Source organism: Betaproteobacteria bacterium, assembly GCA_016709965.1.
In the GTDB taxonomy this organism is placed as follows: Bacteria; Pseudomonadota; Gammaproteobacteria; order Burkholderiales; family Rhodocyclaceae; genus Azonexus; species Azonexus amarohabitans.
The window spans coordinates 862,739-1,225,582 of record JADJLT010000006.1 but is presented as its reverse complement, the minus strand read 5'-3'; the positions used below and the strand labels follow the sequence as shown (position 1 = coordinate 1,225,582).

Genomic DNA, 362,844 nt, shown 5'->3' with positions numbered 1-362,844 from the left:
GCAGTTGGCCTACCTGCGCATTCAGTTGTGGCGGGTTGCACCTGGTGGATTGCAATCGGAACCACCATGGGAAGTAGCGGTGAATGGAACGGTTGGTGGTTTCTTCTTTACCGGAATATTACGCTATCGTGGAAGTTCCCTTCCACGCAGCAGCCATCGACGCTAATCGCCACCCGCAGATACGGTAGTTCCATGCTTCCGGCAACGCGCGCTGGCGTCGGCCTCCGTTTGATCGACCGCCGCGTCGCGTTCCGGACCGGGTTCGTCTGCGCATCCGGTGTGCTCCACGGCTTCCGCCTTCTTGCCGCTTTGTCCTGCTGCGGCTCTTCGACGTCGTGCGCGTCCAGGGCATTCATCCGCCGCCGCAACCCCATCGCAAAGTTCCGCGCGCCATTAGCGACATCGCGCACCTTCCGTTTGAGACCGCGCGCCGTATGTCGACGGTCTGGGTGGTAATCACCTCGTGAATTTCCAGGGCCGCAATAACGGCATCAACTGGTCGAGTTTTACCCAGCACCTCCAGGAAGCGTCGACCGATGGACGACAGACATGGACGGTCCATATCCAGCGGCACGGTGTCGTAGGTCGCCAAGCGGTAATGCCATCGATCTTGAATAGCGCCTTCGCACCGTCGATGGTTTGTTGAGGTTTCGGTCACGGCGTCCATCTGGGCTCGAATGGCCTCTCGACCTGGCGACGTCCTCGTGGTCGAGCCGCGTGCGAGCGATCACCGAGATGAAGCGGGCAGAGTTGCAGCGTGTTGAACAGGCGCGCGTAGAAGCGCTTGCCCCTCGGCGCTGGTGAATCGCGTCGGCATCTTTCAGGCTGGCCGCCTCGACGCGTCGGCAGTCGGCCTGGACCTCCCGGCAAGAATGCGGAATGTTGACGGCCCCCGTGGTCTACCTGACGATCTGGATCTCGACATGCCGTGCTCCTCGAAATACCGCGTTTCGGGCCGATCATCCTGTGCCGGCACATGATCTGCTACCGGAAATGGCCGTCACCCGAGGGGGCTTTTTACGCATCGGGGCCCGATCGGGCCGGCTTGGGATTGACCTGGCCATCCGGCACCACTACCTGACGTCCATGCAGCAGCTGGCCCTGCATTCTAACAAGGCAAGCCTTGGAGTCTCGTCTGTCGCGTATGCCATCGGCTCCACCGGTGCCGCGTGGCGCTGATCTTGCCGGCACCGATATGGGTGCCTGCTAGTCGCGCCTCCCATGCCATCGAGGCAAGTTGAGGCAGGGCGAAGCGCTTCCAACGGTTTCGTAAGCGCCCTCCCCGAAAGCCTTCCTCGGATCGGTAGCTGGCACACCGATCACGGCGGTTCCCACCGCCCGTTCAAGCCAGCCCTGAGCTTCTTCCCATAGCGCCGTTCCGCCCGTAGCGGGTCGGCCATTTCTTTCACCCCCACGGGGCATATGCCCCAGTCAGGTGCGCGTTGCCTCCATTTTTCCTGAGCCAACGATGCTGAATCCGAGCGTATCCCCCTGAGTTTTCCGTCCCACTCCTGTGGGCCCAGTTTTGCCGCCGATTCTTCCTCTTTCGCGGCCACCGGCGCCACCGTCCGGCGGCGATCCCCGATTGCGCCGCCCTGGCGCTTTGCTCGACGGCGAGATGCGCCCGTCGAATGGAGCGAGGAAGACATCGTCTTCCTGCATTATGACTGCTGCAGGAAGTCAGCCAACTGGCCGACCCGGCGACGCCCCTGGCAGAAAAGTTCGACACCCTGCGCTGGGTGTTCAGCGAGCGCGAGAAGGACGGCCTGCCGTTCTTCGTGAGTTGCTTGCGTGTCGTCGGCTGCAGTCCGCTGTCGCCGATCGCTTACTGCGGTCTGGTCGACGCGGAGGAAGTGCGCGACCGCATCCGCCACAGCCTGAAGGCCTGGCTCGACGCCACGCTCGAGCGGCTACCCTGACTGGGTGTTCGACGCCGTCGTCCATAACCCCGCATGGGTCGAGGCCCGACTCGCCAAGAACCCCCAGTGGATCAACGAGCAAATCAAGCGGATGGCATTGCAGGGCGACCTGTTCACCTGATGCCGTCTCCCCATTTTTCGGGCTGGTCGCCAACGCGAAGGCCCTCCCCTTTCAAGGAGTCATCACGATCACTTTCAAGGATGTCCTGTGCCTGCTGGCGATCTTCGCCGCTTCACGGCATCGTCGGACGCCTGACTGAGAAGATGCGGTAGGGCTGAACAGATCATCGGCGAACGGCATCACGCCAACCGTCTGATGACGACGCCAGCCGACCGCGAAGCCCTGGCGCAGATCAACGATCTGCCCTTCGATCCATCTACCCGCCGCACGGATGCAGGCGCACCCGAAGACGGGCAGCGCTGCACATCGCGCGTGCTGTGAGGAGGCCGCCATGCACACGCAAACGCGCATCACGCACGACGCCCTAGTCCTGCTGACCGTCCAGGCGCCGGAAGACATCGAGTTCCTCGTCAAGAAAGCGAAGTCCTCACCGGCCGGGCCGGCCGTACCTTCGTCATCGCCGGCGCCGACTGGCTGGCCTACCGAGTGCATTGGCATCCGATCGGCCCGAAGGTCGAGCGGCTCGATGCCGGGGGCCGGGTCCTGAGCGCCCAGCACCTGCTGCCCCGGGAGTTCCTCAGGCACAGCCTGATGGAGGCCCTGGCCGCCGGCCAGTTGTTTACCCCGCCGATCCGCCGTCTCGGCTGACCGGTCGTCCTTCCCCCTTGGCGGGCCTGTCCCGCCGGGGCTGGGTGCCGCCCGCACTCATGGAGCATGATCATGCAGATACAGGTTCAAATCAACGAGGAAGGAGCGCTGCGCAACCAGCGCTATGCCTTCACCGACCGCTTTACGCTCGTCTCCGAGTTGTTGCAGAACGCCCGCCGTGCCGGAGCGATGCGCATCGAGATCCATTACGACGCCACCTCGCGGATACTGCGGGTGGAAGACGATGGCCGAGGCCTCGACGACTTTCAGAAGCTCTTGAGCTTCCACGAGTCGGGCTGGGATGCGGCCACCAGTGCCGAGGAGCGCCCTTCGGGGTGGGCTTCTCGAAGTGCCTGTATGCCGCCACGCGCTGTATCGTCGCCTCAAAGCATCAGCAGGTCGATATCGACACCGCGGCGGCACTGGCCAAGGCGTCCATCAATGTGGAATCCATGACCGAAGCCGTTGCCGGCACCCGGATCGAGCTTCACGGCGTTGACCTGCCCGACCTGGGCAATCGCATCGAGACCTTGTGTCTGGGTTTTCCGGTGGAGGTGCTGTTCAACGGCAAGCCGCTCTCGCGGCGCTTTGCCGCCGCGAACCTGGCGACTATGGCCAGCCCGATGGGCGCGGTCCACCTCGCCGGTACGCGGGACGGTCAGCACAGCCACGACACGATGGTCTTCCTGCAGGGCTTCTGCGTCATGAAGCCCAACTACTGCCCGTTCGACGAGGTCAATGTCGTGCACCTGGATTCACGCCAGTTCATGGCGCGCCTGCCGGATCGCGATGTTGATCGTCGAGGACGTACAAAGAAAGCGGATCGATACCGAGTTGAAGGCCTGCTGGCGCCAAACGCTGGAGGTCGCCAAGGCCCAGCTTTCGCCCGAGCGTTTCGTCGCAATCTATTACGCGACGATGCGCGCCTGGGGTCATGTGGATCTACTGAACGACCTCGACGTGCTGCCCGCCGAATTGTTCGACGAGATCGTCGACTATCCGATCCAGGACGATGACCGCAGCTATGTCCGGCAAGTTGCCGGCGCCCACCCGGCAAGCCGTCGAGAGCGGCGTGGTGACACTGGTGTCGCTCGACTGGTTGGGCGACGACAACGCGACGCGCTGGATGTTGGCCCGGGCCAAGGGCTATCTGGTCTTCGACTGGATCGGCCTGAGTTCGAGCACTGGGCATGGCGCTACGTACGTTTCCTGGATCAGGAAACGGTGCGGGTCGAAGCGGTGTCGGAACAGATCCGCGTCCAGTTGGAAGGACGCTGGGTGTGGCCGACGGTGATCCTGTGCGAGAGCGTCATCCTGCGCACCGCCATGGACGTGGCCGTGATCACCGACGCGGGCGTCTGCCACGGGGATGTGTTGGTACATCCCGGCCGGCGAGACTCCGGCGAAGCGGTGCGGCAGGCATCGTCCTTCATCGACGAAAACGACCAGTTCCTCGCTTCCGGACCTGGACGCGGACCGCGACGCGCTGGCGGACCTCATCCGTCGCCTGCGTTCGGTCGATCCGGTGCATACTCTGGACTCGCTGTTGCAGGAATTGCGGCTGGGCAGGTATCCCCTGCTGCACGGCAAGGCCTTTCAGGTCACCGTGGGGTGGGTGCCGCGCCCGGCCATTCGGTGGCCCTGGTCGCCGAAGCGGGTTCAGCCAACACGGGAGCTTGCCATGCAGGATCGTGAGTACGCGGCCCGCATCGAAGCGGTCACAGCGTGCCCATGGCCGGTGGACGGAGATCCTGGCCTGCCTGGGCGTGGATGAACGCATCCTCAAGCGACGCAACCTGCCTTGCCCGTTGTGCGGTGGCACGGATCGGTTCCAGATACCGACAAGTTCGGCGAGGAAACTACCACTGCCGCCAATGCGGCCCGGGTGGCGGCTTCCAGTTGCTGCAAGCCGTCATGGGCGTGGACTTCAACACCGCGCTGCGTGACGTCGAGCGCTGCCTGGGGATGATGCCGGTGACGGCACCGTCCCGAAGCTGCGAGCCTTCGGCCGAGCGCATGAAGAAGCTGGCCCAGCGCATCTGGAACGAGGCAAAGCGGTAACGGTGGGCGACGAAGTCGATCGCTACTTGAGCGGACGGGGTCTCGCCCTGCCGGTCTACCCGAAGGTGCTGCGCTTCCACCCTGCCCTCGGCTATTACCAGAAGGAAGCCGCCGGCAAGTCACGCAAGGTGGCCGAGTACCCGGCGATGCTCGCCTGCATTCAGGGTGCCGACGGCCACGCCGTGACGCTGCACCGGACCTATCTGCGGACGGCGGCAAGCTCGCGGCGCTCGATGCGAAGAAGGTGCTCTCGGCCGGGATCAACGGCGCCGCGGTCCGCTTGTTCGATGCGACCGAGGAACTGGCGATCAGCGAAGGTATCGAGACCGGCCTCGCCTTGCATCTGGCGACTGGCAAACCGGTCTGGGCTGGGCTCAACGCCGGCAACCTGGAGAAGCTGTGGCTGCCGGATTCGGTGCGTAAGGTTCGCATCTATGCCGACAACGACGCCGATGGCGACTTTGCCGGCCAGGCCTTTGCGTTTGCCCTGGCGCGCCGACTGAAGCGGGAAGAGAAAAATAGCGGTCGGCGGCAGGTGCGGGTGTTCCTGCCCAAGCATGCCGGCACCGATTGGGCCGATGTTTGGCGCCAACGCCTGGAAGCCCAGGCGCCGCTTGCGGCATGAATGTTTGATGAGGGGTGCGGCCGGTTGGCTGCACCCACCTTTTCAGCGGCACTGCATCAGGCGGTGACGGTGAAAAGGCCCTTTGTTTGCCCCACTGGTAGTTGTCACACCAGGCGGCGCCCCACGGCACCGCAAAGACAGCCCTGGAGTTCCGGCGCGATTTCTCGCGCCATTTCTGGACCTGCAACCGCCGGTCCGTCATCGACCCTGGCGGGGATGCGCTTCCCCGGAGGGGTGATGCCGTCCCCCTTTCTTTTCCGAAATTTACCAAGAAGGAGATTGCTATGAAAAACGGACGTTCGCTCGTTAGCCTGGCCCAGGAACTGGAGCGCCAGCTGCATTCGAAGAAGGACTTGGTCCTGCCGTCTACGCTGGTGCGTCATGCTACCGACGATCTGGGGGGCACGCGACTCGTCATCGAGGAAGGCGGCAGCCCGGTACACTACGGTGTCACCCCGCTGGCGCGCCGCCAGTTGGCGGACAAGCTGAAAATCCCGTATGCCCTATTTCGAGCGCATGCGCGAAGACCAGCCGGCCCTGCTCGACCGCAATGTGAACACCTGGCTTGCAGAGGGAGGACGAGCGGCGCATGCTGCGCACCCTGGACGGTCAGGTGCGCGCCGTGTTGTCGGATCGCTACCGCCGCCTGGACAACTTCGACCTGGCCGAGAGTGTGCTGCCCATCCTGCAGCAACTGCCCGAGGTACGCTTCGAGTCGGTCGAACTGACCGAGACGAAGATGTACCTGAAATGCATCACGCCACGCCTGAAGTACGAGATGGCGCCCGGCGATGTGGTGCAGGCCGGGGTGGTGATCTCGAACTCGGAGGTCGGCCTGGGCACGCTGTCGGTACAGCCGCTGCTGTTCCGGCTGGTGTGCAGCAATGGCTTGATCGCTGCCGACCGGTCGCTGCGCAAGACTCACGTGGGGCGCGCGCTGGGCACCGAGGATGATCGCATCCAGGTGATACCAGGACGACACCTTGCGCGCCGACGACAAAGCCTTCTTCCTCAAGGTGCGCGACGTAGTGCAGGCGGCGGTGTCGGAAGCGACCTTCCGCCAGACGGCGCAGAAGATGCAGAAGACGCTCAATATCCCGCTGGTGGGCGACCCAGTGAAGACGGTCGAGGTGCTGGCTCAGCGCTACGCCCTGAACGACAGCGAGCGCGCCGGTGTGCTGCGCCAGCTGATCACCGAAGGTCAGTTGTCGGGCTATGGGCTGGTCAATGCGGTGACGCATTACAGCCAGGAAGTCGAGGACTACGACCGCGCGACGGAGTTCGAAGCACTGGGCGGCCGGCTGATCGACTTGCCGGCCCATGAGTGGAAAGGCTTGGTGGAAGCGGCCTGATCCAGTAAATCGCTGAAAGCCGGCCGGGGTATCCGCCCCGGCCCGGCCTTCAGCCATTCAATACCATAATACCGACGGCGCGCTGCCCCAGCATTAGATCGAGTGGCAGCGCACCATCCACCGGCGCAGTAGGCCGGCCTTCGCGCTGAGTAGCCGCTTTGGCTTCATCGTCGCTCTTGGCCCGCTTGTCGAAGTCAATTTCTCCTCCGTCCACAGTGCAATGCCAAACGCATCTAACCGTCCACACGGCGGCGGCACTATTCGTCAAGCGATGGCTTCAAACGGAGCTTGCGTGTGGCAAGAAGAGCCGCGCCCACGTTTTTCATAAAATGCTATTGCTATTTAATGTCAACAAAAAATATGCTGACTCCTCGCTCTGACCGGGCCATCGCACCGGATCGCTCATGAGGCTTTCCACCATCGATGCCGAGGCACCAGCCGCTCCAGAGCCAACCGGAGTACAGGACCATGAGTCGCGTGACACTTACCGATGTCGAATGGATCAACCTGAACGTGCTGGTCGTCATTCGCTCCGGTCTGCAGCATGACCCCGCCTCGACCTGTTGCAGGTACGGACTCAATACGGCGCAAGCCAACCGTCTTCGCGAACTGAGCCTCGACGAGTTGTGGTCCTTGGTCATCCACGTCGGCGACACGACCCTGTTCCCACCGCGCGCCGACCTGGTGACGTTGCTGAGCACGCCGCGAGCATTGGCGGGTCCGATGGCACTCGTTCATTCCCCCATGCCGATGGAAAGTCGGCGGTAGGAACCACGACCCATGCCGACCCGCGGCGACCGGCATCTGCGCGCCATGCAACTGGCGAAGCAGTTGGTGGCGCTTGGCGCACGGCTGAAGACGATCCACCTCATCACCGGCATCCCGCCGCGCCAAGTGCAGAGTCTCTTCTTCCCCGATGCCCATACCATCCCGCGCGGACGCCCCCGACTCGCCCGAGTGGTACCACGGCGCCAACCTCATCCTGCGGACCGACGCCTGCCTCATTGGCGCCAGGTACCGCCAGTTGCGCAACCAGGGACTCGCGGCCGGCGAAGCCCTGGTCTTCGCCTACCGCGCCTACCAGGCCGCCACGGTCCCGCCTTACCGCATCAGCCTGGACCGGGCCTTCAACCTCGTCTCCTATATCGATGGCATCTGGCTGGCCAGCGCACCGACGCTGTCCGTGCTGACCTGCCCCGGGTGTGGCTGCGAGTTCATTGCCGCGGTCGGCACCGTAACGCACCGCGGTGAACCTTGCCCCTTCTGCAAGCTGCTGGAACGCTTTCACCTGGACCATCGCATCCAAGCGTCTTACCCGGCTCGCCACGCCCTCGACAAGACCGAGCGCCAACTGGGCATGCTCGCGCTCTTTCACAAACTCAGCCCCGAGGCCGAAGGCGATAGCCCCTCTGAATAGATCCCGTTTCAGCGCGACAAGCAAGATAGCCGGCCGAAGAATGCCTACTTCGCATTCTTTCCGGCATCGCCGTACCGCCATGCCCGCCACGCCAACACCTGACTCTTCCTACCCCGCCTCCGACCCAGGGTTCGCCGCCGTGCCGGTCGAGGATCTGCTGGCGGGCGAAGCTGACCTGATCGCACGCATCAAGCTGTGTTACGGCATCGACCGGGACAGCTTCGAGCGCGATGTCCTAATGCTGGTGCGCCGCTACGCCGCCTGCGTGCATCTGCTGCCGGCGACCGCCGACAACTACTTCAGCAAGCCGGGCGGCCTCTTGCGGCTCGGCCTGGAGACCGCTTTCTTCAGCCTGCAAGGCACCGATGCACACATTTTTTCGGGGCGGATGAGCATCTCGGCACGCCGCCAACTGGAACCGCGCTGGCGCCATGCAACCTTCATCGCTGGGCTGTGTTGCGAATTGCACCGGCTGATGAGCCATATCATCGTCACCGATGCGGCCGGCGAGGCGTGGCCGGCCTTCCTGCGGCCGCTGGCCGACTGGCTGGCGACCCGGGGCAGCGAGCGCTATTTCCTGCGCTGGCGGCCCCAAGCCGTCGAGGCGCGCGGCCTGGGCCTGTTCGCCCTGCCCCATGTGGTGCCGCCCGCGGTGATGGCCGACCTGTCCGAGGGCAACGCAGTCATCGTGCCGCATTTGCTGGCCAGCATCGGCGGCATTCCGGTCTATCGCGACCACAACATCCTCGACGAACTGGTCCGCCGCTCGCTGGCGCTGGTCATCGACCGCAACCTGGTCGCCAGCGCCGACCGCTACGGCTCACCGCAATACGGCTCGCACCTGGAGCGCTACCTGGTCGACGCCCTGCGGCGGCTCACCAGCGGCAACTCGGCCTGGATAGCCAACCGCGAGAAGTCGCGCCTGTGGTTCGGACAGGATGGTCTGTTCCTGGTCTGGCCCGGCGCCGCCGAGGATGTGCACCAACTACTCGAAGCCGACCAACTGGCCGGCATCCCCAAGGCGCCCGAGACCATGCTGGAACTGCTGCTGGCCGCTGGCGTGTTCGAAGCGGCAGCGGCGGGCCGCGCGACCTGGTCCATCCAGCCGCCTGGCGCCAAATCCCCCCTGGAAGCCGTCAAACTCTCGGCCCCGGCCATTCTCATCACGGGAATCGAACCGCCACCCGTCGCCTTGCACCAGGCACTGGAATTCAAGCCGACACCGGCGTCTGCGCCAGTTGCTCCGCAGACCCCTGCTCCCGTGCCACCGCTGGCGCCCCTGAAGAGCGGCACCCAGTTGTCGCTCATTCCGCCGTCCGAGCCGCCCGCCGAGAGTGACGTCCGCGTGACGCCGGTCGAGGAAACACCCGGATCACTCTCGCTGGAACCGGCGACAACACCGCCTGCGGCGACATTCGTCTTGCAAGCCCCGATGCGTCTGAACCCGGTCGTGCGCGACGCCCTGGCCGAGGCCGTTCGCACGCTCAACGATGGCCTGGGTCCGCCCACTGTCTGCACCGTCGCCCAGGGAGTATTCGTACCGCTGGAGGAATTCGGCCGGCGCGGCGTCCAGCCATCCCTGGCCATGCGTGCCCTCACCGAGGCGAACCTGTTGGTGAAAACCAACCGCAATGGCCCGCCGACGCTGTCGCGTGAATTCAACGGCAACCCCACCGTCGGCATCGTGCTCGATCCGCGCTGCGTGAGCGGACTCGATCTGGCGGGCTTTGCCGCACCACCGGCGGAGGGAAGCTGAGATGCTGGTACGCCGCTACGAGATGCCATGGCGCCGCGCCTACGAGGTCTATGCCGGCATCGCCTGGTGGCTGGCGCTGCTCTATTTCCTGGGGTAGGCGTAGTCGGCACTCTGCCCCGGCAATTGGTGCTACCGCTGGCGCTCGTCTGCTTCGCAATGGGCGTGTTGCGGGTGACCCAGGCCCTGCGCATGCTGGTCTTGCGGGCGTCGCTGGGCGGGCGCGGCATCGAGGTCGTCGGTACCGACGACCTGGCTCGGTGGTGCCAGGATCCGGACTTAGTGTTCCTGGGCTTCGGCTTCGAATGGCAGCCCGTGCATTCGCAACGGCTCTACGAACTGTCCAAGGTCGACTACCGGGAGTTCGCCGTATCGCCGCGCCTGCTGCAACTTTTGGGCTACGACAGCAAACCCCAGCCGGACGCCGAGATCGGTCTGCCCTATATTCATGGCGTCGAGCCGAAGGAAGGCCCGTTGCACCGGCCGCTGCAGAACTTCGAGGGCGGTACGTTGCTGGTGGGCACCACCCAGTCCGGCAAGGGAGTGGCACTCGCCAACCTGATCACCCAGGCGATCCGGCGCGGCGACGTGGTGATCGTCATCGACCCGAAGAACAGCCGGCGCCTGAAGCGGGTCGTGGAGCGCGCCTGCGCCGACTACCGCGAGCCGGACACCTTCATGGAATTCCACCCGGCCTTTCCGGAGCGGGGGGTACGGCTGGATTTCACCTTCAACTGGCAGAAGCCTACCGAGATCGCCTCGCGTATCCAGTCCATCATGCCGCCGGACACGGCTGGCGCCTTCTCGGCCTTCGGCTGGGATGCCGTCAACGTCGTGGTGCAGGGCCTGGTCGAAATCGAGGAGCGGCCGAACCTGATGAAACTGACCAAGTACATTGAGGGCGGCATCGAGCCGGTGCTGGAGAACTCGCTGCGCCGCTACTACGATCAGACCCTGGGCGTCGGCTGGCGCGAACTGCCAGACATGAAGAAGCTGCTGCACGATGCCCATCGCGGCAACCTGAAGCGACCGTCGGAGGCGGCCAGCGCCGACCTGATGGCCTTCGTCGCCTACTACGAGCACCACATCGCCCAGAACCAGCGCAACAAGGTGATCGATGCCCAGGTGCGCACCTTCCGCCACAATCGCGAGCACTACCAGAAGATCACCGCCAACCTGCTGCCCATCCTGTCGATGCTGACTTCTGGCGACCTGGGCCGCAGCCTCTCGCCCGATCCCTTCGATGCGGACGACAGACGGCCCATCATGAACTTCGAGAAGATCGAACGCGCCGGCCACGTGCTCTACATGTGCCTGGATTCCCTGCCCGATCCGTCCGTCGCCTCGGCCATCGGCGCCCTGGCGCTGGCCGATCAGGCAGCGCGCGCCGGCATGCGCTACAACCTGGGCGGCTACCGGCGCATCGCGCTGTTCGTCGACGAGGTCTCGAACGTCATCAACCAGCCGCTGATCGAGATCCTCAACAAGGGCGCCGAGGGCGGCATCTTCACCACCTGCGCCATGCAGACCCTGGCCGACCTGTCCAGGCGGCTGGGTAGCGAGGACGCGGCGCGCATGGCGCTGGGCAACCTCAACAACCTGATCGCGCTGCGCACCAAGGACCGGCCGACCCAGGACTTCGTGGTCGAGACCTTCGGCAAGACGGCGATCCATACGGTGCGTGTGGGCCTGAGCCACGGATCGGATGCCCACCTGGGCGACTTCTCATCGAGCTATTCCACCCAACTCACCGAGAGCTTCGAGGAGATGGTGCCGGCCGATGTGCTGGGCAAGTTGCCCAACCTCCAGTACTTCGCCTCGGTGTCGGGCGGCCAAATCATCAAGGGTCGGTTTCCGATCCTCGATCCCGATGCGGTTGCGCGCCGCGCCCCCGGAAAGGCGACCGCATGATCCGCGCCGTCGCCGTGTTGTCGTTGCTTGTCCTGCTGGTCCTGGTGCTGTACGTGCCGTCGGCCCATCCCCCGGAGCGCTTCCTCGCGCAGCTACGCGCCGAGCATGAGGCGGCCACCGCCTACTGGGGCGCCGAGCCCGCCACCCGCATGCTGGATCGGGCGATGCGCATGCAAGGTTCGACGGCCCAGGTCACGCCAATTCCTGCCGCGAAGGATGCGCCTTCGCCAGCGGGCGTGAACGGCGCGGTGTCCCGGGAGATGTCCTCGGTCAACCAGCGCCTTTTCAATAACACCTACTTCCGTGCCGTCGACGCGCTGCTCCTGCTCGCCAGTTATCGGCTGTCCACGTTGCTCGAATGGCTGCCCTGGTTGGCGGTATTCGTCTTAGCCGCCGTCGTCGACGGCGGCTTCGCGCGGCTCATCAAGGCCAAGGAATTCCTTCAGCACGATCCGGAAATGTTCGCGCTGTATGCCAGCCTGGGGATCGTGATCCTCTGCGCGGCGGTCATCGGCTTCGTGCTGCCGGCGATGCTGCATCCGCTGCTGATGCCGTTCGTCCCATTAGTGGTCGGCGTGCTGGCCGGGCGGGCGCTGGGGTGTTTTCATCGTCGGGGATAGCGGCCAAGTCGATCTATGAGCGGATTCGATTACATTACAATGGGCTGTCCTCCAAGCGTGGAGCGCCCTCGGCAGAACCGGTCGTGGAGACGGCACAACTCCGGTTAAATGGATACCCCAGACATTACATATAGAAACCGTAGCGAATCTGCGGGCTATCGGATTCTTCCAGGTACTTCATGATCTCGCCAACCTTGCGGGCGCACCCCAGGGTCACAGGATATTTGCCGTCAAACTGGGTGTTGTTCCAGTTCATCTTGGTCAACCCCAGTATCTCGCGTGCGAGAAACGCGGGAGACTCTTCGGATCGCACAATTCGCAACTCAATCGGCTGAGGAATGTAGAGACCTGTGTAGGTCCGGTAGTACCACACAGAACCCCGGGTATAGAGCAAGTGGCGATGGTCATCGATCCCGACGAGCGTTCCCCTGAATGGCGGGTAATTTCCTTCGCGGAACAAGCGCAGCGTAGAGTCAAGAATGGTGACGAAATCCACCGTATCGATCCGCAAATCACGCGCGGCACTGGTGAGTCCATCAATTTCCCCGGGCGAGAAGTTGGACGATTTATGAATCACCACCCGCGCCGGATACGTCCGCAATGCTACTCGGTACTCGTTCAGCGCTGCCGTGAGAAGATCATAGGCCTGATCGACAGAAAGATGTGGCACACGGTCATCCCTCTTCATATCCACGGGCGTCCCCCTAAGGATCAACCCGTTGCCCAACTCATCGAATATTTGAGCCAAGCTTGTATTCAGGACTTGGCGGTCTCTACTCCTGTAAAACGCGATTCCGACAGCGCATGAAGAAGGTCGTGCATCATCAGCCTTGAGTTTCCATGGCACCCGCGGGCCCGCCTTGTAATACAGAGCGGTACTGAAATTCCATGCTTTCGTTGCATCATCCTGCTGACCCTTCTTATTGCTTTCCAGCGATACTGCGCGGATCAATTGAAGCGGCTTACCGAGATGCATGGCTTTCGCCTTTAGCGCACGCCGGAAATTCAGTTCCGAGGGAACCTCGACGCTCGCCTCCAGACTCTCCTCCAACGGCGCGCGTTCCTCAATTGCGATTTTCTTGAAGAGAATTTCCGGAATAACACATACGATCACATCTACGGGCCGATTCTGCGCCAAGAATTTAATGTGCTCGTAGTAAATCTCGATAGCCTTCAATACGCGCTGACGCCAGTCCGTAATTGTGAGCACATCGTCGATATCGCCTTTCCTGATTGATCGGACAAGATCTTGTCCGAACACGAATCTGGCACCGTACCCACTCTCAGGATTGAATCCGCAGAATGGCACACGCAAGTTGGGCTGTCGCGCATCCTCTGGAGCAGCAATCGGACTGGCGCAGCGTTCGATCCACTTCCCCAAGGCCTCGCTGCAGTTAGTCGTTCCAACCCCACCAACGATCACGTCCGTACGCCGTGTTCCCATTGATAAGTCAAAAACGCCGTAGGCGTCCATACCACGTCGCGGGCAGACATGCTCACCGTTGGCGAACTGCAGTCGCGGTTCGCTGATATGTTCAAGCTTCATGGGGTATCAAAAAGGCCCTTGATGGGGGACGTGTCCTCGTCCTCAACCAGATCGCGCAAAGGAAGCCAAGCATCGTCATCCAGTGCAGGATGATTGCCAAAGCTCACAGCGTTACCGAATGTCATGGTCGATGCAGGACCTGCCGTGACCGAAAAGAGATCATCCTGGTCCAGTGCACCTAGCCACGACGTCAAAAATCTAAAGTGGTCCGATACCGTTCGGTTGACTTCCTTACGCTTTAGCCAACTGATACTTTCATCGGCGTAAGCGGAGCGACGGAAGTCATCGCCGTAACTAAAAAACCAGTCAGGGGTAAGTGCTATATACCAACCGTCGTCGGCACGCACAAAGTCAGCGCCAAATGCAAAATGCTTGCAGACGAAGAGTTTGTTCGGATCATTCTTGTTCAGCTTCCTCTCGAATACGCGTCGAGTTGAAGTCTTCTGCCCTACCCAGGTTTCCTCACGGAGCAGGTCGTTGTCTTTGAGCGGCATAAAGACAAAGAGGCCGTCCTCATGCTTCCAATGCACCCCGTGCTTGAAGAGCTTCTGCTGCAGAGAGAACCTTAGCAACGATTTGAATATGCGCTCGTGATCGTCATCAATACTGTAGAACTCCCTCGAACCGAGCGGCGTGACCGTGCCGCTTTCGATGAGTTTCGCGAATGGCCCATGCTCGTCATCGAGTGCATGAAATGTAATGAGCCGATTGGCATTGACTTCGTAATCGGACGGGGCACGAAGATTGAGGCTGGTCAAAATCTCACGGACCACCTTACGTTCGTTTCTATGGCGTTTTCCTTGCCGCTTCCCGTCATCGGCACGAAGATCGGCTACATAAATCGTCGAAGGGAAATAAACTTCCAGGAGGTTGAGATTCACCTTTTCGAACACAGAGGTCGGCGGATCGAAATCAGCCTCGGCAAGCCCACTCGAGACGCCGCCGCGTTGGTAGCTGCGAAGAACTTCCAACACGGCGAGGAGTTGTCTTGGATTTGCGTTCACAGCCCGAGATGCAAGGTCTCGATAATCCATCACATCGCGGTCAGCGATGAAATCGATGGCTCCCTCGGTCGCGCGGTTCAGGGCCGCTTGTGAATAGCTCCCCTGTTTGCGCGTAAGCACATAAACAATCAAGCGGTCGTACCGCTCATTGAGTCGATATGATCGAAATGTCTCGATCGAATTCTTGATCTTATCCAACCCAGAAGTGGACGTAACCTGGATCGCGACTCTTGCGTTGTCATCCGCAAGGTCAATCCCTGGGAAATTGGTCTTCTCGTCAGTATTCAGATTGCGCAACTGGTTCCAACCAAAGAGTTCGCGGATCAACCCAAGAACGAGGTTCTCGGAAACCTTGTTAATGTCATATAGCTGCATCGCAGACGACGTTTCGATCTCAACTGCGAGCTGAGCCAGCGAGGTATTGAACTCGTTGAGAAGGTCAAGATGCTTCATACCGAGACCTCATGGAATCGCCCGTGGTCAGCACTTCTGGCGTGGACGCGTTGGAAGCTTCGAAGTGCGGCAAAATGGCTGTCATACAACGCGGTGGTAGCCTGGCGCGAGAATGGCACTCTCGACCGCATACAACGTTGGCGTGTTGTGCAGCCAAAGATGATGAGAGTTCGCTGGCAAGGAATGATCCGCCGAGCAGTCAACCTGCCATCGATGAAGCGCATATCCCGCAACAGCAGCGCGAACCTTGGCACGAAGTACGCCGTCAACCATGCCATAGTCGGCGACAACGGCCTCTGGGTGCGCAATCCCAGGGTGGGGGAGCAATTCCAGCTCGACTATTCGATTCCATTGGATATCCGAGATAAGCGTTTCATGTTCCTCAACACGATCGGACAAAGGCTGAACCTTGCCAATCCGATTGACCACGAAGTCCCCGAAGCGAGCATTCTTTCGGTCATAAGCACGCACATGCCAGCGCGTACCGTTATCGACCAACGCAAGCGGCACAATCACGCGCTGAGAAGATCCCGACGACAGGGAAAGATAGGAAACACGGGTCGCTTGCCCTTGATGAACAGCGCGCGCTAACGAGGCGAGTTTGTCGAGGGGTGGCGGAGCCAACAAACCAGCACCATCTGTGGGCAAAAATCCCTTTCCTGGTTGATAGACGCCATCCCCAATTCCTAGGCGGAGCCAGGCAAGCGCGCGCTCGGCTGACAGTTCGAATAGCGGGCTAAAGCGGTCACCGAGCGCATACAACTTGGCGCTCATGTCGTAACTCAAATTGCGCGGCGCAAAAGTCCGATACGTCGTCAGGTCACGAGTTGCAGCTGCCGGCGCAATTCCAAACCGATTTTCGATATCGGCACGCCGAACCTCGCCACAGAAATAGACCTTCACTTCAATAAAGGCCAGTCGCTCGCGCTGCGCTTGGCTCAGCGTCGCAAGATGAATCGTAGGCGATGAAGAAGGCATGGATGAGGGTTCAATGGCAGTCCGCACCATCATAATCAATTCTCCGACTGACGTATATTGTTTTGATGACCATCATCAGTCTAGTCGTTTCAGGAAGTGATTTTCCGTGGGCACGGAGCACGACGAGGGCACCCGGGTTAGCGCAGCTCTCGACATTGAATTCCGGGTAATCTGATTCCGAAATCCCCCGCCTAATAACGCCATTCTCGGGAGACACTAGGACCACGACTGCCTACTCTTCAGTCATGCGCTCGCAAGCGCACTACGCCGCCAATGAACTGAGGTAAGCGCCATGACCATCACTACGCAGACGCTGCGACAGGACAACGCTAGGGTCCGCACAAGAGATGCGGAACTGCAGGACGTCATCGAGACTCGCTTGTGGCTCGAAGAACACGACTGGCTCTACCGCCTGCTGCGTAGTGACGACAATGTGGCGCCAACTTTCCGCTTCCCCGATCTCATCAGCGCCAGCGTCTCCCTGGTCTTCGCCCACCACGATGCGCCGGTTCGTATCTTCCAGTTCCTGGGTACCGAATTGGTACTGCGCCCGCCCCAGACACCGCGCCGCCGCGAATCGATGTGGCGAAGCCAATACCAGCTGCTGCTCGACCTGCAACGCTCACCGGCCAATCGGCACCCCAATCCAAAGTTTCAACTCGACCAACTAACGACCGCCTGCGTTGCCCTGTGCCGGGCGCAAGACAACTCGGGCAGCAGCGTCCTGCGGCAGGCCCGCCGCAACATGGCGGAACGCTCCCATTTCGGACGTGAAGCCGCACCGGGTTGAACTCTGCATGACTAAAGCGCTGTCCCAGCGTCACATAGACGTGCATGCCACCCGCTTCTGACCCGCTCGCTCACCGTCACCTTGCCCGGCTAAACGCCGGACCTACCCGAACCCGACCCTGACCGTCCGCGCACCGCCGACGGCCCCAACCCTCGCTGCCCGCCCCCAGGCGGGTCGTTCCGGTTTCGTTGGAGAGGTGACTCATGCGTCTGCCGCTGTACTTTGCCGGTCTGGCTGCCTTGGCTGTCCTGGCGACCGCGCCCGCCTGGGCACGGGCCTGCTGGGAGGAGGCGGCCCAGCGCTACGGCATTTCGGCCGACCTGCTCTATGCCGTTGCCCGGGTCGAGTCGAGCCTGAACCCCCAGGCGGTCAACCGCTCGCACCTCCGGCGCACCGGGTCCTACGACATCGGCCTCATGCAGATCAACAGCGGCCACCTGCGGACCCTGTCCCGTCACGGTATCAAGGAAGCCGATCTCTTTGATCCCTGCACCAACATCCGGGTCGGCGCATGGCTGCTGGCCGACAGCTTTTCTCGGCGGGGTGCGACGTGGGATGCCGTCGGCGCCTACAACGCGGCCTGCTCGCAACTCAAGGGCAAGGACTGCATCGAGGCCCGCGCTCAATACGCCTGGCGGGTGTACCGCCAGTTACCCGCACAACGCAGCGCGCAGTTTGGCAAACACTTGGTATCGACGGCGACAACGATTCCCGCCCTGATATCGGTGAGGGTCTCGCCATGACAGCTCACTTCCTGCGCCGCGTCGCTGCGCTCGGTCTGGTCGCCAGTTGTACCGCCCTCGCATCGTCGTGCAGCCTGTTTCGCACGTCGGTGCCGGCCGAGCCCACATTGGGGATGCACGCGGGGACGCCTGCGCAGTTGGCACAGCTCGACTTCGGCCGCCGGACCAAGTTCGCGAAGTGCGTGCCCCCGGCATGCCCGACCCGCACACCCAAGACGCTCGCGCTGGAGAAGCCCAGCCAGCCGATCGGGCGCGAAGCCGCAGTCACCCCGGCCGAATCCGTCGCCCCCGCACCCTTGGCGCAAGACCCTGCGACGGAGGCGGAAAGCTCGCGCACGGTCATCGTGCAGTTCGGCCTGGGCAGCGCCCAGCTGAGCCACGCCGCGCGCGCCAAACTGAACGGGGCCATGGGCGACCCTCTCCACGTGCGCCGCATCAAGATCGTCGGCCGCACCGACAGTACAGGGCCGTTGGCCTTCAATGAATCGCTGGCCCTCGCCCGCGCCATCACGGTTCGCGACCACCTCCGCAAGACCCATCCGACGCTGGCCGCGACGCTGACGCTGCAGGCTCGCGGGGCCTGCTGCTTCATCGCCTCGAACGACACCGTGGCCGGCCGCACGCAGAACCGGCGGGTCGAGGTGGTCTTTCAGATGAGCGACGAGATCCTGCCGTGACGCTGCGCCGGTCGCCCGCTCACATCGAAGTCTTTCACCCGTCGAGCGCTCGCGCTCCCACCCGCAGGCGCGTCCGTACGCACACCCGCCTTTCCACCCCTATCCGACTTTCAACGCTCCACCCATGCCCGGAGGTTTTCATGAACACTGCAGTCCTTGTTTCTTCCCCCCGCGTCGCCACCCGCAAACCGATGACCGTCGCGATGCTGCTGGCGATGATCGTCGTCGGCCTCGGCACCGCTCTTCCCGGCTACGCCCTGGACCTGGTCGCCTTCACCGGCATCACCGGACCGCTCACCTCGGCCCTGACCCAGATCGCCGCGCTCGGACCGGGAATCAAGGCCCTGGTCGGATTCGTCGGTTTCGTGGTCGCGCTCATCTCGCTCTCCGCGTTACGCAACTTCGGCCCGGTCCTGTTTTACGTCGGCCTCGCCATCTTCGCCGCCGTGGGTCTCGTGATCGCCGGCGCGATCATGGGCGCGGTGATCTGAACCAGCGGCATCGACACCCAGGAGACCGATATGCAAGCGGACACCTATATCCCGCGGCGTCTCGATGACCAATGGAAGATCGGCTTCTGGGATGTCGATGTCGCCGCGCCGATCCTGTTCATGTTCTTCGTCGGCTACCTGTCCGGCAGCAGGCTGTCCTTCGCCGTCTGCATGGCGATGGGCATCTTCGTCTCGCGCTGGATTTCGCGCCTCAAGGCGGACAAGCACCCGGCCTTCGCCATCCACTGGCTGTACTGGCATCTACCCGCCAGTCCGATGACCGCCATGCGCGCGACGCCGCCGTCGCACATCCGCCGCATGGTCGGCTAGCAGGGAGAAAGCCCATGGACTTCGAACGACTCAACGGCGACATCAAGGAGATGCGGCGGCGCAATCGCGGGCTGGGCCTGGCGGTCGGCGCGCTCGCTGCCGGCCAGATCCTCGCCCTGGTGGTGATCCTCAACCTGCTCGGGACGGTGCGCACCGTGGTCGTACCCCCTTCGCTCAACAAAACCTTCTGGGTCACCCGCGACCAGGCCAGCAACGAATACCTCGAGCAGATGGGCAGTTTCATCGCCTGGCTGGTGCTCGACGTGACGCCGGCCTCAATCGACTGGAAGAAGGACATCCTGCTCGGTTATGTCGAAACCGACCAGTACGGCCCGCTCAAGACGCGGCAGGAAGTGGAGGCCGAACGCTTGAAGCGCATCAACGCCGCCACCGTGTTCGCGCCCCAGCAGCTCGTACCCAGCGAAGAAGGCCAGAGCATCGTCATTCGCGGCCGCCTGCGCACCCTGGTCAACGGCTTCGAGACCGCCAACGACCTCAAGGCCTATCGGGTCGAGTTCAGCTACGCCGGTGCGCGCATGCATTTGAAGAGTTTCAAGGAGATACCCAATGCCGGCAACTGAACCAACCCAAGCCCGATCCCCGCATCGGTTCGTCCTTGTGCCTCGGCACGGATGGGCGATGAGTGCCGCCATCACTGCAACGGCCGCCATCGCCACCTTGACGGCCGTGCCCGCCCAAGCGCTGCAGATCGTCGAGGCCAGCGACGGCGTGTCGGTCGAAGCCATCGTGTCGATCAAGGAGCCGACCCGCATCCGCATCGACGGGGCGCCGATCACCGACGTGTTCGGCAACATCCATTCGAGTCATTGCGGTGCAGCGACGGCCCTTCCCGCCACGCCGGGCATGAGCAGCACGGCGCCCGGCGGCGGCATCAGTTCGGCGATCAATCCGGCCGGTGAGATCGTGCTGGAGTGCGACCGCGACAAGGGCGAAATCTACGTTCGCCCGGTCGGCGATTCCGTGAAACCGATCAACCTGTTCGTCTCGTCGGCGAGCACCACTTACACGCTGCTGTTGCGCCGCGCGGATACCCCAGCCGACACCATCGTCATCCGCGACAGGACGCTCAGGGCGTTGAAGCCAGCCACAGCGGCCCAAGGGGCCGGTCCGTCACCCAACCCGGTCCGCGCGATGAAGGCGCTGCTGGTGGCGATGGCTTCGGATCGGGTGCCGCCCGACGTCCGGGTCGAAGAGACCCCGCGCTCGGTCCCACTGTGGACCCAGGCGCGCTTCTCGCTGGTGCGTCAGTACGAAGGACGTGGCCTGATCGGCGAGAAGTACCTGCTGCAGAACGTCAGCAATGCCCCCATGGTGCTGGCCGAACCGGAGTTCGATCGCCCCAATAGTCAACCGGTGGCGTCGTCACCGGCGTCAGTATCGAGCAGCACAACCTGCGCCCCGGCGAGAGCACCAGCGTCCTGGTGATCCGCCGAGGAGAGGCGCCATGATCACGCCACAACAGCCCTTCCTGTCCCTGCGCGGCCTGCCGCAACGCCTTTCGCAGCCAGTGATGCAGCACCTTTCCCCCGGGCAACGCCAATACGCCATGTTCGGCACGCTCCTGGCCGGCGGAGTCGGGCTGCTCTGGCTGATCTTCGCCTTCACCGGCAACCCTCCGAAGACCGGCGCCGCCCAAGCGTCCGCCGGGCAACCGAGTGCGGTCACCAACATCGGCGTGATGCCACCCGGCGGCCAGGTCAATCCGGTGGATCAGTGGGTCGGCACGGCCGGACGCAAGCTCGCCCAGTACGAGAACGAACGTGAAGAGCAAGGACGGCTCAACAAGAACGCCCAAGCCTTCGAAGCGAAGACCATGCAGCGCTTCGCGGACCTGGAACAGCGGCTCACCTCGGCTCAGCAAGCGGCCGCCACCCCGGGGGCGCCCACCCCCGTTGCGACCACGCCGACCGCCCCACCGCCGCCGGCGAGCCTGCCCACGGCCCCGCCGCCTTCCAAAGGATCGCCCACCGGCGCGATGCCCAGCGGCGCCCCGGGCGACGCCTTGCTCTCGACACCGCTGGCGGCGCCGCAACCCGCGATCACGCGCATCACCGTCGCGGACCGATCCCGCGCCGGCACCGGCGCGCCGGTCGCGAACACCGGTGTCAATCCGGACCCGGCCTCGGGCAGCACGTCGCAAGCGCTTGCCCGGACCGTCGCCACCTTCCTGCCGGTGAGTTTTACCCGCGGCACGCTGCTGGGCGGGCTGGATGCGCCGACCGGCGGCCAGTCCCAGTCCAATCCCCACCCGGTCCTGATCCGCCTTTCAGACAACTCGGTCCTGCCCAACCGCTTTCGCGCCGAATACCGCGAGTGCTTCGTGATCGCGGCCGGCTACGGCGACATCAGTTCCGAGCGCGCCTACCTGCGCACCGAGAGCCTGTCCTGCGTGCGTACCGACGGCGCCACGCTGGAAGTGAAGATCCAGGGCAGCGTCTATGGCGAGGACGGTAAGGTCGGCATGCGCGGGCGGCTGGTCACCAAGCAGGGCCAGATGCTCGCCAATGCGCTGCTGGCCGGCGTCGTCAGCGGCATCGGCCAGGGCCTGGCTACTTCGTCGACGGAATACAGCACCTCGGCGCTGGGCACGGTCGCCAGCGCCTCTGGTGCCGAGGCCTACCGCGCCGGTCTCGGCAGCGGCGTCGGCAAGGCGCTGGACCGGCTGGCCCAGTACTACATCAAACTCGCCGAGAACACCTTCCCGGTCATCGAGGTGGATGCCGGCCGCGATGTCGACGTGGTGATCACCAAGGGCGTGCGCATCGACGTCCCCATGACGGCGGGCGACCCGTCTTCCGCGCGCCTCGCCCACTCCCCGAATTTCCCCAACACCCCCGAAACCCGCTATCTGGAGACCTCCGACGATGGCAACTACTGAACCCCTGCGCCGGCCCCGGCGCGTGCTCGTCGCGGCCTTGAGCGCGACACTCCTGGGAACGTTCGCCGGCGCCGACGCCGCCACGCCCGACGAAAAGCGCCTGCGGGCGGCCTTGCAGAAAGCGCATCCGGGCACGCACTTCTCCGAAGTCACCCGCTCGCCCATCGGCGGCCTATATGAAGTCTGGATGAACGGCAACGTGGCCTACGTCTCGGCCAACAACCCGCGCTACTTCCTCTTCGGCCGCCTGTTCGATACCGCGACCCTGCGCGATACCACCGGCCCAAAACTGGCGCAGGCCAACCGCGTGAATGGCTCCCAAGGATCGGCCTCAGAAACCGCTCGCACGGCGGCGGCCGGCGTCCGCTTCGATCGACTGCCGCTCAGTGATGCGATCAAGACGGTCCGCGGCAATGGCCAGCGCAAAGTGGCCGTCTTCAGCGATCCCAACTGCCCCTACTGCAAGCAACTCGAGTCCGAACTGGCCAGCCTCGACAACGTCACCCTCTACACCTTCCTCGTCCCCTTCCAGGGCGAGGCCAAGCCGATCGCCATCTGGTGCGCGGGGGATCGCGCAAACGCCTGGCAGCGCCTGATGCTGCACGGCGACAATAGTGCGCTCAAGACCGATGCCGCCTGCGACCACCCGATCGCCCGCAACCTGGCACTGACCCACCAACTCGGCGTCCAGGGTACACCCACCCTGATCTGGGCGGACGGCAGCCGCACCGAGGGCTTCGTGGGACGCGCGGTGCTGGAAGCACGGCTCGCGCAGATCTCTTCACCAGCGACGCCGCAAACCACCGCGGAGCAGCAGCCATGAAGACGCTCTTGCTGCGCATCAGCGCCCTCTGCCTGCTGCTCCCCTTGGGCGCGTGCATGAACATGTCCGGATTGGGCGGCGACTCGAAGTACGCCTGCAAGGCCCCCGCGGGTGTCGCCTGCGACTCGGTGTCGGGTACCTACGCTAACGCCGTCCACAACAACCTGCCCAGCCAACGGGCCAAACGGTCGGCCGCCCCGCGAAAAGAGGCATCCGAAGCGAATCCGCCCGAATCGGCCCTGCCAGCCCCATCGTCCGTCGACGCCAGCGTTTCCGACACGGCCGGCACGCCCCGCCCGTTGCGCTCCCAGGCCCGCCTGCTGCGCTTGTGGATCAAGCCCTGGGAAGACGCCGACGGCGATCTCTACGACCAAGGCTACGTCTATGTTCAGGTGGACAACGGCCAGTGGCTGATCGACCACGTGCAGCGCCAGATCCGCGACGCCTATGCGCCACTCAAGGCGCCACCGAAGTCAGCAACGGAAAGCACCGGCGAGCCGAACGCCGGCACCAACGCGCCGGCCACGCCGATGTTGCCGCAACGGCCCCCGTTCGCTTGGCCCAATGCCAACAGTTTGCAGTGAGGTCGCCATGAACGCCCCCCACCGCACTCCCCCGAGCGGCCCCCATCGCGACCGCCGGCAGGCGCAGCGCTTCGCCTTCGCCCAGCCCGTGGATACGCCGGCCGAGCAGTTCGCCAACTGGCTGCCCTATTACGCCTATCTCGCCCCCGAAAAAATCTTCGTCAACCGCGACAGCATGGGCGTCATGCTCGAGCTCATGCCGCAGTCGGGCGCCGACGAGCGCATGGCGGAAGTCCTGGTCTCGCTCTATGCCAACTGTCCGCCCGGCACCGGTATCCAGTTCCACCTGTTCGGCTCGCCCCAGGTGCGCACCCAGTTGCGCCACTACGCGAACCTGCGAGTCGAGGACGAGGATCAGGCGGAGCAGGCCAAAGAATGGGGCCGGCCGGCCCGCAACGCCAACCTGTTCAGGAAGCTCGCCCGCCAGCGCGTCGGCCACCTGCTGCAGGGCGCACAGAAGTCGCTCACCGCCGGTTTCCACTACACGATCCGGGATTTCCGCTTGATGCTGAGCATCGCTTTTCGCGGCGACCCCGAGGATCTCAACAAGCGCGACGAGTTGATGGCGCTGCGCGATTCCCTGTCGTCCACCCTGCGCTCGGCCTCGCTCCCCAACCGCGTTTGCGATGCCGCCGATCTGATCAACTGGTGTGCCCTCTTCACCAACCCCGACCGCATCTCCCAGACCGATGCGCCGGACCTGCACTACGACGACGGCCGCGAACTGCGCGACCAGATCGTCGACTTCGACACCATCCAGGACCCGCATCCGAGCGGCCTCACCCTGTGGAAGGAAGCCAGCCCCGACGTACTGGAGGCACGCTTCTTCTCGATCAAGAGTTTTCCGGAACGCTTCGCGCTGTGGCAGATGGGGTCCCTCATCGGCGACCTGATGCAGCCGGCCTTGCAGTACAGCGCGCCCTTTCTGCTGACCCTGGGCGTGCAGGTGCTGGACCCCAACGTCACCAAGTCGGTGGTCACCGCCAACCATGTGCGGGCCACGCAGAACGCCAAGTCGAAGATGGCCGACGTGATGCCGGACGTGAATAAGAAGCTCCAGGACTGGACGGCGGCAGCGGATGCCATCGACACCGGCGGCAGCCTGGTGAGCCTGTATCACCAGTTGGCGCTGTTCACCGCCCCGAACAAGGCGGTCGCCGCCCACGAAGCGGCCAATGCCATCTGGCGCGGCCGTGGCTTCCAGTTGAACGCCGACGCCTACATGCACCGCCAGGCGCTGCTGGCGAGCCTGCCGATGACGCTGACCGAGAAATTCCACCGGGACCTGGTCAAGATGCGCCGCGTCACGCGTAAGACCATGGCCAATGCCATCCACATGGCGCCGCTGATCGCCGAGTGGCGCGGCACGCGCACCCCGGCCCTGGTCTTCGGCGGCCGGCGCGGCCAGCTGATGACCCTGGACATCTTCGACAACGATCTCGGCAACTACAACTTCGCCATCATCGGCGCGCCGGGCTCGGGCAAGTCGGTGCTGATGAACGAGATGGCCTGGTCCTACCGCGCCATCGGCGCCAAGGTCTGGATGCTCGACCTCGGCCGCAGTTTCGAGAAGTTGTGCCGCAAGGCCCAGGGCACCTACATCGAATTCCGCCCCGACGTGGACATCTGCCTCAATCCCTTCACCCACATCGTCGACATCAACGAAGACATCGACATGCTGGTGCCCGGCATCGCCAAGATGTGCTCGATGCAGCACACCCTGGAGGAAGTCCAGTACAAGGCCATCTCGGCCATGGTGTTGAAGCTCTGGCGGGAATACGGCAACGAGCTACGCATCACGGGGCTGCGCGACGCCTTCAAGGGCGGAACCATCGAAGAACTGGGCGTGGTGGGCGACCAGCGCATCAAGGACCTCGCCATCATGCTCAACCCCTACGCCAAGGGCGGGCAGTACGAGCGCTTTTTCGAGGGCAAGAACAACGTCGATTTTTCCAACGACTTCATCGTCATCGAGAACGAGGAGTTGAAGCGCCGCCCCGACCTGCACGCGGTGGTCAACATCCTGCTGCTGCACCGGATCACCGGCGAGATGTACCTGACCCGCAACCGGCGCAAGGTGCTGTTCGTCGACGAGCTGAAGCAGCAACTCGGCGACATCGGCGCCGACGATCCGGTCAAGGCCGCCGTGATCGAGGAAGCCGCCCGGCGTGCCCGCAAGTACGGCGGCGCACTCGGCACCGCGACCCAGAGCGCCGACGACTACTACGGCTCGGCGCAGATGGAAGCGGCCTTCAACTGCTCGGACTGGGTCTTCCTGCTGCGGCAGAAACCGGAGTCCATCGAGATGCTCGACCGCAAGGGCCGGCTCACCATGGACGAACCGAAGAAGCGGCTGTTGAACTCGCTGCGCACCGAGGCCGGCGTGTTCTCCGAGGTGTACATCTCCTCCCCCGTGGGCGAAGGCGTCGCCCGCAACATCCTCGATCCGGCGACCCACCTGCTCTTCTCCAACAAGTTGGAAGACAACGCGCCGATCGACGAATTGCGTGCCCAGGGCCTGTCCATCGACGAGGCGATCGGCGAACTGCTGCGCCGCCGGGGGCATAAAGTATGAAGACGACCGTTCTCCAATGGCTGGTCCAGGGCCTGATCACCCTGTTGGTGGTGGGCGCCTCGCTCGCGGCTTACGACCGCGTGGTGCTGCGGCCGGCGCTGGTCATCGGCGTGGTCGATGTGGCCGAGGTGTACCGCGCCAAGGAAGCCGAGTTCACCCAGATCCTCACCAAGGCAAGTTCGGAGGAAGACCGCCAGAAGGCGCTCAACATGGCCCGGGCCTTCGCCCAGCGCCTGCCGCTCGCCCTCGATGAGTTGCCGCGGGAATGCAACTGCCTGGTGATCCTCAGGACCGCCGTGGCCGGACCGACGCCGAATACCGTCGACCTGACGGCACAGTTGCGCAGAAAGGTGGCAGCGCCATGAACCCCGAACCGATCCAACAGGCGCAACCGCGTGCCGCGTCGAACCCCGGCAGAGGGCGGCGGGCCGTCAAACATTTTGCCGATTTCCTGTGCCATGTGCGCCGGCGCTGGTATGTCTACCTGCCGATCTTGGCGATCTGGGGCTTGGCCTATGCCCGGCTCTTCATCGATGCGACGCCGCGGCTGCCCGTGCTCTTCAACTGGACGCCGAGCCTGCCGTATCGCATCGCCTGGCTGGTGCATGGACCCCACCCCCTGCGGCGCGGCGACTTCATCGTCTTCTCGTTCGACGGTGAGGCGCAGGCGCGTTACCCGGGGCTGCGCGGCCAGCCCTTCTTCAAGATCGTGCGGGGCTTGCCGGGCGATGCCGTGACCGTCGCCGGTCGGCACGTGGCGATCAACGGCGAGGAGGTCGGCGTGGCCAAGCTGCAGGCCTACGACCATAGTCCGCTGGACCCGATTACGCCCACCGTCATCCCGCCCGGGCACTACTACGTGCAGGGCACCAGCCCCGACTCCTTCGACTCGCGCTACCAGGACAGCGGCCTGGTACGGGCCGAGCAGGTGGTCGGTGTCGTGGTTCCGCTGTATTGAAAGGCGCGCCATGACCAAGGCCCTTCTGCTCCTCGCGCTGCTCGGCCTCTTGACCCAGCCGGCCGCCCGGGGCCAGTCCAGTCCGGCCCGCGGGCCGATCCACGGGACGCCGACGACGCCAGGGATCAATGACATGCCGCTGGCCGACTATCTCGGCCTCCTGCGGCAAATCGCCCCCGCCGCCGAGGCGGGGACCAAGGACTATCTCGCGGCTTTCGAGCGGCGCTGTGGCCGGGCACTCACCGCGACCGAGTTGCGCCAAGCGATATCGGACGGTGACGGCGATCCGGTGCTGATGGGACTGATCCGTGCCAGCCACCTGCGCGATACCGCCGCCCGCGAACCACTCGCCGGACAGATCCGTTGCCCGACCAGGGGGCGCGATGAAACGCTGCATCGTGTCCGCTCCCCTGGTGCTCGGTCTGATGCTGGGCGCGGCAGGCGTGCGGGCCATGGATCTGGGCGTCATCGGGCCGACCTACGAGATCAGCGAACCCCATCTGCTCCAGATGATCGATCAGCGCCTGCGCGAGAAGGAACGCAGCGGCGAACTCGGACGCCTGGAAGCAGAAGCCCGGAAGCGGAGCATCGCGACCGTGAAGAATCCGCCGCCGGTCACCGGCCTGCGGCCGACCGACACGGTGCGGACCTTCTACTTCGACCCGAGCTTCACCCTGGATCGCAACCTCCTCGGCCCCCAGGGCGAATTGCTGTTTGCCGCCGGCACGCGCAAGAACCCGCTGGAGGTGGTGTCGCTGTCCCGGCACCTGCTGTTCTTCGATGCCCGCGACCCGCGTCAGGTCGGCCGCGCCCGGCAGTTGATCGCCCTCTACCAGGGCCGGGTGAAGCCGATCCTGGTCGGCGGCTCCTACCTGGACCTGATGCAGGCCTGGCACCTCCCGGTTTACTACGACCAGCAGGGCCTGCTCACCCGCCGTCTGGGCATCACCCAGGTGCCGGCGCTGGTATCGCAGGAAGGGCTGCGGCTGCGTATCGACGAATTGGCGGTGTCCCCATGAATGCCCATCGCGGCCTCGTTCCTTTCCTGCTCGCCGCCGTGCTCGCCTGCGCGGCCGGCCCCAGCCTCGCCGCCGGTGCGGCCACCTGCACCGGCAAGTTTCCCAATCCGATCACCGATATCTGCTGGTCCTGCATCCTGCCGATCAGCATCGGCGCCGCGCGCATCGCCAACTTCGGCGACCAGGAGGACACCGACAACCCATCGAGCCCCGTCTGCAGTTGTGGCGTCAATCCGGTCATCGGGCTCTCCATCGGCTTCTGGGAGCCCGCACGGCATGTCGAGGCGGTGCGCAAACCCTTCTGCCTGGTATCGCTCGGCGGCATCGATCTCGACCCGGGCATTCCGGCGCCGGAAGCGGCGCGCTTCACGCGCCCCGAAGGCGATGGCGACGGCGGCAGCTTCTACCAGGCGCACTTCTACGTGAACCCGGTGATGTACTGGCTGGACGTGGTGACCGACTTCCCCTGCCTGGAAAAGGGCTCCTTCGATCTCGCCTACCTCACCGAGGTCGATCCCCTGTGGGCCGACGACGAACTCACCCTGATCCTCAATCCGGACGCCGTGCTCTTCGCCAATCCGGTCGCCATCGCCGCCTGCGCGGCCGACTGCGTCGCCGCCTCGGTCGGCTTCGGCCTCAAGGAGCTCTTCTGGTGCGCCGGCTGCCAGGGGTGGCATTTACCCCCTCGACGGCCACGTGCCCTACCACCTGGGCGGCGTGCGCACCGCCGCGCTGATGGCCCAGCGCCTGACCGCCAAGATGCACCGCGAACTGATCGCCTGGGGCTGGCACGGCACGCCCGGCCTGTGCGGACCGTACTTCGAGCCGGTCATGGACAAGACTGCCTACAAGACCCAACTCACCTATCCGATCCCCAACACCGACAAGGAGGCCGGCCGCTGCTGCCAGCCCTTCGGCCGCACCACGGTGCTCTGGGGCGCCGGCAAGGAATATCCGGTGCGCGGCGAGGACTTCGCCTTCATGTTATTTCGCAAGAGGAACTGCTGTGTGGGCTTCTGATTTCCGTCTATCTGCCCGTGCCCTCGGCCTCACCGCCGCGCTCGTGGCGAGCGCGCAGGCCCTGGCGCAAAACCCGCCGGTCATCACCGACGCGGACATCGAACGGGTCCGCCGCGAGACGCCCACCGTCACCGACCAGGACATCGACGCGGCGCGGCGGAAGTACGGCATGCCCAGCGATGCCGAACTCCGATATGCACCGGTGCCGACCCCCAACGTCGAGGCGCTGCCCCAGCCCCTCAGCCGCACCCCGATCGACCTCGAAGCGCTGGCACGGGGCTACGCATCGCAAGCCGATGCAATGACTCAGGCGCAGGGGCTGGCGACTGGGCCCGGGCTGTTGGTGTTCGTCAGCCTGTCCATGCCCCGGCCCACGCTGCAACGCCTGGTCGACCAGGCCGCGCGTGCCAAGGCTTCGATCGTCCTCCGGGGCTTCGCCAACGGCTCGCTGCGCGACACCGTCGCCCAGGTGCAGGGCCTGATCGGTTCCCGCCAGGTGGCGGTGCAGATCGATCCCCTGGCCTTCGACCGCTACGCCGTCACCCGGGTACCGACCTTCGTGCTGGTGCGCGACGGCACCCGCCCGGTTGCCTGCGCCAGCGGCAGTTGCGCGCCGGCCGACAGTTTCCTGCGGACCTCCGGCGACGTGAGCCTGGACTACGCGCTGGAACACATGCGGCGCTCGGCACCCGGGTTCGGCCCGCCCGCCGACACCTTCCTGAAACGGATTCGGGGATAGGAGCGAGCGATGCGCCGCTGGGTCACCTGGATCACGCTCTTCTGCTTCATCACGACGCAGACCGCCGCCGTCGCCGGTCCGTTCGAGGAAGGCACCGCCGCCGGGCAGGCGGCCAATCCCGTCATCCGGGGGACGGTGAATACGCCGAGTGCATCGAGTGCCGTGCCGGGCTACACCACGACGCCACCGGAAACCACCTACTACGGCCAGCCCAGCCTGTCGGGGGCGGCCAATGCCCGCCTGGCCGCCTGCGCCACCAGCACCGACGATCCCGTCTGCCAGGCGCAGCGCGGTGCCGTGACTTCGGCCAACACGCCGCGCCCCCCGGTCTCGGCCTACGATCCCGCCGTCGCCGCCGCCCGCGATATCGCAGGCAATCCGTCGAGCGTGCTGGGCAGTCTCGCCGACTATTACTCGGGTTGCACCACCGCCGAGGTCACCACGCCCGCCGGCGCTACCACCAAGGTCTGCAACCGTTACAGCGGTGTCGGCAACTACACCACCCAGCGCGACCTCACGGTCCAGGTCGAACTGCTGCCCAGTTGTGCCGAAGGCACCTGGTTCGCCCACGGCCAGGTCAACCGCAACGGTGCCGACTACATGGTGGCCGAGGCGCAATGCCGCATCCGCGCCGACGGGTTGCAGCGTTTCCGCTTCTACGCTGCCGGCGGCATGGGCGCCTGTATCGGCTGGCAGGCGCTCGACCTGCCGATCGCACCCGCCACCCAGGCCGCCTATGTCACCGACCTGTCGCCGCATTGGCAGGGCTACTGCTGGCGCCCCTTCAAGGTCGTCATGATGCCGGGCTCGGGCTGCACCGCCGGGAGTTGCAACTACACCTTCCAGTTCGGCACGCCGGTCTATGCCTGCCCCGCCGGAACGGTGCGCGGCGATACGCTGAGCACCTACTGGGCCGGCATATTCCTCACTGCTGGTGCGGCCGACCAGTGCTTCACCCTCTCCGTCCCCGACGCCGAGGCCGGCTGTCCGGGCGGCAGCACGACAATCTACGACGAAGCCGGGGGGCAGTGCGCCCTGCCGGCGGGGCCCGCGACCCTGGTCGGTGCCTCCGGTTGGAGCCTGCCCTTGTCATTCGTCCAGCCGACCATGGAGCAGCACGAGACCGACGTCTGGGTCGACAGGAGCGCCACGCTGACCGAGGGCGGCCGCTGCACCGTGACCACCGCCGACCGCTGCGTCGACGGCCCCGCCACCAAGACCATCGACGGCCGCGCCGTCACGCGCGCCTGCTGGTCCTATGAGCGTACCCTGACCTGCACCGCGGGCGCCCCGGTGGACGAGTGCGCCCCACTGGCGAGCAGCGGTTGCACCCCGGCGACCAGCACCTGCAAGCAGATGAATGCGGCGACCGGGTTGTGCGAGATCACCCAGGACACCTACACCTGCCCGGTCGCCGCGCAAACCGCCACCACCGCCTCGAACTGCCCCGCCAACGTCTATTGCCTGGGCTCGAACTGCTTCAACACCAGTTACACCAACGACGCCGACTTCGCCCGTTCGATGTCGCTGATGGAAGCCGCACGCGAAGCCGGCGTGTACCTCGACACCGACAACATGCAGGTGTTCAAGGGCGAGTCAAACAAATGCCGGGACCGGCTGTTCAAGAACTGCTGCTATTCCGACTCGGCCGGCGCCGGCATGACCAACCAGAGCCTGTTCGGTACGGGTTCGCGCCTCGTCTATGACGTGCTGATGAACGCCGACAACCGCGAGTTCCTCTACCAGGGCATGCAGGCGCTGCTGATGAGCGGCGGCTTTTCCGGCAGCTTCACGACCTATGGCGTCACCGTCGCCATCAACGGCACCGCGCTGCCGGCCAGTTCGGTCGTGCTCTACTCCGGCGACGGCCTGGTGGTCGCCTTCGATCCCTGGTCCCTGGCGATCGCGGTGGTGATCTACATCATCATGTCGATGTCGTCCTGCAACGAGGAGGAAGGCAAGGTCGCGATGAAGGAAGGGGCCGGCCTGTGCCATAGCGTCGGGACCTATTGTTCGTCGTGCATCCGCATCCTCGGCGCCTGTGTCGCCTGCATCGAGCACACCACCGGCAAGTGCTGCTTCAACAGCAAGCTCGCGCGCATCGTCAACGAGCAGGGCCGCGTCCAGGTGGGCAAGGGCTGGGGCTCCGGCGAGAACCCTGACTGCTCGGGTTTCAGCATCGCGCAACTGCAGAGCCTGGACTTTGCGGCGATGGACCTTTCTGAATTCTATGCCTCCATCGTCCCGACGCTGCCCAGTGTCGGAACGATCCAGGGCAGCAACGCCTCGCGCCTCACCACCTGCTACTACGGACAGGGGAAATGCCAATGAAGCCTTTCTATGCCGTTGCGCTGCTCGCCGCATTCGCGTTGCCCGTCTTCGCCGACGACGTGCTCCGCACGCCGGTGCCCGACGCGCGCCCGGTGATGCTGGCCGCCCTCCAGGCGACCGACGGGCAGGCCCACGGCGTCCTCACCGGCGAGATGGCCGATGCGATCACGCGGCGCTTCGGTGCCACCTCGCCGATCTTCATCGACGTAACGACCGAGAAGCGCTACGCCCAACCGGGTTGCAGCCGGCTGAAGGTCACGTTCTGGCAAGACGGCGTTCTCCTGCCCGGCGCATTGAGCCCGCGCCGGCAGACGATGGACTTCGGCATCAACTACTGCCTCGACGGCCGGCCGCCGCAATCCCTGAAGTAGAGCCGATATGAAGCGCTTTTCGTTCCCCATCCCCGTCCGCTTGGCGCTGGTGCTGGCGCTGGCCTCGATGCTGGGCGCCAGCGCCGCGTCGGCCCAGGATGCCCAGGATACCGTTTCGAGCTACTGGTCCGACCGTTGGCGCGGTTGGCATTTCTATGAAGACCCCGTGCCCGAGGAACGGGAACGTCCGCCGCTGCCGGGCAAGGTGGTGCCCGCGGCGCCATCGGCTCCGCCCTCGAAAGCTCCGGAACTGGTCGAGTTCGAACGCCTGCAGAAGACGCTGGAGGATACCCGCAACATCGCCATCATGCGGCCGACCGAGGCGAACGTGCGCCGCTACATGGAACTCGAGTCCCGGGTCGTCGCGCGCGCATCCTATTTCGCCGACGTGGCGCAGCGGGTCGCCTGGGCCACGCCGGCACTCGATCCGACGCTGCAAGGCCGGCCGGTCAACGCCAAGGCACTGGAAGTGTTCGAGCAGACCGAGTGGGTGGATCGATCCCGTTCGATTGCCGAACTGGGCAAGGACCACGTGCTGTTCTTCTTCTACCGCTCGGACTGCCCGTACTGCCACGCCTTCGCCCCGACCCTGGCGACCTTCCAGGCGCGCCATGGCATCCAGGTGGTGGCCATCAGCGTCGATGGCGGCCCGATGCCTGGTTTCCCCAACGCGCGCCCGGACAACGGCATCGCCACCACCCTCAAGGTCACGCAGGTGCCCGCCGTCTTCCTGGCGCAGCCCTTCACCGGAAAAATCACGCCCATCGGCTTTGGCGTGCTCTCGGAATCCCAGTTATTGGAACGCATCGCCGTCGTATCCGGCCCGCAGGCCGAGGCGATGCTGCCCGGAACGATGCAACGTCTTGCCCTGCCGCAGGAGGCCCCATGAACCACCCCGACCATCCCCGTTGCGGCGCACCACCGCCTCGCTGCTGGCGTTGCTGCTGGTGATCTCGCCGCTGCCGCTGCGCGCCGGCGACCTGAACACCGAGGTGAATGACATGTTCAACAACCTGGGCGCCATCGGCAACTACACGGCCCCCGGGGCCTTCCGCGGCCAGACCTTCAATACCTACACCGGCGGCAACCTGATGATGCGCTCGCCCAACAAGGTCTATCAACTCGCCGCCATCCAGTTCCCCAGCGCCAAGGCCGGCTGCGGTGGCATCGACGTCTTCGGCGGCAGCTTCAGCCACATCTCGGCGACCGAGTTCAAGAACATGCTGAAGAACATCACGGCCGCCCTACCCGGCATCGCTTTCCAGTTGGCGCTCGAAGCGGTCTCGCCGCTCTTGGGCGGGCTGACCAAGTGGGCCAAGGGGCTGGAGACCTGGATCAACAATGCCCGCATCAACTCGTGCGAGACCGCCAAAGCCATCGTCAGCACGGCCGCCGAATCCGTCGGCTACAGCTCGCAGGAAACCTGCGCCGACCTCGCCGTCGAGATGGGCCTGGAGAGCGACCGGGATGCGGCGCGCCGGCGTTGTGGCTCCGACCGGCCCAGCATCCTGGCATCGGCGCGTTCCTCCACCGATCCGAACGTGAAGAACAAGGCCCCCTTCGTCGGCAACCTGACCTGGAAAGCGCTGCAGTACACGGGTTCCTACCTTGACGATCAGGAGCGCGAGGTGATCATGAGCCTGGTCGGCACGATCATCTATTACCCGGAGGAATCGGCGCGCGACCCTGAGCCGATCGCGCCTACGCTCACGTCGATCAGCCAGTTGTTGTATGGCCAGAGTGCGGCGAGCGGCACGGATGTCATCCAGCACGTGCTGAAGTGCAACGACTACACCAACTGCGATGTGGTCACCCTGAACACCGGGTACACCCACACCCCCTTCACGGCCAAGGTCGAGGCCATGATGCGCTCCATCGCCGAGAAGATCACGACGCGCACCGCCATTCCCAACAACTCATCCGAGGTCGGCTTCGTGAACCAGACCACCGAGCCCGTCTACAAGATGCTGTCCATCGGCACCAGCATCCCGGGCTCCGGCCTTGCCGACAGCCTGATCGCCCAGTATCGCGACGTCATCGCCGCCGACTACGCCTACGTTTTTCTGGAGCGCAACCTGCGTCTGGGCATGGCCGCTCTCGACAAGAACTACACGCTGCAGCAGACGCAACGTGACCAGGCCAACCAGATCCGCCAGCGCGCGCAGGCCATGCTCCTGCAACTCTCGCAGGAAAAGAACCTGCTCTACCAGAAGGTGGGTTCCTTCCGGGCCGTGGCTAGCCACCTGGAACAGCTCGAGCGCCAACTGCGCTCCAGCATGCCGCAGCACGTGATGGACATGCTCGGCCAGCAGGCCGCCTATCTGGCGCAGTAGCGCCGACGGGATTGCGCGAGGAGACGGAGCGCCATGTGGGAAATCTACGCTTACCAGAATGCCGACAGCCTGTTCGGTGTCTTCAATGCCGCCGCTGCCATCCATGCATCGGGCGACTATGCGGCGGCGGTCGCCGCCGTAGCCTTCTGCGGCTTCGTTGCGGCGCTCATCGCCTACGCATTCGCCCCAGAGAAGCTGCAGGGCTGGAAGTGGCTGGGCACGGTGGTGCTGGTGTTCTCGGTGCTGATCGTACCGAAGGTCACCATCGGGATCGTGGACAAGACCGGCGGCGCCGCGGTCAAGGTGGTCGACAATGTGCCCTTCGGGGTCGCCGTGCTGGGCAGCCTCACAAGTACCATCGGCAACACACTGACCGGCCTCTTCGAGACGGCTTTCCTGGTCATCCCGGGCGCGGGGGCACTCCCGGCTGAGCTGAGCTACCAGCAGAACGGCCTGATGTTCGGCAACCGCCTGATCCGAGAGACCGGCAACGTGGTGTTCCAGGACCCGGCGTTTCGTACGGACCTCATCAACTTCATCCACAACTGCACGACCTACGACCTGATCGACGGCACCCTCGATCCGGCAGTCTTTTCCGCCTCGGATGATGTCTGGCCGCTGATGGCCTCGCCCAATCCGGCGCGCTTTTCCACGCTGACCGCCGCGGGTGGCAGCGTCGGGGTCGACACCTGCCCCAACGTTTACCAGAGCCTCAACGGGCGACTGCCGGCGCAGATCACTCGTATCCAGGGGCGGCTCGCCTTCCAGCTCAACCCGACCTTGCCGGGCGCCGCCGCTGCGGCGGCCATCGCCGGCCAAATCCAGCAGGCCTATCTCAAGAACAGTATCGCCACTGCCTCGTCCACGGCGGCCGACCTCATCCGGCAGAACGCCATGCTCAACGCGATCGAGGACACCAGCAAGATCGTCGGCCAGAAGGTCAACGATCCAGCAGCCATGGTGCTCGCCGTCGGGCGGGCCCAGGCCGTGGCCCAGCAGAACGCGACCTGGCTCAACTACGGCAAGGTGGCCGAGCAGGCCCTGCCGGTTTTCCGCAATGTGGTCGAGGCGGTGACCTACGCGATGTTCCCGCTGTTCGTGCTGCTGCTCCTGCTCACCAGCGGTCGCGAGACGATGCTGGCCTTCAAGGGCTACGCCGCCGTGCTCATCTGGATCCAGCTCTGGCCGCCGCTCTACGCCATCCTCAACTACATGGCCTCGATCTACGCGGCCTACGATCTGGCGGCCGCGGCGGATCTCGGAACGGGCACCAAGGCGTTGGCCCTGCAGACAGCCTCGACGATCTACTCGCGCGCGATTTCGGGCGAGGCCGTCGTCGGCTACCTCGCGATCAGCATTCCCTTCATCGCCTGGGCCGCATTGAAGCGCATGGAAAACTTCGGGACGGCCCTGGTCGGTGGCCTGTCGGGCCTGCAGGCGATGATCTCGGGGGGAACGTCGGCCGCTACCGTCGGCAACGTTTCCATGGGGAACGTGGGGATGGACCAGATGCAGTTGGCGCCCAACCGCACGTCGGCTTTCATGGGCAGTTGGCAAAACGATCTGAGCGGGAACACGTTCTCGTCGAATGCGCTGACCGGGCGAACCGCCGTCAGCCTGCTGCGCAACCAGGGATTTGCATCCCGAATGGTCTCGATGCGCGTGTCCGAGCAGGACGTGACGCAGGCCAGTCGGCAAGCCGACGCCGCGCGTGGCGAGGCAATTGCTGCGAATACCGAGCGATCAGCTGCGCTCTCGGAGACATTTACGCGAGGCTTGGCAAAGCTACGGTCATCTCGACACAGCAGCGGTACGGCCTCCAGCAGTTTTGAGCAGATGGGCGAGACGCTGAACCGGCTGGATCAGATTTCGAAGAACGTGGCGAACAGCACGGGTTTGACCCAGAGCCAGGTGGCACAGATCGCTTTCGGCGTAGCGGGACGTCTTGGTTTCAATTCACCTGTGGCCGGTCTTGAACTCCAGGCCCGCGGCGGGAAGAGCTACTCGACTGGGCTATCTGCGAATGAACAGAAGGTATTGAGCAACCTCACCCAGGATCAGATAGCCGAGTTTAAGCAGTTTGGCGACCGCGTCTCGCGCGACACCAGCGTCATGACGAGCATCTCCAATGACGAGAGGGAGGCGCAGGAGTTGTCGGCGCGACTCTCCAGTGCTGTCACCCGATCAGAGCGCGCCGATGCGAGTCTTGCGACCAGAACGGCTTTCGCGGAGCGACTCTCGGTAGCCAAGGACAAGGGTGAGGCGATCTCGATCGACATTGCCCAGGATCCCCATAACATGGACATGTTCCTGCGCTACGCGGAACGGTACGGAGGCGACAGCGCGGCTGCGTTGACCATGTTCGATGCGGAACTGGCCCGGCAAGGCCTCAAGCCGAACCGGGTGTTCTCCGATGGAGCAGCGATGCCAAGCTCGTTCGACGATGTTCGAGATCTGCACCAGCGCCAGTCCAACGATCCTGCACTATCACCGGATCTGGCCGCCAACAACGCCGCGAACCGTGCAAAGGCAGCTCAAGCCCATCGCACGGCCGCACATCAGCCCTCCCCTGCCCCGTCATCGCCCATCCGCGACGAAGTACGAGAGCAAGGCGATAGCATCAAGCAACAGGCCGAGGCGGCTTCGCCGCAATTCGATGCCAAGGCGAGAATCGTGAAGACCGAGGACGGCACCTTGTCCACGGAAAAGTCCCTACTCGGGAGCGCCGCGAATCAAGTGAAGAATGACGCAGCCACGACTGCCACCGCCGTAAAGGATGCGGTCAAAGACCTCCTTCGCAAGGACCGCTAGTCATTCGAGCATGCCGCCTGTCCCCCCATGCGTCTTTATGTCGGGGGACGCTGGCTTCATGAAGGGTGGATGATCTTCATCACGCCAGTAGTTGTCCATTCGATCTTCATCCGCCGTACCATGTCCGCGCAAGGCGTCGATCTCCGGCGAAGGCTTGCGCTTCGCTTGCCGCCCAATTCCCGATAGGGCGCCACCCACCGCACCTCCTGCAACCGCCCCAAAGAACATGAGCACCAAACGCGTGCCCCAGTCCTCCTTGATGCCAAACATCAACGCTAGGGCCATCCCGGCGGCAACGAAGCCTATGAAAATCAGTTTTCTCATTTCGATCTCCTAGATTGAATCTACCTCTGATGACAAGAGTTTCAAATCCCAGACGCGACCGATCGTGCATCACCATTACCAAGGCCCAGAAATTCGGGGAGCTTTAGTTATTCGCTCAAACACCAATATTCACTGCGCAGCGAACATTACGTTTCATCTGGCAATACACGTACCACCTGCGGCACCCCCAAATTTCAGCTCTCGTTCCTTCCCCGACATTCCCTCCCAAGGTTCTGAGCACTATCGGCAGCGGCAAGCATGTGGAAACAGCGAGAAGCATGGAGGGCACCAGCGTATGAGGTCATAGCCCCAGGCCTCAGGAGACAGAGCTCCCGGAAGGGCTCAGCAAGTCAATTTCACCAACCTACGCGATTTCAACGTTCGTTGAAAGTCGCTAATTGAGTGAAATACCACTTGACAATTTCACTACCGATGGTACTTTCAGCGAATGCTGAAAGCGCCTGACTCAATGAAACCGTTGGAAGACCGTGCTGCGGAAGCACTTCGTTTGCTGCTGCAGCAAGTGCCCGTGATCAAGCTCGTGGACATCGAACAGGAGTCCCTTGGGCCTGATCGTGGCGTCGACATCGTGGCGCATATCGAGGTATCCGGTCGGCGCCATGCGTTGGTCTGTGAGGTGAAGGCCAACGGCCAGCCGCGCCATGTTCGGATGGCCCTGCTCCAGTTGCGCAACTACGTGGCTCATCACGCGCAGGATGCCACGGCCGTTTTCATTGCTCCCTATCTGTCGCCCGAAGCCCAAGCACTGTGTGGTGAGCAAGCGGTCGGCTTTCTTGACCTGGAAGGCAATGCCCGTTTGCTGTTCGACACGGTCTTCATCGAACGTCAAGTGGCGAGCAGACCGGTTGTCGAGCGGCGCGAACTCAGGTCGCTGTTCAAACCGAAATCCGCCCAGGTGCTGCGGGTGATGCTTCGAAAGCCCAGCCGGGCCTGGCGGGTTACCGAACTGGCGGAGATGGCTGATGTCAGCCTCGGCCACGTTAGCAACGTACGCGCCGGTCTGCTTGACCGGGAATGGGCGCAAGTGTCCGACGATGGCCTATTTCTGTCTGAGCCTGAGGCATTGCTGGATGCCTGGCGAGATGACTACGAGCCACCACCCGGCAAGCGCATGACCTTCTATACGACGTTGCATGGCAGCGCTTTTGAAGAAGTTGCGCGCCAAGTGCTCAACTCAGATCGCAAGACAGGTCAGGCTGCTTTCGCGTCCTTCTCGGCGGCCCACTGGCTGGCGCCGTATGGCCGAACCGGTACGCAATACTTCTATGCGGACGACGCCGGCCTCGAACGGCTCCAAACCGCATTGAAATTGTCCTCGGTCTCCAAAGGCGAAAATGTGGTGGTGACCCTGCTCAAAGATCCCGGTCTGCTCCGCGACACTGTCGAGCCGGCGCCAAGCGCAATCTGCACCAGCCCGGTCCAGACCTATCTCGATCTGGCCGCCGCTGGCGAGCGGGGCCGAGAGGCGGCCGACCATTTGCGCCGCGAGAAGCTGACATGGCCGAAATGACGCCACATGAGCCGCAATCCGCGGCGGACTACGACGATCGCACGACAGCAGCTGTGAAGACGGTGCTGGTCGAGATCGGCCAGATCCTGGGAAGCTTCAAAGGAAAATTCGCCATCATCGGTGGCGCGGTCCCATGGTTGCTGCTCGGAAACGAGGACATGCCGCATGTCGGCACGCTCGATGTGGATCTTGGGTTGGACGCGGAAGCGTTGGGCGATGGCGAATACGCTACGCTCATCGACGCTCTACGGGGCCATGGCTATCAGCAACGTCGGGAGCTTCGGCGCTTTCAGCTCGTTCGCCAAGTCCCCACTGAAGATGGCGGCGCTCCGATCGACATCATTGTCGATTTCCTGATGCCCCGGGATGCCGAGATCGTCAAGAATGTCCCGCCGCTGATCAGCGACTTCGCGGTACAAAAAGCAGACGGCGCGGACTTGGCCGTTCGCTTCTATCAGTTGGTTGCGATCACCGGCCCGATGCCTGCCGGCGGCATGAACCGCGTCGAGATCGCGGTGTGTTCGATCCCTGCCCTTCTTGCCATGAAGGGGCATGCCATTGAAGGGCGCTACAAGCAGAAAGATGCCTACGACATCTACTACTGCATCCGGAACTATCCTGGAGGTCCGGAGACGCTCGCCGAGGAATGTCGGCCGCTCCTCGATCATGCCAGCGGTGCAGCCGGCTACGACTTCATCGCTGGTAAGTTCGATACCGTCGATGGCTTTGGGCCGACATGCGTGCGTCGATTCGTGGAAGACACGAACATCCTGGGCGATCGCTCCCCCGATCAATGGCAGCAAGACGCCTTCGGCCAGGTAGATGCCTGGTTGCGCGCACTAGGATTGAGGGGATGAGTGCCATATCTGCCGCGGCGGCTATTCGCAAACTGACAATCCAGCGTTTTCGAGGCATCGAAAAATTTAGGCTCTTCCGGCTTTTCTACGGAAGAAAGGGATGACCGATATCCCGGAGATCGTGTATCTACGCGGGTTTTCCAGGGCTCGTGCAGGGATGCAGCGACAAGCTATGGGAGCGGCCATCCCGACAGGGATTGATGCCCGTGCCACCTTTCATTGCGAAGATCTCATTGGCGAACACATCGGGTGCCACCTGTAGCAGCAGGCGCACGGTATCGGCATAGGCCTTATCCATGAGGCTTGAGAGTCAATAGCGTGCCGTCCTTGAGACGCGACATCCAGCGTTTATCGCTACCCACCCGCAAGGCATGCTGCTGCAGCAAGGCATCGGCATCTGCAACCTGGGTTTCACGAGCCCATGTGAGGAACAGGCGCACAGCCTTGACACTGGTACAACACGCCAGCAGTTTGCCCAGCATCTCCTTGCGCAGATTCCGCAAGCCATCGAAGACGTTACGTGCCTCTTCGAGCCCCTGGTGAGTCCCCACGTCATACAGCATCTCGAGAACCGCCCGTTCAGGGGCCGAAACTTTCAGGCCATCGGTCACACCCGGCGGCGTGGTCAGGCTCTGAACATCCAGTGACTCATCCGGCCAATCAAAGAGTCGCGCCCAGACGTAGCGTGCGGGAAATCGCATGGAGAACCAATCCGGCAACGAGAAGCGTACATTTCCCCACAGCACCAGGCGCTCACGGGGGCCAATATTGTGGCGGACGCCCTGCAGCGCAAGTGCGCTCTTTCCGGCGAGGTGTAGTCCGTCCACTCGACTCTGTAGTAGCTTGATCGCTCCAAGGGCATTCAGTTCGTCATTGGGGAACGCGTATACACCATACCCCAAGCGCTCTATCCAGCCCGCAGATGCATAGTAGGCGGCCAACTTGGCAGACACACCGAGGCGTTCGAGGTCGACGAGATCGAACGGTGCACCACGTGGCAGTTCAGTCTGAACGCGCTTGATTAACGAATGTTCTACAGTTCTCATAACACATGAACAATAGCACAAACTTCAAGCAAAACAGTTGAGGGTGATTAGATTTTGAACGCAACCAACCTGTTGAATATGACTCATGCTAAAAAATCTAATCATGGTGTCGTTTACGCGCCGGCAAGGTCATGGGTAAGGCGCCCAGCGGATCGCAACCGGGTAGATCACGGACCAGACTTTGCATCCACGTCGGCAGCACGTTGAAGCCATCGCGCAGGTCCTGGCAGATCGCGACCCTTTGGGTGGAATCGACGAGCAATTGGCTTAGTCGGTTCACGATGCAGTCACGGTCGGAGATCAGCGTGTCCTTCAGCCAATGTAGGGCCTGCACAACTCGCATGGCGGGACGATCAGCCCAATAAAGGCGACTGGGGGCGGTTTGCTTGAATTCGATGACGAGTTTGTCGAGTTTGATCGCCCGGCGACGTGCGTCGGTATGAATGGTGACACGAGCCGGGACGGCATCCGTCAGGCCAAGATCGTTGGCGGCGGTCATCCCATCCACCAGCAGACGCAGTTGGTCGCGCCGCGCGATGGCATCGACAATCGCGCGATAGTCGGGAGTGCTGGGACGCTGGGTCAAACGATTGATGCTGGGCTTGTCGTACAAACCTCGATCGATACGCCGCAGGTAACCCGCCAGCACCATGCGCTGGAGCGTCTTGTCGATTGCATCACGGTTGCCGAGATGTGCAAAGTCGGTCGGCACCCAGACATGGCCTGGACCGGCGGCATTGATTTTCGATGAGATGGCGGATTTGAGATCAGACATGGGACTCCTTGTCCGATATTTGTATAATTTTTTCAGACAGTTGGCAAAAAGACATGTCCGAAACTTGTAGATCTATTTCGGACATCTAGAGACAGCATGGGAGGAACTCATCCTGAAGCCATGGAAGACTGCCCTCATTCGTATCTCAAAACAGACAATCATGAACGCTTCGCTAAACGCTCTACGACTGACGGATCGAGTTCCCGGCGGGTCAGCAGTTCATTGATTGTCGACTGCCGGGACTTGAGCGCTTCGGCGACGAATACCCTTCGCTCCTCGATAACGGGCAGCACCTTCTCTCGCAGAAAATCTCGTTCGACCGGCAGTAGCCGTTCATCTCCAATTACTTGGGCAATGGCTTCCGGCAAGCCGGCGCTCATCCGTGACAAGACGCCGCGGACGAGCCTTGGCGCCACATCGGCCTCGTAGGCCATCGCATCCCAGTGCAGCCCTTCCACCCAGCCTGGCTTGTTCTCCCCGGCGATGGCCATGGACAGGGTTTGCCGAGGCAGATAGGCCTCGACGCAGAGCATGTCGTAAAACGGCGCCACCACAGCCTTCTGCCCTCGCATCAGGAAGGCAATGTTTTTGGCATGGGCGTCCAGGTTGCCGATCAGGTAGTTGAAGACGACCCACTGGATCACTGCATTGGCGGCTACGATGGGGCGTTCGATGAAGGCGCCCCGAAGCACCGCAAACAGCTGATGCAGCCCTAGCCCCCCCTCGCTCTCGTACTTCTTCGACGGCGCCACGCCCAAGGCCTGGCAGAGATCGATCTGGTGGATTCGCCGAAAGGCTTGGCCAGCCGCCGTCTCCCCACCGCCTGCCCATGCCTCCCGGTCGAACCGCTCAATGGCATAAAGCGGCTCCGGTAGATGCAGCAGGCCCACGGTAGGTACCGGAACCTTCAACGCCTGGGCAAGGCGCATGCAGAAAAATTCGTTGGCTGGACAGTGGGGAAAGTCCGCGCTGGCATTCTCCGGTTTGACGATGTGGGTCGATGGTGCCGAACCTTCGGGAAGGAACATCGCTCCGCTGGCGTCGATACGTAGCCCTAGTTTTTCCTGGGCACCGGCCAGGGACATGCGGATTTCTTCCCAGGAGGCCATCAGAGGAAGATTGCGCGTCCGGGATGCCTTGATTTTTTCCTGAAGCGCCACTGATGGTAGCGGAACCAGGATTTCCTCTGTCGCGGCTTCGACTCCTTCTGGGATCAGTGAAAGAGCACCCGCCGTGTCCTGTCCATGCCGAATCAGAAGGGCCCAGGTATCCCGCGGGTCGATCCGATCCCGGGCAGCCATCAAATCCCGCAACCGGCCTTCGGGCAAGAGGTTCTCGAAGAACCATTCGACCGGCCTAGCCTCTGCGGAGTCCTTGAATACCCGGATCGTCAACGGAAAATTGGGGGAGAGGGCATAAGCGTTCCACTCGGTCGCGTAGCCGAATTTCCAGCACCCCTCCTCGACTTCAAGGGTTCCGACCGGGATGCCGTTGGCCGAGACGGTCAAGGCGGTCATACGGCTTCACCCGGCAGTCGCAGCCTGATCTCGATGCCGAAGCGATTGCAGACCGCCAGCACTTTTCCAATCTGAGCGGTGGGCTTTCCTTGCTCCAGGCCGTTTAGAAATGGCAGACTGACGTTGCACAGCGCTGCAGCATCGCGTTGCGTCAGGCCCGATTCCTTGCGAACGACCCGAACGATCTCGCCCAGTTCGGCGACAGAGGAGATACCCAGGTCTCTGTCCAACATGCCCTCTCCATCAATGATCAACGATCATTGAATTTTGCTCGGCATTCGTGCTGATTGCAAGAAAACTCAACGATCGTTGATTATTTTTGCTGAGCCCTGCCTCACAATGGCCGCGCCTTGGCCACTATGATCAGTCAGGAATTTTCCGGGCAGTTGCTGCCAGCGCATCCAACAGGGCGCCTATATAGGCTGAACGCCAGTGGTGCGTTGCACATGGCGGACATGAGAGCCACCTACGCCGCGGAACGATGGCTGCACGCCCCTACCCTCTGCGACGGGGTAGCGCCTGCCAAGTGTTCCCCAATCGTTCCCCTGTACTCCAAAAAGCAAAGAGCCCAGTCCGAAGACTGGGCTAACTGCTTGTTTCTATTGGTCGGGGCGGCGGGATTCGAACTCGCGACCCCTTGCACCCCATGCAAGTGCGCTACCAGGCTGCGCTACGCCCCGACAAGCCGGCCATTATAGACAAAAAAATGTCAGATTCAAAGCTGTAACATCTCAATGATCGATTGCAATTCTCCACGTAAGCCACCCGGCATAGAGGTAGCTTCCGAAGCATTGACCACAGCCACATCTACTGCACCACCCTCATCGAGACGATTTCTGGCACCGCTGATGGTAAAGCCCTGATTATAAAGAAGCTCACGAATACGTCGTACCAGCAGAACTTCATGGTGCTGGTAATAGCGTCGATTCCCGCGTCGCTTTACTGGCTTGAGCTGATTGAATTCCTGCTCCCAATAGCGCAGCACATGTGGTTTGACACCACATAACTCACTGACCTCACCAATGGTGAAGTAACGTTTGGCAGGAATGGGCGGCAGTTCGTCACCGCCGGGGGTTTTATGCCGCGGTTCCATCGAAGGCAAGCTCTACGTCTGACTTCAGCTTTTGGCTGGCGTGAAATGTTACGACGCGGCGCGCCGTGATCGGGATTTCCTGACCCGTTTTCGGATTGCGGCCCGGACGCTGCGGCTTGTCGCGCAACTGGAAGTTGCCGAAGCCTGAAAGCTTGACGCCGTCACCGGTTTCCAGCGAGTTGCGGATTTCTTCAAAAAAAGCTTCGACCATGTCTTTGGCTTCGCGCTTATTGAGACCGACTTTTTCGAAAAGCAGATCAGCGAGCTCAGCTTTGGTTAGCGTCATCTTTATTATTTCCGTCAGGCACGCAGTTGAGCACCGAATGCCTGTTCGAAACAGGCCACCAGTTGCTGCATTGCAGCATCAACTTCCGAATCTTGCAAAGTGCGTTGAGTATCTTGCATAACTATACGGAATGCAAGGCTTTTTTTGTTTTCGGGGACGCCTTTTCCAACGTAAACATCGAACAACTGAATGTCCTGAATCAAGCCAGAAATCTGGCTTTTCAGCCTATCAAGCAAGGTCTGCAAAACGATGCTTTGGTCAACCACGATCGCCAAGTCACGGATCACCGGCGGAAACTTGGATACCTCTGCATAGGCTGGCACCTGAGCAAGCTTAACCGCATCGAAATCAACCTCGAAAAGCACAGGGGCCTGTGGCAAGTCATACTTTTGAACCCACTCGGGATGAAGTTCGCCTATACAGCCAATTTCGTTACCATCGATCAACACCCGGGCGGCACGCCCGGGATGAAGCGCAGGGTGATGCAACTTCTCGAAACGCAATTTGGCTGGCGCCAGCAAGGCTTCAAGGTCGCCCTTGATATCGTAAAAATCGACCTTGCGCGCATCACTCCCCCAACTCTCCGGCAAAGCACCGCCGTAGGCCAGTGCTGCCAGTTTCCAGGGCTGATGGAAGCCTTCGACGGCGCCACCTTTGTCATCACGACGGAAGATGCGCCCGGCCTCGAACAAGCGGACACGGTTTTGCTTGCGTTTCAGGTTGGTGACAAGATTTGAAATCAGGCCGCCGAACAGGCTTGAGCGCATCACCGCCATCTGGCTGGCGATTGGGTTGGCCAGACGAATCAGGTCGTCATTCGCAGAGAAATCTGCTTCCCAGGCCTCCTCGACGAAAGCGAAGTTAACCACTTCCTGATAGCCGCGATCAGCCAACATCTGGCGAACACGATAGGCCGGACGCCGCGCTTCCGGCTGAACCAGCATTTTTAGCGGGCCACGCGGAGCGACAGAAGGAATATTGTCGTAACCATACAGCCGAGCGACTTCCTCGATCAGGTCTTCTTCGATTTCCATGTCAAAGCGCCACGACGGCGGTGTCACCAGGAAATCATCACCTTGGCGTTCGAAAGAAAGCGCGAGACCCGTGAACAGCCCGGCAATGCGCTCTGCACCCAAGGTCAGACCGAGAACTTGCTCGGCACGAGCCGTGCGCAGGCGAACGGGGTTGCGAGCTGGCATCGCCGCCTTTGCCTCGACAACAGGGCCAACCTGACCGCCGCAGATGTCGAGAATTAGCTGCGTTGCTCGTTCGATGGCACGACGCACGCCACCAAAATCGACGCCACGCTCGAAGCGATGCGAGGCATCCGAACCAAAACCGTAGCGACGAGCACGTCCAGCGATGGCCTTCGGCGCGAAAAAGGCTGACTCGAGGAATAGTTCGGTCGTTTCAAGCGTAATGCCACTTTCTTCGCCACCCATGATGCCCGCCATAGCCAGCGGCTTGGTTTCATCGGCAATCACCAGCACATCAGCATCAACTGCAATGTTTTGCTCATTGAGCAGCAACAGTTTTTCGTCAGGTCTAGCCATGCGTGCATGCACGGCACCTTGCAGCTTCGTGTTGTCAAAAGCATGCAACGGCTGACCAAGTTCAAGCATCACATAATTGGTGACATCGACCAACGCCGATATGGCGCGAATGCCGCTACGCTCCAGGCGACGCTTCATCCACTCCGGCGTCGGCGCCTTGGCATTGACGCCCTTGAAGACCCGACCACAGTACAACGGGCAGGCTTCAGCTGCGTCAAGCACGATGGCGCGGGCGTCAGCGATGCTGGCGGGAATCTCTGGAACGACGGGAAGGCTGGTCACGGCGCCGGTAATTGCGCCCACTTCACGGGCGATCCCGAGAAGCGAAAGGCAATCCGCACGATTTGGCGTCAGCTTCAGTTCAAAAACGTTGTCATCAAGCTCAAGATATTGACGAATGGACTGTCCAACTGGCGCGTCTTCCGGCAGGATCAGCAAGCCTGACGCTTCTTCGGCAACACCCAGCTCCTTGGCTGAACACAGCATGCCTGAGGATTCGACGCCGCGCACTTTGGCGATCTTGATGGTGAAATCGCCAGGCAGCTTGGCGCCGGGCAAAGCACAGGGGACCTTAAGACCAACGGCGACATTCGGTGCGCCGCAGACGATGGTGGTTGGCGTGCCGCTACCGGTATCGACCTTGCAGACATTCAGGCGGTCGGCATCGGGGTGCTTGACGACTTCAAGCACGTGAGCAACGACAACGCTATCAAAGGCAGGGGCAACCGGGTCCAGTTCCTCGACTTCGAGGCCAGCCATGGTCAGCAGGTGAGAGAGTTCCGCGCTCGTCAGTTTCGGATCGACGAGGGTACGCAGCCAGGATTCAGAGAATTTCATGAGCGTGACTCAATATGTAGGTCAGGCAAACTGACGCAGGAAACGCAGGTCGCCTTCGAAGAACAGGCGAAGATCATTGACGCCGTAGCGCAGCATGGTCAGGCGATCCTGACCGAAGCCGAAGGCGAAGCCGGTGTACTTTTCCGGATCGATGCCGGCAATGCGCAGCACGTTCGGATGCACCATGCCGCAACCGGCGATTTCCAGCCAGCGGCCTTTCAGCGCGCCACTCATGAAGGCGACGTCAATTTCGGCGGAAGGCTCGGTAAACGGGAAGAATGAAGGACGGAAACGCACCGTCAGGTCATCGGTCTCGAAGAAGCTCTTAAGGAAATCGGCGATAACACCCTTCAGATCGGCGAAGGAAACACCCTCGCCCACCCACAGGCCTTCGACCTGATGGAACATCGGCGAGTGCGTCGCATCAGAATCAACACGATAGACTCGACCTGGCGCAATAATTCGAATTTCGGGCATTTTTTCCAGTTGACCGTAGCGGGCCACATGCGCCTGCATGTAGCGAGCCTGTATCGGGCTGGTATGGGTGCGCAGCAAAACCTTTTCGGCAAAAGTACCGTCCCGGTTCTGCAGGTAAAAAGTGTCGTGCATCGAACGAGCCGGGTGATCCTCGGGCGTGTTCATGGCCGTGAAATTGTGGAAATCATCTTCGATCTCCGGGCCGTCGGCGACTTCGAAACCAATGGAAGCGAACAAGGATTCGATCCGTTCCAGGGTGCGCGTCACCGGATGCAGGCCACCGCGCGCTTCGGCGCGACCGGGCAGCGTGACATCCAGCGCTTCTTCAGCCAAGCGGGATTCCAGCGCCGCCTTGCGGATCGCTTCGCGTTGCGCGTTCAACGCCGTTTCGATAGCAGTCTTGGCGATATTGATCGCGGCACCGGCAGTTTTCTTCTCTTCTGCGGGCAACTTGCCCAAGCCCTTGAGAAGTTCTGTGATCTGTCCGGTCTTGCCGAGAAAACGGGCTTTCACCTGTTCCAGCGCATCCGGGTCAGAAATAGCAACGAACGCCGCCTTGGCATCGCTAACGATTTGATCAAGATTATCCATAGACTTCCACCTACAAAACCACCAACAAAAAAGGAGGCTTGCGCCTCCTTTTTTTCGTCAAGCTTTCGCTCAGGCGCCGAGCTGTGCCTTGGCCTGTGCGGCCAGAGCGGCAAAAGCCGGCTGATCAAAGACGGCCAGATCGGCCAGGACCTTGCGGTCAACTTCGATATTGGCCTTCTTCAGACCATTCATGAAGGTGCTGTACTTCATGCCCAGCTCACGAGAAGCGGCATTGATACGAGCAATCCACAGCGCACGGAACTGACGCTTGCGTTGACGACGGTCACGGTACTGATATTGACCAGCCTTCATCACCGCCTGTTTGGCAATGCGGTATACGTTCTTGCGACGACCGCGGTAACCCTTGGCCTGAACGAGAATCTTCTTGTGACGAGCGCGAGCTGTTACACCACGTTTAACTCTAGGCATCTTCTATCTCCTTATGCGTAGGGCATCATGGCGCGGACGGATGCTGAATCGCGCGCGTTAACTTCGACTGAACCGCGCAGATGGCGTTTCACTTTGGTCGTCTTCTTGGTCAGGATGTGACGCTTGAAGGCTTGACCGCGCTTGATGGAACCACCAGCGCGAATCGAGAAGCGCTTTTTCGCGCTGCTCTTGGTCTTCATTTTGGGCATTTATATGCTCCTTAATGACATGCCGTCAGGTGGTTCCCGGCGGGAACACTTCCATTACCCGAAAGCACTTATAACTACTGAATACTACGGTTGCTTCTTCTTGGCCGGCCCGATGACCATAATCATCTGACGACCTTCCATCTTCGGCATCTGCTCGACTGCACCAACCACATCAAGGTCAGCCTTGATTCGTTCCAACTGGCGCATACCGAATTCCTGATGCGCCATTTCGCGGCCCCGGAAGCGCAGGGTCACTTTGACCTTGTCGCCCTCTTCCAGGAAACGCGTCATATTCCTGAGCTTGATCTGGTAATCGTTTTCGTCGGTACCTGGGCGCAGCTTGATTTCCTTGACCTGCACCTGCTTCTGCTTCAGCTTGGCCTCATGCGCACGCTTCTGTTCCTGGTACTTGAACTTGCCGTAGTCCATGATGCGGCAGACCGGCGGCTTGGCAGTCGGAGCGATCTCAACCAGATCCGCCCCAGCTTCTTCAGCCATGTGCAAAGCCTCACGAATACTGACTATGCCTAGCTGTTCACCTTCTGCACCCTGGAGACGAATCTCCGGAACCGTAATTTCTTCGTTGAGGCGATGCGCCTTGTTCTGAGCTATGGTAAAACCCCCGAAAACAATAAATTAAGCCGTGCTACTACGCGCCACGACTTCTTCCTGAAGTCGTTTGATCAGGGCCTCAATGGACATCTGTCCGAGATCCTGACCACCGCGAGTCCGCACGGCAACCAGTCCGTCCGCTTTTTCTTTATCGCCCACAACGAGCTGATAAGGCAGCCGGTTCAAGCTATGTTCGCGAATTTTATAGGTAATTTTCTCGTTACGCAAATCCGACTCGGCCCGGAAGCCCGCGTTATGCAGCTTTTTCGCCAAATCCGCAGCATAATCCGCCTGCTTTTCCGAGATATTCAACACCATCACCTGCACCGGCGCCAGCCACAGCGGAAGTGCGCCGGCAAAATTCTCGATCAGGATGCCAATGAAGCGCTCCAACGACCCCAGAATGGCTCTGTGCAGCATCACCGGCACCTTGCGCGTATCGTCCGCACCGACATATTCCGCCCCCAGACGGCCCGGCATCGAGAAGTCTACCTGCATCGTGCCGCACTGCCAAGAGCGACCGATGGCATCCTTGATGTGGAATTCGATCTTCGGACCATAGAAAGCCCCCTCCCCCGGCAGTTCGGTCCATTCCAGCCCGGATGCACGCAAACCCTGGCGTAGCGCATCCTCCGCCTTGTCCCAAACATCGTCGGAACCAACGCGGCTATCCGGACGCAGCGCCAATTTGACCGCGACATCGTTAAAACCGAAATCGGCATAAACTTTTTTAACCAGCGCATTAAAAGCAGTCACTTCGGATTCGATCTGATCTTCCGTACAGAAGATGTGACCGTCATCCTGCACAAAACCGCGCACACGCATCAGGCCATGCAAGGCCCCGGTTGGCTCGTTGCGATGGCAGGAACCGAACTCACCATAGCGCAATGGCAATTCGCGATAGGAACGCAGATCCGAATTGAAAACCTGGACATGGCCCGGACAATTCATCGGCTTGACCGCATAGTCGCGATTTTCCGACGAGGTCGTGAACATGTTGTCTTTGTAATGCTCCCAGTGACCGGACTTTTCCCACAAGGTCTTGTCGAGAATCTGCGGACAGCGAACTTCCTGATAGCCATTGTTGCGATATACGGCGCGCATGTATTGTTCGATTTCCTGCCAAATCGCCCAACCCTTGGGGGTGCCAGAAAACCAGACCCGGCGCTTCGTCCTGCATATGGAACAGGTCATATTGCTTGCCGAGACGGCGATGATCGCGTTTTTCAGCCTCTTCCAGCATGTGCAAGTAGGCGTCGAGGTCTTCCTTCTTGGCCCAAGCGGTGCCATAGATACGCTGTAATTGCTCGTTGCGATGATCACCACGCCAATAGGCGCCAGCCACCTTCATCAACTTGAAAATCCTCAGCTTGGCCGTGGTCGGCACGTGCGGGCCGCGGCATAGGTCAATGAAATCGCCTTCGCGATACAGCGATACCTGCTGGTCAGCTGGAATAGCACCAATCAGTTCAGCCTTGTACTTTTCGCCGAGATCGAGGAAAAATTTAACCGCATCGTCGCGCGCCCAGACTTCGCGGGTAACGGGGATGTCCTTCTTGGCCAGCTCGGCCATACGCTTTTCGATGACGACCAGATCTTCCGGGGTAAACGGACGCTTGTAGGCAAAATCGTAGTAAAACCCGTTTTCGATAACCGGGCCGATGGTTACCTGAGCATCAGGGAACAGCTCCTTAACCGCGTAAGCCAGCAAGTGAGCCGTCGAATGACGAATAACCTCCAGCCCCTCGGCATCCTTGTCCGTGATGATGGCCAAGTCGGCGTTTCGTTCAATCAAATGAGAGGTATCAACCACAACGCCATCGACTTTGCCAGCCAACGCTGCGCGAGCCAAGCCAGCGCCGATGCTTGACGCCACTTCGGCGATTGTTACCGGCTGTTCAAAAGAGCGGATGGAACCATCAGGCAGTTTGATATCAGGCATGGTAAATCTCTAGGCGAAAAAAAAGTGCGGGGCGAGCCGCACTTTTTGGTCAAACGAAGGCTGACTCGATTAGTGTTTCTGAACGGTACTGCAAGTTCGGAAAATCATCAATTCAACTCCGTCAGGAATTTTGGTAGGCGGTATTGGAATCGAACCAACGACCTCCACGATGTCAACGTGGCGCTCTAACCAGCTGAGCTAACCGCCTAAAGAAGCGCGCATTTTACAGACGTAGAAGCCGATGTCAACAGCCCTTCGCGATTTTTTGAGTTGCCCATTAAACTTGCCGCTTAATGAATGGAGAGGCGAATGAACGAAGGCTGGATAATTTTTGGAATTTGCCTGATTGTGGTATTGGGAGGCGCCTTGCCGCTGATCCGGCCACCCCGCAACGATACCCCGCCGCCACCGCCCAAGGAAACTTTGCGCGACTGGCGTAGCGAAAAGTAAGGACGCCCAGTGGAATCACGCATTACCGATCTCGAAATCAAGATCAGCTACACCGAAGACTTGTTGGACGAGCTGAATCGCATCGTCTTTCGCCAGCAGCAACAAATCGATCTGCTCGCCAAGGAAATTCGCAGTCTGCGCGAACAGTCGCAAAATGCCCAAGCGCACCAACCGGGCAACCTGCGCGACGAACTTCCGCCGCACTACTGAACATGCAGCAAACACCCGTTACGGTTATCTACCACGCAGACTGTCTGGATGGCTTTGGCGCTGCCTACGCGGCGTGGGCTCACTTTGGTGACGCTGCGGTTTATCGAGCAATGCATCACGGTGAACCATGGGCACTCGCCGACATTGCCGGCCATCAGGTATTCATTCTGGACTTCTCGTTTCCGCCAGAATTTCTCGAAACCATGGCCAGAAGTGCCAATTCGGTCACCCAGATTGATCATCACGCATCCGCCCTCAATGCCTGGGGCGACAAGCTACGCCCCAGCGATAACGGCCTGCGCCAATATCAGCACCCAACGCTGCCACTTTACGTCGTTTTCAATCTTGATAAATCAGGAGCACGACTGGCTTGGGAGAACTTCCATCCAGAAACACCGACGCCCCTGGCAATTCGGCACATCGAAGACCAAGACATCTGGCGCTTTGCTTTACCCGGCACGCGTGCCTTCTGTCGCGCCCTGCGCCTGCTGCCATTTGACTTTGCCACTTGGTACCAACTGGTTTTAGAGACACCCAACGCGTCGGCAGCTCGCTACCTAGAAGCCATCATTCAAGGCTCGGCCATTGATCAGTTTCACCAAAGAGAGATTGAACGCATGTCCCAAAGCGTACTGCGTATGCCGGCTTTGGTTCGTGGCGAACCCGTCGACGCCCTGCAGGCGCAGCGCCATGGACAAACCATCATTACCGACGGCGATCTGAGCTGGCTGGCCACACCAGGGATCGCCATCAACGCAAACGCGCTGTTTGCCTCGGATTTAGGAAACTCCCTGGCTGAGCAAAGTGGTAGTTACGGTTTGATCTGGCAATTGTCAGGTGTCGGCGAAATCAAGGCCTCGCTGCGCTCAAAAGGCAAAACGCTCGACGTTGCCACCATTGCCTCACGTTATGGTGGCGGCGGTCACACGAATGCGTCCGGATTCCGAATGCCGGCACAGCAATTCTTCAGTGAAGTTCTGAATTTATCCCCCAAGGCCTGATTACCAGCCATTTGGCTAGGGTCTGGCCGGCACTGCCTGCCAGCCTTCGGGACATGCCTGCGTATATGGGTAGTACATGGCGCTCGAACCGCAGTAGTACCAACTCCCGGAAGCATTGGCAGACGGGGCTACCGGTGCAGGCTGCTGTTCGATATAGACTGGCTGTGGTGAATAAACCGGCCCGACGTAATAGGGATCGACATATACCGGCCTGCTCCGCTCCGACATGATAGCCAAACCAGTGAGCGCGCCAAATACAGCCAGCCCGGCCCAGCCGGAACCACCACCGCCGTGATGGCCATAGCCTCTATGGCCGTAACCTCGTTGAGCTTGAGCGGGAAGCGCAACAACGGATAGCGCGAGAATAAGTGGAACGAAAAGTCTGCGCATCATCGCCTCCTAAATTTCCAGAAATCAACTGAATCCTTAAACCAGTATAGGCACATACAGGCAAACACAATCCCTTTGATTTACCGATCAGCTCACTCCAGGCATTTATGGCAAGCAAGGTGGCTAGAACTGATACTTCAAGCGGCGTAATCTGCCGCCTCCGGCAAATCTAGCCTCTGATGTTGATAATTGTCCCGAGAATTTCGTCACCGGCTTTTATGACATTGGCTGCAAGCTTGGCATCGATTGCCCCTTGATGCAGCCCAACGATGTTGGTGGCCATCTCGCTGTCATCAGCGGCAATTCGGCTGCTTGCAATGCCTGTTCGGTTGATGGCAGCCTGCATGCTTTGCAAGCCAGTGGAAAGAACAGAACTGATGGACATGGATACCTCCTCTGGATAATACAAGGCATTTACGCATGTACCATGCCCAAACTCCCCCAGGCAAGCTCCAAAAAATGACGGTCATTTGGAATTTCATCGACCAGAAAATCAAAAAGCCCTGAATAATCAGAGCTTTGTGCTATATTTGGTGCCAAGAAGGGACTCGAACCCCCACACCTTTCGGCGCCAGAACCTAAATCTAAAATCTCGCCGATTATTTGAATTTTTAATCATTCATAATCAAAACCTTAGAAAATTGCGCGAGGATTTTCCCGCACTTCTCCCCACACTTTTTTAACAACCCTGTCATATCTTCCGGCAAAAATCAGGAGAGTTACATGGAAAAAAACGAACCAACGATTCGGCGATCAACAATGTCGATGATACCGAGATGACAACAGTAAATGTGGTTACTCATTGAAATCAGGCGTCAGTTGTTGCTTGTGGTTGACGGCTGACAACGGGCAGTCCCCACATACGTTACGTCGGCCCCCTTCTTGATTTATGCTGCTGATCGATTACCGTACGACTACGGTTCATGGAGTGACATACGTGGAACAGGTCGACAACAAATACCAGCCAAGCGACTGGCGCAGCCTTGAAATGCATCGTCTGATCGCCAAAAAGCTGGAAGCGAATCCATCTCTGGTAGAACGTGCCCGCTCAAACATTTCCCGCTGGAAAAGCCTGCGCGGGGAAACACCCGCCTACTCTGAGTGGGAAGACATCCTCTCTTCAGGGAACGAAAGTATTCTGCGCGCCCTGACTGGCGAAGACCAGGAAAGCGCCAGATTACGGTCTTCTACGCCTTTTACCGGCATTCTTTCTGAAACGGAACGCAAGGAGATCTACGCTCGCTGGAACCGAAGGTAACCATAGCAAGCTTGTTAAGGCTTGCCAACCGAGCGCCTGTTCAGTTGGACCATCGCTGTGACATGCAGATAATGCCAACCCACAGAAAAACCGGAGCGCATTGCCCGGCAATCTTCACCTGAACCGATGATGACCACTACAAAAAAGATCAGCAGATTTATATCAGATTGATATACTCATGGGCATGCACATCATTTCGCTGAAAATGCTGCGGGAGTTCTGGGAGAAGCACCCAGAGGCCGAGCAAGTGTTGAAGGACTGGCATTCAGTTCTGGAGAAGTCCACTGCAAAGGACTTCAACGAACTGAAGAACACATTCAACTCGGCCGACTATGTCCCTCCCTACACGGTGTTTGATGTGGGTGGTAACAACTATCGAGTTATTGTTGTCGTGCAGTACAAGTTCAAGAAGATCTATGTCCGCGAAGTGATGACACATCGGGAATACGACGACTGGAACAAGCTATATAGAAAAGGAAAGGTGTAATCATGCATGCTGCACAAAGCCGTTTTGACATCCGCGCAATCCAGACCTCCTGGGCCAAGCTCGATGCAATGGCTCACATTCGTCCGATCCATGACGAAGCAGGCTATGACCGCATGGTTGCACTCATGAATGACTTGCTCGATGTGGTTGGCGACAATGAAGAACACAAGCTGGCTGGTCTTCTGGAGCTTGTCGGCGATCTGGTTTCCAACTACGAGCGCGAACACTTCACCATCGAAGCTTCCGTGCCGAAAGACGCCCTGCGCTTCCTGATCGAAGCCAAAGGCCTGAAACAGGAAGACCTTTCAAATATCGTCGCACAAGGCAACCTGTCGAATATCCTTGCCGGTCATCGCAAGATATCTGCAACACTGGCCGGAAAGCTTGGCGAGTTCTTTGGTGTCAGCCCCGCGCTGTTCATTCCCAAGGCTTAACCGTTCGCGCCGCCCCCACCAAACCCGCTTCGGCGGGTTTTGTTTTTTCAGAGCAGAAAGTCTATCTGTCGAGCAACATCACAACACGGACGGTTCCATTACTAGGCAAGGGCAAAGGACGACACCCCGAAAAATCGAACCGTCCCACCAGCCCGAGTCCCAGAAGGTTAAAATCAAAGCTTTCACTCCCCAACCAAGGGACATTCCGGTAGCATCGGTGGACCATAAGGCACGCCAGCGAACGTGCCGAACAACCAAAAAGAACACATGGCAGACCGCAAACCAATATCCGTTATCGACCTGTTTGCTGGCCCAGGAGGTCTAGGGGAGGGATTTTCCTCTCTGACAAATGCCGACGGCGCTCCTGTATTTAACCTTCGCGTGTCAATCGAAAAGGATTTTCACGCCCATCAAACCCTTTCCTTGCGGGCCTTGTTTCGGCATTTTGCCAAAGGCAAAGCACCGGACTGTTATTACGACTACGTCAAAAAAGGAATATCACGCGACACCTTGTTTGCTCATCCTAAAGCAAAAGATGAGCTGCTCGCGCTGGAGGCGGTGTAAGGCAGCACTCAATGGCCTTCGAAGGACGTGTTCCTGGATCAACAGAACCTCTGGCTCATCGACGAGCGACTGTGTTTCCACACACTGCTGACTTCCGACAAGAAACTCAACAAGGTGCCGGGACTTGAGGGGACGTCAGGCAAGGAGCCTGACATCATGACTTTTTTCTACGGCACGCCTATCGGGGTCGCAGAACCAGATAACCTTCCCGGCGGTGGCGTAGTCATCATCGAGTTCAAACGGCCGGGCCGGGATGACTATGACAGGGATCCTGCAGACCAGATCATCCACAGATTCAGGGAGATCGACCAAGGGAACATCAAGGACATTGACGGCCGGCCGGTGAATCCCGACCGACTAAGGTATATGGGATATCTGATCGCTGACTTAACCCCGAGCCTGCGCGACCAAGTCGAGATGCGGTACCACAAGACCTCCGATAACGAGGGTTACTTCTGTACCCTGCCGAAGGGCAATGGCTACGTCGAGATCGTCTCCTACGACAAGCTGGTCAGGGATGCAAAAAGGCGAAACCGAATCCTGTTCGACAAGCTCGGCATCCACAAGAACTGACACCGTCCGTCGACTGACTTGATAGCTCGCCCTATTTCTGGCCATTTTTGGGACGACCTCGTTTGGCTTTGGTTGATACCTCAGGATTAAAATCCAGTTCGGCACCTGTACAGGTTGGCGATTCAGAACCAAAGGCTAGGACTTTCCCATCCAGCCACTCGGCAAGCAAAAGCTTGGGGATTTTGATCAGTTGCCCAATCCGCAAAACGGGTATCGGGAAGGTGCCTGCTGCTATCTGGCCGTAAATGCTTTTACGACTGAATCCTAATGATGTAGCTACATCTTCAGGAGAGAGAACCATCACTCCGGGGAACTGACGCTCCAAGAGCGTCATAGGCCGTAATGACCTTTTCTTTTTCTATTGATGATTCTTGCAGCTTTCTCATTCGATGTAATCTTGTTTGCAATCTTTTCGGAGAGAAGACCGGCACAAGTTACCACCAAAAGAGACATACCAGACAGATATTCCGTGGTGCCCAGGAAGGGACTCGAACCCCCACACCTTGCGGCGGCAGGACCTAAACCTGCTGCGTCTACCAATTTCGCCACCTGGGCATGCATGAAATCGTACTTCAGAAAGAAACCGAATTCACGACACACATTATCTTGATGAGGATTGCACCAACTTGGCACATTCTCATCTATTTCCACCTATTCTCATCTATTTCCGATGATTACAGTCCGACGATACTATGGAATCGTCAGCCCGAAAAGCAAAGGCTTGCCAGACCAATGCAATACATTTTAAAATCAATAACTTAAAAACCAGCATTGGTGCCGGTGAAGATAAAATCCGCGAACGCGCAAGATTTACTAGGACCTAAATCTGGTGCGTCTACCAATTTCGCCACTTGGGCAAGCGGGGCGCATTTTAGCACTGACTAGGCGCCAATCTCCAGAGCAGACTATTAATGTCGGTCGATCATTACGAAAATTTCCCTGTCGCTTCGTTGCTCGTGCCACCAAAATTGCGCCGGCCGATCAAGGTGATCTACCGTTTTGCGCGCAGCGCCGACGATATTGCCGACGAGGGCGAGGCAACTCCGGACGAGCGCCTCAATGGATTGAACGCCTATCGCGCCGAACTGGATCGCATCGACGCCGGCGACATTCCACAAACGGCGCTATTCGTCGAACTCGCCGAGGTGATCGCTGCCCATACCTTGCCCATCCAGCTCTTCCGCGACTTGCTCGACGCTTTCTCGCAAGATGTTGTGAAAACGCGATACGCCGATTACCCGGAATTGCTCGACTATTGTCGCCGCTCGGCCAATCCGGTCGGGCGTCTGGTACTGCACCTGTTTGGCCGAACCGAACCGGAGCATCTGGAACAATCCGACTGCATCTGCACTGCCCTGCAGCTGATCAATTTTTGGCAGGATGTTGCGGTCGACTGGAAAAAAGAGCGGATTTACGTACCTTTGTGCGACCTCCCGCGCTTTCACGTCAGCGAGGTAGATATCGCGCAAAGCCACTGGTCGGCCAACTGGGCGGCACTGATGGATTTCGAGATTGACCGCACCAGCGCCCTGATAAAGCGTGGCGCACCGCTCGTCCATGCCCTGCCCGGCCGGCTTGGCTGGGAAATTCGATTGACCATGCAGGGCGGCCTGCGCATTCTCGACCGTATCCGGCAAGTGCGTGGTGACGTTTTCACGCGACGTCCGAAGCTGGGCAAATGGGATTGGCTCGTACTTGCTGGCCGTTCCATTAGAATGTAGCCCCATGAATCCTGACAATTACTGCCAGGAGAAGTGCGCTGCCAGCGGCTCCTCCTTCTACTACAGCTTTCTGTTCCTTCCTGCTGAGCGCCGCCGCGCCATCATGGCGCTCTATGCCTTCTGCCGCGAAGTCGATGATGTCGTCGATGAATGCAACGATGCGGCCATCGCCTCCACCAAACTCACCTGGTGGCGACAGGAAATCGAGCGCGTGGCTACCGGCCAGCCGCAGCACCCGGTCGGACTGGCATTGGCCGGACTGGACAAGCGCATCAACCTGCCGAAGGAACAGTTGCTGGAAATCGTTGACGGCATGGAGATGGACCTCATGCAATCGCGCTACCTCGACTTCAAGGGCCTTTCGCTCTACTGCTACCGTGTCGCCAGCGTCGTCGGCCTGCTCGCCGCCGAAATCTTCGGTTACACCGACCGCCAGACGCAGAAATACGCCCACGACCTGGGCATGGCCTTCCAACTCACCAACATCATCCGCGACATCGGCGAAGATGCCCGGCGCGGCCGCATCTACATTCCGATGGATGAACTCAAGCAGTTCAATGTCCCGGCCGCCGACATCCTGAACGCCAAGTATTCAGACAACTTCACGGCCCTGATGCAGTTCCAGTACGAGCGCGCCGAAAAATATTATGACCAGGCGTTTGCCCAGTTGCCTGCCGTCGACCGTAAGAGCCAGCGCCCCGGCCTGATCATGGCGGCGATCTATCGCACCCTGCTTGACGAGATCAAACGCGACAACTTTCAAGTGCTTCACCAGCGCATTTCTTTGCCGCCGACGCGCAAGCTATGGCTGGCTGCCAAGACCTGGATGAAGGGCTGAAGCCTTGAAAATTGCCGTCATCGGTGGCGGCTGGGCCGGCATCGCTGCGGCCGTGGAATTGACTGCCGCCGGTATTGAAACCACCCTCTTCGAAGCCGGCCGCGTGCTCGGTGGCCGAGCCCGCGCTGTCCGCATTGATAGCCAGACGCTCGACAACGGCCAGCACATCCTGCTTGGCGCCTATCGCGAGACGCTGGCGCTGATGCGCCGGGTCGGTGGCGATCCTGACCAGCTATTCAACCGCCGCCCACTGCAGGTCATCGACAACACCGGCTTCCGCCTGGCACTTCCGAAACTGCCGGCCCCGCTCAATGTAGCCTGGGGTTTACTAACTGCTTCTGCAGTCGACTGGAAAGAAAAGGCAAAAACAGCCTGGTGGATGGAAGGCATCAAGCGCCAGGGTTTCCAGCTGGTGCAAGACATGACCGTCACCCAATGGCTGGACTCTGCGGGGCAGACTGGCGCCCTGCGCCGCCACCTGTGGGAACCGCTCTGCCTCGCTGCACTGAACACGCCAGCCGAGCGCGCCTCGGCGCAACTTTTTGCCAGCGTCCTGCGCGACAGCCTCGGCAGTTCACGCCGCGAAGATACCGACCTGCTACTGCCCCGCGTTGATCTCGGCCAATTACTGCCGGATCCCGCCAGGAAATGGCTGTCCGCCCATGGCGCAAAAATCTGTCTGAGCACACGCGTCAATCATATCTCAAGCACTGAAAATGCCATCAAAATCGACGGCGAAGCCTACGTAGCCGCGATCATCGCCACCGCACCCCAGCATATCGGCGCCCTTTGGCCTGCTGCAGCCACCAATTACGCCTACGAACCGATTGCTACGGTCTACCTGAAATTTGGGCCAAAAACGAAAACTTCTTTCCCCCTGACCAGCCGGCTTGGACGGTATGGCCAATGGATAGTTGATCGCGGCGATGGCCTGCTCGCCTGCGTCCTGAGCGGCCATGGCGATTGGGAAGCACTGGATGACGCGGCCTTGGCAATCGCCCTTGAAACCGAACTGGCAATGCCGGAAACGTCGAGCTGGCACAAAGTCATCCGTGAAAAACGCGCCACCTTCTCGGCCACCCCTGGACTGCAGCGCCCTGATTTCAAGACCGAAGACCCGCGCATCTTCCTGGCCGGCGACTACACCTGGGCCGACTACCCGGCCACGCTGGAAGGCGCCGTGCGGAGTGGTCAGCGGGCAGCACGATCAGCTGCCAAATCACTCGCCAAATGACAGAGCAATCCGGAATCGCGATTAGCCGATCCGGAGCAGGCCACTTAAAATAGGTGCCATACATAGAACCAGTCAGAAAACCATCATGCATCGTGGCGCCAATGGGTTACTCCGGATGCTCGTTGTTTTCGCCGGCACACTGGCCGGCACAGACTATTGAATATTGAACATGAATAAACACATTGTCGCCCTGAACCGCCTCTTTCATCTCGGTCACGATCAGGACAAGCCCGAGATGATCGACGAAACCATCCGCAGTGGCGTATCCGTTGGCGGCACCAATCTGTGGGTGCTGTTTTTTGCCATCCTGATCGCGTCGATCGGACTCAACGTCAACTCAACGGCCGTCATCATCGGCGCCATGTTGATCTCCCCGCTGATGGGCCCGATTGTCGGCGTCGGCTACGGGGCTGGCGTCAAGGACTTGCGCCTGATCCGACAGTCATTGCGCAATCTCGGCGTTTTTGTCGCGATCAGCTTGTTGACGGCAACACTTTACTTTCTGCTGACCCCGCTCACCCATGCCCAATCGGAACTATTGTCGCGCACCAGTCCAACCCTGTGGGATGTCCTGATTGCATTCTTCGGCGGGGCAGTCGGCATGATCGGGGCAACCCGGCGCTACAACTCCAATGTCGTTCCCGGCGTCGCCATCGCCACGGCGCTGATGCCACCACTGTGCACCGCCGGCTACGGTATTGCCAGCGGCAACCTGCAATATTTTGGCGGTGCGTTTTACCTGTTCACCATCAACAGCGTCTTCATCGCCTTTGCCAGCCTGCTCGTGGTCAAGCTCTTACGCCTCCCTGAGCATGGCGAAATCGACGCGACGACACGCCAGCGTACCCGCCTTGCCATTGGCGTTATCGTCATTGCCACCGCGGTACCCAGCGGCTTCCTCGCCTACGACCTGGTCGTACAAAAAGTCTTCGAAGAAAAGGCCATGCGCATCGTTCAGGGCATCGACAAGGATAAACGCTATGTGCTGCTTGGCCGGGAAATCTCCGTCGACAAACGCCGCGTCATGCTGACGCTAGGCGGCGACGGACAACTGGATGAGGTACGGCAACTGGTTGAAAGGCAGTTTGCCACCGAGGGCTACGATGGCGTAGAAGTCACGGTGCGCCATGTTGGTGCGGAGAAATTCGACGTCACCCAACTGAAGCAGGAACTGCAGCAACAAGTGCTCAGCAATACGCTCCAGCAGCTGCAGGAAAGCGTGGCCACCAACGGACGCCTCGAAGCAGAAATCAAGTCGCTGAAGTCGGGGCAGGAAGAGTTTGAGCGGCTGATCAAGGAAATTCGCGCACAGTACCCGGAAGCCCTGAGGATTTCAGCGGGTAGTGGCAGCAAGGCGCAGCGCAATGACACCCAGGCCCAGACCACCATCATCATCACGATGGTCATCGATCAACCGATCATGGCGTCTGAACGAGCCCGCTTGCAGTCCTGGCTGAAGGCACGCTATCCGGGGCAGGCCATTTCACTGGTGATCAGTGAAGAAATTGCTTCATCCAAACGCACGACCAAACGCTCGCGTCGCTGAAGAGTCGTGGGTGCAACGAACAAATCTGACGCCTAACCAACATCACGAAAAACGCCGGATGGCCGTGACATCGAGGATGCGGGTCTCCGAAGCCGGCGACTCGACGGCCGCCACCAATGCGGCGATCATCTGATCGATGGTCACCAGCCCGAGCCGCCTCGCTCCCTCGCGGGTTGCCGAAAACTGTTCGGCCAGCCAATAAACTGGCAACAGCACCATTGGCCACCTATGACCTGGCCCCAGCACGTACCAGGGGCGCAGAATAGTCGCCGGGATGCCGCTGGCGACAAGGCTCGCCTCACCCTCGGCCCGAGCCGCCAGATAAGCCTGCATGACCGGCGCCGGTTGCGCGACGCTCAGATAAACAAAATGACTCAGCCCAGCATGGCGAGAGGCGAGCACCGCAGCTTGCAGCGAGGCTAGATCAACATGCCGGAAGGCAGCAGCTTTGGCCGGACCAGGATGCGCAACGCCCACCAGATGAACCAGGGTGTCGGCGCCATCCATCTGATCCTGAAAACTTTGAGGATCGAGCGCATCTCCTATCACTACGCGACATGCCGGTGGCAGGACGGATGCTCGACCGTTACGAACCAGCGCGCTAACCTGATGGCCGCGCGCCAGCAGCGCCCTCACCAGGCGACGGCCAAGATAGCCGCTGGCGCCCGTAACAAAGACGTTCTTCCTCGTCACCGTGATGATGCAGGCCAGTCAATCAAGCCAGCCGCCCGGACTGAATGCGCAGAATGCGCCCGCAACGGGCAGCAATCGCTTCGTCGTGGGTGACCAGCAGCAGCGTCGTTCCCTGTTTGGCGTTCAGATCGAACATCAGGTCGATGACCTGCTGGCCGGTCGCAGCGTCGAGATTGCCGGTCGGCTCATCGGCCAGGACCAGTTGCGGATTAGGTGCAAAGGCGCGGGCCAGTGCCACGCGCTGCTGCTCACCGCCGGACAAATGCTTCGGATAATGCTTCAGGCGATGACTGAGGCCGACACGTTCCAGCCATTCGCCGGCTGCTGCGGTCGACCGGGAAAAGCCGGCCAATTCCAAAGGCAGCATGACATTCTCCAGCGCTGTCAGCGAGGGCAGTAGCTGAAAAGACTGGAACACAAAACCGAGCAGACGGCCTCGCAATTTGGCGCGCTGGTCTTCATCGAGCGAATTCAGCGAAATATCATCGAGCCGGACGTCGCCGGCGGTCGGCGAATCCAGCCCGGCCAGCAGGCCAAGCAGCGTCGACTTGCCGGAACCCGAGGCGCCGACAATGGCAACCGTTTCACCCGGCATGACCGAAAAAGAAATATCCTGCAGAATCGTCAGCGGCTCGCCGCCGTTATCGACTGTCTTGCCCAGCTCCAACACCTCAATTACCGGTTTCCCTGCCATGCGCTTTGCTCTCTTCCTGTTCGCCCTGCTCTTCACCGCCATGCCAGCCTTGGCCGCCAAAACCATCCTGGTCATGGGCGACTCGCTTTCCGCCGGCTACGGCATCCGCCCGGAACAGGCCTGGCCATCGCTGCTGGGCACCCGACTGACTGAAAAGCATCTTGATTATAGCGTCGCCAACCTGTCGATCTCCGGCGAAACCTCAGCCGGCGGGCGCTCGCGCCTTAAGGCTGCCCTCAAGGCCTACCAACCGGCCATCATCGTCATCGCACTCGGCGCCAACGACGGCCTGCGCGGACTGCCGCTGGGCCAGATGCGCGACAACCTGAACGCCATGATCGACGCCTCACGCGCCGCTGGCGCCAGAGTCGTGCTAGCCGGCATGCACCTGCCGCCCAATTACGGACCATATGCGACGGATTTTGCACAAAGTTTCAAGGCCATCGCCCAAACCAGGAAGGCCCCACTGATCGAATTCCTGCTCGAACCTGTCGCCGCCCGCACTGACCTTTTCCAGACGGACAACCTTCACCCCTTGGCTGAAGCTCAGCCACTGATCCTGGATCACGTCTGGCCGACACTGCTCCCGCTGTTAAAATAGTCGAATGAAGCATAACCGCCCCACCGTGGCCGATCTCTCGGCCTACGACGAAATCATCGATGTCCGCACACCGGCCGAATTTGCCGAAGACCACATCCCCGGTGCCATCAACTGCCCGGTACTCGATAACGAGCAGCGCATTCAGGTTGGCACCTTGTACAAGCAGGTCTCACCCTTTGAGGCCAAAAAAATCGGGGCGGCGCTGGTATCCGAAAACATTGCCAAACACCTGAAAGAACGCTTTCTCGACCGTCCCAAAAGCTGGAAACCACTGATCTATTGTTGGCGAGGCGGTGATCGCAGCGGTTCGATGACTACGGTTTTCAAAGCCATCGGCTGGCATGCCGGGCAACTGGATGGCGGCTACAAGGCCTGGCGGAGCCACGTTATCGCCAGCCTGGAGGCGCTGCCAATACAATATCGCTTCGTCGTCATCGGTGGCGCCACGGGCAGCGCCAAGACGCGCATTCTGCAAGCGATTGGCGAACTCGGTGAACAGGTGCTCGATCTTGAAAATCTGGCCAATCACAAAGGTTCGGTGCTTGGCGTACTGCCCGATTCGCCGCAGCCTTCGCAAAAAGGCTTTGAAACCGCTTTGCTGAAGGCAATAGCCGCTCTTGATCCAGCCCGTCCGGTATTCGTCGAAGCAGAGAGCCGCAAAATTGGCAACCTGCACGTGCCCGAAGCAATGATCGAACGCATCCGCGGCGGTGAGTACCTGGCGATCAATGCGACGCTCGATGCTCGCGTCAGCTTCCTGCTCAAGGATTACGATTATTTCCTGACCCTGCCCGATTTTCTGGGCAATCGCCTCGAGGCCCTGCGCACGCTGCAAAGCCGGGAGACCCTGGATCGCTGGCAGCAGCTGATCCACGATAGCGACTGGCCAACACTGGTACGCGAACTGCTCGAACAACACTACGACCCGCTTTATCAACGTTCGCAGGACCGCAACTACACGGGTACGCAGGATCCGGGCAATTTTTCGACCGACGATCTGTCAGACAGCGGCATCAAACAACTGGCTGCCACCATTGTTCAGTCGCGAATGGCACAAATGGCCTGACGCATGGCCGGTTTCGGGCTGGCCGTGTAGCCTTCCTCGAAGGCCAATTCACGTAATCCGGCCTCCTGCACAACTTGGCGCAACTCACCCGGCCGCAGCAAAAATTCCGGGTTCGTCGGCTTGCCATACGCCTCATTACCGAGCATGAAGGTCTCGTAAATCAGGACGCCGCCGGGTGCCAGCATGGCCAGCACATCGAGCAGGCGCGGTCGCCACAGGTAGTTGGTAACCACGATGCCGACAAAGCGTTCACCGACCAGCGGCCACGCCTCGTCTTCCAGATCGAGTTGCCGCGCTGTGATGCCCGGCACAGCCAATAATTTCAAAATTGCCTCAAAATTCCGGTCGACCGCAGCAACCTCAAAACCCAGGCCGGCTAGCAGTCGGGCATGGCGTCCGCTACCGCAAGCGAGATCAAGCACACGCCCGCCACGCGTGATACGCCCGCAATGACGTTCAACCCATGGCGATGGCGGTATGATCTGCGGCAATTCATTCAATGAGGTAGTCATGACTGATGTCGTCGTCGTTGCAGAAAATGGAAAAGGAAGATACCAGCAGGCAGTCACCGTCGGCCAGCATCAATTGCTCGCCGACGAACCGGTCGACGTTGGTGGTGCGGATGCCGGCCCCGCCCCGTTCGATTTTGTGATGGCCGGACTGGGTGCCTGTACATCAATGACGCTGCGCATGTACGCCGAACGTCGGGAATTCCCGCTGACCCATCTCAGTGTCTCGCTCAGTTACGACAAGGTCACCGTCGACGGGGTTGCGCGCGACCACATCCAGCGCACCATCACGCTTGAAGGCGAACTGTCCGACGAACAGCGTCAGCGACTGCTGGAAATCGCCAATAAATGTCCGGTACATCGCGCCCTGTCACAATCACTGCTGATCGACAGTGCCATCGCAACATAGCCAAAAAGCCCTACAACATCAATGGCAATAGCCGATGGTTGTGCCAGAATTCCGCATTGCACAATAACATCCTGACAAGGAGTTCGCCATGTTGGAACAGCACTATCTGACCACCCTTTTTGAACCGAAATCGGTCGCTGTCATCGGCGCTTCGGATCGCGAAAACTCCGTCGGCCAAGTCATCTTCAAGAACATCCTCAGCTCGGGCTACAAGGGGCGTCTCTACGCGATCAACCCCAAGCACGAGACCGTTCAGGAACAGCTGTCCTACAAGTCAATTGAAGAAATTGGTGCCCGCGTCGAGATGGCGGTCATCGCCACCCGTCCGCAAACCGTGCCACAACTGATCGAACAGTGTGGTCGCAGCGGCGTTCGCAATGTTATCGTCATCGCATCAGGCTTCTCAGAAGCCGGCCATATCGGCGCCGCGCTGGAGCGCAAGGTCATGGAGATCGCCCGTTCCTACAACGTGCGCGTCCTCGGCCCGAACTGCCTGGGCATCATCCGCCCCGAACTCGGCCTCAACGCCACCTTCACCAAGATCACCGCTGCCCCCGGCAACCTGGCGCTCGTCTCGCAATCCGGTGCCATGTGCTCTTCGGTTCTCGACTGGGCCAAAGCCAACCAGGTCGGTTTCTCGTCGGTGATCTCCCTCGGCATGACGGCCGACGTCGATTTCGGCGAAATTCTCGATTACCTGATCTACGACAGCCGGACGCATTACATCCTGATGTACGTCGAAGGCATCCGCAACGCTCGCCGCTTCATGAGCGCCCTGCGCTCCGCCGCCCGCATCAAGCCGATCATCCTGCTCAAGGCCGGTCGTCACGAGGCTGGCGCTGCGGCAACGGCCATGCACTCCGGCATGGCCGCGGTTTCCGACACGGTTTTTGATGCCGCCGTGCGCCGTGCCGGCGTCGTTCGCGTCCAGAACGTCGGCCAGCTTTTCTACGCAGCCAAGGCACTGGCCTCCAAATTCCGACCACTTGGCAACCGCCTCGCGATCATTACCAACGGCGGCGGGCCGGGCGCCATGGCCGCCGACCGGGCCGGAGACATGGGGATTCCTCTCGCCGAGTTGTCCAACGAAACAATGGCTGTGCTCAACAAGTCGATGCCGACCAACTGGTCACACAGCAATCCCATCGACATCGGCGGGGATGCAACACCGGAGCGCTACCGTGATGCCATCATGGCGGTCACCCACGACCCCAACGTCGACAGCACGCTGGTCATGCTCTCCCCTCAGGCCATGACCGACCCACTGGCCGTCGCCCAGGCCATCATTGAAGTGGCCGACAAGCTCAATCGCTCGCTAATCTGCTGCTGGATGGGCGAAGAACAGGTTCGTGAGGCGCGGAAGCTGCTCGAAAATTCAGGCATCCCGGCTTTCCGCATGCCGGAAACCGCGATTGAACTGTTCCACCATATTTCCAAGTATTACCGCAACCAGAAGCTCTTGCTGCAGACGCCGGAACCAACGCGCCAGTACGGCCGCCCGGAAGCGGAAGGCGCCAAGATGTTGATCGAGGCCCTGCTTGCCGAGCGCCGCAAGGTCTTGTCTGAAATGGAATCGAAGGCGATCCTGCGTGCCTTCCGCGTGCCTGTGGCGCAAACGATGGTTGCCCGCTCGGCGACAGAAGCACTGCTGCTGGCCGAGCAGATCGGCTTCCCGATTGCCATGAAGGTCGACTCGCCCGATCTGCACCATAAATCCGATGCCGGTGGCGTCCGCCTCAACATCGGCAACGCCCCCGCAGTGCGCAACGCCTATCACGACATCATCGACACGGTGCAAAAGCGCCGGCCCGATGCCAAGATCAACGGCGTTTCGATCGAACCCTTCCTGTCGCGCCCGAATGGCCGCGAGCTGATGATTGGTGTCTTCCGCGACCCGATCTTCGGTCCGGTCATCACCTTCGGCGCCGGTGGCTTCGATGTCGAAATCTTCAGCGACCGTTCTGTCGCCTTGCCGCCTCTCAACAAGTTCCTGGCCAAGGATTTGATCGACTCGACCCGTGCCTCGAAGATTCTCGGCCAGTTCCACAACATGCCGCCCGTCGACATCGATGCGCTGAAGGAAGTACTGCTGTGCATCTCCGAAATGGTCTGCGAACTACCATGGATTCAGGAGTTGGACCTCAATCCGCTGATTGTCGATGAAAATGGCGCCATCGCCGCCGATGCACGTATCGTTATCGACCACGCCTCCAGCTCGTCCGGCGACCGTTATGCGCACATGTCGATCTACCCGTACCCGGTTCATCTCGTCCAGGAATGGCAGACGAACGATGGCAAGGTCGTGACCATTCGCCCGATTCGTCCCGAAGATGCGGACATGGAGCAGGAATTCGTCAAGAACATGTCCGACGAATCCCGCTACTACCGTTTCATGGACACCCTGCGCGAACTGACGCAAACCATGCTGGTCCGCTTCACACAGATCGACTACGACCGCGAAATGGCGCTGGTGGCCACGGTGGTCGACGAAGGTGATGATGCCAAGGAGGGTCGCGACAAGCAGATCGGTGTTGCCCGCTACGTGGTCAATCCGGATGGCGAATCGGTCGAATTCGCACTGGCCGTCGGCGACGACTGGCAGAAGTGTGGTGTCGGCCGCAAGCTGATGACGGCGTTGATCGAGTGTGCCCGCCAGAAGGGCTACCGCGCTGTGGTCGGTGACGTATTGTCGACCAACGCCAAGATGTTCCGCCTGATGACCAGCCTCGGCTTTACGATCCACCCACATCCGGACGACACCGCGGTCAAGCGCGTCGTCCGCCCGCTGACGGGTTAGGTTCGATTTGGCAACGCGCCGGCGGGTCCGGCGCGCAGGCAAACAAAAAGCCGGTCAGTGACCGGCTTTTTTAACGACACAATTTCCAGGCGAATTACTCGTCGAAAAAGTTTACGTCGTAAGGATAGGACTTCATGGGAATCTTGGAGGCAGCGTTGCGCGTCGACGTATCGACGTCCTGCTTCTTGTCCCACCACAGGGCGCGACCGACCTTCTGGTCCTCGACCCACTCGGGATTCTTTGCCAGTTGCTCGTTCATCCAAGTCTGGTGGTCGGACACGTAGCTGGTATTGACTTCACCCATTTCGCTGCTTTCCTCAAAAAATTCAAGACAATTCGGAGATTCTAGCATGGCAAGTGCCTGCCTGCGCTGCCAACCACCATGCAGAATTGCCGAAGTCTAAATTTTCAATTTCGGGCAATTTTTCCGGTTGACCGTAAAAGCCACCAAAAATCACCCGGACCGGCAAATTTGCAACTCAGTCGGCATCCGCCGTGGTGCCATGAACGCCTGACAAGCCTTCCAGCGCAAAGCGCTCGCGCAGCCCTGCCACCGCATCGCGTTCACCACGAACCAGAAAGAAAGCACCTTCGCCATCGGCTCGCTCTTCCAGCACCTCGCAGTTGGCAAAGATATCTTTCCGCAACTGCTGGGCCGACCAAGGCAGAAACAACTCGGCCTCGACATGCTCCCGCTGGAAAAAGGTGACGATGGTCTGGCGCAGCCGGGCAACCTCGTCCGGACGGCGGGCGCTCATCACCACACAGTCCGGATACTTCGCCCGCAAGGCAGCTTCGCACTCGGCCTGCGCCACGTCATCTCCGACATGGTCGATCTTGTTAAAGATACGAATGCGCGGCACGACATCGGCGCCGATCTCTTCAAGCACTTTGTCGGTCACCTCAAGCTGGCGCTCGAAGCCGGGATCGCTGGCGTCAATGACATGCAGCAGCAGCGAGGCATCCAGCGCTTCGTCGAGCGTCGATTTGAACGACGCGACAAGGCCGTGCGGCAGGTTCTTGATGAATCCCACCGTATCGCTGACCAGTACACGCGGCACACTCTCCGGGTAAAGGGCACGCACGGTGGTGTCGAGCGTGGCGAACAGCTTGTTGGCGACCAGTACCTCGCTGCCGGTCAGGGCACGCATCAAGGTAGACTTGCCGGCATTGGTGTAGCCGACGAGGGCAACGGACGCAACGCTCTGGCGCTCCTGGCGACGGGCACGCTGCGTCTTGCGCTCGGCCTCCATGGCAAGGATTTCCAGTTGCAGTTCGGCGATTCGGTCGCGGATCTTGCGCTTGTCCAGCTCGGTATGCGATTCCCCTGCCCCACGGCCGCCGACGCCGCTCCGTTGCCGCCCTTGCGACCCAGCCAGTTTCGCCGCCTCGCGCAGGCGCGGCGCCATGTAACCAAGGCGGGCAATTTCCACCTGCGCCTTGGCCGCACGCGAGCGTGCATTGTTATGAAAAATCTCCAGGATGACCATGGTGCGATCCATGACCATGCACCCCGCTTCGATTTCAAGATTGCGCGCCTGCGACGGCGAAATCTCGTGATCGACGAGAATGGCATCGATTTCGGGCAAGGTCGCATCGGCCGTAAAAGGCAGTGGCTCACCAGCCTCATCAAACGCCGGCTCACCATGAACGAAACTGCGAATCTCCTGGCGCTTGCCAACGCCCAGATAGCCCGTCGTATCAAAGCTGTTGCGCTTCTGGATAAAGGTGTGAATCACCTTGAAACCCAGCGTCTTGGCCAACTCGCGCAACTCTGTCAGCGACGCCTCGAACTCCATGTCGCTGACGCTTGGCAACTGCACAGCCGCGACCACGGCGTACCTGAACTTCTGTTCTACTTCCATTTGCATGCTTGAATAGCTTTTCTTGATTAGGCGAAGGCAGATAGTACCCGGCAACAGGACGGTTTCCTGGATTGCAGGTATTGGATATTGAAGAGAATGTGGCGAGTGTGGCAGGCGTACCATGGCCGGTTAAACTATGTCAGCGTGCTGCAACTGAAAACGGCCCTGAAAAACTTGGCCTTGCAAACACAATGCGCCCGTTCAAATCATTCGGCTTTTTCAAAATCAATTGTAAGAAATTGCGGTCTTACCCGACTAATGGTTAAAACCTATCCGGAGAAGAATAATGCGCGACACTTTCCCCTTGCTGGTCAAGACCGATTTCCCGGCCATTCGGCGAGGCAAGCTCGAAACGCTCCAGGCCAACCTGGGCTATCGGTGCAACCAGTCCTGTTTCCACTGCCACGTTGCAGCCAGCCCGAAACGAACCGAAGAAATGAGCTGGGAAACGATGTCCGTACTGCTGGATTTCGCTCGCCGGCAAGGCGTTCAAACGCTCGACCTGACCGGTGGTGCGCCGGAGATGAACCCCAACTTTCGCCGTCTGGTCACCGCTGCTCGGGCAGTGGGCCTGCGCGTCATCGATCGCTGCAACCTGACTATCCTGTGCGAGCCGGGTTACGAAACCCTGGCAGATTTCCTCGCCGAGGAAAATATTGAAATCGTAGCCTCACTGCCTTGCTACCTTGAGGAAAACGTTGATGCCCAACGCGGCGACGGCGCCTTTCAGGGCAGCATCGAAGGTTTGCGAAAACTCAATGCACTGGGTTACGGGCTGCCCGGTAGCGGCCGCATCCTGAATCTGGTTTACAACCCGCTAGGGCCGAGCCTGCCACCCGACCAGATCAAGCTGGAACAGGCTTACAAGGAACAATTGGCCGCCCGCTACGGCATCATGTTCAACCAATTATTTGCGCTGGCCAACATGCCGATCCAGCGTTTCGGCAGCCAGCTCATGTCGCGCAACGAGTTTCATGATTACATGCGTCTGCTCAAGGGCGCCCATCAGGACGCCAATCTGGATGGGGTGATGTGCCGCTCCCTGCTCTCCGTCAGTTGGCAGGGATATGTCTTTGATTGCGACTTCAACCAGATGCTCAAGCTCGAATTATCCGGGCAGCAGGCGGGTTCCGTTCATTTGTCTGACTTGATTGACGCTGAACTGTCGGGACGTCCAATCCGGGTGGCTGATCATTGCTATGGCTGTACTGCCGGTCAAGGCAGCAGTTGCGGTGGCGCACTTGACCACGCCGAGTCTTCCGAACAACGCGTTTCAGTGGCCTCCTCTTAAACCCAAATAACATTCAGGAATTGCCATGAAATTCATTCCCCATATCCTTGCCCTGTTCGTCTCGGCAATTGTCGCCAGCACCTCTATGGCCGCCGAACCAGCACTCAAATTTGGCGTCGGGCTCTTTCAACCGGACAGGGACAAGAACGATGCGACCTATCGTCCGCTGGCTGACTATCTCTCCAAAAAACTCAATCGACCGGTCGAACTGCGCACCGTTGATAGCTGGGAGGGCCTTGCCAAGTCACTCGCCAATGGTGAAACCGACATCGCCTTGATGGGACCGTGGGGCTATGTGCTAGCCAACCATCAGGCCGGAGCTCAGGTGATTTCGACCATTCTTTACGATGGCAAGCCCGAGTATTTCGCCATTACAGTCACCAGCCCGAAATCCGGTATCAACACGCTGGCTGACCTCAAGGGCAAGACCTTCGCTTTTGGCGACAAGGGGTCGACTTCCGGCTACCTGATCCCGCTGCACTATCTGATGACACAGGGCATCACGCCGGAAAAGTATTTCAGCAAAGTCATCAATACCTCACACCAGGCCATTGAAACCCAGGTTACCCAAGGCGTGCTCGATGCCGGCGCAGACTACAACCGTAACCGCAATGCCATGATTGAGCAGGGAATGATCAAGGCAGAAGACTCGAAAATCATCTGGACCTCGGCCCCCTTGCCCAATGATGCTTTTGCCGTCAGTCATGAGCTGGCCAAGGACAAAGCGCTGGTTACAAATATCCAGACAGCCTTGGGCAGCATTGGCGAGGCACTGAAAGCACAGCCGAAACTGCTGCCGCCGCATTACACGGGCTTTGTCAGCACCGATAACGCCTTCTACAAGCCGATCCGCGATGCCGGTCTGGCCACCGGAAAGTTACAGGCAAAATAATGACAGCGCACGCCCTGACCACGCGACTCGTCGATCGCTTCAGCGGTCGGCTCGGCTTTTTGGGGCTGACGCTGCTCTATGGCCTGCTCATTGCCGCTTGCCTCGGAACCCTGGCCAAGGAAAACGAGCTGTCGCTGGGGCGTAATCCCGTCGCCAATCTGATCAAGACAGCCGGCGAATTTGCCCGACCGAGTTTTGTCGATGCCTGGCTGGGCAACCCGAATCTCGAATACCGCAGTGATGACGGCACGCTGCTGCGCGTCGAAAACCGGCAGGAGGTCGAGCAGGATTATCTGGCTGGCCTCGGGCGGGCCACGTGGACAACCATCCGCATCGCCACGCTCGGCTCGCTGCTGGGCGCACTGCTCGCCCTGCCGCTGGCGGTCCTGACCGCGCGTAATCTGGTGGCCCCGAAGTTACTGGCGTGGCTGGCCAAGGGCATCCTTGATGTTTCCCGCTCCATTCACACACTGGTCTTCGGACTGGTACTGGTCGGCATCGTCGGCCTCGGCCCGACCGCCGGCATCCTGGCCATCGGTCTGCATTCCATGGGCACCTACGGCAAGCTGTTCGCCGAATCCATCGAGTCACTTGATATGGCAGCCATTGATGCGGTAAAGAGCGTCGGTGCCGGACCGGTGCAGGTTTTTTTCAATGCGGTATGGCCATCCGTACTACCGCAATTTGTTTCAAGTCATCTCTACGTCTGGGAATTCAATATTCGCGACTCGACCATACTGGGTATCATCGGCGCCGGCGGACTTGGCCTGCTGATTACCGAGGCCACTTCACTTTTCCAGTGGGGCCGGCTATCAACCGTCCTGATGGTAATCATCGCTTTGGTGGCTTCCTTTGACGCCATCAGCCGCCGGATCAGGCTGTCCTTGTCATGAAATCACCTCCCTGCATTTCTCTCCAGTCAGTACTTTGTGCCGCAGATGGCCGGGCGCTACTGCAGATTGATCAACTGGAAATAGCTCAGGGCGAACGCATCGCCATCGTCGGTCACAACGGCGCCGGCAAGTCCACCTTGCTGCGTTTGCTCAGTGGTTTCATGCCGGCGACGCACGGACAAGTTGAAGTTCTGGGTCGCGACCTAGCTCGCCCCATATCGACCACCGAACTTCGGGCGCTGCGTATCGAGCTCGGGCAGGTGTTACAAGGTTTGCATCTGGTGGCAAGGCTTTCTGCACTGGACAATGTATTGATTGGCTGCCTTGGACGTATCAAAGGCTGGCGCAGCTGGACACGCTGCTTCCCGGCTTCTGAAGTTGCCCGGGCGCAAGCGGCGTTACATGCGGTCGGCCTGCTGCCGCGAGCCGGCACCCGCGCCGACAAGCTGTCCGGCGGTGAGCGCCAGAAGGTTGCGATTGCCCGGCTATTGATGCAGGGCCCGCGCCTGATCCTCGCTGACGAACCCACCGCAGCCCTCGACCCCTCCGCCGCCATCGAAATCTGCCATCTGCTGGCCAAGGCGGCCGCAAACGCAACGCTGATTTCCGTGGTCCATAACCCTTCCCTGCTCCCACTATTGTCTGATCGGGTGATCGGTCTGAAACAGGGAAGAATCGCTTTCGATCTACCGGTTGCTGCGGTAGACGACCAGCAACTGGTTAACCTGTATCGACCTGATAGCGGCCATGATCGACCACACTGGCAAATGCCCATCTCCCGCCAGGAAGTCGCTTTTGAGTGATAACGCTTCCGTTCGCCCCTATCGGCGCTTGCTCGCCGTCATCGCGTTTGTCGCCTTGTTGCTGGCAACGATTGAAGTAACAGGCTTGCGGGCTAATCTCAGCCTTGAATTCCTGCAGCCACAAATCCTGGCCAACAAAGCCACTGGCTTGCTGATATTCGTTTTGCTGTTCGCCCTGGGCAACCTGATTCAGGTGCCGGGCTGGATTTTTCTTGCCGCTGCCGTCCTGACGCTGGGCAAGACGTGGGGAGGCATTGCAACCTATATCGCGGCATGCCTTTCATGTGTCACCACCTTCCTGGCCATTCGCCTGATCGGCAGCGATGCACTGCGACAGCTGAAGAATCCGTTGGCGAAAAGAATCCTTGGTCACCTCGATACCCACCCGCTACGTAGCGTGACATTGTTGCGAATATTGTTTCAAACGATGCCGGCAGTGAACTACATGCTTGCCATGTCCGGCGTGCGTTTTCGCGATTACCTGGCTGGAACGTTGATAGGGCTACCGCTGCCAATCGCCCTGTATTGCCTGCTATTCGATTATCTCGCCACGCTGTTTAGCCATACCCCGGCAGGTTGAGCAAAATTTTCCGGACAAACGTCCTGACCCCAGGTCTTTCGAGCTTGCCATCGCTGACGAACCTACTGGCGCTCCGGCGATCAATACCCTCATTGACGAAAATTTATGTAAGAAATTTACCGCTTGCCGCGACTAAGTATCAGAGGCTAAACAAAGCCTGTGACACTTCTCGACGCAGCAGACTCATCAGGAGAAAAAAATGAATCGTCGCAACTGGCTCATCCAAATGTCCGGCCTGGTCGCCGCAAGTGCGTTACCGTTCGGTTCCGCGAGCGCCGCCAGCACCTTCCCCCTCAACAAAAGCAAGCAGGACTGGCGCAAATTGCTACCGGCGGAGGCCTATCAGGTTCTGTTCGAGGAAGCCACCGAGCGTGCCGGCAGCAGCCCGCTGAATGGCGAAAAGCGGGCCGGCACCTTTATCTGCGCTGCCTGCAATCAGCCCCTGTTCGACAGCGCCCACAAGTACGACAGCGGCACGGGCTGGCCGAGCTTCTGGGAACCGCTGGCTGGTGCGATCGATACGTCGACCGACTTCAAACTGATCTACCCACGCACCGAGTATCACTGCAGCCGCTGTGGTGGCCATCAAGGACACGTTTTCAATGACGGCCCGAAGCCGACTGGAAAGCGCTATTGCAACAACGGCATCGCCCTCACCTTCGTCGTTCAGGGTGATGCATTACCGGCGTTACGGACATGAAAATTACTCATTTTTTCCGGTTGACCGCGGCAGTCACGCTGCTGGCCTCCAGTTTCCTGACCCAGGCGGCCGATACCCCGGCCAACAAGGCAACCGCCATTTTCGCGGGCGGCTGCTTCTGGTGCGTCGAAGCGGATTTTGAAAAGCTGCCCGGCGTCATCGAGGCCGAATCGGGCTACACCGCTGGCCAGACGAAAACCCCGAGCTACGAAGCAGTCAGTGCCGGCCACACCGGCCATGCCGAAGCCGTCCGCGTCATCTACGACCCACAGAAAGTCAGCTACGCGCAACTGGTCGACTACTTCTGGCACCACATCGATCCAACGGTCAAAGACCGTCAGTTCTGCGATATTGGCAACCAGTACCGTAGTGGCATTTACTGGCAGAACGAGGCCGAGCGAAAAGTCGCCGAAGAGAGCCGGGATGGCTTGCTGAAAAGCGGCCGTTTCCCGGTGATCTATACGGAACTGCTACCGGCCACGCCCTTCTGGCCGGCTGAGGAATACCACCAGAACTATTACAAGAAAAACCCGATTCGCTACGCCTATTACCGTAACGGCTGCGGCCGTGACGCACGGGTTCAGCAAGTTTGGGGCGAGAAAAAATGAGTGACATGGCCGGGCGCAGTTGCCCGCTGCGATACCGCTACGGCGCCGAAGCCATCGCCCGCCTGCCTGCCGTCGAGGCCGAAACGCTGTACGTTCTCGGTGGCCTCTACGGCAACCTGCCGGCACTGGACGTCGTCGAACGCCTGGCGGCCGCTGAGTCCGGACCGGTCACTCTCATTTTCAACGGTGACTTCAACTGGTTTGATGTCGACGACACAAGTTTTGCCGAGATCAATCGTCGCGTACTCGCCCATCACGCCATCGTCGGCAATGTCGAGGCCGAACTCGGCGTCGATGGCGATGCGGCAGGCTGCGGTTGCGCCTATCCGGATCACGTTGATAGCGTCGTCGTCGAACGCTCCAACCGCATTCACGCCCGGCTCAAGGCAAGCGCTGCGCAGCACCCGGATATTCTCGCGGCACTCGCCGGATTGCCGATGATTGCCCGCTTTGCTGTCGGTGGCCAGCGGGTTGCCGTCGTGCACGGTGACGCCGACTCGCTCGCCGGATGGCGCTTCGATGCAGCGGCGTTGAGCGATCCGCAACACCAGCCGTGGCTCGTCGAGGCATTCCACCGCGCCGACGTCGACATCTTCGCCAGCACCCATACCTGTCTACCGGCCCTGCGCCGATTTTCGCCCGGCCTGATCGCCAATAACGGTGCCGCCGGCATGCCCAATTTCAGCGAGCAACGCTACGGCCTGCTGACCCGGATCAGCACCCGTCCGCCGGGCGAGGATGCGCTCTACGGCGAGGTGCAGAACGGCGTACATATCCATGCCCTGCCCATCCGTTACGACCACACCGACTGGGTCGAGCGCTTTCTGGCCAACTGGCCGGAGGGCTCGGATGCGTGGCTCTCGTATTTCAAGCGTATCGAGCACGGCCCCGATTATCTTCGCCCCAGAATCCGCCACAAAGCCGAATTGACCACAGCCTGAACGGAAAAGCGGCTTACCTCAGGTGACGAATCTTTTCGATTTTGGGCGAAAATTCCGGTCGACCGCAGCATTCATGTTTTTACCGAACACGGAGGCTCCCAAGAGAACCAGACGCGTAACTCAGTTTTCGCCCGTTCATGTGAGATCGTGAGAAATGCCTGATGGTGTGCTTTCTGTGAAAATAGTCGGCGTCTTTGAGCGCCCGCCGGGCATCTGTCGTTTGGCAAGATTGATGACGTATCCCGGCAGACAATCACATTTCCTATCCAAATAATTCAAACAAATCCGTAAGAAATAGCGGTCATCCTGCGACTAAGGAATACAGGTGACGTTTTCGCGTTTGCCGTCCTAATCACTTAGCAGGGATCGTTCATGAAATACAAAAAGCTGGCGCTACTGGCTTTCATCGGTGTGTTGATCGGGCTCTACGTTCACTACGACCTGGGTCAATACCTGAGTCTCCAGTCGCTCAAGAATCAACAGGCCGCCATCGAGGCTTTCCGTACAAGCAATCCGCTACTGAGCATTACTGGATATTTCGTTGTGTACGTCATTGTTACCGCCCTTTCGTTTCCAGGTGCGGCACTGCTCACGCTGGCTGGCGGTGCGGTATTCGGTTTGCTGTGGGGTACGGTAATCGTCTCCTTTGCCTCAACCATCGGTGCAACCCTCGCCTTCCTGATGTCCCGTTTTCTGCTGCGCGACTGGGTTGCCGGACGTTTTGGCCAGCGACTGGCAGCCATTGACGAAGGCGTGCGCCGTGAAGGTGGTTTCTATCTCTTTACGTTGCGGCTGGTACCGGCTTTCCCGTTTTTCCTGGTCAACCTGCTGCTCGGACTGACCGCCATGAAAACCCGGACCTACTTCTGGGTCAGCCAGATTGGCATGCTGGCCGGCACGGTGGTGTATGTGAACGCCGGCACCCAGTTGGCCAAGCTAGATTCACTGTCCGGCATCCTCTCGCCCAGCCTGCTTGGCTCGTTTGTGCTGCTCGGCATCTTCCCCCTGATTGCCCGCAAGCTTGTGGAGATCGTTCGCATGAACAAGGTATTCGCCCAGTGGAAGAAGCCGGCGCGCTTCGACCGCAACATCGTAGTCATCGGCGGCGGCAGTGCCGGCCTGGTCACGTCCTACATCGCCGCTGCCGTCAAGGCAAAGGTCACCTTGGTCGAAAAGCACAAGCTGGGCGGAGACTGCCTGAACACCGGTTGTGTCCCGTCGAAGGCGCTGATCCGTTCAGCCAAGTTCCTCTCTCACATCAGCCGCGCGGCGGAATTCGGCATTGCCTCGGCCAGCGCCAGGGTCGAGTTTTCCGACGTCATGAATCGGGTGCAGGCAGTGATCAAGACCGTCGAACCGCATGACTCGGCCGAGCGCTACACCGAGCTGGGTGTCGATGTTGTGCAAGGCAGCGCCAAAATCGTGTCGCCGTGGGAAGTCGACATCACCCGCGAAGATGGCAGCACCCAGCGCCTGACCACGCGCAGTATCGTCATTGCCACCGGGGCCCGACCATTCGTACCGCCCATACCGGGCATCGAGGAAGTTGGCTATCTGACCTCGGACAATGTCTGGAATTTGCGTGAATTGCCCAAGCGCCTTGTCGTACTGGGCGGCGGACCGATCGGTTCGGAAATGACCCAGGCTTTTGCCCGCCTGGGTGCGAAAGTGACTCAGGTGGAAATGGGCGACCGCATCATGGTGCGTGAAGACCCCGAAGTTTCAGCGCTGGTCACTCAGCGTTTCCGTTCGGAAGGGATTGAGGTGCTCCTCAAGCATCAAGCCAAGCAGTTCATCATAGAGAACGGTGAGAAGATACTGATTGCCGAACATCAAGGGCAGGATGTCCGGATTCCGTTCGATGCCGTCCTCGTCGCCGTCGGCCGCGCTGCCAACCTCAAGGGGTTCGGCCTGGAAGCGCTGGGTATTCCAACTGGTCGCACCGTCGATACCAACGAATTCCTGCAAACCAATTACCCGAATATCTACGCGGCAGGTGATGTCGCCGGCCCGTTCCAATTCACCCATACCGCCGCTCACCAGGCGTGGTATGCCGCGGTCAACGCGCTTTTTGACCCATTCAAGAAATTCAGGGCCGATTATTCCGTGATTCCCTGGGCGACCTTTGTCGAACCTGAAGTCGCGAGGGTTGGTCTGAACGAAATCGAAGCTAAGGAAAAAGGCATTCCCTACGAAGTCACCACCTACGGCATCGACGATCTCGACCGGGCGATTGCCGACAGCGAAGCCCACGGCTTCCTCAAAGTGCTAACTGTGCCGGGCAAGGACAAAATCCTCGGCGTCACCATCGTCGGCGAACACGCCGGCGACCTGATTGCCGAATATGTCCTGGCCATGAAGCAAGGCATCGGGCTGAACAAGATCCTCGGCACCATCCACATCTATCCGACACTGGCCGAAGCCAACAAGTACGTTGCCGGCAACTGGAAGAAGGCCCATGCACCGCAGAAACTGCTGGCCTGGGTTGAACGTTTTCATGCCTGGCGCCGGGGGTAAGTCACATGTCTATTCTTAAAAGAGTCGTCTTGCTCGCCATCTTCGCACTCACCAGCCTCTCGGCTTCAGCGTTTGACCAAGACTACCGCGAGTGGAACGCGTTGCTTGGCAAACACGTCAAACTCGCGCCCGACGGCAATTCGAGCCGGCTTGACTATCGTGGCATGGCAACTGATCAAGCCCGACTCACGATCTGGCTGAAAACCGTTTCAGCAGTGCCGGAAACCGAATACAAACAGTGGCCCAAGGCACAGCGGCTGGCCTTCCTGATCAACGCTTACAACGCTTGGACGATTGAACTGGTCTTGAGCAAGTATCCCGACCTCAAATCGATCAAGGATATCGGCAGCGTTTTCCAGTCACCCTGGAAGAAAAAATTCATTCCGCTCTTCGGTCAGGAAATGGCGCTTGATGACATTGAGCATGGCCTGATACGCGCTCCTGGCGCCTTCGATGATCCTCGTATCCACGCCGCCGTTGTTTGCGCATCCATCGGTTGCCCGATGCTGCGCGCCGAGGCTTTCACCGGCGACAAGCTGGACAGCCAACTGGAAGACGGCATGCGCCGCTTCCTGGCAGACAGCACTCGGAATCGTTTCGATGCCACCGGCGGAAAACTTCAGGTCTCGAAGATCTTTGATTGGTACGGCAAGGACTTTGAAAAAGGACACAAGGGTTTCGAATCGATCAAGACCACTTTTGGCCGCTATGCGGCGCAACTCGCCAAGTCGCCGGAAGCACAGGAACGAATCCGGCAGGGCGACTACAAACTGGAGTTCCTCGACTACGATTGGCGCTTGAACGATAGCGCTTCGTCCGGGCGGCGCTAGGGAGCATCGATGAATTCGCTGGGTAAACGAGTTGGTAGTTGGCTTTGGCAGCGGTTAATTCTGCCGCATTATCTGGATGCTGCTTCGCTCCCCACCTATCAAATTGGATCAAGCAAGTGAGCGCGCGTAACCTGAGCATTCTGGTCGCCACGACCATTCCCTGTGCTGTCTTGGCTGACCCTCTCTGGGTTGGGCGATTCAGCGAGGCAAATACTGTCATTCCTACCCCGTGGAAAATCGAACACCTCGACCAGCACGTACCGCCGACTCAATATGCACTGCGGAAATGGGATGGCGTTGTAGCCATCGAGGCCAAAGCAAAGAAGAGTATGGCGTTGCTGGCGCGCAGCGTTGCGGTCAACCTGAAAAAAACGCCCATTTTGTGCTGGCAATGGCGCATTGATGCGCCAGTTGCTTCGGCTGACATGACCCGGAAATCTGGTGACGATTACGCTGCCCGGGTTTATCTGACGTTTGCGGTGCCGCCGGATCAACTGGGTTTCGGCACCCGAACCAAGCTCCGCCTGGCGCGCTCTATCTACGGCAGCCAGGTGCCTGACGCCGCATTGAACTACATCTGGGACAACCGCCACCCGGTCGGCACACTGCAGGATAACGCCTATACGGATCGGGCTCGCATGCTGGTATTGCGCTCGGGCGCAGCCCACGCCGGTACGTGGATTCAAGAAAGGCGCAATGTACTGGCTGATTTTCGGCGCGCCTTTGGGGAAATCGATGGGGAGCTAAAAGGCCTCGCGATTGCCTCAGACACTGACAATACCGGCGAAGAAGCGCATGCAGGCTTTGCCGATTTTCGCTTTGTTGAAACGGAAGAAGACTGCCCGGTATCAAAGGATTGAATTACGCTGCCGCATCATCCGACACCCACTAATTGTCCTATGGTCAAATCAAAATACCTCAAACGCTGATTGTTTGAACCCTGCCACCTGATTTCACTTTGCCGGAATTACAGTAGCGACCGCTTGCGGTTCACAAATAATCAAAGCCATGAATACGCCGATTGTCTCAATCATCATCCCTGTACTGAATGAAGCCGGCGGCATTGTTCAGCTGCTCGAAGGTCTGCAAGGCTTTCGCGCACAAGGGGCAGAAATCATCGTGGTTGATGGTGGGAGCAGTGACGGTACCGCAGAGCGCGCCGATTTCCTGGCCGATGGCGTGGCGACATCCCCACGCGGCAGAGGTCGACAGATGAACACAGGGACGGCACTAGCTACCGGAGACATATTCCTGTTTCTCCACGCCGACACGCGTCTGCCGCCGACCGCATTAAGTTCTGTCAGAGAAGCCATCAGTCATGGCGCGCATTGGGGACGCTTCAACGTTCAAATTGAAGGTTCGGTTTCCGGACTCGGCATGGTGGCTTTCATGATGAATTGGCGCTCGCGCCTCACCGGCATCGCCACCGGCGATCAAGCCATTTTCGTCACGCGTGAGGCATTTCTGGCCCGTAGCGGATTCCCGGATATTCCCCTGATGGAAGACATCGTGTTTACAACGGGCATGCGCCAGAAATCACCGCCAGCCTGTCTCAAGGAAACGGTCACGACCTCTGGGCGGCGCTGGGAAAAGCATGGGCTGCTGCCGACCATCCTGATGATGTGGTGGCTGCGGCTTCGATTTTATTTTGGTGCCAGTCCGAACGATCTGGCAAAGGAGTACGGATATGTCCCGCACGAGAGCTGAGGTCCCCTTCGATGTGGGGGTGGCAATCCTGGCCAAGGCGCCTGTCGCCGGCCTGGCCAAGACACGGCTGATTCCCCATTTGGGCGCTGAAGGCGCTGCAGCGCTGCAACGCTGGTTACTGCAGCGCACGATCGCAACGGCCATCGCTGCCGACCTTGGGCCAGTTACCTTGTGGTGTACCCCGGATATTCATCACCCCGAGTTTGCCGCTTGCCGTACTTTCGGTACTGTTGACCTACGCTGCCAACCCGAGGGCAACCTCGGTGAGCGAATGCATGCCGCTATCGCGGAATCGTCAAGCCGTACCGGCACTCTGGCAATCGGCACCGACTGCCCGGCACTGACACCCGTATTGTTACGGCAGGCCGCGGACAGCCTTCAGCACCATGACGCGGCTATCGTTCCCGCCGAAGACGGTGGCTATGTCCTGATCGGCATGCGGCAAGCCAATCGACAGGCTTTCCAGGACGTAGACTGGAGCACTGACCAAGTCATGGCGCAGACCCGCAAGCGACTGACGGCTATGAATTGGCGGTGGCGCGAATTCCCCGCGCTGTGGGATATCGACCGCAAGGAGGACTTTGAGCGCATGACAGAATTTTTTCCGGATGCCCGTAACCTTGCCCCACAAAAGCTGACTAGCGCATGAAACACCTGGTTCTGGCTGGCGGCGGCCATGCTCACCTGCACGTCCTGAAATCATTGGCAGCGGGTCAATGGCCGGGTATTGAGGTCACGCTGATTTCTCCCTACCCCCGCCAAATCTATTCCGGCATGGTTCCAGGATGGATGGCTGGACACTACAGCCTGGCGCAGTGTGCAGCGGTACTCGACCCTTTGCTCAGAGCAGGCAGGGTTCGCTTCATTCAAGACAGCGTCACCTGCCTGAACGCCAATCGGCGAATCCTTCATACGATGCAGACCGGCGACGTCACCTATGACGCCTTGTCCCTGGATACCGGTGCCCAGGTCGACACCGCTGGCCTGGAAGCAACCGGTGCCACATTGCTGGCGATCCGGCCCCTGGAAAATTTCGTCGTCGACTGGACGCGACAGGTCGACATTTTTAAACAACAGGGAAAAGCCAGTCTTGCAGTCGTTGGCGGTGGCGCTGCAGGGGTTGAACTGGCACTGGCAGCCGCTTATCGCCTCGCACTTGAACTAGGCAACGCGAATATAAAAGTAACGTTGATCGCCGGTTCGGGCCTTCTGCCCGGACACGGCCCCAGTATTGTTGCCCAAGTAACCAACACCCTGACGCAGCGCCGGATTGAAGTGGTAAAGGATTATGCCGCCGGATACTCACAAGGGCTTCAATTGAGCGATGGCAAAGTGATCCCGGCGGATTGCATCATCGCCGCCACCGGCGTCAGCCCTGCGCCATGGCTCGCCGAATCGAATCTGGAATTGGCGCAGGACGGATTCGTTGCAGTCATGGATGGGCAGCAAAGCGTCTCTCATCCGGAAGTCTTCGCGGCAGGAGACGTGGCAACACGCATCGACGCCCCACATGCCAAATCAGGCGTCTATGCCGTTCGAGCCGGCCCTGTCCTGGCAACCAATCTGAATCGCGTACTGATGGGACACGCTCCCATGAGTTATCGCCCACAAAAACGCAGCCTGTATTTGCTCGCCACTGGCCCGAAGGAGGCCATCATGTCCTGGGGCGGATTTTCCGCAAAAGGCCATTGGGCCTGGACATGGAAGGACTGGATTGATCGGCGCTTCATGAGGCAATACGATCTGAACCTGTCCTGACGGCGGGCTTGAGAAACATAGGCCGCTAAAGAAAATGTGGCGCTTTCCCTCCATCTCCGAAGAGATAACAGACTTTCATTTGACGTGACGTTCTGACAGTCGAAATCCGGTGAAATGCAAAGTCGAGGCTCGTCTGCTGACTGTCGAGGCAATCCACCAACATAAAAGCGCCTTTCAAGCCCTTGAATCAACTGCCCCTTTAAACGATTAACAAATGAAACCCATCTAATCGCACAAATCCTCCCTTACTGTACTAGACTGAATAATGACAAAAGGGAAGCGCATGGCAGGCAGTACTACCCCGCCAAACACTGGTGTGATTGTTTCAATTCGTGGAAGTGTCGTTGATATTCGCTTCCAATCCCTGTTGCCCCCAATACATTCTCTGCTGCAAACGGGAATTGACAATGAGGTTTCTGTCGAGGTTCTTTCTCAGCTTGACGCACATAACGTTCGCTGTATCGCTCTGACACCCACCCAAGGCTTGGCCCGTGGCATGACGGTTCGAGATAGTGGGGGTCCATTGATGGCTCCCGTCGGCAAGGAAATTCTGTCCAGAATGTTCGATGTCTTCGGCAATGCCATTGACCGCCTGCCAGCACCCGACGTTCAATGGCGCAGCGTGCATCGGGCGCCGCCTTCACTGGCCCATCGTTCGACCAAATCGGAAGTCTTCGAAACCGGCATCAAGGTCATCGATGTCCTGATGCCGCTTGAGCGTGGCGGCAAGGCCGGATTGTTCGGCGGCGCTGGCGTCGGCAAAACCGTTCTGCTCACCGAAATGATCCACAACATGGTCGGCCAACACGAGGGCGTCAGCATTTTCTGCGGCATCGGCGAACGCTGCCGCGAAGGCGAGGAGCTTTATCGCGACATGAAGGCGGCCGGCGTCCTCAACAACATGGTGATGGTCTTCGGCCAGATGAATGAACCGCCCGGCGCCCGCTTCCGGGTCGGCCACGCGGCACTGACCATGGCCGAATATTTCCGCGATGACGAACATCGCGACGTGCTCCTGCTGGTCGACAACATTTTCCGTTTCATCCAGGCCGGCATGGAAGTATCCGGGCTGATGGGCCAGATGCCATCCCGCCTCGGCTATCAGCCGACCATGGGCACCGAGCTGGCGCAACTCGAAGAGCGCATCGCCAATACCGATACCGGGGCCATCACTTCGATCCAGGCCGTCTATGTGCCGGCCGACGATTTCACCGATCCGGCGGCGGTGCATACCTTCTCGCATCTATCGGCGTCCATTGTGCTGTCGCGCAAGCGGGCCAGCGAGGGGCTGTACCCGGCCATCGATCCGCTGCAATCGAATTCGAAAATGGCGACACCCGGTGTCATCGGCGAGCGGCATTACGCGCTGGCCCAGGAAATCCGTCGGACGCTGGCGCAATACGCCGACCTCAAGGACATCATCGCCATGCTCGGCCTCGAACAGTTGTCGAGCGAAGACCGCAAAGTCGTGGCGCGTGCGCGCCGGCTGGAACGTTTTCTGACTCAGCCGTTTTTCACCACCGAGCAGTTCACCGGCCTCAAAGGCAAACTAGTCAGCCTGAACGATGCGCTTGATGGCTGCGAGCGCATCCTGCGCGACGAGTTCAAGGATGTACCGGAAAGCGCGCTGTACATGATCGGCGCCATCGACGAGGCCTTGGACAAAGCCAAGCCCGATGCCGATGCCGATGCCAAGGTACCCAAGGAGGACAAAAATGCTGTCAGCGAGCATGCAGCTTAAGATCCTGCTGCCCTTCAAGGTCTTTGCCGAAAAGCAGGATGTTCTTCGTATCGTCGCCGAATCGCGCAGCGGTTCTTTCGGTCTGCTGCCGAACCGTCTGGATTGCGCCGCAGCATTGGCGCCGGGCATCCTGACGTACGAAACCAAAGACGAAGGCGAGGTCAGTCTGGCGGTCGACGAGGGCGTACTGGTCAAAACCGGCAGCGAAGTGCTGGTCTCCGTGCGCAATGCCATCGGCGGCATGGATCTGGGCGAACTGCACCAGGCCATCGAGCGGGAATTCCTGAATCTGGATGAGCAGGAGAAAAGCGTGCGCTCGGTCCTGGCCAAACTCGAAGGCGGCTTTATCCGCCGCTTTGCGGAATTCAGTCATGATTAAGCCGGACGACAAACTTGCCGCGGGCAAAACCGCATTCAGCCAGCAGGTGGGGGCCAAGGCGGCGCGCAAACTGAAGGCGCAGAGCCATGTGACGCAGACCGTCTGGTCCGGCCTCGGCATGATGGGGCTGGTTGGCTGGTCGGTGGCGATGCCTACCCTGCTCGGCGCGGCGCTCGGCCTGTGGCTGGATGAGCACTATCCGGGTGGTCACTCGTGGACGCTGGCCCTGCTCGCCGCCGGCCTGGTGCTTGGTTGTTTCAATGCCTGGCACTGGGTGGACAAGGAAGGACGCGAAATTCGCGAACAGGAGGCTGACGATGCTTGACCCAAGGGTTCTGGTGCCGCTGCTGATTGGTGTGATGCTCGGCGCCATGTTCTTTGGCGGCTTGTGGTGGACGGTTCACCGGGCGATGACGTCCCGGCGTGTTGCGCTGTGGTTTTTTGCCAGCCTGGTGCTGCGTACCGGCATCGCGCTGGGTGGCTTCTACCTGGCCTGCGGCGACGACTGGCAGCGCTGGCTGGCCGCCCTGCTCGGTTTTGTCGTGGCGCGCGTCGTCGTCACACGCTTAAGCCGCCCGCCAGCCGAAATTCTGGAGGGCAATCATGCATCTCAGCCCTGACAACATCGTTTTATGGCAATTCGGCTGGTTCAAGATCAACGCCACCATCGCCTATACCTGGGGCTTGATGTTGGTGCTGGCTCTTGGTTCGTATCTGGTCACACGTCGCTTGTCGAAAGGCCTGGAGCGCAGCCGCTGGCAGAACCTGCTGGAAATCATCGTGACTGGCATCGTTACCCAGATCGGCGAAGTCGGCCTGACCAAGCCGCGCCAATATCTCGACTTTCTCGGCACGCTCTTCCTGTTCGTCGGGACGGCCAGCCTGTTCACCATCGTTCCCGGCTATGAGCCACCGACCGGTTCCTTATCGACCACAACAGCGCTGGCAATCTGCGTTTTCATCGCCGTACCGATGTTCGGTATCAGCGAATGCGGGCTGGGCGGCTACCTCAAAGAGTATGTCAAGCCGACGGTCATCATGCTGCCCTTCAACATCGTCAGCGAACTGTCGCGCACTCTGGCGCTCGCCGCCCGCCTGTTCGGCAACATGATGAGCGGGACGATGATTCTCGCCATATTGCTGACTATCACGCCCTTCATCTTCCCCATTCTCCTGAGTGCGCTGGGACTGCTAACCGGCATGGTGCAGGCCTATATTTTCAGCATTCTGGCGGCCGTCTACATTGCCGCCGCAACGCGCTCCCGCAAGCCGCCCAGTGCTGCGGATACGCCCGAACAACATGAATCACGAAAGGAATGAGCATGGACAGCATGACAATCATCGCAGTAGTCTCGATCATCACTGCCGGCCTGACGATCGCCATCGGCAGCATTGGCCCGGCGCTCGGCGAAGGCAAGGCGGTAGCGACGGCACTGACTGCACTGGCACAGCAGCCGGATGCCTCAGCTACCATCACCCGCACGCTGTTTGTTGGCTTGGCCATGGTCGAATCGGTGGCGATCTACTGTTTCGTCGTATCGATGATCCTGCTCTTCGCCAACCCGTTCTGGAACCATGCCATCGCCCAAGTCGCCGGACAGTAGATCATGCTCATCGACTGGTTCACCGTCGGCGCGCAGGTGCTCAACTTCCTGATTCTGGTCTGGTTGCTGAAGCGCTTTCTCTACCATCCAATCCTCGATGCCATCGACGCGCGGGAGCAGCGCATCGCCAACGAACTCGCCGACGCCGATGCGAAAAAGGCGGAAGCCGCCAAGGATCGCGCCGATTTCGAGCAGAAGAATGCCGCTTTCCACAAAGAGAAAGCAAACATGTTGGCCCAGGCCATGGCTGCTGCCAATAGCGAACGCCAGCGCCTGCTTGAAGCGGCGCGCCAGGATGCCAACCAACTGGCCGCCAAACGTCAGGAAAACCTGCAACAAGACGTGCAGAATCTCAACCAGGAAATCAGCCGCCGGACACAGCAAGAGGTTTTCGCCATCGCCCGCAAGGCACTGGACGACCTGGCCGGCGCCAAACTGGAGGAACGCATGGTGGCGGTTTTCGTCGACCGCCTGCAGGCCTTGGGCGCCGACGAAAAAACAAAACTGACGGCAGCTCTACAAGCCCAAGCCGGACCGATTGTCGTACGCACTTGCTTCGATTTGGCGGCGACTGAGCAAACAACGGTAACCAAGGCGATCCGTGACATGCTTGGCGAGAAAGGCGAACTCCGCTTCGTGACGGCCCCCGATTTGGTCAGCGGCATCGAATTGAGCAGCGATGGTCATAAGCTGGCATGGAGTATTGGCGGTTACCTCACCGATCTGGAAAATGGTATCAACGAACTGATCAAAGCGAAGACTGCTGAACCTGATGCTCCGGAAAAGGCCAAGAACGATGCCAGTTGATCGGCTGAAGGACGTTTTAGACCAAACCTTCTCCGGCATCAGCGAAGCGCGGCAAGCCTTCGTAGCACAATTGCAACCGCATGAGGTCGGCCACATCATCAGTATTGCGGCCGGCATCGCCAAGGTTTCAGGTCTGCCCGGCGTCGGTTTCGAAGAAATGCTGAAATTCCCCGGCGGAATTGAAGGCATTGCTTTCAATGTCGATGAAGACGAAATCGGCGTCGTTCTGCTTGGTGACTATTGGCTACTGCAAGCGGGTGACCCGGTCGAGCGCGGTGGTCATGTCGTTGATGTCCCAGTCGGCGAGCGCCTGCTCGGCCGAATCATCGACCCGACCGGTCGACCGCTGGATGACCTCGGGCCACTGCCGGCCGGCGAACGCTTGCCGGTCGAACGGCCAGCCGCAGACATCATGGACCGGGCGCCAGTGACCGTCCCCTTGCAGACCGGCATCAAGGTCATCGATGCGCTGATTCCGGTCGGCCGCGGCCAGCGCGAATTGGTCCTCGGCGACCGGCAAACCGGCAAGACGGCGATAGCGCTCGATACCATCCTCAACCAGCGCGACAAGAACGTCATCTGCGTCTACTGTGCCATCGGCCAGCGCGCCTCCGGCGTGGCCAAGGTTATCGCGGCGCTGCGTGAGAAGGGTGCCCTGGCCTACACCGTGGTCGTCGTCACAGAAGGCAATGATCCACCGGGCCTCGCCTATATCGCACCCTATGCGGCAACCAGCATTGCCGAACATTTCATGGAACAAGGCCACGACGTGCTCGTGGTCTACGACGACCTGACCCACCACGCCCGCGCTTACCGCGAGCTTTCGTTATTACTGCGCCGGCCACCTGGTCGCGAAGCATTTCCCGGCGACATCTTCTACATCCACTCGCGCTTGCTCGAACGGGCGACGCATCTGCGCCCGGAACTCGGTGGCGGCTCGCTGACGGCTTTGCCGATCATCGAAACCGAAGCTCAGGACATTTCCGCCTACATACCGACCAACCTGATTTCGATTACTGATGGCCAGATTTATCTGTCGCCGAACCTGTTCGAACTCGGCGTGCTGCCCGCCGTTGATGTCGGTAAATCAGTCTCCCGCGTCGGCGGCAAGGCCCAGCTTGCGGCCTACCGTGCCGTAGCCGGTGACCTCAAGCTGGCCTATGCCCAGTTCGAGGAACTCGAAACTTTCTCGCGCTTCGGCGCCCGCCTCGACGAAGCCACCCGCCAGCTGATCGAGCACGGCCGGCGGATTCGTGCCTGCCTCAAACAGCACGAATTTTCCCCAATGCCGATGCCGGTACAAATTAGCGTTTTATTGGCGTTGACCGCAGGATTGTTCGACCGCGTGCCACTGGCGCGGATGGCCGAAGCCGAGCAGGCCGTCTGGGGCGCTGCAGCCGATATTCCAGACAAACTCATAGGGCGACTCTCGACCGCCGACAAACTGGGCGACGCCGACCGGGCACAGATCATCCAGCTTGCCACGCAGGCGTTGGCCGGCTTTTTTCCACCAGCCGAAGCCAGGGCCGAGTCATGAGCAACACAGCCGCCAATCTGAGCAGAAAGATCTCCACGGCTGGTGATCTCGAATCGGTCGTACGCACCATGAAGGCGATGGCGGCATCCAGTATCAGCCAATACGAGAATGCGGTGCGCTCGTTGGATGATTATGATCGTGCGGTTCAGCTTGGTCTGCTCGCCTGCTTCCGCCAAACCCGTCCAACGGCAGCAGCGATATTAAAGCGCAATGATGAGGAAACGGTCGGTGCGATTGTTTTCGGCTCGGATCAAGGGTTGGTGGGTCAATTCAACGATCTTCTCGTCAACTTCGTGACCGAAAAACTGGGCGAGTTGCCTGGCAAAAAAATGGTCTGGGCGGTTGGTGAGCGCATACAGTCGCGGCTTGTTGGAAGCCAATTTGAAACCAACAAAAGTTTTCCGCTTCCGAATGCGATCGGCGCAATTACGCTGCTGGTCAGTCAGATACTCACGGAAATTGATATTCGCCGGGAACATGGTGAAATCGGACCGGTTTACCTCTTTCACAATCGCCCGAAGTCGGGAGATATCTACGAACCGTTCTGCCAGCGTCTGTTGCCCCTCGACGAAGCGTGGCGAAAAGAGCTGGCGAGCCGGCAGTGGCCATCCAACAAGCTACCGGAGGTCATGCACGATGGAGAACAAACCCTGTTCACCTTTGTTCGTGAATATCTCTTTGTGTCCCTGTTCCGTGCCTGCGCTGAATCCCTGGCCAGCGAAAATGCCAGCCGCCTTGCAGCCATGCAGCGGGCCGAAAAAAATATCGGCGAGTTACTGGAGAATCTTGGCAGCGAATTCCATCGTTTACGCCAAAGCGCCATTGACGAAGAATTGTTTGATGTTGTTTCAGGCTTTGAAGCCTATGCCCGATGAAAGCCGGCCAAAAGCCGGCTTCCTGTCAGGTAACGGTAGTTCGCCAGACAATGGTCGCGAATACCAACAGGCTGCACCTCTCCAATGCCTGAAGTCTATTGCCGATCATTGCCGACGAAGGATGAGCCCGGGGCAGCGGATCGCTCAGTGAGCCGGGTATTTCGCCGGGTCAGCCATTCTTTCGGCAACCTTGGTCAGATCAGGAATGGAAAGCTTGTCGTCATAGACCCCGGCGGCTACCTGAATCCCTGTCGAAAAAGCGATTTCAGCAGTCATCGAATAGGTCAGCTTGCGCGACACACGGCCAGCACCGGGTCGGGTCCATACATATTCAACCCAGCCACCGTGAGGCTGGGAAGCAATCTTGCACAAGTCCTTGAAAATGTATTTGCCGTTATTGTCGGTGATTTGCAGTATCGGCCGACCGACAAGGTCCGGGCGCATCGGATGGGCGACCATTCGATCCAGACGGCAGTCAAAGGCAAATACGTAGCTATCCTTCCATACCCATGGGCCATCCTTGCTATTCAATGCTGCGACGCCCGATACCCCTTTGTCCTGAAGAAACCTGGCGGCAGACCACACCTTGGTAATTGCCTCCTCTGGTGTGGCAACCTCATCGACCGCTTGGGTCGCAGGAGCCGCATAAGTCACTCCAGCCAATAGTGAAACCAGCAAAGTCAGCGCACAACTCCGGATCAGCAGCATCTTCTTTCCTTCCACATAATTCCAACGATCTTCAACCCGCTCACCACGGTGAGCAATCGGCAGGCAGTGACACCCCGTTTAGATCCAGGGCTTTCCGACCGGCAGGACATCACGACCGAAGAGGTCGGCAAATATCAGGTGAGCCATGATGTACCAGGCCATCGCTGCGCAGGCCATCAATTCGTAGCCGGCAACAACGGTCAGTTCCGGGTATCCGAAGTGGGCAAAATCGAGCAGCACAAAGCCGATCATCAGCAACGTGAAAGTCAGCGCCAACGCACTGCTGACACGCATCGAGCCGATCCATAGAATCGTGCTGAATGCAGTCCAGGCGACCAGGAACCAACCAATATCGGTTTTACTCGACACGTAGATATTGAAGTGATTACCAATGAGGATCAGCGCCAGCGATATCCAGAAACACCCGTAGGAGGTGAAAGCGCAATAGCCGAAATTATTGCCCGATTTCATTTCCTGAAGGCCGGCAACCATCTGCGCGAAGCCACCGAAAATCAAACCAAGCCAAATGACAGGGCCTATCCCCATCCACCCCACATTATGGAACTGCAACATCATGGTCGTCAGACCAAAACCCGCCAGACCAACGACCGCCGGGTTTCCCAGTTTTTGCTCCGCCATCGTGCGACTCCTGGTAAGTTGTTTTTGTCGAGCCTGCTAGCGCTATGCAGGCATACTGTTTTTCTCTTGCGTCGCAAGAGTCTGGCATGAATAGCAGCATAACGAAAGCCCGAGTTATCAATAGATGAATTAATTACCTATTGATAAATCATTTCGGCTTGCAATTGGGTAAGCGAGTGATTCCGGAACGAACGGATATTGACGGGGCATTTTAAATTTCGCGATATATCAGCACCTCAACACGTAAAATGTCTCGCCGTTGCCTTGCAAACGCCAAAATTAATCCATTCACGCGGAAAAAACGAGATAGCCATGACTGAATCCTTGTACGAGATACCCCTTAAGAGCCTCAATGGGCAGGTGCTCAACTTGGGCGCATTCAAGGGACAAGTACTGCTCATCGTCAACGTAGCCTCCAAGTGTGGACTGACGCCGCAGTACGCCGGGCTGGAGAGTCTCTTCAAGCAGTATCGCGAGCGCGGCTTGCAAGTGCTTGGTTTTCCCTGCAATGACTTCGCTGAGCAAGAGCCGGGATCGGCCGACGAAATTCAGGATTTCTGCACGACCAACTACGGTGTCGAGTTCCCGATGTTCGAGAAGCTGAACATCAACAGCGAACCCCGGCACCCGCTGTATGCGGCACTGATTGCCGCGCAGCCCGACGCTGTCTTTCCAGCCGGCAGTGATTTCAGCGAGAAGCTGGCCGGGTATGGCTGCTCACCGAAGCAGCCGGACGATGTGCTGTGGAATTTCGAGAAATTCCTGGTCGGGCGTGATGGTCGCGTCGTGCAGCGCTTTTCTCCTGACATGACACCGGATGACCCGATTTTGCTGGCAGCAATTGAATCGGCACTCGCTTAAGCAGGCTCTCCGAATTGACGACAAACCACCCGATGCCCGCCCTCCCCAAACCCGATGTTTGCCAGCCAACCGGCTCGGCCGAATTGGCCATGCTGGATGTGTACATGCCGATGATGAAGTCGTCGGCGATTATTTCGGCCGGACGACTGGGGCTTTTCGAGGCACTGGCTGGAGGGCCGCTTTCAGCGGCGGAACTGGCCACCAAAATTGAGTCGAGCGTTCACGGCACCGCCACACTGGCCGACTTTCTGGTCACTGTCGGCTATCTGCAAAAGCAGGGCGATTCGTTTGCCAATATGGCCAGCACGCAACGCTGGTTTACCAGCGCGGGCCAAGTCGACTACACACCTGGCCTGTTGTGGACTCACGAAGCGTGGTCAATGATGGGCGGGCTCGCCGAAAGCGTGCGCCGGGGCGGCCCCAAGAAACTGTTGTGGGACGCAATGGAGGACCAACCGCAACTCGGGCAATTGTTCTCGTCCTACATGGGTGCCTTTGCGGCTGACCTTGGGCCGGATCTGCTCCGGCATGTACCGGTCTTGCCGAGCTATCGGCGCCTGCTCGATCTGGGCGGGTCACATGGCCTGCATTCGATTCGCTTTTGCCAGCGTTATCCGCAGCTCAATGCTGTCATTGTCGACATGCCCAGCGCCTTGACGGAGACAGGCGACGAAATCGAGCGCGTGCAATTATCGGACCGCATTCGCCTCAGCCCGGGCACCTTGCAGGAACACGACTGGGGTTGCGACAACGATCTGGTGTTTTACCTGTCGGTCGCCCACAACCATACGGCGGAAGAAAATCGTCTGGCGATTCGGCAGATTGGCGAGTCGCTCCAGCCGGGCGGTCTGCTCGTCATCCATGAATACGTGGCCGAAACACCGCTTGACGCCCTGAATGCCGCTTTTCGCCTGACCCTGCTGCTGGAAACCGGCACGCAGACTCACGCCTACGCCGATTATTGCGAATGGCTGAACGCGGCGGGATTTACATCGATTGAGCGCATTGACCTGAACCCGCGAGAAAAAGGTTCGCTGATTCTGGCACGGCGCTAACGGCCTGCTGAAGCCCGAAGGCTGATTGCCATCGGGCTTCTGAAAATTTCAGATTCAGCCGTTTTTTCCGGTTGACCGTAGCAGTCGTCGGTAGATGCCTCGGCAATTTGGGCGTCCTCCCATCGCGTCCTTTCCGGTCGTACTTTTGTCTGTACCGCGCCAGATGGCCGGTCTGACTAGCGCGTCGTCACCGCTTGCAGGTATGCTCTTGGAAATAACGATCAAAGGAGACAATCCGTGCCCGCATTACTGCCACAACCCGATCCCGATGGCCTGCTTGAATATTCAGTGGTTTACACCGACCGTGCCCTGAACCACATGTCGCAACGCTTCCAGGGTGTGATGAAAGACATCTCGCGCCTCTTGAAGAAGGTTTACAACGCCAAAGCGGCCATCGTCGTACCCGGTAGTGGCACCTTCGGCATGGAAGCTGTCGCTCGCCAATTCGCCACCCATCGCAAGGTGCTGGTCATCCGCAACGGCTGGTTCAGCTTCCGCTGGACGCAGATTTTCGACATGGGCAAGATCCCGTCCGAAAGCATCGTCCTCAAGGCTCGACAAGTGGGCAGCGGCTCGCAAGCGCCCTTCGCGCCGCCACCGATTGAAGAAGTCGTCGCCGCCATTCGCGAACATCGCCCCGAAGTCGTTTTCGCACCGCACGTTGAAACAGCGTCGGGCATGATCCTGCCGGACAGCTACATCAAGGCCGTCGGCGATGCCGTGCATGCCGTCGATGGCTTGTTCGTGCTCGACTGTATCGCCTCCGGCACCATCTGGGTCGACATGGCGGCCAACAACGTCGACGTGTTGATCAGCGCACCGCAAAAAGGCTGGAGTGCCACGCCGTGCTGCGCCCTGGTCGCCCTCGGCGAACGCGCCCGCGCCCGCATCGACGCCACCAGCAGCACCAGCTTTGCCTGCGACCTGAAAAAATGGTTGCAGATCATGGAAGCCTTCGAAAACGGCGGCCATGCCTACCACGCCACCATGCCAACCGACGGTCTGGCGACCTTGCGCGATGTCATGCTGGAAACCGAAGCCTATGGTTTCGAGAATGTCTGTCGGGAACAGTACGAACTCGGTCGCCGCATCCGTGAATTGATGGTTGCCAAAGGCTTCGCCAGCGTTGCCGCCGAAGGTTTCCAGGCGCCCGGTGTGGTGGTCAGCTACACAACGGACCCGGACATTCATACCGGCAAGAAATTCCTCGCCCAAGGCCTGCAAACCGCCGCCGGGGTGCCCCTGCAATGTGACGAGCCGGCCGACTACCGCAGCTTCCGCATCGGCCTCTTCGGGCTGGAAAAGTTGCACGATATCGAGCGCACAGCGGCCAATTTCGCCAAGGCGCTTGACGCTGTCCAGACTACTTGAGAACTGATCAGCCAGATTTCGCGGGATCGCGGTTTTCGCCAGCGATCCCGTTTTTCATTCTGAGTTCCGGACCTTGCTTTGACAATGGCATCACTCCTTGACCAACATCAATAAACGCTGTTTTGTGCAGAGCACAATGGGCGAAAAAAGGAGAATGTCTTGCCTATCCCCCAAAATGGCCAAGCGCTGAGCAGCGCCGTGCTTCCTGCCATACCCGGCTATCTGAACGAAACTTACACTTGGGCTTATGTCACACCCGAAGCGGTCAAGCGTTTCGAACGACAATGGCTGGTGAATCTGATTCTGTGGGGAAATTTTGCCCGCTTGCGCGACATCGCGTTGGACAGCTTTGGTCACAATCCAAGTGGCCAAAGCCTGCAGATTGCTTGTGTCTATGGCAACCTGACCGCACATTTTGCAGCACGTCATCAAGACGAAGGGCTACTCGACGTCATCGACGTCATCCCGAACCAAATCAGCAATCTTCGGCAAAAACTTGGCAACGACAGCCGGGTTGGCATTCACCTCGCCAACAGTACTGCCTTGCCCCAAGTCAGCGCCAGCTACGAGCGTGCCCTGCTCTTCTTTCTCCTGCACGAACAGCCATTCGATATTCGCCTGCAGACCATCCGTGAGGCGTTTCGAGTGGTCAAGCCGGGGGGCAAGATCACCTTCATCGACTATCACCGACCACGGCGCTGGCATCCCCTGTACGGGGTCATGAAAATCATCCTGAGCAAGTTGGAGCCATACGCGCTCGACCTGTGGAACAACGAAATCGAGGACTGGTTCCCGACCGAAATGGCACCCGCCAGCATCACGAAGCGGACGCTCTTTGGCGGTCTTTACCAGATCATTGAAGTCATTCGCTAAGCTGCGTCAAGTTGCCCGCAGCAGGTTGCGAAACCATTGCAGATCGTCGGCCAGCATGGCCGACGAGGTATCACGCACGCCCCGGAACGGCACTTCAATACCACGCTGGCTGAGCTCTGCCTGCAGTGCCAGCATGAAAAGTCCGGAATCGTCCGTTAATCTGCCTTGCACAGCATGAACGGCACAGCCGGGGCTGCGCGGATTCCCACCGAGGACGGCAACCAGTGTGAAACCTTCATCGACAAGGATCTGCATTTGTGTTGCAACCGATGCCGCCAGATTGGCGCAACATAGCCGGCCGGCGTCGGTATCCAGCGCCTGTCGGACCGTCATCCCGGCAGGCCGCTCGCGCTTTAAACCCAGGGCTGAAACTTCCGGACAAGGCATCTGCATGACACCGATGCCCTGTTCATGGCAAAGCTGCAGCAATTCGAAGTTCATTGCCGGAAAACTGGCCGCGCCGCGATCTCGCACATTCTGGTTGAGTACACAATCGATCACCGCAACAAAACGGCCGCTACGACAATCGCGCGCTACCGGCGGCCTTATCCACTGGATCAGAGACTTCAACGCTCCCAGACTCATTTGCCCAGCCACTTTTTCTCGCCGGCCAGCACCGGAAAAGATAGCCAGTTTTCCGGCGGCGGTAGCGGGCAGGTTGCAAACGGCGTGAAGGCACAAGGCGGGTTGCAGGAAAAATTGAAATTCAGCCGAATTTTCCGGTTGACCGTAGCAGGCACCTTCAGAAAGCGGCCCGCCCCGTAGGTGTCCTTCCCACTGGTTCGATCACGAAATACGAAGAAAACCTCCTTTTCGCCGACCGACATCGGCAGCAGCGTCACCGTCTGTCCATCCATCAGAAAGACCGCCTGATGGCTGACCTTGACCAGGTTCAGATCACCGCTGACGTTGGGCACCTCCATCGCCAGAGGCGGGTCAAGTTCCAGCCAGTCGGCCTCGATTTCCCAGGCCGGGTCGTAATCAAAATATGCCAGCCCGGCAAAATCCCGTTTGTCAGCCCAGCCCCCATCACGCAGTCGAACAGCGAGACGACCCTCGCGGTCAACGACAAAAAACGACCCATTTTGAAATTCGACGACCGACGGCTGCCCATCGATATCCGTTTGCAGGTCACGCGGCAAATCGCCCGCCGGCAACCAGGTCAGGCGCTCCTCCTGCCAATCCAGATCGCCCAGATATTGCGCTCCCTCGGGCAAGCGGACGGGACAATCCTCGGCGCTTCCCACACGATTCAAGCCCTGCTCCAGCCAATACAGCCCGATCAGTCCCAGCCAGCTATCCGGCCCGGACAACTCGGCGAGTCTGGCCTGTCGCCAGTCCTGCCAGCGCAATTCTTCGTTCATGTTCAAAACCTCGTTTGACGCATGGCAACATTATCCCGCCATCGCAGCCTGCCAGCCTCATCCTTGCCAAGCGTCCGGCTCATTCTGTTACGATGTTGCCATGATTTGCTGCGCACGCACATCCACTTCTGACGCCCATTCCGCTGGTTTTATACCACCGGAACGAACACTTCCTCCATCCAAGTACTGACTGAACGGACGCGCCGATGAAACTGGATATTCGCCTGGCATTCCACTACGGCCTCACCATTTTCCTCAGTGCCTTCCTGCTCTTTCAGGTTCAGCCGATGATCGGAAAGATGATACTGCCGTGGTTCGGCGGCTCTGCATCGGTATGGACAACCTGCATGCTGTTATTCCAGAGCGTGCTGCTGCTCGGCTATCTCTATTCGCACTGGGTCGTCGCCCGCCTGTCGCCGCGCCACCAGAGCCTGCTGCATATCACTTTGCTGATCGCTGCCCTGCTCCTCCTGCCCATTGCGCCGGGCGAAGCATGGAAACCGACCGGGGCCGAGAACCCGACCCTGCGCATCCTCGGCCTGCTCGTTGCCTCGATCGGCCTGCCCTATTTCGTGCTATCCACAACCGGCCCGCTGGTTCAGGCCTGGTTTGCCCGCGAACGGGCCGGCCTCGTGCCTTACCGCCTGTTCGCGCTATCCAACCTCGGATCGATGCTCGCCCTGATCGCCTACCCGCTGGCGGTCGAACCCTACCTGCCGACGCGTTTGCAATCCTGGACATGGTCCGGCCTGTTCGCCGTATTCGTCATTGCCTGCGGCCTGCTCGCCTGGCGCGGGCGAAACAGCCAGTCGCTGCACGCCCAACATACTGAAGCCCTGCCACCACTTCCCTCCCGCCAGCTTGCCCTATGGGCCGCCCTGGCCGCCTGCCCCTCTATCCTGATGGTGGCCGACACCAGCTTCCTGACCGAGAATATCGCGCCGATTCCCATGCTTTGGGTCGGCCCACTGGCGCTCTACCTCCTCTCTTTCATTCTCGCCTTCGATCATGCCGGCTGGTATCGCCGCAGCATTTACCTGCCACTGCTCGGCGTCAGCCTCTTCCTGCTCGCTTGGTTGCCAACATTAGGCGTCAGCCAATTGCCGATCAAGGCAGCCATTCCGATCAACCTGATCGCCTTTTTCGTTGCCTGCATGGTCTGCCACGGCGAACTCGCCCGCCAGCAGCCCCACCCACGCCAGCTGACCACCTATTTCCTGATGCTGGCGCTCGGCGGCATGGTCGGCGGCTTCTTTGTCGGGGTCATCGCGCCCTATGGTTTCAACAGCCACTACGAACTGTCGATCGGCATCCTGCTCACCGGGCTGATCGTCGCCATCGCCGTCCTGCCCGGCGTCGTCTACCGCTCACCGGCACGTCGCAAAGCCGCGCTGGCCAGCTGCGGGATTGTCATGCTCGGCATTGCCGGGATCCGGATTGCCGACCATCACGACGAGATCATTGGCGCGGATGCCTTGCTGCGCAATTTTTACGGCACGCTCACCGTCTATACCAATACCGAGGAACACTGGCGCAGCATGTATCACGGCCAGATCCTGCACGGTCGCCAGCATATTTCGCCGGACAAGCGTGCCCTGCCGACCACCTACTACAGCGAAGAAGGCGGCGTCGGCAAGACGCTGCTGGCCAAAGGGAAACCAGGTACGCCGCTCAAGGTTGGCGTGGTCGGTATCGGCGTCGGTACGTTAGCCACCTATGGCCGAGCGGGCGATACCTATCGCCTCTACGATATCGACCCAATGGTCATCGACGTGGCCGAAAAGTATTTCAGCTTCCTGTCCGACAGCCGCGCCAAAACCGACATCGTGCTGGGTGATGCCCGGCTGCAACTTGAGCGCGAGGCACCGCAACAGTTCGACGTTCTGGTCGTTGATGCCTTCTCCGGGGATTCGGTGCCGGTGCACCTGCTGACCCGGCAAGCCTTTCAGCTTTACTTCCGCCATCTCAAACCGGATGGCGTGCTGGCTGTGCACATCACCAACCGCTATCTTGACCTGCGTCCGGTCATCAAGACGGCGGCCGATTTTCTGAAGCGCCCGGCCCGCGTTGTTGATTTTGAAGGTGATGAAGACCGCGCCATTTACCGATCGCGCTGGGCGATCATCGCGCAGGACGACACCTTCTTCTGCAACGATGGTTTCACCGATGCCAAGTTGCTGGCCGACAAGCCGGGATTCCGGCCATGGCAGGACGATTACAGCAGTCTGCTGGCCGTTTTGATGTAGCCCCACCACAATACTGCCTGGCGAAAAATTTCAAATTTGGCCGTTTTTTCCGGTTGACCGCGGAAGGTTCGGCGTTGGACTCACTCAACCACGCATCAATGATCTGCTGCGTTTTCATCAAGGAAATCAAACATGAAAAAAGTCCTGCTGGCTCTGGCCATTGCAGCCGCGCCACTACTGGCCAATGCGGTCGACGTCAATGTCAATCTGGGCAACGTGCGCATTGATGCGCCTGGCGTCAGCATCACCTTTGGTAGCCGCAACGACCGCGGCTATTACTGGGATGGCTACGACTGGCGCGAACCTACCTACTGGCGAAAGCACAACGGCCATCGGGGCGAAAAATACTATACCGGCCGCGGTGATCGTGGCGGCCACCACCGGGATGGCGGCCACTGCCCGCCGGGACAAGCCAAGAAGGGCAATTGCTGAGTCGCCAGGCGACAAAAAGAAAAAGGGCGGGGCCAAATGGCCTCGCCCTTTTTGATTGGCGTAACGCCGTTCAGTCCTTGGTAAAGCGCATGATGCCGCCGGTCGCCGGATCGCAACTGACACGGATCGTATCCTTCGGGCCAAACTTCCCTTCCAGGATGGCCTTGGCCAGCGGATTCTCGATCTGCTGCTGGATCGCGCGCTTTAGCGGACGAGCGCCGAACACCGGGTCGAAACCGGCCTGCGCCAGTTCGGCCAGGGCGCTGTCTTCGACTACGAGGGTCATTTCAAGCAGAGCCACGCGTTTCTCAAGGTAACCGAGCTGGATCTTGGCGATGCCGGCGATGTGCTTTTCATCCAGCGCATGGAAGACCACCACTTCGTCGATCCGGTTGATGAACTCCGGCCGGAAGTAGTTCTTCACCTCGGCCATCACGGCCAGTTTGATCACTCCGTACTCCTCGCCGGCCATCTGCTGGATCATCTGGCTACCCAGGTTGGAGGTCATCACGATCACCGTATTCTTGAAATCCACGGTACGCCCCTGCCCGTCGGTCATGCGGCCGTCGTCCAGCACCTGCAGCAGCACGTTGAACACATCCGGGTGTGCCTTCTCGACTTCATCAAGCAGGATGACGCTGTACGGCTTGCGACGCACGGCTTCGGTCAGATAACCGCCTTCTTCATAGCCGACGTAGCCCGGCGGCGCACCGATCAGGCGAGCGACCGAATGCTTCTCCATGAACTCGCTCATGTCGATACGGATCAGATGATCCTCACTGTCGAACATGAACTCGGCCAGCGCCTTGCACAGCTCGGTCTTGCCGACACCCGTCGGGCCCAGGAAGAGGAAGGAACCATACGGCCGATTCGGATCAGACAGCCCGGCGCGTGAGCGGCGAATGGCATCGCCCACCAGGCGCACAGCCTCATCCTGCCCGACCACCCGCTTGTGCAGCTTGTCTTCCATATTCAGTAATTTTTCGCGCTCGCCGGTCATCATCTTGCTAACCGGGATACCAGTTGCCCGGCTGACCACTTCGGCGATCTCTTCTGCACCGACCTGCGTACGCAGCAAAATGTTCTTCCTGCCTTCACCTTCGCCTGCCTTCTCGGCAGTCTTTAATTGGGCTTCGAGTTGCGGCAGCGTGCCGTATTGCAATTCAGCCACCTTGTCGAGCTTGCCTTCACGCTGCAGCTTAGTGATTTCGGCCCTGACCTTGTCAATTTCTTCCTTGATGTGCGCCGAGCCTTGAACCTGGGCCTTTTCGGCCTTCCAGATTTCTTCGAGATCAGAATATTCCTTGGCCAGCTTGTCGATTTCAACTTCGATCAAGCCAAAACGCTTCTTCGAAGATTCGTCCTTCTCGCGCTTGACGGCCTCGCGCTCAATCTTCAGCTGGATGATCCGGCGGTCAAGCTTGTCCATCACCTCCGGCTTCGAGTCGATTTCCATCTTGATCCGCGCCGCAGCCTCGTCGATCAGATCGATTGCCTTGTCCGGCAAGAAGCGGTCGGTGATGTAGCGATTCGAAAGTTCGGCCGCGGCGACGATGGCTGGGTCGGTAATGTCGACACCGTGGTGTAGTTCGTATTTTTCCTGCAGACCGCGCAGGATAGCGATGGTCGATTCGACACTCGGCTCTTCGACCAATACCTTCTGGAATCGGCGTTCGAGCGCAGCATCCTTTTCAATGTACTTGCGATATTCGTTGAGCGTCGTCGCACCGATACAATGCAGTTCACCACGAGCCAGTGCCGGCTTCAACATGTTGCCGGCGTCAATGGCGCCTTCGGCCTTGCCGGCGCCGACCATGGTGTGCAATTCGTCAATGAACAGAATGATCTGGCCAGCCTCCTGAGAAACCTCTTTCAGGACAGCCTTCAGGCGCTCCTCAAACTCACCACGATATTTGGCACCAGCCAACAGGCCAGCCATGTCAAGGACCAGTACCTTCTTGCCCTTCAAGGTTTCCGGGACTTCGCCGTTGACGATGCGTTGAGCCAGACCTTCGACGATGGCCGTCTTGCCAACGCCCGGTTCGCCGATCAAGACCGGATTGTTTTTGGTTCGGCGCTGCAAAATCTGGATGGCGCGACGAATTTCATCATCGCGACCAATTACCGGGTCGAGCTTGCCCTGCGCAGCGCGCTCAGTCAGGTCGATACAATATTTCTTGAGCGATTCGCGCTGGCCTTCGGCCTCTTGTGAGTCGACCCCCTGCCCGCCACGCACGGCCATGATCGCCGCTTCCATCGATTTTCGGCTCAGGCCATGTTGTTTGGTTATGCGACCGGTTTCGTTCTTGTCCTCGCTTACGACGAGCAGAAACATCTCGCTGGCGATGAACTGGTCGCCCCGCTTCTGCGCTTCCTTGTCGGTCAGGTTGAGCAGGTTGGCCAGATCGCGCCCAATGGAAACATCGCCACCGTGGCCTTCGACCTTGGGCAGACGGGTCAGCGCCTGTTCGAGATCACGCTTGAGACCCGGCACATTGACCCCGGCACGGCCGAGCAGCGAGCTCGTGCCGCCATCATCCTGATTGATCAGCGCGAGCAGCAGATGCTGTGGTTCGATGAACTGCTGATCACCACCAATGGCCAGGCTCTGGGCATCGGACAAGGCTTGCTGGAATTTGGTCGTAAATTTATCAAGGCGCATGGTCAATCTCCTGAGGCGGAATTTCTGTTACCGGACAGATGAGGCCATTCGTGAAAATTTCAACGGCAAGCGCCAAGCATTTTCAGTTCACCACCACCCAAAACATACAATATTGTAAAAATACGTGGTAAATTTAAAAGTATCGAATTTGATAATTAAATCAAATATGCGGGAGGAATGGATAATGTCCATCAAGACAATGACACTGCGATCAAAGCTGCTCGCCATGACGATCGTGACCGTGGTCGCACTGGCTGTCTTGTTCTCGGTACTGCTGATCAACGGCAAGCAACAGATGCTGAATGACCGCGAAGCCAAGGTTCGCAACCTGGTTGAATCGACCCAGGGCATCCTGTCTTACTACGAAAAGGCCGCTCGTGACGGGCAAATGTCGGTCGAAGATGCCAAGAAAACTGCGGCGGCGACGATCGGCAGCATGCGCTATGACAAGACCGAATATTTCTGGATTCACGATCTCAAGGATGCCACGATGATCATGCATCCGATCAAGCCGGAGTTGAACGGCAAGACGCTGGACGAACTCAAGGACAAAGGCGGGAAGCAGTTCTTCCATGAGATGAATCTCGTGGTCAAAGCCAGCGGCGCAGGTTTTGTTGATTACCTGTGGCCGAAGCCAGGCGCCGACGAGGGCATTCCGAAAATATCCTTCGTGCAAGGTTTCGAACCCTGGGGCTGGGTCGTCGGTTCCGGCATCTATATTGACGATGTCGATGCCAAGTTCCGCAGCGAAGCCATCAAACTCCTTGTATGGGGTCTGGGCATCTCCAGCTTCATTGCCATTTCACTGCTACTTTTGTCCGGGAACATCATCAAGACCCTGGGGGGTGACCCCGCAGTCGCGTCGGCCATCACCCGCCGTATCGCCGCCGGCGATCTGGCGACACCCGTGGACTGCCGCCCCGATGACAATGACAGCCTGTTGGCCAATATCCGCACCATGCAGGAAACGCTGCGCCAGATGATCGCCAGTATTATCAGCAATGCCGAACAGGTCGCTACCGCCTCGCGGGAACTACTGGCAGCGTCCGAGCAAGTGGCCGAGCGGGCCAGTCAGCAAAGCGATGCCGCATCGTCGATGGCAGCCTCGGTCGAGGAAATGGCAGTCAGCATCGATCAGGTCAAGGAAAATGCGACCGAAGCCCTTGGCATCTCGCAGACGGCAGGCACCATCTCGGAAGAAGGTGCCATCGTGATTCATAACGCAGCCAGCGAAATGCGCAAGATCTCGGACGCCGTGCAGTCGTCCTCGCAAATTGTTGAAGACCTTGGCCGCCAGTCCGACCACATCACCTCCATCGTCAACACCATCAAGGAAATTGCCGATCAAACCAATCTGCTGGCCCTCAACGCAGCCATTGAGGCAGCACGTGCCGGCGAACAGGGGCGCGGCTTTGCCGTTGTCGCCGACGAAGTGCGCAAACTGGCCGAGCGCACCAGCCTGTCGACCAAGGAAATCAGCGAGATGGTGGCCAAGATACAGAATGGCACCCGCAGCGCTGTCAGCAGCATGCAGGCCGGTGTTCAGCAGGTCAGCAGCGGCGTCGAACTGGCCAATCAGGCAGGCAACTCGATCAACCAGATTCGTGATGGCTCACTGCGCGTATCTGCCGTGGTCAACGGCATTTCCGACTCGATTTCCGAACAGAGTGTCGCCAGCACCGATATTGCGCAACAGCTGGAAGCCATCGCCCAGATGTCCGAAGAGAGCGCCATCGCAGTCCGCCAGACAGCTGACTCAGCCCGCCACTTGCAGTTACTGTCGACGGACCTTCGCCAGATGGTGGCACAGTTCAAGACCTGATTTTTTTACTCGCCCCTTTCGGGGAAAGTCCATCATTTTCCCTGAAGAAAACGCTACTGCCTTGGGAAGGCTTAAGCTTCCAGTTCCGCACGGCAAGGATCTGTTCAGCTACTGGCTGAAGCCGGTCGAACAGCCGTTGAGTTCCCATTGCGGTCAGTAACGTCCAAGGTGATGCAAAGGCAGCCATCCAAGCAAATTCTGCCTTTCGGTTACTATACCTTCCGTCATGTTGAGAGAAAGGTGCAGGGCACCAGGTGTCCGCCATATGGGTAGTAGTTTTTTGTTGGTCGTAGTTGCTCTTGTCCTCGTTGTGCTGAACGGCTTTTTTGTGGCCGCAGAGTTCGGTCTTGTAAAACTCCGTCAAAGTCGGGTCAAGGCCATCGCAAAGACATACGGCTGGCGTGGTCGCATTTTGGCCAAGGTACATCAGGATCTTGAAGCCTACCTTTCCGCTTGCCAACTGGGCATTACCCTCGCATCTCTCGGCCTGGGGTGGGTTGGCGAGCCGGCCTTTGCAGATTTGCTTCGCCCTTTCCTCTCTACGATAGGTATTGGGGATGAAGAAGTGGTTCACGGCATTGCCTTTGCCATTGCCTTCTTCATCATTTCCTACCTGCACATCGTCGTCGGTGAGCTTGCTCCCAAATCCATGGCCATCCGTATCACCGAGAAGGTTGGCCTGTGGACGGCTCCCGGCCTCTATGCCTTCTATTGGGCAATGTATCCAGCTATCTGGGTGCTGAACCACAGCGCCAACTGGGTTCTGCGCAAGGTCAATCTGGATGTTCATACCGGTCACGACAGCCACTACTCGGCCGATGAACTCAAAGTCATCCTCCGCTCGTCACGCGCTAACGCGGACTTCACCGGGGATGAATGGCGGGTTTTGGCTCAGGCACTCGATTTCCGTGACCTGGAAGTGGCCGATTTGATGCGGCCATTCAATGAAGCCGTTCCGCTATCGGAAACAGATGATATTGAGACAAGCCTGGAGAGGATTGTTCAGCACCGCTTCAGCCGCTATCCCTACCTAGCGGAAGATGGACACGCCAAAGGCGTTGTCCACCTGAAGGACATCTTCATCGCACTTCGCAAAAACCCCGAACTCGATACGCTTGAAAAACTGGTGCGGCCAGTTGTGGTCGTCTCCCCAAGTCTTTCTGCCACAGAGCTTTTCCGACGCTTTCGTCAGGGCGCGCCTCATTTCGCTGTAGTTGCCTACAACGATGGCCACCCGATTGGCTTCATCACGCTGGATAACTTGCTCGGTGCCTTGGTTGGGGAGATTCGCGACGAGTTTCGCCAGACGCATAACGAGTGGTCCAAGCTTGATGACGGGTCGCTGATTGGCAAGGGTAGCCTGCCAATTTTTACCCTGGAACGCGCCTTGGGCATCGATATTGATGAGGCCGGGGTGGACTCCGTGGGAGGACTCATCTTGCAGCAGTTAGGCGACCTGCCAGAAGAGGGGCAACGCATTTCCTTCCCACAGTTCGACGCAGTGGTAAAGAAAATGACGGGACCAAGGATTGTGCTGATTCGGATCATTCCGAAGACCGAACTAGCTCAATAGCTTTGAGCCTGAAGTTGGATGTCCGCAGGTTGATTGTAGAAGTCAGCCGGCAATTCGATGCTTCCGGCATTCAGAAGACTGCGAAGTTACCCTTCACCCGCCCTCACCCAGTTTTTCCCGGAGCAGCGGCGCTGCCCGGTCGATGAAGGCCCGCACGCGGGACGATAACAGGCGGGCGTGAGGGTAGGCAAAGTTGACCGGCAGGGGCGGTGGCTCGTAATCCGGCAGCAGGCGAACCAGCTTGCCGGCCGCCAGTTGTTCATGCACCTGATAGGCGAGAAAGCGCCCACAGCCAACACCTCTCACACAGGCGTCGATGGCGAAGTCGATGTGGTTGGTGGTCAGAATGGTCGGCACCGCCACCCGTTGTGTCTGCCCCGCTTCGTGAAACACCCAGTCGGGTTCAAGGCTGAAGCCGGTCATGCGAATCGCCCGGTGTTTTTGCAATTCGGCCGGATTTTCCGGTTGACCGTAGCGAGCGAGATAGTCGGGACTGGCGCAGATGATTCGGCGGGTTGTGCCGAGCGGGATGGCGACCAGCGACGACTCTGGCAGCGTGCCGATGCGAACGGCCAGATCGATGCCTTCATCGATCAGATCAACGACACGATCGAGCAGCAATAGCTCAATGCGCACCTCGGGATACGCGGCCAGAAAATCAGTCACCGCCGGCCCGACATGCAGGCGCCCGAACATCACCGGCGCAGTAATGACCAGGCGCCCGGCCGGTTTGACCTGCCTCGCCAGCAGGGCCGCTTCGGCCTCTTCGACATCGATCAGCAGATGCCGGCAACGCTCGAAATAATCCCGCCCCTCGTCGGTCAGCGCCATGCGCCGCGTCGTCCGGTTCAACAATCGAACGCCCAGCGCCCGCTCCAGCGCCGACAGGCTGCGCACGACTGAGGTCGGCGAGGTGCCGAGACGATCGGCGGCAGCGGTCAGGCTACCGGTCTCGACGATACGTACGAAGGTGGTCATGGCGCGCAGTTTATCCATGGCGCCAGATTAAACCGTTTTTTGCATAAGTATTCTAACCATCAGTCTATTTATTGCGATTAACGCATCGGTGATGATGACTTCATTCCAGCCCACACAGGAAATACGCCATGTCCCGCCACTTTGCCGCCATTGCCTATACCCCGGGCGTCCGGGCCAGCCAGCGCCAATATGGCGGCCGCGACCTGGGCGAAGGACTGGACGAAGTCGCCGAAACGCCAACCGCAGAACTCGGCCCCCGTGAGCGCGAATTCATCGCCGCCCGCGACAGCTTTTATCTGTCCACCGTGAACGAAAACGGCTGGCCGCATGTTCAGCACCGCGGTGGGCCAAGCGGATTTCTCCAGGTTCTGGGCCCAAGCACGCTGGCCTTTGCCGATGTATCCGGCAATCGCCAGTACGTCAGCGTCGGCAACTTGAGCGGGAATGACCGTTCGGCGCTGATCCTGATGGATTACCCGAACCGCCGCCGGCTGAAAATCCTGGGGCGCGTGGAAATGCTCGACCTTGCTGCGGTCAACCCGAAATTATTGGAAAAAATGAAATTTTCCGAGCGCAACATCGAGCGCATCATGCTCATCCAGGTCGCCGCATTTGACTGGAATTGCTCCCGCCACATCACCCCGCGCTTTACCGAAAGCGAGTGGCAAAGTCGCTGATCGCCGCTCACCGCACCGTCCATCACCAAGGAGTAAATCATGAAACTGTACGATCTTGAACCCTCGGGAAACTGCTACAAGGTTCGCCTGTTTGCCGCGTTAACCCATATCCCGCTGGAGATCATTCCGGTCGATTTCATGGGCGGCGAGCACAAGCGCGCGCCACTCATCGACCTCAACCCGCTGGGCCAGCTGCCCATCCTCGATGACGCCCCGGTAGTCGTCCGCGACTCGCAGGCCATCCTCGTCTATCTCGCCACCAAATACGCCGACGAGAGCTGGCTACCGCGCGACCCTGCCGGCATGGCCGAAGTCATGCAATGGCTGTCGAACGCCGCCAATGAAATCCAGAATGGCCCGGGCGCGGCCCGACTCGTCGACAAATTCGGCTTCGCCATCGACAAGGCCGACACCCTGATGCGCGCCGGAAAAATCCTGCCGGTCATCGAAGCACATCTGGCCAAACACGAATGGCTGGCGCTGGACCGGCCCACCATTGCCGACTGCGCGGTCATGCCTTACGTTGCGCTGGCGCCCGAAGGCGGCATCTCGCTCCAGCCCTACCCGAACATCGTTGCGTGGATAACGCGTATCAAGGCGCTGCCCGGCTTTATCCCGATGTCGGGCATTTAGGATCACTCGAAATGATTGGCCCCGGCCGTAGCGAACCAGCGTCGCTGCGGCGCCGGCGCTATTTTTGCCAGCGCGCTGCGGCGCTGTCGTCGGCGTCGCGAGCATCAACCCAGCGGCCGCCTTCTGGTGTCGCTTCACGCTTCCAGAACGGGGCGCGGTTCTTCAAGTAATCCATGATGAATTCGCACGCAGCGAAGGCTTCGCCACGATGCGCGCTGGTCACGGCGACCAGCACGATCTGGTCGCAAGGCTTGAGCGGGCCGACGCGGTGGATCACCAGCGCATCGTAAATATCCCAGCGGCCCCTGGCCTCGGCGACAATTTCTTCCAGCGCCTTTTCGGTCATGCCCGGGTAGTGTTCCAGCGTCATTTCCGACACACTGGCCCCGTCGTTCATGTCACGCACCAGCCCCAAAAAGCTGGCCAGCGCGCCGACCCGGGCGTCCGCCGCCGTTAGCGCCAGCAACTCGGCGCCAAGGTCAAAATCGGCTTCCTGCACCCGGACGGTCATGCTCAAATCACCTCGCGTGCTTCCATGAAACGCAGGTTGGGATACTTCTCTTTGACCATGTTCAGATAAACATTGTTCGGCGCCAGATAGACCGGATCATCCGCGCCATCGAGCGCGACGTTGGCGCTGTAACGGTCGGAAATCTGGCGCAGCTCGGCAGCATCGCCCTGAATCCAGCGCGCCGTGGCGCAGTTGTAGGACTCGAAGATGACCTGCACGCCGTATTCGTTTTCCAGGCGGCTGGCCACCACGTCAAACTGCAGCGTACCCACCGCACCCAGAATCAAATCGGTGCCGGACAGTGGCCGGAACAACTGTGTCGCGCCCTCCTCCGCCAGCTGCTGCAAGCCCTTCTGCAACTGCTTGATCTTCAGCGGGTTGGCGATGCGGGCCAGACGGAAGTGCTCCGGCGCGAAGGACGGGATGCCGGTAAAGCGCAGGTCTTCGCCTTCGGTAAAGGTTTCGCCAAGGCGGATGGTGCCGTGGTTCGGGATGCCAATGATGTCGCCCGGATAGGCTTCATCGGTCGTGCTGCGGTCACGCGCCATGAAGGTGATGGCGTTGTTGACCGACAGGAACTTGCCGGCCCCGCCCTGCTTGACCTTCATGCCCCGCTCGAACTTGCCCGAACAAACGCGCAGGAAGGCAATGCGGTCGCGGTGCTTGGGGTCCATGTTGGCCTGGATCTTGAACACAAAACCAGAGAATTTCGGCTCGTTCGGCTGCACCACACGCGTCACAGCAGCGCGGGCAATCGGCGGTGGAGACAAGTCGACCACGGCGTCGAGCAAACTCTGCACGCCGAAATTATTGACCGCCGAACCGAAGAAGACCGGCGACTGCTTGCCGTTCAGATAAGCCTCGGCATCGAAGGCGTGCGAAGCGCCACGGACCAGTTCGATGTCGGTGCGCAACTCGTCGGCCTGCGTGCCGATCAGCTCGTCCAGGCGCGGGTTGTCGAGGCCCTGAATGATCTCGGCCGTGCCCTTCTCAGCCTGCGGATCGAAGAAGGCGATAGCGTCGTCGTACAGGTGATAAACACCGCGGAAACGCTTGCCCATACCAATCGGCCAGGTCATCGGCGCGCACTGGATGCCGAGCACCGACTCGATTTCGTCGAGAAGGTCAATCGGCTCCTTGCCTTCGCGGTCGAGCTTGTTGATGAAGGTCAGGATCGGCGTGTCGCGCATGCGGCAGACGTTCAACAGCTTGATGGTCTGCGCTTCGACGCCATTTACCGAGTCGATGACCATGACCGCCGAGTCGACGGCCGTCAGCGTGCGGTAGGTATCTTCCGAGAAATCCTCGTGGCCCGGCGTGTCGAGCAGGTTGACCATGCACTCACGGTACGGGAACTGCATGACCGACGACGTCACCGAAATGCCGCGCTGCTTCTCCAGCTCCATCCAGTCCGAGGTCGCGTGGCGCGAAGCCTTGCGGGCGCGCACTTCGCCAGCCACCTGAATGGCGCCGCCGAACCACAGCAGCTTTTCCGTCAGCGTGGTTTTACCCGCGTCAGGGTGAGAAATGATGGCGAAGGTACGCCGGCGGGCAATTTCGGTATCGAGGGGAGTCACGGCAGGGTTAGCAAATGCGGAAAGGCGGCAATTATACCTTTGCCGACAGGCAACTGCCGGCGCTTAGGTGGCAAGAGCCCGACGCAGACAGTTGCTACGGTCAACCGGAAAAAAGTGGAAAAATTGAAATATTTCCGCCCCCTTTTGTTCAGAACCACCGGCGGCTAGCGCCGACATGGACTTGTGCGCTCGCTTAACGTGGACTGGCGAATGGGTGTTCACTACTTCGTTGCGAAATAGCCGGTGCCACATCGCTGACAAATTCGTTTGTTGTCCCAAGCCAAATAGTCTGCCATTTCCTTGTCAAAACGCTTGACCGACTGCTCATAGCTTTCAAGGTCTGCCGCCCATTTTTTTTCGTAGTCGGCGTAGTTCTCTGGTTTGGTCAGAAATTCTTTGATTGGCTTATTGAATATAGCCATCAACAAGAGCGCACCAAATCCGAACCAAGCGCCGAACATCTTAAAAATTAGAGGGATAAGCAAAATAACTACCAAACGCTTTCCCCATACCGACCCTTTCTCGAATTGCTCTTCGGATAACTTTTCTCCAGCTATCGGTTTTGGAGGCTGCGGATACGGTGGTCGTGCTGCTCGTTTTGAAAATTCTGTTTGATGAGCGCCTTGTGTGTCGCTACTAGTTCGAGCATACCCAACGCCAACACCACCCGACCCAACGCCAACCCCGACAGTGCTGCCATTTGAGGATGTGGCTACATGAGAAAGACCTTCTTGGTATACAACACTGGCAAGCTTCCAGTCGTCAGCGTTACAGGTCGGACAGGTCATAGGACAAATGGCAATCGTTGAAGAAGGCGAGATAATATCCTGCAACCAAAGGGGGCTGCTTCACCAAATTGCAACCCGAAATCATTTCGAATCTGACCATCGACAATGAAAGGCCGCAATTACACCTTCGCCGCTGAAGGCAGCGCTTCCCGATACAGCGCACGGCTGGCATACGCCATCCACGGCAGGGTCAGCGGCAGCAACGGCAAGAACAGGATGCTGCCGATTGTTACGGTCGACAGGAAAAAAGCCCAAAAAATGGAAGGTATGAAGCTGGCGAAGACGACGCGAACACTGAGCACCACGGCCTCGACCAGCCCGGCCCGGCGCTCACAGAGCAGCGGCACGGAGAAGGCTGCCACGCAGTAGAGCAGGAAGGCGACAACTAGGCCGGAAACACCGGTCCAGCGCACGAAGGACATCACATTGGCGTTGGCCGGCAACAGGCTGTCCAGCCACACCGGCGTCGCGCCTAGCATGTAGGCGTAGAGGATGGCCGCATCGGTGACGAAGATCATGAAGAGCAAGGCGCAGATCAGGGCCAGCGCCCATAGTGCGCGGGATGCCTGGGTGTAGCCGGTGACGACGCAGCCCAGGCTCACCCGCTCGCCAGCCTCGCTGGCGCGAGCGATCCCGAAAAATCCGGCGAGGATGGCCGGGCCGATGAGCATGAAGGCGCCCGCCGCAGCGAGGACAAATGGCGACCAGCCCTGGGACAGCAAGCCGCCCATGATGGCCAGGCCGCCCAACGTGAAAATCAGGGCGTAGGCGGTGCTGACGCCGCGGGTGGCGCCGGACATGCGCCAGCCCTCGGCCAGGGCGCGTTGCAGGCTGGATATTGAAAGGGGCGTAAGGGTCATGGGCGTCCGGTCATCAGGCCGCATCGGCGGGATGGATGCGGTGTTGACCGAGACTACAGAAAGGGCGCCCTGCTTCGCCCTAATGCACATCAAATTTACGCGCGGCCGGTGTCCGGAATCATTCAAAAGTTGGTGGTCCGCGAAATTTCGGACTAGTGCGTACGGCCTTGGCGGTTGTTGACGATGGTCGGATATTCATGACATCGGGTTGCTATTTTTATCGAGCAGTCTGTAACCCCTCCCGGCCTCCCCTTGTCAGGGGAGGAGGACACCGGATTGCGGGAAGGGGATCGCCTGAACCCGCCAAGATCGTGTTCAGCGCCTTAGTTGTCGGCGCCGATGGCCAGCACCTGTTTTTCCTTCAGGGGCTGGTAGAAGAATGTCATCTGGCCGCCCGCGATGTCTTCGACGCGATAATTGCCGTCAATGACGTCGCCGGCTTTGGCGATGATGTGCCGGCCCTGATAGTTGAGGAAAACACGCGTTTCGCCATCTTCCTTGAGCTTGCCGAGATACTGGAAGGGCAAGGGCGGCGCCGTTGGTTTAACGGGTTTAGGGGGTGGCGGCGCGACGTACCAGCTCTTGTTGCGGAAGGGATCGATGATTTTCTGGCCGGCTTCGGCGTCATCAGCCGCTGCCGGCTCCGGGAAGCTCAGCGGGGCGGCGGCGATTTCCGGGGCCTGATCCCTGGCCTCGCGGTGGCGACTGGCCGACGATGCCGATGCGTTTGTCTTCGTGGCAACGCTGCCCTTGCGCCGGCTTTTTTCCGGCGCGGGTTCGTTGTCGACCAGGTACGCGGCAAACAGGGTGGCGAGCAGCAGGCTGCCGAGGATCAGCCAACGTTGTTGCGGCTTCATGTAGCGCTCTTTCGGCCGAAAAGGATGAAGCGGATTTGCGCGTCGACTTCGGCGCTGCCGATGCTTTCGCGGCGCAAGCTGATGTCGTCGACGGCCAGATCGGGATACGCCTTGCGCACCGCCTGAACGTAGCGGCGAATGCTGCGGTAGCTGCCCTTGACCGGCAGGTTGAGCACATAGCGGTCAAACAGGCCATCCTTGCCCGGCATCAGGCGATAGTCGCCACTCGGCACTTGCAAGCCTTCTGTGGTCGCCAGCTCAATCAGCCCGCCCAGTTCGGCGTTGAGTTGCTCCTGCATCGGGAAGCGGTCGAGCAGGCGCTGGCGGGTGTCCTCGGGCGTGGTCTGTACGCTCTGCCGCTCGATGGCGGCGCGCCGGGTACTGCGTTCCAGGCTGGCCAGTCGGCGCTCGCCGTCCTCAATGGCGGCTTCGCGCGCCGGTAGCAAAAACAGCTGCGTCGCCGCCGCAGCCAGCACCAACAACAGAGCGACCAGCGGCAGCACCGGCAGATTAGCGGCGGCAAAGCGCAGGCGGGCCGGCAGGGAACTCAGGAACCGGTCAGCCATGTCGCGGCAATCTCGAAAATGATGGGACGTTGCGGGTCGTTCTGTTTGATCTGGTGCGAGACCAGCGCGGCATTGGCCAACGGCTCACGGCGCAAGGCTTCAACAAAGGCCAGCGCCGCCTTGAGGTCGCGCGCCTCGCCGGAAATCTGCACCGATTTGCCCTGGGCGTTGGGGCGAATGGCGAGCAGGCTGATGTCTTCGGTCGTGGCCGCGTCGATGCTGCGATAGAGTTGCTCCCAGTCGACGCGGATGGCGCTGATGGCCTGACGCAGGGCCTTGCTTTCGTCGGCTGAAAAAACGTTTTCCGGGCGACTATCGCGGCGATTGAGATCGATGCGGTCAGCCCGCCGCTTGGCCTTGGCGAGCTGGGCCTCGACATCGTCGAGCTGGCTGCGCAAGGCGCCGGCATCCAGCCAGGCATCGGCGCAGAGCAGGACGCCGGCGAGCAGCAGAACGACCGTCAGCAGGCCGGGGCGGCGCGGTTGAAAATCGAGCGAAAAATCACGCATGACCGGCTCCGCCAATCGCCGCTACCACGGTGGTTTCCCAGCCACCGGCGAGGGTGGGCGCCGCACCGGAATATTTCGAAATCAGCACTTTTTTCCCGTTGACCGCAGCGGTCTCGGCGGCCAGCAAGCCAGATAGTTCGCCGGCCAGAATCGCCGGGTCGGCGGTACTGGCGCGGTGATTTCGCAGGCTGGCGACGTCGCCGTCACGTAAACCGGCCAGCGTCAGCCAGCCCTGGTCGAGACAGGCAAACCAGCCATCGTCCAGCTGCTGCCGGTGCGCTGCCAGCTCGGCGATAAGGCGCGGCTGCAGGCTGCTTAGGCGCAGGCGCCGGGCCTTGGCCATGGCGCGCAGGCCGGCCAGCAAGTTTTTGTCGATGCCCGCAGCGATGCCGTTCTTGCCGAAGGCCGGGCGGTCGAGGGCGATATCCAGCCGGTCTGCCCGCTCGCCCAGCGCATGCTTGAGCAGCGCCCTGGCCATCATCAGCCGCGCCTTTTTGCCGACGATGTCTATGCTCCACGGCAACAGCGCGTAGCTGGTGAAATGGTCGGCGACGACGACATGCAGCGCCGCCCCCGGCTTGCCCTCGGCCTTGAGCAAAGCCTCGGCAGCCACCAGCGCCGGCTGCCAGTCGGCTTCGCCCGCCGCCGGTGACACCACCTCGGCGCTGTGCCGTGAAGCCGCACCGCGCCACGGCTGCCGTTCGAGCACGACGCGCTGCGGGTGAATAAAGAGGGTCAGGCGGTCAAGCCACGAAAGTGACACGATTGGCTTCTTCCAGACTGGTGATCCCGTCGCGGACGAGGTCGAGGGCGCTTTCGCGCAATGAACGGGTGCCGCTACGACGGGCGGCTTCCTTGAGCTGACGGATCGGGGCGCGGCTGATGATCAGTTCGCGGATTTCATCGTTGAGCACGAGCAGTTCGGCGATGGCTTTGCGACCACGATAGCCGGTGCCACGACAGGCGCCGCAGCCTACCGAGCGCTGGAACTTCCAGTCGGCGCTGGCAGCGGGATCGATGTCGGCGTGATTCAAGTCTTCGACGGTCGGGACATTCGGCTGCATGCAGGCTGGGCACAGCGTGCGGATCAGGCGCTGGGCGACCACGCCGTTGAGCGCCGACACGAGGTTGTAGGGATCGACTTCCATGTGCAGGAAGCGGCCGATCACGTCGAACACATTGTTGGCGTGCACCGTGGTGAACACCAGGTGGCCGGTCAGCGCGGCCTGGACGGCGATCTGCGCGGTTTCGGCATCACGGATTTCGCCGACCATGATCTTGTCCGGATCATGCCGCAGGATCGAGCGTAGGCCGCGGGCGAAGGTCAGGCCTTTTTTCTCGTTGACCGGGATCTGCAGCACCCCGGAAAGCTGGTATTCGACCGGGTCTTCGATGGTGATGATCTTGTCTTCGCCGCGATTGATCTCACTCAGCGCGGCGTACAGCGTGGTCGTCTTGCCGCTGCCGGTCGGGCCGGTGACCAGCACCATGCCGTAAGGCTCGCTGGACAGCCGGCGAATGCGCGCCATGATGTCGGCGTCAAAACCCATGGCGTCGAGCCGCAGGCCCTGCAGATGATCGGTCAACGCCTGCTTGTCGAGGACGCGCAGCACGGCATCCTCGCCCCAGATGCTGGGCATGATGGAGACACGAATATCAATCTCGCGGCCCTGCCAGCTCACCTTGAAACGACCATCTTGCGGCACGCGGCGCTCCGAGATATCGAGCTCGGAGAGCACCTTGACCCGCGAAATCATCTGCTCGGCCGTCTCGCTGCCATCAATAGCACCGGCATAATTGAGCACCCCGTCGATGCGGTACTTGATGGCCAGGCCACGGTTGTTGGCTTCGATGTGGATGTCACTGGCGCCAGCCTTCAGGCCGTCGTGCAGCGTCGAGCGGAGCAGGCGAACCACCGCGCTGCCATCTTCGGAAATGCGTTGCAGCGACAGATCTTCGGCCACCGAGCCGATGACAATCTGCCCGCCCTCGCCGCTCAGGCTGCCGTCGAGCGCCCGCACCCGCGATTCTTCGCGCGCCAGAAAGGCGGTCAGCACCGAAGGCGGCGCCAGACGCCAGTGCAGCAGCTTGCCAAGCGGTACCAGGCCTTCCAGCCAGTCACGGACGGCGGTATCGAAAGGATTGGGCGTGGCGATCAGGTAAGCATCGCCGGTTTCCAGCACCAATGCCTGACGGCGAATGAATTCGGCAAACGGCGCCAGCGACAAGGCCAATGAATGCTCGGAAAGCTCGGCCAGCGTGATCGACTGCAGGCCGAAAACAGCTGCCGTCAGTTCGCCCGCAGCTTCTTCGTCCTGGCCGAAATCAGCCTGCAAGGCGGCCATCACCGCGGGCAATCCACCGCCAGCGCCAGCCAGCTGGCGAGCCTGAATCAGCAAGGCATCACGTTCCAGGTCGTTGGTCAGCAAGCGCTCGTCCATGGGTGAGTTCATCGCCATTCCTACTGGAAATTTCCAGCCAGTTCGAAGATTGGCATGTACAGGAGCAGCACGATGCCGCCGATGACGCCACCGATGACGGTCATCAGCAAGGGTTCGAACAAGCGGGTGAAGGTATCGACCAGGCGGTTGATTTCTTCGTCATAAAAGGTGGCGACCGCTTCCATCATGTCGCCGAGCTGACCACTGCGCTCGCCGACGGCGATCATGCGCATGGCCACCGGCGTGGTCAGACCTCCGCTTTCGGCGGCTCGGGAAAACGGCTGACCCTGCTCGATATCGGCAATGGCCCGCAGCAACCCGCTGCGCAACGCCGAAGGGAGAATGTCGGCGACCATGCCCAGGGTTGTTTTGAGCGGAATGCCGGCGCGCAACAGCATGCCGGTGGTGCGATAAAAACGGGCAAGAAAGACCAGCCGGATGCGTTCGCCCAGTGCCGGCACGCGCCAGGCAGCACGCGCCACGGCACCCCGCACGGCAGGCAGGGAAAACAGTCCGACCAGCCCGGCAACGACCAGCAAGCTACCCACCGCCAGCGCGCCGGCGTGATGATTGATGAAGTCCCCCCAGGCAAACAGAAGGCTGGAGAGTCCTTCCGGATCGCGGCCACTGTCGGCAAAGACCAGGGCAAAGCGCGGCACGACGTAACCGAGCAAAAAGAGGGTGACGATGGCACCGACCGACATCAGCAGGACCGGGTAGATGGCGGCGCTGACAATCTTCTTTTTCAGATCGGCGACCTTTTCGTGAAAGACGATGTAGCGCTGAAGCGCTTCCGGCATGTCGCCGGTGCGTTCACTGGCCCTGACCGTCGCCACATACAAATCGGGAAATGCCTCGGGATGGTGTTGCAGCGCGGTGGACAGCGACTGGCCTTCACGCAGGTGCGCCAGCAGGCTGCTCAGGATATCGGCAGTCGCCGAACCCTGATCCTGCTCGGCCAGGGTTTCCAGGCCTTCAACCACGGTCAGGCCGGCTTTCAGCAGGGCCAGCATCTGTCGGGTAAACAGGGGCAGCGGAAACTTGCCGCCCCGCCCGGATGATTTACGTTGGCCGAGCGGGCGCATGGAAACGACGACACCGCCCTGCAAGGCGGGTGCCGTTGCAACCAGTTCAGGAGACTCGGCCGCCACCGTCAGCCGGGAAACGCCCCGACCGGGAAAGACGGCCATCACGTCGTAATCCATGATTTACCTGCGGCTCACCAGTTGGTGATGTCGGCGTCTTCACCCTCGCCACCGGCCTTGCCATCCTTGCCGAAAGAGAAGAGATCGAAATCGCCGTGCTCACCAGGCTGGGCATACTGATAGGCAGTTCCCCATGGATCAAGCGGAACATCCTTTCTCAGGTACGGCCCCTGCCAGCGGTTTTCGCCGGCCGGACGCTTCATCAGGGAGGCCAGTCCCTGCTCGGTATTGGGGTAATGGCCGACATCGAGACGATACTGGTCCAGCGCCTTTTCCAGGGCATCAATCTGGGCCTTGGTTGCCTTGATTTCCGACTTGCCGATCTGCGCGAAATACTTCGGTCCGACATAACCGGCGAGCAAGCCGATAATGACCATGACGACGAGCAGTTCAAGCAGGGTGAAACCGCGTTGGCGCAGACGGGAAACGGCACCGGAACCAAAAAAGCGGTCGAAAATTCGGGAAATAATATTGCGCAGCACGGGATCGCCAAAAGAGATGAACGGTATTGATGATAATACTATGCAAGCCGCGTTACATCAGCATGACCGAGGCACCCTCGGCCATACTCACCCAAGGCAGCGAGCGGACGGTCAATCCCTTGTAACACGCGCTGTCTAAACTGGGTGGTTCGTAATAATATTCACTGACCATGCACCTCCGCCCCGCTCTCTTCTGTCTCGCCGTGACTGTCCTCGCGCCGCTACCCGCGCAGGCGGCGAGCGGTATTTTCGGCTTTGTCGATGAAGATGGCGTCGAGCATCTCAGCAACGTTCCCGATGACAAGCGCTACCGGCTGGTGCTGGCCGACCGCTTTGAACCCGCGCGCAAGGCATTGCGCGCACCGCGCGGGGTCTTTGCCCTGCCTTATGGCCAGCGGCCGTTTCACGATTCGGTCATGCGCGCCAGCAGTGACACCGGCGTTGACGCCAAGCTGCTGCATGCGGTGATCAGTGTCGAATCGGGCTATAACCAGGGCGCCGTTTCACCCAAGGGTGCCACCGGCCTGATGCAGTTGCTGCCGAGTACGGCCCGCCGCTACGGCACGGTCAATCTGCTCGACCCTGGCGAAAACATCCGGGCCGGAGCCCGCTATCTGCGCGACCTGCTGGCCATGTTCGACAACAATGTGGAACTGGCGCTGGCCGCCTACAACGCCGGTGAAAACGCGGTGATCCGCTACGGCCGTCACCTGCCACCCTATGCCGAAACCCGGCGTTATGTGCCATTGGTGGTCGCCCACTATCAACGCATGGGCGGGCGCTGAAGCCAAAATCCGGGGCAACAGCCGAGTGCTGCGGTCAACCGGAAAAAACAGCCAAAAATCAAAAATTCAGACGAGCCGTCACGCTGAAGATATTGGCGTTGAAATCGAAGTTGTCGCGGGTTGAGTGACGGGTATCACGCTGATAGGCGGTGGACAGCGTCGCCCAGCGCACCGGCGCCCAGTCGACACCAACACGGGCCGATTGCAGCTTGTCGCGCCACTCCGGCTGGCCGGTGATTAGTGCGCCTTCATATTTGCGACGTTGCCAATCGTAGCTCAAGCGCATGATCACCTTGGGGCTGATCTGCCAGGACGGCTGAACCTTGAAACCATCGGTCAGGTAATAGCTGCTGATAATGGTCTGGTAGGCGGCCACCTCGCGGCGCAGGCCACTCACCACCGACAGATTGCCGGTCGGCAGCCATGTGTAATCGACACGACCGATATTGACCGAATAATCACGCTGGCTGAAATGGTCATGCTGCCGCGACTGGTGCGCCAGCTTGCCATCAATGGTTGATTTTCCAGTGAGTGGCACGTAGAGACGAGCCTCCGTTTCTGTCTGCGAAAAACCGGTGTCAAACTGCGAGTTGAACGGTGCAGGTACGACATCCAGACCGACATAAACTCTATCCTTGTAGGTGCCGTTACCCTCCCGGCGCAGCAGTTGCAGATAGTTGCCGGCCGGCCAGATGTATTTCGCGCCAGCTTCCCAAGTATTCAGTTCATAACTGTTCTGCGCCGTAAAGGTGCTGCTGTTGGCTTGCTGATTGTTGGTCACACCACCGAGCAGCCGCCAGCCGCCCATGACCTGCCATTCGGCACCAAAATGATTGACGTTGGTTCGGCGCACAATCGGATGCGTCAGCGGCGTGCCCTGCGAGTAATCGACAAAGCTGGTCTGGGCCTCGGTCTGGCTGAGCGAAAGCACACCGGTCAGACGATGAGTCAGCGCCCAGTTCCAAGCACCGTTGTAATTCGTCGCCCGATAATCAAGGTAATCGTTTTTCGAATAGCGATAATCGATCAGCGTCGCATCCAGCGAAAAGCGCTGCTGGGCCAGTGGTTTGCTAAACGCCAATGTGGCCGAAGTACTCTGAATGGAGTCACTTTGTTCATTGGCAGACTGACGAAACAAATTGCTGTCCTGCTGAATGCCCTCAGCCAGGTAGATATTGAATGTATCGTCTGCGTCTGCTTGAACAGTGGGAGCCAGGCAGGCCAGCAGCAGGCAGCCAAATAATTGACGGTTGAAAGAAGACACCGATGAAAACCCGATATTCAAAATAGATTACTCAACAATATACGACAAAACCCGGTCAAACGGGGCTTCAGACCACATTCCATTTGAATAAAAATCACGTTCTTCACCATCTGCCCCCAGCATCGGCGCTTCTGACTAACAGATCAATTGGCCTTTGGGACTAATGCAGTTACGGGCTTGGCCGGCATGACACCTGGCACTGCGCCCCCCGGGGCGACACCACCGGGGCCGGCATGGTTGGCATTGCCATTGCTGACGAAACGCCACTCCGTGTAACTCACCGCACCTTCGAAATCATCCTGCTCGGGGCTGAAGCCGGCTATCTTGATCGGCAGATCCTGCGAACGACTGGCGACACCGATGATACGGCCTTGCTGGCGAATCAGTTCCCACTGGCCGTCCGACATCATCGGCTCGCGATACAGGCGGCGAAGATGGCGCACCGGATTCGGAAAACGGGTGTCAAGCAGCAGGTCTTCCAGCTTTTGCGGATACTGTCCGGTGCCGCCGGGTGATCGGGTGTAGTAGCTGCTGATGGCTCGGCGATATTCCTCGCCGACGAAGAGCAGCTCCTTTTCCTTCTCGCGCCGACTTTCCATCTGCCAGAGAACGCCGATACCGGCCAGGGCAATGCCGGCCATGGCGATGGCAAACAGCAGGCCGATGTAGGTAAATCCCGCCTCGCGAAAAATTTCATTTTTGGTCAAATTTTGTCGTTGACCGTGGCAGGCAGGCCCGCCCGCTGAATGGCAGAACTTCACCATGTCGAATAATCGGTGCCGTTCTGTCCCTGCCCTTCGGCCCCACTGTGAATATCCCAGACCTTGCGCTGGCCCGGTTCGTCCGGCGGCGGCACGACAACCCAGGTTTCGGTACTTTCGGTGATCGGGTCCGGTGGCACCTTGCGCAGATAGCGTTTGGTCACCAGCTCTTCCAGCGTTTCCGGATAGCGCCCGGTATCGGCCCGATACTTGTCGAGCGCATCGCGCATGACCGCCAGCGACTCACGCAGCGAGGCCTCGCGTGCCCGGTCCAGATGCTGAAAGTAACGCGGCACGGCAATGGTCAACAAAGTTGCAATCACCGACATGACAACCAGCAGTTCGATCAGCGTAAAGCCTTTTTTACGGGCGATCATCGTTCACCACTCCCGGTAGGGAATGCCATTCAGGCCATTTCCCTTTGCCAGCGAATAGACGTCAAAAACATCGACGCCCTCAAGCGGTTCATCCGGCGGGCTGGCATAGCTGCGCTTGCCCCAGGTCTGAGCTGCCGGCAGCGCGGGATCGCCGGCAAACGGATCGCGCGGCAGCCGGCGCAGGAAGTAAAGCTTGCTTTTGTTCGGATCCTGCATGTTGTCGACGCCGTTGGCCAAATCCTCCAGTCGATGCGGATAGCCGCTCTCATCGACTTTCTTCTCCAGCTTGCCGTCCTCGACAGCGCGTCGATAGGCATCGATAGCGGTACGAATCTCGCGCAACGCCGTTCGCAACTCGGTTTCCTTCTGCCGCCTGGCCGTCATCTCGATCATCGGCATCGCCGTCATGGCCAGAATGCCGACAATGGCGACGGTAATGACCAGTTCGATCAGGGTAAAACCCCGGCCGGGCCTGACTCTCATGGCGAATTGAGTTTGACTGTGTGCGAACCGATCGCACCCGGATAAGGTTCACCGCCTTCCAGCGAGGCACCAATGATGTCAATACGGGTATCGCCCCTGGCGCCCGACAACACCTGGAAGCGCAGGTTGCCACGCCCCTGGTCAACACGCATCATCAGGCGACCCGGCGAGCTGGCGACCGGCTGCTTCGCCTCAAGCATGCTCGGATCGTAGGCAATTTCGACCATCAGCGTGCCGCTCTGCCCCGGTGCAACGAGGCCGAGTTCGAGCTCGCTGCCACCGATGGCATCGGTCGGCCCGATGAACTGGAATGGCTCGGTTTCCGGCGCGACGTTACGAAGAGCGGACAGATCAGGCGGCACCGGCATCGGCTGCACCGTCGCCCCGAAGGCGACGTTGTTAGCCACCCCACCGCGCGGCGCCACACCCAGCGATTTCGGGCCTTGAGTCTTGATGACCATGGGCGCCGCGCCTATCGACGACTCGGTACCCGAAGGCAACGCCGGCTGGCCGAAATCCGGACGGAGAATATTGCGCAACACACGTGGCGTAATGAGCAGGATGATTTCGGTCTTCACCGATGAATCGCGATGGCTACCAAAAGCGCGGCCAACCACGGGTATCTCGCCGAGGCCGGGAATGTGGTTGGTCGTCTTGCGCTCTTCATCACTGATCAGTCCGGCAAGCACCTGGGTTTCACCATTTTTCAAACGCAGCACCGTGCTCGCGCTACGTGTGCCGATTTGATAGGCCAACGAATTGGACGGCCCTGGGATTTCCTTGACGATACTGCTGACTTCCAAGCCGACCTTCATCGACACTTCGTCATCCAGCGTGACATTCGACTCGACATCGAGCTTGAGTCCGACATCCAGGTAAGTGACCGAAGCGGACACACCAACATTGGCGGTGGAAGTCGTAGTAAAGACCGGTAACTTGTCGCCAATATGTATCTTTGCCTTCTCTCGGTTCTTGACGCGAATGCGAGGGTTGGCCAGCAAGTTCGTGTCGCCGTTCTGCCCCTTGAGATTCAAGGTCAGACCCGGGTTGGCGACGAAACTGGTCAGGTTGCCACCGCCCTTCAAGCTGATGTAACCCGGCGCCAGCGTACCGCCTGGCGTGATGCTCTGCACAATACCGGCAGCGGTAGCAGTCGTCGTCGACAACGACTGCTGCAACGCGCCATAACCAATGCTGTCCGGCCAATCCACACCCAGCTCATTCAACCGGCTACGCGTTACCTCCAGCACCTCGACCTCCAGCATCACCTCCGGCTCGGCCAGATCGATCGACTCGATCAGGCGTTCGATCAGGCGCATGGCGTCCGGCGTATCTTTCACGATGAGCAGGTTCAGCTTCTCGTCGGCAAAAACATCCCTGCTTTTGGCCACAGTCTTGATCAGGGTCTGCGCTTGCTTCACATCGGCATTGGCCAGATAAAAGCTGCGCACCACCAGTTCCTGATACTCCTTGGACTTGGCGGGTGTGTTCGGGTAGATCAGAAAACTGTTGTCGTTGAGCTGGCGTTTTTCCAGCTGATTGGTCGTCAGAATCAGCCGCAGAATATCTTCCAGCGGGCTGTTGCGAACAAAGAACGTGACCTTGGTATCACCCCTGACATCCTTGTCGAACACGAAATTCAGGCCGGACGAGCGCGACAACACCTCGAAAACCGACTTCAGTGACGCATCGCGGAACTCCAGCACCACCGGCTTGGCCAGCGCCGCCTTGACGGCCGGATTGGACGACGGATTCATTTCCTTTTCGCGCAGCACGTCGATCTGCTGCTGCAAGCGACGCGCCCACGAATTTTGCGAGTCCTGCACGCGCACGGTACGAACAACACGTTCGGCACCCAGCAGGTCACCTTTCTTCAATAACTGCTCGGCCTGAGCCAGTTGTTCGGCATTTTTGCGGTCGATGACCAATTGTTCCATGCCTTGAATCGCACGGGTATTTCGTCCATCGATGGCAAGGGCACGACGATAGGCGGCCTCGGCGGCTTCGGGCTGGCCCACCGCTCGCTGACGCTCTGCTTCGTCCAGGTAGGCATTCACTGAATCACCCTTGTGGCGAATCATCGCTGCCTTGATCTCGGCGTCACGCGGCCGATCTCGAGTGGCCTTTTCAAGCGAGGCAACACCCTGCTCCCGCTTGCCGGCTGCCATGAAATCAAGCCCGTCCCGATAGTCGACGTTGGCACATCCGCCCAGCAGCACTGCCATAAGCAGGAAAATCCGGCTTTGTTTCAAACAATTATCCAATCGGATCTGCATCGTGGAAAACCGTGACAAAAGCTTATTATGCTAGGAACAACGCGTTACAGGTGTGTTAAAAGCGGTCAATTATTCATTCAACGACATTCAACCTGACTGACAATCGCCCATTTCGGCGACCATAAAATTGAAATGGCCGGCAGATTTTATCTGCCGGCCATTTCAACCTGGTATTGATGATAACTACCATCAATACCGGAAAGCGCTACCTTGAATCAGGAACGTTTGTTGCGGCGACGGGAAACGACCCCCATCATCATGCCCAGACCAGCCAGCAGCATGGCATAGGACTCAGGCTCCGGAACGGCAGACAGGATAAAGCCAAGTTCGACATTCTTCTTTTCGATGAAAGCGTAGCCGGCGGTAGGAACGTAGGCACCGAGAATGTTTTCGATGCTGACGGTAGCGAAAGTCAGCGCAGTAGCCGGATTGATGCTGGCATGGGCTTCCCAGTCTGTCGTTGCGTAACCCATGAATGAAGTCTTGGCAGTCAGCGGCGCAGTCGTCATGATCGGTGAGGTCATGGCAGAAACCCCCACCGGCTTGACCCGCAATTGGCCACTGGCAACCACCGCGCTGGTATCGCCGATCACGGCATAGTCACCCGCTTCGTACAGATTGAAACCGGAGAGCGTGTAACCTTGATCGGCCGTAATCGTGAAGGCGAAGGTGGAATTGGTGAACTTCATACCGCTACCGGTTTGGGCAGAAAAGCCCGGCGAGCCACCAATGTTGCCAAAGACAAGATTGGAATTGACCAAAGACGGCATGCCGAACAATCCGACCACCGCATCGTCATAAGTGATTGTAAAATGATCCCCATCCAGCGTATTGGTTGCTGCATAGGCTTGGACGGACAGGGCTGCAAATAGAGCCGCTACCGCCAAAGGCTTGATTTTAACGGCCATGTGATAACTCCAAGATAACGTAAATGATTAAAAACCTAAAAATTACAGTTTGCATTTATGCCGACAACCACACCCTAACACCCATGTCATGTCAAAAATATGACAGTTGCCGCCACGCAAAATGCTAAAGCCATACTTCAATATGACGACATTCTGCACCATGCGTTCAAAAAATGTCCATTCAAAAAAGATAAAAATTCATTTGGCGTGAAAAATTCGAGGTAGTACGATTGAAAGACTCCCTAACATGACCCAGTTAATCTTTTTGACATCTTGGCTTCCTATAATCGCCTTCCGGCCGTCATAGACTTTATTTATCAAGGACTCCTCACGATGCACGCCTTCCGCTTTCAAAAATCGTTCTCGCTGCTTGCTGCCGCGCTTGTCGTCGCTTTGCCGCTCGTTGGCTGTAACAGCGATAAAGCTGATGGAAAGACCGCCACCCAGGTAGCCGCGAAGGTTAACGGCGCCGAGATTTCCGTTCACCAGATCAACTCTGTACTGGCCAAGGCCACTGGTGTCACTAACGAAAATGCTGATAGAGCGCGCAAGGAAGTCCTCGACCGTTTGGTCGATCAGCAAATTGCCGTTGAACAAGCACTTGCCAAGAAGCTCGACCGCAACCCCGAAGTGCTAATGACCATTGAATCCGCCCGCCGCGAGATTCTGGCCCGCGCCTATCTTGAGCAAATCGCTGCCGCCCAGCCCAAGGCGACCGATGACGAAGTCAAACGCTACTATGACGAGCATCCAGACCTCTTTTCCAACCGTCGCGTCTACAACATTCAGGAATTGGCCATTGCCAAAAACGGCACCTCGCTGGATGAGCTCAAGTCACTAGTCGCGACGGGCAAGTCCATGGAAGAAATTGCCGGTTGGCTGAAGAGCAAGAATATTCCGGCCCGAGGCAACGCCGGCGCCCGCGCCGCCGAACAACTTCCGCTCGAACTCCTGCCCAAGCTGGCACAGATGAAAGATGGCCAGACTGCATTGATCGATGGGCCGCAACAAGCCTTCGTCATGCGCGTTGTCGCCTCACAATCCGCCCCGGTGGACGAAGCGACCGCCAAGCCACGCATTCAGCAGTTCCTTCAGAACCAGCGCGGCAGCAAGGCAGTGGCTGACGAAATGAAGAAACTGAAGGAAGCCGCCAAGATTGAACTGATGGGCGATTTTGCAAAGACCGCTGAAGCCCCTGCCGCCCAGCCCGCAGCGCCAGTCGCCGCCGCACCGGCTAGCACCGAAAAACCCGTTTCCAACGCAATCGAAAAAGGCGTCGCCGGCCTGAAATGATCAGCCCCCTCATGGAAAAGAAAGCCTACTCAATGACCAAGGCAATCCATCGCCTCCTCGCTGCGCTTTGGCTGCTACTGAGCGCAATCGCGCTCAGCTCGGCATCGCTGGCCAACGCTGCAGAGCCGCGTGCCAACGTGGACTACAAACTCGGGCAAGGTGATGCAATCCGCATCCTCGTCTTTCAGAATCCGGACCTCACGCTTGACAGCCGAGTTTCTGAAAGCGGCACCATCACCTACCCGCTGATTGGCACTGTAAATATCGGCGGCCTGAGTATTGAAGCCGCCGAAAAGCGTATTGCCGCCGGCCTCAAGGATGGTGGTTTCGTGCAGAAGCCGCAGGTCAACATCATCCTCATTCAGGTGCGCGGCAATCAGGTCTCCGTACTCGGCCAGGTTAACCGGCCCGGCCGCTTCCCGCTCGAAACCGCCAACAATCGGGTTTCCGATGTGTTGGCCATGGCCGGTGGCATCATCCCCTCGGGTGCCGACTCCGTTATTGTGACCGGAATCCGCGAAGGCAAACCCTTCCGCCGCGAAATCGACTTCCCTGGCATTTTTATCGATGACAAGACTGAAAATGACATCCCGGTATCCGGCGGCGACGTTATCTACGTCCACCGCGCCCCGGTCTTCTACATCTACGGTGAAGCCCAGCGCTCCGGCTCTTATCGCATCGAACGCGGCATGACCATCCAGCAAGCTCTGGCCCAGGCTGGTGGCCCGACCATGCGCGGCACCGAAAGCAGAATTCGCGTCCATCGCCGCATGCCAGACGGCAAAGTCAGCCAGCTCTCCCTCGACCCCCAAGAGCCCGTCCAAGCGGACGACGTCATCTACGTACGCGAAAGCCTGTTTTAAGGCACCCCAATTATGACCCTGCAACAATTTCTGCTCATTCTCTGGGCGCGCCGCAAGCTGGTGCTTTACACCTTCCTCGGTACGGTACTGACCACCACGATCATCAGCCTGATATGGCCTGAAGAATACACAGCCACCACCGCAGTCGTGCTGGATGTCAAATCGCCGGATCCAATTGCAGGGATGGTGCTCCCCGGCCTGATGGCGCCTGGCTACATGGCCACCCAGATTGACATCATCAACAGTGACCGCGTCACCATGCGTGTCGTCAAGATGCTGCGTCTCGATGAAAACCCGACTATTCAGGCGCAATGGCAGGATGACACGGACGGCAAGGGTAAGATCGGCCCCTGGCTGGTAACCCTGTTGCAGAAAAAACTCGACGTTAGGCCATCGCGTGAAAGCAATGTCATCTCCATCAGTTATTCTGGGAGCAGCCCTGAGTTTGCTGCGGCCATGGCCAACGCCTTTGCAGAAGCCTACATTGACGTCAATCTGGAACTGCGTGTCGAACCAGCCCGGCAAAACGCAAAATGGTTCGACGAACAAAGCAAGCAGTACCGCGAACGGGTCGATGCCGCTCAAGCCGCCCTTTCTGACTTTCAACAGAAATCACGAATCGTTGCTACCGACGAGCGTCTGGACTACGAAACCCAAAAGCTGAACGAACTCTCTACCCAGCTCACGGTGGCGCAAGCCCAAGGCACTGACTCCATAAGCAAGCGCAAGAGCACCGGCAGCGCGGACACACTGCCTGAAGTCATGCAGAGCCCACTGGTTGGCCAGCTCAAGGGAGACATCGCACGCCTGGAATCCCGCCTCAAGGAAGTTTCCGGGAATCTGGGCGTCAATCACCCGCAATATTTACGCTCGCAAGCCGAACTAGCCGAGATGAAGAGCAAGATGAACGCAGAAATTGCTCGCATCGCCAGCTCCATCAACACAGCTGGCAACATCAGCAAGCAGAAGCAAAATGAGCTGATTGCCGCGGTCAACGCCCAAAAAACGCGAATTCTGGAATTACGCAAACAACGTGACGAAATCACCCTGCTCGCCCGCGAAGTCGAAACCGCCCAGCGCGCCTTCGAAGCGGTCGGCCAGCGCACCACCCAGAGCCGCCTTGAATCACAAAGCGTCCAAACAAATGTAGCGGTGCTCAACCCGGCCAGCGAACCGATAAAACCCTCAAAACCCAGAGTGCTGCTAAACATTCTGGTCTCGATTTTCCTGGGCATCCTGCTTGGCGTAGGTGCTGCACTGACGCTGGAGCTATTGAACCGCCGTATCCGTTCGCCGGAAGACCTTAGCCTGGCGCTTGGCCTTCCGGTACTCGCAGTCCTCGAATCCGAAGCCCGCCCCAGCACCTGGAAAAGCAGACTGGCTAGTCTGCTACCTAACCGCCAAGCGAAAACAGCATGAATCAGAACGCCATGAACCTAGCCGCCACGCCTGAATCCATTATTGCTCGCGTCATGCACAGTACCAATACCAGTCGCTCAATTGGCGCACTGCTCATGGATGCCGGGCGTATCACGCCCGAAGCTGCCGAGCGCATCCTCAAGCTGCAGAAGGACAAGAACCTGCGCTTTGGCGAAGCCGCCGTTGAACTTGGCCTGCTCACAGAAGACGACATTCAGCACGTACTATCTCAACAGTACGACTACCCATACCTAATGCCAGGTGACGAGTGTGTCAGTGAAGAAGTTGTTGCAGCGTTCAAACCCTTCAGTCCTGTCGTAGAGCAATTGCGCGCCTTGCGTAGCCAACTCATGCTGCGCTGGTTCGATGCGGAAGTCGGTCACAAGGTGCTTGCAGTCGTCAGCGCTGGCAGGGCTGAAGGCCGCAGTTTTACCGCCGCGAATCTTGCTGTCGTCTTCTCTCAGCTTGGTGAACGCACACTGCTGATTGACGCAGACCTGCGCAATCCGCGCCAACACAACCTTTTTCGCCTCGAAAACAAACTCGGCCTATCCAGCCTACTAGCCGGCCGTGCCGAGCTAGCTGAAGCTACCATCCGTATTCCTGGCCTGATAGACCTTTCAGTGCTCCCTGCTGGCGCTACCCCACCCAATCCGCAAGAATTGCTTGCACGACCTGTCTTCAATGCTCTGATGGCCACCGCCGCCGGGCAGTACGATATCGTGGTCGTCGACACACCTGCCGGCACTGACACTGCCGACAGTCAGACCATCGCAGCCCGTACTCGTGGCGCTGTCGTGATTGCTCGCAAGGATGTCTCATCCGCCCCTGCAATGAAAACTTTCGTTTCATCGCTCCAACATGGCGGAGTTGCAGTTATAGGCACAGTACTCAACAACGGGTAGGTGTCAGATGAATAACTACGATGCATCATTCCACCAGTCAACGTTCAAACCGCTAGCCACTACTCATAAGCACGGTCGAATCGAACCAACATATTCTTATTTTGATGGCTGAGCATAAGACGTGAGCGCTACTCTCAATCATTTTTTGGGTCATCGTGTAATCACTGGCCAAATTTTCCCTGCTGCGAGCAAACAAGGTTTGTTCTACGCTGATCGTTGGAGGCAAAGTGCACCGTCATCCGCGTGAACAACCGCTATCAGTTTTCTCCTGGTTGCTGCTCGCTCTGGGATTCGCATCAGTTTATTTTCCATCTTTCTGGGATCTGTTCCACGGTTTATGGCAAACGCAGCAAAATGCTCATGGGCCAATTGTTTTGGCAATCACAACTTGGTTTTTTATCTATAAATCGCGAGAAATTGCTTCCAGCAAGAATTTCGAACGCGAACCCAGTGAAGTTTCTGGCTGGATTGTCTTTCTTACTGGGTTGCTAATTTATGCCGCCGGGCGTTCACAGGCAGTCTATTTTCTCGAAATCGGATCGATGATCCCCGTTGTCGCAGGCTTGGTTCTAATCTTTTTCGGCAAAATCGCGTTAAAAAAACTCTGGTTTTCGTTGTTCTTCATGTTCTTCATGATTCCTCTGCCAGGTTCGCTAACCGATACCATTACTCAACCGATGAAACTGCTCGTCAGTTGGGGTACAGATCATCTGCTCTATTCGCTGGGTTACCCAATTTCACGCACGGGTGTCATTCTAAATATTGGTCAATATCGTCTGTTGGTCGCCGATGCCTGCGCAGGACTGAACTCGCTCTTTACACTCGAAGCACTTGGCCTTCTTTACCTGAATGTCGTTCAACACAGCTCAGTCGTTCGAAATATCGCTCTCGCCACACTAATCGTCCCAATCAGCCTTACTTCAAACCTTATCCGTGTCAGCCTGCTTGCACTGATAACGTATTACTTCGGAGATGAAGCTGGCCAAGGATTTATACATGGGTTTTCAGGCATGCTGCTATTTCTGACCGCACTTTTGCTGATTATCGGCGTGGACAGCCTATTGAGGACTGGCGTAAAAGTAGCCGCTCGTGTCGAAAGGGCTAGAACATGATTGCTAAACTGCTACCGGCATTGGCGGTCAAAACAGCTGCAAAGGTGTTCATTGCCTTTGTCATTGCAGCACTATGTGCATATTGGGCAACGCCTCGGCTCAATGAAATCAGCAATGAACCCGAACTTGAAAATACAGTACCTCACCAGTTTGGCGATTGGCGCGAGCAATCAAATCCGTATGCACAGGTAAGCCTCGCAACGGGCAATGCTGCGGATCTAAATCAGCCTTACGATCAAACTGTCATGCGCACCTATGTCAATAGCAAAGGCCAGCAGGTCATGCTTGCCTTGGCATGGGGAAAGCATCAGCGCCAAGAAGTCAAAGTTCACCGGCCAGACCTATGTTATGTCGCACAAGGATACAAGGTCTCCAGTCTGACAACTGCCACCTTCAATGGTGTTGCTCAATATGGCTCGACAGTTACGGGCAAACATATGGTTGTCAATTCCGGGCGTGACATGGAGGCTGTCGCATACTGGATTCGAATCGGTAAGCTATACAGCGAAAACGCTTTTGAGACCCGCGTCCACATTTTCAAGGAAGGTTTGGCAGGTCGCATACCAGACGGCATTCTAGTCCGCGCATCGCAAAAGATTCAGACGGATGCCGACGCTGAAAAAGCATTCCCGATACTTGAAGAATTCCTCGCAAATTTGGTCGCCGCAACCCCAGAAAATGCCAGGGTACTAATGGTGCGTGGTTGAGCAGGTGCGATATTCATCAGCGTCTTCACATTCCACCGTCTCACTACTGATTGCGATAGTTGCACCGTTGCACACACTCTCTAACACATCACATTTCCACAGTTGGATTTTGCTACATCTTCTTCGATCTTCGATCAGACTTGCTCTGATCGCACTACTTTGCAGCTTTTCTGCAACGACAAACGCATCCGAAGTTATGCTGCCGCCTGGGCGTTTGCTTGGCATCGGAATAAGCATCAACGACCCTCCCAATGCGACTAGCTTGGCGAAAGCGATTGGTGCAAATGCTATCCGATTAGATGCGCCATGGAAGCAAATCGAACTCTCGGCAGGAAAATACATTATCCCTGATTGGCTTGAGCGAACCGTCACATCAATGGTCAATGCAGGGGTTACACCGCTACTTATCCTTGCCTACGGCAACCCACTTTATGATGCTGGAGACAAACCCACCTCGAGAGAAGGCATTGAAGCATTTGCACGTTATGCGGCATTTGTAGTCCAGCATTTTAAAGGTCGAGTTTTTTACTATGACCTTTGGAACGAGTGGGATGCTCACACCGGTCGAACCACCCCGTTAGGCGCAGATGAATATTTAAATTTGGCAAAAATTGTCTTTCCGGCCATTAAAGCAGTTGACCGCAAGATTCAATTATTAAGTGGAGGCATATCTGACAAAGGGATTCGTGAAGGATTTTTCGAGCGATTTTTTCAGTTGGGTGGTCACAGATATGTAGATGGTTTGTCGCTACATCCCTATGTCTGGAATAGCCGCAAACGTAGAACTCCGGAAGGAGCAATGGATTTTGTCGATCAGGTTGCCACGCTGGCTAGCAAAGCCAATGCTGGAACCAGCCTGCCTATCTATTTGACTGAAATCGGCTGGCCAACCTATACCGGCAAGGATGGCGTTTCCGAAGAAGAAGCATCCTGGTACCTAACCCGCTATTTCCTGCTCGCTGCGAGCCGCGGCTATGTTCGAGGAATATTCTGGTATTGCCTGATGGACCAAGGTACCGACCCAAGCAACAAAGAACATCGATTTGGCGTTTTGGACAGAAAGCAGGAGACCAGGTTGGCTGCAAAGGAACTCAAGAAAATTACTGGGGTTCTGACTGGTGATGTTCGTGTAACCATTCAACAGACAACACAGCAAACGATTGCTGAAGTTGCTCGCGCCGGTGTCCCAGAAGGTCGATATATCTGGGAAGAAAAGCCCGTGGCCAAAGATTTTAGTGACACATTAAAGTCGTCACTCTGGGACGAAAAACCGGCAGCCGCCGACAGGCGTGCACCGCTATGGCAGCCGGCTGTAATGGGAACCAAAGGGCAACAATAATGGGAACATTGATATTCCTGACCGCAGCGATCGCCATGATCGCTTTGCTCATTGGGCTAATTCTCGGTACCCAATTTGTACCAGACCGAGTCTGGTTTGCAGGCATTGCACTTTTTGCCATCCCGCAAATTTACCTACTTCCCATCGCCGGCGTCTTCCCATCCATCGCATTGCTGGCCAGTCTCGGCGCACTATATTCATTCAAGCATCTGCCTGAATTGTTCAAAGTCAACTGGGTCAAGGCATTCATTGCCTTGTTTTTAATACAACTCATCAGCATCGCGTGGTCCCAAAACCCACTAGCTGGCATTCGACACCTGGTGTACCTGCTACCTTTCCTGATTACTGCATTTATAGGATATGGGTATACGCGCCAAAACGATTCGTCGGCACAGCACTATATTTATTACGCACTGTGGATATCGGTTATCCAGGCCATCATGGTGATAGTTTTTCGGGTGGCTCCATTTATCGAATCGGGATTTATCGGATCGCGCTTGGCTGGAATCGTGATATCACCCAATGTTCTGAGTGCCTTGTTCGATGGTTCACCCAATAACATATTCGATCCAGGCAAAGCCGGCGGACTCTATGTAAATGCCAATACAGCGTCTGCCATGCTGGGATTTTGTTGCATGCTGGCCTGGAACATGGCCAAAACAGCAGGAATGGGGTCGCTACGCCTGGTTGCGACACTCAACTGGCTGGCGGTATTTTTTACGGGGTCAAAGGCTGGTGCAATCATGGCACTTATTATCCCAGCCTTGCTGATGAGCCTGGAGCTCGTACGCACCCGCCGCATCGACATGCGGGTTGCGGCGGTACTGGCGTTTTTAGGCGCCATCGCGGTCGTTGCTGTGCCGTTTGCCTTCGAATATCTCCAACAAAGCACATTCCTCAACGCGACCTCCAGCACGCTCGACATCCGGAAAGTCATCTGGAGTTTTGCAAGTCAAGAGTTCTTCCGGTCCCCGCTAAAGGGCATGGGATTTGGTGGATGGGAGGCGCGCTTTCCATTTTATGCCTACATTCACCGCGTTAGCCCGACTTACCCGGCGCATAACGCTTTCGTGATTCTTTGGGGACAAAGTGGACTGCTTGCAGTGATCTGCATGGCTACATTCATCGCACTGTTTATCCGCTGGGCATTCAAGGCCAGCCGGCATACAGATTTAGGCATCCGTAACCTTGGCAACGGTTTGCTAATGGGTACGCTGTGGTTCTGGACTCAGGCTCAGGGTGAAAATTTTGGCATTCTTGGTGAGCAGCATTTCACACCGCTACTAGGACTTCTCGCCGGTGTTTTGCTGGCTCGTCTTCAATCCTCCTCCAACGCCAATGTCATTCAACAATCCGCGGAGTATAAATTTTGAAGCCCATCATCTTCAGAATGCAGCTATTCAAGCCCTCTGAAACATTCATTACCGAACAAACCGCAGCATTGCCCGATACTGCCGCACTCTTGATGGGGCGAAAATTGTTTGGCAAGCCTGATGCCCGTCTAAACCACTACAGTCCGCATTTATCAAAACTGCAAACGCTGCGCATGGTAGGGACAGGTGACGTGTCATCTTTTATTGCTCCGGCACGCAAGTTCGGCGCGACACTGATTCACGCCCACTTTGCGGTCGATGCGCTCTATGCCAATGCAATCGCCAGACAACTTGAAATTCCACTGCTCACCACCTTGCATGGTTTTGACATCACGACGAAGCGAACCGATTTTTTGAAATCAGGCAGTCCATCGCTCATGCGCTACGCTCTTTTTCAACAAAAATTGAAAAACGACTGCGAGGTTTTCATTTGTGTATCGGATTTCATGCGCAACCAGGCGCTAAAGGCCGGGTTTCCCGAATTGAAAATTCGAAAACATTTCATTAATGTCGACACCAATGCCTTTAAACCTGCCAATGGCCAGAACACCCAGCCCAATCTGCTCCACGTTGCCCGCCTTGTCGAAAAGAAAGGTACCAACTACCTCATTCGTGCCTTTGCCCAAGTAGTCAAACACATCCCTGAAGCACGGCTGAACATACTTGGTGGTGGCCCGCTACTTGAATCACTGCAAAAATTAGCTGCTGAACTCGGTGTTGATGATCGGGTTTCCTTTCTCGGCGTCCAGCCACATGCCGAAGTACGACGACAGTTGATGGAATCAAGCGCGCTAGTGCTGCCAAGCGTAACTGCCGCCAATGGCGATGCCGAAGGACTCGGCATGGTATTGCTCGAAGCTGCTGCGACGGGTGTGCCCACGGTAGCTACCCGGCATGGCGGAATTCCGGAAGCAGTTCGAGATGGTCAAACAGGAATACTAGTGCCAGAAAGAGATGTACCAGCGCTCGCCGATGCAATGTTCTCTCTGCTCAGAGATCAAGGACTGAGAGCGCGCATGGGTATTCAAGCTCGCCAGATGGTTGAGCAGGAATTCGACATCGTCAAACAATCTCGAACATTGATTGAAATCTACCGGACTGCGCTTCAATGACGCAACACATTCTAGGCGTTGCGCGCACCCTGCCCTTTCACAGCATCGGCGGCATGCAGGCAATTGCATGGGATTTGTTTCGTGAATTTGCCCGGCTCGGTCACAAGGTTACAGTCATCACCACCAGTATTCCGGGAAAAAAAAACCCTTTCGTTGCAGATGGCGTCCATGTAATACCGCTTGAAGGAACGCGCCCTGAGCGCTGTGATAGTCGCTGGTGGCAAGCATCTGCCCAATGGTTCAAGCTATTACCCACCGGGAAAATTGACGGTGTTTTAAGCATCAGCTCTGCCGGCGCAGCAATTGCAAGTGGCCGCAATCATAATCCAGATACCAATTTTGTATTTCAGGCTCACGGCACCTCCTGGGGCGAATTTGTCTCGAAATGGCGTACGGGCAGGCCAATACAATGGGCCAAATCCGTGCGCAATTTCTACTGGTTGTTCAAGGATGCCGGCATCTACCGAGATTTTGATCATATCGCCTTGGTTGGCGATGTTCTCCAGACCCAATTCAACAGCCCACCAGTCAAATGGATGAAAGGCAATGCGCCAACAGCCCTGATTCGAAATGGCGTTGATGAGCACGTATTCTCTCCCGACCCCGCCTGCCGACAGCGAGAACGCACTGCACTTGGCTGGTCAGAAAACGCTCGTGTAGCCGTATTTGCAGCCCGCCTACACCCGCAAAAAGGTGGCGAGGTTGCATTGAGAGCATTTCAACAGCTGTCACATAAAATCGATGAAGCACGGCTCCTGGTGATCGGCGGTGGTGAAGACTTGGCGCGACTCCAGTCGCTAAGTTCTGATCTGGGATGCGAACAAAACGTTCACTTTACTGGGCCAATATCCAGAGAGCGAGTTTCGCCGCTCCTGGCTGCCGGCGATGCATTCGTTTTCCCAACGTTACGTCAGGAAGGCCTACCAATGAACGTACTGGAAGCTCTTGCATCCGGTCTGTACCCCGTGTGCTCCGAACATACCCGGCCCGTTTTCGATCCGACGTTTCCCATTTCCTATGCAGACCCGCGAGACATACCCACGTTCAGCTCAGCGCTCCATGACGCCTTGCTCAAAGGAGCGGCACCTGTGTCTCTGCTGACGCCCGGCTACTCCCTTTCCGCGTGCGCCCGGCAATATCTCGATCTGCTCCTGCCACAAGGAGTTCGTTGATCAATGTTCAAAGTCGTGCGGGTGCTCCTTCTTGGCGGCATGGTCGGCAAGCTACTCGGTGTGTTGCGTGAGTTGATCTTTGCCTGGCTATTTGGCACCGGCGCTGTGGCCTCTGCATTTCGTCTGGCGCAGTCCGCCTTCCTGATTCCGCTGCATGGTTTTGTCTCTGAATCGATCAATGGTGCATTTACTCCAAAGTATTCCGCACAGCGCGAAACTGAACCCCATCGCGCAGCCGCCCTGTTTTCGGGGCTCTATACCGTTCTTTTACTGATATCAATCATTGTTGCCATCGGGCTTTTTGTCGGAGCAGATCTCTGGGTAGCCGCACTGGCCCCAGGGTTCGATGCTGAGCGCCGGCAAGTCGCGACAGCCATGCTGCAAGTACTGGCGCTGGCGCTGCCGGCTTATGTGGTGTCGGGGTTGTTCGCTTCAGTTGATTTAGCGATGGGGCGTGGTGGACTTAGCGCATCTCGTGCATCAATCCAAAGTCTTGGATTGATACTCGGGACACTTGCGGCCATGTGGTTAGGTAAACCAAACATGATTGCTGTTGGTTTCGTAACATCATTTGCAGTACTTTTTATTATTGGTAGGCGCGTCATCTTGGATGAAGGTTTGACATTGCGCTTAGTTTGGTTTTTATCACCTGAAATCAAGTCTGCGCTTATTGAAATATTTAAGGCATTCAGGATATTAATTTGGATTCCCATAGCATTCCAAATTAATGGAATAATAGAAAGACGCGTTGCTTCATTAGTAAGTGAAGATGCGATGGTAGCTGTCGACTACGCCCGATTTATCACTGAAACATTAATAATTTTAGTCGCAATGCCTTTCGGCTTAGCTGGGCTTTCGACTATGGCAAGCATGAATGTAGAAGCATTCAGAAAAGCTAAAATTTTGGCATTTAGGGCACTACTTTATGTGGGCATTCCGCTTTCGGCTCTACTGTATGTGAATGCAAATTTAATCGTTGCAATTATATTTGAACGTGGCGCCTTTGGTTCTCATTCTGTCGACGTTACGGCTCAAATTCTTTCCGGCATGGCTATTGGCATCTGGGGGCAATTACTTGGGTATGCTGGCGCTAAATTTATGTCCGCACGAGGACAAAATACTGGAGCATTGATCGCAAGTCTTTTGGGAGTTGCCTTTAGCGTAACCACCTTGCTTTTTGGTCAGTCATCTTTTGGAATTTCCGTTCTAGGGGCTGCTGCCGCACTCCAGGGTCTTGTTTTTGGCAGTTTCATTCTCTGGAGAATGGAGGTATTTCGAGAACTTGGCCTCGAAATATTCAGCCTAATTTTGATTGCCATTTCATATGTTTTTTCAGCCGAAATACTGATAAATTTCAATCAAAAAAACATATGGTCATCAGTATCATTTGCTATTTTATTTTGGGCAATATTTTTTATTGCATTACCATGGCACCGCCGTACGGCCATCGAGGCAATCTCGTTAATTAAAAATAAAAATAAAATTTAGCTGAATATAAAATTACCGAAAAGCCAATCATGAATTTATTCAAAATCCTTCGTCCAAAATTTGCACTTGGATTAATCAGAAATATATTACTTAAAATCCATTTCAGGGACTCGCTTGATATAAACATATTCCGTACATATTTCGCGCCGAGTGTAAAAATTCATGTATCAGGAGGCGGTAAAATAAAATTTGCCCATTCCGGAAAGCGTATTTATGTAGCTGACGGTTGCGAATTGACTGCTTCGGGGGGCATTTTGAATGTGGGAGAAGGTGTCTTCTTCAATAGAAACTGCACAGTTGTGACACATGAAAATATTTTTATAGGTGCGCACTGTATGTTTGGTTCTGGGGTGTGCATTTTCGACTCCGACCATGCATTTGACAGACTGGATATCCCGTTTTCCGAGCAAGGATATAAACGAACAGCTGTTTCATTAGGCGAGAACGTTTGGATTGGGGCAAATACCGTGATTACTCGCGGTACTCAAATTTGCCGAAATGTAGTTGTTGGCGCCAATTTTTTGACGAAAGGCACACTCGATGAGGCACATGTTTATGGTGGAAATCCATTAAAAATGCTGCGCTCAATTGCCCCATCGCAAAGCAATTAGCAACTTAGGTGCTTTAGCTAACTTGCAGCCCCACATTACGATATGAAAATTGCGATTCAGCATGAAAAATAAATTTGGTTCACGTGATGTAGTCCTCCTCTCAACAGCGGATTGGGACAATCCTTTCTGGACAAACAAGCAGCACGTTGCATGCGAACTGGCGCGCCGGGGCTATCGGGTACTTTACGTCGACTCCATCGGTTTGCGGCAACCGTCCGCAACCGCTCAGGACCTGGGGCGCATCTGGCGTCGATTGAAAAAGGGCTTGAGGCCGGCTAGCGCTGTTCGTGAAAACCTTTGGGTTTGGTCACCCTTGGTTATTCCCCTGCAACGTTATGGCTGGGTTCGTGGATTTAACAAGTTGCTATTGGCAGCTGGCTTGCGTTTCTGGATGTGGCGCCATGGTATTTCGTCGGATGTGATGTGGACGTACAACCCGATGACCTTGGAGTTTTTCTCGAACGAGCGCTTTGCTTGCACGGTCTATCACTGCGTCGACGAGATCAAGGCGCAGCCGGGAATGCCTGTTGCACAGATTGAGGCAGCGGATACTGCTCTGGTTAAGAAGGCTGACGTGGTTTTTGTGACGGCAGAATATTTACTGGAAAGCCGTCGGGTGTTTAATCCGAATACACATTATTTTTCGAACGTCGCTGATTTCGGACATTTTGCCAAAGCGCGTGATAGCGCAACAGTTGTGCCGGCCGATATTGCCGCCCTGCCCCAGCCTGTCGTAGGTTTTGTTGGCGCGATTAGTTCTTACAAGGTCGATTTTGATCTGCTCAAGAATATGGCACAGCAACACCCTGAGTGGTCAATTGCACTGATCGGGAAGGTTGGAGAAGGTGATCCGCATACCAACGTTTCGATACTTGAGTCGTTGCCAAATGTTCACTTCCTCGGCCCCAGAGATTATTCGGATCTGCCTGCATGTCTGAAGGGATTCGATGTGGCAATTTTGCCTTGCATGCTGAATGAGTACACCCGATCCATGTTCCCGATGAAGTTCTTCGAATATCTTGCTGCCGGACTTCCGGTTGTTTCGACAGCATTACATGCGCTGCAGGGACATGGCGACGTTGCCTACATTGCGTCAAGTCATGCTGATTTTGTGGCGGGGGTAGAGGCTGCCTTACGCCATGACGCTGCCCCACTTGAGAAGCGATTGGAGCTGGCATTGGAACAAACTTATGAACGCCGGACTGAGCGCATGCTGCGTTTGCTTCCCGCTACATGTTCTGCGGGGAGTCATTTGAAAGAAAGTGCCGCGAGATGAAGGTCGCTGTTATTCACGACTGGCTGACCGTCTATGCCGGTGCAGAAAAAGTGTTGGAGCAGATTTTCGAGATATGGCCTGAAGCCGATCTGTTTTCGGTGGTGGATTTCTTGCCGGATGACAAACGTCATTTCGTCAAGGGGAAGCATGCTACGACGACATTCTTGCAGCGTATGCCTAAGGCGCGGACACAATACCGAAATTATTTACCGTTGATGCCAATCGCAATCGAGCAGCTGGATTTGTCTGCTTATGACCTGGTCATTTCGTCCAGCCATGCTGTGGCCAAAGGCGTGCTGACAGGGCCGGACCAGCTCCATGTTAGTTATGTGCATTCGCCGATTCGCTATGCTTGGGATTTACAGCATCAATATCTTGCTGAATCAGGCCTGGTGCGGGGGATCAAGGGCTTTTTGGCACGAGCAATCTTGCACTACATGCGCTTGTGGGATCTGCGCACGGCGAACGGCGTTGATGTCTATGCGGCAAATTCACGCTTCATCGCCCGACGTATCCAGAAGGTTTACCGCCGTGATGCTGAGGTTATCTACCCACCCGTCGATGTGGCCCGCTTCATCATGCGGGAAGAAAAGGAAGATTTTTACTTTACGGCTTCGCGCATGGTGCCATACAAGAAAATTCCGCTGATTGTAGAGGCCTTCGCGCAAATGCCCGGGAAACGCCTGATTGTTATTGGCGAGGGGCCGGAATTTGAAAAGGCCAAGGCGGCGGCCACGTCGAATGTCACGCTATTAGGGTATCAATCCACTGAGGTGTTGATTGATCATATGCAACGCGCCAAAGCGTTTGTGTTTGCTGCTGAAGAGGATTTCGGGATTACCCCTGTAGAGGCACAGGCTTGCGGTACGCCAGTGATTGCTTATGGCAAGGGCGGCGCGCTGGAAACAATAAATTCTCAAGGTGAAGACCGAACAGGGCTCTTTTATTACGAGCAAACAACTGCAGCGATTTGCGAAGCGGTACGTCAATTCGAATCTTTGCCTATTGCGCTTGATGCACGAACCTGCCGACGCAATGCAGAACGTTTTTCTCCGGAAGTTTTCCGGGAACGCATGCGCAATCTGGTCAATGTTGCCTGGGATGCGCATCGTTCTGTCAAGAATCCAGATCATCGTTAAGGCAATACCCCATATGACTTTTGCGGCTGTGCCGCCGGGTGCTGTTGCGCATCAATTTTTTATTGGAGTGTTTTGATATGAAAATCACTGTAATCGGAACAGGCTATGTTGGCCTGGTCAGCGGCACTTGTCTGGCTGAAGTGGGTAACGATGTGTTGTGCCTTGATATTGACCCGGCCAAGATCAAGATTCTGGAAGATGGCGGCATCCCGATTTTTGAACCGGGTTTGCAGGAGATGGTTCGCCGCAATGTGGCAGCCGGGCGCTTGCACTTCACAACAGACGTGGAGAAAGCGGCACACTTTGGCACCATCCAGTTCATTGCCGTAGGTACGCCGCCGGATGAGGATGGTTCGGCCGATCTGCAATATGTGCTGGGTGCTGCCCGCAATATTGGTCGCCTGATGACGGATTACAAGGTCATTGTCGACAAGAGTACCGTACCGGTCGGCACCGCAGCCAAGGTCAAGGCGGCCATTGCCGAGGAGTTGGAAAAGCGCGGCGTCGATATTCCTTACAGCGTGGTTTCCAATCCGGAATTCCTCAAAGAAGGTGCCGCCGTCGATGACTTCATGCGTCCGGACCGTATTGTCGTGGGTGCAGAGGAAGAACGCGCCATTCACCTGATGCGCGCCCTTTATGCGCCATTCCAGCGCAACCATGAACGCTTGATCATCACTGACGTCAAGAGTGCCGAACTAACCAAATATGCGGCCAACGCAATGCTGGCTACGCGCATCAGTTTCATGAACGAACTGGCTAATCTGGCCGAGGTGCTTGGTGCGGATATTGAAATGGTTCGGCAAGGCATTGGCTCCGACCCGCGCATTGGTTATCACTTCTTGTATCCCGGCTGCGGCTATGGCGGCTCCTGCTTCCCGAAGGACGTCAAAGCGCTGATTCAGACAGCAAAAGACGATGCCGGCATCACTTTGAAGGTGCTAACCGCGGTTGAGGAAGCCAACGATCTGCAAAAACACATTCTTGGCAGCAAGCTCAAGGCTCGTTTCGGCGATTTGAATGGCAAGCATTTTGCGCTCTGGGGCCTGGCCTTCAAGCCGAATACCGACGATATGCGCGAAGCGCCAAGTCGCGAACTGATTGCAGACCTGTTTGCGGCTGGCGCTACAGTCAGCGCCTATGACCCGGTTGCCATACATGAAACCCAACGTATCTATGGCGATGAGCCCCGCCTTAAGTACGCAGAAACACCCATGCATGCGCTCAAGGATGCGGATGCGTTGATCATCGTCACTGAATGGAAGGAGTTCCGCAGCCCGGACTTTACGGCGATCAAGCAGGCACTCAATGCCCCGGTGATTTTTGACGGGCGCAATCTTTATGATCCCAAGCTTGTGCGTGAACAAGGGATCGAGTACTTCGCAATCGGGCGCTGAGGCAAACATGGCTAAAGGAATGATTCTGGCAGCCGGCCAGGGAACGCGGGTTCGCCCGCTCACCAAGGATTGGCCGAAGCCGATGGTGCCGATTTTGGGCAAGCCGGTGATGGAGTACCTGATCGAGCACCTTGCTCGCTATGGGATCACCGACATCATGGTCAACGTGGCCTTTCATCATCGGAAGATTGAAGAGTATTTTGGTGATGGTCGGCGTTGGGGCGTGAACATCGGATACTCGTTTGAGGGCGTCTATGATCATGGCGACATCCTGCCCAAGCCCAAGGGCTCAGCCGGTGGGATGAAAGCCATTCAGGATTTCAGCGGGTTCTTTGATGAGACGACACTGGTCATGTGTGGTGATGCGATTATCGATCTCGATATCGGCGCGGCCTTGTTCGAACATCGCTCAAAGGGCGCATTGGCCAGTGTCGTTGCTTTAGAGGTGCCTAATGACCAGGTTCAAAATTACGGCATTGTGGTGACCGACAAGGACGGCAAGGTTGAGTCTTTTCAGGAAAAGCCGCTGCCGGAAAATGCCAAATCCAATCTGGCCAGTACCGGTATCTATCTTTTTGAACCGCAGGTTCTGGACCTTGTGCCTTCCGGCGTTGAATTTGACATTGGTAGCCAGCTCTTTCCCTTGCTGGCTGAAAAAGGCTTGCCGTTCTATGCGCAAAGTCGCTTTTTCAACTGGATCGACATTGGTCGGCTAACGGATTACTGGTCTGTCTTGCAGCGGATCTTGAAGGGTGAAATTGCCCAGATGGACATGCCAGGCAAGGAAATCCAACCGGGTATCTGGGTTGGGCCCAATACTTCGATTAGCTGGGATAGCACCAAGATCGTCGGCCCGGTCTATATTGGCTCAAGCGTCAAGATCGAGCCAGGCTGCTCGGTGATTGGCCCGGCCTGGATTGGCCACGGAAGCCATTTGCGTCGAGGCTCCAAGGTTATCCGCAGCATATTGTTCGAATACACCCGTATCGGTGAAGGCATGGAGTTTTCAGAAATGATCGTTTCACCGCGATATTGCGTGGATCGCAATGGCGACACGACCTATGTCGGTGACGACCGTTGCAAGTTGCGCTGGGGTGACGCAAGGGGATAGAAAATGCAGAAGCCGCACCGCGCATTTGATGGCATGCCAGCGGCTTGCACCGAATGTGTGTTGCATGATTTTCCCTGCGGAGAATAGCCTGCTTATTCTCCGCACTTTATGCGGTTAATAACTGGATTCGGTGCTGGCCAAGACTCGCTTCTGGCAACGCTGGGCAACTACACCATTGAACGAGCGTCAGGTGATGTTGCTCAATCGGCTACAGGATGGCTTTGATGGCAAACTGAACAGCAAGCAAGTGGGCGACAATTGCCAAGTGTTCGCCAGATACTGCGCTTCGTGACATCCATGAATTGCTGGCCCTCGGGATTCTGCGCAAGGCGGCAGCAGGTGGTCGCAGTATCAGCTACGAGCTGAATGGTTAAGCTAGGCGCGGATGGGGCACGATACTTTTGTCGATTGTCTTCAGGCAGCATGAGAAAATTGCCTGATAAATATTCATTTTTGATGGAGCAGTCATGATTTTAGTCACCGGCGCAGCAGGCTTTATCGGCAGTAACTTCGTCCTTGACTGGCTGGCCCAGTCCGACGAGCCAGTCATCAACCTCGATGACCTGACCTACGCCGGCAATCTGGAGAATCTCTCTTCGCTCAATGGCGATGCACGGCATATCTTCGTTAAAGGCAGCATCGGCGACTATGACCTCGTCGCCAAACTACTGGCCGAGCACCAGCCCCGTGCCGTCGTCAATTTTGCTGCCGAGTCGCACGTCGACCGCAGCATTCACGGCCCGGAAGACTTTATCCAGACCAATATCGTTGGCACCTTCCGTCTGCTGGAGGCGGTACGTGCTTACTACGGTCAACTGGAAAAAACGGCCAAAAACGAATTCCGTTTTCTGCATGTCTCCACGGATGAAGTCTATGGCTCGCTCGACAAAGATGCCCCGGCCTTTACCGAAACCCACCAGTACGAACCGAACAGCCCCTACTCGGCCAGCAAGGCGGCCAGTGATCACTTGGTGCGCGCCTATCACCACACCTACGGCCTGCCGGTGCTGACCACCAACTGCTCGAACAACTACGGCCCCTACCACTTCCCGGAAAAGCTGATCCCGCTCGTCATTCACAACGCCCTGGCCGGCAAGCCATTGCCCATCTACGGCGATGGCCAGCAGATTCGCGACTGGCTCTACGTCAAGGACCACTGCTCGGCAATTCGCCGCGTGCTGGAAGCCGGCAAGCTGGGCGAGACCTATAACATCGGTGGCTGGAACGAGAAGCCGAATCTGGATGTCGTGCATACCCTGTGCACCATCCTCGACGAACTCAGCCCACGGGCTGACGGCAAGCCGTACAAGGAACAGATTACCTACGTCACCGATCGCCCCGGCCATGACCGCCGCTACGCCATCGACGCCACCAAGATCGAACGCGAACTCGGCTGGAAGCCGGCTGAAACCTTCGAGACCGGTATCAGGAAGACGGTGCAGTGGTATCTGGTTAACCAGGCCTGGGTGGCTAATGTGACCAGCGGGGCGTACCAGAACTGGGTTGGCAAACAGTACAGCGCCTGATCGAGCTTCGGTTGTCTGATTGCTATCCTGGCGATTAATTTCGTCGGCACCGCGAAAGCGGAAATGACCGTCATTTGGGGCTAATGGCTACCGGTTTTTGGAATCGGCAAAATTATCGGCAATATGTATGTGTTATATTTTCCTATCACATTGAATATTAGAACTATATATCGGCATTAATATCGGCAATATGGATCTTTACGACGACCCCGTTCAGATGGAGCCTTTGGTGGTGCATGACACTCGGCCTCGCCATGCCGAGCTGATTGGGCTTGCCTATGAACTGTCTGAGGCTTCTGCCTGCCTGGATGCCGCTTTGTGTGCCCCGACAGCGCAAAGTCTGGCGACTTTGGTGACCGGGATGAATTGCTATTACAGCAATCTGATCGAGGGGCAGCACACGCTGCCGCTTGAAATCGCCAAAGCCCTTCAGGATGCGAAGGGGGCTCCGTCTCAAAAGGACTTGCCGAGCCTGGCCAGTGCTCATGTGAGCGCCGATATCTGGGCGAGGTCGGCGCCATTGAATGAAAACTCCCTGCTGCCGGCGATTCAGGAAATCCATCGGATTTTCTGTTCACAATTGCCGCCGGAAATGTTGGTGCTGGAAGATGGCACGGTGATGGTGCCCGGCGCGATTCGCCAGCGCGAGGTCAGCGTCGGTCGCCATGTCGCGCCTCGTGCCGAGGCCTTAGGTCTATTTCTGGATCGCTTCAGCCAGTTCTATGGTCAGCGCCTGGCGTGGTCGGCCAGGGGTGGCAGTAGCAAGCTCGATGGCATTGTCAGCGCCTTCGCTGCTCACCATCGTCTTGCCTGGATTCACCCGTTTCCCGATGGCAATGGCCGTGTCGCCCGTATCGTGCTCGATGCCATGCTGCGCCAGTGTGGTGTCAACGGAGCCGCACTGTGGTCGATGTCTCGTGGCTTTGCCAAATCAAACGTGATGTACAAGCAACAAATGGCCTTGGCCGATTCGCCACGACTGGGCGATCTGGATGGACGCGGTAATCTCTCTGAAAAATGCTTGGCCGACTATTGTGCCTACGCCTTGCAAACCGGGCTTGATCAGGCTCGGTTCATGGCCAGCATGTTCGACCTGAATGCCTTCAAGGGCCGCGTTGAAGCCTATTTTCAGCGCGTCCGTTTCGATTTGAAGCCCGAATCTGCGTTCCTCTATCTTCAGGCCTTCGCCATGGGTGAAGTGGAGCGCATGTCAGCCGCTCGCCTTACGGGATTAAAGGAGCGCACGGCGCGGGATGTCGTGTCGCAACTAACGGCTGAAGGCTTTTTGGTCTCTGATACTCCCAAGGGAAAACTGCGCGTCGGGTTTCCTGTGCATGCGCTGGGGTCATTGTTGCCAAATCTGTACCCGGCCGGTGACGTTGATTTTTTACCACCGCTTGCGGCCGTGGGCTGAAGTTATGACGCCCAATATGCTCTATTCAAGGGGGAAGGTTTGTTGATACAAAAAATTGTATTTGGATGCCGTTTTTGCACTGGCCTGGCCCATGGGGGTGATCTATGAAAATTCTACTGACAGGCAAGAACGGCCAGGTTGGCTTTGAGTTGCAACGCGCACTGGCGCCCTTGGGCGAGGTTGTTGCGGTCGACCAGCACGAATGTGACCTTTCCAATCCGGATGCCATTCGCCAACTGGTGGCCAAGGTGGCGCCGCAGGTGATCATCAACCCGGCGGCCTATACGGCGGTGGATAAAGCGGAATCCGAACAGCAACTGGCCCAGGCCATCAACGGCACTGCGCCGGGTGTGTTTGGTGAGGAAGCGGCTCGCTTGGGGGCGCTGGTCATCCATTATTCGACGGACTATGTGTTCGATGGCTGCGCCTCTGGGGCCTACCTCGAATCGGATACCCCAAACCCGCAAAGCGTTTATGGCAAGACCAAGCTGGCGGGTGAAAAGGCTTTGCAGGCGAGCGGCGCGGATCACCTAATATTTCGTACCAGTTGGGTCTTTGGCGCGCACGGCGCGAATTTCGCCAAGACCATGCTGCGTCTGGCGGCCGAGCGTGAGGGTTTGAAAATTGTTGCGGACCAGTTCGGTGCGCCGACGTCAGCTGCGCTGCTGGCCGATGTGACGGCGCAGGTGCTGGGGCAATACAAGCGCCAGGGCAGGACAGGTTTTCCGTTTGGGCTCTATCACCTGGTTGCCGGTGGCTGCACCACCTGGCACGAATATGCGCAAACCGTGGTTCGGGCAGCTTTGGCGGCCGGCAAGCCACTGAAGTTAACGGCCGACGACATCGTGCCGATCACCACCGCTGACTACCCTCTTCCGGCGCCACGCCCGGCCAATTCGCGACTCGATACCCAACGCCTGCGCGAAACCTTCGGGCTAGAGCTCCCCGCCTGGCAAAGCGGTCTGGGTCATGTGCTTCAACAAATTCTGTAAAGGACTAAACCATGCGTAAAGGCATTATCCTCGCCGGCGGTTCCGGCACCCGTCTCTATCCGGTCACGCTGGCCGTGTCCAAGCAACTGCTGCCGATTCACGACAAGCCGATGATTTATTACCCGCTGACGACCTTGATGCTGGCGGGTATTCGCGAGATCCTGATTATCTCGACACCGCAGGACACGCCACGTTTCGAGCAGCTTTTGGGCGATGGCAGCCAGTGGGGCTTGAGCCTTTCCTACGCGATCCAGCCCAGCCCGGATGGACTGGCTCAGGCCTTCATTATTGGTCGCGACTTTGTTGGCAGTGGCGATAGCGCGCTGGTCCTGGGTGACAATATTTTTTATGGTCATGAATTTGCCAATGACCTTACGACCGCCGACCAGCAAAAGGACGGCGCCACGGTCTTTGCCTACCATGTGCATGATCCGGAGCGTTACGGCGTGGTGGAGTTCGATGCCGCCGGTCAGGCGGTCAGCCTGGAAGAAAAGCCGAAGGTACCGAAGTCCAATTACGCGGTTACCGGCCTCTACTTCTACGATAATCAGGTGCTCGACATCGCCCGCGATTTGAAGCCGTCACCCCGCGGTGAGCTGGAGATTACCGATGTCAATCGCATCTATCTCGAACGCCAACAGCTGAATGTTCAGGTGATGGGCCGCGGGCATGCCTGGCTGGATACCGGCACCCATGAGTCCTTGCTGGATGCCAGCCAGTTCATCGCCACCATTGAAAAGCGCCAAGGCCTCAAGGTTGCGTGCCCGGAAGAGATTGCCTTCCGCAAGCGCTGGGTGTCGGCCGAGCAGCTTGAAAAGCTGGCCCAACCGATGCTGAAAAATGCTTATGGCCAGTATCTGATGAGCCTGCTCAAGGAACGGGTGTTCTGATGAAGGCGACCCCCACTGCCATTCCGGATGTCCTGGTGCTTGAGCCGAAAGTGTTCGGTGATTATCGTGGTTTCTTCTTTGAAAGTTACAACCACAAGGCTTTCTGCGAAGCGACCGGATTGAACCCGACTTTTGTGCAGGACAACCATTCCAAAAGTGTCAGGAACGTGCTGCGTGGCTTGCACTACCAGATCGAGCAAGCGCAGGGCAAGCTGGTTCGCGTCGTTCAGGGTGAGGTTTTCGATGTGGCGGTTGACCTGAGAAAAGACTCACGGACGTTCGGAAAATGGGTCGGCGAACATCTTTCTGCTGAAAATAAAAAGCAATTGTGGATTCCTGCCGGATTTGCCCACGGTTTTGTCGTACTTTCGGAGACGGCAGAGTTTCTCTACAAGACTACCGACTACTATGCACCGCAATTCGAGCGCAGCGTCGCCTGGAATGATCCTGATCTCGCGATCAAGTGGCCAGTGACCGGCGACGTTGCACTTTCTGCAAAGGATTTGGCGGGGGTCCGGTTTGTGGATGCTGCCTATTTCTGAATAATTGGCTTTTGCGGTGCTTGGCCTTCAGGCGTGGCGCCGCATGAACTGGACATGAAACACTGGCTGTATCTGTGGCGAACGCTTTGCGCCGACCATAGACGGCTTTACTGCATGGATTTCAAATTTCGATGAAAACACTTTATCTCGTTGCCGGTGCCCGACCGAATTTCATGAAAATCGCGCCAATTGTGCGTGCACTGCAGGCGCATGGCGGACTGGCGTTCAAAATCATTCATACCGGCCAGCATTACGACCGCGAGATGAACGAGGTGTTTTTCGAAGAACTGGGCATTCCGCAGCCAGATGTCTTCATGGGCGCCGGCGGTGGCTCGCATGCACAGCAGACGGCCAAGATCATGGTGGGCTTTGAGGAGCTATGCCAGGCACAGCGTCCGGATGCGGTGCTGGTGGTGGGTGACGTCAACTCGACCCTGGCCTGCTCGATCGTGGCCAAGAAACTGAACATCCCGGTCGCTCACGTCGAGGCTGGCTTGCGCAGCGGCGACATGACGATGCCGGAAGAAATCAATCGTCTGGTCACCGACAGTATTTCAGACTGGTTCTTTGTGACAGAACCCAGCGGTGTCGAGCATCTGCGCCGTGAAGGCAAGGCCGATTCAGCGATTCATTACGTTGGTCATGTGATGGTCGATAACTTGCTGTATCAGGCGGAAAAGCTGAAGGATGCCGATACCTCAACATTTGAAATTTCGGCAAATATTCCGGTTGACCGTAGCTATGGCGTGGTCACACTGCATCGGCCAAGTAACGTCGATGATGCGGCGATGATGGCGCAGATTGGCGGTGCGTTACGTGAAATTTCGGCAGAACTGCCACTGATCTTCCCGGTCCATCCGCGCACCCGGGGCAATCTGGAAAAATTCGGCGTCGATCTCGGGCCGAATGTGACACTGGTCGGCCCGCAGGCGTACATGGCTTTCCTGAGTTTGTGGAAGGATGCCGCGGTGGTGCTGACTGACAGCGGCGGCCTGCAGGAAGAAACGACGGCGCTGGGCGTGCCCTGCATTACGATCCGCGAAAACACGGAGCGCCCGGTAACGGTGGATGAAGGTTCCAACGTGCTGGCCGGGACGGACCCGGTGCGTATTGTGGCTGAGGTGCGCAAGGTGCTGGCGGGCAATGGCAAACAGGGCCGCCGGCCGCAACTTTGGGACGGCAAGGCGGCGGAGCGGATCGTGGCAATTCTGGCTGCCGAGTTGGGCGTTTGAGCCTGCATAAACTGGACACGCAGAGCCAATTGTCATACAACGAATTAATTTTCTTCATTTACTTTTTCGATTGATCTCAATTTTATGACCACCGCCATCCTTCCCGTCATTCTCTCCGGAGGCTCCGGCTCCCGCCTTTGGCCACTTTCCCGCGAGCAGCATCCGAAACAATTGCTGCCGCTGGTAGGTGGCGAGTCCATGTTGCAACTGACGGTTGCCCGACTCGATGGCTTACCGGGTGTCCAGGCACCGTTGCTGGTCTGTAACGAGAACCATCGTTTTGCGGTGGCCGAGCAGCTTCGCCAGGAGGGCCGACACGGCACCATCGTACTTGAACCCGCCGGTCGAAATACGGCACCCGCTTTGACCCTGGCAGCCTTGCTGGCCGGGAACGATGGCGCCGACCCGGTCATGGTGGTGATGCCCGCCGACCATGTAATCCTGGATGAAGCGCTGTTCCGCAGTTCAGTAACCAGCGCAGTCGAACTGGCGGCGTCGGGCAAGGCGGTCACCTTTGGCATTACGCCGGATGCGGCGGAAACCGGCTACGGCTACATTCAGGTCGGTGAGCCGGTGGCAGCGCAAAGCGCAGCTTTCATGCTGGCGCGCTTTGTCGAGAAACCGAACCGGGCGACCGCGGAGTCCTATCTGGATTCAGGCCAGTATTTGTGGAACAGCGGCATTTTTGTACTGAAGGCCTCTACCTGGCTCGATGCACTGGCCCAGTGCCGGTCGGACATTCTGGATGCTTGCCGCGCTGCTGTCGCTGAGGTCAAGACCGATGGCGACTTCGTACGCGCCGCCAAGGCCGCTTTCGAAGCCTGCCCTTCAGACTCGATTGACTACGCAGTCATGGAACGATTGAACCAGGGCATCGCAGGCTTGCCGCAGGGCGTCGTGATTCCGCTGAATGCCGGCTGGTCGGATGTGGGTTCGTGGGATTCGCTTTGGGAGGTTCTGGACAAGGATGCATCCGGGAATACCACGCGCGGTGACGTGATTCTGGAAGCTTGCACCAATACCCTGGCGTTTTCGCAGAATCGACTGGTCGCCTGCGTAGGGGTTAATGATCTGATCGTCGTGGAAACCGACGATGCCATCCTGATCGCCCAGCACGATGCAGCACAGGATGTGAAGAAGATTGTCGATAAACTCAAGACCTGTCGGCCAAACCTGACGCAACTGCACCGCAAGGTACATCGGCCGTGGGGCTGGTTCGATGGCGTCGATGCCGGCGAGCGCTTTCAGGTAAAGCGCATTGTCGTGAACCCTGGCGCCCAGCTTTCACTGCAGATGCATCACCACCGCGCCGAGCACTGGATCGTGGTTTCAGGCACCGCAAAAGTGACGCGCGGCGAGGAATATTTCCTTATTTCGGAAAACGAATCGACATATATTCCGTTGGGTGTAACGCACCGTCTGGAGAACCCTGGCAAGTTGCCACTTGAGATGATCGAGGTGCAATCCGGCAGTTATCTGGGCGAAGACGACATCGTGCGTTTTGAAGACACCTACGGCAGGTAGTTTAGTTTCGGCAAGCGCTCTTTAGTGGGCAAAATCAGTCGCAATAGTTACTCGGTATAATTTCGTTGCAGTGCAGTCGTTCCATGCCGGCAACGACCATCAATTTTTGGAGAAATCATGTCAGTTGTCGCAGTTATCGGCCTCGGTTACGTTGGCCTGCCTCTGGTCGTTGAATTTGGCAAAACTGGCCGGACCATCGGCTTTGATATCAGCACGAGCAAGGTTGCCCAGTGTATTGCCGGCAAGGACCCGTCACGAGAACTTGAGGACGAAGTGCTGGCACAGGCGATTCACGCTGAATACACGGCTGACCCGAAAATGCTGGCCGAGGCCGATATCATTGTCGTTGCGGTACCGACCCCGGTCGACAACGCGCACATTCCGGATTTTCGACCACTGATTGGTGCCAGCACGTCGGTGGGTCGCCACATGAAGGCAGGCGCCATCGTTGTCTATGAGTCGACCGTTTATCCTGGCGCCACCGAAGAAATCTGTATCCCTGTCCTGGAGCGGGAATCCGGCCTGAAATGGAAGCAGGATTTCAATGTCGGTTACTCGCCCGAGCGTATCAATCCGGGCGACAAGGAACATACGCTGACCAGCATTCTCAAGGTGGTTTCGGGCGATACGCCGGAAACGCTGGAAAAGGTGGCCGAACTTTATGAGCGCATCGTCAAGCCGGGCGTGCATCGTTGCCGCAGCATCAAGGCTGCTGAGGCCGCCAAGGTCATCGAAAACACCCAGCGCGACCTGAATATTGCGCTGATGAATGAGCTGGCCATTATTTTTGACCGCCTTGACATCGACACAACAGAAGTACTGGAGGCCGCTGGAACAAAGTGGAATTTCCTGAAATTCAAACCCGGCCTGGTCGGTGGTCATTGCATCGGCGTTGATCCGTATTACCTGACCCACAAGGCAGAAATGATCGGATACAACCCGCAAGTAATCCTGGCCGGTCGCCGCATCAATGACGGCATGGCGAAATTTGTTGCCGAGCAGACAGTCAAACAGATGATCGCCGGTGGCAGCTATATCAAAGGTGCCCGCGTGAACGTGCTGGGACTGACGTTCAAGGAAGACTGCGCCGATCTGCGTAACTCCAAGGTTGCTGACATCATTGCCGAACTTAAAAGTTACGGTATCGAGGTTTTTGTGCACGACCCATCGGCTGATCCGGAAGAAGCCATGCACGAATACGGTGTGCGCCTGTTTGCCTGGGATGACCTGCCCCGTGCCGATGCCATCGTCGCTGCTGTTGCGCACAAGGAGTACTTGGCCCTGGGTGCCGAAGACCTGTCACGTAGACTGGTCAAAGATGGTTGTTTCATTGATGTCAAATCGACCTTTGACAAGGCTTCATTGAACGCAGCCGGGGTACGTGTCTGGAGATTGTGATTTTTTTCGAGTAACTTTTAACATTAGCTTAATGAAATTGGAATAAACTGTCTGCATCTTTTCACTGATAGCCAGTCATTCCAATCAATTGGCAGCAGACATTCGCGGTGGTTTTTCTTCAGAAAAAATACCGCGTTTGTCTTTGATGACAGGAGACAATTTGTCTGGAGGGTTAATCTTTTTCCTCCAGTACCTGCCCAGTTGTATTTGCAGAATCGAACAATGAATACCATCGCCTCAACAACCGATTGCCCCATGCCTCAGTCTGCAGTATCTGTTCCGCACCTTGGAAGCACCTCCCGTTTTGGCCGGGTTGCCAGTCTGCAAGTTGGGCGTGACCACCTGATCAATGTCATTGAGGTTGTTCTCGACCCATTGGTGCTGACGCTTTCGGTGTGGGTCATCGGCTTTATGGAAGAAGGCGAGCTTACCCTCCCCTACTTGATCCTCTCCCTGATGGCCTTTTCATTGACGTTTCCGGCGCGTCCCCGTCTTGAAGAGTCATTTGTCCGAAGTGCAATCAACATCATCTCCGGCTGGCTGGTATTGGCATCACTGATTTTCTTTTTTGGTTACGCTACCAAAGGTTTGAGCCTGTATTCGGCTAATGCCATCGTTACCTGGCTGTGGGCTGCACCAGTCAGCCTTATCGTAACCAATGGTTTGTTCCGGCTGGTTGCCCCCTTGCTGCTTCAGGCTCAGGGTGCCAAGCGCACCGTGATCATTGGCATGAACGAACAAGGTGCTCAACTGGCTACTCGCTTGGCCAAAAGTCCCTACAGTGATCTGAAAGTTCTGGGCTTTTTTGATGACCGAAGTCTTGCGCGCCTGCACGCCATCGGACACGATGGCCCGCTACTTGGCCGGATCATTCAAGTCACCGACTATGTGAAACGTGAGCAGGTCAACCTGATTTATATTTCATTGCCAATGGCCACGCAGCCACGAATTCTCCGTTTGCTGGACGAGTTGCGGGATACGACTGCGTCAATCTATTTCGTCCCTGACATGTTCGTCACTGACATCATTCAGAGCCGCATGGAAACGGTTTGTGACATGCCAGTAGTCTCGGTCTGCGAAACACCATTCACCGGAACCAACGGCTTGGTCAAGCGACTGTCGGATATTGTGCTGTCGCTGCTGATATTGGTGTTGATTTCGCCCGTGCTTCTGGTCATTGCCTGCGGTGTCAAATTCACGTCGCCGGGGCCAATCATTTTTAGGCAGCGGCGCTACGGGCTGGATGGCCAGGAAATCGTTGTCTATAAATTCCGCTCAATGACCGTCTGCGAAGATGGTTCGCAGATCACACAGGCAAGCAAGGGCGATATGCGAATTACGCGTCTTGGTCGCATTCTGCGCAAGACGTCTCTCGACGAATTGCCACAATTCATTAACGTGCTGCAAGGCCGCATGAGTATTGTCGGCCCTCGCCCACATGCAATTGCGCATAATGAGCAATACCGCAAGTTGATCAACGGCTATATGGTCCGCCACAAAGTCAAGCCAGGCATAACCGGCTGGGCTCAGGTAAACGGCCTGCGCGGGGAAACAGAAACGCTGGACAAGATGAAGGCCCGCGTCGATTGCGATCTGGACTATCTGCGCCACTGGTTGTCGGCGCGCGTTTAATTTTGACCACCTGTGCTCGTTGAATTTTGACCAGGTGTGATAGCCACCTGACATAGGTTGGCTTGTGGATAAGTGTAGCTCAGAACAATCGATTTCCGAGCCACGATGAATGCGTTGGGAAAGCCGTGGAGGACGAAGTCCGGAACGGATTTCCCAACGCGGCCCTGATCAGGAACGCGTCCTCCTCGGGTGGATTTCCCCGCTTGCTCTGCTCCCTTGCCTTGATCCTCGACTTGGCCGTTGCTGTGCTGTGCCGGAAGCGAAATGACTCATTCCCCGTTTCCACGATGTGGCAGTGATGCGTCAGGCGGTCGAGCAGCGCCGTCGTCATCTTGGCATCGCCGAAGACGCTCGGCCATTCGGCAAAGGTCAGGTTGGTCGTGATCATCACGCTGGTGTGCTCGTAGAGCTTCGACAGCAAGTGAAACAGCAAGGCACCACCAGCCTGGCTGAACGGCAGATAGCCCAGCTCATCGAGAATCACCAGATCCATGCGCAGCAGTCCCAAGGCAATCCGGCCAGCTTTGCCGGCCGCCTTCTCTTGTTCCAGGGCATTGGCCAGATCCACCGTCGAGAAGAACCGAACCCGCTTGTTATGGTGCCCAATCCCCGAAACACCCAGTGCCGTGGCCAGGTGCGTCTTGCCGGTTCCCGTGCCACCGATGAACACCACGTTCTGCGCTTCCTCGGTAAAGGACAGGTCGGCCAGTTGCCGAATCAGTTTCTGATCTACCTTCGATTGATCGAAGTCGAATCCCGCTAGATCCCGATGTACAGGGAAGCGGGCCGCATGCATCTGGTAGCCAATCGAGCGCATGACCCGGTCAGTATGTTCGGCCTGCAGCAGATGCTCGATCAACCAGCGAGAAGTGTCGATGCCGGCGCCACCGTTGGCCGATAGCTCTTCCCAGGCACCAGCCATGCCGTGCAGGCGCAGCTCCTGAACTCACTCATCAGCTCACGCATGGTCGCTCACCTCCACGCGCAGCTGGTCGTAGCGACCCGTATCGGCGATCGGTGCTTCGCTGATCGTCAGCGGGGTCTCCACCGGTGGTGGCATGGGTCCAGACTTCAGTCGATTGAGCATGTTCTCGACGTGCTCGGCACTGGGCAAGCCTGATTCCAGAACCAGATCGACCGCCACCAGCACAGACTCCAGACCGAACTGCGCAATCGCTGACAGGACCTTGGCCATGACCCGATCACCACCTTCTCGACGCAGCAACAAACTGCGCAGGCGCTGCAAAGCTTCCGGCATGTCGGCAAATGGCGCGCCATTTCTCAAGGCACCCGGCTTGCGTTCAATCAGCGGAATGTAGTGCTGCCAGTCGTAGAGCGTTTGTTGCCGGGTGAAACTACGCGGATGGCTGGCCATGCGCAGATCGTGCGCCACCATATCAATCCGCTCCGGATAGAGACGCAGGCTAACGACCTGGCCGACCAACTCGCACGGCACCGAATAGCGATTACGATCCAGCGTGACTAGGCAGGTGCTGGAGACTTTGCCCAGGGTTTCAACATACCCATCGAAGGGCGCCACCATTGGCATCAGGCTCGGTTGCTCGTGTTCCAGCATCTCGGCCACCGTCAGATCCGCGTACTCAGGATGGCGCAATTCCTGCCACAGGCTACGGCAGCGTTCGAGCAGCCAGACGTTCAGTTCGGTGAAAGAGCTGAAGCGTTCCTTGCCGGCATCCTGCCAGAGCCGCAGCCGGCTATCCTGGACATTCTTCTCGACAACGCCTTTCTCCCAGCCGCTGGCGACATTGCAGAAATCCGGGTCGAACAGGTAGTGGGAGGCCATGGCCGAGAAGCGGGCATTGACGATACGGGACTTGCCCTTCTGCACCTTATCCACGGCCGTCTTCATATTGTCGTAGATGCCGCGCCGAGGAATGCCGCCCAAGGCCGCAAACGAACGGGTATGGGCATCAAACAGCATTTCGTGGCCTTGCGTCGGGTAGGCCTGAACCACAAAGGCCCGACTGGCACAGAACTTCAGATGCGAGGCGAGAATCTTGCGCCAGACACCACCGATCACCAAATGCTCTTCGCTCCAGTCGAACTGGAAGGCTTCGCCTAATTCAAAGTGGAGCGGAACGAAGGCTTGCTGACCGCCGCGCCACCATCGGAACGCCAGCGCCGGATGAACTCAGTGACCCGGCAGTAGGTGCCCGTAAATCCGGCCGCCTGCAATTCACCAAAGAGTTTCAGCGCCGTACGCCGATCCCGTTTCGGGCGCCGAGCATCCGTTTCCAGCGCCTTGATGAGTCGCGCCGCATAGGGCGCAATCTTGACGTTCGGGTTCTCCCGTTCGTACTTCGGCTCCGTGCCTTCCGGCGTCCGTAACCAACGCTTGACGGTGTTCCGGCTATACCCCGTCTTCCTCGAAATCTCGGATAGCGACACGCCATCCCGGTAAAACAACCGCCGAATCCTTCCCAGATCCTTCATGGTGATCATCTCCAAAATCCTGCTCAAAAAATGAGCGGACTAGTTAATCACCCTGGTCAATTTTCAGCGCGCACAACCTCGCTTTTCTGGTCAGTTTTCAACGAGCGTCAACAGTCACACTGTGCCGTCGTGGAAATATGGGTTGATGGCTTCGTTTGGGCGTTCTGTGGCAGATAACCGCCGCTGTGACAACTGGAGCACTGCCTATCTAGGCCGACGTGACTCATAACAGCCGGAGACCATGAAACAAAACCTTGCGTATGGCAGGAATCGCACTGAATCGTAGTAGGAATATGGCGCCCCGACCTGCCAAGTGCATTGACTGCAACAAAGCTACCGTTGTGACACGAAGCACACTGAGCAGCAGTGCTGGCGTGATTCATCTGGGCAGGCTTGAATGAACTAAAGTTGGTGTGACATGTATCGCATATAGCACTCGTCGGTACGTGATTAGTCGGCTTCCCCAAGGCAAGACCGGAACCATGGCAGTTAGCTGCTGTACACCCACCACCTCCTATCGTTATCGAGGGGGCATGCACAAAGTTAACCGCCGTCGACCACGAGGTCGTCGACTTATGACAGGAATCGCACTGCTCGGCAGTAGTTACGTGGGTTACTGGCTTGCTCTGGGCTCCCTGTGAAGAAAAACGCCCCGAGTGGCATGTCGAACATTGGCCATCCAGTCCAGCGTGATTCATTTGAGCGGGAATGAAAGCAATGAAATTACTGTTACAGGTGTCGCAGGGCGTCATCGTCAGGATATGGTCTACCTTCTTACCCGGCGCATTGACGCCGTTATGGCAGTTAGCGCACGTTCCAGGCAACACACCGGTATGCGGGTTGGTAGCCGGCGTCCATGACGTTGTGCCATGGCAGGTGCTACAGACTGCCGATGTCTGAATATGCGTTGCCGGCATAGCCAAGGCATTGGCGCCCAGGAAGGCTCCGTTATGACAGGTTAGACAATTGCTCGCTGTGACCCCGAGTAGAGGATTGATCGGATGCCCCGTTCCGCCCTGCGTAAATCCTGCAGGCCGCTCACTCCAGTCAGTAGCACCTGCCCGGTGACATGAATCACACGCCGCCATCGTCGGAATATGCGTGGCTGATTTACCTGGAGCACGGGCGCCTCCACCTGCATGGCAAGTCGCGCAGGTTCTGGGCGTTCCTCTAAATATCCCTGACGTGTGACAACTCTCACACGCTACCAATTTGTGCGGAGAATCCAAAAAGTAGCCGGTTGTATTGTGATCAAAAGACAGGTTTTGAACCGCCCCCTGCCCGGACTGCCCAAACGCCATCCCCCACTGCCCCATCCACATAAAGGCTGCAGCAATAACAAGGAATAGCAGGCGGGCAATTTTTTCCACAGAATCACCTTCCCAATCAAATAGTTAATGATGAAAATTCAGCACAAAGGGGAGACAAGACAACAGAATCACTCACCCGACAAGTAAGAGCAACGACAATTTGTGGGAATTTATCACACATACAATGCAATTGACTACCTGCGAACTTTTTTCCAGTTTGCAGTGACATGGCAACGTTCACACTGACTTCCGAAGTCACCGTGATGTACGTCATCTTTTATATGGCAATTGATGCAGACTTTGCTCAACTTGGCTGCACCAGCCTTGGGTTCCACATGACACTCTTTGCACTCGGTCTTGAGGTGAGCTCCATCCAGAACAAAACGTGTCGTTGAGTGATCGAAATCCCACGACCGCCAAGTGCCGGTGTAATGGCATGTTTCACATTTCTTACCGAAGGCAGCTTTATGCTTGTCGTCTTTTTCATGGCAACCAATACAGGTGAGTGGCGCATCCTTAAATGCGGGCGTCACGTGACACTTCTTGCATTCAACCTTGGCATGACTTCCAGTCAGAGCAAAGCGGGACTTGTTGTGATCAAACGGCGCATCTTTCCACTTTCTCTCGTCGTGGCAACTCTCGCACTTGTTACCGAGCTGGCCCTTATGCTTGTCGTCCTTCTTGTGGCAAGCTATGCAAGCATTCTCCAGTTTGCTCTTGTATATATTGCCTTTCTCCGGCAGATGGCAGGCATCGCACTTGGCCTCCCTATGCTTGGCCTTGAGCGGATACTTGGTTTCCCTGTCGTGATTAAAGATGCTGGTTTTCCAGTCCTTGGCCGTGTGACAGGTGCCACATTTATCGCCATAACGGCCCTTGTGGCCTTTCTCGTCATCATTCTTGCGATGACAGGCAACACACTCCATGTCCACCTTCAATTTCCTGGCATCGGGACCACTGACACCGCCTTTATGGCAGGTCTCGCACTTGGCATCCTTGTGTTTGTCGCGTAGCGGGAACTTGGTGTCGTCGTGGTCGAAATTGGAATTTTTCCAGCCCCGCTCGTTGTGGCAGCTCTCGCACTTTTCGCCCAGCTCGCCACGGTGGCCTTTATCCTGATCATCTTTTTTGTGACAGGAAACACATTTGGTCGGTAACTTGACCTGATAGATCAACCCTTTTTCAGGAAGATGGCAGGTGTTGCACCTGGCCTGGCGGTGCTTCCCTTTAAGCGCATAGTGAGTGTCGTGATCGTGATCGAAGTCGATATCCTTCCACCCCTTATCGTTGTGGCAGGACTCGCACTTGGTACCGTAACGTCCCTTATGACCTTTTTCCTGGTCGATTTTCTTGTGGCAGCCATTACAGGTTAGTGGTGTTTTCTGATAAGTCTTGTCTTCGTGACAATCTTTGCACTTGACATCAGCGTGCTTGCCGCCAAGCAGTGAGAACTTGGTTTTTTCGTGATCGAACCGGGTTTCTGTCCACTTTTTCTCGTTGTGACAGCTTTCACATTTGGTGCCGAGATGCCCCTTATGTCCTTTTTCATCGTCAATCTTTTTATGGCAGTCATTACACAGCTTGGGTGCCTGACGGAACTTGAGCTTGGGCAAATGGCAGCTTTCACATTTGCCTTCCTTGTGCGCGCCAAGCAACTTGAACTCAGTGCGGCTGTGATCGAATTTTTTCTTGTCCAGTGGCGCAATATTGGCATTGCGACCCTTGTGCTCGACGTGGCAACTATTGCAACTAGTGTTATCCAGCTTGCCGTGCAATCGCTTTTTGCCGCGGACATCAGCGGCTATATCCTTGTGGCAATCAAGGCATAGTCTGGTCTGCGCCTTTTTGTCGAAACGTTGGTGGCATTGATCGCATTCATTTTCGTACTTTGCATGCCCCGCTATGACCTCGCCTGGCATCAACACTTTTTCTATCGACTGTGCTGATGCTCCATCTGAAAACATGACGGTAACGATCAGCGCAAGACTGACAAAAAGCCGGCTAATACATGTGGACAGCAACAACATGAACGACTCCACTAAAAACCAGCAAGTAAAGAAAGGGGAGGTGAATGATGTGCCAATAGGAAAACAGCCGCTCCCAGACGGCGAGTTGGGATGCCTTGACGACAGAGTTCAGATATCGATCGATATCTTCCCGAGCAATTCGATAATTGACGATTAGCTCGCGGCGCCGCCCGCCCTGCTTGCGAAACTGCCTACGCAGCGCATCTTTTGCATCCCGGCGGATTTCATTGGCCAGGCGCCGGCTTTTCCAATACAAGGTCACGAATCGCCAAACCCTAACGATCAGCGAACCTTGCCGACTGAAAGCAGCATCATGAAAGTCCATGAGCCTTGGCTCGATATCCGGCCGCAAAGCAAAGACCGACCCCATATTCTCGGCACAATCCTTTAGTTCTGCGGAAACTTCACCCAGAGTCAGCTGGTTTCCATAGAGTCCACGATGAATATGACGGTAGATAAAACGACCGATAACGCCGCTGAGGGCGACCAAAAGCATCGCGTACAGTGCCATCGCTCCATTCAACGAACCAGTCTTGAAGGTCGAATGAAAAAGGACCATCAGGGGTCCGCAAATCCCCGCGATCATGTGAAACTTGAACCAGGACTCCATTTTTCCGAGACGCTCAAGCGCTGCAATGCGCTTGCGGAGCGGATAAAGAAGGAGACTACTCATCAGCAATCCGCCGACCAGACCGAGGTAGTACGCGAAATCCGACTTTCCATCGTATAAAGCCCCTGACCAAACGAGCCATGCCAAAAAAACAATCAGACAAACGAGCGCTACGATAGATGCCCGCCAGGCACCGCGAAAAATTTTTTCTGACGGAGATTTTGCTTCCCCCTCCAGAGAAATGACGGTCATTGGGCCAAGCGCGCTTGTATTCATAGTGTCCAGTCAGATGTCGGCATTGGCCCGTTTCCACTGCGGCAACGATCTGGTTGGAAACCTATCGAGCCACCCAATCACGGGGTAAAATTTCACACGCCGCCAAGAATAGCAAAAAATTCACTTGGCAAGGTACACCCCGTCCCGGAGAAATTAGTCATGACTGACCAATCGATGCAACAACGGCGCGCCCGCATCATGAATCCTTCCGGTTCAATGGGCGCGTTGCTCGGCATCTTCGTCATTGCCTGCGCTGAATGTCAAAGACTTTGGCCGACAGGCACGAGCCTGATTTACCTGGCCATCTGCATTCCCTTATTACTCATCTGGATTACTCATCTGGCCGGCTGGAGACTGGCAGAAGACAATGCTGCGCTGGCTGTCGACATGTCGATCTACGTACTACTTGTAGCCAGCCTCGGCATACGATTCCAATCAAACTCGCCGGTGACCTCTGAACTGGCATCAACGCTGTTATTCTGGGCTCCACTTGTGTCGGCCTGGTGGGCTTGGCGATATCGACATCTACCGCTCAGATTGTGGATTCTGCTGGGTGGCTTTTTTGTGGTGCTGACCTGGCAACTTGCCAGCGACCACGAGCGCATCGACGAGCATCTGATTCTTTCTTTGCTGATCGCACTGCTCGTACGTCATGTCTACCGATCCAACGCCCCCTCGACCTCGGAATCATCTACGAATTTACGTGACCAACTAACCGGACTCCCCTCCCCTCAATGCTTCGAGGCCGAGCTGGCACACGTTTCAGCCATATCCGACCGTTATCGATTTCCACTGACCCTGATCGGCTGTCGCTTCGCCTTGGGCGAACACAGCGCCCAACAGAACAGGCAGTTGCGCCTGTTGGCTGAAGCCATTGGTGATCGACTGCGAACTGCTGACACAGCCTGCCGTTGGGATCCTGGCACATTCATGATTCTGTTGCCCAATACAACGGCCAACATGGCGGGCACCGTCGCCAAAGGCATTCGGGAGACATTTGAACATTCGGATTTCGGGCAAAATTTCCAGTTGACCGCGGAGATCAAGATTGTCCAGCATGAGCACGGTGAAGACCCAATGAGCACCTTGTGCACCCTCGAAAACAAGCTTGCGAACACCGCTGAATGATTTCCGACCTGATCTATTACCTGCTCCCTGTCCTGCTGATACTGATCCCTGCTGTCTTTCACCTGCGCTCCAAGAAAAAGACGTCGGAAATCCACCACGCCGTACTCAAGGAAGCTCAGGAGTCCGGCCTGACCGAGCCGCCCTCGCTTCACCCCGTCGTCGACTTGTCCATCTGCATGGGCTCAGGCGCATGTGTCAGAGCCTGCCCCGAAAAAGCGCTGGGCGTCATCAAAGGAAAAGGCATTCTGATCAACCCATCCCACTGTATCGGGCATGGCGCCTGCGCCCCTGCCTGCCCGGTCGGCGCAATCAAGTTAGTCTTCGGCACTGCAAAACGCGGCATGGATATCCCGCAAGTAAATCCGGATTTTGAAACCAATATCCCTGGCGTCTTTATCGCCGGCGAACTCGGTGGCATGGGTCTGATTCGCAACGCGATCCGCCAGGGCGCGCATGCCGTCAAGGCAATCACCGCTCGACCACGTGGCAATGCCGAATTGGATCTGGTCATAATCGGCGCCGGCCCAGCCGGGATTGCCGCCTCACTGGCAGCCAAGGAAGCTGGTCTAAAATACGTCACGGTCGAACAAGAGGACTCGCTGGGCGGCACGACTTATCACTACCCTCGTAACAAACTGGTCATGACCGCCCCCATGAAGCTCCCGCTAATTGGCGAAATAAAGGTTCGTGAAATAAGCAAGGAAGAACTGATGGAGATCTGGACTGGCGTACTCAAGCAGGCAACGCCCAACGTTCAGTTCAGCGAACGCATGGAAGAAATCACCCCTGTGGACAACACATTTTCAGTACGCACCAATAAGGCGACCTATTCGACCGCCAACGTTCTACTCGCTATCGGACGCCGCGGCACCCCGAGAAAATTGGGCACCAAGGGGGAAGAGCAACCAAAGGTTGTCTATAGATTGATCGAGGCCGAGCAATATCAAGGAAGGCACGTTCTGGTCGTCGGTGGTGGTGACAGCGCGCTGGAAGCGGCCCTCGACATCGCCAATGAACCCGGCACTCACGTCACACTGAGCTACCGAGGCAAAGCCTTCGACCGGGTCAAACCCAAAAATCGGACGCGCCTGGCAGAAGCGATCGCGGAAAATCGAATCGAACAACTGCTTGAAAGCACCGTTCAACAAATTACAGAGGAAAAAGTCGTATTAAAGCGTGGAGAGCTGCTTCTTGAACGTATGAATGATGCCGTCATCGTGTGTGCCGGCGGAGAACTACCGACACCCATGCTAAAAAAAATGGGGGTTCAAGTTGATACCCGATATGGTGAATAAGCCGCCCGGATTACCGGACTCGCCTGAAAAAACCTGTTCATTTGATCGCAAAAGGCGCTTTACCAGAAAACCATCCAGTGGGAAAATATCCCTCGATCAATCCTTGAAGTTAGCTTTCCGAGATTTATCGTGGTTCCTTGTAATTAAGGTGAGACGCACTGACAAAGCCAAAAAAATTATGCCGGCGATCGTAAGCCAGCTCTTTTCTTAAAGCAGCATCCGAGAAGTAGAATGTCACCCGATACCCCTCAGATGTCGCTGCCGATGGAATTATTCCGGATGATCAATGGTCGAAGAGCGACTCTTTAACATTTGTCCCATACTCAAACTAACCATCTATTTCCTGCACGCTCCAGATTCGGCCCCCCTTAATGTCAGATTCGCCGCTACGATCAGCTTTACTTTCCGCAATACACAAAGTTTTGTCACCTGTTGTCCGCGTGATGCTTGCACACGAGATAACCCTTCCCATGGCGATCGAACTATTAAAACGTGTATTCGTCGAGGTGGCAGAACGCGACTTTAATCTCGCCAACAAGCCATCTACGGATAGCAGGATCAGCCTGATTACAGGCGTACACCGAAAAGACGTCAAGCGACTGCGTGAACTGCCCGATATCGAGGCCAGTCTGCCACCAAAGATATCCCTGAGCGCGCAGGTTGTGGCCACTTGGCTCACAGGCGCCCAATGGCTTGATGACGATGGCCAACCTCGCCCGTTGTCCCGATTGGCCCGTAGCGACAAGGACGCATCGTTTGAAGCGCTTGTCACCAGCGTCAGCCAGGATATTCGACCTCGTTCAATACTTGATGAATGGCTGCGGCTAGGGGTTGTTCGCATCAATGACGTAGATGAAATCATATTAATAAGCAACGGCTTCATTCCCAAAGAAGGACTGGAAGAAAAACTGGCTTATTACGGACATAACCTCGGCGATCACGCAGCTGCCGCGGCGGATAACGTGCTGAACTCCACCAGCCCCTGGTTTGAGCGCAGCGTGCACCACGACCTCCTGACCGAAGCCCAAGTTGAACAATTGCGCGCCAGGGCTTCAAAGCTCGGCATGCAAACGCTTACCCAGTTACATACGCTGGCAGAACAACTGACAAAAGATAGTCAACAAAGCACAGAGCAAACTGAGTGCGAGTCAATGAAACGATTTACCTGCGGGGTCTATTTTTATAGCAGCGATACCAGCGAAGCCCCCCAAAAAAAATGAAACGCTATCTCCTGTCACTGCTCATCGCCATTCTCCCGGTTGCGGCGTGGTCCGGACCTGTTTGCGTTGATCCGGAACGCCCCGTAAGTAGCCAGCCTGCGCGCGGCGGCATTGGTGGAACGGGAAGCACGGCAATCGGCACGCCAACAAAGGATGGCGGCATCGGTGGAACAGGATCGCCAGCTGTTGACGGTGGAATTGGCGGTACCGGCTCGCCGCTTGCAGACGCTACGTCAGTAGGAATCGTTGGGGTGGTTACCGGCTTCGCATCGGTTTGTGTCAACGGCGTGGAGGTGCACTTCGAGCACGGTGTTCCGGTTAGTGAAAATGGAGATCCATCTTCTGCCGATAAACTTGCCATCGGGCATGTGGTCTCTATCGACGCCACCAATTCTCCCAAAGGATTCATGGCACGAAACATCGCTATTCTGAATGCGCTAGAAGGCCCGGTTACCAAGCTGATACACGGAGGAAAATCCGTCCAGATTCTTGGTCAAACGGTTTCGATCGTGCCGAACACGCGGGGATCGCCGCAAGGGCTCGCCGTCGGGCAACTTGTAAAAGTCAGTGCACTTTCCGGTGCCAATGGGGCGCTCATCGCCACGCGAATTCAACTGAGTCCGAATTTGAAACAGGCAAGCGCTCTTGGCCAAGTGGTAGTGACCGGCAAGCTATCGACAATCAATGGCATTGCCGTGTCTGGAACGATCAATGCGAACGCTGCCTTGATCCATGGGCACTGGACCGGTACAGAGCTTGTTCCAAAAAGTATCAAGCCTGACCCGACCTATCGCTTCAAGAACAGCGCCAACAGAATTCTGGTAGAAGGCTTGGTGCAAACCTCCGACGGCCGCGGAAACGTCACGGTAGCAGGCCTTCACTTGTCGCTACCAAACGCAACGGTCACTGAGATTAAATCCCTGCAACCCAATCAGCGTATCTTTTTTGATGCACGAGTGGGTAACTCTGGCCGCCTTGTTGTTGAACACTTTGAATTGAACGAAGCGATACCGGCTGAAAATCGACAACTGCCTGCACTGAGAAACGCAGAGTTCCACGACAGCACTGCCACCAAAACAGCGACAACGGAAATCGCCGAATCAATCGAGAAATCCGAAACGCCGGAGAGGGCCGAGAGGGCCGAGAGGGCCGAGAGGGTCGAGAAGGTCGAGAAGGTCGAGAAGGTCGAGAAGGTCGAGAAGGTCGAGAAGGTCGAGAAGGTCGAGAAGGTCGAGAAGGTCGAGAAGGTCGAGAAGGTCGAGAGGGTCGAGCGACATTGATATGGCATCATTTGTCGCTTCATCCCGATCAAGGCGAGATAAAATCTGCGCCGATCAAAAACACTTCTGGTAACACCGTGAAATCAAAAATTCTCCATACCCTGTGGGTTTTATTGGCATTGCCATGTCATGCGGAAGGCATTCTGTCCTTGAGTACTGGAATTGATTACTCAACAGGGAAATACGGCCAGGCAGAGCGTACTGACACCTTAACCGTGCCCATTGGCCTTAAATACGAAATTTCAGACTGGAGCTTCCGAGCCACCATCCCTTATGTGGAATCAAGCGGCCCCTCCAATGTATCTGGCGCAGGCGCAGACCGAATCAGCTTGACCACTGGACAAAGCTCTCGTAGCAGAGCATCGGGCTTGGGCGATCTCGTATTAGCTGCAAGCTGGACTACTTTCCAGCAAGGTCCGTGGCTTATCGATTTAGGAACAAAATTCAAAGTCGCCACAGCCGATGAAAGTAAAGGCCTAGGCACAGGGAAAAATGACTTCTCGGTTCAAACCGAGGTCTACAGAGTGCTAGGCAGCCATACACTATTCAGCACGATTGGCTTCAAGAAAATGGGCGATCCAGACGGCATAGACCTCAAAGATCCTTTTTATACGTCGTTGGGATGGTCATTCCGGGCAACCCAGGAGACTGCACTGGGCTTAAGTTACGATTTCCGACAGAAAATTCAGGATAGTGGCTCACCACTTCGTGAAGCCACCGGGTTCCTGACACATAAGCTGAACAATAACCTGAAACTTCAGGCCTACCTTGTATCCGGCTTTTCCAACGCGAGTCCGGATGTCGGTGGCGGCGTATTTGTTTTCTACACGCACTAAGTCCGGGGTTGGCGCAAAGTGCGATCGCTATCGAACCCGCAATCGGAATGCGTTGACAATCAAGTTGATGGACTCAGGACTGTCCCAGGCTCTGGAGCCCGCGATTCGTTTGATAACGTTACCGTCAGCATCAACCAAAACAGTGAGTGGTAGTCGATCAGCTCCGAGCATGTTTTCAAGAACCAAATTGCGGTCAATGAAATTCAAAAACGGAATTTTTGAGGTATTGATAAACCGCACCGCTGCAGCACGATCATCGTCAGTCGATATACCGATAATATTGAATTCTTTGCCTCCATAGCGTCGAGATAGTCGATCAAGCGAACCCATTTCGTCCCGACAAGGCCCACACCAACTCGCCCAAACGTTTATCAGCAAAGGCTTTCCTCTAAATGAGGAAAGCTTTGTCATCCCGCCAGCAAGATTACTGAGCGAAGCTTCAGGCAACTGGCCACCCACCGGAATCTCACCCGGTGTTCCAGCAAAAGCATTTGTCACACATTGCATGACGCAAAGCAAAACAATCCGCACACCAATCGACGAAATAAATCCGAACCCGTTTCGCATATATATCTCCGAAGGGTCTTTACCCAGATGTGAGCAGCGATTCCACAAAAAACCCGCAGAGCATTGCGCCGTGCGGGTCTTGAGTTTCTCTGATTTGGTGGGCGGTACTGGGATCGAACCAGTGACCACTCCGTGTGAAGGCATACCAATAACTATACACAAAGCGACACAATGAGGTATTAATGCACAATAGTCGTTTGTTTTCATATGCTTGAAAACAAAATATCAACAAATTAACAACCAAATAAAACCATAAAACAACAAATAATTAAGATTGTTTCCGGAATGATGATCGGATACCATAGGCACACAATACGACTACCGCCCTCCGTTGGCAATAGCGCAGGTGTGCCATGGATAAACTTGAGTTTTCATCATGTTGACGCTCGTTGAAAACTGACCAGAAAAGCGAGGTTGTGCGCGCTGAAAATTGACCAGGGTGATTAACTAGTCCGCTCATTTTTTGAGCAGGATTTTAGGAGATGATCACCATGAAGGATCTGGGAAGGATTCGGCGGTTGTTTTACCGGGATGGCGTGTCGCTATCCGAGATTTCGAGGAAGACGGGGTATAGCCGGAACACCGTCAAGCGTTGGTTACGGACGCCGGAAGGCACGGAGCCGAAGTACGAACGGGAGAACCCGAACGTCAAGATTGCGCCCTATGCGGCGCGACTCATCAAGGCGCTGGAAACGGATGCTCGGCGCCCGAAACGGGATCGGCGTACGGCGCTGAAACTCTTTGGTGAATTGCAGGCGGCCGGATTTACGGGCACCTACTGCCGGGTCACTGAGTTCATCCGGCGCTGGCGTTCCGATGGTGGCGCGGCGGTCAGCAAAGCCTTCGTTCCGCTCCACTTTGAATTAGGCGAAGCCTTCCAGTTCGACTGGAGCGAAGAGCATTTGGTGATCGGTGGTGTCTGGCGCAAGATTCTCGCCTCGCATCTGAAGTTCTGTGCCAGTCGGGCCTTTGTGGTTCAGGCCTACCCGACGCAAGGCCACGAAATGCTGTTTGATGCCCATACCCGTTCGTTTGCGGCCTTGGGCGGCATTCCTCGGCGCGGCATCTACGACAATATGAAGACGGCCGTGGATAAGGTGCAGAAGGGCAAGTCCCGTATCGTCAATGCCCGCTTCTCGGCCATGGCCTCCCACTACCTGTTCGACCCGGATTTCTGCAATGTCGCCAGCGGCTGGGAGAAAGGCGTTGTCGAGAAGAATGTCCAGGATAGCCGGCTGCGGCTCTGGCAGGATGCCGGCAAGGAACGCTTCAGCTCTTTCACCGAACTGAACGTCTGGCTGCTCGAACGCTGCCGTAGCCTGTGGCAGGAATTGCGCCATCCTGAGTACGCGGATCTGACGGTGGCCGAGATGCTGGAACACGAGCAACCGAGCCTGATGCCAATGGTGGCGCCCTTCGATGGGTATGTTGGAAACCCTGGGCAAAGTCTCCAGCACCTGCCTAGTCACGCTGGATCGTAATCGCTATTCGGTGCCGTGCGAGTTGGTCGGCCAGGTCGTTAGCCTGCGTCTCTATCCGGAGCGGATTGATATGGTGGCGCACGATCTGCGCATGGCCAGCCATCCGCGTAGTTTCACCCGGCAACAAACGCTCTACGACTGGCAGCACTACATTCCGTTGATTGAACGAAAGCCGGGCGCCTTGAGAAACGGCGCCCCATTTGCCGACATGCCGGAAGCTTTGCAGCGCCTGCGCAGCTTGTTGCTGCGTCGGGAAGGTGGTGATCGGGTGATGGCCAAGGTCCTGTCAGCGATTGCGCAGTTCGGTCTGGAGTCTGTGCTGGTGGCGGTCGATCTGGTTCTGGAATCAGGCTTGCCCAGTGCCGAGCACGTCGAGAACATGCTCAATCGACTGAAGTCTGGACCCATGCCACCACCGGTGGAGACCCCGCTGACGATCAGCGAAGCACCGATCGCCGATACGGGTCGCTACGACCAGCTGCGCGTGGAGGTGAGCGACCATGCGTGAGCTGATGAGTGAGTTCAAGGAGCTGCGCCTGCACGGCATGGCTGGTGCCTGGGAAGAGCTATCGGCCAACGGTGGCGCCGGCATCGACACTTCTCGCTGGTTGATCGAGCATCTGCTGCAGGCCGAACATACTGACCGGGTCATGCGCTCGATTGGCTACCAGATGCATGCGGCCCGCTTCCCTGTACATCGGGATCTAGCGGGATTCGACTTCGATCAATCGAAGGTAGATCAGAAACTGATTCGGCAACTGGCCGACCTGTCCTTTACCGAGGAAGCGCAGAACGTGGTGTTCATCGGTGGCACGGGAACCGGCAAGACGCACCTGGCCACGGCACTGGGTGTTTCGGGGATTGGGCACCATAACAAGCGGGTTCGGTTCTTCTCGACGGTGGATCTGGCCAATGCCCTGGAACAAGAGAAGGCGGCCGGCAAAGCTGGCCGGATTGCCTTGGGACTGCTGCGCATGGATCTGGTGATTCTCGATGAGCTGGGCTATCTGCCGTTCAGCCAGGCTGGTGGTGCCTTGCTGTTTCACTTGCTGTCGAAGCTCTACGAGCACACCAGCGTGATGATCACGACCAACCTGACCTTTGCCGAATGGCCGAGCGTCTTCGGCGATGCCAAGATGACGACGGCGCTGCTCGACCGCCTGACGCATCACTGCCACATCGTGGAAACGGGGAATGAGTCATTTCGCTTCCGGCACAGCACGGCAACGGCCAAGTCGAGGATCAAGGCAAGGGAGCAGAGCAAGCGGGGAAATCCACCCGAGGAGGACGCGTTCTGATCGGGGCCGCGTTGGGAAATCCGTTCCGGACTTCGTCCTCCACGGCTTTCCCAACGCATTCATCGTGGCTCGGAAATCGATTGTTCTGAGCTACACTTATCCACAAGCCAACCTATGTCAGGTGGCTATCACACCTGGTCAAAATTCAACGAGCACAGGTGGTCAAAATTAAACGCGCGCCGACAGTCAATATGGCTGGCGCACGCTGGGGGATGCACTGCGTACCCTGCAGGGCGTCAATGTCACCGATGACCACACCTACAGTTTTGCCGGTGTTCGCGGCATATCGCAACCCGGTGACTACCGCCCTCGTTTGCAGATACTGATCGATGGCATGTCGATCAACGAGAATATTTTCGCCAGCGCTCCAGCCGATTCTGCATTTCCGCTTGATATAGGCTTGGTCGAACGTATCGAAATCATCCGTGGCCCAAGTGCTGCGGTTTATGGTGGTGATGCAATGTTTGGCGTGATCAATGTCGTTACCCGAAGTGGTCAGAGTGTCGGCATTGAGGCCAGCCTGAGCATGGGCAGCGGGGCCAATCGCCGGCTACGCGCCAGCTGGGGTGGACAGGTTGGCAGTACTGATGTGCTGATTTCCGCGACTGGATTTAACATTCACGGAAATACGCTGGCCTTCAATGACGTGAATGGCGATGGCACTACCCGCGACTTGCACCGGGTTGGCGGTGAAGAGGGTGGACAACTGTTCCTCAAGGTACGAGGCGACGACTGGCATTTCTCATTCATCCATGCGAAACGCGACCGCGTGGTCCCGACTGCCAGCTACGATACCATCGCTGATGATCGTAGCCATGTTGAATCCGACGCCTACACGCTGTTCGATCTGAGCAAGAACTGGAAACTGAATGCCAGCAATGAATTGCAACAGCGCATTTATTTTGGCGACTACCAGTACGATGGTGCATTTCCCTACGACTATTCGGCAGATCTGGGCGATCCACATGTTATGAATACCGACAAGTCACATGGGAGTTGGTGGGGGATCGACAATCGCCTGATAAATACAAATTGGTCAGGCAACCGCTGGACGCTGGGTATCGAATACAAGTCCAATTGGCGCCAAAACCAGCAAAATTATGACCGCGGCTATGGCTGCATCAATCCGGATTTGAGCATCAGCACAGCTCCCTGCCTTGACGACCAAAAGACGAGCCAGCAACTGACCATAATGGCTCAGGACGAAATACAGCTGGGTACTGCCAACCTGCTGACGCTCGGCCTGAGTTACAACAATATGGGTAGCCTTGGCTCGTTCTGGAGTCCACGCCTTGGCGTCGTACATGATGCGGGAAAGGCAGGACTGTTCAAGGTTTTATACGGCACGGCATTCCGCGTCCCGACCGTCTATGAGCGTGCCTACACGACGCCTACCTTTGCCTATGGCAATCCCAACCTTAATCCGGAGAAGATGCGCTCGCTGGAACTCACCTGGGAGAAGCAATTCGGACCGCTTTCCAGCTTGTCAGCGACGTTTTACCACTTTCACATCGACAAGATGGTGACAACGGACGATTCAGGAATTGCCACGAACAGTGCTCATACCCATGCGAATGGCCTTGAGATCGAATACGAGCAGCGCTGGAGCAACGGTAGCCGCTTGCGCACCGGTTACTCGGTACAGCACGCGGCAGAAACGAGTCGCAGTTTCGATAACTCGCCCCACCAAATGGCCAAACTCAACCTGGCAGTACCTACTGGCATTTCTCATCTGACGGCCGGTCTGGAAGGGCAATGGATCGGCTCCCGTCAAGCTAATATGGGTACCCAGCGAATTCCGTCATACACGCTGGCCAACCTGAATTTGAGTTACGCGCCGCCTGGCAAGCATTGGGAAGTTGGGCTGGGGATCTACAACGTGCTTGATCACCGTTACAACGATCCGGTCGCTATCGACGAGGTGCTGGGCGTACGACGCTGGCAGATACCCCAGTTTGGCCGAACTGCGTTACTCAGGACAACGCTGCATTTCTAAGGAACAAGCCCGCAGCCTTTTCCCGGACTCATGCCCAACGCAGGTATCCATCAGTCAGACAGTTCAATCTGCCCGCTGACATTAGTGGTGACCAAGCTTTCTCCGGCCTCCAGCGGCGCAGGAGCATCTTCAGCAACCATCACCGCACGGGCGGCCATCATGGGACGAGGCATACCCCCACCTTGCTGGACATTCAACTGCTTGATTTTCCAGGTCTTGCCCAACTGCTCGGCGATCACCGCTGCGCGGCTCTGGAAAGCACGAATCGCTTCTCTGGTTGCTTCGTCTTCGACCTGACGGCGGGTTTCCGGCGATGGCAGCAAATTGACGTTGCCGACTGCCAGCCGCATTTGCTGCAGCTTGCCGAGTAATTCGGAAACGCTGCCCTGACTCCTTGATTCCAGCACAAGCTCGCTGCGCATGCGCCAACCGTCAATTTTTTGGGCCTGACTATAGACCGGGTAAGTCGCCTGCTGGCCACTCTTTACCGAGACACCCGCCTTGGCGCGAATGAGTTTGAGCGCCTCGGCGATATCGGCATTCACCCGCTGCGCCAGTTCGGCCGGATTCTTGCCGCTGGCTTCGCTATAGACGCTGGCACGCACCATGTCATTGGCCACCGGCCGGCTGGCTTCCGCCGAAAGATCAACCAGTGCACCGGCTTGAACGGTGGCACCGGCCATACAACCGACGAGCAAGCTTGTCAGGTGCTTTTTCATGACGCAGTCTTGTCGCGCAGGCGTCCGTAGACAACCAGCAACACAATGGCGACGACCACGGAGGCGACAAACCCGGCACCTTCACCTGCTTGATACCAGCCCATTGCCTGCCCAAGCATGCCGGCGAGAACGGAGCCGCCAATACCCAGCAGCACCGTGGCAATGAAGCCCATATTTTCCTTGCCCGGATGCAGGAGCTTGGCGATCACGCCAACAACGAGGCCAACCAGAATTGTCCAAACAATACCCATGATTCAAATTTCCTTTCATTGATTCAAGCAAAACAAGCCAACAAATACTTGCGCCAAAGATACTAACGCGCCGCTTTGTCGATGGTTGGCGTCAACTCGTAAAGATTTGTTTATGCGAGAGAGTATTCAGACATCATTTTTGTGCCAAACGTTCAGCCAGGGTATCCATCAAGACCCTGACCCGGTGAGGTACATGGCGATTACTCGGCAACATGGCGTAAATGCCCAGCACCGGCGTCGGGTACGCTAGCAGTATTTCCTTCACCCGACTTTCAGCCAGAAAGGACTCGGCAATGAAATCCGGCTGGCATGTGATACCCAGTCCCTGAGCTGCCGCTTCGGTCAGTACCTCGCCATTATTGGCATTGATGCGACTGTGCACATGAATGCTCTCCAATTGCCCGTCAACCATGAATTGCCAGACCTGGGCGCTGCCGGCATTGGTGTAACCGAGACAAATATGGTTTGCCAATTCGGCCGGTTTTTCCGGTTGACCGTGACGGGCCAGATAATCCGGCGCGGCGACGACCAGCATACGACTTGAGCCGATCTTGCGCGCCACGTCGCCGGATTCCAGCCGCCGGGTAACGCGAATCGACAGATCGATGCCCTCTTCGATCAAATTGACACGCCGGTCGCTGTAATCCATATCCAGCGCGACTTCCGGGTAACGCTGCGAAAAATCGAGCAATATCGGCGCCAGTCGTTTCAGGCCATAGCTCAACGGCAAGCTGATCCGGATATTGCCGCGCGGGGTCAGGCGCTCTTCCGCCACCCCGGTTTCAGCCGCCTCGACCAGATTCAGGATGACCCGACATTTTTCAAGATAGGCCGTACCTCCTGAAGTCAGCGTCAGGCGGCGCGTGCTGCGCGCCATCAGTTTTACGCCAAGGTGCGCCTCCAGCGCGGCAATTTGCCGGGTCACCACCGAACGCGCCACGCCAAGCTGCTTCGCCACAGCTGAAAAGCTGCCGAGTTCAGCCACCCGAACGAATAGATTCATTGCATCCAGCCTATCCATTGTTGCATTCCTAGCAATAGTAATTTGCACATTGTCGGCTATTTCGATCCAAATAACAGGCATAAAGTGCATCCATCGAAACCGGAGTTGCAGCAATGACACAAAACCCATCCGCTATTTTTGTCCCGCACGGCGCACCCACATTTGCGCTGCGCCCCGGTGCCGCCGGTGCCGCACTGACGGCAATCGCAAAATCGCTGCCCCTGCCGCGCGCCATCGCCATTGTTAGCGCCCATTGGGATACCGTCGTACCGACCGTCGGATTTGCCGAGAGACCGGAAACCATTCACGACTTCTGGGGCTTTCCGGATGAGCTTTACGACATCCGCTACCCGGCCACTGGTTGTCGCGAAGCCTCCGAGGAAGTGTTTGCAGCCTTGAAGGGAGCCGGCATGCCCGCCATCCAGGATGTCAGCCGTGGCCTTGACCATGGCGCCTGGGTCCCGCTGCGCCTGATGTTTCCGGATGCCGATGTGCCGGTCATTCCGCTATCCATCCAGAGCCGGGGTGGCCCGGAACAAGCCTACAAGCTCGGCCAGGCGCTGGCACCGCTGGCTGCCAAGGGTTTTCTCGTCATCGCTTCCGGCAATCTGACGCACAACCTGCGCGACTACCAGATAGCAGCCCGCAGCGGCGGCCAAACCCCGGCCTATGTGCGCCAATTTACCGACTGGCTGGCCGCCCGCATCGCGGCACGTGACATTCCCGCCCTGCTCGACTACCGCCAACAAGCCCCGGGTGGCGCACAGGCCCACCCGACCGATGAACATTTGTTGCCTTTGTATGTCGCACTCGGTGCCAGTGGCCCCAACACTCGGGCCAATCGGTTTCATGCCGGCATCGACGACTATGTCATCGCGATGGATGCCTATTCGTTCCTGCCCCAATAACAGAGGATAGCCATGACAACGCACTACACCGCCACCGCGAAGCTACTCCACTGGTTGATGGCTGCGCTGCTTTTCGGGATGCTCGCGCTGGGCTTCTACATGCACGACCTGCCGCTGTCGCCCACCAAGTTGCAGATTTACTCTTGGCACAAATGGGCTGGCGTCACGGCTTTCCTGCTGCTCGCATTTCGCCTGCTCTGGCGGGTGACGCATCGTCCGCCGGCACTGCCGGAGAGCATGCCCAAGCTGATGCAGTTCGCCGCCCATGCCGGTCACCTGATGCTCTATGTGCTGATGATTGCCATCCCGCTCTCCGGCTGGCTGATGAGCTCGGCCAAGGGTTTCCAGACCGTCTATTTCGGCATCCTGCCCATCCCGGACCTGCTCGACAAGAACAAGGAGCTCGGCGACCTGCTGGCTCTGGTTCACAAGAGTCTGAACCTGTTCTTCGTCGCCGTTCTCGCCGGCCACATCGGCGCCGCCCTGAAACATCACTTCATCGACAAGGATGACATCCTGATTCGCATGGCCCCCCGCCACTCCAAGGAGAATTGAACATGAAACGCATCGCCCTGGCCCTCGCCTTTGCTTCATTGATACCCGCCGCCCACGCCGTCGAATACACGCAAGTGCAAGTCGATAAAAGCGCCGTCAATTTCGTCTACAAGCAGATGGGTGTCGCGGTCGACGGGAAATTTCGCCGATTTTCGAGCACCTTGAACTTTGACCCGGCCAAGCCGGCCGCCGCCAAGGCAACCTTCGATGTGGATCTCGCCAGCGTCGATACCGGCGCCACCGAAGGCGACCAGGAAGTTGCCGGCAAGCAATGGTTCAACACCAAGGCTTTCCCGACGGCGCGCTTTGTTTCCGGCAGCGTCAAGGCGCTCGGCGGCAATCGATATGAAGTGGCCGGGCAATTGACCATCAAGGGCAAGACACAGGATGTTGTCGTACCCGCCACCTTTACGGCGCAAGGCAACGCCGGCGTCTTTGACGGCAGTTTCACCATCCGCCGCGCCGACTTCACCATCGGCGAAGGCGCCTGGGCCAAGTTCGACATCGTCGCCAACGATGTCCAGATCAAATTCCGCATCACCGCAGCAAGCAAATAAACCCCAACCCTGAACGGAGAATCACCATGAAAAAGCAACTCGCCACCCTCATCCTTGCCATCGCTGCTGCCGCCCCGGCACTGGCAGCGCCTGAGACTTTCAACCTGGACAACAATCACACTTTCCCGCGCTTCTCCTACAGCCATCTTGGCTACACCATCCAGATGAGCCGTTTCGACAAGGTGACCGGCGCCGTCGTTCTCGACAAGGCCGCGAAGACAGGCAAGGTCGACATCGTGATCGATACCAAGTCGGTCAATACCGGCTCGGAAACCTTCAACGAGCACATCCAGGGCGAAGACTTCCTCGATACCGCCAAGTACCCGACCGCGACCTTCAAATCCACCAAGGTCGTGTTTGATGGCGACAAGCCGAGCGCCATTGAAGGCAATCTGACCTTGAAGGGCATCACCAAGCCGGTCACCCTGAAGGTCACCTCTTTCCTGGCCATGCCGCACCCGATGATGAAGAAGGATGCCATTGGCGCCAACGCCACGACGACCGTCAAGCGCACCGATTTCAACATGGGCAAGTACGCACCCTACGTCGGTGACGATGTCACCATCGACGTGACCTTCGAAGGCATCAAGCAATAAGTTGCTCCATCATGAAAAGCCCGCCCGCTGATCGGGCGGCTTTTTCACAACTTGAAGGCTGGATTTCCTGAATCCTGATTCGAACGGTCAGCCGCCAGAAGTACATCGCGCCGCTTGTCGAGTAATTGCGTCGCGATCGCGACGATGTTGATCAAGTCAGCGCTCAGCACCTTGTTTTGATTGATGGCCTGGCGTACCACCTCTTCAATCTCCGCTTCCATCTGGTCGAGCCTCGACTGATCCGCATTTCTTGCATCGCGCACGATGAACAACAGCTTGATGTCGATTTCTCTTTCCGTTGCGGAGCTGCTCTTCCCGATACTGAAAATCCAGACGATGCTGGAGCCAAGAACACCCAGGGCGATCGATATCAGATAAAAGATATTGAAAGCGCTGTCCACAAGCGAATCCTGTTCGCCATCGAAATACGCTGCCGCGCCGGGATGGATGGGAAGATTCGAGCCATCCTCGCCATCGGGCGCCTCGATGTTGCGGGCAAACGGTGAAGTTGCGATCAGTCGTGCCCGGGAAAGCGTCAGGAGGCGGGCTATTTCACCGGTTGCAAAGTCAGGCAATGAATGCCGGCCGACCAGACGCACGGTGACTGCCAACGTATCCATGGCCTCCTCGGGCTTTGGCTTTGTCCCGCCAAAAGCACCCTCGTCCACTTCATTCGGCTCAGTCCCTGGAATGGTCTTGGCAATGGCCGCAGCCTGCTTATCGCCGATCAGCTTGGGAGAAGTTTTGGTGGCATTGGCAATGGCACCAATCGCCTTGCTGATCGAACCCAGGCCCGAGGGTCCCAGCGCAAGCACGGCATCCACTTGATCATTTGCGATTGCCGGACCAATTTTATCCAGCGACAGAAATACGCGATCAACCTTGCTCGGACTGATGCTGTAAAAAGCCAGAATGCCATCCAGCAACCGCGAGAGGGCTTCATTTCGCTCAACGGAATCGGTCTTGAGCAGCGCAATTTTCTTGCCCGACAAGCCCTGAAAGCTGTCCAGACTGGAGCGCCCGGAAACAATCAACACCAGGTCGTCGCGACGGAATATGGCGATGGTCAGACCATTGCTCGGCATCGCTATATCGCTGCGCACAATGGCAAGATCGGCTTCGCCATCTTCCAGTGCCTTGGCACTGGCAACGAAACTCTCCTTCTTGATCCGCTTGAGCTGAACCATGGGGCGTTCTTCAGCAAACACCTGAGTAAACGTGTTCAAGAAATCCGCCCCGACGGTCGTTGCCGGCCCGGTTGCCACTTTGAGCGGCCAGCGCACCAGACCCTGCTTGATGACCAGAATGCTCACAGCACCGATGGCGAGCATTATCGCCAATGCAATGAACAAATTTCTGAGCCAAATGGGCCGTGAAACAAACAGTTGTCGGGCTGATCTGATCATTAAGCATTCCTGAAGGACATCAAAAGCTGCCGCGGACACACGACTCGACAAAAGGATATATCTGCCAGGCCCGAGCTTCCGTCAGTCCATTGCAAATGCTATATCTACAAAATGTGATTCGGAAACCATCTTTAGGGGCAAGCAGGCTGTATGGTATCCGCTGAGCGGCAGGCTGCGGAACATCCCCACTGGGTTGTGACATGGCAGTTGTTCTCTCTGGGATGCATCGATTCGATTCCAGGTGCTTAAGCAAGACTTAAGCTAGGCCCATTAGACTGCACATAACCTGTCACGGATTGCCACTCATGCCCCGCAGAAATTTCATTTTTACCGCTTTTTTCCTGTTGACCGCAGCAACGCATCTTTCGGCCCAGGAAAGCCGTCTTGTGCTGCAAGCGACCCAGATCAAGTCGCTAGGTATTGAAACAACTGTCTCCGGGCAGAGTACCAGCGGTCGAGCCGGCAGTTATCCAGCCCAGGTGCTCGTGCCCAATGAACAAATGCGCGTCGTTGCTGCGCCGGTGGGCGGCCTGGTTGAAATGCTGGCGGTAGCGCCCGGCTCCACCGTCAAACGCGGCCAGGTCGTCGCCCACCTGGCCAGCCCGCAAGCCCTCGAACTGCAACGCGATGCCCTGCAAGCCAGCAGCCAGGCCGGACTGATGCAACAAAATCTGAAACGTGACGAACAACTTTATGCCGAGGGCCTGATCGCCGAATCCCGCCTGCAAGCCGCACGCGCCGCCGCAGCCCAGGCGGGGGCGCAGGCCTCCGAAAGACGTCAGGGCCTGGCACTGGCCGGTGCCGTACCCGGCAAACTGGGCGGCAAACTGGCCCTGACCGCAGCCATCGACGGCGTCGTACTGGAACAGGGCGTCCAGCTCGGACAGCGCGTCGAAACCTCGGCCATGATTTATCGCATCGCCAAACTATCGCCGCTCTGGCTGGAGATTCAGGTGCCCGTCGATGTGGCCGCCGTGCTGCTTGAAGGCGGCCCGGTCAAGATCAGCGATCGCGAAGTCGTCGGCAAACTCATTTCCATTGGCCGGGCCGTCGATATGGCCAGCCAGACGGTTCTGCTGCGCGCCGAAGTCGGCAAAGGCGCTGAAACACTGCGCCCCGGGCAGGTCATCGAAGTCGATATTGCCGCGCCGAGCGGCCAGCATCAACGCTTGCCGTCATCGGCACTGGCCCGTCATCAAGGCGCCACCATCGCCTTCGTCCAAACAAGCAGCGACGACAAGGGTGCCACCTTCGAAGCTCGCCCGGTCCGCATCATCAGCCAGGGTGGCGACATCGTCATGGTGGATGGCATCAAGGCCGGTGAGAAGGTCGCCATCAAGGGCGTTTCCGGGCTGAAAGCCATGCTGACCGGCGTTGGAAAAGAATAATGCTTGCCGCACTGATTCGTTTCTCGCTCACCCAGCGCCTATTGCTGCTGGTCCTTACCGTCATGCTGATTGGCGCGGGCGTGCAGGCCTACCTCGGCTTGCCGATCGATGCCTTCCCCGATGTGTCGACCACCCAGGTCAAGATCATACTGAAGGCCCCCGGCATGACGCCAGAAGAGGTGGAAACACGTCTTGCTGTGCCGGTCGAGCAGGAATTGCTCGGCATTCCACATCAGCGCCTGCTGCGCTCGACCTCCAAATACGCCCTGACCGACATCACCCTCGACTTCGAAGACGGCACCGACATCTACTGGGCACGCCAGCAGGTCGGTGAACGCCTGGCCGCAGCGATGGGCAACCTGCCACCCGGCGTCACCGGCGGCATGGCACCGATCACCACACCGCTCGGCGAAATGTTCATGTTCACCATCGAGGGTGAGATGTCGCTGGCCGACAAACGCGCCCTGCTCGACTGGGTGATACGCCCGCAATTGCGCACGATTCCCGGCGTAGCCGACGTCAACAGCCTGGGCGGTGAGGTACGTACCTTTGAAGTGGTACCCAATCCACAACTGTTGGCGGCACGCGGTCTGGCGCTAAAGGATCTGCAGGCTGTCCTCGAAGCCAACAACCGCAACGACGGTGCCGGACGGCTGAACGATGGCGAAGAGGCGCTACTCGTTCGCGCTGAAGGCGCCATCAAAACGGTCGATGATGTCAAAGCCATTGTCCTGCAAGCCAAGGACGGCAATATTGTTCGCATCGCCGACGTCGCGACTGTCGGCCTCGGTGCCCTCACCCGCTATGGCGCAGTCACCAAGAGCGGCAAAGGCGAGGCGGTCGAAGGCCTGGTCCTTGGCCTGCGCGGCGCCAACGCCCAAAGCGTGGTCGATGGCGTCAAGGCCCGGTTGGCTGAAATCGCACCCAGCCTGCCGCCAGGTATCACGATCGAGCCTTTCTACGATCGCAGCAATCTGGTCCAGCGCGCCGTTGGCACCGTGTCGAAAGCGCTGCTTGAAGCCATCGTGCTCGTCGTGCTCCTCCTTCTCGCCTTCCTCGGCAACCTGCGTGCCGCACTGGTCGTCGCCCTGATGCTGCCGCTGTCAGCGCTGGCTACCTTCATCCTGATGCGCACCGCTGGTTTGTCGGCCAACCTCATGAGCCTCGGCGGACTGGCCATCGCCATCGGCATGCTGGTCGATGCCGCGGTGGTGGTGGTCGAAAACGTCGAAAGCCAGCTGGCAGAAGCACAGGAAAACCTGCCGACGCTGCACCTGATTTTCCGCGCAGCCCGTGAAGTTGCCTCACCGGTCACCTCCGGCATTGTCATCATCATCATCGTCTTCCTGCCGCTGCTCACCTTGCAGGGCCTGGAAGGCAAGATGTTCGGACCAGTCGCGCTGACAATCGTATTTGCGCTCGCCTCCTCGCTGCTGCTATCGCTCACCGTGGTGCCGGTGCTCGCCTCCTACCTGATCCAGCGCGGCGTGCATCATGAACCATGGCTGGTTAAAAAACTGTCGGCGATCTACAACCGAATGCTGGGTTCAGCCCTCAGTCACAGCCGTACCTACGTGCTGGGTGCAACCATTGCACTGGCCGCCGCCGCTGGCGCCTTCATGCTGCTCGGCAAGAGCTTCATGCCGACAATGGATGAGGGCGACCTGATCATGCAGCTTGAAAAACTGCCCTCCATCGGCATCGACCAGACCATCGCCATCGACAGCGCCGTACAACGCGCCATCCTGGCGCAGGTACCTGAAGTCAAAGCCATCGTCGCCCGCGCCGGCTCCGACGAACTTGGCCTCGACCCGATGGGCCTCAACCAGACCGACACCTTCATGGTGCTCAATCCGCGCGAAACCTGGCGCAAACCAGACCCGGCCTGGCTGGCCGACCAATTGCGCGCCGTGATGGTTGATTTCCCTGGGATCGGTTTCTCCTTCACGCAGCCGATCGACATGCGCGTTTCGGAAATGCTGACCGGCGTCCGTGGCGACCTGGCCATCAAGATTTTTGGCCCCGACCTTGCCACGCTGAACAAGCTGGCGGTCGAGGTCGAAAATACAGTCAAAAAGGTAAAAGGCGCCGAAGACACCTTCACGCTGAAAAACGACGGCGTGCAATATCTGAAAATCGCCGTTGATCGCCTCGCCGCAGGCCGTTTCGGACTGAACGTTGACGACATCCAGAACGACTTGAAGGCGCTGCTTGAAGGCCGCAATGTCGGTACAGTGATCGAACAGGGTCGCCGCATACCGGTCGTCCTGCGCGGCCCGGACAACCTGCGTTCGTCGCCGGCCGATTTCGAAGCCCTGCGCCTGAGCCTGCCCGGTGGCGGCAGCGTGCCGCTGGCCTCGGTCGCCAAGATCCAGCGCATTGACGGCCCGGTGAAAGTCGACCGCGAAAACGCCCAGCGCTACGTCGTCATCCAGTCGAATGTCCGCGACCGCGACCTGGTCGGCTTTGTCGAAGATGCCAAGGCCAGCGTTGCCCGCGACGTCAAATTGCCGCAAGGCTATCGGCTGGCCTGGGGCGGCCAGTTCGAAAACCAGCAGCGCGCGGCGGCCCGCCTGATGGTTGTCGTCCCGGTGGCACTGGCGCTGATCTTCTTCCTGCTCTTCTCGACTTTCGGCTCGGTACGTCAGGCTTTGCTGGTTCTCTCCAACATCCCGTTCGCCATGATCGGCGGCGTCTTCGGCCTGCTCATTTCCGGCGAATACCTGTCGGTGCCCGCGTCGGTCGGCTTCATCGCCCTGCTCGGCATTGCCGTGTTGAATGGCGTGGTGATGGTCACCTATTTCAACCAGTTGCTGGCCCGCGGCCTGCCCGTCGCCGAAGTGGTCGTCGAAGGCGCCAAACGCCGCCTGCGGCCAGTACTGATGACCGCCAGCATCGCGGCCTTTGGCCTGGTGCCCATGCTCTTCGCCAGCGGCCCCGGATCGGAAGTCCAGCGACCGCTAGCCATCGTCGTGATTGGCGGGCTGGTCACCTCGACGGCACTGACCCTGCTCCTGCTGCCCATCCTCTTCCGTCGCTTTGGTGTCAAAACCACCGTTTCATTTACTGAGGTCCACCATGGCTGATGTCCTGCTTTCCCTGACCATGCCCAACGATGTTGCGCAGCTGGTCGAGGATCTGCTCCTATCGCACCCCGACTTGGTCCGCGGCTTTACCGCCAGCCTGGCCGAAGGGCACGGCGCCGTCATCCCGCTGGTCGAACCGGATGAACTGGTCAGCGGCCACTCGCCGCGCACCCAGATCCGCATGGTCGGGCCGGAAGAGCGGCTACGCACGGTCCTCGAACTGATCAAAACCGAACTGCCGCGGGCCAATGTGTTTTTCTGGCTGGTTCCCGTCATTGACATGGGGCGTTTATGAAATTCGATTTTGGCCTTTTTTTCCGGTTGACCGCAGCACTGAGTCTTGGCGGCATCGGCGGCTCCGGTTTCGCTGGCGAAGCGACGCCGAACCTGCCCCCCGCCGAAATCGTTGCTCGCGTTTTGCTGGCAAACCCCTCAGTCCAGGCCGCATCCGGACAAATACGCGTTGAGGAAGCCAATCGGGATCGCCTCGAAGCCGGCCATTACGAATGGAACATCCATCTCGGCGCCCAACAGCGCCGCAGTGCGCCAACAATCGGCCCCGATGAGCGTTTCAATGAATGGAACGCGGCTATTGAACGCCCGCTACGCCTGCCCGGCAAGGGCTCGCTGGACAGCGAACTCGGTGCCGCAGGAGTCGCCCTGGCTGAAACAGCCCACGGTGATGCACTCCATGAAAACAGCCGTAACCTGTTGAAATCGTGGTTCGTCTGGCTCAAGGAAAGTGCCGCTGAAGCGCAGTGGACCGAACAATTCGCGCTACTCGAAAAGCAGGGAAAAGCCGTTCAGCGCCGCCAGCAACTAGGCGATGCCGCGCGTCTCGAAACCATTCTGGCCGAAGCAGCGCAATCTCAGGCCGAAGCCCAATTGGCCCAGGCCCGTGTCCGCCAACAAAATGCCAGTGAAGATCTGCGCCGTCGCTACCCCGGCCTGCCACTGGTCACCGGCGCAATCGCCGAACCGGTGCCTATCGAGGGCAACGAAACTGACTGGATCAACGCCATCCTGGAACATAGTCACGAACTCGAACTGGCTCGCGGCGACACCCACCGAGCGCAAATCATCGCCGGCCGCGCCAGCCGTGACCGCATGCCCGACCCGACCATCGGCCTGCACGTATCACGCGAGCGAGCCGGTGAGGACAAGATTTACGGCGCCTACATCAGCATCCCGTTACCGGGCGGCGCCCGTCGCGCCACCTCCGATGCCGCGCTCGCCCAGGCCGACGTTGCCGGTCGCCGCGAAGCTGCAGCCACGCAAAAAATCAGCGCCGAATCCGCCATGCTCTATCAGTCGGCGAAGGCAGCTTTCGCTTCCTGGCAAGCCAGCCGCACCGCAGCCGAACGCCAAAGCCGCGCCGCCGAGATGACCGCCCGTGCCTACCAGCTTGGCGAGGGCAGCCTCAACGACTTGTTGGCCGCCCGCCGCCTGGCCAACGAAGCCCAGCTATCGGCACGCCTCATGCAACTTGACGCACTGGAACTGCGCTACCGGCTGCTACTCGACGCCCATCAGCTTTGGGCCATGGACTAACTTCGTTCGCGGCGCTGCCGCATTGCTATTCATCACGGCAGCGCCAGGCATTCAGCAGAAAATGGAGCGGGAAAGCCAATCTCGCCCCATCAAAACGCTAGGCGACGTATCATGACCGTACATTCGCCACAGGATGAGACAACGCCATGACCCGTAATCTGCGCCAACTTGCCAGCCTGTTTTTTGGAACGATAGCCATTCTCTTGGCGCTACCCGCTGCAGCTTGGGAACTGACCGGCAGCAAGACCATCAAGCTGCAAACACGGGACGGACAAACCATTGTTCTTGGCACAGTGGAATTCATCCCCAAAGGCGACCAGACCACCTTCTCGGTACACCTTGATCACACCCGAATGAAAGATTTCTTTCTCTCCATGAAGGAATTCAAGTGCCTGGAAGGGGATGAAATTCAATGCCACGTTCCCTACCCCTATCCCAATCCGGGTACCGTCAGTCGTAGCGACCTGCGCTGGCTGGAACACTCACTGCTCTTCCTCTACAAGCAACCCAAGGATTTTGGCGCAAAGCTGTGGAATGGCCTTTACTACCACATGGAATTGACTGACAAAGGCATCGTCGGTACACCGCAAGCCATTGATCTCGTCCAGATCGGCGCCCCGCCAGCCGACACCAGCATTCCGCCCTTTGGCCCCGTTGACCGCACGGACATTCCAGCAAAATCTCGCTGGATCAGCAGTCTCACCATCGAGTAATCGGCGAAGTCGGCCGATTTTGGCTTCAAGCCAGGCCTCAGCAGCTCAGTTCGCTACTTTCTGCCAGCCTTTTGCCGCCATGCAGGCGTGCATTCGGCGGACGCTCGCGTTGGTCACCATGCCATCAGTGCCGGAATAGACCTGCTGCTTGCAGAATTTCTCGTCCTGAACGTACTCGCCGTCTGCCGCACCGCGTTTTTCCCAGTGCCAGGATGAGCAGGCTGCCAGTCCAATGAAGGCCATCATCAATAGTTTCATCGTGTGAATTTTACGCCGATTGTCGATATCAACTCATCGTCTCTTACCGGGCCAGACAGGCAATTCAAAAAATACTTTAATAGTGAAATTTATTCTGTAGAATAATAAATAACCATTCAGGAAAGGCCAACATGCCCACCGCCCTGCAAGCAAATCCACTCTCCGACCGTTCTCGCGTTCTGTCGACAGCCGTGGTCGAAGCGGCCAGACGCCTCGGGCTGGGTTCCACCGATCTCAATGCCATTATCGGCACCAGCCAGCCGTCGGCCTCACGGCTGCTCAACGGTAAATATTTCATTCCTGAAGGCAGCAAGACGTGGGAGCTGTCGGCCCATTTCGTCCGCCTTTACCGGTCGATTTCCTCTCTGGTCGGCGGCAATGACGATCTGGCCCGCAACTGGCTGAAATCCGGCAATCAGGCCTTCGATAATCGCCATCCGCTGGAAGTCGTCAAACGCGTCGAAGGTCTGCTGCACGTCTGTGAATACCTGGACGCCCACCGCGCTCGCGTCTGAGGCCCGGCCTTGGCTGGGCAAGGGCTGGCGGGCAGTCGAAGCGCAACACCGGGTCGCAACGATGACGCTGGTCCACGGCAACCTTGGCGACCAATCACTGCTTGAAGACATCCTCGAAGAGTCAAAGCCAGTCCTGCCGCGCGACGCCACGGGCCTGCACTGGCTGCTGGCAACCCCCTTCCGCTACTGGCCAAAACCGCCATCCGGCTCCCGCTTTCGCGCCCGGACCGACCCCGGTGTTTTCTATGGTGCCGACGACGAAAAGACCGCCTGCGCCGAATGCGGCTACTGGCGCCTGCGCTTCTGGATGGACAGCGAAGGTCTCGCTGGCCGCGAGGCATCCATCCCCATCACGCTCTTCGAATTCCACGGCGCGACCCAAAACGCCCTTGATCTAACGCTACCACCGCTTGTCGCCGACCGGACAAGCTGGACCGATCCGGTTGATTACGCCGCCACCCAGAAAATAGCCGGCACTGCCCGTCAGGCAGGCATCGAGCTGATCCGCTACCAGTCCGTCCGTCACCCCGAAGGGAGCTGTTTGGCCATTCTGACGCCACATGTATTCAACGGTGTCACCGAAGCATTCCGGAATGTTCAGCATAGCTGGACCCTATGGCTGAAACCACCAGGCCTGACCATCTGGCAACGCGAACTGACCACGGACAGCCACGTTTTCGACTACATATAGGCCGCTTTAACATGCCGCTTGATTGCGAAACCAGGAAAAAGCAAGGCTACAACGTTTCAGGCACAGAATTGCCAATCGCGAGACAAAGCAGTGATTTTGTGTCGGATTTCTTTACATTTGTAGGCGCACAATCAAGGGTAATCAACCCAATAAAAATGATAATAGTATTGAATTCAAACAATTTTATTGCATCTGATTACGACTGGGCACAGACAATGCTAAGTGTAAAGAAACGTGAAGAGTCGGCCCAGTAATTCGACGTAATCCCGATTAGCCAAGTCGCCGTATTGCTTGGCTTGCCTGTTCCCCAACCAGGAGATTTATAAGATGCAGCCTTACAAATACGGAACAATGCGCCTTGCTGCAGTTCCACGCTTATTCGTTACCGTCGGACTATGCTTATCCAGCGCCTTGGCTTTCAATGCTCACGCAACACTTGTCGGCGATTCGGTGACTGCCACTTTAAATGCCCCAAACGGATTTGTGGGTGACCCTCTACTCACTACACTATTAGGTACCGACACAGTCACAGTCGGCGCAGGCCAAGAAATCAGCGCCGGAGATGGCCATGATATCGGTGACAATTTCATGCTTTCTGGGGAGTTCATCGATTTCCAGGAAGCTTCAATTTCCTTGCGGGCCAACTGCGGCATGGTCGTATCAGGCAATTGCGTCACCGGCTACGCCAGCGGTGCCAAATACACTTTTAGCGACTTGGATGATTCGCTTGGCACGATTACAGGCTTCAGTCTGTCGAGTTCACTCTTCAAAAATTTTGATGCGAACTGGGTGAGTCTCATTGACGCCCACACCATCTCAGTTGCCCTGGATACCATGCAGTTCATAGATCAAGGCAAAGGGGAAGCCGATAATTTTGGCCTGCTGACCATCAATTTGATAGTTACTCCGAATGTGAGACCGCCACTTAACGAAGCCCCCGAGCCCAACAGTCTGGCCTTGGCACTGGTTGCCGCATTGGCACTGGCCGGGGTTGCAGGAAGCCGGAAAGCATGATCAGCGGGCCGGACTACGCGGCTTTTGCCGAGTGTCGCGGCCAACTATTTACGGTGGCACGGGAACAGGAAATGCTGGCGATTGAATTAACTGCGGTAGAAGCCCTTCCCGCAGTTCCCGGTCGGTCTCAACCGTTCTCGCTGACGTTTTCCGGGCCTCTTGAACCGTTTATGCAACAGATGACCTACCGGCTGTCGCATCCACATTTGGGAGAACTCTCAGTCTTCCTCGTACCAGTGGAAAGCAAGGCAGGAACAACGCACTACGAAGCCATCTTCAACTAGGCCCCTGCGGCCACGAGCACAAAGGAGTGGGTATGGCAACAGAACCGTATATCGGCGAAATCAATCTGGTGAGTTTCGATTTCGCGCCAAAAGGCTGGGCTCTCTGCAATGGTCAATTGCTGCCAATCAATCAGAACCAAGCCTTGTTTTCGATTCTCGGCACAACCTATGGGGGAAACGGGCAAACCAATTTTGCCCTGCCAAACCTCCAGGGGCGAACTGGCGTCGGTTTTTCGAATGCCATGCCTTTGGGCCAGGCAGCTGGATCCAGCACTGAAAACCTGACTCCGGGGCAACTTCCGAACCATACGCATGCGGTCAACGCCTCGGCAGACTTTGCCAACTCAAATGATCCAACCGGTCATGTTCTGGGAGCGAAGGGACGAGGCGGCACCAATCCGTTTGCCACCGCCACCCAGATGATGCCGCTCAACCCAAATAGTATTGACCCCGCCGGCGGAAATCAGGCGCACAACAACATGCAACCGTATCTGGCAATGAACTACATCATTGCGCTGGTTGGCATTTTCCCTTCGAGAAACTGAAACACTCCTCTCGGCAGTCGCCGGGAAAAAACATGAAAGGAAGTATTCATGTCGATGCCATTTGTTGGTGAAATCCGCTTGTTTGCAGGCAGCTTTGCCCCTCAGGACTGGGCATTCTGTGATGGCCAATTGATGTCCATCGCACAAAACGATGTTTTATTTTCGCTTATTGGTACGACCTACGGCGGTGACGGCCAAACTACGTTTGCCCTACCCGACATGCGAGGGCGAATTCCGGTACACATGGGTACCGGTTACGTTATCGGCCAAGCCGCAGGTACTGAAACCGTCACATTAGTCTCCGCGCAGATGCCCGCCCATAGTCACGGCATGCAGGCGTCGGACAACTTCGTCAGCAATGCGGCAGGCCCGACCGCTGCGACAGGCGCCTCAACAACCGCTTACTTCTACGGTGATGGCAACGACGCCGTCACCATGAGCCAGACAGCCATCAGTACTGCCGGCGGAAATCTGCCACACGACAACATGGCCCCATTTCTAGGTATCAATTACATCATTTCGCTGTACGGCGTATATCCGTCACGCTCTTGAGCCGAGAAAGTTGAACTGATTGCTGCTGAATTTGCTTCATATGAATTGAACTGGAGACCGAAATATGTCACTTGACCCTTTTGTCGGCGAAATCACCATGTTTGCAGGAAACTTCGCTCCCACCGGTTGGGCATTTTGCGCCGGCCAATTGCTGCCTATTTCCCAGAATACCGCGCTCTTTTCACTGCTTGGCACCTACTACGGTGGCGATGGCAAGTCGACATTCGCTCTGCCTAACCTGAATGGGCGATCACCGCTTCATGCGGGGCAAAGTGCGGGGCCGGGATTGCAGCAACGATCCCTCGGCGAGATGGGCGGTGTTGAATCCGTTACCCTTAGTCCTGGTGAGATGCCCAGTCACAACCATGCGCTTCACGCCGCCAATGCCGCAAATTTGCCAGCACCGTCGCCCAGCGCGCGCCTTGCCCCATCGAATGTCGGAAGCATCTACCGTGAGCCCACCCATCCGGTCGCCATGGCGGCGAATGTCATGCAGCCCAGCGGTGGCGGGCAGCCCCACAACAACCGCCAGCCCTACTTGGCGCTCAATTACATCATTGCCCTGCAAGGCATTTATCCACCACGCCCTTAATTCGGCGCAACACTAGCCATATCTACTTCAGGCCCACCCAACGACCAATCAAGGAGCGCACCATGAACAGAAGAGATTTTCTTGCCACCGGTAGCGTGACGATCGCCTCCTTGGCGCTTGCCTCGACCGCCGCGCTGGAATTGACCAGCACCAGCGGCATGACTGGTAGCGGCGGGATGTCGGCGGCCAGCAAACTTTGCCGGGCAACGTTCGCCCAATGCCTTGATTCGGTCTTTGAATTGCACCACACCATTCTTGGCCCGGTTAATTTAACATTGTCGAACCTGCTCGACAGAACCGCAGCCGAACGCAATGAGCAATTCACGCTCATTTTCCATGCGCCGAAAAACACCGAACTGTCTGGCGGCACCTTCGTCATGGCGCATACCGCGACCGGCTACTTTCCGCTGTACCTGGAGTCTGCGGGGCACGATGACAAGGGAGCGATGTTTCGAGCTGACTTCAATCTCGGCACATCCTGATTACCAATTCAAATCGCCTTGACCAAGCCGAAATCTGATTCGGCTTGGCCAGAAAAATATCGCCATCCAGCAGGCCGCCATTTCATTTAGTTACACTGATCTATAAACTGCCTTCGTTTATCCCACAACAACAACCTGGAGAACGAAAGATGCAAGGTTTGTTTGCTTACAAGCTCGACGGTAGCGGTGACGCAATTACGCTGGACATCAAGTTGGACTCGGTCAGCGCCAAGGCCCTTGCTCGACTTGATCGTTATATCAACTGGTCGGATGTGCTGAAACTTACTGAAAACGATCCGGAAGCAGCCAACGCGACCGAGCGCCTGCATACTGTCCTGCAGCATCTGGGCCAGTAAGTCCGGCCAGTAACCAACATAGGCGCAGGGTCCTGGCCCTGCGCTTTGTTTGACCCCGACAGCACGCGCAATGCATGCGTCACATCGTCAGCCCAAAAGACAAAGCCGGATTTCATCCACTTAATCTGCGCTTAAGTTTCACCTAAGTCCCCTTTAAGACTCGCTCTCTACACTGCTTCTCCATGGACACCCCAAGGAGAACTTCAATGAGAACCATCACCGCCGCAGTCCTGCTGCTCGTCAGCTTGGCCTGCCACGCTGAAACTCCACAACAGATTCGTCAAACCTACGTTTCCGAGGCGAGCAGCCAGCAGGCTGACTTCACCCCGTCAGCCAAACGCGGCGAGGCCTTTTTCCACAAACGTTTTGCCATCAACGAAAAGATGCCGGGCTGTGCGAGCTGCCACACCGACAACCCGTTGAATGCCGGCCAGCATGCGGTAACCGGGAAAGCGATTAAGCCGATGGCCGTTACTGCCAACGCTGAACGCTTCAGTGACCCGGCCAAGGTAGAAAAATGGTTTGGCCGTAACTGCAAGGAAGTCGTCGGCCGTGCCTGCACATCGGCTGAAAAGGCTGACTTCATGACCTATCTGAGCGAGGTACGCTGACATGAAAACCATTACCCTGATCGCCCTGCTCGGCTGCAGCTTGCCGGTCCTGGCCGACCGCCTGCCAACGCCTGCCAACGCCCCGGCCAGTTTCAAGGCCGAGTGCAGCAGCTGTCACATTGCCTATCAACCCGCTTTGCTGGCCGCCAACGATTGGAAAAAGATCATGGCTGGCCTGAACAATCATTTCGGCAGCGATGCTGCGGTCGACCGGAAAAAAGGCCAGGAAATCGAAACTTTTCTGGTCAACAACGCCGGCGATGCCAAGCGCCTGGGCAATGCCGGCAACCCACCACGGATTACCCAGACGATGCGCTTCATTCGCAAGCACCATGAGGTGCCAACCAGATTCTGGCGCGACCCGCGTGTCAAGTCGGCGGCCAACTGTGAGGCCTGCCACGGCGGTGCAGCAAGCGGCAACTACAGCGAACACGACATCGCCATTCCGGAACTTCGGGAGTAATCATGCAAAAAATTCTAGTCTGGGACTGGCCGGTTCGCATCGGTCACTGGTTGATGGTAGGCGGCTTTATCGTTGCCTGGCTGACTTCTGAAAGCGAAACATGGCGACTGGTCCATGCCTGGTCCGGTTCTGTCGTCATCGCCGTCGCTCTCTTTCGTCTGCCCTGGGGTTTCATCGGTTCGCGTTACGCCCGCTTCGTCGAGTTCGTGCGCGGCCCGAGCTCGGTCATCGGCTACCTGAGTAGCCTGCTCAAACTGCAGCCCGCACCGCATACCGGCCACAACCCGGCCGGTGGTTGGGCCATTGTCATTCTGCTCGCGCTCGGCATTGCATGCGGCGTCACCGGTTGGGCAACTTACAATGAAATCGGCGGCGGCTGGCTGGATGATCTGCACGAAGGGCTGGCCGCAACCATGCTGGCGGTGGTCATTGTCCATGTCGCAGGCGTCATCTCCGGCAGCGTGCTGCATGGTGAAAATCTGGTGCGTGCCATGCTCACCGGACGAAAAAACGGCAGGACCGACGAAGCCATATCGTCGGCACGCCCCTTGGCCGCTGTCATTCTGCTTGTCTGGGTCGTTGCTGCCAGCTGGTGGTTGGCAAGCTAGCGTTCTACTTCGCAATTAGGCGATCCATGAAAGCTTGTTTTTGTGCGCTTGGCGTTGTTGCTCATCCTCGCAATAGCTTCGGCTATTGCTCCGGTTCGCGCCTAGCCAGGAACACAAATCCAGCGCTTTCATTGTGGCTCGCTAATTACGAAGCAGACCTCTAGAATCCCGCCATGCGCATCCTTTTAGTCGAAGACGATCCAGAATTGGGCGACGGCCTGACGGTGGGCCTGCGCCAGGCGGGCTTTGCGGTCGACTGGTTGCGAGACGGTCATTCTGCAGATCAGGCATTACAGAGCGAGAGCTTCGACCTGATCGTCCTTGACCTTGGCCTGCCGCGGCTGTCCGGGATGGAAGTCCTGAATCGCGCCCGTAGCCGTGGGCAGACCATGCCCATTCTTATCCTGACCGCCCGCGATGCGACCGGCGACAAGGTGTCGGGCCTTGATGCCGGGGCCGACGACTATCTCGTCAAACCGATCGACCTCGACGAACTCAGTGCCCGCATCCGCGCCCTGACCCGGCGCAGCGCCGGCCGCGCCGCGCCACTCCTGACCCATGGCGACCTGAGTATCGATCTGGCCGCGCACAGCGTCTCGCTCGCTGGCCAGGAAATCGAATTGTCCAGCCGCGAATTTTCGCTGTTGCAGATCCTGATCGAAAATGCCGGCCGCGTGCTGACCCGCACCCAGCTCGAACAATCCATCTACGGCTGGCGCGACGAGCCGGACAGCAACGCACTCGAAGTCCATATCCATCATTTGCGCAAAAAGCTGGGCAGCGATCTGATCCGTACCCTGCGCGGCGTTGGCTACACGATTTCAAAATGAGCGACGCCGCTGCAACCGTCTGGTTTTCACTGCGTCGTCGCCTGCTTGCCTTGCTGCTGGGAGGCGTAACCGTCGCCTGGCTGGTAACCATGATTTTCAGCTACATCGACGCTCATCACGAAGTCGACGAACTGTTCGATGCCCAGCTCGCCCAAGCGGCCCAAACACTGCTCGCGCTCGCCAGCCACGACACCGACCACGATATGGAAGACGATATCGGCAATGCCACGCACAAGTATCAGCGCAGCTTGCGTTTCCAGCTCTGGCGAGCCGATGGCACATTGCTGATGCGCTCGCACAATGCGCCGGAAACACCGCTGACCAGCGCCGATGATTTTTCCGAAACCCGCGACCAGCACGGCCATTGGCGACATTTCAGCCGGTGGAACCAGGATCGCAGCACCCAGGTCCAGGTCAGCGAGAATCACGATATCCGCGACGAGCTGATCGGGCACATTGCCTGGCGCCTGCTCCTCCCCGCTCTCTTCGGCCTGCCGCTGATCGGACTCTGGGTCTGGCTCGCCACCCGGCACGGATTTGCCTCGCTTGATGGCATTGCCCGCCAGATCGCCAGTCGCGAACCCCAACAACTGCAACCGCTCCATCCATCCGCAGCGCCCGAAGAAATCCGTACACTGCTTGAAGCGCTGAACGGCCTATTCCTGCGTGTCGAAAACACCCTTGAATCCGAGCGTCGCTTTACCGCCGATGCCGCCCATGAACTGCGCACCCCACTGGCGGCCCTGCAGGCCCAGCTGCAAGTCGCCCAGCGCGCCCGTGATAACGACGAACGTGATCGATCACTCAGCCAGTTGCAAAGCGGCCTGACCCGGGCTGTCCATCTGGTCGACCAGATGCTGCATCTGGCTCGTCTTGATCCTGAATCCGGCCTGCCTGACCCGCAGCCCGTAGACCTTTCGATACTGGCTGAATCCGTATGTGCCGACATCGGTCCGCAGATTCTCGCAAAAAATCTCGACTTCGACCTCGAAGCCACGCCCGGCTGCCTCGTCATCGGGCAAGCCGAGTGGCTGCGGGTATTGATCCGCAACTTGGTCGACAACGCCGTTCGCTACACCCCCGATGGCGGCCGAGTACGCGTCAACGTGACCAAGTCCAAGGGACTAGTCGGCTTTTCGGTCAGCGATAGCGGCCCCGGCATACCTCCGGAAGAAAGAAAATCCGTCCTCCGGCGCTTCCATCGCCTGCACCAAGGCAGCCAGCCGGGGAGTGGCCTGGGGCTGGCCATCGTCAGCCGCATTGCTGAACTGCATGGGGCTCATTTACAACTAGATGACTCATCTATGCCCAAAGGCTTAGTTGCCGGGGTAAAATTCCCGACTGACTGATCACCAAGCGCAAAAAGGCGCACAATACGGAGCTGATCTGTCGCCGAGCATTTCTGTAGATGAAGATGACCACTGCGCACCAACTCAATCAAGTTACCAACCAAACCGATAACCCGCCCGAAGGCACCCGCCGCATCGTGGATGGTCTGGAACGGGTGTTCTACGACGGATACTGGATCAAGACCTACCGGGTTCCTACCGATTCGCTGGAAGCCAAGAAAAAGCTGATTGAGGCACTGACGCGGCGACTCTTCAACCACACCGAGCACGGCCTGAACATTCCAGGCACTCGCCTGAACGAGGCGCGCAGCAGTTACGAAAGCGAAACCGATCCGGCCCGCAAACGCGTCAAGGGTGCCATGCTGGCCGGCGCGCTCTTTAACCGGGCAGCCGACATTTTTCGCAAGCTGGTCGAGCTGCAGGCTTGCGGCATTGAAATTCTCAGCGACAGCCCGCTCATGCGCGAATGCGGAAAGTGTCTGCTCGACGCCATGGAGCTCGGCCGTTGCGTCATGCATCGCAGCGGCGAAGAAGGCATCGACGAACTTTGGGGCGAACCTTTCCGCGCCTTCTCGATTCCGCTCGAAGACTTCTACGAAAGCCGTTACATCAAGATCGGTCAGGTTCTGCGCGACATCGACAAGATTTCCAGGACGATGATCGACACTTTTAGTGGCATTCCCGCTTTTTCCGGCATTATCGGGCCGGTACGCGACCTTGCCACTGCCGCCAAGATCAAGACCGAAACCCTGCGTACCGACGTCGATATTTTTGATGTCTGGGCACGCATGGTCACAGCCGGAGAGCGTCTTGCCGACATCTCGTGGCATTCAGAGCCGATTCACATCAATGAGCCGTTGACCTACAACGTTGCCGACGGGCTGCAATTGATCCGCAAGGGCCGTGACCTGATTTTCTATATTGCCCGTGCACGAACAGCCATGCCGAAGAGCACGCGGGAATATCTGCAACGTTGCCAGAATTACCAGGCGACCGGTCAGATTGAAAAACTGGAGATCGCCTCTCCCGCTTGAGGTGCTTCCTTCCTGCTTTGGCAGAAGCAGGGGCAGTCTCTAGCCCTTCCGATGATTGCGATCGACGTAATTCGTAGCGTCCGGATTTTCATCAAACGTCAATCACGACCGCCAGCCGATTCCACCGTTTCTTGATTTGCCTCACCATGCGTTCAATAGGTCACTCCGTATAATCGTTTGCCTATGAACCCTGCTGCCGCACTCGCCGACCACCTTCAGCTCGCCGTCAGCAAGCGGCCGACCAGCCTCGCACTACGGCATGCCGGCCAGACGTGGACTTTCAGCGAATGGCAGGCAGAGGTCCAAGCATTGGTGGCGACCCGCCCGACCACACCGGGGCCGGTGGTCCTGGCGGGGAACAGCCTGGAACTTGCCCGCCATGCCTATGCCTGCAGTTTTCAAAATCGGCCGTTTTTCCCGGTTGACCGTAGCACCAGCGCTCACCACCTGGCGCATCGCAAGACACCGCCGCTGTCCGACGTCACGCTGATTATTTCGACCAGCGGCAGCGAAGGGCAGGCGCGTGGCGTCCTGCTCGGCAACGCCCAGCTCGATGCCGCTGCAGCCGCCTCAAATCAGCGCCTGCCCTTGCGCCCCGGCGACCTCTGGCTGAACTGCCTGCCGCTCTATCACATTGGCGGCCAGTCCATTTTATGGCGTTGTGCCCGCGCCGGTGCGGCAGTGCTGCTGCATGATGGTTTCGCAGCAGAACACGTCGCAGCCGACCTCGCCAGCCACCCGGTCACCCATATTTCTCTGGTGCCCGCCATGCTGGCGCGGCTACTCGACATCGGCGCCATGCCACCACCCAGCCTGCGCATTGCCATGATCGGCGGCGCCGCCTTGTCGCAAACACTTTACCAGCGGGCCATCGCCGTTGGCTGGCCGCTTTACCCCAGTTACGGCATGAGCGAGACAGCCGCCCAAATCGCGACATTTGATCCCGCCGATGGCCAGTGGACGGAAGGCCGGGTCGGGCTGCCCATGCCCGGCCATGAAGTCCGCATCGACCCCGATGGCCGCATTTGCATTCGCGGGCCGCAAATCATGGCTGGCTATATTGAGGGCGGCGGACCGAGTGCCGAGGGCTGGCTGACCACCAGCGACTTCGGCCAACTCGATGACCGCGGCCACCTGAGCATCCTTGGGCGAGCCGACGACATGCTGGTCAGCGGCGGGCGCAATGTGCATCCGCAGGAAATCGAGTCCTGTCTGGCCGCCTGCCCCGGCGTTCAGGATGTTGCCGTCACCGGACGTCCTGATCCGGTCTGGGGTGACCTGATCGTTGCCTTTATCGTCGGCGATGCCCAGCCGGAGGCCCTGCTCGCCCATGCTCGACAGCATCTGCCTGCAGCTGCCCTGCCACGAAAAATACAGGCCGTCAGCCAACTCCCACGCAATGCCGGCGGCAAGCTGGAACGCGCCCTCTTGCGCCGCCTCGCTGCAGAAAGCGCGCCATGATTCAGGCCTTGCGCCGCTACCTGACAGCCCCGGAAACGCTGACCCGGCTCCAGGCGCTGGCCGCCGGGGCCCCCAGCGCCGCACCGATCAGCCTGCACCTGCCGCTCGGCAAAGATGCTACGGACTGGCTCGAACTACTGCCTCCCAATCAGCCCTGGTGGTACCGCGCCCGCCCCGCCCGGCAAGAATACCGGCTGGCCATTGGCCATGCATTGCATGTCAGCACCGCCGGCCCCAATCGTTTCCCGGCGCTGGACAGCGCCTTTACTGGGCTCTGCCAACACTGGCGCCGCAACGGACCGGCCCTCGCCTTCGCCGGGTTTGCTTTCGACCCGCTCAATCAAACCCCTCTGCCCAACGCGCTGCTCGCCATCCCGGCCATTCTGCTGGAATGCATTGGCGGCGAATGTTCAGTTACGCTGAGTGCACCGGCCGGTCGCCTGCATCAAGCGCTGACAGAATGGCCGCACTGGCTCACTGCAAGCCATCCCACGACAGCCCCCACGCTCCGCCCCTGTCGCCCGGAAACACTGCTTGATCAGGCCTGGATGGCTCGCGTCAATGCTGCTCTGCGCGACATCCATGCCGGTCATCTTGACAAGGTGGTGCTTGGACGCAACCGTCGAATCGAGGCCAACGGCACCTTATCGGCGGCGCCCATCCTCTGCCGCCTGAACATGCAACAGCCAGGCAGCCTGATCTACGGCCATGGCACCAACACCACAGCCTTTGTCGGCGCGACGCCGGAGAGACTGGTCAGTCTCGATACCGACCGCGTCGACGCCGATGCGCTGGCCGGCACTGCCTGGCCGGGGTCGCTTGCACTTCACGATGCAAAAAATCTCCATGAGCAATCACTGGTCGTGCGCGCGGTTTGTGAGGCACTGAGCCCTTTCTGCGTGGCCCCCCCGATCGCGGCCACCCCACGCAAACATGTCGCCGGCCAACTGATGCATCTGCGCAGCCGGGTCACCGCCGTCACCCGCCCCGAAACCACGCTTTTTGAACTGGTTCGTGCCCTGCACCCAACCCCGGCCATTGGTGGCTTCCCACCGCATGCCGCGCAAGCGTGGCTGGCCGCCCACGGAGAGCAGCGTGCCGGTTGGTATAGCGGCGGACTGGGTATCCTGACACCTGACGGTAATGGCGAATTTTCAGTCGCCCTGCGCTCAGCATTGATCAGTGGCCAGACGGCAGAACTTCAGGCGGGAGCCGGGATCGTTGACGGCTCGGACCCACAACTTGAACTGGCTGAAACTGAAGCCAAACTGGGCACCCTGCTGGCCGCTCTGTCTCCCCACAGCACCCCGGATTCAAGCACCGGCAAGCGGGCTTGAAAAAAGCCTGATTTTTCCGGTTGACCGTGGAAATTAGCGGCCAAGCGTCATCGCGTTGAAATATTTGCGTAACAAAATGATGGGCTTGAAGCATATACTTCAGGAATCACATGGAGCTCGCGCGATGACTCATCCCCAACCGAAACCCCGTTTTCCGACCGAGAACTATCTCAACCGGGAATTGGGCCTGCTGGCGTTCAACCGCCGCGTTCTGGCCCAGGCGGAAGACGAGCGTGTGCCCTTGCTCGAACGTCTGCGTTTCCTTTGTATCGTCTCCAGCAACCTCGACGAGTTCTTCGAAATCCGCATGGCCGGACTCAAGGAACAGGTCAAGGCCCATGCCACCGGCACCACGACCGATGGCAAAACGGCGCTGGAAGGCTATCGACTGGTATCTGCCGAGGCCCACGCCATCGTCACCGAGCAATATCAGCATCTCAATGACATCATCCTGCCGGCACTGGCTGCCGAAGGCATCCGTTTCCTGCGTCGCGCTACCTGGAACGAAGCGCAGCGTGAATGGATCCGCAATTATTTCATTCATGAAATGGTGCCGGTGCTGACACCGATCGGACTCGATCCGTCGCACCCGTTCCCGAAAGTGCTCAACAAGAGCCTTAACTTTGCCATCGAGCTCGAAGGCAAAGACGCCTTTGGTCGCAGTTCCAACGCCGCCATCGTGCAGGCACCACGGGTGCTGCCCCGCGTCATCCAATTGCCGGAAGAACTGGCAGGCTATGCCTACGGCTTCGTTTTCCTGTCGTCGATCCTGCACGAATTCGTCGATGAATTATTTACCGGCATGACCGTCCTCGGCTGCTATCAATTCCGCGCCACGCGCAATTCCGACCTCTTTGTTGACGAGGAAGAAGTCACCAATCTGCGCACCAAACTGCAGGGCGAGTTGCCGCAACGCCATTTCGGCAATGCCGTCCGCCTCGAAGTGGCAGAAAACTGCTCACCGACCATGACTGAGTTCCTGCTCGCCCAGTTTGGTCTGAAACCCGCCGACCTTTACCGGGTCAACGGGCCGGTCAATCTGGTTCGTCTGATGCAGGTGCCGGACTGGGTGGACAGACCAGATATGAAATTCTCGCCCTTCGTCCCCGGCCTGCCCAAGGCGGTTGGCAAGGGCGTCAATATTTTCGACAGCATTCGCAAAAACGACGTGCTGCTGCATCACCCCTACCAGTCTTTCGCGCCGGTCATCGAATTCCTTAACCAGGCAGCCACCGACCCTCAGGTCGTTGCCATCAAGATGACCGTGTACCGGACCGGCACTGACTCGGTCCTGATGGAGTCGCTGATCCGCGCCGCCCAGAACGGCAAGGAAGTCACCGTCGTCGTCGAGCTGATGGCGCGTTTTGACGAAGAGGCCAACATCAGCTGGGCAACCAAGCTGGAAGATGTCGGTGCCCACGTGGTTTATGGCGTCGTCGGCTACAAGACTCACGCCAAAGCGCTGCTCATCGTTCGGCGCGAGGATGGCGGTCTGAAGCGCTATGCGCACCTCGGCACCGGCAACTACCACCCGCGCACCGCCCGCCTCTATTCCGACTTCGGCCTGATGACCGCCAACGAGGAAATCACCCACGACGTCAGCGAAGTCTTCAAGCAGCTGACCGGACTGGGCAAGGCCCGAACGCTGAAGCATCTCTGGCAGGCGCCTTTTACGCTGCAACCGAATGTCGTTGCGGGCATTCAGGCAGAGACGGAAATCGCCCGTACCGGCGGCAAAGGACGCATCGTCGCCAAAATGAATTCGCTGGTCGAACCGGAAGTCATCAACGCCATGTATGAAGCTTCGCAGGCGGGCGTCGAAATCGACCTGATCGTACGTGGCGTCTGCATGCTCCGACCGGGTGTTCCGGGACTTTCCGAAAACATTCGCGTCCGCTCCATCATCGGCCGTTTCCTCGAACACCACCGAATTTTCTATTTCCTGGCAGGCGGCAGGGAAGACGTCTATCTGTCCAGTGCCGACTGGATGGAGCGTAATTTCTTCAAGCGCATCGAACTGGCTTTCCCCATTCTCGATCCCAAACTGAAAAAGCGCGTCATCACCGAAGGGCTGAAGTTCTATCTGGCCGACAACCAGCAAGGCTGGGAAATGAACAGCCAGGGAGCCTACCAACGCCGCCGCTCGTCGCGCAGCAAACCGCACAACGCGCAGGGCGAATTGATGGTGCTGCTCGGCAATGGCTGAAGCGAATCGCCCTCATCACAGAAATAAAGGCGGGTCCTGCGGTCAACCGAAAAAAACGGGAAAAATCAAAAACTGCCAGCCGTCCAAAACCTTCGGTGCGGTAAGATAACAGCCCTGAATCTCTGCCCAGCCGTCCCTTCAATGCTTCAAATGCAGTACAAACCTGTTCTTGCCGGCCTGTTTGCTCTCGGCCTCGTTGCGTGCTCTTCGACCCCGCCACCGGCCTACAACGCCGAATCATTCGACGTGCAGACGCCATTCGAGTATCGCAGCGACCTGCCACCGCTTGTACTGTGCGAGCATGGCAAACGCGCCCTGCTCAGCCAAGGTTACGAAGTCGACGCGTCGTCGCCGAGCAAAATCCGTGGCTCCAAATTTTTCCAGCCGCAACCAGAGCTGCAAATCCAGTTGCGCATCACGCTGGTCTGCCTGGATACCGGGAAAGACTCGACCATCTACGCCAATGCGCTGCAAACGCGCAACGAACTTAAATCCGGCGGCAGCAGTACCGGCCTGTCAGTGGCCGGGCTCGGCTCGATTTCGGTGCCTTGGCCAACCGACAAGAACTCACTGGTCAAGGTCGGCGAAGAAACCGTAACCGACCCGGATTTCTACTATCGCCTGTTCGGGCTGATCGAGATGCTGAAAGAGTAAATCGGCAAATACCCTGCGCCGCTAACCGGATTTTCGCGGGGTATCGCCCGGCGTAAAAAACAGGGCTGCGCCGATGGCAATCAGCGCTAGCGGCCACCATTTTCGCATCAGGTTGACGATATCAATTTCCACCAGATCGAGATTGACTGCCAAGGCCAGCGCGCCGATCACGAGCAGCGCAATGGCCGCAAAATTTCCCTTCATTCCTGCTCCTTGATCTTCAGGCGCGCCGGACGCCAACGACGCCATCGACGTCGTGGATCAGCGTCAGCGTCTTCTGCATTTGCTGCAGATTGGTGATTTCGACAGTAAAGCTCATGTGCGCCTTGCCCTGCTTGGACTGGGTATTGACGCCAATAACGTTGAGCTTTTCGCGGGTGAATATTTCTGAAATATCGCGCAGCAAGCCTTGGCGGTCATGGGCATCAACGATGATGTCGGCAGCAAAAACGCCGGTCGTGGTCAGCCCCCAGTCCGTTTCGATGACCCGTTCCGGATGCAATGCGGACAGATTGGCAAAATTGGAGCAATCCATGCGATGGATGGAAATACCCTTGCCACGCGTGATGAAACCCTGGATTTCGTCTGGTGGCGCCGGCTTGCAGCAACGGGCGAGCTGGGTCAGCAGCTTTTCGACGCCAACGATCAGGATGCCCTGATTGCCCTCAACCGGCTTGCTCGGCTTGGTCAGCACTTCATCCGGAAGCTGGGTTTCAGACAGCAAATCGCCGCCTTTGGCCACGGCCTGGAACTGCCGCTGGTTCATATCACCACGCGCCGCAGCGATATAAAGGTCGTCAGCGCGGGCGAAGCCAAGCTTGTGCGACAGTTCCTCGATATTCGCCCCGGTCTGCCCTGCCCGCTGCAATTCCTTGGAAATTATGCTGCGCCCTTCGGACAGCGTTTCTTCCAGCGCCAGGTTGGAGAACCAGCCACGCACCTTGACCCGGGCACTCTTGGTGTGGATGTAACCCTGGCTGGGGTTTAGCCAGTCACGCGACGGACCACCCACCTTGGCGGTAACGATTTCGACTTCCTGACCGGTTTCCAGCGAGGTATTGAGCGGGACCAGATGGCCGGCGATCTTGGCGCCGCGGCAACGGTGTCCGAGGTCGGTATGAACGCGGTAGGCAAAATCGACCGGGGTCGAGCCGGCAGGCAGATCGACCACCTTGCCCTGTGGCGTGATGACGTAGATCGTTTCGTCCAGCGCGGCTTGCTTGTAGTGCTTGACCCAGTCCGAGCTGTCGGCGACTTCGTTCTTCCAGGTCAGCAGCTGGCGCAACCAGGCAATCTTTTCATCGTAGTCGTCTTCGGCATTGCGCTTGCTGCCTTCCTTGTAGCGCCAGTGGGCTGCCACCCCGAGCTCGGCATGCTTGTGCATGTCCCAGGTGCGAATCTGGATTTCCAGGCTGCGCCCGTCCGGACAACGCACGGCCGTATGCAGCGAGCGGTAATAATTGCCCTTGGGATTCGAGATGTAATCATCGAACTCCTTCGGAATTGGAGCCCACAGATTGTGCACGATGCCCAGCGCGGTGTAGCACTCCTTCAAGTCATCGACAATGATGCGCAAGGCGCGCACGTCGTAGACCTCGGAGAACTCGACACTCTTCTTTCGCATCTTGTTCCAGATGCTGTAGATGTGCTTCGGCCGGCCATAGATTTCAGCATTGTTGACGCCAGCCGCCTCCAACTCCCCCCGCACCTTGGCGACGGCATCCACAATGAACTGTTCACGCTCGCTGCGCTTTTCGTCGAGCAATTTGGCCAGTTTCTTGTAGGTATCCGGATGGATAAAGCGGAAGGAGAGATCCTCCAGCTCCCACTTCAATTCCCAGACGCCAAGACGGTTGGCCAGCGGCGAGTAGAGCTCCAGCGTTTCCCGCGCTACCTCGATGCGTAGTTCATCCGGATTGGCAGCATAAAAGCGCAGGGTTTGCGTGCGACTGGCCAGACGCAACAGTACGACACGGATGTCCTCGACCATGGCGAGCAGCATCTTGCGCAGAACCTCGATCTGCGCTTTCATCTCGACCGGATTGACCTCGCCGGCTTCGATGTTGGTCGCGACGAAGCCCTTGGTAATCGGCCGCAAGCGGTTCAGCCGCGAAATGCCATGTACCAGGTGCGCCGCTGGTTTGCCGAAGTGGGTTTCAATATTGGCAATGCCCTGCTCGTCCTGTGCCGGAATGGCAAAGAGCAAGGCGGCAATGCGCGATTCGACATCAAGCTTGAGACCGGCAATGATGACCGCCATGCCCAGCGCATGGGACCAGATGCGTTCGCCGCTGCCCAGCTTCCGGTCACCATAAGTCTGCCACGCGTATTCGACCGCCGATTTGAGGCGATCAGCTTCAGCGGGCTGCAAACCATCGGCGAGCGTAGCCAGGAATTGATCAAAATCGCTCAGTGCAGCGACAGAATGAATAACAGAAACCATAGGCTGAATTATACGGCTGATCCCGTCCGATCGCGGCGGCAGAAATCGGCCTGCAGCCCCGGCTCAACACGCCCTGCCACGCGATAAGGCATAATTCCGCGACCATGAGAAAACTATTCGCCAACCCCTACCTGCTGCTGATCCTGACCGTCCTTTTCTGGTCGGGGAACATGGTGGTAGGCCGTGGTGCGCGTGGTGACATTCCACCGCTGACTTTCTCCTTCTGGCGCTGGTTCATCGCGTTCCTGTTCATCCTGCCATTGGCCTTGCCTCACCTCAAAACGCAATGGCCATTGTTGAAAAAAGGCTGGCGGCCGCTACTGGTCCTTGGGCTACTCGGCGTCGGCGGCTACAACACTTTTGCCTATATCGCGCTGCAGTACACGACGGCGACCAACGCGGCGCTGCTCAACTCGTTCGTCCCAATCGCGACCATCGCCATCTCCTGGGCCTTTCTCGGCAAGCACTTGCGCCGGGCTGAAGCCATCGGCGTATTGATCTCGCTATGCGGCGCGCTGACTATCGTCTCGCGCGGCGATCCGGCTGTGCTGGCCCATCTGAATCTCAATGTTGGCGACGTCTGGATGCTGGTCGCCGTCCTTGACTGGGCAATCTACACGGTGGCGCTGGCCTGGCGTCCGGCCGGCGTGCACCCGATGCTGATGCTCGGCGCCACAACCGTCATCGGGCTTGCCGCAATCGCGCCGGCCTACGCCTGGGAACTGGCGCAAGGCCGGCATATCAACCTCCACCTCGGCTCACTGACTGCGCTGGCCTATGTCGGCATCTTTCCCAGTTTCATCGGCTACATTTTCTACAACAAGGGCGTGGCCGAAATCGGCGCCAGCAAGGCCAGCCTGTTCATCCACTTGATGCCAGTCTTCGGTACCCTGCTCTCCTTCATCTTCCTCGGTGAAGTTCCATTCTGGTATCACTACTTCGGGATCGGCCTGATCTTTACCGGCATCTGGCTCACGATGAAAAGATGAAGGATTGGCTAACCCGCCTGCGCGGCAAGAAGCAAGCGCTCATTCCGGCAGCGCTTTGGTGCAAAACCATCACGTCGCTGCCCTTTCTCGAGGTTCTTACGGTCAACGAGAAAAATGAGCTAAAAACGAAAGTTGAGGCTTTCCTCGCCGAGAAGGAATTCAGCACGGTCGGCAACCTGGACCTGACCGACGAAATCTGCCTCTCCATCGCGGTTCAGGGTTGCTTGCCCATCCTCAAACTCGGTTTGTCCGCTTATCGCGACTGGGTCGGCATCGTTATCTATCCCGATCAATTTGTCGTGCCACGCCACATCCAGGACGAATCCGGCGTCATTCACGAATACGATGACGTGCTCTCCGGCGAGGCGTGGGAAGGTGGCCCGCTGATCATTTCATGGCACGATGTGCAGATGGCTGGCGATGGCTACAACGTGGTCATTCACGAATTTGCCCACAAGCTGGACATGCTGAGCGGCGAAGCGGATGGCATACCGGCGCTTCATTCAGGCATCACGGAAACCGAATGGCATGCCAAGTTTTCTGATGCCTACGATGATTTTTGCCGACGCGTGGACAAAGGCGAAGACACACCGATCGATCCTTACGCCAGTACCGACCCGGCAGAGTTTTTCGCCGTCATGTCGGCGAGTTTCTTTGAAATCCCCGATGTCGTCGCCGGCGAATATCCGGCAATCTACGGCCTGCTTTGCCGCTACTACCTTCAGGATCCACTGGCTCGCCTGACGAACGCGGCCAACGCGTCGAGGACGGCTGCCTCCTGATCGCGGTGTGGCGAGTGACCACATTGAGCTAGCTTCACCAACTCAGTGCCAGGCACTCTCTCGCCAATCACATCAATCTGACGCATCGTCGCATACTCGTCCTGCTCGCCCTGGATGGCGAGCACCGGGCAACGGATTTTCGGCAGATATTCCTCGATATTCCAATCGCGGTAGACCGGTGACAACCAGGTATCGTTCCAGTCGCTGAAGACACGTTCGGTCTGCGCATGGTGGTAGCGCGCCAGCTTTTTCGGCAAATCGGTGGTTTCCCAGGCCACCCTCGCTTCACGAATCCCGGCCAGTGTGACCTCCTCGACAAACTCATGCGGCGCCATCACGGCGACGGCAACCGGCACCGCCGGATAGGCGCCGGCGAAGATCAGCGCAATGCTGCCACCGTCGCTGTGGCCAATCAGCAGCGGACGCTCAATGCCCAGCGCGGCAATCAACGCTGGCAACATTTCCTCTGCCTCGCGATGCATGTAGCGCGGCGTACGCGGCTCGGCATAGGCATCCGATCCGCCATATCCCGCCCGTGACCAGACAATAAGCCGACATCCGGTTGTTGCCGCCAGTTTTTCCGGAAAATGCCGCCACATGGTGACGCAGCCCAAGCCTTCATGCAGCAGCAAGAGCGTCGGGCGCCCTTCAAGCGTGGCCGGATAATCGCGATATTCGAGCTTCAGCCCATTAACAATAATGTGCTTCATGCGCTCAATAGAAAATTGCGGACCACAGCGATTTGATCCTCGGACTGGAACATCGGCGCATGCCCAACCTTTTCAATTTCGGCCAGTTTTGCCTGTGGACCGCAGGAACCCATTTTTTGCCAGGTATCGCGCGTCAGCAAGTCTGATTCTGCGCCGCGAATGACCAGTGTCGAGCATTTGATCTGTTCGTAAAGTGGCCAGAGATCAACATCCTTGTCGGCAAATGCAGCCCTGAACGGCTCCGCAATCAGCGGGTCGTAACGGAAGGCCCAACGGCCATCTGCGCGCTGCATCACGCTGCTTTCGGTGAGGTGATGCCATTGCGCCTCCGTCAGATTCCCGAACGGCTCGCTGACAAATTTGACGAAAGCCAGCGCCTCGTCAAAGCTTGCCCAATCGGGATTGGCGCCGACATAAGTACCGATGCGATTGAGCGATTCAGCAGTGATCACCGGACCGACATCGTTAAGCACCATTTTCTGGATGGGTGTTCCTTCCTGAGCTGCCAGCGCCATGCCGATCAGGCCGCCCATCGAAGTGCCTACCCAATGCACGGTCGCGACATTTAGACGGGCGATCAGCGTCACCATATCGGCAACGTATAACGGGATGCCGTAAGCGGCCGGGTCGCGCAGATGACTGCTTTGCCCGCGCCCGACAACGTCGGGACAGATCACCCGGTAATGCGCCGACATCGCTTCGGCCAGCGCGTCAAAATCGCGGCCATTGCGCGTCAGGCCATGAACGCAGACCAGCACGCGAGGATTATCACGGGCACCCCACTCCGTATAAGCCATCCGGTGCAGGCCTGAAGGCCCGATACATTGAACAGATTGTTGTTTGAATTTCATATCGTTCTCTCCTCCCTGCAAATGTATCACTGCTCGAACCAATAACGACGACGTTCATGCCGCCATCCTGAAACGCCAACACCGTTTGCACCCAGCACAACGCTGGCAGCGCCATCGAGATCGGTACGCCAGATCTTTGCCCCCATCGCCTCGTAGCGTGCCAGCACCTCTGCCTTGGGATGCCCGAAGCGACTGCGATACCCCACCGGGATGACCGTCACCGGCGCATTGACCGCCTGCAGGAAAGGCAAGGTGGATGACGTCTTCGAACCATGATGCGGCATTAACAAGACATCCGCCTTCAAACCACCCGGATAGCGCTGAAGCAGAGCTGCCTCGTCGGGCGCCTCGATGTCCGAGGTCAACAACATGCGGCGCCCGCCAGCTTCGACCATCAAAACACAGGAAACGTGATTCGGCTTGGCATCAACTGCGTAGCCATCAGCCGAAGGATGCATGACTTCGAAAGCCACACCGTCCCACATCCAGCGCTGGCCGGCTATACAGCGTTGTCCGGCCAAACCGGCAACCGATGACCGTACTTCATCGACCGCCAGCGCCGCCTGAACAGAGGACGTACCGCCGGAATGGTCGGTATCACGGTGTGTCACCATCAACATGTCGACATGACTGATCCCCAAGGCTCGCAAATAAGGAACAACCACCCGCTGGCCGGCATCCGACTCAGCGCTATAAAGCGGACCGGGATCGTAGATCAGCGTATGTTCGCGCGTCCGCACGACACTGGCCAGCCCCTGGCCGACATCCAGGATGTCAATCCAAGCATCGCCCTCGGGCGGCTTTTGTATTGGCCAGAACAGCGCCGGAAAAAGCAGCACTGCGCCCAGCCCGCGACCCGGCACACCACGCGGCAACAAACAGACGGCTACGCCTATACCCGCCACCATCCCCGCCCAAAGAGGCGGTGCCGGCGCCAGCCAGACTGGCCAGGTCGCGCACCAGTCGAGGAATACCATCAACCAGGCCATGACCTGATGGGCCAAAGCCAAAATTGGCCACCACGGCAGCACCGCCCCCAGCAAGGCAAGCGGCGTCACAATGAAGCTGATGACCGGTATGGCCACCGCATTAGCCAACGGCGAGACCAATGAAAACTGCTGGAAGACCATCAGCAATATCGGCAACGAGGCCAGCGTCGCAGCCCACTGCACCACCCCCCAGGCGCGAATACGCCCTGCCCAGCCCTGCCGCTCGCCCACCGAGGCTGCGCCGATATACAACAAGGCGGCCACCGCGCCAAATGACAACCAAAAGCCGGCTGCCAGTACCGCCCATGGATCAATGAGCAAAACCGTCAGCAAAGCCAGTGCCAACACCCGGCTGGGCGCAATGATGCGCCCTGACAGCAGGGCCGCCGCCGCTACCAGCAACATGTAAAGCGTACGCTGGGCGGGCACGGCAAACCCGGCCAGCAGCGAATAAGCCAGCGCCCCGAAGCACGCAGCCAGCAAGCTAGCCTTTTGCGCTGGCAGGCGCAGCGCCAACGTCGGAACCCGCCGCCAGCCAAACGACACCAGCCAGCCGAACAGCGCCGCCACCATCGTCACGTGAAGCCCGGAAATCGACATGAGATGAGTCGTTCCGGTACGGTTGAAAGTGGTCCACAATTCACCCTGAATCGCCTTCTGATCACCAATCGTGAGCGCCACCAACACGCCCGCCCAGGGATAGATCTCTTCCGGCAGGATGCGGGCGAACGAGGCACGGATGGCAAAGCGCAGCCGCTCAATGGCGTAATCCGGCCGCCAGACCATCTCGGCGATACGCTGCGGCGGATTCTGCCGAATGTAGCCGGTGGCCCGAATATCCCGCTCCAGCAGCCAGGCTTCATAATCGAAGCCACCGGGATTGGCATTGCCATGCGGGCGCTTCAGGCGAACGGTGAAGCGCCACATTTCACCGGGGCGAACCGGCAGACGCTCGAATTGCTCACCATCGCGCCGCCCCTGATACCAGGACAGCATAATGTGCTCGGGAATAGCGGCTGCTACGGTCAACCGGGTTTTTACGTCAAATTCGAAACGTGTGCCGTTGCTGAAATCCTGCGGCAATCCCGCAATGACACCAATCACTTCAACATCGCGCCCTTCCCAGTCGGCACCGAGCTGGTCAGCCAGCCGAATCTCCGCCCGCCAGCTTGCCCAGGCAACCCCCAGGGCCAGACAACCGACCATCACCATCAGGCGCACCGGCCAGTTCGACCAGCACAGGCGCGGCACGCACAAAATCAGGCCACCAACGGCCAATGGCGCCCAAGCATGCAGTTCCGGCTGCATCTGCAAACCCAGCACACCAGCAGCGAAAGCGAGAATATTCAGGCGCATGCTGCAATAATACGAGGATGCGCCGGCACCTGAAAAAATACCTGCCTGATCACGAGACGATACGCAACAACCCCTGGTTGAAGCCATTCGAATCGTCGTTGCTGCACCCCAGACTATGGCATTTGAATCGCCACTCGGCAGCCGGTGCAGTTGCCGCCGGCTTGTTCTGCGGGCTGATTCCCGGACCGCTGCAGATGCTGGGGGCGGCCATCTGTGCGCTGGTTTTTCGGGTCAATTTACCGCTGGCTGTTTTTGTGACGCTATATACCAACCCGTTCACCATCGTGCCACTCTACATTGTTGCTTACCAGATTGGCCGCTTCGCCATCGGAGAAAGCAACGGCTTTGTCGCGCCCCCTGATTTTAACGCCAGCGATTTGATCGGCTGGACAACCGCCATGCAGGGCTGGATGCTGGCAGCAGCCAAGCCGCTGGGCATCGGACTTGTTCTGCTCGCCAGCGGCTTGGCTGTAGTGGGTTACATCGCCACGCGTGCAGCGTGGCGTGCTTATTTGATCGCGGCCTGGCGGCGGCGAAAATCAGTCAGGTCCTGAAGCGGGCGATAGCGCTATTGAGCGCATGGGCCAATGTGCGCAACGTATCGGAGGTGGCTGCATTTCCGGAGGCAGCAGCATTGTTCTCCTCTGCCATCTGGGCAATGCGCTCGACATTCTGGGCGATTTCGGTGCTTGCCGCCGCTTGCTCACGCAAGGACACGGTAATTTCCGAAACAGCATCCAGCACCTGACGCGATTGCGCCTGCACCTTGGCAATTGCTTCACCCGCCAATTGGGCTTGTTCGACACCAGCAGAAACCCGTTCGACCCCCTGCTTCATGCTGGAGACGGCAGTCGCCGTACCCGTCTGAACCGCCAGAATCATTTCAGAAATCTCGTGCGTCGACTTGGCAGTCCGCTCCGCCAGCTTTCTGACCTCATCGGCAACGACGGCAAAACCGCGGCCAGACTCGCCCGCGCGTGCCGCTTCAATCGCAGCATTCAGGGCCAGGAGGTTGGTCTGATCGGCAATGTCCTTGATAGTGCCAACGATGGCCGAAATCTGCTCGGACTGTTTGCCAAGTGCCTCGACAGCCACCGCTGACTGGTTGACGGTATCGGCAATCCCCTGAATCTCGTTAACCACTGCTTGAACGATACGTCCACCCTGCGCCGCAACCTGGTCGGATTCGCGTGAATAGTTCTGCGCGTCCTGCGCATTGCGCGAAATATGGTCCACACCGACCGTCATCTGCTCAACCGCTGCTGCCATGCTGGATGCCGAATCGCTTTGCGTTGCTGTGCTGACAGAAATCTGCTGACTCGACGTTGCCAATTGTTCCGCCGCCACATTCAGTTCTCGAACATCGCCCTTAATGCCACCGAGCAATTTTCGAAATGCCAGGGCCATGCCATTGAAGTCTTTGCCAGCTGAATGCAGTTCATCGGCACCATGCGTATCAAACTCGGCCGTCAGATCACCATCGGCCAGTCGACGAGCCCCGGAAGAGAAATCTTCAACGCTGTTCATGACCGAATAATAAGTACCCAAGCCAAGGTAGCCGACGACCAATGCGATCAGTATCGATATGCCAACTTCAAACATCAGCACCTTGCGTGCCTTGTCCACACGCCCCTGCAATTGCTGCTCAAATTGAGGAATCAGCGTATCGAACATGACCTTGTAGCCCAGATCGATTTCCTGGGTGGTCAGCGCAAAATAGTCCTGCGGGTTCGTTACAAATTTTTCACTGAGAATATCGTCGCGCACCAGCGCAAAAATCTTCTCGGCACCATCGGAAAACTCTTTGGTTGGTCCAGACAATGCTTCTTGAAGGTAGGGAGCAAAGCGAATCACCTTTTCCACATTGATATTCTGAGCTTTCAGCGTCCCATCCATCTGCGCGATGGTTGATGCCATTTCAATTCGTTGCGCCTGCGAAATCTCTTTCTTGGTCAATAGCGCCGTACCCCTGGCACGCGTGATGCCCATCTGCTCAAGCATGGCCGGCATCTTGGTGACCATCGTATCCATGAAGTAATACGTATCCATCACCGGATCAAGCGTCAACTCGGTATCGTCAGCGACGTCGACCATGAACTGCAGCACTTTGGTGAGCATGGCGGTGTGCCGTTTGACGTTGTCTGGTTGAGACCATGCCAGCCCCTGGCCTTGAATGTCGCTCCATTCCTGCCGAATACTCTTCCAGGTCGCTGCTTCACGCAATTTGGTCGAGAGGGCGGCATCGGCAGCGACCAATGCGTCGCTGACCTCCTTTTCCTTGGCCGCCCGCTTGTCCTTCATTGCTTCATTTCCGCTCAACACGCCGGCTGACAAGCCGCGATGCTGCTGCATTACGCGGGCAACCTGATTGATCGGCTTGAGCATCTGCAAACCTGCCTGTTCATTGCGAGCCGACTCAATATCCCGATTCAACGAAGAGTAGACCGAAGAGAGCAGGACGAGAATGACCAGCGTTACCGCACCCCCTATCAACAGGAATTTCGTGTTGTAGCGAATGCGGTTCATCAGGGCGACAGCGGGAGAAAAGAGTGCTTGCATTAGAAAATGTCCTCGGCAGGAACCACATATATCGTAGTTATTACTAACAGTATTTTTGTCTAATCTAACACTTATTTGCTTGTTTTCAAAAACCGCCGTCATTCAAATTGAGTACCCGATCGGCCTTGGCGGCCAGTCGCTGGTCATGTGTGACCACGATAAGACTGGCCTGCTGCAAGCGAACCCGTTCAATCAACAAGCCAAACACCACCGATGCCGTATGGCTATCGAGATTGCCAGTCGGTTCGTCCGCCAGCAGACAGGACGGATCACTGACTAGCGCCCGGGCAATGGCCGCCCGCTGACGCTCGCCCCCGGATAGCTCGCCAGGACGATGTTCCAGACGGTGCCCGAGCCCGACAGCCGTCAGGATCCCGCTCGCCGTGTCGAGTGCTTCCTGCCGATCCATGCGACGAATCAACAAAGGCATGGCCACATTTTCCAGCGCCGAAAACTCCGCGAGCAGGTGATGGAATTGATAGACAAAACCGAGGTGCCGGTTTCGCCAATCTCCGCGGCCAACTTCTCCCAGCGACGAGAAATCCTTGCCCATCAGGGTTACGTCGCCCGCCGTTGGCGTATCTAGTCCGCCAAGCAGATGCAGCAAGGTGCTCTTTCCGGAGCCAGAAGCACCGACAATCGCGACTGTCTCCCCCGGCTGCACAATCAGATCGATACCCGACAGCACTGGCACGTCCAACCCACCGCCACGGAATACCTTGGAAACCCCGCGCGCAATCAGAATTGGCTCACTCATAGCGCAACGCCTCCGCCGGATTGACCCTCGACGCCCGCCAGCTCGGATACAGCGTGGCCAAAAGCGCAAGCACGAATGCGATCAGCGTGACCCCCCAGACATCGCCCCATTGCAATTCGGAGGGCAGATCGGAGATGTAATAGATTTCCTTCGACAGGAAATGGACGCCAAGCATTTTTTCGATAAAAGGCACCACAACATCGATATTCAGCGCCAGCAGCACGCCACCAACAATGCCCAACCCAAGCCCGATAAAGCCAACCAGCGCCCCCTGCACGACGAAGATCCCCATGATCGACAAGGGCCGCGCTCCCAGTGTGCGCAGGATGGCAATATCGGCCTGCTTGTCGGTCACAGCCATAACCAGCGTAGACACGAGGTTGAAAGCCGCGACGGCAACGATGAGGGACAGGATGATGAACATCATGTTCTTCTCGATCTGCACGGCGCGAAAGAAATTGGCATGGCTCTTTGTCCAGTCGCTCAGATAGGCATCTGCATCAACGTAACGAACCAGCTCACGGGCAATACGTGGCGCCTGAAAGAGGTCATCCACTTTCAGCCGCACACCCGTCACACGATCATCCATCTGGTAAAGTTTTTGCGCATCCTCCAGATTGATCAGAGCCAGCCCCGAGTCGTATTCATACATGCCTACCTCGAAGATACCGACCACCTTGAAGGACTTCAATCGCGGTACGACACCCGCTGGCGTTACCGTGCCCTGTGGCGCGATCAAGGTCACCTTGTCGCCGGTAAAAACACGTAGCGAACGTGCCAGATCTGCTCCGAGCACGATCCCGAATTCACCTGGCCGCAGATCGTCCAGACTGCCGCTCTGAATGGTCTTGCGAAAATCGGCGACACGATCCTCCTGTTCCGGCAGGATGCCGCGAATAATCGCGCCCTTGACCACGCCATCGACGGTAAACATCCCCTGCGACTGAACGAAAGGCGCGCTGGCCTTGACTTCGGGGTGCTTCATCGCCTGCTCGGCAACCAGCGTCCAGTTGGGCAACTCACCGTTGATGCCGGTGATCTGGATGTGCGAGGCGACGCCAAGAATGCGCGTCCGCAATTCCTTCTGAAAGCCGTTCATCACCGACAATACGACAATCAGCGCGGCAACGCCGAGCCCGATGCCTAGCATCGAGATCAGCGAAATGAATGAAATGAAGTGGTTACGTTTTTTGGCGCGCGTGTAGCGCAAGCCAATCAACAGTTCGTAGGGCAATGCCATTCGGATAACACCGGGCGTCGAAAGACGCTATGGTACACTTTTCCATCACAACTCCCCTGCCTGCCGCCCGTGCGCCTTACCCTGCTTGTCCCCGAACTGATCTGGCCTGAGCCAAATGACCAACTAACGCTCGGGAAATTTTCCGAACCGGGCTTTGAATGGCTGGCCGCCCACAGCACCTTTGAGCGCCAGTCGCGGCGCCCCTTTGAAACCGCCCTTGCCCAGCAATTCGGCCTCGACGATGCCCCTTTCGGGCCCTTGCGTCTGCTCGGCGAAGCCGCAGCGCAACACCCCGGCGATGCTCATTGGCTATGTGCCGACCCGGTACACCTGCGCTTTCACCACGAAAGAATCATCCTCGCCGATGCCGGCGCCTTCGATCTGGAGATCGATGAGGCGCAGGCAATCACCACATCCCTCAACAAGGAATTCGCCGATATCGGCCAATTTCATGTCGCCACCTCCCGTCGCTGGTATTTGAAACTGAATACTGCGGTCAACCACAATGCCGAGCCAATTTCGAAAATTGCCGGGCGGCGCATTGATGGCGAACTCACCGATAAAAATGGCCCGCTGACTCGTTGGCTCAACGAAGTTCAAATGGTCCTGCATGGCCACTCGGTCAACGAGCAGCGCCAGGCTGCAGGCAAGCCAGCCGTCAACAGCGTCTGGCTATGGGGTGGCGGCGCAATGCCGGCCCTGGAGAAGCCGGCTTACGGCACAATCTGGACTAACAACCCGCTGGCAACCGGCTTCGCGCTGGCCAGCGACACCCCGACAAAGCCGTGCCCGTCCAGCCTCGCCGACCTGCTTAGGAAGACCACTGACAGTGGCCACGACCTGGTTGTTCTCGATAGCCTGCTCCCACCGGTGCTTTATGAAGACGGCCCAGGCTGGCGCGCCGCCGCGCAGCAGATGGACAACGACTGGTTCGCACGGTTGCGGGCCGCACTGGGCAGTCAGGTTGAAACATTGACGATTGTCGCCCCAACCATCTACGGCCAACTCACCTGGACGCTAAACAGCAAGGATCGCTGGAAATTCTGGCGCAAACCTCGTCTGCTTGTGACGTTGGCCAAAGCGCTGGCCGAAGGAACGCCCTCGTGACCAATATCACCACGCGCAGCGCTCCACCCCGCGTTGTCTGGCAACTCGAACAACAGGGCCTGCATCCGCTGCTCGCCCGGCTCTACGCGGCGCGCGGCATCAAGGACAAGTCCGAGCTCGACTACGAACTGAAGTCGCTGATCCCGCCGACCGCCCTGACCAATGCCTCGGAAGCGGCCCACCTGCTGGCCGACGCCATCGAGGCCGAGGCGAAGATGCTCATCATCGGCGACTACGACTGCGACGGCGCCACTGCCACGGCCGTCGGCATGCGCGCCCTGAAGTCGCTCGGCGCCGATGTCAATTTCCTGCTGCCCGACCGCTTCAAGCTCGGTTATGGGCTGTCGCCGGAAATCGTCGATGTCGCCGCGCAGCAGTCGCCCGACCTCATCATCACCGTCGATAACGGCATCGCCAGCCTCGAAGGCGTCGCCCGCGCCCAGCAGCACGGCATCGCCACGCTGATCACCGACCACCACCTGCCGGCCGAAACGCTGCCCGATGCCGATTGCATCGTCAATCCCAACCAGCCCGGCTGTGATTTCCCGTCCAAATGCATTGCCGGCGTCGGCGTCATGTTCTACGTCATGCTCGCCCTGCGCGCCGAACTGCGCGAACGCGGTTATTTTGCCGAGCGCCCGGAACCCAACTTCGCCAGCCTGCTCGACCTCGTCGCGCTGGGCACCGTTGCCGACGTCGTCAAGCTCGACCGAAACAACCGCATCCTCGTCAGCCAGGGGCTGAAGCGCATGCGCGCCGGCCAGATGCAGGTCGGCATCGCCGCCCTGTTCAAAGCCGCCGGCCGCGACCCGAAAAAGGCGACGGCGATGGATCTCGGCTTCATCGTAGGCCCCCGCCTCAATGCCGCCGGCCGTCTGGCCGATATGCGCCTCGGCGTCGAATGCCTGCTCACCGACGACCCCAGCCGCGCCCTGCAAATTGCCCAGGAACTCGACACCCTCAACCGCGAACGCCGCGAAATCGAATCCGGCATGCAGGAACAGGCGCTGATCCTGCTCGAATCGCTCGACGCCAACGACGCCACGGCTGGCATCGCGCTCTTCGACGAAAGCTGGCACGAAGGCGTCGTCGGCATCCTCGCCTCGCGCATCAAGGACAAGCTGCATCGCCCGGTCTTCGCCTTCGCGCCCGGCGAAGGTGGCATCGTCAAAGGCTCTGGCCGTTCGATCCCCGGCCTGCACCTGCGCGACGCGCTCGACCTCGTCGCCAAACGCGCCCCCGGCCTGCTCATCCGCTTCGGCGGCCACGCCATGGCGGCCGGTGCCACGGTCAACGCCGAAAACTTCGACAAATTCAAGGAATTGTTCGCGCAAGTTGCCGGCGAGCTGCTTGCCCCAGCCGATCTGACCCGCACGCTGGAAACCGACGGCAACCTCGAAGGCAGCTACATTTCCCTGGCCACCGCCCGCCTGCTCGAAAACGAAATCTGGGGACAGGGCTTCCCGGCACCGCTGTTCATGGACGAATTCGACGTCGAACAACAGCGCGTGCTCAAGGACAAACACCTCAAGCTCCGTCTGCGCAAAGGCGATACCCGCATCGACGCCATCCAGTTCAACTTCAGCGCCCAACCCGGCAACCGCACCCGCCTCGCCTATCGGCTGACCATCAACGAATACATGGGCGTCGAAAGCCCTCAGTTAATGGTGGAACATCTTGAGGGCATGCCGTAGCACCACTCACTTGGCAAAGACGATCTTGCGCTTTTCGTCCACTTTGCCCAGATAGTAGGCGCCACCCTCGCCCTTGAGAATGGTGGCACACCATGTTTCGTGGTTCGTTTTCCAGTCCACGTCGAAGCAGTACTTGCCTTCCTCGTTCACCTTCCAGGCTCCTGCCTTGCCAGCGGTCGCAGAGCCAGTTCCGTTGCCGAATACCTTGAAGTTGGTGGTCGCATATAACGTACCGTCCGGCTCGTTCGTCCAGTGGCGCTCGCTCCCACCTGAGTTGATGTGCGTCACCTTGCTACCCGGCAGGAAAGCCAGCAATTCCTCCCGGCTCATTTTGACCGCAGCATCCTGCGCTATTGCATTCATTGCGACAATGCTTCCAAGGACTGCAAATGCAAGTTTCGACATGGCATTTCCCTCCAAAAAAACTGCTTCAACATGACATTCGGGACCGCAAAATCACGGAATCGTTCTCGATATTATGCCTATCGAAAGCCAATGAGCAGGGAGATGCTCATGCGGCATCAATTCACGATTGCTACGGTCGACCGGAAAAACAGGTCAATATCGAAATATCGTTGAGCGGATGCCAGATCGGATCGAAAGCTATATTCGAGCGGCGCAGTTTTGCCGGAAGCTGAAATTCAGCTGTCAGACTTTGGAAAGTCCTTGAGACAATAATGTCCAGATGGATTGCTGGTATCGCTAGAGCACAGTGGGCAATTGTCAGACGCCTCCTTCAAGCCAAGGTGCGTTCGCAGCTGCGGCTTGCTTATTGCCGAACCGTTATCGCTGAAATAGACAATCTCTCAGTCAGGGTCGTCGCAGAAGAAATCGCGATGGACTCTCGATTGCCAAGCCCAAGCATCCGTGATGTGATGGGTGTTGGTTCGCGCCGCAACTTCGGAGCATTCCGTCCCATTGCCCGGACAGCACCGCTTTTTCGGCTGGTTACTATCGCAACTGGAGGAAGAACAGCAATCGCTCATAGCCCGTTCTGCGAGAATTGACCATGGGGCGTATTTCCCGCCATCTCGCTGGAACGACTAAGGCCCGCCTCTGGCCGGCCGAACATCGCCATTCAATCCATCAATACCGAACCCCGGCCGGCGGCGTAAAGGAATTGATTGCATGCAGGTAGGACGCACGCGCGAAGGCGCTGGGGTTAGGCGAATTCTGCTGGCTCATCGAGCCTTTCATTTGTGCGACCGAGGTGTATTCGCGCTCGGCGAGCCAATCGGTCATGCCTTGCAGAACATCGCTGAGCGCTTGCGGGCCGCGTTTGAGCAGGGCACTGGCCATGTGCACGACGTCGGCGCCGGCAAGCAACATTTTGAGGGCATCGGCTGCCGTGTGTACGCCGCCGGTGGCGGCCAGGGACAGCTTCGTGCTGCCGCGCAGGATGGCGATCCAGCGCATGGCGAGCAGGGTATCGGCCGAGGACGACAGTTGCACACGGTCGACCACGCTCAGCGTATCCAGATCGATATCGGGCTGGAAGAAGCGGTTGAACATCGAGATGCCCGCCGCGCCAGCCGCATCAAGCTGCTGGACGAAATGCGGCAGCGATGAAAAGAAGGGCGAGAGTTTCATGCTGACCGGGATCGTCACTGCCGTCTTCAATTCCTTGAGCAGGGCAACGTGGTGGTCTTCGATGGCTTCGCAGGAAACCTTCGGGTCGCTTGGCATGTACCAGGCGTTGAGTTCGAGCGCATCGGCGCCGGCAGCCTGCATTTCCTTGCCCAGCTCAACCCAGCCGCTCAGTGACGAGCCGTTCAGGCTGGCGACGACCGGAATGGCAAGGCGTGACTTGAGGCGCTGAATCTGTTCGAGATAGGTGTCGAGCCGGCTTTGGTAGTCGTGGCCGAAAGGCAGGTGACCGATGGCTTCGCCGAAGGTGTCCGGGTGAACCAGAAAGCGGTCGATCATCTGCTCGTCGTGCCGTACATCTTCCTCGAACAGCGAATGCATGACGATGGCGGCAGCACCGGCATCTTCAAGATGCAGGATGGCATCGAGGTCGTGGCTGAGCGGCGTCGACGACGGAACCAGCGGGTTCTTGAGGTGCAGGCCAAGGTAGGTTGTAGACAGATCAGACATTGGGCTCTTCCTTCTTTTCTGCAGCCGCCTGGGCCTTCTGGGTTATGGCGGTTTCCGGCAGCATCATTTCCGACAATTCAATATATTCCTGATGGCGCGTTCGGGCATCCTTGCCGGCTTGCGCCATGAAATGCACCGAGGCATCGGGTTTCAGGCGTTCAAGAATCGTGAAGCGCGCTTCGTTGCGAGCGAAATCGCTGAACGGAATGCTTGGCGCGGCGCTGTCGACCGTCAGCGGGTTTTCACCCTGCAGACGCCGGCGCGGGTCGTAGCGTAGCAACGGCCAATGACCGGATTTCACGGCCAGATCCTGCTGGCGATGGTTGTTCGACATATCGACGCCATGCGCGATACACGGGCTGTAGGCGATGATGATCGAGACGCCGGGGTAGCTTTCGGCATCGAGGAAGGCCTTCAGCGTATGAACATCCTTGGCGCCGTAGGCCACCTGCGCGACGTAGACGTTTTCGTAGTCCATGGCGATGCGCGCCAGATCCTTCTTGCGGTTCGGCTGGCCGCCGGCCGCGAACTTGGCGACGGCGCCGCGCGGCGTGGCCTTGGAATTCTGGCCGCCGGTATTGGAATAGACCTCGGTATCCAGCACGAGAATATTGACGTCCTCGCCCGACGACAGCACGTGGTCGAGGCCGCCGAACCCGATGTCGTAGGCCCAGCCGTCACCGCCGATGATCCACACGCTGCGCCGGATCAGGTATTCGGCGACGGCGGCCAGCTGATCGGCAGCCGGCGTGGCAATGGACGAAAGCTTGGCGAGAAGCTGTGAAACCCGTTCCCGTTGCTCCTGAATGCCAGCCTCAGTTGTCTGGTCAGCGTGGAGCAGCGCCTGAACCTGGGCGTCGCCGATCTCCAGCGCCATGGCGCGCAGTTGCACGCGTGCCGTCTCGGCCAGCTGATTGGTGGCGAGTCGCATGCCGAGGCCGAACTCGGCGTTGTCCTCGAACAGCGAATTGCTCCAGGCCGGGCCGCGGCCGTTGGCATCGGTGGTGTAAGGGGTGGTCGGCAGATTGCCGCCATAGATCGACGAGCAGCCCGTGGCGTTGGCCACCAGCATGCGGTCGCCGAAGAGCTGCGTCGCAAGCTTGATATACGGCGTTTCGCCGCAACCGACGCAGGCACCTGAGAATTCGAACATCGGCTGCAACAGCATCGAGCCGGGGATCGTGTTGCGCTTGGCGACGGTGCGGTCGTAATCGGGCAGCTTCAGGAAGAAGTCCCAGTTCTCGGCTTCCGGTGCGCGCAACGGCGGTTGTTCCGCCATATTCAGTGCCTTGCGCGAGACATTGGACTTGTCGCGGATCGGGCAAACCTCGACGCATAACGTACAACCCGTGCAATCCTCAGGCGCCACCTGGTAACTCATCTTCCAGCCGGCCGGGTAATCCTTGCTGCGGATCGCCATGGTCTTGAAGGTGGCCGGCGCCGATTCAGCCAGCTCTGGCGAGAAGGCCTTGGCGCGGATGGCGGAGTGCGGGCAGACGAAAACGCACTTGCCGCACTGCGTGCACAAGTCGGTTTCGAGGACCGGGATCTGCAACGCAAGATTGCGCTTTTCGTATTTGGCCGTGCCGGTCGGGAAGGTGCCGTCGACGGGGAATACGGACACCGGCAGGCTGTCGCCCTTGCCCGCGATCATCGGCAGCGTGAACTTGCGGATGAATTCGGAGGCCTGCTGGGCCGTGCGCTGGCTGACGCGGATGTCGCCTGCGGAGAGTTCCGCCGGCACCGGCACTTCATGCAGGCAGGCCAGCGTCTTGTCGATGGCCCGGTAGTTCAGTTCGGCGATGCGCCGACCCTTGCGGCCATAGGTTTTCTCGACAGCGTGCTTGATAGCGGCGATGGCTTCGTCCTGCGGCAGGATGCCGGAAATGGCGAAGAAGCAGGTCTGCATGACCGTGTTGATGCGCCGGCCCATGTCGGCCTCCAGCGCCACCTGGTAGGCGTCGATAACGTGGAAATGAATGCGCTTTGCCACCATCTGCTGCTGCATCACGCCGGGCAAACTGGCCCAAACCTTGTCAGCGGGGACCGGTGTATTCAACAGGAAGACCGCGCCGGGCGCCGCGTGGGCCAGCAAGTCGTGCGTTTCCAGGAACAGCGGCTGATGGCAGGCGATGAACTTGGCATCGCCCTCGCCGGTCAGGTAGGTCGAGCGGATCGGCTGCGGCCCGAAACGCAAGTGCGACACGGTCATTGCCCCGGATTTTTTTGAGTCGTAGACGAAATAGCCTTGGGCGTAGAGATCGGTTTCGTCGCCAATGATCTTGATCGAATTCTTGTTGGCCGACACGGTACCATCCGACCCCAAGCCATAGAACACGGCGCCGAAAGTCTCGCGCACGGCATCGGTGCGGAAGGCCGGATCGTACGGCAGCGACAAATGCGTCACGTCGTCGTTGATGCCCACGGTGAAGCGGCGTTTTGGCAGTGCTGCGGTCAACCCGGAAAAAACAGCAAAAACCATAGCCGGATTGAACTCCTTGGACGCCAGCCCATAACGTCCGCCAATGACCTTGGGCAACGTGGCGAAGCGCGGCGACTCGCTGGCGGCATTTTCAGCCAGGGACACCAGCACATCCTTGAACAGTGGTTCACCGTCGGCCCCCGGCTCCTTGCAGCGATCAAGCACGGCAATCGCTTTGGTCGTGACGGGCAGTGCGGCCAGTAGCGCGTCCGGCGCCCATGGCCGATAGAGGCGAACCTTGAGCAGGCCGACCTTCTCGCCCTGACGGTTCATGTGCTCCACGGTTTCCTGCACGGTTTCTGCACCGGATCCCATGAGAATGATGACGCGCTCGGCATCGGGGGCACCGACGTAATCAAACAGTTGGTAGCGGCGTCCGGTCGCTGCGCCGAAGTCATCCATGACCTGCTGGACGATGCCCGGGAAGGCATCGAACCACGGATTCTGCGCTTCGCGGGCTTGGAAGAAAACATCGGGATTTTGCGACGTTCCGCGCAGCACCGGGTGCTCCGGGGACAAAGAACGTTGCCGCTGCGTGGCGATCAGCGCCTGCGGCAACATTTTGCGCAACACATCGTCATCGACCGACGTAATCTTCGCCACCTCATGCGACGTCCGGAAGCCGTCAAAGAAATGCAGCACCGGCAGGCGTCCGGCCAATGTGGATGCCGAGGCAATCGCTGCCATGTCTTGCGCTTCCTGGACCGAATTGGAAGCCAGCAGCGCGAAGCCGGTACCGCGCGTCGCCATCACGTCGGAATGATCGCCGAAGATCGAGAGCGCATGGGTGGCCAACGCGCGCGCGGCCACGTGGAAAACTGTCGGCGTCAATTCGCCGGCAATCTTGTACATATTGGGAATCATCAGCAGCAGGCCTTGCGACGCCGTAAAGGTTGTCGCCAGCGAGCCGGCCTGCAAGGCGCCGTGTACAGTGCCGGCGGCACCACCTTCGGACTGCAGCTCGACGACGCGGGGAACGCATCCCCAGACATTCGTCTTGCCTTGCGCCGCCCATTCATCGGACAGCTCGCCCATGCCGGACGATGGTGTGATCGGGTAAATGGCGATCACTTCGGAAACGCGGTAAGCCACGTTGGCGACGGCTTCATTGCCGTCGATGGTCAGCATATTGTTCATGTTCAGTCCTGCCCTGAAAATGTGTGCCGCCCATGGAGATATATACTTCTCTCTATTTTTGCTGCGGCGCAACAACTCGATTCTACCCCCACAAAGAGGGCATTCAAGCGATCTTCAACGGAAATAAAGACAAAAAACCATGACAAATGTCGTGGATATCGGCCATTAATGATGAAACTTTGATATTGATCAATTGTTGCCCCTTATCGCCAAAACGATGCTGCGGCCAATCTGACGGCGATGACATTGAGCGTTAGTTTATTTTTGACCGTAAATACTCGTCGACCGCAGCACTCGGCAACGGACGTGAAAAAAGGTAACCCTGAAATTCGTTGCAACCACACAAGGCGAGAATCTCCTTTTCGGGCTCGGTTTCAACGCCTTCGGCAACAATGTGCAGGTTCAAGGCCTTGCCGATAAAGATAATGGCATGAGGAATCGCCATCTCGGTCCCGCCCTTGTCGCACCCAGAGACAAATGATCGATCGATTTTCAGGGTATCAATGGGTAATCGCTGCAAGTAACTCAATGAAGAATAGCCGGTCCCGAAATCGTCAACGGCGATTCGCACGCCAAGCTCCTTGATCGATTGCAGCATGCGTATGGTTTGTTCGACATCGCCCATGATCATGCTCTCGGTGATCTCCAACTCCAGACACTCCGGGTTCAGACCCGATACCGCCAGCGCATCGGCAACCAGGGCGAGCAAGCCCGGTTCGCGTAACTGGCGGGCGGAGAGATTCACGGCCACACTCAGCGCGTTGCCATTAACCATCGGCCATTGAGCCGCGGTTTTGCATGCCGCATAAAGGACCTGTTCGCCAATGGCGAGAATTTGTCCTGTTTCCTCCGCCAGCGGAATGAAGCGGTCAGGTGTCACCATGCCCCGTACACCACTGTGCCATCGAACCAGTGCCTCGAAACCCCTAACCACGCCATCGGTATCAACCTTCGGCTGATAGACCACGCCCAGTTCGCTGTTTTCAATCGCGTAACGCAGGTCCGTCTCAAGCGCAAAGCGTTCTTGCGCCTGCTTATTCAACTCATCGGTGTAAAAGCGGAACTGCCCCTTGCCACACTCCTTGGCAAAATACATGGCCATATCAGCCACGCGCAACAAACCATCCAGATCCTCTGCATCATCCGGAAACAGACTGACCCCGATGCTGCAATCGCTGCGTACGGCATGACCGGCCAGCGATATAGGCTCCCTGATCGCTCCCTGAACGCGTTCAAGCAGTTGGGTCGTATCGTCAATCGTTGTTTGATCGCCCATGATCAGCACAAACTCGTCACCACCGTAGCGGACCACGGTGTCTACATCCCGCACCGCCGAGGTCAGTCGTTGGGAAATTTCAATCAGCAACAAATCTCCGGCGGCATGACCGAGGCTATCGTTGATCACTTTGAAATTGTCCAGATCGACAAAAGCGAGCGCCACTTTGTTGCCCTGTCGCCGGGCCCGCCGTACAGCCTGCTCCAGGCGATCATTGAGCAGATTGCGATTGGGCAGCGCGGTCAGCGGATCATGCGTTGCCTGATGTTGCAGAATCTTCTGATAACGATGGCGCTCGGTAATGTCCTCGACCGTTCCCTCGTAGTAAAGCAGACTGCCATCGGACGAACGGACGGCATGTGCGTTTTCGGCAATCCAGATCCGGCTGCCATCATGGCAAATGATTTCTGATTCGAAGTCCGTCACCCGGCCATCACGGAGGACCAGACGCTTGAAATCCGCCCGGCGCCGCGGGTCGGAATACAGCCCGTTGGAAATATCCGCCAGGCTGCTGATCAGCGCCTCCGGCGTCGGATAACCGTACAAGGTTGCCAGTGCCTGGTTGGCCGCCAGATAACGACCATTTTCGGTACTCTGGAACATGCCGACCACTGAATTCTCAAAGATGCTGCGATAACGCAACTCTGTTTCCGCCAGATGAATCTGTCCCACGACACGATCGGTAATATCTTCCAGATAGGCCTCTAGCTCCGGTTGACCATCGGAATTTCGCAGGCCGACGCCGCGCTCCAGTACCCACTTTTCCTCACCGTCACGGCAAATGATGCGGTACTCGATGGTGTAACGGGAGCCGGTGTCCACGGCGGCCAATATCGTTCCTCGAACCGCAGCCCTGTCCTCTGGATGGGTCAACGACTCCAGGGAATGGTCCGGATTTCCGATCAGATCCTCAGCGCGGTAGCCGGTCAGGCCGTGGCAGCCGGCGCTGACCGCAAGAAGCGTCCAGTACTCGTCCACCTTGCAGCGGAAAAGCATGCCGTCCAGACTGGAGAAAAGCGCTTCCATCGTCGACAGCGCCAGGGTATCTGCCGATTTGCGAGCCGCATCCGGAGCCAATAACTTCATTTCAAGACTCCCGCCCTCAAGCGTGACGTACCTCTACAGCGGCATGATTGCCTTGTTGAGCGGCACTCTGCCTGAGCAGAACCCCACTGTCAGCTATCCATGCAAAAACTTGATCAATGGCGACCGAGGCCAATTCAAAATAGTCCTGGGCTGCAACCGTGACGCCGGAACTAAGCAACATGCGGGTGCGAATCACCCGGGCCATCTGCTGCACCGCAAGCATCGTTTTCTCGGCTTGCTGGCCATGCCCACCCGCCTCGAGTGCCTGATTCAGCAAGGCCTCGGCGCGAGCCACAAGGAACATCAGGCGCACCCGTGTCACCGCCGAGCAGCCGCGACGGGTGGCAACGCTCATGCCGAGTGCCCGTGCCTGACCAAGACACTCGGTCAAGGCCGGCAAACGTATGGTGTAGTTCCGAACCAGCGCTCGCCCGGAGCGCTCGCCAAGCAGCATTTCAACCCTTGATTCGCCAATGGCAGCCAGCCAATGCAGTAACTGGTCAATCAGAAAACTGTGTTGAGCAATACTCTGTTCGACCGATAGTGTGGGCAGCTTTTCCTTGAGGGTTGTCCAATTGAACTGAAAAAGCCCCAATTCGTTCAGCGTAAAGCAGGGATGGGGCTTGCTGCCCTCAGTCCGCGCGACATCTCGCAACTCGGGAATCGCAATTTCGATTTCCCCTGCCTTCCTGTCCAGGCGCAGTATGAAACCCTTGTCCCCAGCCAGCCAGGCCGTACTCATCCCGCGATGTTGCTGCAGATGATTGGTCAATTTAAGCAGGGACTGGCAAGCCCCCAGTGTTTGGTCCATGGAATTGGCATCCTCCAGACGACGATGGCGCACTGCGATGGTAACCGTCACGCCCGCTATCACCAAAGCGATCAGACACATCAGATAAATTATCCACGTCATTCGGCAGTCACTCGTATTGGTATTTCTGTAAATTCCCGATTAACTGAACGGACAACTCATTCAAATATCGGGAAAGTTCGCTGTTCTCGCGGACCAGATGTTCATTGTCATCAGCCAACTGCGCCACTTGCTCAATGTTGCAGGCAAGATTCTGACTCGCTTCGCTTTGCTCACGGCAAGCGGCTGCAATGTCCCGAATCATCTCGAGAGTCTTCCGGGCATTGTTTTCAACCAGGCGCAGCTCGTTGACCGCGATGCCTGCATTCTCAAGGTTACTGGCAGTGCCGGTGGTCGTTGCCGACATTGCGTCAAGCATGCAGTCGACATCCTGACGTATGCCCAAAATTCGCTGCCCGATATCACGCGTGGCATTGCTCGTTCTTTCGGCCAGTTTGCGTACTTCATCGGCAACAACAGCGAAGCCCCGGCCTTGTTCACCCGCACGCGCCGCCTCAATGGCGGCGTTGAGGGCAAGCAAATTGGTCTGGGCGGCAATCTCGGCAATCAAATCGACAATGACGTTTATTTCAAGTGAGCGTACGCCAAGGCGTTCAGCACTATCCGACGTCTGTCTGACCAGATCCACCAGACTTTCAAGCCCGCCAACCAGCACGGCTACCTGCTCGGCGCCGGCAAGCGCCATTCGCCCCGACGCATCAGCCACCTGCGCAGCACCCTGGGCGCTCTCGCTGGTCATTCCGAGGCTTACGGTCAATTGTTCGAGCGTCGCCGACGAAGAGTGCGTGATATCTCGCTGCCGACGTACGCCATCATTCCCGCCAATGGCATTGGTATTGCCCTCGCCGGCAACGCTGGAGATTTCCTGCGACATGCGCGCGAAATTCAGAAACGCACCCGACAACGAACGGGCCATGCCATTCAGCCGCTCCGCCAGCGGCGCAAGCCCACCACACCGTGAAGTATCCATTCTAGTAATCAATCGCCCAGCGGCCAGATCAAGCGCAAAACGATCAATCAGATTCAAGGCAACCTCGAGTCCATACTGGACTTTGAAAAGCAAGGCCGCTGACAATATGAGCATCACACACCCCATTGCGCTGGCGAGACAAACGCCGTCAATGGCCAACCCTGCACCAAGCATTGCCCCGCCAGAAGCGCTTAGTGAATATATGGCGCATTGCCGCCAACGAAGTGCGCTCATCTGGAGAGTCAGAACCGAATCCGGATCATCATTTGCCATTTATTCCAACCATAACAACAAAACTAACAAATAAATGCAAACTTCATGCCACTCCGGCCACCCCGAGAAATGACGACACACTATCAAACACTTAGACACAAAGTCGAAGATCCGACGCCTGGTTTCAGTCGGAGACAGAGGTCAAAAATCCAGACATCAACAGCATCTCCTACAAGCTCGACGATCTGGCGCAGCGCGTCGCCGAACTGCGGAGGTATCTTTGACTACGATCAGAAACGCGAGCGCCTGACCCTCCTGACGCAGGAGATGGAAGACCCGAAGATCTGGGACGACGCCAAGCGCGCCCAGGAACTCGGCCGCGAGAAAAAAACGCTGGAAAACATTGTGCTGGTGCTGGAAGAAGTCCAGGCCGGCCTCGACGATGGCCGCGAACTGTTTGACATGGGTAAGGACGACGGGGACGAAGAGACGCTGCTCTCCGTCGAGTCAGATAACGCCAAGCTGGAAGCCAAGGTCGCTGCCCTTGAATTCCGCCGCATGTTCAACAACCCGATGGACCCGAGCCCCTGCTTCCTGGAAATCCAGGCTGGCGCAGGCGGCACGGAAGCCCAGGACTGGGCCTCGATGCTGTTGCGCATGTATTTGAAATTTGGCGAGAAAAAAGGGTTCACCGTGGAAGTCATGGAAGAATCCGAAGGTGAAGTCGCCGGCATCAAGGGTGCCACCGTCAAGTTTACCGGCGACTACGCTTACGGCACGCTGCGCACCGAAACCGGCATCCACCGCCTGGTCCGCAAGTCGCCGTTCGACTCTGCTGCTCGTCGCCATACCAGCTTCACCTCGGTGTTTGTCTTCCCGGAAGTCGATGACTCGATCGAGATCAACATCAACCCGGCCGATGTCCGCACCGATACCTACCGCGCTTCCGGCGCTGGCGGCCAGCACATCAACAAGACCGACTCGGCCGTGCGTCTGACCCACGTCCCGACCGGTATCGTCGTCCAGTGCCAGAACGACCGTTCGCAGCACCGCAACCGCGATGAAGCCTGGCAGATGCTGCGCGCCCGCATCTACGAGCACGAGCTGCGCAAGCAGCAGGCCGAGCAGCAGAAGCTGGAAGACGCCAAGTCGGATATCGGTTGGGGCCACCAGATCCGTTCCTACGTGCTCGACCAGTCGCGCATCAAGGACCTGCGGACCAATCACGAAACCGGCAACACCCAGGGCGTTCTTGATGGTGATCTTGATCCCTTCATCGAAGCCAGCCTGAAGCAAGGCGTTTAAGTCAGTGATGGTCAGCCAATGAGATGTTTCAAATGGCTGGCCACTCTGATTCTGCTGCCCATTACAGTTGTTGCAGCACTGATATTTTTCGCCACTGACAACCGTGCACTGGTCGAGCGCAGCGAAGTTATATCGCCCTATTCGATCATTCACGCAAAGCAGATTTTTTTGCGAAATGATCCCCGTCGGCAGCGCAACGGCGAAATCCGCACGGCGACGATTCCGTCGGCGCTCATCGATGAAGGCATGAACTACGTGGCAGGAAGATATCTGCATGGGCGCGGTGCCTTTGTGCTTGGCGAAAACGCAGGGGAAATTCGCTTCACCATTGCCTTGCCGGCTCGTCGATTCGTGAATCTGCGCACCCAGGTCAACATCGTCGATGGCAAACCTGACATCGACAATGCCAGCCTGGGTTCGCTGCCTGTACCTGCCGCCCTTGTCAAATTCGCGATGGAAAAAGCGGTCACGGCCTATGGCTTTGGAAAGGAATGGGCGTTGGCCGCCCAAGCCATCCAGTCAGTCAGCGCTACGCCGAGCAGCGGTATTGTTGCCATAACCTACATCTGGCAGCCAACCATTCTCGAGCGGGCCCGCGCCGCAGCAATCCAGGAAGACGATGTCCAGCGACTGCGCAGCGCCCAGACATCACTGGCCGCCCTTGTTGCCCATCGTGCACCGGGCACTGCGCTTCCGCTGTCAGAAGTCATTCACGGGACGTTTTCCGATTCCGGCGATGATCCCGTCAAATCGGGGCGGGCCGTACTGCTCGTCCTCGCCAGTCATCTGGCCGGAAAGGACCTGGCAGCACTGGTTCCCGCCGCTCGAAGCTGGCCACGCATTCGATGGGTCAATATGACACTGGCGGGCCGCCATGACCTCGCCCAGCATTTCGTTGTTTCAGCTGCGCTCGCCGCCTGGGCAGGCGAACCTGTCGCTGATGCCATCGGACTCTACAAGGAGTTGGAAGATGCTCGCGACGGCAGTGGGTTCTCGTTCATCGATCTCTCTGCCGACCGCGCCGGGACCCGATTTGGTGAAACACTGATCGCTCATGCCGAGCCGCTACTCACGACCATACGAAATGGCCTCGTCGATGCACAATTGCTGCCACCGGTCGCCGATCTGCCGGAATCGTTGCACGGTGCAGAATTCACTAACCGCTTCGGAAACCACCAAAGCGCCGCCTTCAAGGCCATGCAGCAGGAAATCGAGCGTCGGCTCGATACCCTGCCGATTTACCGCTAGATCAACGCCATGCTCACCAATCTTTTTGCCGATCTCCCACCCCTCGGTAGTACTGAAGAACAATTTACCCAGCTTCTCTGCGAACCCGGCCTGGTTGTGGAACGGATTGTTTCGACGGGACAATGCAGCCCGCCCGCGTTCTGGTACGAGCAAGCTGCAGCGGAGTGGGTAGTGCTGATCAGTGGCGAGGCATTGCTCCGCTTCGAAGACGAAAACGAAGCGCGTCGATTGAGGCCAGGCGATTGCATCGATATTGCGGCAGGACGCCGACACCAAGTCGAGTGGACCGCGACGGATCAATCAACGATCTGGCTTGCTATCCACCGCCCTGTCCTGCCGACATCGCCGCGCTAGTCGGCGCCCCTTAACCTCGCAAGCTCAGGGTTTACTCACCGAGGTGTCGAGCAATGCCGTCTCGTGCTCACTTTTTTGCGAAAGCCAGCGCAGGACGACCGAATACAACAGCCGAGCGTTGATCGGTTTCGGTATGAAATCATTCATGCCCGCGTCGAAGCAGCGCTGCCTGTCGCCCTCGGAGGCATTCGCTGTCACCGCAATGATGGGCACAGCGGAATACTCGGGTAATGTGCGGATAACCCTTGTCGCCTGCAAGCCATCCATGTGTGGCATCTGGATATCCATCAGGATCAGCGTATAACTTTTCTCTCTTACTGACTTCAAGGCAGCCAACCCGTCTTCGGCCACATCGACCTGCAGTCCTGCCGTCGAAAGAAGGGAGCGCGCGACGTGACGATTGACCGGGTCATCCTCGACCAAAAGAACAGGAAAGTCAGCGAATAGCGTGGCAATCGTCAAAGCCGGGGATGCCGTGTCTTCCCCTACCCCGGGTTCGGCAGCCCGGGCCAGGCGAGCCGTAAACCAGAAGGTGCTGCCTTGGCCCGGATCACTGCTCACCCCCACTTCGCCGCCCATCAGACGAGCCAGTTCACGAGTAATGGTCAGTCCCAGACCTGTCCCACCGAAGCGACGGGTCATCGAGCCGTCTGCCTGATGAAAAGACTCAAACAGCAAACCGAGATGTTTTTCCTCTATACCGATGCCCGTATCAGTCACTTCAAAGCGCAGCATGAAGTGTGATTTGCCTTGCTCAGTAGCAGAAACCTTCAGGATGATTGAACCTTGCTCGGTAAACTTGACCGCATTCGATGCGTAGTTGAGCAAGGCTTGTGTCAGGCGAGTGGGATCGCCACAAAGCTGAGCAGGCAATGAATCGGCATCGACCCGCACCGCAATGCCTTTGGCGGCAGCCCGTCGCTTGATCATTTCCGCCACATTGGCAAGAACATCGTGGGCTGAAAGAGAGATCGCCTCGAGTTCCAGCTTGCCGGATTCAATTTGCGAGAAATCGAGAATGTCTTCAACCAGGCCGAGCAAATGACGACCTGATGAGTCTATGTGGTCGACGCACTCACGCTGCTCAGTTGCCAATACCCCTCGTTTAAGTAGATACGTCATGCCAATGATGGCATTGAGCGGCGTGCGAAGCTCGTGGCTCATGTTGGACAGGAATTCTGCCTTCATGCGGCCAAGGCGCTCGGCAGACTCACGGGCCCGCAATAACTCATCCGCCAGCGTTTGCTCCTCGCTGATATCCATTGTCAGCAAGGCGAACCGGCGACCACCATCGGCCGGATCTATCTCCAACGAGGAAAGCTGCAGTGGGAATATGTGACTATCACCACGCAGCCCGCCAAAGCGCAGTCGCTGCACACTCTGTTGGGCAATCAGCCAACGCAGGGTATCGATGCTACCCGCTCCGCCTGCTTCGCTGACCAGCAGGCTGCTGAAATTGATGACTTCGACGGCGCCTTCAATGCCAAACATTTTCCGGGCATTGCCATCCATGGACAGGATGAAGCCCTCGTCGTCAATGACTGTTACGCCAAGCTCGGTGGCGGCGAGCAGTTCGCCATTACGTTCTGTCGCCCGTTTGCGCGAAACCAGATTGTAGATACGCGCCCGAAGCTCTTCGGAAAAAACCGGCTTCGCAACGTAATCATCAATGCCCTAATGGAACAACTCAACACGCCGCGCCTGACTGTCAAAAGCTGTCACAGCGAGAATGGGAATGCTGCCCTTTGGCGGTTCGAGGCGGCGGATACGGTTAATCAGGCGAGCACCGCTCATGCTGCCACCGAGCACCACATCAGTCAGCACCAGATCATAGTCACCCGACAGAAAAGCCGGCCACGCATCATCTGCCGACTCAAAGGCATCCACCGTCGCCCCCCAGTCCCGCAGCTGTGCCTGAAGCGCCAAGCGCTGATCAAGCGCATCTTCAATATAGAGTATGCGGCAACGCAGGGGCTGATGCACCGCCAGAAAATGGCGCGTAAAGGCAACGAGCTCATCCAGATCCTGCTTGCGAAATACCTCGGTAATTCCAGCCTGAGTTGCCTGCAATGACAACTCGCTAGTCGGCGTGCCAGTCAGCAGGACAATGGGCGCCGCAGGAACCCGCCCTACCACTCGCAACTGCCTGGCCAGGGCCAAGCCGTCACCATCGGAAAGCTGCCCGGCGACAATGACGAAATCGAAAGCCCTGCTCTCGCTCGCCGCCAGCGCCTCGCTCCCGGAAGATGCCAACACAAAGACCACGCCGCGAAAACGACGAAAACTTTGTTGAAGAATCTCCCGAAAGAGCGGTGAGCTCTCGATCAGCAGAATGTCCACGAAATGGCCCTAGTGAGATAAATGTTATTATTGATAATAACATTATGTCGGCATTAAATCATCTTGAATTTACGCACTAAAACGGGGGAAATTCGTATTCAGAATTTGATCTCAATATTCTGAAAATAATGATTTTTTCCGGTTGACCGTAGCAATGTCGTTGCTGTTTTCTTGCCGTCAAACAGCGAACGCAAAAGATTAGAAAGCAACAAAAAAACCCATACCCTGAACATCCAGCGCACAAATCGACACACTGTGACATCCCGAATAAATTCTGATTCCCTCTACTTTTTTGCAGCGATACAATGACATTGGGAAAACAAGATCGATGATCCGATCATGCCAAACGATTATGTCACTGAGCGTCTGAACTTACGCCATGCAAGCATCAGGAATGATCTGCCTCCTTGGATATGGCTTTACGAATTACGTCCCCCCGGCCCGGTCGAAGCACTGAGTTGTGCAGCCGGCGGACTTGAGTATGCCCGGCTGATGTATGCCGCAGCCAATCCGGAAACTCCGTTCAACGACGCCCACCTTTTCGATACCTTGATCAGTCACGGCGACACAGAAGCAGCCTGCGCCGCCGCACTCATTGGCATGAATTCAGTACTGGAAGCTGGAAACGATTTCAGGGAATTCAACACATGGCTAATCCGCATCGATAGCCTCATCACCCGGCCTGAACTTTCCGCTCATGGTCGAGGCGCACTACTCATACAGACAGCCATCGCCCAACTGCTAGGCCCCGGCCAACTGGACGATACCCTGGTTACCCTTGAAGCCCTGGAAGACGCTGCCGAAGCTGCTGGCTCCGATGCCCAGCGGATCATTCACGCCAGCCTGCGAGGCTACTGCGAGTTGATGTCGGGCCGCCTGAAAGTTGCTGATGCCATTGTCCGCGACGCCGCCTACATCAGCCCGGAACCCGAGATCAATCTGATCCCGAAAATTCATCTACAGGCCAGCCTGGGTTTGATCAACACGATCCGCAACAATTTGTGCGATGCCAGGGAATGTCTGAACACACTAATCTCCAGCCCTGCTTTTGATCGACTACCATCGCCGCTCTGGCTACTCAGCATGGGACATCGCCTGCTCTCCCTTGCCGTTGCCAACGACCAACCGGCAGAACTTGAAGCCATCGCTGATCGGATTCGAGCGCACAGCATTCCATCGCACAAGCACTATCACCGCAGCTATACCCACTACGCTCTCGGCGCAGCTGAACTGCTCACAAGCCACCCCGAAGCCGCCCTCTTCCATGCCGAAACTGCCATCCAGATGGCAAAGCGATGCTACAGCGCAGTTGCCGAAAGGACATCGAGCCTCCTTGCCATACAGGCCCTTGCCGATCTCGGACAACACGAGCACGCCTTGAACTGGCTGGCGGCCAGCGTGGACGGCTGGAACAAAGCTGGCGCCCATCTGTTAACCGCTAGCGGCGCACTCGAAGAAGCGCAGCTGTACCTTGAACTTGGCCGCCCGGACCTGGCCCATAGCGCACTTGATCGCGCCCGCGCCGCCATTCCAACCGGCGAAACGCTCCCTTGCAACCTGCGCCGCCCAGAGTTCATCACCCAACTACTTGCCCGCCTCAACCCGCCATCAAAACCCGCCACGATGCCCCAGCTGGACCCACGCCCGGTCCAGATCACCACCTTTAGCGAGCTATGCGTCGAAATCAACGGAAAAAGACTCTATGACCGCGATTGGCATGGCACCCGCACCAAGACACTACTTAAGGCCCTGATCGTCCTCGGTGGCTACAAGGTTTCCGCGGAACGCCTCTGCGACCTGCTATGGCCCGATGCTGATGGCGATGTCGCCCGCAACAACCTCAAGGTGGCGCTATGGCGACTTCGTCATTTGGGCTGCAAGAAAAGCGAAACACCTCTACCCTGGGTGGTCATCCAGCATGGATATATTTCACTGGTTGCTGGTCTTTGCCGGATCGACTGCATCGAGTTTCAACACGCATTCCATGAAGCCGAAACCAGCCAAGACACGAGCCAACTCTCTACGCTGCTGCTGACAATCCCCGCCAATTTCCTATCCAACGACGACAGCGAACCATGGATCATCGAGCACCGCGAAACGCTCCTGCGAACCGGCTTGCGCGCTGCTTATGCCGTTGCTGAAGCGGCAATCCATAATTCAACAATCCCCGACCCGAGCCCCATTCTGGAAAATTTCCTGCGATTGGCACCAGCAGACAAGCGCTGCAAGGGATTATTGAAAACGCTCGAACTTAACCGCATGTAACCCGTTTGTAACCGGCGCATCCGTAAACTGAAACGGTCGCTGCCACTTCAGAAATCGCGCTCAGCAACGGGGGTTATACCGAAATGAAATTCCAAGTCACTATTACATCGTTTCTGTTGGTTGCAGCTCAGGCCGGAGCAGTTCCCAATTACAACGCAATTGACCTGGGGTCGCTCGGTGGCGGAACCACTTGGGCAACCGGCATCAATGAATCGGGTCAGGTGGTTGGGTTCTCGACGACATCTCTAGGTGGTCCTTACCATGCCTATTTCTGGCAAAACGATGGCTTCGGCATGCGCGATCTGGGCACGCTGACACCAGCGTTGAGTTTTGCCACCAGTCAGGCTTTCGCCATCAACGATGCCGGGCAAGTTGCAGGAGGATCCTACGCCGGCACTTACCAAGCTTTTACCACAGGCCCCCAAGGCATCGGACTGACGAATATCAGCCCACCCAACGTCTGGTCAACAGAAGCCACAGGCATCAATAACCGCGGACAGATGGCCGGTATTTTTAATGACCAAAACATATTTCCTTACAGCCACGCCTTCATTATGAATGCGGATGGTTCTGGCTTTAGGGATCTCGGTACCCTCGGTAGCGCCTTCAGCTCAGCAAACAGCATCAACGATGCAGGCCAAGTAACAGGAGATGCCTATGCCGCAGGACCGAACCAGTTCATGCATGCCTTCATCACCGATGAGAACGGCTACAACATGCGCGACCTCGGCACATTGGGTGGCAATGTCAGCTATGGGCATGCCATCAACAACCTTGGCCAGGTTGCCGGCACATCAACCACCGCAACTGGCTATAACCGCGCCTTTCTTACCGATGCAAATGGCAGCAACATGCGTGATCTGGGTAACCTCGCCCAACGCGACGACTTCGAGAGTTGGGCCAACGGCCTCAACGATCAGGGGCAGGTCGTCGGGTGGTCCGCTTCCATGAACGGTATGTCGGCCTTCGTCACTGGCCTCAACGGTAGCGGCATGTACGATCTCAATTCACTGGTCACCTTACCTGCTGGCGTCGGACTTTCTGAGGCAAACGGTATCAACGAATTGGGACAAATCATCGCCCGAGACAGAAACGGTCACGCCTACCTGCTCACGCCCGTACCAGAACCGACCGCCGCGACGATGCTGCTGGCCGGATTGGCGATGCTGGGCGCCGTTGGAGGGAAGCGGTCCCGAAAATTGATTGGCCTCAAATAGGGATCTGCCAATTTCACGATTTCAATGAACCAAAGCATATCGGGAAATTGGTAATAAAAAGGACATCCAGCGGCATTTCTCTCGCACCGCTGATACGTATTCTCTCTCATGAAGGTAATTGCATTTACCGGAAACATCCGAGCTACACCCGACAACAAATGAGCACCGCCCCATCTACCCACTTGAGATATTCATATCTACCAGCCGCGTGTTATGGCTGACACCGTGTCAGCCTACCGGCTTGAAAGGAGATTGCCATGCCCCGAAAATTGATGAATCTTTCTGTGACCGTTGCACTCTTGGCAGCACTGAGCCTCAGTACCTTCCAAGCAAGTGCCGCGGAACTCTTGGGCTTCAACATCAGCTCGACTTACAGCGTTCTTGGCTCCATGAACGAGCCAACCGCACCAATTCCACTGCAGGTTTTGCTGGATACTCCTGCGAGCCAAGTCACGTTTATTACCTTAAGCAGCTCAGATCGCAGCGTTTTCGATACTTTTTCAACAATGGCAATTCCAACCGGCGAAACATCCGGCATCGTAAGGGTCAGCGCACTCAGCTTGGGCACGGCACAGCTGATGGCAGGTCTCGGGGGGGCGCTTGCGAGCGCCAACATAACGGTTGTCAGCCAAATTCCCGCTGTACCTGAACCCTCCGCACTATTGATGCTCACAGTTGGTTTGGCTTTTATAGGCGGCGCTGCAAAATGCCGCTCTCACAGCAATTAGCGCATCGGAGGAAGCCAAGCTACGCTACCTTGTTTCGGTGAATCCGAACGCAGCGATGAATTTTATTCGCTCCTTCCGAGCGCAGGCGGCTGTGAAAAACAGGGATCTGACCTTGATTTCTGAATCACTGCTGCAAATTATCGCCTGACCAAGAATTCCGACTGAGTTCGCCCGGGGCTTATAGCGAGCGTTCATATTTTCAATTTTTTCCAGTTGACCGTGGAGATGCGGATTTTCCGCGAAACGTATTTATCCCCTTTAACGGTGTAAAGGAAATGCCGTCGCCATCACGGTAGAATCGACCGCAACCTCTGCCCGCTGTCGCATCGAAATACTTGCTGACACTTGGCGCCGCACCCAATTCCAGAGATGCCCATGACCGATTCGAGCACATCGTCCAGTTCCGGAAACTTCCAAGGCAGCACATTGGATCTGGAAGCCTTTCAGGTCTTGATCAAATCGCCGATCCGCCATGAACAGCGGGAAATTGCACTGTCTGCTTGGAGCGAATACAAGTTAGGGCAGCAAGCCGACTACGTTCAGCATGCCAAAGGGACGGGGAGCGGCAAACATGGCCTTTGGGGCAAAGGCGACTACATTCGCTCGCTGACTGCACCGGCCATCGATTTGCGTGGCGGGACGTTCACCGATGTGGTGCTAGGTTACGCGGACTTGCGTGGCGTTCGTTTCGATCATGCTGTGTTCAATACCGAGCACCTGCAGTGGATGGCGATGAAAGGTGCAAAACTGCAAGGCGCCAGCCTGCGCGATGCACGTTTCACTGCTGCCCGTCTGATGGAAGCCGACCTGCGCGGTGCCGACCTGACCCATGCACAGCTTGTGGACGCAGATTTAACGGGTGCCAATCTCGGCGCTGCCTGCCTGAATGGCGCCGATCTCTCCAACGCCGACCTGCGCGATGCCAATCTCACCCACGCCTCGCTGCAGGGAGCCAACCTGAGTGGCGCTGATCTATCGGGTGCCAACCTCGTTGGCGCCGACCTGCGGGGAACCAATCTGTGTGGCTGCCGGGTTTATGGCATCTCGGCCTGGGATGTCCAGTTCAACGAAGACGACGGTTTGCGCCAGGATCTGATTGTCACGCCAAGTGGGCAGCCCGACGTGGCGGTGGACAATATCGAGGTTGCCCAATTTGTTTATATGTTGCTCAACAACCCCAAAATTCGAGGTGTACTCGACACGGTATGCAAAAAAGGGGTGCTGATCCTTGGCCGCTTCACCGCCGAGCGAAAGGCGGTGCTTGATGCGCTGCGTTCCGGACTGCGCGAACGCGGTTACCTGCCAATGATCTTCGACTTTGACAAACCGCAGGAACGTGATCTGACGGAAACCATTCGGACACTCGCCGGACTCAGCCGATTTATCATTGCCGACATCACCAATCCGCGTTCCAGTCCGCTCGAATTGCAGGCCATCGTGCCCGACTACATGGTTCCGCTGGTGCCCATCATCGCCGAGGGCGAAGACGCCTTCCCGATGCTCAAGGACTTATGGGTCAAGTACAACTGGGTTCTTGATCCGCTGGAATACCCAAGTTGTGAGGCGTTACTGGAAGTGATCGAACCGGCCATCATCGAGCCGGCATTGCAAAAACATGCCGAGCTTCTCGCAGCAAAGGCCAAGGTGCTGCGTACGCGCAGCGTGTCTCAATACAATGGCGGGTAGATGGCTGCGCGCCTGGCTAGCTGAGAAAAATTTCGTTTTTCCCAATATTTTCCGGTTGACCGTGGAATCCCCGATTATCCGGGATAACGCTGCCTGACTTTTCGCTTGTCAGCATCACCGTTCAGTACCAATATTGAATGGCTTTCCATTAAGCTGCGAAGCCAGATTCCACAAGCCATTATTTCCGGATCGGCTGATTCCGCCCTGACAGCTCGTCACTCATGCGCATGGCCGCATCGCTGAACAATCCACCAGCGTTTCGTCTGCAGAACTGGTCCAGTTTTATTTCCACGGTACCGCTGGAAATGGTCGATACCTGCTGATTGGGCGCCGCGTAGTTGTGCCCGGTCAGGAATCCGCGCACCCAGACGATATAGCTTGTGCGCAGATCGGGATCGTCTTTGGATTTAGTCCACGCAGCGCAACTCATGTCATCGAAGCCCAGCACATTCAGGCCGGCTGCCGTCGATGGGCCGCTGAGCACGGTGGCGCAGAGCACGGCTATCGTTGGTAATGGATTTCTGAAACGCATCTATTGTTCTCTCTTCGTTGGCAGGTCGCTTCACACAGTCTCCCGCATGAAGATTATGCCCTTGTTGGTGCACTGAGAGAACGCGCCGATTCATTACCGGGTCTGGGTAATTACTCGGATAGCTGTTATTTGCCCAAAGGTAGCAATCACGGAAATTCGGATTTTGGTCGCTTTTTCCAGTTGACCGTAGCAGCCACCTTCCGGCTCATATCCGCCCCTCGTGGGCCATTCCCCCAGCCGAAGCCGGCCGCAAAAGCCAATTTGATCAAATTCTCGTAGGCTGCCGCTTGCCAATCGCTTACATCGGCGCATCGCGCAGCGCAGGCGCTCGTCCCGGAGACCAAGCCCGCGTATCAATGATCCTTGTCGGGCACCCCCTAAATCGGCGAAAATTCAGTGTTTTACGCGGTCGACCGCAGCAAACCCCATTTTTGAAGGATCTTCCCTCATGGCCACCACCGACAATACCGAACAGCAAGCGCCGGTTCAGCAGGACGAAAACCAGCTTATCGCCGAGCGCCGCGCCAAACTGGCCGAGTGGCGCAAGACCGGGAAAGCCTTCCCGAACGACTTCCAGCGTGAGAACACCGCTGCCAAAGTCCTCGAAGGCTATGGTGAGAAGACGACTGAAGAACTCGCAGAGCTGCCAGTTGAAGTCAAGCTCGCCGGCCGCATGATGCTCAAGCGCGTCATGGGCAAGGCATCCTTCGCCACCATTCAGGACCTGTCGGGTCGCATCCAGCTGTACATCACCCGCGACCGCGTCGGCGAAGAGGTCTATGCCGACTTCAAGACCTGGGATCTGGGCGACATCATTGGCGTCACCGGTAGCCTGATGAAGACCAAGACCGGCGAGCTGTCCATCCAGGCCGCCGAAATCCGCCTGCTGACCAAGTCGCTGCGCCCGCTGCCGGACAAGTTCCATGGCCTGGCTGACCAGGAAATGAAGTATCGCCAGCGTTACGTCGACCTGATCATGAACGAGGAAACTCGCTTCACCTTCCGCGCCCGTTCGGCCATCGTGTCGTCGATCCGCAATTTCATGACCGGCCACGGTTTCATGGAAGTCGAAACGCCGATGATGCATCCGATCCCCGGTGGCGCCTCGGCCAAGCCTTTCGTCACGCACCACAACGCGCTCGACATGCAGCAGTTCCTGCGCATCGCCCCGGAGCTCTACCTGAAGCGCCTGGTCGTTGGCGGTTTCGAGAAGGTCTTCGAAATCAACCGCAACTTCCGCAACGAAGGTTTGAGTCCGCGCCATAACCCGGAATTCACGATGATGGAATTCTACGAGGCGTACGCGAATTACCACACGCTGATGGATTTCACCGAAGGCCTGCTCCGCCACACCGCCCGCGAGGCGCTGGGCAAGGAAGTCTTCGTCTATCAGGGCCGCGAACTTGACCTCTCCAAGCCTTTCCATCGCCTGACCATCAACCAGGCTATCCAGCGCCAGCATCCGGAATTCTCCGATGCCGAGTTGGCCGACACCGATTTCCTCAAAACCAAGATCAAGCACTTCGGCGAGCCGGTCAAGGCAGGCGGACTGGGCAGCCTGCAATTGCAGCTTTTCGAAGCCTGTGCCGAAGCCCAGTGCTGGGAACCGACCTTCATCATCGATTACCCGGTCGAAGTCTCGCCGCTGGCCCGTGCTTCCGATACGAATCCGGAGATTACGGAACGCTTTGAGCTGTTCATTGTCGGGCGTGAAATCGCCAATGGTTTCTCCGAGTTGAATGATGCGGAAGACCAGGCAGCGCGCTTCCAGGAACAGATGAAGGCCAAGGATGCTGGCGACGAAGAGGCAATGTATTACGACGCCGATTTCATTCGCGCGCTGGAATACGGCCTGCCGCCAACCGGTGGCTGTGGGATCGGGATTGATCGACTGATCATGCTGCTGACCGATGCGGCGGCGATTCGGGATGTCATCCTTTTCCCCTCCATGCGCCCTGAGTGATACGTGGCTGCGCTTGCCAATACTGCGTTGCACGGCACCTTGCATAGCGCTGCTATGCGGCGGAACCGTACGCCTTGTCTTGGCTGCGCTCGCTCACGCATCAAGCTTTCCCGGTAATTTCTGATGCAAATCCGTCAGCTGCAAATCGCCAACGACCACCTCCAGGATCGCCTGATCCTGCGAATCGCCACGCAGGCTGACGAGGAATACCGCATCTGGTTTACGCGACGCTTCCTCCGCGAACTCTGGCCGCATCTGGCCGGGTTGATCGGCAAACAAGGGGCACCGCAGCCGGTTGTTGGGGAAACTCCGCCGGCTGAAGCCGCCAGTTTCGAGCAGCCCTTCGCTGACGAAAATGCCACCTACCCACTGGGCTCGACACCGCTGCTGACTAACGAAGTCAAGTTCGACACGCTGAGCGACGGCACGTACAACCTGACGTTCCGCGAAGGCCGCGAGCGCAGTTTCCAGCTCGGTCTGCCCCCCGATTTGCTGCAGGCGTTATGCGCCATGTTGCGTGCTGGTGCCGAGCATGCGCAATGGAATCTGGCGCTCGACTATACCTCGACGGCCGCCAGCCCAACTCCCTCCACAGGCCAGCACTCGCGCCTGCATTAGTGGAAAAACTGCAGCCCGCCAGGATCGAGTTCGTCGCCTACGGCACGCCCTACTCTGCTGCCTTTGACGACGTTTATCACTCCGCCCTCGGTGGCCCGACGCAGGCCCGGCATGTGTTTCTCGGTGGCAACGAACTGCCGCAGCGCTGGCAGGGCAAAGACCGCTTCGTCATTCTCGAAACCGGTTTCGGGACTGGCCTGAATTTTCTCGCCACCTGGCAAGCCTGGCGCGCCGACCCGCAGCGCTGTCGACGACTACATTTCATTTCTTTTGAAAAATTCCCGTTGACCGTGGAAGACCTCGCCACCTGCCAGCAAGCCTGGCCGGAATTCGGCGAACTGGCGGCGGAACTGCAAAAGCACTGGCCGCCACTGACGCCGGGCATGCACCGTCTGCATCTGGATGGCGGCCAAGTCATCCTGACGCTGATCTTCGGTGACGCTGCGACCCAACTCCGTACGGTCGACGCGTCAGTCGATGCTTTTTTCCTCGACGGCTTTTCCCCGCCCAAGAACCCCGAGCTGTGGTCGCCGCATTTCTGTAAAGGCCTGGCCAGGCTAACGGCACCGGGCGCAACCCTGGCGACGTGGACGGTTGCCGGCCATGTCCGGCAAGCGCTCAAGGATGCCGAATTCGACGTGGAAAAACGCCCCGGCCCGGTCGGCAAGCGGCAGATGCTGGTCGGCCGGTTTCGTTCACGCCGCCCAGATCGCCATGTCGCGCCGACGGATCGCCGGGCCATCGTCATCGGCGCTGGCATTGCCGGCAGCACAACAGCTCACGCGCTGGCCACTGCCGGCTGGCAAGTCACTGTACTGGAGCAGTCCGCAGAGCCCGGTACAGGCGCCTCCAGCAATCTGGCCGGTATGCTGCGCCCCTTGCCCAGCGCCGACGACAATCGCCTTTCCCGCCTCACCCGCGCCGGATTTCTCGCCACCCGCGCCCTGCTCGCCAGCTTGCCAGAGGCCCGCTGGTCACCCTGTGGCGTGCTGCATCTGGCCCGCGAACCGGAGCATGAAGCACAGCAGCGCCGCGCCGTCGAGCAACTGGGCTTCCCGCCCGAAGTGCTTCAGTTTGTAGAAAAAGAGGAGGCCAGCCGCCACCTTGGTCAGCCAGTTGATATCGGTGGCTGGTGGTTCCCGAGCGGTGGCTGGGTGCAGCCACCATCCGTCTGCCGCGCCGCGCTGGCCGCTTTTCCCGAAAAAGTCACGGTTCGCTTCAATGCTACGGTCAACCGGATAATTCGGCCAAAAACGGAATGGCAGGCGCTCGACGTTGACGGCAACGTGCTGGCCGAAGCACCCGTGCTGATCATGGCTAGCGGTGCCGCGGCGCCCCGTTTCAAGCAATTCGCCTGGCTGCCACAACGCTCGGGCCGTGGGCAAGTCAGCCATTTGCCCGCTGCAAGCGGCAACCCGCTCAATGCCGTCCTCTTCCAGATCGGCTACGCCATGCCGGAAATCGATGGCATCCAGTTGATTGGTGCTTCGCTGTCCTATGAAGACGACGACACCGCCGAACGAGAAAGTGACCACAGTGACAACCTCGCCCGCCTGCGCCTGACCCTGCCCGATTTCGCCGCCGGCCTTGACCCCACCACGCTGCACGGCCGCGTCGGTTTTCGCCCGATGTCACCGGACCGCCTGCCCATCGTCGGCGCCGTGCCGGACAGCATGGCCGCCACGCCCAACACCCGCCTGCATAACATCCCCCGCCAGCCCGGCCTTTACTGCATGCAAGGCTTCGGCGCACGCGGCATTGTCTGGTCGGCGCTGATGGCCGAGCTGCTCGTCAGCCAGCTCGAAGGCGCGCCGCTACCGCTCGAGCGCGACCTCGTCGACGCACTCGATCCCGGCCGATTCCTGATCAAAGCGGCGCGTCAAACCGAGCCGGAATCTGACGAGCATAGTTAAGCACCGGCCGCCTTCAACGCCTGCTAGACTTCACTTTTAACCCACAAAACAAAAGAGAGACACGCATGAAGATCGAAACCATTGCCGTCCATGGCGGCTATTCGCCCGACCCGACCACCAAGGCCGTGGCGGTGCCGATTTACCAGACCACCTCTTACGCTTTCGACGACACCCAGCACGGCGCCGATCTTTTTGACCTCAAGGTTGCCGGTAACATCTACACGCGCATCATGAACCCGACGCAGGACGTGCTGGAAAAGCGCGTCGCCGCGATGGAAGGCGGCATCGCCGGCCTGGCCATGGCTTCGGGCATGGCGGCGATCACCGCGTCGATCCAGACTATTGCCGAGGCTGGTGACAACATCATCTCGTCGAGCACGCTCTACGGCGGCACCTACAACCTGTTCGCCCATACCTTCCCGCAGTACGGCATCGACGTCCGCTTTGCCGACTACAACGACCCAGCCGCTGTCGAGAAACTGATCGATGCCAAGACCAAGGCTATCTTCTGCGAATCCGTCGGCAACCCGCTGGGCAACGTCACCGACTTCGAAAAGCTGGCCGAAATTGCCCACAAGCACGGCGTGCCGGTCATCGTCGACAACACCGTGCCCTCGCCCTACCTGTGCCGCCCCTTCGAGCACGGCGCCGACATCGTCGTCCATTCGCTGACCAAATACCTCGGCGGCCACGGCAACAGCCTCGGCGGCATCATTATCGACAGCGGCAAGTTCCCCTGGGCCGAACACAAAACCAAGTTCAAGCGCCTCAACGAGCCGGACGTTTCCTACCACGGCGTGATCTACACCGAAGCCCTCGGCCCCGCCGCCTACATCGGTCGCGCCCGCACCGTGCCGCTGCGCAACATGGGCGCCGCCATCAGCCCGTTCAACGCCTTCATGATCCTGCAAGGCATCGAAACCCTCGCCCTGCGCATGGACCGCATCTGCGACAACGCGCTGAAGGTCGCCAACTTCCTGCAAAACCACCCAAAAGTCACCTGGGTGAACTACGCCGGTCAGGCCACCCACAAGGACCACGCGCTGGTCCAGAAATACATGGGCGGTCGCGCTTCCGGCATCCTCAGCTTTGGCGTCAAGGGCGGCAGCGAAGGCGGCGGTAAATTCCAGGACGCCCTGCAACTGGTAACCCGCCTGGTCAACATCGGCGACTGCAAGACACTCGCCTGCCACCCGGCCTCGACCACGCACCGCCAGTTGTCCGCTGCCGAAATGGCCAAGGCTGGCGTCTCCGAAGATATGATCCGCCTGTCGGTCGGCATCGAACATATCGACGACCTGATTGCCGATCTCGATCAGGCACTCAACGCCGCCTGATCAAAAGGTACTCTACGAAAACCCGGCCGAGTGCCGGGTTTTTAGTTTGAAAAGCGCAATTATGCATCTGTTGCACAAGACACCCAGCCCTAGCACTGCTAGCGTTGGGAGATGCCGAAATACATCAGCAACGACCTCTGCCGACTGATACGTGAACGAGCCTATTCGAGCGGCAAGCTAGCCCTGCTCGATCAAGAGGAAGCCGAGCTGGAGAATATCTTTGTGCAACAGAGACAAAGATTTCGCGAGATCCGTTTAGCGAAGAAAAAACTGATCGCGCAGCTCGCCAACCTTGATGCAGAGATCACCCAGCAGCTCCCCGTTGATCCGGAAGACATCCGATCAATCAGGAATACCGCGCGCTTTGGTTCGAAGCATGGCTCTATCGTTCGCAGCATCGTCCGGATGCAGATGGCACAACCGGCACCGGTTCGCACTACAGATATGGTGAAAGAGCTTGTGCAGGAGTTCGGCTGGCCCTATGCATCCAATGAGGATATCAGCGCTTGGAAAGAAGCAGAACTCATCGAAGGGAATATCGATTTCGCAAAGTGGCGTCGAGCAAATCCAAATGACGCCAGGTGGTTGTTTGGTGAATGACCTAGCAAGCGTAATGTATGATGTAGGAATTACGTTTTCGCATCAGCCTACACCTACAAGATCAACATCATGGCATCTCAAAACCCATACAAAAGCATCAACATCGACCGCAAGAAAATGCAGCAAGCCGTTGAGGCTCTTGGTGCCCAAGACTATAAATACGAAAAAGTTGGCAACACGTTCCAGATGTCGATGTCAATCGATGGAAGCAAGTTCGGACTGAGTGTCTACGAAAACAGCGATGGCACTACGACTTTGACGAAAATGGCCAGCTTTAGCGCCGATGTTTTCACCAAGGTTGCCGACCAGATTAAGGCCTACTGCACGGCTGGCAATGGTGGCGCATTTCAAATTTCAATTCCGAAATTTCCTGGTGAGCATGCAGAAAACCTTCTGAAATACCTGAGTTCAGAGGGAGCAATCGAGATACAGAAAGCTGAGCACGGTTATCTTCTGACAAGATTCAAAGGCCACCAGGGCGACGTTCTCACGGTCAAGCAATACGATAACGGGACGATTCAGCTACAAGGCCGTTGGGCGATGCTTGCAGCTTGCGCACAAGATTTCCTCTCGACTGTTCTCCCCTACAATGAGGCGGTCAAAGCTCAGCTTGAAACGTTCTCTGTGCCGATTTCGGTCAAAGAAGTACGTAGTGAGCTTGAGGGCCGACTGCCATTCTCAGTAGCGAAACTGGACTCGGTTGTTGCCGCCCAGCTCACCTCAGCTTTGGTTATGACCAAGGTGGATCTGCATCTGCCTGACTACGGCGCAGTAGCGTTTCCTGCTCTTCGTGGCTTGGAGGGGTTTATAAAGACAGAATTGTGGAACGCAGGATTCCAGCCTAGCAAAGCCGATTCCTTTGGTGAATATTTCACGCAAGGAAAAACAGTTGGGTCGTATGCTATGCACGAAACTGTCGCCGCAAAAGCCGGGGAACCGTTGTGCTCTCTGTTGGTCGACTGCTATACGCTATATGCAGTGCAGCGACATGGAATTGCACATATGGATGCAGATCCGCAAACATCTCGTGTGATCGCTTCGTTGGCTGAAGCGCAATCGATCGTCAGTCAAGTCTTTGATATAATTGAGCGGTTTTACTGTAAGCTTACCAAGTGAATAAACACTTCATCGTTTCTCGCCGCCCGGCACCAGGGGTTGAGGCAGCCGTCTTTGCGACATGCGCTTTGAACCCTATGGAGGAAATTGGGGCGATAGAACGCGACCTTCGAAAAAAGAAGGTTGCAGGGAGAGTGTTTTTTGATTTGTTGCTAGCTCACGGCAATAAGACTAACCGGTACTTTGTTGGCGAGTTCGATGGCCAACATTTCACGTCACCACGATTCCAAAGAGCTGAGTCAGAATATGAGGCCTACTCCAAGGCTTCCGCTTCGATACTTCGCGAACATCTTCCTGAGGTCGACGCTTCTTTGTTATCCAATGCAATGCGGTTCGCGCTTCGCGAAGGCATACCGTTCTGACTAGCCGCTAAGCCAAAAAGACAAAGGGCGCTTTATGCGCCCTAATTTTTTGCCCGTTGAGCCAATCGCATCAAGCAATAAGTTATTGAAATAATTAACTTTGTGCAACAGATGCATAACAGCGTTGAAAAGCACGATTCTGTCGTCGTAGCACAATGACCAACGATTGGCTGAATGTCGCCAATGACAATCCAATAAGCATTGCAACAAATTCATCGGATCGCGCTTCAGCAAGCGGATAGATACGCTGCGCTAGCCTTGGACGACAAGCATTGTTGTTGCGTACACGCATTTGAGTAAGCAATAAGGCATCTTCTCTGTTGGTCGCTGAACATTGGGCCTGTGCGTCATGATGGCATAGAGCTACCCTTGTTGGGCAGCCCAAATGTGCCCCTAAGGCGACCTTCCATCTTGAGATGACAAACGGCAGCCAAGCTATATATCGGACATTCCCAATCAAATATCAGATTACTATTTGATTTTGGCTTTGTTGGCTGAGAGATAGTCGAGCGTAATGTTCGTCATGGTTCGTACGCCAATAGCCAATACTCGCTCATCCAGCCAGAAGCGCGGTGAATGATTCGGAAATACCGTTTCAGGCTTCGTTCCGGGTGGTACGACTCCAAGGAAATAGAACAGGCCAGGAATGACTTTCTGGTAAGCCGAGAAGTCCTCTGAGACAGTTACCTTGGGATTAACGAATACATTTTGAGACCCCAAGGTTGCTTTGAGGGACTCGGTAGCCAGCATAGCAAGACATTCGTCATTCACCGTTACGTCATAGTTTGGTGTGATTGACACGGTAGCACTACCACCTCCGCTTTCAGCAATCTTTTCTGCAGCTCGAGTAACGCGTTGCTGAATATCCGTACGCATTCCCTCATCAAGCGCACGGATCATCCCGCTCATTTCAACAATGTCCGGAATGATATTGGGGCGGTTTCCCCCGTTGATCATGCCAATGGTGATCACTGACGGTTCGAGGAGAACATTCACCTGACGACTTTCGATGGTTTGAATGCCTTGTATGACCTGAGATGACAAAACAATGGGATCAACACCCAACCAGGGTAAAGCTGCATGAGTTTGCTTTCCATTGACAACAATTTTGAATGTGTCGCCGCTAGCCATGAATGGACCTGCACGAACACCGGCCTTTCCTAAAGGGGTGCGACTGTTGAGGTGAAGTCCGAAGATTGCGGATGGCACAGGGTCCCTGAGTGCGCCCTCTTTGATCATTAAAGCAGCTCCGCCTTCTTCGCCAGAAGGAGGCCCCTCTTCCGCCGGCTGAAAGATGAAAACTACAGTGCCTTCGACACGAGCCCTTAACGAAGCCAGCACTTCAGCAACGCCCATTAGTATTGCAGTGTGACCATCGTGACCGCAGACATGGGCAACACCGACCTCTTGGCCAAGCCACGTGGCTTTTGTCTTCGACGCATACGGAAGTCCGGTTTGTTCAGTCACAGGAAGCGCGTCCATATCTGCCCTGAGCGCAACCACTGGACCGGGGAGAGCACCTTTCAAAACGGCAACTACTCCCGTTCGAGCAATAGGCGCTCGAACCTCCAATCCGAGTTGCTTGAGATGCTCTGCAACCAATTTTCCCGTTCGGAATTCACGGTTACTTAATTCGGGATGCTGGTGAATATCTCGACGCCAGGAAATTAACTTTGGCTCTAGCTGCTTGGTTAAGTCGTCAACCTGAGAACGCAGCGGAGGGTCTTGTTGAGCGCAGGTGTTCCAAGAGACAACTGTGAGCACAACGGCGATTACACGAAGCAATGGCTGCATGTCGAACTCCAAGCCAGATTATGACGAAATCCTCAAACTGATGCTGATTTAGTATATCAAGTCCGCTAAAGGTTGCCGACATAGGCATTAAGTCAGGCAAAGACCGCTTCTGGCCGAATTGAGGCAATCGCCCAACAATCCTGTAAAACATAGCTACGAAAATACCACTAGACGACTGGTCTATTTTTAGGCAAACTCCCATCCCATGAACACTCGTCACGACAACACACGCCAGCACATTCTCGAAACCGGACACCGGATCATCGCCGGCAAGGGCTTTTCTGGCGTTGGTCTGAACGAGATTCTGAAGACGGCCGGGGTACCGAAGGGTTCGTTCTATCACTACTTCGAATCCAAGGAACAATATGGCCAGGCCTTGCTGCAGGACTATTTTGAATATCGGCTGGCCGCCATGGATACCCTGCTCGGGGCCGAAGACCTGTCGGGCCGCGAACGTCTGATTGGTTACTGGCAGCAGTGGCTGGATTCGCAGTGCGATGAATGCACCGACCAGAAATGCCTGGTGGTCAAGCTGGCGGCGGAGGTGGCTGATCTGTCCGATGCCATGCGCCTGACCCTGCGCGACGGGACGGATCGTGTGATCGCCCGAATTGCCCAAGTTATTGACGATGGTGTTGCCGATGGTTCCCTGCCCGCACTGGAAGCCTTGCCGGTTGCCCAGACGCTTTATCAACTCTGGCTCGGTGCCAGCCTGATTGGCAAATTGCACCGGGACCGCAAATCGCTGGAAAACGCGATGGCCTTCACTCAAAAACTGCTTAACGCTGAATAACCAAAATCCAATCGGCCGCAATTCAAGACGGCTAATTTTTAACCAACTTGCTTAGACGACCGGTCTAATCTTGCAAAAATACATCCCTCTAGGAGACTCACCATGACTTCCCTGTTCGACCCCATCAACATCGGCGACATCGCCCTCGCCAACCGCATCATCATGGCGCCACTGACGCGCAACCGCGCTATCGCGGGCAATGTCGCCGGCCCATTAACCGTCGAGTATTACCGCCAACGCGCCAGCGCCGGCCTGATCATTTCCGAAGCCAGCCAGATCAGCCCGATAGCCCAGGGCTACCTCGACACCCCGGGCATTCATTCGCCGGAACAGATCGCCGGCTGGCGCCAGGTGACGGACGCCGTGCATGCGGCGGGTGGCAAGATTGTGCTTCAGCTCTGGCACGTTGGCCGCATTTCCCATACCTCGCTGCTGCCGGCAGGCGAAGCGCCCGTGTCCTCAACCGCCAATGCGGCGGAGGCGATGACCTACACGACTGACGGTTTTGTGCCGGTTTCCACGCCACGCGCCCTGCGCGACGATGAGATCCCAGGCCTGATAGCCGACTACCGTCGCGCCGCCCGCAATGCCATTGATGCTGGATTCGACGGCGTCGAAGTCCACGCCGCCAACACCTACCTGATCGAACAGTTCCTGCGCGACAGCATCAATGACCGCAGCGGGCCATACGGTGGCAGCATCGCCAACCGTGCCCGCCTGTTGCTGGAAGTGATGCAGGCGGTTAGCGAAGAAATCGGCGCCGGCCGCACCGGCGTTCGCCTCAGCCCGATGACCACCTTTACCGCACCGCTCGATAGCGATCCTCAGACACTCTATGGCTATGTGGTCGAAAAACTGGCCCCGCTCGGCCTGGCCTATCTGCACATCATCGAAGGTGAAACCGGTGGCACGCGCACACCGGAAGGCAAGGCTTTTGATTACGAAGCCCTGCACCGCAGCTATCCCGGCGCGTGGATGGTCAATAACGGCTACTCCCGTGAAATGGCCATCGAAGAGGTGGCCGGCGGCAAGGCCGACCTGGTCGCCTTCGGCCGCCCCTTTATCAGCACGCCGGACCTCGTTCGCCGCCTGCGTGAGGACAAGCCCTTGAACGAACTACGCGCCGACAAGCTGTATGGCGGTGGCGCCGAGGGCTACATCGATTACCCGGCACTGGCCGACTGATCGCCTTTCAACCTTGGCCGTGAGCGGAATTGTCCGGGCACGGCCTCCCTGCCAACCACTTGCCTAAAAATTTCATGCCCTCATATCGCCGCTGGCTACCAGCACTTGCCTTGGTCGTACTCTCGCTCACCTGGGGCTACACTTGGGTGGTGGCCAAGCACGGGCTGGTTTACGCGCCACCCTTTGCCTTCGCCGCCGAACGCTGTGTGGGCGGTGCGTTGTCGCTGATTATCGTCCTCAAGCTGATGGGACGACCGTTCATGCTAGTCGCCCCGTGGCAGACACTGGGCATCGGCCTGACCCAGGTGGCAGGCTTCATGGTTTTCCAGACCTGGGCGCTGGTCGAAGGCGGCCCGGGCAAGACGGCAGTACTTATCTTCACGATGCCGATCTGGACGCTGCTGATGGCCTGGCCGATCCTCGGCGAGCGTGTTCGCGGCAAGCAATGGCTGGCCGCAGCATGCACGCTGACCGGCCTGTTGTTGATCATTGAACCATGGGATATGCATGCCAGTCTGTTCAGCAAATTCCTCGGCTTGATGGCGGCTTTGTGCTGGGGGACCGGAACCATCCTGATCAAGCGCCTGCGCTCGACGACCCCGGTCGACCTGCTGACGCTGACCACCTGGCAGATGACCCTTGGTGCGGTGCCGCTGGTCCTGCTTGCACTCGTGGTGCCGGAGCAGCCGACCCACTGGACGCCTTCCTTCATCGGCATCCTTGCCTTCATGTCAGTGGCCAGTACCGCGCTGTGCTGGTGGTTGTGGATTTATATCCTCGATCGCGTACCGGCCTGGGAAGCCAGCCTTTCCGTGCTCGGCACGCCGGTGGTTGCCATCCTCTCGTCGCGCCTGACTTTTGGCGAGGAATTCAAGACCAGCGAAGTCGCCGGCATTTTGCTCATAGGTAGCGGCCTGGCACTGCTTTCACTGCTCAGCTGGGCAGCCAGTCGACGTGCCCCGGTGATCGCCAAACCCGTAACGGAACAGTCATGACCCCTTTGCAATCCACAAAACTATCGATGCTCGACCTCGTGGCTGTACGCGAAGGCGGCACGGTTGCCGAGGCGCTGGCCATTGCCCGCGACACCGCCCGCCATGTCGAAAAACTCGGCTTCACGCGCTACTGGGTGGCCGAACATCACAACATGCCAGGCATCGCCAGTTCGGCCACGGCGGTGCTGGTCGGCTACATTGCCGGGGCGACCAGCCGCATGCGCGTTGGCTCGGGCGGCATCATGCTGCCCAACCATGCGCCGCTGGTGGTTGCCGAGGCCTTTGGTACGCTGGCTGAAATCTATCCCGGCCGCATCGACCTTGGCCTGGGCCGCGCCCCGGGCACCGACCATATGACCATGCGCGCCCTGCGCCGTGACCGCATTGAAACCGAAGCTGATTTCCCGCGCGACGTGGCCGAACTGCAGCGCCTGCTTGGCCCCCTTCAGGCAGGTCAAGATGTCGTGGCAGTGCCGGGCAACGGCACCGACGTGCCGATCTGGCTGCTGGGCTCCAGCCTGTTCTCGGCCCGTCTGGCCGCCGAGCGCGGCCTGCCCTACGCCTTCGCCTCGCACTTCGCACCGGCCATGCTGCTGCAGGCCATCGACATTTATCGTCGCAACTTCCGCCCATCAGCCAAGCTCGCCCAGCCTTACTTGATGATCGGCGTGCCGGTGATCGCGGCGGAGAGCGATGATGAAGCCGAGTTTCTGGCGAGCAGCACTCATCAGCGCGTGCTCGGCATTCTGCGTGGCGACCGTCGCCCTTTGCCACCGCCTGTCGCCGACTATCTGGCGGGTCTGCATCCACAGGAACGTTCCGCAATCGGTGACTTCCTGGGTGCTGCAGTGATCGGCGGACCGGATACCGTGAGTGACGGACTGCTTGCCTTGAAAGAAGCAACCAAGGCTGATGAAATGATCTTGGTCAGCGATATTTTCGATCCGGCGCTACGCCTGCGATCCCTTGAAATCACCGCCGGTTTTTTCGCACAATAAACTGCTGGCCGCTACCAGCACCCAAGGAGACAACACATGCCACATACTTTTGAATTCAGTTACCACAACCCGACGCAGATTCATTTCGGGCCGAACAGCTTCGCCAAACTCGGCGAGCTGATTCCGCGTGACGCCAAGGTCATGCTGCTTTATGGCGGCGGCTCGATCAAGCAGAACGGCATCTACGATCAGGTTACGCAAGCGCTGGCGGACCACACCGTGGTCGAATTTGGCGGTGTCGAACCTAATCCGACGCTCGAAACACTGACTGCTGCGGTCAACCGGATAAAAGAGCAAAAAATCGAATTTATTCTGGGCGTCGGTGGTGGTTCGGTCGCCGATGGCGCCAAGTTCATCGCCTGTGCCGCGCTATATGAGGGCGATGGCTGGGATATCGTCAGTGGTAAATATGTGCCGACAGAAGCCCTGCCGGTTGGTGTTGTATTGACCCTGCCGGCCACCGGCTCCGAATCGAATGCGGGCGCCGTCGTCACCCGCAAGGCAACGCACGAAAAGCGCGTTTTCTTCGTGCCGCCTGCCCGGCCGCGCTTCGCCATCCTCAACCCTGAGGTGATGTCCAGCCTGCCGGATCGCCAGCTTGAAAACGGCGTCGTCGATGCTTTCGTGCACGTCTGCGAGCAATACATCACTTACCCGGTCGGCGCCCTTGTTCAGGACGGTTATGCCGAAGCCGTGATGAAGTCCCTGAAAGCCCTGGCCGACACCTTCGAGCAGCGGCACGAAATAAGCTGGCAGCAGAACATGATGTGGTCCGCCAACCAGGCGCTGTGCGGCGTCATCGGCCTTGGCGTGCCGGTGGACTGGGCGACCCACAGAATGGCCGTCGAATTGACGGCGCTGTATGGCATCGACCATGGACGCACGCTATCGATCATCCAGCCCTGGCTGTTGCGCGAAACAATCGAAGCCAAACGCGCCAAGCTGGAACAGATGGGTCGCAATGTCTTCGGCCTGAGCCAGCCAAGCGCCGAGGATACGATTGCCGCCATCGAAGCCTTCTACCATAGCCTGCGCATGCCAGTTCACCTTTCGGATACCGACGTAGCCGATCCCGAAGCTGCTAGCAAAGTCATGCAGGCACTGCGCGAGCATGGCAATGCCACGCTGGGCGGTCACGCCGAACTGGATGACGCCAAGACCGAGCGGATCATTTTCGCCGCCTGCGCCATTCGTCCGACCAAGGAGGACTGAGTCGCATTATTTTGGCAATGCCGGATCAATGCCGTGGTGCTATGCTGAACCGAGTTTCGACTGTGATCATCCGATAACCCAGACGGAAGGAATCATTCACCATGCTGACCCCGACTCAGAAGCAGACCGCGCAATCGATCGTCAACCTTTTCGAAACCGGCGTTGTCCTTGGCGACTACGGTAGCGTCACCGTGATACCCGGCGACACCGGGCATCTCACCTTCGGGCGCTCGCAAACGACGCTGGGCTCGGGCAATTTACTCGACTTGTTGCAGCGCTACTGCGCCAATGATGGTGGCCGCTTCAGCCATCGGCTGGCGCGCTGGTTGCCGCGTTTTGAAGCTTCTGATTTCGCATTGGATAGCGAACTCAGGCTGCACAATTTGCTCCGCGCCACGGCTGATGACCCGATCATGCGTGAAACTCAGGACATGTTTTTTGACGACGTTTACTGGCAACCGGCAGCGCGCAATGCTGCCAGGCTTGGTATCACCTCGCCACTCGGCGTCGCCGTGGTCTACGACAGTACAGTGCATGGTTCGTGGAAAGCGATACGCGACCGTACCATCGCCCAAGCCGGGAGCCTGACCGCGCTGGGCGAGAAGAACTGGATCAAGGCTTACGTCAATACGCGCCACGCCTGGCTGAGCACACATCCACGCAGCGACCTGCGCAAGACGGCTTACCGCATGAATGCCTTCCAGCGGCTGATCGAGCAAGGCTATTGGGGGCTGGAACTACCGCTGGTTATCCGTGGCGCCGAAATTTCAATGAGCACGCTGCGCGCCACCCCACCCGGCTGCTACGACGGACCGCACCCGGGCACTCGCAGCATTACGCTGCAAACGCCGCTGGCGCGCGGACTGGACGTACGACTGCTGCAACTGGGCCTGTCGGATAATGGTATTGCCATCAAGGCCGACGGCATTTTCGGGCAGACCAGCGTGCTATTGCTGAAGAAATACCAAGCCAGCGCAGGGCTGCCGATGACCGGCGTGGCAGAGCCAGCGCTGATCAGCGGTCTCGTCGACCAAAGCTGAAAGCGGTGGCGACAGCAATTTCGCCGAGTTGCATTAAGTGTCGGAATGAATTCCGTTCGCCGGCAACGGGGGTTGCGGTCGGCTTATAACATAGAGCACCACTGTACAAGCGCCAAGGAAAGCGACGCTGGCCAGCGCACTGGGCACCCAGGAATCAGCCAGGCCGCGCTCCATCCATAACCAGACAAACAGGCCAAAAGCCGGCAAAGCCAGCAGCGCACAAAATGCAGCGGTCACCAATGCGATCTTTTGTCCGATATGCCGTTTCAAATTGCTCATTCGACCTCCTCTACCATTAGCCAAATAGAGCGATTGTCACGCGCATCGCTGGTTGAAAGATTGAGCGCGCCGCCCTGATTGCCGCTGGCCTGACGGCCACTGCCACCCAACTCTATCCATTCGCCCAGCCGCCCGGAAACCGTCGTTGATAGACTTTGGCTGTTGATGCTGCCATAACCGCCCTGGCTGGCCGACTGCTGGCTGATATCGAGCGTCACCCGAGTGCCATTGAGCCGGGGCGTAGCGTAGAAGCCTGGGCCGACATCCTGATAAACCACCGTTTCATTGATCACCGCACCACCTGGCCCGACCACCACTTGCAGCATTGGAATCGGCAGCGAACGCCCGACCTGGATGAAAGCCTGGCCACCCTCAACGGTCTGCACCATCTGCGCCGCACTCTCGCCGCGCACGCTCTTCGTATCCCAGACGCGGGCATCAAGATTGCTGCGCCGGGTACTACCGAGAACGACCTGCCCACTGGCCTCGGCGCCACGCGAGTTCTCTTCGGCCTGACGATTTTGCGAAATCCGGATGATCAGGCGTCGGGTCGGCGTATCAATGGCCGCCAGCGCCCGCTTGATTTCTGCCCTGTTACGCGGCGAGGCCTTGAGAAAAAGCTGGTTGTTCATGCCGGTCAACGTGCCGCCCGGCTCAACGAGCGGCAACAGCGTCGGCAAGACCTGATCGGCGTTCTTGCTGCGCAGCTCAACGATCTCCAATTGCTGCGCAGCCACCAGGCCAACCCATAGCGTGATTGCTACGGTCAACAGGAATTTCAGGCCTTTTTTCAAATTTTCATCCTCAGGGCGCGACGATGTGCGGCAGTGCCAGATATTCACGCGAATTCATTTCGGTCAGACGACTGACGGTACGCATGAATTCGCTAGCCTGTGTACCTTCGGTGTATAGCTGCTCGGCAGCGCAGTCGGCGGTGATGATCAACTTGACCTTATTGTCGTAGAAAACATCGACCAGCCAAGTAAGTCGCCGCGCTTCCGACGAGTGGTGCGCAGTCATTTTCGGAATTTGCGACAGTAGGACCGTGTGGTAGGCACGTGAAATTTCAAGGTAATCGTTCTGTGAACGCGGGCCACCACAGAGGGTGCGAAAATCGAACCAGATCACGCCATGGCCGCGGCGCACCGTGTCAATTTTGCGGCCAAGTACTTCGATCTGTCCGCCCTTCTTGCCTTCCTCACCCGCAACCATGCGGAAGTAATCGAGCATTTTTGTCTCGGCTGCGTCGTCGGCTGGGTGATGAAAGATTTCAACCTGCTCCAATGCGCGCAATCGGTAGTCGACGCCAGAATCGACTTCGAAAACGTCGAGATTTTTCTGCAGCAATGCGATAGTCGGCAGAAAGCTTTCTCGATGCAGGCCATTCGGATACAGCATGGAAGGCGGGTAATTCGAGGTCATGACAATGATCACGCCATTCGCAAACAAGCCATCCATCAGACGACCGAGAATCATGGCATCGGCAATGTCCGACACGTGGAATTCGTCGAAACAGAGCAGACGAATATCCTTGGCGATCGATTCGGCCAGTCGCAGCATGGGGTCCTGTTCCCCCTTGTATTTCTCGAGATCGCGATGAATCTGCTGCATGAACGAGTGGAAGTGCAGACGTTTCTTGCGGCGATATGGCACCGCATCGTAAAAACAGTCCATCAGAAAACTTTTGCCACGCCCGACGCCACCCCAGAAATACACACCTCTCGGCGGCTTGGGGGGCGAGAGCAAACGCTTGAAGGTGCTGCCCCGATCAACTTTGAAAAACAACAGGTTGGTATAAAGATCCTGCAATGCATTGGCCGCAGTCATCTGCGCATCATCAGCCACATAGCCACGAGCATCGAGCAGATTTTTATAGGCATCGAGCATGCCTTGCGCGGCAACATTCAGTTTTTTATGGGGCATCGCGATGAGTCAAGGTTGGGTAAAAGCGTATTCTGCCAAATAAAAAGGCGGGTGCGTTACCGCAACCCGCCTTTTGCACAGCCGACTGGCTGATTAGAAGTTCAATGTGCGCTTGTCGCAAGCCAATGCCGCTTCATGCACGGTCTCCGACAGCGTCGGGTGAGCGTGACAGATGCGGGCGAGATCTTCCGAAGCACCACCGAATTCCATCGCCACCACGGCCTCGGCAATGATTTCCGAGGCATTGGCACCGATGATATGAACACCCAGAATGCGGTCAGTCTCCTTGCAAGCCAGCACTTTAACGAAACCCGATGGATCACCCATACCCAGCGCGCGACCGTTGGCCAGGAAAGGCACTTTGCCTGACTTGTAGGCAACGCCATCGGCCTTGAGCTGCTGTTCGGTCTTGCCGACCCAGGCGATTTCCGGCGAGGTATAGATCACCCAGGGAATGGTGTCGAAATTGCAGTGGCCAGCCTGGCCAGCCATCAGTTCGGCAACCATGACACCTTCTTCGTGGGCCTTGTGGGCCAGCATCGGGCCGCGAACGACGTCGCCAATTGCCCAGACACCTGGCAGGTTGGTCTGGCAGTGGCCGTCAACATCGACGAAACCACGGGCATCCAGCTTGAGGCCGACGGCTTCAGCATTCAGGCCGTCCGTGTTCGGCACGCGGCCGATCGAAACGATAAGGCGATCAGCATCCAGCTTCTGTTCCTTGCCATCCTTGTCGGTATAGGCAATGGAAACTAATTTCTTGGTCGCCTTGATGTCGCCAATCTTGACGCCCATCTGGATGTTCAGGCCCTGCTTGGAGAACAACTTGAGCGCTTCCTTGGCAACGTCGACATCAGCGGCAGCCAGAAAATCCGGCATGGCTTCGAGGACAGTCACTTCTGAACCGACACGACGCCAGACCGAACCCATTTCCAGACCAATGACACCGGCACCGATAATGGCCAGTTTCTTGGGCACGGATTCTTGATTCAGCGCACCTTCGTTATCCATGACAATTTTCTGGTCGACCGGCAGATTCGGCAGGTGACGAGCCTTTGAACCGGTAGCAACAATGACTTGCTTGGCCAGCACTTCTTCTTCGCCAACCTTGACCTTCCAGAATTCGCCTTCCTTGGCGACAAATGAACCGTGGCCCGGCAGGAAGGTAACCTTGTTCTTTTTAAGCAGCATCTTGATGCCGCCGGTCAGTTGATTGACCACACCATCCTTGCGCGCCTTCATGACAGGCACATCAATGGAAGCCTTGCCAACCTTGATGCCCTGCTCTTCAAAGCTGTGGCCAGCCTCCTCGAACAAGTGTGAGGTATGGAGCAGCGCCTTGGATGGAATGCAGCCGACGTTCAGGCAGGTGCCACCGAGGCGCGGCTCGCCCTTGGGATCGGCATACGAATTGGATTCGGCACAAGCGGCGGAAAAACCGAGCTGCGAAGCACGAATGGCTGCAATGTAGCCGCCGGGACCACCACCGATAACGAGCACGTCAAATTGCTTGGACATGAATAACCTTTCAGATCTTAAATGTGCAAAAGCGCCAGTCCCCTTTGACGGGGAACTGGCGCCAGCCAACGTCGATTAGACGCCGAGCAGCAGGCGTGAAGGATCTTCCAGCGCTTCCTTCATCGTCACCAGACCGAGCACAGCTTCGCGGCCGTCGATGATACGGTGATCGTAGGACATGGCCAGGTAGTTCATCGGACGCACAACGACTTGACCGTTCTCAACCATGGCGCGGTCCTTGGTGGCATGGATGCCCAGGATGGCGGATTGCGGCGGGTTGATGATCGGCGTGGACATCATGGAACCGAAGATGCCACCGTTGGAGATCGAGAATGTACCGCCGGTCAGGTCTTCGATGGTCAGCTTGCCATCCTTGGCCTTGGAACCGAATTCGGCGATCTTCTTTTCGATTTCAGCGATGCTCATCTGGTCAGCATTGCGGATGATCGGGACGACCAGGCCACGCGGCGAACCAACGGCTATACCGATGTCGATGAAGCCGTGATAAACGATGTCGTTGCCGTCAACCGAAGCGTTCAGGATCGGGAACTTCTGCAGGGCGGCACAGGCGGCCTTGACGAAGAAGCCCATGAAGCCGAGGCGAACGCCGTGGGCTTTTTCGAACTTTTCACCATACTGCTTGCGCAGCGCCATCATCGGACCCATGTTCACTTCGTTGAACGTGGTCAGGATGGCATTGGTTTGCTGTGACTGCAGCAAGCGTTCGGCAATACGAGCACGCAAACGCGACATCGGAACGCGCTGTTCAGTACGATCGCCCAGGGCAACAGCCACCGGCGGCGTAGGCAACGCTGCCTTGGCAGCGACGGGTGCAGCAACCGGGCCAGCCTTCGGCGCAGCAGCGACAGCATCCTCCTTGGTAACACGTCCACCGCGGCCAGAACCTGCGACATCAGCAGCAGCAATACCCTTTTCATCAAGGATCTTGCGTGCAGAAGGGCTGGCTGTACCGGCCGGTGCGGCAGCAGCGGCAACCGGGGCTGCGGCGGGAGCGGCAGCCTTTGGTGCATCAGCAGCCGGAGCAGCGGCGCCTGCCTTGGCTTCGGTATCGATGCGAGCGATCAATTCACCGGAGACAACGGTTTCTCCATCTGCTTTGATGATTTCGACCAGAACGCCGGCACCCGGTGACGGAACCTCGAGAACAACCTTGTCGGTTTCGATATCAATCAGGATTTCGTCGCGTGCAACGGCGTCTCCAACTTTCTTTTTCCAGGATGCGAGTGTGCCTTCGGCGACGGACTCGGACAGCTGGGGAACTTGAACTTCGATAATGCTCATAGTGACTCCACTCTGTTTTAGTTATTAGTACTCAATCTTGCCCAATGCGGACTCGACCAGTGCCTTTTGTTGCTCGTTGTGCTTCGCCAGATAACCGACAGCTGGCGACGGAGATGCCGGGCGCGAGACCAATAGTAGCTTGCGCTTGACACCAATTTGCGCATCAAGATGATGGCGGGAAGCAATCCAGTACCAAGCGCCTTGATTACGCGGCTCTTCCTGACACCACACAATTTCTGTCGCCTTCGGATATTTGGCCATTTCGGCCTGCAGCGAAGCCTGCGGGAAAGGATACAACTGCTCTACACGAACAATGGCGATATCGGTAATTTTCTTCTCGCGCCTTGCCGCCAGCAAATCATAGTAGACCTTGCCTGAACACAGAACGACACGTTTGACCTTCTTGCCATCAAGCTCGTCGACTTCGCCTATGATCCGCTTGAATTCACCACTTGCAAGATCTTCAAGCGGAGAAGCGGCATCTTTGTGGCGCAGCAATGATTTCGGGGACATCACAACCAAAGGCTTGCGCTGCATGCGGAGTGCCTGACGACGAAGCATATGGAATACCTGTGCTGCCGTCGTAGGCACACAAACTTCCATGTTCATCTCTGCACACTGGTTCATGAATCGTTCCAGTCGCGCCGATGAGTGCTCAGGACCTTGGCCTTCATACCCGTGGGGGAGCAGCATGACAAGACCACATGCACGTCCCCACTTTGCCTCACCAGAGGTAATGAATTGGTCAATGACAACTTGGGCGCCGTTAGCAAAGTCTCCAAACTGGCCTTCCCAGATAACTAATTCATAGGGATTGGCAGTGGCATATCCGTAATCAAATGCCAGAACAGCCTCTTCTGAGAGCACCGAATCATAGCAATGGAAACCTGACTGCTTTTCCTGCAGGTGTTTCAACGGAATATAGGTACCCTTATCCCAGCTTTCACGATTCTGATCATGGAATGCTGCGTGACGATGGAAGAAGGTACCGCGACCCACGTCTTCACCCGAAATACGTATGCCATAACCAGAAACCAGCAGAGAAGCATAGGCAAGATTTTCAGCCATACCCCAGTCAACAGGTAACTTGCCTTCACCCATCGAGCCACGGTCCTCGACAATCTTTTTGACACGGGAATGCAGCGTAAAGCCATCTGGAAGCGTCGTCAGACGCTGAGAGAGACGCTTCAATTCGGTCATTGGAACTGTGGTGTCACAGTTTTCAATGTAATTCTTGGCGAGGAACGGCGTCCAATCAATCATGTTCGGATGCTTGTAACCCGCCAAGACAGGGTTATAAAGCAACTCACCCTTGTCCAGATGATCGCGATACTCTTGAATCATCTGATCCGGACCATCTGCAGACAAAACCCCTTCGGCAATCAGTCTCTCACCATACAGACGGCGAGTACCCGGATGTTTGGAGATAATCTTGTACATCAAAGGCTGCGTAACCATCGGCTCGTCTTGCTCATTGTGTCCAAGCTTGCGGAAGCAGACGATGTCGATTACCACATCCTTGCTGAAGGTTTGCCGATATTCAATAGCGATTTGAGTAACCAAGGCAACCGCTTCAGGATCGTCACCATTGACATGGAAGATAGGCGCATCCGCCATTTTGAAAATATCGGTACAGTAGTGACCGGAGCGGTAGTCACGCGGATCGCTGGTTGTAAAGCCGATCTGGTTGTTTACAACAATGTGAACCGATCCACCCGTACCATAGCCGCGGGTCTGAGCGAAGTTCAGCATTTCCTGATTAACACCTTGACCAATAACGGCCGAATCGCCGTGAACGATCACCGGCAATATCTTTGCTTTACTACCTTCCCCACGACGAACTTGACGGGCGTAAACAGATCCCTCGACGACCGGATTAACAATTTCAAGGTGAGAGGGGTTGAACGCCAAAGTCAGGTGGCAAGGACCTTGTGGCGTAGAAACATCAGACGAAAAGCCCATGTGATATTTCACGTCGCCAGCAGTTAGATCAACCTTCTTCTTGCCCTCAAACTCTGCGAATAGCATGGACGGAGCTTTGTCCAACGTGTTCACCAACACATTCAGACGACCACGGTGTGCCATTCCAATGACAATTTCGTCAACACCACGACTTCCACTTGAACGAATTGCTTCATCCAGCGCAACAATCAAGGACTCTCCACCTTCAAGCGAAAAGCGCTTCTGACCAACATATTTGGTATGGAGATAGCGCTCAAGTGTCTCGGCGGCGGTCAAGCGTTCCAGCAGGCGTTTTTTCTGATCAGGCGTGTAAGAGGGGCGTGAACGAACGCCTTCCAGTCGTTCCTGGAGCCAACGCTTTTCGCCATAATCAGCCATGTACATATATTCGACGCCAACGGTACCGCAATACGTCTGTTTCAGCGTCTCGAGGATGTCACCCAATTTCGCTGTCTCAGGCAAACCTTTGAGCGAGCCTACGCTGAAAGTCTGATTAAGATCGGCATCAGTGAATCCGTAAAAGGACGGCTCTAGTTCGTCAATCTGGGGACGAGCCAGACGCTTGAGTGGATCAAGATCGGCCCAGCGAGTTCCCATCGAACGGTAGGCGGTGACGAGTTGGCCCACCGCAGACTGCTTCTTGTTATCACCGCCAGCGACAGGAGGAGGACGGAAACCACCGTCTTTGGCCAGCTCAGCAAATGCGGAAATAACCGGAGCGTGTGCAACGTCGCGAGCAACAAAACCAGGCATCTGTGCCAAGCGATCAAAATACTCGCGCCATTCTTCGGGCACTGCAGTCGGATTATTTAGGTAGTTTTCGTACAGCTCTTCTACAAATGGCGCATTGCCACCAAAGAACATTGTGCTGTCGAATAAATTATTCATTGTAGTCATAGGCGTCCCCTCTAGGGTTTTTCTTTCCACTGTAGTCTCTGAGAACCAGGTCAGTTTTTGCAGGTAAAAAAAGGGCGGCCACACGGCCGCCCATATTACTAATTAACCGCGTTGGGCAAGCGGCACCACATCGCGCTTGGCAGCGCCCATATACAACTGACGCGGACGGCCAATCTTGTATTCCGGATCGGAAATCATCTCTTCCCACTGCGTCATCCAGCCAACGGTACGAGCCAAAGCGAAAATACAGGTGAACATTTCGGTAGGAATACCAATAGCTTTTTGAACAATACCCGAATAGAAGTCGACGTTCGGATAGAGCTTCTTCTCAACGAAGTACGGATCTTCCAGAGCGATCTTTTCCAGCTCCATCGCCAGCTTGAACAAACGGTCGTTCTGCAGACCGAGTTCAGAAAGAACATCGAAACAAACCTTACGCATCAGCTTGGCACGTGGATCGAAATTCTTGTAGACACGGTGTCCGAAGCCCATCAGCTTGAAGGAGTCGTTTTTATCCTTTGCACGGTTGATATATTCCCCAACTTTGGATACATCGCCAATTTGCTCAAGCATCTGCAGACACGCCTCATTGGCACCGCCGTGAGCCGGACCCCATAGGCAGGCGATACCAGCAGCAATACACGCAAACGGATTGGCGCCCGAGGAACCTGCAAGACGTACGGTTGACGTTGATGCATTTTGCTCGTGATCGGCGTGCAGCGTAAAAATGGTATCAAGCGCATTGACCAGAACCGGGTTCGGCTTGTACTTCTCGCACGGATTGCCAAACATCATTCGCATGAAGTTGGAAGTGTAATCAAGATCGTTGTCCGGATACATGAACGGTGCACCGGTGTTGTATTTGTAAGCCATAGCAACAATCGTCGGCAACTTGGCTACAAGTCGATTAAAGCTGACGTTACGATGCTCGGCATCAGAGTAATCCATCGCATCGTGATAGAACGCAGAAAGCGCACCAACCACACCAACCATAACAGCCATCGGGTGAGCATCGCGACGGAAGCCACTATAAAAACGGGTCAGCTGGTCATGCACCATCGTATGCTTCTTGATGGTCGTTTCAAATGCCACCTTGTCAGTAGCATTAGGCAACTCACCATTTTTCAGCAAGTATGCCACTTCAAGGAAATTGCAATTTTCAGCCAGTTGCTCAATCGGATATCCGCGATACAGCAACTCACCCTTGTCACCATCGATGAAAGTGATGGTTGACTTACAGCTAGCGGTAGAAAGGAAACCAGAGTCATAGGTAAACAAACCGGTCTTGCCACCTAGCGTGCGAATATCAACGCAATCGTTGCCGTGCGTCGGTGACATGATCGGAAAATCAACTGGAGCCAGCCCATCGATTGTCAAAGTTGCCTTGCGTTCAGTCGTCATGGAGTCTTCCCTTTATAGGTGTTGGTTGTCACTGCAATGCAAAAAAGCGGTCAACATTCCCAAGATAGAATGAAAACCTTACTCAACTCTTACGAAGCAGCGCCACGATGGGCGCCAAACGAAGATCATCAATCTCTGCCTTACCGGTAAGCAAGTCCCAAAGATCGTAATCCTCCATGTCGGCAAGTTCCACAAACGCCTTCTGTTCTTCGTCGCTCAACCTCTCAAACCCATCATCGAGAAAACGGGTCAGCGTAATATCGAGCTCAAGAAGCGCGCGACGAATGCATCGCCAACGCAGGCGTTCGTAGTCCTTGCGTTCCATTAGACGGCGCGACGAACCATCATGTCCTTGATTTTTCCGATAGCCTTGGTTGGATTCAGGCCTTTCGGACATACATCGACACAATTCATGATGGAGTGGCAACGGAACAAGCGATACGGATCCTCAAGATTATCGAGTCGCTCGCTAGTTGCCTGGTCACGCGTATCAGCGATGAAGCGGTAGGCGGCCAGTAAGCCCGCCGGACCAACGAACTTATCCGGGTTCCACCAGAACGACGGACAAGACGTCGAGCAGCAAGCACACAGGATGCACTCATAAAGCCCGTTCAACTCTTCGCGATCCTCCGGTGACTGGAGGCGTTCGCGCTCTGGCGGCGGATCATTGTTAATCAGATACGGCTTAATCGAGTGGTACTGCTTGAAGAACTGGGTCATATCGACGATCAAGTCGCGGATGACCGGAAGACCCGGTAGCGGGCGTAGAACGATCGGCTGCTTCAAGCTGTCAATGTCAGTCAGGCAGGCCAAGCCGTTCTTGCCGTTGATGTTCATGGCATCAGAGCCACAAACACCTTCTCGACAAGAGCGACGGTAAGAAATCGCATCGTCTTTAGCCTTCAACTTGGTCAGCGCATCCAGCAGTTTGCGGTCAGTCGGCTCAAGTTCAACCGAAATGTCCTGCATGTAAGGTGCATCATCCTTGTCTGGATCGTAGCGATAGATACTGAATTGAACCATACGTTTGCTCATTCTGGACTCCAATTAGTACGAGCGCGTCTTGAGGGCTACGGCCTCGACGGTCAGGGGTTGCATGTTGACCGGCTTGTAGCTGATCGAATTATCAACCGGCGAGAACAGTGTGTGCTTCAGCCATTCCTTGTCATTACGGCCGTTCGGAAACTCTACCGAATCCGGCGCATCATCACGAACGTGAGCACCGCGCGATTCCTTACGAGCTTCAGCGGAAATCATCGTGGCCTTCGCGACTTCGATCAGGTTTTCCATTTCGAGCGCTTCGGTACGAGCGGTATTCCAAGCCATTGACTTATCCTTGATTTCGAGTTGGCGAGCAGCCTTTTCAACTTCGAGGATTTTCTCAACACCTTGCTTAAGCATATCTCCAAAACGGAACACACCCGCATGATCCTGCATTGTGCGCTGCATAGCCAAACGAGTTTCGTGGACGTTTGCACCGCCCTTACGATTATCAAGAGCCGAAATGCGCGCCAAGGTCTTATCAGCAACATCCTTTGGTAGTTCGCGATGAGCGCGACCTGCCTTCAGATCCTCTACCGCCGAATCGCCGGCCGACTTGCCGAACACCAACAGATCCAGTAGTGAGTTGGTACCAAGACGATTAGCGCCATGCACCGATGCGCACGCACATTCGCCACCCGCGTAGAAACCCGGAACGATATTGCTCATGTCACCATCCTTGGGCATCACGACACGGCCGGAGTAATGCGTCGGGATACCACCCATCTGATAGTGACAAGTCGGAACCACAGGCAACGGTTCTTTTAGACAATCAACACCGGCAAACTGAAGACCAATTTCATGAATACCCGGCAAGCGCTTCATGATGGTTGCAGGATCCAGGTGAGTAATGTCGAGCAGGACATAGTCCTTGTTGACGCCACAACCCCGACCTTCCTTGATTTCCGTCGCCATGGCACGGGAAACCACGTCACGCGAAGCCAGATCCTTGGCATTCGGCGCGTAGCGCTCCATGAAGCGTTCCTTGCTGGAGTTACGCAGGATACCACCTTCTCCGCGCACACCTTCTGTAATGAGCACGCCTGCACCGGCCACGCCGGTCGGGTGAAATTGCCAAAACTCCATATCTTCGAGCGGGATGCCGGCACGAGCCGCCATACCCAAGCCGTCACCAGTATTAATGAAAGCATTGGTCGAAGAGTAGAAAATACGGCCAGCACCACCGGTAGCAAAAATCGTGGCGCGAGCATGGAAAATAACGATCTGACCTGTTTCCATTTCCATGGCGGTAACGCCAAGGACGTGACCCTCTTCGTCACGAATCAGATCAAGCGCCATCCATTCAACGAAAAACTGGGTGTTGGCCTTGACGTTACGCTGATACATGGCATGCAGCATGGCATGACCAGTACGGTCAGCGGCCGCACACGATCGACGCACTGGCTTTTCACCAAAATTCGACATATGGCCGCCGAACGGACGCTGGTAAATCTTGCCATCATCGGTACGATCAAAAGGCATACCGTAATGCTCAAGCTCGACCACCACTTCATTGGCCTTCTTGCACATGAACTCAATAGCATCTTGGTCACCGAGCCAGTCGGAACCCTTGACGGTATCGTACATGTGCCACGTCCAGTGATCTTCCTCGGAATTACCGAGAGAAGCCGCAACGCCGCCCTGAGCAGCAACTGTATGAGAACGGGTTGGAAACACCTTGGACAGCACAGCCGTCTTCAAGCCAGCCTCGGACAACTGGATTGCAGAACGCAAACCAGCGCCACCAGCACCAACGATTACCGCATCAAATTTGAGAACAGGAATACTCACGCTTACAGCCTCCAGAGAATCGCAGCAGCCCACGCGGTATACCCCACCAGCGCAGCAGCAGTCAGAACATGCAGGGAAAGGCGCAGGCCAGTCGGCTTCACGTAGTCCATCCAGATATCACGCACGCCAATCCAAGCGTGGTAAAACAGACTAACGAAAAAAAGAAAGGTCAGGAATTTTATAACGCCGTTAGCAAACAGCCCCTGCCATGCCTCGAAGGTGGATGGACGAACGATCAGCAGAACCGCGGCCATCAATACCGAATAGACCGCCATGATAACTGCCGTTGCGCGCTGGGCAATCCAATCCCTCAGCCCGTAATGAGCACCTACAACAATACGATTGATCACAGCAACACCCCCCAAAGGATCAGGGTCAGCGGAATACTTACTGCCAGCACAACACCAGCAGACTTGCGGGCAGCCTCTTTCTCAATGCCCACATGCAGATCAAGCAGAAGAAATCGAATACCAGCACAAAAATGGTGCACAAACGCCCAAAGAAGGCCCGCCAGAATCACCTTGACCGGCAACATGCCGGCAACCGATTTAAAAACCGCAAAACTATCAGGAGACGCCAAGCTTGCTCCGAACAGCCAGAGCAAAACCGGAAGACAAAGAAACAATCCGGCACCGCTAACGCGATGAAGAATTGAAACCTTGCCCGGCAACGGCAACCTAATTGTGGTCAAGTCCAAGTTTTTTGGACGTTTCTTGATGGTCATTTCTGCCATGAACGTCATCCCTCGCGTGAATATGCGGTTATCCGCTTTTACGTGGTTCGAAAAGAGCTGTAATTATACATTCAAAACTAGACAGAGCACTCCTCAGAGAGGCCTTTCCGAGTGGTTTTAAGCGTACCCCTACTGTTCAACCTAAAACATTTCTATAGTAGTGATGCCGGGTGCTATACAGACCACGTCGCCACTCTACAGCCTTATTCCCATAGGTATAAGCCGTCCGCTCCACAAGCAAGAGAGGCTCCCCCAATGGCACACCAATCATGCCCGCACTTCGGGCATCTGCCGGAACTGCCCTCAAGTGCTCTTCGGCATTGATCATACGAACACCAAAATCACTTTCAAACAAACTATAAAGCGAGCGCTCTCCCCCCCGCAAACTTTCCAGCGTCAAACCATCAAATAATTCAGCGACAAGATATATCTGATCAAAGACCACGGGATCCCCACTGAAACGTAGCAGACGCTTCACGTGAACTACTCTCGTGCCAACCTGCAGGCCAAGAGCAGTTGCCACCTCCGGATTCGCATCAACAGTTTCGCAAAAATATGGGTCACTGACAGCATGGGTTGCCTTGCCATCATCTGGCACCAAGCGCAGAAATCGGTAAAAGGAGCGGGGATCGTTATGCGTTGCAACAAATGTCCCTTTTCCCTGACGTCGAATAAGTAGATTTTCCGCAGCCATTTCGTCAATTGCCTTACGGACAGTTCCTTGGCTGACATTGAAGCGTGATGCCAGCTCACCCTCGCTGGGAATGGAATCACCAGGCCTCCACTCTCCTTCCTCCAGGCTACGAATCAAGAAATCCTTGATTTGGCGATATAGAGGACTGAAAGTTGGTGAACTTAAACGGGGGGCAGGACGAGAAACGTCACGAGTCATGATCCAAATTTCAGCACATTTCACCAAGGCCGTCCACGAAAAGTTATCTTATATAAGACACATGATGAATTGACAGAAAAACGCCGAACTCCTACCATCTTCAATCTCTCGTGCCTGCTGACGCAAGTAATCAAAAAAGCGGGCTTTCGGGCGAATACCAATAATTTCAACCACGCTGTTTCAAACAGGAGCGATACATGTCCAAAGCACCCATGCGCGTTGCCATTACCGGCGCCGCCGGCCAGATCGGTTATAGCCTGCTGTTCCGCATTGCCTCCGGCGAAATGCTCGGCAAAGACCAGCCGGTCATCCTCCAGTTGCTCGACCTGCCGCAAGCCCAGCAAGCCGTCAAGGGCGTGATGATGGAGCTCGACGACTGCGCCTTCCCGCTACTCGCCGGCATGGTCGCCACTGATGACCCGAACGTTGCGTTCAAGGATGCCGACGTCTGCCTGCTGGTTGGCGCCCGCCCACGCACCAAAGGTATGGAACGTGCCGACTTGCTGACCGCCAACGGCGCCATCTTCACGGTTCAAGGCAAAGCAATTGCCGAGAACGCCAAGGAAGACGTCAAGGTTCTGGTCGTTGGCAACCCCTGCAACACCAACGCCTATATTGCTGCAGCAGCAGCCAAGAAGGTCGGCCGCACCAACCCGAACAATTACCACGGCATGCTGCGCCTGGATCATAACCGCGCGCTGTCCCAATTGGCCGAGAAAACCGGCCGCGCCGTTTCCTCCTTCAAGAAGCTGGTCGTCTGGGGTAATCACTCCCCGACGATGTACGCTGACTACCGCAACTGCGAATCCAACGGCGACAACGTCAAGGCACTGATCAACGATCACGCCTGGAACAACGACACATTCCTGCCGACCGTCGGTAAGCGCGGCGCAGCCATCATCGAAGCACGCGGCCTTTCTTCCGCCGCCTCTGCTGCCAATGCAGCCATTGATCACATCCATGACTGGGTTCTCGGTTCCAGCGACTGGGTCACGATGGGCGTTCCGTCTGATGGTTCTTACGGCATCCCGGCCGGCATCGTTTACGGCTTCCCGTGCGAGTGCAATGGAGGTTCGTTCAAGATCATCCAGGGTCTGGAAATCGACGAATACAGCCGCGAAAAGATCAACTTCACGCTCAAGGAATTGACCGACGAAGCCGAAGCCGTCAAGGACATGCTGTAATCCAGCATTAGTTCCCAGCTTCATTAAATGGCCGCGGTAAAATACCGCGGCCATTTTCATTTTTGGATCTGAAAATCATGCGCCATCCGAAAGCCGTACTTTTTGCCGGCGAAAAACCATTCCCCATTCTGCCCGCTGTCGACCATTACGCCGGATCTGAAAAACTGATGCGGAAAGCACTCCAGTTACAAAGGGAACTCGGACCGATATTCGACATCACCTGCGACTGCGAGGATGGGGCTCATGCAGGTGCCGAGCGCGAGCACGCTGAAATGGCTGCCGGTATCATCATGAGCGAGGACAACCTGTTCAACCGGGTAGGCGCTCGCGTTCATGACGTCACCCACCCGCACTGGCGGCAGGATATGGAAATTCTGGTTGGCATCGCCGGCAGCCGCTTGCCTTTCATTACCTTGCCCAAATCCTGTAGCGCCGCTGACGTTCAGATTCAAATAGAAGCATTACGTGAAATTGAGCAAAATTTTGGCGTTGACCGCAGGATTCCGGTTCACGTGCTTGTTGAAACCCACGGCGCTCTTCGCGAAGTATGGGAAATCGCTGCACTACCCGGGGTCGAGAGTCTGGATTTTGGCCTGATGGATTTCGTCTCCGGGCATCACGGCGCCATTCCTGGCAGCGCCATGAAAAGTCCCGGCCAGTTTGAACATCCGCTGGTTGCTCGTGCCAAATGTGAAATCAGCGCGGCAGCACTGGCTTGCGGGGTCATTCCATCACATAACGTGACCACCGAACTGAAAGATATCGAATACATCCGCAATGACGCATTGCGCGCTCGAACAGAATTTGGATACCTGCGCATGTGGAGCATTCACCCAAACCAGATTGTGCCAATCGTCGAAGCAATGCGCCCGGATTTTTCGGAAGTGCAGGCTGCGGCTGAAATCCTGACAGCCGCTCAGGACACCGACTGGGGACCGACTCAACACGAAGGCAAACTCCACGATCGAGCCTCTTATCGCTACTACTGGGAATTGCTCGACCGCGCCCATGTCACCGGTATGGAAATTCCAGTTACGGCAAAGCAACGTTTTTTTGGCTGAAGAACTCCCTATCCTCTATCGCGACGAGCATATTGTCGTTATCGACAAGCCGCCCGCCCTACTCGTCCATCGATCTGAAATCGATCGTCACGAAACCCGCTTCGCGATCCAGATCCTGCGCGACCAGATCGGCCAGTACGTATGGCCAGCCCATCGACTCGATAGAGGCACTTCCGGCGTACTGCTATTTGGTCTGAGCAAGGAAATCGCCAGCCAACTCGGACAACAGTTCGAGCAAGGAACAGTAGATAAACGTTATTGGGCGGTCGTTCGCGGACACCCGCCGGCATCAGGCAGCATCGAGCATGCGCTGTCTCGGCAACGCGATCCCTACGAATTCCGGGGAGAACAAAGCAGCACAGAGCCGCAACCAGCCTTCACGCACTTTCGGAAACTGGCTGAAATCGAACTTCCCGTTAAGGTGGACCGCTACCCAACCAGCCGTTATGCGCTACTTGAACTGGAACCTGTAAGCGGTCGTCGCCACCAGATAAGGCGTCATCTCAAACATATTGCCCATCCGGTCATCGGCGACGCAACCCACGGCAAGGGAATTCATAACCGCTACTTTGCTGAACATCTTGGCTGCCATCGGATGCTGCTTGCGTGCGTCAGCATGGCATTTAACCACCCAGTGGAGGGGCAACATCTGGAAATAAAAGCACCAGCGTCCGGCGAATTCGCCGACACGCTGGTGCTTTTGGGCTGGCCGCTCGAACCAACTTAGGCGATATTTTCCTCGAGGTGCTCGCGGAGTTCGAGATTTCGCTCGAGTTGAACGATATCCTGACCCAAAGCATCGCGAGCAGAAACCATGCCCAACGGAGCACCATTATCGTCCACCACTGGCACATGGCGGAAACCACCATCGACCATAAATTGCAAGGCATAGCCAAGCGGCTTGTCAGCACGAATCGTTTGCGGGTTGGCGACCATTACCTGCGACAAGGTCGTTTTATCCGGATCCAGATTGCCTGCCAAGACCTTGTTGAGCGCATCACGCTCGGTAAAGATGCCAACGGTCCGGTTGTTTTCAACGACCAGAATGGCTCCGATCCGCTTTTGGGCCATCAAGCTGCAAGCAGACCGCACCGTGGCTTCCTTGGCGCAGGAAACAACAGTTTGGCCGGCGATAATGTTGCTAATGATGCGATTGGGCATGTTTATCTCCTTTGGTTATTAGAAATCAATGATGTAGCTCATCGAAGCACGAACTACAGCACATGCGAAGATTACCCGTACTTGATGACAATCACCGCTATGGCCATGAAAATAATGACCACGCCGATCAACTCAAGGTTCAATGAGAAAGTTAAAAAATTTACTTAGGGTGTCAGGTCGTAAACCACACGAACTCGCGCATCGGCCCTGGATAGATCAATAAATCCTATGCCCCCCGGATGTGAACTCACCCATTTCATAACATCGTCGGTTGTATTTACCTTCGTAGGCGGTTGCATGCGCCCAGAAAAGACTTGCCGTGACCAGTAGGCATTGACCTCGGAAACCTCCTTGCCAACCAATGCGCGATAAAAGCGTGCCCGATCAGGATGACTATCTGGCATGTCCACCGGTTGCGCTTCCACGCCATTGAAAAACTGGCGATTGCGGCCGAAAAAAACATTGACTACCTCGTTTCGGGTCATTGCAGCCACGCCACAGCGCGCATTTACCACCACAACCAGTTCGGCTCGCACTTCTGCCATCGGCTGCATTAGCAGCCAACACAATGTCAGCAAGGAAAACCGTCGGACAATGCGCATCGATTTAGAAGACAAAGTCCATCGTCATGGAAAAAACATCCATGTTGCCATCCCATTGCGCTCGACGGTCCTGGCGATAAGGAAAAATCGACGTTGAATCGCCCCGGATCGAATCCCACTGAGCCTTGAGCGCAACATTTTTGGCAACATCCCAGCGCACCCCCAGGAACATCGTATGCTGCTCGGAATGTGAATCAGCCATGACGTAGGCGGCAAGAGCATTCAGAGGCTGCCCATGCTGCCGGGAACGAACCCACGAGTACCCAAGATAAGGCGTTACCTGAAAAACCCGATAACCGGCAAGCAGATAGCCACCATCCGAGCTTTCAAGTGCATTGCTGCCTTGCTCGATATGATTCAACATCAACTGCGCCTGCCACGGTCCCTGATCGTAGACGACCCCTACCGAATAATAGTGAGTGCGCGTATTGCGCGTAGCAAGGAAGGCGGCTTCCGCGCTCGTAGTGCCCCGCCCTATAATTTTCTGCATCACCGCCGAAATTGGCAGGTCGTGTCGGAACTGAATATTGGCGTAGCTAGCTCGCACCAGCCAGGCATCTACTTGATACTCGAGGAATCCACCCACCATCGGCGAACCGGAAATATCCCACTGTTCATCAGCCAACGGAATTTGACCATTCGAACGCCCGTAGAAGACCTTCGCTCGCAGGAGATGTTCACCAAGCGGTACGGTTATCGCCGCATCGGCACCGTGGATGCTATAAAAAGGCAAATACCAGAAATAATCGCCGGGCGGACGTACGGTCAGAAAAGAATAACCAACCCAGCGCGAATCCGCCATCATGAAAAATTCAGTACCCAGGCGCCCAGCCCTCAGGCTCAAATTCGGGTTGGGATCATATTTCAAATATGCCCAGGCAATTTCGGGATAGAACGTCTGGTCGTAGCGATAACGACTCGTCGCTTGAACCACCGCATCCATCTGTGGATTGATATGCCAGGCGCCCTGCAGGCCGAGCACGCTATCCACCAAGCCACTCCACTCCTTGCCGATCCCTCGTGGCTGGGACAAGTCACGGACAAACTCGACGTTGTCTGTTGTGGTCCGGGCAATACCGAGCGTTCCGAAGCCCTGCAGCGAAAAAGCTGATTCAGACTCGGCCATCGCAGGTAATGCGATTTGCAGAATGGCCATAACAGCAACGATGGCTTTCTTTAGCGGACACAGCGATGTTGTCCAACTACACAGTTTGGCTATGGTCATGACGGGAAATCTTCGCGGGGTCAAAGCCGACCAACGACCCACAGCGGGGCCGTCTGTATTTCAGTCAGGCCAGCAGTTATTCCGGCAAGGCAACCTTCTGGTCAGTGCTGAACTGATAGTCCTTGAAGACATGTTCAGCCGACAGCAACTGATAACTGCCATCCTCAAGACGATGGGTCGTATCTTTGAGACGGTAGGTCAGATGGCCACAAGTCCAGATATCAAAATTCCGCATATGCGTGCACAGACAGGTCTTGTCCATGACCGATATCTTGCGAGCGCCAGGGTGTGCTGCAATTTCCCGGTTATAGGCCGTAACATAGGCACACTTGCCGTTGGCATCCAGCAGATATCCGTAGGCCTCACAATTGGGGCGTATACCGGCGCCAATGCCAGGACTGCTTTTTATCATGCGCATTGGATAGCCGGTCGGGGAAATCTGATTGACCTCTATGTCCTCTTCGCTCGCCTTGAAGTACTCTTGCTTGACGTCCGCAGGCAGGCCACATTCTTCGGAAACCGTAAAGCGGGTTGCCACCTGAACGGCCGAGGCACCACCTTCGAGGAAAGCCGCAGCATCGGAACCGGTGAAAATACCGCCGGCCGGGATGACGGGAATATCCAGATGCTCGTTCTTCAGATACTGAATCACTTCGGCAACGATGGTAGCCAGATCGTACTGAGCCCAGTCCATGCCAAAGCCAAGGTGGCCACCAGCCAGCGGCCCTTCAACGACGATGTAGTCTGGCAGGCGACCGGTCCGCGAACTCTTTTTCAGGAAAAGTTGCAGGGCGCGCACCGAAGAAACAATGATGCCCAGCTTGACGTCACGGAAACGTGGATGATCCTCAATTAACGCAAAGGATCCCAAGTGCAGGCCGGCAGCCAGCGTAATGCCTTCAATGCCGGAATCCATCGCTGCTTCCATGCGTACCTTGAGCGTCTCTTTCGGCGCATTCATGGTCAGCTTTTCCATACAGTTGATGAAAATCATGCCGGTGCCGGTTTTGCGCGACATGGTTGACTCAACGTGAAGCCGTGTCGCCTCAATCAGCTTGCCAAGATCGAATTTGACGGGTGATTTGTCTTCGTTCTCGACGTTGAACTTGTAGATCTTGAGTTTTTCTTTGACGAACTTGGTGTCGTAACGACGATCAGAAACGGTCTTGATCATCGCATCGGAGATATGCCCGACGCCTCCAAGGCGGGCCGCCTCGAGGGCGAGGTCGGCACTCGAAATGTCAACCCCCATGCCGCCGACCATGATCGGCACCAGCTCGTGCTTGCCAAGCCGCAAGCGGAAATCGTCCACACGCTTCATCGTTATCCTTATGTATACCGGCCGATACCCCTCACTCGCGGCCAAGTCTCGAATTTTACGCCAATGTTAAGTCCAATGCGTGACGAGTCGGGGATAAATCAAATTTGCCGGGACCAAGAGTGGCTAAACTCAGCGCTTAGATCAACCTTATCGGCAATAAGTTCTCATGCAATGCTCGAAGCATCCAATCTGGCTCGTCGGCTTCCGCCCATTTTTTGCACTTGCCTGCCTTTCTGGAATGCTCTTGCCGATAATCTGGGCACTGATTTTCGGCAGCGCGGCCCCGGCGCCGGATGCCTCCTTCAGTGCGGTGCAATGGCATGCTCACGAAATGTTCTTCGGCTTCGGCTGGGCCGTACTGGGCGGGTTCCTGCTCACCTCAACCAAGAACTGGGTAAATATCCGCGGTTACCATGGCCCGGCGCTGATGCTGCTTGCTGCCGCCTGGATCTTCGAGCGGATCGGCATGAGCTTTGGCGGTAGCTGGCCAAAACCCCTGTTTCTGCTGTCGAACAATTTCTTTCTCGGTAGCATGATTGCGATGCTGCTGTGGACGTTGATCCGCCATCGCGCCACCGACAGCTACCGTGACAACGCATTTTTCCTGATCATGTTGCCCGGCTTTCTGATGGCCAAGTACATGATGCTGGAAGGTGCCGATTTCATGGCCGGCTACGGCATGGCCATCGGATTATTCAGGCTTGCCTTCCTGATCATGCTGGAGCGCACCTTGACCGGCTTCATGAAGGCGGCGTTCCAGATCCAGATTCTTCGTCACCCGAAACTGGACATGCCGATCAAGCTGCTGAGCTTGCTGCTAGTCTTCGAATTTGCCCTCCCCCGACCGTTGACCGCGGCACTCTCGCTGACCCTTGCCGGACTGCTAAGCATTCGCTTCATCTTCTGGAAACCCCAACTAGCCTTCAAGCGCATTGATGTCGGCATCATGTACATTGGGTATTTGGCCATTATCGGCCAATTGATGGTCGAGGCACTCGGCCACGCAATGAACTTCGTCTGGGTTGGCTCGGTATCGGTGCATCTTTTCACCTTTGGCGCCATGGGCTGCGTCATCCCGGCCATGATTATCCGGATTTCCAAAGGCCATACCGGACGCAAAGTGGTTTTCGACGGAATGGATAGAGCAGTGCTTTACATCATGATCGTCGCCTTGGTCACTCGTATTTTTCTGCCGCAAATCCTCCCGGCTGCCTATCTCGTTTGGATATACCTGTCAGCGACCTGCTGGCTGATCGCTTTCGGGACGCTCGCCTTCCGCTACCTGCCGATCCTGTTGCAGCCCCGGATTGATGGCCGGGAACATTGATCAGAAGGCCGCCTAGAGAAATCCCCAAGAGGAACAATTCATCCATTTCAGCGCACGGACTACTGCAAGCAGAAATGCCGTCAGTCTCCCCGACTGCCGCCCTGTGCGATAATTGCTGCAACGCAACAAATTTATCCATGACACCACAATGCGTTATGTCCCATTTCGCATGGCCATTTTGAGGGTGACCTGTTGTAGGCAGATAACTCCCCCGCCAGAAATGCTGAGGCTTGCAACATCTGGTTTCTCGATAGGTATCACATGTCCGAATTGAATTCAGCTTCGCTGCGAACCAACGTTCTCAGCGGCCTTACCGTTTCCCTTGCCCTCGTCCCCGAAGCCATTGCCTTCGCGCTGGTCGCTCAAGTCAGCCCGCTGACCGGGCTTTACGCCGCCTTCATTGTTTGTCTGGTAACGGCCGCGCTGGGCGGTCGGCCCGGCATGATTTCCGGTGCGACCGGCGCGCTGGCCGTGGTCATGGTGGCGCTCGTCACCCAGCATGGTGTCGAATACCTGTTTGCTACCGTGGTATTGATGGGCCTGCTGCAACTGCTGTTCGCCGCCGCCAAACTGGGCAAGCTGATCCGCATGGTGCCGCACTCAGTCATGCTGGGCTTTGTGAACGGACTGGCCATCGTGATCTTCATGGCGCAATTTGGTCACTTCAAGGTCGCCGGCCCCGATGGCACGCTGCACTGGATGAACGCGCAGTCCCTGGCGGTGATGCTCGGATTGATCGCGCTGACCATGGCGATCATTTACCTGCTGCCCAAGCTGACCACCGCGATACCGTCCGCACTGGCGGCAATCCTGATCGTCGCCGGGCTCGTCGCCGTCACCGGCATTGAGACCAAGACGGTGGGCGACATGGGCTCTATCGCTGGTGGCCTGCCCACCTTCCATGTGCCGGATGTACCTTTCAATCTCGAAACGCTCTACATCATCTTTCCCTATGCGCTGATCCTCGCCGCCATTGGCCTGATTGAAACGCTGCTCACCCTCAACCTGATCGACGAGATTACCGACACGCGCGGCATGCCTAATCGTGAATCCATGGCCCAAGGACTGGCCAACGTCATTGGCGGATTTTTTGCCACCATGGGCGGCTGCGCGATGATCGGCCAGAGCATGATCAACATCAACAATGGCGCCCGGCACCGGATATCCGGCATCGTCGCCGCGGTTTTCCTGCTCGGCTTTATTCTTTTCCTGTCACGCTGGATTGAATTGATTCCGCTCGCCGCACTCGTCGGCCTGATGTTCGTGGTGTCCGAAAAAACCTTCGAATGGGGCAGCCTGCAGGCACTACGCAAGATTCCGCGACAGGACGCCATCATCGTCGTCGGCGTGATGCTGATTACCGTGCTGACCGATCTGGCCATCGCCGTGTTGGCCGGGATTGTCTTTGCCGCGCTGGTCTTTGCCTGGCAGCAGGCCAGGCAGATTCAGGTCGACACCAGCATCGATGCCAACGGCTGGAAGGTCTATCGGCTGAGCGGGGTGCTGTTTTTTGCCTCAACCGCCAACTTCGCCCGCCTGTTTTCACCGAAGGATGACCCGGATCACGTGGTGGTCGAATTCGCCCAGGCCCGCGTCGCCGATCACTCGGCCATCGAAGCCATCGACAGCCTGGCCACCCGCTATCAGCAAGCCGGCAAGACCCTCCACCTGCGCCACCTCAGCCCGGACTGCCTGGAACTGCTGAGCAAGGCCAAGGAGATGGTCGAAATCGACCGCTACGCCGACCCCCACTATCACATCGCGGATAACAAGCTGGGCTAGGCAGTGAGCCCGCAGCCGGAAAGAGTATTGCAAAAACAGCCGATTTTTCCGGTCGACCGTAGCTACGCCGCCAGTGAAGGACGATGTTCGAATACTGCTCAACCGATAGCTTCAAGCGCAGGATAGCCTTCCCATGGAACCTGATTCTGTTGCAGCCCGGAATTGATAGCGGCGAACATTGATCAACTCAATTTCAATAGTGAAATTTAGACGTTGCCTTGTGTGCCGCGGGCAAGCTGAAGCGCTAAAAAGCATGAAGCCCATGTTTTTCAGACATGGGCTTCGAAGATCTTTGACCGTGGCACACATGGCCACGGAATTCGGCGATTTGCCGTCAGGATGCTACTCGGTAATCTCTAGAAACTGCGGTGGACTATCAACCATAGAACCTCCTATTCTCCATCGAAAACGCTCGCTCCAACTAAAATTGCAACCAGCCGGAACTCAATTTCAGAATACGCTTTTGAATTGGAATGTCCAGTTTATTTATTGATATTTTTCGTCGGCCCCAACCATGCAAAAGCCGTTGCTCTACACCTACCGTCGTTGCCCCTACGCCATGCGGGCGCGAATGGCGCTGCTCGTCGCCGGCGTTGCCTTCGATGCTCACGAGGTCTCCCTGCGCGACAAACCGCAGGCCATGTTGGCGCGTTCACCGAAGGGCTCCGTCCCGGTGATGCTTCTGCCGGGTGGTGAGGTTCTGAAACAAAGCTGGGACATCATGCGTTATGCACTGGAGCGTGCGGCCGCCAAGCATTGGTGGGCAGCGGCTCAAACTGCGGAGAATCTTGAATGGCTTGCCCACAACGACGGGATCTTAAAACATCATCTTGATCGATACAAATACCCGGAGCGCTACGCTAACGCTGACCGGAACAACCACCGAGAGCAGGCGCTGGAGCATTTCCTCCGACCATTGGAGCAACGCCTGGCGCACAGCAATTTTCTTGGCGGCAGCGAAGCGTGTGCCACCGACCTGGCGATCTTCCCTTTCGTCCGCCAGTTTGCTGCCGTTGCGCCCGACTGGTTTGAGCAAGCGCCGCTATGCGCGACGCGAGATTGGTTATCGCTGTGGTTATCCAGTCCGCTATTTGCACGGTGCATGGTCAAGTTGCCCAAGCAAATCGACTGCCCATTTCCGCAACCTGACTGATGTAATCGGCCAGGAGACACGAAATCTTCTGCCCCCCCGTGTTCCCATCGAACCCCTGCCACGACCACACAAGCAGCCACAGCCACCACGGTCAACCGGAAATTTTTGCCAAAATTGAAATATTCAGGCAGACACCTCCGCCTGATCCATCGCCCGGAACATCGAGCAGCGCCGGAAGACATCCTCGGTCGGTGGCAAAGCTTTCTGACTGCAGTACTTCGCCACCAGTTTGGCCAGGCCCTTGATGTCGCGGCCGGATGCTTTCGGGAAGATGTCGGGCAGGCGGTCGTGCAGTTCCGGCGGCAGACTCAGGCCGAATTGTGCGGCCATGACGCCCCAGATTTTCTTGCGGTCGACGCGGTCCGGCGGGTAGAAACGGATCAGCGCAATGCAGCGCGAGACGATGGCTTCATCGATGTCATCGACCCGGTTGGTGGTCAGAAAGAGCAAGCCATTGAAGTACTCCAGCACGCGCAAAAATACGCCGACCACGGCATTCATCGTGATGTTGTCGTCGCGCTTCTTGATGTAGACGTCGGCCTCGTCGATCAGCATCACCGCCCCCCAGCGCTGGGCACGGGTCAGCACTTCCTTGAGCGCCGTTTCCATGGCGGCAACGTTCAGTCCGAGTTGGCCGGAATGCACGCGGTAGAGTGGCCGACGGATAATTTCGGAATAAACCTCTGCCGTCAACGTCTTGCCGACGCCCGGTGGCCCGGCGCACAACACTGTCGTGCCGCCCGACTTGCCGGCCACGATGTCGTCCATCAACACATCCATCTCGGCGGTCAGAATGTCGATCAGGTCGGTCTGCTCGGGCGGCAGGACCAGCTTGGTCTTGAGTTCCGGCTGATAGGCGTAGGGCTGCATGTCGTCGACATGCACCCAGACGTAGTGGTGCAGATCGAGGTGGAACATCAACATGTAGAAATGCACGGGCAGTTCGGTGAACAGGCCCTTCGGCATGTCGGCCTGGGTGGCCTCAACCTCGGCCTCCTCCTTGCCGGAAAGCCGCGAATTACGCGCCACGCGGCGGACGAACTTGGCCATGATGTCGCCAGTCGCGTCGAGCGCCAAAACCCGTTCGCCAAGGATGCTCTCGTCGTTCACCAGGCGCGCCGGGCTGCCGGTGGAGGATAGAATGATCTGGTCCTTGCGCGAGTAGTCGGTGTCGCGATGTGTCGCCGTCGGGTTCTCGGCAAAGTAGCCGACACCTGAACCAGAAAACTGCGAACCGTATTGCGCCCGCCAGTCGAAATAGCGCACGGCACCTTCGTCATAGCTTTTCAGCAAGGCTGGCGTTTCCTTGACGAAACCCTTGGCGGCAAGGATTTCAGGGATCGTCCGCCCCGCGATGTCCGGGCCGGAAATACGCAGCGTTGCTGTCGCCAGCCGCGCCTTGGCATTGGCTTTCAACTCGACAAATATCTTTCCGGTTTCTTCTTCAGAGGGTGGCGTGAAATCGAGCCGAGTCACCACGTAGGCCAGCGGCTTGCCGGTGATGCCGGCCGAAAACAGCCAGCCGCGCGAGGCGCCTTCGGACAAATAGCGGGCGATGGCCGGCACGGCCATTTCCAGCTCTTCCGGCTCGAAACGCTTGCCGCCTTCATGCAGCGCCTGGCGCAAGGTGGCGATCTGCGCCGCCCTCGCCCGCAGTTCGCTGTCGCCGGCCGCGTAGAGGCTTTGCAGCAAATCAAGCTCACCGTCTTCGAGTTGATTGAAGCCAATCTCGACGCGATTGCCAAAGCGCAACTGGTCGCGCACGGATTCCAGTCGCGGAAAGGCCTGCATCATCGGTTCGATGTGCCGGCGGTCGATTTGCAGCTTCATGGGCTGCCTCCCTGTGTAGTTCGATACATCAGACAAAGCGAGTTTTGTGCCTTACGGTCAACCGGAAAAAACCGCCAAAAATCAAAACCCTGCAGCTTTGGCCGGTTGTCGTGCTTGCGACACTCATTCGTGGGACAATCTCGCCCCCGCTGTACGAAAGACCACCATGCATCCCCGCAACAAGAACGCCGATGGCTACGATTTCGCCGCGCTGGCCGCCACGTCGGCCGCGCTGGCCAAGCACATCAAGACGACACAGGCTGGCACACCGAGCATCGACTTCGCCAACCCGGCCGCGGTCAAAATGCTCAACCGGGCCATCCTGATGCATCACTATGGCGTCAAGAGCTGGGACATTCCGGCCGGCTACCTGTGCCCGCCGATTCCCGGCCGCGCCGATTACATCCACAGCGTTGCCGACCTGCTGGCCACCTGTAACAAGAAGAACATCCCGGCCGGCCCTGGTGTGCGCGTGCTCGACATCGGCGTTGGCGCCAACATGGTTTACCCGCTGATTGGCCACGCCGAATACGGCTGGTCCTTCCTCGGCGTCGATATCGACGAGACGGCGCTGGCCAATGCGCAGGCGATCATCGCCAAAAATCCCGAGCTGGACGGCGAGATTGAACTGCGCCACCAGACGGTCTGGGACAACGTTTACACCGGCCTGCTGCGCTCCGGCGAGGTCTTCGATTTGTCGATCTGCAACCCGCCTTTCCACAATTCGCCAGATGACGTTCATGCGGTCAGCCAGCGCAAATGGAACAACCTCAACAAGCCTGGCGCCAAACGCGACGCCGCCGAGCCGCGCCTCAATTTCGGCGGAGGCGGCAGCGAACTGTGGTGCAACGGTGGCGAACGCGCCTTCGTCAAACGGATGATCGAGCAAAGCTGCAACATCCCGAAGCGGATCATGTGGTTCACCAGCCTGCTCTCGCAAGGCGACAACCTGCCGCATATCGAATTGGCCCTGAAAAAGGCCAAGGTCGTCGAGTCCCGCATCATGCCGATGGCCCAGGGCCAGAAGCAAAGCCGGCTGATCGCCTGGACTTTCTTCGGCAACGGCGAACGCGAAAAATGGCGCAAGGAACGCTGGTCGTCCGCCCCATCTTTCGGCACCGCGGCGCCAGACGCGCAACCCGCCTTTGCGCCCGCCGAGGCCGCCCCGCCGGCAACCGACCCCGTATAATTCGCCTTTTAAAGCTTGGAAACCTGCCTGTGTCCGATCGCCTCGCCGTCCTGCCCCAATACCTGATCCCCAAACAGGCGCTGACCATTCTCGCCGGCAAGCTGGCCTCGAAGGAAGCCGGCAACCTGACGACCAGCGTCATTCGCTGGTTTGTCGGTCGCTACAACGTCAACATGGCCGAGGCAGCCAATCCGGATATCGCCAGCTACAAGAGCTTCAACGAATTCTTCACGCGCCCGCTCAAGGATGGCGCCCGCCCCCAAGCCGACGCTGCGTTCATCAGCCCGGTCGATGGCGCGATCAGCCAGTTCGGCCCCATCGAACGCGATCAGATCTTCCAGGCCAAGGGGCACAGCTACTCAACGACCGCACTGGTCGGCGGCGACCGCAAGCTGGCCGAGCAATTCGAGAATGGCAGCTTTGCCACGCTCTACCTCAGCCCGCGCGACTACCACCGCATCCACATGCCCTGCGACGGCAAGCTGACGCGCATGATCTACGTGCCCGGCGAGCTGTTCTCGGTCAATCCGACCACAGCACGTGGCGTACCCGGGCTGTTTGCCCGTAACGAACGCGTTGTCTGCGTCTTTGAGTCCGAATTCGGCCCATTCGTGCTGACCTTGGTCGGCGCCACCATCGTTGGCAGCATGGCCACCGTCTGGCAGGGCCAGATCAATCCGCCGCGCCCCGGCGTCGTGCGCGAATGGCGCTATGACGGCGATACCGCGGTCAACCTGAAAAAAGGCCAGGAAATGGGAAGATTTCTGCTCGGCTCCACCGTTGTCATGCTCTTCCCCAAGAACACCCTCGCCTTCAATCCGGACTGGGTGCCGACCGGCGCCATTCGCATGGGCGAAATGATGGGCAACCAGCCCTGAGCGGTCGCTAGTCCGCCAATAGCCCGTTCAACACGGGCTATTCTTTGCCATGCCTGCGCAAGATTTCCGTAGCATCTTGTCGATTGCCCCGTCCCTCGTCCGTCGTCCGGTAAGGAGCCATGCAATTCCGCCTGGCCATCCAGCCTACGGAGTAAATGATGCGATTCCTGATCATCGTCAAGGCCAGCACCGAATCGGAAGCAGGTAAGCTACCGCCCGCAAATCTCATCATCAAAATGGCTGAGTTTCACGAAGAACTGGCCCGGGCCGGCGCACTTCTAGATACGTCGGGATTGGCCCCCAGTTCAGCCGGCTGGCGCATTCGCCGTGAAGGCGAGCAGCGCACGATCATCGCTGGTCCCTTTGCCGATACCGAGGAACTGGTCGCTGGCTACACGCTGATTCAGGCGCGAAGCCGCGATGAGGCGCTGGAATGGACAAAGCGCTTTCCAAACCTGCGTGGCGATGGAATACCTGCTGAAATCGAGGTTCGGCCACTGCAGGGGCTGGCTGACTTTCCATCTTCGGTCGCCGCAGATCGCGTTCGTGAATCGTCATTCGGCAACTGAGGTTCGAACAAAATCGCTCGGTGCTGGTCAATCCCACATCACTCGGCACTTCAGGCACACTCGCTGCCTAACGCTACAAAACTAGTCAGGGAGATCTCATGATCAAGGCAATTTTCTCAGGGCTGGCCCTGATCGTTCTTGCGCTGTTGATTTACGCGGCGACCAAACCGGACACTTTCCGGGTTGAGCGCTCAGCCCACATCGAGGCACCGGCAGAGAAGATTTTCCCGCTCATCGCTGATTTTCATCAGTGGGAAAAATGGTCACCCTGGGAGAAGGCTGACCCCAGGCTCAAGCGCAGCTACAGCGGTAACGAAAGTGGCATCGGTGCGATCTATCGCTGGGACGGCAACAAGGATGTCGGCCAGGGGCAGATGGAAATCGTTGAATCAACGCCGCCCGGCAAGTTGCGCATCAAAATCGATTTCATCTCACCCTTCGAAGGGCATAACACAGTGGAATTCACACTTGCCCCGGACGGCAGCGGCACCCGGGTCAGCCATGCCATGTTCGGCCCCAGCCCTTACATCTCGAAACTGATGGGCATTTTCTTCAGCATGGACAAAATGATCGGCGAAAAATTCGAAGAAGGCCTGATTAGCATCAAGGCCCTCGCCGAAGCCAGATAAATCAAGCCGTCACGATCACGCCTTTGGAACGCCATCCATTCTGAACAAAAATTGTGCGAGTCTGTCGATTTCAAGAACTTGGTCGCGTCGTACACGTTGAGGCAGCTGATTTCAGCCCCGTCATTGGAAGGAAAAATAATGAGCACAGTACAACCCATACCCCCGTGCTTCAGTTCGATCACGCCGCACCTGGTTTGTCGTGGCGCAGCAGAAGCCATCACCTTCTACACCCGGGCCTTCGGCGCCGTGGAACTCGGCCGACTGCCCGGTCCGGACGGGCGCCTGGCGCACGCCATGATCCGCATTGGCGACGCTCCGATGATGCTGGTTGATGAATATGCGGAGCAAGGCATGCTCAGCCCACTTTCCCTCAAAGGCTCAGCGGTCACGCTCCATCTTTACGTCACCGATGTCGACGCGGCGGTAGCCCGCGCCGTTACTGCCGGGGCCCGCATCACCATGCCGGTCGCCGACTTGTTCTGGGGCGACCGCTACGGCCGACTGGAAGATCCCTTCGGCCACCAGTGGTCGGTTGCGACCCATCAGCGCGACTTGTCATCGGACGAAATTGCCGCCGGCATGAAGACTGGCTGCGCTGGCGCCTGAGGAGAAAAACATGGTTTACATTTTGCTGATCGTCGAGAAACGCGGCCACCGGGCCAGCCATGACCCGGTTGTGGCGCGCGAACTTTATGAGCAGATGGTCGATTTCGGGCAGCGATTGGCCGAACAGGGAAAATTGCTGGCCAGCGAATCGCTCCGTACCGACGACCACGCCATCCGCATCAGCGTCAACGAGAGCAAGCAGCAACTGCGCGACGGGCCCTTTGCCGAAGCCAAGGAGATGGTCGGCGGATTTTTCCTGATTGATGTCGCCAACCTCGGTGAAGCCATAGCCATCGCCGGTCGCTGTCCGGCGGTCAACTGGGCGACTGTTGAAGTGCGCGAATGCGCCCCCTGCCACGTCTTGTGAGGCGGAAATCATGAGTGACGAATCCCTCATCAGGGCGGCCCTCGCCGAATGGGGCGACGCTTTCTGTGGCAAGCGCATCGACTGCTTGATGGCGCTCTACGCGCCAGATGCCGTGATCTTTGACGCCATTCCACCTTTCAGCAGCGGCGTCGACGCCATGCGCACCAAGGTAGCGGATTGCATCCAGTATTTCCCCGATGGATTTGCCGTTGAAAAGCGCGATTTGACGATCAGCGTTGACAGCAAAATGGCCAGCCCCCATTTCATCTGGCACTTCACCGGGCTGCCAACGGGCCACCCGGCCGGTCGCCACTGGCTGCGCAGTTCGGTCATCTGGCAGCGGCAGGCCGACGGTCGTTGGCTGATCACGCATGACCATTGCTCGGCGCCCTTCGATCCGTACACGGAAAAAGTCGCATTAGCCCCCGATTTATCCGCTGCGACGGGCGAAGCATGTGGCGCCGGCAGCGAACGCAATCCGGTCGGCTGGTTCGAGATTTACGTGCAGGACATGGCGCGAGCCAAGGCCTTTTACAGCGCGGTCTTTGGGTACACATTCACCCGCTTGGAAAGCCCGATCGACCTGTGGGCCTTCCCGATGCAGCCGGGCGGCGGCGCCCCGGGTGCGCTGGCCAAAATCGACGGTTGCGGCCCCTCGGGCAACAACGTCATCATCTACTTCAGCTGCGACGACTGTGCCGTCGAAGCCGACAAGGCCGCAGCCGCCGGTGGGCAAATTCACAAACGCCGCTTTTCAATCGGCCAGTACGGCTACATCGCCTTGATCACTGACACGGAAGGCAACATGATCGGGCTGCATTCGATGAAATAAGGGCTTCACGCGGCTTCCACGGTCAACCGGAAAAAAATGGCCAAAATAGGAATTTCTGCCCCACGCCAGGAGGAGTCAAAATGATCTACAAAGGAAGCTGCCATTGCGGCAAAGTGGCCTTCGAGGTCGAAGGCGAACTGACCAATCTGATGGATTGCAATTGCTCGATCTGCCAGCGCAAGGGCGCCCTGCTCTGGTTCGTGCCGCGCGCCAGCCTGCGCCTGCTGACGCCGGACGAAAATCTCAAGACCTACACCTTCGGCAAGGGCAGCATCAAGCACCGCTTCTGCCCGGAATGCGGCATTCATCCGCTCGGCGAAGGGGCGATGCCGGACGGTACGCCGATGGCTGCGATCAATGTCCGTTGCCTGGAAGACGTAGATTTCTCCGGCCTGCCGGTCACGCACTACGACGGTCGATCGCTGTAGGCATTCCCGCATGAGCGATGAGGCCTCGAATCAAGCGACGAGCTGCAGCATCGAGGCCATCTGGCACATCGAGGCGGCCAAGGTCATCGGCCGCGTCGCGCGCATCGTGCACGACATCGGCCTGGCCGAAGAATTCGCCCAGGATGCGCTGGTCGCTGCCCTTGAGCACTGGCCGCAGACCGGCGTGCCAGACAACCCCGGCGCCTGGCTGATGACCACAGCCAAACGTCGGGCACTTGACCATCTGCGCCACACGCAACTCGCAGCCAGCCGGGCAGTCGATCTCGGCTACGAAATGGATTTCCGGCATATTGTGATGAGCGACGATATCAGCGAACAAGTGGATGCCGGCCTCGACGACAATATCGGCGACTACCTGCTGCGCCTGATATTCACCGCCTGCCACCCGGTGCTCTCGCCGGAGGCCCGCTGCGCGCTGACCTTGCGCGTCATGGGCGGGCTGACCACCGATGAAATTGCCCGCGCCTATCTCAAGCCCGAACCGACCATCGCCCAGCGCATTGTCCGCGCCAAGCGCACACTGGCCGCCGCCCGGGTGCCGTTCGAAGTACCGCGCGGGCCAGAGCTGATGCAGCGTCTGGCCTCGGTGCTCGAAGTCGTTTACCTGATTTTCAACGAAGGCTATGCCGCCACGGGTGGTGCCGACTGGATGCGCCCGGCACTGAGCGAAGAAGCGCTACGCCTCGGCCGTGTGCTGACTGGCTTGCTGCCGGATGAGAGCGAAGTACAAGGACTGGTCGCCCTGATGGAAATCCAGGCCTCCCGCTTCCCGGCCCGCATTTCAGCCAGCGGTGAACCTATCCTGCTGCTGGACCAGGACCGGAAGCGCTGGGACCGGCTGCTCATCCGGCGCGGACTGGATGCTTTGAGCAAAGCCGAAGCGCTGCCCGGCCCACTCGGCCCCTACGCCCTGCAGGCCGCCATCGCCGCCTGCCATGCCCGGGCCGTGAGTGTCGAACAGACTGACTGGGCACGCATCGCTGCCATTTACGACGCCCTGGCGCAGATTGCGCCGTCTCCGGTGATCAGCCTCAATCGTGCAGTCGCCGTCGGCATGGCCTTCGGCCCGGCGGCCGGGCTGGAAATTGTCAACGGCCTGCTGGCCGAGCCCGATCTCCGCCACTATCACCTGCTGCCCAGCGTGCGCGGCGACTTGCTGGTCCGCCTGGACCGGCACGCCGAAGCCCGCGCCGAGTTCGAACGTGCCGCCAGCTTGACGCAAAATGCTCGCGAGCGCGCCTTCCTGCTGGCACGGGCCAGCCGCTGCGATGGCGACCAATCCCCACAGCCACGACCGACCCGGCACTGACCCCTACACAGCATGCCCAAGTCATGGGAAACTGCCACCTCCCCAACCCGGAGCCCAAATAAATGACAAATCAATCCCGCAAATCCGCCCGCCTGTTACGGCTGGTGGTCGCCAGCTTTTTCTTTTTGAGCAGCGGTTTTGCCGCAGCCGAAGCACCCCAGCAAAAGAGCCAGGTACCCGGTTTCTACCGCACCATGCTTGGCAAATTCGAAGTCACCGCGCTGTACGATGGCCCGATCGACCTCGACATCAAGCTGCTCAAGAACACCCCGGAAAAAGACTTGCAGAGCCTGATCGCCCGCATGTTCGTCAAAGGCCCGGCCGTACAGACCGCCGTCAATGCTTTCTTGATCAACACCGGTAGCAAGCTGGTGCTGGTCGACGCCGGCGCCGCCAAGCTGTTCGGGCCGCAACTGGGCAATATCGTTGATAACCTCAAGGCCGCCGGCTACCGGCCGGATCAGGTTGATGTCGTGCTGATCACTCATTTGCACGGCGACCACGTCAATGGTCTGGTCACCCCGGACGGCAAGGCCATTTTCACCAAGGCGCAGATATGGTCGGCCAAGGCGGACAACGACTTCTGGCTGAGTGAGGAAGTTGCCGCCAAGGCGCCAAAGGACTTCCAGGCCTTCTTCAAGATGTCGCGCGACGCCGCCGCCCCCTACCTGGCCAGCGGCCAGTGGAAGACCTTCACCAGCAATCAGGAACTGCTGCCCGGCATCAGCAGCGTCGATACGCATGGCCACACACCCGGGCATACCAGCTACGTGTTGACTGATGGCGGCGAGAAGATGGTGATTCTCGGCGACCTCGTGCATAACCACGCCGTCCAGTTCGCCCGCCCGGACACCGCCTTTGAGTACGACAACGACCGCAAGCAGGCGGTCATCGCCCGCAAGGTGACATTCGCCATGGCTGCAAAGGAAAAGATGCTGGTCGCCGGCATGCACCTGCCCTTCCCTGGCCTCGGTCACATCCGCAAGGAAGGCAAGGCTTTCGCCTGGGTGCCGGTCGAGTACGCGCCGATCAAGGAGTGAATCCTGCGGTCAACCGGAAAAAATGGCCGAAAACGAAAAGCCCCTGCAGGGGCTTTTTCGTGAGCAAAGGCTGATTCTATTGAAATTCAGCCTGTAGCCGAACACCGTCCTATTGAAATGCCCCCGGCGCCAATGCACTGTTCGGACGCATCTTGCGAGTACCCACCGGAAAGCGGAATTCCGCATCCGGCAACAACTCCACGCCGCGCGCCTGCCCCGGTGGACGGATCGCGCCACGCAGCGGCGACTGGCTGGTCAGACGTAGCGGAATGCCACCCATGTCGATCAAATCACCACGCGTCACCAGGCGGTTGCCATCGAATCGCCCCTGAGCGGGTTTGTTCAAATCGCCAGCCCCGACCATCAGGTTATTGAGCAGCCATACCTCGACGTCCACCCCGATCTTGTCGGTAAAGACGTTGAGGAATTTCCCGGCGTAGTTGTCATTGATCAGCGTGTTGTGCGCCATATAGAGTGCGTTGTCCGGCCAGTGTCTGCCCTCGGCACCGTAGGCAACGATCGTCGGGTTGTCGGTGCCGGCGCTCTGCCCGATTGCATTGCCGATCACATAGGCAAGTCCGCCATTCGGGAACTCCAGTTCATAAGAGGCATTACCGCCAGCACCATCGACCAGCATATTGTAGAGGATGTGATTTTCACGGGCCCGCGATTTGACCAGATGGCCGAGATAGCCATTGGAGAAGCGGCTGCCGCGCAACACAAATTTGCCAATCTGGCCAACGTAAAGCAGATGATGCAGATTGCCCTGATGACGCGGCGCATCGCCGAACTCGCTATCGATCACATCCAGAGTGAGATCGGCAGAATTCGCGGTCAGAAGCCCCATTTCGTTATCAAAAAAGGCACAGGCGCGGATCGTCAGATTCCCCTTCTCAAAACGGATACCGGCACCATTGAGGCTATCCACCCGGGCACCGCGAAATTCGATGTTTTCAATCGTCACCTTGCCGCCACGTACCACCCAGATCGCCTTGCCTTCAGCACTTTTCCCATCAGCCAACATGACCGGCCGCTGCCCGACACCGCGGATCAACAAATTATTCTGCGTCCAGGTGGCTGGTTGACCGCGGTACTCACCCGAACGAATCTCGATCACTTCGCCGTCGTGAGCAAGCCTCGCCGCCTCGGTGATCGTGGTAATTTTTTCGCCGTGACCGACAATCATCGTCGCAGCCGCTTCGACGGAGCGTGCTGCCGCTGCTTCCGGCATCGCCTTTAACTCGCCACTGGGCGAGCGGCGGATTTCGCCGAGATAATCAGGGGCCTGCGGTAGCTTGTCGGGAATTTGTGCCAAGGCCCAGCAAGCTTGCAGTACGAGCAGCAACGCAACGCCAGTATGACGCATACCAAAACGGATTTTTTGTAGAGCCATGGACTTCTCCGGGTGATTTGGGAACTGCGCACCACCGAAACGTCAGCAAAATAACGTGAGGAAGTAGCGTACCGCTATCAATCGACGACCGCCATGCATTTATCAACCCGCCATAGCGTGGCAAACTGCGCGTCTTAACCACGAAGCCACCACTGACATGCAAATCTGGGTCGATGCCGATGCCTGCCCCGGCGTCATCAAGGAAATCATCTTCCGCGCTGCCGAACGCCGGCAGATCCAGACGATTCTGGTCGCCAACCAGATGCTGCGCACGCCGCCATCAAAATTCATCCGCGCCATTCAGGTGCCGAGCGGCTTCGATGTGGCCGACGCCCACATCGTCGATCAACTGGTGGCGGGCGATCTGGTCGTCACTGCCGACATCCCGCTCGCTGCACTGGTCATCGAACGCGGCGCCCACGCGCTGAACCCGCGCGGCGAGTTGTACACCACCGCCACCATCCAGGAACGCCTGACCATGCGCAACTTCATGGAAGGGCTGCGCAGCGCCGGCGTCGACACCGGCGGCCCTGCAGCCTTCAGCCAGGCCGACAGACAGGCTTTCGCCAACCAGCTGGACCGCTTCCTGGCAGGATTCCTCTCGACTGACGCTGTCATAGCCGCAGGCTCGGACTGCACTACAATCGGGCTATACTCCCGGCAACAGTAAAAAAATGTAAAGGAGGGTGGGATGCATCTCCGCTTTTTTCTCTCCTCCCCCGGAGACGTCGCCGACGAACGCATCTTTGCGCAGCAAGTGATAGAACAGGAGCTGCCCAAGGATCCCCTGCTGCGTGGCGAGATCACCTGCGAGGCCATCCGCTGGGACGACCCGGCTGCACCGGTCTCGATGCCCGCCTCACTGACCCCGCAAGAAGCCGTCAATCAGGGGCTCCCCAAGCCGTCCGAGTGCGACGTGGTCATCGTCATCCTGTGGTCCCGTCTCGGAACCCCGTTACCACCGGGCATTGTCCGTCCGGATGGCTCGCCCTACCTGTCCGGCACGGAATGGGAATATGAGGATGCAGTCAATGCGAAGCCACCACCCCACACGCTGCTCTATCGCCGCAAAGGGGAGCCCGATTTTGGTGATGCCAACGATGAGGCAGCCTACGACCAGCGCCTCACGCAATACCGCCGCGTCGGAAAATTCTTCCAGCGTTTTCGCAACCCGGACGGATCGCTAAACGGCGGATTCTCGGAATACGATTCGCCTCAGGCTTTCCGCGACCAGTTGCGAAGCCATCTGCGTGCCTACATCCGAACCCGGTTATCTGCTCTTAAAAGCAGCGAAACACCCAATCGCAGCAAGGTGCCACCACCCTACAACCGGATCGCAAAGGCACTGGCCAATCGCACCGTAGTGCCGATCATTGGCCGGGACATCAGCGGTTCCGGCCGTCCGGTCGATGCCCAATGGAATGCTGCCGCGCCGACATTCCTGCCCAGCGGCGTCGAGCTGTCGCAGTTCCTGGCCAATGACACGGAATTCCCGGCTGGCAGCGAGCGCGACCAATTGGCTGAGGTCGCCTCCTATTACGAAGCCTTCCATACCCGCGACGCACTGCACGAGCGACTGCGTCAGGTTCTGGCACCGGATTCGCTGGTCAATCTGAGTATCCCGCCGCTCTATACCTTCCTGGCCCAGGTTGCCAAAACCAGCCCGCTGCTGATGTTGACCACCAACTACGATACACAGCTCGAACAGGCATTTCAGGCAGCCGGGCAACCTTATGACATCGTCGTCTACTCTGAACTGAAAGATCTCGGCAATGCCGTCATGTGGTGGCCGCACGGTGCCACCAAGCCCGAGACGCCGGCACCGAACGAGCTCTATATCGACCTCGACACGACCACCGTGATCTTCAAGATGCACGGATCAATCCACCGGGAAGCGGAGTGGGACAGCTTTGTCATCACCGAGTCGGATTACGTCGAACTGCTCTCCCGCATCGCCAGCAAATCGGCCATTCCCGCACTGTTCGCCACCCACTGCCGCGACCGCAGCCTGCTCTTTTTTGGCTACAGCCTGCGCGAATGGAATTCCCGGACCATCCTGCAAAGCCTGAATCGTTTCTTTGCCAAACGACTGGCCAGCGCCAGCGACGATGAAATCCAGTCGTGGGCCATCGATGAGAATTTTTCCGAACTGGAATTGAAATTCTGGCAGAAGCGCGGCGTCTATCCTTACCAAATCAATCTCGACCGCTTCATCGAACAATTGCGTGAGAGGCTGACGCCATGACCTCATACAGCGAACGAGAAGTCTGTCCTTACGTCGGCCTGCAACCGTTCGAGGCCGCAGACCGGGATTATTTTTTCGGCCGTGAGCGCGACCAACGCATCATCATCTCCAACCTGCTCTCCTCGCCGCTGACCATTCTGTATGGTTCAAGCGGCGTCGGCAAAAGCTCCGTGCTGCTTGCCGGTGTGGTCCCGCAATTGCACAAGGAGCGCCCGAAAACACCGGTCGTCGTTTTTCGCGACTGGGGCAACCCGAATTTCCAGCAAACACTGATTCGCGCCTGCATCAATGCAGTATGGTCCGGCGACACCGACCAGCCGAAGCCGGCCGAGACACTGCCTTTTGACGAAATCGTCCGGGCCTGCGCCGAGGCGGCGCACGAAACCATGTTGATCATCCTCGACCAGTTCGAGGAATATTTTCTCTACCATGCCAAGTCGACCGACCCGACCTCATTCGAGGCGCAGTTCGCGCGCGCCGTCAACCGGGAGAACGTCAACGCCGGCTTTCTCATCGCCATGCGCGACGACAGCCTCTCCAAGCTCGACCGATTTCAGGAGCGCATCCACAACCTGCTGAGCAACCGCATCCGGCTCAACCATCTGGATGCCACGGGCGCGACCCAGGCCATCGTGCAGCCGCTGACCGTCTGGAACGCCCGCCAGGCAGCGGACCAGAAAGCGATGCAGATCGAACCGGCCTTGGTCGAGGCGCTGCTTGATCAAGTGCAGACCGGCAAGGTGCAAGTTGCCCGCCATGGTGGCGCCGGTACCGGCCAGACCGAAGACCGCCGCATCGAGGCCCCCTTCCTGCAGCTGGTCATGGTTCGCCTGTGGGAAGAAGAACGACGTTCCGGCTCCTCGACCTTGCAACGCGCAACCCTGGATCGTCTGAACGGCGCCAACGAAATTGTGCATAACCATCTCGACGAGACCATGACCCGGCTTGATGCGCTGAGCCAGGCGGTCTGCGCCCGTTTCTTCGACCGTCTGGTCACACCGAGCGGGGCAAAAATTGCCTGCAGCATCAGTGACCTGACCACTTGGGCGGGCGATCTGGAGGCTCACGTTCCGGCGGTTCTGGCGGCGTTGACCGATGCCCGCAACCGTATTCTGCGGCCGGTTACCTCTCCCGACGATCCTGAAACCAAGCGTTTCGAAATTTTCCACGACGTACTGGCCCCTGCCATCCTTGACTGGCGACGCCGGTTCGTCACCGACGAGACACGGGCGGTGGAAATCCAGAAGGCCCGCAAGGAGGCCGCAACCCGATCCTTGCATCAGTGGCTGGCCGCCATGGGCACGATGACCTGCATTGCCATCGCCGGCTGGCTCTATGCCTCGTGGGAAGGCCGCCTGTCAGAAGCTAATCAGAAGGCAGCCGAATCAATCTCCGCCTTGCCCAGCGATGCAGCCCGGGCGCTCGATCTGGCCCTCGAGTCGGTCGAACATCGCGTCCCGCTTGGGCTGTCGCCGGTGCTGGCCACGCACTTCGGGCTATCCCCCAGTCCGGCTGCTGAAGATGCTTTGCGGCAAGCGATACAAGGCCAGACGACACGCCTCGAATGGACAATCAAAGCAGCGGAGCGCATGGTTTCCGATTTGTCCTTCAGCCCGGACGGCAAGTTGCTTGCCGTGGCAGACCGCGAACGCAAGGTGACGATCTGGCAGCTGGACGACACACGCCCGGTACCGGCACAGGCGGCACTGCAGCACGACGAATGGGTTCGGCGGGTAATTTTTCTACCCGATAGTCGACACCTGATCAGCGTTGCCGGCGACACGGCTTATCTCTGGTCGCTCGACAAGCCGGAAAAGCCGCTTCGCAGCTTTCCCCAGGGCAGCAAGATATTCAGCGCCATGGACATCAGCCGCGATGGACGCCTGCTAGCCACTGCCGGCAGAGGCGACGACCGTGGCGAGGGACGCGTCATCAAGATCTGGACGATCGATGGCCCCCAGGGCGTTGCCCGCCCGAAGGCAACCTACAGTGTTAATGGCAGCTGGCTGATGGGTCTCACCTTCAGCCCGGATGGCTGCTGCATTGCCAGCAGCGCCGTGCTCTCCGGCAACGATGGGCTACGCCACATGGCAAGCATCCGCGTGATTGCCAGTGGCGAAAGGCTGGAACTGCCGCTAGAAGAAGCGACCGATGCGATCAAGTTCACCCCCGATGGAAAATCGCTGATCACCGGCAGCCGCGACAGCTGGGTACGCGTCTGGCAACCGGTCGGCGAAACCCTGCCCGAGCTGCTGGCGCGACTCGCGGCAGGTAAAACCAAACCGGCCATTGCTTCGTGGAGCACCCGTGTTCTGGCCGGCCACGGCGACCGCGTGCGTGGTCTTGACGCCAGCCAGGACGGGAGTCGCCTGGCCAGCGGCAGTGGTGACTTCACTGCCAAGGTCTGGGACGCCGAAACGGGTGAAAACATCCTGACGCTTGCCGGCCATAGCAATTATGTTGAAGCGGCACGCTTTCATCCAGATGGCCATCACGTCGCCACCGCCTCGCGCGACGGTACCGTCAAATACTGGAATATCGACGGCCACGCCAACAGCATCAACAGCTTGGCCTTCAATGCGCAGGGGACGCTACTCGCAACCGTCAGTGCCGACCGGACGGCGCGCGTCTGGGACGTGTCGACCGATATTCCGCGCCAGCGCTTCTTGCTGACCGGCCACGGCGACCAGGTCTACCGAGCCGCCTTCGACAGCACCGGAAAAATTCTGGCCACCGCCGGCCTCGACAAGCTCCTCATCCTCTGGGATACCGACACCGGCAAGGAAATCCGACGTATCCAGAAACACGTCGACCAGTTGCGCGATGTCGCCTTCAGTCCCACCGGTCGCCGCATGGCAAGCGGCGGTGCGGATGGCAAGGCCTGGCTCTACGAGCTGCCCGAGACCGATCTGGCCACCGCCGACATTCCAGCCATCATGGTTTCGCATAGTGAGAACCACGACCAGATCTCCGCGCTCGCCTTCCACCCCACCCGTGAACAATGGGCCACCAGCGGCTATGACGGCAAGCTGCGCCTGTGGGATTTTGCCGGCCAACTGCTCGGCACAATCGCCATGCCCGAAAAACTGCGGGTGCGCGGAATACGCCTGGCTGACATCGCCTTCAGCCCGGATGGTCAGCGGGTCGCCACGGTGGTTGGACACAACGTCATGCAGTGGCCGGTCGATGCCTTCAAACAAGCGCAGGAAGCTGGCAACCCCACCACGCCGGAGCCGGCAATCGCAACCATCGCCGAGGGCAGCCGCGCCTTCTGCTCCGCGCTCAAATTTACTGCCGACAGCCAGCAACTGGCAGTTGCCTGCAGTGATGGTGGCGTGCGCATGCTCGATGCCGACAACCTGGCCCTGGAAAAGACGATCACCGTGCACAGCAGCGCGGTTAACGATGTTGATTTCACTCGGGATGGAAAGCGCCTGGCCACCGCCTGCCGCGACAAGACTTTCCATGTCTCGCCGCTGGGCTTAGCCGATCTCTACGAGGCCGCCAAACTGATTCGGGCGAATCGCCGGCCAGAACCTGCCCACGTTAACGAGCAATAAGCCGCCGGGAAGCGAAAACACACCGCGGCCTTCAGCCAAGCCGAGCGCCAGGCCTTTGCCAAGCAGCTCGACCGCTTCCTGGCGAGGATCCCGGGCGGCTGACACGCCTACGGTAGCAGCTCAGAAAAACGAGGTCGCGTCAGCTGCAAATCGTTGTACCAGCCATTCGCTGACCGCACGAACGCGGGGAATATCTCGCAAGCCCGTGGGTACTACCAGCCACATTTCCCGATTCAATATCGGCACGTCTCCAGACAGGCAGCGGATCGACGAATGCCGGTCGCCGAGAAATCGGGGCAGGATGCCCAACCCCAGCCCGTCGGCCACCGCAGTGGCTAGCGCGTCCATGTTGTTGCAACGGAAGGTGACGCGCTGGAAGCCAGCATTTTCCGCCAACCAGAGCATCTCCGGCACCTGATCCAGCGAATGCTCGTAGGCCACCCACGGCACATCTGTCCAGGCAGCCGGCGCAATCTGGTCGCGTGGACCATAGATGCTGTAGGCCAGCTTGCCGAGGCAGCGCACGACGAGATCGCCTTCGAGCGGGCGGGCCAGACGGATGGCGATATCCGCCTCGCGGCGGTTGAGGTCGAGCCTCTTGCTACTGGCTATGAGCTCCACCGACAAGTCGGGATAAAGCCCGCGCAATTCGGCCAGATGCCGAGCCAGATAATGAGATACCAGCGCGTCAACTGCGGTGATGCGGATCACTCCTTGCACCATGGCCTGGCTGTCCGTGGCCAGATGACAAATGGCGGCCATTTCTTGCTCCATGCGCTCACCGCGCTCGAGCAGGATGCGTCCGGCCGGGGTCGGTGTCAGCAGCCCTTTCATCCGCTCGAAGAGCGGCGTCCCCATGCAGGCTTCAAGGACTCGCAAGCGCCGGGAAACCGTCGTCTGATCCACCGCCAGTTGGCGAGCAGCGGCGGCCAGCGAACCGCAGCGTGCCAGCACTACGGCGTAACGCACGTCATCCCAATCCGGCACCGAGGCAAAATTTCCCGTGGGGGATGCAAGTTTATTCATTCCACAAATCCAGCATGCGCCGTATCCTCCGTCACACTCAAACCAAACAGGAGACAGCATCATGACCAAACCCACTACCTTGCGCAATATCGTCGGACTACCCGATACGCCGCCGGCCCTGGCCGATTCGGCCCTTGTCCTGATCGACTGCCAGAACACCTATCGCGAAGGCATCATGGCACTCAGCGGCGTTGAAGCTGCGCTCGACGAAGCATCACGCCTGCTTGCCGCAGCCCGCAAGCTCGGCGTCCCGGTGTTTCATATCCAACATGATGCCGGCCCTGGTAGCCCTTACGATATCAGCCAGCCGATTGGTGCCATCGCCGACAAGGTCGCCCCGGCCCCCGGCGAGCCGGTCATCGTCAAGAATTACCCGAACTCCTTTGTCGGCACTGACCTGGAAGCACAACTCAAGGCCGCCGGCCGCAACAACGTGATTTTCGCTGGTTTCATGACCCACATGTGCGTCAATTCAACGACCCGTGGCGCGTTCAACCTTGGCTTTACGCCGACGGTAGTGGCTGCCGCAACCGCCACACGCGATCTGCCGGGCATCGATGGCCAGGTCGTGTCAGCAGCCGCCTTGCAGCAAGCCAGCCTCGCCGCCCTCTCGGACCTCTTTGCCGTCGTCACCCCGAATACGGCCAGCCTGGGCTAAATTCAGCAATGCTCCCGGTGATTCGGGAGTATTGCCGCGCGTCCACGGTCAACCGGAAAAATCGGCCGAAATCCAAATTTTCATCAGGCCCATTTTCGCCATTCTGCACAACCTCAAGACGCTAAAGAGATTGTATTTCTCCCGCCCCGGACGATGGCAATCGTGCCTTGAATGCTGGCAACCGCTTGCTACACTTTCAAAAAGGCATTTCAGTTTTTATCCCTGTTGATTCATTGGCTTCAAGTGCAGTGCGTGATTTGCGGCGATCCGCCCACCCGGCATCACTTACTCGGAGAGCATCATGGAAAAAATTGAAAAATTCTGTACCGACCGTCTCCTGCCGAACGACCAGATGCGCTTTCAGTCTACGGTGCGGCGTGGCGGAAGCACCCGTGCCATTATGCCCATCGGCAAGCTGTGGATGAATGGCAGCACCTTGCGCGTCCGCTTTCTGGCGGGCACCCCTGCACAGCAGGCAAAGGCAAAGGAACAGGCCTTGTGGTGGACTGCCTTTGCCAACCTGCATTTCGATTTCAACGGCGCACCTGATGCCGAGATTCGCATTGCCTTCGACCCCAACGACGGTGCTTGGTCCTATATCGGCACTGATAACCGCGGCATTCCATTGAATCAGCCGACCATGAACCTGGGGTTCATGGATGGCGGCACCGCCGCCCACGAATTTGGCCATGCCATCGGGCTGGCGCACGAACACCAGAATCCGGCAGGCGGCATCGAGTGGAATGAAGCCGCGGTCATCAAGAGCCTCTCCGGGCCGCCCAACAACTGGAACGAAGCCACCATCCGCCACAATGTGCTGAACAAATACACCGTCAATCAGATCAAGGGCACAGCTTTCGATCCGGATTCGATCATGCTGTATTTCTTCCCCGGCAGTTGGGTCAAAAGCGGGGTTGGCACCCATGCCAACGATGTCTTGTCAGCCGTGGACAAGGCCTACATTGCCAGCGCCGAGGCCTACCCGAAAACCGCACCGACAGTGGTGGACGCGGTTGAACTCAAGGTGAACGCCGCACGGCGTACAGCAGGCGAGATCGGCCAACCCGGTGAGGAAGATTTGTACAAGTTCACGGTGGTTAGCAGCGGCACCCACATCATTGACACCCAGGGACCGACTGACGTGGTGATGCGTCTGTTTGGCCCAAATAGCCAGACCAACATAATCGCCGAAGACGACGACAGCGGCACGGGTTCCAACGCACGCATTTCGGCCAGCCTTGTACCGGGGCTCTACTACGCCCAGGTCAGGCATTACAACCGGGACGGCGGCAAGGGTGCTTATACGATTCGTGTTCGGCGGACAAAATAGCCGATCGCTTCAGCATACTTTCACGCTACAGCCCTGCCGGCTTGTGTTTTTCTATATCGACGCTAGCCGGCAGGGCGCTTGTTTATCCGCGAATTCTATCGTTCGGCGCCCTTGGCTTCGGATTGGCGGGAACCTGTGGATACGGATCGATAGGCGTCAGCGGATTCATGTCAAACGGCGCCAGACCGGGTTGCATCGGCGGCGTTCTGGCTTGCCGCAGGCGCTGCTCGGCTTGGTCAGCCCAACGCGAGAGCGCACCTGCGTCAACCGGGCGCACCCCCGCTGGCGCGCGATAGCCGGCTACCGCAAGTGACTGGTTCTCGGTCAGCCTGACCGGCGACCACTTGGCCCGCCCGCCGGGCGCGCATAGCACGTGCCCTTCCCGTACAAAGACGCTCACATTGCCAGGCGCATTGCTGCCGGAAGGAAGTTCGCGGCGGACACCATATTCTGTCCCTTCAACCGACGCCGATAGTTCATCGGTGAGCACTTGCCCGCCACCCCGGGTCGCAATGCTCTTGATGCGGGCGAAGATTTCGCCAAAAAACAGGCTGATCGAACCGAGTCGGACGCGTGTCGCACGGTTGAGAACGACCACACTGCCGTCCTCATAATCAATGACTGCCTGGCCATTGGCTGTTTCAATAGTGTCGCCAGTAATGACCTCCATCCCGGGTTCGTAATAGATAACACCGTGCCCACTTCGCGTGACGATAACGCCCGGGTCAGCATAAAGTACCGAGCCCGTCCGCGGTGCCGAACCCGTCAGACCTAATGGTCCGATGCTGAGCGAGACGCCGGCACAACCTGCGCTGAGCGCGATGACCGAGAGCGTAAGAAACATTCTGGCTGTGAATGCACACCACTTACGTTGCAGCATGGGACCACCTCTTCTCCAGCGCCGCCAGAACCCACCACGTTATCGTGAAGGCGGCAATATGATAAAGACTGTCGACCAGTAGCCCGAACCTGGCGTACAGCAAGACTGTGATACCCACGTAGGCTACGACGGTCAGCGGCAGGACAGCGACATCGAGCCGCCGCGATTTGCCAACCCGCCACAGGCGATAGGCGATGGCGAGCAGCACCATCAACAGCGAGAGCAACCATTGGGCGAGAAAGCCGACTGGCCTGACGATGGCATTGGTCAGCAAGCCATTGACCGCATCGGCCTGAAACTCGAAGCCATAGCGCAACGGCCCCACGCGATCGAGCCGCGTTTGCAGGACATCCAGCGGATGCGTGACGCCGACCAGGACGATCTTGCCACGCCAACTGTCGGGCGCTAGCGGCTCAGCCAGCAGTAGGTCAGCGTCAAATCGCCGCACCGGGTCGCGCCAACGCTCACGGTGCGATACCGGAAAGATCAGGCGCGCCATGTCGGCGCCCGGCGGGCGCGCTGGACAATCACGATCGGTACGGCTGGCGACTTCACGCAGCGAAAACGGAACATTGGATTCACTGCCGGCACCGCGCACCAGCAGCCTCAGGTCACTGCTCGGGATCGGCGCCATGCTCGTCACGTCGGCAACGGCGTGCAGCGGAAACGATCCGTACATACGGTTGCCAATGCCCATGGCCAGCGTGCCGAGTACCGCGTTATCGAGTTTCTGGCCAATGCAGGTCAGGCCGAGCCGAGCACCCACTTCAGCCAGCCCCGGCAAGGCCACCGGATCACCCCCGGGCGTCAGCGACTTGAAGCCAAAGACGACACGCGTACCATTTCGACGCGCCGCCCGCACCGCGTCGATGAGATCCGCATCGTGACTGCTCGCCTGTTCGGTCGTGATGTCAAAGGCAATTGCCTCGGCCTTGCTCACGCTGGCAACGGCAATCAGTCGCGCATAGTCACTGCGGCGTGTGCTCGAAAGACGCGTCACTTCATCGTCGCGCGGGGTAATCGCCACGAGCAGGAGGCGATCGGAAATAACCGGCTCGAAGAGCACATCACCCAACAGCATAGTGAAACTCGCACTGCGCGTATCCAGCCCGAGCAGATCGAACAGATTGATCCAGGCAAATGAAAGCACCATCGCACAGACGACGGCGGCAACCCCGACGCCAGCCTTGCCGAGGCGCAGCACCTGCTTGAGCCGACGAACAAAATCAACCAGCCCGCCACCTTCCAGCGCGGCGGCCAGCGCGGCAATATCGCGATCACGGGTATCGCGATGCAACGTCTCGAACTGCAGTCGTCCGAGTGCGGTTATATCGGATGGCAACTGCTCCGGCGCGGGCAAGGTGGCACCGTCGACAAGCACCGGAATCACCCGCTTTTTCTGGCGCAGCGCCTCAGCAATCTCCCAGCGGACGAAATCGTTGGCGCCGCTCGCCTCCCGCTCTCCAAGTATAGTTAGCCAGGCGGGGCCGATGACGACCAGCACGATGTCGTACTCGGCCAAGCGTTCCGTCAGCAGCTTTTTCCAATCATCGCCCAGCGCGATATCCTGCAAATCGAAAAAAACCTTGTCCCGCACAAACCACGTGGACAGCTGGTCATGGAGAATTTGTGCCGTCGCGGAGCTATCCTCGCGCCGATAGCTGATAAAGATATTCGGCATGGTGCCTGGGAATTACGAGACGCCCAACCGATTGACTGACCAATCCCCGGCAACGGCATCCCGACCTTGCATGATTATCATCAGCAGTCTCCCCTCTGTTATTCAAATTGGAACAGCGCATGGCCCGCAAGTTCAGACGAGCTTTGCGAAGGGCGCATATATCAGGGCCATTATTGGCCCATTGGGTCAAATTTGTTGAGTATCAAGTTGAACCGCATGCTTTCCTGAGGAGATGGCAGTCTCCAGAATGCCTGCCCATGACCACGACGTGAATCCCCAATAAAAAAGCCCCAACCGCTTTCCCGATTGGGGCTTTTTTTGATTGCTACGGTCGACCGGAAAAACCGGCCGAAATCCGAAATTTACATCTCGACCGTTTCCGCGACTTCAACAAACGAAGGGATCTTGTCGAAGTTCATGAGGCGTTAATTTCGACCGCGCAACTACGGGCTTCTCTGGCCTATTCGTCTATCGCTGTCTAAAAAATGCCTTTTGCCTCTTCAGGTAGCCAGGTCCGCCACATCGCTGACTTCGTGCTTTTTCTGCCGCCAATTTTCGAAAAATACAACACCATGCCTGTATTTATTATTTACAAATTTTGTTGTGTATTTTATATTTACAGATAGACGACTGTTAATTTAGAGTACAGTTCAAATCCTGTAACCCATAATGAGCACGGTTGTGGAGGCAATGATGACTTACCCGATCAAGACACTGAATCAGCTTCCTCTGATTCTCCGGGCATTTCGCAAGGGACAAGGACTGACCCAGGCGGCCATGGCTGAAAAACTTGGCATTACACAGCAAAGTTATGCCTACTTTGAAGCCAAGCCAGCCACAGCAACCCTGGAACGCCTGTTTACGGTACTGCGTCTGTTTAACGTCGATATCTCGCTAAACCAGGCATCCTCGACACCCACGCCGGATGTCGGGGCGCCACTTGAACAAACCTCTGATAGCTACTCGGCAAGGCCTCGTAAGCGCACTGCCAAAACCGCCCCTATTGCCGTAGCGCCGAAGAAGAAAGAGAGCTGGTAACCATGGGCCGACGTGCGAAGGCCCAGCGCCTGAACATCTGGATGAACGGCATCCCGGTCGGTTCCTGGGAAACCGGCCGACAGGGCGACCAACTGGTTTATTTCGATGACTGGCTGAGCGATGAGCAGACCCGCCCGTTGTCCTTGTCGCTGCCATTCCTGCCTGGCAATGCATCCTATCAAGGGGAGCTTGTCAGTCACTACTTCGACAACCTGTTGCCGGACAACGACGCAATTCGCCGTCGCCTGGCACAGCGATATCAAGCCGGCGGCACCGATGCCTTTCAGTTGCTGTACAAACTGGGGCGCGATTGCGTCGGGGCAATACAACTGCTGCCTGAAGATGAATCGCCCACCGATATCTACGAGATCAAGGGCGAAGAACTGAGCGCCGCCGCTATCGCCCAGCATTTACGCAACATCCCTTCGACCCAGTTCCTCGGGCAGCACGATGATCATGACGACTTGCGCCTTTCCATCGCCGGCGCCCAAGAAAAAACCGCCCTGTTGCAGCAGGGTGGAAAATGGCTGCTGCCCCACGGCAGCACCCCGACCACGCACATTTTCAAGTTACCCCTGGGGCTGGTTGGCAACATGCAAGCCGACATGCGCAGTTCGATCGAGAACGAATGGTTGTGTTCCAAGATCCTCGCTGCCTACGGCATTCCCATCGCAAGCTGCGACATGGCAGTTTTCGAGGAGCAGAAAGCCCTGATCGTTGAGCGCTTCGACCGCACACCATCCAGCGACAGCAGTTGGATCATCCGTTTGCCGCAGGAGGACATGTGCCAGGCAACGGGCACCTCCCCACTGCGCAAATATCAGGCAGACGGCGGACCGGGGATCGCCACGATCATGAATATCCTGCTCGGCTCAGAACAGGCCGAACAGGACAGGATCAACTTCTTCAAAACGCAGATTCTGTTCTGGCTACTGGCCGCCACTGACGGTCACGCCAAGAATTTCAGCATTACCCTCCGGCCGGGCGGATGTTACCGAGCCACCTCCATCTACGACGTACTTTCGGCGCATCCTTTGATTGGCAAAGGCAAGAACCAGATTTCCCCAAACAAAGCCAAACTCGCGATGGCAATTCGGAGCAGTACCAACTATTACCTGATCGACAACATCCGGCGACGGCACTGGGCTGCACAGGCAGAGCAAGTTGGGCTTGGCAGGGCGATGGCAGAGCGATTGATTGAGGAAGTTGTTACTGCGACGGATACGGTCATCGACGAAGTAGGCAAGTTGCTACCCAATAATTTCCCCATGGACGTGGCGGATTCTATTTTCGACGGCATGCGCCGACAATCGGCGCGATTAGGCACCGATAAGTAATCAGCAGGGCCGCGGGATTAGTCCGTCAGCCACAAAGAAAAAGGCTATGTAATCTTTGCATGTTGGTCTATAACAAAGTTATCTGAATCAATCGGATAGGTGTTGCGATGAAGCCCAATGATTTCCGGAAACTGTCGAGTGCGTTGAAGGAATTGACGCCGCACCAGCGGCAAGTCTTGATGGATCGGCTGCAACCGGCGGCGCAGGAGTCGGCGTCCTACCAAGTGGTTGAGACCCGGATGACCGAGAAGCCGCACTGTCCGCATTGCGCACACGAGCAGGTTTCCCGCTGGGGGTTCGCCAATGGCTTGCAACGTTATCGCTGCAACGCCTGTCGAGCGACTTTCAACGCCCTGACTGACACACCGCTAGCAGGACTTCGGCACAAAGCGAAATGGATGGACTATGCGAAACAGCTGGCTGAGGGGACGAGCATCCGCAAAAGTGCCGCTGCGGTGGGGATTCATCCCAACACGGCATTCCGCTGGCGCCACCGCTTCCTGAACTTGCCCAATGGTCAGCAGGCGATCAGCCTGGCGGGCATTGCTGAAGCCGATGAGACGTATTTCCTTGAGTCACAGAAGGGCAGAAGACAAGGTTTGAGTCGTGCTCCCCGCAAGCGGGGCGGCAAAGCCAGTAAGCGCGGCCTGTCGGAAGAACAGACCGCTGTCCTGATTTGCCGGGATCGTACCGGCAACACCGCAGACTTCATCCTGGAGAAGGCCGATAAGGCACACCTCGGGGCGGTGCTCAAGCCGCTTTGGGCGACCGATGTCATTCTGTGCACCGACGGAGAAAAGGCGCTGGCGGCTGTTGCCAAAGAAATGGGCATCACCCACCGGCCGGTCAATCTGGCTGCTGGTCAGCGTGTTGTGGCGGGGGTCTATCATGTGCAGAACGTCAATGCCTACGATAGCCGACTCAAGGAATGGATACGCCGCTTCCACGGCGTCGCCACCCGCTACTTGGGTAACTATCTGGGCTGGCGACGATTGATTGAGCGACACGACCGCGATATTTCCTCTGACGATTTCCTCCGTGCCGCTTTGGGGATCGATGGGGTTCAACATACTATGGGTACATAGCCAAGAAAAACCCCAACCGGTTTCCCGATTGGGGCTTTTTTAGATTGCTGCGGTCGACCGAAAAAACCGGCCGAAATCCGAAATTTACATCTCGACCGTTTCCGCGACTTCAACAAACGAAGGGATCTTGTCGAAGTTCATGTAGCGGTACACTTCAGCAGACTTGGCATTGACCAGCTTGATCTGCTCCATGTATTCCGCGACCGTCACGATGCGACCGGCCAGCGCGCACATGGCGGCCAGTTCGGCAGAACCGAGATAAACCTGGGTGTCGATACCGAGGCGGTTCGGGAAGTTGCGGGTGGAGGTGGAGATCGCGGTGGAACCCTTGCGGATCTGTGCCTGGTTACCCATACACAGCGAGCAGCCCGGCATTTCCATACGCGCGCCGGACTTGCCGAGAACGCCGTAGTAGCCTTCTTCGGTCAGGATCAGCGCATCCATCTTGGTCGGCGGGGCAATCCACAGACGCGTCGGGATGTCGGAGCGACCTTCAAGAACCTTGGCGGCAGCACGGAAGTGGCCGATGTTGGTCATGCAGGAGCCGATGAAGACTTCGTCGATCTTGGCGCCAGCAACTTCGGAGAGAACCTTGACGTCGTCCGGATCGTTCGGGCAGGCCAGGATCGGCTCGGTAACTTCGGCCAGATCGATTTCAATAACCGCGGCGTACTGTGCGTTGTCGTCCGGCTGCAGCAGCACGCCGTTGGCAATCCAGTCTTCCATAGCGGTGATACGACGCTTCAGGGTGCGAGCATCCTGATAGCCTTCGGCAATCATCCACTTCATCAGCGTGATGTTCGAGGTCATGTACTCGACCATCGGTTCCTTGTTCAAACGAACGGAACAGGCAGCGGCGGAGCGCTCGGCAGCAGCGTCGGACAGTTCGAATGCTTGCTCGACCTTCAGATCCGGCAGACCTTCGATTTCGAGAATACGGCCGGAGAAGACGTTCTTCTTGCCCTTCTTCTCAACGGTCAGCAGCCCAGCCTTGATGGCATACAGCGGAATGGCGTTAACCAGATCGCGCAGGGTGATGCCATCTTGCATCTTGCCCTTGAAACGGACGAGCACGGATTCCGGCATGTCCAGCGGCATGACGCCGGTAGCAGCGGCAAAGGCGACCAGACCGGAACCGGCCGGGAAGGAAATGCCAATCGGGAAACGGGTGTGCGAGTCACCACCGGTACCGACGGTATCCGGCAGCAGCAGGCGGTTCAGCCAGGAGTGGATGACGCCGTCACCCGGACGCAGTGAAACGCCGCCACGGGTCGAGATGAAGGACGGCAGTTCGCGGTGGGTCTTGACGTCAACCAGCTTCGGATAAGCAGCGGTGTGGCAGAAGGACTGCATGACGAGGTCGGCGGAGAAGCCGAGGCAAGCCAGGTCTTTCAGTTCGTCGCGCGTCATCGGGCCGGTGGTGTCTTGCGAACCCACGGTGGTCATCTTCGGCTCGCAGTAGGTGCCCGGCAGGATGCCGGCAACGCCGCAGGCCTTGCCGACCATCTTCTGGGCCAGCGAGTAACCCTTGCCGTCGTCAGCCGGGTTTTGCGGCAGACGGAACAGGGTGGATTGCGGCAGGCCGAGGAATTCGCGAGCCTTGGTGGTCAGGCCACGACCGATGATCAGGGGGATACGGCCACCAGCGCGGACTTCGTCAAGAATGACGAGGGTCTTGAGCTGGGACTCGGCAATCACGGTACCGTTCTTGACGGCGGTGACCTTGCCGGAGTTGGCATCAACCTTCAGTTCGATCTCATCACCCATGTCCATCTGGTCAGCAGCGATTTCAATCGGCAATGCACCGGCATCTTCCATAGTGTTGAAGAAGATCGGAGCAATCTTGGAACCGAGACAGACGCCACCGAAACGCTTGTTCGGGACAAAAGGAATGTCTTCTCCGGTGAACCACAGCACGGAGTTGGTCGCAGACTTGCGGGAAGAACCGGTACCGACCACGTCACCGACGTAGGCGATCAGGTTGCCCTTGGCAGCCAACGCATCAAGTTGCTTCAACGGGCCGCGGGAGCCCGGCTCATCAGCTTCGATACCCGGACGCGGGTTCTTCAGCATGGCCAGTGCATGCAGCGGAATGTCAGGACGAGACCAGGCATCCGGTGCAGGCGACAGGTCGTCGGTATTGGTTTCGCCGGTCACCTTGAAGACTGTCAGCTTCTGCGAAGCCGGGACTTCCGGACGCGACGTAAACCACTCAGCATCAGCCCAGGACTGCATGACAGCTTTGGCGTTAGCGGCAGCCGTAGCATTGCTGGACTTGGCCAGTTCGGCGACATCGTGGAAGAAGTCGAATACCAGCAGGGTCTTCTTCAGGCCTTCGGCAGCAACCGTGCCGCAGGTGGCATCACCCAGCATGTCGATCAGCGGCTTGACGTTGTAGCCACCGAGCATGGTGCCAAGCAGATGCGTGGCGCTTTCTTTGGAAATCAGGGCACAGGCTTCTTCACCCTTGGCAACCTTGGCCAGGAATTCGGCCTTGACCTTGGCAGCGTCATCCACACCTGCCGGAACACGGTAGGTGATCAGTTCAACCAGGGCGGCTTCTTCGCCGGCCGGTGGATTCTTCAGCAAGGCGACCAGTTCGGTGGTCTGTTGCTTGGACAGGGGCAGCGGGGGGATACCGAGGGCTGCACGCTCTGCTACGTGGGCGCGATAGGCTTCAAGCACGGCGACTTCCTTTCAAAAGGGTTGCTCTGAGGAACGAATATTTTACGACAACGGCGGCGGCCTGATAGTTCGAAAAACAATAGTCCGCCACCGTGACTTGCGGGTCTTATATATTTTATATGTTAGAACACTTGTTGCGCCATACCGACATCGGCAATTCACAACGCTGGTACAATCTGCCCATTTATTAAGCACAACACTCAAAAGCCTTGTGGCTCAGTGCATTGCGGATGTTGTCCCGTGTTTATCCACAGGCTTGTCCCGTCATTTCGGGGATAAATTTTCTTTATTGAATTGCCGCTGGCGCAGGCGAGATGCAGGGAATATCAGGCTTTCGGCCAAAGAATCATCTGCGTACAGCGGAACAGCGCAATCTTCCGGCCATTCGCTTCGTCGGTCACCACGGCATCCCAGACCTGCGTATTGCGCCCGAGATGCTGCGCAGTTGCAATGCAGGCGATGCTGCCCTCCTTCACCGTTCCCAGATGGTTGCTCTTCAATTCGATGGTGGTGAAGGACTGCGCGCCTTCAGGAAGGTGAGCGATCGTCGCGTAACCGCAAGTGGTATCGGCCAGCGCGACGATACTCGCTGCATGAAGGAAGTCGTTCGGGGCAAAGTGAAGTTTCTTCACCGGCATCCGACTCTTCATGGTTCCGGCACTCAGTTCAAGCATTTCGATGCCAAGGTAGCCGGGCAAGTATTCACCACCCTGTTCATTCAGTGAACTGATCGAAACATCCTGGCGCAAATGGCTCATTGCTATATTTCCTTGAATACTGTTGTCAGGCAGCTGCCAGCTTTGGCACGACCGGCGCTTCGCGAATCGGCAAATTGACGACTGCCGCTATCAGCGCCAAGGCCATGTCGGCGTACCACATCCAGCCGAAGTCGCCGAAACGGCTGATCGTCAGCCCGCCCAGATAAGCGCCAAGAAAGCCGCCGATCTGGTGGCTGAGCAGGGTCAGGCCGAACAGCGTGGCCAGATAGCGAATCCCGAACAGCTTACCGACTATCGCCGCAGTCGGCGGCACGGTGGCCAACCAGGTAAAACCCAGTCCGGCGGCAAACAGATAGAAAGTCAGTTCGGTACGCGGCGCCATCAGATACAATGCAATCAGCACGGCACGCGAGGCATACATCGCGGCCAGCACGTACTTGCTGCGGTATTTCGCGACACATGAACCGGCATAAAGGCTGCCAAAAATATTGGCCAGCCCGATGATGGCCAACGACCAGCTGGCAACCGCCGGCGGTAGACCGCACAAATTCACTTCGCCGGGCAGGTGCGTGACGAGGAAAGCAATGTGGAAGCCGCAGGTAAAGAAGCCCGCGTGCAGCAACAGATAGCTGCGGTCCCCCATTGCTTCACCAATGGCCCGCTTCAGCCCACCTTCTTCATGGGCGTGATGAACCTGCCCTTCGACCGGCCGGGTCAGTTTGCCCACCAGCGGCAAGGCGGCCAGCGTTATCAGAGCCATGGCCCACATCGCCCCCATCCAGCCCACGCCCTGGATGAGCTTTTGCAGAATGGGCGCGAACACGAACTGACCGAACGAACCGCCGGCATTGATCACCCCGGAGGCCGAACCGCGCGACTCCAGCGGCAGACGCTGGGCGGCCGCACCAATCAGCACCGAAAAGCTGCCTGCTCCCGAGCCGATAGCCGACAGCAGACCCAGCGAAATCATCAGGCCAAAGCCGGTGCCCATGAAAGGCGTTATGGCAGAACCGAAAGCGAGGACCAGCAAGCCGCCGATCAATACGGCACGCGGACCATAGCGGTCGGCCACCGCACCGGCCACCGGCTGAATGGCGCCCCAAGTAAACTGCCCGATGGCAAGCGCCAGACTGATACTGGCAATACCCAGCCCGGTCGTCCCTTCGATGGGCGCGATGAACAAGCCGAGAGACTGACGGGCGCCCATCGTCACCATCAGGATGCCGGCTGCCGCCAGCGTAACAACCAGTACATCGGGGCGACTCAAGGAGCGCAACATGGTTTCATCCCGCTATCATTTGACATGGAAACATTCGGTAAATACGTTAAGCATCTGCGCTGCCGCACTCAGCAGCCTCGCACAAAATACGGCTACGCATAGGTTGTAATTTCGTGAGTCAGGTTATCCACCACGACGGGGTTATCCAGATACGTAACCGACGGATCAGCGCCGTACTTCTGCTTAACAAAAGCGCTCCAACCCTCGGTGTACATCGCTTCAGCTTCAGCCCGGGACTCCCACAGATATATTCCGCCAACGTTGCCCCCATCCGCCGAGAGCACGTAATGCTTACGGACAAGACCAGCAACACCTTGATACTTTGGCGCGGTACTCAAAAATATCCCGAGCGCCTCGTCCCGCGTAATCGGCTTTGGCAACCGGATCGTGTTGATGACGATAATCATGCGAAGGCTCCTTGAGGGTAACAATGGCTACGAGAAACATCTGACGACTTTGTCATGGAACTATACCTAGCAAAATCATTGGCAAAAAGCGGATAATTATCTCCATAACGTCAACGGATCATTGACAAAATGCAATGGCTCAATAGCTGGGAAAGCTTCGTCAAAGTCGTGGAAGCGGGCAGCATGGCAGGCGCGGCGCGGCGTCTTGACTGTACCCGGGCGCAAATCAGCAAACAAATCGGCGATCTTGAGCGCGCCTTTGGCGTCCGCCTGTTTGAACGATCCACCCGCAAGATCAGCCTCACACCCTCCGGCGAGATTTTTCACCAGCACGCCCTGCGCGCGTTGGAGGCGATCCACAGCACCGAAATCGCTGTCAGAAACATGGGCGACGCCCCGCATGGTGTGCTGCGCATCAGCGCCTCCATCACCTTCGGTCGCCTCTACATCGCGCCACTGCTGCCGATCATCGTCGGCAAATATCCGGAACTGAATTGCGAACTGGTCCTGACCGATCATCTGGTTGATCTGGTCGAAGAAAATATCGATCTCGCTTTGCGTCTGACCAAGGCGCCACCAGAAGACGCCGTCGCCCGCAAGCTGGTGCACATGAAGCGTGTCATCTGCGCCACGCCAGCCTACTTTGCGGCCCATGGCGAACCACGGACCCCTCACGAACTGGCGCACCACACGTGTTTCAGTCTGCTTCAGTTCAACGAAAGCCGGGTATGGCGGCTGATAGACGCCCAAGGTGAAGAAATCAGCGTGCCGGTCACCAGCAAATTTCTCTTCAACGACATCGACTGCGTCATGAGCGCCGTACTGACCGGGCACGGCATTGGCATGTTGCCGACCTACCTGTGCGGCCCGGCGCTGGCGCGCGGAGAACTGCGCACCATCTTCGACGATCTCGAACCGCTGAGCAGCCTTGGCCGTTACCTTTACGCCTGCTACACGCCAAACCGGGTCCGTGTACCTAAAGTCCGGGTGTTTCTTGAGGAACTGGAAAAACTGTTTACTCCCCTGCCTCCATGGGAAGGGCCGGTAACGACTCTGGACGACATCGAGCAGCACTAAATTTCACCGACTTGATCTTCCTTTCACAGCAAGTTTAAGCAGTGAAATTCATGTGCCTAATTCGTTCTGCTGAATGGCAATTCGAGGAGCATCTGGCAAAGTTCGGCCAAGCAGCACCTTGCAACCGGAAAAAATCCGGCGGTATCCGCCTGCAAACGAGACATTCAAGCTGTTGGCTCGCAACAGACGCCCGCTAACTTGCTGCAAATTATTGATCGCTATCTTTATCACCACGCGACTATCCGCGTGATTTAAAGGAATGATCAACATGAAAAGCAAACTCTATCTGGTGGCGCTAGCTGCGCTTTCAGCCACAACCATCGGCACCGCCTACGCGGCCAGAACGATGGAGAGCGATGTGCTGGCAATCGAACATACCAAGATTGATCTGACCCAGGCGATCACTGCAGCCGAGCAACATATCGGCGGCAAAGCATCGCGCGCTGAAGTTGAAAAACATCAGGGCCATTGGGTCTTCGATATCGAAGTCGTCCAAGGCAAAAAAGTCATGGACGTGAAGGTCGACTCGACCAGCGGGAAGGTCATTGCCGCCAGCGAAGACAAGCTCGACCACAATGACGACTGTGATCTGGCCGATTAACCAGCCGCGCCGATGGCCTGGGTTGAATCCAGGCCCAGCAAGGAGAGAATGCAAATGAAAACCTTAGCGCGCAACGACGCGACGGACATGCTGAGCAAAGTACCGGAAGTCACGCTGATCTTCTGGATCATCAAGATCGCTGCCACGACACTCGGCGAAACCGGCGGCGATGCCGTATCGATGTCGATGAATTTTGGCTACTTGCTTGGCACGGTCATATTCGCGGCAGTTTTTATCGTGACGGTAGCCGCCCAGATCAGGGCAAAGCGCTTTTACCCCAGCCTCTATTGGACAACCGTCATTGCCACGACAACAGTCGGTACGACGCTGGCGGATTTCGCCGACCGCTCACTGGGCATAGGTTACGCCGGCGGGTCCAGCCTGCTGTTCATCCTGCTCATGACATCGCTTGCCGTCTGGTACAGGACGCTCGGTTCGGTCTCGGCGGATAGCGTTGGCTCGCCGAAATCGGAAATGTTTTATTGGGCGACCATCATGTTTTCCCAAACGCTGGGGACGGCGCTCGGCGACTGGACGGCGGATACGGCAGGCCTTGGCTACAAGGGTGCGGCCGTCGTCTTCGGCGCATTGTTGCTGCTTGTTGTCGGGGCTTATCTGTGGACCCGCATCTCCCATACCGTGCTGTTCTGGGCGGCCTTCATCCTGACCCGTCCGCTCGGCGCCGTGGTTGGAGACTTTCTCGACAAGCCGGTGGCCGCCGGCGGCCTGGCCTTGAGCCGCTATACTGCATCAGCGGTGTTGCTGGGATTCATCTGGCTGTGCATTGGACTCTTCCGGCAACGCTCCGCCGGGCAAGGCGCCCGCGTTTCCGGCAACGAAATTTCTGCCGTATTTGAATGAAGAAGGGCTGGGCTAGAGGATGCGCATTCTGCTGGTTGAAGACGATCCGATGATTGGCGAAGCCTTGTCCGTTGCGCTCAAGGACGCTGCCTACGCGCTGGACTGGGTGATGGACGGGGAAGCAGCCGATGCCGCCCTGAGAAACGGCGAGCATCAGGCTGTCCTGCTGGATTTGGGATTGCCTAGGCGCGATGGTCTGGAAGTGCTCCGCCGTTTGCGCCAGAGTGGCAACACGGTGCCGGTCATTGTCATTACCGCGCGCGACGGCATTGACGACCGGATCAAGGGCCTTGATTTTGGCGCGGATGACTATCTGGTCAAACCATTTGACGTCAATGAATTGCTGGCCAGACTGCGGGCGGTCATCCGCCGCCAGGGGGGACAGGCAACGACCCTGTTGAGCAACGGCAAAGTCAGCCTCGATCCGGCGACCAAGGAGGCGCGATGCGGCGATATTGTCGAATTGCTCAGCGCGCGCGAATTTGCCCTGTTGCATGCCTTGCTCTTGCGTCCCGGAACGATTCTGGCACGCGCCGATCTCGAAGAACGGATTTACGGGTGGAATGAAGAAGTCGAAAGCAACGCCGTAGATTTCCTCATCCATGGCGTGCGCAAAAAACTGGGCGCCGACATCATCAAGAACGTACGCGGTGCTGGCTGGATGGTGGACAAGACATGCAAGACATGAACCGCTCGCTGCAACGCCATCTCTCCTTGATGCTCGGCATGGCCATTGTGTTGGCAGGCCTGGCCGCGACTGTCGGGTCATTCATATTGGCCTATGGCGAAGCCAAGGAATTTCAGGATGACACGCTGCGCCAGATTGCCGTCCTGTCCGCAAAAAATGGGACGCAGAACTCACCCAGAGGCGCCAGCGACAGCGCCATCAACGATCCGGAATCACGCATCCTGATCTTTCGGGTGACCAAAGAGGCTCGCCCGGCATGGCTGGCCAAGGATTTGCCGTCTGGTTTCCATACCCTGAATGCCATGGGCGAAGAGTTACGCGTATTCGTTGGCGACGGTTCGTCTGAACCCTTGACCGTGGTCGCCCAACCAACCGAAGCACGTAACGAAATAGCCATCAACAGCGCCCTGCGCACGCTGATTCCTTTGCTGCTCCTGTTTCCCTTGTTGACCGGGCTGGTCGTCCGGATTGTTCGCCGGGAATTTGCCCCGGTCAGCAGACTGGCTCACAGCCTCGACACGCAAGCGGCAGATCGCCCCAGCCCCATTGCTGAAGCCGAGCTGCCGAGTGAAGTCATTCCTTTCGTTCAAGCCATCAATCGCCTGCTCGGTCGCACCAATCACTTGATCAACCAACAGCGGCGCTTTATCGCCGATGCTGCCCACGAATTGCGCAGTCCGCTAACGGTCCTTTCACTGCAAGTGCAGAACCTGCATCAGGCAAACTCCCTCGCCGCCATGCACGAGCGCATCGCCCCCCTGCAGACAGGCATCGATCGCGCCCGGCAGTTGACCGAGCAATTACTGAGTCTGGCCCGAACCCAGGCCACTGAGAGTGTAGGTGGCGTTGTTGATGTTTCGGCCCTGGCCCGCGAACTGATCGCCCACTATCTGCCGGCGGCCGAGGCCAAAGGCATCGATCTCGGCCTTGAGGAAAAAGGCACGCTTTCGATGTCGGCGGAACCGGAGGCGCTGCGCTTGATGCTAGGCAATGCGCTGGAGAACGCCATCAAATACACCCAGGCAAATGGCGAAGTAACGCTCCGCTTGGTCAATGACGCGGCAACGATAGTCATTGAAGTTATCGACAATGGACCAGGCATTCCGCTTGCCGAACGCGAACGGGTGTTCGACGCCTTCTACCGCATACCAGGAACGGCAGAAACCGGCAGCGGACTCGGCCTGGCTATCGCGCTTGAAGCGACGAATCGCCTGGGAGGCGTCGTTAGCCTGGATGAAGGCCCGAATCGCCAGGGACTGGTTTTCCGCTATGCACAAAGGCGGCAGCAACCCTGATCAGTTAATTGGCTTGCTGACGGGATCTGCTCAAGGCGAAATTGTAGCCAAAAGCACGGCTGCTTTATGATCGTTATACCAACAGTGTTCGGCTATCTGCCATATGCCAGCATTGGGCAAAAGAGAAGCCCTTAAAATGCCTGCGAGTGGCCGGCCAGCGTGGCGTAATTTTGCTGTTCGCCATTTTTCATTTTCAGACATTTTTTCCGGTTGACCGTAGCAATCTGCTTCGCGAGCTCCGGAAAGTGGCGCAGCACTATTGGTGCCACGCCAATAGAGGATGCTGGGCGTAATCGGTACTTTCTTTGTTAGCTCCTTGCCCTCGCCTCGGAAATACGCTGCCTGACTGGGAAGCGCTCAGACAGCGCGATAGTTCACGACAGGGCGCGAGGTAGCGATGTGGGTCGTTGCGTCGGGAATGACCGCGTCACGGTCAACCGGAAAAAACGTTGAAAATTGAAATACGGGCGATGGCTTAATCCCGGGCGACGGGGATCGACAGGCAGAGGTGGGCGCCGCCGGTCGTCGAGGCTACTGGCCGCAGCCAGCCGCCGTGCAGCGTGGCGATCCGTTGTGCGATGGCCAGGCCGAGGCCGCCGATACCGCCGCCCGGCCGGGCCATGGGTGGGTCGCGCAGCGACTGCCCGCAGTCGAGCCGGCGCAGCAACTCGGGGGGCAGGCCCGGGCCGTCATCCTCGACGACGATCTGTGCGTCGCCGGCGTTGGCCGCCAGTCGCACGCGGACACCTTGCGACGCCGGGGCATGACGCAGAGCATTGTCGATCAGGTTGGTAAGGGCGCGTTCGATCAGGCCGACATCGCCATCAATCTCGACCCGCCCGGGCGCCGGACCGCTCAGACTGACGCTGGGCAAGCGGCTGGATAACGAAAATTTATGCACGGTGTCGCTGACCAGTTCGTCCAGGCAAAAGCGTTCGCAGTGCGCCACCTGCTCGGTCGATTGCAGCGCAGCCAGCTCGAACAATTGTTGCGACAGGCGCCGTACCTTGTTGCTCTGGTCGAGGGCTGCGGCCAGTTGGCGCGCGCGCCCGGCCGCCGGCGCATCGCCGGCCAGTGCTTCGAGATGGCCGTGCAAAGCGGTAAGCGGCGTTCGCAAATCATGCGCCACACCGGCCATTTCCTCACGATGCGCCTTTGCCTGCGCGGTTTCGCGGACGCGGGTTTCTTCTAGGCGCTGCGTCAGGTCGTCGAAGGCCACGGCGATGGACTGTACCTCGTCGTCCAGTGGCGACCACGGCCGCGATGCGGTGGGTCCGTCTTCGCGCCCGAGCCGGTAGGCGGCGATGCGCCGGGACAAATGGCGGAGCGGCCGGCTCAATTTTCTGAAGAACAGGGCACCGACCAGGGCCATGATCAGCATGCCGACGAGCCCGGTCAGGCCGGCGGCGAGCCAGGCCGGGCGAGTGCTCATGGCGCCGATCCGGCGTTCGACTGCCTGCCCGCCAAGCACGACGTAGAGGTAGCCCGGCGCGCTGGCAGCGTCCGCCCCGGGGGGTAGCGCTGCGACGCTGAAGACGCGATGTTGGCCGAAATCCATGGGATCGGTGCCAAAGAGTGGCAGCGCTTGTCCGGATAGGAAAGCGCGGATGGGTCCGAGCTCAACCTGCTTTTCGCGAACCAGCGACTGGTCGCCGATATAGGCTTCGATGTGCCCGCCAGCATCGAGCAGATAGACCTGAATGCCCGGGTTCACCGTCATCAACATGGTGAGCAGGGCATCGCGTGCCCGCTGGTCGGCCAGGTCGCGTGCGTGATCGGCCACCTCCGGCCAGTGTTCGGCGATATGTCCGGCCAGCCCGTAAGACAGACGCTGCAGGCTCTCCTCTTCGTAATGGCGCGCCGTGTGGCGAACGACCAGGGCGACAAACGCGCCGTAGGCGATGAGCAGCACGGCGATCACAATGACAAGCACAACACCGATGGAGCGTGTCCGCCGCGTCATGCCGGCACGCCGTCGAAACGGTAACCAACGCCCCAGACGGTGACGATGAAGCGCGGCGCGCGGGCATCGTCCTCGATCTTGCCGCGCAGGCGGTTGATGTGCGAATTGACGGTGTGTTCGTAGCCGTCAAAGCGGCTGCCCCAGACATGCTGCAGCAACTCGTCGCGGCTGTAGGCGCGCCCGGCGTGCTGGACAAGAAAGAGCAACAAGTCGAATTCGCGCAGGGTAAGCGCAATGATCGCGTCGCCCCGGCGCAATTCGCGGCGCTGCGTATCGAGCACGAAGGTGCCGAAACGGCACAGCGTAGCCGCCGGCGGCGCAACGGCCTTGAGCAGATCAACACGACGCAGCAAGGCACGGATGCGGGCGATCAGTTCGAGCATCGAAAACGGCTTGGCCAGATAATCGTCAGCCCCCAGCTCCAGCCCGAGCACGCGGTGGGCCTCGGCTGAGCGGGCGCTGAGCATGATCACCGGCACATCGGGATGGCGGGCTCGCAGGTGGCGGCAGACATCCCAGCCGTCGGCACCGGGCAGCATGAGGTCAAGCAGGACGAGATCCCAGCGCTGCCGGTCGATGGCCGCCATGGCCAGCAGGCCGTCGGCCTCCCGGTGCGCCGAAAATCCGGCCTGGGTCAGATGCACGGCCAGCGCATCGGCGATTGCGTCGTCATCTTCGACAACCAGCACATCCTTGCTCATCTTTTGTCTGCCACCCGTGGAAAACCAGGTGGCAGATTATCACCATCGCATCGGTGAATCAGACACTCAGCCCGCCCGATTTTGCGCGGCGACGACGCGCAATGGCAGAAACAACCGCCAGGCCGGCCAACATCATGGCGTAGCTTTCCGGTTCCGGCACTGCTGCCACGGCAAACGAGATGCGGTATACATCGCTGGTGGCCGTCAGATTGCTCCGGAAGGTGTAACCCGCCGCCGTGGTCAGCCCGTTGAAAGCGGCCAGCTCGGCAAAGTTGTGGGCGACGACCGAATGCTGGTCAGTATGCAATGCCGCATTGCCGACAAAGGCGGCCGAGGCGGGATCAAATACCTCCGAACCGGCATCCCAGATATCCGTGGCCTTGAGCGTGATGCTCGCCGTCGTCAGCTTGCCGGCCGCATCAAACAGACGATAGGCGGTTGGCGAATCGTTGCCGATGAAGAAGTCGTTGCTCGGCACCACCATCGCGCCGAAGCTGAAGTAGCTGTTGTTTGCCGTATTCACGGTAAAGGTGGCGGAGGCGGAGCCGCTCGGCAGCAACACGCCACCGATGGCGCCAATGACCGCGCCGGGGTCGGCCGCGGCAAAAGCCGGCTGCCAGGCCGAACCGGAACCCAGCTCGGCAACTGGCACGATGGCCGCGCTGGCCACGCTGCCGATATTGAATGCATCGAAGCTGCCATTGCCAAAGCCGACCTGCAGAGGGCCGGTTGCATAGCCGTTGGCCGCCGACAGGTTTTCGACCGTCACGGTCAGTTGTTGCGTCGCCGCGTTGGCCGACGCCGCCATCGCCAGCGCCAAGGCGCCGGCAGCGCTTGCGCGCAGTGCAAATTGGATCGGTTTCATCTGGATTCTCCGTGTGAGGTTGGGTGCTGCGGCCTGCGAACTGCGATGACCACGGCATCATCGTAGGCAGGAGACTTCCCGGAACTATCGCGAAATGTTCACCGAACGGTGATCTTTGCGTGAATGGCCAGTCGCCAAAAAAGAAATTTCAAATTTCGCCGTTTTTTTCGGTTGACCGTAGGAAGCCCCCGCCCCTAGAGCGGTGGCAGCCCGTGACGCTGGCGAGCCCGGTTGCAGGCCGCGTGTTCAGTATCGAACTCCCGGCAGGGCGATGGCCGGCCTTCGTAGATCGTGCAGCTCACCGCCTGGCCGATTTCGCCGGCCAGCGCCACACATCGCGGCGCAGCGCTGTCGGTGCCGCACAGGCGAACGATATTGGCGGTAACCGGCACCGTCATCGACAAGGGCACGCCCTCACCCCAGGCAAAGGCGCCGCCGGCCAGCTCGGCCGGATGAAAATCGACACGAAAGCTGGCGCAGCAGGCGCCGCAGGATTGGCAAACGCTCATGGCAGGCTGACTCGACAGCGCCACAGCTCGTGGCCGGAGGCGAGGTATTTCTTTTCGAAGGGCGTCATTGGATCATCGGTTTGCCACGGCTCGGCAACGACAGTCTGGCCGCTGAGCAGCGTCAGGGCCTGCGCCATTTCTTCGATATAGATGTGCCAGTTGCTGCGACATTCCACTTCGCCGCCCAGTTCGCGCCAGACGGGAAACACGGCATGGCCCTGCCAGCGCCGCGCCAGATGGCCGATCTTCGGCCACGGGTTCGGATAGAGGTTGTAATGGCGGGCAAGGCGAATGCCGCTATCGGCCAGCAGGCGCCAGAAATCGACCAGATCGGCGCGGATCAATACTGCATTGGCCGGCATGGGCAGCGGTTTGCCGCGGCTGATGCGGTCAAGCGACTGATCGATACCCAAAACAAAATGATCCGGGAAGGTTTCAGCGATGCGCTGGGTGCTCCAACCCACACCGCAGCCGGCATCGAGGATCAACGACGCCTGCGGGTTCCAGGCATCGCGCGCGGCCAGCGCCACCGCCAGCGCTTCGCGGTTGTAATCTGCAATCGGTTTCTGAAACGGGTGCGCCATGTGCTTGAGCACGAGCGCTTCCAGATCCTGATGCGGCCCGTTCTGTGCGCTGGAAATGAAGCGGGAATTTCCTGCTATCGCGCCATCCATCATGCCGCCAGTTGCTCTTTAGTCACGAGGCCTTCCTCGATCATCGCCGCATCGATGTCCGCCGCCCCCTTGATCGGCCGCAAACGCTCGTAAAGCACCTCGGCCTCGGGATAATTTCGCCGCATCATGGCCAGCCACTGCTTGAGCCGGCCGCCGGCATGCACCGGTACCACTTTCTTGCGCACGCCCAGCCAGTAGGTGGCCACAGTCGGCCGGATTTCTTCCCAGCCCCCGCTTGCCTCGCCGCGCACGCGCCGCGCCAGCAGTGGGTCGGCCACGGCACCGCGGCCGATCATGATGTCGGCGCAACCGGTCGCCTGCTGACAGTTGCGAAAATCTTCCACCGTCCATACCTCGCCATTGGCAATCAACGGAATGTGGATGGCGTCCCGCACCTTGTCGATCCACTCCCAGCGCGCCGGCGGACGGTAGCCATCCACTTTGGTCCGGCCATGCACGATCAGTTCGTTGATGCCGGCAGCTTCCAGCGCCTGGGCGCAATCGATGGCCCGGCTGGTGTCGTCGATGCCGAGACGCATCTTGGCGGTGAATGGAATGTGGGCCGGGACGACAGCGCGCACGGCACTGGTGATTTCGTTCAACAACTCCGGCTCGCCAAGCAAGGCCGAACCACCGCGATGGCGAAACACCGTCGGCGCCGGGCAACCAAAATTGATATCGACCCCGGCCGGGTTCAAGGTCACCAGCCGGCGGGCGTTTTCCGCCATGAAATGCGGGTCGGAACCGAGCAGTTGCACGCGCATCGGCGTACCCGTCCGCGTCTTGCTGCCATTCAGCAGTTCCGGACAAATCCGCTCGTAGGTCTTGGCCGGCAAAAGCGTGTTCGAAACCCGGACAAATTCGCAAATTCCCCAGTCGTACCCGCCGATGTCCGTCAGCACGCCGCGCAGCAAATCGTCGGCGAGCCCTTCCATCGGGGCAAGAAGAATGCGGGACATCGTTTATTCCGGGCAAGGCGTTGAAGTGGCGCGCATTATAATCCCGCCCATGCTGCGCTTCGTTCTCGATACCAACGTCGTCCTCGACCTCTTCCACTGGGGCAATACCGATGCCGTGCCGATCATGGCCGCGCTGGAGGCAGGAAACATTGAATGTTTTGTCGACGCGCGGACGCTGAACGAACTGAAGCGCGTACTGACCTACCCGCAACTCAAGCTGACGCCGGACATGATGGCCGAGCGCTATGCCCGCTACAGCGCGCTGGTCCAGGTTTTCCCCGAAGGCGAAGCGCCGAAACTGCCGCGCTGCAAAGACAGGGACGACCAGAAGTTTCTCGAACTGGCCGCCCGTTGCAACGCCAATTTGCTGGTCAGCAAGGACAAGGCCCTGCTCTGCCTGCGCGGGCGAACGACGCTGGGCTTTCAGATCGTCAAGCCGGCGGCGGCTTCAGCGTTGCTGGCTAGCTAAAATAACAAAAAAATGTACAAATTCAGTCGTGAATTGATACAATTAGCACATATGATATTTCACAATATCTACATGAAGGATGCCTTGTAGAAATCTGCGCAAGACCTCCCGATGGCAAAGGAGAACGAGGATGCCGAATATCGTCTGGATGCAAGCGGGTGCCTGCAGCGGCGAAAGTATGGCCCTGCTCTGTGCTGACCGGCCCAGTCTCGAAAACCTGCTGCAGCAATACGACCTCAAGCTCCTGTGGCACCCCTCGCTGACGGCCGATGCAAGCTTTGGGCAGGTGCTTGAAGCCATCACCAGCGGCCGCGAGAAAGTCGACATTCTGTGTATCGAAGGCAGCCTGATGACCGGGCCGGACGGCTCAGGTCAGTACGACACCTGGAAAGGCCGCGCCAAGATCGACATCATTCGAGAAATCGCCCCACTGGCGACCCATGTTGTGGCCATGGGCACCTGCGCAGCTTTTGGTGGCGTCCATGCGGCCGGGCCAAACCCGACCGATTGCACCGGCCTGCAATACCTCAAAGACCAGCCCGGCGGACTGCTCGGCACCGAATGGCGTGCCCGCAGCGGCCAGCCGGTGATCAACGTCGCCGGCTGCCCGGCCCACCCGAACACCATGACTAAGGTGCTGGCCATGCTGGCTGACGGCGAATCGCTCAAGCTGGATGTGCTCAACCGGCCAACCGCCTTTTTCTCCAGCCTCGTTCATCAGGGCTGCACCCGCAACGAATATCACGAGTACGACATTGAAGACGAGGTACTCGGTGGGCGCGGCTGCATGTTCTTCAGCCTTGGTTGCCGCGGCCCGCAAACCGTGGCGCCGTGCAATACCGAACTGTGGAATGGTCACAGCAGCAAGACGCGCGCCGGGGTGCCCTGCTTTGGCTGTACATCGCCAGACTTTCCATCGAACCGTGATCTTTTCGTCACCCCAAAAATTGGCGTCGTGCCGAAATTCCTGCCGCTCGGTGTGGCCCGCGCCAAGTACATGGCCTACAAGAACCTGGCCCGCGCGGCAGCACCCGAGCGCGTGATCAACCGAGAGATGGAACCATGACCCGCGTCACTGTCGATATCGATCTCAATCGCGTTGAGGGGGACCTTGAATTCCAGCTTGACCTGGAGGATGGCGTAGTCGTCGATGCGCGCTGCATCGGCACCTTGTACCGTGGTTTCGAACAGATCATGATCGGCCGTGCCCCACGTGACTCGCTGGTCATCACGCCGCGCGTCTGCGGTATCTGCGGCACCGCCCACCTTTACGCCGCGACGCTGGCGCTGGAGCAGATTGCCGGCATCACGCCGCCCGCCCACGCCGTACACGTTCGCAACCTGTGCCTGATGGCCGAAACGCTGCAAAGCGATCTCCGCCAGACTTTTCTCTTTTTCACACCGGATTTTTGCAACCCGCTCTACGCCAACCACCCGCTGGCCGCTGAACTGGCTGACGCCTTCGCCCCGCTCAAGGGCAGCGTCGTGCGTGGCTGCCTGAAGAGCACGCGGGAACTGATCGGCATCGTCGCCATTTTTGGCGGTCAGTGGCCACACTCGACCTACATGCTGCCCGGCGGCATCACGCAGCCAGCCAACAGCCGCCGACTGCTCGATACCCGCGACATTTTGGCCAAGGTACGCGAATGGTTCGAGCAAACCGTCATCGGCGGCAATCTCGACGAATGGCTGGCGCTCGACACTGGCGAAGCCCTGTTCCGCTGGATGGCCACCAGCCCGGCCCGCGAACGCAGTGCCCTCGGCCTGTTCAATCGCTTTGCCCGCGACATCGGCCTGCACAAGCTCGGTGCCGGCACGGGTCATCTGATGAGCTTCGGCGTTAACCATCATCCCGACGGCTCGGGCAGCGAATTACCAGCCGGCTTTTTCAACGCCGATACGCAGCAAGTCGAGGCACTCGACCATTTGCAGATCAACGAACACGTTCGCCACAGCTGGTTCTTTGATTACCCGGGCGGACGCCACCCATGGGAAGGCGAAACCATCCCCGACCACCAACCGGGCACTGATCGCTACACCTGGGCCAAGGCGCCACGCTATGGCGACAAGGTGGTGCAGACCGGTCCGCTGGCTGAGTTGCGCATCGCTGGCGAAGCCCTCATTTGTGACCTGCTGGCCAGCGAAGGCGACAACACCTGGCTCCGCCAGTTCGCCCGCCTGCGCCGGGCTGGCTGCTTGCTGAATGCTGCGGTCAACACGATAAATCAGCTAAAAACGAAACTTTCCGAGCCGCATTTCATCGATCCGCATATCGATGTCTGGCCAGATGGCGAAAGCTACGGCATGGTCGAGGCGGCGCGTGGTTCGCTTGGCCATTGGCTACGCATCAAGGATGGGGTGATCGACAAATACCAGATCGTCACACCCACCGCCTGGAACGCTTCACCGCGCGATAGCGCCGGCCGTCACGGTCATTGGGAACAAAGCATCATTGGCCTGCGGGTGCCCGACCCGGAAAACCCGGTGGAGATCGGTCACATCGTCCGCTCCCATGACCCGTGCCTGGTGTGCACCGTACATTTCATTGGCAGCCATAAAAAAACGCATTTCAATGTCTGAGCGTTTCCGCATCCTGTGCTTTGGGAATCCGCTTCACGGCGACGACGGATTCGGCCCGGCTGTCAGCCTCGCTTTACGCCGCATGCTATTGCAAACGCAGGTCGACATCATCGATTGCGGGACCCGCGGCATTGATGCTCTGCATTTTTTTGAAAACTGCCAGCACGTCCTGATCATCGACGCCATGGCGGGCCAGGAAGCCGGACGCCTCCACCTGCTGGCGGCACACCAGATACCGATGGAGAATTCTGGTAGCGGGGGCCATGGTGCCGGCGTGGGCTACCTGTTGGCAGCGGTTCGCGAAACCATTGCCCACCCGCCTCAAATCGACGTGATTGCCGTCGAGATCGGAAGTCCACGCGCATTCTCGCCCGGCCTGTCTCTCGAGGTTGCCGCCGCCGTTGCGGAAGCAACCGAACTGATCCGAACCCGCTGGGCATCCGTCACTTGCGGCCACGCCTGCGAACTCGGTGCAGAACTGGATGTGCTGCGACAAGCCAATCACGCCCTGGAAGCCGAACTGATCACGAGCACCGAAGCGCTCGAACTGCTGATCGCGGAGCAGGAAGCTCAGCAGGATGAATTGCAGCATCGTTCGCAGGAACTGGCTCAGTTGCACGGCGCACTGGAGCGCGCAATCGGCACCATGGCCGAGATATTTGTCATGCTTGGCCCGGATGGCCGCATCACACGCGCCAATAGCCTGCTGACCCAGGAGCTTGGCTACACGCAGGAAGCCATGGTTGGCAGCTATTTCGAAGCGTGTCTGCCCGAATCCGGCCGCGACCAATTGCGCAGCCTGTTGCCAGCCAACCGTGGTACCCCGCTGCTGCTCAACGCCATTCGTGCTGCCGGTGGGCACTTTGAAGCCGAGCTGAATTTCCGGCACGCCAACGCGCTTCCCGGCAGCGAAGCCGAAACCTTGCCCTACCTCGTTCACGCCAGCCTGATCCACAGCCATGCCGGCAAGCTGGAAGGCGCCGTTGTCGTTTCCACCAACATCGCTGCACTCAAGGCCCGGGAAAAGGCCTTGCGCGAAAACGAGCGCAAACTGCATGAAACCGCCGAGGAATTACGCAATCACCGCGACAATCTGGCAGCGATGGTAGAAGAGCAAACGTATGACCTGCGTACCGCCAAGGAGCAAGCCGAGGAAGCTAACCGGGCAAAAGGGGATTTCCTGTCGAACATGTCGCATGAGGTGCGTACGCCGCTTACCGCCATCCTGGGCCTGTCCGATCTCTGCTTGTTGACGCCGCTGAATGCGCAACAGGGACAATATCTGAGCAAAATCCGCCTGGCCGCCAATCACCTGTTGGTGATCATCAACGACATTCTCGATTTTTCGCGCCTCGAAGCCGGGAAGCTGGGCATCGAACAGGTTTTTTTCAACCTGCCAGGCTTGTTCGAAGAAATCACTGACCTGCTGATCGATCGCATAGAAGAAAAAGGGCTGGAGCTTTGCATCGACATTTCCGCCGATGCTGCCGGCAGCGTTATTGGCGATCCGCTGCGCATCAAGCAGATCATCATCAATCTGCTCGGTAATGCCATCAAGTTTTCCACAAAAGGCACGCTCCGCCTTGGTTGCAGGCTGGAACCTGGCACGGATGGCACGGCAGCAGTCCACATTTCGGTTGTCGATGAAGGCATCGGCATTTCAATGGCCGAACAGGAAACCCTCTTCTCCGCATTCAGTCAGGGAGACACATCAACCACCCGGCGATACGGTGGCTCCGGACTGGGGCTGGTCATCTCCAAACGGCTCGTCGAACTGATGGGCGGGCGCATCTGGCTGGAAAGCGAAACCGGTCGCGGCAGTACCTTCCACTTCACGGCCAACGTCGGGATAGCACCGAACACCCCACTACCGATAGTCGAGCTCCGGAATAATCTCGCGCCCTTTGCTCACCGCTCGGTACTGATCGTCGACGACAACCCGCTACTAGCTGAAAATATCGCCGGGCAATGTCAGCAACTTGGCCTGCCCGCAGAAATCTGCCGTGATGGTGAATCCGCACTGACCATGCTTGGTCAACCATCGGCCAATTATCTGGCAGTGCTGATCGACGGGCGGATATCCCTAGGCATGAACTGTACTGAAACCATGACGGCGATAGGCCATGCCTTTGGCAAACAGGCCCCCGCAATCATCCTGCTCGCCCCCCACAACGCTGCCACCCTGCACATCACGGAAAGTTTCCCGGCCGCTGTCATGTTGCTGAAGCCGAGCAGTTTGAAGCGGCTCTATTCGGCGCTGGCCATTCCGCTCCAGTTACCGGCCATCGCCTCGTTGCCTCCAACCACCCGGGCGCTTGATTTTTCCTGTGTTATCCATTTAAAAAATGCCAATATCCTGATCGTTGACGATATCGAACTCAATCGCGATTTAATGCAAGAGCTGCTCGGCGCGGCAGGCTTCAAAATCCGGCTGGCCTCCAACGGGGTGGAAGCCATCGCAGCCATCCGCCAGCGTCGTCCGGACCTAGTGTTGATGGACTGCCAAATGCCGGTCATGGACGGCTTTGCGGCCACCCGTCAGCTGCGCTCAGACCCCGCCTACGCCAACCTGCCTATCATTGCGCTGACAGCTGGCGTGCTGGAACATGACAGACAGCAATGCATGGCGGCTGGCATGAATGCCCACATCACCAAGCCCGTCGATCTCGACAAACTGCTCCACCAGATTTCTGCCTTGCTCTCTCCGCAACTCACACCAGGCGCGCCAGCTGCCGAGTTGCATGGTTTGCCATTCCGTACAGTGAATGGATCGCCACTCCAGCCCCAAAGCCTTCCAGAAATTCCCGGCGTCAATATCGAGAAGGGATTAAAACTGATGGGCAACAAGGTTAACTTCTATCGTCAGATGTTGATCAAATTCAGGGACAGCTATGGTGTCGATTTTGCGACCAAAATGCGTACTGCGCTCACCAGCGGACAGCTCACGGAAGCCCAGCGCCATGCCCACACCATCAAAGGCATCTCCCGCAATCTCGGCATGGAAATACTGGGTGATCTTTCTGCCACCGTCGAATCAGAACTGAAAGACGTTGAACCTTGCAACCTGCCGCAAAACCTGGAAGCCTTGTTATCCGAGTTGCACCAAATCACGGAATCGCTAAAGGTACTGGATTGAAACTACGACCAGCCGCAAGTTGCCATCACCCATTGCGGAACCGCGAAGGCTAACGCCATTTCCAAGGCAAAAACTGACGCTCACGGTCAACCGGAAAAAACAGCAAAAATCGAAATTTTTCTGATGCATGGAACTGGTTACAACTGACTCTTTCGAGGAGGCGCTGCCTAACCCAGCACCGGAGATTCACTCTCATCCTTCAGTTGCAGCCCTGTCAGTCGGCGGATCAGGGCGGCGCGTATCAGCCAGGCCAGTTTGCCGGCAGCCACTGGCGGTGGCAGGCCGTCGATACGGATATTGGAAACACAGTTGCGCTCGGCGTCGAGGCGCCCGGGTTGCGGGGCGAACGTAAGATAGGCGCCAAGGCTGTCGGGTGACGAGAGACCGGGGCGCTCGCCGATCAATACCAGAACAAGGCTGGCTTGGAGGTTTGCGCCAATTTCGTCGCCGAGTGCCACCCGGCCCTGTTCGGCGATGATCAGTGGGGCAATTCGCAGGCCGTCGAGGTGAGGCAGCAGCGCTTGCACAAGCGACAGTGCATGGGCCTCAACGGCTGGGGCTGACAAGCCGTCGGCGATGACGATGACGAGATCACAGTTGCCGTTTTGGCTGGCTTCAATGCTCAGGCTACTGGCGCTGGCTTCGTCCAGATGGCGGCCGAGGTCGGGGCGTTGCAGATAGGTCAGACGGTCAGTGGCGCAACTGTGGACAAAAAGCGCCTCGCCGCCCTGCTCCCGCCAGCGGGCGGAGAGTTTGGCGGGATCGAGCAGCTGATGTACCGCATCGCGAGCCAGGGCATGGGCTACGTCGAAGTTGAGGACAGCGCGGGTTGGCAGGCTGCTGCCGCTGCGGCCGAGCGCAATGCGGGCGGCGGTGAGCGTGGCCAGCGCCTGCCAGGGGTCGGGGCTGACGGGCTTCATGTAAAACTCCGCGACAGGTCGCTCAACAGACGATGATCGGCCTGCGCCGGCAGCAGGCGGCCGGTGTCATCGGTCAGTCCCATGGTCTGGAGCCACATCTCGAATTCCGGCGCCCGCTGCAAGCCGAGCACATTGCGGACAAACAGTTGATCGTGAAAGGAAGTGCTCTGGTAATTGAGCATGATGTCGTCCGCCCCCGGCACCCCCATGATGAAATTGACGCCGGCCGTGCCGAGCAGCACCAGCAGGTTATCCATATCGTCCTGATCGGCCTCGGCATGGTTGGTGTAACAGATGTCGCAGCCCATGGGCAGGCCGAGCAATTTGCCGCAGAAGTGGTCTTCGAGCCCAGCGCGGATGATCTGCTTGCCGTCGTAGAGATATTCCGGCCCGATGAAGCCGACAACCGTATTGACCAGCAACGGCTTGAAATGGCGGGCCACGGCGTAGGCCCGTGCCTCACAGGTCTGCTGGTCGACCCCGTGGTGGGCATTGGCCGAGAGGGCGCTCCCCTGGCCGGTCTCGAAGTACATGACGTTGTCGCCGACCGTGCCCCGTTTGAGCGATAGCGCCGCCTCGCGCGCTTCCCGCAGCATGGCCAGATTGATCCCAAAACCGCTATTGGCCGCCTCGGTGCCGGCCACCGATTGAAAGACCAGGTCGACCGGCAAGCCCATTTCAATGGCGCGAATCTGGCTGCTGACATGGGTCAGCACACAGGACTGGGTGGGGATGGCCAAACGCCCGATCAGTTCGTCGAGCATCCGCCACAAGGTGCTCAGTGCGGCCATGCTGTCCGAGGCCGGATTGATGCCAATGACCGCGTCACCGACGCCATACATCAGGCCGTCGAGCATGGCGGCGGCAATGCCGCGCGGGTCGTCGGTCGGGTGATTGGGCTGCAGACGCACGGCCAGCCGCCCGGGCAGACCGATGGTGTCGCGGAAAGCGGTGACCACCCGGCATTTGCGGGCAATGGCAATGAGATCCTGGTTGCGCATCAGCTTGCTGACGGCAGCGGCCATTTCCGGTGTGATACCGGGCACGACAGCGGCCAGTTGTACGCCGTCGGTCGCGTCGGCCAGCAGCCAGTCGCGGAATTCACCCACGGTCAATGATGCCAATGGGGCAAAGGCAGCCGCATCGTGGCCATCGATGATCAGGCGCGTGACTTCGTCAGTTTCGTATGGGATCAACGCCTCATCGAGAAAGCGACGCAAGGGCAGATCGGCCAGCACCAGACGCGCCGCCATGCGCTCCACCGCCGTGTTTGCGGCGATGCCGGCGAGATTGTCGCCAGAGCGCGCCGGGCTGGCCTTGGCCAGCAGATCCTTGAGATCGGCAAAGCTGTAACGGCGAATCCCGACGCTGGCGCTCAGTGTCATGTCAGACGTCGGCGGAAGACCCAGGTATTTTCATCGGATACCGACGGCTCGAAGGCGTAACCGTCGGTGTCGAATTTTTTCAGCCCTTCCGGCTCGTTCAGCCGGTTCTCCACCACGTAACGCGTCATCAGGCCGCGCGCCCGCTTGGCGTAGAAGCTGATGATCTTGTACTGGCCGTTCTTCCAGTCTTCGAACACCGGCTGGATCAATTGCCCCTTGATCTTGCGGCCGACAGCTGCCTTGAAATATTCCTCGGAGGCCAGGTTGATGGCAACCGGCCGGGGCATATCGGTCAGTTCGGCATTGATGGCCTTGAGCAATCGCTCGCCCCAGAATTCATAAAGGTTCTTGCCTGCCTTGTTGGCGAACCTGGTGCCCATTTCGAGCCGGTAGGGCTGGATCAGATCGAGCGGTTTGAGAATGCCGTAGAGGCCGGAGAGGATGCGCACGTGCTGCTGGGCGAAATCAAGATCATCGGCGCTCAGTGTTTTTGCCGAGAGCCCGTCATACACGTCGCCGTCAAAGGCAAGCGCCGCCTGTTTGGCGTTTTCCGGGGTGAAGGGCAGATGCCATTCGGCGTAGCGTTTGAAATTGAGCAACGCCAGCGGATCAGACAGTGTCATCAGGTTGGCAATGTCGGCCGGCGACAGCTTGCGTAGCTGCTTGATCAAAAGTTCGGACTGCTTGAGATAGGCCGGGACGGTATGCGTGGCAATATGCGGCGGCGTCTGGTAGTCGAGCGACTTGGCGGGGGATAGAAATATCAACATGGCGATGATGGATGGCGAAGCGAGGCCTTCATCTTAACGGAAGCCGCTCAAGCCCGGCGTTCGGCCTCCCGGATGGCCGAAAGCGGAAAACCGAAACGGCGCCGGAAACGCATCGTCAAATGCGATGGCGACTGATAGCCGACGGCAAGCGCAATCTGGCTCACCGGCTGCGTTGTCGCTTGCAGCAGAGTGAGCGCGTAGGAAAGCCGGGCGTCGCTCAGGATTGCTGACAGACTGACGCCCTCATCGGCCAACCGTAGGCGCAAGGTTGCTTCACTCATCGCCAGCCGCGATGCGACTTCTGGCGCCAGCCACGCCTTGGCCAGATCGCTCGCGACCAGTTGCCGCACTTTTTGCGCCACGCTTGCCACCTCGGGCGGCGCAAAGCTGCAGCCACAAACATCGAGCCAGTGCAGCATTTCAGTCGCCCGGTGCGCGGCCACCGGCTGCGGCAGTTCGGCGTTGTCGAGCGCGGCCATCATTGCCTTGGCCGATTCGACAAATCCTGGCAGCAGGCGGCGGATCGGCGAAACCCTGCTGATCGGCCGAGCCACCGTTTGTTGTGCCGCGTGCCGGGCCAGCAGCGAGGCATCCCAGGCCAGCCAGAAGGCACGGTAAATGCCGGCGTCCGGCCGGTTTTCGATGTCCAGCGCCTGGCCACCGGCAATCGCCACGACCTCACCGGCCCCCACGACGCAGTCGCCGCCATCCCAGCGCAAGGCCTTTTCACCGCGCTCGACGACGATCACCAACGGCTGCTCGATGAACAGCCGCCGGAATTCCAGCACCTGCCGCTGCAGCACGCCGGGTCGATGCAGGATGTGCGGCGTACTTTCGGGCCAGACTATGGGCGAAGACATTTTTCGATTTTGGGCAAAATTTCCGGTTGACCGCAGGAATGCGTTTTCAAGGACTTTTCGGGCAGCCGCCAGGATGATGGACGCGCTTTGTCGAAGCCGGATTGGCAATCAGTTTGCCCGGCGGCCGACGCGGACGTGGCACAAACTCGCCGCCGCAATTCGGGCAAATACCGTGCAATACCGTTTCCACGCAGCTCGCACAAAACGTGCACTCGAACGTGCAGATGCGTGCCTCCGTCGATTCCGGCGGCAGATCCTTGTCGCAACACTCGCAGTTGGGTCTCAGTTCAAGCATCGTCATCTCCCGAAAAATTGTGTCGATGAAAACTATATCAGCGAGCGCCCTGCAGCGTCGTCATTGCCTTTGCCAGGCGATTGAGATGCGTCAGGTAACCAACCAGGGCGGGCGAAGCATCCGCTGGAAAGTCGAGATGTGCCACCTTCAGTGCATGGACCGCGATCTCGTAACGATGGACTTCGCCAACCGGCGGGCAGGCGCCGAAATAGCCTGCGCTCCCGGCGTCGCCGCGCACCGCTGTGGCACCTGCGGGCAATGGCCCCTTCGCGCTGCCCACTCCAGCCGGCAACTCGCGCACCTCGGCGGGAATATTCGCCACCGTCCAATGCCACCAGCCGGAACCAGTCGGCGCGTCGGGATCGTACATCGTCACCACATAGCTTTGGGTGCCGGCTGGCGCGCCCGACCATCGGACCAGCGGCGAGACATTGCCGCCCGTGCAGCCGAACGCATTGGCGAATTGCTCAGCGGCCAGATGGCCATCAGTCTGGTCGACGACTTCTACCCTGAACTCGTCCGAGCGAACCCCGCTCGACGCAAAAGCCAGCACGGCCAGCGCAATAAGGCTGTAACGATTGTTGGTCATTCCATTTCTCCATCAGCATTGAACACGGCACCAGTCTGCCGCGAGGCGTGACCCGGCACTATCGCAATTCGATCAAGGCGCGTCGGAGAACGATCAATCCCCGGAAATTCGCAGCGAACTGGGGGATCACCCCTGTGGCTGGTAAAATTCCATCTTTGCTTTTTCTGGAACACCGATGAAACGCACCCGCTTTGGTTCTCGCGACCGACTTTCCCGCGAAGCGGCTGAGCTGCAACGTCTGGCCATCGGCCTTTCCGAATCCGGCGGCAAGCTCGAAGACCACTACTGGGAAGAGAAGCTGGCCGAAGCCGTCGACAGCCTGTTGCAAGACGGCGCCGAGGATGACATCAATACCGCGCTCGACCGCCTGTTCGAAGCCAATCCACGCGGCCACGACGAACTCGCCGACATGGTCGAATCGCGGGCCGAAACCAACCGGCTGGAAGCCCATGGCCAGGCATTCGACATCCAGCTCTTCGCAGCGCCCATCCTCGCCTGGTCCCGCTTTTCCATCCCGGCCAGCCCGCTGCCCAAAGACACGCTGCAGGCGCTGGCCGTTCACCTCGGCGCCCATGTTTTTGGTGGCGACACCCGCCTGGCGCTGGCCGATTTCCTGTTCAGCCCCGACCAGTTGCCGCGCAGTTTCTGCGACACCTGGCAACTGACCAAACAGCTCGGTGAGGCCGCATTGGCCGGCCAGCATCTGCCAGTCGACGCCTCCGGCATGGCTGAAACCAACCGCTTCCTGTCCGACGTTCGCTACATCGTCGGCACCATCGCCGTCCCGCGCGGCAAGCCGCTGTTCCGCTGGAACGAAAAAGACGGCAACAAGGAAACCGCGCTCAAGGAATGGATCGCGCAGGGCAACCCCAACCTGGAACCGCTGCTCACCGGCTGCGCCTGGCAACCGCTGCTGCCGGATTCGTACCACGCCTCCTGCCGCAATGCCGACCGCCTGTCCCGCCCCTATTCGCTGAAAGCCTCGGTCGCTTTCCTGAACAGCCTGCTCGGCCTGAAGCCAGCCGACATCCGCGCCGTCGTCGGCCCCTGCTACGACCGCAGGATGGAGGAATACCGTGTCAGCCTCGGCCCAACGACCGGTGACGAGGTTTACCACGGCATCGTCTGGCCACTGCTCGGCGCTGAAGACGAAGCCACCGACGCGGCCGGCGAAATCGAAGCCATCCTGCGTGAAACCGGCGTCAAGGAAGTTCTCTTCCTCGACCACCATTTCCCGATGGAATTCTGCGACGACTGCGGCGCCCCGCTCTTCCCCAATCGCGAAGCAGAACTGGCCCACGCCGAAATGCCAGACCAACCCGGCACCGACTCACAAGTCCTGCACTAATGGGTCAGTCGTCGAACGCGGACTGGCTGGCCCGCAGCCAGGCAGCCGTCTGGCACCCCTGCACGCAGATGCAGCACCACGCGCAGACGGCCTCGCCGGCCCACCTGCCGATGGTGCCCATTGCCCGTGGCAGCGGCGCCTGGCTCTACGACTTCGACGGCAAGCGCTACCTCGACGGCATCAGCTCGTGGTGGACCAACCTTTTCGGCCACGCCAATCCGCGCATCAACGCGGCGCTGCGCGAACAGCTTGAAACACTCGAACACGTCATGCTCGCCGGCTTCACGCACCAGCCGGTGGTCGAACTTTCCGAGCGTTTGAGCGCCCTGACCGCCGGCGCTCTCGGCCACGCCTTCTACGCCTCGGACGGCGCCTCGGCCACCGAGATCGCGCTGAAAATGAGCTTTCACTACTGGCGCAATATCGGCCGGCCGGAGAAAGCAGAATTCCTCTGCCTTGCTGGCAGCTACCATGGTGAAACGGTGGGAGCACTGGCAGTAACCGATGTCGCCATTTTCAAGGATGCCTACGCGCCGCTGGTGCGGGCCGCGACGGTCATTCCTTCGCCGGACTTTCGGCTGGCCGAATCCGGTGAAAGCCCGGCCGACGTCGCCCGTCGGGCTGCCGCCGCGCTGGAAGCCCACCTCGAAAAACACGCAGGAAAAATCGCCGCTCTGATCGTCGAACCGCTGGTGCAAGGCGCCGCTGGCATGGCGATGTACGACCCGGCATACCTGCGCCTCGCCCGCCAACTCTGCGACCGCTACGAAGTCCACCTGATCTGCGACGAAATCGCCGTCGGCTGCGGCCGCACCGGCACCTTCTTTGCGCACGAACAAGCGGACATACGGCCAGACCTGATGTGCCTGTCAAAAGGCATTTCCGGCGGCTATCTACCGCTCTCCATCGTCCTCAGCAGCGACACCATCTACAACGCCTTCCTCGACGACTCCGTCACCCGCGCCTTCCTGCACTCGCACTCCTACACCGGCAATGCGCTGGCCTGCCGCGCCGCCCTCGCCACACTCGATATTTTCGCGTCCGACGACGTTCTCACGGTCAACCGGAAAAAAGCGCAAAAAATCGAATCCGCCCTCGCCCCGCTAGCTGATCACCCGCAAGTAAAACACCTACGCCAGCGCGGCATGATCGCCGCCTTCGATGTCACCACCAACGACCCCTATTTCTCCCGCAAGTTCTACCGCGCCGCGCTGGAACGCGAAGCCCTGATCCGGCCGATCGGCAACACGGTTTATTTGATGCCGCCGTATATCGTCAGTGATGAGGAAATTGAACATCTTGGCGCCGCAATCAAGAGTGCGCTGACTGACTCGCTCATCAAATAACCCACTGCCACTAAATTGCTACGACTTTCTCAGTTTAGCCACAAGCGCTCTGTCAAAATCTTTCTCCTTATGAATCAATCTTCATAATGAAGCCTGTGGACCCTATTGAAGTTCAGTTCGGCCTTACGCACGACTGCATTCGCGCCTGCATCTTTGCCAATCATAGAGCGCATCAACATCGGAATCGCCGCGCCAACCTTGCCAATTTTTGCCAAGCCATCTACGATATACCCATGAGCACGATGAATATTTCTCTACCCGATTCGCTGAAAACCTTCGTCGACGATCAGGTCAGCCAACGCGGTTATGGCACCAGTAGCGAGTATGTTCGCGAGCTGATTCGCAGAGATCAGGATCGCCTGCAGTTGCGTGGGCTGTTGCTGGCTGGCGCAGCTTCGGCGCCGGCAGCCCCGGCTGATGCAGCCTATTTCACCAGCCTGCGCGCACACGTGGCTCAGCAAACCGGGCGGTGAGGACCAAGCAGGTCATCCCGCGCGAACAGGCCAATCGGGACATTGACGAAACGCTTGCCTACTATCTGGGCGAAGACTCTGAAACCGCAGCCCTCGGCTTCATCGACACGCTGGAACAAGCCTACGCGCACATCGCCCGCCACCCCTCGACAGGCGCCATTCAATATGCTCACGAACTGAACCTTCCCGGCCTGCATTTCTGGCCGCTCAAACGCTATCCCTACCTCGTTTTTTATGTCGAGCAGGGCACGCATATCGACATCTGGCGCGTACTCAATGCAAAACGCGACATTCCCGCCTGGCTGCAGGAAAATATTACCCCATGACCACCTATCCGCTTGAAGACCGCCTGACCGCCGAACTTGTCGCGCACTTACAGGAGCTCGAAACTGCCGGCCAGACCCGCCGCCGCCGTGTGCTGGAAGCACCTTGCGGCCGAATTGCCACGGTCGACGGCAAAAACGTGCTGAATTTCGCCAGTAACGATTACCTCGGGCTGGCCGGCAATGACGAGATCGCCCAAGCGCTGGCCGAAGGCGCCATGCAATGGGGGGCCGGCAGCGGTGCTTCGCATCTGGTCAGCGGTCATCTGGCGCCGCATGACGCGCTGGAAAAGGAAATCGCCGACTTCACCGGTTTTCCGCGTGCGCTGACCTTCTCCACCGGCTATCTGGCCAACCTAGCTGTCACACCAACACTGGCCGGGCGCGGTGATGCAGTCTTTGCCGACAAGCTGAACCATGCCTCGCTGATCGACGCCATGCAGCAGGCCAAGGCCAACGGTGCCGACGTTCTGCGCTACCCTCATAACGATGTGGCAGTACTGGAAACCATGCTCGCCGCCAGTACTGCCGCGCACAAGCTCATCGTCACCGACGCCGTGTTCAGCATGGATGGCGACCTTGCGCCGCTGCCGCTGATCTTCGCCCTGGCCGAGCGTTACGACGCATGGCTGGTCATCGACGACGCCCATGGTTTTGGCGTCCTCGGCCCGCACGGCAAGGGCAGCCTCGGCCACTTCAACCTGCCCGCCTCACCGCGCATTTTGCTGATGGGCACCCTGGGCAAGGCTGCCGGCGTCGGTGGCGCCTTCGTCGCCGGCTCGGAGACGGCCATCGAATACCTGCTACAAAAAGGCCGCAGCTACATTTTCACCACCGCTCAGCCACCGGCCATCGCTTGCGCGCTATCGAAGAGCCTCCAACTGATCAAGAATGGTGACGCCCTGCGCGCAAATTTGATGGCTCGTATCGGCCAGTTGCGTGACGGCCTCGCCGGCCTGCCGTTAAAATTGCTGGCCTCGGCCACAACCATTCAGCCGTTGATCGTCGGCGAGAACGAAGCCACCGTGACGCTCTCCAAAGCCTTGTGGGAACGCGGCTTGTGGGTCCCGGCGATTCGTCCGCCGACGGTACCAAAAGGCACGGCACGGCTGCGCATTTCGGTATCTGCCGCTCACACCGAAGCAGATATCGCACAACTGATCACTGCCTTGAAGGAATTGGCATGAACGCACCAATCGTTTTTTTGCCAGGCTGGTGCCTGGGACGCACACCGCTGAATGCTGCGGTCAACGCGATAAATGGCCAGATTTTCGATTTGCCCGGCTACGGCAATGCGCCGCTGATCACTGATTTTTACGCAGCCGCTGATGACATCGCCGCCCGCGTGCAACCGGGAACGACACTTGCAGGCTGGTCGCTCGGCGCCCAACTGGCGCTGGCCATCGCCGCACGCCATCCGGATAAGGTCGGCAAATTGGTACTGGTTGCCGGCACCACGTCTTTCGTCCAGCGCGATGGCTGGCCGCACGCCATGCCGCCGGACATGCTGGCCGAATTCGCTGCCGGCATTGCCGCCGATGTCGAAGCCATGCTGCCGCGTTTTGTCGGCGGTTTCAATCGGGGCGATGCCAATGCCAAGGCGGTGACGCTGGAGTTACTCAAACTGGCCGATCCACGTCCTGCGGGTGAAGTGCTCGGCACCGGCCTCAACTGGCTGCGCGACGTCGACCTGCGCGACAGCGCCCTCCAGGTCAAGGCGCCTACCCTGCTTATCCACGGTGGCGCCGACCCGTTGATGCCGCTAGGTGCAGCCGAAGCCCTCGCCGCCTTGATTCCCGGTGCAAAACTGGCCGTTTTCGACGACTGCGCCCACGCCCCCTTCATGTCACGTCCGGATGATTTCCTGGCCACGGTACGCGACTTCCTGAATGAATAGACCGTCCAAGGCTCGCATCCGGCAATCGTTCGAGCGCGCCGCCCTGACTTACGACAGCGCGGCCGACATCCAGCGCCGAATTTGCACACAGCTCGCCGAAGGCTTGCCGGATTTCACCCCGGCCCGCCTTCTCGATGCCGGGTGCGGCACTGGCTATGCGCAAACCGATCTGCAGTCGCGCTATCCGGATGTGCATGCCATCGGGCTCGACCTGTCGCCCGCCATGCTGCACCGGATCGCAGCCCCCTGCTGCCGCATCGCGGGCGATCTGGAACACCTGCCGCTGGCCGACGCCAGCATTGATTTCTATTGGTCCAGCCTTGCCGTCCAGTGGTGCGACCTGCACATCGCCCTGCGCGAAGCGCACCGAGCGCTGCGCCCGAACGGTCTCGTCGCCGTCGCCAGCCTGGGTCCAGCCACCTTCCATGAGATGCGCCACGCTTTTGCCGAGGTTGATGACTATCGTCACACGCTCAATTTTCACAGCGAAAATGAAATCCGGAAAATTGCGACCAATCTCGGGTTTACTGCGGTCAACACGAAAAAAAGCACAAAAATCGCACATTATGCCGACTTCAAAACGCTGCTCCGAGCCGTCAAGGCCATTGGCGCCAACCAGCTTGGCGATGGCCGGCGCACCAGCCTGATGAGCCGCAACAATTTTCAGCGTGCCGAGGCCGCTTACGAACAATTGCGTACCTCGGCCGGCCTGCCGCTGAGCTATGACGTCATCTATCTCTACGCAAACAAATGACTCGCGCCTATTTTCTGACCGGCACCGACACCGAAATCGGCAAGACCTACATCACCTGCGCCCTACTCCACCGCGCCGGGCTTGACGGCCTGAGGGCTGTCGGCCTCAAGCCGGTCGCTGCCGGCACAAACATTGCCGGACTGAACGATGATGTCGAAGCCATTCGTGCGGCCAGCAACGTCAAATTACCGCGTGAAATCATCAACCCGTATTGCTTCGAGGCTGCCATCGCACCGCATATTGCCGCCGCCGAAGAAGGCAGACACATCGAATACGAGTCGATCAAGGTCAGCTGCGAGCAGGCCGGACAGCAAGCTGATCTTGTCATCGTCGAAGGCGTGGGTGGTTTTTGCGTACCGCTGGGCATTGACCAGAGCGCAGCCGATCTGGCCGTCAAGCTCGGCCTGCCGGTCATCCTCGTCATCGGCATGCGGCTTGGCTGCATCAATCACGCGCTGCTGACAGCAGAAGCCATCACCGCACGTGGTTTGAAAATAGCGGGCTGGGTGGCCAATCGCATCGATCCGGCCATGTCACGTTTTGATGAAAACCTGGCGACGCTAAGGTCGCTGTTGCCGGCACCGCTACTCGGTGTGGTGCCCTACGAACCGACTGGCGGCACTGTCGGCGCCGCCGGATGCCTGCAATTACCTGACACTTAGGGCTGTTGCGACTTCGCGCAGCCGGTGCTGCAAACTGGCAACTGCATCACCGAGGCCGGCAAGATTTCCCTGCTTGGCCTGAGACTCCAGACGCATTGCATCAGCAGCACCCGCATCATCCGAAAAAGTCGCAAGCAGTCCTTTGATGGTATGCGCTTCGCGTTGCAAGACCGAGGCATCTCCCGACTCAAAAGCAGCCACCAGCGCCGAACAGTTGTTGCCAACATCGTCGAGATACATGTCCACCATCATTGAATAGATCTCCTCGTCGTCGCCCAATCGCTCAAGAATTGATGCCCGGTCAAGGATGAATGCTTCTGCCATTTAATGCTCCATCGAGATTGCCAGCGCCAACCCTGTTGCGCCGGCCACCACTTAAATCATGGGGACTTCTTCGTCACGGAAGCGCTGACGAACATCGAGAACATGCTCCCAGCCAGCGAGAAAAGCTTCCACGCACAGTGGATCGAAATGCTTGCCGCGCCCGTCTTCAAGAAACTGGCAGGCATCACCCAATGGCCACGCCCGCTTGTAAGGGCGCTCGGACGTCAATGCATCGAAGACGTCGGCTACCGCGACAATACGACCAAACAAGGGAATCTGATTGCCTTTCAAACCATGCGGATAACCGGTGCCGTCGAATTTTTCGTGATGCGAAATGGCAACCTCGGCCCCGGCGCGCATGATTTCCGAACGGCTATCCTTGAGCAATTCATAGCCAATCTTTGAATGCCCCTTCATGACCTCGAACTCTTCCGGCGTCAATTTACCCGGCTTGAGCAGGATGTAATCGGGAATGCCTATCTTGCCCACATCATGCATCGGCGCCGCTTCGAGTATCAGCTTCTGTTGCTGCAAGCTGAGATCCAGCCCCAAGGCAATAATCTGCGAGTAATGGGCCATGCGCTGGATGTGCGCCCCGGTTTCTGGATCACGAAATTCAGCAGCCCGCGAAATACGGAAAATCAGTTCCTTCTCGCGCTCGCGAATTTGGGCAGTTCGTTCTTCAACCAGCGAAGAAAGATGCTCGGCACGATCCGCAAGGAATTTCTGGCCGGTGCGCAGCGACAGCATGTTGCGGGCACGGGCTGAGAACTCGATCCGATCGATCGGCTTGGTCAGGAAGTCGTTAGCCCCGCCAAGCAGCGCCTCGTAGCGAATGTCCTTCTGGTCATTGGCCGTAATCATCAGGACCGGGATTTCATTGCGCCCATGCAAGGCACGAAAGGCGCTGATGAATTTCAGGCCATCCATGTCCGGCATCATGTAATCGACAATGACCAGATCAGGCACGTTTTCGCGGCACCACGCCAGTGCCGCCAGGGGATTATCAAAAATAGTCGGGCTACAGTCACCCAGTTTGATCACCAGCGCCTTGATCAGCGTCAGGTTGATGTCACTGTCATCGATGATCAGGACGTTATGCATAGACTCTCATGAGTGCGGGACAGTTTGTTCTGGGAGTATATAATGCTCCGCCATGAAACTGCTCTTCGACCTCTTCCCTGTCATCCTCTTTTTCGCCACTTTCAAGTACACGGAAAAGAATCCCGAACTCGCGTCCAGCTGGATGGGCTCACTGCTTGGCTTCGTCCCCGACGACATCAAGCTGGCGCCGATTCTGCTAGCCACCGTCGTCGTTATCGCTGCCACGGTCGCCCAGATCATCTGGGTGCAGCTCCGTCACGGCAAGGTCGACAAAATGCTCTGGGTCAGTCTCATACTGGTTGTCGTCTTCGGCGGCCTGACACTGGCCTTCCAGAACGAAGCCTTCATCAAATGGAAGCCCACCATTCTTTATTGGGTTTTTGCCGGCAGCATGGCATTCAGCGCGCTGATCCTCAAAAAAAATCCGATCAAGGCCATGCTCGGCGAACAACTGACCCTGCCCGAACCCATCTGGGCCAAGCTCAATCTGGCGTGGATTGCCTTCTTTGTGGTGATGGGGGTGTTGAATCTACTCATCGCCTTCAATTTTTCGACCGATACCTGGGTCAATTTCAAACTGTTCGGCGGTATGGGCCTGATGCTTGTTTTCGTGCTCGGCCAAGGCATGCTGCTGTCCAAATATGTTGAGGAAGAAAAGTAATGCTGTACGCCATCATTGCCGAAGACAAGGCCGGCACACTTGAAAGGCGCATGGCTGCCCGCCCTGCACACGTCGAGCGCCTGCAGGCTCTGCAAGCCGAAGCCCGACTGATCCTGGCCGGCCCATGTCCGGCCATCGACTCCCCCGACCCCGGCCCGGCCGGCTTCTCGGGCAGCATCATCATTGCCGAGTTCGCCTCGCTGGCGATCGCGCAGGCCTGGGCTGACGCCGACCCCTACATTGCTGCCGGGGTCTATGAAAAGGTCGTCATCAAGCCTTTCAAGAAAGTCCTGCCGGCGTGAGTTCGGAAACCATAGAACTGCTAAGGCAGCGACTGGCCCTGCTGCAACCAGAAACGGTCGTCATCGTCGATGACTCACATCGCCACGCCGGCCACGCCGGCGCACGCGACGGCGGCCACTACCAGTTACAAATTGTTGCACAGGCATTTGCCGGTAAAAGTACTATTGCCCGTCACCGCATGATTTATGATGCGGCAGGTGACTTGATGCGCGGACAGATTCATGCGCTCAGCATCCGAGCCGAAGTACCCGGCGAAGTATAATTTTTGTTATTCCCTTTACCCAAGGATAGATACATGCTCAAGCTCTCCCGTTTGGCCGCTCTGCTTATCGCCGGCGCCATTGTTTCCGCCCCGGCTCTTGCTGCCGACAAGGGCAAGGCTTTCGCCACCGTTAACGGCCAGCCGATCCCGCAATCCGTCTATAACGCTTTCGTCGCCGAGCAGAAAGCCCAGGGCGCTCCGGATTCCCCGGAATTGCAAAACGCGGTCAAGGAAGAACTCGTCCGTCGTGAAATCCTGGCTCAGGAAGCCAAGAAAAAAGGTCTAGACAAAAGCGCGAACATCCAGGGACAGATCGAATTAGCCAAACAGGCCGTGCTGATCCGTGCCTTCCTGTCAGACTATGTCAAGGCCCACCCGATCAGTGATGCACAGCTCAAATCCGAGTACGAACTGATCAAAAACAACCTCGGCAACACCGAATACAAGGCCCGCCACGTGCTGGTCGAAAAGGAAGAGGACGCCAAGGCGATCATCGCCAAGCTGGACAAGGGCGAGAAGTTCTCCGAACTGGCCAAGGTATCGAAGGATCCGGGCTCCAAAGACAAGGGCGGCGAACTCGGCTGGAGCTCGCCAAAGGCATACGTCAAGCCGTTTGGCGATGCACTGACCCAATTGAAGAAGGGTGAATACACCAAGACCCCGGTGAAGTCCGACTTCGGCTACCACGTCATCCAACTCGACGACTCCCGTCCGATGACCCCGCCGCCGTTCGATCAGGTCAAGCCGCAACTGCAACAGCGCGCTGGCCAGCAGCAGGTTGAGAATCTGGTCAAAGAATTGCGCGGCAAGGCCAAGGTCGACTAATTCGTCGCCTGCCATGCGAGAATGCCCACCCAATGGTGGGCATTTTTGTTTTTGGGGGAGACGTTTTTGTTAGACATCCTGAAAAAGCTCTTTGGTGGAAATTCCGTCCAGGAAGAGACATCTCCACCGAAAGCCGAATTACTGTCGGCGCCAGTCGTCATCGCCAAGACCGGTCAGTTCCTTCGTCGCGAAGCCGTTTTTGATCGCAACAATCGGCTGTCAGGCCATGTTTTCTACCTGCAGCAGTCGACCCTGCTGGCCAATGCCGACGATGAGCAACAGCGCACTTTCGACAAGCGGCTCATCAATACGCTGAATGCCAGCCCGGAAGCCTGGAATACCAGCCTCGCCTTCATCCCGCTCAGTTCCTCCAGCCTCGACCTTCCCGAGCTTGAGCGCTTGAAGACAACAAACATTGTTCTTCTTGTCCAGTTGGCTGCCGATGCCGAATCGGACATCGTCTGCGATGCCATCGACCAACTTTTCCTGCGTGGTTTTCACGTCGGTATCTTTCGCCAGCCAAAAAATCCGGCATTCACCAAAGCCATTCGCCTGGCCGACTATGCCGCGATCGATATAGCCGCCAATGAACCTGAAAGTGCCCGTGGTTTTTCGGCAGCCATTCGTACCGGCGGGATTGAGCGCCCCATCCACCTAGTCGCCTTCAATGTCGAAACACTGGATGACCATCGCTTCTGCCACCAACTGAATTTCAACAATTTCCACGGGAAATTTGCCAGTTCACCACCCGAGTTAGTCGGCGAAGTTCCAGGCGACCCGCAAAGGGGTCAGCTCCTCAACTTGCTGCGCCTGGTTCAGGGCGATGCAGAAATCGCCGAAATTGCCGCAGCGATGAAACAGGATCCCGTACTCAGCTTTCGCATTCTGCGTTACCTGAACTCCCCAGCCCTCGCCCTGAACCATCGGATTGATTCGCTGGAACAGGCATTGATCATTCTCGGCCGACAGCGCCTGAGCCGCTGGCTTGCAGTACTTTTATTTTCCGTGCGCAACCCGCATGTTGGCGACTGGCTGATGATTGAAAACGCCTTGACGCGTGGTCGACTCATGGAGGTTCTGGCCGAGCAGGCGATGCCTGGGCAGTCGCACGACCCTTTATTTCTGACGGGTATTTTTTCTTGCCTGGGCACCTTGCTGCACAAGCCTCTGGCCGACATCCTTGACGACATGTTGCTGGCCGACGACATCAGGACAGCATTGCTCGAACACAGCGGCCCCTACGCGCCGCTGCTGGGCGTAGCCATAGCCAGTGAAAATTCAGACCAGCAGCAAATCGAAAAAGCATCGCTTGCTGCAAGTGTTGATCCGGACAGCGTCAATCACGCCCTGCTCGCAGCCACTGCCTGGGCCAGCGAAGTTACCGAATACTGGGAATAGTCCCCAAAAATCGTCAGAAAAATTGATGCAGATTGAGGCCGGAACAGGCCATTGGTGGCTAAATCTGCTCCGATGGCACTACGTCTATTCTGCGCCCTGCTCGCCCTGTACGTTGCGTGGCCAGTCCACGCCCACCAAAGCCTGCAAGCATGGCTCGACACCGCACTACCGGGAAGCACCCTGCGCCTGCCGCCCGGTATCTATAGCGGTCCGGGAATAATCACAAAACCATTGACGCTCGACGGTGACGGCAAGGTCATTATTGACGCAGGCGGCAAGGGGACTGTACTCACCATCAAGGCAGACCATGTCACGATACGTGGGCTGTCCCTGCGCGGCAGCGGTGATTCACACGACGCTATTGATGGCGGCATCATGGTGACTGAAGGCAGCAATCTGCTGATTGAAAACAACGTGATCGAGGATGTGCTGTTCGGGATTTCACTGCACCGGACCACGGACAGCATGGTACGAAATAACCGTATCCGCTCGCGTGGCAAAGATTCTGCCGATCGCGGGGATGGCGTGAGGTTGTGGTACAGCATGGGCAACCGCATCGAGAACAACGACATTGCGCACATCCGCGATATTACTGTCAGCAACTCGCCGCACAACCGCTATACCGGCAATACCATCCGCGACAGTCGACGTGCCTTCAATTTTCTTTTTTCGAACAGAAGTCTGGTTGACCGCAACCTTCTGGAAAAAAACTCGACCGGCATCATCGCGCTCAATTCAGATGGCCTGATCATCCGCAACAACCGTATCCTGCACGCCATGGATGCCTCGGGTGCAGGCATCGCGCTGAAGGAAACGTCGGCAGCATTGATCGTCGGCAATGAAATCATCCATTGCGCCCACGGCATCATGGCGGATTCTCCGATGGATGCGATCAATCGCATTGTCTTCATTAATAATCTGGTCGCCCACAACATTACCGGCATTTATTTTTACGGCGCCAAAGGCGGTCATATCGCCATCAACAACACTTTCCGCAGCAATCTTTGGCCAGTGACCATCATCGGTGATGGCGATCCGATGAACGATACCTGGTGGGGCAACTCCTGGGATACCTACGAAGGCTTCGACCTGGATGGCGACGGTTTCGGCGACAAGCCGCATGAGCTACACGTTTATGCCGACCGTCTCTGGATTGAAACCCCAAGCGCAACCTTCTTCCGAAATTCGCCAGTGCTCGAACTGCTCGATTTTCTCGAAAAACTGGCACCGTTCTCGACGCCGTCGCTCATTCTGCGCGACACCGCGCCACGCATGCAGCCGGCGCGAGGCTACAACTGATATTCATCTCCGCCGCCCCGGATGGCCATTTCGACGACACTTTTCGACAGATGCGGTGCAAACAGCGAAATAAAATCGTAGTCATAACGGCGCAGGTAAGTACCCCGACGCAGCGCCAGTCGAGTGGTATTGGATTCGAACAAATGAGCGGCATCCAGTGCCGCCAACCCGGTGTCGCGCTGAGGATCGAAGGCCAGGGCTGAAATGATGCCCAAGCCGAGACCCAGGCTGACGTAGGTCTTGATCACGTCGGCATCCAGAGCGGTCAGCGCAACATTGGGCTCAACACCGATGCGCTCAAATGCGCGATTGATGCGCGATCGACCAGTAAACGCCGTGTCGTAGGTAATCAATGGCCACTTGGCCAGTTCATTCAGCGACAATGGCTGCGATTTGAGGATCGGATGTCCTTCCGGCGCAATCACGCAATGCGTCCATTGGCGCACCGGCAGCGTGATTAATTGCGGATACTGGTCGAGCGACTCGGTGGCGATGCCGATATCAGCTTCGCCGGCGACCACCCATTCGGCAATCTGGATCGGATTGCCCTGATGCATCTCAAGCTTGACATCCGGGTGTTGTGCGACGAAATCACGCACCACGAGCGGTAGCGCGTAACGCGCCTGAGTATGGGTGGCCGCCAGGACAAGGCGGCCGCTATCGCCACTGGCAAATTCACTGCTCGCCCGCTTCAGATTTTCGGCCTCGCGCAGAATTCGCTCGGCGATGGCCAGCACTGCTTTCCCCGGCTCGGTGACACCGGTAAAGCGTTTGCCGCTACGCTCGAAAATGGAAATCCCGAGTTCGTCTTCAAGCAGCTTGACCTGCTTTGAGATGCCAGGCTGTGAGGTATACAGGGATTCCGCTGCCTCGGAGACATTCAATCCCTGACGCTGAATTTCGACGATGTACCGAAGTTGCTGGAGTTTCATGGCACGCTTAATAACAGAACGATATAACAATCTAACTCAATATTCTTTTTGATTCAAATAGCCGCTGTTAGCATGCCTTCCATGGATTATCTTTACACCCTTTCCGGCTTCGGCGTCGGGGCCATTGTTGGCCTGACGGGCGTTGGCGGCGGCTCGCTAATGACGCCGCTGCTCGTGCTGCTCTTCGGCGTCCCGCCAGCTACGGCTGTCGGCACCGACCTGCTTTACGCGGCGATGACCAAGGCGGGCGGCACGGTGGCGCATGGCAGAAAAGGCCACATTGACTGGTCGATTACCAGCCGGCTTGCCATGGGTAGCATTCCTGCTGCTGCCATCACGGTCTGGATCCTCTCCCAGATGCCGAAGGGGAGCAATGTCATCGGTCAGGTGATTTCGAACGGACTCGGTTTCGCGCTGCTGCTGACTGCGGTAGCCATCCTTTTCGGCCGCAAGCTGCGCGAATATGCCGGAAAACACGAAGATTCCGCACTACGCCGCTGCTGCCTGGGCAAAATCACGGTCGCCGTCGGCGCCATACTCGGCGTGCTGGTCACCATCTCGTCCGTCGGTGCCGGCGCACTTGGCGTTGCGGCATTGTTTTTCCTCTATCCCAAACTTTCCACGGTCCGCATTGTCGGATCGGATGTTGCCCACGCCGTGCCGCTGACCCTGGTCGCCGGGCTGGGTCACTGGATGCTGGGCGGGGTTGACTGGCCGCTGCTCGGCAGCCTGCTTCTCGGTTCGATACCCGGCATTTGGCTGGGTACCCAAGTTTCCGCCAAAGTGCCGGAGCATATCCTGCGCCGCATTCTGGCCTCCATGCTGGTGCTGATCGGTACCAAGCTGGTTTTTGCCTAAGGACGTTTCATGTACAAATACGATGCTATCGACCGCCAGCTGATCAATGAGCGTGTCGACCAGTTCCGCGATCAGGTCCGCCGCTGGAAAGCCGGCGAACTGGCCGATGACGAATTCCGTCCGCTGCGCCTGCAGAACGGCCTGTATATCCAGCGCCATGCGCCAATGTTCCGCATCGCCGTGCCTTACGGGATGATGAGTTCCGCCCAGCTGCGCAAGCTGGGCCACGTTGCCCGCAAATACGACCGGGGCTATGGCCATTTCACGACACGCCACAATCTTCAGCTGAACTGGCCAAAGGTCGAGGATGTGCCGGAGATTCTTGCCGAGCTGGCCGAAGTCGAGATGCACGCCATCCAGACTTCCGGCAACTGCATGCGCAACATCACGACCGACCAGTTCGCCGGTGTCGCTGCCGACGAAGTGATCGACCCGCGCCCGCTGGCCGAAATCCTCCGCCAGTGGACGACCTTCCACCCGGAATTCGCTTTCCTGCCGCGCAAGTTCAAGATCGCCATTTCCGGCACGAAGGAAGACCGTGCCGTCACCTGGTTCCACGACATTGGCCTGCATCTGCAAGAGCAAAATGGCGAAGTCGGCTTCCGCGTCATCGTTGGTGGGGGCCTTGGCCGGACGCCGATCCGCGGCCAGATCGTCCGTGAATTTCTGCCCTGGCAGCACATCCTGACCTATTGCGAGGCCGTCCTCCGCGTTTATAACCGCCAGGGTCGCCGTGACAACGCCTACAAGGCGCGCATCAAGATTCTCGTCCAGGCGCTCGGCGTCGAAGCTTTCACCCAGCTGGTCGAAGAAGAATGGGCGCATATCAAAGACGGCCCGGCCACCATCACGCAGGCCGAATTCGACCGTGTCGCAGCGCATTTCACCGCCCCGCCCTACGAAACACTCGGCGCCAGTGATGCTGGTCTGACCGAAAAGCTGGCTTTTGAAAAATCGTTCAAAAACTGGGTTGACCGCAGCACTCACCCACACCAGGTACCAGGCTATACCGCCGTCACCCTGTCGCTGAAAAAGCCCGGCATTGCCCCGGGTGACATCACTTCTGAGCAGATGGAAGCGGTGGCCGACCTCGCCGACCAGTACAGCTTTGGCGAACTGCGCATCAGCCACGAGCAGAACATCATCCTGGCCGACGTCAAACTATCCGAGCTGCATGAAGTCTGGCTGAAGGCCAAGGACGCCGGCGTCGCCACGCCCAACACCGGCCTGTTGACCGGCATCATCTGCTGCCCGGGCGGCGATTTCTGTGATCTGGCCAACGCCAAGTCCATCCCCATCGCCAACGCCATCCAGGCCCGTTTCGACGATCTCGACTACCTGTTCGACATCGGCGAAATCGACCTCAACATCTCCGGCTGCATGAACGCCTGTGGCCACCACCACGTCGGCCACATCGGCGTGCTCGGCGTCGACAAGAACGATTCCGAGTTCTACCAAGTCACGCTGGGCGGCCGTCAAGGTAATGACGCCAAGCTCGGCAAAGTCATCGGCCCTTCGTTCGCCGCTGGCGAAATGCCGGATGTCGTCGACAAAATCATCAAGGTTTACTTAGAAACTCGTCACGCCGACGAGCGCTTCCTCGACACCTTTGATCGCATCGGCATCGACCCGTTCAAGAACCGCGTTTACGAAGGCCGGGCTCATGGCAAGGCAAAGACTGCACAAAAGGAGGCTGCATAATGGCGCAACTGATCAAACTGGGCACCGCCGCGGTCGATAGCTGGACGACGCTCGAACTCGCTGAAGGCGAAACGCCGGAAAACGTTGCCCTGCCGGCTGGTGACGTCATTTTCCCGCTCGCCGTCTGGCAGGCGCGCAAGGCCGAGATCATCTCCTGCCACAAGCGCATCGGCCTGTTGCTGCAACCGGATGAGCGGGTTGAGGACGTGGCTGCCGATCTCGAGTATTTCGTCGTGATCGCCGTCGCCTTCCCGAAATTCGTCGATGGTCGTGGCTACTCGACGGCCAGCCTGCTTCGCCAGCGCTACCAGTACCAAGGCGAGTTGCGCGCCGTCGGCGATGTGCTGCACGACCAGCTTTTCTTCATGCAGCGTGTCGGCTTCGACAGTTACGCCCTGAAGGATGACAAGAATGCGCTGTACGCCATCGAAGCCGGCTTCAGTCCGTTCAGCGATGCCTATCAGACCTCGACCACCGAGCCCCAACCCTATTTCCGCCGTCGCGCCTAGGACGCTGAATGTCACCAAGCCTGCTCAATATCACCCCCGAACTCACCGCCAGCGTCGCGACCAAGACCCAGGCGGTCAGCGCGCTGCTCGCCGACATTGCCGCCAACTGGTCACCGGCCACCTTCGCCAACAGCCTCGGTGCCGAAGACATGGTGCTGACCGACCTGATCGTCAAAGCCAAGCTGCCCATCGAAATCTTCAGTCTGGACACCGGTCGCCTGCCGCTCGAAACCTACGACTTGATTGCCGCGGTCGACAAGGAATATGGGCTGAAATTGAAAATTTACTTCCCGCAGGCGGAAGCCGTTGAATCCTTCGTGCGTAACCAAGGCATCAACGGCTTCTACGACTCCGTCACGCTGCGCAAGGCCTGCTGCCACGCCCGCAAGGTAGAGCCACTCAAACGCGCCCTTGCCGGCAAATGCGCCTGGATCACCGGCCTGCGCGCCCAGCAAGCCACCACGCGCGGCGGCCTGCCGTTCCGCGAGTACGATGACGGCAACGGCCTGGAAAAATTCAATCCCTTGTCAGACTGGACCGAGAAGGAAGTCTGGACCTACATCAAGCAGAACGGCGTCCCCTACAACGCCCTGCACGACAAGTTCTACCCCAGCATCGGCTGCGCCCCCTGCACCCGAGCCATCTCGCCGGGCGAAGACGTCCGCGCCGGCCGCTGGTGGTGGGAAAACCCCGACACCAAGGAATGCGGGCTGCACGTAAAAAGCTGATTCGGTTCCACGAGAGAAAAAGGCCGCTCCGGTAATTTTACCGGAGCGGCCTTTTATTCGACTGTGTCGCAACACCAGTTAATCAGAAACCAACGCCACCAGAGCCCATTCAGGCCCCGGCGCGCACACTATTCAAACTGGCAGCTGTTTGCGACGACCAATCCAAGCCATTGCCGCCAGTGCCCCTCCAATCAGCGCCAAAGAGCCTGGTTCAGGAACTTGGAACGGTGTCGAGGTAATCAGGAGCTTGAAATCGGCCGTCGTACTACCATTCTCTGCCGTCTCGAAACCACGGCAACCAGTCGCTGCACCCGCGCTTATACATGCCGCATTGGAGAGCGTACCAAAGCCATTCGCAAAGAAGCTAAGGAAGTACTGGTTGGAATCATAGATAAACGGGAAGTTGAGCGAATTCTCCTGGATTACAAAGATGTCGGCACAACCATTGATATTAATTCCGACATGGTTTGTCCCGCCATCTGCACAAATATTTCCAGGCTCGTTCGTTGTTTCGAGGAAATGGACGCCGAAGTTTATCGAAGTGGGTCCAAGCGTATCCACATTGGCAGGGTTAAGCGCCTGTAGCGTGAGCGTGGCAAGAATATCGACCGATGTCAGAGAATTTCCTGCGGGAATCGGGAAATTATCGTGCGTTATCTGTACGGTGGATGTCAGGCTGCCCGTCGGTACAGTAATCGAACCGCCCGAGTTGGTGATGATCAATCCGCTCTGTTGAGCCGCATCACCCCAATGCAGTTGCGTGTTTCCGTTAGTCAGAACCGGGTTAAAGCCACCACCACCAGGCTGGACCGACGCAGGCACAAACGTGGCTGTGTCGGTGACTGTCCAGTCCGTAACCAAAGGCGTTGCCTGGGCGACGCCGACGCAACACGCGAGCGCAGCAATGGCTGCGTGAGCGACCTTGAAGTTATTCATTTTTCACTCCTTTGAATTAGGCTTGTTCGTTGGAACCCTGCCGCTACGCCGTCGACTTGATACAAAGTTGGCGGATGAGCAAAATAAGCATATTCCAGGCCACCGCCCATTTGTCTTCAATAAAACATAACAAATCAAATGGTTGCCAAATATTCACGCTAGTTCGCGCGCCGACGGCAATTCGCAATGTAAATTTTCCCGACACAGTTGCACCGACATGCGATGTACGCATGCACCAGCCGAAGGGGTTAGCTTCGTATGCTGATTGGAGCCGCCATTTTTCCCTGGCCAAATTTCCGCTCACAGCCAGCCAGCGGCTTCAGCCCGTCAGGATTCCGCAGCAGATCGGCCAGCGTGTAACCGTCGAGAACCAGGAACATGGCCTTCAAGGCTTCATTGAGAATCGCTGGCAGGCAGCAGGCGCCCTGAATCCGGCAGGTGGAATTGTCGGCAAAGCATTCGGCCAGCGTGAAATCGCTTTCAGTGTGGCGAATGACTGTCCCGATGATGATCTCTTTCGGTTCGCGCGCTAGCCGCATTCCGCCGCCCTTGCCGCGCACGGTGTCGATATAGCCGCTGCGGCCTAGTTGATGCACCACCTTCATCAAGTGGCTCTTTGAAATATCGTGAGCGGCGGCTATCTCGGCGATTGTTATCAGACGGTCTTTTTGCACACCCAGGTACATCAGGACACGGAGGCTGAAATCAGAAAAAGTGCTTAGTCGCATGATCGTCTAATTGATATATTCAAAATATTGCTTATCGCGTGTTGGCTTGGTAGCATCCAGATTCATTTAATTTATATCTTATGCCAGTCTGCGGTGCAATCTGCATGGCTGTTCATAGACAGAATGGTCATGGCCAAACAGCCCGCAAGAAAGACCTTTGAAATCAAACCGGTGGTCGATCCGGATGCCAAGGTTTATCCACGTTCGATCAGCGGCCCATTCACCCGCTGGCGCTGGATATTTGTCTGGCTGACCCAGATAATTTTCTACGGCCTGTGCTGGCTGCCGTGGCATGGCCGTCAAGCGATCCTGTTCGACATTGAAACACGGAAGTTCTATTTTTTCGATCTGGTGCTTTGGCCGCAGGACACGATTTATCTCGTGCTGCTGATGATTCTCGGGGCCTTCACCCTTTTCCTGTTTACGGCCGTCGCCGGACGATTGTGGTGCGGCTATACATGCCCGCAAACGGTCTATACGGAAATCTTCCTGTGGTTTGAGAAGGTCATCGAGGGCGAACGACCGCAGCGCATCAAGCTCGATGCCGCCCCATGGTCGGCACGCAAACTGGCGATCAAGAGCGCCAAGCACGCAACCTGGCTCGTCTTTTCACTGTGGACCGGGATCACCTTCGTAGGCTATTTCATGCCGATTCGCGATCTGGTCAATGACCTTGTTTCACTGTCGCCCGGCGCCTGGTCATCCTTCTGGGTCGTCTTTTACGCCTTTGCCACCTACGGCAACGCCGGCTTCCTGCGCGACCAGATGTGTCGCCAGATCTGCCCCTACGCTCGTTTCCAGTTCGTGATGTTCGACCCCGACACGCTGATCATCGCCTACGACACGGAACGAGGCGATGCCCGCGGCCCGCGAGCCAAGGGGGCCGATCCGAAGGCGCTGGGCCTGGGCGATTGCGTCGATTGCGGCATCTGCGTCCAGGTTTGCCCAACCGGCATCGACATTCGAAACGGATTGCAGAATGAATGTATTGGCTGCGCCGCCTGCATCGATGCCTGCGATCAGGTCATGGACAAGATGAATTACCCGCGCGGACTGATCCGTTATTCAACGGAAAACGCAGTGACCATGCGTTATTCATCGCTGGAAATCATCAAACGGGCGGCCCGGCCACGGGTCATCATCTACACGACGATCCTCTTGCTGCTCACGGGCGCAACAGCGTGGTCGCTGGCTACCCGCGTACCACTCAAGGTCAATGTCCTCAAGGACCGCAACGTACTGTCGCGGGAAGCGGATGATGGCTCAATCGAGAACACCTATCGCCTGCAGATCATGAATACCGGCGACCAGACGCGAAAGTTTCGGATCAGCATTGCCGGCGTCGAAGGCGCCCGCTTGAAAGGAGACAACGAAATCACTGTCCCCGGCGGTGAGATCGGCAGTCAGACCGCTGTTATCAGCGCAGAACCCGGCGCGACCCGTTCCGGCGCAGCACCGATCCATTTCAATGTTACCGACGTCGCAGACGAAAAGGTCTCCGTCACCGAGAGCTCCAAGTTCTGGATGCCCTGAACCGGGATTACTGCGGTCAACCGGAAAAAACAACCAAAATGAAATGTTCGGGCGCCGAATGACCGCCCGTACAGTCAAAAAATGCGTCGCATGAACGGCTGGCAGCACCTTGGCGCCAGCCGTTCATTCAGTCAGCCGGGAAAGTTATCCATGAGTTGAATTCCGGCATACGGCAAGATTCGGACGCAAGCCGCGCCAGCAGCCTCAAACCAGACCAAGGCTTTCCTCGACGCCGAGATGCACGTTCATCGCCTGCACCGCCGCGCCGGATGCGCCCTTGCCGAGGTTGTCCAACCGCCCGACCACCAGCATGCGTTCATCGTTGCCAAAGACGAACAGATCGACGCGGTTGGTGTCATTCGTGGCTTCAACGTTGAAAAAACCACCGTCGGTGTTGGCCTCCAGATCAAGCGGCGCAACGCGAATAAAGGCTTCGCCCGCGTAATAGTCGGCCAGCAGCTTCTGGACATCTGCCGGCGTCGCCTTGCGGCTGAACTGCTGCGGATGCAGGAAAGCCGTGACCGCCAGCCCCTTGTAGAAAGGACCAACGATGGGCTGGAAGATGGGTGCCACGGTCAACCCGGTATAAGCCGACATTTCCGGCAAATGCTTGTGTGCCAGGTTGAGCGCGTATGGACGCGGGGCGTCAATGCGTGCCGGGCTTTGATATTGCTCGATCATCTTCTTGCCACCGCCTGAGTAGCCGGTAATGGAATTGGCGGCAATCTGGGTGGCAGCCGGCAGCAGGCCGGCTGCCACCAGCGGTTTGAGCGCCAGGATGAAGGCGCTAGCATGGCAGCCCGGATTGGCGATGCGCTTGGAAGCGCGAATTTTGGCGCGCTGATCAGCCGCCAGCTCCGGCAGGCCGAAAGTCCAATCCGGATTGATGCGGTGAGCTGTCGACGCATCGATGATGCAGGTATCAGGATTGTCGACCAGGCTGACCGATTCCTTGGCTGCATCATCAGGCAAACACAGAAAAGTCACATCGGATTCATTGATCAAGCGTTTGCGTTCAACAAGATCCTTGCGCTTGTCGCTGTCGATCTTGAGCAGCGCGACATCGGCGCGCTTTGCAAGGTATTCGTTGATCTGCAGGCCAGTAGTGCCTTCCTGGCCATCGACAAAGACTTTATAGGTCATCTGAAATCCGGATTGATGTTGTTAAAGGGCTCAATTCTGGCAGAAAACCATGACTTTTTCGCGAATGCGATGATGTGGTGCCGAAACGACACGATTCTGCGGCTTGAGTTGACCCAATCGCTTTGCTGCACCGCAACAAAATGGTAGTCTTTCAGGTATAACATATTGCCTAGCAAGGCGGAGAAACAGCATGAGTGAAATCGATCTGAAGCGCTTCTTCTTGGAACAGGTACGCCTGTTCGAAAATTTCCCGGCCGACAAGGTCGAGGAAATCGTCATCAAGTCCCGCCTGGCCACTTACGAAGGCAACGAAGCGATCCTTGAAACCGGTGACGAAGGCCGCTTTATCGGCATCGTGATCAGCGGCCATGCTGAAATATCGATGACCGACAACACCGGTTCACGTGTCGTCATTACCCAGTTGGGTGTTGGTGACGTCTTTGGCGTGATGTCGCTGCTGACGGGCGACCGTATCGTCGCCGACGTTATCGCCGGCAACCGCTGCTTCGTGCTGATGGTCCCGCAGGAAGTCTTCAATACCCATATCCTGACCAATCCGAAGGCCGTTGGCTACCTTTCGCGCCTGCTGGCCGATCGCACCCGTGCCATGTCGGTCGATCTGGTCACCGCCCAGGCCAACGCCGTTGTTCATTCCAACGACCCCTACGCGCTGTCGCTGACCACCAATGAGCCGGGCAAGGTCATCGTTCTCAACGTCGGTATCAGCCAAATCCATTTCGGTATCTACGACACCGAGGAGAGTGGCGCCGACGTGCACGGCATCATCGACCATGCCGATCAGCAGGTCACCCGGATCACCGTCAGTGTCGGACCGCATCAGAAGAGCATCGACCACGCACCGTTCAAGCTGTCCGACCTGTTTACGGTCATGCAGGAAGTCACCGCCTTGCTCGGCGAAGCCTTCACCTTCCATCCGGAAGACGTCACCGCCATCGGCCACCGCGTCGTGCATGGTGGCAACAAGTTCTCCAGTTCGGTCGTCATCACCTCATCAGTCATCGCCGATATCGAAGAACTCTCTGTCTTCGCGCCGCTGCACAACCCGGTCAACGTCGCCGGCATCCGCGTCGCCATGAAGCACTTCCCGAACATTCCGCAGGTCGCCGTTTTTGACACAGCCTTCCACCAGACACTGGCACCCTACGCCTACCTCTACGGCCTGCCCTACGAGCTTTACAAGCAGCACGGCATTCGCCGCTATGGTTTCCACGGCACCTCGCACCGCTACGTTTCGCTGAAATCCGCCGAAGTTCTCAAGCGCCCGCTTGGCGAACTGGAAATCGTCTCCTGCCACCTCGGCATCGGCGCCTCGCTGTGTGCCATCGACCATGGTCGCTCAATCGACACGACAATGGGCATGACCCCCAGTGACGGCCTGATCATGCCCAGTCGTTCCGGCAGCGTCGACCCGGCAGTGATGATCCATCTGATGGAAAAACACCACATGTCGCCCGAGCAGTTGTCCGCACTGATCAACAGCGAAAGTGGCCTGAAGGGGATTTCCGGCATTTCCAGCGACATTCACGAAATCGAGGCTGCAGCGGGCGAAGGCCATCACCGCGCCCTGCTCGCCCACAAGGCCTTCTGTTACCAGGTGCGCAAGAATATTGGCGCTTATGTGGCAGCCATGGGCGGCATCGATGTGCTGGCATTTACCGGCGATGTCGGCGAAACCAGCGCCGCCGTGCGCAGCCTGGCCTGCCAGGGCCTCGAATTCATGGGCATCAAGCTGGACGAAGAAAAGAACCGCAATCTCGGCCAGATCAATTCGCATGCCGTCATCTCCACCGATGACTCGCCGGTCACCATCCTCGTCGTCGCCAACGATGACGAACGCCTGGTCGCCTGGGAAACGCTGCGTTCCATTGAGCGCAACCAGTTGCTGCTGGCCGCCAAGGCTGAAGATGCACCGATCCCGGTCGAGATCTCCGCCCACCACGTGCATCTCGCGCAAGCTGATGTCGAAAAGCTATTTGGCCCCGGCCACCAGCTGACGCCAATGCATGAACTCTCCCAGCCAGGCCAGTTCGCCTGCGAAGAGCAGGTTCATCTGGTCGGTCCCAAGGGTCGCATTGCCAAAGTTCGGGTCCTCGGCCCGACGCGCAAGGAGACTCAGGTCGAGGTCGCCATGACCGAGCAATTCAAGCTCGGCATCCAGCCGCCGATCCGCCAATCCGGGGACCTTGCCGGCACCCCCGGCATCACGCTGGAAGGCCCGTTCGGCAGCTCGGTCATCGAACGCGGCGTAGTGTGCGCCCAGCGCCACATCCACATGACGCCGGAAGACGCCATGCGGTTCCATGTTCGCGACAACTACATTGTCCGGGTTCGCATCGAAGGGGAACGCCAATTGATCTTCGGCGACGTTGTCGTCCGGGTGAATCCAGCCTTCCGCCTGGCCATGCACATCGACACCGACGAAGGCAACGCCGGCAACATCCATACCGGCATGCTCGGCTACATTGAGGAAATCCAGAGCCGGCACTGACCGCCGCTACTGGACGTGAACCATTCCCAAAAAGATGGTGGGCAAGGCCCACCATCTTTTTTTATGTCTATCCGAAATCGACTTGACGCGAATCAGTCTCTTGTCGGCCGATGGTGTTGAAAAACCCACCGATGTAAAATATGCGTATTGCATTATTTTCTGGGGTAATCAAGATGATGGGGCGTCAGTCAGGCGGGCAAGACCATCTGTTTTATTCCTTCGATCTTGAGTCAGTTGTTCCCCAAAAGCACTTACTCCGTGGCATTGATCGCTGCCTTGATCTGACTGATCTACGCCATTATCTGGCCGAGTATTACAGCCACACGGGGCGCCCCTCAATTGATCCCGAGTTGATGATCCGGATGCTGGTTGTTGGCTACTGCTACGGCATCCGTTCCGAGCGGCGCTTGTGCGAGGAAGTGCAGCTGAACCTAGCCTACCGCTGGTTCTGCCGTCTCGGCTTGGAAGATGTCGTGCCAAACCATTCCACCTTCTCTAAAAATCGCCATGGGCGGTTTCGCGAGAGCGATACGTTCCGTTGGGTGTTCGACAAAGTCGTACGTGCCTGCATGGCCGCCGGGCTGGTCAAGGGTGAAGGCTTTGCCGTAGATGCCAGCATTATTGAGGCAGAGGCAGGCTCCAAACTGGCCATGCCGGGCGATGAACCTCATGTCTGGCAGAATCCGGCCCACTGCAAGCGGGCTGTACGCGAATATCTGGAAGGGCTGGACAACGAAGCGCTGGGCGTAACCATCCCCAAGCGCATTTCGCTCGCCGACCCGCAATCAAGTTGGACGGCCGCACCCGGTGGGCCGGCCTTCTTTGCCTATTCGACGAACTATCTGATTGATGTTGCCCATGGTGTCATCGTGGATGTGGAAGCGACGCCTGCGAATCGCACCGCAGAGGTTGAGTCCACCAAGCTCATGGTCGATCGCGTCGAGACGAACTTCAATATCACTCCACGGCGCCTCATCGGGGATACGGCCTACGGTACGGCACCGATGTTGGCCTGGATGGTCGATGAAAAGGCTATCGAACCACACGTCCCCGTTTGGGATCGGACTGAGCGCAAAGACGGCACCTTCTCTCGTAGCGATTTCCAGTGGGATCGAGAGGCCAATGAATACCGCTGCCCAACTGGCAAGAGTCTACGTTGTGATCGCCGCGCCTTCAATAATCCACGCAGCCGCATCACCAAAGCCGAGACGATCGTATATCGAGCAAGCCAGCGCGACTGCGCAAGCTGCCCAGAAAAAGCACGGTGCTGCCCGAATACGGAGATGCGCAAAATTGCCCGGAGCATCCATGAGGATGCCCGGAATGTGGCTCGGAGCATCGCCAAGACGCCGCAATATCAGCAGTCACGCTGTGAGCGCAAGAAGGTGGAGATGCTATTTGCCCACCTCAAGCGGATTCTCCGGTTGGACCGGTTACGTTTACGTGGCCTCAGCGGGGCCAGCGATGAATTCACATTGGCGGCGACCGTTCAGAATTTGCGCCGACTGGCCAAACTTGCTTGTCCTTCACCGCTCAGTGGCGGGATAGTTGCGCCCGCAGGATGTGAAATGGCATGAAATGACCTAAAACCACAGCTCGCCGACCTCATTTAAAGGCTAAAACCCGCAAAAAATCGCATATCGGGCGAGCGAACCCGGCTTGAGCAATGAGTTTTTCAACACCATCGGCCAACTGCAGTCATTCAGCATTAGCTACGGTCACCTCTCAATATGTCTCGAACCGGTCTAGAAGCAGTCATTCTCATTGCCATGCCTTTGGCATTTTATGCATGCTGCTCCCTTAGAAGAAAGTTCAGCTTCTAGGGAGAGCGCATCATGGACGGCATTAGGTTGGCGTATTTGAAATATTCGGCAACGGAGGGTTGAACCATGATTATTTTTCCTGAATCGGTTTAACAACTTTTTCGACGAAATCTCGGGATTGGTAGCCAGTGAATGGGTGGCCATCCGGTGTTTCTGGAAATACGGGGCAAGCGTGTCGGCGAGCCCTTTCCCAGCTAGAATGGCTCCCCCCTTGCCCTGTCGCGCCTTGGCCGGGGTCCATCATGTAGCCGATGCGCTCTGCCATTACTTCGTTGGTTAGCAGATCAATTACGCGCAATGAACTGCCGGCAATCCAGTATTCGCGGTCTTCACGGGTCGAAATGTCGTCGTAGGTGACGCCGTAGCGTGGTGCGGGCTCGATGCTCAGTACCTTGTCGAGAACGTATTCTTGAACCCATTTAGCATAATTCTGGTCGCGAAGAAAGGGTTGGTCCACACGACCCGTATAACGATACCTTTTTCCATCGGTTGGGTTAATGACGTCAACGTAGCGGTAGCCGCGTTTGACCCCATCGTGAACTAAAGACCCCTTTTCGTTCCTGCGCTTGAGAAAATTTTCGATATAGCCGTCTCCGGACACGTCAAAACCATACGGATCATCCATCCTAAACTGTTCTCCATGGTTGTATTCCTTGGCCCTTTCTTTCATTACCAAAACTCCCTCGACGTTTTCCACCGAGCTGTAAATGAATTCGCCCGCTGTTTTGCAGCGTTCCTGGAAACGCCTTTCAGCGTCGGCAACCTTAGTTCTTGCAGAGCTCTCCTGCTGGCGCATTTCAAGGATTTGCCGGCCCGGGAACATTAGCAGCGCTCCCAGTGTCGTAGCCACAGCAACGGCCTTGCCACGTTTGGTTTTTGGTAGTCCCCAAGCAGCGAGCAAGACGCAAATGACGAGAAGCCAGATCAGCCAACCGGCAGTGCGAAAAAGGGTGGCCCCTGGCCCGAGTTCAATCATGCCGCCCACCTCCAAAAGGTTTCATTGGCTTCCTCTAGACCGATACGGTCTTTTTGATATTTTGGCGCGTCCATAGGGACGCCGTGATGAGGAAGGAGGATTATGCAGGCACCTTCGACGACGATTTAATATGATATTTGGTTTGAGTTTGGTTGGTTTAAAGTGTCGTTCTTGCTGTTGCTAGAGATCGATGCAATCAATAGATTTTACCTAGTGAAGTCTGTGCTCAGCCACGAGTTGAGCGTCAGGTTTATGAAGACTGAGCCGCCATTGTTCCATGAAATTTGCATCAGGCCGGTTTGGGCACGTTGTACTCAGTGACGACCGGCCGCTTTCGGGAAGCGGAACCTCAATGGCTGCTTTTGGGCGATGAATCCGAAGAGAGGATGGTCCCTTCGGTGCCCAAACGCGACAGTCAGAGCGTGGGACAGCGGACCTTCAACGTGCTAGCTAACAGGTGCTTCGCCTGTAGGCGGAACATCCGTGTTGAGTTGCGAGTTAGATTTCGTCCCAGCAAACGACGACTTGATCATTACGAGGTAGCCAATAAATGCCAAGAACATGCTTGCCCAGAAGTACAGGCTGCTTAAGTCATCCCGAAGAGCCTGAATTGTAGGGTTCGACTCATCGCCTAAAGGAACAAGAAGGAAGGCAAGAACAATAATGTTTGCAACCACCAGAATACTTGTCCCTGATAACGATGGCTTTAACCACCGCCAAATGGCTACCCAATCAAATATTTTTAGCAAAACCGTGACTACAAAAAAGTAGTTTAGAGCCAACACAAGGAAGTATGGTCCAACTCCGTTAAGCGACCGCAACAAGGAGCGAAACCAATCAAAGTAATACAACAGCCGCGTAATAGTGAAACCAATCGGGTGAGTAAATTCTATTAGCAACGCTGCTAGAGGCAGCGTAATGTTCAACGCATGCCACAGCGACCGCCTCTTTTCAGACGCAAAAGCCTCTTTCGGTATTTCCTCATGCCCCCTTAATACGAACGCTGCAATCATTGAACTGACTACAAAGAGCCACGGTGCGATATACCCACCGATGATCGCAAAAATGAGCATTGAATTGGTTCCCCCTCCTTTAAGAATGGACATTCCAAGTGGAAGGCAGGGCAAGGCAGCCAATAGAATTGGGAAATGCAAAACCTTTCGTGTTCGCTTACCGAGAAGCATCAGAACTAGAACAACCAAGGCGACTACCAGTGAAAATACATAACTCGTCAAGAGCCCAGCAATGATTCCCTCTGCTTGAGCATAAGCAGGAAGAGAAAATGAAAGTGTTGCTATGACTGCAAATATCCGACACTTGTGAGGAATAGCCATACTGCTCTCCAGAGATCTAACAGTGTTTATACGGATGCTGGGGGCCGTATAACAATTGATATCGTTGATGCCGTATTCATTGCTCTAAGTTGATCACTTTAAGTCACTTGGAATATTGGCTGTCAGTATAACAACATCAATATCCCAGATGACTTCCGCAGGACAATGTCTGCTTTGGGGAAGGTGCAGCAAGTGTCGGGTTGTGGCCGGTTGGGTGAGGTCGGCAACGTCCGCTTCGGAGCACTCCATTGCGAAGAACCTTGGTTGGGCTGACTGACCGGTTTAGAGAAAGCTATCTGACCGCAAAGGGCACGAATTAGCCACCCATCCCGACGCAAAAACACCTTATTCACTTCGGGATGGCTTCAACCACAGATTCCGAATACCCGCCTGATCGCTGAACTACGGTATCAAATCCGTTCCCAGATCGTTACCTCCGACAGCGTATGCTGGAATTTCCGCTTCGTTTCGCGAATCACGAAAGGCACCGATTCAGGGCCGCGAATCAGGCGAAAGTGCTTGCCCAGCATGACTTTCAGGCCATCGAAGGTCGTGAAGTTTTCACCGTCTTTCTTGAAACCGCCTATCCATTCTTCGCGCTTGGTGTGCTCCGGTAGCCAGGTGTAAGGCGAGGTGAGCATCAGCAGGCCACCCGGGTTGATACGCTCGTGAATGGTTTCGAGGAAGAGCGCCGGGCTGTACAGGCGGTCGATCAGGTTGGCGGCGAGCACCAGGTCGTAGCCGGTGAATACGGGCTTCAGATTGCAGGCGTCGCCCTGGAAGAATTCGACGTTGGAGGCAATTTCGCTGAGGCCAAGGTCGGCCAGCGAGCATTCCTTGTAGCTGACCAGTTCGCCTTCTTCCGTCAGCGTATAGCGCAGGTTGCCCTGCTCGGCCAACCGGGTACCGACGCCGATGAAACGTGCCGAGAAATCGAGACCAGTGACCTGATCGAAATGCCGAGCCAGCTCGAACGAGGCGCGGCCGGTGGCGCAGCCAAGGTCAAGTGCCTTGCGAGCCGGCCGGTCGCCCATCACCTCAATCGCCAGTTGCGCCAGTGTGCGCGGGAAGTTGGCGACTCCATAATATTCGGCGCCGTAGTGGAATTCGATATATTCCGAAATCAGCCTATCAGTTTCGTAATGCGAGGCAGGCTGGGTGGCGGCAACATCGGCCACGACATAGCGGAATCCGGCATGCTGGAAGAAATGACGGCGGAAGGCGTAACGCGAAATCGGTGCCGCTTCATTGCCGCAGGAAATCCATGAGCCCCCTTTGATCAGGTTGTGACGCTCGTCAAACGTCGGTGTGGTGAAATCGTCGTAGATCGGGTGTACTTCAAATCCGCCGAAAGGATAAATTGGCGTTTCCAGCCATTGCCAGACATTGCCAACGACATCGAACAGCGGGCCATGGGCGAACCGGTTGACCGGGCAACTGGAGGCGAAGTGGCGGAGTTCGATATTGGCCGGATCGCCGGGGAGATCATCAACGCCGGCGAACTGGCGTAGTGCCTGCCATTCATCCTCGGTCGGCAAGCGCACGGCCTGGCCGCTGATGCGCGCCTTCCATTGGCAAAATGCCTTGGCCTCGTGGTAGTTGGTTTCCACCGGCCAGTCCCAAGGCATGGCGACTTCGTCAAGCATCAGGCGCAGGCGCCATTGCGCGCCGACTTTCACCCAGAACGTCGGGTGCTCCGCCTTGGTGAAATTCTTCCAGGCCAGGCCCTCTTCCAACCACAGCGAGTCGTCGGCGTAGGCACCGGCCTCGACGAAGGCCAGGAATTCATGATTCGATACGAGATGGCGGCTGGCCTTGAAGGCGGCCGTCGATGCGTCATGGCGGCCAAACTCGTTATCCCAGCCATAGATGACCGGTTCGCTGCGCTCGCGCCCGATGCGGAATTCGGCTACGGGAATATCGACCAGCGTATTCTGGGGCGCGGCACCGCTCTCGGCGCAAGGCATCCAGGCCGGGTGGGTCTTCACATATTTCAGGTGATGCTGGCGAATCAGCACCGACGA

General features: G+C 58.0%; 335 protein-coding genes, 3 tRNA genes and 16 pseudogenes (1 of these 354 running past the window's edge). 225 read left to right on the top strand and 129 right to left on the bottom strand.

Going from position 1 to position 362,844, the window contains the following annotated elements; all coding sequences use genetic code 11:
- Positions 1 to 352: 352 nt before the first annotated feature.
- Entirely contained in the window at positions 353 to 667 is a 315-nt protein-coding gene (locus IPJ12_20325; protein ID MBK7649431.1) for a hypothetical protein, read from the bottom strand.
- Between the two features lie 801 nt (positions 668 to 1,468).
- Between IPJ12_20325 and IPJ12_20320 the strand changes: the two are divergent.
- The 5 pseudogenes from IPJ12_20320 (at position 1,469) to IPJ12_20300 (ending at position 6,726) form a co-directional block, all read left to right on the top strand.
- Positions 1,469 to 2,040 (top strand): annotated as a pseudogene (locus tag IPJ12_20320) (hypothetical protein).
- Positions 2,041 to 2,371: 331 nt separating this feature from the next.
- Positions 2,372 to 2,688 (top strand): annotated as a pseudogene (locus IPJ12_20315) (hypothetical protein).
- A 72-nt stretch (positions 2,689 to 2,760) separates the two neighbouring features.
- Positions 2,761 to 4,383 (top strand): annotated as a pseudogene (locus tag IPJ12_20310) (ATP-binding protein).
- Positions 4,370 to 5,374: pseudogene (locus IPJ12_20305) on the top strand (toprim domain-containing protein). The pseudogenes IPJ12_20310 and IPJ12_20305 overlap by 14 nt, the downstream one beginning before the upstream one ends.
- 284 nt (positions 5,375 to 5,658) lie before the next feature.
- Positions 5,659 to 6,726 (top strand): annotated as a pseudogene (locus tag IPJ12_20300) (DUF932 domain-containing protein).
- Between the two features lie 49 nt (positions 6,727 to 6,775).
- Here IPJ12_20300 and IPJ12_20295 read toward each other — a convergent pair.
- Positions 6,776 to 6,940 carry a hypothetical protein gene (locus IPJ12_20295; GenBank protein ID MBK7649430.1) on the bottom strand — a complete coding sequence of 55 codons (165 nt, stop codon included), beginning with the start codon at positions 6,938 to 6,940 and terminating at the stop codon, positions 6,776 to 6,778.
- Positions 6,941 to 7,194: 254 nt separating this feature from the next.
- On the opposite strand from IPJ12_20295, the gene IPJ12_20290 reads away from it, so the two are divergent.
- The 5 genes and pseudogenes from IPJ12_20290 (at position 7,195) to IPJ12_20270 (ending at position 12,427) form a co-directional block, all read left to right on the top strand.
- Positions 7,195 to 7,494 carry a hypothetical protein gene (locus IPJ12_20290; protein MBK7649429.1) on the top strand — a complete coding sequence of 100 codons (300 nt, stop codon included), beginning with the start codon at positions 7,195 to 7,197 and terminating at the stop codon, positions 7,492 to 7,494.
- Between the two features lie 12 nt (positions 7,495 to 7,506).
- Positions 7,507 to 8,143: pseudogene (locus tag IPJ12_20285) on the top strand (hypothetical protein).
- A 40-nt stretch (positions 8,144 to 8,183) separates the two neighbouring features.
- The gene (locus IPJ12_20280) at positions 8,184 to 9,899 is read left to right on the top strand and encodes a TraI domain-containing protein (protein ID MBK7649428.1); all 1,716 of its coding nucleotides are present in this window, start codon (positions 8,184 to 8,186) and stop codon (positions 9,897 to 9,899) included.
- A 1-nt stretch (position 9,900) separates the two neighbouring features.
- Positions 9,901 to 11,807: pseudogene (traD, locus tag IPJ12_20275) on the top strand (conjugative transfer system coupling protein TraD).
- Positions 11,804 to 12,427 carry a DUF4400 domain-containing protein gene (locus IPJ12_20270; GenBank protein ID MBK7649427.1) on the top strand — a complete coding sequence of 208 codons (624 nt, stop codon included), beginning with the start codon at positions 11,804 to 11,806 and terminating at the stop codon, positions 12,425 to 12,427. The pseudogene traD and the gene IPJ12_20270 overlap by 4 nt, the downstream one beginning before the upstream one ends.
- Before the next feature lie 124 nt (positions 12,428 to 12,551).
- Here IPJ12_20270 and IPJ12_20265 read toward each other — a convergent pair whose 3' ends face one another.
- The 3 genes from IPJ12_20265 to IPJ12_20255 all read right to left on the bottom strand — a co-directional run bounded on the left by IPJ12_20265 (position 12,552) and on the right by IPJ12_20255 (position 16,408).
- Positions 12,552 to 13,973: a hypothetical protein gene (locus IPJ12_20265; GenBank protein ID MBK7649426.1), complete on the bottom strand. Its 1,422-nt coding sequence runs from the start codon at positions 13,971 to 13,973 to the stop codon at positions 12,552 to 12,554.
- A complete protein-coding gene (locus IPJ12_20260) occupies positions 13,970 to 15,430 on the bottom strand; it encodes an SMEK domain-containing protein (GenBank protein ID MBK7649425.1) in 1,461 nt (486 codons plus the stop codon). Before IPJ12_20260 ends, IPJ12_20265 begins: the two co-directional genes overlap by 4 nt.
- 81 nt (positions 15,431 to 15,511) lie before the next feature.
- The gene (locus IPJ12_20255) at positions 15,512 to 16,408 is read right to left on the bottom strand and encodes a WYL domain-containing protein (GenBank protein ID MBK7649424.1); all 897 of its coding nucleotides are present in this window, start codon (positions 16,406 to 16,408) and stop codon (positions 15,512 to 15,514) included.
- A gap of 292 nt (positions 16,409 to 16,700) precedes the next feature.
- Here IPJ12_20255 and IPJ12_20250 point away from each other — a divergent pair, with 292 nt between their 5' ends.
- The 21 genes and pseudogenes from IPJ12_20250 (at position 16,701) to IPJ12_20150 (ending at position 37,902) form a co-directional block, all read left to right on the top strand.
- A complete protein-coding gene (locus tag IPJ12_20250; protein MBK7649423.1) occupies positions 16,701 to 17,198 on the top strand; it encodes a hypothetical protein in 498 nt (165 codons plus the stop codon).
- A 203-nt stretch (positions 17,199 to 17,401) separates the two neighbouring features.
- Complete coding sequence (locus tag IPJ12_20245; GenBank protein MBK7649422.1) at positions 17,402 to 17,941, top strand: lytic transglycosylase domain-containing protein; 540 nt, start codon at positions 17,402 to 17,404, stop codon at positions 17,939 to 17,941.
- The gene (locus tag IPJ12_20240; GenBank protein ID MBK7649421.1) at positions 17,938 to 18,618 is read left to right on the top strand and encodes an OmpA family protein; all 681 of its coding nucleotides are present in this window, start codon (positions 17,938 to 17,940) and stop codon (positions 18,616 to 18,618) included. Before IPJ12_20245 ends, IPJ12_20240 begins: the two co-directional genes overlap by 4 nt.
- A gap of 140 nt (positions 18,619 to 18,758) precedes the next feature.
- A complete protein-coding gene (locus IPJ12_20235; GenBank protein MBK7649420.1) occupies positions 18,759 to 19,109 on the top strand; it encodes a hypothetical protein in 351 nt (116 codons plus the stop codon).
- Positions 19,110 to 19,139: 30 nt separating this feature from the next.
- Complete coding sequence (traL, locus tag IPJ12_20230; protein ID MBK7649419.1) at positions 19,140 to 19,439, top strand: type IV conjugative transfer system protein TraL; 300 nt, start codon at positions 19,140 to 19,142, stop codon at positions 19,437 to 19,439.
- 14 nt (positions 19,440 to 19,453) lie between these two features.
- A complete protein-coding gene (gene traE, locus IPJ12_20225; protein ID MBK7649418.1) occupies positions 19,454 to 20,020 on the top strand; it encodes a type IV conjugative transfer system protein TraE in 567 nt (188 codons plus the stop codon).
- Positions 20,007 to 20,908, top strand: a pseudogene (locus IPJ12_20220) (type-F conjugative transfer system secretin TraK). The gene traE and the pseudogene IPJ12_20220 overlap by 14 nt, the downstream one beginning before the upstream one ends.
- Entirely contained in the window at positions 20,905 to 22,338 is a 1,434-nt protein-coding gene (locus tag IPJ12_20215; protein ID MBK7649417.1) for a conjugal transfer protein TraB, read from the top strand. The pseudogene IPJ12_20220 and the gene IPJ12_20215 overlap by 4 nt, the downstream one beginning before the upstream one ends.
- Complete coding sequence (locus IPJ12_20210) at positions 22,325 to 23,161, top strand: DsbC family protein (GenBank protein MBK7649416.1); 837 nt, start codon at positions 22,325 to 22,327, stop codon at positions 23,159 to 23,161. The genes IPJ12_20215 and IPJ12_20210 overlap by 14 nt, the downstream gene beginning before the upstream one ends.
- The gene (gene traV, locus IPJ12_20205) at positions 23,158 to 23,745 is read left to right on the top strand and encodes a type IV conjugative transfer system lipoprotein TraV (protein ID MBK7649415.1); all 588 of its coding nucleotides are present in this window, start codon (positions 23,158 to 23,160) and stop codon (positions 23,743 to 23,745) included. Before IPJ12_20210 ends, traV begins: the two co-directional genes overlap by 4 nt.
- A 7-nt stretch (positions 23,746 to 23,752) precedes the next feature.
- Positions 23,753 to 26,320, top strand: a complete 2,568-nt coding sequence (gene traC, locus IPJ12_20200; GenBank protein ID MBK7649414.1) for a type IV secretion system protein TraC — start codon at positions 23,753 to 23,755, stop codon at positions 26,318 to 26,320.
- Positions 26,317 to 26,685 (top strand): hypothetical protein, encoded by a 369-nt coding sequence (locus IPJ12_20195; GenBank protein ID MBK7649413.1) that lies wholly within the window; start codon positions 26,317 to 26,319, stop codon positions 26,683 to 26,685. Before traC ends, IPJ12_20195 begins: the two co-directional genes overlap by 4 nt.
- On the top strand, positions 26,682 to 27,278 hold the full coding sequence (traF, locus tag IPJ12_20190) for a conjugative transfer signal peptidase TraF (GenBank protein ID MBK7649412.1): 597 nt from the start codon (positions 26,682 to 26,684) through the stop codon (positions 27,276 to 27,278). Before IPJ12_20195 ends, traF (IPJ12_20190) begins: the two co-directional genes overlap by 4 nt.
- Positions 27,279 to 27,661: 383 nt before the next feature.
- Complete coding sequence (gene traW / locus IPJ12_20185) at positions 27,662 to 28,297, top strand: type-F conjugative transfer system protein TraW (protein MBK7649411.1); 636 nt, start codon at positions 27,662 to 27,664, stop codon at positions 28,295 to 28,297.
- A pseudogene (locus IPJ12_20180) lies at positions 28,294 to 29,317 on the top strand (TraU family protein). The gene traW and the pseudogene IPJ12_20180 overlap by 4 nt, the downstream one beginning before the upstream one ends.
- Entirely contained in the window at positions 29,304 to 30,056 is a 753-nt protein-coding gene (gene trbC, locus IPJ12_20175) for a type-F conjugative transfer system pilin assembly protein TrbC (protein MBK7649410.1), read from the top strand. Before IPJ12_20180 ends, trbC begins: the two are co-directional and overlap by 14 nt.
- A gap of 9 nt (positions 30,057 to 30,065) precedes the next feature.
- On the top strand, positions 30,066 to 32,387 hold the full coding sequence (traN, locus tag IPJ12_20170) for a type-F conjugative transfer system mating-pair stabilization protein TraN (GenBank protein MBK7649409.1): 2,322 nt from the start codon (positions 30,066 to 30,068) through the stop codon (positions 32,385 to 32,387).
- Entirely contained in the window at positions 32,384 to 32,758 is a 375-nt protein-coding gene (locus IPJ12_20165; protein MBK7649408.1) for a hypothetical protein, read from the top strand. The genes traN and IPJ12_20165 overlap by 4 nt, the downstream gene beginning before the upstream one ends.
- A gap of 7 nt (positions 32,759 to 32,765) precedes the next feature.
- The gene (gene traF, locus IPJ12_20160; protein MBK7649407.1) at positions 32,766 to 33,647 is read left to right on the top strand and encodes a conjugal transfer protein TraF; all 882 of its coding nucleotides are present in this window, start codon (positions 32,766 to 32,768) and stop codon (positions 33,645 to 33,647) included.
- Between the two features lie 19 nt (positions 33,648 to 33,666).
- The gene (locus IPJ12_20155; protein MBK7649406.1) at positions 33,667 to 35,091 is read left to right on the top strand and encodes a conjugal transfer protein TraH; all 1,425 of its coding nucleotides are present in this window, start codon (positions 33,667 to 33,669) and stop codon (positions 35,089 to 35,091) included.
- A gap of 33 nt (positions 35,092 to 35,124) precedes the next feature.
- Complete coding sequence (locus IPJ12_20150; GenBank protein MBK7649405.1) at positions 35,125 to 37,902, top strand: conjugal transfer protein TraG N-terminal domain-containing protein; 2,778 nt, start codon at positions 35,125 to 35,127, stop codon at positions 37,900 to 37,902.
- On the opposite strand, the gene IPJ12_20145 is transcribed toward IPJ12_20150, so the two are convergent.
- Positions 37,903 to 38,226 (bottom strand): hypothetical protein, encoded by a 324-nt coding sequence (locus IPJ12_20145; GenBank protein MBK7649404.1) that lies wholly within the window; start codon positions 38,224 to 38,226, stop codon positions 37,903 to 37,905. It lies immediately after the preceding gene.
- A gap of 448 nt (positions 38,227 to 38,674) precedes the next feature.
- On the opposite strand from IPJ12_20145, the gene IPJ12_20140 reads away from it, so the two are divergent.
- Together IPJ12_20140 and IPJ12_20135 are read left to right on the top strand one after the other, a co-directional pair.
- A complete protein-coding gene (locus IPJ12_20140) occupies positions 38,675 to 39,757 on the top strand; it encodes a hypothetical protein (GenBank protein MBK7649403.1) in 1,083 nt (360 codons plus the stop codon).
- Positions 39,745 to 40,614, top strand: a complete 870-nt coding sequence (locus tag IPJ12_20135; protein ID MBK7649402.1) for a nucleotidyl transferase AbiEii/AbiGii toxin family protein — start codon at positions 39,745 to 39,747, stop codon at positions 40,612 to 40,614. Before IPJ12_20140 ends, IPJ12_20135 begins: the two co-directional genes overlap by 13 nt.
- Before the next feature lie 196 nt (positions 40,615 to 40,810).
- Here the strand turns inward: IPJ12_20135 and IPJ12_20130 are convergent.
- From IPJ12_20130 to IPJ12_20060, 15 genes and pseudogenes are all read right to left on the bottom strand, one after another.
- Positions 40,811 to 40,912: pseudogene (locus IPJ12_20130) on the bottom strand (nucleotidyl transferase AbiEii/AbiGii toxin family protein).
- Entirely contained in the window at positions 40,905 to 41,660 is a 756-nt protein-coding gene (locus IPJ12_20125; GenBank protein ID MBK7649401.1) for a type IV toxin-antitoxin system AbiEi family antitoxin, read from the bottom strand. Before IPJ12_20125 ends, IPJ12_20130 begins: the two are co-directional and overlap by 8 nt.
- A gap of 97 nt (positions 41,661 to 41,757) precedes the next feature.
- On the bottom strand, positions 41,758 to 42,435 hold the full coding sequence (locus IPJ12_20120; GenBank protein ID MBK7649400.1) for a hypothetical protein: 678 nt from the start codon (positions 42,433 to 42,435) through the stop codon (positions 41,758 to 41,760).
- Between the two features lie 158 nt (positions 42,436 to 42,593).
- The gene (locus tag IPJ12_20115) at positions 42,594 to 43,952 is read right to left on the bottom strand and encodes a HipA domain-containing protein (protein ID MBK7649399.1); all 1,359 of its coding nucleotides are present in this window, start codon (positions 43,950 to 43,952) and stop codon (positions 42,594 to 42,596) included.
- Positions 43,949 to 44,185, bottom strand: a complete 237-nt coding sequence (locus IPJ12_20110; GenBank protein MBK7649398.1) for a helix-turn-helix transcriptional regulator — start codon at positions 44,183 to 44,185, stop codon at positions 43,949 to 43,951. The genes IPJ12_20115 and IPJ12_20110 overlap by 4 nt, the downstream gene beginning before the upstream one ends.
- A 370-nt stretch (positions 44,186 to 44,555) precedes the next feature.
- Positions 44,556 to 44,632 (bottom strand) — tRNA-Pro (locus IPJ12_20105).
- A gap of 35 nt (positions 44,633 to 44,667) precedes the next feature.
- Entirely contained in the window at positions 44,668 to 45,045 is a 378-nt protein-coding gene (locus tag IPJ12_20100; GenBank protein MBK7649397.1) for a MerR family transcriptional regulator, read from the bottom strand.
- Positions 45,029 to 45,331 (bottom strand): integration host factor subunit alpha, encoded by a 303-nt coding sequence (locus IPJ12_20095; GenBank protein MBK7649396.1) that lies wholly within the window; start codon positions 45,329 to 45,331, stop codon positions 45,029 to 45,031. Before IPJ12_20095 ends, IPJ12_20100 begins: the two co-directional genes overlap by 17 nt.
- Before the next feature lie 14 nt (positions 45,332 to 45,345).
- On the bottom strand, positions 45,346 to 47,721 hold the full coding sequence (locus IPJ12_20090) for a phenylalanine--tRNA ligase subunit beta (protein ID MBK7649395.1): 2,376 nt from the start codon (positions 47,719 to 47,721) through the stop codon (positions 45,346 to 45,348).
- A gap of 21 nt (positions 47,722 to 47,742) precedes the next feature.
- Positions 47,743 to 48,789: a phenylalanine--tRNA ligase subunit alpha gene (gene pheS / locus IPJ12_20085; protein ID MBK7649394.1), complete on the bottom strand. Its 1,047-nt coding sequence runs from the start codon at positions 48,787 to 48,789 to the stop codon at positions 47,743 to 47,745.
- 69 nt (positions 48,790 to 48,858) lie between these two features.
- Complete coding sequence (gene rplT, locus IPJ12_20080) at positions 48,859 to 49,218, bottom strand: 50S ribosomal protein L20 (GenBank protein MBK7649393.1); 360 nt, start codon at positions 49,216 to 49,218, stop codon at positions 48,859 to 48,861.
- 11 nt (positions 49,219 to 49,229) lie between these two features.
- A complete protein-coding gene (rpmI, locus tag IPJ12_20075) occupies positions 49,230 to 49,427 on the bottom strand; it encodes a 50S ribosomal protein L35 (protein MBK7649392.1) in 198 nt (65 codons plus the stop codon).
- Positions 49,428 to 49,511: 84 nt separating this feature from the next.
- Complete coding sequence (gene infC, locus IPJ12_20070) at positions 49,512 to 50,039, bottom strand: translation initiation factor IF-3 (GenBank protein MBK7649391.1); 528 nt, start codon at positions 50,037 to 50,039, stop codon at positions 49,512 to 49,514.
- 24 nt (positions 50,040 to 50,063) lie between these two features.
- Positions 50,064 to 51,981, bottom strand: a pseudogene (gene thrS, locus IPJ12_20065) (threonine--tRNA ligase).
- Positions 51,982 to 52,112: 131 nt separating this feature from the next.
- A tRNA-Val gene (locus IPJ12_20060) sits at positions 52,113 to 52,189 on the bottom strand.
- Positions 52,190 to 52,290: 101 nt separating this feature from the next.
- On the opposite strand from IPJ12_20060, the gene IPJ12_20055 reads away from it, so the two are divergent.
- The 3 genes from IPJ12_20055 to IPJ12_20045 are packed head-to-tail and all read left to right on the top strand — an operon-like array spanning position 52,291 to position 53,642.
- Positions 52,291 to 52,431, top strand: coding sequence for a hypothetical protein (locus IPJ12_20055; GenBank protein MBK7649390.1), 141 nt, complete (start codon positions 52,291 to 52,293; stop codon positions 52,429 to 52,431).
- A gap of 9 nt (positions 52,432 to 52,440) precedes the next feature.
- Positions 52,441 to 52,641 carry a SlyX family protein gene (locus IPJ12_20050; GenBank protein ID MBK7649389.1) on the top strand — a complete coding sequence of 67 codons (201 nt, stop codon included), beginning with the start codon at positions 52,441 to 52,443 and terminating at the stop codon, positions 52,639 to 52,641.
- A gap of 2 nt (positions 52,642 to 52,643) precedes the next feature.
- Entirely contained in the window at positions 52,644 to 53,642 is a 999-nt protein-coding gene (locus tag IPJ12_20045) for a phosphoesterase (GenBank protein MBK7649388.1), read from the top strand.
- Between the two features lie 15 nt (positions 53,643 to 53,657).
- Here the strand turns inward: IPJ12_20045 and IPJ12_20040 are convergent, their stop codons facing one another.
- Both IPJ12_20040 and IPJ12_20035 read right to left on the bottom strand, forming a co-directional pair.
- Positions 53,658 to 54,035 (bottom strand): hypothetical protein, encoded by a 378-nt coding sequence (locus tag IPJ12_20040; protein ID MBK7649387.1) that lies wholly within the window; start codon positions 54,033 to 54,035, stop codon positions 53,658 to 53,660.
- 166 nt (positions 54,036 to 54,201) lie between these two features.
- Positions 54,202 to 54,417, bottom strand: coding sequence for a hypothetical protein (locus IPJ12_20035; GenBank protein ID MBK7649386.1), 216 nt, complete (start codon positions 54,415 to 54,417; stop codon positions 54,202 to 54,204).
- Between the two features lie 552 nt (positions 54,418 to 54,969).
- Here IPJ12_20035 and IPJ12_20030 point away from each other — a divergent pair.
- The 5 genes and pseudogenes from IPJ12_20030 (at position 54,970) to IPJ12_20010 (ending at position 57,348) form a co-directional block, all read left to right on the top strand.
- On the top strand, positions 54,970 to 55,290 hold the full coding sequence (locus IPJ12_20030) for a hypothetical protein (protein MBK7649385.1): 321 nt from the start codon (positions 54,970 to 54,972) through the stop codon (positions 55,288 to 55,290).
- 184 nt (positions 55,291 to 55,474) lie between these two features.
- Positions 55,475 to 55,777 (top strand): type II toxin-antitoxin system HigB family toxin, encoded by a 303-nt coding sequence (locus IPJ12_20025; GenBank protein MBK7649384.1) that lies wholly within the window; start codon positions 55,475 to 55,477, stop codon positions 55,775 to 55,777.
- Between the two features lie 2 nt (positions 55,778 to 55,779).
- Positions 55,780 to 56,211, top strand: a complete 432-nt coding sequence (locus tag IPJ12_20020) for a transcriptional regulator (protein ID MBK7649383.1) — start codon at positions 55,780 to 55,782, stop codon at positions 56,209 to 56,211.
- Between the two features lie 267 nt (positions 56,212 to 56,478).
- Positions 56,479 to 56,775 (top strand): hypothetical protein, encoded by a 297-nt coding sequence (locus IPJ12_20015; protein ID MBK7649382.1) that lies wholly within the window; start codon positions 56,479 to 56,481, stop codon positions 56,773 to 56,775.
- 18 nt (positions 56,776 to 56,793) lie between these two features.
- Positions 56,794 to 57,348 (top strand): annotated as a pseudogene (locus IPJ12_20010) (ATP-binding protein).
- A gap of 31 nt (positions 57,349 to 57,379) precedes the next feature.
- Here the strand turns inward: IPJ12_20010 and IPJ12_20005 are convergent.
- Complete coding sequence (locus tag IPJ12_20005) at positions 57,380 to 57,682, bottom strand: helix-turn-helix domain-containing protein (protein MBK7649381.1); 303 nt, start codon at positions 57,680 to 57,682, stop codon at positions 57,380 to 57,382.
- A 136-nt stretch (positions 57,683 to 57,818) separates the two neighbouring features.
- Positions 57,819 to 57,903, bottom strand: a tRNA-Leu gene (locus IPJ12_20000).
- 356 nt (positions 57,904 to 58,259) lie between these two features.
- Between IPJ12_20000 and hpnC the strand changes: the two genes are divergently transcribed.
- The 4 genes from hpnC to IPJ12_19980 all read left to right on the top strand — a co-directional run bounded on the left by hpnC (position 58,260) and on the right by IPJ12_19980 (position 62,687).
- Positions 58,260 to 59,069 carry a squalene synthase HpnC gene (hpnC, locus tag IPJ12_19995; protein MBK7649380.1) on the top strand — a complete coding sequence of 270 codons (810 nt, stop codon included), beginning with the start codon at positions 58,260 to 58,262 and terminating at the stop codon, positions 59,067 to 59,069.
- Positions 59,070 to 59,073: 4 nt separating this feature from the next.
- Positions 59,074 to 59,907, top strand: coding sequence for a presqualene diphosphate synthase HpnD (gene hpnD / locus IPJ12_19990; protein MBK7649379.1), 834 nt, complete (start codon positions 59,074 to 59,076; stop codon positions 59,905 to 59,907).
- Between the two features lie 4 nt (positions 59,908 to 59,911).
- Positions 59,912 to 61,141 (top strand): FAD-dependent oxidoreductase, encoded by a 1,230-nt coding sequence (locus tag IPJ12_19985; GenBank protein ID MBK7649378.1) that lies wholly within the window; start codon positions 59,912 to 59,914, stop codon positions 61,139 to 61,141.
- A gap of 169 nt (positions 61,142 to 61,310) precedes the next feature.
- On the top strand, positions 61,311 to 62,687 hold the full coding sequence (locus IPJ12_19980) for a DUF389 domain-containing protein (GenBank protein ID MBK7649377.1): 1,377 nt from the start codon (positions 61,311 to 61,313) through the stop codon (positions 62,685 to 62,687).
- A 42-nt stretch (positions 62,688 to 62,729) separates the two neighbouring features.
- Here IPJ12_19980 and IPJ12_19975 read toward each other — a convergent pair whose 3' ends face one another.
- Together IPJ12_19975 and IPJ12_19970 are read right to left on the bottom strand one after the other, a co-directional pair.
- The gene (locus tag IPJ12_19975) at positions 62,730 to 63,380 is read right to left on the bottom strand and encodes an NAD(P)H-binding protein (protein ID MBK7649376.1); all 651 of its coding nucleotides are present in this window, start codon (positions 63,378 to 63,380) and stop codon (positions 62,730 to 62,732) included.
- Positions 63,381 to 63,402: 22 nt separating this feature from the next.
- The gene (locus tag IPJ12_19970) at positions 63,403 to 64,116 is read right to left on the bottom strand and encodes an ABC transporter ATP-binding protein (GenBank protein ID MBK7649375.1); all 714 of its coding nucleotides are present in this window, start codon (positions 64,114 to 64,116) and stop codon (positions 63,403 to 63,405) included.
- Between IPJ12_19970 and IPJ12_19965 the strand changes: the two genes are divergently transcribed.
- The gene (locus tag IPJ12_19965) at positions 64,073 to 64,675 is read left to right on the top strand and encodes an arylesterase (protein ID MBK7649374.1); all 603 of its coding nucleotides are present in this window, start codon (positions 64,073 to 64,075) and stop codon (positions 64,673 to 64,675) included. The genes IPJ12_19970 and IPJ12_19965 overlap by 44 nt on opposite strands.
- A 4-nt stretch (positions 64,676 to 64,679) precedes the next feature.
- Positions 64,680 to 65,741, top strand: coding sequence for a tRNA 2-selenouridine(34) synthase MnmH (gene mnmH / locus IPJ12_19960; protein ID MBK7649373.1), 1,062 nt, complete (start codon positions 64,680 to 64,682; stop codon positions 65,739 to 65,741).
- On the opposite strand, the gene IPJ12_19955 is transcribed toward mnmH, so the two are convergent.
- Positions 65,714 to 66,253, bottom strand: coding sequence for a methyltransferase domain-containing protein (locus tag IPJ12_19955; GenBank protein MBK7649372.1), 540 nt, complete (start codon positions 66,251 to 66,253; stop codon positions 65,714 to 65,716). The two genes, mnmH and IPJ12_19955, sit on opposite strands and share 28 nt — an antisense overlap.
- Here IPJ12_19955 and IPJ12_19950 point away from each other — a divergent pair.
- The gene (locus IPJ12_19950) at positions 66,252 to 66,659 is read left to right on the top strand and encodes an OsmC family protein (protein MBK7649371.1); all 408 of its coding nucleotides are present in this window, start codon (positions 66,252 to 66,254) and stop codon (positions 66,657 to 66,659) included. The genes IPJ12_19955 and IPJ12_19950 overlap by 2 nt on opposite strands.
- 88 nt (positions 66,660 to 66,747) lie before the next feature.
- The gene (locus IPJ12_19945; GenBank protein MBK7649370.1) at positions 66,748 to 69,456 is read left to right on the top strand and encodes a bifunctional acetate--CoA ligase family protein/GNAT family N-acetyltransferase; all 2,709 of its coding nucleotides are present in this window, start codon (positions 66,748 to 66,750) and stop codon (positions 69,454 to 69,456) included.
- A 94-nt stretch (positions 69,457 to 69,550) separates the two neighbouring features.
- Here IPJ12_19945 and IPJ12_19940 read toward each other — a convergent pair whose 3' ends face one another.
- Positions 69,551 to 69,760 carry a DUF3460 family protein gene (locus tag IPJ12_19940; GenBank protein MBK7649369.1) on the bottom strand — a complete coding sequence of 70 codons (210 nt, stop codon included), beginning with the start codon at positions 69,758 to 69,760 and terminating at the stop codon, positions 69,551 to 69,553.
- A gap of 175 nt (positions 69,761 to 69,935) precedes the next feature.
- Positions 69,936 to 71,327 (bottom strand): GTPase HflX, encoded by a 1,392-nt coding sequence (hflX, locus tag IPJ12_19935; GenBank protein MBK7649368.1) that lies wholly within the window; start codon positions 71,325 to 71,327, stop codon positions 69,936 to 69,938.
- A 74-nt stretch (positions 71,328 to 71,401) separates the two neighbouring features.
- On the opposite strand from hflX, the gene IPJ12_19930 reads away from it, so the two are divergent.
- The 24 genes from IPJ12_19930 to IPJ12_19815 all read left to right on the top strand — a co-directional run bounded on the left by IPJ12_19930 (position 71,402) and on the right by IPJ12_19815 (position 91,784).
- Positions 71,402 to 71,587, top strand: a complete 186-nt coding sequence (locus tag IPJ12_19930) for a hypothetical protein (protein ID MBK7649367.1) — start codon at positions 71,402 to 71,404, stop codon at positions 71,585 to 71,587.
- A 20-nt stretch (positions 71,588 to 71,607) separates the two neighbouring features.
- Positions 71,608 to 72,612 (top strand): arsenosugar biosynthesis radical SAM protein ArsS, encoded by a 1,005-nt coding sequence (gene arsS, locus IPJ12_19925; protein ID MBK7649366.1) that lies wholly within the window; start codon positions 71,608 to 71,610, stop codon positions 72,610 to 72,612.
- A 25-nt stretch (positions 72,613 to 72,637) separates the two neighbouring features.
- A complete protein-coding gene (locus IPJ12_19920) occupies positions 72,638 to 73,504 on the top strand; it encodes a phosphate/phosphite/phosphonate ABC transporter substrate-binding protein (GenBank protein MBK7649365.1) in 867 nt (288 codons plus the stop codon).
- Positions 73,504 to 74,397: a phosphonate ABC transporter, permease protein PhnE gene (gene phnE / locus IPJ12_19915; protein MBK7649364.1), complete on the top strand. Its 894-nt coding sequence runs from the start codon at positions 73,504 to 73,506 to the stop codon at positions 74,395 to 74,397. The genes IPJ12_19920 and phnE overlap by 1 nt, the downstream gene beginning before the upstream one ends.
- A complete protein-coding gene (locus tag IPJ12_19910) occupies positions 74,394 to 75,200 on the top strand; it encodes an ATP-binding cassette domain-containing protein (GenBank protein MBK7649363.1) in 807 nt (268 codons plus the stop codon). Before phnE ends, IPJ12_19910 begins: the two co-directional genes overlap by 4 nt.
- A complete protein-coding gene (locus tag IPJ12_19905; GenBank protein ID MBK7649362.1) occupies positions 75,145 to 75,780 on the top strand; it encodes a VTT domain-containing protein in 636 nt (211 codons plus the stop codon). The genes IPJ12_19910 and IPJ12_19905 overlap by 56 nt, the downstream gene beginning before the upstream one ends.
- A gap of 199 nt (positions 75,781 to 75,979) precedes the next feature.
- Positions 75,980 to 76,480, top strand: a complete 501-nt coding sequence (gene msrB / locus IPJ12_19900) for a peptide-methionine (R)-S-oxide reductase MsrB (GenBank protein MBK7649361.1) — start codon at positions 75,980 to 75,982, stop codon at positions 76,478 to 76,480.
- On the top strand, positions 76,477 to 77,088 hold the full coding sequence (gene msrA / locus IPJ12_19895; GenBank protein ID MBK7649360.1) for a peptide-methionine (S)-S-oxide reductase MsrA: 612 nt from the start codon (positions 76,477 to 76,479) through the stop codon (positions 77,086 to 77,088). Before msrB ends, msrA begins: the two co-directional genes overlap by 4 nt.
- The gene (locus IPJ12_19890; GenBank protein MBK7649359.1) at positions 77,085 to 78,029 is read left to right on the top strand and encodes a hypothetical protein; all 945 of its coding nucleotides are present in this window, start codon (positions 77,085 to 77,087) and stop codon (positions 78,027 to 78,029) included. Before msrA ends, IPJ12_19890 begins: the two co-directional genes overlap by 4 nt.
- Before the next feature lie 372 nt (positions 78,030 to 78,401).
- Entirely contained in the window at positions 78,402 to 80,546 is a 2,145-nt protein-coding gene (locus IPJ12_19885) for an FAD-dependent oxidoreductase (protein ID MBK7649358.1), read from the top strand.
- A 5-nt stretch (positions 80,547 to 80,551) separates the two neighbouring features.
- Positions 80,552 to 81,376, top strand: coding sequence for a DUF547 domain-containing protein (locus tag IPJ12_19880; protein MBK7649357.1), 825 nt, complete (start codon positions 80,552 to 80,554; stop codon positions 81,374 to 81,376).
- 116 nt (positions 81,377 to 81,492) lie between these two features.
- Positions 81,493 to 82,236: a DUF3047 domain-containing protein gene (locus tag IPJ12_19875; protein ID MBK7649356.1), complete on the top strand. Its 744-nt coding sequence runs from the start codon at positions 81,493 to 81,495 to the stop codon at positions 82,234 to 82,236.
- A gap of 148 nt (positions 82,237 to 82,384) precedes the next feature.
- Positions 82,385 to 83,083, top strand: a complete 699-nt coding sequence (locus IPJ12_19870) for a TIGR04283 family arsenosugar biosynthesis glycosyltransferase (GenBank protein MBK7649355.1) — start codon at positions 82,385 to 82,387, stop codon at positions 83,081 to 83,083.
- Positions 83,064 to 83,732, top strand: a complete 669-nt coding sequence (locus IPJ12_19865) for a TIGR04282 family arsenosugar biosynthesis glycosyltransferase (protein ID MBK7649354.1) — start codon at positions 83,064 to 83,066, stop codon at positions 83,730 to 83,732. Before IPJ12_19870 ends, IPJ12_19865 begins: the two co-directional genes overlap by 20 nt.
- On the top strand, positions 83,729 to 84,841 hold the full coding sequence (locus tag IPJ12_19860; protein ID MBK7649353.1) for an FAD-dependent oxidoreductase: 1,113 nt from the start codon (positions 83,729 to 83,731) through the stop codon (positions 84,839 to 84,841). The genes IPJ12_19865 and IPJ12_19860 overlap by 4 nt, the downstream gene beginning before the upstream one ends.
- A 283-nt stretch (positions 84,842 to 85,124) precedes the next feature.
- On the top strand, positions 85,125 to 86,582 hold the full coding sequence (locus IPJ12_19855) for a F0F1 ATP synthase subunit beta (protein ID MBK7649352.1): 1,458 nt from the start codon (positions 85,125 to 85,127) through the stop codon (positions 86,580 to 86,582).
- Positions 86,557 to 86,961 (top strand): F0F1 ATP synthase subunit epsilon, encoded by a 405-nt coding sequence (locus tag IPJ12_19850; protein MBK7649351.1) that lies wholly within the window; start codon positions 86,557 to 86,559, stop codon positions 86,959 to 86,961. Before IPJ12_19855 ends, IPJ12_19850 begins: the two co-directional genes overlap by 26 nt.
- A complete protein-coding gene (locus IPJ12_19845) occupies positions 86,954 to 87,286 on the top strand; it encodes an AtpZ/AtpI family protein (protein ID MBK7649350.1) in 333 nt (110 codons plus the stop codon). The genes IPJ12_19850 and IPJ12_19845 overlap by 8 nt, the downstream gene beginning before the upstream one ends.
- A complete protein-coding gene (locus tag IPJ12_19840; GenBank protein MBK7649349.1) occupies positions 87,279 to 87,581 on the top strand; it encodes an ATP synthase subunit I in 303 nt (100 codons plus the stop codon). The genes IPJ12_19845 and IPJ12_19840 overlap by 8 nt, the downstream gene beginning before the upstream one ends.
- The gene (locus IPJ12_19835; GenBank protein ID MBK7649348.1) at positions 87,565 to 88,281 is read left to right on the top strand and encodes a F0F1 ATP synthase subunit A; all 717 of its coding nucleotides are present in this window, start codon (positions 87,565 to 87,567) and stop codon (positions 88,279 to 88,281) included. Before IPJ12_19840 ends, IPJ12_19835 begins: the two co-directional genes overlap by 17 nt.
- Positions 88,282 to 88,283: 2 nt before the next feature.
- Positions 88,284 to 88,565 carry a F0F1 ATP synthase subunit C gene (locus tag IPJ12_19830; protein MBK7649347.1) on the top strand — a complete coding sequence of 94 codons (282 nt, stop codon included), beginning with the start codon at positions 88,284 to 88,286 and terminating at the stop codon, positions 88,563 to 88,565.
- A gap of 3 nt (positions 88,566 to 88,568) precedes the next feature.
- Complete coding sequence (locus IPJ12_19825) at positions 88,569 to 89,372, top strand: F0F1 ATP synthase subunit B (GenBank protein ID MBK7649346.1); 804 nt, start codon at positions 88,569 to 88,571, stop codon at positions 89,370 to 89,372.
- The gene (locus IPJ12_19820; protein ID MBK7649345.1) at positions 89,362 to 90,909 is read left to right on the top strand and encodes an alternate F1F0 ATPase, F1 subunit alpha; all 1,548 of its coding nucleotides are present in this window, start codon (positions 89,362 to 89,364) and stop codon (positions 90,907 to 90,909) included. Before IPJ12_19825 ends, IPJ12_19820 begins: the two co-directional genes overlap by 11 nt.
- Entirely contained in the window at positions 90,906 to 91,784 is an 879-nt protein-coding gene (locus IPJ12_19815) for a F0F1 ATP synthase subunit gamma (protein ID MBK7649344.1), read from the top strand. Before IPJ12_19820 ends, IPJ12_19815 begins: the two co-directional genes overlap by 4 nt.
- A gap of 144 nt (positions 91,785 to 91,928) precedes the next feature.
- On the opposite strand, the gene IPJ12_19810 is transcribed toward IPJ12_19815, so the two are convergent.
- Both IPJ12_19810 and IPJ12_19805 read right to left on the bottom strand, forming a co-directional pair.
- Positions 91,929 to 92,492, bottom strand: coding sequence for a cache domain-containing protein (locus IPJ12_19810; GenBank protein ID MBK7649343.1), 564 nt, complete (start codon positions 92,490 to 92,492; stop codon positions 91,929 to 91,931).
- Between the two features lie 78 nt (positions 92,493 to 92,570).
- On the bottom strand, positions 92,571 to 93,131 hold the full coding sequence (locus tag IPJ12_19805; protein MBK7649342.1) for an acetate uptake transporter: 561 nt from the start codon (positions 93,129 to 93,131) through the stop codon (positions 92,571 to 92,573).
- 312 nt (positions 93,132 to 93,443) lie between these two features.
- On the opposite strand from IPJ12_19805, the gene IPJ12_19800 reads away from it, so the two are divergent.
- From IPJ12_19800 to IPJ12_19785, 4 genes are all read left to right on the top strand, one after another.
- Entirely contained in the window at positions 93,444 to 93,992 is a 549-nt protein-coding gene (locus tag IPJ12_19800; GenBank protein MBK7649341.1) for a glutathione peroxidase, read from the top strand.
- A gap of 32 nt (positions 93,993 to 94,024) precedes the next feature.
- Positions 94,025 to 95,047 (top strand): hypothetical protein, encoded by a 1,023-nt coding sequence (locus tag IPJ12_19795; protein ID MBK7649340.1) that lies wholly within the window; start codon positions 94,025 to 94,027, stop codon positions 95,045 to 95,047.
- 237 nt (positions 95,048 to 95,284) lie between these two features.
- Complete coding sequence (locus IPJ12_19790; protein MBK7649339.1) at positions 95,285 to 96,418, top strand: alanine--glyoxylate aminotransferase family protein; 1,134 nt, start codon at positions 95,285 to 95,287, stop codon at positions 96,416 to 96,418.
- 186 nt (positions 96,419 to 96,604) lie between these two features.
- Positions 96,605 to 97,291, top strand: coding sequence for a class I SAM-dependent methyltransferase (locus IPJ12_19785; GenBank protein ID MBK7649338.1), 687 nt, complete (start codon positions 96,605 to 96,607; stop codon positions 97,289 to 97,291).
- Positions 97,292 to 97,297: 6 nt separating this feature from the next.
- On the opposite strand, the gene IPJ12_19780 is transcribed toward IPJ12_19785, so the two are convergent.
- Together IPJ12_19780 and IPJ12_19775 are read right to left on the bottom strand one after the other, a co-directional pair.
- The gene (locus IPJ12_19780) at positions 97,298 to 97,876 is read right to left on the bottom strand and encodes a hypothetical protein (GenBank protein ID MBK7649337.1); all 579 of its coding nucleotides are present in this window, start codon (positions 97,874 to 97,876) and stop codon (positions 97,298 to 97,300) included.
- A complete protein-coding gene (locus tag IPJ12_19775; protein ID MBK7649336.1) occupies positions 97,873 to 98,655 on the bottom strand; it encodes a DUF1684 domain-containing protein in 783 nt (260 codons plus the stop codon). Before IPJ12_19775 ends, IPJ12_19780 begins: the two co-directional genes overlap by 4 nt.
- Positions 98,656 to 98,861: 206 nt before the next feature.
- On the opposite strand from IPJ12_19775, the gene IPJ12_19770 reads away from it, so the two are divergent.
- Together IPJ12_19770 and IPJ12_19765 are read left to right on the top strand one after the other, a co-directional pair.
- Complete coding sequence (locus IPJ12_19770; protein ID MBK7649335.1) at positions 98,862 to 100,901, top strand: fused MFS/spermidine synthase; 2,040 nt, start codon at positions 98,862 to 98,864, stop codon at positions 100,899 to 100,901.
- A gap of 132 nt (positions 100,902 to 101,033) precedes the next feature.
- On the top strand, positions 101,034 to 101,333 hold the full coding sequence (locus tag IPJ12_19765) for a DUF2502 domain-containing protein (GenBank protein ID MBK7649334.1): 300 nt from the start codon (positions 101,034 to 101,036) through the stop codon (positions 101,331 to 101,333).
- A gap of 70 nt (positions 101,334 to 101,403) precedes the next feature.
- Here IPJ12_19765 and clpB read toward each other — a convergent pair whose 3' ends face one another.
- Positions 101,404 to 103,995 (bottom strand): ATP-dependent chaperone ClpB, encoded by a 2,592-nt coding sequence (gene clpB / locus IPJ12_19760; protein ID MBK7649333.1) that lies wholly within the window; start codon positions 103,993 to 103,995, stop codon positions 101,404 to 101,406.
- Between the two features lie 184 nt (positions 103,996 to 104,179).
- On the opposite strand from clpB, the gene IPJ12_19755 reads away from it, so the two are divergent.
- Positions 104,180 to 105,817, top strand: a complete 1,638-nt coding sequence (locus IPJ12_19755; protein MBK7649332.1) for a methyl-accepting chemotaxis protein — start codon at positions 104,180 to 104,182, stop codon at positions 105,815 to 105,817.
- A gap of 265 nt (positions 105,818 to 106,082) precedes the next feature.
- The gene (locus IPJ12_19750; protein MBK7649331.1) at positions 106,083 to 107,390 is read left to right on the top strand and encodes an HlyC/CorC family transporter; all 1,308 of its coding nucleotides are present in this window, start codon (positions 106,083 to 106,085) and stop codon (positions 107,388 to 107,390) included.
- A 93-nt stretch (positions 107,391 to 107,483) separates the two neighbouring features.
- Here the strand turns inward: IPJ12_19750 and IPJ12_19745 are convergent, their stop codons facing one another.
- A complete protein-coding gene (locus tag IPJ12_19745; protein MBK7649330.1) occupies positions 107,484 to 108,386 on the bottom strand; it encodes a LysR family transcriptional regulator in 903 nt (300 codons plus the stop codon).
- Positions 108,387 to 108,496: 110 nt separating this feature from the next.
- Here IPJ12_19745 and IPJ12_19740 point away from each other — a divergent pair, with 110 nt between their 5' ends.
- Positions 108,497 to 109,045: a pyridoxamine 5'-phosphate oxidase family protein gene (locus IPJ12_19740; protein ID MBK7649329.1), complete on the top strand. Its 549-nt coding sequence runs from the start codon at positions 108,497 to 108,499 to the stop codon at positions 109,043 to 109,045.
- A gap of 39 nt (positions 109,046 to 109,084) precedes the next feature.
- A complete protein-coding gene (locus tag IPJ12_19735) occupies positions 109,085 to 109,678 on the top strand; it encodes a glutathione S-transferase (GenBank protein MBK7649328.1) in 594 nt (197 codons plus the stop codon).
- A 58-nt stretch (positions 109,679 to 109,736) separates the two neighbouring features.
- Here the strand turns inward: IPJ12_19735 and moaE are convergent, their stop codons facing one another.
- The 11 genes from moaE to gspG all read right to left on the bottom strand — a co-directional run bounded on the left by moaE (position 109,737) and on the right by gspG (position 119,369).
- Entirely contained in the window at positions 109,737 to 110,189 is a 453-nt protein-coding gene (moaE, locus tag IPJ12_19730) for a molybdopterin synthase catalytic subunit MoaE (protein ID MBK7649327.1), read from the bottom strand.
- Positions 110,190 to 110,191: 2 nt separating this feature from the next.
- Positions 110,192 to 111,766, bottom strand: coding sequence for a peptide chain release factor 3 (locus tag IPJ12_19725; GenBank protein ID MBK7649326.1), 1,575 nt, complete (start codon positions 111,764 to 111,766; stop codon positions 110,192 to 110,194).
- A gap of 221 nt (positions 111,767 to 111,987) precedes the next feature.
- A complete protein-coding gene (locus IPJ12_19720) occupies positions 111,988 to 112,599 on the bottom strand; it encodes a hypothetical protein (protein ID MBK7649325.1) in 612 nt (203 codons plus the stop codon).
- Between the two features lie 74 nt (positions 112,600 to 112,673).
- A complete protein-coding gene (locus tag IPJ12_19715; protein ID MBK7649324.1) occupies positions 112,674 to 113,414 on the bottom strand; it encodes a DUF2189 domain-containing protein in 741 nt (246 codons plus the stop codon).
- A gap of 323 nt (positions 113,415 to 113,737) precedes the next feature.
- Complete coding sequence (locus IPJ12_19710; GenBank protein ID MBK7649323.1) at positions 113,738 to 114,271, bottom strand: hypothetical protein; 534 nt, start codon at positions 114,269 to 114,271, stop codon at positions 113,738 to 113,740.
- The gene (locus tag IPJ12_19705) at positions 114,268 to 114,837 is read right to left on the bottom strand and encodes a hypothetical protein (GenBank protein ID MBK7649322.1); all 570 of its coding nucleotides are present in this window, start codon (positions 114,835 to 114,837) and stop codon (positions 114,268 to 114,270) included. Before IPJ12_19705 ends, IPJ12_19710 begins: the two co-directional genes overlap by 4 nt.
- Positions 114,819 to 115,346, bottom strand: coding sequence for a hypothetical protein (locus IPJ12_19700; protein MBK7649321.1), 528 nt, complete (start codon positions 115,344 to 115,346; stop codon positions 114,819 to 114,821). The genes IPJ12_19705 and IPJ12_19700 overlap by 19 nt, the downstream gene beginning before the upstream one ends.
- The gene (locus IPJ12_19695) at positions 115,339 to 116,109 is read right to left on the bottom strand and encodes a hypothetical protein (protein ID MBK7649320.1); all 771 of its coding nucleotides are present in this window, start codon (positions 116,107 to 116,109) and stop codon (positions 115,339 to 115,341) included. The genes IPJ12_19700 and IPJ12_19695 overlap by 8 nt, the downstream gene beginning before the upstream one ends.
- The gene (locus IPJ12_19690; GenBank protein ID MBK7649319.1) at positions 116,090 to 117,799 is read right to left on the bottom strand and encodes a type II/IV secretion system protein; all 1,710 of its coding nucleotides are present in this window, start codon (positions 117,797 to 117,799) and stop codon (positions 116,090 to 116,092) included. The genes IPJ12_19695 and IPJ12_19690 overlap by 20 nt, the downstream gene beginning before the upstream one ends.
- A gap of 8 nt (positions 117,800 to 117,807) precedes the next feature.
- Positions 117,808 to 118,992: a type II secretion system F family protein gene (locus tag IPJ12_19685; GenBank protein MBK7649318.1), complete on the bottom strand. Its 1,185-nt coding sequence runs from the start codon at positions 118,990 to 118,992 to the stop codon at positions 117,808 to 117,810.
- 14 nt (positions 118,993 to 119,006) lie between these two features.
- Positions 119,007 to 119,369 carry a type II secretion system major pseudopilin GspG gene (gene gspG / locus IPJ12_19680; GenBank protein ID MBK7649317.1) on the bottom strand — a complete coding sequence of 121 codons (363 nt, stop codon included), beginning with the start codon at positions 119,367 to 119,369 and terminating at the stop codon, positions 119,007 to 119,009.
- Between the two features lie 275 nt (positions 119,370 to 119,644).
- Here gspG and IPJ12_19675 point away from each other — a divergent pair, with 275 nt between their 5' ends.
- Positions 119,645 to 120,259, top strand: a complete 615-nt coding sequence (locus tag IPJ12_19675) for a lytic transglycosylase domain-containing protein (protein ID MBK7649316.1) — start codon at positions 119,645 to 119,647, stop codon at positions 120,257 to 120,259.
- A gap of 58 nt (positions 120,260 to 120,317) precedes the next feature.
- Here the strand turns inward: IPJ12_19675 and epsL are convergent, their stop codons facing one another.
- The 6 genes from epsL to IPJ12_19645 all read right to left on the bottom strand — a co-directional run bounded on the left by epsL (position 120,318) and on the right by IPJ12_19645 (position 126,328).
- Positions 120,318 to 121,523 carry a putative exosortase B-associated extracellular polysaccharide biosynthesis transporter EpsL gene (gene epsL, locus IPJ12_19670; protein MBK7649315.1) on the bottom strand — a complete coding sequence of 402 codons (1,206 nt, stop codon included), beginning with the start codon at positions 121,521 to 121,523 and terminating at the stop codon, positions 120,318 to 120,320.
- Positions 121,524 to 121,666: 143 nt separating this feature from the next.
- Positions 121,667 to 122,230 carry a type II secretion system protein gene (locus IPJ12_19665; GenBank protein ID MBK7649314.1) on the bottom strand — a complete coding sequence of 188 codons (564 nt, stop codon included), beginning with the start codon at positions 122,228 to 122,230 and terminating at the stop codon, positions 121,667 to 121,669.
- A 50-nt stretch (positions 122,231 to 122,280) separates the two neighbouring features.
- Positions 122,281 to 122,661 (bottom strand): prepilin-type N-terminal cleavage/methylation domain-containing protein, encoded by a 381-nt coding sequence (locus IPJ12_19660; GenBank protein MBK7649313.1) that lies wholly within the window; start codon positions 122,659 to 122,661, stop codon positions 122,281 to 122,283.
- 3 nt (positions 122,662 to 122,664) lie between these two features.
- Complete coding sequence (locus IPJ12_19655; GenBank protein MBK7649312.1) at positions 122,665 to 123,144, bottom strand: type II secretion system protein; 480 nt, start codon at positions 123,142 to 123,144, stop codon at positions 122,665 to 122,667.
- Positions 123,141 to 125,420, bottom strand: coding sequence for a secretin and TonB N-terminal domain-containing protein (locus IPJ12_19650; GenBank protein MBK7649311.1), 2,280 nt, complete (start codon positions 125,418 to 125,420; stop codon positions 123,141 to 123,143). Before IPJ12_19650 ends, IPJ12_19655 begins: the two co-directional genes overlap by 4 nt.
- Positions 125,421 to 125,635: 215 nt before the next feature.
- A complete protein-coding gene (locus IPJ12_19645; protein ID MBK7649310.1) occupies positions 125,636 to 126,328 on the bottom strand; it encodes a PEP-CTERM sorting domain-containing protein in 693 nt (230 codons plus the stop codon).
- A 333-nt stretch (positions 126,329 to 126,661) separates the two neighbouring features.
- On the opposite strand from IPJ12_19645, the gene epsD reads away from it, so the two are divergent.
- The 26 genes and pseudogenes from epsD to IPJ12_19515 all read left to right on the top strand — a co-directional run bounded on the left by epsD (position 126,662) and on the right by IPJ12_19515 (position 155,795).
- Positions 126,662 to 127,621, top strand: coding sequence for a peptidyl-prolyl cis-trans isomerase, EpsD family (epsD, locus tag IPJ12_19640; protein ID MBK7649309.1), 960 nt, complete (start codon positions 126,662 to 126,664; stop codon positions 127,619 to 127,621).
- A 32-nt stretch (positions 127,622 to 127,653) separates the two neighbouring features.
- A complete protein-coding gene (gene epsE / locus IPJ12_19635) occupies positions 127,654 to 128,484 on the top strand; it encodes a polysaccharide export protein EpsE (GenBank protein MBK7649308.1) in 831 nt (276 codons plus the stop codon).
- 12 nt (positions 128,485 to 128,496) lie between these two features.
- The gene (gene epsF / locus IPJ12_19630; protein MBK7649307.1) at positions 128,497 to 129,903 is read left to right on the top strand and encodes a chain length determinant protein EpsF; all 1,407 of its coding nucleotides are present in this window, start codon (positions 128,497 to 128,499) and stop codon (positions 129,901 to 129,903) included.
- 53 nt (positions 129,904 to 129,956) lie between these two features.
- Positions 129,957 to 130,808: a chain length determinant protein tyrosine kinase EpsG gene (gene epsG / locus IPJ12_19625; protein ID MBK7649306.1), complete on the top strand. Its 852-nt coding sequence runs from the start codon at positions 129,957 to 129,959 to the stop codon at positions 130,806 to 130,808.
- Between the two features lie 227 nt (positions 130,809 to 131,035).
- The gene (xrtB, locus tag IPJ12_19620) at positions 131,036 to 131,920 is read left to right on the top strand and encodes an exosortase B (GenBank protein ID MBK7649305.1); all 885 of its coding nucleotides are present in this window, start codon (positions 131,036 to 131,038) and stop codon (positions 131,918 to 131,920) included.
- Positions 131,917 to 132,627, top strand: a complete 711-nt coding sequence (gene epsI, locus IPJ12_19615) for an EpsI family protein (GenBank protein ID MBK7649304.1) — start codon at positions 131,917 to 131,919, stop codon at positions 132,625 to 132,627. The genes xrtB and epsI overlap by 4 nt, the downstream gene beginning before the upstream one ends.
- A 262-nt stretch (positions 132,628 to 132,889) precedes the next feature.
- On the top strand, positions 132,890 to 133,966 hold the full coding sequence (locus IPJ12_19610; GenBank protein MBK7649303.1) for a hypothetical protein: 1,077 nt from the start codon (positions 132,890 to 132,892) through the stop codon (positions 133,964 to 133,966).
- On the top strand, positions 133,966 to 135,339 hold the full coding sequence (locus IPJ12_19605; protein ID MBK7649302.1) for an O-antigen ligase family protein: 1,374 nt from the start codon (positions 133,966 to 133,968) through the stop codon (positions 135,337 to 135,339). The genes IPJ12_19610 and IPJ12_19605 overlap by 1 nt, the downstream gene beginning before the upstream one ends.
- Positions 135,336 to 136,451, top strand: a complete 1,116-nt coding sequence (locus tag IPJ12_19600; protein ID MBK7649301.1) for a glycosyltransferase — start codon at positions 135,336 to 135,338, stop codon at positions 136,449 to 136,451. The genes IPJ12_19605 and IPJ12_19600 overlap by 4 nt, the downstream gene beginning before the upstream one ends.
- Complete coding sequence (locus tag IPJ12_19595) at positions 136,448 to 137,623, top strand: glycosyltransferase family 4 protein (GenBank protein MBK7649300.1); 1,176 nt, start codon at positions 136,448 to 136,450, stop codon at positions 137,621 to 137,623. Before IPJ12_19600 ends, IPJ12_19595 begins: the two co-directional genes overlap by 4 nt.
- 3 nt (positions 137,624 to 137,626) lie before the next feature.
- A complete protein-coding gene (locus IPJ12_19590) occupies positions 137,627 to 139,111 on the top strand; it encodes a hypothetical protein (protein MBK7649299.1) in 1,485 nt (494 codons plus the stop codon).
- A gap of 29 nt (positions 139,112 to 139,140) precedes the next feature.
- Positions 139,141 to 139,722, top strand: a complete 582-nt coding sequence (locus IPJ12_19585) for an acyltransferase (protein MBK7649298.1) — start codon at positions 139,141 to 139,143, stop codon at positions 139,720 to 139,722.
- Between the two features lie 61 nt (positions 139,723 to 139,783).
- Complete coding sequence (locus IPJ12_19580) at positions 139,784 to 140,998, top strand: glycosyltransferase (protein ID MBK7649297.1); 1,215 nt, start codon at positions 139,784 to 139,786, stop codon at positions 140,996 to 140,998.
- Complete coding sequence (locus tag IPJ12_19575) at positions 140,995 to 142,137, top strand: glycosyltransferase family 4 protein (GenBank protein MBK7649296.1); 1,143 nt, start codon at positions 140,995 to 140,997, stop codon at positions 142,135 to 142,137. Before IPJ12_19580 ends, IPJ12_19575 begins: the two co-directional genes overlap by 4 nt.
- 77 nt (positions 142,138 to 142,214) lie before the next feature.
- Complete coding sequence (locus IPJ12_19570; protein MBK7649295.1) at positions 142,215 to 143,534, top strand: UDP-glucose/GDP-mannose dehydrogenase family protein; 1,320 nt, start codon at positions 142,215 to 142,217, stop codon at positions 143,532 to 143,534.
- 7 nt (positions 143,535 to 143,541) lie between these two features.
- Positions 143,542 to 144,645 (top strand): NDP-sugar synthase, encoded by a 1,104-nt coding sequence (locus tag IPJ12_19565; GenBank protein MBK7649294.1) that lies wholly within the window; start codon positions 143,542 to 143,544, stop codon positions 144,643 to 144,645.
- Between the two features lie 193 nt (positions 144,646 to 144,838).
- Positions 144,839 to 145,019, top strand: a pseudogene (locus IPJ12_19560) (hypothetical protein).
- Positions 145,020 to 145,112: 93 nt separating this feature from the next.
- Positions 145,113 to 146,171, top strand: a complete 1,059-nt coding sequence (gene rfbB, locus IPJ12_19555) for a dTDP-glucose 4,6-dehydratase (GenBank protein ID MBK7649293.1) — start codon at positions 145,113 to 145,115, stop codon at positions 146,169 to 146,171.
- 190 nt (positions 146,172 to 146,361) lie between these two features.
- A complete protein-coding gene (locus tag IPJ12_19550) occupies positions 146,362 to 147,585 on the top strand; it encodes a Fic family protein (protein ID MBK7649292.1) in 1,224 nt (407 codons plus the stop codon).
- Between the two features lie 104 nt (positions 147,586 to 147,689).
- Entirely contained in the window at positions 147,690 to 148,577 is an 888-nt protein-coding gene (rfbD, locus tag IPJ12_19545) for a dTDP-4-dehydrorhamnose reductase (protein MBK7649291.1), read from the top strand.
- A gap of 11 nt (positions 148,578 to 148,588) precedes the next feature.
- Positions 148,589 to 149,467 carry a glucose-1-phosphate thymidylyltransferase RfbA gene (gene rfbA / locus IPJ12_19540; GenBank protein ID MBK7649290.1) on the top strand — a complete coding sequence of 293 codons (879 nt, stop codon included), beginning with the start codon at positions 148,589 to 148,591 and terminating at the stop codon, positions 149,465 to 149,467.
- A complete protein-coding gene (gene rfbC / locus IPJ12_19535; GenBank protein MBK7649289.1) occupies positions 149,467 to 150,009 on the top strand; it encodes a dTDP-4-dehydrorhamnose 3,5-epimerase in 543 nt (180 codons plus the stop codon). Before rfbA ends, rfbC begins: the two co-directional genes overlap by 1 nt.
- Before the next feature lie 131 nt (positions 150,010 to 150,140).
- A complete protein-coding gene (gene wecB, locus IPJ12_19530) occupies positions 150,141 to 151,241 on the top strand; it encodes a UDP-N-acetylglucosamine 2-epimerase (non-hydrolyzing) (GenBank protein ID MBK7649288.1) in 1,101 nt (366 codons plus the stop codon).
- Positions 151,242 to 151,325: 84 nt separating this feature from the next.
- Entirely contained in the window at positions 151,326 to 152,765 is a 1,440-nt protein-coding gene (locus IPJ12_19525; protein MBK7649287.1) for a mannose-1-phosphate guanylyltransferase/mannose-6-phosphate isomerase, read from the top strand.
- Positions 152,766 to 152,882: 117 nt separating this feature from the next.
- Complete coding sequence (locus IPJ12_19520; protein ID MBK7649286.1) at positions 152,883 to 154,163, top strand: nucleotide sugar dehydrogenase; 1,281 nt, start codon at positions 152,883 to 152,885, stop codon at positions 154,161 to 154,163.
- 255 nt (positions 154,164 to 154,418) lie between these two features.
- Positions 154,419 to 155,795: an undecaprenyl-phosphate glucose phosphotransferase gene (locus IPJ12_19515; GenBank protein ID MBK7649285.1), complete on the top strand. Its 1,377-nt coding sequence runs from the start codon at positions 154,419 to 154,421 to the stop codon at positions 155,793 to 155,795.
- 79 nt (positions 155,796 to 155,874) lie between these two features.
- On the opposite strand, the gene IPJ12_19510 is transcribed toward IPJ12_19515, so the two are convergent.
- Positions 155,875 to 156,717, bottom strand: coding sequence for an ATP-binding protein (locus tag IPJ12_19510; GenBank protein MBK7649284.1), 843 nt, complete (start codon positions 156,715 to 156,717; stop codon positions 155,875 to 155,877).
- A gap of 36 nt (positions 156,718 to 156,753) precedes the next feature.
- Positions 156,754 to 158,249 (bottom strand): annotated as a pseudogene (locus tag IPJ12_19505) (IS21 family transposase).
- Between the two features lie 717 nt (positions 158,250 to 158,966).
- On the opposite strand from IPJ12_19505, the gene IPJ12_19500 reads away from it, so the two are divergent.
- Positions 158,967 to 159,149, top strand: coding sequence for a hypothetical protein (locus tag IPJ12_19500; protein ID MBK7649283.1), 183 nt, complete (start codon positions 158,967 to 158,969; stop codon positions 159,147 to 159,149).
- Between the two features lie 604 nt (positions 159,150 to 159,753).
- On the opposite strand, the gene IPJ12_19495 is transcribed toward IPJ12_19500, so the two are convergent.
- Both IPJ12_19495 and IPJ12_19490 read right to left on the bottom strand, forming a co-directional pair.
- On the bottom strand, positions 159,754 to 161,586 hold the full coding sequence (locus IPJ12_19495; protein MBK7649282.1) for a cytochrome C: 1,833 nt from the start codon (positions 161,584 to 161,586) through the stop codon (positions 159,754 to 159,756).
- Complete coding sequence (locus tag IPJ12_19490) at positions 161,561 to 162,472, bottom strand: hypothetical protein (GenBank protein MBK7649281.1); 912 nt, start codon at positions 162,470 to 162,472, stop codon at positions 161,561 to 161,563. The genes IPJ12_19495 and IPJ12_19490 overlap by 26 nt, the downstream gene beginning before the upstream one ends.
- A gap of 159 nt (positions 162,473 to 162,631) precedes the next feature.
- On the opposite strand from IPJ12_19490, the gene IPJ12_19485 reads away from it, so the two are divergent.
- The 4 genes from IPJ12_19485 (at position 162,632) to IPJ12_19470 (ending at position 168,231) form a co-directional block, all read left to right on the top strand.
- A complete protein-coding gene (locus IPJ12_19485) occupies positions 162,632 to 163,600 on the top strand; it encodes a diguanylate cyclase (protein ID MBK7649280.1) in 969 nt (322 codons plus the stop codon).
- Positions 163,597 to 164,895: an NAD(P)-binding domain-containing protein gene (locus IPJ12_19480; protein ID MBK7649279.1), complete on the top strand. Its 1,299-nt coding sequence runs from the start codon at positions 163,597 to 163,599 to the stop codon at positions 164,893 to 164,895. Before IPJ12_19485 ends, IPJ12_19480 begins: the two co-directional genes overlap by 4 nt.
- Before the next feature lie 371 nt (positions 164,896 to 165,266).
- Positions 165,267 to 166,115 carry a hypothetical protein gene (locus tag IPJ12_19475; GenBank protein ID MBK7649278.1) on the top strand — a complete coding sequence of 283 codons (849 nt, stop codon included), beginning with the start codon at positions 165,267 to 165,269 and terminating at the stop codon, positions 166,113 to 166,115.
- Between the two features lie 1,099 nt (positions 166,116 to 167,214).
- Entirely contained in the window at positions 167,215 to 168,231 is a 1,017-nt protein-coding gene (locus IPJ12_19470; protein ID MBK7649277.1) for a hypothetical protein, read from the top strand.
- A gap of 27 nt (positions 168,232 to 168,258) precedes the next feature.
- Here IPJ12_19470 and IPJ12_19465 read toward each other — a convergent pair whose 3' ends face one another.
- Positions 168,259 to 168,738 (bottom strand): TlpA family protein disulfide reductase, encoded by a 480-nt coding sequence (locus IPJ12_19465; GenBank protein MBK7649276.1) that lies wholly within the window; start codon positions 168,736 to 168,738, stop codon positions 168,259 to 168,261.
- 551 nt (positions 168,739 to 169,289) lie between these two features.
- Here IPJ12_19465 and IPJ12_19460 point away from each other — a divergent pair.
- From IPJ12_19460 to IPJ12_19450, 3 genes and pseudogenes are all read left to right on the top strand, one after another.
- Positions 169,290 to 170,787, top strand: a pseudogene (locus tag IPJ12_19460) (IS21 family transposase).
- The gene (locus IPJ12_19455) at positions 170,780 to 171,577 is read left to right on the top strand and encodes an ATP-binding protein (GenBank protein ID MBK7649275.1); all 798 of its coding nucleotides are present in this window, start codon (positions 170,780 to 170,782) and stop codon (positions 171,575 to 171,577) included. The pseudogene IPJ12_19460 and the gene IPJ12_19455 overlap by 8 nt, the downstream one beginning before the upstream one ends.
- Before the next feature lie 313 nt (positions 171,578 to 171,890).
- Positions 171,891 to 173,573 (top strand): TonB-dependent receptor, encoded by a 1,683-nt coding sequence (locus tag IPJ12_19450; GenBank protein ID MBK7649274.1) that lies wholly within the window; start codon positions 171,891 to 171,893, stop codon positions 173,571 to 173,573.
- Between the two features lie 50 nt (positions 173,574 to 173,623).
- Here IPJ12_19450 and IPJ12_19445 read toward each other — a convergent pair whose 3' ends face one another.
- From IPJ12_19445 to IPJ12_19435, 3 genes are all read right to left on the bottom strand, one after another.
- The gene (locus IPJ12_19445; GenBank protein MBK7649273.1) at positions 173,624 to 174,292 is read right to left on the bottom strand and encodes an SIMPL domain-containing protein; all 669 of its coding nucleotides are present in this window, start codon (positions 174,290 to 174,292) and stop codon (positions 173,624 to 173,626) included.
- Positions 174,289 to 174,543: a GlsB/YeaQ/YmgE family stress response membrane protein gene (locus IPJ12_19440; GenBank protein ID MBK7649272.1), complete on the bottom strand. Its 255-nt coding sequence runs from the start codon at positions 174,541 to 174,543 to the stop codon at positions 174,289 to 174,291. The genes IPJ12_19445 and IPJ12_19440 overlap by 4 nt, the downstream gene beginning before the upstream one ends.
- Before the next feature lie 133 nt (positions 174,544 to 174,676).
- Positions 174,677 to 175,564: a LysR family transcriptional regulator gene (locus IPJ12_19435; protein MBK7649271.1), complete on the bottom strand. Its 888-nt coding sequence runs from the start codon at positions 175,562 to 175,564 to the stop codon at positions 174,677 to 174,679.
- A 95-nt stretch (positions 175,565 to 175,659) separates the two neighbouring features.
- On the opposite strand from IPJ12_19435, the gene IPJ12_19430 reads away from it, so the two are divergent.
- From IPJ12_19430 to IPJ12_19415, 4 genes are read left to right on the top strand one after another with little or no spacing between them, the layout of a single operon-like run.
- Entirely contained in the window at positions 175,660 to 176,454 is a 795-nt protein-coding gene (locus tag IPJ12_19430; GenBank protein ID MBK7649270.1) for a dioxygenase, read from the top strand.
- 12 nt (positions 176,455 to 176,466) lie between these two features.
- Positions 176,467 to 177,009 (top strand): cytochrome b, encoded by a 543-nt coding sequence (locus IPJ12_19425; GenBank protein ID MBK7649269.1) that lies wholly within the window; start codon positions 176,467 to 176,469, stop codon positions 177,007 to 177,009.
- A 2-nt stretch (positions 177,010 to 177,011) separates the two neighbouring features.
- Positions 177,012 to 177,566, top strand: a complete 555-nt coding sequence (locus IPJ12_19420; protein MBK7649268.1) for a YceI family protein — start codon at positions 177,012 to 177,014, stop codon at positions 177,564 to 177,566.
- Positions 177,567 to 177,592: 26 nt separating this feature from the next.
- Positions 177,593 to 178,162 (top strand): polyisoprenoid-binding protein, encoded by a 570-nt coding sequence (locus tag IPJ12_19415; GenBank protein MBK7649267.1) that lies wholly within the window; start codon positions 177,593 to 177,595, stop codon positions 178,160 to 178,162.
- Between the two features lie 44 nt (positions 178,163 to 178,206).
- Here the strand turns inward: IPJ12_19415 and IPJ12_19410 are convergent, their stop codons facing one another.
- Positions 178,207 to 179,493 (bottom strand): hypothetical protein, encoded by a 1,287-nt coding sequence (locus IPJ12_19410; GenBank protein ID MBK7649266.1) that lies wholly within the window; start codon positions 179,491 to 179,493, stop codon positions 178,207 to 178,209.
- A 380-nt stretch (positions 179,494 to 179,873) separates the two neighbouring features.
- Here IPJ12_19410 and IPJ12_19405 point away from each other — a divergent pair, with 380 nt between their 5' ends.
- The 5 genes from IPJ12_19405 to IPJ12_19385 all read left to right on the top strand — a co-directional run bounded on the left by IPJ12_19405 (position 179,874) and on the right by IPJ12_19385 (position 186,306).
- The gene (locus tag IPJ12_19405) at positions 179,874 to 180,956 is read left to right on the top strand and encodes an efflux RND transporter periplasmic adaptor subunit (protein MBK7649265.1); all 1,083 of its coding nucleotides are present in this window, start codon (positions 179,874 to 179,876) and stop codon (positions 180,954 to 180,956) included.
- A complete protein-coding gene (locus IPJ12_19400) occupies positions 180,956 to 184,042 on the top strand; it encodes an efflux RND transporter permease subunit (GenBank protein ID MBK7649264.1) in 3,087 nt (1,028 codons plus the stop codon). The genes IPJ12_19405 and IPJ12_19400 overlap by 1 nt, the downstream gene beginning before the upstream one ends.
- A complete protein-coding gene (locus tag IPJ12_19395; GenBank protein ID MBK7649263.1) occupies positions 184,035 to 184,337 on the top strand; it encodes a DUF3240 family protein in 303 nt (100 codons plus the stop codon). The genes IPJ12_19400 and IPJ12_19395 overlap by 8 nt, the downstream gene beginning before the upstream one ends.
- Positions 184,334 to 185,593 carry a TolC family protein gene (locus IPJ12_19390; protein MBK7649262.1) on the top strand — a complete coding sequence of 420 codons (1,260 nt, stop codon included), beginning with the start codon at positions 184,334 to 184,336 and terminating at the stop codon, positions 185,591 to 185,593. Before IPJ12_19395 ends, IPJ12_19390 begins: the two co-directional genes overlap by 4 nt.
- Positions 185,594 to 185,739: 146 nt before the next feature.
- Entirely contained in the window at positions 185,740 to 186,306 is a 567-nt protein-coding gene (locus tag IPJ12_19385) for a hypothetical protein (GenBank protein MBK7649261.1), read from the top strand.
- 45 nt (positions 186,307 to 186,351) lie between these two features.
- Here IPJ12_19385 and IPJ12_19380 read toward each other — a convergent pair whose 3' ends face one another.
- On the bottom strand, positions 186,352 to 186,552 hold the full coding sequence (locus IPJ12_19380; protein ID MBK7649260.1) for a hypothetical protein: 201 nt from the start codon (positions 186,550 to 186,552) through the stop codon (positions 186,352 to 186,354).
- A 143-nt stretch (positions 186,553 to 186,695) separates the two neighbouring features.
- Here IPJ12_19380 and IPJ12_19375 point away from each other — a divergent pair, with 143 nt between their 5' ends.
- The 19 genes from IPJ12_19375 (at position 186,696) to IPJ12_19285 (ending at position 202,148) form a co-directional block, all read left to right on the top strand.
- Positions 186,696 to 187,079 carry a DUF2384 domain-containing protein gene (locus IPJ12_19375; GenBank protein MBK7649259.1) on the top strand — a complete coding sequence of 128 codons (384 nt, stop codon included), beginning with the start codon at positions 186,696 to 186,698 and terminating at the stop codon, positions 187,077 to 187,079.
- Entirely contained in the window at positions 187,000 to 187,770 is a 771-nt protein-coding gene (locus tag IPJ12_19370) for an RES family NAD+ phosphorylase (protein MBK7649258.1), read from the top strand. The genes IPJ12_19375 and IPJ12_19370 overlap by 80 nt, the downstream gene beginning before the upstream one ends.
- A 327-nt stretch (positions 187,771 to 188,097) precedes the next feature.
- Entirely contained in the window at positions 188,098 to 188,784 is a 687-nt protein-coding gene (locus IPJ12_19365) for a hypothetical protein (protein MBK7649257.1), read from the top strand.
- Positions 188,781 to 189,068, top strand: a complete 288-nt coding sequence (locus IPJ12_19360; GenBank protein MBK7649256.1) for a hypothetical protein — start codon at positions 188,781 to 188,783, stop codon at positions 189,066 to 189,068. Before IPJ12_19365 ends, IPJ12_19360 begins: the two co-directional genes overlap by 4 nt.
- Positions 189,069 to 189,100: 32 nt before the next feature.
- On the top strand, positions 189,101 to 189,613 hold the full coding sequence (locus tag IPJ12_19355) for a phage tail protein (protein ID MBK7649255.1): 513 nt from the start codon (positions 189,101 to 189,103) through the stop codon (positions 189,611 to 189,613).
- Positions 189,614 to 189,661: 48 nt separating this feature from the next.
- On the top strand, positions 189,662 to 190,165 hold the full coding sequence (locus tag IPJ12_19350; protein ID MBK7649254.1) for a phage tail protein: 504 nt from the start codon (positions 189,662 to 189,664) through the stop codon (positions 190,163 to 190,165).
- A gap of 64 nt (positions 190,166 to 190,229) precedes the next feature.
- On the top strand, positions 190,230 to 190,757 hold the full coding sequence (locus tag IPJ12_19345; protein ID MBK7649253.1) for a phage tail protein: 528 nt from the start codon (positions 190,230 to 190,232) through the stop codon (positions 190,755 to 190,757).
- A 62-nt stretch (positions 190,758 to 190,819) separates the two neighbouring features.
- The gene (locus IPJ12_19340) at positions 190,820 to 191,239 is read left to right on the top strand and encodes a hypothetical protein (GenBank protein ID MBK7649252.1); all 420 of its coding nucleotides are present in this window, start codon (positions 190,820 to 190,822) and stop codon (positions 191,237 to 191,239) included.
- A 149-nt stretch (positions 191,240 to 191,388) separates the two neighbouring features.
- The gene (locus IPJ12_19335; protein ID MBK7649251.1) at positions 191,389 to 191,595 is read left to right on the top strand and encodes a hypothetical protein; all 207 of its coding nucleotides are present in this window, start codon (positions 191,389 to 191,391) and stop codon (positions 191,593 to 191,595) included.
- 206 nt (positions 191,596 to 191,801) lie between these two features.
- Complete coding sequence (locus tag IPJ12_19330) at positions 191,802 to 192,206, top strand: DUF1924 domain-containing protein (protein MBK7649250.1); 405 nt, start codon at positions 191,802 to 191,804, stop codon at positions 192,204 to 192,206.
- Position 192,207: 1 nt separating this feature from the next.
- Positions 192,208 to 192,669, top strand: coding sequence for a diheme cytochrome c (locus IPJ12_19325; protein MBK7649249.1), 462 nt, complete (start codon positions 192,208 to 192,210; stop codon positions 192,667 to 192,669).
- A 2-nt stretch (positions 192,670 to 192,671) separates the two neighbouring features.
- Positions 192,672 to 193,277: a cytochrome b/b6 domain-containing protein gene (locus IPJ12_19320; GenBank protein ID MBK7649248.1), complete on the top strand. Its 606-nt coding sequence runs from the start codon at positions 192,672 to 192,674 to the stop codon at positions 193,275 to 193,277.
- A 173-nt stretch (positions 193,278 to 193,450) separates the two neighbouring features.
- The gene (locus IPJ12_19315; protein MBK7649247.1) at positions 193,451 to 194,107 is read left to right on the top strand and encodes a response regulator; all 657 of its coding nucleotides are present in this window, start codon (positions 193,451 to 193,453) and stop codon (positions 194,105 to 194,107) included.
- Complete coding sequence (locus IPJ12_19310; GenBank protein ID MBK7649246.1) at positions 194,104 to 195,456, top strand: sensor histidine kinase N-terminal domain-containing protein; 1,353 nt, start codon at positions 194,104 to 194,106, stop codon at positions 195,454 to 195,456. The genes IPJ12_19315 and IPJ12_19310 overlap by 4 nt, the downstream gene beginning before the upstream one ends.
- 65 nt (positions 195,457 to 195,521) lie before the next feature.
- On the top strand, positions 195,522 to 196,490 hold the full coding sequence (locus IPJ12_19305) for a hypothetical protein (protein ID MBK7649245.1): 969 nt from the start codon (positions 195,522 to 195,524) through the stop codon (positions 196,488 to 196,490).
- 183 nt (positions 196,491 to 196,673) lie between these two features.
- Positions 196,674 to 197,951, top strand: coding sequence for an AMP-binding protein (locus IPJ12_19300; protein ID MBK7649244.1), 1,278 nt, complete (start codon positions 196,674 to 196,676; stop codon positions 197,949 to 197,951).
- Complete coding sequence (locus tag IPJ12_19295; GenBank protein MBK7649243.1) at positions 197,948 to 199,288, top strand: chorismate-binding protein; 1,341 nt, start codon at positions 197,948 to 197,950, stop codon at positions 199,286 to 199,288. The genes IPJ12_19300 and IPJ12_19295 overlap by 4 nt, the downstream gene beginning before the upstream one ends.
- A gap of 124 nt (positions 199,289 to 199,412) precedes the next feature.
- The gene (gene ppk1, locus IPJ12_19290; protein MBK7649242.1) at positions 199,413 to 201,494 is read left to right on the top strand and encodes a polyphosphate kinase 1; all 2,082 of its coding nucleotides are present in this window, start codon (positions 199,413 to 199,415) and stop codon (positions 201,492 to 201,494) included.
- A 141-nt stretch (positions 201,495 to 201,635) separates the two neighbouring features.
- Positions 201,636 to 202,148: a DUF2242 domain-containing protein gene (locus tag IPJ12_19285; protein MBK7649241.1), complete on the top strand. Its 513-nt coding sequence runs from the start codon at positions 201,636 to 201,638 to the stop codon at positions 202,146 to 202,148.
- 21 nt (positions 202,149 to 202,169) lie between these two features.
- Here the strand turns inward: IPJ12_19285 and IPJ12_19280 are convergent, their stop codons facing one another.
- Entirely contained in the window at positions 202,170 to 202,352 is a 183-nt protein-coding gene (locus IPJ12_19280) for a hypothetical protein (protein MBK7649240.1), read from the bottom strand.
- Positions 202,353 to 202,368: 16 nt separating this feature from the next.
- Positions 202,369 to 204,591, bottom strand: a complete 2,223-nt coding sequence (locus IPJ12_19275) for a bifunctional (p)ppGpp synthetase/guanosine-3',5'-bis(diphosphate) 3'-pyrophosphohydrolase (protein MBK7649239.1) — start codon at positions 204,589 to 204,591, stop codon at positions 202,369 to 202,371.
- Positions 204,592 to 204,695: 104 nt separating this feature from the next.
- On the opposite strand from IPJ12_19275, the gene IPJ12_19270 reads away from it, so the two are divergent.
- Both IPJ12_19270 and IPJ12_19265 read left to right on the top strand, forming a co-directional pair.
- Entirely contained in the window at positions 204,696 to 205,580 is an 885-nt protein-coding gene (locus tag IPJ12_19270) for a DMT family transporter (GenBank protein ID MBK7649238.1), read from the top strand.
- A complete protein-coding gene (locus IPJ12_19265; GenBank protein MBK7649237.1) occupies positions 205,577 to 206,362 on the top strand; it encodes a zinc-dependent peptidase in 786 nt (261 codons plus the stop codon). Before IPJ12_19270 ends, IPJ12_19265 begins: the two co-directional genes overlap by 4 nt.
- Here IPJ12_19265 and IPJ12_19260 read toward each other — a convergent pair.
- Genes IPJ12_19260 through IPJ12_19250 form a run of 3 tightly spaced genes read right to left on the bottom strand, consistent with a single transcriptional unit; the run spans position 206,302 to position 210,268 of the window.
- On the bottom strand, positions 206,302 to 207,072 hold the full coding sequence (locus IPJ12_19260; GenBank protein MBK7649236.1) for an alpha/beta hydrolase: 771 nt from the start codon (positions 207,070 to 207,072) through the stop codon (positions 206,302 to 206,304). The genes IPJ12_19265 and IPJ12_19260 overlap by 61 nt on opposite strands.
- Positions 207,069 to 207,923, bottom strand: a complete 855-nt coding sequence (locus tag IPJ12_19255) for an alpha/beta hydrolase (GenBank protein ID MBK7649235.1) — start codon at positions 207,921 to 207,923, stop codon at positions 207,069 to 207,071. Before IPJ12_19255 ends, IPJ12_19260 begins: the two co-directional genes overlap by 4 nt.
- 26 nt (positions 207,924 to 207,949) lie before the next feature.
- Complete coding sequence (locus IPJ12_19250; protein MBK7649234.1) at positions 207,950 to 210,268, bottom strand: DNA internalization-related competence protein ComEC/Rec2; 2,319 nt, start codon at positions 210,266 to 210,268, stop codon at positions 207,950 to 207,952.
- Positions 210,269 to 210,285: 17 nt separating this feature from the next.
- Between IPJ12_19250 and IPJ12_19245 the strand changes: the two genes are divergently transcribed.
- A complete protein-coding gene (locus IPJ12_19245) occupies positions 210,286 to 210,822 on the top strand; it encodes a DUF2062 domain-containing protein (GenBank protein MBK7649233.1) in 537 nt (178 codons plus the stop codon).
- Here the strand turns inward: IPJ12_19245 and IPJ12_19240 are convergent.
- The 3 genes from IPJ12_19240 to IPJ12_19230 all read right to left on the bottom strand — a co-directional run bounded on the left by IPJ12_19240 (position 210,812) and on the right by IPJ12_19230 (position 214,824).
- A complete protein-coding gene (locus IPJ12_19240) occupies positions 210,812 to 212,827 on the bottom strand; it encodes a methyl-accepting chemotaxis protein (GenBank protein ID MBK7649232.1) in 2,016 nt (671 codons plus the stop codon). The two genes, IPJ12_19245 and IPJ12_19240, sit on opposite strands and share 11 nt — an antisense overlap.
- Before the next feature lie 85 nt (positions 212,828 to 212,912).
- Positions 212,913 to 213,584: a lipoprotein-releasing ABC transporter ATP-binding protein LolD gene (gene lolD, locus IPJ12_19235; protein MBK7649231.1), complete on the bottom strand. Its 672-nt coding sequence runs from the start codon at positions 213,582 to 213,584 to the stop codon at positions 212,913 to 212,915.
- The gene (locus tag IPJ12_19230) at positions 213,577 to 214,824 is read right to left on the bottom strand and encodes a lipoprotein-releasing ABC transporter permease subunit (GenBank protein MBK7649230.1); all 1,248 of its coding nucleotides are present in this window, start codon (positions 214,822 to 214,824) and stop codon (positions 213,577 to 213,579) included. The genes lolD and IPJ12_19230 overlap by 8 nt, the downstream gene beginning before the upstream one ends.
- A 69-nt stretch (positions 214,825 to 214,893) precedes the next feature.
- On the opposite strand from IPJ12_19230, the gene IPJ12_19225 reads away from it, so the two are divergent.
- A complete protein-coding gene (locus tag IPJ12_19225) occupies positions 214,894 to 215,931 on the top strand; it encodes a hypothetical protein (protein MBK7649229.1) in 1,038 nt (345 codons plus the stop codon).
- On the top strand, positions 215,928 to 217,625 hold the full coding sequence (gene recJ / locus IPJ12_19220) for a single-stranded-DNA-specific exonuclease RecJ (protein MBK7649228.1): 1,698 nt from the start codon (positions 215,928 to 215,930) through the stop codon (positions 217,623 to 217,625). The genes IPJ12_19225 and recJ overlap by 4 nt, the downstream gene beginning before the upstream one ends.
- A gap of 6 nt (positions 217,626 to 217,631) precedes the next feature.
- Here recJ and IPJ12_19215 read toward each other — a convergent pair whose 3' ends face one another.
- From IPJ12_19215 to IPJ12_19190, 6 genes are all read right to left on the bottom strand, one after another.
- Positions 217,632 to 218,030, bottom strand: coding sequence for a DUF995 domain-containing protein (locus tag IPJ12_19215; protein MBK7649227.1), 399 nt, complete (start codon positions 218,028 to 218,030; stop codon positions 217,632 to 217,634).
- Positions 218,031 to 218,711: 681 nt separating this feature from the next.
- Positions 218,712 to 219,722 (bottom strand): dihydroorotate dehydrogenase-like protein, encoded by a 1,011-nt coding sequence (locus IPJ12_19210; protein ID MBK7649226.1) that lies wholly within the window; start codon positions 219,720 to 219,722, stop codon positions 218,712 to 218,714.
- On the bottom strand, positions 219,715 to 223,341 hold the full coding sequence (nifJ, locus tag IPJ12_19205) for a pyruvate:ferredoxin (flavodoxin) oxidoreductase (GenBank protein MBK7649225.1): 3,627 nt from the start codon (positions 223,339 to 223,341) through the stop codon (positions 219,715 to 219,717). The genes IPJ12_19210 and nifJ overlap by 8 nt, the downstream gene beginning before the upstream one ends.
- A 253-nt stretch (positions 223,342 to 223,594) precedes the next feature.
- Positions 223,595 to 225,703: an EAL domain-containing protein gene (locus IPJ12_19200; protein ID MBK7649224.1), complete on the bottom strand. Its 2,109-nt coding sequence runs from the start codon at positions 225,701 to 225,703 to the stop codon at positions 223,595 to 223,597.
- A gap of 16 nt (positions 225,704 to 225,719) precedes the next feature.
- Positions 225,720 to 226,616 (bottom strand): nitrate- and nitrite sensing domain-containing protein, encoded by an 897-nt coding sequence (locus IPJ12_19195; protein ID MBK7649223.1) that lies wholly within the window; start codon positions 226,614 to 226,616, stop codon positions 225,720 to 225,722.
- A 7-nt stretch (positions 226,617 to 226,623) separates the two neighbouring features.
- Positions 226,624 to 227,658: a hypothetical protein gene (locus IPJ12_19190; protein MBK7649222.1), complete on the bottom strand. Its 1,035-nt coding sequence runs from the start codon at positions 227,656 to 227,658 to the stop codon at positions 226,624 to 226,626.
- A gap of 314 nt (positions 227,659 to 227,972) precedes the next feature.
- Here IPJ12_19190 and prfB point away from each other — a divergent pair.
- From prfB to IPJ12_19175, 3 genes are all read left to right on the top strand, one after another.
- A protein-coding gene (gene prfB / locus IPJ12_19185) for a peptide chain release factor 2 (GenBank protein MBK7649221.1) occupies positions 227,973 to 229,062 on the top strand; the annotation gives its coding sequence in 2 pieces (ribosomal slippage) (positions 227,973 to 228,038 and positions 228,040 to 229,062; 1,089 coding nt in all).
- A gap of 18 nt (positions 229,063 to 229,080) precedes the next feature.
- Complete coding sequence (locus IPJ12_19180) at positions 229,081 to 230,310, top strand: hypothetical protein (GenBank protein MBK7649220.1); 1,230 nt, start codon at positions 229,081 to 229,083, stop codon at positions 230,308 to 230,310.
- A gap of 9 nt (positions 230,311 to 230,319) precedes the next feature.
- Entirely contained in the window at positions 230,320 to 230,664 is a 345-nt protein-coding gene (locus IPJ12_19175) for a cupin domain-containing protein (GenBank protein ID MBK7649219.1), read from the top strand.
- A gap of 24 nt (positions 230,665 to 230,688) precedes the next feature.
- On the opposite strand, the gene IPJ12_19170 is transcribed toward IPJ12_19175, so the two are convergent.
- Positions 230,689 to 232,155 (bottom strand): response regulator, encoded by a 1,467-nt coding sequence (locus tag IPJ12_19170; GenBank protein ID MBK7649218.1) that lies wholly within the window; start codon positions 232,153 to 232,155, stop codon positions 230,689 to 230,691.
- Between the two features lie 183 nt (positions 232,156 to 232,338).
- Positions 232,339 to 233,004, bottom strand: coding sequence for a response regulator (locus IPJ12_19165; protein ID MBK7649217.1), 666 nt, complete (start codon positions 233,002 to 233,004; stop codon positions 232,339 to 232,341).
- 339 nt (positions 233,005 to 233,343) lie between these two features.
- Between IPJ12_19165 and IPJ12_19160 the strand changes: the two genes are divergently transcribed.
- From IPJ12_19160 to IPJ12_19145, 4 genes are all read left to right on the top strand, one after another.
- Positions 233,344 to 235,269: a hypothetical protein gene (locus IPJ12_19160; protein MBK7649216.1), complete on the top strand. Its 1,926-nt coding sequence runs from the start codon at positions 233,344 to 233,346 to the stop codon at positions 235,267 to 235,269.
- Positions 235,270 to 235,352: 83 nt separating this feature from the next.
- Positions 235,353 to 236,486 (top strand): PEP-CTERM sorting domain-containing protein, encoded by a 1,134-nt coding sequence (locus tag IPJ12_19155; protein ID MBK7649215.1) that lies wholly within the window; start codon positions 235,353 to 235,355, stop codon positions 236,484 to 236,486.
- Positions 236,487 to 236,743: 257 nt separating this feature from the next.
- The gene (locus IPJ12_19150; GenBank protein ID MBK7649214.1) at positions 236,744 to 237,214 is read left to right on the top strand and encodes a PEP-CTERM sorting domain-containing protein; all 471 of its coding nucleotides are present in this window, start codon (positions 236,744 to 236,746) and stop codon (positions 237,212 to 237,214) included.
- A 369-nt stretch (positions 237,215 to 237,583) separates the two neighbouring features.
- Positions 237,584 to 238,900 carry a pentapeptide repeat-containing protein gene (locus IPJ12_19145; protein ID MBK7649213.1) on the top strand — a complete coding sequence of 439 codons (1,317 nt, stop codon included), beginning with the start codon at positions 237,584 to 237,586 and terminating at the stop codon, positions 238,898 to 238,900.
- 178 nt (positions 238,901 to 239,078) lie between these two features.
- On the opposite strand, the gene IPJ12_19140 is transcribed toward IPJ12_19145, so the two are convergent.
- Complete coding sequence (locus IPJ12_19140; protein ID MBK7649212.1) at positions 239,079 to 239,432, bottom strand: hypothetical protein; 354 nt, start codon at positions 239,430 to 239,432, stop codon at positions 239,079 to 239,081.
- Positions 239,433 to 239,880: 448 nt separating this feature from the next.
- Between IPJ12_19140 and lysS the strand changes: the two genes are divergently transcribed.
- The 7 genes from lysS to IPJ12_19105 all read left to right on the top strand — a co-directional run bounded on the left by lysS (position 239,881) and on the right by IPJ12_19105 (position 247,341).
- Positions 239,881 to 241,395 carry a lysine--tRNA ligase gene (gene lysS / locus IPJ12_19135; protein ID MBK7649211.1) on the top strand — a complete coding sequence of 505 codons (1,515 nt, stop codon included), beginning with the start codon at positions 239,881 to 239,883 and terminating at the stop codon, positions 241,393 to 241,395.
- A gap of 123 nt (positions 241,396 to 241,518) precedes the next feature.
- Positions 241,519 to 242,013 (top strand): hypothetical protein, encoded by a 495-nt coding sequence (locus IPJ12_19130; GenBank protein MBK7649210.1) that lies wholly within the window; start codon positions 241,519 to 241,521, stop codon positions 242,011 to 242,013.
- Positions 241,935 to 243,926 carry a bifunctional tRNA (5-methylaminomethyl-2-thiouridine)(34)-methyltransferase MnmD/FAD-dependent 5-carboxymethylaminomethyl-2-thiouridine(34) oxidoreductase MnmC gene (mnmC, locus tag IPJ12_19125; protein MBK7649209.1) on the top strand — a complete coding sequence of 664 codons (1,992 nt, stop codon included), beginning with the start codon at positions 241,935 to 241,937 and terminating at the stop codon, positions 243,924 to 243,926. Before IPJ12_19130 ends, mnmC begins: the two co-directional genes overlap by 79 nt.
- 65 nt (positions 243,927 to 243,991) lie before the next feature.
- The gene (locus IPJ12_19120) at positions 243,992 to 245,263 is read left to right on the top strand and encodes an aminotransferase class I/II-fold pyridoxal phosphate-dependent enzyme (GenBank protein ID MBK7649208.1); all 1,272 of its coding nucleotides are present in this window, start codon (positions 243,992 to 243,994) and stop codon (positions 245,261 to 245,263) included.
- Positions 245,264 to 245,374: 111 nt separating this feature from the next.
- Positions 245,375 to 245,863, top strand: coding sequence for a hypothetical protein (locus IPJ12_19115; GenBank protein ID MBK7649207.1), 489 nt, complete (start codon positions 245,375 to 245,377; stop codon positions 245,861 to 245,863).
- A 69-nt stretch (positions 245,864 to 245,932) separates the two neighbouring features.
- The gene (locus tag IPJ12_19110; protein ID MBK7649206.1) at positions 245,933 to 246,979 is read left to right on the top strand and encodes a type II toxin-antitoxin system RnlA family toxin; all 1,047 of its coding nucleotides are present in this window, start codon (positions 245,933 to 245,935) and stop codon (positions 246,977 to 246,979) included.
- Entirely contained in the window at positions 246,976 to 247,341 is a 366-nt protein-coding gene (locus IPJ12_19105) for a type II toxin-antitoxin system RnlB family antitoxin (GenBank protein MBK7649205.1), read from the top strand. The genes IPJ12_19110 and IPJ12_19105 overlap by 4 nt, the downstream gene beginning before the upstream one ends.
- 471 nt (positions 247,342 to 247,812) lie before the next feature.
- Here IPJ12_19105 and IPJ12_19100 read toward each other — a convergent pair whose 3' ends face one another.
- The gene (locus tag IPJ12_19100; GenBank protein ID MBK7649204.1) at positions 247,813 to 249,147 is read right to left on the bottom strand and encodes an amidohydrolase; all 1,335 of its coding nucleotides are present in this window, start codon (positions 249,145 to 249,147) and stop codon (positions 247,813 to 247,815) included.
- A 193-nt stretch (positions 249,148 to 249,340) separates the two neighbouring features.
- Between IPJ12_19100 and IPJ12_19095 the strand changes: the two genes are divergently transcribed.
- The 6 genes from IPJ12_19095 (at position 249,341) to IPJ12_19070 (ending at position 255,358) form a co-directional block, all read left to right on the top strand.
- Entirely contained in the window at positions 249,341 to 249,928 is a 588-nt protein-coding gene (locus IPJ12_19095; GenBank protein ID MBK7649203.1) for a TetR/AcrR family transcriptional regulator, read from the top strand.
- 102 nt (positions 249,929 to 250,030) lie between these two features.
- Positions 250,031 to 251,113: an alkene reductase gene (locus IPJ12_19090; GenBank protein ID MBK7649202.1), complete on the top strand. Its 1,083-nt coding sequence runs from the start codon at positions 250,031 to 250,033 to the stop codon at positions 251,111 to 251,113.
- Positions 251,114 to 251,187: 74 nt separating this feature from the next.
- Entirely contained in the window at positions 251,188 to 252,108 is a 921-nt protein-coding gene (locus IPJ12_19085) for an EamA family transporter (GenBank protein ID MBK7649201.1), read from the top strand.
- The gene (locus tag IPJ12_19080; GenBank protein ID MBK7649200.1) at positions 252,105 to 253,106 is read left to right on the top strand and encodes an LLM class flavin-dependent oxidoreductase; all 1,002 of its coding nucleotides are present in this window, start codon (positions 252,105 to 252,107) and stop codon (positions 253,104 to 253,106) included. The genes IPJ12_19085 and IPJ12_19080 overlap by 4 nt, the downstream gene beginning before the upstream one ends.
- A 36-nt stretch (positions 253,107 to 253,142) precedes the next feature.
- The gene (locus IPJ12_19075) at positions 253,143 to 254,318 is read left to right on the top strand and encodes an iron-containing alcohol dehydrogenase (GenBank protein ID MBK7649199.1); all 1,176 of its coding nucleotides are present in this window, start codon (positions 253,143 to 253,145) and stop codon (positions 254,316 to 254,318) included.
- Positions 254,319 to 254,419: 101 nt separating this feature from the next.
- Entirely contained in the window at positions 254,420 to 255,358 is a 939-nt protein-coding gene (locus IPJ12_19070; protein ID MBK7649198.1) for a chitosanase, read from the top strand.
- 33 nt (positions 255,359 to 255,391) lie between these two features.
- On the opposite strand, the gene IPJ12_19065 is transcribed toward IPJ12_19070, so the two are convergent.
- The 13 genes from IPJ12_19065 to IPJ12_19005 all read right to left on the bottom strand — a co-directional run bounded on the left by IPJ12_19065 (position 255,392) and on the right by IPJ12_19005 (position 269,097).
- Entirely contained in the window at positions 255,392 to 255,637 is a 246-nt protein-coding gene (locus IPJ12_19065; protein ID MBK7649197.1) for a hypothetical protein, read from the bottom strand.
- Positions 255,634 to 256,431: a hypothetical protein gene (locus IPJ12_19060; protein ID MBK7649196.1), complete on the bottom strand. Its 798-nt coding sequence runs from the start codon at positions 256,429 to 256,431 to the stop codon at positions 255,634 to 255,636. The genes IPJ12_19065 and IPJ12_19060 overlap by 4 nt, the downstream gene beginning before the upstream one ends.
- Positions 256,432 to 256,441: 10 nt before the next feature.
- Positions 256,442 to 257,560 (bottom strand): AFG1 family ATPase, encoded by a 1,119-nt coding sequence (locus IPJ12_19055; GenBank protein ID MBK7649195.1) that lies wholly within the window; start codon positions 257,558 to 257,560, stop codon positions 256,442 to 256,444.
- A 93-nt stretch (positions 257,561 to 257,653) separates the two neighbouring features.
- Positions 257,654 to 259,078, bottom strand: a complete 1,425-nt coding sequence (gene lpdA / locus IPJ12_19050; protein ID MBK7649194.1) for a dihydrolipoyl dehydrogenase — start codon at positions 259,076 to 259,078, stop codon at positions 257,654 to 257,656.
- A gap of 75 nt (positions 259,079 to 259,153) precedes the next feature.
- Positions 259,154 to 260,380 (bottom strand): 2-oxoglutarate dehydrogenase complex dihydrolipoyllysine-residue succinyltransferase, encoded by a 1,227-nt coding sequence (gene odhB, locus IPJ12_19045; protein MBK7649193.1) that lies wholly within the window; start codon positions 260,378 to 260,380, stop codon positions 259,154 to 259,156.
- A gap of 24 nt (positions 260,381 to 260,404) precedes the next feature.
- Entirely contained in the window at positions 260,405 to 263,239 is a 2,835-nt protein-coding gene (locus IPJ12_19040) for a 2-oxoglutarate dehydrogenase E1 component (GenBank protein MBK7649192.1), read from the bottom strand.
- A gap of 102 nt (positions 263,240 to 263,341) precedes the next feature.
- Complete coding sequence (gene gltA, locus IPJ12_19035) at positions 263,342 to 264,640, bottom strand: citrate (Si)-synthase (GenBank protein ID MBK7649191.1); 1,299 nt, start codon at positions 264,638 to 264,640, stop codon at positions 263,342 to 263,344.
- A gap of 82 nt (positions 264,641 to 264,722) precedes the next feature.
- Entirely contained in the window at positions 264,723 to 264,965 is a 243-nt protein-coding gene (locus IPJ12_19030; protein MBK7649190.1) for a succinate dehydrogenase assembly factor 2, read from the bottom strand.
- The gene (locus IPJ12_19025; GenBank protein ID MBK7649189.1) at positions 264,965 to 265,675 is read right to left on the bottom strand and encodes a succinate dehydrogenase iron-sulfur subunit; all 711 of its coding nucleotides are present in this window, start codon (positions 265,673 to 265,675) and stop codon (positions 264,965 to 264,967) included. Before IPJ12_19025 ends, IPJ12_19030 begins: the two co-directional genes overlap by 1 nt.
- 12 nt (positions 265,676 to 265,687) lie before the next feature.
- Positions 265,688 to 267,472 (bottom strand): succinate dehydrogenase flavoprotein subunit, encoded by a 1,785-nt coding sequence (gene sdhA, locus IPJ12_19020; GenBank protein MBK7649188.1) that lies wholly within the window; start codon positions 267,470 to 267,472, stop codon positions 265,688 to 265,690.
- A gap of 2 nt (positions 267,473 to 267,474) precedes the next feature.
- Positions 267,475 to 267,822: a succinate dehydrogenase, hydrophobic membrane anchor protein gene (gene sdhD, locus IPJ12_19015; GenBank protein MBK7649187.1), complete on the bottom strand. Its 348-nt coding sequence runs from the start codon at positions 267,820 to 267,822 to the stop codon at positions 267,475 to 267,477.
- The gene (sdhC, locus tag IPJ12_19010) at positions 267,819 to 268,205 is read right to left on the bottom strand and encodes a succinate dehydrogenase, cytochrome b556 subunit (protein ID MBK7649186.1); all 387 of its coding nucleotides are present in this window, start codon (positions 268,203 to 268,205) and stop codon (positions 267,819 to 267,821) included. Before sdhC ends, sdhD begins: the two co-directional genes overlap by 4 nt.
- Positions 268,206 to 268,341: 136 nt before the next feature.
- Complete coding sequence (locus IPJ12_19005) at positions 268,342 to 269,097, bottom strand: GntR family transcriptional regulator (protein ID MBK7649185.1); 756 nt, start codon at positions 269,095 to 269,097, stop codon at positions 268,342 to 268,344.
- 197 nt (positions 269,098 to 269,294) lie between these two features.
- On the opposite strand from IPJ12_19005, the gene IPJ12_19000 reads away from it, so the two are divergent.
- From IPJ12_19000 to IPJ12_18990, 3 genes are all read left to right on the top strand, one after another.
- On the top strand, positions 269,295 to 270,281 hold the full coding sequence (locus IPJ12_19000) for a malate dehydrogenase (protein MBK7649184.1): 987 nt from the start codon (positions 269,295 to 269,297) through the stop codon (positions 270,279 to 270,281).
- Positions 270,282 to 270,358: 77 nt separating this feature from the next.
- The gene (locus IPJ12_18995) at positions 270,359 to 271,342 is read left to right on the top strand and encodes a CoA ester lyase (protein ID MBK7649183.1); all 984 of its coding nucleotides are present in this window, start codon (positions 270,359 to 270,361) and stop codon (positions 271,340 to 271,342) included.
- The gene (locus IPJ12_18990; protein MBK7649182.1) at positions 271,290 to 272,069 is read left to right on the top strand and encodes a tRNA pseudouridine(65) synthase TruC; all 780 of its coding nucleotides are present in this window, start codon (positions 271,290 to 271,292) and stop codon (positions 272,067 to 272,069) included. Before IPJ12_18995 ends, IPJ12_18990 begins: the two co-directional genes overlap by 53 nt.
- Here the strand turns inward: IPJ12_18990 and IPJ12_18985 are convergent.
- From IPJ12_18985 to IPJ12_18970, 4 genes are all read right to left on the bottom strand, one after another.
- Positions 272,066 to 272,503, bottom strand: a complete 438-nt coding sequence (locus tag IPJ12_18985) for a CBS domain-containing protein (protein MBK7649181.1) — start codon at positions 272,501 to 272,503, stop codon at positions 272,066 to 272,068. The two genes, IPJ12_18990 and IPJ12_18985, sit on opposite strands and share 4 nt — an antisense overlap.
- A gap of 164 nt (positions 272,504 to 272,667) precedes the next feature.
- The gene (locus tag IPJ12_18980) at positions 272,668 to 273,048 is read right to left on the bottom strand and encodes a hypothetical protein (protein ID MBK7649180.1); all 381 of its coding nucleotides are present in this window, start codon (positions 273,046 to 273,048) and stop codon (positions 272,668 to 272,670) included.
- Between the two features lie 61 nt (positions 273,049 to 273,109).
- On the bottom strand, positions 273,110 to 274,261 hold the full coding sequence (locus tag IPJ12_18975) for a hypothetical protein (GenBank protein MBK7649179.1): 1,152 nt from the start codon (positions 274,259 to 274,261) through the stop codon (positions 273,110 to 273,112).
- A 145-nt stretch (positions 274,262 to 274,406) separates the two neighbouring features.
- On the bottom strand, positions 274,407 to 275,651 hold the full coding sequence (locus IPJ12_18970; protein ID MBK7649178.1) for a nitronate monooxygenase: 1,245 nt from the start codon (positions 275,649 to 275,651) through the stop codon (positions 274,407 to 274,409).
- Positions 275,652 to 275,817: 166 nt separating this feature from the next.
- On the opposite strand from IPJ12_18970, the gene IPJ12_18965 reads away from it, so the two are divergent.
- The 3 genes from IPJ12_18965 (at position 275,818) to IPJ12_18955 (ending at position 279,913) form a co-directional block, all read left to right on the top strand.
- Positions 275,818 to 276,978 (top strand): NnrS family protein, encoded by a 1,161-nt coding sequence (locus IPJ12_18965; GenBank protein MBK7649177.1) that lies wholly within the window; start codon positions 275,818 to 275,820, stop codon positions 276,976 to 276,978.
- A gap of 261 nt (positions 276,979 to 277,239) precedes the next feature.
- Positions 277,240 to 278,760, top strand: coding sequence for a SulP family inorganic anion transporter (locus IPJ12_18960; GenBank protein ID MBK7649176.1), 1,521 nt, complete (start codon positions 277,240 to 277,242; stop codon positions 278,758 to 278,760).
- Positions 278,761 to 279,274: 514 nt separating this feature from the next.
- The gene (locus IPJ12_18955) at positions 279,275 to 279,913 is read left to right on the top strand and encodes a glutathione S-transferase (protein MBK7649175.1); all 639 of its coding nucleotides are present in this window, start codon (positions 279,275 to 279,277) and stop codon (positions 279,911 to 279,913) included.
- A 123-nt stretch (positions 279,914 to 280,036) separates the two neighbouring features.
- Here the strand turns inward: IPJ12_18955 and IPJ12_18950 are convergent, their stop codons facing one another.
- Positions 280,037 to 281,743: an AAA family ATPase gene (locus IPJ12_18950; protein MBK7649174.1), complete on the bottom strand. Its 1,707-nt coding sequence runs from the start codon at positions 281,741 to 281,743 to the stop codon at positions 280,037 to 280,039.
- A 166-nt stretch (positions 281,744 to 281,909) separates the two neighbouring features.
- Here IPJ12_18950 and rlmF point away from each other — a divergent pair, with 166 nt between their 5' ends.
- From rlmF to IPJ12_18900, 10 genes are all read left to right on the top strand, one after another.
- The gene (rlmF, locus tag IPJ12_18945; GenBank protein ID MBK7649173.1) at positions 281,910 to 282,932 is read left to right on the top strand and encodes a 23S rRNA (adenine(1618)-N(6))-methyltransferase RlmF; all 1,023 of its coding nucleotides are present in this window, start codon (positions 281,910 to 281,912) and stop codon (positions 282,930 to 282,932) included.
- A gap of 29 nt (positions 282,933 to 282,961) precedes the next feature.
- The gene (gene psd, locus IPJ12_18940; GenBank protein MBK7649172.1) at positions 282,962 to 283,810 is read left to right on the top strand and encodes a phosphatidylserine decarboxylase; all 849 of its coding nucleotides are present in this window, start codon (positions 282,962 to 282,964) and stop codon (positions 283,808 to 283,810) included.
- Positions 283,811 to 283,968: 158 nt separating this feature from the next.
- A complete protein-coding gene (locus IPJ12_18935) occupies positions 283,969 to 284,379 on the top strand; it encodes a YciI family protein (GenBank protein ID MBK7649171.1) in 411 nt (136 codons plus the stop codon).
- A gap of 98 nt (positions 284,380 to 284,477) precedes the next feature.
- Complete coding sequence (locus IPJ12_18930; GenBank protein ID MBK7649170.1) at positions 284,478 to 285,008, top strand: SRPBCC family protein; 531 nt, start codon at positions 284,478 to 284,480, stop codon at positions 285,006 to 285,008.
- Between the two features lie 138 nt (positions 285,009 to 285,146).
- On the top strand, positions 285,147 to 285,614 hold the full coding sequence (locus IPJ12_18925; GenBank protein ID MBK7649169.1) for a VOC family protein: 468 nt from the start codon (positions 285,147 to 285,149) through the stop codon (positions 285,612 to 285,614).
- Positions 285,615 to 285,624: 10 nt separating this feature from the next.
- Positions 285,625 to 285,981, top strand: a complete 357-nt coding sequence (locus IPJ12_18920) for a dehydrogenase (protein MBK7649168.1) — start codon at positions 285,625 to 285,627, stop codon at positions 285,979 to 285,981.
- A 10-nt stretch (positions 285,982 to 285,991) separates the two neighbouring features.
- A complete protein-coding gene (locus tag IPJ12_18915) occupies positions 285,992 to 286,813 on the top strand; it encodes a DUF4440 domain-containing protein (GenBank protein ID MBK7649167.1) in 822 nt (273 codons plus the stop codon).
- Between the two features lie 80 nt (positions 286,814 to 286,893).
- Positions 286,894 to 287,241 carry a GFA family protein gene (locus IPJ12_18910; GenBank protein MBK7649166.1) on the top strand — a complete coding sequence of 116 codons (348 nt, stop codon included), beginning with the start codon at positions 286,894 to 286,896 and terminating at the stop codon, positions 287,239 to 287,241.
- Between the two features lie 10 nt (positions 287,242 to 287,251).
- Positions 287,252 to 288,571: an RNA polymerase sigma factor gene (locus IPJ12_18905; protein MBK7649165.1), complete on the top strand. Its 1,320-nt coding sequence runs from the start codon at positions 287,252 to 287,254 to the stop codon at positions 288,569 to 288,571.
- 62 nt (positions 288,572 to 288,633) lie between these two features.
- A complete protein-coding gene (locus tag IPJ12_18900) occupies positions 288,634 to 289,611 on the top strand; it encodes an MBL fold metallo-hydrolase (GenBank protein ID MBK7649164.1) in 978 nt (325 codons plus the stop codon).
- A 109-nt stretch (positions 289,612 to 289,720) separates the two neighbouring features.
- Here IPJ12_18900 and IPJ12_18895 read toward each other — a convergent pair whose 3' ends face one another.
- Positions 289,721 to 290,977 (bottom strand): hypothetical protein, encoded by a 1,257-nt coding sequence (locus IPJ12_18895; protein ID MBK7649163.1) that lies wholly within the window; start codon positions 290,975 to 290,977, stop codon positions 289,721 to 289,723.
- A 184-nt stretch (positions 290,978 to 291,161) separates the two neighbouring features.
- Between IPJ12_18895 and IPJ12_18890 the strand changes: the two are divergent.
- The 3 genes and pseudogenes from IPJ12_18890 to IPJ12_18880 all read left to right on the top strand — a co-directional run bounded on the left by IPJ12_18890 (position 291,162) and on the right by IPJ12_18880 (position 296,809).
- Positions 291,162 to 291,596: pseudogene (locus IPJ12_18890) on the top strand (YaiI/YqxD family protein).
- A 99-nt stretch (positions 291,597 to 291,695) separates the two neighbouring features.
- Positions 291,696 to 293,249, top strand: a complete 1,554-nt coding sequence (locus tag IPJ12_18885; protein ID MBK7649162.1) for an SIR2 family protein — start codon at positions 291,696 to 291,698, stop codon at positions 293,247 to 293,249.
- Positions 293,246 to 296,809, top strand: coding sequence for a WD40 repeat domain-containing protein (locus tag IPJ12_18880; protein MBK7649161.1), 3,564 nt, complete (start codon positions 293,246 to 293,248; stop codon positions 296,807 to 296,809). Before IPJ12_18885 ends, IPJ12_18880 begins: the two co-directional genes overlap by 4 nt.
- Before the next feature lie 120 nt (positions 296,810 to 296,929).
- Here IPJ12_18880 and IPJ12_18875 read toward each other — a convergent pair whose 3' ends face one another.
- Positions 296,930 to 297,835, bottom strand: coding sequence for a LysR family transcriptional regulator (locus IPJ12_18875; protein MBK7649160.1), 906 nt, complete (start codon positions 297,833 to 297,835; stop codon positions 296,930 to 296,932).
- A 61-nt stretch (positions 297,836 to 297,896) separates the two neighbouring features.
- Here IPJ12_18875 and IPJ12_18870 point away from each other — a divergent pair, with 61 nt between their 5' ends.
- Together IPJ12_18870 and IPJ12_18865 are read left to right on the top strand one after the other, a co-directional pair.
- The gene (locus tag IPJ12_18870; GenBank protein ID MBK7649159.1) at positions 297,897 to 298,493 is read left to right on the top strand and encodes a cysteine hydrolase; all 597 of its coding nucleotides are present in this window, start codon (positions 297,897 to 297,899) and stop codon (positions 298,491 to 298,493) included.
- A gap of 301 nt (positions 298,494 to 298,794) precedes the next feature.
- The gene (locus tag IPJ12_18865) at positions 298,795 to 299,823 is read left to right on the top strand and encodes a pre-peptidase C-terminal domain-containing protein (protein MBK7649158.1); all 1,029 of its coding nucleotides are present in this window, start codon (positions 298,795 to 298,797) and stop codon (positions 299,821 to 299,823) included.
- Positions 299,824 to 299,905: 82 nt separating this feature from the next.
- Here the strand turns inward: IPJ12_18865 and IPJ12_18860 are convergent, their stop codons facing one another.
- Together IPJ12_18860 and IPJ12_18855 are read right to left on the bottom strand one after the other, a co-directional pair.
- Positions 299,906 to 300,703 carry a FecR domain-containing protein gene (locus tag IPJ12_18860; GenBank protein ID MBK7649157.1) on the bottom strand — a complete coding sequence of 266 codons (798 nt, stop codon included), beginning with the start codon at positions 300,701 to 300,703 and terminating at the stop codon, positions 299,906 to 299,908.
- Positions 300,690 to 302,384, bottom strand: coding sequence for a CHASE2 domain-containing protein (locus IPJ12_18855; protein MBK7649156.1), 1,695 nt, complete (start codon positions 302,382 to 302,384; stop codon positions 300,690 to 300,692). The genes IPJ12_18860 and IPJ12_18855 overlap by 14 nt, the downstream gene beginning before the upstream one ends.
- 693 nt (positions 302,385 to 303,077) lie before the next feature.
- On the opposite strand from IPJ12_18855, the gene IPJ12_18850 reads away from it, so the two are divergent.
- From IPJ12_18850 to IPJ12_18840, 3 genes are all read left to right on the top strand, one after another.
- Complete coding sequence (locus tag IPJ12_18850; GenBank protein MBK7649155.1) at positions 303,078 to 303,422, top strand: helix-turn-helix transcriptional regulator; 345 nt, start codon at positions 303,078 to 303,080, stop codon at positions 303,420 to 303,422.
- 2 nt (positions 303,423 to 303,424) lie between these two features.
- Positions 303,425 to 304,759, top strand: a complete 1,335-nt coding sequence (locus tag IPJ12_18845; GenBank protein MBK7649154.1) for a type II toxin-antitoxin system HipA family toxin — start codon at positions 303,425 to 303,427, stop codon at positions 304,757 to 304,759.
- Between the two features lie 107 nt (positions 304,760 to 304,866).
- A complete protein-coding gene (locus IPJ12_18840; GenBank protein MBK7649153.1) occupies positions 304,867 to 305,844 on the top strand; it encodes an IS1595 family transposase in 978 nt (325 codons plus the stop codon).
- A gap of 84 nt (positions 305,845 to 305,928) precedes the next feature.
- Here IPJ12_18840 and acnB read toward each other — a convergent pair whose 3' ends face one another.
- From acnB to IPJ12_18820, 4 genes are all read right to left on the bottom strand, one after another.
- Positions 305,929 to 308,529, bottom strand: a complete 2,601-nt coding sequence (gene acnB / locus IPJ12_18835; protein ID MBK7649152.1) for a bifunctional aconitate hydratase 2/2-methylisocitrate dehydratase — start codon at positions 308,527 to 308,529, stop codon at positions 305,929 to 305,931.
- Positions 308,530 to 308,855: 326 nt separating this feature from the next.
- The gene (locus tag IPJ12_18830) at positions 308,856 to 309,287 is read right to left on the bottom strand and encodes a PaaI family thioesterase (protein MBK7649151.1); all 432 of its coding nucleotides are present in this window, start codon (positions 309,285 to 309,287) and stop codon (positions 308,856 to 308,858) included.
- Positions 309,288 to 309,312: 25 nt separating this feature from the next.
- The gene (locus IPJ12_18825) at positions 309,313 to 310,527 is read right to left on the bottom strand and encodes an MFS transporter (protein MBK7649150.1); all 1,215 of its coding nucleotides are present in this window, start codon (positions 310,525 to 310,527) and stop codon (positions 309,313 to 309,315) included.
- A gap of 92 nt (positions 310,528 to 310,619) precedes the next feature.
- Positions 310,620 to 310,934 carry a monooxygenase gene (locus IPJ12_18820; GenBank protein MBK7649149.1) on the bottom strand — a complete coding sequence of 105 codons (315 nt, stop codon included), beginning with the start codon at positions 310,932 to 310,934 and terminating at the stop codon, positions 310,620 to 310,622.
- A gap of 129 nt (positions 310,935 to 311,063) precedes the next feature.
- On the opposite strand from IPJ12_18820, the gene IPJ12_18815 reads away from it, so the two are divergent.
- Entirely contained in the window at positions 311,064 to 312,011 is a 948-nt protein-coding gene (locus IPJ12_18815) for a LysR family transcriptional regulator (GenBank protein ID MBK7649148.1), read from the top strand.
- A 48-nt stretch (positions 312,012 to 312,059) separates the two neighbouring features.
- Here the strand turns inward: IPJ12_18815 and IPJ12_18810 are convergent, their stop codons facing one another.
- Positions 312,060 to 312,281, bottom strand: a complete 222-nt coding sequence (locus IPJ12_18810; protein MBK7649147.1) for a hypothetical protein — start codon at positions 312,279 to 312,281, stop codon at positions 312,060 to 312,062.
- On the opposite strand from IPJ12_18810, the gene IPJ12_18805 reads away from it, so the two are divergent.
- From IPJ12_18805 to IPJ12_18790, 4 genes are all read left to right on the top strand, one after another.
- Positions 312,274 to 312,612, top strand: coding sequence for a PepSY domain-containing protein (locus IPJ12_18805; protein ID MBK7649146.1), 339 nt, complete (start codon positions 312,274 to 312,276; stop codon positions 312,610 to 312,612). The genes IPJ12_18810 and IPJ12_18805 overlap by 8 nt on opposite strands.
- An 87-nt stretch (positions 312,613 to 312,699) precedes the next feature.
- Positions 312,700 to 313,473: a hypothetical protein gene (locus IPJ12_18800; protein ID MBK7649145.1), complete on the top strand. Its 774-nt coding sequence runs from the start codon at positions 312,700 to 312,702 to the stop codon at positions 313,471 to 313,473.
- Between the two features lie 19 nt (positions 313,474 to 313,492).
- Positions 313,493 to 314,161, top strand: coding sequence for a response regulator transcription factor (locus tag IPJ12_18795; GenBank protein MBK7649144.1), 669 nt, complete (start codon positions 313,493 to 313,495; stop codon positions 314,159 to 314,161).
- A complete protein-coding gene (locus tag IPJ12_18790) occupies positions 314,158 to 315,456 on the top strand; it encodes a two-component sensor histidine kinase (GenBank protein MBK7649143.1) in 1,299 nt (432 codons plus the stop codon). Before IPJ12_18795 ends, IPJ12_18790 begins: the two co-directional genes overlap by 4 nt.
- Before the next feature lie 475 nt (positions 315,457 to 315,931).
- Here IPJ12_18790 and IPJ12_18785 read toward each other — a convergent pair whose 3' ends face one another.
- The 6 genes from IPJ12_18785 to IPJ12_18760 form a co-directional block, all read right to left on the bottom strand.
- A complete protein-coding gene (locus IPJ12_18785; protein ID MBK7649142.1) occupies positions 315,932 to 317,419 on the bottom strand; it encodes a sensor histidine kinase in 1,488 nt (495 codons plus the stop codon).
- Positions 317,416 to 318,120, bottom strand: coding sequence for a response regulator transcription factor (locus tag IPJ12_18780; protein ID MBK7649141.1), 705 nt, complete (start codon positions 318,118 to 318,120; stop codon positions 317,416 to 317,418). Before IPJ12_18780 ends, IPJ12_18785 begins: the two co-directional genes overlap by 4 nt.
- Positions 318,121 to 318,178: 58 nt before the next feature.
- Positions 318,179 to 318,985: a spondin domain-containing protein gene (locus tag IPJ12_18775; protein ID MBK7649140.1), complete on the bottom strand. Its 807-nt coding sequence runs from the start codon at positions 318,983 to 318,985 to the stop codon at positions 318,179 to 318,181.
- Positions 318,986 to 319,179: 194 nt separating this feature from the next.
- Entirely contained in the window at positions 319,180 to 319,494 is a 315-nt protein-coding gene (locus tag IPJ12_18770) for a YkgJ family cysteine cluster protein (protein ID MBK7649139.1), read from the bottom strand.
- Positions 319,491 to 320,168 (bottom strand): SAM-dependent methyltransferase, encoded by a 678-nt coding sequence (locus IPJ12_18765; protein MBK7649138.1) that lies wholly within the window; start codon positions 320,166 to 320,168, stop codon positions 319,491 to 319,493. Before IPJ12_18765 ends, IPJ12_18770 begins: the two co-directional genes overlap by 4 nt.
- Positions 320,168 to 321,127 (bottom strand): tRNA-dihydrouridine synthase, encoded by a 960-nt coding sequence (locus tag IPJ12_18760; GenBank protein ID MBK7649137.1) that lies wholly within the window; start codon positions 321,125 to 321,127, stop codon positions 320,168 to 320,170. Before IPJ12_18760 ends, IPJ12_18765 begins: the two co-directional genes overlap by 1 nt.
- Positions 321,128 to 321,176: 49 nt before the next feature.
- Between IPJ12_18760 and IPJ12_18755 the strand changes: the two genes are divergently transcribed.
- The 4 genes from IPJ12_18755 to IPJ12_18740 all read left to right on the top strand — a co-directional run bounded on the left by IPJ12_18755 (position 321,177) and on the right by IPJ12_18740 (position 327,312).
- Positions 321,177 to 321,596, top strand: coding sequence for a putative toxin-antitoxin system toxin component, PIN family (locus IPJ12_18755; protein ID MBK7649136.1), 420 nt, complete (start codon positions 321,177 to 321,179; stop codon positions 321,594 to 321,596).
- A gap of 130 nt (positions 321,597 to 321,726) precedes the next feature.
- A complete protein-coding gene (locus IPJ12_18750) occupies positions 321,727 to 322,662 on the top strand; it encodes an NADH:ubiquinone oxidoreductase (GenBank protein MBK7649135.1) in 936 nt (311 codons plus the stop codon).
- Positions 322,659 to 324,176, top strand: coding sequence for a nickel-dependent hydrogenase large subunit (locus tag IPJ12_18745; protein MBK7649134.1), 1,518 nt, complete (start codon positions 322,659 to 322,661; stop codon positions 324,174 to 324,176). The genes IPJ12_18750 and IPJ12_18745 overlap by 4 nt, the downstream gene beginning before the upstream one ends.
- The gene (locus IPJ12_18740) at positions 324,169 to 327,312 is read left to right on the top strand and encodes a hydrogenase maturation protease (protein MBK7649133.1); all 3,144 of its coding nucleotides are present in this window, start codon (positions 324,169 to 324,171) and stop codon (positions 327,310 to 327,312) included. The genes IPJ12_18745 and IPJ12_18740 overlap by 8 nt, the downstream gene beginning before the upstream one ends.
- 167 nt (positions 327,313 to 327,479) lie before the next feature.
- Here IPJ12_18740 and eutC read toward each other — a convergent pair whose 3' ends face one another.
- Genes eutC through IPJ12_18710 form a run of 6 tightly spaced genes read right to left on the bottom strand, consistent with a single transcriptional unit; the run spans position 327,480 to position 332,131 of the window.
- Entirely contained in the window at positions 327,480 to 328,232 is a 753-nt protein-coding gene (gene eutC, locus IPJ12_18735) for an ethanolamine ammonia-lyase subunit EutC (protein MBK7649132.1), read from the bottom strand.
- Positions 328,229 to 329,617, bottom strand: a complete 1,389-nt coding sequence (locus tag IPJ12_18730) for an ethanolamine ammonia-lyase subunit EutB (GenBank protein MBK7649131.1) — start codon at positions 329,615 to 329,617, stop codon at positions 328,229 to 328,231. The genes eutC and IPJ12_18730 overlap by 4 nt, the downstream gene beginning before the upstream one ends.
- Positions 329,614 to 330,387, bottom strand: coding sequence for a peroxide stress protein YaaA (gene yaaA, locus IPJ12_18725; GenBank protein MBK7649130.1), 774 nt, complete (start codon positions 330,385 to 330,387; stop codon positions 329,614 to 329,616). The genes IPJ12_18730 and yaaA overlap by 4 nt, the downstream gene beginning before the upstream one ends.
- 47 nt (positions 330,388 to 330,434) lie before the next feature.
- Positions 330,435 to 331,247: a helix-turn-helix transcriptional regulator gene (locus IPJ12_18720; GenBank protein MBK7649129.1), complete on the bottom strand. Its 813-nt coding sequence runs from the start codon at positions 331,245 to 331,247 to the stop codon at positions 330,435 to 330,437.
- Between the two features lie 46 nt (positions 331,248 to 331,293).
- Positions 331,294 to 331,542: a DUF1272 domain-containing protein gene (locus tag IPJ12_18715; protein MBK7649128.1), complete on the bottom strand. Its 249-nt coding sequence runs from the start codon at positions 331,540 to 331,542 to the stop codon at positions 331,294 to 331,296.
- 37 nt (positions 331,543 to 331,579) lie between these two features.
- On the bottom strand, positions 331,580 to 332,131 hold the full coding sequence (locus IPJ12_18710; protein ID MBK7649127.1) for a YbhB/YbcL family Raf kinase inhibitor-like protein: 552 nt from the start codon (positions 332,129 to 332,131) through the stop codon (positions 331,580 to 331,582).
- A gap of 175 nt (positions 332,132 to 332,306) precedes the next feature.
- On the opposite strand from IPJ12_18710, the gene IPJ12_18705 reads away from it, so the two are divergent.
- From IPJ12_18705 to bioD, 8 genes are all read left to right on the top strand, one after another.
- The gene (locus IPJ12_18705; GenBank protein MBK7649126.1) at positions 332,307 to 333,479 is read left to right on the top strand and encodes a DUF2863 family protein; all 1,173 of its coding nucleotides are present in this window, start codon (positions 332,307 to 332,309) and stop codon (positions 333,477 to 333,479) included.
- Positions 333,479 to 334,825 carry an adenosylmethionine--8-amino-7-oxononanoate transaminase gene (locus IPJ12_18700; GenBank protein ID MBK7649125.1) on the top strand — a complete coding sequence of 449 codons (1,347 nt, stop codon included), beginning with the start codon at positions 333,479 to 333,481 and terminating at the stop codon, positions 334,823 to 334,825. Before IPJ12_18705 ends, IPJ12_18700 begins: the two co-directional genes overlap by 1 nt.
- A 233-nt stretch (positions 334,826 to 335,058) precedes the next feature.
- A complete protein-coding gene (locus tag IPJ12_18695) occupies positions 335,059 to 335,298 on the top strand; it encodes a type II toxin-antitoxin system ParD family antitoxin (GenBank protein ID MBK7649124.1) in 240 nt (79 codons plus the stop codon).
- Complete coding sequence (locus IPJ12_18690; GenBank protein MBK7649123.1) at positions 335,295 to 335,624, top strand: type II toxin-antitoxin system RelE/ParE family toxin; 330 nt, start codon at positions 335,295 to 335,297, stop codon at positions 335,622 to 335,624. The genes IPJ12_18695 and IPJ12_18690 overlap by 4 nt, the downstream gene beginning before the upstream one ends.
- The gene (bioF, locus tag IPJ12_18685) at positions 335,621 to 336,808 is read left to right on the top strand and encodes an 8-amino-7-oxononanoate synthase (GenBank protein MBK7649122.1); all 1,188 of its coding nucleotides are present in this window, start codon (positions 335,621 to 335,623) and stop codon (positions 336,806 to 336,808) included. Before IPJ12_18690 ends, bioF begins: the two co-directional genes overlap by 4 nt.
- Positions 336,805 to 337,518, top strand: a complete 714-nt coding sequence (locus tag IPJ12_18680) for an alpha/beta fold hydrolase (protein MBK7649121.1) — start codon at positions 336,805 to 336,807, stop codon at positions 337,516 to 337,518. The genes bioF and IPJ12_18680 overlap by 4 nt, the downstream gene beginning before the upstream one ends.
- Positions 337,511 to 338,272: a malonyl-ACP O-methyltransferase BioC gene (gene bioC / locus IPJ12_18675; protein ID MBK7649120.1), complete on the top strand. Its 762-nt coding sequence runs from the start codon at positions 337,511 to 337,513 to the stop codon at positions 338,270 to 338,272. Before IPJ12_18680 ends, bioC begins: the two co-directional genes overlap by 8 nt.
- On the top strand, positions 338,269 to 338,934 hold the full coding sequence (bioD, locus tag IPJ12_18670) for a dethiobiotin synthase (protein MBK7649119.1): 666 nt from the start codon (positions 338,269 to 338,271) through the stop codon (positions 338,932 to 338,934). The genes bioC and bioD overlap by 4 nt, the downstream gene beginning before the upstream one ends.
- Here bioD and IPJ12_18665 read toward each other — a convergent pair.
- Together IPJ12_18665 and IPJ12_18660 are read right to left on the bottom strand one after the other, a co-directional pair.
- Positions 338,920 to 339,258, bottom strand: coding sequence for an Hpt domain-containing protein (locus tag IPJ12_18665; GenBank protein MBK7649118.1), 339 nt, complete (start codon positions 339,256 to 339,258; stop codon positions 338,920 to 338,922). The genes bioD and IPJ12_18665 overlap by 15 nt on opposite strands.
- 51 nt (positions 339,259 to 339,309) lie before the next feature.
- On the bottom strand, positions 339,310 to 340,362 hold the full coding sequence (locus IPJ12_18660; protein MBK7649117.1) for a response regulator: 1,053 nt from the start codon (positions 340,360 to 340,362) through the stop codon (positions 339,310 to 339,312).
- A gap of 52 nt (positions 340,363 to 340,414) precedes the next feature.
- Here IPJ12_18660 and IPJ12_18655 point away from each other — a divergent pair, with 52 nt between their 5' ends.
- The 6 genes from IPJ12_18655 to nosD all read left to right on the top strand — a co-directional run bounded on the left by IPJ12_18655 (position 340,415) and on the right by nosD (position 345,110).
- Positions 340,415 to 341,023 (top strand): septation protein A, encoded by a 609-nt coding sequence (locus tag IPJ12_18655; protein MBK7649116.1) that lies wholly within the window; start codon positions 340,415 to 340,417, stop codon positions 341,021 to 341,023.
- A complete protein-coding gene (locus IPJ12_18650; protein ID MBK7649115.1) occupies positions 341,023 to 341,325 on the top strand; it encodes a YciI family protein in 303 nt (100 codons plus the stop codon). The genes IPJ12_18655 and IPJ12_18650 overlap by 1 nt, the downstream gene beginning before the upstream one ends.
- Positions 341,322 to 341,588 carry a BolA family transcriptional regulator gene (locus IPJ12_18645; GenBank protein ID MBK7649114.1) on the top strand — a complete coding sequence of 89 codons (267 nt, stop codon included), beginning with the start codon at positions 341,322 to 341,324 and terminating at the stop codon, positions 341,586 to 341,588. Before IPJ12_18650 ends, IPJ12_18645 begins: the two co-directional genes overlap by 4 nt.
- Positions 341,589 to 341,621: 33 nt before the next feature.
- On the top strand, positions 341,622 to 342,413 hold the full coding sequence (locus tag IPJ12_18640; GenBank protein ID MBK7649113.1) for a peptidylprolyl isomerase: 792 nt from the start codon (positions 341,622 to 341,624) through the stop codon (positions 342,411 to 342,413).
- A gap of 66 nt (positions 342,414 to 342,479) precedes the next feature.
- Complete coding sequence (locus IPJ12_18635; protein MBK7649112.1) at positions 342,480 to 343,811, top strand: HDOD domain-containing protein; 1,332 nt, start codon at positions 342,480 to 342,482, stop codon at positions 343,809 to 343,811.
- 72 nt (positions 343,812 to 343,883) lie between these two features.
- The gene (gene nosD / locus IPJ12_18630; GenBank protein MBK7649111.1) at positions 343,884 to 345,110 is read left to right on the top strand and encodes a nitrous oxide reductase family maturation protein NosD; all 1,227 of its coding nucleotides are present in this window, start codon (positions 343,884 to 343,886) and stop codon (positions 345,108 to 345,110) included.
- Here the strand turns inward: nosD and IPJ12_18625 are convergent.
- The gene (locus IPJ12_18625; protein MBK7649110.1) at positions 345,101 to 346,042 is read right to left on the bottom strand and encodes a CysB family HTH-type transcriptional regulator; all 942 of its coding nucleotides are present in this window, start codon (positions 346,040 to 346,042) and stop codon (positions 345,101 to 345,103) included. The genes nosD and IPJ12_18625 overlap by 10 nt on opposite strands.
- Before the next feature lie 81 nt (positions 346,043 to 346,123).
- On the opposite strand from IPJ12_18625, the gene IPJ12_18620 reads away from it, so the two are divergent.
- The 4 genes from IPJ12_18620 to IPJ12_18605 are packed head-to-tail and all read left to right on the top strand — an operon-like array spanning position 346,124 to position 349,838.
- Positions 346,124 to 346,900, top strand: coding sequence for a sulfite exporter TauE/SafE family protein (locus tag IPJ12_18620; protein ID MBK7649109.1), 777 nt, complete (start codon positions 346,124 to 346,126; stop codon positions 346,898 to 346,900).
- Positions 346,901 to 346,909: 9 nt separating this feature from the next.
- Positions 346,910 to 348,601, top strand: a complete 1,692-nt coding sequence (locus IPJ12_18615; GenBank protein ID MBK7649108.1) for a nitrite/sulfite reductase — start codon at positions 346,910 to 346,912, stop codon at positions 348,599 to 348,601.
- On the top strand, positions 348,601 to 349,110 hold the full coding sequence (locus IPJ12_18610) for a DUF934 domain-containing protein (protein ID MBK7649107.1): 510 nt from the start codon (positions 348,601 to 348,603) through the stop codon (positions 349,108 to 349,110). Before IPJ12_18615 ends, IPJ12_18610 begins: the two co-directional genes overlap by 1 nt.
- Positions 349,111 to 349,118: 8 nt before the next feature.
- Positions 349,119 to 349,838, top strand: coding sequence for a phosphoadenylyl-sulfate reductase (locus IPJ12_18605; protein ID MBK7649106.1), 720 nt, complete (start codon positions 349,119 to 349,121; stop codon positions 349,836 to 349,838).
- Positions 349,839 to 349,970: 132 nt separating this feature from the next.
- On the opposite strand, the gene IPJ12_18600 is transcribed toward IPJ12_18605, so the two are convergent.
- Together IPJ12_18600 and IPJ12_18595 are read right to left on the bottom strand one after the other, a co-directional pair.
- Complete coding sequence (locus IPJ12_18600; GenBank protein ID MBK7649105.1) at positions 349,971 to 350,774, bottom strand: PEP-CTERM sorting domain-containing protein; 804 nt, start codon at positions 350,772 to 350,774, stop codon at positions 349,971 to 349,973.
- Between the two features lie 248 nt (positions 350,775 to 351,022).
- Positions 351,023 to 351,502, bottom strand: a complete 480-nt coding sequence (locus IPJ12_18595) for an Rrf2 family transcriptional regulator (protein MBK7649104.1) — start codon at positions 351,500 to 351,502, stop codon at positions 351,023 to 351,025.
- A 129-nt stretch (positions 351,503 to 351,631) separates the two neighbouring features.
- Here IPJ12_18595 and ccoG point away from each other — a divergent pair, with 129 nt between their 5' ends.
- Positions 351,632 to 353,035 carry a cytochrome c oxidase accessory protein CcoG gene (ccoG, locus tag IPJ12_18590; protein MBK7649103.1) on the top strand — a complete coding sequence of 468 codons (1,404 nt, stop codon included), beginning with the start codon at positions 351,632 to 351,634 and terminating at the stop codon, positions 353,033 to 353,035.
- Between the two features lie 204 nt (positions 353,036 to 353,239).
- Here the strand turns inward: ccoG and argC are convergent, their stop codons facing one another.
- Positions 353,240 to 354,178, bottom strand: coding sequence for an N-acetyl-gamma-glutamyl-phosphate reductase (gene argC / locus IPJ12_18585; protein MBK7649102.1), 939 nt, complete (start codon positions 354,176 to 354,178; stop codon positions 353,240 to 353,242).
- 190 nt (positions 354,179 to 354,368) lie between these two features.
- Here argC and IPJ12_18580 point away from each other — a divergent pair, with 190 nt between their 5' ends.
- A complete protein-coding gene (locus tag IPJ12_18580; protein ID MBK7649101.1) occupies positions 354,369 to 356,687 on the top strand; it encodes an acetate/propionate family kinase in 2,319 nt (772 codons plus the stop codon).
- A 173-nt stretch (positions 356,688 to 356,860) separates the two neighbouring features.
- The gene (locus IPJ12_18575) at positions 356,861 to 358,264 is read left to right on the top strand and encodes a transposase (GenBank protein MBK7649100.1); all 1,404 of its coding nucleotides are present in this window, start codon (positions 356,861 to 356,863) and stop codon (positions 358,262 to 358,264) included.
- Between the two features lie 316 nt (positions 358,265 to 358,580).
- On the opposite strand, the gene IPJ12_18570 is transcribed toward IPJ12_18575, so the two are convergent.
- The 3 genes from IPJ12_18570 to ovoA form a co-directional block, all read right to left on the bottom strand.
- Positions 358,581 to 359,486: a hypothetical protein gene (locus tag IPJ12_18570; GenBank protein ID MBK7649099.1), complete on the bottom strand. Its 906-nt coding sequence runs from the start codon at positions 359,484 to 359,486 to the stop codon at positions 358,581 to 358,583.
- A 446-nt stretch (positions 359,487 to 359,932) separates the two neighbouring features.
- Positions 359,933 to 360,820 carry a hypothetical protein gene (locus IPJ12_18565; GenBank protein MBK7649098.1) on the bottom strand — a complete coding sequence of 296 codons (888 nt, stop codon included), beginning with the start codon at positions 360,818 to 360,820 and terminating at the stop codon, positions 359,933 to 359,935.
- Positions 360,821 to 361,230: 410 nt separating this feature from the next.
- Positions 361,231 to 362,844, bottom strand: partial view of a 5-histidylcysteine sulfoxide synthase gene (gene ovoA / locus IPJ12_18560; protein MBK7649097.1) — the 3' portion only. Its footprint extends 489 nt past the window's final position; 1,614 of the gene's 2,103 nt are visible here — the last part of the coding sequence; the start codon falls outside the window, past its right edge; its stop codon occupies positions 361,231 to 361,233.

Bases quoted from the DNA above. Each gene is read 5' to 3' on its own strand.
- IPJ12_19605 (MBK7649302.1), top strand. From the start codon at position 133,966: ATGGGAACATTGATATTCCTGACCGCAGCGATCGCCATGATCGCTTTG.
- IPJ12_18935 (MBK7649171.1), top strand. From the start codon at position 283,969: ATGCGATTCCTGATCATCGTCAAGGCCAGCACCGAATCGGAAGCAGGT.
- IPJ12_18925 (MBK7649169.1), top strand. From the start codon at position 285,147: ATGAGCACAGTACAACCCATACCCCCGTGCTTCAGTTCGATCACGCCG.
- IPJ12_19255 (MBK7649235.1), bottom strand. From the start codon at position 207,923: ATGAAATTCAAACAACAATCTGTTCAATGTATCGGGCCTTCAGGCCTG.
- IPJ12_19270 (MBK7649238.1), top strand. From the start codon at position 204,696: ATGAGAAAACTATTCGCCAACCCCTACCTGCTGCTGATCCTGACCGTC.
- rfbD (MBK7649291.1), top strand. From the start codon at position 147,690: ATGAAAATTCTACTGACAGGCAAGAACGGCCAGGTTGGCTTTGAGTTG.
- bioD (MBK7649119.1), top strand. From the start codon at position 338,269: ATGACTCGCGCCTATTTTCTGACCGGCACCGACACCGAAATCGGCAAG.
- IPJ12_18905 (MBK7649165.1), top strand. From the start codon at position 287,252: ATGAGCGATGAGGCCTCGAATCAAGCGACGAGCTGCAGCATCGAGGCC.
- IPJ12_19155 (MBK7649215.1), top strand. From the start codon at position 235,353: ATGAAATTCCAAGTCACTATTACATCGTTTCTGTTGGTTGCAGCTCAG.
- traN (MBK7649409.1), top strand. From the start codon at position 30,066: ATGCGCCGCTGGGTCACCTGGATCACGCTCTTCTGCTTCATCACGACG.
- IPJ12_19690 (MBK7649319.1), bottom strand. From the start codon at position 117,799: ATGAACTCACCCATGGACGAGCGCTTGCTGACCAACGACCTGGAACGT.
- IPJ12_19520 (MBK7649286.1), top strand. From the start codon at position 152,883: ATGTCAGTTGTCGCAGTTATCGGCCTCGGTTACGTTGGCCTGCCTCTG.
- IPJ12_18710 (MBK7649127.1), bottom strand. From the start codon at position 332,131: ATGACCAACAATCGTTACAGCCTTATTGCGCTGGCCGTGCTGGCTTTT.
- IPJ12_18605 (MBK7649106.1), top strand. From the start codon at position 349,119: ATGTCACCAAGCCTGCTCAATATCACCCCCGAACTCACCGCCAGCGTC.
- IPJ12_19315 (MBK7649247.1), top strand. From the start codon at position 193,451: ATGCGCATCCTTTTAGTCGAAGACGATCCAGAATTGGGCGACGGCCTG.
- IPJ12_19565 (MBK7649294.1), top strand. From the start codon at position 143,542: ATGGCTAAAGGAATGATTCTGGCAGCCGGCCAGGGAACGCGGGTTCGC.
- IPJ12_18570 (MBK7649099.1), bottom strand. From the start codon at position 359,486: ATGATTGAACTCGGGCCAGGGGCCACCCTTTTTCGCACTGCCGGTTGG.
- IPJ12_20240 (MBK7649421.1), top strand. From the start codon at position 17,938: ATGACAGCTCACTTCCTGCGCCGCGTCGCTGCGCTCGGTCTGGTCGCC.
- IPJ12_19870 (MBK7649355.1), top strand. From the start codon at position 82,385: ATGAATACGCCGATTGTCTCAATCATCATCCCTGTACTGAATGAAGCC.
- IPJ12_19345 (MBK7649253.1), top strand. From the start codon at position 190,230: ATGTCACTTGACCCTTTTGTCGGCGAAATCACCATGTTTGCAGGAAAC.
- IPJ12_20095 (MBK7649396.1), bottom strand. From the start codon at position 45,331: ATGACGCTAACCAAAGCTGAGCTCGCTGATCTGCTTTTCGAAAAAGTC.
- IPJ12_20120 (MBK7649400.1), bottom strand. From the start codon at position 42,435: ATGTCTGATCTCAAATCCGCCATCTCATCGAAAATCAATGCCGCCGGT.
- IPJ12_20250 (MBK7649423.1), top strand. From the start codon at position 16,701: ATGACCATCACTACGCAGACGCTGCGACAGGACAACGCTAGGGTCCGC.
- IPJ12_19410 (MBK7649266.1), bottom strand. From the start codon at position 179,493: ATGCTCGCCATCGGTGCTGTGAGCATTCTGGTCATCAAGCAGGGTCTG.
- IPJ12_18895 (MBK7649163.1), bottom strand. From the start codon at position 290,977: ATGCGTCATACTGGCGTTGCGTTGCTGCTCGTACTGCAAGCTTGCTGG.
- IPJ12_18750 (MBK7649135.1), top strand. From the start codon at position 321,727: ATGCCGAATATCGTCTGGATGCAAGCGGGTGCCTGCAGCGGCGAAAGT.
- IPJ12_19075 (MBK7649199.1), top strand. From the start codon at position 253,143: ATGCCACATACTTTTGAATTCAGTTACCACAACCCGACGCAGATTCAT.
- IPJ12_19590 (MBK7649299.1), top strand. From the start codon at position 137,627: ATGTTCAAAGTCGTGCGGGTGCTCCTTCTTGGCGGCATGGTCGGCAAG.
- IPJ12_19815 (MBK7649344.1), top strand. From the start codon at position 90,906: ATGAGCAACACAGCCGCCAATCTGAGCAGAAAGATCTCCACGGCTGGT.
- traW (MBK7649411.1), top strand. From the start codon at position 27,662: ATGAAACGCTGCATCGTGTCCGCTCCCCTGGTGCTCGGTCTGATGCTG.
- IPJ12_19420 (MBK7649268.1), top strand. From the start codon at position 177,012: ATGAAACGCATCGCCCTGGCCCTCGCCTTTGCTTCATTGATACCCGCC.
- IPJ12_19325 (MBK7649249.1), top strand. From the start codon at position 192,208: ATGAAAACCATTACCCTGATCGCCCTGCTCGGCTGCAGCTTGCCGGTC.
- IPJ12_20100 (MBK7649397.1), bottom strand. From the start codon at position 45,045: ATGGAACCGCGGCATAAAACCCCCGGCGGTGACGAACTGCCGCCCATT.
- IPJ12_20195 (MBK7649413.1), top strand. From the start codon at position 26,317: ATGAAGACGACCGTTCTCCAATGGCTGGTCCAGGGCCTGATCACCCTG.
- IPJ12_19025 (MBK7649189.1), bottom strand. From the start codon at position 265,675: ATGAGCAAACGTATGGTTCAATTCAGTATCTATCGCTACGATCCAGAC.
- rfbC (MBK7649289.1), top strand. From the start codon at position 149,467: ATGAAGGCGACCCCCACTGCCATTCCGGATGTCCTGGTGCTTGAGCCG.
- IPJ12_19970 (MBK7649375.1), bottom strand. From the start codon at position 64,116: ATGGCGGTGAAGAGCAGGGCGAACAGGAAGAGAGCAAAGCGCATGGCA.
- IPJ12_18775 (MBK7649140.1), bottom strand. From the start codon at position 318,985: ATGAAACCGATCCAATTTGCACTGCGCGCAAGCGCTGCCGGCGCCTTG.
- IPJ12_19685 (MBK7649318.1), bottom strand. From the start codon at position 118,992: ATGGATTACGACGTGATGGCCGTCTTTCCCGGTCGGGGCGTTTCCCGG.
- IPJ12_19650 (MBK7649311.1), bottom strand. From the start codon at position 125,420: ATGCAGATCCGATTGGATAATTGTTTGAAACAAAGCCGGATTTTCCTG.
- epsD (MBK7649309.1), top strand. From the start codon at position 126,662: ATGCACGCCTTCCGCTTTCAAAAATCGTTCTCGCTGCTTGCTGCCGCG.
- IPJ12_18915 (MBK7649167.1), top strand. From the start codon at position 285,992: ATGAGTGACGAATCCCTCATCAGGGCGGCCCTCGCCGAATGGGGCGAC.
- IPJ12_19750 (MBK7649331.1), top strand. From the start codon at position 106,083: ATGGGTAGTAGTTTTTTGTTGGTCGTAGTTGCTCTTGTCCTCGTTGTG.
- traV (MBK7649415.1), top strand. From the start codon at position 23,158: ATGAAGACGCTCTTGCTGCGCATCAGCGCCCTCTGCCTGCTGCTCCCC.
- IPJ12_18575 (MBK7649100.1), top strand. From the start codon at position 356,861: ATGATGGGGCGTCAGTCAGGCGGGCAAGACCATCTGTTTTATTCCTTC.
- IPJ12_19240 (MBK7649232.1), bottom strand. From the start codon at position 212,827: ATGCAAGCACTCTTTTCTCCCGCTGTCGCCCTGATGAACCGCATTCGC.
- IPJ12_19150 (MBK7649214.1), top strand. From the start codon at position 236,744: ATGCCCCGAAAATTGATGAATCTTTCTGTGACCGTTGCACTCTTGGCA.
- IPJ12_20235 (MBK7649420.1), top strand. From the start codon at position 18,759: ATGAACACTGCAGTCCTTGTTTCTTCCCCCCGCGTCGCCACCCGCAAA.
- IPJ12_19320 (MBK7649248.1), top strand. From the start codon at position 192,672: ATGCAAAAAATTCTAGTCTGGGACTGGCCGGTTCGCATCGGTCACTGG.
- IPJ12_19425 (MBK7649269.1), top strand. From the start codon at position 176,467: ATGACAACGCACTACACCGCCACCGCGAAGCTACTCCACTGGTTGATG.
- IPJ12_19830 (MBK7649347.1), top strand. From the start codon at position 88,284: ATGGACAGCATGACAATCATCGCAGTAGTCTCGATCATCACTGCCGGC.
- nifJ (MBK7649225.1), bottom strand. From the start codon at position 223,341: ATGAACAATATGCTGACCATCGACGGCAATGAAGCCGTCGCCAACGTG.
- IPJ12_18870 (MBK7649159.1), top strand. From the start codon at position 297,897: ATGACCAAACCCACTACCTTGCGCAATATCGTCGGACTACCCGATACG.
- IPJ12_18960 (MBK7649176.1), top strand. From the start codon at position 277,240: ATGTCCGAATTGAATTCAGCTTCGCTGCGAACCAACGTTCTCAGCGGC.
- IPJ12_18595 (MBK7649104.1), bottom strand. From the start codon at position 351,502: ATGCGACTAAGCACTTTTTCTGATTTCAGCCTCCGTGTCCTGATGTAC.
- lysS (MBK7649211.1), top strand. From the start codon at position 239,881: ATGGCCACCACCGACAATACCGAACAGCAAGCGCCGGTTCAGCAGGAC.
- moaE (MBK7649327.1), bottom strand. From the start codon at position 110,189: ATGACCGTCCGGGTGCAGGAAGCCGATTTTGACCTTGGCGCCGAGTTG.
- IPJ12_18650 (MBK7649115.1), top strand. From the start codon at position 341,023: ATGCTGTACGCCATCATTGCCGAAGACAAGGCCGGCACACTTGAAAGG.
- IPJ12_20210 (MBK7649416.1), top strand. From the start codon at position 22,325: ATGGCAACTACTGAACCCCTGCGCCGGCCCCGGCGCGTGCTCGTCGCG.
- IPJ12_18785 (MBK7649142.1), bottom strand. From the start codon at position 317,419: ATGACGCGGCGGACACGCTCCATCGGTGTTGTGCTTGTCATTGTGATC.
- IPJ12_19780 (MBK7649337.1), bottom strand. From the start codon at position 97,876: ATGAGTCTGGGAGCGTTGAAGTCTCTGATCCAGTGGATAAGGCCGCCG.
- IPJ12_19570 (MBK7649295.1), top strand. From the start codon at position 142,215: ATGAAAATCACTGTAATCGGAACAGGCTATGTTGGCCTGGTCAGCGGC.
- IPJ12_18660 (MBK7649117.1), bottom strand. From the start codon at position 340,362: ATGCATAACGTCCTGATCATCGATGACAGTGACATCAACCTGACGCTG.
- IPJ12_20280 (MBK7649428.1), top strand. From the start codon at position 8,184: ATGCCTACTTCGCATTCTTTCCGGCATCGCCGTACCGCCATGCCCGCC.
- rfbA (MBK7649290.1), top strand. From the start codon at position 148,589: ATGCGTAAAGGCATTATCCTCGCCGGCGGTTCCGGCACCCGTCTCTAT.
- rpmI (MBK7649392.1), bottom strand. From the start codon at position 49,427: ATGCCCAAAATGAAGACCAAGAGCAGCGCGAAAAAGCGCTTCTCGATT.
- IPJ12_19835 (MBK7649348.1), top strand. From the start codon at position 87,565: ATGCATCTCAGCCCTGACAACATCGTTTTATGGCAATTCGGCTGGTTC.
- IPJ12_19040 (MBK7649192.1), bottom strand. From the start codon at position 263,239: ATGACTACAATGAATAATTTATTCGACAGCACAATGTTCTTTGGTGGC.
- IPJ12_19920 (MBK7649365.1), top strand. From the start codon at position 72,638: ATGAAATTCATTCCCCATATCCTTGCCCTGTTCGTCTCGGCAATTGTC.
- IPJ12_19095 (MBK7649203.1), top strand. From the start codon at position 249,341: ATGAACACTCGTCACGACAACACACGCCAGCACATTCTCGAAACCGGA.
- IPJ12_19705 (MBK7649322.1), bottom strand. From the start codon at position 114,837: ATGGCTGACCGGTTCCTGAGTTCCCTGCCGGCCCGCCTGCGCTTTGCC.
- IPJ12_18965 (MBK7649177.1), top strand. From the start codon at position 275,818: ATGCAATGCTCGAAGCATCCAATCTGGCTCGTCGGCTTCCGCCCATTT.
- IPJ12_19510 (MBK7649284.1), bottom strand. From the start codon at position 156,717: ATGGCTGGTGCCTGGGAAGAGCTATCGGCCAACGGTGGCGCCGGCATC.
- traF (MBK7649407.1), top strand. From the start codon at position 32,766: ATGAAGCGCTTTTCGTTCCCCATCCCCGTCCGCTTGGCGCTGGTGCTG.
- IPJ12_19275 (MBK7649239.1), bottom strand. From the start codon at position 204,591: ATGGTTTCTGTTATTCATTCTGTCGCTGCACTGAGCGATTTTGATCAA.
- IPJ12_20040 (MBK7649387.1), bottom strand. From the start codon at position 54,035: ATGATGCGCAGACTTTTCGTTCCACTTATTCTCGCGCTATCCGTTGTT.
- IPJ12_19945 (MBK7649370.1), top strand. From the start codon at position 66,748: ATGTTGGAACAGCACTATCTGACCACCCTTTTTGAACCGAAATCGGTC.
- IPJ12_19390 (MBK7649262.1), top strand. From the start codon at position 184,334: ATGAAATTCGATTTTGGCCTTTTTTTCCGGTTGACCGCAGCACTGAGT.
- IPJ12_19405 (MBK7649265.1), top strand. From the start codon at position 179,874: ATGCCCCGCAGAAATTTCATTTTTACCGCTTTTTTCCTGTTGACCGCA.
- IPJ12_19085 (MBK7649201.1), top strand. From the start codon at position 251,188: ATGCCCTCATATCGCCGCTGGCTACCAGCACTTGCCTTGGTCGTACTC.
- IPJ12_19080 (MBK7649200.1), top strand. From the start codon at position 252,105: ATGACCCCTTTGCAATCCACAAAACTATCGATGCTCGACCTCGTGGCT.
- traE (MBK7649418.1), top strand. From the start codon at position 19,454: ATGGACTTCGAACGACTCAACGGCGACATCAAGGAGATGCGGCGGCGC.
- IPJ12_19585 (MBK7649298.1), top strand. From the start codon at position 139,141: ATGAATTTATTCAAAATCCTTCGTCCAAAATTTGCACTTGGATTAATC.
- IPJ12_20020 (MBK7649383.1), top strand. From the start codon at position 55,780: ATGCATGCTGCACAAAGCCGTTTTGACATCCGCGCAATCCAGACCTCC.
- IPJ12_20325 (MBK7649431.1), bottom strand. From the start codon at position 667: ATGGACGCCGTGACCGAAACCTCAACAAACCATCGACGGTGCGAAGGC.
- IPJ12_18640 (MBK7649113.1), top strand. From the start codon at position 341,622: ATGCTCAAGCTCTCCCGTTTGGCCGCTCTGCTTATCGCCGGCGCCATT.
- IPJ12_19865 (MBK7649354.1), top strand. From the start codon at position 83,064: ATGTCCCGCACGAGAGCTGAGGTCCCCTTCGATGTGGGGGTGGCAATC.
- IPJ12_19740 (MBK7649329.1), top strand. From the start codon at position 108,497: ATGTCCCGCCACTTTGCCGCCATTGCCTATACCCCGGGCGTCCGGGCC.
- phnE (MBK7649364.1), top strand. From the start codon at position 73,504: ATGACAGCGCACGCCCTGACCACGCGACTCGTCGATCGCTTCAGCGGT.
- IPJ12_19350 (MBK7649254.1), top strand. From the start codon at position 189,662: ATGTCGATGCCATTTGTTGGTGAAATCCGCTTGTTTGCAGGCAGCTTT.
- IPJ12_19845 (MBK7649350.1), top strand. From the start codon at position 86,954: ATGATTAAGCCGGACGACAAACTTGCCGCGGGCAAAACCGCATTCAGC.
- IPJ12_19260 (MBK7649236.1), bottom strand. From the start codon at position 207,072: ATGAAGCACATTATTGTTAATGGGCTGAAGCTCGAATATCGCGATTAT.
- IPJ12_19210 (MBK7649226.1), bottom strand. From the start codon at position 219,722: ATGTCTGATCTGTCTACAACCTACCTTGGCCTGCACCTCAAGAACCCG.
- mnmC (MBK7649209.1), top strand. From the start codon at position 241,935: ATGGAATCTGGCGCTCGACTATACCTCGACGGCCGCCAGCCCAACTCC.
- IPJ12_20005 (MBK7649381.1), bottom strand. From the start codon at position 57,682: ATGACGCTCTTGGAGCGTCAGTTCCCCGGAGTGATGGTTCTCTCTCCT.
- IPJ12_19280 (MBK7649240.1), bottom strand. From the start codon at position 202,352: ATGAAGGGAAATTTTGCGGCCATTGCGCTGCTCGTGATCGGCGCGCTG.
- IPJ12_18985 (MBK7649181.1), bottom strand. From the start codon at position 272,503: ATGCCCAATCGCATCATTAGCAACATTATCGCCGGCCAAACTGTTGTT.
- IPJ12_18995 (MBK7649183.1), top strand. From the start codon at position 270,359: ATGCGCCATCCGAAAGCCGTACTTTTTGCCGGCGAAAAACCATTCCCC.
- IPJ12_19285 (MBK7649241.1), top strand. From the start codon at position 201,636: ATGCTTCAAATGCAGTACAAACCTGTTCTTGCCGGCCTGTTTGCTCTC.
- IPJ12_19230 (MBK7649230.1), bottom strand. From the start codon at position 214,824: ATGGCATTGCCCTACGAACTGTTGATTGGCTTGCGCTACACGCGCGCC.
- IPJ12_18825 (MBK7649150.1), bottom strand. From the start codon at position 310,527: ATGTTGCGCTCCTTGAGTCGCCCCGATGTACTGGTTGTTACGCTGGCG.
- IPJ12_19400 (MBK7649264.1), top strand. From the start codon at position 180,956: ATGCTTGCCGCACTGATTCGTTTCTCGCTCACCCAGCGCCTATTGCTG.
- epsG (MBK7649306.1), top strand. From the start codon at position 129,957: ATGCACAGTACCAATACCAGTCGCTCAATTGGCGCACTGCTCATGGAT.
- IPJ12_19435 (MBK7649271.1), bottom strand. From the start codon at position 175,564: ATGGATAGGCTGGATGCAATGAATCTATTCGTTCGGGTGGCTGAACTC.
- IPJ12_18770 (MBK7649139.1), bottom strand. From the start codon at position 319,494: ATGAGCGTTTGCCAATCCTGCGGCGCCTGCTGCGCCAGCTTTCGTGTC.
- IPJ12_20265 (MBK7649426.1), bottom strand. From the start codon at position 13,973: ATGAAGCTTGAACATATCAGCGAACCGCGACTGCAGTTCGCCAACGGT.
- IPJ12_19355 (MBK7649255.1), top strand. From the start codon at position 189,101: ATGGCAACAGAACCGTATATCGGCGAAATCAATCTGGTGAGTTTCGAT.
- IPJ12_18700 (MBK7649125.1), top strand. From the start codon at position 333,479: ATGGGTCAGTCGTCGAACGCGGACTGGCTGGCCCGCAGCCAGGCAGCC.
- IPJ12_20045 (MBK7649388.1), top strand. From the start codon at position 52,644: ATGCAGCAAACACCCGTTACGGTTATCTACCACGCAGACTGTCTGGAT.
- IPJ12_18865 (MBK7649158.1), top strand. From the start codon at position 298,795: ATGGAAAAAATTGAAAAATTCTGTACCGACCGTCTCCTGCCGAACGAC.
- IPJ12_19130 (MBK7649210.1), top strand. From the start codon at position 241,519: ATGCAAATCCGTCAGCTGCAAATCGCCAACGACCACCTCCAGGATCGC.
- IPJ12_19120 (MBK7649208.1), top strand. From the start codon at position 243,992: ATGAAGATCGAAACCATTGCCGTCCATGGCGGCTATTCGCCCGACCCG.
- IPJ12_18615 (MBK7649108.1), top strand. From the start codon at position 346,910: ATGTACAAATACGATGCTATCGACCGCCAGCTGATCAATGAGCGTGTC.
- IPJ12_20140 (MBK7649403.1), top strand. From the start codon at position 38,675: ATGCTGAAAGCGCCTGACTCAATGAAACCGTTGGAAGACCGTGCTGCG.
- gspG (MBK7649317.1), bottom strand. From the start codon at position 119,369: ATGGTCATTATCGGCTTGCTCGCCGGTTATGTCGGACCGAAGTATTTC.
- traC (MBK7649414.1), top strand. From the start codon at position 23,753: ATGAACGCCCCCCACCGCACTCCCCCGAGCGGCCCCCATCGCGACCGC.
- IPJ12_18815 (MBK7649148.1), top strand. From the start codon at position 311,064: ATGCAATGGCTCAATAGCTGGGAAAGCTTCGTCAAAGTCGTGGAAGCG.
- IPJ12_19940 (MBK7649369.1), bottom strand. From the start codon at position 69,760: ATGGGTGAAGTCAATACCAGCTACGTGTCCGACCACCAGACTTGGATG.
- hflX (MBK7649368.1), bottom strand. From the start codon at position 71,327: ATGCAAATGGAAGTAGAACAGAAGTTCAGGTACGCCGTGGTCGCGGCT.
- IPJ12_18840 (MBK7649153.1), top strand. From the start codon at position 304,867: ATGAAGCCCAATGATTTCCGGAAACTGTCGAGTGCGTTGAAGGAATTG.
- IPJ12_19215 (MBK7649227.1), bottom strand. From the start codon at position 218,030: ATGTCGAAACTTGCATTTGCAGTCCTTGGAAGCATTGTCGCAATGAAT.
- IPJ12_19880 (MBK7649357.1), top strand. From the start codon at position 80,552: ATGTCTATTCTTAAAAGAGTCGTCTTGCTCGCCATCTTCGCACTCACC.
- IPJ12_19175 (MBK7649219.1), top strand. From the start codon at position 230,320: ATGCTCACCAATCTTTTTGCCGATCTCCCACCCCTCGGTAGTACTGAA.
- IPJ12_19300 (MBK7649244.1), top strand. From the start codon at position 196,674: ATGAACCCTGCTGCCGCACTCGCCGACCACCTTCAGCTCGCCGTCAGC.
- IPJ12_20245 (MBK7649422.1), top strand. From the start codon at position 17,402: ATGCGTCTGCCGCTGTACTTTGCCGGTCTGGCTGCCTTGGCTGTCCTG.
- IPJ12_20150 (MBK7649405.1), top strand. From the start codon at position 35,125: ATGTGGGAAATCTACGCTTACCAGAATGCCGACAGCCTGTTCGGTGTC.
- IPJ12_18930 (MBK7649170.1), top strand. From the start codon at position 284,478: ATGATCAAGGCAATTTTCTCAGGGCTGGCCCTGATCGTTCTTGCGCTG.
- IPJ12_18885 (MBK7649162.1), top strand. From the start codon at position 291,696: ATGCATCTCCGCTTTTTTCTCTCCTCCCCCGGAGACGTCGCCGACGAA.
- IPJ12_18875 (MBK7649160.1), bottom strand. From the start codon at position 297,835: ATGAATAAACTTGCATCCCCCACGGGAAATTTTGCCTCGGTGCCGGAT.
- IPJ12_19070 (MBK7649198.1), top strand. From the start codon at position 254,420: ATGCTGACCCCGACTCAGAAGCAGACCGCGCAATCGATCGTCAACCTT.
- IPJ12_19160 (MBK7649216.1), top strand. From the start codon at position 233,344: ATGCCAAACGATTATGTCACTGAGCGTCTGAACTTACGCCATGCAAGC.
- rlmF (MBK7649173.1), top strand. From the start codon at position 281,910: ATGCATCCCCGCAACAAGAACGCCGATGGCTACGATTTCGCCGCGCTG.
- clpB (MBK7649333.1), bottom strand. From the start codon at position 103,995: ATGCGCCTTGATAAATTTACGACCAAATTCCAGCAAGCCTTGTCCGAT.
- IPJ12_18980 (MBK7649180.1), bottom strand. From the start codon at position 273,048: ATGGCAGAAGTGCGAGCCGAACTGGTTGTGGTGGTAAATGCGCGCTGT.
- IPJ12_19850 (MBK7649351.1), top strand. From the start codon at position 86,557: ATGCTGTCAGCGAGCATGCAGCTTAAGATCCTGCTGCCCTTCAAGGTC.
- IPJ12_18655 (MBK7649116.1), top strand. From the start codon at position 340,415: ATGAAACTGCTCTTCGACCTCTTCCCTGTCATCCTCTTTTTCGCCACT.
- mnmH (MBK7649373.1), top strand. From the start codon at position 64,680: ATGAAGCATAACCGCCCCACCGTGGCCGATCTCTCGGCCTACGACGAA.
- IPJ12_19825 (MBK7649346.1), top strand. From the start codon at position 88,569: ATGCTCATCGACTGGTTCACCGTCGGCGCGCAGGTGCTCAACTTCCTG.
- IPJ12_19795 (MBK7649340.1), top strand. From the start codon at position 94,025: ATGCCCGCCCTCCCCAAACCCGATGTTTGCCAGCCAACCGGCTCGGCC.
- IPJ12_19500 (MBK7649283.1), top strand. From the start codon at position 158,967: ATGAAATTACTGTTACAGGTGTCGCAGGGCGTCATCGTCAGGATATGG.
- IPJ12_19115 (MBK7649207.1), top strand. From the start codon at position 245,375: ATGCCGAAATACATCAGCAACGACCTCTGCCGACTGATACGTGAACGA.
- msrB (MBK7649361.1), top strand. From the start codon at position 75,980: ATGAATCGTCGCAACTGGCTCATCCAAATGTCCGGCCTGGTCGCCGCA.
- IPJ12_19855 (MBK7649352.1), top strand. From the start codon at position 85,125: ATGGCAGGCAGTACTACCCCGCCAAACACTGGTGTGATTGTTTCAATT.
- IPJ12_19065 (MBK7649197.1), bottom strand. From the start codon at position 255,637: ATGAGCAATTTGAAACGGCATATCGGACAAAAGATCGCATTGGTGACC.
- ccoG (MBK7649103.1), top strand. From the start codon at position 351,632: ATGGCCAAACAGCCCGCAAGAAAGACCTTTGAAATCAAACCGGTGGTC.
- IPJ12_18900 (MBK7649164.1), top strand. From the start codon at position 288,634: ATGACAAATCAATCCCGCAAATCCGCCCGCCTGTTACGGCTGGTGGTC.
- IPJ12_18950 (MBK7649174.1), bottom strand. From the start codon at position 281,743: ATGAAGCTGCAAATCGACCGCCGGCACATCGAACCGATGATGCAGGCC.
- IPJ12_19890 (MBK7649359.1), top strand. From the start codon at position 77,085: ATGAGTGACATGGCCGGGCGCAGTTGCCCGCTGCGATACCGCTACGGC.
- IPJ12_19885 (MBK7649358.1), top strand. From the start codon at position 78,402: ATGAAATACAAAAAGCTGGCGCTACTGGCTTTCATCGGTGTGTTGATC.
- epsE (MBK7649308.1), top strand. From the start codon at position 127,654: ATGACCAAGGCAATCCATCGCCTCCTCGCTGCGCTTTGGCTGCTACTG.
- IPJ12_19440 (MBK7649272.1), bottom strand. From the start codon at position 174,543: ATGGGTATTGTTTGGACAATTCTGGTTGGCCTCGTTGTTGGCGTGATC.
- odhB (MBK7649193.1), bottom strand. From the start codon at position 260,380: ATGAGCATTATCGAAGTTCAAGTTCCCCAGCTGTCCGAGTCCGTCGCC.
- IPJ12_18790 (MBK7649143.1), top strand. From the start codon at position 314,158: ATGAACCGCTCGCTGCAACGCCATCTCTCCTTGATGCTCGGCATGGCC.
- IPJ12_19580 (MBK7649297.1), top strand. From the start codon at position 139,784: ATGAAAAATAAATTTGGTTCACGTGATGTAGTCCTCCTCTCAACAGCG.
- IPJ12_19005 (MBK7649185.1), bottom strand. From the start codon at position 269,097: ATGACTCGTGACGTTTCTCGTCCTGCCCCCCGTTTAAGTTCACCAACT.
- IPJ12_18820 (MBK7649149.1), bottom strand. From the start codon at position 310,934: ATGATTATCGTCATCAACACGATCCGGTTGCCAAAGCCGATTACGCGG.
- IPJ12_19140 (MBK7649212.1), bottom strand. From the start codon at position 239,432: ATGCGTTTCAGAAATCCATTACCAACGATAGCCGTGCTCTGCGCCACC.
- IPJ12_19675 (MBK7649316.1), top strand. From the start codon at position 119,645: ATGCACCTCCGCCCCGCTCTCTTCTGTCTCGCCGTGACTGTCCTCGCG.
- IPJ12_19475 (MBK7649278.1), top strand. From the start codon at position 165,267: ATGTCAGATTCGCCGCTACGATCAGCTTTACTTTCCGCAATACACAAA.
- IPJ12_19905 (MBK7649362.1), top strand. From the start codon at position 75,145: ATGATCGACCACACTGGCAAATGCCCATCTCCCGCCAGGAAGTCGCTT.
- IPJ12_18610 (MBK7649107.1), top strand. From the start codon at position 348,601: ATGGCGCAACTGATCAAACTGGGCACCGCCGCGGTCGATAGCTGGACG.
- IPJ12_20255 (MBK7649424.1), bottom strand. From the start codon at position 16,408: ATGCCTTCTTCATCGCCTACGATTCATCTTGCGACGCTGAGCCAAGCG.
- IPJ12_20055 (MBK7649390.1), top strand. From the start codon at position 52,291: ATGAACGAAGGCTGGATAATTTTTGGAATTTGCCTGATTGTGGTATTG.
- IPJ12_19030 (MBK7649190.1), bottom strand. From the start codon at position 264,965: ATGGAACGCAAGGACTACGAACGCCTGCGTTGGCGATGCATTCGTCGC.
- IPJ12_18680 (MBK7649121.1), top strand. From the start codon at position 336,805: ATGAACGCACCAATCGTTTTTTTGCCAGGCTGGTGCCTGGGACGCACA.
- pheS (MBK7649394.1), bottom strand. From the start codon at position 48,789: ATGGATAATCTTGATCAAATCGTTAGCGATGCCAAGGCGGCGTTCGTT.
- IPJ12_19455 (MBK7649275.1), top strand. From the start codon at position 170,780: ATGCGTGAGCTGATGAGTGAGTTCAAGGAGCTGCGCCTGCACGGCATG.
- IPJ12_19655 (MBK7649312.1), bottom strand. From the start codon at position 123,144: ATGAGAGTCAGGCCCGGCCGGGGTTTTACCCTGATCGAACTGGTCATT.
- bioF (MBK7649122.1), top strand. From the start codon at position 335,621: ATGACCACCTATCCGCTTGAAGACCGCCTGACCGCCGAACTTGTCGCG.
- IPJ12_20165 (MBK7649408.1), top strand. From the start codon at position 32,384: ATGAAGCCTTTCTATGCCGTTGCGCTGCTCGCCGCATTCGCGTTGCCC.
- IPJ12_18780 (MBK7649141.1), bottom strand. From the start codon at position 318,120: ATGAGCAAGGATGTGCTGGTTGTCGAAGATGACGACGCAATCGCCGAT.
- IPJ12_18910 (MBK7649166.1), top strand. From the start codon at position 286,894: ATGATCTACAAAGGAAGCTGCCATTGCGGCAAAGTGGCCTTCGAGGTC.
- bioC (MBK7649120.1), top strand. From the start codon at position 337,511: ATGAATAGACCGTCCAAGGCTCGCATCCGGCAATCGTTCGAGCGCGCC.
- IPJ12_20215 (MBK7649417.1), top strand. From the start codon at position 20,905: ATGATCACGCCACAACAGCCCTTCCTGTCCCTGCGCGGCCTGCCGCAA.
- gltA (MBK7649191.1), bottom strand. From the start codon at position 264,640: ATGACGACTGAACGCAAGGCAACTTTGACAATCGATGGGCTGGCTCCA.
- IPJ12_19525 (MBK7649287.1), top strand. From the start codon at position 151,326: ATGACCACCGCCATCCTTCCCGTCATTCTCTCCGGAGGCTCCGGCTCC.
- epsI (MBK7649304.1), top strand. From the start codon at position 131,917: ATGATTGCTAAACTGCTACCGGCATTGGCGGTCAAAACAGCTGCAAAG.
- IPJ12_19575 (MBK7649296.1), top strand. From the start codon at position 140,995: ATGAAGGTCGCTGTTATTCACGACTGGCTGACCGTCTATGCCGGTGCA.
- IPJ12_20090 (MBK7649395.1), bottom strand. From the start codon at position 47,721: ATGAAATTCTCTGAATCCTGGCTGCGTACCCTCGTCGATCCGAAACTG.
- IPJ12_18795 (MBK7649144.1), top strand. From the start codon at position 313,493: ATGCGCATTCTGCTGGTTGAAGACGATCCGATGATTGGCGAAGCCTTG.
- IPJ12_18625 (MBK7649110.1), bottom strand. From the start codon at position 346,042: ATGAAACTCCAGCAACTTCGGTACATCGTCGAAATTCAGCGTCAGGGA.
- IPJ12_19305 (MBK7649245.1), top strand. From the start codon at position 195,522: ATGACCACTGCGCACCAACTCAATCAAGTTACCAACCAAACCGATAAC.
- IPJ12_19810 (MBK7649343.1), bottom strand. From the start codon at position 92,492: ATGCTGCTGATCCGGAGTTGTGCGCTGACTTTGCTGGTTTCACTATTG.
- IPJ12_19335 (MBK7649251.1), top strand. From the start codon at position 191,389: ATGCAAGGTTTGTTTGCTTACAAGCTCGACGGTAGCGGTGACGCAATT.
- IPJ12_18745 (MBK7649134.1), top strand. From the start codon at position 322,659: ATGACCCGCGTCACTGTCGATATCGATCTCAATCGCGTTGAGGGGGAC.
- IPJ12_18830 (MBK7649151.1), bottom strand. From the start codon at position 309,287: ATGAGCCATTTGCGCCAGGATGTTTCGATCAGTTCACTGAATGAACAG.
- IPJ12_19190 (MBK7649222.1), bottom strand. From the start codon at position 227,658: ATGCTCATATTGTCAGCGGCCTTGCTTTTCAAAGTCCAGTATGGACTC.
- IPJ12_18580 (MBK7649101.1), top strand. From the start codon at position 354,369: ATGAGTGAAATCGATCTGAAGCGCTTCTTCTTGGAACAGGTACGCCTG.
- msrA (MBK7649360.1), top strand. From the start codon at position 76,477: ATGAAAATTACTCATTTTTTCCGGTTGACCGCGGCAGTCACGCTGCTG.
- IPJ12_19200 (MBK7649224.1), bottom strand. From the start codon at position 225,703: ATGAAGTTATTGGCTCCGGATGCGGCTCGCAAATCGGCAGATACCCTG.
- IPJ12_19800 (MBK7649341.1), top strand. From the start codon at position 93,444: ATGACTGAATCCTTGTACGAGATACCCCTTAAGAGCCTCAATGGGCAG.
- traF (MBK7649412.1), top strand. From the start codon at position 26,682: ATGAACCCCGAACCGATCCAACAGGCGCAACCGCGTGCCGCGTCGAAC.
- IPJ12_18990 (MBK7649182.1), top strand. From the start codon at position 271,290: ATGTCACCGGTATGGAAATTCCAGTTACGGCAAAGCAACGTTTTTTTG.
- IPJ12_19445 (MBK7649273.1), bottom strand. From the start codon at position 174,292: ATGAAAAAGCACCTGACAAGCTTGCTCGTCGGTTGTATGGCCGGTGCC.
- arsS (MBK7649366.1), top strand. From the start codon at position 71,608: ATGCGCGACACTTTCCCCTTGCTGGTCAAGACCGATTTCCCGGCCATT.
- IPJ12_19765 (MBK7649334.1), top strand. From the start codon at position 101,034: ATGAAAAAAGTCCTGCTGGCTCTGGCCATTGCAGCCGCGCCACTACTG.
- IPJ12_20135 (MBK7649402.1), top strand. From the start codon at position 39,745: ATGGCCGAAATGACGCCACATGAGCCGCAATCCGCGGCGGACTACGAC.
- hpnD (MBK7649379.1), top strand. From the start codon at position 59,074: ATGAATCCTGACAATTACTGCCAGGAGAAGTGCGCTGCCAGCGGCTCC.
- eutC (MBK7649132.1), bottom strand. From the start codon at position 328,232: ATGAAGCCCGTCAGCCCCGACCCCTGGCAGGCGCTGGCCACGCTCACC.
- IPJ12_19840 (MBK7649349.1), top strand. From the start codon at position 87,279: ATGCTTGACCCAAGGGTTCTGGTGCCGCTGCTGATTGGTGTGATGCTC.
- IPJ12_19180 (MBK7649220.1), top strand. From the start codon at position 229,081: ATGAGATGTTTCAAATGGCTGGCCACTCTGATTCTGCTGCCCATTACA.
- IPJ12_18975 (MBK7649179.1), bottom strand. From the start codon at position 274,261: ATGGCCATTCTGCAAATCGCATTACCTGCGATGGCCGAGTCTGAATCA.
- IPJ12_19395 (MBK7649263.1), top strand. From the start codon at position 184,035: ATGGCTGATGTCCTGCTTTCCCTGACCATGCCCAACGATGTTGCGCAG.
- IPJ12_19820 (MBK7649345.1), top strand. From the start codon at position 89,362: ATGCCAGTTGATCGGCTGAAGGACGTTTTAGACCAAACCTTCTCCGGC.
- IPJ12_19495 (MBK7649282.1), bottom strand. From the start codon at position 161,586: ATGTTGTTGCTGTCCACATGTATTAGCCGGCTTTTTGTCAGTCTTGCG.
- IPJ12_18740 (MBK7649133.1), top strand. From the start codon at position 324,169: ATGTCTGAGCGTTTCCGCATCCTGTGCTTTGGGAATCCGCTTCACGGC.
- IPJ12_20290 (MBK7649429.1), top strand. From the start codon at position 7,195: ATGAGTCGCGTGACACTTACCGATGTCGAATGGATCAACCTGAACGTG.
- IPJ12_18715 (MBK7649128.1), bottom strand. From the start codon at position 331,542: ATGCTTGAACTGAGACCCAACTGCGAGTGTTGCGACAAGGATCTGCCG.
- traL (MBK7649419.1), top strand. From the start codon at position 19,140: ATGCAAGCGGACACCTATATCCCGCGGCGTCTCGATGACCAATGGAAG.
- IPJ12_20125 (MBK7649401.1), bottom strand. From the start codon at position 41,660: ATGAGAACTGTAGAACATTCGTTAATCAAGCGCGTTCAGACTGAACTG.
- IPJ12_18855 (MBK7649156.1), bottom strand. From the start codon at position 302,384: ATGCCGAATATCTTTATCAGCTATCGGCGCGAGGATAGCTCCGCGACG.
- IPJ12_19385 (MBK7649261.1), top strand. From the start codon at position 185,740: ATGACCCGTAATCTGCGCCAACTTGCCAGCCTGTTTTTTGGAACGATA.
- IPJ12_19955 (MBK7649372.1), bottom strand. From the start codon at position 66,253: ATGACTACCTCATTGAATGAATTGCCGCAGATCATACCGCCATCGCCA.
- IPJ12_19465 (MBK7649276.1), bottom strand. From the start codon at position 168,738: ATGCAATGTGTGACAAATGCTTTTGCTGGAACACCGGGTGAGATTCCG.
- IPJ12_19965 (MBK7649374.1), top strand. From the start codon at position 64,073: ATGCGCTTTGCTCTCTTCCTGTTCGCCCTGCTCTTCACCGCCATGCCA.
- IPJ12_19310 (MBK7649246.1), top strand. From the start codon at position 194,104: ATGAGCGACGCCGCTGCAACCGTCTGGTTTTCACTGCGTCGTCGCCTG.
- IPJ12_18850 (MBK7649155.1), top strand. From the start codon at position 303,078: ATGACTTACCCGATCAAGACACTGAATCAGCTTCCTCTGATTCTCCGG.
- IPJ12_19055 (MBK7649195.1), bottom strand. From the start codon at position 257,560: ATGCCCCATAAAAAACTGAATGTTGCCGCGCAAGGCATGCTCGATGCC.
- IPJ12_20110 (MBK7649398.1), bottom strand. From the start codon at position 44,185: ATGTTGGACAGAGACCTGGGTATCTCCTCTGTCGCCGAACTGGGCGAG.
- IPJ12_19000 (MBK7649184.1), top strand. From the start codon at position 269,295: ATGTCCAAAGCACCCATGCGCGTTGCCATTACCGGCGCCGCCGGCCAG.
- epsF (MBK7649307.1), top strand. From the start codon at position 128,497: ATGACCCTGCAACAATTTCTGCTCATTCTCTGGGCGCGCCGCAAGCTG.
- yaaA (MBK7649130.1), bottom strand. From the start codon at position 330,387: ATGTTGATATTTCTATCCCCCGCCAAGTCGCTCGACTACCAGACGCCG.
- IPJ12_20270 (MBK7649427.1), top strand. From the start codon at position 11,804: ATGATCCGCGCCGTCGCCGTGTTGTCGTTGCTTGTCCTGCTGGTCCTG.
- IPJ12_19330 (MBK7649250.1), top strand. From the start codon at position 191,802: ATGAGAACCATCACCGCCGCAGTCCTGCTGCTCGTCAGCTTGGCCTGC.
- IPJ12_19700 (MBK7649321.1), bottom strand. From the start codon at position 115,346: ATGCGTGATTTTTCGCTCGATTTTCAACCGCGCCGCCCCGGCCTGCTG.
- IPJ12_18720 (MBK7649129.1), bottom strand. From the start codon at position 331,247: ATGTCTTCGCCCATAGTCTGGCCCGAAAGTACGCCGCACATCCTGCAT.
- IPJ12_20035 (MBK7649386.1), bottom strand. From the start codon at position 54,417: ATGTCCATCAGTTCTGTTCTTTCCACTGGCTTGCAAAGCATGCAGGCT.
- argC (MBK7649102.1), bottom strand. From the start codon at position 354,178: ATGACCTATAAAGTCTTTGTCGATGGCCAGGAAGGCACTACTGGCCTG.
- rplT (MBK7649393.1), bottom strand. From the start codon at position 49,218: ATGCCTAGAGTTAAACGTGGTGTAACAGCTCGCGCTCGTCACAAGAAG.
- IPJ12_19170 (MBK7649218.1), bottom strand. From the start codon at position 232,155: ATGTTTGGCATTGAAGGCGCCGTCGAAGTCATCAATTTCAGCAGCCTG.
- IPJ12_18665 (MBK7649118.1), bottom strand. From the start codon at position 339,258: ATGGCAGAAGCATTCATCCTTGACCGGGCATCAATTCTTGAGCGATTG.
- IPJ12_19805 (MBK7649342.1), bottom strand. From the start codon at position 93,131: ATGGCGGAGCAAAAACTGGGAAACCCGGCGGTCGTTGGTCTGGCGGGT.
- IPJ12_18860 (MBK7649157.1), bottom strand. From the start codon at position 300,703: ATGCTGCAACGTAAGTGGTGTGCATTCACAGCCAGAATGTTTCTTACG.
- IPJ12_18730 (MBK7649131.1), bottom strand. From the start codon at position 329,617: ATGACACTGAGCGCCAGCGTCGGGATTCGCCGTTACAGCTTTGCCGAT.
- IPJ12_19950 (MBK7649371.1), top strand. From the start codon at position 66,252: ATGACTGATGTCGTCGTCGTTGCAGAAAATGGAAAAGGAAGATACCAG.
- IPJ12_18760 (MBK7649137.1), bottom strand. From the start codon at position 321,127: ATGTCCCGCATTCTTCTTGCCCCGATGGAAGGGCTCGCCGACGATTTG.
- IPJ12_19745 (MBK7649330.1), bottom strand. From the start codon at position 108,386: ATGGATAAACTGCGCGCCATGACCACCTTCGTACGTATCGTCGAGACC.
- IPJ12_19735 (MBK7649328.1), top strand. From the start codon at position 109,085: ATGAAACTGTACGATCTTGAACCCTCGGGAAACTGCTACAAGGTTCGC.
- IPJ12_19090 (MBK7649202.1), top strand. From the start codon at position 250,031: ATGACTTCCCTGTTCGACCCCATCAACATCGGCGACATCGCCCTCGCC.
- IPJ12_19710 (MBK7649323.1), bottom strand. From the start codon at position 114,271: ATGAAGCCGCAACAACGTTGGCTGATCCTCGGCAGCCTGCTGCTCGCC.
- IPJ12_19250 (MBK7649234.1), bottom strand. From the start codon at position 210,268: ATGCGCCTGAATATTCTCGCTTTCGCTGCTGGTGTGCTGGGTTTGCAG.
- IPJ12_19980 (MBK7649377.1), top strand. From the start codon at position 61,311: ATGAATAAACACATTGTCGCCCTGAACCGCCTCTTTCATCTCGGTCAC.
- IPJ12_18955 (MBK7649175.1), top strand. From the start codon at position 279,275: ATGCAAAAGCCGTTGCTCTACACCTACCGTCGTTGCCCCTACGCCATG.
- IPJ12_19375 (MBK7649259.1), top strand. From the start codon at position 186,696: ATGCCCACCGCCCTGCAAGCAAATCCACTCTCCGACCGTTCTCGCGTT.
- rfbB (MBK7649293.1), top strand. From the start codon at position 145,113: ATGATTTTAGTCACCGGCGCAGCAGGCTTTATCGGCAGTAACTTCGTC.
- IPJ12_19340 (MBK7649252.1), top strand. From the start codon at position 190,820: ATGAACAGAAGAGATTTTCTTGCCACCGGTAGCGTGACGATCGCCTCC.
- IPJ12_19195 (MBK7649223.1), bottom strand. From the start codon at position 226,616: ATGACGTGGATAATTTATCTGATGTGTCTGATCGCTTTGGTGATAGCG.
- IPJ12_20025 (MBK7649384.1), top strand. From the start codon at position 55,475: ATGCACATCATTTCGCTGAAAATGCTGCGGGAGTTCTGGGAGAAGCAC.
- lolD (MBK7649231.1), bottom strand. From the start codon at position 213,584: ATGAGTGAGCCAATTCTGATTGCGCGCGGGGTTTCCAAGGTATTCCGT.
- IPJ12_19365 (MBK7649257.1), top strand. From the start codon at position 188,098: ATGCAGCCTTACAAATACGGAACAATGCGCCTTGCTGCAGTTCCACGC.
- IPJ12_20115 (MBK7649399.1), bottom strand. From the start codon at position 43,952: ATGACCGCCTTGACCGTCTCGGCCAACGGCATCCCGGTCGGAACCCTT.
- IPJ12_18810 (MBK7649147.1), bottom strand. From the start codon at position 312,281: ATGTTGATCATTCCTTTAAATCACGCGGATAGTCGCGTGGTGATAAAG.
- IPJ12_19245 (MBK7649233.1), top strand. From the start codon at position 210,286: ATGCGCCGGCACCTGAAAAAATACCTGCCTGATCACGAGACGATACGC.
- IPJ12_19480 (MBK7649279.1), top strand. From the start codon at position 163,597: ATGATTTCCGACCTGATCTATTACCTGCTCCCTGTCCTGCTGATACTG.
- IPJ12_18695 (MBK7649124.1), top strand. From the start codon at position 335,059: ATGAGCACGATGAATATTTCTCTACCCGATTCGCTGAAAACCTTCGTC.
- IPJ12_19265 (MBK7649237.1), top strand. From the start codon at position 205,577: ATGAAGGATTGGCTAACCCGCCTGCGCGGCAAGAAGCAAGCGCTCATT.
- IPJ12_18920 (MBK7649168.1), top strand. From the start codon at position 285,625: ATGGTTTACATTTTGCTGATCGTCGAGAAACGCGGCCACCGGGCCAGC.
- IPJ12_19145 (MBK7649213.1), top strand. From the start codon at position 237,584: ATGCCCATGACCGATTCGAGCACATCGTCCAGTTCCGGAAACTTCCAA.
- nosD (MBK7649111.1), top strand. From the start codon at position 343,884: ATGGCACTACGTCTATTCTGCGCCCTGCTCGCCCTGTACGTTGCGTGG.
- IPJ12_19910 (MBK7649363.1), top strand. From the start codon at position 74,394: ATGAAATCACCTCCCTGCATTTCTCTCCAGTCAGTACTTTGTGCCGCA.
- IPJ12_19515 (MBK7649285.1), top strand. From the start codon at position 154,419: ATGCCTCAGTCTGCAGTATCTGTTCCGCACCTTGGAAGCACCTCCCGT.
- IPJ12_19295 (MBK7649243.1), top strand. From the start codon at position 197,948: ATGATTCAGGCCTTGCGCCGCTACCTGACAGCCCCGGAAACGCTGACC.
- IPJ12_20015 (MBK7649382.1), top strand. From the start codon at position 56,479: ATGGCAGACCGCAAACCAATATCCGTTATCGACCTGTTTGCTGGCCCA.
- IPJ12_19360 (MBK7649256.1), top strand. From the start codon at position 188,781: ATGATCAGCGGGCCGGACTACGCGGCTTTTGCCGAGTGTCGCGGCCAA.
- IPJ12_18705 (MBK7649126.1), top strand. From the start codon at position 332,307: ATGAAACGCACCCGCTTTGGTTCTCGCGACCGACTTTCCCGCGAAGCG.
- IPJ12_19660 (MBK7649313.1), bottom strand. From the start codon at position 122,661: ATGATCGCCCGTAAAAAAGGCTTTACGCTGATCGAACTGCTGGTTGTC.
- IPJ12_19110 (MBK7649206.1), top strand. From the start codon at position 245,933: ATGGCATCTCAAAACCCATACAAAAGCATCAACATCGACCGCAAGAAA.
- IPJ12_18800 (MBK7649145.1), top strand. From the start codon at position 312,700: ATGCTGAGCAAAGTACCGGAAGTCACGCTGATCTTCTGGATCATCAAG.
- IPJ12_18565 (MBK7649098.1), bottom strand. From the start codon at position 360,820: ATGGCTATTCCTCACAAGTGTCGGATATTTGCAGTCATAGCAACACTT.
- IPJ12_18880 (MBK7649161.1), top strand. From the start codon at position 293,246: ATGACCTCATACAGCGAACGAGAAGTCTGTCCTTACGTCGGCCTGCAA.
- IPJ12_19490 (MBK7649281.1), bottom strand. From the start codon at position 162,472: ATGAATACAAGCGCGCTTGGCCCAATGACCGTCATTTCTCTGGAGGGG.
- IPJ12_19715 (MBK7649324.1), bottom strand. From the start codon at position 113,414: ATGACCCTTACGCCCCTTTCAATATCCAGCCTGCAACGCGCCCTGGCC.
- IPJ12_19380 (MBK7649260.1), bottom strand. From the start codon at position 186,552: ATGATGGCCTTCATTGGACTGGCAGCCTGCTCATCCTGGCACTGGGAA.
- lpdA (MBK7649194.1), bottom strand. From the start codon at position 259,078: ATGTCCAAGCAATTTGACGTGCTCGTTATCGGTGGTGGTCCCGGCGGC.
- IPJ12_18845 (MBK7649154.1), top strand. From the start codon at position 303,425: ATGGGCCGACGTGCGAAGGCCCAGCGCCTGAACATCTGGATGAACGGC.
- sdhC (MBK7649186.1), bottom strand. From the start codon at position 268,205: ATGGCAGAAATGACCATCAAGAAACGTCCAAAAAACTTGGACTTGACC.
- IPJ12_19755 (MBK7649332.1), top strand. From the start codon at position 104,180: ATGTCCATCAAGACAATGACACTGCGATCAAAGCTGCTCGCCATGACG.
- IPJ12_19775 (MBK7649336.1), bottom strand. From the start codon at position 98,655: ATGAACGAAGAATTGCGCTGGCAGGACTGGCGACAGGCCAGACTCGCC.
- IPJ12_18970 (MBK7649178.1), bottom strand. From the start codon at position 275,651: ATGAAGCGTGTGGACGATTTCCGCTTGCGGCTTGGCAAGCACGAGCTG.
- IPJ12_18600 (MBK7649105.1), bottom strand. From the start codon at position 350,774: ATGAATAACTTCAAGGTCGCTCACGCAGCCATTGCTGCGCTCGCGTGT.
- IPJ12_19550 (MBK7649292.1), top strand. From the start codon at position 146,362: ATGGATCTTTACGACGACCCCGTTCAGATGGAGCCTTTGGTGGTGCAT.
- IPJ12_20145 (MBK7649404.1), bottom strand. From the start codon at position 38,226: ATGAGAAAACTGATTTTCATAGGCTTCGTTGCCGCCGGGATGGCCCTA.
- IPJ12_20260 (MBK7649425.1), bottom strand. From the start codon at position 15,430: ATGAAGCATCTTGACCTTCTCAACGAGTTCAATACCTCGCTGGCTCAG.
- hpnC (MBK7649380.1), top strand. From the start codon at position 58,260: ATGTCGGTCGATCATTACGAAAATTTCCCTGTCGCTTCGTTGCTCGTG.
- IPJ12_18765 (MBK7649138.1), bottom strand. From the start codon at position 320,168: ATGGATGGCGCGATAGCAGGAAATTCCCGCTTCATTTCCAGCGCACAG.
- ppk1 (MBK7649242.1), top strand. From the start codon at position 199,413: ATGACTCATCCCCAACCGAAACCCCGTTTTCCGACCGAGAACTATCTC.
- IPJ12_18620 (MBK7649109.1), top strand. From the start codon at position 346,124: ATGGATTATCTTTACACCCTTTCCGGCTTCGGCGTCGGGGCCATTGTT.
- IPJ12_19415 (MBK7649267.1), top strand. From the start codon at position 177,593: ATGAAAAAGCAACTCGCCACCCTCATCCTTGCCATCGCTGCTGCCGCC.
- IPJ12_19645 (MBK7649310.1), bottom strand. From the start codon at position 126,328: ATGGCCGTTAAAATCAAGCCTTTGGCGGTAGCGGCTCTATTTGCAGCC.
- IPJ12_19485 (MBK7649280.1), top strand. From the start codon at position 162,632: ATGACTGACCAATCGATGCAACAACGGCGCGCCCGCATCATGAATCCT.
- IPJ12_18755 (MBK7649136.1), top strand. From the start codon at position 321,177: ATGCTGCGCTTCGTTCTCGATACCAACGTCGTCCTCGACCTCTTCCAC.
- IPJ12_19770 (MBK7649335.1), top strand. From the start codon at position 98,862: ATGAAACTGGATATTCGCCTGGCATTCCACTACGGCCTCACCATTTTC.
- IPJ12_19430 (MBK7649270.1), top strand. From the start codon at position 175,660: ATGACACAAAACCCATCCGCTATTTTTGTCCCGCACGGCGCACCCACA.
- IPJ12_19595 (MBK7649300.1), top strand. From the start codon at position 136,448: ATGACGCAACACATTCTAGGCGTTGCGCGCACCCTGCCCTTTCACAGC.
- IPJ12_19860 (MBK7649353.1), top strand. From the start codon at position 83,729: ATGAAACACCTGGTTCTGGCTGGCGGCGGCCATGCTCACCTGCACGTC.
- wecB (MBK7649288.1), top strand. From the start codon at position 150,141: ATGAAAACACTTTATCTCGTTGCCGGTGCCCGACCGAATTTCATGAAA.